This is a genomic window from Leptolyngbya iicbica LK, assembly GCF_004212215.1.
Classification (GTDB): Bacteria; Cyanobacteriota; Cyanobacteriia; order Phormidesmidales; family Phormidesmidaceae; genus Halomicronema; species Halomicronema iicbica.
Map to the genome: position 1 here is coordinate 883,952 of NZ_QVFV01000001.1, position 461,373 is coordinate 1,345,324.

Below are 461,373 nucleotides of genomic sequence, written 5' to 3' on the forward strand. Positions count from 1 at the left end.
TTCGCATGATTGGCGTCAATCGCGACATTACCCATCGCCACCAAAAAGAAGTCACGCTGCAAGAGACAACCCAGCGCCTTACCCTCGCCACCGAAGCGGCCAAATTAGGCGTGTGGGAATGGGATATCGCCAGCGATCGCACCTATTGGGATGAGCGGATGTATGAAATCTACGGCATCGACGCCGCCGAACACTCCGGCTCTCACCATGACTGGTACAACCTGATTCATCCTGAGGACCTGACGATTGTCGAGCAAGAAATTGAGGCTCAGGAGCAAGGAGCAAAAGGCTTTCACTCCGAGTTCCGGATCATGCGGCCCAGCGGTGAAATTCTCTATCTCGAGGCCCATGGCCAATTTATTCGCGATGAAAACGGGCAAGTGGTGCGGGTGTTTGGCGTTAACGAAGACATCAGCGATCGCAAGCGATCGGAACTCGAACTTGCCGAAGCCCATGAAATTCTCCACGCCTTGATGCAAAACTCCCCCGCCATCATGGAACTCTATGACGAAACGGGGCGATATCACAAAGTCAACGCCATCACCGCTGAGTTTCTAGGCAAACCCGCCGCCGAAATTGAAGGCCAACATTTTGCCGACCTGCATTCTCAAGAAGTTGCCACCCTCTTCATGGCTCGCATTCAGCAATTGGTCGCCACTCAGCAGCCCCTCGTCATCGAAGATCGTCTCCAGAGTGAGGGCCAAGAACGAGTCCTACAATCGGTGCTCTTTCCCGTCTTGTCGCGACCTGATCAGCCCCAATTATTAGGGTTAGTCGCCACTGATATCACCGACATTGTCCAGGCGCAAACGCGGCTACGCCAACAGGCCGAGCGCGAACGCCTCTTGCGCGAGTTGACCGAAAACATTCGCCGCAGTCTTGATCTCAAGACCGTTTTGCAGACGGCAGTGACACGGATTCGTGAGTTCTTGCAGACAGATCGTGTCCTGATTTATCAGCTGGCCGCCGATCGCAGTGGCGAAATCACCGTGGAGTCGGTTGGTGACGAGTGGATGTCAGTGCTAGGCGAGACCGTGCGCGATCCGTGTTTTGCCGATCGCTGGATAGAGCGCTATCGCCAAGGCCGCATCAGCCAGGTCAACGATGTCAGCACGGCTGAGATGCGGCCCTGCTACCGTCGTTTCTTAGAGCATTATCAGATTCGGGCCAATTTGGTGTTGCCCTTAGTGGTGAATGAGCAACTGTGGGGCTTGCTGTGCATTCATCAATGTCGTAGCCCTCGGCACTGGCAACCGGACGAAATCGAGTTTGTACAGCAACTCTGTGGACAGGTCGAAATTGCCATTCAGCAAGCCCAGCTGCTGGCCGCCTCACAAAGCATCGCCCAGCGAGAACAACTGCTCAATGAAATTGTCAGCAGTATCCGCGACAGCCTAGACTTGCAAGAAATTTTGGCACAGGCCACGCAAACTTTGCTGGCGGTCTTTCAAGCGGGACGCTGCGTCATTGCCCTACTCAAAGCAGAGGATGACTCATTTGAATATTTGGCCTCCTCCTCCGGACCTGGTATTGCCCCCTTGCAGGGACAGGAAGTAAGCCTACAAAGCTGTCGGCAAATGGGGCCAATCCTCTCGCAAGCGACCCCGGTAGCAAACCATGACGTGGCTCAAGACCCACAATTGGCCGCCGTTGCGGATAAATTGTCGCAGCTACAGGTTGGGGCCATGTTGACGGTGACGATTCGCCACAACGACCAAATCAAAGGCTTGCTCTGCATCCAGCATCCTGTGGCGCGGCGATGGACTGACCAGGAATGTGCGCTGATCAAACAAGTCGCCGACCAATTAGCGATCGCCATTCAACAAGCCGAGCTGTATCAGCAAGCCCAAACCGAGCTGCACCAACGCCAGCGGCTCGAAGAACAATTGCGTCATGATGCGCTGCACGATAGCCTCACTGGGCTGCCCAATCGCGCGCTGTTTTTAGAGCGGCTGCAACTTGCCCTGCGACGCTATCAGCGCCATCAGCATGATGCGGCGGGCATGTCCTCAGCCTACGGCGCCACTGAGTTTGCCGTGCTGTTTTTAGACCTCGATCGCTTTAAGGTGATCAACGACAGTCTCGGCCATGCCGTGGGCGATCAGCTATTACAGTTCGTTGCCGAAAGACTCAGCCACTGTTTACGCGATATCGATATTGCCGCCCGCTTAGGAGGCGATGAGTTCGTCGTTTTACTCGAAGAATTACATGAGCCGCAGTTTGCCGTTGAGGTCGCTCGACGCATTCACAATGTGTTGGAACTGCCGATTTTTCTCGACGATCGCGAAATCTTTATTCGGGCCAGTATTGGCATCACTTTTAGCAGCAAACACCACACATCGCCAGAACATATTGTCCAAAATGCCGATATCGCGATGTACGAAGCGAAGAAAAGCAACAGTGAATATATTGTGTTTGATGCCTCAATGCATGCGATCGCCCTAGAGCAGATGACGCTGGAACATGATCTGCGCCATGCGATTAATCGTGAGGAATTTCGGCTCTATTTTCAACCCATTGTGGCCTTATCGTCGGGGCGGATTGTCGGCTTTGAGGCACTGGTGCGCTGGCAACATCCGACCCGTGGCCTGCTCTATCCGCGGGCCTTTGTCGAAGTCGCCGAAGAGACTGGATTGATCGCCGCCATCGACCTCTGGGTGCTAAATCAGGCTTGCCAACAGCTCAGTCAGTGGCGGCAGATGGGGGCAGAATTCCAGGATGTGACGATCAGTGTCAATCTGTCAGGACGGCAATTTTCGCAACCCGACCTGATTCAGCAAATTGACCATGCCTTGGCGGCTGCCAACTTGACGGGGCGATCGCTCAAACTCGAAATTACCGAGAGTGTACTAATCACCAACAGTTCCCTAGCGGTGCAGACCTTAAATGAGTTTCAAGCACGCAATATTGCCGTCTGTATGGATGATTTTGGCACTGGCTATTCGTCCCTTAGCTATCTGCATCAATTCCCGGTCGACATTTTGAAAATTGACAAATCTTTCATCCTAAACCTGAATGCCCAAAAGACCGATCCGCGCGATTATGAAATTGTCAAAGCGATCATTAACCTGGCCCTCAACCTCAATTTGGAAGTCATTGCCGAAGGCATCGAAAACCATGACGTGCTGGTGTATTTGCAGAAGAATAAATGTCAATTTGGCCAGGGCTATTACTTTGCGCCCGCTTTAGCGACCGAGGCGGCCACGGCACTCTTACGGCGACCCTCGTTTTAAGCCATCAGGGGCAAACCGTTGCAGATTATTGCTATTCAGTGCCAAAGCCGATGACTTCAGTCAGATTGAAAGGCATAGACGCTTAAGCTGTGAGAGTAATGGTTGCCATGACCTCGACCACCATCCCCGCCGTTTATGGGCCAGTCCGCTCATGGCGATTTGGTCAATCTTTAGGCATTGATCTACTCGGTGCAATCTCGACCTGTTCACTGCATTGTCGCTATTGTCAGCTCGGCGAGATCGAGCAGCTCACCTGCGATCGCGCGGAGTTTGTGCCCACCGAGCAAGTCCAGACCGAACTACAGCAGCTCGACACTGACAATAGCGCGATTGATGTGGTCACCTTGAGCGGCAGCGGTGAACCGACCCTGGCGAGCAATTTAGCCCCCGTGATCGACATCGCCCGCGCCCAACTACAGCGCCCGATCGTCGTGCTGACCAATGGCACCTTGTTGAGCGATCGCGCCGTGCGTCATGATTTAGCTGCTGCCGATATCGTCGCCGTTAAAATTGATGCCGTCGCCGCCGACCAGTGGCAAACCATCAACCGCCCTGTGGCGGGTCTCAACCTCGATCAGGTGTTGGCCGGCATCATGACCTTTCGCGAGCAGTTCCAAGGGCAATTTACGATTCAGACCATGGTGATGGAACCCTGGCGCAAACTGGATATCGAACGCTACAAAGCGGTGATTCGCGCTTTGATGCCGGATGAGGTGCAACTAAATACGCCCCTGCGACCCCGCCCCTTGACCCATCAACTTGAAGCCCGGGGCAACCATGATGCCCCCCCTGATGCGCAATGGCGGCAGCCCCGATGCGTCTCAGCTGAGGTCTTGACCGCCTTGGGCGATCAACTACAGGCCGATTTGGCAATGCCCGTGCGCCATCGCTATGAGGCCGCATCCCTCTCACATCATTAATCGCCAGCGGGGCTGACTCATGGATCACTGGGCCGTGCGCGATCGCTTTCTCAACCTAGAGACGCGCTGGTTTACCCTCATCGGCGAACACCTCGAAACCGTTCAGGGCGACCGGCTGGAATATTGGCGGGTCGAACGGGCTCACTCCCTGATTGTGTTGCCCCTGCTGGCCGATCGGCTACTGCTACCCGAGCCGACATACCGGCCAGGGGTGGGCATGGCGACGTTAGACTTTCCCGGTGGCCGCGTGCCGCCCGAGCAGCCCTTAGACACCGACGCCCGACACATTTTGCACCGTAAATTGGGCATCAACCCGACTCACTGCGTTCAACTCAAATTACTAAATTCAGACGGTTGGCCCGTTAACAGTTCGTTTTCTAACCAACGCCTGTTTGGCATGGTGGCCCAACTCGCGCCGTCCGGCGAGCCGACTCATCCCTATCGCCATTACCCCAACCATGCCCATGGCATAGAGCAGCTGGCCGAGCTATTAACCTGTCTGCAATGTCGAGCAGTGCTGCGCGAATGGCAAACGCTGACCGTCCGTCCCCCTGCCCTCTAACTACTCACCCTAACTATCGGGATCAACCGCTAAATCAACGGCCAACTCATCTTGCAGCCAGTTAAATATCTGTTGCCGCTCGCCCGGGGTCAAATAAAAGCACCCCGTCCGGCGCAGGCGATCGTTGATGTCTTCCATATCTGCCGCAGTAAACAGGCCAGCGGTATTGGCAATATTGCACAGCAAATCGTCGCGCCCCTGCTGGTCAAGATTGTCGTAGCGATATCGGGCCAGTTGTTTGCTCAAGCGATGCCACGTCGCCTCTCCCCACGCTAACAGCTGTCGGCGCTCGGCTGGAATCCGTTCGCCCGCTGCGATTTTGGCGTAATCGGTATCCAGAATATCTAAATGAACGATGTGAGGTTGCTGAGTCACAAGCCAAGAAGTCGTAGTATCTTCACACACATTACTCTTGCTATCGCTAAGAGCTGTGAATCTAGGTGCAGGTCGCGATCGCCTACATCTAACTTGTTGATAGGGTAGTGTACTTTATCTTGCGCCGTCCGGACTCTTCAGAAAAAACTCAAGGTCTGGATCAGGCGGCGGCCTCGCTCGCGAACGACCGAAGACTCAGCAAAGAGCGGGCCATAAAGGGCTCACTAACGCGATGTCAACATTACGGATCATTTCGGTTAGTCAGAAGGTATTACAACCTCGTGATAATTTCAAAACTGTAGACAGTTGAATTCCATTACGGGGAGAATCGCACGTGCTGGCAGCTTCTAATCATTCCACTCAAAGCATCGAAGCCACTCGCGAAGCTTGCAGTGATTACGTCGCCCACCTGCAACTACATATGGCGCTACAGGCGAAAAATCTGGTACCTTCGCTGGCACAAAACAGCGATCGCCGGGAGCACTTACTGCATCAAACCCAGGCTGATCTCGAAAAAATGATTTCGCGCCAGGGCTTCTAAACGCCGCAGTCAGTCACATCATTTTTGTTAAGCGCCGTGGAGTCTCTAGACTCCACGGCGCTTACTACTTCATCAGCAGAGAACAACCGAAACGCCTCCAGGGGACGGGGCCCTTGAACTGAATTCGATGCATTCGGGTGATCCGGCAGGGACCCGTCCCCTTCTAGGATGACCGACAAAAATGGTCAACTACAGGCGCAGCAGCCAGAGCCCGGTGAACGTCATGCCGGAATCATCGGGGCGCACCAGCAAAAAATGGAGACCCTGGGCTTGCTGTTGACGATCGCGAAACTGCTGCCCCGCCGCTGCAACCTGCGAGTCTTCAAACGTGGTGAGCACCCAGCGATCGACCAACCCCGCTTCGAGAATGACGCCATCCGGCGCACCGGGAATGTAATTCAACGCAGCTGGCTGTTGTTCGTGAAGCCACTGCGCCAGGGGCAGCGATCGCCGTCCCGCGTCAATAATCACGCCGGGAATCGCCGCTGTGCTCGGCAGTCCGAGCTTTAGCGGCAAAAATTCCTCCGGCACCGACTGAAAGGGCATCGGTTCGTAAACGAGACTCTCTTGCAAATCTTGAGCCGACAAGCTGCCAAACCGCCACTGCTCGCCCCACAAATTTTCGGACATCGGCACGGGCGCAGGCTGTTCGAGCGCGATCGGCTCATAGGGTTCGCCACTGTATTCGGGTTGAGCCGGATACCACTGCGATCGCTGCACCAGCCAGCGCTTCAAAGTCGGAGTATTGCGACTGGGGCGCACAGTTAATGACCAGCCCTCGGCGGCAACCTGCAACAACGACAGGCACTGCGGGCGAAAAACCCGAATCTCTGCGGGCGACTGACCGGACTTTTGTAGAGCGGTGGCTAACTCCTGTTGCAACCAAGCCGCATTGACAGCAGCTTGGGGAGCCGTGGCACCATAAGTAAACTCAAAGGCGCGATCGCACACCAGCAATTCCCACAGCGGTTGACCGTCTGCATTACGCAACGGTCGCCGATAACAATCCACTTCCCAAATGACCATCGGTTTTCTGCGCTCCGTCAAGCCACATGGCCAGCTTTGAGTGGCAAAGGCCGCGACAGATCATCCAAGTAGGCCCGCATCACGTATTCCGCCACCATGCGATCGCTGTTAAAGTTGGGCGCATTTGTGCGAATCGACGCCTTCATCATGGCAATCCATTTGTGGGGAATGCCGTGGCGATCGCGCTCATAAAACAGCGGCGCAATCTCCCGTTCTAGCAGCGTGTACAGCGAGTCCGCATCGATTTGGTCTTGATGTTCTTGGTCACTGGTGTCCACTTCTTCGCCAATGGTCCAGCCATTGCTCGGCTGTCCGGCCCGTCCGGGCTGATGCCCCTCACACCACCAACCATCGCCAATGCTGAGATTGATGACCCCGTTAAAGGCTGCCTTTTGGCCGCTGGTGCCACAGGCTTCCGTGGGACGACGCGGCGTATTCAGCCACACATCGACGCCATGCACCATCAGTTTGGCGGTAAACAGGTCGTAGTCTTCGATAAAGGCGACGCGATCACGCAAAGCCGGATGCCGACACCACTCCATCAACCGCTGAATGATGCGTTTGCCCTCGTCATCACCAGGGCGCGCCTTGCCCGCAAAAATAATTTGAATCGGTCGCCGCGCGTTGGAAAAAATCCGAATCGCCCGCTGCAAATCCTTAAAAATCAACGCCCCTCGCTTGTAGGGACTAAAGCGTCGCGCAAATCCCAACGTCAACACATTCGGGTCCAGCAGCCGCTCCACGGCCATGATGTCGTCCTTGGCTTCCTTCCGCTCTAACCGGGAGGCCAACACCTGCGATCGCGCATACGCAATCAGACGCTCCTTCAAAATGCAGTGCCGCCGCCACAACTCCCGCTCCGGAATCGCGTTCACGTTTTGCCAAATTTCTTTGCTGGCGAGATGCAGTTCCACATGGGTCCAAATATCCGTCGTGTTCATGTGTAGCTGTGACCAGTTTTTGCCCAAATGCTGACTGTACAAGTCCACCAAAAGGGGGGCCGTCCAACTGCTGAGGTGGGCACCATTCGTCACATAGCCAATGGGCACTTCTTCCTCCGCCTTGTCGGGATACAGAATTTGCCACATTTCACGCGACACTTTGCCATGGCGCTGACTCACGGCATTGGCCTGACGGGTCATCCGCAGCGCCAGCACCGACAAGCTAAACGGTTCCCACGGATCGCCAATGCGGCGTGCCCCCAAATTCAAAAACTCTTCGCGCTCCAGTTCGAGCTGCGGCCAGTAATGACCAAAAAACGAATCCATCATGTCGGCGGAGAAGGCATTGTTGCCATCAGGCACCGGAGTGTGGGTGGTGAAGACGGAGCGATCGCGCACCCACCTTTGCGCTTCATCAAAGGTGCTGCCCGCATATTCCATCTCTAGGCGCACCACTTCCAACAGAGCAAAGGCAGAGCTGCCCTCGTTGATGTGATAAACCGATGGCTCAATTTCTAACGTGTGGAGCACCTGCACGCCGCCAATGCCCAGCAAAATCTGCTGCGCCAGCCGGGTTTCCCGGTTGCCACCGTAGAGTTGGCCGGTCAACTTGCGGTCAATGGGGTCATTGTCGGGGCGATCTGCATCCAGCAAATATAAATCCACCCGACCAATTCGGGCTTTCCACACCTGCACCCGCACCGTCCGCTGGCGCACCGTCACCTTGACCGTCACCGGCTGACCATATTCATCGCGCACCAGCTCCAGCGGCATGTGCTCAAAGTCGTTGTCGCGATAAAAGTCTTCTTGCCAACCGCTGCGGTTTAACCGCTGGCAAACGTATCCTTGCTTATACAACAAGCCCACGCCGACCATCGGCACCCCTAAATCAGAAGCCGACTTGAGGTAATCGCCCGCTAGCACCCCCAAGCCACCGCAGTAGGTATACAGCGATTCGTGAATGCCGTATTCCATACAAAAGTAGGCGACGGGCTCTTCAGGCGTGAGGTGTGGTGCCACGCGGCGGCCCCAGGTCGATCGCTCCCGCATGTAAGCGTCAAAATGATTAGCGAGTACCTGTAACCGTTTCAAATAATCGGGATTTTCGGCCACTTGCGACAGCCGCTCATAAGACACCGCCTCTAACAAAGCGACAGGATTGTGGTAGCAGTTTTGCCACACCGTTGGCTCAATGATGCTGAACAGTGACATGCGATCGGGCGTCCAGCTCCACCAGTAGTTGTAGGCCAAATCAGCCAGCCGCCGTAACGGTGAAGGCAGTTTCTTTTTGAGTTGACTGATGGGATTCATAAATCGATAGCAACCGATGCCAGGAAAACTGTAAACAAAGATGTGGCCGAGCTTGCCGCCAAGAACAGGAGGGAAAAGAGTGACACAGCTAGGGCACCACATCGTTGCCCATAAACCCGGGCAACCCCAATAAACAGCCAACAAATTGTGCTGCACTCACTGCCGCGCAGCCTGTCAAAAGCTGTCATTTTTTCTAGCCTAACGCGGATGCTTACTGCAGGATCATGGATTCCCTGCCGACCAGAAAAAATTCATCTCACCTTTAGCTACGCTGGTGCGTCAGGGGCGTTATGCCCATCGCGACTAACGATAAGGGAGGGAGTCGCTTGCGGCAGTCTCTCCTGCCATAGGCCGACCAGCCCCTCCTGACAGCACCCCATCCAGACTAAATTCTGTGGCCTGAGAACACCCAGATTGCGGTGGTGACCCGCTCCCTGAGGATGGCACTCAGACTAAGGCGGGTTCCTGCGGGGCGATCGCTTCAGGCATCCGCCGCCCCACGGCAGTGGCAATGGGTCGCAGGCTCTCGACCAGAGCGGCCATATCCTCTAACGACAGAGCTTGACGGGCATCCGACACGGACTCTTCGGGCACGGGGTGACACTCAATCATGAGACCGTCGGCCCCCGCCGCGATCGCCGCCCGCGCCAAGTTGGGCACCAGTTCGCGCTTGCCCGCCGCATGGCTGGGGTCAACAATCACCGGCAAATGGGTGATTTGCTTCAGAGCCACGACCGCCCCCAGATCCAACACATTGCGGGTGTAGGTATCGAAGCTGCGAATGCCCCGCTCACAGAGGATGATGTTGGGGTTACCGTGAGCGGCGATGTACTCAGCCGCCATGACCAGTTCTTGAATGGTGGCCGCCAGTCCGCGCTTCAGCACGATGGGCTTGTCAACTTTGCCGAGGGCTTTGAGCAAGTCGAAGTTCTGCATGTTGCGGCTACCGACTTGTAAGGCATCAGCATGGGCCGCGATCGCCTCAATTTGATGAATCGCCATGACTTCGGTAATCACGGGCAGGTGATAGCGCCGCCGCACCCGATCCAAAATGGCTAATCCGGCTTCGCCCATCCCTTGGAAGGCGTAGGGCGAGGTGCGGGGCTTGTAAACGCCGCCGCGCAACGCCTGGATCGTGCGCTGACCCAGTCGAGTCGCGATCGCTTCCATCTGATCGAGACTTTCGACCGAGCAGGGACCGCCGACAATGAGCAGTTCATCGCCGCCGACGGTGACTTGCTCATTTAGGGCGATCACCGTGCCGTGGTCGTCATGGGCTTTAGCGGTGAGTTTGGCGTCTTGCATGGATTGGATTCCTTGTTGATAGTGGTTGGATAACGGTCAGTCGAACATTCGCAGCATTGAAAAACCCCCGGGTCGTCTAGGACGCTCCGGGGGTTTGATTAACAGGCATCACAGCCTCGTCACCCGGAGCAAATCCTAGTGAAAAAGAAAAAGCTAAAAAGCCAGTAAGCCGAAGCGGAATAAAACATGATGACGAGCCGGGTGGGTGAGACGATAATCCCTAAAAACGCAAAAACCGCAGAGCGGGTCTGCGGTTCACTAGAAGAGTTCAGCACAAGCTAAATTCACACCTAGTGAACCTCCTCAAAAAACCAAAAATAAAATTGCTCTGCGCGGAATTGCATGTGTCTTGAAATTAACGCTTGGTACAGGGTAACAATGGAATTCGGAGGCGTCAACCAGCTCTCGCAATTTTGGCGCATCAGTGCGACGCCACCTGGGACTCCTGCTGAACTGAGCCGAACGTATCCGTTATTCAATACAGACTGATATTCCGCCTGCCGCCATCGGACCAATCGCAACAGTGCCGAAAGCTTGCATCGTTGCAGCTTCATAACAGAGCGCCACGGCCTTCCGGAAACTACTGTAGGCTGAGGGTTGACGGAGTGACCACCGCCATTTCATGGGGCCAAGACCATGCTTTCCGACCTTCAAAAGCGCAAGTTAACCAAGCTGTTTAGCCTATACGACTCAGACTATACGGGCGTTTTAGTCAAACAAGACTTTGAGCTCATGTTCAAAAAGCTCTCTAACCTGCGCGGTTGGTCAAAGCGATCGCCCCGTTGCATCGTGCTCGAAGATAAACTCATGCGCCAGTGGCAGGGACTAGAAGCCAAAGCCGATACCCACCACAATGACGAAATTTCGTTGAGTGAGTGGTTTGCATATTACGAAGACATCCTGGCCGACGCCAGCGCCAGCCCGGAAATGATTGGCGATTTGATTGAGTTAGTGTTTGATGTCTTTGACCAAGACGAAGATGGCCGGATTAATCAAGCCGAATGGGGCCAGTTACTCGCCGTTTTTAACGAATCCCCCGTGTATGCGCCATTGGTATTTCCGCAACTCGACCAAGACCAAGACGGCTTTCTGACCAAAAACGAGATGCGGGGCTTGTTCATTAATTTCTGCTATAGCGACGACCCCGATGAAGTTGCCAACCACATGTTTGGCCCGTACTAACGAGATACCAGCTCCCGGAGCCGCAGATCCAGTCGAGGCCGTTGCTGCCCGTAAATGGCAAACGCAGCAGCGCTACTCGTCTTCGTGGGCGTGATAAGCCGCCTCAATTTCTTGCATCTGGATGTCGAGCTCTTTGAGTAACTTGACCAGAGCTTTCAAGGTTTTAGAGCGTGACGGTTGAAAGTTGAGGGATTTGCGAGCGCGATCGCGCATATCATTCAGACGCTCTTTCAACGTTTGAGCGGCATCCAACGCATCCCGGCTTAAGCTATCGATTTGATACTGCTGATGAAATTCTAGTGCGGCCCCGCGTAACACTTGCAAGGTCGCCTCTTCAGTTTCATCGCCCGGCAGCAACTTCAGCCGGAGCAAGATCCGCTCACCATCTTGGGTGCGCTCAATCTCGACTTGCTTGGGCTGAGTCACCGGAGCTAATGTGGCATGAGTCAACTGCTTAAATTCATTAATCACCGCTTGCAGGACTTGGCTGTCAACCGGTTCAATCAAGCCTTCTAAAACGCCGTTGCGGCTCCACAAAATTTGGTGGGAATGCCCATGGCGCTTGAGGTATAAACGGCCAATACCATCACCAATCACCTTATCCAAGAGGGCTTGCATCAGCACTTTGGGTGGCAGAGCACACAGCAGACGACTGATATCGTCATCGTGCGCTTCATCAGTGGCCGGGGCATCGGGTACTTCAGCGGGTGGGGCTTCAGCGAGCGGAGCTTCTTCAGGGGGCGGGACCTCAGCGGTCGGTGCTTCAGCGGGCGGAGGCGGCACCATAACCGATGGTGTCTCTTCGCTCTCGGGGGGAACTTCTTCACTGATCTCAGGCTCTGCAGTCTCAGCTGGGGGCGGCCCAACCGCACTGGCCTCCTCTAGTACCGGAGAGGTTGTGGGCTCAAACACTTCGGCCAATGCCGCTGCTCGCTGCTCTTCAGCCACCAGCTGAGACGTCAGGTCTCTGGGCAGCAGCGCGGTCATCTCTTCGACTTGTTCGAGAATCAAGGTCGCCTGTAACTGCTCGTCAGAAATTGCACCCCCTGCCATGGGTGCTGGTTCGTGAGCGATCGCCGCTTCTGTCGCAAACGATGATACGGAAGCACCCGCTGCCGCATCAACCGCCGCTGATGCGGCAGCCTTTTCAGCCTCAGCGGCCTTTTCAGCCTCGGCATTGGCAACATTAGCCTGCCGCTGACTCTCAGCAGTGTGCTTAAGATATTGCGATAGCAAATCACGGTGCCAGTCAGACGCCACCTTCTGAAAGCGGATGGAGTAGTTGATGTAAGACAGCTGTTTAGTGACGTACTCAGCCGCTGCCGGATCATCAGGATCAACCGTTCCCATGGTTAGGCAGCTGCCATCAATTGAGAGTGGGGCAACTTGGTAGTAGAGACACGCCTCAAAGGGCAAAATACTGTCAATTAGTGCGTAAATTTGAGCTCGCTCTAGGTCAGTTGGCGAACCATCGGTATCGGCCTGAGACATCGAAGCCGCCCCTCCTTGATTAGCCCTCATCCGATCATCACCCGACTGTTTAGCCATACTTGCCAGAATTGCAGAGCGTTCCCCAAGAGCCACCCGTTGTGATGATCGACCCGCTAGAGACATCATCGCAAAGACGCTCTCGAAAGGTACGATCCGCTCAAGGATTGATAATGGTCTTAACACATATCGCTTTTATAACAACCCGGAGAAAATTCAGCGGCAATTTTTGAACCTTCTGGTAAGTCTATTTATAAAGCGTGAAGAATCTTTAGAGGGAATCAACCGAGTTCCTCACATCTTAATAAGCGTAAATAGAGCCCACTTTCGGAGCCGTATGGCAGCGGCGATCGCCCCTCTACGTACGCTCTGACAAAAAACTTATGCACTCAATACCAGAAGCACATATCAGTTAAGTCAGTTAAGTCAGTTAAATTAGCCTAAGCATGGAGACAAGAGGGCGATCGGACTCATACAACTATGCCAGATCGCCTTACATAACCATTTCCGACAACACACCAAGGCTTTGACCGGCACCAAGAGCGAGACTCGGTACCACCCCGGTGGATTGCCTGGAGTGGATATTGCTAGAGCACGGCTTCTTCTTGATGAGTTTTGATGGTGCAGTCTGAGGTTGGTTTGCCAATACAAGTTAGCACATAGCCTTCTTCGATCTGGCCTTCATCGAGCTGCATTTGCCCTTCCTGATCCAGGCTTTCGCCCTCGATCACCTGACCGGCGCAAGTGCTGCAGGCTCCAGAACGGCAAGAATACGGTAAGTCGATGTCATATTCCATTTCGGCCACGTCGAGAATGCTCTCGTTTTCAGGAACTTCAATAACCGTATCGAGTGCTTCTGCTTCATTAATGAGATGAACTTGATAAGTCGTTGCCATAAGAACTATTTACAGTTGCTTCAAAGTCATTGAAACAAACTGCACCCGACTCGCCCTCTGCCAATGGGGCAGAAAATTGATCGCGGCAATTTCCCTCAGTTGATAGACGATCGCTGGCACGAGGGCGATCGCTGCCCACCCTTGGCAGCGCCCCGATGCAGAATTGCACCGGGCTCATTTTATTTTTTTTGGATATTGACTCCCGGCGCCAACGACTAACCTGATTGGCCAGCGCTCAGGAGTGGGAATTTAATTAAGTGTGGGCAGCCGTCTCGGCTGTCCCAGGGCAGGCAAGATGCCTGCCTGATACAACTTGGATGTGATATTCAACCCTGGTTCCTAAGGCTGATTGTCGATCGCCTCAGCGTCCTCCGGGGTCACAACAGACGTAAATAGCACACTCTTGGCTGCCCCTAAAGCCTCGTTCAAAAACAGCGACGGTGACGCCTCCTGGGCCATTTGCTCGATCTGGTGTTTGAGCTGCGCCACCTTGCGGAGGTTTTGAGTCGCCAGGTTCGTTGCCTCACCGGGATCTTGCGCCAGGTTAAATAGCTCGACGCGGGAGGGCAACGCCACCTTCCACACGAGTTTCCAATCGCCCTCATGGACAGCCGCGCGAAAAGGCTCAACGTCAAAGCCGACGGCATCGCGCTCCATCATTGTGCCCTCCGCCAGAGCAGGCCAAATATTCAACCCATCGAGTGGTTTCGTCGGATCAGGCGCTGCACCTGCCAGGCTGGCGAGGGTCGGATACCAATCGATAATGTGCATGGGCTGGTCAGTGGCCGAACCGGGTTCGATCTGGCCTGGCCAGTTGGCGAGGGCCACCACGCGAGTCCCCCCTTCGTAGAGCGACCCTTTGCCTTCGCGGAAGATCCCGTTATCGGCAGGAATGGTGCCGCCGGAGGTATCTACTTCTCCTGTCACCGCCGCCGAACGAGGACCGCCATTGTCGCTCTGGAACACAATCAGCGTGTTGTCGCGCATGCCCCGCCGCTCTAACGCCTCGACCACCTGCCCGATCTGTTCATCCATCACAGAAATCATGGCCGCATAAGCCCGACGGCTCGGATCGGCGATGTGGGCGTATTGCGCCAGCGCTTCCTCTGGTGCCTGATAGGGGGCATGGGGGGCGGTAAACGCCAGATACATGAAGAGGGGCGTCTCCGGATCGTGCTCGTCGATCAGCTTGACCGCATCCTGCCCGAGCAGGGTGGTGACATAGCCCTCTTCTTCGACCAATTCGTTGTTGCGATACCAGTCCACGACGCCGTGGGCGGAATGGGTAAAGTAGTCGATTTCGCCCAGAATGGGACCGTAGTGATAATCAAACCCGCGTTGCAGAGGCCAATACTGGCGATCGGCATGGCCCAGGTGCCACTTGCCCACCAGGGCGGTCTTGTAGCCGACCTCTTTGAGCGCCTGGGGCAACAGCCATTCATCGGTCGGCAGTCCATAGGTACCCGCCGAGGGAATCACGAGGGTTTGGAATCCATAGCGGAAGGGATAACGCCCCGTCATCAGGGCCGCTCTGGAGGGGGTGCACCAGGGATGAGCGTGGTACTTTTCGAGGCGAATGCCCGTCTGGGCGAGGCGATCGAGATTCGGGGTCTGAATATCTGAGCCATGAAACCCGACATCTTTCCACCCCTGGTCGTCCGCCATGATGTAAACGATATGGGGGCGAGAAGGTGTTTGGGCGATCGCGGCTGGCGACCACCAGCTATGCATCCCTGACACAACGGCCACAATGAAGGCGATGGCAAAGCCCAGGGCTTTTACGTTACGCATGACTCCCGTTCCTACTAATCACTTTGAGATGAGTTATGACCAACCAGAAATAGCGCGACACCCTGCGGCATAATTAATTTCAGGACTGACCACAAAGCCCCACAATAGGGCGCAGCAAAACGGGTGACTATCTAAAAATCGCAAGTTTGCAGCAGCACAGCATTAAGAAATTTGAAGGCTTTCAACCCAAAAACATGATTTCAGGGGTGGCTTCTGTAGAAAGGTGGACATTACTTTGACCAGACATGAAACCGCTGAAAAGCCGGATGGCTGAATTTTCCAATAACGCCGCCTCGAATGCAGCCAAGTACTATCAATTCAAAGATGTTGATGAGCTAGCGTTTTTTTTGCCTGAAGATGTCCGCCTGACGCCCTTAGCGTGCGAGCCGTTTAAGTGCGAATCAGCGGCGCTTGATTTAGGAGCCGTTCAGTTCAATTTCAATGATGTGAATCGTAGCCTGCATGCCTTTGGCGATAAGCAGACGGAATTTTTGACTTTTGTCATGATTCTGAAAGGATCAGGCCAGCAGGGGATTGAAAATAGCCGACTTGTGACCGAAGACTATTTGTTTGGCTTTGATCCTGAACGGGAGGCGGATCTGGTTTTTCCGGGAGGGTGTTTATACTGTGCTGTTTATATCCGCCCCGATATTTTTGAGGTATACACTCAAGCCTTAAATCGGCTGGATTTAGATGCAAAATTTTTAGCGTCTAACTATGTTTATATGCCAGAGTCTTTTCCGAGCTTGCGGGGCTATCTGGAGAAGTTATATGAACTGTTGATCCAGCGGTCCCCATTATTGCAAAAACCGGTTTTTCAACAGATTGTTTTGGCAGACTTTTTGCCGTTATTTATCACAGCATTGCCGTCTCAAAGAGAAAATAAGCTTGCTATCAAGTTCTTTCGCCGATCGCGCCTGGTCAAACAAGCAGACGAGTATATGCGATCGCACCTCGACCAACCGCTGACGCTCACTGACCTCTGCACAGCCCTCGGCACCAGTAGCCGCGCCCTCTGCTATGGCTTTCAGGAAATCTTTGGCATGAGCCCAATGGCCTATCTAAAAACCTTACGATTACAAGGGGTTTTTCGAGTCTTACGAACCGCTCAATCCAGCCCCAAAACAGTGACCGAGGTCGCCACCCAGTTTGGCTTTTATCACTTAGGGTTCTTGGCTCGCGACTACAAGCAGATGTTTGGCGAACTCCCCTCAGCAACCCTCAAACGCAGTCAGTAGATTGTCGTTGTTCATGCCCCATCCCACCAATGCTGCGGCCTGCCAGTTGCCAGTTTCCGGTTTGCAGTGATCCGCAACGGGGGATAGATATCGTTGGGACTGTCAGCGATCGCCTCTACCCCTGCCTAAGTTTGCTGCGGTTGCCTGGGTAGCGATTCATCCTCGGACAGAAACGTTAATCTGTTAAACAGGCTGCGATATCTTGGCCTTGCTCATTAGGATGGCATATACGCACAGCTATGATTGCGATCGCTCCCATCAAATCCTTGCCGGATGGTTCAGTGGCAACCATTCCCATGGGCTGGGCCGAGTATGAACAGTTACTGGTCACTCGTAATGATCAGAGTGTGCCGCGTCTCAAATACGCCGATGGATATTTAGCCCTCAAAATGCCAACTTTCGAGCACGGGCAGTTAATTGCGATCGTGGTTGATTTAATTGTGGCCATCCTCAACCAGCAGTTGCGCGATTACGTCCATACGACCCCGGTGACGTTGCAAATTCCTGAACAGGCAGGCATTGAACCGGATCATTGTTTTTGGCTCAATAACTGGGCTGCCGTGAATGGCAAAAGCCGGATTGATTTGGCCACTGAACCATCCCCTGATATCGCCATTGAGGTTGATGTCACCAACTTCACCAAGGTGGCTGACTATCAACCTTTTCAGGTGTCTGAAGTCTGGCTCATCCGAGGCGATCGCCTCGCTGTTTTCACCTTGACGGTTGACGGCTATCAACCCGCTGAGGTAAGTCAGTTCTTCCCAGAGATTGACTTGTCATCTTTGTATCAGCAGGTCGTTGCAGCAGTTAGTAAGGGTGCGAGCCCGCCGCGCGCGATTCGTTCTGTGCTCTGATCGAAAATTTTGGCCAGCGAGATCACGCCCTATCCTGCCTGCGGTTGCTCGGATTACGCATTCATCCTCGGACAGAAACGTTAATCTGTTAAACAGGCTGAGATCGCCCCCCAGCTTGGCGACCCATGCAGAAGATTTGCCGCGACGCTACGAGGACTCCATGTTGAATTATTCCGGCTTCGATACCCCCGAACCCCCCAAGCACAAGTCATTTGAGCTGCCAGGGGCGCGGCCTCACTACACGCCGGATCGCCCGGGCCAAGTCAACCACATCGCTCTGGATTTGGATTTGGATATTCCGAATCAACGGTACACGGGCACCTGCACCATTCGCCTCACCCCCGTGCGCAGCGGCCTTGAACGCCTGGTGCTGGATGCGGTAAACCTACAAATTGAGTCGGTGATGGTGGGCAATCTGGCGCAGCGGTTCGACCATGATGGCGAGCAGCTTTACGTCTATCTTAGCCAGCCAACGACGGTGGGGAACGCGATCGAGGTGGCGATCGCTTACCACAGCGACAATCCCCAGCGCGGCCTGTACTTCGTGGCCCCGACCGAGCATCAGCCCGACAAACCCGTCCAAGTGTGGACCCAGGGCGAAGACGAAGACTCCCGCTACTGGTTCCCCTGCTTCGACTATCCCGGTCAGTTGGCCACCAGCGAAATTCGGGTGCGGGTGCCCAAGCCCTACCAGGCCATCTCCAACGGCGAACTGGTTGAGACGCAGGAAGAAGGCGACGCCAAGATTTTCCACTGGGTTCAGAAGGAAGTCCACCCTTCCTATTTAATGACTCTGGCAGTGGGCGACTTTGACGAAATCCGTGATGAGTGGGACGGCATCCCCGTCACCTACTACGCGCAGAAGGGCCGCAAAGACGACGCCCAGCGCACCATGGGCAAGACGCCCGAGATGATTGCCTTTTTTAGCGATCGCTTCGGCTACCGCTACGCCTTTCCCAAATACGCCCAGGTCTGCATCAAAGACTTCACCTTTGGCGGCATGGAAAACACCTCCTGCACGCTGCTGACCGATCGCTGTCTGATCGACGAGCGGGCGGCGCTGGACAACACCAATTCGGAGATGCTGGTTGCCCACGAACTGGCCCACCAGTGGTTCGGCGATCTGCTGGTGATCAACCACTGGTCCCATGCTTGGGTGAAAGAGGGCATGGCGACTTACTCAGAAGTGCTGTGGACGGATGACCAGTACGGTGCTGACGAAGCCGCCTACTACCGCCTCGGCGAAATGCGCAGCTACCTGTCGGAAGACAAAAGCCGCTACCGTCGTCCCATGGTGACCCACGTTTACCGCGAGCCGATAGAACTCTACGATCGCCACATTTATGAGAAAGGCGCGTGTGTCTATCACATGCTCCGCACCGAGTTGGGAGACGAGCTATTCTGGCAGGCCATCCACGGCTTTGTAAACAAATATGCTCACAAGACCGTCGAGACTCTGGATCTCATCCGCACTATCGAAGAAACCACCGGACGCAACCTGCGCTTCCTGTTCGATCAGTATGTGTATCGCGGTGGTCATCCCGATTTCAAAGTGGCGTACAAGTGGGATGCCGACAGCAACCTGGCGAAAATTACGGTTACCCAAACCCAGGCGAAAGCGGGGGACAAGAGCAGCAAAAGCGGCTTGTTCGACCTGCGCATTCCCATCGGCATTGGCTATGTGGAAAACGGCGAAGTCAGCGTGCAGCCGATGACGGTGCGCATTCACGAGCAGGAGCAGGCGCTGTACTTCCCGCTGCCCAAAAAGCCCGATTTCATTAGCTTTGACGTGGGTAACCACTACACCAAGACGGTGAAGCTGGAATATCCCCTACCGGAACTCAAGGCCCAACTGAAGTACGATCCCGACCCCATCGCGCGGGTCTATGCCGTGGAGGCGATCGCTCAAAAAGGCGGCCTTGATGCAGTGAACGCGCTAGCCGACGCCCTGACGACCGATTCTCTCTGGGGCGTGCGGGCCGAAGCGGCGAAACAACTCGCCGACCTCAAGCTGGATCAAGCGATCACCGCTCTTTTACAGGGCTTACAAGACCCGCATCCCAAGGTGCGCCGCGCCGTAGTGGAAGCCCTGGGCAAAGTCAAAACGTCGGCGAGCTACCAGGCTTTGCTGGAAATCGTGCAGGCAGGCGACCCCAGCTACTACGTCGAAGCGTCTGGCATTAGTGCATTGGGTGAAGTGGGTGCGTCGAAGCTCTCCGGTATTCCCGATGCGGCGCAGACCCTGGGCGTGTTGCGCACGGTGCTGCAAGAGCGAGCCGGGTGGAATGAAGTGGTGCGATCAGGCGCGTTGAGCGGCGTCAGCCAGTTCAAAACCTCAGAAGACGCCCTCGACCTGATTTTGCAATACACCGAACCCGATGTGTCGTCGATGCTGCGGTTAGGGGCCGTGCGATCGCTGGGCAAGGTTTCCACCGGGCAAACCAAGCCCAATGTCGAGCGCATTCTCGAACGGCTGGAAGCGATCGCGCGGGAGCCCCAATTCACCACGCAGATGACGGTGATTGCGGCGCTAGGCATGATGGAAGACGTCGGAGCCGTGACGGTGCTGCAAGGCATCGCTGACCACATTGACGATGGCCGCGTGCGCCGCCGCGCCGAAGAGACGATCAAAAAAGTACAGAAAAAGGTCGAGAAGGATCAGGCCGTTGCCAAACTCCAGGAGGATCTGGAAGAACTCAAAAAGTCGAACCAAGACCTCAAGAGCCGCTTAGAAGAACTGGAAGCGAAAGGCAAGGCTTAGGCAACGCTCCTCCCAACACATTAGTAGCAGCATTGCACTTTCACCGGACATCATGTAAATTCATTGTACGGGGAATGATTCTAGGTGGGGAAGAGAGAAGTTGCCGCTTCTCAAATCCCCTAATCATCCCGCTTAGTCTCAGTAAGTCGGGATGACTGGAATCTATTGTATTCCCGCTGTCTTGTCCTTACCGCTTAATCAGGGATCTGGAGAGTTCCCCGTTTTCTTCAATGTGAAAACGGAGACACCCGTATGTTTCAACCGCCCGCCGGAGCCGTGCAGACCGCTCCTCAGTTCAACCTGCCTTCCTTTAATCAAGAAGCCGTACGCCATATTTTGCTCGGTGACTATGGCGCCATTGTTGACAGCATCAATCGTATGACCGTGCTCGGCTACTGCGAAAGACTCGCCTGGAGCGAACCGCTGCCCACCGGACGGCATGGTGAATACATAAGCGTTATGACCCGCAAACGCACCCTGTCATAACAGGGCCACCGCTAGCCTCAGTTGTGTTAGTCACAAGAGCCTCTCGGTTTAACAGCGATCGCCATACCAGGGGCTCGCCCTCGCCAGCCAATTTGCGCCACACTAGAGCAGGAATATGAACGGAGCGATCGCGATGGCATGGCGTGAGGTATCGGGCAACTGGCTATATGTGCCACAGAGTCCCCGAGCCATCATTCACTTTTTGGGCGGGGCCTTTGTGGCGGCGGCCCCGAATGTCACTTACAAGCTGTTGCTAGAGGCTTTGGGTCAGCGGGGCTACGTGATTGTAGCCACCCCATTCATCAACACCTTTGACCACAAAGCGATCGCTCACGAAGTGCTCGTCACCTTTGACCAAGCCCGGTACTATCTCGAAAATCGCGTCATTCTCAAACGGCTACCCATTTATGGCCTGGGCCACAGCATGGGTTGCAAAGTCCATCTGCTCATCAACAGCCTGTACGAAGTCGAGCGGGCCGGCAACATGTTCATGGCCTTCAATAACTTTTCAGCACGGCGATCGATTCCCTTGCTCGACCAAATGATGGCCTTCACCCCGGTCAAAGAGGCCATGACCTCGATGGAATTCACCCCCTCGCCCGAGGAAACCCTGGATTTAATTGACCGCTACTATCCCGTCGAACGCAATCTCCTGATCAAGTTCCGCAAAGACGACCTGGATCAGACTCGACCTCTGCATGAGGTGCTGTATCACCACTTTGCGGAACTGACGACAGTGCAAATTTTGCCCGGTACTCACACCACCCCCATGGCCCAAGATCTCTCCTGGCAACCAGGCCAGCAATTCAGCGCGCTGGATGCGATCGGGCAGTTCGTCAAACAAGAATTCACCCGCGACCTGCGGCAGCTCGAAGACGCTCTGTTGATGTGGCTGAATCCCCTTGGTGCCATGCGATCGCGCCGCGATCGCTAACGTTCCAGAAGCGATACGAGACATTCGCTGCGATCGGCTCGAAAACAGCCGTCAGTCGTATGGAAGCCGCATTCAGGAAAATACCTTGTATTAAATATGACGGAATGGTTCATCCCTTGCAGGCTGGCGGACAAATTTCGGCATATTAGTGAGTCAACTTTCCCCAACTGCCCCGGCATCCCCTAATCATCCTCCCGGTCAGTCTGCGCCGATACCCCATGTCGAGGAGACAAGAGTCGATCGCATCACTCTGGAATGTATGCAGATTTATGTACTTTCTCGACAACATTCCGACCCAAATGATGGAAAATTGCAAAATATTGAAACCGCTATGCAGCAATATCTTGCATGGTTGTCTCGGTAAAAATCATCGTTGTACGTGATCAAGAACACTAGAATTTCTCTGGGTGGCCGGGAAATATACGAGTAGTTCTGAATGTGAGGTGTGGCTCATCGGCTGGGTTATCCCAATTAATCCGGTGCGATTTGCCAGACACCTGCTGCTGTTGCTCCTCATTCCGGAAAAATTCTATGGCATTTTCTGTTCCCACAGCGGTCACCGAGCAAATCGCGATTCCAGGCATTATTGGCGGCCTGGGGCCGCTCGCCCACATTCAATTTGAACAGATTTTATTAGAGCGCAGCTGCCGTCGGGGGGCCACCTGTGACCAAGCCCATCCCGAGTGGATCTTGATGAATGCCACCCAGATTCCCGATCGCACCAAAAGTATCAAAGGCATTGTTCCTGACTGCACGCCTTACCTGGTGAAATATGGACAAAGATTACAGCGAGCCGGGGCTGATTTTTTGATTGTGACGTGCAATACTGCCCACGCCTTTTATCCTCAAGTGCAGGCCCAGCTTGACATTCCCTGGATTCCGCTCATGCAGGCCACTACTCAGGCGATTCGCGAACAGTTTCCTACCGCCCAAAATGTGGGCATATTAGCGACGGATGGCACATTGCAGACTCAGCTTTATCATCAGAACTTATGCCAGGCAGGCCTTACGCCCATTTATCCGGTCGTCGGCTCACCGATGCAGCGGCGGGTAATGCAGTCGATTTATCATCCCCAATGGGGCATCAAAACGACTGGTGCCAAAGTGACCGACCCGGCACTAACGGCCCTGGCCCATGCGACCCACTGGCTCAAAGAACAAGGCGCTGACATCGTCATTGCTGGCTGTACTGAGCTGTCGGTGGGGCTCGCTCACATTGAGTCCCTGTCTTTGCCATGGATTGATCCGTTAACCGCGATCGCCGATATCACCCTTGATTTGGCCCATGGCGATCGCGCTGTCCACTCTTTATTGGCTGCCTAATGAGGTGTTGCATCGTGTTTAGCTGCTTTTTTGCCCCCCTACAGCTAGCCTTCATGGCGAGATTATTGAAACGTTGCATAGTTATCAGTGCCTGTTGTCTGTTGCTCTGGGGCAGTGGCAGCGGGATCATGGCACCATCGGCGATCGCCGCCCAGCAGCCAACCTTGATCGCCCAAACCAATCGCAGCACTACGAGTAGCGATCGCCCCTCTAGGGAGGCAGCCACCGATGAGGCCAAAAACGGGGCAACAGAAATCACCCTCATGCCCCCCGACATCCAACGCATTATGGATCGGGGCAAGCTCATCGTCGCCGTGTTGGGCACCAGCAATGCCCCTTTCTTCATGGCTGACGACAACGGCCAAGCGGCCGGACTCGACATCCAATTAGCACAAGCGCTGGCTGACCAGTTAGGGGTGGATTTAGAACTTAACCGGTCGCCTGATACCTTTAATGCCGTCGTCGATACCGTCTACTATCGCGGGGCTGACATGGCCATTTCCAAAATTAGCCGCACGATGAAACGGGCCGTGCGCGTGCGCTTTTCTCACCCTTACCTCACCATGCGTCAGGGGTTATTGATTAACCGCTTATTACTGGCCCAGCAAACCAATAGCGACAACGTCATTGAAACCATTCGCGAATTGACGGGTGATGTTGGCGTGATTAAAGGGTCATCTTATGTTGGCTTTTTGCAGCAAAAATTTCCTCAAGCCACCATTGTGGAGCTCGAATCATGGGAAGACATTGTGACTGCCGTGAGCCAAGGGGAAATTTTGGCGGGCTACCGCGATGAGTTGGAAATCAAAAAGGTCGTCAAAACGAAACCGGATGCGGCCCTACAGCTTAAGACAGCCGTTCTTACAGATACTCAAGATGCACTCGCCATGGTCTTTCCATGGGAAAGCACCCACCTGCTGGCATTCGCGGATCAGTACCTCGACACCCTGGATGCAGAATACACCGTCGATAGCATTTTGGAAGAATTTGCCAGTTATCTGCAAACGCAGCCACTCACGCCCTAATCACTGCCACATTGCCTAGCCGACCACCGACCTGCACTGGTGGTCGCCCCTGATCGTTGCCCCAAACCATCGTTGGACATCTCACTGCCATGACGACTTATCTGAAAAAAAGCCGACTGCCAAACATTTCGCTGGAATGGTTAAGGAGTCCTTGGTGCATTTTGGTGAGTGTCGTTTTAGGGGTTTACCTTGGCACCTCACTGCCTGCCGTGGCAGAAGCGATCGCCCCTATTGGCAACCTTTATCTCGGCTTGCTCAAAATGTGCGTATTGCCGATTCTGTTATCGGCCATTTCTAACAGTATTGGGCGATTGATGCAGAGTCATGATGCCAAGCAATATGTGCAGCGCATTTTGATTGTGTTTCCTGTTGCCATGTTTGGCATGAGTGCGCTGGCCGCCATAGTGGCAATTTTGACGGGCCCAGGGCGTAATCTATCAGCTGCTACATTAGAAAACTTGGGGGGCTTGGTCAATCAATCCAGCATTGATTTAGAAATGTCACTGACCGGGCCGATTCCGGTGGAAGAGTCGGGCACCAATCTCGCCTCATTTATTCTCAACATGGTGCCGGAAAATATCTTCCTCGCCTTGAGTGAAGGGCAAACGCTAAAAGTACTCATTTTCGCCATCGTGTTTGGCATTTCTTTGGGTCTGATCAAAAACGCCAACACCGAACCGCTATTCAATATTTTGGACAGCATTTACAGTGCCTTTAACCAAGTAATTCACTGGTTGACTTATCTGTTGCCCTTCGGTTTGTGCAGTTTGCTGGCCGTACAACTCTCACGCATTGGCCTGGATGTCTTGCTTTCAATGGTCAACTTTGTCGTAGTCACCTTGGTGATTTTTGCTGCGGTCTACGTGTTGGGCACCTTTATCATCAGCTGGCGAGCAAAGCGATCGCTCCTGGCAGTCCTGAGAGCGCAAAAAGATCCGACCATTCTGGCGCTGGCCACAACGAGCAGTCTGGCTTGCCTTCCTGCCGCGATCACCAGCCTGCACGAGGACCTCAACTTCGATCGCCAAACCACCGACTTGGTGACGCCGCTCTCCATTACTCTCTGCCGCTTTGGCTCCATCATCTACTTTGCCGCGGCCACGGTATTTGTCGTGCAACTCTATCAAAAACCGCTGGACTTCGGCACCCTGATCATCATCATCGTGGGTTCCGTGTTTGCGGGCATGGCGACCTCTGGGGTCACGGGCATCTTGACCTTAACCATGCTGGGGCTCGTCCTAGATCCCCTCAAGCTACCGCTAGATGCGGTCTTGGTACTATTTGTCGCGATCGACCCCATCATCAACCCTTTTAGAACCCTCAGCATCGTGCAAACCGGCATGGCCACAACGGCGATGATTGCCAATATCCAAACCGAGCCTCGTCCCGAGGGCTCACCCCTTAACCAATCGGCGTAATTTAAGGGACCTGGCTCTCAAGCCTGATCGCGATGATTTAAAGACGGTTGGGCAAGCCAATTTCACAGTTCATCGCTTCAAAAGCCGCGATCGCCGCTGGATAATATGCGCCCAATGTTGTGGCGGGATCAAGCAACGGGCGCGGGTAGGCATATTCGTAAATACCGGGCTGATCTTCATAGATGAAGGTGTTACCTAAGAAATTGCCATCGAGAAGAAAAACGAGATTCGTGGTGGTGTACACCTTGCCCTCTCGTACCTGTCCTGTGTAAAAATCGCCCTCATCGAGATAAATATCGAGGATACAAACCTGCCCCGGCGTGCTTGAAGGATAAATATAGAGAGATTCTTCGATTGCGACCCACTCTCCCAAGTAGGGCGCTACCGCTGGATCAACCGCTGCCCAGGCGCGAGCAAATTCAGCCACGATCCACCGCTCTGCCAGAGTGCGGCGATCGGGATAAAACTCACTCGTCGCTAAGTCTGGCAACCTTTGTCGCATTATTTGTTGCAATTGCTGTTGTTCAACTTCGGTCGGCCAGCGTTCTGACTGAGCGATCGCAGGGAGCCCGGCTCCAAGCAACAGATAACCGGTGATGCCCAGTCCTGGCAACTTCTTCCAAAACTTCTGCATAATTTTGCCTATCTATTGCCTCTCTTGTGCTGGTGTACGCCTAATGTGCCGATGTCTTCATTGGAGTTGATACTGATTCCGGACAAATGAGACAGAGCGCTTTATCGGGTCACGAGACAAACCGGAAGAATGAGACCGGCGATCGCGAGAACGAGGAGGCAAAGTTGATCACCGACCGCGCTAACCAAGTAGACAAAATATCGGAGACCGGCCAACCAGTCGGCGTCAACCATTCAGCCAGGGTATAAAAGGGACACGATAAAACATTCCCCACGTAGACTGTCACTTCGCTGGCAATCAGCACAAAGGCGATCGCGGTCAATCGCGTGAGTTGGTTCGTCACGCCGCAATACAGCAAAAGAGAATGGTCCTCAACCTGATCTCAAGCACCCGGGGATGAAGCACTTTTACCCATGTCAGCAACAGACCACCATATGTAAGTAGTGGAAATTATGCGCTGCCAACGGGCCATCTATGGCGCTAACGCCAGCTTATAAGCGGTGCACTCAAAGTTAATGCCACCCTGGCAAAAGAGATTACTGCCATAATTGACGCCACTGAATGAAGGCAACTATGCTCTGATACTTGAGGAAACGTCATCGCCGATAACCGGACTCCGTCCCCAGCCTGTAGGGCTACCCCCCGGCTGTTGGCAGCGACACTTCATCTTTCGCAAAGTAATCTTCCCCACCTTGTCAAAATGTGAGCTAGGCTTACCGCTAGTGTAAATTCACTGAAGAGATATTTTTTCATGGTAGAAAGTGGCAAAACAGTCAAAGTTCACTACACGGGTAAGTTAAACGACGGCTCGGTCTTTGATTCTTCGGAAGGGCGCGAACCATTAGAATTTCAGGTTGGCAGCGGGCAAGTGATTCCCGGTTTTGATACCGCTATTCAGCAAATGGATGTAGGCGCGTCTCAGACCATCACCATTCCCAGCAACGAGGCTTATGGGGCAGTCCGCGATGAGATGATTGCGGTGGTGCCCCATGCACAATTTCCCGACGGACTCAACCCCGAAGTGGGGCAAACGCTACAGCTCCAAACTCCCGAGGGCGCGCTACCCGTTCGGGTCACTGCAGTGAAAGATGAAGGCGTGGTCATTGATGGCAATCATCCCCTAGCGGGCGAAGATTTGACCTTTGACCTGACTTTGGTCGAAGCCGCTTAAATCTACCCGGCGAGAGCGATCGCTGTCGATAAGTCACAATTCAGCCAGCGCTATTGCGACGTAATAGCGCTGGTTTTGTGTGCAATTGGGTCGGCCAGAGGAATGGCGATCGCTCCCAATGGCCCTCCAGCAGCCATCCCATGATTTAGTGCATGTACAGTGCGCCGTCATACAGTAAGGCATCTGCCAAATGTTTCGGCTGCCGTTGGTGGCAGCCACGCTTTAAGCGCTGAGTCCACCCAGCTGATGAGGGTGTCGGGCTCTTCACTTTGCGAGCAGGCAATGGCGCTGCACCCAGTTGAGAACGAAAAATCGATGGCATCGTGAAGAGCTCCTTGGGATAGTGATGAGATACGAACAGGGACTCGATGAAGATAATCAGCGCTATTCAGAAGTCCATTGGCAAATCAAGCGACCGGCTGCTGTCGTGACCCAACGCGCCTGCAATGGCCGATTGGCAGGCTTTTCACCATGAAGCGCCACGCCGCCACCGACAGGCATCAATTCTGTTTCGGCTAAACGGTAAAGCTTGATAGGGTTGGGGGTACGTTTCATGGGGCAAAGCTCCAGAATAGTATTCGGTATTGCTAACCTCAGCCAGAGCACTGGCCTTCCCAACGCGACTCTTGTGTTCTTCATCACAGCTTCATTTGGTCGCTCATCACTCGGGAGATCCCCAAAAACAAAAATGCTGACCTGTGGTGCATTACGCGACGCGAATGACACCCTACGCATGGGAAATTCCTTTTCAGAGATCTCTATTAGATCTGGATAGATCTGGAACCAGTGCTCAACCGCTGAGGTGGCTGGCCGACGGCGCTGATAATTTTGGAGTTGGCAACGCATTTTCGGCTTAATCTATCGGCATGGATCTGTTTGACCACCATCGCGAAACCCAGATTGACGCCGAGGCTCCTTTAGCGGCGCGGCTGCGGCCTCGCACGTTGGACGAGTTTATTGGTCAGGATGCCGTGGTCGGGCCAGGACGTCTGCTGCGACGGGCGATTCAGGCCGACCAGCTGTCTTCGCTGATCTTTTTTGGGCCGCCGGGGACGGGGAAAACAACCCTGGCGCGAATCATCGCGAATACAACGAGTGCTCAGTTCATTGCGCTGAATGCCGTGTTGGCGGGAGTGAAAGATATTCGAGAGGCGATCGCCCAAGCCCAAAACCTGCGCGGTCAATTTGGTCGCCGTACCATTTTGTTTATCGACGAGGTGCATCGCTTTAACAAGGCCCAGCAAGATGCGCTATTGCCCTGGGTGGAAAACGGCACGGTCATTCTGATTGGGGCGACGACGGAGAATCCTTTTTTTGAAGTGAACAAGGCGTTGGTCAGCCGATCGCGGGTCTTTCAGCTGAAATCGTTGGAACGGGATGATCTATATCGGGTGGTGGCGCAAGCTTTGGGCGACCGGGAGCGGGGCTATGGCGATCACTCGGTGCAGATCGATGAGGACGCGATCGCTCATCTGGTGAATGTGGCCAACGGCGACGCCCGCGCCCTCTTGAATGCACTGGAGTTAGCTGTAGAAACGACCACCCCAGCCTCCGACGGCAGCATTCACATCACCCTGGCAGTCGCCGAAGAATCGATTCAGCAGCGGGCCGTTCTCTACGACAAAGAAGGCGACGCCCACTTCGACACCATCAGCGCCTTCATCAAAAGTCTGCGGGGCTCTGACCCCGATGCGGCACTGTACTGGCTAGCGCGCATGATTTATGCGGGGGAAGACCCGCGCTATATTTTTCGGCGGCTGATCATTCTAGCCAGCGAAGATATTGGGTTGGCTGATCCCCAGGCAGTTGCCATTGCCATGAGTTGTGCGGAAGCGTTCGATCGCGTGGGCATGCCCGAAGGTCGCTATCCCCTCGCCCAGGCGACTTTATATTTAGCGACGGCACCGAAATCCAACAGTGCGATGGCCTTTTTTGACGCGCTATCCGCAGTGGAAAGGGAGCAGCAACGGGACGTGCCCAATCCGCTGCGCGATCCCAACCGGGATAAAGAGGGCTTTGGGCACGGCAAAGGCTATCTCTATCCCCATTCCTATCGCGAGCATTGGGTAGCACAGCAGTATTTGCCTTCGGGCTTGCAGGGGCAGGTGTTTTACCAACCCTCTAATCAGGGATATGAGCGCTCGATTCAGCAGCAGGTGGTGCGACGACGCGAGGCCCAACTCGCGGCGATGGTGGAAGGCACCAGTACGCCCACGACAGAAGCGCTGACCTACAGCCCGAACGATCCGGTGCGAGATCGCTGGCTGCAGAGGACCATCAGCCAGACGGGCGAACGATTAGGCCAGGTGCGCGATCGCCTGTTTGACGCCCTCGAACCGCAGCGGCACCACACGATTTTGGATCTCAATGCCCGCAGCGGTTTGCTGACCTGGGAAGCCGTGCGACAAGTCCCGGAAGGCGGCGTCTACAGCCGAGCGGTAACGGCGCAGGATTTAGCGGCGTTAACGGAGCAAGCCAGCTTTTTGCCAGAACTGTCTCGGCCCATCATTTTTCAGGCTGAATTGCGGACGTTGTCGGCTCAACTCCGCCAGATGGCTCCTGGGATTCAGTTCGATCGCATCATCGGGCGCAATGTGTTTGGCACAATCGCCCCGACGTCAGAATTGATTGCAGCGATCGTCGCGGGACTGCATCCCTCGGGTCGGTTCGCCCTGGCCGAGACCCTTCCCCGCGACAGTCAACGGCTCTGGCAACTGGTGGCAGCCGACAAATTGCCGGAATCCCTGCATGAGCACTGGCAACAGGCCGAAGAACACCTCTATACCGATGACACCGAGCCCCGCTTTGCCTGGACAGCTGAGAAGCTGGTGCAGCAGTTAGAAGCGGCTGGCATGACCGTCAGTTGGACTCAAGAAACCGTCCAAAGTGACTTATTGATTAGCGAGCAGTTATGCGATCGCTGGTTTGACTTGCGCAACCCCACCAGTTACGGCACTAAACTCGCGGCGACTTTAAACGCTGAAGAGCTGCCAGCGATTGAGTCTGCCCTACGCCGCCAAGTCCAAAATCAAACCGTGAGTTGGCAATCGACTCAACTCTTGCTCACGGGCCATCCGACCCACTGAGCACCACTACCGGCGATCGCGAGCAGTCGTTGCCATCCCTGTCTGTCCCAAGCAACTGATGTAGACGAGACGTGGGGTGACGACAGAACGGGCAACCGCAGATTTTAAGCAGCTCTAGCGGCTGGGGGTTGAGGAACGCGGCTCCAGTTCCAGATCATCTTGAATGGCTTGTTCGAGCAGGCGGTTGGGTTGAGGACGGGTGGGGTTGCCGAGGCCGACATACTTTTCCACCAAGGTCAGCAACTCGTGGGCCCCAAAGGGTTTGGTCAAATAATCGGTGGCTCCTGCCATGCGGGCTTTGACGCGATCGATAAAGCCGTCTTTGCCCGTCAGCATAATGATAGGCGTTTGCCGAAACACGCTGGACTGGCGCAGCATGGCACACAGTTCATACCCTTCTAACTCGGGCATGGCGATATCACAGAGAATCAAATCTGGCCGGAGCTGAAACAGCAAACTGAGGGCGCGGAGCGGATTCCCGATCGAGGTCGCTTCGTAACCGTGTTCATCCAAAATTTGCTCGATCGCTTGGCGAATGGTGACCCCGTCATCGACACAGACAATGCGGGGCACTTGGATCGCTTGCCAATCTTCCACCGAGTCGGGCGGCGCGATGGGAGCCGTCACTTCCGATAAATGAATGATGCCCTGCCGCACGTAGGGATAAATTGCCTTAGCCACAGTGACCAGCCCCTTATTCCAGTACCGGGCAATCTGCTGAATAGAAGTGTTGCCATCCATCCAGCGCAACATGCGGGCCGTTTTTTCATCTTCGGCCTCATGGGACTGCAATTTTTGCAAAATGCTGGGGCACTGATGGGGCGATTGAATGTGCGGGTAAAACTGATTCCACGCCTGGATTTGCGTGGTAATGGTGGCCACGAGGGAACTAATCTCGAACGTCGTGAGCTGGGGGCTCAAGCCCGCTGAGAGCTTGAATACAAATGCCCCTTGATGCAGACTCAACAAATCGAACAACGTTTCCTGCACCATGCCGTTGAGAATCTGCCGTCCTTGCTCTGGCGTCAGGGTGTGATTTTCGAGCAACGCCCACAAGTAGCCATATTCCGGCGAGTTAAAGGTGGCGATCGCGGGCACATCCAAATCTTTGAGCGAGTCGTCGAGTTCGTAGCGATGAAGGTATCCCCGCAGACGATTCAGATTGCCGTCGGTGGTTCCCGCATAGACGATTTGTCCATTGAGAAAAAAGACCAACCAGGAATGGGGGGATTGGGTCTTAGACTGAGCGCTATCAGCACCCATCGCAGGCAAGGCCGGCAGGTAGGCTTCGACATAGAGTTCGCCGGTACGTTGGCCGAGCTCTATGAGCTGCAAGATACTCCGAATGTCAATTTCTGCCAGCTGGCCCTGCATAAATTTGTGACCGTTTTCTGTAAAAAGCCGTGGGTTTAATTTAACGTCGTTGGGGCGAGAATGAAATGCCGCTGAATGGCTAAGCGCCAATTCAATCCACATTCTTTTCCGTACCGGCTCACGGATGGCGTTGGGTAGGCACTGGTTGCAGCTCATTCCGCCGACGGTGATGAGCCCCCTCGGCGAGCTTGAGTTGCTTACAATCATATGACCTTCGCGGGGGAATGTCTCGCAAGTCAGCCTGGGGCTTAGCGATCGCCCCCATAACAGGGACCGCAGCAATACCGCGAAGGCTTGAATTAACTGGCTTCATCAGGTCGAGCGAGGCGAATCTTTCTGGCGGCAAAGAAATGCTACAAAAGTGACGCCGACCGCGAGTCTGACTAACGGCGGGAGTATGGTGTGGTGGCAGGATGATGAGCGGTTTCGTCGGCTCTCTTCCCCGCCTTGATCGGCGATCGCGCCCCTCCCCATTCGCTTCTTTCGGACGTTGAGCTATGACGCAGTTATCCGGGCCGGCGATCGCGACTCTAGTGACTCTCTATACGGGACTTAGTGTCTGGCCAGCGCAGGCCAACGACATCGTGCCTGCGCCCAACCGCACGGGCACCCAAGTCACCACTCAAGGCGCTGATCACATCATCACCGGCGGTGCCACCTCAGCCGATCAGCAAAACCTCTTTCATCAGTTCGCCGAGTTCAATCTATCGACCGGGGCCAGCGCCACGTTTCTGACCGACCCGGCCATCCTCAACATTCTCAGCGGCGTCAATGGGGCCAATCCTTCGGTCATCGATGGGTTGCTCCAGGTCAGCGGCTCCAACGCCAACCTGTATTTGATTAACCCCAACGGCATTTTGTTTGGCCCCAATGCGGCGCTCAATCTGCAAGGAAGTTTTACCGCACTCACCGCTGACCAAGTAGGTTTTGCCGCCGGTGAACTGGATTTAGTGGGGGCCAATGACTACGCGGCCTTGGTCGGTTCGCCGCAAAGCTTTGGTTTTAGCCTGGAGCAGCCCGCCAGCGTGGTAAATGCTGGCAATTTGCAGGTATCCGCCGGTACAGCGGTGGTTTTAGTCGGGGGGCAAGTCCTGAATACTGGCACGATCGCAGCACCGGGGGGCAACATTCTCATCAGTGCGGTGGCGGGAGGCAGTCGGGTTCGGATCACCCAAGAAGGTCAGTTGCTCAATTTAGAACTGGCGACTTTGCCGGAAACATCCCTGACCACAGAACTACCGTTTTCGCCGCTGGGCCTGCCAGAGTTGTTGACGGGGAATGCGATCGCCACCGCCACCGATGTCACCGTCAATCCAGACGGCACGATTACCCTGGGAACTGGCGACTTGGCGATCCCGACAGCGCCCGCAACCACCCTGATTAGCGGACAGCTGAATACCGATGGCACTGCACAAGGCGGCGCGGTAACGGTGCTGGGCGACACGGTCGGCCTATTCAGAGCAGCGGTCAGCGCCACCGGAGCCACCGGGGGCGGCACGATCCGAGTGGGGGGCGATTACACCGGGGGCGGCAGCTTGTCCACGGCATCCGTCACGTTCGTCGATGAAGCGTCGAGTCTGGTGGCTGATGCGATCGCCCAAGGCAATGGCGGCACCATCATTCTCTGGTCAGAAGAGACGACCCGCAGTTACGGTTTCTTGAGTGCGCGAGGCGGGGGCCAAAGCGGCAACGGTGGGCTGATCGAAACCAGCAGCCGGGGCTTTTTGGAAACCACGGGCGTCCCCGATATCACCGCACCGAACGGGCAAGCGGGACACTGGTTACTCGATCCGCGAGATATTCTGATTGTCGATGCCCCCAGCAATCAAACTACGGGCTTTCCCCCTAACAACCCGTTTGTCGCGCAATCGAGTCCAGCGGTGATCAGCTGGTTGGATATTGAAAGCGCCCTCAGTGGCGGGGGGACCGTCACTGTCAGCACGGGCAGCACCGGCAACCAAGCAGGCGACATTGACGTGGATGGTTTTGTCTTGGACACCGGCACAGACAGCACCCTGGTGCTCCGCGCGGCCCGCGATATCACCATTAATGGCGAGGTCTCCAGCATTAGTGGGGCCACGAGTTTCGATTTTCGGGCTGATACTGACGGCAACGGCAGCGGCGAAGTGACCATCGCGGCACCGCTTTCCTCGGGCGGCGGCAATATCACGCTGCGAGGCAACAATGTATTTGTGACCAGCGGCGGCGCGATTAATCCTCAGGGGGGTACCCTGACGGTGACTGAAACCGGACAAACTAGTTGCCCAGACGGTTGTCAAAACCCGCCGCCAGAGGGGCCAGATGACTTCGGCGAGCCAGGTGACTTCGGTGGTGACTTTGAGTTTGAGGGCGATGATTTCGGCGAGGGGCCAGATGACTTTGGCTTCGAAGGCGATGACTTTGGCTTTGAAGGCGATGACTTCGGCGAGGGACCAGACGACTTTGGCGAGGGGCCAGATGACTTTGACGATGGCCCCGGGGGACGAGGGCGGCGAGCCGGCAGGGGTGAAGCGGATGGCCCTGACGGCGAAGGCGGCGAAGAGGGCTTTGAAGACGGCGACGACTTCGAAGGGGATGAGTTTGCTGAGGATGGCGACGGGCCGGAGCCGGGCGATCCAGGGTTTGACGTCAATGCCGAAGATCTCACGGGTGAAGACTGGGCCTTTGAGGATGGTCTCTACGCCGAAGACTTTGTCAGCTACTTTGATTTGCCCGTCCTGCCCGAACCGAACTTTGAAGCCAGTCAGGGCACGTTGCGAACCCTGACCCAACAAGTCGGCACGGCCTCCGCCCTGGTCTATGCCCGATTCATCCCAGCAGGCCGCAGTGTCGCCCAGCGATCGCCCCTCAAACAACTGCCCGATCCGCAACCGACGGACGTACTGCAACTGGTGGTAGTCACCCCGGATGGTCAACCCCAACAAATTGAGGTGCCCGCCGCCACTCGCGAAAAGGTGGTCGCCGCCGTGCGCAGCCTCCAAATTGAATTGACCGATCGCACCCGGCGACGTTTGACCACTTATTTGCAGTATTCACAACAGCTCTATGACTGGCTCATCGCCCCGATTGAGCCCGTGTTAGCCGCCGAAGACATTGGTCATATTTCCATGATCATGGCACCGGGCTTGCGATCGCTGCCCCTCGCCGCCCTGCACGATGGCGAACAGTTCATTATTGAAAACTACAGCGTCGGGCTCATGCCCAGCCTGGCCCTCACCGACACGCGCTACACCGATGTCCGCCGCGCCCTCGTCCTCGCCATGGGCGCCTCCGAATTCACCGACCAGCCCGCGCTCCCCGCCGTACCGTTTGAACTCAGCACGATCGTCGGCACCTTGCGGCAAGGGCAACGCAACTTAAATGAATCCTTCACTCCCCAAACGCTGGTTTCAGAGCGGCAAGCGGATGACTACCAGGTTCTACACCTGGCTACCCACGGGGAGTTTCGTCCCGGTGGCCCCGCCAATTCCTACATTCAGTTTTGGGATCGTCGGCTCAGCCTCGACCAAATTCCCGAACTTCAACTCAATGATCCCCCTGTCGAACTGTTGGTCATGAGTGCTTGCAAAACCGCCCTGGGCGATACCTCTGCCGAACTCGGCTTTGCCGGGTTGGCCGTGCAGGCCGGAGTGCGATCGGCCCTAGCGTCACTCTGGCAGGTGAGTGATTTAGAAACCGCTGGCCTCATGGCTGAGTTTTACACCCAGCTCAGCCAGCAACCCTATAAAGCCGAAGCCCTACGCCAAGCCCAGTTGGCGATGTTGAGGGGGCAAGTCACCGTGCAAGATGGCGTCTTAACCTGGAGCGCTGATGCTGCACCGCTGCCCGAAGAATTGGCAGCACTTGGGTTTGGCAATACACAGCATCCCTACTATTGGGCTGCTTTTACCCTCGTGGGTAGCCCGTGGTAAGTCGCCAACCGGCCACTATGACGGGCTGTGCCATTGTTTTGTAATCGCTAAAAATTACGAATTCTCATTGCAAACGATACCTATTCCCCGACAGATCATCTGTAATAACCCTTAGTGCCACCGCCAATGGGCGATCGCAGGAGAAATCACATGAGAGTTGCCACCATCGGGGCGATCGCCAGCACCAGCGCCACCCTTTTGCTCACGCTCAACAGTTGGCCCGTGCAGGCCCAAGGCATCGTGCCAGCGGCTGACGGCACCGGCACCCAAGTCACGCCCAACGGCCCCGACTACACCATCACCGGGGGCAGCACCGCCGCAGACAATCAAAATCTGTTTCATCGCTTCACCGATTTCAATTTGCTCACGGGCGAAAGCGCCACCTTTCTAACCCAGCCGGAAATTCTCAATATCCTGAGTGGCGTCACGGGCAACAATCCTTCCATCATTGATGGGCTATTGCAGGTCAGCGGCTCTAACGCCAACCTGTTTCTGATCAATCCCAACGGCATTCTCTTCGGCCCCAACTCAGCGTTAAATCTTCAGGGCAGCTTTACCGCATCGACTGCTAATCAGGTCAACTTTGCCGATGGTCTGCTCGATCTGGCAGGCACCTCCGACTACGCCACCCTCGTCGGTCCGCCGCAAAGCTTTGGCTTCACCTTAGAGAATCCTGCCAGTGTGGTGAATGCGGGCAATTTGACTGTCCCCGTTGGTGAGTCTGTGATGTTGCTGGGGGGACAGGTCTTAAACACAGGCACTCTCACTGCCCCCGGTGGGGAAGTCGTGATCAGTGCCGTGGAAGGGGGGAACTGGGTACGCATTGCCCAAAGCGGATCCTTGCTCAACCTCGAACTCGCCACCGTAGCAACCGAGGCGACGGGGGCGATGCCGTTTTCACCGCTCACGTTGCCTGAGTTGTTGACGGGCAGTGCGATCGCCCTCGCCGAGAGCGTGACGATCAATGCCGACGGCAGCATTCAACTCGGTGAGGCCACCGTCGAGGCCACACCGGCAAGCGCGATTGTTTCAGGCGCGATCGAGGTCGCAGCGCTGACCGGCGGACAAGTCCTAACATTGGGGCGTGACCTCACCTTGACCCATGCGCTGATTAACGCCTCGGGTCAAACCGCTGGCGGCACCGTCCGCATTGGCGGCGACTATCAAGGGCAGGGCAGATTGCCCCGCGCCCAAACCGCCTGGCTCGATGCCCATAGCACCATTCAGGCCGACGCTCTCGATACGGGTCATGGCGGCGAAGTCATTGTCTGGGCCGATGGCACCACCCTCTTCCAGGGGTTGATCACCGCGCGGGGTGGCCCCAACGGTGGCGACGGGGGCCTGGTAGAAACGTCGGGACGGCAAGCGATCGACATTGACGGGGGACAAGTGGATGCTAGCGCCACACAAGGCACAGCGGGGCTCTGGTTCGTCGACCCCAATGACATTAACATTGACGCCGACCTCGCGCTGACCATTGAGAATGCATTAGCGGGAGGGACGAACTTCACCGCCTCCACCATTGAGGGAGACCCAGCGGATGCGACGGGAGTGCCGGGCAATGGGGATATTTTTCTCAATAGCGCGATCGCCGCCAGCGCCACGAATAACGCCACCCTGACGCTCATCGCTTCTCGCTACATTCAGGGCAACGATGGGGCTTTTATCAGCATTACCGGCGGCAATCTAGTGCTCAAGCTCAACCAAGAAGGCTTAGCAGTGCCGACAAATCCGACGATTAACGATGCTTTCAACATCATCAGCTTTATCGATGGCGCCACTGAAATTCATTTAGGGCCTGGCACTTATCAAGAACCAGACACCATTTTTCTGGGTTCTGATGTGCTTTTGCAAGGGTCAGGCGCGGCCAACACCATTATCGACGCCTCCAGAAGTGGGCCAATTTCAGTCTCCATATCGAGTTCATTCGATGACGCCTTGCCGACTCAGATCAATGACCTGACCATTGCCAATAGTGTAAATCGTGACGGGGATGGTGGGGCCATTAGCAACTTTGGCAATCTCATTATCAACAACAGCATCATTCGCAATAATCAGGCTAGTGGCAGGGGTGGAGGCATTGCCAATATCCGCTCTACCCCTACCTTCAGTCCCGCCGAAGGGACTCTGGTCATCAACAATTCCACGATTCGCAATAATCGCTCCGGCGGCGATGGTGGGGGCATCAGCAACGCCGGCGGCACCGTCACCATCAACCGCAGCACGATTCACAACAATATCGCTGGTGATGATGGTGGGGGCGTCGATAACAATAATGATGGCGGTACTGTCACCCTTCGCAACAGCACCCTTGTGGACAATGTCGCCGCTGGGGAAGGCGGCGGCGTAGAAAATGACAGTACGATGGCGATCGCCAATAGCACTATCGTTGGTAATCAATCAGCGACCGGGGGGGGCATTTCCAACACGCTCAACGGCAGTACGCTGACCCTCACCAGTAGTCTGGTCAGTGGCAACACCGCCACCAGTGGTTCGGGCAATAATGTGTTCAACGGTGGCAGTCTGACTGGCGGCAACAATCTGTTTGGCGCTAACAACGCAGCGGGAGTGCTCGGCTTTTCGCCAGCGGCAAGTGATATTGTGCCAGCTGTACCCTTAGGAGCCATCATCTCCACCACGCTGGCCGATAACGGTGGCCCCACCCAAACCCTGGCCCTGGTCGCGGGCAGTCCGGCAATTAATGCAGGCAGCGGTTCGGACGCCGACCAACGCGGCTTTTCCATCATTGGCATTCGCGACATTGGCGCGTTTGAGTTTCAGCAAGGTAGCGGTGGTTCAGATCTGGGGGAGGGCGACAATTTTGACTGCCTCGCTGGGGACTGTAATCCGCTCACGCTGCCCCCTGAAACCTCACCTCAGGCCCGTAGAAGCAACTCAGAGCCCAGCTATGTGCAGCAATTTGAAGAGCATTTGGGCGTCGAGGCCAGCGCCTTCGAAGATATTGATGCACTCAACCGTGCTCGGAATATTACGGGCGTGACTCCCGCCCTGATTTATGCCAGTTTTGTGCCCCCTAGTGAAGATTTAGAGACCGCAACCACCGAGGAGACGTTAATTGCTGATGCCCGGGCGGCACAGCCCCGGCCCGTGGTCAACGATATGTTAGCGCAGCAAATTGTGGCCCAAGCCGAAGGCCGACAAGAGCGCACTACCGCACTGGCTAATGAAGATGTTTTGCAGTTGGTGCTCGTCACTGCCGACAATACGCCCCGGCGCATCAACACCGGCGCCACCCGCAGCGAGGTATTGGCGGCTGCACGGCAGTTACAAATCGAGTTGACTGACCGTACCCGTCGCCGCTTAGACAATTACTTGATGCCATCACAGGCGTTATATCGCTGGCTAGTGGCACCGTTAGAAGAGACCTTGGCAGAAGAAGATATCGGCCATATTTCGTTTGTGCTGGATGAAGGGTTGCGATCGCTCCCCTTAGCGGCCCTGCATGACGGCGAAAAGTTCATCATCGAAACTTACAGCGTGGGGCTGATGCCGAGTCTTTCACTCACTGACACCCGCATTGGCAACATTCGCAACGCTTCGGTGCTGGCTATGGGCGCTTCCGAATTTAGCGATCAGCCGCCACTGCCCGCTGTACCGCTCGAAATTGCTACGATTGGCGACTTACGGGTCAGTGACGCCTATCTCAACGAAGCCTTCACACCCGAGACTCTGGTCACGCAGCGCTCCGAAGAAGCCTATCCCATCTTGCACTTGGCGACCCATGGCCAATTTACTAGCGGCGAATTAAGCAATTCCTACATTCAGTTTTGGGATCGCCGCCTGGGCCTGGATGAATTACCCCAACTCCAGCTCGGAGATCCAGCCGTCGAACTGATGGTGTTGAGCGCTTGCCGCACCGTCTTAGGTGACTCCGAAGCCGAACTCGGCTTTGCCGGTTTGGCCATCAAGTCAGGGGCCAAAAGTGCGATCGCTGCGCTCTGGCAAGTCAGCGACCTCGAAACTGCTGGCCTCATGGCCGAACTCTATACCCAGATGGGACAAGTCACTTATAAGGGCGCAGCATTACGAGAGGCCCAACTCGCCATGCTACGCGGCGATGTCGTCATTCAAGATGACCAACTCGTTTGGAGTGGTGGCAGTGAGCCATTACCCGATGAATTTAGCGGCCTGGGGTTTGCCGATACGAGCCATCCCTATTACTGGGCCGCCTTTACCTTAGTCGGCAATCCCTGGTAACGGAGCGGCGTTGCCCTCTTATTCCACAAAACGCCCGACCCGCATCGTGATCGGCCAGGTCATCAGAACGCGATCGCTCGGCCAGTGTGGCGTCATATGCTCCGCCAAGTCTTCTAGCGGATTCACACCATGAGCCGCAATGAACCGCTGCGTCGCCGACCAGGTGAACAGATAGCCCAGCAACTCCGCTAATGTCCACATTACCTGCATGCTGTAGGCCGGAGCCGTGAGCTCGACCCAGGGAAAATCCAGAGCAGCATACCCAGTCTCGACCAGTCGCCGCTCCGGCGTCCAAAAGTCGTCCAACGTCTCGCCATAGTAAGTCTGGAGCAGTGATGCCAAAGCCGGATTCGCCAAGTGAGGGCAGCCATAGCACCAGATCGCCAACAGGCCATCCGGCTTTAAGACCCGCCGTAACTCCGCATAAAAGGCTTCCAGCTGAAACCAGTGAACCGCCTGGGCGACAGTGACTAAATCAAGACTACGGGCGGCGATGCCACTCGCCTCAGCAACAGCTACCCGGTAGGTAACCTGGGGATGCACAGGCGCTTGCTGAAGCTGCGCCGCACTCCCGTCGGTCGCGATGACCTGCGTAAAGTGCTCGGCCAAGGCGATCGCCGCTTGTCCATTCCCCGTCGCACAATCCCAAACGCGATCGCGCTGCCCACATTGCTGCGCCAACCAAGCAAACAACTCAGCCGGATAATGGGGCCGATATTGGGCATAGTCGGTGGCGTGTCCCGAAAAATAGTCTTTAAAAGTCATCGCTGGGTCACATCCTTATGCCTGCTCACAGAGATGGGTGATGGCGGTAACAGTCAACTCCGTGAGTTGGGGTACCACCATATCGGCCCCGGCAGCTTTGAGGCGATCGCCATACTCAGCGGCATAGGCGGCCCCGGCCGCCACCACATGGGGGGGCAAAATGCCGACCCCCAACCAAACCCCATCAGGGCGCTGGTCTTTTGCCCGCTGCACAGTTTGCATATCCGCTACCGTGTCCCCCGCATAGAGAATCGGCACATCGGCCCCTCCCCCTAAGCGTTCCGCCGCTTGAAAGAACCCCGTCGGATCAGGCTTGCTCGGTGCATCATGCATCGCAATCAGCAGCGGCTCGACTAATCCCAACCGCTGCTCCAGAATAAACTTCGCCGACCCTCGGGTCGCCCCGCTAAAAAAGCCCCAGGCGACATCGCCCTCGGTCAAATGCTCAAAATACTGGGGCGTCACCAGCAACGGCTCTTGGGTGATGTAGCCCGTCCATTGCGCCGGATCTTCGAGCATCGGCCCCCGATATCGTCGTTGAAAGAAATCTACGATCGCGTCGAAATCAAGCGCGATCGCCTCCCGCGCCTTACCTCTCGCCTCAAAATAACGATAGATGAACTCCTGCGAGGCTTCCCAATCATTATTCCAACTCCCTTCAGCTTTGAGTTGGTCAATGTCCGTTGGCGAGGGACGATAGCGTCCTTGGGTAAAGTGTTCAACGGTATCGGCCAAAGCTCGACGATACGACCCGCCCACATCTCGAATCACGCCATCAATATCAAAGATTGCGATCGCCTTTATGGACATCGGCCCTGCCTCAACGTAGTTAAGCTAGTAAACACAATGACTCCTGGATTGGCAACCCGTAATTGGGCCTCGATACCCACCTGGGTCAACCACCAGTTGCCACCGCCAACAAACGGTATAGCCCATGAAAGAACTGGCCCAAACCTGGACACACTGGCGTTACCAGTATTATCTCGACGTTCGCTGGGCCAGCGACTGCCTGTGGCTATCCGTTCAGCAGAAAAAAGGCGACACTACACAACTCCCGCATTGGAAACACTTCGGCATCCGCTGGGAGCATCCTCGCTGCATCTCCGTTAAGACCCGTTGGCCTCCAGAGGCAAAACATGACAGTACGGACAAATCCCAGGACGGGCAATTGCTCACGCCCAGTCAGCAAATAGAAGACGATCCGATAGAACAGCTGAGGACATCGTTATGCGAACGAGCCGCTAAAATCCAAGCGATTCAGGCGCGTTTTGGTCCCGATATGCCAGAAGAGTACCGAATCGAGATACTCAACACGGCGCAAGCAGTCATTGACTATTGGCAGGATGGCGGCAAGCATGAGCGTTGCTACAAAGCCCGCTGGAAGTTCGAGCACGCCCCCGTCAACTTCAGCGGCCCTCAATGCTCACGGGCTCTCGGTCGCGCCTTCTTCGGCTTGGATGCGGATGACTAACGAGGGTCAGCGAGAGCTGAGTTAATCGCATGTCTGAGATTGAATGCTGGCACAGCGTGCATCTACGAGCAACTGGGCTGGGGCAAGAAAAGTGCCAACAGCCGGTCACAGATCTTTGATGGATCTTCCTAATAGTTAGAGGCGACTCAACAGCTATATGCCTACCCGACTGAGTCGGCTCCGATTAGCTTGCAAACGTCAACACAACGGCTGCTTGTTGCTTGCCGTTGGTTGCTGGAGAGCTGTATTACGGTTAGCGGGGCGATCGCCCATCCTCCTTCGTGTACTCAATCATCCAACATGCGGTGCTAACGCCAAGTTCGGCACCTTACAGATTTACCGCTTTAAGATATTATGGAGGACTGTAGTTTTGAAAGGGGGTTTGCGGTGGAGGCTGCATTAGAAACCAGCGCCCGGTTCGTACTCAAGGTGCTTTGGCTCGATAAAGATGTCGCGTTAGCGGTTGATCAAGTCGTTGGTAAGGGCACGAGCCCGCTGACAGCTTACTTCTTTTGGCCTCGCAACGATGCTTGGGAACAAATGAAGGCTGAACTTGAAGGTAAAAGCTGGATTTCCGAAGAAGAGCGCGTAGAGCTGCTCAATACTGCCACTGAAATCATTAACTATTGGCAAGAGGAAGGCAAGGGCAAGCCCATGCGGGTCGCTCAAGAAAAGTTTAAGAACGTTCTGTTCACAGGTAGTTCGTGAAGACTGGGGACATCAGCCCATCGGTAATATTGCCGCCCCCCAGTAAAGCCTGAATCAAACCATTAAAAAGCGACTGTTCAATGAACAGCCGCTTTTTTGTGGCTAATGACGATAGCTATCGTTGCGGAGGCAAAATCTCAGCAGCATTCAGCAATGCTAAACCGCACCACCTGCTGCTTGCAGACGCGCCCGCGCCCGACGTAACTCTTGCTTGGCTTGCAGAGACGCCCGACGATCATCGGCAGAAACCGTGTTGACCGCAGTCTGCGCCGCCTCAAAAGCACTACGGGCTTCATCCTGATCGATATTGCTGCCCTGCTCAGCGCCCCGCACCAGAATGGTGACTTCGTCATTATCGACTTCGGCAAAGCCACCCATGACGGCGATCGCCACCCACTCTTTCTCAGGGCGAACTCGCATGACACCGATATCTAAGGCCGTCATCAACGGCGCGTGCCCACCTAAAATACCGAGTTGCCCAGTCGTACTCGGCAAAATAATTTCTTCCGCTTCTGCATCCCAGACCGTTTTGTCGGGAGCGATTACTCGCACGGTTAAAGACATGATGGATTAAACCGCTCTTTTAACAAGACAAATGTACAAACAGGAGCCGAATTACTCACGTTTCATCAGCTCCTGCCAATCCGCGAATTAGGACTTCGCCTTCATTTCTTCTGCCGCCTTGAGCACCATATCCATGTTGCCCTTGAGGTAGAAAGCCTGCTCAGGAATGTCATCCAATTCGCCATTCAGAATCATCTGGAAGCCCTTGATGGTTTCTTCCAAAGTGACGTACTGGCCAGCCATCCCGGTGAAGATCTCAGCCACAAAGAACGGCTGCGACAAGAATTTCTCGATTTTACGAGCTCGTGCCACCGTCAAGCGATCGTCCTCAGACAATTCATCCAGACCCAAAATCGCGATGATGTCTTGCAACTCTTTATAGCGCTGCAAAGTGGACTGCACAGCTCGCGCCGTGTTGTAATGCTCGTCGCCCACAATATCCGACTGCAGCATCGTAGAGGTGGAATCCAGAGGGTCGACCGCTGGATAGATGCCTTTGGAAGCCAAGGCTCGAGAGAGCACCGTGGTGGCATCCAAGTGAGCAAAGGTAGTTGCTGGGGCAGGGTCAGTCAAGTCATCCGCTGGTACATAAACGGCCTGAATGGAGGTAATTGAGCCTTCCAAGGTCGAGGTAATGCGCTCTTGCAAATCACCCATATCAGTACCCAGCGTCGGCTGATATCCCACTGCAGAAGGCATGCGACCCAGCAGTGCGGACACCTCAGAACCCGCCTGGACAAATCGGAAGATGTTGTCGATGAACAACAACACATCCTGCTTGTTGACGTCACGGAAGTACTCAGCCATAGTCAGCGCCGACAACGCCACGCGCATCCGGGCTCCAGGTGGCTCATTCATCTGACCGTACACTAGCGCTACTTTGGACTGTGCCAAATCTTCGCTATTGATCACACCGGACTCGATGAATTCGTTGTAGAGGTCATTGCCCTCACGGGTGCGTTCACCCACACCGCCAAACACCGATACGCCGCCGTGCTCTTTGGCGATGTTGTTAATCAATTCCTGAATAAGGACGGTTTTGCCCACACCGGCACCGCCAAACAGTCCCGTTTTGCCACCACGGCGATAGGGCGCCAGCAGGTCAATAACTTTAATACCCGTTTCAAAAACCGCAGGCTTCGTTTCTAACTCAGTAAACTTAGGAGACTCGCGGTGAATCGGCGAAGACTCATCGTTAGCAACGGGACCTTTTTCGTCAATGGGCTCACCCAGAACGTTAAAAATGCGCCCCAAGGTCGCACCACCAACCGGCACACTAATCGGTGCACCCGTATCAACCGCTTCCATGCCGCGCACCAAGCCGTCGGTGCCGCTCATGGCAACCGCCCGAACCTTGGAGTCGCCAAGAAGCTGCTGTACTTCGCAGGTGACGGAAACTTCTTGTCCAGCGGGGTTAGTCCCCTTGATTTCCAAAGCGTTATAAATTTCTGGTAGGCTTCCGCCCTTAAATCCGACGTCCACAACGGGTCCGACGACCTGGACGATGTAGCCGACATTGGTTTTCTCTGCAGTGGTGACCATGCTTGCGTCTATATCTCTGTGATCTGCTTTCTGGCCGCTTTCTAAAGACAACCTTAGGTTTCGCAGCGCCAACTAACACATTATCACTGAACGCACACCTTCCAAGCGATCGCAGCCGCAATTCTCATTTTGGCAATGCCCTGTTCACTGAGCGTGGATGAGCGAGGAATCTGCGATGACCTAGACACCCTGATTACCATGGCTCCAGCCCTGTCGGCTGAGGTCAACGGTGTCGCGATCGCCGCCCATATTGCCCACAAAGTTTGTTGCCCCTGGGCAAGGGCATGGCTCCCCTGACGTACAGCTAGCTACCCGCCTCAGCCGCCAAGCTGCCAGTCCATTCGGCAGCAAGCGTTTGGCCTCTGGGGGTGAGGCTTTCTTAACGAAAGGATTACTTTCACTGTTTAGTGTTGTAGGGTCAAAACGAAGCGTGACTTAAGTAGACTATGGCCCAAGCCACAAAATCCAAGTCCTCTGTTGATTTGAGCGACCCGCAATATTATTTCAACCGAGAGCTGAGCTGGCTGGCGTTCAACGATCGCGTGCTACACGAAGCGATCGATCCCCGCACTCCGTTTCTTGAAAGGGTCAAATTCATTGCGATTTACAGCTCTAACCTGGACGAATTTTTTATGGTGCGGGTGTCAGGCTTGATGGAGCAAGTCAGTGCTGGGGTCAAAACTAAAACGGCCGATGGGTTAGGGCCAGCCGCCGTGATGGATGCCATTCGCGCCCATCTGCGACCGCAGTTGCAAAAGCAGCATCATTTTTTTCAACAGGAGTTGCGGCCTCAGCTACAAGCCCACAACGTCTACTTACTTGACTACAGCGAATTTAATTCTGCCCAGCAGGCCTATCTCAAAGAATATTTTGAGCGGCAGATTTTTCCGGTGTTGACGCCTCTGAGCGTTGATCCGGCCCATCCGTTTCCCCGACTGTCGAACCTGAGCCTGAATCTGGCCGTCGCGGTGACCAATCCCGAAACCAAGATTCAGAAGTTTGCGCGGGTAAAGGTGCCGAATAATTTGCCGCGCTTCATTGGGTTGCCGCCAGAGTTAGTTGATGAGGAGACCGTGTGGGCTGGCACCACGCTGGAGGAAATCATTGCCCATCATCTGACTTACCTGTTTCCTGGTATGGAGATTTCGGGCCACTACTTATTTCGGATTACGCGGGATGCGGATTTTCCGGTACGGGAAGACGAGTCGGATGATTTGCTAGTGGCCATGGAGGAAGAAATTAGCAAGCGACGACTCGAAGGCTTTGTCTGTCGCCTCGAAATTGAGTCAGCGATGCCGACAGATCTGCGAGAAGGGCTCATGCAGGAATTGCAGGTCGCCGAAGAAGATATTTACGAACTGGACGGGGTGCTGGATCTCAAGGATCTGTTCTTTTTCTTGTCGATGCCGTTGCCACAGCTCAAAGATCAGCCCTGGTCAGCGGTGACGCCACCCCGATTGAAAAGTGTAGAGCGCGGTGAAGAGAGCATTTTTAGCGCGATCCGCAAGCGCGATGTCTTGGTTCATCATCCCTATGAGTCGTTTTCGGCTTCGGTGCAGGCGTTTGTGGAGAAGGCGGCACTAGATCCGCATGTGTTGACTATCAAAATGACGCTTTATCGCACGTCGGGAGATTCACCGATTGTGCGATCGCTGATTGCGGCAGCAGAAAATGGCAAACAAGTGGTGGCCCTGGTAGAAATCAAGGCTCGCTTTGACGAAAAGAACAACATCATCTGGGCGCGCAAGTTAGAAGATGCAGGCGTGCACGTGGTGTATGGCGTGGTGGGCTTGAAAACTCACACCAAAACGACGTTGGTAGTGCGGCAAGAGGGCGATCGCATTCGCCGCTACGTCCACATTGGTACCGGCAACTACAACCCCAAAACCTCGAAGCTGTACACCGATTTGGGCATTCTCAGCGCGCGGGATGATCTGGGTGCGGATTTGACCGATGTGTTCAACTTTTTGACGGGCTATTCGCGCCAGACCAATTATCGGCGGCTGCTGGTGGCGCCCTTGACCTTGCGCCAGGGCATGTTGCAGCTGATCGAGCGAGAAGTGGCTCATGTGAAAGCGGGGGAACCGGGGCGGATTATCGCCAAAATGAATTCTCTAGTCGATGCGGAGATGATTCGAGCGCTGTATCGAGCATCGCAGGCGGGTGTAGAAATTGATTTAATTGTGCGGGGTATCTGCTGTTTGCGGCCCGGGGTACCAGGGGTTAGCGATCGCATTCGCGTGATCAGCGTGATTGGCCGCTTTTTAGAGCACGCTCGCATTTTTTACTTCACCAACAATGGTGAGGAGGAAATCTATATCGGTAGTGCCGACTGGATGCCCCGCAACCTCGACCGCCGGGTGGAAGCCGTGACGCCGGTGCTGGATACCGACGCCGTGCAAGAACTCAAAGATATTTTGGAAATTATGCTGGCGGATAATCGCTTTGCCTGGGACTTGGGGGCTGATGGCCAGTTTGTGCAACGGCAGCCCAGCGAAGGAGAACCCGTCATTAGCACCCATGATCAGCTCATGGAGCGGACGCTGAAACGCGATCGCGGCGGCACCATCGACAGCATCGCCTAAATGTTGCATCGCTCGTCAACCCAGGTTCCCGTTGGCAAAGGAACTCGCCGCTATAGGCTTTGTCACAATCGCCCTGTGAGCGATCGCTTTTTGGTATGAGTAGCCATGCGATGTCGCAACGGAGCTAGCCGCGATTAATCTCTCGGTCACCATTGCAGAAGCCCTGGGCGGCCTTGGTCTATTCCTGCTCGGAATGACAGTGATGACCGATGGCCTGCGATCGCTGGCGGGCAATGCCATGCGATCGGCACTGATGCGGTTTACCAAAACGCCCGTGTCAGGAGCCCTGACCGGAGCGGTGACGACGGCGCTGCTGCAATCGTCAAGTGCCACCACCGTCGCGACGGTGGGATTTGTCAGTGCCGGACTCCTCCGCTTTGAGAATGCGCTGGGCATCATTTTTGGGGCCAATCTGGGCACCACCGTCACGGGTTGGCTCGTAGCGATTCTGGGCTTCAAACTACAGCTCGATACGGCGGTGCTGCCGCTGATTTTCATCGGCGCGAGTCTGAAGCTGTTCGCCGGGGAGAACTACGCCAAGGTCGGGATGGCGATCGCCGGATTTGGCCTGATCTTTGTCGGCATCAGTACCCTGCAAACAGCGATGGGCGAGGTGCAAGGGGTGATCACGCCGGAGCGCCTGCCCAGCGATACGTGGCTGGGCCGATTGCAACTGGTGACCCTGGGCATCATCGCGACCATCATCACCCAATCCTCGAGTGCCGGGGTGGCGACAACGTTGGCGGCGCTCTATGCCGGGGCGATCAACTTTGCTCAAGCAGCGGCGTTGGTCATCGGTATGGATGTCGGTACGACCGTCACGGCCATGATCGCCACCCTGGGCGGTTCTGTGGATACGCGGCGAACGGGACTCTCCCACGTCATGTACAACGTCATTACCGCCGCGATCGCCCTCACGCTGATTACACCTTATGTCTCGATTTGGGAGGCGATCGCCCCAGGGCAGCTCACCCAAAATGCCGAAATCGGCCTCGTCGCGTTTCACACCAGTTTCAACATCGTCGGGGTGCTGTTGCTGCTGCCCTTCACCGCGCAGTTTGCCCGGTTGATTACGCACCTGCTGCCAGGCCATGGCCCTACCTTTACCGATGGCTTGAGCCACGAACTGCTCGACCAGCCAGATCTCGCTCTCCGGGCGGCGCAAATCTCTATTCAGTCAGAGTTCATCGCCCTGTTGCAGCATATTCATGCCATTCTCGGACACACCAACGGCCAGCTCGCGGAACTCCCGGCTTTGCAGGTGGCTCTCGACGAAACCCACAGCTATCTCGACAGCATCCAGCTCCGCAGCACCCACGCTAACCAACTGGAACGCTTAATCGCGATGATGCACGCCCTCGATCATTTGCAACGCATCCACGAGCGCTGCGAAGAAGATGAAGACCGCGCCTACACGGCCCAAAGAACGGTAGATTTGGCAGCGGAATATCGGCTGCTGGTGGAGAGTGTAGATGAGGCGATCGCCGCCCTGCAAAGCAGTGATTGGTATCAAGCCAACCAAATTGCGACCACCAGCGCTAAACACATTCACCAACAGGTGCGCCCCTATCGCGACCAGACCATTGCCCAAATGGCGCAAGGCGAACTTGATGTCGTGCAAGGCACAGCCCGCCTGGAAGCGATTCGCTGGTTGCGGCGCGTCAGTAAACACATCGCCCGGATTACAGGGCACATGCAGCAGGCCACTTTAGCGATCGGAAAATGAAAGCGTGCTTAATGCGTTCACTCAGTGACATCACCCGATGCTGGTGGAGTTGGTTCCAGGGTCACATCTTCATACAGCGCGGCCAGCGTCTCGACGAACTGTAGGCTTTGCAGTTCAAATGTTGCCGTCTCGTCAGCGGGGGTATAGCTCTGCAACAGCCAAAGGTTATCTGGCGTCCGGCGAAAGCATTCCACTCGCTCATGGCGAGTATTGATGATCACGTACTCTTCCAGCGTGTCGAGGCTCTGATAATCGGTAAATTTGTCGCCTCGGTCAAAAGCCTCCGTCGAATCCGACAGCACCTCTACAATCAGCTTAGGAAAACGCTTATACGTCGAAGTCTCCGCATCTCGCGCATCGCAGGTGACCACCACATCGGGATAGTAAAAGCAGTTCTTGGCATCGACGCGCACTTTCATATCAGCGATGTAAACCCGACAGCCTGTACCGCGTACATGACTACGCAGCAGGGCGAATAGGTTGCCCGCGATCGTGACATGCACATCACTCGCGCCCGCCATCGCAAACGCCTGGCCGTCAATATATTCGTGTTTGGTTAGGCTCTCCGCCTCGAAGCGCAGATACTCATCCGGCGTCAATGCGGGTTGAGGAGACGCAATCATGCCGCAATCACCCAATCGCTGGTTCCATTTTAGACAGCCTTCACCAGATAGCCCCGCATCGCCCGACCAATCATGTAAAAATGTTTCTTAAACCTTATTCAGTTTGAGAACTGGAGTTTGACATCAGCGAGGCAACCTTACCTGGCCTCTCCTTATGAAGGAGAGGAATCAGAATTTGCTTAAACCTCTCCTTCATAAGGAGAGGGGTCGCAGGCGGTGAGGTTAACCCGACTATCCCAACTCCACTTGATGAACCTGGATGAGATTGATCGCCATTTTAGAAATCACTTACGGCTGACGCTCCTGCTATGACCCACGCCTTTTTAGAGCACCTTCATCGTCCCGATCGCCCCGTTGTTGTGTTTGACGGCGCGATGGGCACGAACCTGCAAGTGCAAAACCTGACCGCCGAGGATTTTGGCGGGCCAGAGTACGAAGGCTGTAACGAATACCTCGTGATGACTAAACCGGAAGCGGTCGCCAAAGTGCATCGTGGCTTTCTGGAGGCGGGAGCTGATGTCATCGAAACCGATACCTTTGGCGGCACCTCCATTGTGCTGGCTGAATACGACCTAGCGGATAAAGCCTACGAACTGAACAAAGTCGCTGCCGAACTCGCGAAAAGCGTCGCTGCCGAATTTTCCACTTCCGAAAAGCCCCGCTTCGTAGCGGGTTCGATGGGACCGGGCACCAAGCTGCCCACCCTCGGCCACATCGACTTTGACACGCTGAAGGCCGCCTATGTGGAGCAGGCCAAAGGACTCATCGACGGCGGCGTGGACCTGATGTTGGTCGAAACCTGTCAGGACGTGCTGCAAATCAAAGCGGCACTAAACGGCATCGAAGAAGCGTTTGAGGCCACGGGAACCCACCTGCCCATCATGGTCTCCGTCACGATGGAGCAGCAGGGCACCATGCTCGTCGGCACCGAGATGGCCGCTGCCCTGGCAATCCTGGAACCGTACCCCATCGACATTTTGGGCCTGAACTGCGCCACCGGCCCCGACTTGATGAAAGACCACGTCAAGCACCTGGCGGAGCAGTCCCCCTTTGCCATCTCCTGTATCCCCAACGCCGGACTCCCCGAAAACGTCGGCGGTCAAGCGGTCTACCACCTCTCCCCGATGGAACTGCGCATGGCGTTGATGCACTTCGTCGAAGACCTCGGCGTACAGGTGATCGGCGGCTGCTGCGGCACCCGGCCCGAGCACATCGCCCAACTGGCCGAGATTGCCAAGGATTTGCACCCGAAGGAACGACCCGTGCGGGGAGGCAGAGGAGCAGGGGAGCAGGGGAGACAAGACACCCTAGCCCCCCATCCCCCTAGCCCCCCATCCCCCCAAATCGATCCTCGTCCCGCGCTCAACTACGTCCCCTCCTCCGCGTCCATCTACAGTCCCCAGCCCTACGACCAGGACAATTCGTTCCTGATTGTGGGTGAGCGGCTGAATGCGAGCGGTTCGAAGAAGTGCCGCGAGATGCTGAATGCGGAAGACTGGGATGGGCTGGTGGCGCTGGCGCGATCGCAGGTCAAAGAGGGTGCCCATGTCCTCGACGTGAACGTGGACTATGTGGGGCGCGATGGCGAGCGCGACATGCACGAACTCGTGTCCCGACTCGTCACCAACGTGACGCTACCCCTGATGCTCGACTCCACCGAGTGGCAAAAGATGGAAGCGGGGCTGAAAGTTGCGGGCGGTAAGTGCATTCTCAACTCCACCAACTACGAAGACGGCGACGAGCGCTTCTTCAAGGTGTTGGAACTGGCGAAAAAGTACGGCGCGGGCGTGGTGGTCGGCACCATCGACGAAGACGGCATGGCCCGTACCGCTGAGAAGAAATTCCAGATTGCCCAACGGGCGTATCGGGATGCGCTGGAGTACGGCATTCCGGCCCGTGAGCTGTTCTTTGACACCCTGGCGCTGCCCATCTCCACCGGGATTGAAGAAGACCGGGTGAACGGCAAGGAAACCATCGAAGCGATTCGCCTGATCCGGGAAAATCTGCCCGGTAGCCACATCATGCTGGGGGTTTCCAATGTTTCCTTTGGTCTGAATCCGGCGGCGCGGGTGACACTGAACTCGGTGTTCCTCCACGAAGCGATGCAGGTGGGCCTGGATGGGGCGATCGTCAGTGCCGCCAAAATCCTGCCCCTCGCCAAAATCGATCCCGAGCATCAAAAGATTTGTCGCGACTTGATCTACGACAACCGCGAATACGACGGCGATATTGTCACCTACGATCCCCTGACGAAGCTGACGACGCTGTTCGAGGGCAAGAGCCTGAAGAAGAAAGAGGCGATCGCCAAAGACCTCCCTGTCGAAGAACGCCTGAAACAGCACATCATTGACGGCGAACGGATTGGTTTAGAAGACGCCCTAGCGGATGCCCTGAAACAATACGAACCGCTCCACATCATCAATACCTTCTTGCTCGACGGCATGAAGGTCGTCGGTGAACTGTTCGGCTCCGGGCAAATGCAGCTTCCCTTTGTGCTGCAATCCGCTCAAACCATGAAAGCGGCAGTAGCTTACCTGGAACCCTTTATGGAGAAGTCCGACAGCGACGGTTCCGGCAAGGGCACCTTCATCATCGCCACGGTGAAAGGCGACGTTCACGACATCGGCAAAAACCTGGTGGACATCATCCTTTCCAATAACGGCTACAAGGTCGTCAACCTGGGCATCAAGCAGCCCGTGGAGAACATCATTCAGGCTTACCGCGAGCACAACGCCGACTGCATCGCCATGAGCGGTCTGCTGGTGAAGTCCACTGCGTTCATGAAAGACAACCTGGCCACTTTCAACGAAGCAGGCATCACCGTTCCCGTCATCCTTGGCGGCGCGGCCCTCACCCCCAAGTTCGTCCACGAAGACTGTCAGAACACCTACAACGGCAAAGTCGTCTACGGCAAAGATGCGTTCGCCGATCTGCACTTTATGGATAAGCTCATGCCCGCGAAGTCGGAGGGGAATTGGGATGACCTCAAAGGCTTTTTGGATGAGGAGATGGCTTTGGTAGAGGAGCAGGGGAGCAACGGAGCAGGGGAGCCGGTTGTCCTTGACGAAGAGACCAATCCCTCAACTCCCCATCCCCCTAGCCCCCCTGCCTCCGCCGACACTCGCCGCTCTGAGGCCGTCGAAATCAACATCCCTCGACCCACGCCACCGTTCTGGGGCACCAAGATTCTCAATCCCGAGGATATTCCTCTCGACGAGGTGTTCTGGTATCTGGACTTGCAGGCGCTGTTTGTGGGTCAGTGGCAGTTCCGCAAGCCCAAAGAGCAGTCGCGGGAAGAGTACGACGCCTTTTTGCAGGAGACGGTGCATCCGATTCTGGATAAGTGGAAGGCTCGCATTCTGGCGGAAAAGCTGCTGCATCCGCAAATCGTGTACGGCTATTTCCCCTGTCTGGCGGAAGGGAATTCATTGCACATCTACGATCCGGCTGTGCTGGAAGCAGGGGAGCAGGGGAGCCAGGGAGCAGAGCAACCGGATGCGGCTGTCAGCGTAGCCCCTCATCCCCCTAGCCCCCTAGCCCCGATCGCGACCTTCACCTTCCCCCGCCAAAAGTCCCTGCGTCACCTCTGTATCGCTGACTTCTTCTTGCCGAAGGATCAGGCCAAACCGGGTGAATTCGACGTATTCCCGATGCAGGCGGTCACGGTGGGCGAAATTGCGACGGAATTTGCCCAAAAGCTGTTCCAGGCAGACCAATACACCGACTACCTCTACTACTACGGGCTGTCGGTACAGACGGCGGAAGCGATGGCGGAATGGTGCCATGCCCGCATTCGACGGGAGCTGGGCTACAGGGATCAAGAACCTGACACCCTCCGCGAAGTGCTCCAGCAACGCTATCAGGGATCGCGGTACAGCTTTGGTTATCCTGCCTGTCCCCACATTCCCGATCAGTACGTGCAGTTAGACTTGCTCCAAACCGATCGCATCGGCATGTACATGGACGAAAGCGAACAGCTCTATCCTGAACAGTCCACAACCGCGATCGTCACGTATCATCCCGTCGCGAAATATTTCAGCGCCTAAACGGGATGCAGAGGGATCACTGATTTTCAGTTCATCATCAAGCGAGTAGCGTAGAATCCAATCAAGCTTAGCTGCTTGAGGAGTGATGTCTTGAAACTCTCAGATTGGATTAGCCTCATCTGTTTTGTACTGTCTTTGGTGATTCTCTGGCAGTTTCGCGGCATTTTGCTGCTGGTGTTTGCGGCGATCGTTCTCGCCATTGCGCTCAATAGTTTGGTGCGGCGCTTGGTGCGGCGTTTTGAGGTTCTCCGCCCTCGCGCCGTCCTCATGGCGATGGGCATCGTGCTGGTCGTGATGACCCTATTTTCGGTGTTGGTGGTACCGCTGTTTGCCAATCAGTTTGAGCAGTTATTAGAACTCGTACCCCAGGGCTTTAATCGGTTAGATCGATGGGTGGCAGGGCTTTCTGCTAATCCACCCGAGTGGGTGCCCGATATCGTGGCTGACTTTGAGTTGCCGCGTCTCAATAATTTGATTGAGCAATTTTTAACCTTTAGCGGGCAGTTTTTCGGCAATTTTGTGAGCTTTTTCTCCGGCTCGGTCGTCACCCTCTTGCAAATGCTCCTGCTGTTCGTACTAACTATCATGTTTTTGAGCGATCCGCAGGCGTATCGGCGCTTGTTGCTGCGCTTATTTCCTTCTAGTTATCGGCGGCGAGCAGACGAAATTTTAGATAAATGCGAGTGGTCGCTACTGTGTTGGCTGGGGGGCGTCTCCGTCAACTCTTTGTTTGTCGCGACCTTGAGCTTTTTGGGATTGGTGGTTTTGCAGGTGCCTTATCCGTTTGCTAATGCGATGCTGGCAGGCTTGTTCAACTTTATTCCGAACATCGGTCCGGCATTAAGCGCCATCTTCCCGATTATCGTCGCGTTGTCACAATCCTTTGGTAGCGCGATCGGGGTGGTGATCCTGTATGTCGTGATTCAGAATCTGGAGAGCTATTGGTTTAGCCCGATGATGATGCGCAAGCAAATCTCTCTGTTGCCCGCAGCGACCTTAGTGGTGCAGCTCTTTTTTGCTAACTTTCTCGGGCCGGTGGGACTGATTTTGGCTTTGCCCTTAGCCGTGGTGTGTAAAACCTGGATTGAGGAAGCCTGGATTATCGACGTTTTAGAAAAAGGTCAGGCAGTCACGTCCGAAGGCTCTGCGGCGTCTCTAGAATCTGAGACGCCGCCAGCGATCGAGTCAACTAATCAGTCAGAATAGCGAGCAAAGATAGACGGGGTCGGGGGCGATCGCTACGATAAAGGGTGAATTTCGTTTCAGCCATTATCACCATGAGCCTCAAAGACCGCATTTCTGAAGACATCAAAACCGCGATGAAGGCCAAAGATAAACTACGCCTTGAAACGGTACGCAGCATCAAAAAGGTCATCATCGAAGAAGAAAGTACGGCCCGAGGCAAGGGGCAAGAGTCACTGACAGAAGCGCAAGAACTGGCGATTTTGACGCGGTTGGCTAAGCAGCGCAAGGACGCGATCGCTCAATATACCGACGCCAACCGTACCGACTTGGCAGATCAGGAAGCCGCCGAACTGACCATCATTGAAGAGTACCTGCCAGCGCAAGTCTCCGACGCCGAAATTGAGGCGATCATCGACGGTCTGATTGCGAAAACGGGAGCCACTTCGGCTAAAGACATGGGCAAAGTCATGGGACCAGCCATGAAAGAATTGCAAGGTCGCGCTGACGGCGCCAAAGTGCAGGCGATGGTCAAATCAAAGCTGGCCGGATAACTCAGCGGTATTTCTGTTTGACCTGCTTAGCCCAGGTGTTCCAATCACCTGGCGCTAAAAGTACGGGAACCAGTCAAAGTTACGTAAGCCCTCGCGCAATCGATCTGGCCGAGTCGATATCACGCCTCCTAGACGACCCTTTAGGAATCAGGATTTTATAAAACCCAAGTTTTTTCGGCAGCATTTTGCCTGCGCTTGAACAGCCGAGACGGCTGTTCACACTTAATTAAGTTCCCATTCCTTAGTCATTCAGACAAGTTGATTCAGGCGCATACCTATCGGCCTCAAAATTCAGCTTCGAAAAGCCCACCAGAGTGTGATCCCACTCAGCAAACCACAGACACCGCCCAAAGCAGCGGTTAACAACCAATTGTCAGTGCGAAAGTTGACCTGGTTAGTTGCAGGATGGTTGATGAAACGATTCACCTCCTCGGCTAGTGCGATCGCAGGCATCGCCCGGGCATTCGCCAAAAGAGAAAAATCACCTTGATCGGTCGCCAATACGACTTGGTGCAAGATTTGAGTATCCCCCTCATCATTCGTGTAAGTCTCCTGCCGAATGCGGGCTGCTCGCAGTGCTTCAGCAGTCATTACAAGGGTGCCTTGGTCTTGCAGCCTCCAGGCCAACAGCACACACTGTTGATTCGCACAACGCAGTTCAATCCGATGATTAATCGCAATCACGACTAAGAGGCCACCCAAAAACAGGCTGAGGCTAACCATGACCATCGGCAACCTGACACTCGCTCCTCGCCGTCCGGGTTGTCGTGCCGAGAGCAGAAATGCAGGAAAAATTCCGACTGTGACAATCAAAGTCAGGCCGACGACATATTTAAACAATCGGTTAGACACCCTCAGGTGTAAATCAGTCGTCGGATTTTCTACAAACGCATTGATTTTATTCGCGATCGCCTGCTGAAGAATATCTTGACCATAGGGGGCAGACGCCGCGTAAACTCCCTCAGAAAACTGATATTCCGGCTGTACACGAAGCATCACAGAGCCAGCCGAATTCAAATATGCGCCCTGAAGTTGAGTCACAGCAAAATCAACTTCTTGACGACTGATTAAGGTTGAGCGCGTCAGTCGACAAGCCTGCGGCTCAATATGACAAGTTAATGTGGTTTGAGAAGCCGTCAGTAGTGAGTAAATTCCCACGAGGAAAAATATTCCCAAACCCAAGCTCACGAGAGCCAACTGAACAATTGCCCGAACAGGAAACCGATTAGGTGAGTGATTGGAGGCATGCGTCATACACTACATCGCCATTCCATCATGAATCTAAGCCTAGAACAGCTGATCAACCACAACTGTCATCAAGTCGCAGTATTCCCAAGAATTGTCCAATGCCACTGCCCGCTCAACCACAATTCAGGCGTGATGCTTAGATATGCCTGTTGAAAGCCCCATCGCAATCCAATCAATATGACATTCTACGGTAAAGCGCGGATCTCTCAGATATCCAGAAGCTTGGTACAAAAACGTTTTGAATTCTGCCTTTGCTTCTCTCACTAGGCAAAAAAATAAGCCCCTGAACTCAGGAATGCATCCTATCGTTCCAGGGACTAACCTAGCTGATGGAATTTCAAGCACTGAAACCCAATGTGAGGGGCTAGTAAGCAAGGGTTTCTAGAGTTTCACGCAGATAGAGCCGAACTTGTTTATCAAGGGATAAATCACCAAGTTCCGAAGATTGCTGCTGCTTCCAGCCTTGAAAACCAGAGCTGTTAGCGATCGCCTCTCTGAGATTAGCCCAAATTTCGCTATCTTCAGAGGTATTGCGCATCGATACCGAAGGAAAACTGGCCATACGCGCTTCCATAGTGAGAGAACAAACAGTCATTGAGCTCTTGCTTGACGGAACTATAAACAGCTTTGCCTAGCATTCACTCAGTAGTCTAAGCATAACGCACCTAATCGAGGCTCCATTGTGCGTACAACCACACTTTTATTCGTAATTGGAGCGAAAATTAAGATTTTCTGAACAGTTTTTTAATTCATAACATTGACTCAATTTATTTAACTGGGATCCAAACTGGTAGGCACTGAATGCAAACCAGGGCGAAGCTCAGATACGCCACCATTATCAGCTGCAGGAGTGACCACCTTAGACGCCTCTACGGCATCATCCCCCGGCTCAGAAGCGTCTGAATGAGTAGTCGATGTCCCATCCATTTTCTGCTGCAAAGCTTGATGTCGCTCTGGCGGCGGAACGATCGCGGTAGTCGAGTCTGAATCTTCAGGTATTAGACGATGAGGAGGCTCTGCCGTTATCGATACATCTGCTGCAGATATTGCCGATCTGTGGTTGATCATATGAGACCCAAATTCCTTGATTGCGGTCTGACTCTCGCCGCCAGACACTTTGTCCTCTGCGAATGGAGCTACTGGCCATGCCGTTAACAGATCCGAAGGCGGCGCCATGCTCGGTGTAGACACCGAGGGGTCGTCCTTGTCGATCTCGGTGGCATCAGCGACGTGCTCGTCTGAATCGCCTCCTAAATTCACTTCAGGTTCTTCTACAACAGCAGACTGAGCCTCGTCACTCCCTTCGGGCGCAGACAAACTTTTAGACTGAATTACAGGACTCGAATCTGCTGAGTGAGGAATCGTCACCTCAGCACTCTCGGGCGCAATAGATTGCTTCTCAACAATGACTTTATCGGTTCCTGGTGAAGCGGCTGGCGTTTGGTCAGGCTGCTCACCAACAGCTGGCTGAGTAGGCCCGATCGACTCTGAAATGAAGGTTTCCGACGCTGCGGAGGCATCCGGCAAAATCCGGCCCAGCCGTACGCCTACCACTAAAAAATTCGTTAAGACCTTCGTGACTTTAAACGGCGTTGTATGTTCTAGTTGTCGCGGTGAAATCAGCAGAAGCGGGACGACCGTCGCTGGCACTAAAGCGAATAAATTAGCCAGCCCAAAGCCCCCAGCACAAATCGCCCAGCCTGTTGCCCGAGACTTGTCAGATAGCCAGGGTAAGTCGATCGCCATGGGAGCCATCTGATACAGGCGATACAGCATGAACCAAAGCGCGATCGCAGTGAGCACCACGAGCCCCCGGCTCCACCAGTTCCGCTGAATCGTCAATAAACGTCGCCGCTCGACTGAGAGTCGATCTGGCCGGAGAGCCAGCCCCGGCACGCTAAAGATATAGAACGGCCGCTGCAGCTGCAACCAAACAATCGGCAACACACTGACTAGCGTTAAGGTTGTGATCTCCAACCAAGGCGGCACAATAGGCTCACCAACCGCTAATCCTGCCAGACATACATCAAGCCAAAGGGGCACCGTAGCCAAACCCGCTAGATGTAGCCAAAGGTAAGGATCGCGGCGGTGAGAAGTCATGAAGGTTATACCGGTGACAGCTTACGGCGTTGGGTGACAAGCTTGTAGGCTTCAATGCGATCGCCTTCTTGCCAACCATTAAAGTTGTCTACACCGATACCACATTCAAAGCCCGAAGCCACTTCTTTGACATCATCCTTCATACGCTTGAGGGAATCGAGGGTGCCTTGATAAACCACATCGTTGCCCCGGCGGACACGGATATGACAGTTACGGGTCACTTTGCCTTCAGTCACATAAGAACCAGCCACGGTGCCTTTGCGCACCGAGAATACGGCCCGCACTTCCACAGTCCCCAAGGGCTCTTCGACCAGCTCTGGCTCTAGCAAACCTTCCATCGCCCCTTGAATATCATCCAAGAGGTTATAGATGATGTCGTAGTCGCGCACATCAACGCCCTGGCGATCAGCCGCTTGACGAGCTCCAGAAGCCAAGGTGGTATTGAACCCGATTAGTACCGCACCACTAGCTGCAGCCAGGTCAACATCCGTTTCACTAATTTCACCAGGAGCCCCTAACAAGACACGAATTTGCACTTCGTTTTGAGGCATCTGCTGGAGTGCGGCCAAAATGGCTTCAACCGATCCCTGAACATCGGCCTTTAAAATAATGTTCAGCTCTTTAAGGTCACCCTCTTGAGCCTTAGCTGACAAGCTGCTCAAGGTAACCCGGCGCGAAGCCATCGCCTGTTGTAAACGAGAACGGCGCTGCTCATCAGAACGTGAATCCGCAACGCTGCGAGCTTCACGCTCATCAGCAAACACTTCAAACTCATCCCCAGCGGCTGGCACGTCATTCAGGCCCAACACTTCCACCGCAAAGGATGGCGTCGCCTCTTTGACGCGATCGCCGCGGTCGTCAATCATGGCTCGCACCTTACCAAAGACAGAGCCTGCTACGACACTGTCCCCAACACGTAGGGTGCCGTTTTGCACCAACAGCGAAGCTACGGGCCCTCGAGCTTTGTCCAAGTTAGCTTCAATAATGGTGCCCTTAGCTAAGCTATCCGGATTAGCATGCAAATCCTCAACTTCCGAGACTAAGAGAATCATTTCCAGCAGCGTATCGAGGTTATCACCGTTGATCGCACTCACTGGCACCATGATGGTCTCACCGCCCCACTCCTCAGGGACTAAGCCGTGTTCCATCAGCTCTTGCTTAACGCGATCGGGCTGGGCCGACTCTTTGTCAATCTTATTGATTGCTACGACAATAGGAACTTCAGCAGCCTTCGCATGACTAATGGCTTCGATCGTCTGGGGCCGGACACCATCATCAGCAGCCACTACCAAAATCGCGATATCAGTAACTCGCGTTCCGCGGGCTCGCATCGCCGTAAAGGCCTCGTGCCCAGGCGTATCGAGAAAAACGATCTGCTGTTGATTGCCATCATGTGTCACATCAACGTGGTAAGCACCGATGTGCTGGGTAATACCGCCCGCTTCCCCTTGGGCGACTTTCGTTTCTCGAATTGAGTCAAGCAGGGTAGTCTTACCATGGTCAACGTGACCCATGATCGTCACGACTGGGGGCCGCTTCGACAAGTTCTCCAAGTCTTCCACTGAGAGCATCTCGGTGACTTTCTTCGCTTCCGATTCTTGCTCAGCGGTTTCAACTAAAATTTCAAACTCTTCTGCCACCATCTTGGCAGTTTCGACATCTAGGGTTTGGTTAATGTTGGTAGCAATCCCTTTGAAGAAGAGCAGCTTGATAATTTCCGTCTCAGGCACGACGATTTGATTCGCCAGTTCATGAACGGACAAGCCCCCCCTCAGAGTGATCATCTCAGGCCGTTCGGGCTCGTTATTTTGATTACGACGATCGCGACGCTGATTACGATTGCCGTCGCGCTGCTGAGGCTTGTGCGACTTCGGGGTACTAACAGGCTTCGGACCACCCTTCGATTTCGGCTTGGGTGGTCTTGCCAGAGACATACTCAGAGCCGCAGACGCGCCATTACTGTTGCTATCTCCCGTCACTTCATCAAGATCAGCCAGGATTTCTTCCTCTTGATCCTTTAGAAGATCATTCCCCCGACGCTTCGTCTTCTTAGTGGTTTTCTGCTGTTCTTGCTCGTCGTCTTCACGCTCTTTAGGTTTACGTTTGTGACGGGGAGGCGAAGGTCGGCGCAGAATGGGTTCTTCGGTGACGGTATCCGGAGCGGATGCGCTGTCCTCATCCGTTGAATCTTCTGCTTCCTTCAAAGCGTCCGAACGCTTAGGTCGTGGCCGCTTCAGCTCAGGTTTCGGCTTAAGCAGCGTCGTCTCGTCTTCGTCATCAATTTCACGAATTTCAATCCGTTTGGGTTGACCGTCATCCTCTCCCCGAGCATCTGAGCGATCGCGCTTCTTCAAGACAGGCCGCGTTGGCTTTGCGGGCTTTGTAGGCCGTTCAGGCGGTCCCACCAACTCGACATCAGGTTTCGCCGGTGCAGTTGGCGCTTCAGGCTTTGCTGGAGCAGTTGCCTCGGCATTGGGAGCCGGAGTTGTTGGCGGGCCCACAAGCTCTGGTGACTCTTCGGCGCTACTCCCAGGCCGCTTAAGCTTGGGTTTAGGTAAAGTCGAGGGGACTGCTGGACGGCTAGAAGTCGTTTCAGCAACCGATTCTTCTGCAGTGTCAACCGCTGTCGATTCAGGAGCGGTCGGCGGCGTTGGGGCCGTTGCAGACTTGGGCCGATGACGGCGAATTTCCAAAATTTGCTGCTTTTTAGGACGCGGCGTTTCCTTACTTTTAGCAGCAGGCTTGCGAGGACGGGGGGGCGAAGGTTTAGTTGGCTTGCTCAATAGTTTTCCAGATGTCTCCTTGACCTCATTGCGAATGCGTTGGGCATCCTCACCCGTGATAGTGCTGCTGTGGCTCTTGGCAGCAATTTCCAAGCGTTCACAGATGGTCAGAATATCCTTATTTTCCAAGCCAAGATCCTTTGATAATTCGTATATTCTGACTTTGCCGTTGTTCATTCAAATCTCCCTCGCCAATATCGCTATTTCATAAACCAACCTGCTTTGTTAGATAAACCGTACATTGACTTGCTGTGACAAGTTGTCGCAGTCCCGAAATTCAAGCTATCAAAATCAGGTCTATAACTTCAAAAAGCTGAAGCTATCAACTCTTCGATCTCATACCTACAACATTCTAGAGCATAGCTCTATCAAACCCTCACCATAGCGCACCTGAGGAAGGACTACACATTTCAGCGAAATGTTTTAAGAGTATCAGGTGCTAGCTCTGGGTCATTGAGCGGTTAGAACCAGTCTCAAGACTGGATGAAGATTGCAATCGTTGCCACAGCTGCTGGTAAATTGTTTCGGAAACTGACACTCTCAGAGCTTTGCTCAGGCGATTTTTCTTTTGCGCCATGCTCAAGCAACTGGTTGTAGGGCAGAGATAAGCAGAACGCCCCAGACCTTGGTCAAGCTGAACAGTCCCTGTATCGTGCTGACGAACCACCCGCCATAGGTTTGGCTTAGGGGCGATCGCGCGACAACTTACACAGCGTCGATGATTCGGTTTCATGACGTTAGTAAAGGAAAGCTCATTCCTCCTCTGGTGCGACGTCTGCCGCCAACTCATCATCTGCGGGATCAGCAGTTTCTGCTGTCTCACCATCACCCAAGGCGACAGGGGTTTCCGCTGGACTCTCGGCTGAGCCTTCTTCTATGGTAGCGGCTGGTGCTGCTTCTGTTGTAGCGGCGTCCGGTTCTGTCGCCAGTGGGGTCTCGGTTTCGCCGTTAGCGGCAGCTCGGGCCGCCGCTTCCGCCGCTTCACGGGCATCTTCCTCTTCGGCAGCAGCCGCGATCGCGGCCAAACGAGCCGCTTTAGCTGCCTGTCGAGCTGCTTCTTCCTCACGACGAGCCGCTTCCGCTGCTTCGCGAGCCGCTTCTTCCGCCTGCCGAGCCGCTAGTTGCTCAGCAAGCTTGCGGTCTTCTTCGGCGTAGTCGTATTTTGCCGTGTCTTTGATGTCGATTTTCCAGCCCGTCAACTTGGCCGCCAGACGGACATTCTGACCTTCTTTACCAATGGCTAAACTAAGCTGATCTTCGGGCACCAATACATGGGCCTGTCGATCTTCCGGGTTCATCAGGCGCACTTCATCCACTCGCGCTGGACTCAGCGCATTAGCAATGTAAGTTGCAGGATCCAGCGAATAACGAATCACGTCAATTTTTTCGCCACGCAATTCACTTACCACGGCTTGAATACGAGAGCCCCGAGCCCCGATGCAGGCTCCGACCGGATCAACATCGCGCTCAGCAGTATCGACAGCGATTTTGGTGCGTGGCCCCACCGAGCGGGAGGGCGGATTCGCTTCCCGCGCGACAGCAACAATGCGAACGATTTCGTCCTCGATTTCGGGGACTTCGTTGGAAAATAGTTCCACTACTAACGCCGCATCGGCCCGCGAGACTAAGAGCTGTGGTCCTCGGTGCGAACCTTCGGAAACTTTTTTCAGCACTACCCGAAACTGGGAGTTAGGGCGATAGTTATCATTGGGCAGTTGATCGCGCTTGAGCAACTCGGCTTCGACTTCTGGCTGCCCGGTGCCGCTGCTCACAGTCATAATGACCGACTGCCGCTCGAACCGCTGCACTTTTGCCGTCAGCACTGTGCCTTCTAAATCTTGAAACTCTTCTTGAATGAGTTTGCGCTGTTGGTCACGCAGCTTTTGCGCGAGCACCTGCTTGGTTTGGATGGCGGCCATGCGGCCAAAATCTTTCTGTTCTGGCGTCACATCCAACACCACCACGTCACCGACTTGCGCCTCAGGAGCGACTTCCAGCACTTCTGCCAAGGCGATTTGGTGATCAGGGTTTTCCACTTCTTCGGCAATCGTTTTACTCGCTAGTACGCGAAAGCCCTGCTCGTCTTCGTATTCGATGTCAAGTTCAATATCAAAGTTATCAAAGTAGCCTTCCTCAAAGTTAACGCTATCCGCCGCCCGATGGGTCCGACGAAAGCGCTCATATCCTTTGAGTAAGGCTTCTCGTAGCGCATTTTCTACTGCATATTTCGGCAAATTGCGCTGAGCGCTAATTTCATCAATGGTTTCTTTTAGTTTTGGCAGGCTGACTAAAGACATCGCTGGATTTTCCTCAACTCCCTCAAAAATAGTGGCGCTCGCGGTCGTAACGTAACCAGTCACCGTAAAGACATCCAGAACTGTGGGGACTAGCGGCTTACTCTACGGCTTGGTTGCTCAATTCCACAGTGGCGACGAGCGATCGCGGCAGCTTGGTTGATTTTCCCTTGCGCGTCAAATAAATATAATCATCGTCGCGTTTGAGCAATTGCCCAATCCAGGTTTGGCGCTTTTTGTACACCTCTGTCAGCTTGACCTCAACCATAAAGCCTTTGAAGACAATGAAATCGCGATCGCTGATCAGCGTCGTCGAAATCCCTGGACTTGATACTTCGAGCACATAGGCATCTGGAATCAGATTGGTCTCATCGAGCACCGCCGCCAGCGACTGACTCATGTGCTCACAATCGTCTAGACTGGTGTCTTCAGCCTGATGATTACGCACATCAACCCGTAAAACCGGGGGTGCATGGTTAGTCTGAAAGACGGCATCCACGACCTCTAACCCCAGATGCTCAGCGATTGGAGTCGCCAAGTCTAAGATTTGAGGGACGAGAGGATGAACCATACAAAACTCCAATAAAAAAAGTGGGTGCGAAGCCCACTTCCTAGAACGTTCAGTATCAGGAAGGAACAGATCAGACTTGATCCGCTCGGCTTACAATACTAACGCAAAATTGCCACATGGTTATCAAGGCTTAAAGCTGGACAATCGCTGTTTAAGCTTAGCGTCGAGTCTGAGTCAGGTCATACAGTTTGTAATTCTCATCTCGTAAGCGATCGATATCTTCAAAAGACAATTGTTGAACGTAGTTAATTTTGATTTCTTCCAGTAACGCGACAGTCCACTGTTCTAGTTCATCAACTGTGTTGTCTTGCTGAACCTCATTTCGCAGCGTCTCGCCAATTTTTGAGAGCAAATCACGGGTCAACGCGGCGCCCTCTTCATCTTCGATCGCACCCGTCGCAGTTTGATACAGCGTTTGTGATAACTGGCTAATCACCTGCTGTGAAATTTGCTCCGGCAAGTTGCCAATACCCGGTAAGCCACGAAAACTCTGAAATCCAGGCGCTTTATTGAGCGCCTGCATGACACTGTGCTGCAACAACGCATCCACTTCTGGTTTCACGTGGGGCAACACCTGATACATCGTGATTGTGGTCAGCCTAGAGGTAATCGCTTCCACTTCATTCACGCCGTTGATATCGATGTATTGATTTTGCTTTCCGAGCGCTAGTAGCCATTTAGCCACGTCACCATCGCGAATCAGGTTTTGCACCTGATCCACGATGCGCAGGACAACGATTTCCGTTAATTCCACGGCAAAGGTGGAGACAAAGATGCGATTGATCCGATTACGTAAGGGAATCAGGTTGACCAGTTGCGAATGATTGACCCGCACCGACACTGGGATCACCCGCAACCAACGCCAAAACGGCAAAAAGAAAAGCAAGTCGTACCAGCGCAGTAACACCGCATCTAGCCAGGTGTAGTTTTTGTAGCGGCGGCTGATGTAAAGGGTTCGCAACAGCAACTCAACGCCAAAGAACCCCACAAACCAAATGTCCAGTTTCCAAAAGAAATAGTCGGCAGGCTGACCATTTTCACCAATGCCCCGGAAGTAGTTGGTTTCAAACAGGGGCACAACATCTTCGTTGAAGTAGTTGATTTCTTGAGTCCATCCCTGTGCCGTCAGGTAGTCAGCACTCCAAAAGGTATCAAAAGCCGCCTTAGAGGATTCCACATCAACTCGATCGCGCACACTATTCTTAATTCGCTCTAGGGTGCCAGACTTGTTTGCAACTTCGAAGGGGTTTTCATCAATGATGGCCGCACTTTGCTGACGTAGATCTGCTAACAGCGACTGCGCTTGTACGGATTGCAACCCAGTCTGGGCTACTTGCTCTTCTAAATTGTCAACGGTGTTGAGATAGTTGACGGTTGTGCGTTCTGGGGTGATGCCTTTAAAGACTTCGCCATACCACTGGGTGAATTCAGGCAGGAACCGCAGGTAGATATCGCGAAAGCGAATATAGCTACTGTCAAACAGGACCAACATGAGATTGACCACCGCGAGAATCGCGACAAAGCGCTCAAACCAGAGCGCCGTGGTTCTAATAATGGGGCGACGTTTTTTGGTGCGGGTGAGTGCGGCCATAGCGATAACAAGTTGCTCTCGGCGATTTGCTTAGATGATTAATTACCTGTTTGTGAGAATAGACTGCTTGATCCCTTTTCTCCAAAAATTATCCTGTTTTGTTCGGCGATCGCGTCGGCGATGATCTCACCGACCTCAGTGCTCAAGAGCCAATGCGACCCCTGATAGGATCTGCATGGTTAGAACAATTACCTCCACAGAAACGATTCCGTAGCGAATTCCGATACGGTAAGGGCTGCTTTTCAGAGCACCTTCTCCTCAGATGTCAAAGTGGCAGGATTCGGAGAGGGCGTCGGCGTCACGAGCCATTCATCTGAAAATCTGTAAAATAAAAGCTGTTACATACCTTTACAGAGACTAGCGTTCATGACGGTTGCGATCGCCTCCAACATTCACACTGTGCCAGCGTTGCCGGGGCAGGTTTGGTCATGGGATGGCCATGATATCTACTATGTTGCGGCCGGTGAGCCCCGCGGAGATCGTCCCCCACTATTGCTGGTGCATGGGTTTGGCGCCTCCACAGACCATTGGCGCAAAAATGTTCATGAGTTAAAAGACGACTTTGAAGTTTGGGCGATCGACTTACTGGGTTTTGGGCGATCGGCGAAGCCTGATAGGCAATACAGCGGTCAACTTTGGCGCGATCAACTGCATCACTTCATTCAAGAGAACATCGGTCGCCCGACCGTCATTGCCGGTAATTCTCTCGGTGGGTATGCCAGTCTCTGCATCGCTGCTGACTATCCCGAATCGGTTGCTGGCGTGGTGCTGCTCAACAGCGCCGGCCCGTTTCAAGATGCGACGTCCACGGAAGCACCTAAGCCCTGGCAAACGGCAATTCGACAAGCCATCCAGACGTTTATGCTCCAGCCATTCCCTAGTTGGCTGTTGTTTCAATACGTACGGCAGCCGCGTAATGTTCGCAAGACCTTGCAACAGGTCTATGTCGATCAAACGGCAGTCACTGACCAATTGGTGGAAGAAATTCTGCGTCCGGCCAATGATCCCGGAGCAGCACAAGTCTTTGCCTCAGTGTTCAAATCGCCCAAAGGTGACACAGTGGATGCTTTGCTCGGGCGAATGTCTGCTCCCCTCTTAATCTTGTGGGGCGAGGGTGATCCCTGGATGAATACTCGCCGTCGCAGCGAACAGTTTCGCCAGCATTATCCCCAGCTTCAAGAGCATTTTTTACAAGCTGGACATTGCCCCCACGATGAAGTGCCCCAACAGGTTAATCAGTTAATGCGTGACTGGGTCTTGAGTTTATGAGCATCCACACCAGCGACGGGGCAAAAACCTACAGGCTTTTGCGAAAGCAGCGAATTAAACCAACGTCTTCAAAACCTAACGCTACATGAGCTTGCCAACTCGCGAGGTTGTCGGCTTCAGCATCAGAAGCGAACTCGGTGCAACCTTGCGATCGCCCCCAATCATCAGCGGCATCGATTAAGGCTCGTCCAACCCCTTGATGACGATATTCAGCAACCACATACCAGCCCTCCAAATATGCGACCCGCTGGGTGTCGCAGCCTTCGGCGTAGGTGCGGATGGAAAGTTCTGCGAAGCCGATCGCTTGCTGCTGATCCGTTTCTGCAATCAACACGGCTAACGGTTCAGGCGCTGTGCCCGCAAAAAATGCAGCGATCGCAGTTTGATGTTCTACCGTCGGGGTGTCAGGCCAGAGACCTTGTCGAAGGTTTAGCCAGATATCGGCATCAGCAGAGTTAACCAAACGAACATGCCAGGCAGAATGTGTTGGTGTGATTGGGGGGTCAGCCAAGTTAGATTACTCCGCAAGTTATTCGTCCCAGAGATTAGCCAGGGTGTAGGGGCCATCTTCCACGACCCAGATGGAACCATCCACATAACGGCGGTGGCGATCCAGAGCGGCGATCGCAGCCATATCCTCGTCAGTCAAAGTCAACTGAGCGGCAGCAAGGTTTTGCTCAATGCGAGCCGGATTCACCGATTTGGGAATGACGGCTGTACCGCGCTGCATCGCCCACCGAATTAACACCTGGGCAGGGGTCGCTTGGTGCCGGTCAGCAATTTCTACAATGGTGGGGTCTTCTAGTAATACGGGTTCATCCTTAGCCTTGAGTGACGCAGGGCGATCGGATGATCCCAGCGGTGAGTAGCCTGTGAGAAAGACATTCTGAGCTTGGGCAAACTCCAGCAGTTCAGTCTGCTGTAAATAGGGATGGAGTTCGACTTGATTCATCACCGGGCGAATGGTGGCAGTGTCGAGCAGCGATCGCAGCTTGGCAATACTGAAATTAGAGACGCCAATATGACGAGTCAAGCCCGCTTGCACCAAAGACTCCATCGCTTGCCAGGTAGTCGCGATCGGAAGTTCCTCTAGGCCAATCAACTTTTCCTTCGTAAGTGGAAAACCCTCACCTTTTTTGATCGCCACTGGCCAGTGCATGAGATATAAATCCAGATAATCCAGCTGCAAATCAGTTAGCGTCTGTTTCAGACCAGCCTCGACATCCTTGGGGGCGTGGGAGTCATTCCACAACTTAGAAGTAATCCACAATTCATCACGGGTGACGACTCCCGACTGCAAAGATTCCGACAGCGCTCGGCCAATCTCAGTTTCGTTGCCATAAATCAGTGCACAGTCGATATGCCGATACCCGAGGGCGATCGCCGCCTTCACCGCTTCATAAACTTCTCCCGGCGCCGATTTCCAGGTACCTAAACCAATCATCGGCATCGTGTCACCGTTCGGATAACGCAGGGTCTGCATTGTGGACGCCTCATGCACAAACAACGGTCTGACTCTAACGAATTCTTGTCCCAGAGACAAAAATAGTCTCATCGCCGAGCCATCAGACATCTTGAATCGTCCTGCCCTTCTATTAACGAGGCCAATCGTCATCTCTAGACAACAGAAAATCCAGACAATAAAAAAGCAGGCATGTATAATACACACCCGCCTCAATCACTCACATTACCCAAAGCAAAAGTCTGAAGCTTACTGCAAACCAGTGTTAGTACCGGGCTTACCAGTTGCCATTTCAACCTTAACAATCTTGCCACCCATCTTTTGGATGCGCTGCTGCTCACGAAACCAGTTGTCGTAGGGAACTAGCTTGGTGAAAAAGGTGTTTTGCAACTCTCGCTGGGTGCGAATGCGAGTTTGGCTCGGGACACAGGCCGTAATCTTAAACATTCGCATGGCTAATCAGCTCTCCTAAAACCTAATGTCAATCAACAGCAAAGAAAATGATGGATTAACAGGCGATCGCGCTTTCACTCAGAAAGTCTGCAAAAACCGATTAAAACCTCAAAGTTAGAAACATCTCCCGCAGAAGGGCTGTGTCTCAAGCCAATGCCATACTCAGAAACTCTCAGTAATAACACTCACCCCAGACAAAGTTTCTGCGGGAGCCCACCTTCAAAGATGGGAACGAAGCTACTCAGATCTACGTCTAGCTCAAGCCAGAGCAGATGTAGTCGAAGTAGACGCCCATTTCCTTACCTGCGTCAGCGCCGACCAAGCCAGCGGTAACTTCTTTCATTGCCTGAATTGCGTTCACAGTAGCACCGATGGGCACACCCAGAGAGTTATAGGTCTCTTTTAGGCCGTTCAGCACACGCTCATCCAAGATGGAAGGATCACCAGCCAACATGGCATAGGTGGAGTAGCGCAGATAGTAGTCCAAGTCGCGGATGCAAGCAGCATAGCGACGAGTGGTATACATGTTGCCACCAGGACGAGTGATATCGGAGTAAAGCAGCGACTTAGCCACTGCTTCCTTGACGATTTCAGCCGCGTTAGCGCTAATGGCGGTAGCTGCACGAACCCGCAGCTCACCAGTTTGGAAGTAAGCCTTCAGCTTGTCCAGGGAGCCACCATCGAGGTACTTGCCCTGTACATCGGAGGCATTAATGACTGCAGTAATTGCGTCTTGCATGATTTGATTCCTTAAATGTTCTTACTTGCGTTAAAAACGTCGTAGCACTCTGCAGGTTTACTGCATTGCACCAACGACATAGTCAAAGTAAGCAGAAGCTTCAGCTGCATCTTCACTAGACAACAAACCAGAAGCAACCGCCTTCATGCAGCGAACAGATTCTGCGACTGCAGGAATGGGAGTGCCGAGGGAGTTGTACATTTCGCGCACGCCAACCAAGCCGATTTCTTCAATCGGGGTGACATCGCCTGCAACCACTCCGTAGGTGATGAGACGCAGGTAATAGTCCATGTCACGCAAGCAAGTTGCAGTCATTTCTTCGCCATATGCATTTCCACCAGGGGAAACTACATCAGGGCGCTTTTGGAAAAGTTGATCGCCAGCTTGCTTAACGATGCGCTCACGCGACTCAGTCAAAACCTGGGCGATCCGCAGACGCTTTTCACCAGAAGTCACAAAGGACTTAATACGGTCTAATTCGCCGGGGCTGAGGTAACGGGCCTCTGCATCGGCGTTCACGATGGATTTCGTGACAATGCTCATTGGATGGATTCCTCCGAAAAATGTAACCAGATATCAAATCAATAGCTGGTAATCACTGAATCTAAATAGCCAGCAATGACTCTAAAAGAGTCAGTGAAAATCACCTTTGCCGACTTGAAATTTGAGCCCATTAACTGGCAGCTTGACAGCAAACGATGCTTTACTTTGCCGAGAGTGACAATGTTTCGCAAAATTCTCGCTTACTACGCGGAGCCGTTAAGTGATGGGCACCTTCCCGAATTATTGTCCGGTATTAGACTCGCCTTCTTGGATGAGCGAAACATTTTGTAACAGTCTTACTCATCTTCTCAAAGCCTTACCCAAAGCAGCTTTTAAAGTACACAGACAGAGACGACCACCCACTAAATAGGTAACCATCTCTGTCAAAAAGTCAATCACTCAGATGAGCTGAGATCACGAGTTAACCCACATTTCTTCACAGCTAGCTCCTCAACTTACTTAGGCCGATTCAGCGCAAGGCTGATATCAACCTAAGCAAGTTTCAAGGTAGATACAGCTGCCCCTAAACAGGCTCGAAACTGGGCACAACCAGCTCTTTATTTTGCTTAGTCAACTGGTTGTACAGCCGCTCAGTATTGGGGAAGTTGGCTGCTGGCAACGTGGGGAAGCGCCGATAAGGAACGGTATCTTCACCAAAACACTCAGCATACTCAGGACTGCTCAGCATCTCCTGAATAAAGCCCCTCAGACCTTGAGTCGCCAGAATTTGGTTGTACTTGCGAATCTCGCTCTGATCCACCGGTGCGCGACCTAGGAAGTGCTTGGTTCCCAACTCAATCACCTTGGTGTTGGGATAAGGAGCGTAAAACTCACGCAGATACAGCTGCGAACATCCCAGCCCTTCAATGAATTCTTTCAGGTTGATTTCACCGTTACTGAGTTTACTTTCGAGCGCCGTAAACTCGTTTTGCACCACGTAAGGCGCAACGTCACGCTCAAAAATTTGCCGATAGGCAGCTTGAACAATCACTTTCAACGCTGGCTTATCAGCCAAATTGGTGAGCTTGAAGATCTTAGTCTCTTGACGCTGACGGCTAACGCCTTGAGCCACCCGCATTTGCAAGTCGGGCTGTGAGCGATCGCTATTAACTTGCCCAAGTTCAACAAACCGAGGCGTCGATTCTGGCATGTTTTGAGCCATACCGCGATCGGCCATTGTCGTCGCCCGCATAGTCCGCATCGACAACCCAGCAGGAGTCAAATAACGCTCGTAGGGAATCGTATCTTCCCCAAAAGCATCATTGTATTCTTGGCTGTCAATAATGGCGTCGACCAACGCATAAAAGCCCTTCTTCGCACAGATGTCGAAATATTTGTTGGTCTCTTGACGACCATAAGTAGGCCGACCCAGCAAACGTCGATGGATATATTCAACCGCCTTCATCACATATAGAGAAGACCAATACATCTTGCGGAAGACTTCTGACTTCGCCAAGCTACGGATGAACTCACGAATCGTAATTTCACCATTTTCCAGCTTAATTTCTGCGGTCTTCAGTCGTTGCCCATCATACAAATCGCGGCCAAACACCTGACGATAAGCGGCATTGATCACCGCCTGCGTCGAACTTTCAGAGAACCGAACACTCGCCTGAGTATTCCCCGTAGCTGGCACTTGGTCTAGCTTAAAGACTTTCGGCCCCAAAGAACCTGGAGCTTTGGGCCGGGCCGCTGGGTTACTCAATTGATTGTCAATGCCTGCGCCACGCCGAATCAAGATACGACGAGTGTCCTTGTTGAAGAACGCGGGGGTCGCATCCGGATTACGGGTTTCCTTAGGAAAGATTGCGCCAAACTGAATTTCTAAGGGATCGTTACCAGAGCCGTAAACATGTTGATCCGGCAGAGGTTGGTCATAAGCCGCAAACAGCGTAATAAACTGAGGCACTTTGCGGAAAGGCGCACTGTAATTAAACAGATCAAACTGCGGTCCCCAGTTACGGCATTCCTGAGCCTCTTGACCTAAGCCTCGCAGATAGGGAACCGTCTCTTCTCCAAAGTAATCCGCGTACTCTCGTGAATCGACTAGGGCGTCAACCAACGCAGCTAAACCACCCTTAGAAACAACAGAGAAGTACTCCTGAACTTCTTCTCGAGAGCTCGGTGCTCGACCCAGAATATGGCGGAACGCCAATTCAAGAGCACGACTATTAATGTAGGGCTCAAAAAAGTTCTTGCGATACAAAGGAGACTTACACAGGCGACGAATAAACTCTTTCATCGAGATCTCGCCATTCTTAACCTTAGACTCTAGGTCACTAAGGTTAAGCGAGTATGCACGAGTGATATCTCGTTCAAAGACCTGACGATATGCCGCTTTGACAACCGCTTGCTTTTCCAAAATGGAAAGTCCCGGCTTCATTGCGAACTTAGGCCGCCGTTCCGCTGCATTGAAATAGATCTGAGGTAGTTCTAAACCTTGCTGATCATTGGAAGGTCGCTGCCGCAACTTATTCGAAGGGGTTGGAGCCTTGAACTCACTCAGGAGAACATCAAAGTATTGAGAAACAATCTCGGATGCTTCTTCATCGCTACGGAAATAGCGCAAAGCCGCAAACCGCATGGTTTGAATGGCCACAATTGTGGCAGCAGTCGAACACGCATTTTCAATAATTTCGCGCAGACCGCGAACATTGACCGAGATGATGTTGGGATCACCAGCCACGATCGCATAACTGAGGTATCGCAGAAACCAGCTCATATCCCGCAGCGACTTCTGCATATTGCTAGGGCCGTAGCGAGAAACATTAATCGGACGAAAACCCGGTGGAATCGGTCCAGTAGGCGTTCCAACGCTAAAAATTGACCGCAATCCTTCAAAGATTCCGCCACCATCGTCATCAACGTATGTAGCAGTTCCCAGTTTGGTCGCCGCTGCCGCATCCATGACTTCGCCGCCCATAGTCATCTGAGGGGCATCATTTTCAGGTGGACGTTCCAAATAAGAGAGCGGTGAACCGCCTGTGAAGATCCGGTTAGCGGCTTGCGACACAATCAATTCGGAGTATCGAGTCAGCGCCTCAGCGATCGCGATCCGCTTACCTCCCGAATTAAAGAAACTAACAAGTTCCTGCAATTCTCCCTTACTCATATAGCGGTCTTGTTGTTCCGCTTGGGAGATAGTCGCGACTGGCAGCGTTTGGTACAGCTGGGGGCGCGCCACAACGCTCCCGCCACTAGCTTTTAGAGTCATCCTTTCTCAACGGCTCCCTACTCAACCTTCAAAAACAGATTGTGCCAGGCGCTCAAGTCCACAGCATTCACAGTGGCAGAAGCGAACCTAGCGGCGATCAAAAGCAATATAAATCTGGCGTATCAACCAAACAGTCGATCAATTCAGATTTCAGATTAAAACGATTTGGGATAGAAACTATTCAATGTTAAAAACTGTGTAACATCGACAGGTTCGTCGCCATTCGTAATCCTACAAGGCCCAGCGCCAAAAGATTAGAAACATGTAAAGCTCTGTAACTTTCGAGACTGACTACTGCCAGCCATCAAGGAACCGATATGAGCGCCATCGACGCTGAGGACACTCTGGATAAGCTCGGAAAAGCGATTCAGTCAATCAAGACAATAAGTGCATTGCTTCGAGAGAATTCAGATTCTGCAGTGGTCTGAATATATTCAAAACGTTCCTGCATATGCCCAAGACACCATGGATAAAGCTCAAGAGCTAGATTCGATGAACACCTGTCAAGGTTTGGGACGTCTCTTTACTCTGACATGCTAGGCAGCTTTGTGATGAAGTCAGATCAGCAAACCTCAAGGTCTTTGCGAAGGGTTTGGTCTTCCAACCACACTAAATTCATAAATCACCTGCCCTACGCTACTCTGTCCTTCGTATGTGCCATTCGGATGCACTGTAGAGTGGCTCGCCATAGACATAATTGAATTCTGACAACGCCTAACACCAGTGCTCAAGCTGCATTGCAGCCAAATTCCATACATTTTCGAGCCGATTTCGCATATCGCAAAAATTAAAGAATATTACCGTGATATGATCTGCCATGGCTTAGAACACGGCCCGAAAGCAGTGCTGCTAAGTCACATACTCTGAATTAGCCGGATGAGCTACGTGCAGATTCCCTCAAATTCTGAAATATCTGATGCAGCAGAAACCGAAACGCTCAACATTGATTCTTCCGGAGAAGACTCAATGGATAGCTTTTACAGGTTACAGGCGCAACTATTAAGGATCACAATCGCTTTCTCGGCGATTGTTTTCGTTGCCACTTGCTTCACTTACTCTTTGCACATCGGACTCAACTACCTGCTTGGCTCATGCACAGGCATGGTTTACTTGAGAATGTTGTCCAAAAATGTTGAAGCAATAGGAAGAAGCTCGACTCGGATATCTAGCAGTCGACTGGCTCTCGTGGCAGCCATGATTTTGGTCGCCAGTCAATGGAACCAACTTGAAGTAATGCCTGTCTTTTTAGGCTTTTTGACTTATAAGGCTGCTCTTATCGGATACACCATATGGGCAGTTGTTCCCGGAGAGAAGTAACCCCGCTACTTGTTGGCGATACTTCTCTGTATTAGTTATGAGAGTCTATCACTGTTTTTCTGGCAACCTTTTGTGCAAATCTTAAGAATGGCTTAGAGATGATTGATTTGATGACGACGCCATTGCTATTGGCTGAGCTGGAAGTTGGGGAACACTTTTATTGGAAAGTTGCAGGTCTCAGCATTCACGGCCAAGTCTTTATAACATCTTGGTTTGTCATTGCTTTGTTGCTCTTGTTTTCTGTTCTAGCAACTCGAAAAATCGAGCGGATTCCATCGGGATTGCAAAATTTTATGGAGTACGCGCTGGAGTACATTCGCGACTTGGCAAAGGGTCAAATTGGCGAAAAAGAGTATCGCCCTTGGGTTCCTTTTGTGGGAACCTTGTTTTTGTTCATTTTTGTCTCGAATTGGTCTGGGGCTTTGGTGCCTTGGAAGTTAATCCATCTCCCTGGTGGTGAATTAGCTGCTCCCACGAACGATATCAATACGACTGTGGCACTTGCTTTATTGACCTCGCTAGCGTACTTCTACGCTGGCTTCAGAAAGCGTGGTTTGGGGTACTTTGCTCGCTATATTGAGCCAACTCCTATCCTGTTGCCAATCAATATTTTGGAAGATTTCACCAAGCCTTTATCGCTAAGCTTCCGTCTCTTCGGGAATATTCTGGCAGATGAACTGGTAGTTGCTGTTTTGGTACTGTTAGTGCCTCTATTCGTGCCTTTACCGGTGATGGTTTTGGGTCTGTTTACTAGTGCCATCCAGGCACTGATTTTTGCGACCCTCGCTGCCGTTTACATTGGAGAAGCGATGGAAGGCCATGGTGAAGAAGAGCATGGATAGTTTACAGACTATCCAGATGATCCTAAGTTGATGCGTGGATTTTCAAGCGCAATATCAACAAGGCGGTCCTTGGGGCCACATTTAAGAGCGAGCCAGATGGTAAGTTCAATTCTGTAGTTGTTTAGTAGAACATCCACTCTTTGAGGTAAGGAAATGGAACCTATTGTTGCTGTTGCATCCGTTATTGCTGCTGCATTAGCTGTCGGACTAGCAGCTATTGGCCCAGGAATTGGTCAAGGTACTGCAGCCGGTCAAGCAGTAGAAGGTATTGCTCGCCAGCCCGAAGCTGAAGGCAAAATCCGCGGTACGTTACTGCTCTCGCTAGCATTCATGGAAGCACTGACCATCTACGGTCTTGTTGTTGCCCTGGTTTTGCTCTTCGCGAATCCTTTTAGCTAAGTGCTTTTGCTCCCAGCTGGAACAGTTCCCGTTTTGGCTGGGAGTGTTTTGACTTCGACTTTTTTTTGAATGACGACGCTGTAAGGTTTGAGTGCGATGAGTTGGACGTTGCTGCTAGCGGTTGAAGAGGGGGGTGGCCTTTTTGACATCAATGCCACACTTCCTTTGATGGCAATTCAGTTCCTGGTTTTGGCGGTAGTACTGAACAAGGTTTTCTACAAACCTTTGGGCGATGCCATTGATAGCAGGGACGGTTATGTAAATTCTAGTATTGTTGATGCCAAGGAAAAGTTGGCAAAAGCTGAGACAATAGCCCAGCAGTATGAGCAAGAGCTGGCTGAATCTCGTAGGCAGGCTCAAGCCATCATTGCCGAAGCGCAGATAGAAGCGGAGAAAGTTGCTAGTCAGCAAATTGCAGCGGCACAGCAAGAAGCTCAAGCCAGAAAAGAGCAAGTTCAGAAAGAAATTGATGCCGAAAAGGCTTCTGCTTTTGAAGTTTTAGAGGGTCAGGTTGCTGCTTTAACGAAGCAGATGTTGGACAAGCTTCTGAGTGCCGCTTGAGTTATTGGAACTTTGAAGCCTTTTAGATTTAACTGCGTGGATTGTGTAAGGGGTTATGAACCATGGATAGTCTGTCACTACTGGCAACCGAAGGAAGTGGCTTTGGTTTAAACTTTGACCTGCTGGAAACGAACTTAATAAACTTAGCCATTATTTGGGGAGTGCTGTTCTATTTTGGCAGCAAGTTTTTAGGGGGAACTCTGTCGACACGCCGAGCCACGATTGAGGAAGCTATTCGTGATGCAGAGCGTCGCCAGCAAGAAGCCAAACAAGCCTTAAGCAATCAACAAGCTAATCTCGAGCAGGCTCAATCGAAAGCAAAGGAAATTGTAGCCACAGCTAGAGAAAATGCGACTAAGGTGAGTGAGGACATTTTGGCTCAGGCAAAAGCCGAGGTTGAAAAGATGCAGGCTGCTGCAGATCAAGATGTTACTTTCCAACAGGAGAAAGTGATGAGAGAGTTAAGGCAGCGCATTGCTGAAATAGCTCTTGAGCGTGCTGAGGAGGAATTGCCTTCGCGATTGACTCCAGATCTTCAGACTGCTCTGGTCGATAAAAGTATTGCATTGCTAGGGGATTAATTAGGTATGAGTGCAACCACTATTTCTCTGGAAATCGCTGATCCTTATGCTCAGGCATTAATGGCTCTTGCTCAAGACCAGAATCTTGAAGATCAGTTCGGCGAAAGTGCACAAGAAATCTTAGATTTACTGTCTGCTTCTGAAGAGCTTGATCGGTTCCTGAGTAATCCTTTGGTAGCAGAGGAATCGAAAAAGGGAGTATTAGAGCAAATCTCAACCGACTTGAACCCACTCTTTAAGAACTTTTTGAAGTTGCTGGTGGATAAAGGTCGTATTGGATTCATTGCTCCAATCTTGAAACGCTATCAGGAGCTACTGCGTCAGTTAAGAAGAACTGTCCTAGCTGAGGTTACTGCGGCTGTCGAGTTGTCAGAGGCTCAGCAAGATCAGATTCGGCAGAAAGTAGTTGCGATGACTGATGCCCAGCACGTTGACTTAGCAGTCACTATTGACCCTACCTTATTGGGTGGAGTCATTATCAAGGTTGGTTCTCAGGTAGTGGATGCTAGTTTGCGCGGTCAGTTAAGGCGTTTAAGCATGCAGTTGATTTAAGAGACCCGACGGCAGTTTTACACTCGGCTTAAGTTGCTTTAAGCCTGTTTCAGTTTTTGTATCGTTTATTCAGTTCAGTAGAGCAATTCCAATGGTAGCTATCAGACCTGACGAGATCAGTAACATCATTAAGCAGCAAATTGAGCAGTATGACCAGTCTGTTCAAGTTTCTAATGTCGGCACCGTACTACAGGTAGGTGATGGTATTGCCCGCATTTATGGTCTTGAAAAAGCCATGGCAGGTGAGTTGCTAGAGTTCCAAGACGGAACCGTTGGCATTGCCTTGAACCTAGAAGAAGATAATGTCGGCGCGGTGCTCATGGGTGCTGGTTATGGCATTCAAGAAGGCAGTCCAGTGACCGCCACAGGAAAAATCAACTCAATTCCTGTTGGTGAGGCTTTGGTTGGGCGAGTAGTCGACGCTTTGGCTCGTCCTATTGATGGCAAAGGGGATATTCAAACCGATGAAACTCGACTCACTGAGTCCATGGCTCCTGGAATCATTGCTCGAAAGTCAGTCTGTGAACCCATGCAGACGGGCATCACCGCGATTGATGCCATGATTCCCATTGGTCGTGGCCAACGTGAGTTGATTATTGGCGATCGCCAGACCGGTAAAACGGCAGTGGCGATTGACACTATTTTGAACCAGAAGGGCGAAGACGTCATTTGTGTCTATGTTGCAGTTGGGCAAAAGGCTGCATCAGTGGCACAAGTTGTGAATACGCTGCAAGAGCGTGGGGCCATGGACTACACAATTGTTGTGGCGGCCAATGCTAGTGATCCCGCTCCGTTGCAGTATCTGGCACCCTATACAGGCGCGACCTTAGCCGAATACTTCATGTATAAGGGCAAGCATACCTTAGTGATTTACGATGACTTGTCTAAGCAAGCGCAAGCTTATCGCCAGATGTCGCTGTTGCTGCGTCGCCCACCCGGACGTGAAGCTTATCCTGGCGACGTGTTTTACTTGCACTCTCGTTTGTTAGAGCGGGCTGCTAAGCTCAGTGATGAGCTTGGCGGCGGTAGCATGACGGCTCTGCCAATCATCGAAACTCAAGCTGGCGACGTCTCCGCGTATATCCCAACGAACGTTATCTCGATTACTGACGGTCAAATCTTCTTATCATCTGACTTGTTTAACTCGGGCCTGCGCCCTGCAATCAATGCAGGGATTTCGGTATCCCGAGTCGGTGGGGCTGCTCAGATCAAGGCAATGAAGAAAGTCGCCGGTAAGTTAAAGCTGGAGCTAGCTCAATTTGACGAATTGCAGGCTTTTTCTCAGTTCGCATCTGATCTAGATAAAGCAACTCAAGATCAACTGGCGCGAGGGGTTCGCTTACGTGAGCTACTGAAGCAGCCTCAGAATTCACCTTTGCCTGTAGAAGAGCAAATTGCGATCATCTATGCCGGTATCAACGGATTATTAGACGATATTCCGGTCGATAAGATCACCGAGTTTTCTAAGCAGTTGAGAGACTATCTCAAGACTAGTAAGCCTCGTTATGCCGAGATTGTTAAGACTGAGAAGAAGCTCACTGATGAGCTGTTAGAAATTCTCAAAGGGGCCATTGAGGAAACTAAGCAAGCGTTCATGACAGCTGCTTAGAGTTGGAGATTTGCATCTGGTGATCAGATTCCTGGGTTTGGTCACTGGATGCTCCGTTGGTTAGGAAGGTAAAGGAATGGCTAACCTAAAAGCAATTCGAGATCGCATTAAGTCGGTAAAAAATACCCGCAAGATTACAGAAGCAATGCGTCTGGTCGCAACCGCTAAGGTGCGTCGGGCTCAAGAACAGGTGATTGCTACTCGTCCGTTTGCCGATCGCTTGGCTCAGGTCTTGCATGGTTTACAAACACGACTCAAGTTTGAAGACGTTGATTTGCCCCTGCTGCAAGAGCGTCCGGTAGAAAAAGTTGCATTGCTAGTTATTTCAGGCGATCGCGGTTTGTGTGGTGGCTATAACGGCAATGTCATTCGGCGAGCGGAAAAACGGGCTCAAGAACTTACTGGCAGCAACATTGAGTACACCTACATCTTGGTAGGTCGTAAGGCGGTTCAGTATTTTAATCGCCGAGAACAGCCGATTGATTCTAAGTTCACTGAGTTAGAGCAAATTCCCACAGCGGAAGAAGCTTCCCAGATTGCTGATCAGCTCTTGTCGCTGTTTTTATCCGGCACTGTTGATCGAGTCGAACTGGTATATACGAAGTTTGTTTCGTTGGTCAGCTCTCGTCCGGTCGTTCAAACTCTACTGCCCCTAGACCCTCAGGGATTAGAAGCTGAAGATGACGAAATCTTCCGCTTAATTACCCGCAGTGGTCGTATTGACGTCACTCGTGAGAAGGTTGCTGTCGGCGATCGCGCTTTGCCAAAAGATATGCTGTTTGAGCAAGATCCTGTGCAGATTCTGGATGCTTTGCTACCGCTGTACTTTAGCAATCAGATTTTGCGGGCACTGCAAGAAGCGGCAGCGAGCGAGTTGGCAGCTCGGATGACAGCGATGAACAATGCCAGTGATAATGCCAGCCAATTGGTGAAATCTTTGACGTTGGACTACAACAAGGCTCGTCAGGCCGCAATTACCCAGGAAATCCTGGAAATTGTGGGTGGTGCCGAAGCCTTGGGCTAAGGATCAGAGCTGAGTCAATCCAATCTGTTCACTTCACAGAGTCCCGGTCTACACTTGCTAGATCGGGGCTCTTGCTTATTGGTGGCCATCGATCACTTGAAGCATCTGGAAGAGATGTGGCAATCAAGTGCATGGTGAGCCAACTATATGAGTTCAGCCATGGGCAACTAACTAGCTGGTGATTGAGAAGATTTCCATTCCACCAACATGCCATAAAGCCCCCAAATAGCTAAAGGGCGCAGATAATGGCAGGCTCGGAATGTTCCAAAAGCGGTGATTGCTTCAGGCGTGCGGAATTGAAGTCCGTAAGCATAAATCTGCTGCACAACGGCTTCTGTGATGGCGAAAGCCCGCTCTGGCTGACCCATTTGAGCGAAGAAAGTGGCTAGACCAAAGTTGATGCCAGTCCACACCTCAAGCTGGTGAGTGCCATCGGGATCTTCCGGCACACCGGACGGCAAAACCCCATTAGCCGCCCCGATTGCCTGACCTGGCTGAGCTGAGCGAAAAGTACCAGCCTGCGCGCCAGCGAATTTTTGCGTTTGGGGAATGGCGGCCTGCGCCGCATAGGCGTTGAACTTCACAAAGCAGGCGTCGTAAATCGCCTCGAGTGCCGATCGCACATATTCTTCCGCGACCAAATCGGGTAATCCCAGCAAACGCGCACAAAATTGCCCACAGAGCTGATCGGCCATGACCACATCTGAACCGCTGCCCGTATCTAGCCGATAGTACTGGCCATTCCACAATTTTTGATGGAAATGGTTACGGCTCTGCTCTAGCCAGCGTTGATATTGAGTCACCAAAATTGGGGTGTTGCCAGGAGCCAGATGCGCTTGGGTGAGTATTTTGGCGATCGCGATCGCGCTTTCTAATGCCGCCATCCACAGGCCACCGCAATAAGCACTGACACCTTTCAGCTGCCAGTCATCGAAAGTTTGATCGGGGGCACCACCGTTTTCGGGCAGACCATCGCCATCCGTATCAAAGCGTTTGAGATACTTCAGCGTTTCCGTCACAGCGGGCCAGCAGTCGGCCAGGAATTGTACGTCCTGTTCTCCCGTCAGTTTGTAAGCGCGGTAAACCTGAATCACAAAATCACTGGGCAAATCTTTCCACTGATTGCAGTCTTGATAACTGGTGTAGTTGGTTTGGATAAATGGTTGCTCGTTGGGGGCTCCCAAGTCGTGGGGAGTCGCTCCTTTGAGCTTGCGCGGCGCATAGTGATTCGCTTCGCCGACGGTATAGTAATAGCCAATGATGCGCGTCCGCTGATCAGCAGTGGGAATGGCGCGGGCAAACGCGCGGATCACGGCTTTTTCTAACTCGGGCCAGAGCAGTAAAGTGGCGAACCCCCCATAGAGCCGAACATCGAGACTCTCGTACCAGCGGTAGTCCACGCATTCAAGCACCGCAAATTGGCCAACCGGATCCAGTTCTGTGGCTGCCGTCCACAGGGTGCCGCCGCTGGTCAGGTCATACAGCTCATTAAAGAGCGCCATTTTGAACCAGTCGGGAAAATCTGCGCGGTCTAAAATCGGCTGCTGCCAGTCAATAATCTGTTGCTGCCACTGGCGAAATTCCTTCAGGGCAGTGCGGGCGATCGCCCATGCGTGGCAGCCTTCGCGCCCAAAAAAGTCAGTATAGCGGCGATACTCAGAGATGCCTGCCGCATATTCGGTCACCGGCAAGTCCCATGCCAAAGAAACGGGAATTTGGCGCGTTTCCCCAGGTTGCAGCGTGAACCGCAGAGCGATCGCACAGCCAATCTGTTCATCGACGGCGGCTGGCTGGTCGACTATTTGATTCGTGAGCGCACCGCCAGTTGCAAAGGTTTGCCAAAGATCACTGCCGTCGCCAGCCGGATTCCAACGGATGTGGAAAAACAGTTCAGTATCGGCCTGTACGGGCGTCGCAATCGCCCAACTGCCATCTCCCTCCTGTGGCGATCGCCCGTGGTGTGACCAAGCTCCATTCATCACACAACCCACCGCATCTCCGGTTTGCACCAACAGGTTGTAGTTGCCCGCACTTTGCCCCAACGGCGGCACGTAATCGTAATAAGGGCTGCCGTCATCACGCTGGAGCACTTCTGGCGTCTTTTCCGTATTGGTGAACCAGCCCACCATGTTTTGCCAACTCAACATGATGCTCAGCGTCAGGGGCTGATCCGTCGGATTGTGCGCCGTCCACACAAATATGGCCACCGGATAACTGGATTCCTGATAATTGTTGGCCCAAATCGGCGATAGCTGTTCGCAGGTGAGCTCAGCATTAAAAACATTCTGGTAAACAAACCAACTACGGGGGTAAAGAGCATGGTAAGTACCCGTGTGCGCTGGATCAGGAGCGGGACCAGTCGCGGTGTCAGGTTGAGCAGAACGCGGCCCGCTACTTTTGGGATACCACTGCCAGGTGCTCAGCGAGCCGTCAGACGGCGCCTCGGTACACAGGGCGTAGGCTTGAGTGAGATCGCCACACTGCTCAAACACGCTGAATTGACAACCGGGAAACGTTTGAAAGATATGTTCCCCGCCATCTAAATGCCAGAGATTAAAATCACCCCGGGGCGATCGCCCGATACAGCCTGCCCCAAATCCCCCCAAGGGCGCACCATGCCAGGGGCCATCATCCAAATTGCTGGCGTAACGCACGATGTAATGATGTTCCCAATCTTGACCGATGGGATGTTGCCAAGCACAGGAAGGAATAGCCTGAGAAAAATCTGTCATATCGCCGAAGTCGGGGGAGAGAGTATTGCCGCCTGTTCAATAGTAGAGGTTCGACTTCCCCTCACTACGCTCAGCTCCATGATTCGGCGCACAAAAAGTCGCCGAAGGTGACAAAGCCTGGCTCCCTTGGCATCGCTCAAACCGCGATGAGTCCCCCCGGACAGAATCCCGTCAGGATCACCGTGGGATCAAAAAACTGCTGGCATCCTCAATGGCGAGCCCCCATGATCTTGGGTCAATCATGACTCACAACCGTTCTCATTGGAGGCATGGCAGCTCTTGTGACCTGACCTTGCCGGTTGTTCAGCGCCAGAGTCGGGAAGTCTAAAGTAGTTATTGTCTGAAGTCGCGAAGCCATGAGCAATGATGACCGAGCCCAACATGGCATATCCCGTGAATGGCTCAAGCCAACAGGAGTGATTACACTGCCGTTCTGGAAGGTAAGCCCCCCCTGGGCGATCGCCCCAACTCGGTCAGACAGCACATCTAAATTACCGCGATGGTTGATCATGACCATTGTGCTGATCTGCCTCGTGCCGTTATCCCTAAATTGGGTCGGAATCGACTTCAGCTCATCAACTGTGGCACTTGACTTAGCCGCCACCGCCCAGCTTCCCGCCGCGGCCATGGCTGATGCCCTGCACCAAGCCATGGAAGGCAGCTATACCCACACCATTCTGGAGTGGAGTGCCTTCTGTGCAGCCATTTTCACCGTCATCTTAGCCTTTGCCCATTTCAACATTAAGCATGATGTGACCACCCCCGTCATTGGTGTGGCCCTGCTCTGCGCGGGATTGATGGATGCCTTTCATACCCTCGCCGCCGATCGCCTGATTGACGCCGTTGCCAGCAACGAAAACTTAATTCCCTTTACTTGGGCGCTTTGTCGCCTCTCTAATGCCGCCTTAACCATCATCGGCGTGAGTCTCTTTTTTGTGGGCTCTGCCTATCGAAAATGGCAAGGCAATACCCTCTTTGTCGCAGTGGTCAGTGCAACGTTTGGGCTGTTGGCTTATAGCATCATCCACATTTGTGCCACTAGCGCCAGCCTGCCACAAACCATGTTTCCCGACGCCTTGATCACACGACCTTGGGACGTTTTGCCGCTAGTTTTATTTATCATTGCTGGCATCTGGATTTATCCTAATTTTTATCGTAACAATCCCAATCTTTTCTCCCATTCCCTCGTCATTAGCACCATTCCAAATATTGCGACTCAGGCGCACATGGCGTTTGGTTCAACAGCCTTGTTTGACAATCATTTCAACATTGCTCACTTCCTCAAAATCATCGCCTATTTAGTGCCTTTAATGGGGCTAATTTTGGATTATATTCGGACGCATCAAACGTTAGAACAACGCAATCACGAACTTGATCTCGAAATCCACGATCGCAAACAAGCAGAAGAGAATCTGCAGTCAGTCATTCACGAGCTCCAAACGACTCAGCTCCAGCTCGTGCAAACTGAAAAGATGTCAGGCCTAGGGCAACTGGTCGCAGGGGTTGCCCACGAAATCAATAATCCAGTCAACTTTATTTATGGCAATATTCAGCCTGCCAAAGATTACGTCCACGATCTTTTTCATCTCATCGAGCTATATCGCGAGCATTATCCTGAACCACCAGCGACCATTACCCAGGAAATTGAAACCATTGATCTTGAATTCATTGAACAGGATTTGCCTAAGCTCTTAGGATCAATCGATATTGGAGCGAATCGCATTCGCCAGATTGTCATGTCATTGCGGACTTTTTCAAGACTCGATGAGTCAGAAATTAAGGATGTCAACATTCATGAAGGCATTGACAGCACACTCGTCATTCTGACCAATCGGCTGAAAGAGACGGGTCATCGATCTGCGATTAAAGTCACTAAAGCCTACGGAGACTTGCCTCTAATCGAATGTTATGCGGGTCAGCTCAATCAAGTCTTTATGAATATTTTGACGAATGCGATCGATGCGATTGAAGAACAGTATGAGGCGACGACAGCAAGTGATGAACATTACCAGGGACACATTACGATCGCGTCTCGCTTAGTCGATACGGATCATATTCTGATTACGATTACCGATAACGGGATCGGCATGTCAGCCCAGACCCAACAGAAAATTTTTGATCCGTTTTTCACCACTAAAACTGTAGGCAAGGGAACAGGTATGGGCATGCCCATCAGCTATCAAATCATCACCGAAAAACATCGAGGCAAGCTGATTTGTCAGTCAAGTTTTGGACAAGGGACAACCTTTGAAATCACCATCCCGCGAGCCATCCATCATCCTACGACTGGCACACACTAGGCAGCCAAATTCAAGCCTCAGTTAGTGGATAGTAAAAGATAGGAATCAGGGTGGCTACACTTCACGCTGAGGGTCGTAATTTGCGCATCCATCAGGCGTGGACTGGCATGGGCGATCGCGACTCCAGGGTTCACCGCGTAAGCCGGAAAGTTGGCGGCGCTGATGCTGATTCGTAATGCCTGCCCCTGCGCACACTGGAAACAGGTCGGTTGCAATTTCACCACATGCGTTTGCCAGGCGTTGGGTATGCCCGTGAAACGACCATACCCCTGAGTCAGGTTATACACAGTGCCATCGGGGCGCACTTCTGACAGGGTGAGGCTGAGGTCAAAGCTGGGGCGATCGCCCTGGCAATGCAGGCTGACTTCCACCTGTCCGGCCACGACTAGAGCAGTCGGTAATGGATCAGAGGTGTAGGTGAGCACGTCACTGCGGCCATCGATCGCAGCGCGATTAAACGCACCAGACGGTATGGCGGCATGGCCCCCTAATGAAGGTACGGGACGCCACGGATCATGCACCCACGTATCAATGCTGGGAACCGTAGGCGAGACATCCTCAAAGGGAGCCTCTAACTTCAGGAGCTTGCCGTCACCTGAGTGCATTGCCGCCAGTCCGCTACTGGAAAATTGCCAGCGTTGGCGATCGCTCTCGTGAGGCCAGTGGTCAAAGGCTCGCCAGCGGTTGCTGCCCATTTCAAACAAGTTGACGGGGGGTTGGTTGAGCAGTTGGGCCGGTTCGTCTCGGAGCCAGTGGGCAAACCATTGGATCTGGAGGCGATCGATAGGGCTATTAGCCGCTGCGCCAAAGTCGCGCGCCCCCACATGTTGACTCCACGGCAGATGGCCCCAAGGCCCAATCCACAACAGTTGCGGAAACTGACTACGGGCTGCCATCGCCTGATAGAGCCGCACATCGCCCCGCAGATAAGGGTCAAACCAGCCGCCAACGTGCAGCATGGGCAAGTCAACATCCTCTAACTGGGGAGTGATGCTTTGCCAGTAGGGGGCATCCGGCGGGTGCTGACGCCAATCGTGAAAGAACGAGTCAGGGGCGTAGCGCTGCAGTACATCGGGACACGTAGGGTCGGCGTCATACACGGGCAACTGTCGCGAGGCTTGATACAACGCCTGAAATGCAACGCGATCGTCCTTCAGGCGAGCCGTTTCGGCCGCGAGTTGGATAGCCCACCCCACCCCCGCCTGCAGCAACAGCGCCCCATTTTCGTAGGCCCAATCTGGGCCGGGGTGATAGCCCACCATGGCGGGGGCGATCGCCTTCAACCCCTTAGGCCGAGCCTGGGCGGCAAAGAGCTGGGTCATGCCCTGGTAAGAAAAGCCATACATGCCCACGCGGCCATTACTACCGGGCAGATGAGCCGCCCATTCTACGGTGTCAAAGCCGTCATTGACCTCGTGGGCAAAGAGCTGAAACTCGCCTTCGGAAGTGCCGCGCCCCCGCACGTCTTGAATTACGACGATGAACCCGTGGGCCGCATACCAACTGGGATGGGCGTAGACGACCGTGGAGGCGATCGCCCGTCCGTAGGGCTGCCGCATCAGCAAAACCGGAAATTTACCCGCCGCGTCAGGTCGATAGACATCCGCATCTAAACGGACACAATCGCGCGTGAGAATCGAGACGCTCTCTTTCGGTAAGACGGAATATCGGGGTCGCACAAATTTTTCGGAGTCAATTGTTCACAGGCGGCCAACCATCCCTTGCCCGTCTAACTAAGGCGGTTCAGGATTGGCAGCTGAATTCACGCGAGGGAGGGAACTGGTGGATGCCAAGTTAAAAAGCTCTGATCAGATGATGATCTCCTTAACTTTACTATTCCGTTCCCTCACTATCGGGTCGTTTCAGTCTCATCTTGCGGAGAAGATTGAGCCCCGCCACTCCCGGCTATTGGTCTAACCCCAAATCGGACGGGCGATCGCGCTGCGTTAACCCCTCAATCTGAGCCGCCCCAAGTCCAGCGGGGATTTCCTTCCCGCAATCCGCCAAACAGCAGCGTTGAGGTATAGCCGTTAGCGTCGGGAATGCCGGTCATATCCAGCACGGCGGTCACCTCACCGTCGGCGAGCTGCACTTGCAGATAAGAATGCGTCGTAAAGGCTTCGTCATCAATGCGCGTGATAATGGCCGACCCTTCACAGTCGCGAAATTCAGGCTTGAGCGTCGCCGTCCACGTGGTACTGAAAGCGTCAGTGGTGACCACACGAACGTTTGTCGCAATATCCCGCAGTTTGATCATGCCGTCACGGGAATAACTGCCCTCGACATAGGGACGGAGGGTTTCGTGGGCAATGAGTTGCTCGGGACAGGTACCCCCAGAGGTGAGCGTCGGCAACACCTCCAATTCTATGGTGGTGGCTAGGGCAGCCGAGCCCAGACTGGTTAACACACTAAAGGGGATGGCCCAGAGCAGCGATCGCGTTAAGTTCATACAGTCTCATCTCCTATCAAGGATGGGGGCATAGGGTTATTCAACACATTTGGTGTCGAGAGTTACGGAAGCACATTAAGCACTGTCAACTTTTCCGTGCCCTTACCAGGGATGCCAGATTCGATTCCTAGAATGAAACGTAATGGTAAGCGTGGTGTGTGACCATGAAGCCCCCGAAGCTCAAGCAAGAAGCGGCCCGCCTGGAAGCGCTGCGGCAGTACAACATTTTAGATACCCCAGCAGAAGCGGTCTATGACGACATTACCGCGTTGGCGGCCTACATCTGCGAGGCCCCGATCGCGCTCATTAGCCTGGTCGAAGCCCATCGCCAATGGTTTAAGTCAAAGGTGGGCATCGCGGTTGACGAGACCAGTCGCGACGTCTCGTTTTGTGCCCATGCGATCGCCCAGCCTAAGCCGTTTGTGATTCCCGATGCGCTGGCCGATGAACGGTTTGCCGACAATCAATTGGTCACGTGTGCCCCCAACATTCGCTTTTATGCGGGGGTGCCGTTGATCACGCCCTCGGGTGAAGCGATCGGTACGCTGTGCGTGATTGACTATCAACCACGCGAGCTCTCGCCCCAACAGCTCAAAACGTTAGAGGCATTGGCGCGTCAGGTCGTGCTGCAGCTAGAGCTCAGACGCACCTCGGCCCAGTTGGCCGCTTCTCTCGAAAAGATTCACCTGATGGAAGGGCTCGTGCCAATTTGCGCCTATTGCAAAAACATTCGCAATGATGAGGGGTTTTGGCACACAGTCGAACAATTTATGGAAGCTCACAGTGACGTCAACTTTACCCACGGCGTTTGCGACGACTGTATGCGCCAACAATTTCCTGAAGTGGCTGACGTGTTGCTTCCCCGAGACTCCGTGCAAACACAGTCGGAAAGCTAGGGCAGTGTCAACGCTCAACTTTAGGGTTTGCAGAGTGTGTCGAGTTGGCCAGCCCCCGGTTGCCAAGGCTCGTGTGGGTCGCTCTACGATTGACCCACGCGACGAGCCCTCCCCATTCTCAGGGCCAACAATGCCCTAAGGCAAAATGTCCGTCTCGAAGATATCGGCCAGGGCTTCTAACGGTTCCAAAATGTCGTAAAGGCGATTGTAGGTTTCGAGCAAGCGATCGCCCCGCACCATCAGTTCTGGCGTGGGATAAGCCTGCATCACTTCCAGCAGGGTGATTTCGTTATCGTCAGCCGCAGCGGCAATGAGGGCCGAGCGCAACGCCTGACGACTGCCCGCGCCTGAGGCCGGATGGATAATCTCGCCGACCTGATCGAGCGCCCATTCCCCTGGCAGCGAGTTCAGCGCCAGATCGAGCACCGTGAGATTGACGGGCACCGGATCCGTTAGCGTGGTTTGCACGGATGTCGGTTCTTGGTTAGCCAATTTCAGCAGTTGCTCCAACTGCCCCGAAGCTTCGCCTGTTTCGGCCAAGCCTTCTAACTCAGTAATGGGCACCCGCATCGAGATCGGCCCATAGGTCAGCACAATTTTTTCGGCAGCGATCGCCGCTGTTCCCTGGCCCAACAGACTAGCCAACACTCCCGCCAGTCCCGCCACCCAAGCTTTCCCGGTTAATTTCATTCCTCACCTCTGGGCGATCGCCCGCCTCTAATTATGGCAATAGCTAAGCCTACAACAATCACGATACCGCCCCCAATTGCGGGCACTAGCCACTGATTAGACGCAGCCGGGTCAGTCAGAGTTTCCGTAGTTTGCGAAACTTCTGGTTCGGGGTCAGTCGTTATCGTCTCTGATGGGCCAGGCTCATCGCTCGTAGCCGCAGCAGTAGTCGGGGCGGCAGATGCATTGGGTGCTCGACTCGCCACCGTTACCTCAAAACTCAGCTCAAAGGGGGTGAAGGCTCCCGCCTGCTGCGGGCTACCCGCCAGCCGCAGTTCATACGCGCCAACCTCGGGAAAGGTGACCGTCGCCCCCGGAATTGCTTGGAAACCCTCGGCGGAAATCGCGCTCAGGGGAGGCGTCTCGATGGCATTGGCCTGACTGTCGTACAGGGTGAGGGTGCAGTCGCACTCAGCTAGCGGCACGACAGTGCCCCCGGCTTGCGTGAGCGCAAACCATATATCGGTGGGGGCACCAGCGCGAGCGATGTCGTTGGGTTCGATGTGCAGAGTGGCCCCAACATCTTCAGCAAATTGGACTTCGTGGGCGATCGCGGGGGCCATCGCCGTACTGCCCAGCCAGGTCGCCGCCAGCAGCAAACAGGAAGGAAAAACTCTAGGCATCAGACTATTCGTGACAGTGAGAAGAAGGAGAGGGGGAGAGCGGCGGGCGGGCGGATTTGGCCGGCGGGGTGTACCACCGCTGGTAGTTGAACAACCGCCAGAAAACGGGCGATCGCAGCGCCATCACCAACAGCAAACTCCCCGCGAGCAAGCCGGAATGCAGTAAGGGACGCCCCTGCATTTGCAAACTGCCGAAATAGCTCGAGCCGGCAACGATGGCGTGCAGCCCCCCCAACAACAGCGCCGGAATGCTGAGCAGATGGAGCGATCGCCAGGCTTTGCCCAGTCGTCGCTGAGCCGTATCAGTACTGGTAAGGGTGAGGGGAATCATCAATAGGAGGGCGATCGCCCCCGCCACCATGCCCCACCGATGCTGCGGCAACATGAAACGCACCGCTGCGGGCTGCCAGTTCCAACTGTGTTCGAGCATGTGGACGGTATGGGCGAGGGCCAATACAAAACCTCCGACCCCTAGTAAGCGACGAAACCGCAGGGGATAAGGCCACAATTTACTGATGGGTCGAGCGATAAGCGCCAGCGCCAGAAATAGGAGCGACAGATGCCCTGCATAATCGACCATCAGATCGCCTGTGCGGAGCAATGTGAGGACGCCAATCAGCAGAGTAATCCAACCGCCGAGTTGGAATAGCTGACTGCGGCGATCGCGGCTTAGCCAAGCGCTATAGGTGCCCAACCCCACCATCATCGGCAACGTGCCCAAGCCAAAGGCTCCCATCGTCGCCGCCCCCGCCCACACTGAACTCGTGGCCGCCGCTTTGATCTGCGCGGTGTAAAGAAAGCCGCAGGGGATTAACCCCCAGGCAAGGCCCAGTAACAGCGGTGTCCACCAGCGGCGCGACTGGGCCGTGTGCCCCATCACTTGCTGCAGGCGATCGTGCAGTGCGCCTTGCAACGGATGCAGAAAGGGCAATTGAGGGAATAATCCCGGAGCCACCTGCCGCAGCCCAATGAGGATTAGCAAAGTGCCTGTCAGTAGGGCCATCCCGCGACGCAGAACACTGCCGACGCCCGCCATCTGCCCCCCAGCAACCAGTACCGATCCCAGCCCCCCGATCGCGGCCCCCACCAACACATAACTGGCGAGCCGACCTAAGTTGAGGCAAAGGTGAAACCAAAACTGTTGCGATCGCGTCGGTACCGTCGTCTCATCGGTTGTTTGGGAACGGGCCGCCAAGGAAAACGCCACCGTGATCGGGCCGCACATGCCGACACAGTGCCCAAAGCTGCCTAAAAATCCCAACGCGGCGATGAGAGAGAGTTCCAGCACGGTGGCCTTAACCCTCCAAGGTCAAAAACTGTTCCAGGGCGTCGGCGACTTTCGGCGGCCAGCGGCGAATCGTGCGCACCCACTCTAAATCTTTATAGCGGCTATCCAAGCCTTCTACCGCGACCCACTGGCTTTCGGCCTCACCGCGCTGGTTGCTGGCCCACAGTCCGGCAGTGAGGGCCGCCCGCGCATCGGGAAAGTTGGGATACTTGCGCACCACGCCTCGCAAAGTTTTCAGCGCTTCATCATGACGATCGACCTGATACAGAGCCAGACCATAGTTAACGCGTGCCAAGGCAAAATTCGGGTCCAGATCGGCGGCAGTTTTGTAGTCGGCGATCGCAGCTTCCCAGTCGCCCTGACCGGCCTCAGCATTGCCGCGATTATTCAGCGCCCCCGCCTCTTGAGGATCGAGCGCCAAAACGTGGTTGTAGTCCGCGATCGCCGCATCCCATTCCTGCTGCATCTCGTACGCCGCCCCTCGATTCAAATAAGAATCGGGCTCGTCGGGAGCCAGGGTGATCGCTTGAGTGTAGTCGGCGATCGCATCCTCTAGTTGAAATTGACTGGCTCGCACAATGCCGCGATTGCTCCAAATCGCCGGTTCCTCAGGCAAGTACTCTAAGAGCTGCGTCCACAGCTTATCCGCTGCCGCATAGTCGCCTTCGCGACTGGTAATAAAGGCTTTTTCGCGCAAAGTAGCCATTTCTTGAATGTCGGCTTGGCTAAAGTTGTCAGGCGCAGGAGCCGCGATCGCGGACGCTCCCCACCCCCATGCGAAGCACAGGCAGAGACAAACACTGACAAACAGGCGACAAGGAGTTTTTAAACGCACTGGATTGATAAATGATGGAAGGCACTTTTATAGACTATCGAGTCTGGCGACGAAAGGGAAACTAAAAATTACTGCAAGGGGAGATTTTTGGGAATCCTGCTGAGTTTGGCACGGACGAAGATTTGAACCATATGGAGCAGTGACCGAGGAGGAACCTGCGGCTGGCTGCAACATCCCCTCACAATTCCTTGCCTGATGGTGTGGGTGCAGTATCATCGGTGGGTGAAAACGCTAGATGTGGGCGATCGCGTGGCGGAATACCAACCTTCTCTGCTCTCGAATCAAGATCTCAAAGCCGCTGAGGTGTCGTGGGCGTATAACCGTCCCGCGCAACAGGCTGCTTTGAGCGCTGACGAACTGACCGCTTGGAAGCAGCGGATCCACGAGTTTCAGCAGACGGTGAAGGGCGAGGCGGGCGCAACTCAGGGGAGTTTGTTCGGCGACAGTGTGCCGTCCCCGGTGGAGGCGATCGATCCATTCACTCTACCCCAGCGCAATGCCGAGTTTTGGCGCGAGCAGTTCACCGATGCGGGCAACGCCGCCCTTTACTTCGTGCTGGATCATGAGGCCGATTTACTGCTCTACGTGGGCGAAACCGTTAAGGCCAATCAGCGCTGGAAGGGCACCCACGACTGCAAGCGCTACATTCTCAACTATGTTTCTGCCCACCGAGCCGCCGATCTGCCGGTGCAGGTCAACATTGGCTTTTGGCCCTACGCTCCTGAAGATCGCAAAGCCCGCCAGTCGTTGGAATCAGAACTAATTCGTAAATGGCGATCGCCCTTCAATAAAGAAAACTGGCGCAAGTGGGCCACCCCCTTCATCGGCCAGAGCGACACTTAGGGGTTCTCCAGAAATAAATTTACCGTCGTAGGTTGGCGTCAAGGAACGTTGGCGAAGCCTGGCCAGAGGCCATGAATCAACAGGCTTTAATCCTTCCTACTGTTGGGTTTCCTGACGTCAACCCCAACCTACACGACGAATTTTTCGGGGGATTTCTTTTTCAGAGATCTCCTTATCATCACCTCAGCCCAGAATCGGGTGTCGCCAGGGGACGGTTCCCTCGGTGTAAACCAACATCTTGTCTATCAGCCCACAGGGAACCGTCCTCCGAGGCCATACCAACATTGCAACCTGCACTACAGTCTGGGCTACCCTGACAGGATAGGTTCAAAATTTAGTGATTAAGGGGCTCTACGATGACCTCGGCTCAGTCGCCTCGCCATAAGCACATTGTTCTCACTTCGCATCCGGCCCAGTTTGGCAGCCAACCTCATCCCGTGCAGTGGGGGAATCCTAATCCGCAAGAACGCGGCCCGATCATTGCCACCTTGGGGAATCTGGCTCACCGCAACGCCATTGGCACCCATTCCGGCGGGTATGCCGTGTACCGAGCGTTGGCGATCGCCAGCGGCAGTCTCAAGCGCGATCACCAGGCCGACCTGACCGACACCTCTCCCACCGTATCCATTGGGCCACACCCCAGTTGGGGCGACCCGACCAAGATTGTGGCGCTGGATCCCTTTGGGGCGCTGGATAATCATCTGTTTGCCGATTTGCGGGCCGAGGGCTACGACATTCGTCCCTCTATCGCCATCACCAAAGCCCACATCAACATTCCCGAACTGCAAGACGCCGTCGCCCAGGGGCGTCTCAAGGTGGACGGCAAAATTTTGAAAGAGAACGGTGAATTGGTGGTGACCAAAGCGGCGATCGAGCCCGTCTGGCACCTGCCGGGCATTGCCAAGCGCTTTGGCGTGGAAGAAAGTGACCTCCGCCGCACTTTGTTCGAGCAGACCGGGGGCATGTTCCCCGAGTTGGTGACCCGTCCTGATTTGGAAGTGTTTTTGCCCCCCATTGGCGGCCATACCGTCTACATTTTGGGCGAGATCGAAGCGATTACGGATCCTGACAAACCGCTAGCCGTGCGCATCCACGATGAGTGCAATGGCTCGGACGTGTTTGGTTCTGACATTTGCACCTGTCGTCCGTACCTCGTCCACGGCATTGAGGTGGCGATTCAAACCGCGCAGGTGGGCGGGGCGGGCGTCATCATCTACGCCCGCAAAGAGGGGCGCGCCCTGGGCGAAGTGACGAAGTTTCTCGTGTATAACGCCCGCAAACGCCAGGAGGGGGGCGATCGCGCTGACACCTACTTCACTCGTACCGAATGTGTTGCGGGCGTGCCGGACATGCGCTTTCAGGAAATCATGCCCGACGTGATGCATTGGCTGGGCATCACTCGCATTGACCAGTTCGTCTCGATGAGCAACATGAAATACGACGCGGTGACTAAATCCGGCATTGAAATTGTTGAGCGCATCACCATTCCTGAGGAGTTGATACCGGCGGATGCGATGGTAGAAATCAACGCGAAGAAGGCAGCGGGCTATTACACCGAAGGCGAGGTGCCGGACGAAACCGTGCTGGAAAAAACCATCGGTCGGCAATACGAGGACGCATGATGACGCCGTCAGAGTCCGCCGCGATCGCCGACCTCCGCACCCCCCAAGCCGTCCGCGATCGCTGCCAGCAACTCTTCGCCTTGTGTGAAGCGGGCCAGCTAGATCATTTCGCCTGCGACCTGAGCCAGTTGGACACCGTCGCCGATTATGTGGTGGCAACCACCCAGCAACTCTACCCCGACTTCGACGTGCCCTTTCACTCCCGCTGGCGACACTTTGACGCTGGAGGGACACCCCGACTGGCTCAGTTGGATCAGTCACTGGCGGAATTATCCGTAGCAGCAGCGGCGCGATCGCGCCTCGATCTCGCCATCGTCAGTGTGTTGCTGGATGCCGGAGCGGGGAGCCTGTGGCGCTACCACGATCGCGCTGCCGATCAGGTCTTGGGGCGCTCCGAGGGACTGGCGATCGCTAGCCTCCACGCCTTCCAACAGGGCGTCTTTTCGTCCGACCCAGAACAGCCCTATCAGGTGGATGCAGCGGGCCTGCAAGCCCTCACCGAGTCGGACTTGGCTAACGCCTTCCAGGTCAGCGACGAGAATCCGCTGGTGGGATTATCGGGACGGCTGCAGCTCTTGCACCAGCTTGGTCGCTCCCTCGCCGCGCACCCCCAGCGGTTCGGCGCGGACTGCCCCCGGCCCGGCAATTTGCTGGATTACTGGCATGCCACTTATGGCAACACGCTCGACGCGGGGAACCTGTTAACCGAAGTGCTGATCAGTTTTGGCGACATTTGGCCGGGCAGAGTCGCGATCGCGGATACCAACCTCGGCGACGTATGGCCCCACCCCGCTCTATCCAACACTGGTCCCGGTACGAATCTGGTGCCCTTTCACAAGCTATCCCAGTGGCTCACCTACTCTCTAGTGGAGCCTTTGCAGTCCGCTGGCCTCACAGTGACGAACCTGAACACCCTGACCGGACTGGCAGAATACCGCAACGGCGGCCTCTGTTTGGATCTCGGTTTGCTAGTGCCGAAACACGACGCCGTCACCCGCGAGGCGCATTTGCCCAGTTCCCCGGTAGTGGTGGAATGGCGAGCATTAACCGTGGTGATGCTGGATGCGATCGGCGATCGCGTCCGCCACCAACTCGGCAAGTCGGCGGAAGAATTGCCCCTCATCAAAGTCCTCGAAGGCGGCACCTGGGCCGCCGGACGCCGCATCGCCAAACACCTGCGCTCCGACAGCGGCGCGCCCCCCATTACCATCCAAAGCGACGGCACCGTGTTTTGATGCCATTCATATTCCGCAGGGGCGAGGCATTTTGTGAATCACATATCGGTTATTCAAATTTGTCAGAACCAAAATGCCTCGCCCCTACAACACCCATCCACCCTGCCACCCAACCACCCTCATACCTCCATGCCCACCGTCACCCTGATCGACCATCCCCTCATCCAGCACAAGCTGACCCTGATGCGGCAAAAAGACACCAGCACGGCCAAATTTCGCAGCCTGCTGGGGGAAATCAGTATGCTGCTGGCCTACGAAGTGACCCGCGACATGCCATTGGAAAAGGTGGAAATTGAAACCCCCATGGCCATCATGCAAGCCCCCATGCTCTCCGGCAAAAAGGTGGTGCTCATTTCCATCATGCGGGCGGGACAGGGCATTCTCGACGGCATGTTGCAGCTCATGCCCTCCGCCCGAGTCGGCCACATTGGCCTATATCGCGACCCACGCACCCACATTGCCGTGGAGTATTACTTCAAAGTGCCGGGGGATGTCTCAGAGCGCGACATGTTGGTAGTCGACCCGATGCTCGCTACGGGCAACTCTGCCGTCGCCGCCGTCTATCGCCTCAAGGAAACCCAGCCCCACTCCATCAAATTCGTCTGCCTGCTCGCCGCCCCCGAAGGCATCGAACACTTCCACTCCGAACACCCCGACGTGCCCATCTTCACCGCCGCGATCGATGACAAACTCGACGAACATGGCTACATCTTGCCGGGTTTAGGGGATGCAGGCGATCGCATGTTCGGCACCAAATAATCAAGCCCGTGAAGAGAGGTGCTGCTTTTCAAGAAGAGGAGAGGTTGTGGTGCACTCTGCTCCATCGGCCCCTCTTAGCCAGCGGATATAGTAGGAGCAACTGCGCTCTATACTCTGGCACACTATGGTTCTAGACATTCTGGCTGCGATCGGATTGCGAGAAGCCGGGAGCTACGTAACGAAAGACGTATTGCTGCCATTGTTACAAGGCAGTTTGGAAGATTACGCAAAAGACTTCTTCAAGAGCTGTATCGCTGACGCTGCCGGGTTAGCCCAACAGGAACCCGTGCAAAAAGCGCTGGCCAAGGCTCTGAAGGCGTTTGTGGAACTCGTGGAGGAAGAACTGGCGTTTCAAGGCTGCACCGGGGCGGAGATTCGCGATTTTTACGAGCTGCCGCTGCGCCAATTTATGCAGGATCAGGACGTGAAGGCGACGTTGGGCCGCGCCTTTGAGCCGGATTGTCGCGCCATTGATGCGGAGGTGCTGGCGCTACGGTGGCAAGCGTTGGAGCTGCGCCCCCTGCCAGAAGAGTTTGACTGGTCGCAGATTGGCAAGCAGTATGTGCGAGCCGTGAAAGGCATTTTGCGCAGTGACGATGCGCTGCGGGACTTGTTGAAGCTGCACAATCAGGAGGCGATGCGCCAGGGCATTGAGGAACTGGTGGGCATTCCGCCGGATTTTGATTTGCGGAAGTATCAGGAAACCCTGCGGGAGCAGTACGGCAACCTGAAGCTGGAGTCGCTGGATACCACGGGCTATGCCTACAACGACCTGAAGCTGTGGCGCATGTTCATTCCCCAGGATGTGCGCACCTGCCAGGAATTTAACCCCAAGGTGTACGAAATCCCCAAGGAGAAGCTGCAGGAACTCCAGCAGCGGGGAGAACTGGATGCGGAAGCGCTGGAGGCCGCGCAGATTGAAGAATACCGCAAGACCTATGTGGAGCAGCCGATCCAGAATGTGCTGGAGGTGGTGGGACGCACAGAAGGCGTGGGGCAGCGGAGCCGTCCGGTGGCGGACTATGCCGTGGTGCTGGAGGATCCGGGGTCGGGGAAATCGACCCTGTTGCAGTATGTGGCCCTACAGTGGGCCGAGCAGCCCATTCGCGACTTGAAGGAACTGGCCCAGCGACCGCTGCCGCTGCTGATTGAGCTGCGGAAGTATGCGCGCGATCGCAACGACAAAAAGTGCAGCAGCATGGTGGAGTATCTGCACCAGGGGGATATTGCCTGTCGGCTAAACCAGCAGCGACTCCATGAGGTGCTGACGGCAGGCAATGCGGTGGCCCTGTTTGACGGCATTGATGAAGTGTTTGACCCCAACCTGCGGGATGTGGTGGTGACGGATATTCACCGCTTTACCAACAACTACCCCCAGGTGCAGGTAGTGGTGACCTCACGGTGGCTAGGGTATAAGGCGCAGACCCTAAGGGATGCGGGGTTTCAGCACTACATGCTGCAAGACCTGACGGATGATCAGATTGCGGAATTTATTGAGCGGTGGCACGACCAGACCTTTGCCGACGGGGCAGACAAGGTCCGCAAGCAGGAGCGGCTACACAAGGCGATTCGCGAATCGAAGGCGATTCGGGAGCTAGCGGGGAATCCGCTGCTGCTGACGATGATGGCAATTTTGAACCGCCACCAGGAATTACCGCGTGATCGACCGGAACTGTATAACCAGGCATCACGGGTGCTGCTGCACCAGTGGGATGTGGAGCGGAATTTGATTGAGCAAAAGCTCGACCCGGTGACGATCGACTATCGGGATAAGCAGGCGATGCTGCGAAAGGTGGCGTTTCACATGCAGTCGGGGGAAGCGGGGCTGGCAGGCAACATTATCAGCGCCCAAGACCTGGAAGCGATTTTGACGGACTACTTGAAATCCATCGATGTGGAGCAGCCGCGAGATGTGGCGCGACGGATGATTCAGCAGCTGCGAACCCGCAACTTTATCCTGTGCTATCTGGGAGCCGACAATTACGCCTTCGTTCACCGTACATTTTTGGAGTTTTTTGCCGCCTGGGCCTTTGTCTGGGAGTTTAAGGAAACTCAAACGATTACGTTTGAAGAACTACGTGATCAGACCTTTGGAGCACATTGGCAGGAGGAAAGTTGGCAGGAAGTGCTGCGGCTCATTGCCGGAATGTTAAATGTAACGTTTGCAGAAGAAATAATTCAGTTTCTTCTAGACAGAGATGACCGTAGCGAAGATTATAAATATCTTTTCCTAGCCGCAGAATGCTTGACAGAGATTAGGAAGCCTAACGCGCTCGAGAATATAAATAAGCTTCTTCTTGATTCTTTGAGAGCTTTGTTGTCTGTTGAGGGTACCTATGGTGTTAGGACAAAGGCAGTTGAGGTGATCGCACATACTTGGACTGATGCAAATACCTTGCAGTGGCTAAAATCTTTGTCTGTATCAGATGGTTGGGACGATAATTGGGATGTCCGTAGGGCGTCAATACAAGCAGTTGCAAAAATTTGGCACACAGAGGTTAGCATCCAAAGCTGGCTTGAGAAGAATCTTCTTCACGACTTAGATTGGAATGTGCGAGATGAAGCTATCGAAAGCTTGGTGCCATTGTTAGATAAAAGTCGAAACTTGAAGACAAGGTTAGGGGTAATAGTCGAAAGCGACGATGACGAGGATGTGCGCAGCGCAGCCGTGCAGGCATTAGCCCAAGGGTGGAAAGACGACCCCAATACATTGCCCTGGCTCAAAACCTGTGCCCAAAGTGATGAGCATTACGCTGTGCGGAGTGCGGCGGTGCAGGCGTTAGCCAAGGGGTGGAAAGACGACCCCGATACCTTGCCCATTCTCAAAACCCGTGCCCAAAGTGATGAGCATTACGCTGTGCGGATGGCGGCGGTGCAGGCGTTAGCCAAGGGGTGGAAAGACGACCCCGATACCTTACCCATTCTCAAAACCCGTGCCCAAAGTGATGACAATTACGCTTTGCGGAGAGCGGCGGTGCAGGAGTTAGCCAAAGGCTTCAAAGACGACCCCGAGACCTTACCGATCCTCAAAACCCGCGCCCAAACGGACGATCATTACGATGTCCGGATGGCGGCGGTGCAGGAGTTAGCCCAGGGGTGGAAAGACGACCCCGATACCTTGCCCATTCTCAAAACCCGTGCCCAAAGTGATGACAATTACGCTGTGCGGATGGCGGCGGTGCAGGCATTAGCGCAGGGGTGGAAAGACGACCCCGATACCTTGCCCATTCTCAAAACCCGTGCCCAAAGTGATGAGGATAACGCTGTGCGGATGGCGGCGGTGCAGGAGTTAGCCAAAGGCTTCAAAGACGACCCCGAGACCTTACCGATCCTCAAAACCCGCGCCCAAACGGACGATCATTACGATGTCCGGATGGCGGCGGTGCAGGAGTTAGCCCAAGGCTTCAAAGACGACCCGACTTTGTTTGAGTTTTGGTGCGATCGCACGCTCAACGATCCCTTTGAAAGAGAGTATGACTGGCAAGGGAACCCTCGTCAAACTGCTCTCAACGTGCTGGTGCAGCAATATCCCGACCACCCCAAAACCCTGGAACTGCTGCGCGACAGAGCCCACAACGACAGCGACGAGCAGCTCAGAGAATGGGCGACGAAGCAACTGGAGCAATTAAAAATGCAAAATTCTGGAAGCCCTGTGAGTGAGTTTATTGTTTAAAAAAACGGAGAGAATGATGACAACCTTATTGGAACAAGCATTTAGAGAAGCCTCAAGATTGCCAAGCGAGCTTCAGGATGAGATTGCTCAGCAACTGCTAGACGACATTGAGAATGAACTTAAGTGGCAAGCAACCTTTTCTGACTCAGATACCGACATAGGCAGTTTTGCCGCAATGGCTCAAGCCGCTCTGGTCGAAGACGACGCAGGCAAAACGGAAGAAAAAGGCTTTGGCGAAGTGTAATGAAGTCGTCGAGAACTCAAGATTTTCGCAAGCTGTTTTCTAAACTGCCCAACCGGGTCAAAGCAACTGCCAGGAAGAACTATCAGCTTTGGCGAGAAAATCCTTCTCATCCCAGTCTGGAGTTCAAAAAGGTCAACAACAAGCTAAATATCTGGTCAGTTCGAGTTGGTATTGGCTGGCGAGCTTTAGGCGTCATGAAACCACAAGAGAATAAGATTGTCTGGTTCTGGATTGGCTCTCATGCTGAATACGATCGCATTCTCAAGACAAAGTAATGCTCGTTTTCTCCAGCTATATTGTTCAACGTATTCATGCAGCAATATCCTGACCATCCCAAAACCCTGGAACTGCTGCGCGACAGAGCCCAAAACGACAACGATGAGCAGTTTAGAGATTGGGCGACGGAGCAACTGGAGCAATTCAAAATTCAAAATGCAAATCTAAAGAAGCAGGAGTCTGTATTTGCTCATGAAATCCCTTAATCGCATCACGCTCAATCCTGGAGTCATGGGCGGCAAGCCTTGTATCCGAGGGCTGCGAGTCACAGTTGGCGCTGTCGTGGGGCTTTTAGCCAGTGGGCGTTCCACCGACGACGTGCTCAAAGCGTATCCCTATCTAGAAATTGAGGATATTTATGAAGCCCTCACCTACGCCGCTTGGCGAGTTGATGAGATTGAAGTGCCTCTGGTCTCCACATGAAAGGTGAAGCCCAATGTCGACATCAGCGGCGAGACGATGCGGAATGAGCTTGTGAGCTACGAATAGGGTCGGGCTGCTGCGTCGATAAAGGGTAAGGTTTCGGCTTCGTGGGCGGCATCGCGGCACCAGGCTTTTACCGACTCTAGTGCTTGGGTGCGGGTGACGAACTGCTGGGCCGTGGGCTCAAGCTGAATGCCGTAGGTCACAAACCGCAACGCCACCGGCACATACATGACATCCGAGATCGAAAACTCACCGCATAGCCAGGGGCCACCATAACGTTCAAAGCCGTCTTGCCAGAGCCGCTCAACCCGCGCGATCTCTCGTTGAGCCGTGCTCGAAAAGTCGTCGAGCGATCGCTGCTGACACACCCGCAAATTTTGCGGCAGTTCTTCCCGAATGGCCATGAAGCCCGAGTGCATTTCCGTTGCAATGGAGCGAGCGTGGGCGCGCGCGGCGCGATCGCTCGGCCAGCCCACCGTATCGGCAAAGTTTTCCCGCACATACTCCATAATGGCGAGCGAATCCCAGATCGCAATGTCACCATCCAGTAACACCGGCACCTTGCCAGCCGGGGTATAGCGATTGATCTCAGTCTGCCACTGCTCAGTAAACAGCGCTAACTTAATCTCTTCAAATTCCACCCCGCTCTGCCGCAAAAAGAGCCAGGCCCGCAATGACCATGAAGAATAGTTTTTGTTGCCGATAATCAGCTTCAGAGACACCGCAGTGGCCTTCTCAACTAAGTTGTCAACTCGCCGACACGGGTCGGATTTTTGACAGCCTAGCGCCTCTCTGGGTTCCTATCAAGCCGCAGCCGCTGGGCCGAAATATTCGGAGACAAAACTACCATGCAAACCATAGGGCACATGGTGCTGGAGCTTCAAACGAGCGATCGGGCCAGAAGTGATGTCCCGCGCATCCAGAATGAGTACATCAGAGCAGCGTCGCGCCGCATTATACGTCAACACCAGCAGCCAACCATCATCTTCCGCTTGGCTCTGGGGACGAGGCACAAATACCGGCTCCCCCATAAAGCCGCGTGGCGCTTCACTCCACAATTGTTCATCCCCAGTGACCAAATCGCGCTTCAGCAGCGCCTGTAATGGAGCATTGCCCTGGGAACTGTGCACCGCACCGATATATAAATAACGGTAAGTTTGGCCCACATGAGCGGGGTGCAGGGCAGGAAATTCACAACCGCGATCAATTAAACAGGTCGCCTTACTCGTTTCGGCCTCCAGATCCAACGCAAAACGCCAAAGCTGACCTTCCGGCACGTGGGAAAAATCCACATCTTTGAAGGTCATGCCCTCATCCAACGATGGAAAGTCCTGATAAACAATCGAGTCGACAAACACCTGACCATCCTGCTCAAACGCATTGGCATGGTGAAAGACAAAGCCCGCCGGAGCTTCGATGGATTTTAGCGGCCCATCACCATGACGGGGAATCAAGATGATGTTGGTTTTCGCTTGGGGATTAAACTCGACACATTCTCCCGCGCCTTTGAACCCCAAGATGAACGGAAAGGGATTGAAACTCACCGGATTTTGGAAAAAGATGACGTAGTTCGGCGTGATCATGCAGTCGTGCATGAAGGCAAAGCCAGGAATGCTGCGCTGGTAGGATTTGACGCGATCGCCCGACGGCGCAAACTCATGGATGCGAATCGTACTCGACAGCCCGGTTTTAATCGAAAAATTCACCAAGCGCGGTTCCTGGCCTTGCTCAGGATGGCCCGGATCAATCTTGGGATGGGCGGCAAACGCATCGCCCGGTTCCAGCAAGCCGTCTAAGTTATCTAGCCCCAGCGTGGCTAAAGTCGCGGGATCGAGGCGGTGCGGTTCAGCCGCTTCCCACAGGGCCAGGAGCTTGCCGCCCCAGTAAATGACGTGGGTGTTGGCGATATTTTTCAGCTTAAGATCAAACAGATTGGCCCACCAGCCGCCGGGCTTTTGGGTACCAAATACGCCCCGGTACAGGGGTTTACCTGCGGCCTGCTCCGCGACATAGCCCTCAGTACGCACAAAGCGGTTGCGATAGTAGGCCCGCCCCTCTTTGAAGGCAATGCTGCTGATCATGCCGTCGCCATCAAAGGGATGCTTGAGACGATGACCGTGGATGTCGAGCAGTCCCGGTCCGTTGCGAAACAGGGTGCCTTCCAGCTCAGCGGGAATCGTGCCCTCAATGTCGTCAATCCAGTAGGCAAATTCTTCGGGCTGTGATCGATAGCCGCTGCGCCAGTCATCCATATCAAAGGACGGGGCAGCATTAACTTCAGTATTTTGAGGCGAAGGCAGCGTTTGCATAAGTGTTGAAAAGATCGATGGATAGCAAGGAAATCAAAAGTGGGCAGAGTGCGTTTTGCGCTGGGTTGCAGCCGCGATCGCACCCTCGACGCAAGACCTTGATGATACGGCTTGGGGAATCGCTCACGTCATGTTTCTGACTCCACGGCCCCCAGCGGCAGAGGCACGGGTGCACTGATATCGACATCGGGCATGAACTGCTCGGATTGGCTAGCTTTGAGGGAAGCGCTGGAAGCGATCGTCCCTTCTCCCTGAGCCGACGTGGTGGGCAACAAAAACAGTAGCGGCAGCGGCAGCAACGTCGACAAGTTAGTCAACGTCACCAGCAGCCACAAATTGTCAAAATTGGTTTCGGTGACGCCCAGCCAATGAGTCAAAATCGCGCCAAACTCATGGGAGAGCAGCCCCGCCAAATTCACGATTGACATGAGCAGGGCAAACAGGGTCGCCTCTACCCCAGGCGGACAGATGCGGGCGGATAAAACCAGGACGGGCATAAACGAAATTTCGCCCATGACAGTCAAAATCAAGCTGTCGCCCAGGCTAAACCATTCGTCGCCGATGCCCAGAGCCCGATTGGTGTGGGTCACCAGCAGCAACATCGTGAAGCCCAGCAGCGTTGACAACACCGTGGACCAGGCAAAAATTGTGCGGAAAGGCACCGCCTTCAGAAAGCGCTGAAAGATCCAGACGCCCAATAAGGCGGCGATACTCGTCACGAGGCGCACCCGCCCCAAAAATTCGGGCTCAAACCCCAAATCATTGGTGGTGAAAAAGAAGAAGGCAGAGTCCGCCGTCGGCGTCGCTTGCCAGAGAAACAGGAACAGCGCGGGCATCCAAATCACCTTTTGGCTCACCGCGCCTTTGAGCTGTTTAATTTGTCCGCCAATCACTTGCCAAGTCGAGGTTTCGGTGACCGGATCTTCGGCAATCCACCAGGCCACGAGAGAAACGACCAGCGGAAACGTCGCCGTGACGCCAAAGACCGATCGCGTGCCCACATATTCCAGCAGCAGACCACCGAGATAGGCCGTGATGATGCCGCCCAAAGCCGACGAGCCCCAGGCCAGCGATTGCAGCGTTCCTGCATCGCTCTGCGACTCTCGCCGCGCTCGCTCTACCACAAGGGAATCGACAATCACATCGCCAACTGCCACGGAGAGAGAACTGAGAGTAATGGCGGCGATCGCCACCCAAGCCGTATTCACCACCGTCGCCATCGCCAACCAAGACGCGGCTCCCAGCAGTCCCGACAGGATGAGATAAGGCCGCCGCCGATACCCCAAAATCGGGAATCCATCAGACATAAAGCCCAACAGCGGCTTAATCGTCCAGGGCGCAGCAGCGATCCCCGTCAAGGCCGCCACTTCGGCAGGGGTCAGCCCCAAATCGTCTTTCAGAAAGAAGCTCACCGCCAACCGCGCCAGGCCCAAAATGCCTTGCACAAAGTACACCAGCAAAATCGCGGTGAGTTCTAACGAAGCCTCCTGACCAAACAGAATGCGTTTTTCCACAAACTGCTGCCAGCTGCTCTTTTGAATGGAAGAGTCGGTCATATAAATCTTGATAGCGATCGCAGATCACGCGACCGCTATCTGCTTTCACCAATTATTGCGTTTTATTAACCCTCTCCATGATAAACACTTCGTCTCCAACAAGCAGCGGCGATGTTGTCGCATTGCGGCGGCAGTCTCCCCTTGTGACCATACAACGATGTCAACAACCTCCAGAAAGCCTGGCTGTAAACGGGGCACCACCCTAGACATTGAGGCTCATTCAGTCAACGGCAGGCGCTCATTTACGGCTAATTCGGTACGGTGAGTTCGGTGTAAAAATTCGCCATCGGAGTGGGGTTCTTGTCACTGTTGGTTCCTAAAACAAAGGCGCATCATAAGAGTCATAGAACGCAAGCAAAAAACACTCTCGCAAAAGTTTTAGGAGGCAATTCATGATTGTTCGTTACTGGCATCCTTTCCAAGAAGTTGAAACTCTCCGCCGTCAACTCGACAGCGTTTTCAATGAAGTCAGCAACGCCATGGACTCACCCGCGGCATGGACGCCTGCCATTCGTTTGGTGGAAAACGAAGATCAGTACGTTTTGACCGTTCAGCTATCAGGCATTATCCCTGACAGCATTGACATTCAGGCCACTCGTGAAAGCATTGTGATTAGCGGTGAGCGTCAACAGCCGGAGGTCCCAGAAGGCGATCGCGTACTCCACGACGACATTCACTACGGCAATTTCCGTCGCGTTGTGAATCTGCCAGAAGCCATTCAAAATGATGCTGTATCGGCCAACTTTGAGCATGGTTTCCTAACCCTAACCCTGCCTAAAGTGGAAGAAGTTCGCAACAAAGTTGTGAAAGTCAGCCTGAAGGGTCAAACCGCAGAAAACCCTCAAGAGTTGCCCGAAGCGGATGCTTAATTGGGCCGCTTAGTTCGACAAGTGAGCAAGTTAGTAAGTCATGGTGTTGGGGGCAGCGATCGCTGCCCCTTTTTTCTTAAATTAGTCATTTTAGAAGCTGGCTACCTGAGGGATTGACGACCATTGCACTCGTCACCAACATCGGCGATCGCCCCAATACAGCCACCTGTTTGGTCAAGTCCAGACGCTTGATTTAAGATAAAAGCAGACTGAAATTTTCGACATCTCCTGTTCATAGGCATTTATGGCAACATCGACCGTTTCTGAAACAGTTTTGGCCGAAGAGGTAGAAAAGCGCCGCAATTTTGCGATCATCTCTCACCCTGACGCGGGTAAAACGACCCTGACTGAAAAGCTGTTGCTGTATGGAGGTGCCATCCACGAAGCCGGGGCCGTCAAAGCGCGGCGAGCCCAGCGCCACGCCACCTCTGACTGGATGGAGATGGAGCAACAGCGCGGCATTTCGATTACCTCGACGGTGTTGCAGTTTGACTACCGCGACGTGCGCATCAATCTGCTGGATACACCGGGCCACCAAGACTTTAGTGAAGACACCTACCGGACGCTGGCGGCGGCGGACAATGCGGTCATGCTGGAAGATGCCGCTAAAGGCTTGGAACCGCAGACCCGCAAGCTGTTTGAAGTGTGTCGGATGCGATCGCTGCCCATCTTCACCTTCTTCAACAAGATGGATCGCCCGGCACGTGAACCGCTGGAATTACTCGACGAAATTGAGCAGGAATTGGGCCTCGCGACCTACGCCGTGAACTGGCCCATCGGCATGGGCGAACAGTTTCGTGGTGTCTTTGATCGCCGCAAGCGCCAGTTCCATCTCTTTGAACGAACGGCTCACGGTAGTAAGGCCGCCGGCAAAACCGTTTTGGACTTAGGCGATCCGCGTATCGAAGATTTAGTCGATCAAGACCTCTATTATCAGTTCAAAGAAGAGCTCGAAATGATCGAAGAGCTAGGAGCTGAGTTGGATTTGGCGGCGATTCACGCCGGGCAGCTCTCCCCGGTCTTTTTTGGGAGCGCCATGACTAACTTTGGCGTGCAGCTTTTCCTCGACGCTTTTTTGGACTACGCGCTGAAGCCCGCGCCGCGCAACAGTACGCAAGGAGAGATCGAGCCCACTGCGGAGGATTTCTCCGGCTTTGTGTTTAAGCTACAGGCCAATATGGACCCGAAACATCGCGATCGCGTGGCGTTTATTCGCGTCTGCTCCGGCAAGTTTGAGAAAGACATGGTGGTCAACCATGCGCGATCGGGCAAAAACGTGCGCCTCTCTCACCCCCAAAAGTTGTTTGCACAAGGTCGCGAATCCCTGGAAGAGGCTTATCCCGGCGATGTCATCGGCCTGAATAATCCCGGGGTGTTTGCGATCGGCGACACCATTTATCAAGGCCAAAAGCTGGAATACGAAGGTATTCCTTGCTTCTCGCCCGAACTATTTGCCTATCTCAAAAATCCCAATCCCTCAAAGTTCAAGCAATTCCACAAAGGCGTGACCGAGCTGCGGGAAGAAGGCGCAGTCCAAATCATGTTCTCTGCCGACGAATCGAAGCGCGACCCCATTCTGGCAGCAGTCGGGCAACTCCAGTTCGAAGTGGTGCAGTTCCGTCTGCAAAACGAGTACAACGTTGAAACCCGGTTGGAACCGCTGCCCTACAGCGTGGCTCGCTGGGTCGAAGGGGGTTGGGAAGCGTTGGACAAAGCCGGTCGTCTCTTCAACACCACAACGGTCAAAGATAGCTGGGGGCGTCCGGTGCTCTTATTCCGCAATGAGTGGAATGTGGGGCAAGTGGAGGGCGATCATCCAGGCCTGAAGTTGCGCAAAACCGCCCCTGTGGTCTCCGGTCAGCAAGTCGAGGATCTGTAATCTGTGGGCTTTGCAAAATCGATGTCAGCAGCACAAAGCCGTACAGGCTCCATCCTGTACGGCTTTTCAGTATCTGTGTCTGACCGATTATTCGGCTTCTTCTGCTCCAGCCCCAGCACCGATCAACACTTCGCCTTGCAACATCTTTTGCGCCGCTTCTAACAGCGCTTCTTCCAGATAAGGCTTGGTGAAGTAGCCACTAGCCCCTAAATCCACAGCCATCTGACGGTGACGATCCGCACCACGCGAGGTCAGCATGGCGATGGGAATGTTTTTCAACATGCTGTCTTTCTGCATTCTGGATAGCAGTTCGAGGCCATCCATGCGCGGCATTTCAATATCGCAGAAGACCAAGTCGCAGGGCAAGCCCGATCGCATTTTCTCCCAGGCTTCCTGACCGTCGCGCGCTTGCTCGACCCGGTAGCCCACCTTGTTGAAACTCATCGACAACAACTCGCGTACCGTAATCGAGTCGTCCACAATGAGAACCGTCGGTTCGGCCTTGACCGGAGCTGCATCCTCTTCCGGCGGCAATTCGACTTGTGCCCAAATAGAAGAGCCAGCTTCTCGTCGTACCCGTCCCTGAGCAATGTCAATCAGTTCTAATACGTCACCAATCGGCATGACGCGACCATCCCCGAGCACCGTCGCCCCGGCAATGCCCATCGGCTTGGGTACAGGGCCTTCGATTTGCTTAATTACAATCTCTTGCTCGCCCAGGACGCGATCGACCTGGATGCCGATGTAGGTATTGGCGTTCCGCAGCACCACGATGGAGACCATGTCGTCATCTTGGCTGCCGCCATACACCCGGCCCCGGCCCAGCGATCGGTTGAACTGCAACAGATCTGATAGGGGTTGGAAGGTCAGCGACATGTCGCGCCACTGGATAAATGACTGACCTTCTTCATTCGTTTGCACTCGCTCACGAGGCACATCAAACATGTCCTCGACCCCGTCCATCGGGAAAGCGATGCGAGCCTGGTTATTCAGACAGCTCAACGCCTTGGAAATACTCAGCGTAAGCGGTAGACGAATCGTGAAGCTAGTGCCTTTGCCTAATTCTGAATCGATATTGATCGAACCACGAATCTCCGACAGGGCCGATCGCACCACATCCATGCCAACCCCTCGCCCCGCAAAGTCATCAGCCTGATCGCGGGTGGTAAAGCCGTGATGGAAAATGAGCTCGTAGGTCTCTAGCTTATTCATGCGATCGGCTTCTGCCTGGGTGATTAACCCTTTTTGAATCGCCTTACGTTTCAGCACATCGGGATTAATACCTGCGCCATCGTCTTCGATGTAGATGACCGTTTGATTACCTTGATAAAAGGCGCGCACCGAAATTTTGCCTTCTCGGGGTTTGCCCAGTGCAGCCCGCTCTTCTGGTGGCTCGATGCCGTGGGTAATGGCATTGTTGACCAAGTGGGTCATGGGATCATAAAGCCGCTCCAGCAGCATCTTATCGATGAGGGTTTCTCGGCCTTCAACCACCAGCCGCGCTTCTTTGCCGCATTTAATCGAAATGTCGCGAACGGCTCTGGGCAAGCGATCGGCAGTTTGAGCAAACGGCACCATGCGAGCCTTGTTCAAGCCCTCTTGCAGTTGCGTCGTCACCTGCCGGAATTGACGGGCAATCTGATCGGTCGATTCCACCGTGTAGGCAATATCAGACGACGACTCTCGCACTCGCACGATGAGCTCAATCATCTCTTGAGTCAGGGTATGGAAGCCGGTGAAGCGGTCCATCTCCAGGGCATCGAAGCTTGCACCTGTGGCGTGGCTGTCACCATTGCTGCCATTAGTCGTGGTCGAAAACACACTGCCACCGGCATGAAAAGCCTGACGACTCGCTAAGAGTGAGCTTTCGAGCAGCGATCGCTCGTATAGGTCGCGCATCCGCTGCCCCACATCATTCAATTGCTGCACTTGGAAGAGCAGATTGTCGAGGAACTGGCGGAAGCGATCTTGGTCTTGTTCCAGCGAGTTGCGGTTAACGACCAGTTCGCCGACAAGGTTATTGAGATTATCCAGGTGTTTAACCGAAACTCGCATCGTCTGGTCAACGATGCCACCCACTCGTCGGGTCGATCGGCCTGGGCCGGGCGATCGCATACTCGTAGAGCCACCCCCTAGAGTTTGATCGGCCTCTTCTAGAAGTTTTTCCAGATCCCCAAATTCATCGCTAGCCGGTTCACCGCCATCGTCTGTAATCGCCACCGTAGCTGGGGCATCAGTATCACCAATGAGCGCATCCAACTCATCAAAATCGACGTCGAGCTCAGCCGCTGCCGTGGGCACAGGCGCTGCTGCGTCATCGTCCAGCAGGGCATCTAAATCGCCAAATTCGTCATCGCTGGACACTGCTAGCTCATCCAGCGCCAGAGACTCAGTTGCCTCGTCGGCGTCATCGTCAGCCAGCATCGCGTCGAGGTCATCAAATCCGCTCTCGTCGTCACCGTCGAGATTGAGATCATCCAGACCTAGCGACCCATCCGCCGCATCTTCACTGGCATCTAAATCCAGATCCAACTCTCCCAGGTCATTGTCAACCGCACTATCCCCTGACTCGTCGAATAGATCGCTAGCTTCTACCTCTGCGCCTAAGTCTTCCAGCTCCGAATCTTCGAGACCAGATTCTGCCAAGCCCAAGTCGTCAAAATCACTGTCATCGATCGCAGCAGTCTCTTGACTATCAGATTCGGGTGCGAGCTCAAGATCAACGTCATCCGATCCACTATCAGTATCGAAATCTAGCAGTGGGGCAGACGCATCAGAGGCATCATCAGCGTCACTGACTGCTCCAGCCAGGTCGGTGCCAATGCCTACGGTTGCATCTTCTGTGTTGGTAGACGCCACCTCGACCGCTGACTCATCCGTGCTGAAAAAATCATCAATATCATCGCTGGGAGCGGCAACCGTGACCTCTGCGTCCGAGGAACTAACGTCATCGCTGCCAAAAAAGTCGTCAGTATCATCACCGCTAGAAGCAACGCCAGTATCCATTAACTCAACGTCGGCAGTGCCAAATAAGTCATCACTATCATCAGCGCTGGTATCTTCACCAAACAAGTCATCGCTGTCGTCAGGCGTAGCTGAGTCGCCACCTTCGGCTTCGATCGCCGCAGTATCGTTCTCTAAAGCCAACGCCTCATCACTATCATCAGCGAAGGTTAAGTCAAAGTCATCCGATGCCGCATCACTGACGTCCGGCAAAGTTGTTGCCGCCTCAGAGGGAATCGTCGCCTCATCTAGCAGGTCATCTAAGTCGGTTTCGTCACTACCAGCAGCACTGCCAGTCTCTTCGTCAAATAGGAAATTTTCATCGCCTACCAAACTTGACGTGTCAGATGCAGTCTCGTCAAGAAAATCTAAATCGGTGTCGTCTGTGGGTGCATCACCAGCAAACAGGCTACTGAGATCAGAATCTGCTGCAGGCGTCGTGGCATCTGCCCCAGCCGCAGCATCGGTTACCGAGGATGCATCACTGGCTGCAGCCGTCCCAAACAAATCGTCAAAATCGTCAGCCTCGTCTTCCTGAGTTGCAGCGTCGGTTTCATCGATTTCAGGAAAGTCGCTGAAATCTAGATCTGAGCTGGCTGAGTCTGAGCTGGCTGAGGCCGGCGCAGTCTCATCTGACCAATCATCCAAAGCACCTAATGCCAGCTCAGTGTCATCGCTGGTAGAGTCGTCGCTCCCTGTGGACCATGGATCGGCGATCGCGCCAAAATCATCGATCTCTGTAGACGGCGCCGTGTCTGAAGCTGCAGCAGACTCTAGGGCCGCATCGTGATCGCCAGCGTCAAACTCAAGCGATGCTTCTGAAACTTCGTCAACGGTTTCAGAAACGGTCGTCTCACCGCCAAACAAATCATCAAAATCGTCGATATCAGTCCCGACGTCAGCTGGTGATGCCGCAAACTCGAGCTCCTCCGAAGAAGACTCATCCAGGCCCAAATCTAAATCGTCCCCCAGATCGTTAGAGCCGTCTTCAGTAGTAGCTTCTAAGCCATCCAGTAACGAGTCTAAGCCGCTGTCATCAGTCTCAGTGGCTACGGCCTCGGCATCGCTGGGTTCCTCCCCAAGATTTAACAAATCATCGAGGTCATCATCAGCTTCCGACGAGACCGCGACTTCAGCATCGCCAAAGTTACTGTTATCGCCGAAGAGATCAGCCAGATCGCCGCTGCTGTCAGCGTCATCATCTTCTCCCAGAGAACCATCTAATAGATCTGAGAAATCACTATCTAGCTCAATATCTGGGCTCGGGGTATCGGCGACAGCCGCCTCACTTTCAGAAATCTCTTCCCATGGGGAATCCAGCTCAGACACTTCTCCTTCGAAGAGATCGGCCAAACTGTTCAATTCCGCCGTTCCCACCGTCGGTTCACGAGGCAACTCGGCTTGACTATCATCATTGGTCAACGCCGAGAGGGAGTCAGCCAAATCATCATCACTGCTAGATGCCGCAGTATCCGCCGCATCTTCTGAAAAATCCAACCAATCCAAATCAGCTTCGGCCCCTGTTGCCGACTCGGTTTCAGTCGCAAACAAATCGGCCAAATCCGGTTCTTCAGTGGTTGATAGGGCATCATCCAGCAGCGAATCAATGTCACCCACCACGTCCTCAGTCTCCACGAGGAGCGGCATCAGCGACTCTAACTCGGCAGATACAACGATCGCGTTGGCTTGACCAGACAGCACTTGCTCTTGGGCGCGCTTCAACTCTTTGATGATGACGGGAGCTAGCGACCGATATGTTTGGTCTGAGTTACCCACAGCATGTCGGGCAGCGGTCGTCAAATCACACCACAGACTGAGATCAAACTGTTCGCCGACTCGTTTGAGGGCGTCACAGCAGGCTTGTAAGGCCGAGCGACTTGCTTCGGTATCGACTTGCTTAAAGAGCGTCAACATTTCCCGCAAGTGACCAGGTACATCGCTGCTAAAGACTAGCTTGAGTGCACTATCTTCACTGCTGCTAGCAACGGTGCGGGTGGCCTGGGCGGGCGCTGGAGCAGTCGCCGCCGCCGCTGGAGCTGCCGCCGGGGCCGCCGCAATTAACTCATTCAGATGACTTTCCAAATCGTCAAAGACGGGCTCAATGTCGGCCATCACTTCTTGAGCTTTTTCTTCAGTGAGTCCGAAAGGGCCTTGTAGCTCTTCGAGCAGCGCTTGCAGACCGTCAAACACCTGCAAAAACATGGTTTCCAGATCACGATCGATCTGGGTCGTGGGGGCTTCTTTCAGCAGTTTGAAGTAGTCTTCAAGCCGATGAGAGGTGGCTTGAATGCTGCCTAAACTCAACATGGCCGCCCCACCTTTTACGGAGTGAGCTGCCCGAAACACTTCTGTCACCATTTCTGGGTCTTGAATCGTGCTCTGCAGATTGAGGAGACCTTGCTCAATCGTATTGAGATGATCCTTGGCTTCTTCGATGAAATATCCCAGGATTCGCTGCTGCTGTTCAGGCATCATGGCGGACTATTTCCCCCCTCGTGCTCGTATGTAGTGCCCTGGCATCGGTGCTGTGATGCCTCGATAGTGCTTCCCCGGCAGTGGCATGTGGGCTGTTGGGCTCATAACTTTCCCTTGTTCAGACATCTTAATGGGTAGAAAGCAAGAGACTTTACAGCCCGTTACATTGCTCTACGTGTTGCCCCATCGAGGAGCGATCGCCTTTCCCCCCTTAGGCTTTAGTATTCTCCCCATCATCGACCTTAAATCGTTCCACCGAAGTCAGAAGATCACGTGCAACACCCACCAGGTTTTGCAGCGAACCCGACACTCTTTGTGATTCTTGGGAGGTCTCCTGCGCCGTCAATTCAACGGACTGCATCACCTGGGCTACCGTCCGAGACGTTTCCGTCTGTTCAACGGTATCAGCAGTAATGGAGCGTACCAAGACGTCAATCCGATTCGACACCTGAATAATGTCTTCCAGCGATCGCTTCGCTTGTTCCGCCAACTTAGTACCCTCAATAACCTGTTGGGTCCCTTCTTCCATCGCCGTCATTACCCCGCTCGTCTCACTTTGAATCTGCAAGACGATTTGTTCGATTTCTTTCGATGCTTTGGCAGCCCGGTCGGCCAGTTGTCGCACCTCGTCAGCCACAATGGCAAAGCCCCGGCCCGCTTCTCCCGCCCGAGCCGCCTCAATACTGGCGTTCAAGGCGAGTAAGTTCGTTCGGGAGGCAATCTGCGAAATCAACGCCACAATCTTCGAAATCTCTTGGGAAGATTCGGCCAAACGCTTCACCTTGCGGGTCGTTTCAGCCACCGTTTCCCGAATCTCGAGAATACCGGCCACCGTCCGTTCCACCGACTCGCCGCCGCGTAGGGCGGTTGCCGATGCAGATCGGGCCACCTCTTCTGCTTCCCGGGCGCTCTCTGCCACCCGCTGAATCGAGTCCGTCATCACCTGCACAGAATTGAGTGTGACCGCTAACTCTTCAGCCTGCCGTAACGCATCTGCCGATAGACTGCGGGCAAACGTCTCATTTTCAGCGGAAGCCGCACTCACCTGACGCGCCGCCGCACTTACCTGCTGCACAATCTCTTGCAGGTTTTGAATGGTGAGGTTGAAGGAGTCGGCTACGGCTCCCAACACGTCAGCGGTAACCTCCGCCTTCACGGTTAAGTCGCCTCGGGCCGCACCTTCCACATCGTCTAATAGACGAATCACCTGCCGTTGTAGGTCTTCCTTCGCCTGCTCTTGCTCTTGAGCTTTGCGCTGGGCTTCGCTGGTGGTGGTCAAGATCACCCGCGCCATTTGGTTAAAGTCAGAAGCAAGTTGGCCGACATCGTCTTCCGCATAGACGGTTGCCCGAGCATTTAAGTTACCTTGTGAAACGGCAGCAAACTGGGCCTGCAAATCCTCTAAACCTTGCTTAGTGCGACGGTTAGCCAACTGACCAACTCCTGCGGCCGTCCCGAAGCCAGCCAGTCCAGCAGCTAAAGACATCGCTGCCGCGGGCACCGGCTGCACCCGTTGCTGTGACATCACACTGGAGCCAACAAAATACACCACCCCAGCGGTAATAAAGGAAGCGAGCCCCGCCGCCCCGGCCACAATAATTTGTTTGGTGCCGATAGAGGCGTTTTCCAGCAGTGCGAGGTTGCCTTGTTCAACTTGAACGGGCTGTGAATCATCGTCTACTTGGGCAAATGCGGGTAATTGATCCGCCACGCCGGAAATGCTGAAGATTTCCTCATTATCGATAGTGGAGGAGGTGTCTTCATCCAAAGCGAAATCAGAAGCCCCAAAGCTATCTGACTCGACGGATTCATCTGAGAGGTCAACGCCAGAACTGCCGGCCATAGGACTGGTAAAGCCAGCAGAACTATCCGTCAGTTCAAAGTCGGGAATGCTGCCGAGATCGTCAAATTCATCAAAATCGTCGAGGAAGTCAACATTACTTTGGCCCCCACTCGCGCTGTCGTTTGCGATCGCCGCGCCATTGTCACCGTAGCCAACATCGGCGTAAGTTTCTCCCGTAGAGCCAGCATCGTCTGACCAGTAAGCCGCCTCTTCATCAACGGCAAAGGCATCGTCTTGAGCCCCCCCGATATCATCATCGTCAGCAGGCTCTGCCATAAAGAGGGTCTGATCATCTTGCTGATCCAGCATGCCTACGGCGTCGTCCACCATCGGTAAATCCATCGCGTAGTCGTCAGCCTCATCCAGCATCTCTTCCATCTGCGTTGGAGCTGACTCAAACGTCACTTCCGGCTGTGGACTCAATGGTTCGGGATCAGTTTCTGCGGTTTCAAGATTCTCAAAATCGGAAAACGGATCATCCCCCGCAATGTCAGAATCTGGGATCTCCATCTCGGCTAAATCGATGTCAGCCCCGAAGGGATTGTCATCATTCATACTGAAGGGACTATCTGCCGCTGCAGCATCGACTGCGGCGCCATCGTCGGGGTTAAATGTAAACGGATCGGGAGTATCACCGGCAACCTCCGAATCATCGCCCCCAGAATGATCAGCCTCATCAACCGCGAACGGACTATCAAAGGGGGAATCTGGGGTGAGGTCACCCGACAGGTCAAGATCGACATCAGCAGCGTCGAGGTTAAATTCCGTCAGATCATCTTCCGCCTCGTCAAAGAATCCGGCTTCACCCGCTGTATCGTCAGCATGGGCCGCATGCGAGTCGGACATATCGGCCAACGTCGCATTACCATCAACCAAGCCATCAACATCAACGTTGTCAAAGGCATCAACGGCAGACTGCTCTTCAGCATAGGCCAGGCCGTTGTGGGCAAAATCGACAAATTCTGGATCAGAGGTCACATCTAACACCGCCTGATACTGCTCACGCGCTTCACTGTAACGATGCAGCCCGTAGCAGTAGATGTGTCCCCGCAGCAGTAGCACACTCGGGTCCGAAGGATAATCGGCAGCAAGCTGATCTATGATTCCGGCAGCATCTTCATAGCTACCCTGCATGTAGGCTCGCTCAGCTTTCTGATATGCTTGGGTGTAATCAGTGCTCGATGCCATTTCCTAATCTCCTGCCGTTTAAGCAATCTAAATACAACTGTTAGGCAGCCCAGCGAGCTGATCTCAAAACAGCGATATGGTCTAGTAACCGAACTACCTGCTTCGAAGAGTCGTGTTCGATGACCCATTCCCCCTTTAGAAAGGGTGCCATTGTGTCAGGGGTGTTTTGAGAAAGATTCAGTGAATCAAGATCCATCCAATCCGTCCCAACAATCTGATTAACGGCTAAGCCTAGCATAGTTCCTTGTTCTTCAATCGCAATGACCGGAATCTCCGGTCGGTCGGTGTTCATCTGGGTGGGATAGCCCAAAAACTGCCCTAAGTCAGCCACCCAAATTACCCGTCCCTGCTCGTTTAAGGTGCCGAGTAAGAGCGGCGATACGTTAGGCACCGCCGTGATGCGATCGGGGGGATGCTCAATAATGCGACGAATACCAGTTGCCGGCAAGGCAAATTCATCGCCAGCGGTAATAAAGAAGCGGAGATATAGTTCACCTTCGGGCGATTCGAGTTCTTGCAACTCGGGCCCTTGCTCCTGCCCTGTACCGGTTAAAAAATCGGGATTGCCGACCATCCTTTCCTCCAGCCCTGAACGTCATCCACGTAGCAGTTGTTTTACGGTGCCCAGTAGTTCCATGGGTTGAAACGGCTTAGCAATGTAGGCGTCAGCGCCTTGCTTCATCCCCCAATAGCGGTCAAATTCTTCCCCTTTTGAAGAACACAGAATGACCGGCACATGCTGAGTGATGGGATCAGACTTCAGGCGACGACAAACTTCATAACCATTCATCCGAGGCATCACGATATCCAGTACCACAAGGTCAGGATGTTCTCCAGCCTGAATTTGCTCCAAAGCTTCGACGCCATCCGTTGCTGCAGCAACGGTTAAGCCATTGCCTTTAAGCAATTCGGTGATCATTTCCCGTTGGGGAATGCTGTCCTCCACCACTAAAACCATGCTCATAATATTCAATGACTCGCAAATTAGCTTCCCTGATGCAATTTTTCACGGTGGAACGTGTTGATGCTGGGGATGCGATCGCTCATTCGCATAAGCATCGCCCTGTATTTTTTTAAGGTACCCGTAAACTTTAAAATTCTCGCTTTTTAGGTGTAAATGGTTAACTTCGCAGGGACCCTAGGTAATTGCGATGCCGATGCCCATGGTGTCTGCGGTTTCAGCCCTGAGTAATGGTGCTCGAGACAGCCAAATCTTGGCACTAGACGCGCAGATGCGAATAATGTTAACGAATCTCGAGGAAAACCAACGAAAAGATTGGCCACATTGATGATGTGCTAGTGGCACCTGTGCTGTCGTACTCACAGCACAGGTGCATCCTATGGAACCAAAGTGATTGCGCCCAAAGGAATATAGCGGCTTACCCGCTGGTCAATACAGGACGGGGGTAAGTAGTGGCAAGTGTCATGTCGCCATAGCAGTTTGGCTGAGCTCAGGTTGCGACTTAATTAAAGACAAGCCAGCACCAAAGGACAACAGATCCTCAGGCATATTGCAAAAATTGCTCAACCATCCCCACTTACTGACCACTCACCCCAGAATCTGTTGGTCCCCAAATAAGCAGCACCTGCGGGAACTGTTGAGCCCAACTCAATCGTCTTTGCCAAGGGCACCAGGGGCTCCGACCAAAGTACGTTTTGGTGAGCAGGTGACAATCATGATGAGTAGCGTCAATATGTAGGGCGCAGCGTTGAATAAGTAGTAGTAAGCGTTAACCCCCACTGACTGAAAAGCCGGCCCAATTGCTTGCGCCCCGCCAAACAGTAACGAGGCCCACAGGCATTGAATGGGATTCCACCGCGCAAAGATCACTAACGCGACAGCCATGAGGCCCTGACCGCTCGAAATCCGTTCAGTCCATACCCCTGGATAGTAGAGCGAGAGGCAGGCTCCGCCAATGCCCGCGAGAAAGCTGCCCGCCACGATGCTGAGAAATCGCACTTTAAAGATGGAAATGCCCATGGCGCGGGCCGCTTCAGGACTATCACCAACGGCGCGAATGTAGAGGCCCCAGCGGGTGGCACGAAAGAACCACTGCATGAGGGGCGCGATCGCCACCCCGATCAAAAATAAGGGACTGACCTTTAATGCTGACTGTACAGCCGGATTACTACTCCATGCGCCTAGCTGGAACGTAAACAGCTGAGGAGCTTGAGGTTGAATAAACGGTTTACCCAAAAAGAAGGCCAAGCCGCTGCCGAAGATAATCATGGCAATGCCGACGGCGACATCATTGACGCGCGGCTGCTGCGCGAGCCAACCGTGAATGGAACCGAGAAACATTCCCGCCACGCCAGCAGCTAACACTCCCAGCCACGGGGCCCAAAATTCGCCCACAGCCCCTTGCGTCAAATAGGAAACCCCGTAGGCACTCATCGCCCCCATCAGCAGGGTGCCTTCGAGACCGAGGTTGATTTTGCCGCTCTTTTCGGTCAGGCATTCTCCCAAGCTTACGAAGAGAAAGGGGGCGCTGCCGCGCAGGGTGCCCGCCAATATGCCCAGGGGTACGCCCCACCAGCCGAGTGCTTCAGTTGCCATGGTGTGTCCTCAAAAATGGGGAGATATCGCTACAGTGCAAATCGATGTTTTGCCGCCAATAAGATGTCAACAGGGGTAGGCAGTGGACGTTCGCAGAGACGCGCCTACCCGCAAAGCTGCCTCAAACAATGGGTTTTTCTTGGAACCAAGGCAGGCGACCGTAGAGGGAATCGCTAAATAGAACGCATAAAAACACAATGCCTTGGAAAACGAGAACCGTGGCATCCGGCAGGTCGTGCGATCGCTGCAAGATACCGCCACTGGCCAAAATGCCCCCCAGCAACACCGCAACTAAAATGGTCGCGAGGGGATTATGCCGCGAGACAAACGCGACCAAAATGCCCGCATAGCCGTAGTTAGAAACCAGCGATTCATTGATGCGCTTTTGCACAGCAGCGACTTCGATCATGCCTGCCAGTCCAGCGCAGGAGCCGCCTAAAAAGCACACAGCCAGGGTCAACTTGCCGACCGGCAGGCCCGCAATTCGCGCGGCTCGCAAGTTACCGCCCGCAGTTCTGGCGGCAAAGCCAAAGGTCGTACGCTGAATTAGCACATAGGCTAAAACACAAGCAATCAACCCATAAATCAGACCATAGTGAATACGACTACCAGGGATCGTACCCATCCAAAGCACTTCATTCAGCTCTGCCGACGACGGCTTGGTAACAAATTCGGCATCGCGCATCGGCCCTTCGACTAAATGATTCATGAGGGCGATCGCAATGTAGTTCAGCAGCAAACTACTAATGGTTTCATTCACCCCGCGGTAGTGCCGCAGGGCTCCGGCCAACATAATCCAGACACCACCGCCGACAATGGCCGCGATCGCCATCGTCATTTGCCCCATTAGTGGCGGCAGCGCAGCGCCCACACTCAGGCCCATCGCCACGGCACAGAGCCCACCAATGACTAAAGCCCCTTCGTTGCCAATAATGACTAGCCCGAGGCGCGCTGGCAACGCTGTGCAGAGCGCCGTCAGCATCAGGGGCGAAGCGCGAATCAGCGTATTTTGCCAGGCACTCCAACTGCCAAATGCCGCTTTATAAATGGAGGCGTAAACCGCCAACGGATTGGCCCCAGCTAAGGCGCAAAAAATGCCAAAAATCAAAAGCGCTGTCACTAATGCCGCGATCGGCAAAAGGATGGCCTCTAGGGGCCGTCGCCAGCGATACAGCCAGCTGGGAGCAACAGGGAAGGCAAGCGTCATAGACTCAACACCTAAAACCGCAGGGAATCACCGACATCGACACCCGTCGATTACCTCTGGCTGACTGCCTGTAGGCAGGTGACCGAAGGTTGTTAGGCATAGTCGCCTCAACTGGCAGATGGAAACGTAGCCCGCGATACCAGAAGCCTGCACCTGCCGGTAAACTCCAGCGAACTCGCAGTTCAGTGGCGGCAGCAAAAATTCTCCCGCCAAGTATGACAGCCCATACCAGCCAGTGAGTCTACCCAGTATCCGCCTGATCTTGCCCGACGCCAGGTGGTTATCGATCAACAAAAATGCGTTTTGTAAGCATCTAAGCGATCGGTAGCGGGGAAGTGAGATGATAGGCTCTAATAAATTGTTGTGTTGAGTCTTCTGAATGAGGGGATGGAGTAGATGAAACGTTTGTTGGTTGGCCTGGTGCTGTCGTTAGGAATGCTGCTGGGTAGCTGGTCAGGTGTATCGGTACAGCCTGCGGCGGCAGCGTCCCTGTCTCAAGCATGGCAGTCACCCCTATTGGCCGAGGAAATTCGCAATGCAGTGGATGACAAGCTCAGTACTGAATACGGTTCTAAGCTGGATTTGAACAACGCTAACGTTCAAGCTTTTGTGAAATACAAGGGAATGTATCCCACGATCGCCGGTAAAGTGCTCAAATACGCGCCTTACGACAGCGTTGAAGAAGTTTTAGAAATTCCCAATTTGAGCGATCGCGAGATTGACATCATTAAGTCGCACTTGGATGAATTTGCGGTAACTCCCCCCGACCCCGCCCTGGTTGAAGGCGCTGATCGGTTTAACAATGGCGTTTACCGATAAATCGTCTAAGTCGTCACCGCATTAGAGCTCAGCGGCTTTACCGCTGAATCTGAGACAATTTTTGAGTTTCACAAAAAATCGACAGAGGCCATCAAGTCTTTGTCGATTTTTTTATGGACAGGCTAGGGGGGCGATCGCCTTCAACCACACCGTGCTAAACGGACTGCCATTGACGGGCATCGTTTCCGTTCATAGATTCGACTAAAATGCTCAGAACCCCAGTCTGCGTCTGTCGAGGAAAAAGCTTTGCCAGTCCCCACCTTCGATGTTTTGGTCATTGGCAGCGGTGCCGCTGGCCTATACGCAGCGCTCTGTCTACCGTCAGACTATCAGGTTGGGCTCATCACCAAAGATGTGTTGAGTCAATCAGCGAGTGATTGGGCACAAGGGGGCATTGCCGCCGCCATCACGACTGAAGATTCTCCCCGCTTACATTTTGCCGATACCTTGCAAGCGGGCGCAGGACTCTGTGATCCCGCCGCCGTCGATCTGCTCGTTCAGCAAGGGGCCGACTGCATCAATTCCCTAGTCGAGTTTGGCGTTCCCTTCGATCGCACAGAAGGGCAGTTGGCCTTAACCTTAGAGGCCGCCCATTCGCGCAAACGGGTCTTGCATGCCGCTGATGCCACCGGGCGAGCCGTCGTCAGTACCCTTGCCCATACTGTCCGGCAACGGCCTAACATTGCAGTGTTTGAGCACACCCTAGTGTTAGAGCTTTGGTGCCAGGCCAATCGCTGTCAGGGGGCGATCGTGGCCGACCAAGACACCTTAGCCTGCTGGCCAGCCCCAGCGATCGTCCTGGCGACTGGTGGCGGCGGTCAAGTGTTTGCCCAAACCACCAATCCCCCTGCCAGCACCGGAGATGGCGTGGCGATGGCCTGGCGAGCGGGCGCTCAACTGCGAGATTTAGAATTCTTCCAGTTTCATCCGACAGCGTTAAAAATTGCCGGTGCCCCGCGATTTCTAATCAGCGAAGCCGTGCGAGGCGAGGGAGCCCACCTGATTGATGCCAACGGCCATCGATTTGCGTTTGACTACCATCCTCAGGGCGAATTAGCCCCCCGTGATGTGGTTAGCCGCGCGATCTACCAGCACTTAACCCAGCAGTCCGGCTCTAGCAGTGATGACTGCGTCTGGCTCGATTTGAGTCCGATCGCGCCTGAACGGATTCGATATCGGTTTCCCAACATCATCAAGGTTTGCCAAAAGTGGGGCATCGACCCTTATCAACAGCCAATCCCAGTATCTCCTGCCGCCCATTATTGGATGGGAGGCATCACCACCGACCGTCACAGCAGTTCGACCATTCCCGGCCTTTATGCGGTCGGAGAAGCCGCGAGCACTGGCGTCCATGGCGCCAATCGGTTGGCTAGCAATTCTTTGCTGGAATGCTTAGTCTACGGTCGCCAGCTTCAGCATTTGCAACTCAGCCAGCCCCCCCATGATGTTCCCATTGCCCATCAGCAGGCGGCCCTGACCGTTCACCTCCCCCCAATGGAAGTCCAGACGTTACACCAAATTCGGGACGAATTGCCAGAGTGGGTATGGCACGGCGCTGGTATTAGCCGCGATGGGCAGACGCTCACCACCGCCAGTCAAGCGATCGCCCGCCTGCAGTCTACTTTCGACGGCTTATCCATGACGCAACAGCTGTTGACTTGCCTGCAAACATCGCAGGGTGATATCTCGCAGGTGGATCCCCAAGACCTGAGACTCTGGAGCGAGACCCGCAACTTGCTCAACCTGGCTCACTTGATTGTGACCAGTGCGGCCTTTCGGACGGAAAGCCGAGGCGGTCACTATCGCACCGACTTTCCAGAAACCAGTGCCGATTGGCAAGTCCATACCCTTGTGCAGGGCGATCGCTGGGAGCGCTCCGCCCCTCCCCAGCAATCAACGTCAACACCGCCAGCACCGCACGATGGCTCTTCTTGATGACCAGAGCACTTACGCGGCGCGGAAGACGGGCAGCGTAAAATAAAACTCGCTCCCCTCGTTGGGCACCGACTCGGCCCAAATTTGCCCATAGTGCGCCCGAATAATGCGGCGACACAAAGCTAAACCGATGCCGTAGCCATCTTGCGCTTCATCCCGCTCTAAGCGAAACCGATCCTCGAATATCGATTCCTGCATCGCAGCAGGAATCCCAGGGCCTGTATCTTTAATGCACACCTGGATTTTTTGCGTTGTCCGATGGAGCGCCGAAACCGATAACCCGCCCTCTTTGGGGGTGTATTTAATCGCGTTATCCAGCAAGTTCGACAACACGCGCTGAATTTGGCCCGCATCGACATACACCAAGGGCAAGTCTTGCGGAATATCAACGTCAATTTTTTGTGACTTCACCTCAGACTTATTGCGCATGGAAGCTAACGTCTCCATGACTAACCGCTCCAACGAGACGGCTTGCGGCTGAATCTGCAACTCTGCTGAGGCTCCTTTGGCCGTTTGCAAAATGTCAGAAATCATCCGATCCATGGCCCAGATTTGAGTCTTCGCATGACGCAGCAGTTGGGCTGTCAATTTTGGTGATAGCGATTGCCGATTATTTTCTGGTGGGTTGCCATATCCCAGTTCTAAGGTTTCCACTGCGATCGATGCCGCCGTCAGAGGATTGCGCAGATCATGGGCCAGCATCGCCACAATACGGTTCTTGAACTGTAGCTGTGCTTCCAGATCTTCCTTTTCTTGCTTGAGCTGAAACAGCTCATCCGAAAGCTTCATGATTTCGACCGAGTGGGCTAAATCATCGTCAAATAGCACCGACGCCTGCCCATCAGACTCACTAGGTAGAACGGGCTCAGCGGCCTGCTGAGCCTCGGCTTCTTTGCGCCAATGGGGCCACCACTGATCGAGTTGAGCCAGAATGTTTGTTCCAGAAATGACTTGTTGCTTGCCAGGAGAAAACTTAACTAAAGACGGCGTTGCAATCAACCGGAAATGCTCGACCAAATACGGCTGTTCGCTAACGTCCACTACCTCCAAAGAAAAGGCCTCATCGTAATCCAACTCTTTGAGATGCTTGCGCAGCTGTTGCACATGCTCACCCGAGCTGGGACGCTTATCAATAAATAGTAGAAGTTTGATAGAAATTCGATCAGGCTCGAATTCATCAGTGAGATGGTTCATCTCGTCATTTAAAGTCAATTTAAACAGGAATAAGGTACGTATAGAATATCGCGAAACTGTCTTAGGCAAAGCCTTACTGCCCATTATGAAGACAATCTTAAGCGGTGAGCCTGGGCTGGGTCAGGAAACCCACGAGCACTCTATGCACCCTGGCTGAATCTAGAAAATTGAGAAATTCGAATAGTATGCGGCCTGACAGACATCAATGTCCCATAAGAGCGCAGTCTCCTAGCCGCCTCCAGACTGCCACACAAGCGCTGAACATCTCCTGCGATAGCTCCCTTTGACCATTTTGGCTAGATCTGACCTGTTCGCTGCCAACTGTCCCAACACACCTGAAACATCCGTCAATCAGCGAGCGATCGCCCCTGCCCATCATTATCCAATTCATCAGAAAAAATGATTGCGGTTGTCGTTACCCACTACCCCGCCTAGGATGGCAAAAAGTACCTCTGGTTTTTATGAACATCCTGCTGGTATATCCGCGCTTTCCTCAAAGCTTTTGGTCCTTTGATAAAACATTAGAGCTAGTTAACTTTAAGGCTCAACTGCCGCCCCTAGGATTGATTACTGTAGCCGGCATCTTGCCGCAGTCATGGGGTTACAAATTAGTCGATCGCAACGTTCGGCCCGTCACAGAAGCGGAATGGCAATGGGCTGACATCGTGATCATTTCTGCCATGATTGTCCAAAAGCCAGACTTTTTGGCCAGCATTCAAGAAGCCAAAGCCCACGACAAATTAGTTGCGGTGGGCGGCCCTTACCCCACTGCCTTGCCTCACGAAATTGAATCTTCTGGAGCCGATTTTGCCATTTTGGATGAAGGCGAAATCACCCTGCCCCTGTTTGTTGAAGCAATTGCGCGGGGCGATCGCAGCGGCACCTTCCGGTCTAACGGCGAAAAACCCGCCGTCACTGATACACCGATTCCCCGCTACGACCTACTGGAACTCGACGCCTACGCCGAGATGTCGATTCAATTTTCGCGAGGCTGCCCTTTCCAATGCGAATTTTGCGACATTATCGTCCTCTACGGTCGCAAACCCCGGACCAAAGAACCTGAGCAACTGCTCGCCGAGCTGCAATGTCTCTACGATTTAGGCTGGCGACGCAGCATCTTTATGGTGGATGACAATTTCATCGGCAACAAACGCAACGTCAAGCGTCTATTGCAAGCGATGAAACCTTGGATGGCGGAACGCAACTATCCCTTCTCTTTTGCCACGGAAGCTTCCGTCGATTTGGCCCAAGATCTAGAACTAATGCAAATGATGGTGGACTGCAACTTTGGCACCGTTTTCCTCGGCATCGAAACCCCGGATGACGATAGCCTTAACCTCACCCGAAAATTTCAAAACTTGCGCGATCCCCTGGTGGACTCGGTACAAGCGATCGCCCACGCAGGTCTACGGGTCATGGCGGGCTTCATTATCGGATTTGACGGCGAAAAAAGTGGCGCAGGCCGACGGGTCACTCAATTTGTGGAAGAGACCGCCATTCCCACCGCCATGTTCAGCATGCTCCAAGCCTTACCCGATACGGCCCTATGGCATCGGTTAGCAAAAGAAGGACGCCTGCTCGGCCAAAGTGCCGATGCTAATCAGGTCACCCTGATGAATTTTGTACCAACCCGCCCGATTGAAGAAATTGCGACTGAATATATCGAAGCCTTTTGGCAACTTTACGATCCCCTGGTGGTGCTCAATCGGACTTATCGCCACTTCTTGATGCTCGGCGAAGGCCAAAAACAAGCCTATGAAGGCCGTAATCAGTCAGCGGGTAGCCCCGACATTAACTGGATTATTATTCGCGCCTTTCTAATCATCTGTTGGCGACAGGGCTTCTTGCGCAAAACCCGTTGGCGGTTTTGGGGCAATCTCATCGTCATGCTGTGGCGTTATCCTCACGTGGCGGCCAATTATCTCTCCGTATGTGCCCAAGCCGAGCACTTCATCGATTTTCGTGAGCGGGTCAAGGCCAATATCGAAGCGCAACTCGGAGCTTATTTGGCCTGTAAACAAGAGACCGCTCCGACCACCGCAAAAGCAGCTTGAGCCTCTCATCTATAGACGCACTGACCACAACGCTCACGCACCTCCATTCAGTTCGACCCCAGACCTTTGGATACGAGCGTCAAGGCGATCGCATCCAAAGGTCTGAGAATAAGGGGCATGCCTTTGCGGAGCTAGTTCAACAATCAACTCAGCACTAAAACTTTTGACTACAAGTCAGAGCAAACAAGGCTGCAGCAACTTTGGCACAGGGTATATCGTCTAACTTCCGGAAGCTTTCCCGTTCCCATGGAGACGAGAGGAGGGCGATCGCTCCAATGGGGTAACTTCAACACCTTTCCGACTGCGGAAAGATAGTGCTACTGTAAACTTCTGTAAATCAACTCATAAGTAGGCTGCGAATGCTCTCAGTTGGCAGTGCTGATGCGGTTTGCCTTCAAGCTACTGACTTTGCCGGACCTTACGCATGTCCTGCCAACGTCAGCAGCGTTAGTGCCCTCAGTATCGTTATCGGCATACCTAACCTGATCTTGGTGCCCCCTGAGAACCACTACTAGCGGGACCACCGATCAAACGCTTTCCATCAACCCGTGTGAATCCCTGTTTTAAGGAAAACATTCGTTAATGCAGACCCCCATCAAAAAATCTGACTTTGTTCTGCGCCCCTACATGCAAAGTAGTAATCTGCGCGCCACTTTCCAGCTCTTAAACACGCTCGTGCCTTACGTGCTCCTCTGGGCATTGGCCACCCAAGTCGTCGAGCGATCGCCATTACTCCTCATTCCCATCATCTGCCTCCTCGTGCTGTTCTCCCTGCGATGCTTTTCGCTCATGCACGACTGCGGCCATTACTCACTGTTTCGCAGTAAGCGGGCCAACCGCATTGCTGGGTTCATCCTTGGTCTGGTTAACGCCATTCCTCAACACTGGTGGTCACGCGATCATGCCTATCATCACAAAACCAATGGCGATTGGGAGCGCTACCGCAGCATTGGCGATTTTCTCTCCACTGATGAATTTGCCCAGCTGAGTCCTTTCGACCAAAAACTCTACGGCAGATTGCGGCAGCCTTGGATTATTTTCCCCGGTGGCTTCTTTTACCTCGCCTTTAAACCTCGGCTGATTCTGATTGCGGAGCTGTGGGGCTGCTTGCGCTACACATGGCAAGAATGGCGCAAAAATCCCAAATGTTCTCCTGTCAAAATCATGTCGACCTATCAGCCTCAGCAGTGGCATGGCGCTGATGAATTTTGGGACATTTTGCTCAATAATCTAGTCGTGCTGAGTGGGTGGTGGATCCTTTGTCACTATCTCGGCACTGCTTTCTTTTTGGGCACCTATGCGATCGTGCTGATGCTATCAGCCGCAATCTTCATCTGCATTTTCTTTGTACAGCACAACTTTGAAGGTGCTTATGCCCACCAGACTGAAGGTTGGGACTATTTACAGGGGGCGATCGCGGGCAGCAGCTATCTCGACCTGCCACCGATTCTGAAATGGTTTACAGCCGATATTAGCTACCACAGCATTCATCACCTGTCTGAGCGCATTCCCAACTATCGGCTACGGGCCTGTCACGAGCACAACCGCCACCTGCTCACCCAAGTCACCACCATCCGATTCCGCGATTGGTTAGCTTGCTCCAAACTGATCTTGTGGGATGCCCCTAGTAATCAACTCGTTTCGATCGAGCAGTTTTATCAGCAAGAGCGCGCCCAGCGCATGACTGCCGTAGTGAGCCAGTCCTAAGGAGTGCACTGTTGAGAAGTTCCGACTCGTCAATTTCACACGGCCTTCACCGAGCATCAATCCGCTTCCCTCAGCGCAATTTTGTGAAGTGGTCAGTAGGGAAACCTGCTAGTGGTTACGAACTCGATCTACAATCATGAAAGAACAGATTAATTATTGTTAAGGGTTCCTTTCGATGGTTGTGTATTTTGCCCTGGGGCTAATTGCTGTGTTGTTGGTAGTCGGGACTATCATCTACCTCGCAACTCCCCGCAGTTACGAGTCCTCCAGCACAGTTGCTAACTCCTACGATCAATGGACACAAGATGGCATCTTGGAGTTCTACTGGGGAGAACACATTCACCTGGGGCATTACGGCTCTCCCCCCCGCCGCAAAGACTTTCTTAAAGCCAAATCTGACTTTGTTCATGAAATGGTGCGCTGGGCCGGGTTAGATACCTTGCCTCTAGGCACAACAGTGTTGGATGTCGGGTGCGGGATTGGTGGCAGTAGTCGAATCTTGGCTCGAGACTACGGATTCTCGACTACCGGCATCACTATCAGTCCTCAGCAGGTCAAGCGAGCGCGAGAGTTAACCCCGGAAACCCTAACGGCTAAGTTTCAGGTGGACGATGCTCTAGCATTATCGTTTCCCGACAACAGTTTTGACGTCGTTTGGTCGATTGAGGCCGGGCCTCACATGCCCGATAAAGAAAAATATGGTGCGGAAATGCTGCGTGTGCTGAAACCAGGCGGCATTCTAGTCGTTGCCGACTGGAACCAGCGAGACGATCGCCGCAAACCCTTAAATTTCTGGGAAAAGCCTGTCATGCGGCAGTTATTAGACCAATGGTCTCACCCTTCCTTCTCTAGCATCGAAGGCTTTTCTGAGCAGTTAGAGGCGACGGGTCTCACCGACGGGCAAGTCATCACTGCTGACTGGACTCGCGAAACTTTGCCGTCTTGGTTAGATTCCATTTGGCAAGGCATTGTTCGCCCTCAAGGTTTAGTGAAGTTTGGGTTCACTGGTTTCATTAAATCTCTGCGCGAAGTCCCAACAATGTTGTTGATGCGACTGGCGTTTGGTGCTGGGCTTTGTCGCTTTGGTATGTTCAAAGCTCGCAAGACCACTAACTTGCCGCAGTCTCAACAAAACGCTGTGGGCGAAACCGTTAACGCCTAAAGGGGCAAACTGCACTACTTGCTCTTGTTCATGCGCTAAGGCCCTGGCATTGCTTGAAAGCATCTATGCACAGGGCTTTGCCATTTTAAAGAAAAGCCCGCGTCACAGCAGAGATTTGCTCCGCACGTTACATTCAACTTTAAGTTCTCAATTTTTTGTCGAAGTCCGTTAATCATGCCAGAGTTACTATCGACTGATTGCTCGCAGTCTTTTCACAGCCATCACTGCGATATTGCCATTGTCGGCGGCGGCGTTGTGGGCACGACTCTAGCAGCGGCCTTAGCGGGTTCAGGCTTATCCGTCCTCATTATCGAGGCTCAAACGCTAGAAGGGGCCGCCGCCCGTGAGCGAGGCTATGCTCTGTCGCCACTCTCGGGACAGATCCTTGATGGCATTGGGGTCTGGGAACGGATTTTTCCTTACATCGGCAAGTACCATGACATCTACTTGTCCGATGCTGACTGTCCCCGCTTGGTGAAGTTTCATCCCCAAGATCTGGGCACTGAGTTTTTGGGCTATGTGGGCGAACACCGCATCATGTTGAGCGCCCTGCAAGATTTCATCAATTCGGAACGTGAAACCGTGCAATGGCTATGTCCGGCACAGCTCCAGCAAGTTACTTATCAGTCAGAGGCAGTAATCCTGGATGTTGAGGTCGAGGGACAACTCCAGCAGGTGCGATCGCGTCTGGTAGTCGGTGCTGACGGTCCTCAATCCTACATCCGACAAACTGCAGGCATTCAGACCTGGGGCTGGAAGTATTGGCAGTCGTGCCTCACGTTTATGATCACCCATACCGCGCCTCGCAACGATATTGCCTTTGAGCGATTTTGGCCCGATGGCCCAATGGGGGTCTTGCCATTGACAGGCGATCGCTACCACATTGTTTGGACAGCGCCTCATGCAGAAGCAAAAGCCCTGCAAAACATGGAAGAGGACGAATTCCTTGCTGAGTTGGAATATTACACAGGCGGTTTTTTAGGCAAGCTCACGTTGACCAGCGATCGCCGCGTTTTTCCAGTCCAGCTTTTTCAAAGTCGACAGTATGTGCGCCCACGAGTTGCGCTCGTCGGCGACGCCGCTCATCGCTGCCATCCTGTCGCTGGCCAAGGACTCAACCTGGGTATCCGGGATGCCGCTGCTTTGGCACAAGTCTTAACAACAGCCTGGGCACGAGGTGAAGATCTCGGCAATTTAGCTGTACTGCGGCGCTACGAACGCTGGCGAAAAGTCGAAAATCTAGCCATCCTAGGCTTCACCGATTTTCTTGACCGCATATTTTCTAACCACTGGTGGCCCATCCTGCAAATCAGGCGACTCGGCCTCTGGCTATTGCGCAATGTTCCCCCCTTCAAGGTTTTAGCACTGAAATTTATGACTGGATTCTGGGGCCGTCGTCCGACTTTAGCTCAGGCGAGAACTAAAGCAAATCAGCCTTCTCCGGTAGCTCACAATAGTCTCCTTTAAAGCGGCCCGACACCTGATGACGTGGAGCGATCGCCACCCAGACAACGAGATCACTCACATCCACTCACGCATCCTCGCCCAGTCCGGCCATTAAAGATGGCGTTGAGTAATGCGGACAGCTAACACGGCTAATTTCCCAAGAGCCTAAATGCCGTCCGCATTAATTGAGTACCGTAAAGGTAACACCTGCCCATTGAGGCAAACGCTTTAGCAGTTGGGAACCCATTAGAGAGGCTGGCGTCCAAAAGCCTCCCGGCTGAGCACAATCGGTCAAATCTTTCGCTAGACAAAGGCTTGCTTGCGTAATGAGCTTAGCCGTTGAGCCATATCCCGGATCGCGATCGCCCTTAACTTGAGTCTTCAAAACCTGGCCATCCGCTGTTTTACCGACAAATCGCAAATCATAGAAACCTTGATCTTGCGCCTCCGCACTCGGACCTTGTCCTGGCTTCGGTAAAATCGTGGTTTCTAGCAACTGCCACAGTGGCGCAATTGCAGTTGCTAGCACTAGTCCATCCAAGCCCAACTTCAGCCCTTGGGCCACAAACCAACCGACCGGCCCACCCCGAGTCAAGATTCCTTCCGTATAACGAAACTCAGTGCCGTAAGCGTAGTTTTGCAAGTAGTTCGACCGCAGCACTACCCGCACATTCACATCAGCCATGACAAAGGGAGTCACCCACTCTTGAAAGTCTTGGTCAAACTCCACTGGCATGAGCGGCTGTGGCTGGCTCGCAATTTGCTCACTGTCAGGACACAGAAAATAGGGATTCTTTAGTTCACCCCGCAAGTCTGGATCTTCCATGGCCTCTTTGACCAAATTCAACCCGCTGGCAATCGTTCCCCCAGAGACTCCTCCTTGAGCAGCCATTAACCGCATATTCACCTCTGCACAAGGGTGTTGATACCGTTGCTGAGCTTGGCTTTGCAAATGATACACACCCAAATCAGAAGGAATAGAGTCAAACCCACAACAGGGAACAATGTAAGCTCCGGATTCTAACGCTTGGACTTGATACTGATCGATCATGCGACGAATCCACGGTGATTCTCCAGTTAAATCGCAATAATGCGTTCCAGTCTCAGCACAGGCTTTGACTAGGCGATCGCCATGTAGAGCGTAAGGCCCAACAGTCGAGAGTACGACCCGCGTCTGTAAACACATCGCTCGTAGCGCTGCGTCGTCATCGGCATCGGCCACAATCTGCGTAGGCGCTTCTGCCTCAGGCGATAGGCGATCAGCCAACGCTTTGAGCTTGCTTGCGTTTCGTCCCACGATCGCCCACTTCACCGTTTCACGTTGGCTCTGCTGCACGAACGATTGACAAACGAGCTGCCCGACAAAGCCAGTTGCCCCAAACACCACGACATCAAACAAGCGATTATTCGCCATCGCCCTCAAATCCTCACCTTAAAGACACACGGTCTTTGCCACCCAAGCTAAGCCCCCCTTAACACACCAACGACTTCACTCAAAGTCGCTACAGACGGAGTAAAGTTAACTGTGCTCAGCTAGGCCGACTCCTCAAGCGAATTACTGAAAACCTCAAAGACCTGTTGGCAGCATTTCTTCAAGCGATCGCCAACCGCAGGTTCCGGTACTGTCTCTCCAGTAAATCGCCAGCGGTGAATCGTTGAAAACGTCCATTGCTTACCCCGATGGTCATAACCACCAATTTCCATCCCAATGACGCGCTTGTCTTGGCTATCCGGGTCGTCGTAAAAACGAATTTGCAGCAATAGACTCCGGCAGTGAAAAAGTCGACTAACTCCCGGAAAATGTAATCCAATGTCAATGGAATCGGGATCAACAAGATCCCGAGTATCCTGATCACTCGTCCAGGGTTTTAGATCAACCCTTAAATCAGGAAACTCTACCTTAAATAAGCGTACAACAGTCGCAATTTTGCTCGCGAACTCGATGCTGGTTGCCTGCTCGGCTGCGTTCACACCTTACCTTCCCTGAAAACGCAACTTTCAAACTAAGATAACGCTTAAGTTTCTACAGTCAACCTTGTAACGGACTTACCTAAAATCCCGAAACCTCTCAGAGAGCATCGTCAGATACCCCAGACCTTCTCACAAATCTAATTAAATCTCTCCCCAAGCAACCGGTAACTGGTCACCGCTGACTAGCTAGCAGGCTAACCTTACAGCTCAGTCCCAACAGACGAGTAGTGAGCTTGACAAGTCGATAAGATGGCTAGCTCAGATTCTCCGGGAGTACCGAGATCATAAAAGCCATCGAGGGCCAGCACAAAATCTGAATTACCCGTCGATGCAACTTGCAGATCATCAGTCACTAACGCGATCGCATAACCGTACACCTCTTGTGTGTAGCTGTTCGTGATCTGCAAAGCGAGTTCATTGCCGTCGCGATAACCCTGAAAACAATCAAACGACGATTGAGGCATGAACATAGCCCCCACCAGCTGTGCGTCTTGGGCTGCGAACACCATATATGCTGCGCCTAGCGTCTCCGGCTCTGGCGCAGAACCATATAGATAAACACCATCTGCGATCGCGGTAGATTGAGAAGCAGCCGCATCTAACACATTCGCACTGGGAATTTGATTTGCTGTTGCTGCGGCACATAGCATTAAGCTACCAGCCATACCGCCTAAGAGCAGCTGCCAATGACCACAAAGCAAGGAGCTGTGACGGCTGGCAACTGAAACAGCAGAATTTAGAACTGTCTTGAGACGTGCACCGACACCCATTACCCATCAACTCCTTCACTTATAAATTACTTATGATAATTATTAGAGGAAGAAATCCTCTATAACCACATTAGAGGACCAGTTGTCTGCCTCAGCACGAGATCGCTTAGAGCTTAATATCTCTTTGTATCAGTCCCTGAAAGTGCCTCACAGAGGGTGATCAAGGTCACACAAGAAACGACATCTCGAAAGCATTGATCAGAAAATAGCGCGTTGCAAATCGCTTGTTCCAGTCCTGAGTGACAGACTTTCAACTGGTTAGCAGCTCAACATTAGGGGTTAGACAGGTCTTGACATTCAGACCGTCATTGAGGTGACAAAGTCCTAAATCAACCATGAACAGGCTTTAGTCGCATTTGGAATCAGTGTGTTTTCAGTAAATCAACATGAATTCACAAAAAAGCTCGCCTTCGTACAGAAGGCGAGCAAGCTAATGTGGAGGCAATGTGCGTAAATGAACTCGTCCAGAATCAAGTGTTCGCCAGTCGCTACAAACGGGAACTTAATTACTGAAAAGAGGAAACTGGCTGTGCGGGAGGCAACAGCGGTACCGCAGCAACTGCCGCTGTTGAACCTCCATCATCACCTGGCGCTCCATCCGGAGACACATTAGAACCTACCGGCAAGGCAATTTCTTGACCTCTCTCCTCTAGCACCACCACAGGCGCTGAACCAGCGGGATTCTCAATTCGCTTAACCAATACAGTGCCATTAGCGATGCGATCGCCAACCCTCACGTAGCGACTGGTGGGCTCATTCGGAGCCTTCACAATTGCAAAAGACTCACCATTAACGCGGGCCACACCCGTTACCTGAACTTGAGATGCGACAACCGTGGGCTCAGGTAATTCAGGTAGCTCAGTCGGTGGGGTTGTCGTGCCATTATTATTTTGTCCGCCCCCAGGCTGTGTCGGTGAGATGCCGCCGCCACCGCCGCCAGCATTAGGCTGATTTTCGGGGCTAGTTCCACCATTCTCAGGTGCTGGTGGCGGTGCAGCCGGAGGGGGCGGAATCGGCACAAACGCATACGGATCATTCCGCTCTTTATTAATCTCGTTAAATCTTTCGTTCGGATCAGTAGAGGGCAGCAACTCAGCCCGAGCAATCTCAGCTGCCGTAGGCAATCCAGGCAACATCGCTTCTTCAAACAATTCGGCTTCACCCTCGCCGGTTGGGGTTTCGCCTTCAGTAGCTGAGTCTGGGACGACAACCGCGTCGCTGGGAACTTCGACGCCATCACCTTCAATCACAAAGTCGTCGTCTTGCTGCTCAAGAGAATTTCGAGCAGTCAATGCTGCTAGGCCACCCCCTAAAGGAATTGGTAAGACCATCGCTAACAAGCCCAGCAAACTCATGATCAAGCTATTGCGGGCCCATTTACGCTCTCGCCAAAACTTGATACAGAACACCAACAACGCAAATGGTACCAGCAGCGCGAGCACTCCCCAAAGGGTGCTTACTCGGAAAGCATCCACTACGCCAATAATGCCCCCTATAAAGGAGAGTAAAACTCCCAAGAAGAACAGCAATAATAACAGCATGGCGCTCATGGCTCTGCCTCCTCGCCCATTGTTTAGTCAGCTAGTGCTTCTAAACGATAGCTCACTTCTTAGGGGATGGAACGTTATTAAGCCGTTTCATCTTCAGAAGCAACAACCATCACCCTTTTCAGATGTTTTAAACCTTGCTTGACGCGCCGCGAAACTGTAACCGAACTAATGCCGAGGCGCTCAGCAGTTTCTTTCTGAGTCAGATCTTGCAAAAAGACGAATTCAAGGATGTTACGGGTGCGTTCTTCTAACTGTTGAAGAGCTTGATGTAGGCGGATGCGGTCCTCTTCGGCTAGCTGGAAGCTCCGATATTTCGGATCGGGCAGCATGTCTGATAGAGAAGCTGAATCAGCATCTTCATCTAACACCGGAGCATCTAAGCTCAGTAAAGAGCGGTTACGAATGGCCAGTTTTACTTCACTCCATTCAGTCAAAGAAATTTCCAGATGGTTAGCAATTTCGTAGTCTGTAGGCTGGCGGTTTAGTTGTTCTCGCAATGTAGTAATCGCTTGACGAGACTGACTCGCGAGACTGTGCCATTTACGAGGAATGCGTACCGTACTGCTGCGATCGCGTAGATAATGCTGGATTTCACCCCGGATATAGGGAATCGCAAACGAGCTAAACGCAAAACCTTTAGTCAATTCAAATCGCTCAATTGCACGAATCAAGCCCAGACTGCCAACTTGCATTAAATCATCAAAAGATTCGTCAGATTGCCGAATCCAACGATGAGCTTCGCGTCGCACAAGTCCTAGATTAAGCTGAACCAGCTGATTTCGAATAGCTGGCTGACGATTTTGCTGATAAAGCTGCAGGAGTTCAGCTGTCTTACCTTTCAGATCCGAGTGCAGGGTTGAGGAGGTCATGCTAATTCCGTGACGATTCTAGAGATCGGTGAACAAGGCTATCAAAAATAACTGTTAGACGTCTGAGATTGCTGTTTGCTAGCCCAAAGCTCAAATCAAGTGAACGATAAGCATTGCATAAATTTCCAGGATATCTGCATGCACCCATACTTAACCCTAATTACCTGCTTCATCGTCAACAATGTTGAATTCACTGATTCCGGAACAGGCTCAAAAAAGTTCACATGTATAAAACAGAGATGAAATCAGACATGCCCCAACTAGTCGACAGTCGCTAACTGTGCTTGAAACAGTTCCAGAACCTGAGTCCAGGCATCTTGTGCAGCATGAGCATCGTAACTGGCGCGTTGATCACAGAAAAATCCGTGAGTCGCTTCGGGATATCGGTAAATACGGTGATCAACTTGATGAGTTCTTAATGCATCTTCAATTTCGTCTACCTCAGCGGGAGTAATTAGGGGATCCTGCATCCCGAAAAAGGCGTAGACCGTACCGTGAATGTCTGGAGTGTGGCTGATGGTTGGTGCCCCACCGCCGGGCGCCAACTGGCAAATGCCTGCACCGTAAAAGCTCGCAGTAGCTTGTATCGCAGGTAAAGTGGCCGCGAGGTAGGCCACATGCCCCCCGAAGCAAAAGCCAATGCAACCGACAGCTTGAGGTACTCCCGTAAAATGCTGCTGGACGTATGAGATCGCCCCTTGAATATCACTCAACAATTCGTCAACCTGAGTGCCGTTCTTATATTGTCTTCCTAGCGCAAGCGCGGTTTCGTCATAACCAACTTCGAAACCCGGCGCTTGGCGATGGTAAATGTGGGGAGAGATCGCAATGTAGCCTTGCTGAGCAATCCGCTCTGTCACAGCGCGAATGTGAGCGTTTACCCCAAACACCTCTTGAATGACTACAACCGCCGGACAGTCTTTGGATTCGGTAGGATGAGCAAGATACGCGGGAATGGTGAGTCCCTGACTGAGGATATCAACAGTATGCGTTTGAATGGGAGGAGTTGCTGCTGCCATTAGTTAATTATTCGGTTGAATGCAAGATCGATTTTATTAAAAAGGGTCGACAATCAACCTGTCGAGAGGCACGCGACAGTTAGGACCCAGAACTTTTTATCACCAACCACTCGCGAAACCATTACTTAAAATCAGGTCAGTGTCATATGCAGCAAGCCATTGGGGTAGTCGAAACTTGCGGGATGCCAGGGGCATTAGTGATTGCCGATATCATGGGTAAGAGCGCAAATATTCGAGTGGTTGGGCTAGAAAATACCGACTCGGGACGTATCAGTGTGATTATTCGCGGCTCGACGGGAGCACTCCAAGCAGCCATTGCGGCTGCTCAGGCGGCCCAGACCGCCCATCCCAGCGTTAGCCTCCTGGGACATCACATTGTGCCCTGCCCAGACAACTCGGTTGAGCCGATGGGCCAGCCGCGCCCCAGCCGTCGCTTTTCGCAAAGCAATAGTGTCGAGTGGTTAGACGATTAGACCTACAAGCGTCAAAGTGTCACATTTTGTTGAATTTACATTAATTATCGGACAGGCTGATTCAGCCTTATGTGAGGAGCGTTCATAGCAGCACTATTGAGGCTGCACGACCTCGGAGACAACGTCCCAATTAAGGCGGGCACTGGGAGAGCTATCTGTGCTTAAATTCCATATCCAAACTGACAGCGAAATTCCAGCATCTACTCAACTCTATGACCAGTTGTGGTTTGCGATCGCCTCGCGTCAGTTCCCCCCAGGTTATCGGTTGCCCAGTACCCGTCAATTAGCGATGCAAACCGGGTTGCACCGAAATACCATTAGCAAGGTCTATCGACAACTGGAAGAAGCAGGCGTAGTAGAAGCTCAGCCTGGTTCCGGTATCTATGTCCGAGCCCACTCCACAGTCGAAAGCTCTCGGCCCCATCTAGGACTGTGGGATAAATTTCCTAAAGCCCGAAAAGTCGTTGAAGATGTCTTGGACGAGTTGCTGCGCCAGGGGTGTTCCCTAAACCAAGCTCGCGAACTCTTTTTTGCCGAAGTGGACTGGCGATTGCGGTGTAGCGCTCGCGTTTTAGTCACCGTGCAGAGTCAAGATTTAGGAGCGGGCGAACTTATCGTGCGCGAATTGGAAGCCGCTTTGCACATTCCAGTACAGTTGGTGGCGTTGGAAGAATTGGAAGATAGCCTGGCGCAGGCCCGATCTGGGACGGTAGTGACGAGTCGCTACTTTTTAGCGGAGGCGGAGGCGATCGCTGGACCTAAGTCTGTCCGAGTTATTCCCATTGATATTTACGACTACAACCGCGAGCTGGGACTGCTCAAAGAATTGCCTCAAGACACTTGTTTAGGCATGGTCAGTCTGAGTTCCGGTATTTTGCGGGCAGCAGAAGTGATTGCCTACAGTTTGCGGGGCGAAGACGTGCTGGTGATGACGGCACAAACCGAGGATGCCTACAAACTGAATGCGCTGGTGCGAAGTGCCCAAACCATTGTGGTGTTTGACCAAGCCAGCTTGCCTGTTGTCAAGCAGGCCATTAATAGCGCCCGTGAAGACCTGATCAGAGCACCACAAATTGTCGTATGCGACAACTACATTGGCGAAAAATCGATCAACCTACTGAAGCGAGAGCTGGGCTTAGAAAGCTAATGGCTGCGGCCCGGCTCGGGCAGTAAACTTAGCTGCTGAGCAACCTTAAAAGATTGGCGATGCTGGGGCGATCGCCCTAACCGGGCGATGGCTTCGCGGTGTCGGGCACTCCCATATCCTTTATTAGAGGCGAGATCATAGCCGGGATAGCGGCGATCAAGGCGCACAATGAGCGCATCGCGCCACACTTTTGCCAAAATGCTGGCTGCCGCGATCGCCACATCGACCTGATCCCCCTTAACCACCGTCTGCTGGGGCACCGCTAGATCGGGAATACGTTGATTGCCATCTACTAAGCACAGTTCAGGGGCTACAGATAGGCGGCAAATTGCCCGTCGCATTGCTAAGAGTGAAGCCTGTAAAATATTGAGCCGATCAATTTCGTGAACGGTTGCTAAGCCGAGGGCATAGGCCCGCGCCTGCGATTTAATCTGCGGCACCAAGGCCTCTCGTCGGGGAGCGGTCAAGCGCTTGCTGTCTGTCACTCCTAAGGTAGCCAAGTCAGCGCTAGTGCTGGCGTCAAGAATGACCGCTCCGGCCACCACTGGACCAAACAAAGCTCCTCTTCCCACCTCATCGACGCCCGCGATGATCGCCGCGGGCGTCGACGCTAACGTTGGCGTAATCGCCACCGAAGTGTTGCGGACTTTAACCATCATCTCCGCTGGCCGAAGATCGGCGGCGACGGCGACGGCGCGTTTTAGGTGCCGATTCAGCCACCGTTTCGGCTATGTCACTTGCCTCAGCGTTATCAGTATTGGCTTCCGCCGTCTCGACTGCCACTGTCACTGCCGACTCTGTCGAACTCCCATTTTCATCTGCGGAGTCAGCAGACTTACGACGAGATTTGAGGATTGGTTCAGCCACCGTTGAGCTCGACTGCTCAGGCACTGCGTCGGTATTTTCTGGGGAGTCATTACTGCTGCCGTCATCGGACAGTTGTGCCGCCTCCCCTGGTAACACGACCTGCACGATCGCATTCTTGGCGTCCTTAATTTCTTTCGTGCTCAACACCAGCGGCGAAATGCCCATCATGGCGTAGACGCTTTGTTCTTCAGGGGTCATTTCAACGATGACTGTTTCGGGCGGCGTGGCGGGCTTGCGATCGCCTCTGCCGCCTCGACTACGACTAGATCGACCGCTACTGGCAGTCGATTCATTACTCGTCGACTTGGCTGGTGGCTCCGCTGGCGTTGCTTCAACCGTCACAGGTGCAGGTGTCGAGGGCCGCGCAGTGTCACTGCTTTTACCATTGCTGCGGCTAGGTGCGGGTGAATCACGACGACGGCGACGGCGCCCTCCCCGGTTACCCTTCGACTCCTGATAGCTGGGATGATGGAGCAAGTCCAACTCTTGTAGGTCAGAATGAGGCTCTAAATCTTCGGTGAAGGCTTCTTTCAAAGAGGGATGAGCGCGATTACTGGTACTTGCTAACTCGCGACTCGGCTCACTCGTCGACTCATGCACGGTCGAGGGCTGCTCTCCCGGCAAATGCACCACATGCCCTAAGCCACCACAAGTGGGACAAGGGCGTCCAAACAGTTCGTAGAGGTTTTGGCCCTGGCGCTTTCGAGTCAACTCGACCAGCCCCAGTTCTGACAGTTGCGAAATTTGGGGCCGGGCTTTGTCAGCCCGTAGGGCGCGGTTAAAGGTTTCCAACACTTGTAGTTGGTCACGGCGCGAGTCCATGTCGATGAAATCAACAATGATCACACCGGCAACGTTACGCAATCGCAGTTGACGGGCAATTTCTTCCGCTGCTTCACAGTTCGTCCAGAGCACCGTTTCCCGTGCGGTCGCCGATCGCGTAAAGGACCCGGAGTTCACGTCAATGACCGTCAGCGCCTCGGTGGGCTCCATAATGATGTACCCACCCGAAGGCAAGTCGACCCGGGGTTGGAGGGCTTCCCGAATGGCTGCATTGACCCGGAAAAATTCCAACAAGGGCACGCGATCGCGATGATGATCGATCAAAACTCCGGAGGGAATGCGCCCAGCGTTCCAATTCATCAAATGCTGTTTTACCCGCTTTAGTCCCGTATGGGAATCGGTCACAATGCGGTTCACATCAGCGCTGTAAACATCTCGCAGCACTCGTTGAATAAAGTCATCATCACGATTCAACAACTCGGGCGGCCGCTTCGTTACCGCTTCTTGCTGAATCGTTTCCCACTGTTTTTGCAACGACTCTAAGTCTTCAATGATGGCTTCTTCAGGAACATCCTCCGCCTCGGTTCGCACTAGCAAGCCCATCCCTGCTGGCTTAAGCAAAATCGCTAAAGCTCGCAGACGGTTCCGCTCTTGCTCATTTTGAATGCGACGGGAGAGATTGACCCCCTTGCCGTAAGGCATCAACACCAGGTAACGGCCCGGCAAGGTGACATTACCGGTGAGCCGAGGGCCTTTGTTCCCCGTCGGCTCCTTCATAATTTGCACCAGCACTTTTTGCTGAGGCGCTAGCAACTCAGTAATCGAACCAGCCGCACGCTTAAGCCGCAGCGGGCCTAAATCTGTGACGTGCATAAAACCGTTGCGTTCACTGTCACCAATGTTGACAAACGCCGCGTCAATACCCGGCAAAACATTTTCAACAGTTCCCACATAAATGTCGCCAACTTGATGGGTCCCTGTGGCAACAATGAGTTCTTGTATCTGATCTCCTTGAAAAACAGCAGCTATGCGATGCTGTTCAGCAATAACAATCTGCTTAGGCATTCAATATCCTCAAATCTTGTAATGATTCGACTCCGCCTGTTAACGCTGCGGCAGCGAACCGTAATAACACAAACAATGCTGTCTTTCAGAAGCGAACATCACTGCCGTTGACCAGTAACGACGCAGGCAGGCGGAACGCGATCGCAGATAGCTCATTCACCTTTGAAGAGCTGGAACGGTCTCGAAAACCGCAAGTACCACGGTTCCAGGGCTACCAAAATCTTTGTCGAATCTCAAAAATTCTGACAGAAGCCTTTGGTAAGCGGCTGCAATTGGCTCTCTTGCTTGTCAATGCTCAAGCCCAACCACAGGTCTGCTTCTGTTGGGTGCATTATAGCGCCCAGTGGCGAGAACAAGCACATTCATTAATAAAACCTCCGCTCAGCCCCGTCGAAACGGCCACTAAGCGGAGGTTAAGTTTTACAACATTCATCAAACCGCTATAGCGGCTAAGTCCCAGGAATCCAGCAGCTTACGATGCGGTTAGCGCGGGGACTGGCGCATTATTTTCTGCTGTTTCTACCCAGTTCAGCAATAGAACCGTCACAGGATACCGCTTCGGCAACTCTTTACGGATCAGTCGGCGTAACTCTGATTCGATCGCAGGCTGAATGCCGTCACGCTCAATACCTTTCTTATTGGTGCGTTCTCGCAAAACTCGCCCAATCAAATCAGACACTTTGTTTTGGAACCGCTCCAAATCTAGGGTTTGTGAAATCCCCCGAATATCGACCGTTGGCGGAGTGACGAGTTTGCCTCGTTGGCTCACGATCGCCGCCACTGTAATAATGCCGTCCTCAGCGAGCTGCTGGCGATCGCGCAGGGTTTCTCGGTCCACCACACCTTGGCGAGAGGAATCAACCAGTTCAATCCCCGAAGGCACTTTGCCACCAATCCCAATACTGTTTTGGGTCAGTTCGACGACATCGCCGTTGTTAATGATGACCATGTTTTCCGCAGGCACGCCCATACTTTGGGCCGTCTGAGAATGTTTCACTAACATCCGATGCTCACCATGCACCGGCAAGAAAAATTTCGGTCGGGTCAGGGCCAGCATGAGTTTTTGATCTTCCTGGGCACCATGTCCCGAGACGTGAATCCCTTGATGCTTGCCGTAAACGACCTTGGCACCTTTCATCATCAGTTTATCGATGTTATTAACCACTGAGATCGTGTTGCCGGGAATGGGATTCGCGGAGAAGACAACGGTATCGCCTTCACGAATTTTGATCTCTCGGTGAGAGCCATTAGCAATGCGGGTTAATGCCGCCATCGGCTCACCCTGCGACCCGGTCATGAGAATCATCACGTCGCGATCAGAATATTGGCTCAAGTTCCGCAGGGGTTGAAAGCGATCTTCTTCGCATTTGATGTACCCCAACTCGCGGGCATGGGCAATCACATTAAGCATGGAACGTCCCACCACAAAAACCATGCGGTGATGCTTTTTCGCCAGTTCCAAGATCATGTTGACCCGATGGACCGACGAAGAGAAGGTGGTGACCAGCAGGCGGCCGTCGGCTTGGGAAAAGACTCGATCCAAGTTAGGAAACACCGATCGCTCGGAAGGGGTATGACCGGGTACTTCCGAATTGGTTGAGTCGCTGATCAGACAGAGAACGCCTTTTTCGCCGTACTCGGCCAGCTTTTGCACATCAAAATGTTCGCCATCGACCGGGGTATGGTCAAACTTAAAGTCGCCCGTATGGATCACCACGCCCAGAGGGGTGTGAATCGCCACACTACAGCTATCGGCAATGGAGTGGGTGTTGCGAATATATTCCACCACAAAGGATTTGCCGAGGCGCACCATGTCACGAGGCCGCACCGGACGCAGTTCAGTGCGATCGCTGACCCCAGCTTCTTCCAACTTGCCTTCTAGCAAAGCCATTGCCAAGCGTGGACCATAGATCACCGGAATGTCGAACTGCTTGAGGTGGTAAGCAATGCCGCCAATGTGGTCTTCGTGGCCATGGGTGACGATCATGCCCTTAATTTTGTGGCGGTTGTCTCGCAAATAAGTCACATCCGGCAGCACAATATTCACACCATGCATACCGTCAGTGGGGAAAGCGAGGCCTGCATCGAGCAGAATAATCTCGTCATTGATTTCAAACACACAGGTGTTTTTACCAATTTCATGCAGTCCACCGAGGGGAATAATCTTGAGCTTTGCATCAGGATTGGGATTAGTCATACAGTTTGTCGTTAATAAAAAATGCCAAAAATGGCTGAACAAAAGATTGAAAGGGCATTGCCCTACTGATTGGTCGCTCCTGTCTCCGTAGTGCCAAGGCAACGACCCGCACAGGTAAAGCAAGACTTATTTAGAAAACTCTGGAAACTACTGCAGTAAGACAGATTTTTCAAAAAATATGCTGACTTCGAGCCCACCCAGCAAAGCTGAAGCGACCTTTCCAGCAACTTGCAAGGCACTAAAGGTGAGCTCAAAAACGTAATTACCGTCAGATAACGGCGCTAATCGGTCAAGGTCGGGTTGGATAAGGCCATACACACTCCGTGAATCAATGTACATAAAGAAATTAGATGTATTCAGTTGTGCCAAGCTCTTAGGGTTGCAGCCCTGATAATTAACGGCGCTAGGCCAATGAGTTCAAAACGGCCTGCAATTCACTTTTTACGGCATCACTCGCCGGCAACAGGGGCGAACGCAGAGAACCAACCTGCCACCCTTTCAGGGCCAAGGCTGCTTTGACCGGAATCGGATTTGTTTCCAAGAACAGTGCCTTAAACAAAGGGAACAACTTCAGATGGCTTGCTGTGGCCGCTTGAACGTCACCTGATTCGAAAGCTCTGATCATCTGCTGCAGCTGATTACCGACCAGATGACTCGCCACACTTACGACACCACAGCCCCCAACCGCCAACAACGGCAGCGTTAGAGAATCATCGCCAGAGTAAATGGCAAATGCACTGGGAGTTACAGACCGCAAATGACTCGCGAAATCAAGATTTCCACTGGCCTCTTTAATGGCCACGATGTTGTCGATCTCTGACAGTTGCACAAGGGTGTCAATCGAGAAGCTCTGCCCTGTCCTACCAGGAATATTGTAGAGCATGACTGGGAAATCGTCGCAGGCATCAGCGATCGCCCGAAAATGCTGCAGCAATCCAGCTTGGGTCGGCTTGTTGTAATAGGGCACGACTTGCAACGTCCCATCCAGATTTAGGGCCGCCGCTTTGCGGGTGGCTTCAATCGCTTCTGTAGTGGAGTTCGAGCCAGTTCCGGCAATCACTTTAGCGCGATCGCCCACCGCTGCCTTGACACATTGAAAGAGTTGGAACTCTTCGTCCCAGGATAGGGTGGGAGACTCGCCAGTGGTACCACAAACCACCAAACCATCGCTGCCGTTATCGACTAGATGCGCTGCCAGCTTTTCTGCCACTGAGTAATCGACAGTGTTGTCGGCCCCAAAAGGCGTCACCATTGCCGTCAGTACCCGTCCAAAATATCCCACGCGCTCAAATCCTTTTATCAACCCAGGCTAGTCGCTCCTAATGCAAAAGCCAATTGCCTGATGTGAGTTGGTGTCAGCAATAACATAGCAACCTTGCGCCCGCAAAGCCATAGGGTAGCAGCGGCAAAGCCCCTCATTTAATTCATTCGCCTCAGCCACATCCTTAACCGACGCGGCTGAAGCGCGTTAAAGAATTAGGCCAGCGTCGCCATGGGTTTCACCCACTGCTTTTGCACAAGCAGTTCCGCAATTTGGACGGCATTGAGTGCCGCGCCTTTGCGGATTTGGTCACCGCAAAGCCAAAGCTCCAGGCCGTTGGGATGCGATAAGTCGGACCGAATGCGTCCAACCAACACATCATCCTGACCACTCGCGTCCTGGGGCATGGGAAAATAATTTGCTTCCCAGTCCTCGAGCAGCTTGACCCCCGGTGCAGCGACCAGAGCAGCACGCGCCTGATCCGGCGAAAAAGGAGCCGCAAACTCTAAATTGACCGCTTCGGAGTGGGCACGCAATACCGGCACTCGGATACAGGTGGCCGTTACTCGCAAATCGGCCTCCCCGAAAATTTTGCGGGTTTCGTTCACCATTTTCATCTCTTCTTGACAATAGCCATTGTCATTCAAAGGCGAGTTGTGGGGGAACAAATTGAAAGCCAGCGGATAGGGAAACGCCTCAGTTTTGGGTTCTGTACCATCCAAAATGGCTTGGGCCTGCTGCTTCATCTCTTCCATGGCCTGAGCACCAGCGCCGCTTGCGGATTGATAGGTAGCCACCACAATGCGCTGAATCGGCTGAATTTGATGGAGTGGCCAAAGGGCAACCGCCATCAAAATCGTGGTGCAGTTGGGATTCGCAATCACGCCTTGATGGTGGGCAGCAGCCTGCGGGTTCACTTCGGGGACAACAAGTGGCGTCTTCGGATCCATGCGAAAGGCACTGGAGTTGTCAATGACGACCGCTCCGGCGGCAGTGGCTTTGGCCGCCCATTCGCGAGAAACGCTAGCACCTGCTGAGGCCAGCACAATATCAATATCGTCGAAGGCGCGATCGCCGAGGGGCTGCACCGTGAGTGATTGGCCTTTGAAGGGTAGGGTTTTGCCTGCCGAGCGAGGAGACGCCAACAGTCGGAGTTCGGTCAGTGGAAACTGCCGCTCCTCTAACAGCGCCATCAATTCCGTCCCCACGGCTCCAGTGGCCCCCAAAATTGCTACCCGATATCCCTCAGCCACGTCGCTTACCCTCCATCTTCATAAACTTTTTGTATTGCTGGCCAAGTCAAGGCTCGCCCCGTCCTAATAAAACGAGCAATGCCGAGTCACTGTTTGGAACCAGCGGATTTGTCTGACACCATGTTCTCACTGGGGTGCGATCGCAATCGTTAAGATGCCTTGAAATCCGCCAGCCATGTTGTCCCATGAATGCAGTATCATAGCTAACTGCGTCAAAATTCGACAGTCATCGCACTAAGACAGCATCGCTGCTTCCAGCACTGTTCTTTGGAGCAAAGCCAGATATTTTTCGACGATTCGCAAGGAAGTTAGGACTCTTTCATGAAAGTTACTCAAGAACAACTGCCCGATAGTCAAGTGGGGTTGCAAATTGAAGTGCCCGCTGAGGTTTCTAAGCAAACCTATGAAAAGGTCCTAAAAAAATTAATCAAAACGGTGCGAATTCCGGGGTTTCGTCCCGGCAAGGTGCCTCGTCCAGTCTTTTTGCAGCGTTTTGGCACAGCCCAGATCAAAGCTGCGGCCCTGGAAGAACTCGTGCAAACGGCAGTTGAACAGGCTATTAAAGACGAATCGATTGAAGCGATCGGCAATTATCAACTAACCACCGAGTTCGACGAACTGATCGAGCAATACACTCCGGGCGAAACGCTCACGTTTCAAGCCTCGGTGGATGTGCCGCCTCGAGTCACTCTGGAGCAATACACCGGCTTAGAAGTGCAGGCTGAAGAGATTAAGTACGAAGCCAGCAAAGTCGATGAGGTCTTGGAGCAATATCGCCTCAATCTTGCCACCTTGGTGCCCGTCGAGGATCGCGCCGTTCAAATGGGTGACGTGGCCGTGGTGGACTTTGAGGGCAAGGTCGAGCAGGCCGATGGCTCTTTTGAAGTTTTTGAAGGCGGCAGTGCTGAAGACTTCCAGCTGGATATTAAAGAAGGCGGCTTCATTGACGGCTTTGTCGAGGGCATCGTGGGGATGTCTCTGGATGAAACTAAAGAGTTGTCGCTGCAGTTTCCCGAAGACTATCCACAGGCAGATTTAGCAGGCAAGGCGACGATTTTCACCGTGACAGTCAAGGAACTCAAGGAAAAGGAATTGCCTGAGTTAGACGATGACTTTGCAGAAGAAGTCAGCGAGTTTGAAACGTTGGAAGCACTCCGTAATTCTCTAGAAGAGCGGTATCAACAGGAGGCGCAAGACAAAACTGAAGCGAATCAGTTTGAAGCGTTGCTCGCGGCCCTGCTTAAGCACCTAGACGCCGAAATCCCAGAAACGCTGATTCGTCGCGAGGCCAATCATCTGGTACAGCAAGCTGCCATTCAACTCAGCCGCCAGGGCATTGACATCGGCAAAATGTTGACTCAGGAAATCATTGAAAACATGCGCGAGCGATCGCGCCCTGAGGCCATTGATCGGCTACGTCGCACCCTCGCATTGGGCGAAGTCGCCAAGCAGGAATCGATCAAGGTCGAAGAGGACGAAGTGGCTGAGCGGATGAAGGAGATGCTGGAAGAAGTCAGCAACCCCGAGCAGGTTGACCGCGATCGCCTACGTGAGGTCGTTAACGAAGAACTGCTACAAGAAAAAATTCTGAAGTGGCTGGTCGAAAATAACACAGTTGAAATGGTGCCTGAGGGCACACTGTCGGCCGCTGAAGCGGCAGCTGATGAAGAGAGCGAGTCCACCCCGGAAACCGCTCCTACGATTGAGCCAGCCGCTGACCCAGAGACCACAACGACGGTCGAAACTACCGCTGTCTCCACCACCAGCGAAGAGGAGTAGCGGCACAGCCACCCCAAGGTTCACCAGATAGTCAGACGATCGGCTCAACGCTCAATGATCAGACTTCAAAGATTAATGAAGCGCATGGGGATCAGAAACCGAGAAATTGGTCTACACTTTGGGGCAAATCGCGACTTTTCCGGATTCAGCTCGTTCCTGAACCTCCGGTAGTGAGTTCGTGGTTGGGGCATAATGTTGTCTAGCGGCTAAAACGACTAGGCTGTGTGACAACTGTGGCAAAGTTGCTGGCTTTCACAAGCCAAACCAGTTGTCAGAATGCGGAAAGTTGCTAGCTGCGGTGACTTAATAGATTTGGAAATACTCAACAGTTTAATGGCATTGCAATCTCACACAAATCACATCCTGACGAGTCAAAGCCAGCTGCACCAACAGGTTCAGAACGTTTTACCCATGGTGGTTGAACAGTCTGGCCGGGGTGAGCGCGCTTTTGATATCTATTCTCGACTACTGCGGGAGCGCATTATTTTTCTAGGCACTCCGGTGAATGACAAGATTGCCGATGCCATTGTTGCCCAACTGCTATTTTTAGATGCAGAAGAGCCTGAGAAAGACGTCCAAATTTACATCAATTCTCCCGGTGGTTCGGTAACGGCAGGCATGGCCATTTATGACACTATGCAGCAGATTCGACCGGATGTGGTCACGATCTGTTTTGGTTTAGCTGCTAGCATGGGTGCGTTTCTGCTATGTGGTGGTGCTCCCGGCAAGCGATTGTCACTCCCTAGTGCACGCATCATGATCCACCAACCGTTGGGCGGTGCTCAAGGCCAAGCTGTGGATATCGAGATTCAAGCCAAAGAAATTTTGTACCACAAGCAGCGATTAAACGAGCTCATCGCACACCACAGTGGGCAGCCCATAGAGCGCATTGAAACCGATACTGAACGTGACTTTTACATGTCGGCGGAAGAAGCCAAAAATTACGGCTTAATTGACCAGGTGCTAGCACAAAACTCACTGACAACTGCTGCCACAGCTGCTGCATCGCAATAGGGGTACACCATGTCTAAGTACGACTCCCATCTCAAATGTTCCTTTTGTGGCAAGTCACAAGAGCAGGTACGCAAGCTGATTGCTGGGCCTGGGGTTTACATTTGCGATGAATGTGTTGACCTGTGCAACGAAATTTTGGATGAAGAACTCTTTGACTCAGGCGCGACGGTTCCTCAGTCAGTGCCCCGGCGAGAGCAAACGCCTGAGCGGCGGCGGACCCCTTCCCCAATTTCTTTCAGCCAGGTGCCAAAGCCGCGTGAGATCAAGAGCTACTTAGACGAACATGTAATTGGTCAAGATGAGGCCAAAAAAGTCTTGTCCGTTGCAGTTTATAACCACTACAAACGCCTCAGTCATTTGCAAAGCCAAGCTGAGAATGCTGAGGATGCGGTCGAAATTCAAAAAGCTAATATCTTACTAATCGGCCCAACGGGATCTGGGAAAACGTTGCTGGCACAGACGCTGGCCCGCGTCTTGGATGTACCGTTTGCCGTAGCTGATGCGACAACCCTCACAGAAGCGGGCTACGTCGGCGAAGACGTGGAAAACATTCTGCTGCGGCTGCTGCAAGTAGCGGATCTCGATGTCGAAGAGGCCCAACGCGGCATTATTTACATCGACGAAATCGATAAGATTGCCCGCAAGAGCGAAAATCCTTCGATTACCCGCGATGTCTCTGGTGAAGGCGTGCAGCAGGCTCTGTTGAAGATGTTGGAAGGCACAGTCGCCAATGTGCCGCCGCAGGGCGGTCGCAAGCATCCTTATCAGGATTGCATCCAGATTGATACGAGCAACATTTTGTTCATCTGCGGGGGCGCCTTTGTGGGGCTCGAAAAGCTGGTCGAGCAGCGGGCTGGCAAAAAGTCAATGGGCTTCATTCAACCGGGAGACAGCCAAGCCTCTCGCGAAAAGCGCACCGCCGATGTGCTGAAGCAGTTAGAGCCGCAAGACCTGGTGAAATACGGCCTTATTCCTGAGTTTATCGGTCGGATTCCGGCCATTACGGTCGTCGATCCGCTAGATGAGGAAATGCTGGTCGAGATCATGACCGAGCCGAAGAATGCGCTGATCAAGCAATTCCAAAAGCTCATGGGCATGGACAACGTGCAGCTGGAGTTTAAGCCGGATGCGATTCGCGCGATCGCTCGGGAAGCCTATCGGCGCAAAACCGGAGCACGGGCACTACGCGGCATCGTTGAAGAATTGATGCTCGATGTGATGTACGAGCTGCCCTCGCGGAAAGATCTGAAGCGCTGTACCATCACTCGGGAAATGGTCGAACAACGCTCCACGGCTGAGTTGTTGGTGCATCCGTCTTCATTGCCCAAGCCTGAGTCGGCATAGGGGCTGACGTATGGCTTACGCAAATGTCTCTGGCGTTAACCACTACTACGAGTGGCTAACCGCCTCTGGTGAGGCTCCCCAAGGCGATAAACCGATCATGGTATTTATCCACGGGTGGGGCGGTTCTTGTCGATATTGGCAGTCCACTGCGCGATCGCTGAGTGATGAGTTTGACTGCCTGTTGTATGACATGCGCGGGTTTGGACGATCACCCATCGCCCCCGAAAATCGCGCAGCGGTCTTAGCTCGCGGCTACGAGCTTGATACGTTTGCGGATGATCTGGTCGAACTGATGAACGTATTGGGACTGGAGCAGGTTTGGCTCAACTCCCATTCCACCGGAGCGTCGGTGGCAGTTTTGTTTTGCAATCAGTATGGCGATCGCATCAAGCAATCCATCCTGACCTGTAATGGCGTCTTTGAATACGACAAAAAGGCATTTGAGGCATTTTATAAATTTGGCGGCTACGTCGTTGGCTTCCGGCCCCATTGGCTCAAGCAGATTCCGCTTATGCCGAGAATCTTTATGGCTCGCTTTTTAAGTCGCCCGATTCCGGCAGCGGAGCGCTACGCCTTTTTAGAAGATTATTTAGAAGCAGATGGCGATGTGGCCTTAGGGACTATCTACACCGCAGTTAGTAAGCAGGCCACTGAAATTATGCCAGCGGCATTTGCTGAACTTAGCGTGCCCACCCTCCTGGTTTCGGGGCAATATGACCAAATCACTCCAGCTAAATTGGGGCAAGCTGCGGCTGAGCTAAACCCCGAGATGATTCAGTATGTAGAGATTGAAAATACCGGGCATTTTCCGATGCTGGAAGCGCCCAAGCTCTATTTGGATGCAGTACGGGCTTTCTTAAAGACCCCTTCTTTGTGCTGAGTCAGCGATCGCTCTAGCTCAGACAATCCACAGCAAAACGAATCAGGACCAATACCCTAGCTGGGATAGAGCTGCGTCGGGATAAATACCGCCAATTTAATTGATCTCGGGATGCTTGAAGCGGCGGAGGCGATCGGAATAGCTACGCATCACCTCGATCGCAAACATTGGCGTGTTGGTAATCAAAAATTTGAACCGTTCTTCGTCGAGCACGGCTAATTGACAGGCCGTTTGTGCCAACGCCGTCGAGCGGCGTAGTTTGTCGGAGTGAACGAGTGCTCCCTCTCCGAAGACATCGCCTGCATTGATGGTTTCCACCGTTTTGCCATTTACCTGCATGGCCACTGTGCCCTCAATGATGCCGTACATCTCTGTCCCGGAGTCGCCCTCGCTGAAAATGATCTCCCCGGCTTGGAAGGATTTGCCATCAGGAATTTTGGAGAACAGTTCAACCGTGCGTGCAACAGACATGCAATTTCTCTAAAACGCTAACGCTAGTGTACTCATTTTGATCGAGGGTTTCGCAGCTCAATGTCAGTCACGAACCACGAGCCCCGACAAATATTATGGGCGACCTCGGACAACCCTCGAAGGGCAGTGACAGTCGCAGTTGGTCGCCCACAACATCCCCTCAAGCTAGACAGCTAGTTAAGCAGCTTGAGGATGCTTGAAACGTTGAAGCCGATTGGAGAAACTCTGCAATACTTCGATCGCAAACATCGGGGTGTTCTCAATCAAAAACTTAAATCGACTTTCGCTGACGGCAATCAATTGACAGTCGGTTTGCGCGATCGCTGTGGTTGCTCGCGTGTGGTCAGTCTGCACCAGGGCACCTTCGCCAAAGACATCACCCGCTTCGATGGTTTCAACGGTTTTGCCATCAACCTGCAAGTCCACGGTGCCGGAAACGATGCCATACATCATGTGGCCAAACGTACCGCTCTTAAAGATGACTTCCCCAGCCTCAAAAGTCAGGTGCTCATCAGCATTGGCAAACAACTCCACTGTTCTCACAACAGCCATCATGCACCTCCTACCTTAGATGTTTGTCTATACCAATTTTGCCCAATACTGAGGGGCGAACGTAGCCTGTGTCACAATCAGCACGGATTTCTCAATGAAACGATAAGGTTCGTAAGGTGAATGGGGGTAATGTCGCGCGGCGAAAATTGATCAATCGTGAACGGGGCAAGCAGACCAAAGGGCAGGGGAGCAGAGGGGCAAGGGGGCTAGAAAAGCGAGGGGGCTTGCAGCAAAATCGATGGACTTAACGGCGATCGCTCTGCCGTTTCGACATCATCTGCGCGAATTGCTCCCAGGTACCGGGGCCAAACTCTTTTTCAAATTCCCGCATAATCCAATCTAAAGGGTTACTGCCGTAGCGTTTGGCGTGAGGTTCCAAGTATTCAAAGAAATTCTGCTTATCGATGTTAGTTGGATTAGAGCCAAATATTGAATTTCGACACCAGTTTGCCTGATGCCTTCTGCCACACTTCTCTCGGAAAAGGTGTTCCGCATACGGCGGAGCGGAATTACTGTTATATGCTTTACGCCTACAACTGTGAAACATCTCCATGAGCGTAGGAACATCTTTGATTTTGTGGGCCTGCTCCCGCGAATAAACTTGGATCATATTTTCTAAATTAACAGGTCGCTCTGAAGACCACTGATGTTCGCATTCAGGACATTTCATGATGAAGCTCAAAACTGACCTTCCACATTGAGGACATACTTTCTGGGGGGGAGGCCCTCCGCCTCCAGGGCCATCTTCCTTCGCTTTCGGAAGACGATATTCGTCGATGTCTTCGGGGAAGCCGAGGCGTTCGAGATTGCCCGCCTGGTCAAGGATGATGCCGCAGGCTTTGCCCGTTTGCGGTGAAATGCGCATGACGCGGCCAATCTGCTGAATGTGGAGGGCACTGGACTGGGTCGGGCGCAGCATTAATCCAACTTCGACACTGGGTTCATCGAAGCCGATGCTGATGACGTTGCACGAGGTGAGCACGAGGATGCGCTCGTCGCGCAGATCGGCATACATCCGCTGCCGTTCTTTAATCGGGGTGCTGCCCTCGACGGTATCAGCGGGGATGCCTGCGTGGCGAAATTCTTCCGCGACGTGGCGAGCATGTTCAATATCGACACAAAAGGCGATGGTGCGTTTGCCGGGCACCAGGCGCTTCCACTCTTGCACGATTTTGCTGACGAGTTCGGGGCGATCGCAGGCATTCTTCAACCCGGCTTCGTCGTAATCGCCGCGCACGGTCTTCACTTCTTTCAAATCTGCCACCCCATCCGGCGGCATACTGAAATATTTCATCTGCGACAAAAATCCCATCGCCTGTAACTCAGCGGGCGGCGGTGCTGATACGAGCGTTTCCAAATGTTCACCTAGTTGGTCTTTGCCCAGGCGCTCGGGGGTAGCCGTCATCGCCAAATGAAACGCATTGGGATGAGTCGTATACATAACAGACTGTCCGACGCGACTAAAGAGTGTTGTATGGGCCTCGTCATAAAAGACAATTGTCGCAGGCCACTTGCGCCACCACTTTCGCTGGGCCATCGTTTGCACGCTGGCAATTTGAATGGGGGCGTCGCGGTCTTCTTTCCACCCGGCTTTGATGAACCCGCAGTGCAGGCCAAAAGCTTTCATCTTGTCGTAGGTCTGGCCAACTAAGACATCCAGATGAACAAGGAATAGAAGCTTCTCCCCCCTCGATTCTGCATCCTGGCAGATTTTGCCACTGATTACAGTTTTGCCTGCACCAGTACCAGCAATGATGGCGATTTTTTTATGACCCTTTTGAACTTTGCGATAGAGGTCGTTGATCAGTTCGACCTGATAGGGACGCAAACGGGGGGCTGAAGAAGGAGCAGACATAGACAAACCGATTTGCAGTAGGTGGGCGATCGCTCACCCATTGCGGTCAATCCCTCTCAGGATAATACATCGGCACTATCCCCAGTTTCTAGTCAAGCGGCGCATGCCAGCGGTAAATATCGGGGCATCGTCTATGATTTGGAGCGATCGCCCATCCCCTAACCCCCATGCCGCTGACTGAACGGGAAAAAATGCTAGCCAATGAGCCGTACCTCGCCAATGATCCAGAATTGGTCGCCTTGCGCCTGGCCGCAGCGCGTCAACTCCATCGATTTAACCAGTCAGCGCATGATGAGACGGCCACCCGATCGCAGATCATCCAAACCCTGTTCGATACCGTTGGGGAGAGCTGTGAGATTTATCCGCCTTTCCATTGCGACTACGGGCGGCACATTCGGGCCGGACACAATGTCTACATCAATGTGAACTGCACGATTTTGGACTGCAACTGGGTGACCATTGGCGACGACGTGCTGATGGGTCCGAATGTACAACTCTACACGGCCTATCATCCCGTTGATCCCCAGGTGCGGCTGACGGGGGTAGAAATGGCAGCCCCGATCGCCATTGGCAATAACGTTTGGTTAGGCGGCGGCGTGATTGTTTGTCCGGGTGTCACCATTGGCGACGGCAGCACCATTGGGGCGGGCAGCGTAGTCACCAAATCGATTCCCGCCAACGTGGTGGCGGTGGGCAATCCATGCCGGGTTGTGCGAGCGGTTTGACCGGAGGAACATTCGCTGAGTGCCGTTCCCTTCTAAGATGGGGACACGTAAAACCATCTGCCAACGGCGAGCTATGCAGGGAAAACTGATTGTTTTTGAAGGCGTTGAGGGCAGCGGCAAAAGTACGCAACTGGCTCGGTTGCAGCATTGGTTGGTGGCACATTCTGCGTTTCAAAAACTACAGACAGCAGGAATTGTGCCGGAGTTAATCGTGACTCGCGAACCCGGCGGCACAAATCTGGGGCGATCGCTGCGATCGCTGTTACTCGACCATCAGCCCGAAACGGCCCTGGGTGCTCGTGCTGAACTGTTGCTGTATGCGGCCGATCGCGCTCAGCACATCGAAGAAGTCATTTGTCCGGCGCTGCAAGCGGGCAGTTGGGTGTTGTGCGATCGCTTCATCGACTCCACCGTGGCGTATCAGGGCTATGGCCGTGGCCTCAGCCTCTCGTTGATTGAGCAGTTGAATGACATTGCCACGGAGGGCATCTCGGGCGATCTGACCTTTTGGCTCAAACTCGATGCCGCCCAGGGACTCAGCCGCAGTCGCCGCCGGGGATCGCTAGATCGGATGGAACAGACCCACCTGGAATTTCACCAACAGGTACAGCAAGGCTTTGAAACCTTGGCAGAGCGTCATCCCGAACGGATTGTGACCATTGACGCAGCGGTCACCGAAGACACGGTGGCGCAGCAGATTCAAACCATCATGGAGCAAAAGCTGAAGACGTGGTATCGGAAACATTTGCCGATCTCTTAGGCCAAACGACAGCGATTGATTTGCTGAGTCAGGCGATCGCTCAAGCTCAGATTGCTCCCTCCTATTTATTTGCGGGGCCGTCTGGAGTGGGACGACGGTTGGCCGCACTTCGATTTGCCGAATGCCTGCTCGGCAACGGTTTGAGCCTTGAGCCGACAACGCTGCGGCGACGCATCGCATCCCGCAACCATCCCGATCTACTGTGGGTCGAGCCCACGTATCTGCACAAAGGCAAGCCCGTCACTGCTGCCGAAGCCGAAGAACTGGATCTGAAACGCAAAAGTCCGCCGCAGATTCGCTTAGAGCAGATTCGGGAGATTGCCCGATTTTTGGCGCGACCGACCCTGGAAGCGCCGCAAGCCGTGGTGGTCATTGAAGGGGCGGAAACCATGGCCGAAGCGCCCGCCAATGGATTGCTGAAGACGTTGGAAGAGCCGGGAGCCGCCACCCTGATTTTGCTGGCCGAAGACAGCGCTCAACTCTTGCCCACGATTATTTCTCGTTGTCAGACGATCCCCTTTCGGCGGTTGGCGGCTGATACGATGAGCAGCATTTTGCAGCAGGCGGGCTACGCAGAGATTTTGCAGCGCCCCGACATCCTCGCGATGGCCCAGGGCAGCCCCGGTCAGGCGATCTCTGCTTGGGAGCAACTCAACACGATTCCCGACCCTATCCTCGCAGCCCTTAGTCGCCCGCCCAGCACCTTGCGTGACGCCCTCGATACCGCGCGACAAGTCAGCAAAGAACTGGATATTGAATCGCAACTCTGGCTAGTGGATTATTTGCAGCATATGACGTGGGAGCAGCAGCGATCGCCTCAGCCGCTGCAAGCGCTCGAACAAGCCCGCATCCACCTCCGTCGCTTTGTGCAGCCGCGCCTCGTGTGGGAAGTCACGCTAATGCGCTTCGTCCAACCCTAAAGCAATCAGAGTCCTAAATAATGTTGCAAACGGCGATGAAATCGGCGCGACTAGAACCATGAACGCTAAACCAAATAGAGAATCGAACAATCAAACTGTTCGGTTTAGGCTTCAGAGCGGCAGCGAACCTGGCTGACGAGTCCGCTGACTCACCCGCTGCGGCGATTTATCTCAGAGCATGATTCATGGCCATCAAACAATTGCGCTCCTTATCCGGCACCCAATTTTGGCTGCTGCTGGTCGGTTTGTTGGTGCTGGCCGGGGGCTCGTTTTGGCTGGTGCGATCGCGGCTGCAAGCGCAACAAGCAGAGGTGGCTGAAACGGCAGCGCCCGCTCCCCAGCGAGTACAAGTGGCGGCACTGGGACGGGTTGAACCAGCAGGCCGCGTCGTCGATGTCGTCGCGGGCGAAAGTGGTCGCCTGGGCCAACTAGAAGTGGCGGAAGGGGAGGTCGTGCAAGCCGAGCAGATCCTGGCCTATTTAGACATTTATGCGGTGCGTCGCGCCGAACGGGACTTCGCCGCCAGTCAACTCGCCGAAGCCGAGGCGCTGCTGGTGGCCCAAACCGAGGCCGGGCAAGCCACCATTCAAGAAGCAGAAACGCGGATCAGCCAAATTGATCAACCGCAACTGGCCGCTATTGAAGCCCAACAGCGCACCATCGAAAGCCTGCAAGCTGACCTGCAAATTGCCGAGGCCGATTTGGCCCGCTTTGAAGCGCTGTATGCCGATGGGGCGATCGCCCAGCAAGAGCGCGATCGCCAGCGGGCCACCGTGCAACGTCTGCGGGAAGAAGTGTTAAGTGCCCAAGCCCGCAAACAAGAACTCACCGTCGCCCGGACCACCAGTCTGGCGAACGCCGACGCCCAGGTCAACAGCCAGACCGCCAATTTGCAACTGGCCCAAGCCCAGGTGAATGTCGAGTCTGCCACCCAAAACCTGGCCCTAGCCGAAGCCCGCCTGGAGCAGACCATCGTTCGGGCTCCCCGCGCCGGGCAAATCTTGCAATTGTATGCGGAACCGGGCGAAGCGGTGACCACTAACGCCCCCATTTTGGCGCTGGGGGACACCCAGCAAATGTATGTCGTGGCAGAAGTCTACGAAACGGATGTGTCGCTGGTAGAGCCCGGGCAACGAGCCACCATCACCAGCCGCAACGGGGCCTTTGCTGACGTGCTGACAGGCACGGTAGAACAGGTGGGTCTGCAAATTTTCAAAAATGACGTGCTGGACGATGACCCCGCCGCCAACGCCGATGCCCGCGTGGTGGAGGTGCGGGTGCGGGTCGATCAGAGTGAGGTGATTGACGGCCTCACGAATTTGCAGGTGGATGTGGTGATTGATGTGGAGTCGTAGATGCAACGAACGCCCCTCGCCCTCTTAAACCTGTTGCATGAAAAGACCCGGCTGATTGTCGCGATCGCGGGGGTGGCCTTTGCCGTGCTGCTGATTTTTATGAACCTGGGGTTCCAGGGGGCGCTGCTCGCCACGACCGTCACTTTCTATGAGCAACTGCAAGCGGATATTTTTCTCACCTCGCCCGAATCTCTCGAAATCAGTTCCACCAAAGCCTTTCCTCGCACTCGACTGGTGCAGATCGCCGGGGTAGAAGGGGTCGAGCGGGCCATGCCGCTGTACATGGAATATCTGCTGTGGCGGAATCCTGAGACGCGCATCAGCCGCGCCATGTTTGTGTTTGGCATCAATCCCCAAGACCCCGTGTTTGGGATGCCCGAGTTGCAAACGCGAGCCGCGCAGCAAGTGCTCGAAACGCCCAACACCGTGCTGATCGATCGCCTCTCTCGCGAAGAATTTGGTCCCCAGACTGTGGGCTTGGAAACGGAGGCCGATCGCCGCCGCGTCACCATTGGCGGGCAATACACCCTGGGGGGCGGATTCGCGGCTGATGGCACCCTGATCATGAGCGACCAGAACTTTATTCGCTTTTTTGCGCCGCGCCCCTTTAGCCAGATCAACCTGGGGCTCATTCAAGTGGAGTCAGGGGCCAATGTGGACGCGATCGCCACCACCCTGCGTCGCTTGCTGCCCGCTGATGTGCAAGTTCTGACCCGCCGCGAAATGATTCAAAACGATTTGCAGTTCTGGCTCCAAACCACCGCGATCGGCTTCATTTTTACCCTCGGCGTGATTGTGTCCTTCATCGTCGGCACGGTGATTGTGTATCAGATTCTCTACACCGACATCCGCGACCACATGACCGAATACGCCACCCTCAAAGCCATGGGCTATAGCGGTCGCTATTTATTCGGCGTCGTCCTCCAAGAAGCCGTCATTCTGGCCATTGCCGGATTTGTGCCCGGCTGGGTGGTCGCTGTGGGGCTATATCGCCTCACCCGCGAGGCGACCAATCTACCGATGATCATGACCGTCAACCGCCTGGTGTTGGTCTTAGCCTTGACCGTAGTCATGTGCAGCCTCTCGGGGCTCATTTCCGTGCGCCGCGCCGTCACTGCCGACCCAGCGGAGGTGTTTTAGCCATGCTGACTTGGTGGAAACGGACGCCCCTGGCGTGGCTCAACCTGACCCACGATCGCCGCAAATTTGCCACCTCTATGGCCGGAGTGGGGTTTGCCGTGTTGCTGATGTTCCTGTTCACCGGCTTTCAAAACGCCCTTTACGACAGCCAAGTCCAGCTCATCAACCGCCTCAACGCCGACATCATCATCATCAATCGGCTTAAAAACAACATGTTTGTGCCGTCCGCTTTTGCGCGGCGACGCCTCTATCAGGCTCAGGCGTTGGCCGGAGTCAAGGCCGCTTATCCGATGTATATGAGTGATGTGCGCTGGCGCAATCCTGAGACTCGCAAGACGCGGCCCGTGCGCGTCCTCGCCTTTAACCTGGCCGATCCGGTATTGCCCTTGCCGGGCGTCACCGCGAATCTGGCAGCCCTGCGGCTGCCCAATACGGCGTTAATTGACACCCGCGCCCGGGCCGAGATTGGCCCCCGCGAGGCGGGCATTCAGTCCGAGTTGGCGGATCGAGCCATCAAAATTGTCGGCACCTTTAGTCTGGGCACCGACTTTGCCGCGGGCAACGGCAACCTGATCATGAGCGACCAAAACTTTTTGCGCTATTTTGCCAATCGGGGTCCCGAGGAGGATGAGCGCAGTTTTGCGACGGTAGATATTGGTCTGGTGCAAGTGCAGCCGGGGATCAACGTGGATGAGATGGTGCAAGCGTTGAGCGACTTTTTGCCCAATGATGTGAAGGTGCTGCGGCGATCTGGTCCCGGCAATAGCTTCGAGGCACAAGAGCGCGACTACTGGCGCGAAAGTACCAACATTGCCTTTGTGTTTTCGCTGTTGACGGTGATGAGTTTTTTTGTTGGCATCATTCTCGTTTACCAGATTTTGTATACCGATGTGGCCGATCACTGGCAGGAATATGCCACCCTCAAGGCCATGGGCTACAGCAATCGCTTTTTGTTCACCGTTGTCATTCAAGAAGCGTTGATTCTCTCGGTGCTGGGCTTCATTCCGGGCCTTCTGGTGAGCCGCTTGCTTTACACAGCTGCCAGCAATGCCATCGGGCTCGTGTTTCTCATGACGCCGGGCCGCATCGCCCAAATGTATCTGGCGACGTTCGCCATGTGTTTGATTTCCGGGGCGATCGCCGTGCGCAAGGTCCAGTCCACTGATCCTGCTGAGGTATTTGGCTAATGGCAAATTCCCCATCACCTGAGTCCAGCGCTTCGGGCACCGTCACTTCGACGTCCAGCGCTGTGCAGATTCGCAATCTCAACTACTCGTTTGGGCTGGGTGATCTCACGAAGCAGGTCTTGTTCGACATCAATTTAGACCTGCCCCGCGGCCAAATTGTGATTATGACGGGACCGTCTGGCTCCGGCAAAACGACGCTACTGACGCTGATTGGCGCACTACGCACCACCCACGAAGGCAGCCTGCAAGTGCTCGATCAGGAAATTGTGGGGCTCAGTCGCCGCCGACTGGTGAGCGTACGCCGCCAGATCGGCTTCATTTTTCAGGCGCACAATCTGTTTGCATCCCTCACCGCCTCCCAGAATGTGGAAATGGCGGTGGAATTACAGGGGCAGTACGGGACCAAGCGATCGCAATCCGTGGAAATTCTCAGCGAACTGGGCCTCAGCGATCGCGTCGACTACAAGCCCGACTCCCTTTCTGGCGGGCAAAAGCAGCGAGTCGCGATCGCCCGCGCCCTGGTGAACCAGCCGCCCTTAATTCTCGCCGACGAACCCACCGCCGCCCTGGATAAGAAATCGGGTCGCGACGTCGTCACCCTCATGCAAAAACTCGCCAAAGAAGAGAACCGCACCATTCTCATGGTCACCCACGACAACCGCATTCTGGATGTGGCCGATCGCATCATCAACCTGGTGGACGGTCGCCTGGAATCTGACGATACCCTCGATACCTTTGTCAGCACCCACGATCCCAAAAGTCTTGATCGCCGCATGTTCATCATGTAGAGCGCCCAATCTGTTATGGCAGGCGCGCTGCCGAGTAACTACCGGCAACGAGCCCAGCAGTCGGTAAATTATCTGACGTGATAGGTTACCAGCATCACTGTGGCCAGCTGTCCATTAGCGTAAAAATGGATTCGTACAGCAAACCTGTAGCCTCTGGCCTATCTGCGGGCATCTTAAGCCCATTCCGTCTTTCTCCCCTCGGGGATTGATCGCTAGCTTGAGCCAGCCAGCCGGCCCAGCGCGATCGGCGTCTACCGACCCCCCAACCCCGTTCGCCATGCTGACCCCCATCGTTGGCCTCCGCAGTTGCTGGAATGCCCGTTTCCAGACTGCCAAGGCAAGCGGCGGGGCTGACGTTTCGTTACGGTTTTGCCCCGCCATTCACTAGCTTAATGACTGCCAGCCCGCCACCCATTTCTCGCTTACCGCGTAGCCTCAGTTCATTTGAAACTTGGGGCTTTGGCTTAACCGGTTTGCTGCTGTGGCTCGGCATCGCCCCGGCTATGCAAATCGAATTAGGCTGGCAAGCCCTCGCAGTCTGGCTACCCGGCACGGTGGTCGGCATGTTGATTAATCTGCAAGTGCAACGGTTGGGCCAACAATGGGCGGACTTGGCGGGGGGCACCCCCAGCTATCTGAGTCGGTTATGGCCGGAGGCTCCCTGGTTGGCGACCTATGGCGCGCTGGGCTACTACATCAGCTGGGTGGCCGTGTTGCCGGTGAATGCGATCGTGCTGACCGATTTGGTGCAGGCCAATCTCGCTCCCTTTGGTATTGACTGTCCTACCGTCCCGTTACAGGTGGGGTTTACCGCGATCGCCTTTATCGTGGCCTTTAGTGGCACCCGGGCGTTGGGCGTATTGCATTTATTTTTTGTCGTCCCCGCTGTCTCTCTCGTCTTGCTCTTTTGCCTGCAAGGCATTGGCTGGGTCGCGCTCTCGCAAACCGTGTCCGAAATCACCTGGGGCACCTTTGCGATCGGCGACTGGGCCAAGTGGTATGTCGTCGCCAGCTATGCCGTCTATGCCTGCGAAAGTGGCGCGGCCTTTGTCGCCGACAGCCGCTATCCGCAAAAAACGCTGCAAATTTTACCGATCGCCGCCGCGCTCATTCCCATCGTTTATCTAGTGGGCAGTTGGCTCTTGCTGCAGTTGGGCTCTGCCGATGCCGACATCACCACCCCCTATGAGCAGCTGCTAGCCGCCAGTCCCTTTTGGGGTGAAGGGGCAGCGTTTGTGGTGACGTTTTTGCTCGCGTCGGCGAGTTTGCTGAGCTGTGCCACAGCGGTCTCCAACAGCCCTCGGATGCTCTACCAACTGTCCCTCGATGGCCAGTTGCCGCCCGTATTTGCCCAGGTCTCGCGCCAGGGCATTTTGGGCGTCGGCTTACTGGTGACCATGATGCTGAGCATCGCCTTTCTCTGGTGGGGCGACATCGCTCAGATTGTCTTTGTCACCGGACTCGGCTGGTTAGTCTCGTTTGTCATCTTTCACGGGGGGCTCTGGCGGCAGCGGCAGCAAGCCTATGTGCGCTGGGCGCGGGCTTCGCTAGTCTTTGCCATCCTCGAAGGGCTGATCGTCATGGTCGGCGGCATCGCCTGGAACAGCTTCGATCTGGTGTTGGGGTTGTTGCTACCTTTGGGCATTTGGGCGATTTGCCAACTCGTCGGGCTGATCCCAGCCGCTGGGTGGCACTGGGGAGAGCGCGATCGCCCTTTCTCCCATACCCTCAATGCCCCTCAACAAGACTGGGCCCTGGTGCAAATTGGCGGGCTGATCGGGTTGCTCAGCGGGGCCATGACGGTGAGTTGGTTCATCCATGGTCAAATCGATCGCTTGCCGCTCACCAATCAGGTCAATGTCTTGGTGGTGGTGCTGATGATTGGCGCCGCCGTGGGAGTGGCGATCGCCGGATGGACGACCCTGCCCCAAATCACCCTGATTGGGGCCGCCCGGGAACAAGCCGAGCAATTTTTCAACATGGCCGCCGATAGTATTCTCGTCTTGCAGACCGACGGCACCATTCTGCAAGCGAATGCCGCCAGTCAATCCCTATTTCAATCCGATGAGGCGGCTTTGCAAGGGCGATCGCTGTACGCCCTGTTACCCGACCTGCGCCCCACCGCCGACGTACGTGGCCCCACGATCAATGTGCCCCTCACCGTTCAGCTAGCCAGCCACACCCTCGAAGTCACCCTGTCTAACGCGATGGTTGATCCGGTTAGTGACGTTCCCACCCCGACTGAACAGCTGGTCGCGGTCATTCGTGATATCACCGAGCGCCAAGCTGCCGAAGATGCGCTGCGCCAAAAAGCCACCGAACTGCAACAGCTCCTCACTCGCCTCACCCAAACTCAAAGCCAACTCGTCCAAGCCGAAAAGATGTCGAGCCTGGGGCAACTGGTCGCCGGGGTCGCCCACGAAATCAACAATCCGCTCTCCTTTATCGCTGGCAACATTGACTTTGCTCAGGACTATGCGCTGGATCTGATGCAGGCGATCGAGGTGTATCAAAAGACCTATCCCAACCCGCCAGCCAATGTCACCCAGACGCTCAGCCGCCTGGATGTTGATTTTCTCTGCAAAGACTTTCCCAAACTGCTGGCATCTATGCAGGATGGCTCCCAGCGTATTCTCAGCATTGTGCAAAGCTTGAAAAACTTTTCCCGTCATGAAGAATCCCCCACCAAGGAGGTCAATCTCTATCACGGCCTGGAAAGCTCGCTTGTCATTTTGCGCAATCGATTAAAGGCCAGTGGCCCTCGCCCCGAAATCAAGGTCGTCCAGCAGTTAGCGCCGCTGCCCCTGGTGGAATGCTTTCCTTCGGCGGTCAACCAAGTGCTGATGAACCTGCTGGTGAATGCGATCGACGCCCTGGAATCAGTGGCGCTGAACGAGACCGACACCCCCACCATCACTATCACCGGCCAACCGCAAACCTACGACAATGTGCCAGGGGTCGCCCTCACCGTTGCGGACAATGGCCCTGGCATCCCGGAGCATTTGCGCGATCGCCTCTGCGATCCGTTTTTTACCACCAAGCCCATTGGCAAAGGCACCGGACTGGGCCTTGCCATCAGCTATCAGGTCATTGTGGACAACCATCAGGGGCGTTTCACCATTGAGAGCGAACCCGGTCAGGGCGCCCAATTTCACATCTGGTTACCACAGTCGTTACAGTCCCGCCCCCCAAGCGCGCCGCTCACTGACCCGCCCTCTCAAACGGCAGCAGGCGTCGCCGCGACTGAAGCGGGCTCGTAGAGATATTCAAACCAGTTGCCATCGGGGTCTTTGCCGTAGAAAGAGGCCGTGCCATCCCGATGCTCGTGAATTTCGGTAACAAAGACCCCGTCAGCTTTGAGGCGAGCATAGGCAGTATCGACTTCGGCGCGATCGCTAAACACAAAGCCAAAATGCGGGCCCGCCTGTTCATAATTCGGGCTGAGTAGGGCCAGACCATCTTCCCCCGCTTTGACGTAAGCCCAATCTTTGTCATGCCAGGCGACTTCCATCCCTAAGCCCTGGTAAAACGTCACCGCCCGATCAATGTCTTCTACACAAATGGCTACATGGCCGAGACGAGAGGGTTTCATATGCGCGTAAACCTGTATTCAATCCATCATTTCCATTGTAAAAGGGGGCCATCCTTTAAGGGGCGGAGTCGGCTGGTGGGGCGGTCGTGATCGCCCCACCAGTTAGCAAGTGGGGGCGCTCATTAAACCGTTGGATTTGCCACAAGGTGCTGGTGTGCCGGGCCATGCCCGTTTGCGACCAGCGATCGCAATCTAACCAAAATTCAAACAGGGCCGTGTTGCCCATGGAAATTTGCCAGGTGCGATCGCTGCCCATGAGCGCCGCAATCAAATGCTCCAAAATCCACTGATGGGCCATCACCCACACGGCGTCCCCGTTGCGGTGTTGCACCAACAGCTGCGCGACAAAGGCCTCAGCCCGTCGCCGTCCCTGGCGTGGCGTTTCTGCCTGGGGAATGGGCAACCAATCCAGCGATGTGACGAGTGCCTCACATAAATCGGGATAGCGCTGCTGGGCCTCGGTCCACGTCAGCCCCGTCAAAATTCCTGCCTGAAATTCTTGCAGTTCGGCAGCGTAGCAAAACCTCGGTGGCGGGTGCTCGCCCCGCGCCGCGAGTGACAGGTTGCGCCATGCCCTCGAGCTGGCCGTTGGCGTTGCCTCAACCCCCTGGCTATCAGGCAATTGCCACTGCCAGGGGTGCAGCAAAACAGTGGTGGATTCCACAGCGCGGCGAAGTGGACTGCTGTAAATGTGGCTGGGCTGCCAACCCTGGTCATATAGCCAGGTCGCCAACTGCTGACATTGTTGAACGCCGAGTGCCGTTAGCGGCGCGTCATCTTGGCCAGCCATGCGGCGATCGCGGTTACTGGTCGATTCACCATGACGCAACAGCAGCAGTTTCAGCATGACAGCAGGGACTTTCCAAACAGCCTTATCATCTTGCCGCAATCATCACCGTCGCGGCTGACGCTGACGTGGCCTGTCTCCAGTGTCGAGTTGGGCGGCGATTCACGGCCCAACCAGGGCCGCTGATCTGGCTGTCAGCTTAACCAGATTTGATGGATGAGCGATTGGATAAGCACAACCGTCATCACCGCCAAACAGCCTGCCAACACTGGAAAGTAAAGGCATGAATCAGACCAATCGCCAGCGGCGCAGCAGCGCTCCAACCACGCATTATTTATTCACATAAATCTGAAAAAAAGGTTGCAGAACCCCCGAGTTTTCTATATCGAGACGATATTCAGGATATGGATTGAGAAGAAGCGCCATGGCAGATATCAAACGCATCGGAATTTTGACGAGTGGTGGTGATTGCGCCGGGCTCAATGCCGCCGTTCGAGCAGTCGTGCATCGTGCCGTTGATACCTACGGCTGGGAAGTTTACGGCATTTCACGCGCGACCCATGGCCTGCTTCAGCGGCCACCTGAGTTTCATCCCTTAACCCGGGTCCCCGATGATTACGATTTGCTGGTCAAAGGGGGCACCTTCTTAGGCACCACCAACAAGGGCAATCCCTTTGCGTTTCCTATGCCAGATGGCACCGTGGGCGATCGCTCCGAAGAAATCATCGAGGGCTATCACCAACTCGGCCTCGACGCGCTCATTGGCATCGGGGGCGATGGCAGCTTAGCAATTTTGCGCCGTTTGGCCCAGCAAGGTGGCATCAATTTAGTCGCCATTCCGAAAACGATTGATAACGACTTAGGCAGCACCGAGCGAGCGATCGGTTTTGACACCGCCGTTAACATCGCCACCGAAGCGGTTGACCGCCTCCACTTCACCGCCGCCAGTCACTCCCGCGTCATGATTCTCGAAGTGATGGGCCGCGATGCCGGACATATTGCCATCAGCGCGGGCATTGCCGGCGGTGCCGACATTATTCTGATTCCCGAAATTCAATACTCGATGGATCGCATTTGTGATCACATCACCACCCTCAACGATCGCGGCAAAGACTACGCCATCATGATTGTGGCCGAAGCCGTGTGTAACGAAAATGGCGAAAAAATGACCCACCAACTCGCCCTCAGCCAATGTCGTCTGGGCGGAGTCGGTCAGTACCTGGCAGACAATATTTCGACCCGCACCGGGGCCGAAACCCGCGTCACCGTCTTAGGCCACGTGCAGCGAGGGGGCATTCCCTCGCCGTTAGATCGCCTCACCGCGACGGCCTTTGGGGTAGCCGCCACTGACCTCATCGCCGAAGGTCGTTTTGACCGCATGGTGAGTTGGCAAAATCGTCAGGTCGTCGATGTGCCGATTGAAAGTGCGATCGCCCATTACCAAGCCGTAGATCTGAATGGCACCTTAGTCAAAACCGCCCGGGCCATGGGGATTTGTCTCGGCGAGCCCGTCCGCGTGCCGTTGAGCGTTTAACCTGACCCCTGTTTGCAAAAGTTGAGGTGGCCGCGCGGTAGCCAGGGTTCCAGAGTATAGTGACGACAAGACTGCCGTGGTGCCTTCATGGGATGCTGGCAGCCCCTTCACCGCATGTCTTGGGCTCTTGATTGTGACTTCTGAGCGACCGTCTCCCCCCTCTGATGACTCCCGCGTGCCCGATCACCGCCAGGCCGTGCGTCGGGTATTGGTTATCACGTTGGTGCTAAACCTACTAGTGGTCGGTTTAAAATCGCTGGTGGGATTTTGGACGGGGTCGCTGAGTCTGCTAGCCGATGCGCTGCACAGCGTCACCGATAGCGCCAACAATGTTTTAGGTTTAGTCACGAATCAACTGGCCTCGCCCCGCCCCGATCGCGATCATCCCTACGGACACCAAAAGTATGAAGCCGTTGGGGCGTTGGGCATTGCCGCTTTTTTAGGCATTGCCTGTTTTGAAATTCTAAAAAATGCTGGAGAGCGCCTGGTCTCGGGGGGAGAACCCGTCACCATGTCGGCGATCGCTCTATGGATCATGCTGCTCGTGTTGGGCATCAACATTGGCGTCGCATTTTACGAGCGTCGCGTGGGCCTCCAGCTCGGCAGCAAAATTTTGATTGCCGACGCTCACCACACCATGAGCGACGTGTGGATTACCATTTCCGTGCTCGGTGGCTTGGTCGGCGTGTGGCTGGGCTGGCAATGGCTCGATGTGGTAATGGCATTTCCGGTAGCGCTATTGGTGTTTAAAAGCGGCTGGGAGGTGCTGCGCGAAAATTTGCCCTGGCTAGTGGATGAGATGGCGATCGCCCCCGAGGCCATTCACACCGAGGTCATGCGCGTGCCGGGGGTCGTCAACTGCCATGAGATCGCCTCTCGGGGCCTGTTGGGCCGACAAGTTTTTATCGATATGCACCTCATTGTGGAACCCCGTGACCTCAAAGACGCCCACGAAATCACCGAACACGTCGAAGCCATTCTTGAAGAAAAATACGGCCCTACCCGCGTCACGATCCACTTAGAGCCGCTGGGCTACCAGTCACCCAAGATCACCTATTGAGATGCCTACCCAGACCAGCGGCCTGATCTGACCGCCAAACCGCGATCAAGTATAGCGAACCGCAATCAGATTAGGTCACGTTCAGTTGCCGAATTGCCGACGGTAAAAGCATTCCGTGTACCGTACACCTTGAACCTTTCACCCCTCTGCTATACAAGCACGACGCTATGAATTTGCCCACCTGGATTACTGTTTCCCGCTTGCTGGGTGCGCCCTTAGTGTTAGCCCTGTTGCTAGAGCCGACACCCCAGCGCGCCTGGTGGGCCACCGGCATTTTTTTGCTCGCCGCCAGCACCGACTGGGTCGATGGTTATTTGGCCCGTCGCCTGGATCAAGTCACCGATCTGGGCAAGTTTTTAGATCCACTGGTCGATAAGCTGCTGGTTTTCGCCCCCTTGTTAGCCCTTATAGAACTCGGACAGGTACCCGCCTGGGGCGTTTTTTTGATTTTGGTGCGTGAACTCACGATCGCCGGGTGGCGGGTGAATCCGGCTTTTCAAGCCCAGACAGTACCCGGGGCAAATCTCTGGGGCAAAGCTAAAACTGTTTTGCAGATCGTCGCGATCGCTTGCCTGCTTGCCCCTCTGCCCACCCCAGGCCCCCAGATCGGCATCATCTTATTTTGGGGAGCCGTCCTGTTGACCTGGATCTCAGGAGCGCTTTATGTGCTGCCGCGATCGACCCCTTAGCACCCTGGGCTCTCACGAGCCAACGCCCCATCCTTAACTTAGCCACCTCTGCATCCGCGTCGCCAATTTGAGCTTCTTCATCAACTGGCACATGGTTTAGCAATGATTGTTACCAAGCTGTGACGCCGTATCTGTTAACAGAGTGTATAGTCACACTCCTGACCTCACGGTCGTTAGGAGCACTGCCGCAGACTCCACTCCTATGCGCATAGAGCAACTCGAAGCATTTTTATCCGTCTCCGAAACCGGCAGCTTTCAAAAAGCGGCTCAAACTTGCGGGGTGACCCAATCGACGATTAGTCGCCAAATCCAAGCGTTAGAAGCAGAGCTCGACGCACCGCTGCTGCACCGGGGCACGCCCGTTAAGCTCACTATCGCAGGCGAGGCCCTCTTGCCCAAAGCCCGTCGCATCTGCCAAGACTGGCGGCAGGTCACCCGTGACATCGCTGATTTGATGGCGGGCAAACAGCCCGAACTCTGCATTGCCGCTATCCAATCAGTGTGTTCGCACCTGTTGCCCCCCGTTTTACAGCAGTTTTGCCAGAGCCACCCCCATGTGCAGCTCCGTGTGACGGCCCTGGGCAGCGATCGCTCCCTCAAGGTGCTGCGCGATGGCCTCGTGGATGTGGCGATCGTGATGGATAACGAGCGTCTGACCACCAGCACCGACATGAACGTGCAGCCCCTGTACGAAGAGCCCGTCGAAGTTTTGATGGCTGCAAACCATCCCCTCACCCAGTTTGACGAGGTGCCCTGGGCTGCCCTGGCAGACTATCCCCAAGTCGTTTTTAAAGATGGCTATGGGATGCAGCGCCTAGTACAAGCCCAATTTGCCGAAAGCGGCGGCGAACTACAGGCGGCACTAGAACTCAATACGTTGGATGCCTTTCGCGGTGTGGTACGTCAGGGCAACTTGACGGCACTCTTGCCCCAGTCCGCGCTCACCGAGAGTCGTCGTGACCCCACGCTAGCCATTCGCCCTACGGCGGCCCCGCAGCTCACTCGCAAAGTGGTGCTGGTTACGACCAGCGATCGCCTGCGCATCCCCATCATCCGAAATTTCTGTCAATTAGTTCAAGAGCGAGGAGCCATCTTTTTACCCCAGTCGTCGCTGACAGAGTTGATGGCGGTGGAACAGTCGTCAGTCACCGAAGTCCTATGAGTCAAGCCTTTCGCGATTTGCTGAAAAAAGTGGGCAGTGGCCAGCACACGTCGGAAGTGCTCACTCGCCAAGAAGCTGCCGAGGCCGCTCAACTCATGTTGTCAGGCGAGGCCACCCCGGCCCAAATCGGCGCATTTATGATCGCTCATCGCATCAAACGCCCCAAATCCATAGAATTAGCGGGCTTTTTGGATGCTTATGCTCAGCTCGGACCGACGCTTCAGCCCATCACAGCTGACTATCCGGCTTTAGTCTTTGGCTTGCCCTACGACGGGCGCTCGCGCACCGCTCCGGCTCAACCTTTAGTGTCACTCATGCTTGCGGCTTCTGGTTGTCCCGTGGTGCTGCACGGGGGCAACCGCATGCCCACTAAATATGGCCTGCCTCTGGTGGATATCTGGCAGGCGATCGGCATCGATTGGACGGACCTACCGCTAACCGCCATTCAAGCCATTTTCGAAGAAACTCATCTCGGCTATTTGCATCTCCCTGACCACTTTTCTGCGGCGCAAAGCCTTGTCCCCTATCGCGAAGAAATTGGCAAACGTCCTCCCCAAGCCACCTTAGAGCTGATGTGGTGTCCCTACGCGGGCGACTGTCAAGTCATCGTCGGCTACGTACATCCCCCCACCGAAGGACTTGCCCAAGGCACGTTATCTGCCATCGGTGTCCCTAACTTCACCACCGTTAAAGGGTTAGAAGGCAGCTCCGACCTTCCCCGCGCTCGCGCTGCCATCATCGGCATTCACACCCCCAGTGGGATAGAACGACTGGTGCTTCATGCCCGTGACTACGACTTAGGCACCCAGAGCGAAACCCCGTTGGAGACAGAAGCCGAATACCTGTCTACTTTGCGAGATACCCTCAACGGCAAACCCACTCATCTGCAAGCGATCGCGCTGTGGAATGGCGGATTCTATCTCTGGCACAGCGGCATTACCCCCAGTCTGAGCGAGGGCATTGCCGCCGCCCGCGAGTTGCTGCAGGGAGATCGCCTCACTCAACATATTCAAGTCATACAACAAGCGATCGCCCAGCATCGTTCTGCCTAGCCCTGACGACCTGATATTGATCAGCATCACCCTGCATGCACCAACCGCAACACCGTCAGTTCTGGCGGACAGCGCCATCGTCCCGGAAAATAGCTGCCCAAGCCCCGATTGACATACAGTTGCGTCGCGCCCACCTGATGCAGACCCGCCGACCATTGCCAATTGCGAAACAGGCGATCGCAGTCTTGTTTCAAAAACGGTACCAAGGGCCGCGCCCATTTAGGCACCACCGCACCCCAAGTCTGCAACAGGGCCGGGACTGGCCCCCAGCGCGGCAAAATCACTTGGCCACCATGGGTATGCCCCGATAGCACCACATCAGCCCGATAAGGTTGCAACATCACCACGCTGTCAGGGTTGTGCGACAACACCAGACGCGGCACCTGCTCATCCAACTGCTGAAATACGACCTCAGGGGCAAAAGCCCGGGCATAAAAGTCCGCCAATCCTACCAGGGGAAAATCTGCCCCAAACGGATACGCCACCTCATTCCATAACGGGCAAATTCCCACCGATTGCAGTCCCGCAACGACTCGCGATCGCGCCTGCGGATGATGATGGTCATGATTGCCCAAAATGGCATAGACCCCGGTGCGACTGCGCAGCTGCTTCAGATAAAGCACCAGGCCCTCAATGTCTTGGGGCTCATGGGTGATAAAGTCTCCCGTCAGCACAATTAGATCAGGCGCAATGGCATTACAGCGAGCGATCGCCTCCTGCAAAACCTTAAGCGCCAAGCTACGACCATCAAAATGAAAATCAGATAACTGCACCACAACCGTCCCCTGCAACCGCTCCGGCAAATCCGTAACGGCAACAGTGACATGTTCCGTGATTAACGGCTCAATCAGCATGGGGGGCAACAAGCGTAATCCTTCCGCACAGCGACCATTTCGCCTTCAGTATGACGCAACTGTGATCAGTTCAGTTGCCCTTCCAAAACCGTCCCGTATCTAGCTCGGCCCAATTATGGATACCTGCATTCACTTTCTCCTTTGCTTCCAGGCAGTCACCGAACCGATGCAGTCTCTTCGCAATCTAGCCACATCGAAAGACTTTTAATCGAGTATGATCGATGGGTTATTAACTACAGACATTGCAACGGACGCTGTGCCTGACATGACTGACTTTCCTCAGCCTCCGCAAAAACCGGAAACCGCCCCCGCTAAAACCGCCGAACATAAAGTCAACCCTGTGGTCGAAGGGCTTCAAACCTTGGGCCTCAGCATTGTTCTGGCCTTGGGTATTCGCACTTTTGTGGCCGAAGCCCGATACATTCCATCTGGCTCGATGGAACCGACCCTCGAAATCAATGACCGACTCGTCGTTGAGAAAATTAGCTATCACCTAAATCCGCCACAACGGGGCGACATCATTGTCTTTTGGCCCCCTGACAGCCTCTTCCCCGAAGAAGAACAGCGCAAAGATGCCTTCATTAAACGAGTCATCGGCCTACCAGGCGATACGGTAGAAGTGCGAGACGGCACGGTCTTTATTAACGGCATGCCCCTCGAAGAAGACTACATCAAAGCAGAACCCGACTACACTTGGGGGCCAGAAACGGTACCCGCCGATTCGTATTTAGTCCTCGGCGATAATCGCAACAGCAGTTTTGATAGCCACGCTTGGGAACCTGATTCCTTCGTTCCGGCCGAAAATATCATTGGTAAAGCCGTCGTGCGTTTCTGGCCCATCAGCCGCATCGGTGGTTTGAATTAATCGCGGGCAACACTGCCTCTGATCGTCACCTTCTGTCTCTAAAGTTCTGAGGACAGAAACGAAGTCACGGTCACCTTGATAACTCCAGCGAAGGTTGCGAGCAGGAATATTGCTGGCGATCTCAAACCGCCACTCACTCGGGACTCACAGACAGCGAAGACTAATCAGAAAACCCCAGCCCTCAATGAGGACTGGGGTTTATTCATATTGACTGTTCCACCCGACTAGATAATGTCGCTGTTATCGTCAATCAGCAAATTATCGTCATCCAAGATGGGATTTTGAGCTGAAGCAGAATTACCAGACTTTTCCGCATTGCCTTCACCATTGTCGGTAAAGCCAACCATCTCATCATCCTTCAGAATATTGCCGAGCCCTGAATCGAGTTGGTAATTGCGAGCCGTCTCGTCATCCAACACCACATCTCGGGCTAAAGCGTCATCAATCATTGCCCCTTCAAAGCCTGCACCCGGATCGCTATCTAAGCTAGGGGTAGGCTCTTCGTAGGCATTGAAACCCGTCCCCGCAGGAATCAAACGGCCAATAATGACGTTCTCTTTAAGGCCTCGCAACCAGTCGGACTTTCCTTCGATCGCCGCCTCGGTCAACACGCGCGTCGTCTCTTGGAAGCTCGCGGCTGAAATAAAGCTGTCGGTATTCAACGAAGCCTTCGTAATGCCCAGCAAGACTGGCGTATATTCCGCCGGTGCCCCCCCGGTAATCGCCATCGCCTCATTGACCTGCTCGATCTGATAGATTTCCATCAGTTCGCCTGGCAGCATCGTCGTGTCACCACCATCTTCAACCCGGGCCTTCGAGGTCATCTGACGCACAATCACCTCAATGTGCTTGTCAGAAATATCGACCCCTTGAGACTGATACACCGACTGCACTTCGTTCACTAAGAAGGTCTGCACCTCTTGCAGTGCTTTCATTGAGGCAACGTGGATGCCCTCGCCTTGAGATTTGTAGTACTCAAAGAAGATTTCCAAAATCTGGTGAGGATTCGCTGGCCCGTCTGTCAACGGTTCCCCAGCATTAACGTACTGGCCATCGTTAATCAACAGGTTTTGTCCCGGACTCAACGGATACTCAGTCACGACGCCATCGGCTTCCACCACTTTGACGTTGGCTGTTTCGTCATCCGTAAAGACCACCTCAGCAGTACCAGGACGCTCCACTAACACACAGGCTTCCTTCGGTTTGCGGGCCTCTAGCAACTCCTCAATCCGGGGCAAGCCCTGAATGATATCGCCCGTCTTAGCGCGCTCAAACACCAGTAGCACTAAACTGTCGCCCCGCTGTACCAGGTCGCCATCCTCGATGTGCAGCACGGCACCGGTGGAGACGCGATAGGGACGAGCCGTGCGGAGGGTGATGTAGGAGTCATTGATCTCGATCACTTGACCCGATTCTTCGAGCACAATGCCCGGAGCCACTTCATTCCCATCAACCAACAAATCACCTACGGCGACCGTCGGCTGCTGACCGTTTAATTCCAATTGCGATAAGTCATTGGAGCGCACGACCAAAATTCGGCGAATGGCTTCCATGCCCTCGCGAATCCCTCGGACTTCCCCTTCTTCTTTACACTGAATTTCCGTACGCGCTACCACGGCACCAGGTTCGATCTGCTGCCCCTCTTCGACCAGAATGCGGGTGAGGGTACTGCCTTGGGTTTGGTCGGCTACTACATCGCGACGAATGATAATCGCTTCGAGAATTACCAACTGCAAACGCATGACATCAGGGTCATTCTCGTCTGGCACTTGCTCAATGTCAGCTTCGAGATGAGAGGATTCTTCACCAATTTCCAACACGAGCTGAGTCCGCAGCAGCTCTTGCCCTTCAACTGACTTGACGCGATCACCATCTTTAAAGGAAATTCGCTGTACCGCCCGCAACCGAATATGGCAGCCCGAATCGCTCGTTGACTCCTGACTCGGCACATCCGGCTCATCCGGCACGGTATATTCTTCGACTGGACGCAGCAAAATCGCTGGTCCTTCTGGCGACTCAATAAACTCGACGTACGTCAGCGCCTCAGTTGTGAGACCTGCCATTAACTCTTCCCCAGGCGGCACAATCGTGCCGTCCCGATCCATCACTTCTTCCGGGTTGTCCACCATATGCAGGGCTCCCGGCTTCACGACGATCTCGCGAAGGATGTCGTTTTTCTGGGTGACTTCTACGACACCACTGCTCTGGCAAAAGATGTCTTTAACGACTTCAGTACCCGCGTCGACATATTGGCCGTCTTCCACCAACAGCAGCGACAAATCCTTATTGACTTCGTGGGTTTCTTCGGGAATCCACAACAGTTGGCCACCTTTAGTGACTTCGTATCCCTGCTTGCCTTTCCCTTTCTTGGCAGCTTCCACTCCGGCATACTTAATCATGCCGCCAGTGCTGGTGTGGTAGCCACTTTCTTCCATCTCCGCGACCACGCCATTATTGAGCAATTTCGTCCCAGGCGTCGCAATCAACGAAAAGCGCTGACCATTCGCCGTCTCAATAACGTAATGCTCACCGCCCTGGCCGCTTTCCATTTTGACTTCGGCTTGGTCCAGTAAGACAGAAGCCGTGATCACTTCCACTTCCCGCGCATCTTTGCCTTCAGGTACCTCAGGAATGCGCACGAGGCCACCGCGCTCACTGACCTGACGAGTTTCCGCAATCACACTACCCGGCATAATGCGATCGCCGTTCTTCACCACGGGCTCAGCGTTGGGCGGCAGGTTATACACCTCACCCGATAGCACCCAAATCAAGCCCCCCCGCTGAGCTAGGCGAGTTGTGTTGCCTTGCCGGTCAATTTTCTCTTCCTGCACCAAGCCCGCAAACTTGACCTCACCCGAGAGATCACTGTTAACGTCCTTAGTAGCCTTCTCCGTCACTTTACGAATACGACTAGAGGTCGGCATCTCCGCTATCAACTGTTCTTTGCTGACGCGATCGCCCTGCTTCACAAACAGAATTGCCCCTTGAGGCAAATTCTCTGACTGATTCTTGCCAGTATCACTTTGCACCACTAGCTTCGTGGCACTTTCCAGCACTAAAGCATCTTCGCCATGTCGAGTCCGAAACGCGCGGCTCTTAAACTTCGCAGGCAATTCAATGACCCCATCTCGCTTCGCCCGTACTTGCGGAGCCATCTCCCCCGTAAACGTACCGCCCGTGTGGAACGTCCGCATCGTCAACTGCGTACCTGGTTCCCCAATCGATTGGGCCGCGATAATTCCGACCGCTTCACCCAAATCCACCATCTCTGAATGAGCCAGACTCCAGCCATAGCAGTGCTGACACACAGAACGAGTTGCCTCACAGGTCAAACCCGACCGCACAATAACCTCTTCCACCCCCGCATCACAGAGCTCATCAGCTCGCGCTTGCGATAGCGATTCATTCCGCTGAGCGATGACCTCACCTGTCTCAGGATGCACAACATCAGCTGCCAGCACACGACCTAACAGTCGATCTGATAGCGGAATCAACACCTTCTCGCCAGCCGTCATACTCCGTAGTGGAATTCCGCGATCGGTGCCACAATCAACTTCGCGAATAATGACATCCTGCGAAACGTCCACTAAACGACGGGTCAAATACCCAGAGTCAGCTGTTCGTAGAGCAGTATCTACCAACCCTTTCCGGGCACCGTAAGAAGAAATTACATATTCAGTAACCGACAACCCCTCGCGGAAGTTAGTCCGAATCGGCTGGTCAATAATCTCGCCTTGCGGATTCGCCATCAAGCCCCGCATACCCACTAATTGACGGACCTGAGAAATATTGCCTCGAGCCCCCGAAAAGGCCATCATGTAGACCGAATTTAAAGGATTATTTTCCTTGAAATTCTTGACCACCTGATCTTTCAGCTCTTCACTAGTACCGTTCCAGGTATCAATTACTTTCTGGAATCGTTCAACTTCAGTAATTTCGCCGCGAGTATAGCGTTCCTCGGTCGTACGGATTTGTTCATCAGCAGCATCTAGCAACCCACGCTTCTCTGAGGGTACCTGTAGGTCTTCCACACTAATGGACACCCCAGCCCGAGTCGCATAATGAAATCCCAGAGTTTTCATCTGATCAGCCATCTGCGAGGTTCTGGCAGTGCCGAAATTTTCAAATGACCAAGAAATCAACTTCTTAAGTTGTTTTTTATCAATCACCCGATTGCGAAACACCATCGGAGACGTATTTGTCGACTGCTCTGCCATGTTGCCCTCTCTGACCTATTCTGGTTGACCACTATTAATTTTCGCTATCACCGCGAGGGGAGAGTTATTGTCTCAAATCTCTGCTCCCCATAACGATGTGACAATGACATCAGCTTGATAAAGCTTCATGCACCGTCTTGTTGTAAATGATTCGTCCAGCCGTCGTCTTGATGTACTGAGAAATCAAATTACCTTCGGCGTCTTCTCGCGTGCGACGTTGCGCATACAATCGGCGAACCGTGCCATCGGTTTCGGTTTTCTCTTCAACTAATTCATCCGACCCCTCAGCTTCTACCGGGCCATCAAATCGAAGCCAAACCTTAGCGTGCAAACCAATTAACCCCTGCTCAAAGGCTAGAATCGCATCTTCCATCGTGCCAAAAGTTTGGCCAGCACCCTTTTGCTCGTAAGGATTCTCCGCCGTGAGATAGTAGCAACCCAACACCATGTCTTGACTTGGCGTAATAATGGGTCGCCCGGTTGCAGGTGACAGCACGTTGTTAGAAGCCAACATTAGGAGTCTTGCTTCCGACTGGGCTTCTAACGACAACGGCACATGCACCGCCATTTGGTCACCATCAAAGTCCGCGTTAAAAGCCGGACAGACAAGAGGATGCAGCTGAATCGCTCGCCCTTCCACCAAAATCGGCTCAAATGCCTGAATTCCCAGTCGGTGCAACGTTGGAGCCCGGTTCAGTAGCACTGGGTGACTTTCAATCACCTCTTCCAGCACCTCCCAAACACTAGGATCATTGCGCTGGATCAGCTTCTTAGCCGCTTTGATGTTGTTCACCAGTCCCTGACGAATCAATCGATGAATCACAAACGGCTGAAATAGCTCGATCGCCATTTCCCGTGGTAGACCGCATTGGTGAATCTTCAATTTAGGACCCACCACGATAACCGATCGCCCTGAGTAATCGACCCTCTTACCCAAAAGGTTTTGCCGGAATCGCCCTTGCTTGCCCTCGATAATATCTGACAGAGACTTCAAGGGGCGATTATTCGCACCCACAACTGTGCGGCCCCGGCGACCATTGTCAATCAAAGCATCTACCGCTTCTTGCAGCATCCGCTTCTCATTACGCACAATAATTTCCGGTGCGAGAATTTCCTGTAATCGAGCTAGTCGGTTGTTCCGGTTAATCACCCGACGATACAAATCATTCAGGTCAGAAGTTGCAAATCGACCACCATCCAGCTGCACCATCGGCCGCAAATCCGGAGGAATGACCGGAATCGCATTGATCACCATCCACTCAGGCTTGGAACCGGTTGCGATAAAGTTATCAATCACGCGCAACCGCTTGATCAACTTAGCTCGCTTTTGCCCCTTAGAATTGGCAATATCTTCTCGCAGTTGCTCCGCTTCTTCCTCAAGCTGCAGATCCTGAAGCAGCCGCTGCAAAGCCTCTGCCCCAATGCCAACCTCAATGCCGACCAACTGAGATTCTTCGTCATACAGCTGATCTTCAATTTCAATCCACTGATCTTCAGTCAGCAGTTGCTTGTACGAGAGGTTATCAGCATTGCCCGGATCAAGCACGACGTAGGCATTGAAATAGACAATCTGCTCAACATCCTTGAGCGGCATATCTAAGAGAATCGCAATGTAACTCGGAATTCCCTTGAGATACCAAACGTGAGCAACGGGTGCCGCCAGCTTGATATAGCCCATGCGGTGACGCCGCACTCGCGACTCAGTTACCTCAACTCCACAGCGCTCACAAACAATACCCCGGTGCCGTACTCGCTTATATTTGCCGCAGTGACATTCCCAATCCTTCGCTGGGCCAAAAATTCGCTCACAGAACAAGCCATCCATTTCTGGCTTAAGTGTGCGGTAGTTAATCGTCTCTGGCTTTGTGACTTCGCCCACCACCATACCGTTAGGCAGGGTGCGTTCACCCCACTGCCGTACCCGTTCCGGAGAGGCCAATCCAATTTTGACGTAATCGAAACGCTGCTCTAGCTTTGCCATGCCCAGCCTTTTCCTTCAGATATGCGCTTAATGTTTACCGATGCAGTAATGCTAGGGCGGCTGTATGCCGCCCTAGCGGTCAAGTCTATTCCTCAGACTCTTCCATACTTTCAGACGGCGTAATCACCGATTCGTAAGTCGGACGAGAAGGCGTCCGACGACTGCTGAGATCCGCCATCAAATCAACCTCAACATCGCGACTTGTACCGTCTTCATGGGTTTCGACTTTATGAACAGCGATATCCAACCCTAGAGATTGCAGCTCTCGCATCAACACCTTGAACGATTCAGGCGTACCCGGACGCGGAATCGCTTTACCCTTGACGATCGCATTCAGAGCCTCATTGCGTCCTTGCATATCGTCTGACTTGACCGTCAACAATTCTTGCAAAGTATAAGACGCACCGTAGGCTTCCAACGCCCAGACTTCCATTTCGCCAAATCGCTGACCACCCTGCTGGGCTTTACCACCCAAGGGCTGCTGCGTCACGAGAGAGTAAGGCCCGGTCGAACGAGCATGAATCTTATCATCGACCAGATGCACCAGCTTCAACATATACGCCACCCCTACGGTGACAGGACGATCAAACGGCTCGCCGGTGCGGCCATCATAAAGCTGGATTTTGCCCGGATCATCAGGGTTATACACCCAGTCCTGACCGCTCTCTTCTCGAGCATTTTGCAACTGACCATGGGTCGTATTGCGAGACGCTTCAGGATCGTACATCTCGTCAAAAGGCGTGATTTTGAACCGGACATTCAGATTTTCCGCCGCCCAGCCCAAGAGACATTCAAAGACCTGACCGACATTCATCCGAGACGGCACCCCAAGCGGATTCAGCACAATATCGACGGGTGTGCCATCAGGCAGGTAAGGCATATCTTCCAACGGCAAAATCCGGGAAATAATGCCTTTGTTACCGTGGCGACCGGCCATCTTGTCGCCCACCTGAATCTTGCGCTTTTGAGCCACATAGACTCGCACCACCATGTTGGCCCCTGGCGGCAATTCGTCTCCCTGCTCTCGGGTAAAGACGCGCACATCAACGACCCGCCCCTTTTCACCATTAGGCACCCGCAGCGAGTTGTCCCGCACATCGCGAGCTTTTTCACCAAAGATGGCACGCAGGAGCTTTTCTTCAGGCGGCTGATCAGACTCCCCCTTGGGAGTGACTTTACCGACCAAAATATCGCCTGATTCGACCCAAGCTCCGATGCGAATAATGCCGCCCTCATCCAGTTGCCGCAGAGAATCTTCACCTACGTTAGGAATTTCGCGCGTAATCTCTTCTGGACCCAACTTGGTTTGACGTGCTTCGATCTCAAACTTTTCGACGTGAATTGACGTATAAACGTCTTCAAAGACCAAGCGTTCACTGATCAAAATTGCGTCTTCGTAGTTGTAGCCTTCCCATGGCATGTAGGAAATGATGACATTTTGCCCCAGGGCAATTTCACCACCTTCGGCAGCCGAACCGTCGGCCAAAACTTGCCCTGCTTCAACATGCATCCCTTGGAAGACCAAAGGTCGCTGATTCAAGCAGGTATCTTGGTTCGAACGCTGATATTTCTGCAAGGGATAGTTGTGCACCTTACCCTCAGCGTCTTGCACTTGAACCAGATCGGCATCAACATACACAACGTCACCAGCAGTGCGACTGACAATCACCATGCCAGAGTCGCGAGCTGCTTGGGCTTCTAGTCCAGTACCGACCAAAGGACGCTCGGGACGCAACAGCGGCACCGCTTGGCGCTGCATGTTGGAGCCCATCAAGGCGCGGTTCGCATCATCGTGCTCCAAAAAAGGAATCAACGAAGTTGCCACAGAGATAATCTGCACGGGCGAAACAGCAACATAGTCAATTTCCTCCGGCACAGTCACGGCAAAATCTTGCCGGTAGCGCACAGGAATCGCGTCGCCCAAGATGTAACCATCAGCATCGGTAGGCAGGTCACCGGCCGCCACCCGCAGATCGTCCTCTTCATCTGCAGTCATATAGACGGGCGGAATATCACGCCGCACCCGGCCATTTTCAACACGGTAGAATGGTGTCTCAATAAAGCCAAAGTCGTTGACTCGACCGTGGGTTGCTAATGAACCAATCAGGCCCGCATTCGGCCCTTCCGGTGTTTCAATCGGGCAAATCCGACCGTAGTGAGAGGGATGAATATCACGCACTGCGAAGCCCGCCCGCTCACGGGTAAGACCACCAGGCCCCAATGCACTCAAACGACGTTTGTGAGTTAACTCAGCTAGCGGATTCGTTTGATCCATAAACTGAGAAAGCTGGCTAGAACCGAAGAATTCTTTAATTGCCGCGACTAAGGGCTTGGGGTTCACCAGCGAAGCCGGAGTCAACGATTCAGCATCGGAGACGGTCATTCGCTCCCGAATAATGCGCTCCAAACGATTGAGGCCAACACGTACTTGGTTCTGCAGCAACTCACCGACTGATCGCACCCGGCGATTACCCAAGTGATCGATGTCATCGACCATGCCGATGTCGAATTCCAAGTTGATCAAGTAGTCGATCGCCGACAGAATATCGACTGGCGTCAACACTCGCGTCGTGTCGGGAATACTCAGTCGCAACTTGCGATTCAGCTTGTAGCGTCCGACTCGCCCTAAGTCGTAGCGTTTTGGGTCAAAGAAGCGGGACTCTAAAAGCTGTTGTCCCCCAGAAACTGTAGGCGGCTCACCGGGACGCAATTTGCGGTACAGCTCTAGCAGCGCTTCGTCTTCGCTAAACTGACCTTCCTTATCAATTGTCTTCTGAAAATATTCGGGATGGCGCAGCGAGTCAAAAATTTCCGCATCAGTCAGCCCCAGAGCTTTCAACAGCACTTGCGCGGATATTTTGCGCGTCTTGTCAATCCGCACCCAAACCAAGTCGTTCTTATCTGTTTCAAACTTCAGCCAAGCGCCTCGGTTTGGAATCAGATTCGCATTGTAAGTTCGGCGACCATTTTTGTCCGTATCCGCCTTGTAGTAAACACCTGGACTGCGGACGATCTGATTGACAATCACTCGCTCAGCACCGTTGATAATGAAGGTGCCGCGATCGGTCATCAACGGCAAGTCGCCAATAAAGACTTCCTGCTCTTTGATTTCACCCGTCTCCTTATTTATGAGACGAGTGGGCACGTACATTTGCACACCATAGGTAGCATCACGACGCTTAGCCTCGTCTACCATGTATTTGGGGCTCTTGAGCTTATAGTCTTTGCCCACAAAATGGAGCTCTAACTTGCCCGTGTAGTCGGTGATGGGTGAGAAGCTGTCTAGTTCTTCGATCAGCCCCTCCTCCAAAAACCAGCGAAAGCTTGATCGCTGGATTTCAACTAGGTCAGGCAGAGTGAAGTTAGGTGCCGTGGCGATTTGTTCGGTCATGCGTCTCCTCAGGCGGAAAAACCCTACAGTTTCTACAGTAAAGTCGCTATCTGCTTCACTCCTCCTGATCAATTAGGAACAGAGTAGAAGCCCAACGAATCTCAAAGCTGATAATTGGCGGTCGGTTGCGTCAAAGGGGCGAAGATATTTTCAATAAAATTCCAAACACTAAATCTTGATCCCATTTGGGGTAGAGTGATGAGCCGAGATGGCAGAGAACATGACAAACATGGTTAAGCAGCAAATCACTTAAGACAGATGAGCCATCGAGTTCACAAGCGGGCATAACAGAAAAACCCTACAACTTCAACACCTCGGCCCGCTAGTTTTACACACTTCAAACAAGCTTAGCAAAAAAGAGCCCACCTACAGTCATTTGTCAACACCTATTTCATTAAGAACACGCTTGCCTTACTCCATCGTTTGACCATCTATGACTCCCCAGTGGGCAGGTAATAGTCACGACGGAGTCACAAGGTTACGCACGACGGCAGCTTGAACAGCAGTCGTGCATTTCGAGTCGTCTGTTCTGCCAGCCTTTCCAAAGACTCATGGCGGAGTGCTGCGAGGTAACTAGCGACGTGGAAAACATTTGCAGGCTGGTTACGACGCTCTTTGCGTTTAGGTACAGGCGTCAAGAATGGACAGTCTGTCTCCACGAGAAGACGATTAGCAGGCACCATGACCGCTGATGCCTTGACTTGATGAGCATTTTTAAAGGTCACGATACCGCTAAAACTCACATAAAACCCAAGGTCTAAAAACTGCTGGGTTTCATCAGGAGTTCCAGCCCAACAGTGCATAACGCCATTCACAGCACCCACCTCATCGTGAAAGGTCTGGATCAATTCAGCTGTTCGCTGGGCGGCATCTCGACAGTGGATGATGACCGGCAGATCTAGACGATGGGCAATCTCAAGTTGCGTCCAAAAGGCCTGCTCTTGGATCTCTCGATCCTTTGCCTTGTAAAAATCAAGCCCAGTTTCGCCGATGGCCACAACTCGCTTATCTGAGTTTGCCAGCGATTCAATGGTCGCAGCAATCGTCGGAGACCATTTATCCATATCCAATGGATGTAAGCCGATTGCGAGGGATACCTCGGGAAAGCGATCAGCGATCGCTTGCATGTCAGCAAACTCACTGGGTTCAACGCAAGAATGCACTAATTGAGTAACACCTTGAGCGCGCCAGGCAGCCGCAACCGCGTCCAAGTCTGGACTAAAATCAGCAAAGTTAATGTGAACGTGAGTGTCAATTAACTGCATCGTGCAGTCATCATCTCCTCTAACAGCAATGCTTCGGCGTCCCTTTCAAGCTATGAGGCAACGGCGCCTTGAGTCTCGACAGTCTTCAACGCTTTACTCAAACGGGCCTTACGACGAGCACCAGCGTTGCGATGATAAACACCCCGCTTAACCGCTTTATCAATCTGACTAAAGGCTTCAGATAGTGCTGATTGAGCGGCTTCTAAGGTTGTCGAATTTGGCTCAGCAATGTAAGCGTCTAACGCCACGAAATAGCGCTTAGACAGCGTTTTCACCGCCGAGCGATAAGACTTATTACGCAATCGGTTACGTTCAGATACCTGGATGCGTTTAATTGCAGACTTGATATTTGCCACAGCTTGCCCAACTTCAACTAATCAACTGAACAGAAGAAATATAATAACATCAAATTCTCAACGCCGGATAATCGATGTGCGGATAGCCAAACAAAACCACGCTAAGCTATTAGGGCAGGTGAATTTTTCGCTTGCTTTGCTGAGGTTTGCTGGGATTACGTCTCACGCGATTTTGGCAGTATGGATATTCAAGTCAGGTTTTGTGCGAAATGTTGCGCATTATCAACCAGTTAGCTGATGCTCGGGTCGAGTTGCAACGTATCTGTGAGCGCACCCACGATGAACAAGTCGTTCACAAAGAGGCGACGGTTCGCGAGATTTTGCAAACCGTCCAGCGCAATGGCGATGAAGCGTTATTACAATACACTGCAGACTTTGACAAACAGCATTTAACGGTTGACCAACTCCGCATTCGCGGTTCCGAGATTGATGCGGCCTATCAACAAGTCTCAAAAGAGCTGATTGACGCCATTCGATTGGCCTGTAGGAACATTGAGCGTTTTCATCGCAAACGACTGCCTACCAGTTGGGTCGAGTTTGAAGGGGATGTCGTGCTAGGGAAGCGGTATCACCCAGTTGATAAGGCGGGTATTTACGTACCCGGCGGAAGAGCGGCGTATCCCAGTACGGTATTGATGAATGCGATACCAGCCCAAGTTGCTGGCGTAGAGCGCATTGTGATGGTGACGCCACCCGGCGCTGATGGCGCCATTAATCCTGCCGTCTTAGTTGCTGCGCAAGAGGCGGGAGTCAGTGAAATCTATCGTGTTGGGGGCGCGCAGGCGATCGCAGCCCTGGCTTATGGGACACATACCATCCCCGCCGTTGACGTCATTACTGGCCCCGGCAATATTTATGTCACGCTGGCGAAGAAACAAGTGTTCGGCACGGTGGGAATTGATTCTCTGGCAGGGCCTTCAGAAGTACTGATTATTGCCGATCGCAGTGCCGATGCGACCCACGTAGCGACAGATTTACTGGCCCAGGCAGAACATGACCCGATGGCGGCGGCAATTCTGATTACGCCCGATGCGATTTTAGCTGAGCGCGTCGCGGCAGAGGTAGCTCGCCAACTCGAAGGACATCCCCGACAAACTTTGACTGAGAAATCGATTGCGAACTATGGCGTTGCGATCGTAGTAGATACGTTAGAGACTGCAGCCGAGCTATCAAATCAGTTTGCGCCAGAACACCTAGAGCTCGAGGTCAACGATCCCTGGAGCTTGCTAGAGAGCATTCGGCACGCAGGCGCAGTTTTCCTCGGCCATGCGACGCCAGAAGCCGTTGGCGATTATCTCGCTGGCCCCAACCATACTCTGCCCACATCCGGAGCCGCCCGCTATGCTTCACCGCTGAGCACAGAAACCTTCATGAAGCATTCGAGCTTAATTCAGTACTCACCGCGGGCATTGAGTGAAGTGTCGGACGCGATCGCCCGCTTAACCGAGGCCGAAGGCTTACCCTCCCACGGCGACTCAGTCAAATTTCGCACCCAGCCGCAAAACTTGCCTCGGCGAGAGTCTCGAGACGACATGTAAGCTAGCGATCGCAGTTCATGGTACCGAGCCAGCGACTTTAGCCTGCGGCCAACGCTTCCTGCTGTTGAATGAGCTCTGGCCCTCGCGAAGTCCCAATCCGGTTAGCCCCTGCCTGTACCAGTCGCAAGGCCTGTTCTGCTGTGCGGATGCCGCCTGAAGCTTTAATACCCACTCGGCCCCGTGAGCATTCATGCAGTTGACGCACTGCTTCGACGGTGGCTCCCCCTTGCCAGCCGGTACTGGTTTTCAAAAAGCTAGCTCCAGCGTCCATGCAGAGATCAGCTGCCGTTTTGAGCTCGCTGGGGGTTAATACGCTCGTTTCCAGAATGGTTTTCACCACAACATTGGTAGCTTCACAAATTTCAGCAATTTCGCGATGGACCCGATCGTGCTGTCCCGACTTCAACCAACCAAGATTAATGACCACATCTAGCTCGGTCGCCCCCAGTTCAACCGCTTCCTGAGCTTCATACAGTTTGCAACCCGAAGTGGTGGCCCCGGTCGGAAATCCAATCACTGTACAAATTGCGATCGCCTTTCCCTGTAGCTGTTCGCGCGCTAAGGCAACATGGGTCGGTAACACACAAACCGCGGCAAACTGATAGCGATCGCAGTCGTCACACCATTGCCTTACCTGCTCGGGTGTTGCTGTCGGCACGAGCAAAGAGTGGTCGATCAATGGTGCGAGATCGACCTGCGGCAAATCGCGCAAAGCAGCATAACTATCCATAAACCATCAAGAGAGGCAACAGTATGTTCCATGGATATTAACTTACTGTGAAGCTTATCCCAGAGTTGCCGATGTCTGAGTCGCAATGAAGAGAATCTAACTTAGAGCGGGAATGCTTAAAACGAGTTAACGCAGTCTCTCTGTTGAGTGGAGTAGTTTCATGCCCCCACCGCGCATTTCAGCGATCATCTGCACTCACAATCGCGATGACTATTTAGGTGCGGCCATTGACAGCCTGCTACAGCAAGATTTTGACGACTATGAAGTGATCGTGGTCGATAACGCCTCAACCGATCAAACCCGAACTGTCGTTGAGTCTCGGTTGCCACATCCAAGATTGCAATACATTTACGAGTCAACGCTAGGCTTATCAGCTGCTCGCAATGCTGGCGCTCAGGTTGCTCAAGGGGCAATTTTGGCCTATCTCGATGACGATGCTGAGGCGAGTCGAGGCTGGCTCTCGGCACTGCTGGAAATCTATGAGCAGAATCCCAAGGTAGCGATCGCCGGTGGCCGCGTCACTCTCATCTGGCCTGAAAACCAAACTCCACCTAAATGGCTCTCAGACAATATGGCAGGTAATTTAGGCGCATACGACCTTGGCGATGAGATCACCTACATCACCCAGCCAGGACTCACCCCACGAGGGCTGAATTATTCCATCAAGGCTGATTTTCTCCAAAAAATTGGCGGCTTCGATGTCAATTTAGGGCGGGTCGGTAAAAATCTGCTCTCCAACGAAGAACTATATATGACCGAAAAAGCGCTGCAATTGGGCTATCAGGTCGCCTATTTGCCCAACGCACTCGTGGCTCACAACGTGGCTCCCAATCGGCTTGCCCCGTCGTGGTTCATGAGTCGCAGTTGGTGGCAGGGCATTAGCGAATGTTATCGCGAGCAGGTTGCCGGTCGATCAGGTGTGCATCAGTTGCAAGCTGGCGGTGAACGACTACTTCGCGGTTTATATAAAACGCTCAAGTATCTGCCCGACCCAGCGCAGCGATTTGAGAATTTGCTGTATGCCTATGGCCAAGTTGGGTACCTTAGCAGTGTCGTGAGAGCCATGCTAAAGCCTGCCTCTACGGGATAAGCGCATGACCCTCACGTTCATGCGAGTCCATCACCATCTAGCACTCATCCCTATTCCTCTTAAATATCGGTTCTGCAATTAGTCGTTTTTGCCCTATCTATTCATGACTCAAGAATCTCCCATGACTTCTAAACTGCCAGTTTCAGTGCTCATTCCGGCCAAAAATGAGGAAGAAAACCTGCCCGCCTGTCTAACTAGCGTGGCGCGGGCTGATGAGGTCTTTGTGGTCGATTCGCAGAGCGAAGACCGCTCGATCGAAATTTGCGAAGAATACGGCGCTCAAGTCGTGCAGTTTCACTTCAACGGTCGCTGGCCAAAGAAGAAGAACTGGTCATTAGATAATCTGCCGTTCAAGCATGACTGGGTGCTGATTGTGGATTGCGACGAGCGGATTACTGATGAGCTGTGGGATGAGATTGCCGAAGCGATTCAAAAACCCGGCTACAGCGGTTACTACTTAAATCGTCGGGTCTTTTTCCTGGGCAAGTGGATCCGCTTTGGGGGCAAATATCCCGACTGGAATTTGCGACTATTTCGCCATGCTCACGGGCGCTACGAAAACCTGCACACCGAGGAAATTCGCAATACGGGCGACAACGAGGTACATGAACACGTGGTGGTGGAAAGCGGTGAAGTCGGCTATCTCAAGAACGATATGCTGCACATTGACTTCCGGGACCTGTTCCACTGGCTGCAACGCCATAACCGCTATTCCAATTGGGAAGCTCGGGTTTATTACAACATCCTCAATGGCATGGGCGAGGACGGCACGATTGGTGCGAATTTATTTGGGGACTCGGTACAGCGCAAGCGCTTCTTGAAAAAGATTTGGGTTCGCTTGCCGTTTAAACCGACTCTGCGATTTATCCTCTTCTATTTCCTGCGTCTAGGTTTTTTGGATGGCCGGGCGGGCTATATTTATGGCCGCTTGTTGAGCCAGTATGAGTACCAAATTGGCGTCAAGCTGTTTGAATTGCAAGAGTTTGGGGGGCAACTCAACGTGCAAAAGTCGGATGCGGCTGAACCGACAGCAGAGGCGGAGCAATCGCCTGCGATCGCCTCTGCCAAAGCGCAAAGCTAGGCACCACAATGCCTGAATCTTCGCGCCCCCAACCACTAAATGCCATTTCCGCTGAGCCCAATGCATCAGCCTGGGTTGATCTGCGCCAGTATGATCAGTCGTGGTATTCGCCAGGGCAACCAAAATGGCTAGTTTTGCTGTGGTGGCTGGTGCAGGCGGTGGTCTTTCCACTCACGCTGCATGCGCATCATGCGCCACGGCGCACCTTGCTACGGTGGTTTGGGGCGCAGGTTGGGCAGGGAGTCGTCATTCGTCCCTCGGCGCGATTTCACTATCCCTGGAAGGTGACCATCGGTGACTATAGCTGGATTGGCAGCGGGGTAGAGTTCTACAGCCTGGGCGAGATCCACATCGGCAGTCACTGTGTCGTGTCACAAAACAGTTACCTCTGTACGGGGTCGCATGATCCCAGCGATCGCGCCTTTGGGTTACAGGTCGCCCCGATTACCGTAGAAGATGGCGCGTGGATTGCGGCTGGCTGCTTTGTAGGCCCAGGCGTGACCATTGGCGCAAACAGCATCGTCGGAGCTCGCAGTAATGTGTTTGGGGATTTACCACCAGGGCAGATTTGTCTGGGTAGCCCTTGCCGTCCGGTCAAACCTCGCATGATGAACTAATCAAGCCATCGTCGGCCGCGACGATGATTCCGGTCTCTGGGATAATGAGCTTGCTCCTATTAGTGCGATCGCGATGACCTCAGTAAAAGCGAATACTCCCACTGCCTGGTGGCGACGACTAAAGCCAAAAGGACAGGGGGCGAATATCTCGGTGCTCTTTATGCTGATGGGCATCGTGATCACTGGCGGCTTTATCTTGATTGCGCTGCTGGCGCCAGTGTTGCAATCTTGGGGGGTTTTACAAGATCCCACTGCCGCTCTCCAAAATCCCGTCCATCAGCCACCGTCGCCCGAACATTTACTCGGGACGACACGCCAGGGCTACGATGTGCTCTCTCGGGTGCTGTTTGGCACTCGGGCGGCTTGGCAAGTGGTCTTGCTCGCGACCCTAATGAGTGTCTTTATCGGGGTGCCCATTGGCATGTTGAGCGGTTATCGCGGGGGCAAACTCGATCGCGTCCTGCTATTTTTCATGGACACGATTTACACGCTGCCGGGACTGTTGTTGTCCGTCACGCTGGCGTTTGTGGTCGGTCGGGGAGTGCTGAATGCGGCGATCGCCCTCAGTATTGCTTACATTCCCCAGTACTACCGGGTGGTGCGCAACCACACGGTCAGCGTCAAGACGGAACTCTTCATCGAAGCTGCTCAAGCTATGGGGGCTCCGACCTGGACGGTGCTGAGCCGCTATCTGTTTTTGAATGTGGTGCAGAGTATTCCGGTGCTGTTTACGCTGAATGCCGCCGACGCCATTCTCATTTTGGGAGGTCTGGGCTTTCTCGGTTTGGGTTTGCCGGAGCAGACCCCTGAGTGGGGCGCTGATATTCGTCAAGCCTTAGATGCGTTGCCCACAGGCATTTGGTGGACGGCACTGTTTCCAGGACTGGCGTTAACGCTGATGGTGACGGGGCTGTCGTTAGTGGGGGAAGGGTTAAACGAACTCGTCAATCCGTTGCTGCGGCGCGAAAACTGGAAGTAGTACACCAAAACATGACGAGCAGTGGCGATAGATGTTGGGAGGAATTGCTTTGGCGATCGCGAGTCGGATTCTGCAAATTAATCACGGTTTGAAGCGATCGCGGTCAAACCCATGGCGATGTCTCAGCTTGAGCAATTGCATAAACACCGAGGACAAGGTCGCCGTTGATAACCCCAGCATCAAGATGCCACTGATGGCTTCCATAGCGCCCAAAATTCGCCAAGGCTCAGTCATGACAATGTCGCCATAGCCCAGCGTCGCGAAGTTGACGGCGGAGTGATAGAAAGCATCGTCGTATTGCTCAAACTGACCGACTAAGACAAATACGAGCGCCCACAACCCGACTTGCACCAGTGAACTCGCTAACAGGAAGAACAACGTAACACTGAGGACGACAAACCCACCCCATAGCCGCTCTTCCTGTTGCACTCGCCGTCTTAGCTTAAATCGCTTGGAAAGAAAGCCAATTAACGCCGAAATCGAAAACGCCTGAACGGTTTGGCCGAGCAAAAACATCATCAGACTGATGAGCAATACAAAGAGATAGTCCACAGAACGAATTGGCTTTGCCCTGAAGGTCAGCCACCAGCTTAAGAAAGTTCATGTTATGCCAGATCGGCAACCTGCATCCATCTTCAAAAACAGTGCAGGTGATAACTTGCGCGTGAGCAAGCTACTCAACGTTACTCAAGCTCGTGCCGTTAACAGATCTGTAACCGCTGACGTGCAGAAGATGACTTCTGCCATGCTGATAGGACATCCCAGGTTTTTACCGAATTGTTGGTAATCCTCTCCAGGCTGTGTAGTGAGGCAAGAACAGTATGAAAATCAAACAATTGGCCACCGCATTGGGCGTTGCGGCGCTTACCTGTGCCGTGGGCACGATGGCTCAGGCAGGCAATGCCTTGGTGCCAATCCGCGAGCCTCTGGCCGCTGAGCCAACCGTCGCCCAAGCCCGGGTCGAGCCGGTGCGCTACCGGATGACCGATCGCTGGCTGTCTCTCACCGACAGCTATATCATCCGAGATGCTGATGGCGAGCCCGTTTTCACCATCAATGGCCGCTTGATCTCGCTGAATGGGCAGATGGTCTTTCGCGATGTGGAAGGGCGAGAGCTCGCCAGAATCCAGAACAAAATTTTCGATATTATCGACACGATCCAAATTACCCGCGATCGCGAGGTCGTTGCAGAAGTGCGGCCCGCGATCATTTCACCCTTGCGGCAGAGCTACATCATTGATGTGCCCGGCGTCGGTCAGGGGGTTGCGCGCGGCGATTTTGTTAATCACGAATATGAGATTCGAGGACGGGATAGCGATCGTATTCTCGCGACCGTAACCCGTCGGTTTCTGAGCGTCAGTAATGCATATGACATCGAGATCATGCCGCTGCGGCGCGATCAGCGCATCGAAGATGACGTGCTCTTCATTGCGACTGCCGCCGCCATTGATTTGTTAGAAAGCACCGACGCACCCACCGAATCACCGGTGGCCGAGCCGCCCCCGGTCGAATCCCCCGACAACACCTTTCGCGATCCGCTCGTGGTGAATTGTCTGGGGACGGTCGCCGGCTCCAACATCGACTTTTCGACACTGTATAGCCCCGAAGGCGGCTTTGCCCGCATCAACTTTGGGCGTGACGGTGCAACGACAGCGACAGCAGAGTTAACCTTCGACGGCAGAAATGCCGAGAACCAAATGGTTTGGCGCGGAGCCGTCAACGGCATGGCCGATGTGACTCTGACCCATCTCTCAGATCAAATGATTCAGGTAGGCGATCGCGTCGCCGTCCTCTATGACGGGCAAGAAGGGCTGGGCACCTGTCAGGAATATCAGCCGTAGGGAAAATGAATGCCTGCGTGCACGGGGCGATCGGGATAGTTCTTGCTGCTGGGTGTCTGATCCGGCTGGTTTTGAGCACTCCCGCGATCGCCTTAAAACCACCAAAATTGTGACAATGGCATCCCTTCGCCAGCCCATTAAACATTCACAACGCGATACACCATCACCCAAGCGATACACTCTAGTGATATTTGACTGGCTTGATTGACATGACCCGTGTATCACCGCTGCCACGCTTGATTCCCATGAGCGTTCAACGACGCTGGTTTGAGAAAGTGATGGCGGCGATCGCCCTCCTCAATCTGGGCCTGGTCGTCTTTGACCTGAGTTACATTCCGCTCCGCAACGTGTACCGAACCATCGCCCCAAACGTCACTGAATGGTACGGTCAACAGTTCAAAGGCATCACCCCCCACCCGTTTACGGTGGACTATTTAGAAAAAGTCTCAGAGTTGGAGACTCTCGTTGCGGAAGGCGGTCTTGTGGCCTCGTCTAGCGAAAGGATGCTCACAGAACTGAGAACCGCAAGTGACGCCATGATCGCTGAAAATCCCTTCGATGTGGCCAACAAGTCCGGCACGTTAGAACGCATTAAAGAACTGATGAGGCGTCACGTAGAAGCGACCACTGGACAGCCTTATGAATCGGCGACAGAGGCGTTCAATACATTCTGGACGAAGGAATATTTATCGGAGGCAGGCTACCAATCACAAGTTCAATTTTTCAATCAAACAATCCGTCCGCTAATCGAGACCAACTATTTTCGTGGCATCGGCTTCAACGGCAAGCCTGCAAACAACTTTATCGCCATTGACAGTCTATTTATTACTATTTTCAGCATCGAATTACTGCTTCGAGTCATGGTTCTACGTCGCCGTTATCCCGGGCTCAAAATTTGGGATGCAATTCTTTTTCGCTGGTATGACCTATTGCTGATTACGCCGTTTTCGCTTTTTGCCCCCACGTGGTTGCTGTTACGGGTGATTCCCGTTGTGACTCGCATCAAGCAGTCAAAATTGCTGAATCTCGATCCTCTACGTCAGCGGATTGTGAGTTTCTTGATTGCTAGTGTGGTGGTGGAGCTAACGGAATTCGTCTTAATTCGCATTATTAATCAACTGCAATCGTCCATTAAAAAAGGCAATCTGGCAGCATTTTTAATGAACGATAAATCTCAACCCTCCCAGTACATTAATCTCGGAGAGGTGAACGAAATTAGCGCGATCGCTCAACAAGTTTCCTCCACTGTGGTCGATGAAACGTTGCCCAAGGTGCGCCCTCAAATTGAAGCATTATTGACCTACACCGTCTCAACGACTGTCACGCGATCGCCTCTCTATCGACAACTCGGTCATCTGCCGGGATTTAATACCCTCATACAAAATACCGTCCGCGAAATCGTCGATAGTCTGTGTGAAACGCTGTACGGTAACCTTGACTCCAAAGAGCCTGATGCTCAGAGAGCAGCGTTAGTGAAAGCATTAGTCGAAAATTTCAACCAGTCATTTCGCACTGATTTGCAGGAGAATCACGGCGTCGAAAAAATTGAGGCATTGGCTTTCGTCTGGCTAGAAGAAATCAAGATTAATTATCTCCGACAAATCGCGATCGAAGATGAGGCAATTTTACAAGAGCGCAGTCGCGAGCTCTACGCCATGACTCGCATTACGCCCAAACCTTAAATCAATCAACCATGCTGCAGCGTCCTTATTTTTGAAGTCAAAAACCCCTAAGTTATAAACTGCCAATCCCCTTCGGTTGAAAAAAAGAGCCCTAACATTCTCTAGACAGCCTGCCAATTTTTGGGGGCACGACCAGCGATCGCTAGCCAGCAATCCCACTTCAGCCAACGACAATCAACATCGCTGATCAGGGCACTCCCAAGGCACGGTTTTCATCCCATAGAGATATTAAGTGTTGCAAAACCAGCATTTTTTGGCGCACAAAAGCTATTCCGACTCACTAGGCTGGAAGGCATATGGGCTTTTAGGGTAGATGGCTGAGCCCCTCTGCCAAGCTTGAGTGCATGAATTTTAAACTCACCTGACTGACGTCAAATGTGCGCAAGGAGTTAGGGAAATGTTGGCTAGCCATGAAGGCAAAAGCATTCCTCAGACAACCCTTTTGACATTCACAAAAACGGGTTGGCAAACGATTTCAGCAGCCGATCTCTTCAAACATAAAACGGTCGTTGCTTTCGCTGTGCCAGGAGCATTTACCAGCCCTTATTCCCCGATTCAGCTATTAGGCTACAACGAATATGCCCCCATCTTTCGAGCCCATGGCGTCGATGAAATCCTGTGCATTTCGGTCAATGATCCGTTTTCGTTAGTGGCTTGGGCGCAAGCTGAGGGAGCCGATCAGGTGCGATTCATTCCCGATGTGACGGGCGACTTTACTCACGCCATGGGGATGGTGGTGGATCTGGCGGATAAAGGCATGGGGCGGCGATCGCGGCGCTATTCCATGCTGGTACGGGATGGCACGGTCGAGAAAATGTTTGTCGAGCCCGATGGGTTTGAAACCATGCCGGTGGTGTCGAATGCGGAAACGTTACTGAATTACCTCAACCCCGACGCCGAACACCCCCAGCAGATGACGGTGCTCATGCATATGTGGCGGACGATGCTGGCCGTTTAGAGTGACTGAGCGACCAGGCATTCGGCAGCGCAGCGGCAACCGTGACGAGACATTACGAGATGTCAAAGGACTCCTCGAGAATCCCCCAACTCATCGATGACTCAGGTAGGCTGGCATTAACAGAAGTCGTAATGAGTACGACTTGACCCCAAATTTCAGTTCTGGGCAGACAGCATTGATGTCAGCTTGGCAAGTTGCGCTTTGGATGCTGTGCCCTTGGTTTAGAGGTCAACCGTACAGATACCACGCACATCAACATCAGAATTAGGAATGGAACTATGACTAGTCGCGAAATGAAATGTCCCTTCCCGATGAGCGGGAAGCTGATGGAAATCTGGCGAGCCGTCACGTCTACCTTCGGTGCCGGAGGTCAGGAGGCGATCGCGAGCAATGTGATGGCGTCCACCACGGCCAATACCGCCAGCAGTGCCCGTACTGGCAATGGCGCGAGTGCTTGTCCCTTCATTGGCACGCCTCAAGCCGCCGCCGCCGGACACGGCACATCGAATCAAGACTGGTGGCCCAATCAGTTAAATTTGCGGATCCTCCATCAACATCCATCCGTGACCAATCCGCTGGGGGCTGACTTTGACTACGCCGAAGCGTTTAAGACCTTGGACTTGGCCGCCCTACGGGCCGATTTGTTTGAGCTGATGACCACCTCCCAAGACTGGTGGCCAGCGGACTATGGGCATTACGGGCCGCTCTTTATTCGTATGGCGTGGCATAGCGCGGGCACCTATCGCATTGGCGACGGTCGCGGCGGTGCAGGCACGGGCAACCAGCGATTTGCACCGCTGAATAGCTGGCCGGACAATGCCAATTTGGATAAAGCTCGGCTGTTGCTGTGGCCGATCAAGCAAAAGTACGGCAACAAAATTTCCTGGGCTGACCTGATGATTTTTGCAGGCAACTGTGCGCTGGAGTCGATGGGCTTTAAGACGCTCGGCTTTGCGGGGGGCCGGGAAGATATCTGGGAACCGGAGGAGGATATCTACTGGGGCACCGAAACTACCTGGCATGGGGATGCGAACTACAGTGGCAAACGGTATAGCGGCGATCGCGAACTCGAAGATCCCCTCGCGGCAGTGCGGATGGGGCTGATTTACGTAAATCCAGAAGGGCCGAACGGAGAACCGGACCCAGTCGGCTCGGGTCGCGATGTGCGTGAAACCTTTGGCCGAATGGCAATGAACGATGAGGAAACCGTCGCCCTGACGGCGGGCGGCCACACCTTTGGCAAATGCCACGGGGCCAGTGCGGCCACCCATGTGGGGCCAGAACCCGAAGCCGCGAGCATTGTGGATCAGGGGCTGGGGTGGAAGAGTACCTTCCAATCTGGTAAAGGTGCGGATACCATTACCAGCGGCATTGAGGGCGCCTGGACCCCGACCCCGACGCAATGGGACAACAGCTATTTGGAAACCCTGTTCAAATATGACTGGGAAGTGGTGAAAAGTCCGGCGGGGGCCTGGCAGTGGGTGCCCAAAGGGGGGGCCGGGGCCGATACCGTACCCGATGCGTTTGATCCGGCTAAGCATCATGCGCCGATCATGACGACGGCAGACATGTCCATGAAGATGGATCCCATCTATGAGCCGATTTCGCGGCATTTTCTCGAAAATCCCGATGAGTTTGCCGAGGCCTTTGCCAAAGCCTGGTTTAAGCTGACCCACCGCGACATGGGGCCAAAATCGCGCTATCTCGGTCCCGAAGTGCCCCAAGAAGATTTCTTGTGGCAAGATCCGATTCCGGCGGTGGATCATCCGCTGATTGATGATTCAGACATCGCGGCGCTTAAAGACAAGATTCTGGCCTCCGGCTTAACGGTGGCGCAACTGGTGGCAACGGCTTGGGCGTCAGCGGCGACTTACCGTGATTCGGATAAGCGGGGTGGGGCCAATGGAGCCCGCCTTCGTCTCGCTCCCCAAAAAGATTGGGAGGTCAACCAACCGGCCCAACTGGCGATCGTATTGCAAACCCTGACTGGCATCCAAACTGAGTTCAACAACTCGCAGTCCGGTGGGAAGCGCGTATCGCTGGCCGATTTGATTGTGCTGGCAGGTTGCGCGGGGGTGGAAAAAGCCGCGCAGGCGGCGGGACATGCGGTGACGGTACCGTTTACCCCCGGTCGCACCGATGCCTCCGAAGAACAAACCGATGCGGCGTCCTTTGCCTACCTGGAACCCAAGGCAGATGGCTTCCGCAATTACCTCAGCGGGCATCAGCATCTCTCAGCCGAAGAAATGCTCGTTGATCGCGCCCAGTTGATGACGCTGAGTGCGCCCGAGATGACGGTGCTGGTGGGCGGGCTGCGCGTTCTCGGGGCGAACCATCAAGGGGCTCAGCATGGGGTGTTTACCGATCGCCCCGGCACCCTCACCAACGATTTCTTCGTGAATCTGCTGGATTTCGGCACCACCTGGCAGGCCGTTTCAGAAGATGAGCAAGCCTTTGAGGGCCGCGATCGCACCACGGGTGACCGGAAGTGGACGGGGACTCGGGTGGACCTGATCTTTGGCTCGAACTCGCAACTGCGAGCGATCGCCGAAGTCTACGGCAGCCAGGAGGCTCAGGCAAAATTTGTGCAGGACTTTGTGGCGGCTTGGGATAAGGTGATGAACCTGGATCGCTTTGACCTGCGATAGAAGCAAGGGTCTCGGTGGGCATTCCCACCGTTAGGACAGCATCTCAGTTTCACAGTCTGGGGGGACGGGCGGTTTGTGCGATCGTCGTCCCCCTTTCTGTCGGCGCGACTGCCATCAGTGCAGCGAGCGCTCGGACTCGGCACTGTGCGGCCCGCACTCCCAAAATCGGCCTGGCACTGCCAGCCTTTTCCCAGAGGAGCGGCGGCTAGATGATGACAGACCACCCGCGGGATTTTTCTTTAGACAAATCGTTTGGACAGAGACCGTACGAGCGATCGCTAATCCAGCGATCGGCGACCTTCCAAAGCGCGAGCTAGTGTTACTTCGTCGGCATATTCCAAATCGCCCCCCATGGGTAGACCAAAGGCAATGCGCGTCACCTTGGTAAAAGGCTTCAACAATTGCCCCACATATAGCGTGGTCGTGTCGCCTTCGATGCTGGGGCTGATGGCGATGATGGCTTCTTGAATATTGTCCTGATTCACCCGATGCACCAGCGGCCCAATATTCAGCTGCTCAGGCCCAATGCCTTCCATGGGAGAAATCAAGCCCCCCAGCACATGATATTTGCCGCGATATTCGCGCGTTTTTTCCAGCGCAATTACGTCGCGAGAGTCGGCGACGATGCAGAGCGTTTGCAGATCACGACTGGTGGACTTGCAGATATCACACACCGGCTCCGACGAGAGATGAAAGCAGATCGAGCAGTAGCCCATTTGCGATTTGGCATCCACCAGCGCTTGGGCCAAGGCTTGCACCTCCGCATCGGGACGCTTCAGCAAGTGCAGCGCCAGTCGCTGTGCCGTTTTGGGACCAACACCAGGCAACTTTTGGAGTTCTTCGATAAGCCGAGCAAGGGGGCGAGCGTAAATGGTCAGAGTCCTCCAGACGGCGAAAATGAGTCAGTCGGCGAGCGACAACAATCAGCGATGCAGTCGTCGTTCACAGATTTTAAGGCTGGGTGTCGGTTTCGCAAACTGACTCAGGGCAAATCGCCTTCTCTATGGTCGTCGCATTAAGTCAGCTGCGATATTTTGACGCGGTTGCGACCCCGCTGTAGGGCCGTTTCTAAAGCTTGCTCAGCGGTTTGAATCAGGAGATGGCTGTCGATCGCCCGACTAGCTTCGGCGATCGCGCCCCCAACGGCCACTTGCGGCTCACTCCCTGGTCCGGCCAATAAACCGGGCAACTCCTTTAAAGCGGCTGTTTGCAGCTCTTCGGCATACAGCGTCAGCGCTTTGGGTGGTAGTCCCGTGACCGTCGCGATTAAGCGACTCTGACCGTCGCTATACCAACGGGTGGGCGGCTGCGATCGCGCGGGCAAAAGCTGGGCGGCGGCCGCCATCATTTCTTGAGAAGCCGCCCCGTCTGACGCTCCAGGCAGCACCTTAAAGAGCAACACCCCCAATGTCGGCGATGCCCCCTCCTGAGACTGCGTTTGATATTGCTGCAGTTGGGAGGCGATCGCGGTCGGCAGCAAATCCTGTCGCAGTAGCGCTGTCGTCGGCTCCAGCAAACCCAATTGGTTCAACTTTTCTTCATATTCTTGATGCAGCGCCGTGGTCTTTTGAGCCTCCGATTGTACGGCTTGAGTGCGCTCCTCAATTTGCTGTAACAGGCTCTCTACCTGAGTTTGCAAGCGTAAAATCCGAACATTACGGCGAATCACCGTCGGCACCGAAACCAATAATCCCAGAATCACCCCAATTGCTAAGGTTCCGAGAAGAACAAGGGCCAGCGATTGCTGATATTCCCAAATAAAGAGTTGAATTGTAACCAGATTTGTGTTTTGCAGCGCGAATAAGATAGCAAGGAAGGCTATTACTAACGCTGAAACGACATAGAGTCGCATGATTTCTCCCAATCGCTGTCCTTCCTGTCAATCCTAACGGCAAGCGGTTTCGGGAGGAAAGTGACGACGTTACCCAGCCATGCGGCAGCCCAGTTGTAGCCCCCGCACAGGTGCATTCATGACCATTTCGGGGCATCGCGTCACCCCAACTAGACCCAGCGCCATCGGCAAACTTAGAGGCATGAAAACGAGAACGACGAATAATATTAGTGGCTGTTGGCTTGGCACCTATTGGCAGGCCGGCCAGCCAATTCGATTTGAGGCGACCTTGGTGCAAGGCGGCAGTGTCGTGGATGGACGCATCTTAGATGCCAACTATTTGGGCGAATCATCCATGCGGGGCGAACTGCTGGGACATCGCATCTTTTTTATCAAGCGCTACTTAACGACTTCGCCAAACCCCATTCGCTATAGCGGCACCTTAACGGAGGATGGCAACTATATGTGTGGGCACTGGCGGATCGGTTCATTTGACTCTGGACGCTGGGAAGCCTATCGGGGCTATGATGCGCTGTCTGAAGAATTATCAGTCCTGGTGACCACCCACCCCCTCATCCGAGCCGCCAGCATTGAGGATGATGTCTTGGAAATTTAAGCCGGGTATGCCACATCCATAATGACGGGCGAAAGTGATGGACAAATCACCCCTGCTTCATCCAGTAACTCTTTAAACTCAGCGACGACGGCTCGCTCGTACCGCGAGTCCTGCAATAATTTCCCCATAAGACTGTCACCCTCTGAATTTGCACCACCAGAAGGACTGGTGGCGATCGCAATTGGCCATCGCCGCAAAGCTTGCAGCACACGGTCAGGGGCTACCCGCTGGCGGCCCCCACGGATCGGCACAAAACAGCATGAGCCCACCGCCGCTCGCCCGGCTCCGCCATCCAACTCATTGGCCAGAACCGATGGCGGCAGCTTTTTGAAACAGTCGAAAAACATCAAACAATACGTTCACCACTACATGTAGGCACACCTCAATCCGAGATAGCAGAACGTTAAAGAACGCTGGCTTTACTAAGAAATACTGCGAAATCCGGTACTGATATCTGACGATTTTCTTAAGTACAGCAGGGGAACTAATTTTCTGGATAGATAATTCTCAAGAGATTGAGCGCGATCGCGCGCTTACCCAAAGCAATCCACGCATATCGAAGCGGTGATCGTGGATTGCTGCTGTGCTGTTTTCAGGCCAATACCATAATGATTCGTCAAACTTCGCCCTCCAAACAAGGCCTCTATGATCCGCAGTTTGAGCATGATGCCTGCGGCGTCGGGTTTGTTGTGCAGATGAAAGGCAAAGCCTCGCACGACATCGTGGAACAGGCGTTGACCATTCTTCTTAACCTCGACCATCGAGGAGCGGTGGGGGCTGAACCCAATACAGGCGATGGGGCTGGAATTTTGATGCAGTTGCCCCACAAGTTTGTGCAGAAAGTCGCCGCTGCTGAAGGATTCAATCTGCCGGATAAAGGGCAGTATGGCGTGGGCATGATTTATGCGTCACCCAATCCGCAGACGCGGCAAGAGAGTCGTCGCATTTTTGAAGGCATCGTTAAGGACGCGGGGCAGACGGTGCTGGGCTGGCGCGATGTGCCCACGAACAACGATAGTTTGGGCGAGACGGCTAAAGCGAGTGAGCCGTTCATGGAGCAGGTATTTATCGGGCGCAGCTCTAATCTAGTGGACGATCTGGCGTTTGAGCGCAAGCTGTATGTGATTCGCAAGCAGTCCCACATGGCGATTCGCCATCCCGGCATTGACTCCCACTGGTATCCCGCCAGCATTTCTTGCCGCACCATCGTTTATAAAGGGCAGCTCATGCCGGTGCAGGTGGGGCAGTATTACCCCGACCTCAGCGATCCCGATATGGAAAGCGCACTGGGGCTGGTGCATTCGCGCTTTAGTACGAACACATTTCCGAGTTGGGAAAGGTCGCACCCCTACCGCTACATTGCCCACAACGGCGAAATCAACACGATGCGCGGCAACATCAACTGGATGCACGCTCGCCAGTCGATGTTTGAGTCCGATCTATTCGGCGATGACCTGAAGAAGGCCCAGCCGATTATCAATGTGGATGGCAGCGACTCCACCATTTTCGACAACACCCTGGAAATGCTGACGCTGTCGGGCCGCTCTCTGCCCCACGCGGTGATGATGATGATCCCCGAACCGTGGGCAGGGCATGAGTCCATGAGCGCGGAGAAAAAGGCGTTCTACGAGTACCACTCATGCCTGATGGAGCCGTGGGATGGTCCCGCCTCGATCGCTTTCACCGACGGCACCATGATGGGCGCGTGCTTAGACCGCAACGGTCTTCGCCCCTCCCGCTACTACGTCACCACTGATGATCGCGTGATCATGGCCTCGGAGGCAGGCGTGCTCCCCGTTGCTCCGGAAGACGTGGTGAAGAAAGGTCGCCTGGAACCCGGTCGCATGTTCCTGGTGGACATGAGCGCAGGTCGCATTATTGCCGATGAGGAGATTAAGCAGGCGATCGCCACCGAACATCCCTACCAGGAATGGCTGGATCAGAATTTGGTGAATTTGTCCGATATCCCCGTAGGGGCACGGCATGCCGTGCCCCTACCCGATGCGTCAATCACCCAACGACAACGGGCGTTTGGCTACACCTTCGAAGAACTCCGCCTGCTGCTGTCGCCGATGGCGCAGAACGGGGTCGAGGCGATCGGCGCAATGGGCACTGATACGCCGCTGGCCGTCCTGTCTAACCGTCCAAAGCTGCTGTACGACTACTTTCAGCAACTGTTTGCTCAGGTGACGAACCCGCCGATTGACTCGATTCGGGAGGCGATCGTGACCTCGCCGATCACGACCATCGGCAGCGAGCGCAATCTGCTCAAGCCGGAACCGGAAAGCTGTCGGCTGATCAAGCTGGAAACCCCCGTTATCAGCAATGAGGAACTGGCGAAGCTGAAGCACATTGACAACCCTTATTTCCAGTCGATCACGCTGCCGATGCTGTTTGCGCCGTCATCCGGTGTGGTGGGGATGGAAACCGCCATCGACGACATTTGCCGACAGGCGGATCACGCGATCGCCTCCGGCACCAACCTGATCATTCTCAGCGATCGCGGCATCGACCAGAACCATGCCGCCATCCCCGCGCTGCTGGCGGTTTCCGGCCTGCACCACCACCTGATCCGCAACGGCACCCGTACCCGCGTCGGCCTGGTGCTGGAGTCCGGCGAACCCCGTGAAGTGCATCACTACGCGGTGCTGCTGGGTTACGGCTGCGGCGCGATCAACCCCTACCTCGCCTTCGAGACCATCGAGAGCATGATCGACGAGGGCGTGTTGAACGGCATCGACTACGCCAAAGCCTGTAAGAACTACGTCAAGGCCGTCACCAAGGGCGTGATCAAGATTGGCTCCAAGATTGGGGTGTCCACGATTCAGAGCTATCGTGGCGCGCAGATCTTTGAAGCGATCGGACTGGATTCCACGGTGATCGACAAGTACTTCACCTGGACGGCCTCACGGTTGGAAGGGGCGGATCTCGAAGTGCTGGCGAAGGAGGCGATTCTGCGCCACGGTCACGCCTTCCCCGATCGCGATACCAAAGATCAAACCCTCGATGTCGGTGGCGAGTACCAATGGCGGAAGGATGGCGAGGAGCACCTGTTCAGCCCTGCCACCATTCACCTGCTGCAACAGGCCGTGCGCGAGGGCAACTACGACCTCTACAAGCAGTATTCGGCCAAAATCAACGACGACAGCCAGCAGTTCTTCCGCATTCGCGACCTGCTGGAGTTCAAGGCCCGTGACCCGATTCCCCTAGAGGAAGTGGAACCCGTTGAGGCGATTATGAAGCGCTTCAAGACGGGGGCGATGAGCTACGGATCGATTTCTAAGGAGACCCACGAGGCGCTGGCGATCGCCATGAACCGCATTGGCGGCAAGTCCAACACCGGGGAGGGGGGCGAAGACCCCGAACGGTACACCTGGACGAACGAGCGCGGCGACTCGAAAAACAGCGCCATCAAGCAGGTGGCCTCTGGTCGCTTCGGCGTCACCAGCCTCTACCTGTCCCAGGCGAAAGAGCTGCAAATCAAGATGGCCCAGGGGGCGAAACCGGGCGAGGGCGGCCAACTTCCTGGTCTGAAGGTGTATCCCTGGATTGCCAAGGTGCGCCACTCCACCCCTGGCGTGGGCCTGATTTCGCCGCCGCCCCACCACGACATCTACTCCATTGAGGATCTGGCGCAACTGATCCACGACCTGAAGAACGCCAACCGGGCAGCGCGGGTCAGCGTCAAGCTGGTGTCCGAGGTCGGTGTCGGCACGGTCGCTGCCGGAGTCGCCAAGGCCCACGCGGATGTGGTGCTGATCTCCGGGTTCGATGGCGGCACGGGCGCATCCCCCCAAACCTCCATCAAGCACGCCGGACTCCCCTGGGAGCTGGGGCTAGCGGAAACCCACCAAACCCTGGTGCTGAACAACCTGCGGAGCCGCATCGCGGTGGAGACGGACGGCCAGATGAAGACCGGACGGGATGTGGCGATCGCCACCCTCCTGGGCGCGGAAGAATACGGCTTCTCTACCGCACCGCTGGTGTCCCTCGGCTGCATCATGATGCGGGTGTGCCACAAAAACACCTGCCCCGTCGGCGTCGCCACCCAAAACCCCGACCTGCGGAAGAACTTCACGGGTGATCCCCAGCACACGGTCAACTTCATGACCTTCATCGCGCAGGAACTGCGGGAGATCATGGCGGAATTAGGCTTCCGCACCATCAATGAGATGGTGGGCCGGACAGATGTGTTGGAGCCGAAGAAGGCCATTGACCACTGGAAAGCCAAGGGCATCGATGTCTCGAAGATTCTCCACCAGCCGGAAGTCGGGCCGGAAATCGGGCGCTACTGCCAGATTCCCCAGGACCATGGGCTAGAGAAGTCCCTCGACATGACGACCCTGCTGGATCTGTGTCAGCCCGCGATCGAAAAGGGCGAGCCGGTTCGCGCCACGCTGCCCATCACCAACGTGAATCGCGTGGTCGGCACCATCCTCGGCAACGAAATCAGCAAGCGCCACTGGGACGGCTTGCCCGAAGATACCATCCATCTTCACTTCCAGGGCAGTGCGGGGCAAAGCTTCTCGGCCTTTGTGCCCAAGGGCGTGACGATGGAGCTGGAGGGCGACGCCAACGACTACCTGGGCAAGGGCCTCAGCGGCGGCAAGATTATCCTCTATCCGCCCAAGGGTTCCAGTTTCGTGGCGGAAGAGAACATCATCACCGGGAACGTCGCCTTTTACGGCGCGACGGGCGGCGAAGCCTACATTCGTGGCCTGGCAGGTGAGCGCTTCTGCGTCCGCAACTCCGGGGTGCGCGCCGTAGTGGAAGGCGTCGGTGACCATGCCTGCGAGTACATGACCGGGGGTAAGGCAGTGATCATCGGCCCCACCGGACGCAACTTTGCGGCGGGCATGAGCGGCGGCATCGCCTACGTGCTCGACGAAGCGGGCGATTTCGCCACTCGCTGCAACACGGAAATGGTCGAGCTGGAGCAGCTAGAAGATCCCGAGGAGATTCTGGAACTGCATGACATGGTTCAGAACCATGTGAAGTACACAGGTAGTGCAAAGGGCGATCGCGTCCTCGCCGCCTGGAACGACATGGTGCCGAAGTTCGTGAAGGTCATGCCCCGCGACTACAAGCGCGTGCTTCAGCACATCCAAAAGGCAATGAAGGCGGGCCTCGACGGCGACGATGCCCTGTCGGCAGCGTTTGAAGAAAACGCCCGTGACATCGCCCGCATCAGCGGCAGTTAACCCAAATTTGTAGGGTGCATTCGCGAAGCAATGCACCAAATGCAATGTGCCCAGCGGTGCATTGCTAGCGCGAATGCACCCTACCCCGCTGGACGATAACTCTTCGCTTCAGAATCAAGCACCACTTGCCCTTAACCACTTTCAACATCATGGGAAAACCAACTGGCTTTATGGAATTTCTGCGCGAGGTAGCGAACGAAGTCGCCCCCGCCGATCGCATCCGCAACTGGGATGAATTTCACCTCCACATGCCCGAGGAAAACTTGCAGACCCAGGGCGCACGCTGCATGGACTGCGGCACCCCCTTCTGCCACACGGGCATGGAAATGAACCGCGCCGCTAGCGGTTGCCCCATCAACAACCTGATCCCCGAGTGGAACGACCTGATCTACCGGGGACGCTGGCAGGATGCCCTCGATCGCCTCCACAAAACCAATAACTTCCCCGAATTCACCGGACGGGTTTGCCCTGCGCCCTGCGAAGGGGCCTGCGTGCTGGGCATCATCGAGCCCCCCGTCACCATCAAAAATATCGAGTACTCCATCGCTGAAAAGGGCTGGGAAGCGGGCTGGATTACGCCCACGCCGCCGAGCCAGCGCACCGGGAAGAAGGTCGCGATCGTCGGTTCCGGGCCTGCGGGGCTGTCCGCTGCCGCCCAGCTCAACTCCGCCGGACATTGGGTGACGGTGTATGAGCGGGCAGACAGACCCGGTGGTCTGCTCATGTACGGCATCCCCAACATGAAGCTGGACAAGCAAAAGGTCGTCATGCGCCGCCTTGATGTGCTGGAGGCCGAGGGCGTCACCTTTGTCTGCAACACCGAAGTCGGCAAAGACCTGCCCACCGCAACGCTGGTGAAAGACTTTGACGCGGTGATCCTCTGCACGGGCTCCACCCGTCCCCGCGACTTGCCCATCGAAGGGCGCGACCTCAAGGGCATCCACTTCGCGATGGAGTTCCTCACTGCGAACACCCAAGCCGTGCTGAATGGCTCCCCCGGCGAAGACTACATCACCGCTGCGGGCAAGGATGTCGTGATCATCGGCGGCGGCGACACGGGCACCGACTGCGTGGGCACCTCCATCCGCCACGGCTGCACCAGCGTCACCCAACTGGAAATCATGCCCAAGCCCCCCGAAACCCGCGCCCCCAACAACCCCTGGCCCGAGTGGCCCAAGATCTACCGCATGGACTACGGCCAAGAAGAAGCCGCCGCCATGTTCGGCCAAGATCCCCGCACCTACACCACCACCGCCACCCATTTTGAGGGCGACGAGCACGGCCAAGTCACTGCCGTCCACACCGTCCAGGTCCAGTGGATGAAGGACGAGCAGGGCCGCTTTACCCCCCAACACGTTCCCGGCACAGAGCAGCGGCTACCCGCTCAACTGGTGCTGCTGGCCATGGGCTTCCTCGGTCCCGAACAGCCCATCATCGACGCCCTCGGCCTGGAACAAGATGGCCGCAGCAATATCAAAGCCGAGCATGAGCAATACACCACCTCCATTCCCGGTGTGTTTGCCGCAGGCGATTGCCGTCGCGGGCAAAGCCTGGTGGTGTGGGCCTTCAATGAGGGCAGAGGGGTGGCGCGAGAGTGCGATCGCTACCTCATGGGCACGACTGAGTTGCCTTAGCGATCGTCCCCAGCCCCCCGGCTTCTCGGAGAAGCCGGGGGTCTCTCTTGAGTTGATTTGCTAGATTTGTAAACAAGTCAAAAACGCTTGAAGTGTTGCATTGAGAAGCCGTATGGCAACCCCCGCTGCTGAAGCCCTACCGATCGCTCCTGGAGAAAATCGAGTCGCTTTTCAGGGGATGGATTGGGTTGCCTATCAGCAAATGAAAGCCCTGCTCAACGAACGTACACGGGCACGGCTCACCTACGATCGCGGCACCCTCGAAATTACGATGCCTTCAGAACTGCACGAGTTTTATGCCCGCCTGATCGAGCGCTTCATCGTCATTCTGGTCGTAGAACTGGGCCTAAAAATCAAGACCCTCGGCTCAACGACGCTCGATCGCGAAGACTTAGAGCGAGGAGCCGAACCCGACAATGGCTACTACATCCAACATCAGCCTCAAGTCGCCGGACGTCCGATCAATTTAGATACCGACCCGCCGCCCGATCTAGTGGTGGAAGTCGATATCAACCATACCGACATTGACAAAAACGCCCTCTACGCAACAATGGGTGTTCCTGAATTTTGGCGATTCAATGGCAAAGTTTGGCACATTTACCAGCTAGAAAATGGGGCGTATGCGGAGCGCGATCGCTCCCCCACTTTCCCAATCATCTCCAAAGACGAACTTTACCAATTCCTCGCTACCTGCCAGCAAAACGAAGTAGAAGCAGAACTGAACTTGCGATCGTGGCTAAGAGAGTTGTCATAGAAAGCGCAAATTTACGAGCAGCATCGAACTGCAACAGCAATCCGCACACCGTAGATTGATAAAACGCTTTGGGCAGCTAGATTTGAAGCTACTCAATGCCGAGCTGTTGCTTTAGCACTTCAGGGATGTTGCGAGCCTTGGCAACTTCTTCAGGGACAGGCCACTGAGTGTTCTTATTCCACCGAATATCTCGGAGGTTGGTACGGACGAGTTTTGTACCGCTGAGGTTAGTATCGATGAGGCTTGCAAAACTGAGATTAGCACCTTCGAGGTAGGCATCGCCGAGATTAGCGCCTTCGAGGTTGGCATGGTTGAGGTTGGCATGGCGGAGGTTGGCACAGATGATATCGGCACCGTTGAGCTTGGCAACGCTGAGGTTAGCAACGCTGAGGTTAGCAACGCTGAGGTTGGTACCACCGAGATCAGCACCGTCAAAGTAGGCACCTTCGAGGTCGGCACCTTCGAGATTGGCATCGCCGAGGTAAGCACCCCGTAACCAGGCATAACTTAGATTGGCATCGCGCAGATCGGCATGGCTAAGGTATGCATTTATGAGATTTGTACCGCAGAGATCGGCGTCGCGCAGATCAGCATCACTCAAATTCATCTTGGCTTTACCAATAACTTCAGTCTCTATCAGAAAACGAACAACATTCCCCTTCCTTACGCCGTCGTGTTCAAACCGTCTCAGGATAGACAGAGTTCGAGCCCGAATCACGTCGACAGCGGCGGCTAATAATTCTTTTTCTTCAAAGGTTAAGGACTTAGCTTGAATAGATTGAATTGTTTTAAGGAGCTCTTCTGATTGATCTTTACTCTTCTTTGTTCGTGGATAAGCTTTAGAAGCGATGGCTAATAGGTTCTTATCCACCAAAAGCACTGAAATGCGGTCGAAGTAAGTTTGCAGGATTTCTTCTTTCTCTTCATCTGCTGCACGTTTCTGTTGTTGGCGTTGAAGAACGTAGCCAAGGATGGCTAGCGATAGCGGGACGCCTATTAACCCAAGCCAGTCCCAGAATGTTTTCCCCAGTAAGTAGCATCTTTCCAGATTCGCTGAGGTGACACATTCCCTAACACCAGGAGCATCAAAAAAGAAGCCTAAGCCCGCTGCTATCAATAGAGCTGTTAGGGCCAGCGCCCCATACTTCCACCGCCCCTTTGACTTCCAATATTGGATGAGTTGTTCGCGAGTAGGCATTCTAGAACATCAATTCTGGCTTTCCTATTAAAGCCTTTGCACTCTGACCTTGTATGTAAGACGCTTTAAAACAAAACTCGCATGGTACGGAGTGCAAAATGCAGTCCGAGATGGACCCTGAAGGTATCTATGCCTGAAGGTATCTATGGTAGAGACGCCCCCTACCTTCTCGCTTCATTTGGCTGAGGGCGATCGCCCTTGCCTCTTTACTGCGCTTATGAGCTAACGGTACTCATCTCCAACTCTCCATAGCCGCCGCCGCCAGGAGTTTCGATAATGAGGGAGTCTCCAGCAGCGACCTCAACCTGATCTTGTCCTTCCAACATCATTTCGGAGCCGTCGGCTTTAACCAGGTGATTGCGCCCGATCGCGCCCGGTTCTCCCCCCGCGAGGCCGAAAGGGGCAACGGTGCGGTGACTGGAGAGAATTGATGCGGTCATAGGTTCGCGGAATTGGAGGCTGCGGCAGATGCCGTGTCCGCCCCGGTGCTGACCGGCGCCACCGCTGCCCTGACGGATCTCGAAGCGATCGACGAGGACGGGATAGCGCCACTCCAGCACTTCGGGGTCAGTGAGGCGGGAGTTGGTCATGTGGGTGTGGACGGCGTCGGTGCCGTCGAAGTCAGGCCCCGCACCCGAACCGCCGCAGATGGTTTCGTAATATTGGTAGCGATCGTTGCCAAAGGTCAGGTTGTTCATCGTGCCCTGGGAACCCGCCATCACCCCGAGCGCTCCGTACAGCGCATCGACGATCGCCTGCGACACCTCCACATTGCCCGCCACCACTGCCGCAGGCGGTTGGGGATTCAGCAGCGAGCCTTCCGGAATGATGATGTGCAGCGGCTTGAGGCAGCCCGCATTCAGCGGAATGTCGTCATCCACCAACGTGCGGAAGACGTACAGCACCGCCGCTTTACACACAGCAGCGGGGGCGTTGAAGTTGCTCGATCGCTGCGCTGATGTTCCCGTAAAGTCAATGATGGCGCTGCGGTCTGCCGCATCGATGGCGATCGTGACCTGAATCTCGCTGCCATCATCCAGCGGATAGGTGAAAGAACCGGGGGAGAGGCGATCGATCACCCGCCGCACACAGTCCTCGGCGTTGTTCTGCACATGGCCCATGTAGGCTTGCACCGTGTCGAGTCCCTGGTGTTCCGCCATCCGACGCAGTTCCTCCACACCTTTTACGTTGGCAGCAATTTGGGCCTGCAAATCCGCGATGTTCTGATCGACATTGCGGGCGGGATAGGGGGCTCCGGTGAGCAGTTCTCGCAACTCCCGTTCCCGAAACTTCCCCTGATCCACTAGCAAGAAGTTATCGATGAGCACGCCTTCTTCCTCCAAAGTGCGACTCTGGGGAGGCATGGAGCCAGGGGTGATGCCGCCGATGTCGGCGTGGTGTCCGCGAGAGGCGACGTAGAAGTGGGGAGTGGGGGGGTGGGAGGGTGGCTGGGTGGCTGGGTGATGGGGTGATGGGGGAGATGAGGTGGGTGGGGTGAGTTTTGAATTTTGGATTTTGAATTTTGAATTTAAAAAGACGGGGGTGATGACGGTGACGTCGGGCAGGTGGGTGCCGCCGTTGTAGGGGTTGTTGAGGGCGTAGACGTCGCCGGGGCGGAGGGTGTCGCCTTTGGCGCGGATCAGTCTCTGGACGCTTTCGCCCATTGAACCCAGGTGAACGGGAATGTGGGGGGCGTTGGCGACGAGTTGGCCTTCGGCATCGAAGATGGCGCAGGAGAAGTCGAGGCGTTCTTTGATGTTGACGGAGGTGCTGGTGTTTTGCAGGGTGACGCCCATTTCTTCGGCGATCGCCCGGAACAGATTGTTGAAGATTTCCAGGCGGACGGGATCGGGTAGTGGGGTGGTGGGGTCGTGTAGGGGCGAGGCATTCTCGCGACTACCTTTCGGATTGGCCGCAGACGTTATTTCGAGAATGCCTCGCCCGTACGGGGTTGGAGATGCCGAGAATACCTCGCCCGTACGGGGTATGGATTGTGTTAACACCAACGCGCCGAGGTCGGTGAAGGTGGCGTGCCAATGAGGTTCGATCGCGTTGGTGCCGGTGGCTTCGATGATCAGGGCGGGGCCGGGGAGGGTGTCGCCGGGGCAGAGGTCGTCGCGGTGGTAGATGGGGGTGTCGTGCCAGCGATCGCCCATGTAAACGGGAACGGTGGCTTTGGGCAGGAGCGGCGTTTCCCGCTGGCGGGTGAGGCGGGGTTCTGCGGGTACGTCGGTTTGGCCCACGACTTCGACAGAAACGCTGTCCACAATCAGGGCTTTGTCGGGCTGGGCAAACCCGTAGCGCTGGCGGTGCAGGTCGGCAAAGGCGGCGGCCATTTCGGGTTGGGTGCCGTAGGGGACGATCAGTGGCGCATCGGTGCCGACATACTTCAGGTGAACGCGGGGCAGGACTTCCACGCCAGGTTGGGAGGCGAGGGGAGTGGCGTCAACATTGACGGGGATGCCTTGCTGCTCCAGTTCTTCCAGGCCAGACCGGGCGAGTTCGGTGAGGACGGTTTCGAGTTCGGTGAGGGTTTCGAGTTGCAGGGGCAGTTCCAGCGATCGCTCCCGCAATGCCCGAATATCCGCCAGGCCCATGCCGTAGGCCGACAGCACTCCCGCGTAGGGATGGATGAAGATCTCGCTCATGCCGAGGGCTTCGGCAATTTGGCAGGCGTGTTGTCCCCCCGCGCCACCGAAACAGCAGAGGGTGTACTCCGCCACGTCGTAGCCCCGCTGCACCGAGATTTTCTTGATGGCGTTGGCCATTTTTTCGACGGCGATCGCGAGGAATCCGGCGGCGACGGCTTCGGGCGATCGCGTGTCGCCTGTGGACTGGTGGATGCGATCGGCCAGTTCCGTGAACTGCGCTTTCACCCCCTCGGCATCCAGGGGCAAGTCGCCGTTCGGCCCAAACACCTGAGGGAAGAAATCGGGCTGGAGTTTGCCCAGCATTACGTTGCAGTCCGTCACCGCCAGCGGTCCGCCGTTACGGTAGCAGGCAGGCCCCGGATATGCCCCGGCAGAATCTGGCCCGACCCGATAGCGGCTGCCGTCAAAGTGCAGCACCGATCCGCCCCCCGCCGCGACGGTGTGAATCGCCATCATCGGCGATCGCAGCCGCACTCCCGCCACTTCGGTTTCAAAGGTGCGCTCGTACTCCCCGTTGAAGTGAGACACATCGGTGGAAGTGCCGCCCATGTCAAAGCCGATGATGTTCTGAAATCCCGCCCGCAGGCTGGTTTGCACCGCGCCGACAATGCCCCCCGCTGGTCCGGAGAGGATGCTGTCCTTGCCCTGGAAGAGGGCCGCGTCGGTGAGGCCGCCGTTGGACTGCATGAACATCAGGCGGGTGGGGGAGTAGGAGGGTGGATGGGTAGGTGGGGTGGGTGAGGGGAGTTTTGAATTTTGTAGGGCTTTGCCCTTCCCGAAGGGTATTTTGAATTTTGAATTTTGAATTAAAGCGCTGGCAATGCGATCGACGTAGCGGCGCAGGATGGGTGACAGGTAGGCATCGACGACGGTGGTGTCGCCGCGGCTGACGAGTTTCATCAGGGGGCTGACTTGGTGGGAGACGGAGATTTGGGTGAAGCCGACTTGGTGGGCGAGGTCGGCGACGCGCTGTTCGTGGGTGGGGTAGCGGTAGCCATGCATGAGGACGATCGCGCAGGCTCTGATTCCGTTGTCGTAGGCTTCCTGAAGTTGTTGAACTAACGCGGGCTCGGAGTCAGGGGTGAGGGGTTGCAAGATTTCGCCGTGGGCGTCGATGCGTTCGGGCACGCCGATGACGCGCTCGTAAAGCATTTCGGGAAGTTCGATGTGGCGGGCAAAGATGTCGGGGCGGTTTTGGTAGCCGATGCGGAGGGCATCCTGGAAGCCGTCGGTGATCACGAGGAGGGTGCGATCGCCTTTCCGTTCCAGTAGCGCGTTGGTGGCGACGGTGGTACCCATCTTCAGCGCGGCAATTTCCTCAGCGGGAATAGGATCTTCCGTCGCCAGTCCTATCAGGTCGCGGATGCCTTGCAGGGGGGCGTCGGGGTAGCGATCGGGGTTTTCCGACAGCAGCTTATGGACGACGAGTCGCCCATCCGGTCGCCGCGCCACAATATCGGTAAAGGTGCCACCGCGATCGATCCAAAACTGCCACCGTCCCATATGATCAAGCCCCAGAATCCAACACCATCAGTGTGATCATTATTGGTCAATTTCTGGGAAGCCGGGGCAATTTACCATCGAGGCGATTGATGGCAGGCATGAACGGGTGCGATCGCCACATTGGGAGATCGATGTGATTGTAGGGGCGAGGCATTCTCGCAGCGCCCGACTGGGTCATACGAAACGTTATCCCGAGAATGCCTCGCCCCTACCAGGTGCCCCAATCCCCCGATCGCCCCTATTCCAAATCGTTCAACCGAATGTCGTCGCCAGTCATATCGGTGTGGTAGACCAACATTTCGCCATTGCCCTCGACGATCGCACGCCAGCCAAAAATCGCGATCTCAGTGCAGACGGTGTCTGGCTTAGCGATGCCCAGACAGCCATCCCACACGCGCGGTTCGGCGGCGGTCACTTGCAACTGCTGGGCCGAAATTCCGGTTTCTGTCGCAGCGAGGTCAAGCACCTTGGCAGTGATTGAAGGGGGCAGATTGTTATCGAGGGGCGATCGCCGAATGGCCGTCCCATCCGCATCGGTGCGGTAAAAGTCGCTGGTGTCGTGATGCACCACTTCAACCTGCCAGCCAGGCACCAACGCTTGCAAACAGCCTTCATCAGGCCGCCCAAGTCCCAGGCAGCCGTCGCTCCAGACTTCTTGATTAAAGCGGAGAATGCTCAGGTCACTGATCGGAAGTTGCAAGTCTGTGGCCGCTTGTTCGAGGACGCGATCGCTGACCGACGCTGGCACCATCTCAGGCGGCATTGGCTCAGTCATGCCAGAATCTTCGGAGGACTCATCAGGGATATAAGGGGGTGTCACACAAGCCGTGAACACAGTCATGCCGACGACACCCCAAACTAAAGAACGGGCTAGGCGACGGTAGCGAATTTGCCAGAATGGGGATCCCATCAAGAGCCTCCTGAAACTAACGAGAAGCTGGGATTCTGATCGTAATGTCAACATAGGAAAGTTTTAGCTGATTGCAAAGAACCGTATTGCAGCGTTGACGATTAATCTCTCGCCAAAGAACGCTGTTAGGTTGGCTCAATCAGTAGACCTTCTGAAGGACTGGGAATTTAATTACGTGTGGACAGCCATCTCGGCTGTTCAAGCACGGGCAAGATGCGCGTTCGACAAAACTCAGACTTTATACAATCCTGTTCTCTCAGTAACCGTAGTTCTGTCATGTCGAGCAAAGCAACGCGAAGTCGAGACCGCTCCATCGCTGGCGGAGTTTGAAATGAGATGACGTTTGACTTTCTACGGACAATTCGGTTCCAAGATACCGACGCTGCCGGGGTCGTGTACTTTGCCCGACTCTTGAGCATTTGTCATGAAGCGTATGAGGCCTCGTTGCAGGCGTCAGGCATTGATTTGAAAACGTTTTTTAGTCGGGGAGCGATCGCCGTTCCCATCACGCACACCGCTGCCGACTTTCATCGCCCGCTGCTGTGTGGGGATGAGATTATCGTACGGCTCACCCCCACCCCGACTGGGCCAGATAGCTTTGAGATTGCCTACCAAATGCTGAATGCCGGGGGTAAAAGCGCGGCGATCGCCACCACCCGCCACGTCTGCATCGAGACGGCTACCCGTCAGCGCCATCCCCTGACGCCAGAGCTGACCCAGTGGTTGCAGCAGTGGAGCCCAACTGACTCATCACCCACTGCCGCAACGCCGCCCGATTAAGCTTGCCCTGGGCATTGCGCGGCAACTCTGCCCGCACTAGCCACCGCTTGGGCATTTTGTAGGGGCTGAGTTGGGCCTGGAGCGCTGATCGCAGGCGAATTTCCGGGTCTGGTTCAGTCGTGGTGATGACCGCGACCACCCGCTCTCCCCAGTCCGTATCCGGCACCCCCAACACCGCACAATCCTGCACGAGCCCGGTCGCCAGCATGGCCGCCTCTACTTCCTGCGGCAACACCTTTTCGCCCCCGGTGAAAATCAGCGTCGTTTCCCGTCCGACCACATGGAGAAATCCGGCTGCGTCCAGATAGCCCAAGTCCCCCGTCAGCAAGGGGGATGGGATAGGAGTTGCCCCACGGGTGAGGGCGAGGGAGGAGGCCGCGATCGCAATCCGACCCACTTGCTGAGACGGTAACGGGTCGCCCGCCTCATCCAGAATGCTCAGGTGGGCATGGGGCAGCGATCGACCACTGCCAGCGTGACCCGCCAGAAATTCCTGGGGTAGCAGGGTCGCGACTTGCGAAGCGGTTTCGGTCATGCCGTAGGTGGGGGCGAGGGGCAATTGTCGATGCCGCGCCGTTTGGAGCAGGCTCGGCCAGGGGGGCGCACCGCCCAGCAAGATCGCGGTGAATTGTCGCAGCCAGGGCGTGAAATCGTGATCGCTCGCCAGCAACCGCTGCAACTGCGTCGGCACAAGAGAGAGAAATGAGGGATCCGTCAGAGGCTCGATATCCTGAGCTGCCAGCAGTTCACGAAAAGGCTGAATCACCAACCGCCCGCCCGACAGCAGACACCGCATCGCCTGCATCAACCCGCTGACGTGATATAGCGGCAGTAAACAGTAGGCGTTGGTGCGATCGCAGTCAAAATGTCGGCAAAATCCCCATACCGACGCCGCCAGGGTCTCCCAGGTATGAGTGGCAAATTGGATGTTGCCCGAGGAGCCGCCTGTGGGGATGTGGAGAGTGGTGGTTGGGGAGCTAGGGAGCTGGGGAGCTGGGGAGCTAGGTGGTGGAGAAAGTGAGGTTGGTGAGGAAAGTGGGATTGGTGAAGTGTCTTGAAGTTGTTGCCTGTTATTTTTTTCCTGTTGCCGTGAGCGCAGGATGGCGGTGGGGACGGTGCCGATCACGAGATCGGGCTGGCATTGGGCGGCGACCTGTGACCATTCCTGAGTGCCCCACTGGGGGTTAGCGAGCCAGATGCGGCAGGGCCGTTGCGCGGCGGCGAAAAATGCTGCTAAAAGCCGAATGGGATCGGGTTCTGCCAGCAACAGGTCACGGGGCTGGGTGTGCTGTAGCTGATGTTGCCATTGGGCGAGCTGTGGCCAGAAGGTATCGGCTCCGGCTGCCACCAGCCAGGGTTCGCCCCATCGCCGCTGCAAAATTTCACTGGGGGTCATAGCTGTGCCCATAGTGCCTCGGCGCTCAGGGTTGCCCAATCGTCTGCAAACCAGTGCTCCACCCCAAAGCCCAAAGCGCGTTTGGAGATCCCTTGATTCCACAGCGCTTGTGCCAATCGAAGGGCTTGATGACGCCCAATCGGCGTTTCCAACGCGGAGGAGAAGACGACATCGGGGCGATGCTGTAAACAGAAATGGGCTAGCCGCTGGGAATCGCCCGCGATCGCTGGCTTCACCACATACACCACCTGTCGCCCCACTCGCTCATAGACCTGCTGCAACTGCCGGAATGTCGCCACCGACTCATCTACAGCGATCGCGGTCTGAAACTGTCCCTTTACCTGGGGCAGCCAGTCCAGGATTTGGGCAGGCGGCAAAGGCTGTTCCAAAAACTCAATGGGGAGCGGAGCGCGATCGCACTCGGCCAACCACGTTGCGGCCTCCTCACCGGTGAGTCCCCCATTGGCATCCAACCGCAGCCGTAGTTCCGAGGGCACTGCCTTTACCAATTGCTGAAACAGCGACAATTCTTCCGCAAGCGCGGCCACGCCAATCTTCCACTTAAAGGTGCGATGCCCTTGCTCCCAGAGCCCCTGCCAACCCTCCAACGCTGCTGCCCCCGTCGGCAACAGCGCGCAGACGCTCAAGGGACCGGGTGGCTTTAGAGAAGGCATTTCAAATCGTGCTGGAGATACCCAAGCCACCCGGTCCCTGGCCGCCCCAAACCCGAACTGACAAGCGGGCAACGAGTCGGGAATGTCGTCAATTTGCTCAAGGGCAAAATTGCGGGAGAAGCGATCGCACCACGCCCGCGCCTGCTCCAGCGTTTCCGTGCCAAACCAGGGAATCGGCGCAATCTCGCCAAAGGTCACCTGTCCCTGCTCATCTTCAAATCGCAGGATGATCCCCTCACGCACTGCCCAAGGGCCATGCGCCGTCTGCAACGGTTGCCGAAAGGGACGGCGGTAGGGGCGAACCTCCACGCGCATGGTTACAGCACCGATGGCAGCACCAACCCCAAACTCAGCAGCACGCCGCTCCAAAAGTGAAAGCCGATCGCGTAAAACTTCAGGTTGAAGATTTTCACCGGCTGGTCGTGATAGGTCAGCGCCTGGAGCGACAGTCGGATGGCCGAAATTCCACTTAACAGCGCCAACAAAGACCACAGCGGCAAATAGCCCCCGATCGCCGCCACGACAATCAGCACCAGCACCAACCCACACAACCAGGGAATCAACTGCGCCCCCCGTTGGGTGCCCAGGCGAACGATGGGCGATCGCTTGCCCGCCGCAATGTCATCCTCCACCTGATGAAAGTGGGAGCAAAACAGCACCAGCGAGGTCGTAATGCCGATAATGACGCCCGCCACCTGACTGCCCACCGACCAGCTCTGAGTTTGGCTGTAATACGCCGCCCCCACCCCCAACGGGCCAAACGCAAAAAAGCAGAGAATTTCCCCCAGTCCTTGATAGCCCAGACGAAACGGCGGCCCCTGGTAGGCATAGCCCAACAAGCAGCTCAGCAAAATCAGCACTAGCACAGTCGGGTCTTGCTGTTGGAGGGCGATCGCGATGATCCCCGCAATCCCCAGCCCCAGGCAACCATTGCCAATGGCAAACACCAGCCGCTTCTTGCCCGTCAGATTCACCAGAGAATGATGTTTGTTAACGTCGATCCCCGTGGCCGAGTCGAACACGTCGTTGGAAATATTCTCCCAAGCCAAAATCAGAATCGCCGACACCACAAACGTCACAAAAATACCGGCCTGCAATCTCTGCGTTTCCGCAAAGGCCACCAAACTACCCACCAACATCGGCATAATCGCCACGCTATACATCGGCGGTTTCAGCGCTGCCAACCAGAGCTTTTTGCGTTTTGCCGCAACCTCAATCGACGGGGTCGTGATCTCCATGGGTTCAAAAATCAAGGGCTCAATCAGCATAGATCGCTCTCGCAGAAATTCGCCGAAACGATAGAGTCGGTAAAACTTGGTGAGCCCAGCGGTGGAGGATTAGCGCCCGATGGGGTGACACCGCCGCACCGCCATGCATCGCCAACGCATCAAAGGCAGCGGATTTAACCTGACGTATTCTGTATGGTGAAACGTCGGGCGCAACAGAGTCAGACTCTCGGCGCAGTGCCCTGGGTATTTGCCGCCGCGAGGAAGTGACCGTCAAGACTGTCTGCCGGATCGGCTTCGTTTAGGCTAGCTGTACTGCTCGCAATTCATGGCCCTCGTTAAGTTGACTGATAACTGATATGAAACTGTGGCGGCCTCAGGTCTTAATTCCTAATGTGACGGCGGGCTTGATTACCGGACTGCTGACCCTGACTTACAGCGTGTCTTATGCGGCGCTGATTTTTTCGGGAGACCTGTCGCCCTACTTGTCCATCGGGGTGAGCAGTGCCCTAGTGGGCGCCGTCGTGCTGGCGCTGATTGTGGCCTGGGGCAGTTCGCTGCCGTTCATCATTGCCGGGCCAGATGGCAATGCCGCCGCTATTTTGGCGCTCATTGCCACCACCGTTTCTACCCAGCTCATGGGCACGGTAGACAGTGGCGCGATCGCCGTCACGATCTGGGTCGCCATTTTGGGCAGCACCTTCCTGACCGGAGGATTCTTGTGGCTGTTGGGCCGCCTGCGGCTGGGGCGCTTCATCCGGTTTATTCCCTATCCCGTCGTCGGGGGCTTTTTGGCCGGAGTCGGCTTGCTGCTGGCGCAAGGGGCGATCAAAGTCATGACGGGTGTCAGCCCCACCCTGAGCAACTTACCCAGTTTTTTTGAACTGCCGCAACTGCTGCTCTGGCTGCCCGGACTCGCGCTGACCCTCGTCCTCAAGTGGGCCTTGGGACGCTTTCACAATTGCTGGACGCTGCCGTCGATTTTGCTGGGGGCGACGTTGTTGGTGCATGGCTTGCTGCGGCTGCTGGGGCTGAATCAGGAGCAGGCGATCGCCCAGGGCTGGCTGTTGGAACCCGTCAGCGCCACCAATCCGCTACAAACCTGGCAGTCCCTATCGATGGACGCGGTGCAATGGTCGGCCCTATGGTCGCAAACTGGGAGCCTGCTCACCCTGTTTGCCGTCGTCGCCATCACCATTTTGCTCTGCGCCACCAGCATCGAAATGGCCACCGATGAGGACATGGATTTTGATCAAGAGTTGCGCGTGGCGGGCATTGCCAACCTGGTCACAGGCGGCTTGGGGGGCATGGTGGGCCATCTCTCCGTCAGCCGCAGTTTGCTCAATCGGGAAGCCGGAGCCACCCACCGTCTGTCGGGCATGGTCGCTGCTGGATTTTGCGCCGGGGTCGCCATTTGGGGCAGCGGTCTGTTCGCCTTTTTGCCCAAGGCCATCCTCGGCGGTTTGCTGCTTTACCTCGGCCTCGGCTTGCTCATCGAATGGGTTTATGACGCTTACTTTCGCCTGTCCTGGGTGGACTATGGCCTCGTGCTGGCGATCTTATTAATTGGGGCGCGGTTTGGGTTTCTGGCGGGCGTCGGTGTGGGGCTGCTCGTGGCTTGCCTCTTGTTCGTCATTACCTACAGCTCGCTTCAGGTCATTCGCAATCGGCTGTCAGGGCTGACCTATCCCAGTCGCCACAACCGCACCTTTCATGAGCGGCGAATTTTGCAGCGCGAGGGCAACCACATCCAAATTTTTGTGGTGCAGGGTTATCTGTTCTTCGGCACGGCCTATTCTCTGCTCAGCGACATACGCACCTATTTCGACAGCGTCGATGGCGATCGCGAACAATACCTGGTGCTCGATTTCCGCCTGGTTTCCGGACTCGATTCGTCGGCAATCAACAGCTTTGTCAAAATGAAGCACCTGGCCGAACAGGTCAACGCTTACTTACTCTTCACCGATTTATCCCCCCAGATCGAAGCCGTTTTGCGGGGCAAACAGGGGGCGATCGCCCCCGACGATCCCATTTGTTACACCTTCCCCAATTTGGATGCCGCCATTGACTGGTGCGAAGCCAAAATTATCGACCAGGCCACCTTTCGTCGGAAACGCTTCATCCCCTTCGCCATGCAGCTAGAGGAGTTTTTTACCGACCCCGATCAGGTGCGCCCCTTCATGCAGTATTTGGAAAAAATTCGCTTGCCCGCCGGGGAAAGCCTCTTTCAGCAGGGCGATCCGGCCAATGCCCTCTACTTCATTGAGACAGGGCAAATCTCCACCGTGTTGACCGTCGAGAATGGCAAAACCAAGCCGCTACAAACCAGCGGGCCGGGCACCATTGTGGGCGAAATCGGGTTGTACGGCCAGACCGAATACGCCGGTTCCGGGGTCGCCGATAAACCCACGACGGTGTACAAACTGTCGCAGCGATCGCTCACCCAAATGCAACAAGAGCAACCCGCGATCGCCGCCGAATTTCACCAAACCGTCGCCCGCATCCTGGCCAGTCGCCTCAACCAAGCCGTCGCTGGCGTCGAAAAACTCATGCGCCTCCAGTAATGGTGATCTGCCCGCCCTGCCCCCCTGGCTCCCCTTGGCCCCCTGCCCCCTGACTCCCTTGCTCCCTTACTCCCTTGCCCTCCCTGCCCCCTTGCTCCCCTACCCCCCAACTCCCCCACTCCCCCCATCATCAGAACATCGCCAAACCAATAACGCCTCTCCCCGCCCAACCCTCGGCCAAAATCTGGGACAATGCCTCTGATCTCACATCGTGATGCAACCTCGTGGCCAACGAACCTCAAGTCATCGGCGTTGATCTGGGCGGCACTGCCATTAAACTCGGGCACTATTCCCAAGCAGGAGACTGCCTGGCCCAGCTTGTGGTCGATACCCCCCAACCCGCCACGCCCGAAGCCGTCCTGACGGCGATCGTGCAGGCGATTGACCAGCTCGATCCGGATCGGCAGGTGCGGGCGATCGGCATTGGCACTCCCGGTCCTGCCTGTGCGCAAGGACGCATCGCTCGCGTTGCCATTAATTTAGCGGGCTGGCACGACGTGCCCCTGGCCGACTGGGTCGAAGCCAAAACAGGCTTGCCCACCGTCCTCGCCAATGACGCCAACTGCGCCGGACTCGGCGAAGCGTGGCTGGGCGCAGGGCACGATTTTCAAGATTTGATTGTCCTCACCTTGGGCACCGGAGTCGGCGGTGCCGTCATTCTCAATGGCGAACTGTTTGTCGGGCGCACCGGAGCCGCTGGGGAGTTGGGGCTGATCACGCTCGATCCCAACGGCCCCCCTTGCAATAGCGGCAATCGGGGATCGCTAGAACAGCATTGTTCCGTGCAAGCGGTGCGGCGCGACATGGGTTGCGACCCCGGCAAGTTAGCGGCCCAGGCCCTAGCCGGGGATGAAACCGCGATCGCCTATTGGCAGCAATATGGCCGTTACTTGGGCGCGGGACTGGCCAGCCTGATTTACATCCTGACGCCAGAAGCGATTATCCTCGGCGGCGGCATCAGTGCGGGGGCGGATCTGTTTTTGCCCACCGTCTGGCAAGAGATTGAACAGCGAGTGTTGCCCAGCTCCCGCGAAGACCTGCAAATTCTCACCGCCAAGCTCGGCAATCAAGCGGGCGTCGTGGGGGCCGCCCGGTTAGCCTTAAAGCGGTTTTGTGGCGCGACCTAAGGCGATCGCCCTCATCGCAGTTGGCCATCTTCGAGATCAATGACTCGATGGGCGGCACTCTGCAGCCGGGGATCGTGGGTCACAATCAGGACAGTCGCCCCGGCCTGTTCGGCCAGTTGCTGCAACAGTTGAATGACCGTCGCACCGCTATCGCGATCCAGGGCCGCAGTCGGTTCATCGGCCAGGATGAGTTTGGGCTGATGGGCCAAGGCGCGAGCGATCGCCACCCGTTGCTTCTGTCCACCCGACAAATCTTCCGGCAGAGAATTCGCCTTGTGAGCAATCCCGACTAAATCCAGCAGCTCGATGGCCCGAGCTTGCGCCCGATCTCCGTCAATCGCTAACAAGTTCAGCACCACTTCAATATTTTCTGCCGCCGTCAGGGCCGGGAAAAGATTAAAGCCCTGAAACACAAAGCCCAAATTTTGGAGGCGAAATTGGCTGCGTTGGGCGGGCGTGAGCCGCGTGATGCAGCAGCCCAGCAAATCCACTTCCCCCGCCGTCGGCGTTAGGATGCCGCCTAAGATTGACAGCAGCGTCGTCTTGCCAGACCCCGAAGGCCCCATCAGCAAATGCACCCGCCCCGCTTCCAGGGTCAGATTGATATCTTTGAGTACGCTTTCACATCGAGATTTAGTCGCGTACTCCATACTGATATGCCGGGCGGCGATTGCGGGTTGACCAGGACTCACCGCCCCGAACTCCAGCGGCTGCGATCGCAGTTGCCCGCTGAGGGATTGAGCCGCCAAAACACCACGTTGGAGAAAAGAGATATACATAAACCGACAGGAATTACTGCAAATCGTTAAGAAAGCCAGCTGGACCCATGCTCAAGCGCGAGCAGCTGCGGGCGATCGTCACCGCGCTGGTGGCGCAGCTCAAGCTTTGAAGACCGTCATCGGATCAATCCGACACACCTTTTGCACCGCAAATAGCGCTGATCCGGCACTCATCACCACGGTGATGCCCAAAATACTGAGGGCCGTCAGCGGCGTGATTAAGACCAAAATGCCTTGCGTTGTATACAGCCAGAACCCAAAACCAGAGCAGATGAGCATACTGGGGCCATAGCCAATCACGGCCATCCAGGCCGATTGCTCCAAAACAATTTTGGCGATTTTAGAGTTCGAAGCACCAATCGCCTTGAGGGTGCCAAACTCTTGAATGTGGTCGGAGACGGAAGCGTAAAGAATCTGCCCAATGATCACCATGCCGACGCCAACGCTAGCGATCGCCCCCAGGCCCAACACCAGACCAATGCCCGTTCGGCTCAGCCAATACTGGCGGGTTTGTTGAGCCATTTCCGCCTGGGTCAAGACCTGCATGTGACTCGGCAAAGATGCCTGGATCTGGCTGCGGAGCGTTTCAACCTCAACGCCATCCTCAGCGCTGACCAACACGAAACTGGTCAAGTCGGCCGCCGTCATCGGTTGCGGATCGCTTGGGGGCACTGGGGTACTCGCGCCCCCCGCGGTCGCTCGCGTATTCACATAGGCCGCGTCACAGGCAAAACCGCTGTCTTGCATTTCACACTCCACCGACGACTGCAGCTGAAAGTCCACAAACGTATTCGCATTCTCCAGCGATGTAAACACAAACGCGCTCGATACCACCGACTGGCTCCCTTCAGACCAGCCCTCTACCGTGGCTGGCACCGAACCAATTTGCGCTTGGTCGCCCGGACGATTCACATTGAGGGTATCCAGCGTCGTAGCATCCACCATGACCGCATGGGGCTGCGACAAACTTTGGCGATCGCCCACCACCACCTTGCCCGGCGCAAACAGAGCACCATCCGGCTCAAAGCCAAAAATCCTTACCAGTTCCATCTGTCCCTGAGAGTCGCGCCAGAGTCCGCCCTGCACCGTCAAGCCCTCAGCCCGGGCCACGCCGTCGATCTGCTGCACTTGACCGACCATCTGATACGGAATCGGCATAGACAGTTCCAGATTCACCATGTCGGTTGAGGCCACCCACAAATCAGCCCTCGACTCGTCAATCAACCGCCCCACCGACCGACTAAAACCATGGAGCAGGCCCAGTTGCAGCGTCACTAAACTCACGGCAAATAGAATGCCGGCTTGCGAAAAGCAAAATCTCGGCCGATCTTTCAACAACGACTTGCGAGCCAACGAAACCATAACCCTCTAACCAGTCCCCACACGAACACCAACGTCGTCATCAGTACGAACTCGGTCGTCATTTGGATTTAAAGTGAGAGCGACTACGGAGCAGGTGGACTGCGACCTATGATTTTTGTATGCCCTTGGCCCCATTTTCTGCAATTTTGGGTAAACAAGTTGTAGGCATTTCCAGGGTTAAGGAAACCTCAAATCGATGACAAAAACCAACTATCCCGCCCTGGTCGGTACATTCGTGATTACCGCCGGGTTGCTGGGTGGGGGAGCCTGGTATCTCAGCAAAGCCGCTCCCAACTTATTGGGCAACAGCAATACGACCAATAGCCAGAGTGCGATCGCCCCCCAGGGAGAAACCCAGCTCACCTTGTTGGGGGATACTTTTAGCGGCTACAGCACCTTTCGCAACGCAGCCTTTCAAACCGTGTTGGCTGATACTGGCCTCACATTGGCCTATGGCGACGAGTTCGACCAAGCTGCCCGCGCCGCTGCGCTGGGTTCTGGCGAGGCCGACCTCATCGTCACCACCCTCGATCAATATCTGCAGCAGCAGCCCGAGGGCACCATTGTCGGCATGATCGATCGCACCATTGGGGCCGATGCGGTGGTGCTGAACACGCCTCAATATTCGTCGCTGACCTCACTGCTCGACTTGGCGCCGCTGGTGCAGCAGGCCCAGAGCCAGGGACAATCCCTCAAAATCGCCTTTGCGGGCGATACGCCCAGTGAATATTTGGCGCTGGTGCTGGATACCAAATTCGACGCCTTTAACCTGGCCGATTTTGAAGTGGTGCGGGTGGCCGATGCCTCGGAAGCCTGGGCCCTGATGCAAGACCCCAACGAAAATGTGGCGATCGCCGTGCTGTGGGAACCGTTCGTGGCCCAGGCTCGCCAGCAGGGCTACACCGTCGTCCTCTCCAGCAACGACGCGCCCAACTCCATCGTGGATGTGATCGTCGCCTCCGATCGCCTCATCCAGTCCCGCCCCGAACTGATATCCGCCTTTCTGGAAAACTACTATCGCCGCATCGACTCCAACGTGCGCGATGCTTCGCAACTGCAAACCCAAATTGCCGAAGATGGGTCCCTCTCCCCCAGCGACGCCGGAGCCGTTTTGCAGGGCATCGACTTTTTCACCGCCGCCGAAGCCCAAACCTGGATGACCGATGGTACCTTGCAGCGCCGGATTGAAGCGATCGCTGCCGTCCTCGTGCTGTCCGGTCGCCTGAATGATTTGCCCAGCAATCCCGCCGACCTGTTCACCGCCGCCTACTTAAGCGACGCCGCCCAAAATACCCAAACCTTAATTGAACTGGTGCGGGCCGACAATCCCGAACTCGCCGAACGTTTGGCAGGCAGCACCGAGCAAACCCTCAGCATCCCGCAAGTCACTGCCGAGGAGGTGCAAGCTGCCCCCGACATTGGCAATCTGGACGTGCAGGGCAAAGTCGAATTTGGCACGGGTTCCGCCCAGCTCACCGCCGCCGGACAGCAAACCCTGCAAGGGCTCGTCCAAGAAATTCAAGAGTTCAACCCGGAAACAGTCGCCGTGCGCGTCATCGGCCACACCTCCCGCACCGGCGATCCGGGCCTCAATCAGCAGCTCAGCCAAGCCCGCGCCCAAGTCGTAGTGGACTATTTGCGCAGCCAGGGCATTCAGCACAACATCGTGGCAGAGGGCAAAGGCTTCTATCTTCCCCTCTCCGGTGTTGACCCCACCGACTCCGCTCAACAGCGCACCGAGATTCGTCTCGTGCGAGTGAACTAAAACTCAAACGCCCCGGCCAAGGAACTTACCTTAACCGGGGCGCGGTTTCATTTACTAGTGAACATCAATCACATGCTTAGCAGGTGACACAGGCCTCAATCGGCTCCACCACCAGAATATTGGCGCGGCGGCCCAGCACCTTGACTCGCGTCTCTTCTTTTAGGGTTATGGGGCGATCGCAGCAAGCCCGCCAGCGGACTCCCTGAAACCGGACCCGACCGAGTTGCCCCGGTTGAATCTCCGTCTTCACTACAGCAGTTGACTCTGATTGGGCATACCAAGCCGCTTGATCGCTATCCAGAAAGTCATTCGTTAAGGGATAAGTCGTTTCGAAGAAATTCGTGTCCTCCAAATCTGAGCTGAACAGTGTTTTCAACAGGTTCATGATGATCTCCCTTACGAGATTCATCTAAAGGGTAGTAATTTCCCCGAGGCTCCCTCAATGCGTTTTGATTTGAATTCGCTGCAGAAAGTAGCAATGCTTTCAGCCAAAAGCACACCAAGTAGCGGCTTAGATTCAACCCAGAATCCAGCCGTCAATCGGGCAGAATGCTCATCCCAGCTTGTCAAACAAAGGCATGACGCTGACTGCCATCAGACGTCTTTGCACAACAATCAGCAGCGTTGGTGTCGACCTGAGGCCGCTGACGCGCTCAGTCACCAAAGCCATAGTGAGAAAAATATAGCTGTTAAATATGGATGGCTCAAAGGCGCATACCAGAGGTCGACGTTCGACCAGTGGGAGGCTCGCCCCCGGGCGGGACATAATCCGCTTGCGCACTTAAGCTAGCCCCGGCCAAGGTTGCAGCCGCGATCGCGACTACCACAGCAGTCCGCGATAAAAAATAATAGCAACTTGATAGATTCATAGTCTTTCTTCCTTATGCCTGTAAACACCCATTTGTCAGCAAACAAAAATAGCCCAGCCGTCGAACAAGCTCAGCAAGAGTCATCAACTTGTGTTGAAGGATGATGGCCAACTCAGCTCGCAAACCGTGCCGCCATTAGGCTTAGAAAACCGGGCAAACTTACCACGTAATAAAGTCTCTAAACGATAGAAAGACTGGGTGCCTTCTCCCAGATGAGAGGACTGAATGCCAGGGCCATTATCCTCTATCTTTAAACTGTAAAATTCGTCAAGATGTTTTCCAGAGACTTGAATTCTAGTGGTTCCAATTGCGTGTTTACCAATATTTTGCAGTGATTCTTCTAGGAACCAACAAAGCTGGCGTTTAATATCCAAATTGAGCGTTTTACAGTTAAATGGTTCGATCGCGACTGCCCGAACTTTCACTGTTTCAAATCCGGGCAATTTACGTTGTACGGCCAAACTGTAAACTTCGTACAGCACCTCGTGCATCGGGTGTGTCAGATCAAGTTTGATATCACCCTCAGAATAGAAAAAATAAACATCACCGATCGCTTCTTGCCTGAGTCTTTCCCCCACACCGCGAATTTCTTTATTGAGTGATTCTAGTTCTTGAACAATGTGGTCTTGTTGTAAATTGCCGTCTTTAGCGCTGCGCAGCAACCGTGATAGTCGTTGTAATGGGCCAGCATGAATGGCACTAAATGCTCGCTCGATCGCTTTGCGCCGCTCAGCTTCTAACACATTTGCTTGGCGCAATTTGGCGCGTTGAGTGAGTAAGGCTCGGCGCTGACTGCGGTAGTTAAAACCGAGATAAGTAATGCCTGCCAGGGGTAAACAAATCGCCATCGGAGTCACTGGCAACCACAACCCAAATTGCACAATGCACCAATAGCAAAATAGGAAGCCGAGGACAGTACAGGCCAAGAGCGCGATCGCCCCTCGCGCCGATGTTCCAACTGAGAGGCTCACACAGATGCCCGTCAAGCCAGCACCAATAATGAGCAAAATTTCCGCACTCGGGGGCAGTGTATGTAGCAGCGGACGACCATCAACAACCGCGTTTATCAGTTGACTCGCACTATGCGCTTCTAGTTCTGCCCCCACAATACCCATGCGAGGAATAATCGCATCTTCATCAATTTCTCCTTGAATCAGACCAGAGGAAGCAGTAACCGGAAGGAATCGCGGAAAGTCAGAATCAGTTTGTCCAACGATGACTACTTTCCCTTCTAAAAAACTAGGTTCTAAAGACCGACTAAACAACTCAAAAGCATTAATAATCTGAAAGGTGCTAGACCCCGAGCGAAAATTCAGCAAACTTTGAATATCACTAATATTCGTCTCTCGATGATATCCTCCACTGTGAAGCTTTAATATTGGAATTTTTATAAATGATTCAGTATCTTCTAATTTGAATACAGGTATATCAGGTTGTCGAGGATGGTTTTCTAAACCATATCCCTGCGTCTCAAGGTAGGCTTCTGCGAGCTTAAAGGAAAACGAAAATTTAAATGGATTGTTGTCTGGAATACCATCGCGATCATCTAAATAAGACCCGAGAAACGTACGACGAATTCGTCCATCCTGATCTGTGGGAGCATCATTCATGCCAAATTGCTGAGCGATTATCGCTTCTGACAATTCTTTGGGTGGATCGATAGTGCGTGGTGGTAGCACTTTTTGAACGCCAATCAAATTTGGATGAGATTTGAAGAGTTCGACAAGTTGCTCTCTTCCAGGAGCATTACTTTGATCATCCAAAAAGATATTCAACCCAACCACTGCAGGGTCAGCAGATAATACAATTTTTAATAACTCAGCAATTCGTTGCTCGGTGAGTTCTGTGTGATCGTTTTGATTTATGAGTAACGTATTGCGCTCAAACAAAACGATGACGATGGCTTCGTCAGTCTCTTCTGAGAACCGATTTTGAAGCAAAAAATCGAGCGTTTGTAGCTCTAAACTGGTGAATAATCCTAGACTGCGAGTGAGTAAAACTCCGGCAATGATGGCGTAACCGATGGGCCATTTCGAAGACTTACGAGCCAGACGTTTTAATCGGCGAGTTGGTGCTTTGAAGAATGGCAGCATCGTCATTATTGGCTAGTGCTATTCAATCAGACCTTCGTCGCGGGCTTTGAGACAAGTGACGATGCGGAGATTGCGCCCTTCATTTTTAGCGTCCTCAGGAAAAATGCCCAAAACGTCGTAAATCTTACTCCAATAGTTGCGCACCATGCTTTCTGAAACGTGGAGATGCTTGGCGATCGCCCGATCTTGGTATCCCTCTTTACAGGCTAAATCCAGCGTTTCTAACCATTCCGGCTTCAGCTCCAATCCCGCCTTTAAACTACGAATATCGCGGGTGTGCGTGTAGCCTTGCAGAGCCGCCTTGAAGCGTTCAAAGGCCTTTTCCGTAGAGCTATCTTTGCTCGTAACGGTGAAGCCACCCCGATGATTATCGATGTCAGGAATGATGCGTACCAGGGCGTCGGGATAAGAGGTGTGAACCGCGATATTCAAAAAAGGATGCTGCAGCATCAGCTCCTTTAGAAACTGAATGCCCGCTTCGGTCGAGGCGCTTTCTCCCGCGCTCTGGGGCAACTGCAAGTCCAGCACCATCAAATTGGGCTCTAACCGCTGTACGGCTTCGCGCGCCTCTTGCAAAGTCGTCAGCGTTTCCAGGTCGATATTGTTGCCAAATCGCTCAAGAATACTGTGAATACCCGCCAAGGTGGTGGGATGGTCTTCGACCACGAAGATGGTGTGGCGATCGCTGCCAGGAACCGTGGAAGCAGTCATAGGCTCTCGGGAACACGGGATAAATTGCGAGGGTGGAGATGCAACCGAAGTCATGGTAAAGCTCTGAAACAGATGCAGGGCAAGGCCACTGGCTCAGGGCCGAGAGAACATATCTCTCTATAGTGGCGCGAAATGTCTGCACCCTCAATGGTGAAAACTATAGACTCCATGCCAGTAAAGTTTGAAATGAATTGATTCCCTGAGGGGCGCGGACGAATGAACGAGCCAATTTGGTGGGTGCTGTCGGGGCGCGGGCCAGCGCTTTTACCACAGGGCGCTTTCCTGAGCCCTCATTGCTGAGCCTTAGCAAAATTGCCCGCCAATATCGAATCCGTGTGATTAGCCTGCGTCATCCAGCGCCGGGGATTCGTCAGGATTGGGCGCTGCTTCATCAGTGGCGGCGGCGGGGGTATCTGGCGCCGTGAGGGTCCGTGACGTTTCGCGGAGATAAAAGTCACTGATGTCGATGCCCTCGACAGCGATCGCCTCCACTTCCACAATACCGACCACGTTGACAGTCGCCGCCACCGCCGGGACCGACTCATTACTCAGCACCCAAACTGTGCCGCTATCATCCTGCACTTGATACAGTCCCCCCGTCAGTAGCGGTGCCTGCTGCACCACCGTGCCTTCGATATGCACCGTCTCGTTCGTTTGCTCAGCGGTCAGCGATTGAATGGCCACCGTCGGACGCACCAGTTGGGCGATGCCCGATGGCAGATGGACTCCGGCAGATTCGGGTTGCCCCGGCAGCGTCGCCGCTGAACTACAGCCCACCGCAACCCCAGCAGTGAGGCCGCCAATCCATCCTTGTAAGCGTCGGGTCAGTCGTGCCATTGAGAATCGTTTAGGATAAGGAGCCGCTAAATCTGAGAGACTGGACATGGTGGCAGAGTCGTGTGATCGCCGCCGTCCAGGCGCCATCATCACACCAGTCACTAAGGGTAAAGTTATCCCTCGTATCAGCCATTGCTCATTAGGGTAGCTTAGGAGATTCATGACGCAAATTTTGGATGGCAAAGCCTTAGCCAAAACAATTCAAGCCCAGTTGACTGCCAAGGTGCATGATTGGACGCCACAGGTAGGACGTCCCCCAGGCTTAGCCGTCATTATGGTGGGGGATAACCCGGCGAGTGCCGCTTACGTGCGGAATAAGGAGCGGGCCTGCGATCGCGTCGGCATTGCCTCCTTTGGCCAAAAATTACCCGGCGATACCCCCCAAGCGTATTTAGAAGGGCTGATTGCTGAGCTCAACGCCGATGAGCGCGTTGATGGAATTTTGCTCCAGCTTCCCGTTCCCCAGCACATTAACGACGTCACCCTGCTCAATACCATTGACCCCAATAAAGATGCCGATGGTCTGCACCCGGTCAACCTGGGTCGCTTGGTGCGCGGCGAGCCCGGCCTACGCAGTTGCACACCGCTGGGCGTGATGCAGCTACTGCACGCTAACGGCATTGACATTGCAGGCAAACAGGCGGTGGTCATTGGTCGCAGTATTTTGGTCGGCAAACCGATGGCCCTGATGCTGCTAGAAGCCAACGCCACCGTCACCGTGGCCCATTCTCGCACCCACAATTTGTCGGCGCTGACTCGCAGTGCTGATATTGTGGTGAGTGCGATCGGGCGATCGCATTTTCTCACCGCTGACCACATTCAAGCGGGCGCGATCGTGGTTGATGTCGGCATTAATCGCATTGAGACATCGGCAGGCCAGTATCGGCTCGTTGGAGATGTAGACTATGAAGCGGTTAGCCCCATCGCCTCGGCCATTACTCCAGTGCCCGGCGGCGTTGGGCCAATGACGGTAACCATGCTGCTGCACAATACTGTGCTGAGCTATTGCCAACGCATGCCGGCCCTCGCCCATGAGCGCGGCACGCTCTTGTCTTAACCGATACAGGTAAGTAGGGGAATGACTTCTTCGACCAAAATGACTTTTGACCTCAAAACGTATTTGCGCGATCGCCAACAGCGCGTCGAAGCCGCCCTTGATGCCTCGCTCTCCATCGGGTATCCCGAAACGGTTTACGAAGCGATGCGGTACTCCTTACTTGCTGGCGGCAAGCGGTTACGTCCTATTCTTTGCCTCGCCACCTGCGAACTGCTCGGGGGCACCGACGCCATGGCCATGCCCACCGCCTGCGCCCTGGAAATGATTCACACCATGTCCCTCATCCATGACGACCTACCCGCGATGGATAACGACGATTATCGTCGGGGCAAGCTGACGAACCACAAGGTCTATGGCGAAGATGTCGCCATTCTCGCGGGGGATGCCTTGCTGACCTATGCCTTTGAATTTGTCGCCACGCAAACTCAAGACGTCCCCGCCGATCACACGCTGCGGGTCATCGCTGATTTAGGCAAAGCCGTGGGGGCCGAAGGGCTTGTGGGCGGACAAATTGTCGATTTGGCCTCAGAAGGGTTAACCGACGTGAGTTTAGACACCCTCAACTACATTCACACCCATAAAACCGGCGCGCTGCTTCGGGTTTCCGTCACTTCAGGCGCAGTCTTGGCGGGAGCCGATGACGCTCAGGTCAGCACCCTCTCGCAATATGCCAATAACATTGGCCTCGCCTTTCAGATCATTGACGACATTCTCGACATCACCGCCACGTCCGAAGAACTCGGCAAATCAGCGGGGAAAGATTTGGCTGCCCAAAAAGCCACCTACCCCAGCATTTGGGGCCTGGAAGAATCCAAACAGCAGGCCCAGACGCTGGTGGCAACCGCCAAAGCTAGCGTGTTAGAGAGCTTTGGCTCAGCGGCCCAGCCTTTAGTGGCCCTTGCCGACTTTATTGTTGACCGGACTCATTGATATCCCGCTAGAAACCATGCACGACATTGGTGAAATTTTGCAGAATCGCGTCCTGATTGTGGCGCTGATCGCGTGTCTAATCGCACAATTGCTCAAGCTAGTCTTCGAGCTCATTGTGCATCGCAAAATTAACGTCCGGGTATTAGTCGAAACCGGGGGCATGCCCAGCTCTCACTCAGCATTGGTGACGGCGCTGGCTTGTGGCATTGGCGAAACAATGGGATGGGCCAGTCCGGCGTTTGCGGTGACAACCGTGTTTGCCGTCATTGTGATGTATGACGCCGCTGGGGTGCGACAAGCCGCTGGCAAGCAAGCCAGAATCTTGAACCAAATAATTGATGAACTCTTCCAAGAAACACCGGAGTTTCATGAGGAGCGCCTGAAAGAGCTACTGGGACACACCCCAGTGCAGGTCATCGTCGGCTCAATGTTGGGGTTTGTGGTCTCGTTGGTCGCGGCATCCAGTTTTCAATACTAGGGCCTGACAGCAGGGCACGATTGACTTCATGGGCAGCGAGGATGACCGCCGTGCAGTGTCAGAGTGCGCCTTTCATCGGCTGCTTTTCGACTGTTTGCAGCCCATGGACACCTTAGCCGTATCGAGAGATGCGACTGAAGGAGATCTCTAAAAACAAAAGACCCGGCTGTGGTGCATCACGCTGCGCTCATGCCCCCCTACGAGTAAAGACCTCTTTTCCAGAAACCTCCTCAGTCTTGCGATATGGTGAGACGTATCGTGTGGGCCAGTCGAAACTGCCCGGCAATCTTTGAGGTTAACCGGCACCGCCGCAGAGTTCTCCCCATTACCAGTCATCACCGATCGCCATGTGGCAGCAAGCTTGGGCCTATGCCCTCGACAACAGTGACAAGTTTGTGGCGGCACTGCAACAGCACTTGCTGTTGGTAGCAGTGCCGTTGACGATTGGGATTGTTTTCGGGCTGCCGCTGGGCTGGTGGAGTGCCCAGTCCAAAACGGTTTCCACAGTGGTGATTAACGGCTTCAACGCCTTGCGAGTGATTCCCAGTTTAGCGGTGCTGTTTTTGGCGATTCCGGTGTTGGGTCTCAGTTTCGCGTCAGCAGCGATCGCCCTCACCCTGCTGGCCATGCCGCCGATTCTGATCAGCACTGACGTGGCCTTCCGCACTATCGCCCCCGCCATTCAAGAAGCGGCAGTAGGCATGGGCATGAATCAGTCCCAAATTTTGCGCCAAATCGAGATTCCCCTGGCGTTGCCTGTGATGATCGCGGGCATCAAAACCGCCACGGTGGAGGTCATCGCCAGTGCCACGTTGGCGGCGTTTGTCGGTGCGGGAGGGCTGGGGGATTTTATCGTGTTGGGCTTTGCCGCCTATGATCCGGCGATCTTGCTCGTCGGGGCGGTGCCGGTGGCCTTGCTCGCGCTCATCGCAGAAATCAGCCTCAGTTGGCTGCAGCGATCGCTCCAGCGATGAGTCCACTTGCTGAACAGACGAGTCTACCGGATCCATCCTCAGCGATTTTTCCGTAAAATCGAGGCAGCTAGCGGACTGCTGCCATGACGCTGAAATCGACGATCGCTGCCTATCTGGATGACACCAACCGCGAGACGGGCGGTTGGGTGACGGGAGCGATCGCCCTGCTGACGGTAGCCGCTGGCGTGCTAGTGGTGCTCAGCACCTATGAAGTTTCCCCTGCCTGGCACCCGCTATTGCATCTGGCCAGCGGTGCTATTTTGCTCTTGTTCATCACAGAGTATGGCTTGCGGCTGTGGACTGCCGAGCGCTGGTGGCGCTATGTCTTTAGCGTGTACGGCTTGGTGGATCTTGTGGCGATCGTCTCCCTAGTGCCAGGAGTATTTAACCTGCCGGGACTCCAGTTATTGCGCTGGCTACGAGTGTTGCGGTTGGCTCGCCTGTTAAGCGATCGCGCCATTCTGGCCCGCATTACTGCTGCCGACACCCTTGCCGTGGTACGCATCATCTTTACCGTCATCGGCATCATCTTCGTCTATGCCGGCCTGATTTTTCAGGTTGAAGAACATTATCAACCGGAAACCTTCAGCACCTTTTTTGATGCGGCCTACTTTGCCGTGGTCACCATTACCACCGTGGGGTATGGCGACATCACCCCGGTTTCAGATGCGGGACGGCTGTGCACCATGTTGATGATTTTGACGGGCATCGCCCTGATCCCCACCCAGTTAGGCGACCTGATCCGGCGCATCATCAAGGTTTCCAATTCGGTAGAGCGGCCCTGCGATCGCTGTGGTGCGGTGCTGCATGATCCCGATGCGCTCTTTTGCAAACGCTGCGGCGCATCGCTGATGTTGCCCCCCTTGTTTCAGCAACTGTCAGATGACGAAGCTACCGCCTTAGCCTGGCCGCAGACCGGGCGCGAGGCGCCTCCAGAGGACTCCCTCATCACCGCTAGCTCAACCGATGCGACCACTGCCCCGCCCCCGCAAAATTCAGCGTGATAATCCGCAAAATTGCGGAGTGATTGGGACGCAGAGCGATACAATATGCCTTTTGCAGCGGCGTATGAGTGTACGGGCAGTGTCACCTCTAGATCTTCTCTGGGCCTTAATTGGGTTGGTGCTGACCATCGCCGCAACGTGGTCAGAAGCTTTTATTACCAACGCCCCTTGGGATTGGAGTGAAACCGGCATTCAGGTTTATTCCCTGGGCGTCAGTTTTCAAGTCGGGGCCGTTTTACTCACGGCCTGCGTCGGTGGCAAAAATGCGGCGACCCTGGCCCAGATTGCTTACATCACCCTGGGGCTCTTACTCTTTCAATTTTTTGGCTTGCCCATCTTCACCCAAGGCGGCGGCTTGGGCTACGTGCAAGAGCCGAGTTTTGGCTATTTGCTGGGATTTATTCCCGCGGCCTGGGTTTGTGGGTATCTGGCGTTTCGCGATCGCCCTAAACTGGAGTCATTGGCGTTCAGCAGTCTGTGCGGTTTGGGCGTGATTCACGGCTGTGGGTTGGCCTATCTAGCGATCGCCTCGCTGGGGGGCTGGTTACAGCAGGTGACCTTTCCCGCTTGGGAGGCAATTTTGGCTTACTCCTTGGCACCGCTGCCAGGACAGCTCATTATGGTATGTGCCGTCTCGGTGGCGGCTTATCTGCTGCGGCAACTCTTGTTTTATTGAGGCTTATGAACAAGCTTAAAAATCCGTATTTTTGGGTTGCGGCAATTATTGGCTTAGCGCTAGACCAACTCACCAAACTTTGGGTCGTCAATAATTTTGAGCTCACCATTCCCCCAGAGACGATTCCCCTCTGGCCGGGCGTCTTCCACCTGACCTATGTCACCAACACCGGGGCGGCCTTCAGCCTATTTAGTGAAAATGGCGACTGGTTGCGGTGGCTGTCGCTCCTCGTCAGTTTGGCGCTCATCGCGTTGGGCTTATTGGTGACCCTGGCCAATCGGTGGGAGCAGGTCGGCTACGGCTGCATTCTCAGCGGTGCAGTGGGCAACGGCATCGATCGCTTTCTGAACGGCGAAGTGGTGGACTTTTTTGATTTCCGCCTGATTCGGTTCCCGATTTTCAACGTGGCGGATGTTTGCATCAATATCGGCATCGCGTGCCTGATTATTGCGGCGTTTCGGGTGTCTCATGACGACACTTCGGGGGGGAACGGAGGCAAACCGGCCAAAAAGGGCGGTAAAAAGCTGAATTCTTAGGGCGCATCATCACTTCCTGCCAAAACCCTGGCGGAGCAAGCATTTTCGCGCTCGCACTCCCGAGACAGACGAGGGCCTGTCGTCTGTCTGCCGCCAGCCTTTGACGATTAAATGAGGACAGGCCCTAGGGACAGTCTGGCGATCGCCCCTATCGATACGGTGTCTCCGAGCGTCGGTCAGTAGAATATTCATCAGTTCTTTTTTGTGCGCGTATGAGTTCCTCGTCACCGCCACCTTCACCCCCGCCCCCGCCTCAGACCCTGCTGGGCAATGTGACCCAAGCCTTTAAGGCGGTGCAGCAAAAAATTGACTTTTCCAAAATTGCGCTGAAGTCGGGGGCGCGTCCCGCTCAGCTAGAGGTGTCCTATCAGGACAAGGTCGAAACCTTTCCGCTGCTGGGCGATCGCTACCTGCTGGGCCGCAGTTCCCAACAGAGCGACATCGTGGTCAATAGCCCCATCGTCAGCCAGATTCACACCTCGATCACCCGCGACCCTAATCGGCCCGGTCGGCCCTTTGTCATCAAGGATAAACAATCTACCAACGGCCTGTATCACGGCAAAAAGCGCCTCAATTATTGGGTGATGCAGCATGGCGATGTGTTAACCCTCGGCCCAGCAGATCTGGCCGACGGCGTCACGTTGCGCTACGTCGATCCGCCGCCCGCCTACATGCAAGGGCTGAAGTATGGGCTGTATGGGTTCACCGGCATCACGGCGATCGTGGGCTTTTGGATTGTGGCGCTGGAGTGGCCCAAAATTCCCATGCGGCCCTTTCCCGAGTCGGTGCAGGGGCCAGTGGTCATCTACGCCGAAGAAGGGGGCGAAGTCGTGCCCCTGCGGCCCGAACCGACCCAAGCCCACCAAGAAAATCGCCGCATCGCCGATTACGGCCCTTACTTGCCCAAAGCGGTGGTCGCCTCCGAAGACACCCGCTATTACTGGCATTTGGGCATTGATCCCCTCGGGATTACCCGTGCCCTGGTGACCAACATTCGCGGCGGCGAAATCCGCGAAGGCGGCAGCACCATTACTCAACAGCTGGCCCGCAGCGTCTATCGGGAATATGTGGGCACGGACGACTCCGCCGGACGCAAAGTGCGGGAAGCGGTGGTCGCGCTGAAGCTCGAAAGCTTTTACAGCAAGGATGATCTGCTGCTGTTTTACCTGAATCGGGTCTTCCTCGGCGGCAATTTATACGGCTTTGAAGACGCCGCCCAGTTTTACTTTGGCAAACCGGCTAAGGATCTAAATCTGTCGGAAGCGGCGACGTTAGTGGGCATTTTGCCCGCGCCCAATGCCTTTAACCCGGTGACGAATTATGAGGCCGCGGTGGCCTATCGCGATCGCGTCCTCGATCGCATGACGGCCCTCGGCATGGTGAGTGCCGAAGAAGCCCGCCGCGCCCGGCGATCGCGCATCGAAATTAGTCCCGACGCCCGAGAGGAACTGCAAAGTATCCGCGCTCCCTATTTCTACAGCTACATCTTTCGCGAGTTAGAAACGGTGCTGGGCAGCGGCCTGGCGCGGGAAGGCAACTTCATCGTCGAAGCCACGCTGGATCTGGACATGCAAGCCGATGCCGAAGCGGCCCTGCAAAGCCATATCACCACCACCGGCGCCGCGTTGAACTACAGCGAAGGGGCGATCGTCACCCTGGATAGCACCTCTGCTGCCATTCGCGCCTATGTCGGCGGCGTCGATTTCCAGTCCAGCCAGTTCGATCGCGCCTCCCAAGCACTGCGCCAGCCCGGTTCCACCTTCAAAGTCTTTGCCTATGCCGCCGCGCTAGAGGATGACATTCCCCCCGGACAGACGTTTGACTGTAGCGGGCTAACCTGGAACGGCCAATTTTTCGACGGGTGCCGTTCTGGGGCTGGAGCCATGAACATGCATGACGGTCTGGCCCTTTCGGAAAACGTCATCGCCATGCGCATTGCCCAAGAGGTCGGCCTCAACTCGGTGATTCAAACCGCTCAACGCCTTGGCATCGACAGCGACCTAAACCCGGCACCAGGTCTAGTCTTGGGCGAAAGTGAAGTGACGCCGCTAGAGCTGACCGGGGCGTTTGGGGCGATCGCCAACGACGGCGTGTGGAATCCGCCCCACGGCATCCGGCGCGTGCTCGACAGCAGCGACTGCGCCGACCCCAACGACGCCAATAGCTGCCGCGTCATCTACGAATTTGGTCAAACGGGCGACACGAACCAACAGGCCATCTCGCCAGCGATCGCCCAAACCCTCACCGGGCTCATGCAAGGCGTCATCCAAGGCGGCACCGGACGCAGCGCCTTTATCGGCCTAGGCGAAGCAGGCAAAACGGGCACCACCAACGACAACCGCGATCTGTGGTTTGTCGGCTACGTGCCCAATCGCGATCTGGTCACTGGCGTGTGGCTGGGCAATGACGACAACACACCCACCAACGGCAGCAGCGGCAATGCCGCCGAGCTGTGGGGCACTTACATGAGCGATGTCACTCGCTAGATGCTATCGATGACAGTAAATAAACCACAAGCAAACCAAAACCCACAATGCATGACTGATTACACCGAACTCGTCTACTTAATCACCCACATCAGGGTATTAGACTGACATATTTCCACCTATACATCCATATAGGGAAGTTATGTAACATGCGTCAGTCAATCAATAGTTATGCCTCTTAGATCTTGGTGAGGATGCACCCAAAAGTCCGCTAGCTAGGAGTTAGCATTAGTCAGTAGCGGTTTTGCGGGAGAAGCTAATTATGGCTATTGGATCTGATTCTAGTTGGGACTTAGCAGTTGATAATCGTAGCGGACAACTGGCTCTTGTCGTTGAGATCAAACGCAAAACCGATGTGTCGCCAGAATGGGCCGCCAAGCTACGTCGAAATATCTTTGCACACGGAACTTTCCCGAAAGCTCCATATTTTTTGATGGTGTTTCCAGATAAATTTTACCTATGGTCTGATGCTGAGGCCTATCAGGATCAGGGCGAACCTACCTACACTATTAATGCCTCTCCAATTCTTCAGCCTTACTTTGAGAGAGCAGGAGTAACTGCTGACCAAATCAGTGGAGCTAGTTTAGAGCTTATTGTTATGTCTTGGCTTGGAGAAATAATTCATTCAGAACAGTTGCCTGAAAACCTTGATGCTTCTCAGCAATGGTTAATTGAGTCAGGACTTTATGCTGCCTTAGCTGGAGGAAAGCTTGAGCATGGGTTAGCTGCGTGAACATTTATGTTGAGACAAACTTCGTTCTAGAACTAACCTTTGAGCAAGAGCAATGTTCAAGTTGTGAACAGATTTTACAACTTTGTGAAGCAGGAAAAGCAAAGCTCATCCTTCCAGCTTATAGCCTTGCTGAACCTCATGAAAAACTGAGCCGTCAAGCACGAAGCCGTCGAGAACTGCAACAGTCGTTAGATGCTGAGTTGCGGCAGCTTTTACGAACAGCCCCTTATGCAAGCCGTATCAAGAGTATTCAGGATATTGCTAGCTTAATGATTCAAAGTAATGAGGAAGAAAGGCATCGTTTTGTTCAATGTCGCGATCGGCTCCTTAAAGTTGGAGAAATTGTTTCGCTCAATGCCAATATATTGAGTGAAGCAGCCTCTTATGAAACTACTTACGACTTAACACCACAAGATGCCCTTGTATATGCATCAGTTATTACTCATTTACGACAGGATTTACCAGGACAGGCTTGCTTCTTAAATCGAAACTCTAAAGATTTTGATAGTCCTGACATCATTGATGAACTTAGACAACTCAACTGTAAAATGATTGCACGGTTTGATCGTGGACACGGCTTTATTCAGTCACAGCTGCCATCTGAGCAGCCAGAGGCATAACCAATCTCTGTACAGGAACGCTACAAGCTACTTAGCTGGGTTATAAAGGTTTATTGCATCCAGTGAGCTTGGTCGTTAAAGGTTTTGGTTGGCACGCCTTCCACCTGTGACCATTTTTCAAGAATTGCTGGCGATCGCTACCATCAGCGCGTCACTCATCAAGAACTAGCAGCGATCGCCCCACTCATTAACCGTTTGAGCCACATTGGCTCCATGTCGGCACACAAGTATCGGCGACTCATCGACTTTGATGATTCAATACAAAGGTTATGGAATCAGCGGTGAGTCGATGCAGCCCACAATCAACCGTCCACAACCTAAGCCGAAAGTGCAACCGCGATCGCATCCCCTCCGCAAAAGGCTGCGGTTTTTAGCAATTGTGGGGGCGATCGCCGCCAACATTTGATCACCTCTCAGAAACTGACAGCGATCGTCTTCAAGCACTGCGGAGAAAAATACCTACTTTGATCGTCGATATGAGCTGAGCCTGTTCTTCAGAACGGACGCCGCGCACATTTTCGACTGACAGGAGGGCTAAAACCGCGATGCCGAAATCGACTGAGGCCACATTGAACGGTTCGCCCGCGATCGCCGATGCCCAGTTGCAACTCGCGATCGCCTATGCCGACCAACGAGATTTGGAATCGGCCAGACGACATGCCCAGCTCGCCGCCGCACAGGCAACGCCAGACTGGCCCAACCTCGAATCGCTCGGCGTCCTGCTGTTTCAGTTGAGTCGGTTTTCAGCCGCGCGTCGTCTGCTCACCCAGGCGGAACAAAATAGGCCGTTGGGCAGCGAAGCACTCAAAATGCTGGCAGCGCTGTACCGCCGCTCGGGTGAAACCGCCAAAGCGCGACACTGCATTGCGGCTTGGGTGCAGCTCGACGCGATCGCCGCCCCCAACCATCCCCATCCCGACCGCCCCAACATTCTGCGTCTGCGCTCGGTAGAAAAAAGCTACTTCGGCATCAAAACCAATCGGAAAACGGGCTTGCGGTACTGCTGGCTCAAAGGGGGCCACTTTTCTAGCAAAAATCTGATTGACCGGAGCCGCTGCAACCTCTATGTCGGCACGGTGTCCGGCCACAACCCCATCGGGCCGGAGGCGCTGCCGGGTGTTGACCTGATCGTCAATGGCGTCAGTTGCGCTGATTTGGACCCGATAGGGCTGAACCACGTCGAAGCCTGCCTGGCCAACTTCCCAGACGTGCCCGTGATTAACCCACCCAGCCAGGTGCGCCACACCACCCGCGCCGAAAACGCCCGCCGCCTGGGCGTCCTCCCCCACGTCATCCTGCCGCAGGCCGAGCTGTTCCGGCTCGAAGGGGCAGCAGCGGCGATCGCCACTCAAATAGAAGCAACCGGACTGAGCTACCCGATGATCGTGCGCCATCGCGGGACGCAGACGGGCAAAACGGTGGAAAAGGTTGACCACCGTCCAGCCCTGGTCGAGTGGCTAGCGGCCCAACCCCCAGGCACCGAGGTCTACGCCACCGCCTTTATCGATTGCCGCTGGCCAGACGGCTACTACCATAAGACCCGCGTGTTCTTCATTGACGGTGAGTTGTTTCCCGTTGCCAGCTTAGCCAGCGACACCTGGCAAATTCATTCGGGCGATCGCTATCGCATCATGTCGTCCACGCCCTCCACTCAGGCAGACGAGCAACGGTTCCTGAACGATCCCGCCGCGTACTTAGGCCCCAAAGCCTTCGATGCGCTCTACGCCATCTGCGACACCATTGGGCTGGATTTTTTCGGCATTGACTTCACCCTCGACGCTGAGGGCAACGTCATCGTGTTTGAGGCCAACGCCGCCATGCGCCACAACTTCGACCACGCGGAAAACTTCCCCTACACCCGCCCCCATTTAGAAAACGTCTCGGCAGCGTTTGCAGCCATGCTCGACCGGCGGCTCACCGCGAAAATGTCGCCTATCCCATAGCGTCTATGCGCCTGCCCCAGAGAGGCGATCGCGCCCCATCACCATCACGTCGGGCCACATCATGGCCACTCTCCCAAAGTTTTGACGTCACTATGCTGAGGAATGGGAATTTATTTTCGTGTGGACAGCCGTCTCGGCTGCCCAAGCTCAGGCAAGATATCTGCCCAGCAAAATTGGACTTTATCCAACCCTGTTTTCTGAATCCATGCAACCCTAAATCGATGACCCGATTACACCTGGCTCAATTTGTTGGACCAACAGGCCAACTCGCCACCGAGGCGACCCGCAAACTTGCAGCTGAACTGCTCACCGCGCTCAGGACTCCGCCGCATTGGCTAGTGTTGGTGACAGACCAGCAGCCCATTGATCTCGATGGGGTCATCAACCTGTTGACGGCAATGGGGCAGCCGCAGGCGATCGCTGACAGGGACTTGCCGCGCATTTCGACCACCAAGATCCAGGTGGATACGCAACAGGCAGCGCGTCCTGGCAAGGTGACCCGCTATAGCCGCACCCCCGATGCCCTGCCACTGCATACCGATTGCAGCAACAAGACCGTCCCCCCCAACCTGGTGGCATTTGCGATGGCACGCCCCGATCCCCAGGGCGGCGGCGAGAGCGTGATGTTGTCGGCGGCGGATTTGGTGCACGACCTGCCCGCAGACCTGGTCAGTCACTTGCGTCAGCCGATCTTTCCATTTACCGCCAAAAAGCGGTACCCAATTCTGCAGGGTGAGGGTGACGAGGTGCAGATTCGCTATTACCGACAACAGATCAACTCGGCGCTGAGCCAGCAGTGTACGTTGTCGGACGCTGCCCAGGCCGCGATCGATGAGTTGGAACGCTACTTGGCACTATCCCAGCGATCGGTGCGCTTCGCCATGCAGGCAGGCGAGGTTGTGATCATGGATAATCGGCGCGTCTTGCACGGTCGCAGTGCCATGGCCGCCAACAGCCCCCGTCTGATGCATCGGTTCCGGCTATCCGTCCCAGCCCTGTCCACAGTTGAAGCATAAGTCACGAACCGATTAGCCGCTTCGATAACACAGTGCTAGAAAAGTACCGATCCAGCCGAGAGCGATCGCCCCACTCATTAACCGTTTAAGCCACATTCACTCCACATAGGCTCACAAGTTATCGGCTGCTAATCAACTTTGATGATTCAATACAAAGGTTATGGAATCTGCGGTGAGTCGATGCAGCCTACAATTAACCGTCCCAAACCGATCGCACCGCCGCGATCTCGCCCCCTCCGCAAAGGGCTGCGGTTTTTGGCGATTGTGGGGGCGATCGCGCTCTCGATTTTCCTGTTTGATCGGGCTTTGTGGCCCAACCGCTACCTGCTCGCGCCCTGGGTGTTTGGCGACGCCATTTATCAGGTACAAACCGCTGAAAAAGTGGTGGCACTCACCTTTGACGATGGCCCCGACCCACGTTACACCGAGCAAATTGGGCAAATCCTCGCCGATGCGGGAGCCCCCAGCACCTTCTTTGTCATGGGGCGACATGTGCAGCAGCATCCCGAACTTGTGCAGACCTTGATGGCCCAGGGACACGAACTAGGGAACCATACCTGGAGCCATCCCAGCCTCAAAACCAAATCGCCTGCCACGATTCGCGATGAACTGGAATCGACCGATCAACTACTGCGCGACCTGGGGTATACCCAGCCGATTCCCTTCCGCTCGCCCTATGGTCACAGTTGGTTCACGCTGCCCCACGTGCTCAAGCAACGCGACCAGGCCAACATTTTGTGGACGGTGCAGATGAACGACTGGAAACCCGAAGAACCGGACGTAATGATGGCGCTGCTGGCTCCCAAGTTTGGCAACGGGGCGATCGTGCTGATGCATGACGGCGATGGCGAGTCCGAAGGGGCCGATCGCAGCAACACCGTCACCCTGGTGCAAATGATTTTGGACAAATACCTTGCCGAAGGCTATCGCTTTGTCACCGTGTCTGAACTCCTGACCCAGGGAAAACCGATTCGCCGCTGGTCCTAATTAGCTCGCCGATAGGGTCAAATTTTAACCGCCTCTTGATAGACGATGGGTCGCGATCGCTCTAGATTGATACGGAGGGCATCACGTTTTCTTAACTATTGCCCGCAAATATGAAAGGATAGGGATCGCCTCACGCGCCTATTAATTTACCCACAGTTGTTCACACAGGTTCGCCACTATGACGAAGTTTCCCATTGACCTCAGCGCTTATAAACGCATTACCCTTGATCCCTCAGTCCCCACCCTAACGGATGAACAGCGCGCCGCGCTCAAGTTCAATATCGAACTATGCCGCGATGCGATCGTCTTTTTCACCGCTACGGGTGCTGCTCGCGGCGTGGGTGGCCACACTGGCGGGCCCTACGACACCGTCCCCGAGGTGATGATCTTGGATGCGATTTTCCGAGGCAATGAGGACAAGTACGTCCCCACCTTTTTTGACGAAGCAGGCCACCGCGTCGCCACCCAATATTTGATGGCCACCCTGAACGGCGACTTGCCAGCCGAACAACTGATGCAGTATCGCGCCGCCGGCTCCACCCTACCCGGTCACCCGGAGTTGGGCCTAACCCCCGGCGTCAAATTTAGTTCCGGTCGTCTCGGTCACATGTGGCCTTATGTCAACGGCGTGGCCCTGGCGAATCCTGGCAAAGCGGTTTTCTGCCTCGGTTCTGACGGTTCTCAACAAGAGGGCAACGACGCTGAAGCCGCGCGTCTCGCCGTAGCGAACCACATCAATGTGAAACTGCTGATTGACGACAACGATGTCACGATCGCGGGGCATCCCTCCAGTTACATGGGTGGGTACAGCGTCAAGCAAACCCTGGCAGGTCATGGCCTCACGGTGCTAGAAGGTGATGGCGAAGACCTCGACACACTTTACGCCAATATCTGCAAAGCGATCGCCACCCCCGGCCCCGTCGCGATCATCAACAAGCGGCCCATGTCCGTCGGCATTGAGGGCATCGAAGGCAGCACCCACGGTCACGATGTGATTCCGGTGGACGCCGCCATCAAGTATTTGGAAGCGAAAGGCCATGCAGAAGCCGCCACCATTCTAAAAACCACTGAGAAACCCAAGAACACCTACGAATTTCTCGGTTCCTCCGACAAGGTCGGCGCTAACCGCAACGTCTTTGGCGATGCCGTGGTCGAAATTCTGGGCAGCATGGACGAAACCACCCGCAAAGACAGCGTCCTGGTGGTGGATAGCGATCTGGAAGGTTCCTGCGGTCTCGCCCAAATTCGCAAGGCGCATCCCGAAGTCTTTATCAGCGGCGGCATCCAAGAGCGGGGCAACCTGTCCGCTGCCGCCGGTTTTGGCATGGAGAAGGGCAAACAGGGCATTTTTGCGACCTTCGCCGCTTTCTTAGAAATGTGTATTTCTGAGATCACCATGGCGCGGTTGAATTACTCCAACCTGCTGTGTCACTTCTCCCACTCCGGCATTGACGACATGGCCGACAACACCTGCCACTTCGGTCTCAACAACATGTTTGCCGACAACGGGTTAGATGACGGCTACGACACCAAGCTCTACTTCCCCGCCGATGCGAACCAGATGAAAGCAGTGGTGAAGGCGGTCTTTAACGATCCCGGTTTACGCTTCATCTTCTCCACCCGCTCTAAAGTCCCTTATCTATTGGATAGCAGTGGTAATGAGATTTATGGCGGTGACTACACCTTTACCCCTGGTAAAGATGAAGTGATTCGCGAGGGCACGGCAGGCTACATTGTCACCTTTGGGGACTCCGTCTACCGCGCGCTCGATGCGGTGGAGCGACTGAAGCAAGACGGCATCGACGTGGGTCTGATCAACAAAACGACGCTGAACGTCGTTGATGAAGACATGATGGCGAAACTCGGCAAAGCGCCGTTTGTGCTGGTAACGGAAGCCTTTAACCGTCGCACAGGCTTGGGCAGTCGCTTTGGGTCCTGGCTATTGGAGCGAGGCTATACGCCGAAGTTTGCCTACATCGGCACCCATGAAGAAGGCTGCGGCGGCCTTTGGGAACAGTTTCCCCATCAGGGCATTGACCCCACGGGCATCATGGCCAAAGTCAAAGAGCTCGTGGGCTAAGCAAGCTCCCAAAAGTCGTAGGGGTTTGGCAATGCCGAACCCTTATAGTCGGCCTCTAAGCTTACAGCCGTTCACGCAGAGCCATTGAGTATTCACGAACGGGAGGAGTCGGTCCGACTCCATCAGGGCATTGATCCCGTTAGCATGGTAGCCAAAGTGAAAGAACTGGTGGGCTAAGCGAGTTCCGGAAAGTCGTAGGGGTTTGGCAATGCCGAACCCCTACAGCCAGCCACGAAGCGGTCAGTCGTTCACGTCAGACAAGTGATGATTCACGAACGGGAGGAGTCAGACCGACTGCTCCCGTTTTGTCATGTTTCAGCGTTTCAAGATTTGCAAGGGTCTATTGCGGTTTTAGTTTGTTCGCCATGAACCCGAGCAGACTAAAAGTATATTCACCATTCAAAAGCTGTATATGTCTAAAGAAAACGCCCTCGACTTCCTCAAGCAAGCTGCTGATAACTCGACGCTATCGGAACAGGTCAAAGAAGCCGATGAGAAAACAAAGATCGTTGATTTAGCCAAGCAACACGGTTTTGAATTTTCGGAGGACGACATGAAAAAAGCAATTCCCGCGATTAAAGAGCAACCGGGCTTCTTTGGTGAGCTGGCAAAAGCAGTGCTAGAACTCTTTGCCCCGGCTCATGATGACTATCCCGCAACTGGCGTTCAACCGTTTACCGGTGAGTTGGGCCGCAAGCATTAGACTGACTGTTGTCTATCGATTTGATCCAGCGCCCTCCGTCGATTCAGTTTGGCGGGGGGCGTCATTTTTGGAACATTGGAGCTTTAGAGGCCCAAGAGTGGCGCATCGAGGACGCGAGCAATGCGATCGCGCACATCCTCTAAATGAGCGCGGGTGGTAATCGCCATGCTATCGCCGTCGCGGGAGAGGGCATCGCTAATATCATCCTGCATCTGTCGTAGCTGATAGCGGGCCAGCACCCGCGCATCCTCTGGTGCCCCGATCGTCCCCAAGGTCGCCATAAACTCGTTAAAGCTCTGGGCGTTGAGGGCATCCCAAAAGGTGCGTCGCAACACCAAATTGCTCAGGATGTTGAGATGGTGGCGCTGCAACCCCCGCCGTAGACTCGAAATCTCGGGCGGGTTGCCATCAGAGTTCATGACCTCTGACCAAATACTCTGGTACATCGACCCGTATAGCTCAGACAGGGTGAGCACATCCTCGGCGTCGGTGCGAAACTCCAGGTCGCGGACGCGAGCTAAGCGATCGGCGAGGAATAATTGGCTGAGCGTCACGCTTTGCACTTCTAGCACTTGCTCATAAATCGGATAATCCAGCGGAAAACTGGTGAGCCGCACGCCCCAATGCCGCCAGCGATCGGGGGCCAACTGGTTAATCAGTTGCGAGGAAAAGTCGAAGGCATCAGCGGCAAAGACTTCTTCACTCAAGGCAGTGAGGGCAGCCCGTTGTTTGTCAGCGGCGATCGGTTCAAAGGGCGTAGAATCGCGATTCTCCCAAGGATTTAACCGCCGAAAACGCTGCCCGCCGACATAGTCAGTCAAGGTCAGCGCGTTGCTAAAAAAGTAATTGAAGACGAGATCGACCCGACGGCGCAAGCTACCGTAGCCTTCTCCCGGATTCACCGAGAGGCGGTTAAGGCGATCCCAAACGGCTTGGGCATTGTCGAGTTGCCACAGAGAATATTGCATAGGATCGCTGCTGAGGTCCCAGGCGCTCGATTCTGGGTCGATGAAATCAAAAATGTCTTCATCGGTGGCATAAGCCAAGGCCGGTTCAGTGCTACGGCTCAGGATACGGCTGAGCATTTGTTGCTCCGCACGGCCCAGAGGAGAGGGCGGCGCTTCGCGATAGCCATATTCGATCGCCCACAGGTCATAGGGTCCCAACCGACTGGGAAAGTACTCTCCCTGCTCCGTACCGGGCGGGGCCACATTGGGGGGAAAGTAGTCCATCACGGAACTCACCAAACCTTGAGCAGTCGTAAGTTCCCGATCGTTCAGGTCTTCGGGCGCCAGGAGCAGGCTGCCCGCAAAGTTGTGACGCAACCCCAAGGTGTGTCCGACTTCGTGCGCGGTCAGCGCCACTAAATATTGTTGGATAAAAGCGTCCAACTGCTCACTCAAAAAATCGGCTCCCGATAGCGTCGACAGCGCCAACGCACCAAAGGCGTTGTGTTGGGCGTTGAGGTATCCGGCACAGTGATCATCGGTCAGCCGTTGGTTGCTGCCCTCCGTCGGCCAACCTTCTAAATTGCGGGTCATTTCCAGCCCTGCCTCGCCCGCTTGCTGCATGGCAAGCCATTGCAAATACCAGGTTTGCGATCGCTGACCGCACAACTGCAGATAAAACTCCGAACCATTCGGCGCATCCAGCCCCCGTCCCTGATAAAGCTGCCGCAAATAGCGAATGACATTGGCATCGAGAATGACATCCGCGTCCAGAATCTGGCCGGTCAACGGATTCACCCGCGACGGGCCAAACCCAATGGCCCAATTGCTCAACGAATCAGACCAGCGCACCACGTTGTAGCGCACGTCAGACGGATCCCAAGTCGCGTTATTCGGCATTTGTCGCGCTTCAATAGCGTTCTGAAACCCCGCTGCGGCAAAGGCTTCATTCCAAACCAAAATGCCCTGGCGAATGGCCTCGCGATATTCCGGTGGCGTCGTATTTTCAATCCAAAACACGATGGGCTCTTGGGGGGGCGACATCTCAGCCTGGGGATCTTGCTTTTCGAGATGCCAGCGATTGATGTAGCGCACAAAGGGATCAGCACGACGAACTTGCTGGGGGGCTCGAAATGCCGTGGTAAAGTAGCCAACCCGTTCGTCCGCCTGACGCGGTTGATAACTGTTATTCACTGGCAATGCCGACAGGCTATAGCGCACCTGCAAGGCAAAGCCCCGACTATCCGGAATGCCATCCAGGGAAAAGCTAAACAATGCGGCGAGCGGATCCGTCGCGCCCCCACCGACAAAACCGACCACAGTGCCTACTTCCAGATTTTCAGGAAACATCTGCAACGACTCGAGCTGCGACAGCTCCGGATTACGGCTGTAATTGCTCAAGGCCCAGCCCAATCCCTCGGTCAGATTGGCTAAATCTCGCTCCATCAGCAGGGTCGATAAATCGATCAGCTTGGCCTGCGTGCTGGGGTCGATACTGACCACATCCACCACGAAGATAATGGAATCGCTGAATGACGTTTCTTGGAGTCGTTGTTGCCAACTTTCACCGCCAGTGTTGCGCAAGTACGTGTTAGGCACGGCCACCTGCACGCGATCGCCCGGCATCGCGCGAAACTGCATCACAAAATCATTGATCGGCCAGCCGCGAAACAGCCCCGCTTCTCCCAAACCGGATTCCAACGTTGCCGAGAGCAAAAAGTTGCGATTGAACTGCCGGGGCGTGAGGGCCAGGTAAGCTTCGCCGCGATCGACATTGCTATAGACCGTCAGCAAACCTTCTTGCTTTTCCAGATTTTGAGTCAGTTCTGCAAAGTCCAGCAGCGCCCCTACCGCGTCATCGGTTTCCGTCACCACGTCATCAGCCTGGGCATAGGCAACAGTCTGATGAGACCAAGTTCCTCCTAGCGCCAACAACACAGCTAAACACACGCCAACGATGCTAAGTACCAGGAATTTTAGGGAACGGGTCAGACGATTCATGAATTTTCTACTGTGCAGAATGGCTCCTATACAGTTTGAACGGCTCAGCACAATTTTGGGACAACTTTAAGGAGAAGTTTCGGAAACAAGCTAATGAATTGAAAGGCCAAGACGGCTGTTGCTACTTAATTCAATTTTCATCTCTAAAACCATACCCAAAATGTATCGGGGACGCTGAGAGCTTGTTCGAAACTTGCCAGCCTTAACAGATGCCTAGTGATCTAAACAATGCTGAATATCAGGTGCACTGTAGCCGAGATAAAACCCAGTGCAATCCACAAAACTGTTGAATCTGTGGGTTTCGTAGACTCGACACTACGCTACCGTCTCATCAACTCCGGTCCAACGCTGTACTAGCAGAGCAGCGCGATCAGGTGCCATTAATGAGCATGGGAGAGACAACCGCTCACCATGGTCAACAGCAAAGCCAGCGTAGATGCACGGTGCAGTCATAGGCCTCCAGGCTAGAAACGCTAGAGGCAAAACAGGCATACAGCGCGGCCTTAACCTGCTGTGTCGCCATCATCGTCGTCCTCTAACTCATCCACCATGTTGGGACTGATTAGAGTGATATCAAATTCATCCGGTGGCGTAGGATTCGTCGAGTCGCGCCGCAGTTGATAAAAGATGGCTCTGGCTTGTGGCCCAAAGACAATTTCGTCCTCATTTTTGAGGTCATGGGCAGGTACTTTGCGACCATTGATTAACATACCGTTGGCACTGGGTTTGCCCTTGAGGTTGCCATCAACAATGCGGTAATAGAAGGTGTTGTCGTCTTTGGGCAATTGCACCAGGGTTGCATGGTGACGCGACACAAACTGTGATGAGAGGCGAATGTCGCACTTCGGGTCGCGGCCGATGGAATAGACTGAGCCGTCTAGGATAATCTCGCGGCGGCCTTTACTATCTTCGACGATAAAGATGTTGCTGAGTTGAGATTCTGAAGCCATCCCGACGATTATTCCTTACCGCGCTGAGTTAACAGTACTATCACAAACCTTTATGGTGTTGCCACTTAGATTCTGTAACAGTAACATCACATTTGGTCATCAGCTTAACTACTGAACACAAAGTTGTCGGCTGCAAGCATACAGGAGCCATGACCTCTCTCAAGAATGCCCGAAAAAACTGGAACAGACCACGTTTCGTGGGGACAGATAGAGGCGGCATCCGACTGTTTCTCGCTATTCGCCAAAAGTCGTCCAACTGAGCTCGGCGGCATGCGGGAAAGTGTTATCGCCGCCGCTGCGAAAATCGATAGCTAGTGACGGATGGCGAGTTCGGCCTGCAAAAAGTCGATAAATTGTCGAGCGGTGCGGCCAGAACGGCCATTGTGCCGAGTCGCCCACTGGAGGGCTCGCTGTTGCAAAGTCTCATCGTCAATCTGGAGCTGGGCTTGCGTCGCGAGGTGACGCACGATCGCTAAATACGTCTTCTGATCAGCTGCATCAAAGGTGAGGGTAAGACCAAAGCGATCGCTAAACGACAGCTTTTCTTGCAGGGTATCCCAAGACTGAATTTCGTCTTGATCACTGGGGCGGGGGCGATCGCTAAAGTATTCCCGCACTAAATGTCGGCGGTTGGAGGTGGCATACACCACAACGTTTTGGGCACGGGCGGTCACATTGCCTTCCAGCACGACCTTGAGCGCTTTAAAGGCGTCGTCATCTTCTTCAAAGGACAAATCATCCACAAAGATGATGAACTTTTGCGGCAAGTCTCGCACTTGCTCCACAATCGCCGGGAGCTCGGTCATGCCCGCCTTATCGACTTGAATCAGCCGCAGACCGCGATCGCCATACTCATTGACCAACGCTTTCACCAGCGACGATTTGCCCGAACCGCGACTGCCGTATAGCAACACATGCAGGGCGGAGTATCCCGCCAGCAAAAACTCCGTATTTTGAATCAACCGTTGACGCGGATCGTCATAGGCGGCCAAATCGTCCAACTGCACGGGATCAGGATGTGGTACGCCGACCAGCGTATCCGCTTGCCAGCGAAACACGCGATATTGCCCCATGGGACCAATGCCTTGCTGACGGTAATAGGTCGCTAGCTCGATCAGGCCAGTCTGCCAGTCCGGTAGCGCCGGAAAGGAGACCTCAGGCCAGGACTCCGTGTCTAAGTGCCACACGATAGGAGTCTCGGGCACTTGGCAAACCGTTTGCACCCATTGACTGAGTTGCTGACTTCGACAAGCATAGAGGCCCTGGAGACGACGCAGGTCACTCTGGGCGGCATGTAAAAGGGCGGGGGGCAATTCCTGCACTGGGAGGCGCTGGGCCAGTTGCGAGAAGGGATTATCCGATCGCACAATTTGCTCAATCAAATGCCCCTGCCAGGTTTGCTGTGCGGCGGCTAATTCCCGAAACCAGTGCCCGTAGGCGATCAAACATTCAGCGGAGTCTTCTCGGCAAAGGGCGTCGAGCAAATTGAGCCACGCTCGGCTAATCGGCGTCTCTAACACCGACTGATACAGCAACAGACCCGCTGCCTGCTGCTGAAATCGCTGTACCGACGCGATCGCCTTAGCTGCTAATCCACCCATACTTCACTCCCTGCTGACGCCTGCTCCACTGAAGGAATCGGAATTTTTACAATCTCAGTTTTGTCGGACAGGCACCTTGCCTGCACTGGAACAGCCGAGACGGCTGTCCACACTTAATTAAATTTCCATTCCTTAGCAAGATACCGCCCAGATGCCTGCCCCTCTCAATTCTGCGACAAAATCTAGCCCGCTGAAAGTGACTCACCTGCCAACCATCGACGGAACTTCACCCACACCCCCCGCCACCCTCTCACCCTGCCACCCTCTCACCCATCCACCCATCCACCCTCTCACCCATCCACCCATCCACCCTCTCACCCTGCCACCCTCACACCCATCCACCCTGCCACCCTCTCACCCATCCACCCTCCTCAAGCGGTTCCAAAAGTCCTTACAATGGCACTAACGAAAAGATGACGTGAATTCAGTTCAGGACGTTTGCATGGCAGACCAACTCCTTCGGGCCACCGCCGCCGATGGCGGCATTCGGATTGTCGGCACCATTACCACCGACTTAGTAGCAGAAGCCCGACGGCGCCACCAACTGACCTACGTCGGCACCGCCGCTTTAGGTCGCGCGATTTCGGCGGGGCTACTCTTAGTTTCCAGCATGAAACGGGCCGAGTCGCACATCAATCTGCGAGTCAAAGGCGATGGGCCGATGGGCGGGGTCATGGTCGATGCGGGACTAGATGGTAGTGTTCGTGGCTATGTCGATCGCCCCGAAATTGAACTGCCCCCGACAGAAACTGGCAAGCTGAACGTGGGAGGCGCGATCGGGCGCAACGGCTACCTCTATGTGGTGCGTGATGTGGGCTACGGTCAGCCCTATTCCAGCACAGTAGAGCTGATTTCCGGCGAAATTGGCGAAGATCTTACCTATTACCTGGCGACGTCTGAACAAACCCCTTCGGCGTTGGCGCTCGGTGTGCACGTCGATGAGCAAGGCGTCGAGGCGGCGGGAGGCTTGCTACTGCAAGTGATGCCCAAAGCCGCGCGCGATGAATCCTTGATTTCGCTGCTTGAGTCCCGCATGGGCACGCTGGCTGACTTTACGCCCAAGCTACTGGACAAGCAAACTCTGCCTGAAATTTTTGAAGCGCTAGTCGGCGATTTGAATCTAGAGATTCTGCACGACGCCGAACCGATGAACATTCGCTTCCACTGTCCTTGCACTTACGATCGCATGTTGGGAGCCCTCAAAATGCTCGGTGTGGATGAGCTGCAAGACATGATCGAAAAAGATGACGGGGCCGAAGCCACTTGTCACTTCTGCGGCGAAGTCTACACCGCCGACAGCAACAAACTCGCCGGATTGATTGACGATCTCAAGAAACAGCGATCGGAAGCTTTGAATTAGGCTGATTCAGCCAAGATGCTGGGCTATGGTGCATTACGCTGCGCTAATGACACCCTACGAATGGCAATGCTTTGCCAGATCGCCTTAACTGTGACCGACTCCACCGACTTAACTACGCTCACCTCATCCACCCAGCTACCCTCACACGCCGCTCAACGATCCCCGCCATATGGCACTCTGGACAGTAGACCGACCAAACTGCTGGAGGAGCGATGGGCACGACGCCGAAGATTATTGCGCTGGATGACGATCCCACCGGATCACAGACGGTTCATAGCTGTTTGCTGTTGCTGCAGTGGGATGTCGAGACGCTGGTGCTGGGTCTAAAGGATGACTCACCGCTGATGTTTGTGCTGACGAACACACGAGCACTGTCGCCGGAGCAGGCCGAAGCCGTCACGCGAGAAGTGTGTCAAAACCTGAAGGTGGCTATTCCCCAAGCGGGCGTTGAAGAATTTTTGGTCGTCAGTCGTTCGGACTCGACGCTGCGGGGCCACTACCCGATCGAAACGGATGCGATCGCGGCTGAACTGGGTCCCTTTGACGCCCACTTCATGGTGCCCGCCTTTTTCGAAGGGGGCCGCATTACCCGCGACAGCATCCACTACGTCGTGCAAAATGGCACCCCCGTGCCCGCCCACGAGACGGAATTTGCGAAAGATTCTGTCTTTGGCTACAGCACCGCCTATCTGCCGGACTATGTGGCCGAAAAAACCGGAGGCGCGATCGCCCCTGAGCAAGTCGAACGCTTCACTCTAGAGCGAATGCGATCGGGCGTTTCAGATGCCTTAATGAGGCTCGAAGGCAATGTGTGTGTGGCGGTAGATGGCGAAACCCAAGCAGACTTGAACACCTTTGCCCAAGAAGTTTTGGCCGCCGCTGCTGACGGCAAGCGCTTCTTATTTCGCAGTGCAGCGAGTCTGTTAACCGCGTTGGCAGCGCTGCCTCCCCAGCCCATCGCCGCCGAAGACATGGCGCAATACGTCAAAGACCATCATCCCGGCGCGATTCTCATTGGCTCCCATGTGAAAAAGACCACCCAGCAACTGGCCGAGTTACTCAAAGCCCCCGGCATTGTTGGCGTCGAAGTCGATGTGACGCAGATGTTGGACGATTGGGCCGCTGGGCGATCTCGCCTCTTAGACTCCACCCTGGCCCAGGTCAGCCAAATTCACGCACAGGGCCAAACACCCGCGATTTACACGAGTCGCGAAGAACTGACCTTTCCCGATGTGCAAATTCGCCTTGCCTTTGGAGAGCAGGTGTCAGGTCTCTTGATGGACATTGTGCGGGGCTTGCCCAGCGACCTGGGCTTTTTGATCAGCAAAGGGGGCATCACCTCTAACGACACCCTAAGTCAGGGACTCGCCCTCCGCACGACCCGGTTATTGGGACAGATCTTGCCCGGAGTCTCGGTCGTCCGTACCGCAGCTGACCATCCTCAATTTGCAGCCATGCCCGTAGTGCTCTTTCCCGGCAATGTTGGCGACGAAAATGCCCTTGCTCTGGCCTATCAGAGGCTAAGCTAGGGAAGCCGCTAAAAGCACCCATCAGCGATGATCCCCGTTTTCCCGCTATGGGTTGCCTGATACGGCATCATCAACATTGCAATTGTGGAAAGTGTCATGTCTGAGGCAGATAGATTCCGGGTCGTCATCTTCGGGTCTGCACGTTTGAAGCCCGAAGATACGGTGTATGAGCAGGTGCGACGGTTAGCCCGGTTGCTCGGGCGAGAAGGCATGGATGTCGTCACAGGCGGTGGCCCCGGCTTGATGGAAGCGGCCAACTGGGGCCATCGCGAAGGGCGGGAAGACCCCAACAGTGTTGACGGATCGAGCAAATCCTACGGCCTCAATATCAAACTGCCGTTTGAAGAAGCGGCCAATCCCCATGTGGATATCAAGCACGATTACGATCGCTTCTCCGAACGGCTCGATCATTTTATGCACCTGGCCAATGCCGTCGTGGTCGCTCCCGGTGGCGTCGGCACGCTGCTAGAGCTGGCCTACACCTGGCAGTTGATGCAGGTCGAGCACATTTGCAATATCCCCATCGTGCTACTAGGCGATATGTGGGAAGACTTTTTGCGCTGGGTCAAAGCCTGGCCCCTCGAGAAACGGCTCATCAATCCCGAAGACTACGAGATGCTGTACCTCGTGCGGACGTCCGACGAAGCCTTTGAAATTGTCCGTGCTGCTCAACGCAAGTTTGTCGAAAGCAGCAGCGAGTTTTGCCTCAACTATCAACAGTACAAACTGTAAGGGCTTCACTTCGCCACCAACCAGTGGGCACGCTGTTTGCTGAGGAGATCTCTGGAAAAGAATTTCCCGTTCGTAGGGTGTCATGAGCGCAGCGTCATGCACCGCAACCGGGCATTTTTGTTTCCTTTCCGGAGGTCTCCTTAGCCAAAAGCCTCTGGTACCACCTCAAACCTCAATGGACGGGTTAGTCGTGTGGGGCCAAGTTTGCAAAACCTATAGATTCAATAGCCCTGTGGGTCGCACTGCGTTTGACCCACGCTACACCGCACCCGAATTTTTAGCCTTGACCGAGCACCAGGGGATTGCTTTTGGACAAGAGAGAAATTGAGACTCTGAGTTGGAAAAATCGCTTAAGACTGGAAAGCGGACAAATCCAGGCCCGCTTGAGTCGTGAAGAACGCTTGGAGCTTCGCCGTGATCTGGGCCACCCCGCCCTCGACGTTGGATTCAACATTGAGGGGCAACACGGGGTCGTGCAGCGACAGTCGCAGCAAAAACCAGCCGTCTTCGTTCGCATTGGTGCAAGCAACGCGAATTCCCTCATAGTTATTGGGCACGATCGCCCAGCCGGGTTGCTCCGCAACAAATGTCTGCAGTTGCGTAATCACTTGGTTGCCGTGGGTCTTAAAGTCAGGTTCCAAAATTTTGAGGCGCAATTCCTGGCTTTCGACGGGTTCTTGCAGGTTGGCAATGAGGTCAGTCAAGCGTTTGCCGCTGAGTCGGGCCTTAGCGAGTTCACCCAACAGCTTGCTCACGAGGTAGGCACCGTCGTCCAAAAAGTAGTTTTCGCGCATGGCTCCGTGGCCCGAGGTTTCGATCGCCAACCAAGATTCCTGCCCGGCCTCATTTAGCCGCATCGCCTCGTTGATCACATTTTTGTAGCCCCGCTTAAAGCGATGGTGGACGCCATCCAAGTCTTGCTCGATAAAGCGAGTGAGACCGTCGGAGGTGATGGAGTCGGTGACAATGGTCGAACCGGGATGTTCTTGCAGCACGATCGCAGCAATCAGCGCAATCAGTCGATTCCGATTTAGTTCGCGCCCTTCGTGATCAACGGCAGCGCCGCGATCGACATCCGTGTCAAAGATGATGCCAAAGTCCGCCTGGTTAGCGGTGACAGCGCCACAAATCGCGGCCATCGCCACTGCATTTTCCGGATTGGGGACGTGATTCGGAAAGTTGCCATCCGGGTCGAGAAACTGACTGCCAGTGGTATCGGCTCCCAACGGTTCTAACACCTTGTCAGTGTAGAAACCACCGGCGCCATTGCCCGCATCCACAACGATTTTCAACCCACGTAAGGGTTCATCAAAATGGTCGGGATGATTTACCGCTGTGCGAATCTGTCGGACTAACTCGGCAGCATACGCTGAGAGCAGATCACGGGGGACGATCGCTCCCGGCACCGTCGTCACCGCAAATTCATTCTGTGCCGCCAACTCTAAAATCTTCGTGATGTCCGGTTTGCCCAGGCCGCCCTGGCGAGTGAAAAATTTCAGCCCGTTGCGGTTGAAGGGCAAATGGCTGGCAGTGAGCATGATCGCGCCATCGCATTGAAACTCGGGCAGCACCGTACTCATAAACATCGCCGGAGTCGAGGCCAAGCCCACGTCGTAAACCCGGCTCCCCATCGCCGCCATACCTTTGATCACCGCCGCCATCAGGACGGGGCCAGATAAGCGACTGTCGCGCCCGATCGCGAGCGTCAACTCGGCAGCGGGCTGGTGCAACTGGGCGGCGAGCCAACTGACAAAGGCTTGCCCCAGCGTGTAGGCCACCTCCGGGGTCAGGTTCACGGGCTCATCCGGCACGCCAGCGATCGCCACCCCCCGAATGTCGGACCCATTTTGCAGGGCAACCCAGTTCACCGATGTTGCAGAAAGAACCATGTGCGATCGCTCCGTTGCGGCTTCCTGTTCACCATAAAAGTGACCCGCGCGATTCCGCCATTTCTTCAGCTTTTTTGCACGTCAGGAGCAACCGGCTGGCGATCGCCCCGATGCGCCCCAACGTCCTGGTCACCATTTAGACTGAGCGCGATCGCTGCATCAGTGAAGTCGCCGAATAGATCGCCAGGGCCATCCAGATGCAGCCAAAGGTCACCAGATGCGTTGGGGTAAACGGCTCACGATACAAAAATACGCCCAACATGAGTTGAATCGAGGGCGCGACGTATTGAAAGAAGCCCAGCGTTGAGAGCCGCAGCCGCTTGGCCGCATTGTTAAACCACAGCAGCGGCATAGAGGTCATCACCCCGGCACCGATGAACAACAGACTCAAGCCGACGGACTCGCCAAAGTGTCCCACGCCAGTAACCTGCCAGTAGCTCACTGCCATCAATGCCAGCGGAGTAATCAGCAACGTTTCCACCGCTAGGCCCACCAGCGGGGCCACCGCCACCACTTTGCGCAGCAGTCCGTAAAACGCGAAGGTAAACGCCAGTCCCAGGGCAATCCACGGGACGGCACCAAACTGCCAGACAAAGTAACCGACACCGATCGCCGCCAGCCCCACCGCAATCTGTTGGCCCCGCAGCAGCCGCTCTCGCAAAAACACAAACCCCAGCAGCACCGTCACCAGTGGATTGATGAAATAGCCGAGGCTGGTTTCCACCACGCGATCGCTGTTCACCCCATAGATGTACAGCCCCCAATTGCAGGTCAGCAAAGTGGCCGTCACCAACAGCAAGCGCCAGGTCTTGGGCGATCGCAGCAGCACCCCCACCTCCGGTTGCCGCCGCTGCACCAGCAGAATGCCCGTCAAAAACACCAGCGACCAGATCATCCGGTGACACAGCACCTCAACGGGCGAACTCTGCTGAAAAAACTTCCAGTAAATGGGCAGCAGGCCCCAAGCCCCATAGGCCAGCACGGCATACAGGCTGCCCGCCCTCACAGTCGATGGCTGAGACGATTCGTTCAAGCCGACTCCTTACAAGACAAAACCCCTATCCTACCAAGGGAAGCAAGGTCTGCATGAAGGTACACCATTCTCCCTCTCCTCTGCTCCCTTGCCCCCCCTGCCCCTTCGCATCCACATCCCCCACCCCAGCATTCATTCCCGCAAAGCAGTGAGATAAGATAACAGAGCAAAATTGATGCCGCCACCCGAGGGGAAAGTTCGGTGCGTGAACTGCTTCACCAATCCGACACTGTGCCGCAACTGTGATGAATCTCTGCCACACAACGGATATGAGGCTCTCAGTCAGAACACCCGCTGGTGGCTTTGTATCTTGACCGCCTGCGATGCACAGGCTCGGAGATCAATCACGAATGACCACTGCGCAAATTTTGACTCACCCTGGCGTCTTTGACGTCGATCAATCGCTCACGCTGCCGCCGTTGCCCCATGGCCGCCCCTTGTTATTAATTGGTCATGGCAGCCGCGATGCCCAAGGCCGCCAAAACGTGCTGGACTTTGCCACCGCATATCAAGCTTTGGATGCTTCTCGTCCAGTCATCCCCTGCTTTTTAGAACTGACCGAACCGACCATTCAAGATGGGGTCGATCGCTGCGTGGAGGCAGGCTACACCGACATTTCGGCGCTGCCCGTGTTGCTGTTTGCCGCGCGACACAACAAATTTGATGTCACCAACGAACTCGATCGCGCCCGCCAACGGCATCCCCAAGTCACATTTCACTATGGGCGGCACTTTGGCATTGCCCCCGAAATTTTGGATTTGTGGCGCGATCGCCTCGCCCAACTCGACACCCCCACCTACAATCCCCATCAGGTTGAGCGCAAAGATACGGTCTTGCTATTTGTCGGTCGCGGCGCTAGCGATCCAGATGCCAACGGCGATGTCTACAAACTGGCGCGCATGGTGTGGGAAGGCAGCGGCTATAACACCGTGGAAACCTGCTTCATCGGCATCACCCATCCCCGGTTAGAAGAAGGCTTCCGCCGAGCGCGGCTCTATCAACCCAAACGCATCATTGTGCTGCCGTACTTCCTGTTCACAGGCGTACTGATGAAAAAGATTCAGGATATCGCCGCTCAACAGCAGGGTGACCATCCCGAGACCGAAGTCATTTGTCTGCCGGAAATGGGCATTCACCAGCAGCTCCTTGGCGTCATGCGGCGTCGGGAAATTGAAACCCAAACGGGATCAGTCGCGATGAACTGTGAAATGTGTAAGTTCCGCTTAGCCGCCTTTGAAGCCAACAGTGCTAGCCACGGGCATGACCACAGTCATGGACATGAACACGGGCACGGTGATCACGCTCATGGTCACAGCCATGGCCATACTCACGGACATTCTCATGGTCATGGACACCACCACGAGGGAGAAATGCCCGATCCCTACGCGGAACCCGCACAATATCACGATCGCATTTGGCAGGTGCCCTAACAGCGATATCTTGAGGGTGGAGTCCCGGTGCTCCGCCCCCGTTCTTCATGGTGATTGATGATGAGTGAGTCCTTTATTATTGGCGATCGCGTTTATCTCGCCACCGCGCCCCCCTACCTCAAGACAGCCGATACTATGCCCATGCTGCGCCCTGGCGACACAGTCCCCGTTGGCACGCAGGGCGTGATCTTGCAACAAAAGCCAGGTGACTACTGGGCCGTCAAATTCGAGCAAGGTGCTTTTCTTGTAGACACCAGTTATTTAAAGAAGGTCGTCTACGAAAGCAAACCCGCCGCAGAAGAATAGCGTTCACCTTACCTGCAAATGGGCCGTCGAACCGTTCCAGAGCTATTAACGCGGGGTAAAACCGCTAGACGACTGCTGAGTTAATACCAGTGCACAGGAGCACGACTATACAATCGCGTCAGTTCCCGCAAACGTTCGCGGAGTTCACCCGTGAGCATTTCGGAGCGATAGCGCCAAGCCCAGTTACCGTCGGGCTTACCTGGCGAATTCATGCGGGCAAAACTGCCCAACCCCAGCACATCTTGTAGGGGAATAATCGCTTGATTGGCGATAGAACTCAGCGCCAGACGAATCAAGTCCCAGTGAATGCCGTCGGCGTGGAGCCCCCCCAAGTACCGGAGCACGCGATCGCGCTCATATTCCGAAGCCTTGTCAAACCACCCCACCGTCGTGTCGTTATCGTGGGTGCCTGTATAAACCAGGCAATTTCTCACATAGTTGAATGGCAAATAAGGATTCGTGTGATCGCCACCAAAGGCAAACTGCAAAATCTTCATGCCGGGAAAGTCAAACTGATCTCGCAGCGCCTCGACCTCTGGCGTAATCACGCCCAAATCTTCCGCCAAAATCGGCAGACTGCCAAATTCTGCTTTCACCGCATTGAAAAACGCTTCGCCCGGCGCTTGCACCCACTCACCGTTCAAAGCGGTTTCTTCGCCTTCGGGCACGGCCCAATACGCTTCAAACCCACGAAAGTGATCGATTCGCGTCAAATCAACATAATCCAGCAGGGACTTGACCCGCTGCAGCCACCAGCGAAATTCCCGCTTTTGAATTTCTTCCCAGTTGTAGGTGGGGTTGCCCCAGAGCTGCCCAGTTTCGCTGAAATAGTCGGGCGGCACCCCGGCCATCTCTGCCGGTTCCAGCGTTTCCTTATCAATCATGAAATTGTGAGGAAACGCCCAAACGTCCACGCTGTCGTGGGCCACATAAATTGGCATATCGCCCACGATTTGAATGTGGCGCTCATTGGTGTACTGCTTAAGCTCTTGCCACTGACGGGTGAACTCAAACTGAAAATACTTGTGATAGCTAATGACGGTCGCTAACTTATCGTGCCACTCGGCCATGGCCATGGGTTCACGACGCGCGAGGGCTGATTCCCACTGATGCCAGCTAGCGCCATTGTGCGCCCGCTTCAGCGCCATAAAGAAAGCATAGTCGTCTAACCAAAAGGCCCGCTCCTGACAAAAGGCTTCGTACTCGCTGCGGGCCTCGTCATCAGCGGTGGCATTGAAGGTCTCAGCGGCTTTTTCGAGCAGCTTGAGCTTGGTTGGCAACACATTGCCAAAGTCCACTTCGTCCTCGGTAAAGTGGGGAAACTCGTCTAAGTCGGATTGCTCTAGCAAGCCGCGATCGCGCAACTTTTCCAAACTGATGAGCATGTGATTACCCGCCATCGACGAGTAAGACATGTAGGGTGAATTACCATGCCCGGTCGGGCCTAACGGTAAAACTTGCCAGAGTTGCTGTCCCGTTTCGGCCAAAAAATCGACAAACTCGTAAGCGGTGGGGCCGAGATCGCCCATGCCAAACCGTCCGGGAAATGAAGTGGGATGCAACAGAATGCCGCTTGCTCGTTGAAAAGGCATCGATTCTTTGGTAACGTCCCACTGACTCTAGCATGGCAATAATCAGGAATAACCTGGCACCAGACAGAGTTTTATCACAGGCTCTGGGAACAGCAACTTTGGCAGCCCAAACCCGGCGATCGCCAGGCTCCGACCCAAAATCTCCTATGGTAATAAAACGATCGATTTGGCAAATCCCTGGCCTGCTGTGACGTACCGTAATCCTGCTCCGACTGTAGACATTGTGATCGAGATGCGCGATCGCCCCCATCGGCCAATTGTGTTGATCGAGCGGCGTAATGAACCGTTTGGGTGGGCCATTCCCGGCGGCTTTGTGGATTACGGCGAACGGGTGGAAATCGCGGCGATCCGGGAAGCACAGGAAGAAACGCAGCTAGACATAACTTTGATCGAGCAGTTTTACGTCTACTCCGACCCCAGCCGCGACCCGCGCAAACATACCCTGAGCATTGTGTTTCTCGCCTACGCGACGGGCACCCCCATCGCCGCTGATGACGCCAAAGACATTGCCCTATTCGCCCCGTGGGAAGTGCCTATCAATCTCTGTTTCGACCACGATCGCATCCTGCAAGATTACTGGCAGTATCGTCATTACGGCGTTCGTCCCCGCCCTTGACCCCAACTCGGGTTTGCACAGATCACATATCGCTGTTGGGGCTGGGGAGAAGCGGAGCCGGGGAGCAAACTCTGTAGTCGCCCTTCAGAGAGGAGATATTCAGCATTCCACATTTGGACAAGGGATTTTTCCCTGCGATAATGATGGCCGTTATGCAATCAAATGGGGATGTATGGAACGCAAAATTGTGCAAACCGATCAGGCACCGGCACCCGTTGGGCCATATAACCAGGCGATCGCTGCGACGGGCACCATGCTGTTTGTCTCCGGCCAGATTCCCCTCGATCCTCAAACTGGCGAACTGGTCGGTGGTGACGATATCGTGGCGCAAACCGAACAGGCGATCGCCAACCTCAAAGCCATTCTCGCCGCTGGCGGTGCCACCCTGGACAACGTGGTCAAAACCTCCGTCTTTCTCAAAGATATGAACGACTTTGCCACGATGAACGCCACCTACGCTCAGCACTTTGGCGAAGACAATGCACCCGCCCGTGCCTGTGTCGAAGTCGCGCGTCTGCCCAAAGATGTGCGCGTTGAAATTGAGTGCATCGCCGTCATCTAAAGCATCAGGGTTTTATCGGAATTGCAGTTTTGTCGCAGGCAGCTTGCCTGCGCCTGAACAGCCGAGACGGCTGTCCACACTCAATGAAATTTCCCTCCCTAAGTCCTGTGGTTGGGCTGGGGACTCGCGATCGCTCGCCACCGAGTCGGATTACTCAGCGCTACCCGCAGCGACTTCTTCTTGGGCCTGACAGTCGGGACACAGGCCAAAAAATTCCAGCGTGTGGTAGTAAATGCGGAACTTGTGGTGAGCCTGGAGTTCATGCTCCAAATCATGTACCGGGCATTCGTCGATAGAAATGCTACCGCCACAGCGCAAACAGGTGAGGTGATGGCGATCTTCTTGGGGCAAGCTGTAGAGTGATTCGCCACTGGGCAACGTCCGCACTTGCACCAACCCATCTAGCTTGAGCGCATCTAGCGAACGATATACCGTTGCCAAACCGATGCTGTACTGGTGATTGCGCAGCTCCATATAAAGATCCTGAGCTGATGCTGGTTTAGTGAGCCCTTGCATCACTTGGAGAATGCGTTCTTGACTGCGAGTGCGTCCGTTCATGTCTGCTATCAACCACGCCTCTACCAGCTTAGTGCAGAGCGGGATACGGTAGGATGGTGAAGCCTTTTCGGATGCGATCGCCATGCCGACCTACCAAGCTCAAATCTACGTTACGCTACGCCCTTCGGTGCTTGATCCCGCCGGTACGGCGGTGCAATCAGGACTCCATCACATGGGTTTTGATGGCGTCGAGCAAGTGCGCATTGGCAAATATATCCAAGTCACCCTGACCGCTGAGGATGAAGCCACGGCACGCCAACAGCTCGACCAAATGTGTGATCAGCTGTTGACCAATCCCGTCATTGAAAATTACCGCTTTGATCTCACAGTCAAAGCGACGGCGGACACCGCAGCTTAACTTTTGCACCCCAGGTTTGGAGATCGACCGCCATGAATGTCAGCGTTATTGTCTTTCCCGGTGCGAACTGCGATCGCGATGCGGCCTACGTCACCCGCGATCTGCTCGGCCAACCGACCCAAATGATCTGGCACGAAGATCGAGATTTACAACAGGCCGATGTGGTCATCGTGCCTGGTGGGTTTAGCTATGGCGATTATTTGCGATGTGGCGCGATCGCTCGCTTTTCTCCCGCCCTGCAAGCCACAGTGGAACATGCCCAGCGCGGCGGCCTGGTCATCGGCATCTGCAATGGCTTCCAGATTTTGACCGAGGCGGGGTTGCTGCCCGGAGCCCTGATGCGCAATCGCGACCTGCACTTTATTTGCGATCGCGTGCCCCTGCGAGTCGAACGCACCGACCTGGTGTGGACGCAAAACTATGCTGACCAAGCCGTCATCACTGTGCCCATTGCCCACGGCGAGGGCTGCTACTATGCCGACGCCGACACCCTGCAAGCTCTCGAAGACAACGGCCAAGTGGTCTTCCGCTACTGCGATGTCACTGGCGATCCGACCCCGGCTAGCAATCCCAATGGCTCACTGAACAACATTGCGGGCATTTGTAACCAGCAAGGCAACGTCCTCGGCATGATGCCCCACCCCGAGCGAGTCTCGGATCCGCTTTTGGGCGGCACCGACGGGCTGGCCCTGTTTGAAAGTGTGTTGAGTAAGCAACTGCAAACAATTTAGACAAGATCCTGTGGCCACTGATGCTCCCCAGTCACGCTGGGTACCTTGGAGTCATCAATCAAGTATTGTTGAATTCTGGGAGCGTCACCATGACCCCATTAGATGCAGCAACCCAGCGATCGCTCACAGCCGCACTCTACGCCTATTTAAATGACTACGGCGGCGACTCAATAGACGAGGTCCGCGCGATCGCGGGGGCCATCCTGGCGGCTAAAGAGCAAGCTGGGGAATGGTCACTCCCCGGTTGGGAGGTTGAACAATGGGTGGATACCCTCGTGGCAGATGTGGATCTGAGCCAGCCGCTTCCCTCTATCTGGCAAGCTGCCGATCAGCAACTAGCCCACCAAGCACAACACTGGCGCGAACAACTGGCTGTCAAAACCCGGGCTACCGTTGATGCTTATTTGCAACAATATTCCTTCACGGAGGGGCTCTCTCTCCATCAGCTAGTAGCAACGGTTTTACCCCTCGTCACCGATGCCACCCTGCCTCGCGATACGGCCCGTCAGTTGATTGAGACGGTAAGCAGCCAAGTGGATTTATCGAGCGTGAGCGATCGCGTCATTGACCGCAAGTGGGTGCTGCTGGCGGAACAAGTCCATCAACTCTGGCAACAGCGCGACATGGCCAACTCCGTCACCGATGTAATGCAGGCTTATGTTCACAAATTTCAGCCCGCCGCTGTGGATATTGGTGAAAGCTTAATTGAACAGGCCGTCGAGGCCGTCTCCAACAGCAAACTCAAGCTGGGCTTGGATACCGAACTCACGCCCGACACCCGCAAACTCTTGATCAAACAGGTCATGCTGCAAGTGAAGTTGCGGGATATGTCGTCGCCCCCGGTCAAGACCGCCCTGGAGATTGCCCAAGACTTACACAACGAAGTGGTTCGCTATCGCCACGATCGCGGGCTCGACGACCCGAACTATTGGCCAACCACAACCACCAGTGCTGCCAACGACGATAGTTCAGCCCTGGGCGGCGAGATCAGCATCGGCATCAATGTCCGACCTCGGCCCTCAGATCCCGAGTCAACCGGCAACATTTCGTCAACCGACAGCTAAATCGCCAAAAATTGACTGAACTTAATAAAAAAGTTTCTACCCTGGATGAACTGCCCGCGACGCGCCCCCTGAGGTTTACCACCTGACGTTGCCAAGATGAACGGTTAGAGCACCGCCGCCCCTATCCGACCCACGCATTACAGGCAGAGCGGCCAGTCGCGATCGCCTCCCCTCACTCGACCGCTCACCCCTACTGCACAAGGCTTTGGCTGTAGGCACTCCCAGCGCCAAACGCGATCGCCACAAATACTTAACGCCCTAGCGACACAACTCAGTCCAGGCAACCGTAGACCACCACCCGAACGACTGATCGCGCTCCACCACAAGTCAAAAACTCTCTAGAGAAAAATAATCTTTGCCATCATTCGAGTTTTTGTCTTTTGTCCACATCTAAATTGAATAAAGACACAAAATTTACTGGGCAAGGTTTTTTGAGCTTCAGTCAGGATTAAAGGGGATTTTCAGTTTCCTACAACTTCAAGCACAGGCCAGCCCCAAATAAAAGCTTGATCGAGATTCTTGAGCGCTTCCCGAATCCAGTGGCCAACCCCATAATGCTAACCAAGCCGAAAACCCTCGCTGCTTTCACGCGGCGAGTTTACCTAATTAAAAACCGTTGCGGGTGCGGGCGGACTCATTATCCCCACCCGCAACCCCTTGATAAATCGAACGCTTGGGAGCGATCGCCTGTGAAACTCTCCGTCTATGGCAAAGGTGGCATTGGCAAATCCACCACCAGTTGCAACATTTCCGTCGCCCTCGCCAAACGGGGCAAAAAAGTCCTCCAAATTGGCTGCGACCCCAAACACGACAGCACCTTCACCCTGACCGGATTCCTCATCCCCACCATCATCGACACGCTAAAAGAAAAGGGCTTTCACTACGAAAACGTGTGGCCTGAAGACGTGATCTTCAAAGGCTACGGCGGCGTGGACTGTGTGGAAGCGGGCGGCCCCCCAGCGGGCGCGGGCTGCGGCGGTTACGTGGTGGGCGAAACCGTCAAACTCCTCAAAGAACTCAACGCCTTTGATGAGTACGACGTGATTCTCTTTGATGTGCTGGGCGATGTCGTCTGTGGCGGTTTTGCCGCCCCGTTGAACTATTCCGACTACTGCATGATCGTCACCGACAACGGCTTCGACGCGCTATTTGCAGCCAACCGGATTGCCGCCTCCGTCCGCGAAAAAGCCCGCACCCATCCCTTACGCTTGGCCGGACTCATCGGCAACCGCACCTCCAAGCGTGACCTGATCGATAAATACATCGAATCAGTGCCCATGCCAGTGCTCGAAATTCTGCCGCTGATCGAAGACATCCGCATTTCTCGCGTGAAGGGCAAGACCCTCTTCGAAATGGCCGAAACCGATCCGTCCCTGACACCGGTCACGCAGTACTACCTCAACATTGCGGATCAGATCCTCGCGCAGCCCGAAGGGGTCATTCCCAGCGAAACGAAGGATCGCGATTTGTTTGCGTTACTGTCTGACTTCTATCTCAATCCGCCAGAAGATGCGCCCAAACAAGAATCAGAACTGGATTTGATGATGGTTTGACGCGGCCGTGCACCTAATTACCGGGGTGGCTCTGCACTGGCAGACGGGTACTCACCTTCTCTGTGCAGTCACTGCCACCCATTTTTCACCCTGAATCCCCGAGTCCCTGTAACGTTGCTGCTCAATTGCCTCTCTGTTTTGATGAATTTCATCTATCATGAGGCGTCTAAGCGCAACGGATTGAGGCAAAGCGATGGCCTTCTTCGAAAACTTCGTATCAGTAATACGCCAAAAATGGTTAGATTACGTCGAATCCAACCGTGAATGGTTGCAGTTGCAAATGCGCATGACCTCGGTCAGAACCCCAGATGGGGGACGGCGTCCGTCGTCATTGCTGATCTTGGGTGTGGTCAATGCTCTAGAGCCTAAGCTAGGCAACCTGATGGTGCCGTTTTACCAGCTCAATTCTGATGAAGATGCGCTGGTTGAAGTACTGGGCCTGAACTTTGACCCAGAAATGGCTCTCAGCAACGGCAACCTGCCCACCACAGTTGAGGCGGAAAACGAAGAAGCCAAAATGCTGCTCGATGCGGCGGAAGCTGACGAGGACTAACCGACGCCACTCGCTGTTGGCGCGATCGCCACGTCAGTGCCGCTCCGGTTGAGCCTCAAGGGGATTCTCCATTTAATTTCATTAATTAAGAAGGAGTAATCCATGACCCTGGCCAAGCCCCAAACGCAAAATTTAGAATTTGACTGTGACACGGGCAATTACCATACGTTTTGCCCCATTAGCTGTGTTGCCTGGCTCTATCAAAAAATCGAAGATAGCTTTTTCCTCGTCATTGGCACCAAAACCTGTGGCTACTTTTTGCAAAATGCGATGGGGGTGATGATTTTCGCCGAACCGCGCTATGCCATGGCAGAGCTGGAAGAGGCTGATATTTCGGCCCAGTTAAACGACTACGCTGAGCTGAAGCGACTGTGCGAGCAAATTAAGCGCGATCGCAATCCCTCAGTCATCGTCTTCATTGGCACCTGCACCACCGAGATCATCAAAATGGACCTCGAAGGGCTAGCGCCAAAACTCGAAGGAGAAATCGGGATTCCCATTGTCGTCGCCCGCGCCAACGGTCTTGACTATGCCTTTACCCAAGGGGAAGACACCGTGCTGGCAGCCATGGTGCAACGGTGCCCCACCAGCGACGACCTCGACACTCCTGAAGAGAAATCGGAGCGCAACAACTTCCAAAAATTGCTCAACCTTGGCCGCAAACAAGATACCCCAGCGGCAACCGAAGACACGCAATATCATGACCATCCCAACTTGGTCATTTTTGGCTCAGTGCCCGACCCCATCGTCACGCAAATGACCTTGGAACTAAAAAAACAGGGCATCAAAGTCGGTGGCTGGTTGCCCGCCAAGCGTTATACCGAACTCCCTGTCTTGGATGAAGGGGATTATGTGATTGGCATCAATCCCTTTCTCTCACGGACGGCAACGGGACTGATGCGGCGGCGCAAATGCAAGCTCATCGGCGCACCGTTCCCCATTGGTCCGGACGGCACTCGCGCATGGATCGAAAAAGTTTGCTCAGTCTTTGGCATCGAACCCCAAGGCTTGGAAGAGCGGGAGGCCAAAATTTGGGAATCGCTGGAAGAGTATTTGGCGATCGTGCGCGGCAAGTCAGTCTACTTTATGGGCGATAACCTGCTGGAAATTTCCCTGGCTCGTTTTCTCGTCCGCTGTGGCATGACCGTCCCCGAAATCGGCATTCCCTATATGGATAAGCGCTATCAAGCCGCAGAACTGGCGCTACTAGAGCAGACCTGCCATGAGATGGGCGCACCGCTGCCCAAAATCACCGAAAAGCCCGACAACTATAAGCAAATTCAGCGAATTCAGCAGATTCAGCCGGATCTGGTGATTACAGGCATGGCCCACGCCAATCCGCTAGAAGCGCGGGGCATCAACACCAAGTGGTCAGTAGAATTTACCTTTGCCCAAATTCACGGCTTTGCCAATGCTCGTGACATCTTAGAGTTGGTGACTCGGCCCCTCCGCCGCAACAGTAGCCTCCGCGACCTCGGGTGGGACAAACTCATCCAAGAAGAAGCGAAAGTCTAACGGTGGCTTGTCTCGGAAAACTTACCCAATGAAAAGCGATCGCGGTTCAGGAGTTCATGCCCCCGAACCGCGATCGCTATATGGATAGATGACGAATGGTCTGAGTGGCGTAACAGTCTATGACTGTTCTAACGCTTGTTGGACTCGCTGCAGCATGAGGTCATCAGCAATTAAGCGGTCTTGATAGCCTCGTTGCCACAGGGGGCGACCAGGCGTATTTCTCAATAAATTAATCCGCTTTGCCGCCGCCGCCTTATAGCTCGCCACAAACGCATTCAACAAGCGCGGCTTATCGCCGGGCTTGCTGCTATAGCTACCGGCATTTTCGGCTTCGCGCAGCGAGACAATGCCTTCCACCCGATTGGGCCAAATTGCCCATTTATCTAGCATGAGGTGAGTATAGGCTCGGGCTGAGCGCTGCCATTCATCGGCGGCAATCTGTCCAGCCCCATTTAATTCAATGCGCCGATCCGCAGTCACATCACCGAAGAGGTCTTCGTGGTTGTAAGTGTAGAGCTTAACCAAGTAGTGGGTCGTTCCAATGGTAGTCAGCATGGAAGACGGCGCTTGCTCAACAACGTTAGGTGAATGTGGTTTCAATGGCCTGCCCAAAAGAGGTTTATGTATCTTCCGCTAGGCTTATGTTTCCCCTATCAAAAGGGGAGTAACCCAGTGGCACATGAAATGTTGTGGCAAATGGTTGCGGGAATTAAACAAACCCTGACACTAACCTGAACCCCTTGCCGATCAATCACATGTAATCTGAACTTTATATGGCTAGCATTCTCGCCTGAATGCCCCGGTCAACGCTTGCGTAAAATCTTGGAACATTCATCGGCATCAACACAGGCTTTATAGTTTTTACAGCTTTGCTGTTGGGCGCGCCCAACAATCATCGCAAACTCACATGATCTCTGAGAACTGCTTCATCTCAACCCATTGCCGCCCAGGCAGCGATGCCTCAGGGAGCCTGAGCGATCGCATTGACAGGCTCTTTAGCGACCATCCCAAGTATTTCTTCAATGCAGACAGAACTTTTGCCGAAAAATTCTAGATCTTGGATGAATCTAACTCAGCAAAAATACGGAGCATTCAATATCTGTAAAAATACGGAATATCCGGTGAAGAATCGCAAAATCCCCGAAGAAATACTCCATTTCAGAGTGAATTTCGCTGGACTCCCATAGCGAGCCCTCGGATTTATTAATTTTGCGTAAAAAAATCGGTTGGCATTAAAAAAGAGAGGTGGTTTACCTCTCTTGCGGGATGCTGCAGGGTATTCGATGATTTGAGTCGTTGCCGCAGTCGCTGTTGGCGTTTGCGGAGTTGACGTTGCCGAGCAGTGGCAGCTCGACCATTATCGTTGCGCCCCCGGCGACGGGGCGATTCCCACCGTTTGAGCGTCGTCATGAGGTTGACCTGCTGAAAATAACATGGGCGGAGAGAGACTCGAACTCTCACGACCGAAGCCGCCACATTTTGAGTGTGGTGCGTCTACCAATTCCGCCATCCGCCCTTAGATGACACTCGAGGATTATACTGCGAAACGTCGCGGTTTAGCAAAGTTTGGTATTCGGGACTATTAAACCAGCGATCAATCTCACGCGCCCGCAACACCGGCAACGGATGGGTCAAATCCTGGGTGCGAATCTGCTTAATCACTTCCCCCGTTTCCGAGGCAACGGCTACGTCGTAGGCCCGCGCCTGATCAAGGAAAGCCTCCACATTCAGCTGGTCGGAGAGACTGGGGGAGCCACCCGATAACTTCATCAGTAATGAGGCGATGGTTTTGGCGTCTTGAACCACGAGGAGGGCGGCGCGATCGCAGGTAAACTCGGCACAGCGCACCCATTCCATAATCTGGGTTTGGAAGGTGGGCACCAACAGCTCCGCAAAGGGAAGCTGACTAGCCGCCAAGGTGAGCAGATTAGCCAGGGTAAGGTACACACTGTGATCGCACTTCAGGTGCCCCAGTTCATGGCCGATCACCGCTTGAATTTCGGCGGGATTGAGCAAGTCAATCAGCGCCGTGTGAATGACGATAAACGGCTGCTTGCCCCGCATGGCAAAGGTGTAAGCATTGGGCACCGGATGCTGACGGATGTAGAGTTGAGGGGCATCCAAATCAAGGATTTTGCACGCTTCCAATAACGACTCATGCAGGTGGGGCAATTGGCGATCGCTCACCAAGACACTGGACGAAATGTTGTCGAGGTAAAACACCTGCTCAGCGACTGGTCCCAGGGCCGTCCGCACGACCACGTCAAGCCCGGGCAACTGGCGCAAGGTCGTCGTCGCATTCAGATCCAGCGGATGGCGAAAGTGGTCAGCTTTCAGGCCAGTTAAAACGGTTTTGTGAGCAGTGGTATCCATTGCGGCAGTGGGTCTGACAGGTGGTTGACTATTACTGTAGCGAACTTGCTCAGTCGCCAGCGGTGGCAGGCAGCGCTCAGGATAGTTGGAAGTAGCGGCGCACGATTTCGACAATACGTTGAGAAGCCTGGCCATCGCCAAACGGATTGACGGCTTGAGCCATGGCGTCATAGGCGGTGGGCGAATTCAACAAGCTCAGAGCAGCACTAGCGATCGCGTCGGCCTGGGTGCCAACCAGTTTGGCCGTGCCAGCGGCGATCGCTTCTGGACGTTCCGTCGTCTCTCGGAGTACGAGCACGGGTTTGCCCAGTCCGGGCGCTTCTTCCTGCAAACCGCCCGAGTCCGTCAATAGCAAGGTGCAGCGCTGCATCGCCCCCACCAGTTGCGCGTAGTCCAGTGGCTCCGTCAAAAAGACCCGAGGGTGCTCGCCTAAGGCGATCGTCAGCGGTTCTCGCACGGTGGGATTGCGGTGCAGCGGCAGCAGCAGCGCCGTATCGGGGCACTGATCGAGAATCTTCAAAAAGCCCTGGGCAATGTCTTGCAGCGGCTCGCCCCAGTTTTCACGGCGGTGCACGGTCGATAACAATACGCGATATTTTTGCCAGTCTAAACCCGGAATTGAGCAGGGAGGATTCTGAGCCGCGACTGCCAGCAAAGCGTCAATCACGGTATTGCCCGTATGATGCACCTCCCCAACCACGCCGGATTTTTGCAAGTGGCCGACGGCGGTGTCGGTGGGGGCAAAGTGCAGGCGCGTAATTTGGGAAATCAACCGACGGTTGGCCTCCTCTGGAAAGGGGTTGAGCAAGTCGTCAGTGCGCAGCCCCGCCTCGACATGGCCGACGGGAATTTTTTGGTAAAACGCGGCGAGGGCGGCAGAAAAGGCGGTGGTAGTATCGCCCTGCACGATGACGAGGTCGGGCTGCGATCGCACAAAACAGTCTTCTAACCCTTGCAGGCTGCGGCAAGTAATATCCGTCAGGCTTTGCTGAGGCTGCATAATTTCCAAGTCTTCGTCAGCCCCCAGGTGAAAGAGTTGCATCACCTGTTCCACCATTTCGCGATGCTGCCCGGTGAGAATCACCTGGGTCGCAAATGCCGCTGATTGCCGAAAGGCTTGAATGACCGGCGCCAATTTAATCGCTTCGGGGCGGGTGCCTAAGGTAATGCAAACACGAATGGGGGCAGACATAGCTCAAGCAACTCTCACAACAGAACGGAGTTCAACGTCGGTGGCATGGCCACAAACCTCACTATGATGGCATGTCATGAATGACCGAATCGAGAAGCTGGCAGAATAAACAGATGGACGCCAGATGTCGTCAGCTAACCCGCGCTCAGGCTTATTTTTCTAGCTCTAGGCCAAAGCGGCACCGTGTCCATCTCTCGTTGAACTCTAAATGCGATCGCCCATGGCCCATACGCTAAAACTCACTGCCGACACGCTGTACACCCTGGATCTGTCAGGAGCGCAGGCATATATCGAACCGCTGATTGAAAAAGGCAATTTGCTAGATCCAGAAGTGCGGATCCAGTTTGAAATTGACTTTCCCCGCGAGCCCACCGACCCGCGCGAACTCTCGGAAATCCCCGAAGTGCGGCTCTGGTTCATTCGCTTAGATGCCCTATATCCCTGGTTGCCCTATGTGCTGGATTGGGAAGCAGGAGAGCTAGGCCGCTATGCCGCCATGCTAGTACCCCATCAGTTCAGCCCCAAAGATGGCATTCGCTACAATCCCGAAGCGTTGGAAATCTTTGTCATGCAGAAAATTTTTGTCGTGTCAAATTGGCTGCGATCGCAAAACAATGCCCAAACCACGCGCCTGAAATTTATGACGCAAATGCTCGGCTATGAGATCGAGGACGGGCTCTTTGAACTGCTGATGTCTTAAAGAGATTGCCCGCTCTTGGCACCCAACCGATCTGGACGTCCACTGGCACCGCATAACTGGGTATTGCCGACCGCGACCGGGTGCGGCATTGGCCCAGCACGGCCAGACCTCCGTACAATGAATGAGACCTGACTCAAAACGGACAAGGAGACACTTTTGAAATCTCAATCTCTCGGGTGGCAGCCCATCGCCCTAGGATTTTTAGCGTTGGTGGTGTTCACTATCGCCTCTAGCAGCTTTGTGATCATCAATCCGGGCCAAGCGGGCGTCCTCAGTATTTTAGGTAAAGCCCAAGACGGCGCACTGTTAGAAGGCGTCCACTTTAAGCCGCCAGTGATCTCGGCAGTGGATGTCTATGACGTGACCGTACAGAAATTTGAAGTTCCCGCCCAAAGTTCCACCAAAGACTTGCAGGACTTGTCAGCCCGATTTGCGATCAACTTCCGGCTTGATCCCAGCGAAGTCGTCACGATCCGACGCACCCAGGGCACCCTGGCGAACATCGTCGCGAAAATCATTGCCCCGCAGACGCAAGAGTCTTTCAAAATTGCCGCAGCATTGCGTACGGTCGAAGAGGCCATCACCAAGCGGCAAGAATTGAAAAATGACTTTGACGAAGCGCTGGATACGCGGCTAGACAAATACGGCATTATCGTGCTGGATACCAGCGTCGTGGATTTGGAATTTTCGCCCGAGTTTGCCAAGGCCGTCGAAGAAAAGCAAATTGCTGAACAGCGGGCCCGCCGAGCCGTGTATGTCGCCCAAGAGGCCGAACAAACGGCCCAGGCAGAAGTTAACCGCGCGAAGGGCCGCGCCGAAGCTCAGCGTCTCTTAGCGGAAACCTTGAAAGCTCAAGGAGGCCAGCTTGTACTGCAAAAAGAAGCGATCGAAGCTTGGCGAGAGGGCGGTGCCCAGATGCCTCGGGTCCTGGTCACGGGCGGTGGCAGCAGCGCCAACGTACCCTTTATCTTCAATACGGCTGACCTGACGGCTGATTAGTCTCGGTTGCAGCCTCGGCCCGCAAGATTGATTGCAACTGGTCGAGCGATTGTAAGGTTCGTTGTTTAACGGCTTCAGCGTCTGTCTCATCGGCAGGCGCTGTTGCTGTTTTGGGAGCGGCTAAAGAATCCAAGTTAGGGGTAGATAAAGACTCCGATGCCTTGAAAGTCACCTCCGAATCCGCCTGGGACACAGGGGTGGGTGGGTCAAACCGAATGGGGGTAGGTTCCGGCACGGGTGCGGCAGGCGCGGGCTCAGATAAGGCGGAATTGTGGTCAGCCTCAATGGGCGGAGAAATCGCCGCTTCCAGGCGGGCAGTTGCCACCGGAGTCGACGCAGCTTCTGGCTCCGCATCGGTAGGCGCATCAGCTGTCGCCAGACTCTCATCTGGAGTAGCCGCGATCGCTGCCGATGCCGTTGCGACATTTCCCTCGGACTCGACCGACGGCCGTGTCAAAGCAGCGGGCAACGCAGGCAAGTCAGCTAGTGCGGCAGCAGGCGTGGGCAACGGCTCGGCTATCGCTGCAGGGGCGACTGGGCCGTCTTCAGCAAAGCTCACAGAGTCATCCTCAAGCCGGGTTAGGAAATTGGTGACGGCTTGCCCCCAGCGACCTAGACGACGAGGTGCCAGCTTGGGCGTCCCCCCTTTCTCAGGTTGGGCCTGACTGTTAGAAGACGTCAGGCTCATACCATCACGATCAGGAGCCGCCATGGCGACCACTTCGGGGTTGTCACGAGCTGACTCTGGTATGGTGGGAGCCGTCTGGGCTGATGCCGCCGCCACGGTCTCGGCAGTCGAGTCACCACTGGTAAAGGCATTAAATGCAAACGGAACGGTGTCAATGACCGGTTCAGGAGCGGCAGCAAGCTCTAAGTTCAGGGCAATATCGTCATGATTGGGCACCGGCGCAGGCGCGATCGCCACCTGAGTTTGGGCATTGAAGGCCGCGATCGCGCGGGCGATCGCGTTGGCTCGCCGCTCTTGGTCGTGGCTGATGGAATAGATGTTATTCCCCAGACCGGGGGCGTTCCACCGCTGGGTGTCGGGGTCAATAAACGACCGGGTGCGTGCCCAGATGATGGCTTCTGATCCCTGCATTCCCAGGCTATGGGCTTCTTTGAGCCAGTCGATATAACCGCCGCGATCTAACGCCGCCAGAGGTGCTTGATTCGCCAAATCAATGCCATTCAGCAGTTCTTCTTTGGTCAAGGACAAACCATGGGCCAGGGCTTTTTGGCGCAGGATTTCCGTTTGCGTCTGCAACCGACGTAACTGCTTGTCATCCGCCTCTTCTGGCGAAGCGGCCCCATGCTGATAGGAAAACGTGCCCAAGTTCCAGACGCCATTCCCAGGATCCACATGACCGTAGTAGGCCGGATTCTTATGGCCTTCAGGGGTGCGGGTGCCCTCGGCACTCCCCACCGCTCGGGCGACCAGAGATTCGGTGCCCCCCGTAAAGAGCGTATAAAAATTGTCGAAAGAGTACTCAAAGACCGTGGGCTGCTCCGCCGCTGGGGTCTCAGGTTCGGGTGCCGCAGCAACGACTTTTTCCGGAGCCTCAAAGGTCTTTTCTTGAATGCCGATGAAGAGTGCGATTTGCTCCTGAATTTCAGTGTCGGTGAGCTGCTGAGTTTCGGCCTCCGCTGGCGGGGGGGCGGGTGGGGGGGCGATCGCCGTCTGTATCGCCCGAACATACTCCGGCACGGGCGGGGGCGCCGGCAACAACGCCTGGACAGAAGCGGTGGCCCCGATGGCCACGGCTTCTAATCCGCCATAAACCCCTGATGGCCGACTATGGTCACTCGCCATCGGCGGATTCTCCGCCCCAGCGGGAATGGGTAACGGCGCATCAGCACTCGCTAAGCTTGCTACCGCTGCCGCTTCCGCAGCAGCGGCAGCTTCGGCGGCGGCTGCCGCTTCGGCAGCTGCCGCTTCCGCTTTGGCAATGGCCTGGGGCGATGGGGGCAAGTCAAACGATAGGGCCACATCGCTGCTAGCTTTGGCGGTGCTGCCCACCCCAAAAGACATGGCCAGCGTGCCCAGCGTCAATAAGGCTCGATAATGAGGCATCTTAGTAGGCTCTCACAACAAACTTAGGAACAGCAGACAAAGAACTCGCACACCGGGCAACTCCCATCCGGATGGGCGATTAAAAGCGTTGGAGCGATCGCTCCAACACGCCAGTCGAGGGTTCAACAATGGCCCAGGTGCCGTCGGGTTGGCGACGCATCGTGGTGAAGTGCAGATACTGCGATCGCCCCAGGGAGTCGCCAGCTTCGACTTCACCAACGCGGGGATTCATCAAGCCGCAAAACCGAAATAAATAGGCAGGCACTTCGGGAGAAGCGAAGAAAATGCAGTCAGGACCATCGGCGGAGGGCTGCACTTCACCGTCAAAAGGGGCTCGCACCCGAGCACCGCGCAGTTGCATCGTGACATCCCCCAAGCCTGCCACCACGCGAAAACCTTCGACCACATTACCCAGGGTCAGCTCCCAGGTTTGGTCAATGGCAACGCTGCGGGGGGCGGCGATCGCGTCTTCGCGACAGCTGGTCAAACTCGGCCCCAGGGCTAAACCCAAAATCAGCACCCCCCATAGTCGCCATCGCTGGAAGGGCCGCGATCGCCCCCAGCGCGTTTGCCAATGGCGCTGCCAGGCAGTTAGCCTATTCAAAATTAAAGCGATACCCAGCATATTCATCGTTCTCGTACAGAATGACTAACTGTGTTTTGGGGTCAAATTCGAGCGGATAGGCTTCACGCTCAGCCTGCACATCGGCCCGGACATTCAAGCTGGCTAAGCGACAGTAGGGCTCAGCGACCACTTCTCGCACTCGCTCCTTCGAATCTCGTTCAGGAATCGTCAGTAGTTGGGCTAACTGTTCGCGAGACAGCTTTGCTTCGGTTTGCACAAACTCACTGCAAGACTTGTCGTTGACCTGCGGCTGCGATCGTGTAAACCAGCCACCCATATCCCGCACATCAAACAGCACGACAGCCGCGGCAATCACGACCCCCCCGGCCACCAATGATTTGACCGGCGGGGTCACAGGCAACTGAGATCGTTGACTCACCATAATTGACGACTCCTTTAGTTCAATAAATATTGGTAGAAGGGGCGATCGGGGAGAAGCATTCCGACCAAATAAAGGCAGCGGCGATTGGTTCACAGCTCGTAAAACGACCACCGGGGAGACAGCCCTGCCTTAGACCTGACCACCAATCCCTAAGCCCAGCAGCACCAAAAATAGACGGGCAATAAAAGCCGCATCAGTCCGGGGGGCAAACAGCAAACGGTAAAGCCCCAACGCGACCGCTCCGATCGTGATGCCAATCACCCAAGGCCAGAGTCCGGGCATGGCGGCTAGAGCCAACTCCAACGCCAGTCGACCGATAATGCCGCCCCCACACCACACCAAAATATCGATGGGAGTAATTTGCGACTGATTTTCAATCGTGGTCGTCAACATCTGCCATAGCTCCGAGACCCGATGCCACGACTCTCGCCAGCCCGCCCGCATAGCCCGAGCCGACTGGCGCGACGGAGCCTGAGCCCGAGCCCGCAAGCTGGCAGCAGTTTCGGAAGCTTGCTGTTGATCTAAATTCAGATCCAGATCGATCGCCGTCAACACGTAGCGATTTTGCTCATCTTGAATCACAGTGGTCAGCGCCGCATCTTGAATTTCGCAAAACTGATCGACACGCAGCCCAGCGGTGTTAGGCTGCTTCATCAAAATGAGCGAGAGGCCATTGACCGAGTTGTGGAATTTACGAATTGCGGCTTCTTGCTGGTAGTACAGCTCGTTGATACGCTCTGCCTCGCTGTGCAAGCGCTGCAAATACCGATGAATATTGATCGGTTCGACCGGGGCTGTCGGAGGCGGGGGTGCCGGTTGTGCCGCCCGTTCTTCGGGGGTGGGCCATTGACTGGACTGCATCGCCGATCGCTGCCGGAGCGCCTGCGCCACATCGGCTCGCTGGGGCGGTTGCCAGGTTACTCCATCGGCATCCAGCGTCGGCAGACTGGGTGACGCGGGGGCAGACGGTGGCAGTTCCGGCTCCGACCGGGATTGCTGATGGACGGCTAGCAGTTGTTCACGAATGGCACTGATATCTGAACTCATGGGGGCACACCAATGCTTTAGAATCAAGAGTCTTAGATAGTTTATATGTACTATCTACTTCTTTAGATACAAATGTACTATATATTTTCAGCTTTGCAACCCCTTCTTAAAAATTTTGATCTGAATGCCTCGCAAGTTTGAGTCGGGCAGTCGAGACAGCCGCTCAGATCGCGTGAGTGGACGCAGGCAGTGACAGGTCAATCATCGGTCTCACAAGGGTTTGAGGGCATCGCCAGCAGGTCTATCTTGCCGCGATCGCGGGCGCGACCCAGTCCCATCCCAACGACTCACGTTGATCACATTGCCCCCCACGCAGCTAACTGACTGACGGCGAACGATCACGGACACCAGAAAAATGGGGATGATGTACTCATCCAGTACAGTCTGGTCAGACCGGCTGGTCAGCCTCAGTAACAATGGCCTCCAGCAGCCGTTCACTGTAACGGTTGGGGACCGCAGTCGAATCGTCGTATCAGTGCATTTATCATGCTCAACCCCCTTCGCCGGAAGTCTCGTCCGCTGCCTGGTTGGCGCGATCGCCGTCCGGTTATGACCGCCCCACCGCCATATGAACAGCCATTGGCGCGATCGTGTCCGTACCACATTCTGATGGCCATCATTCTGGGCGGACAGGTACTGATGCGGCTCTTGCGCGGACGAGTCCAGCGTCATCGCGTCATGGAACATATGGTGGCAGCGGGGCCAGGTGCGCTCACTCCCGTACTCATGACCAATCTTTTCGCCGGGATGATTTTTGCCATTCAAACCGCGCGCGAAATGGCCCGCTTTGGCACCCTCCACGCTTTAGGTGGGGCTTTTGCATTGGGCTTTTGCCGAGAGCTCGCCCCCATTCTCACCGCGGCGATCTTGGCTGGCCAGGTGGGCTCCGCCTTTGCCGCCGAAATTGGCAGCATGAAAATCACCGACCAAATTGACGCCCTCAAAGTTTTACGCACCGACCCGCTGGAATATCTGGTGGTGCCTCGCGTGGTGGCCTGCTGCGTCATGCTGCCCATCTTGACCATGCTGGGATTAGTACTCGGGGTTGGAGGCGGGTTGCTAGCCGCTCATCTGCTATATGACGTACAAGCCCCCATTTTTCTGAGCTCCGTACAGGAATTGTTGGAACCGGTTGATTTATTCGCAGTGTTGCTCAAGGCAGTAATCTTTGGGGCTATGACGGCACTTGCAGGCTGCACTTGGGGTTTAACGACCACTTGCAGCAAAGGTTTGGGGCGTTCAACCACGGCCGCCGTGGTGACCACTTGGGTCAGTCTGTTTGTGGTTGATTTTTTTATTACCCTCATCCTGTTCCACGGGGTCACGATACTGTACTAGCCCACTATCGCTACGGGTGACACAAAGCCGATGCCGCCCCCTTGCAGGCCTGTCAGCCCAGGTTCGCTCGGGTCAAATCGGCTACTCATCAAGCCCGTGCTGGGGCCTAAAACACAAACTGAATCCTCACTTGCCAAGCCGCTTCGTCCCGCTCTAGCCAAATAGTTTGGATGAATTCGCGCAGATAGACGCGGCGTTCTGACTCAGAGAGCCCTTGCCAAAACTCGGCAGACCCGAGAGTCTGGGCAATCTCGGCCAGATTTTCGGGGGGCAGTTGCGATCGCTGTTGTTCTAAATCCGCCAGTTCGCCCCGCAGGGTATAGCGACGCAAATCCGCGCTGGTGGAGTCCAACACCCCTTGTGCCTGCAGCTGATCAACCTGAGTCAACAGGTCTGTCTTAGCCGTAATTTGAGCGCTAATTCCGGCTTTAATCGCACCCACGGGGGGAGCCTGAAAGTTCGCCACCGCTTGGGGAAATTCCTGACCGATCGCGGCGATCGTCTGGGCGAGCACCGCATCATAAGCGATCGCGCGGCAGTGCTTTTCCCGACCGCATTGCATGGGACGCAAATACAGATAGTCTGACGATTGGCGCGGGCGCGTCACCCGTGAAACCCGCAGCTTGCTCTGACACTCGGCACACTGCACCAGTCCAGCCAGCGATCGCTCGGCACTCACCGTTTTGGGTGGCAGTTTGCGGTTACGCCGCAGCAAGCGATCGACCTGAGCCGCCTCATCCCGAGAAATGATCGGTGTATGCGTATCCCGAATCACTTGCCCGTCTTTATATTCCGAATCCCCACGATAGATGGGATGTTGCAGCCACCGTTGAGCTGTGGAAGGCGAAATTTTTTTGCCATATTTTTTCTCTAAAAATCGGGTCGCTCCCCGAATGGAGCCATACAAAATGAACTGCTCAAAAAACGCCTTGACCGCCGGAGCAGTGGCTTTGTCAAGGGCGTAGCGATAGCGACCACGGCGATAACCGTAGGGCGCGCGTCCCGGTGGCGGCAGCAAATTGATGCGGTTACGGGCGTGTCCCGCCGCCAGCTGTTGACGGCGATGTTGCGCTTCGACGGTGGCGGCTAGCTGCAACAACCGTTCAGACGATAACTCAGCGCTCGGGGTATCCGCCGTGGCATAACTACCGTCCGCCGCAGCCACCCAAATTCCTTGCTCTTCTAGGGTTTTCAGCCTGGCAAAAACCGCCGCTGGCGAACTGCCCAAATCGCCCAATTGCTGAATGAGTACCCGTTCGGGCCGTTCCTGACGACAGTCGTCCAAAAGGCGTTGCAGTTCGGGGCGGGGGTCATGGACCTGGCAATAGTCGATATACACGCGATCGACCGTCACCTCAAATGGCGGCTGAGACGACACCGGGTGATAAGGCGATAGGCAGGTGTAGGCAAACGTGGTCATGCAGTCTGGAAGCAGCGATCGCACCTTTTCAGCTTGCCAGTCAGTCGCCGCTAAGCCGCCAAGCCTTAAGGTCAGATTTAGGATAGTGAGCATTCCCCACCGGATCGCCCCTCCCGTTGTGCCGTCAGCCGATTATCTTAAAGGAAGGACACACGTTCACCGGATAGTTATGACTGAGGCAGCACAGCGAATTTGTATTTTAGGCGGCGGGTTTGGGGGGCTCTACACCGCCCTGCGCCTGAATTCTTTGCCCTGGAGCACCCCCGAGCCGGTGGAAATTGTGTTGATCGATCAGCGCGATCGCTTCCTATTTGCGCCGCTGCTCTACGAATTGGTAACCGGGGAACTCGCCACTTGGGAAATCGCCCCCGCCTACAGTGAGTTGCTGGCGAATACCCGCATTCGCTTTATTCAAACCACAGTGGAATCGGTCAACCAAAGCGAACAGCAAGTGCAGCTGGGAACTGGAGAAACCTTGCACTACGACCGCCTCGTGCTAGCCGTCGGGGGTGAAACGCCGATGGATAAAGTGCCAGGAGCCGCTGAGTATGCCCTGCCTTTCCGCACGGTGGAGGATGCCCAGCAGCTGCAAGAGCGGTTACGCGCCCTGGAAACCTCCGATGCGGAAAAAATTCGCGTGGCCGTCGTAGGCGGCGGCTACAGTGGCGTCGAGTTGGCGTGTAAAGTGGCCGATCGCTTGGGCGATCGCGGACGGGTACGCCTGGTCGAACGGGCCGACGACATTCTGCAAACTTCAACGGAATTCAACCGCCAAGCGGCCCGTGACGCCCTCTCAGAGCGCGGTATCTGGCTCGATTTAGAAACGAGCGTTGACCAGATCACCGCAGATACCCTCACGCTGACCTTCCGTGATCAGACCGATGAATTGCCCGTCGACATTGTGTTGTGGACGGTGGGGACCCGCGTGGTGCCGCTGCTCGACACCCTGGATCTGCCCCGTAGCGATCGCCAGCAAATTCAAGTTGAACCCACCTTGCAAGTGGTGGGCCACCCCGAAATTTACGCCCTGGGCGACCTGGCCGACTGCAAAGACGCCACCGGCCAACAAGTGCCAAACACCGCTCAATCGGCCCTGCAACAGGCCGACTATGCTGGCTGGAACCTCTGGGCCTCTCTGCGCGATCGCCCACAGCTGCCCTTCCGGTATCAGCATTTGGGCGAAATGATGACTCTCGGCATCGACAATGCCACCCTCACCGGCTTGGGCATTAAGCTCGACGGACCGATGGCCCACGTAGCCCGCCGCCTCACATACTTGTATCGGATGCCCACCCTGGATCATCAAATTCGCGTGGGGTTGAATTGGATTCAGCAGCCCATTCGTGATCTGTTGTCGGTATAGCGATCGTCATGGAACAGCCAAAAGTCATTTTTCTCGATGCCGTAGGGACGCTCTTTGGGGTCAATGGCAGTGTCGGCCAAGCCTATGCCACCATTGCCGAGCGCTTTAATGTTGACGCCGATCCGGTCGCGCTCAACGACGCCTTTTTCAAACAGTTTGGTGACGCCGAGGCCATGGCCTTTCCAGGAGTGGAAACCACACAAATCCCAGCCTTGGAATATCAATGGTGGCGGGCGATCGCGGAAAAAACCTTCGCCGATGTGGATCAGCTGGAGGCCTTTGAAGATTTCGATGCCTTCTTCACTGACCTCTACGCCTATTTTGCCGGGGCCGAACCCTGGATCGTTTACCCCGACGCTTATCATTCTCTGGAACGCTGGAAAGCCAAGGGCATTGAGTTAGGCGTCATTTCCAACTTTGACTCCCGGCTCTTCACCGTGCTCGACTCCCTCGCCTTGGCTGACTTTTTCACCACGGTCACCATTTCCAGCGAGGTGGGAGCCGCGAAGCCGGATCCGCAAATCTTTGCCGCTGCCCTGGCGAAACACGACTGCGAGCCAGCTGATGCGTGGCACGTGGGCGATAGCTACGGCGACGACTTTGAAGGTGCAAAAGGCGCCGGTCTGCGAGCCATCTGGCTCCAACGGCCCGAAGAAACCATCACCAAATATAGCGACCAACCGCCCCGACTGTAGAGCTAGAAGCTTATCGTCGATAGGGTTCCAGATATTGCAGCAGGCCACGGGCGATCGCTTGGGAGATATTTTCTTGCCAGGCGGGGTCACGGAGTTTGGGCGCATCATTCGCGCCCGTAACAAAGCCCAGCTCCAACAGAGCCGCTGGCATCGCGGTGTTACGGAGCACGTAAAAGCGGGCTTGTTTGACCCCGCGATCGCCAAATCCAGAAGCGGGCAACACATTTGCATGAATGATGCTGGCAAGCTGTTGCCCTGTCGCCGAATAGTAGTAGGTTTCCACACCGTTCACATCCGGACGACTCATGCTGATCGCATTGGCATGAATGCTGAGAAAGACCGTGGCATTAGCATTGTTCGCGATCGCGGTTCGCGGTTCTAAATCCAATGTGACGTCGGAAGTGCGGGTCATCACCACATCGACGCCTGCCTCACGCAGGAGCTCCGCTACCCGCAGCGATACGGGAAACACGACATTCTTCTCTTGCAAACCACCGATGCCCACGGCACCCGGATCACGACCGCCATGCCCCGGGTCGATCGCCACACGCACCCGACTATTGTTCACAGTGGGGGGAATTGCCGGTCTGGCGGGTTGCGGCGGCAGGTTGGGCTGCGGGACTGGGGTTGCAGGTCGCGTGGTGGGGGGCACCGCAATCTGCGGATTACCGGCCTGAGATGGATTATCCGGAATCGAGCTAATCGACACACCACTGGGCGGCACCAGCACAATCCCCGTTTGGGTGCCGATATTGGTGGGGGTAACCTCCCAATCGGGACTGCCCGGAGCCAACGTCATGACGACGCGGGTCACGTTGCGCTGGGGGTCTTGAGTGATATCCCAACGGTTGACACTGTAACGGTTGTTGGGCAAGGCTTCGGCTTTCAAAAAGGGCGAAATGGAGCTATCAAACAGGTCGATGATGATTTGCCGCTCACCACCGGGCTGGCCTCGCCGCTCTAAATTGATGGTGGGGATTTCGCCACTGGTGCGCATAAAGAAACCATCAGCAGTGGTCACCACCCCTGACAAAAAGGTCATAGCGCCATTGGTCGAATATTCCCCCGTAACCGAATTGCCACCGCTAGCGCCCGTTGCGCCACTGCCCATCTGCTGCGGCTGGGGCAACTGCACGACCCATTCATTACTCCGCACGCCGCGCACTTCCACCGCCCGCGGATCCAAGGTATAACCGGGTGCCAATTCAATCACCAGACGCGCCGTTTGGGAGTCAAATTGGCCCGATCGCACCTCGCGAATGGCCCCCCCGACCGCTTGACTTTGGGAAGGGCGACCTAAGGTAGTCCCCGGCAAGTCAATGACGACACGGGTGGGATTAAAGACCATTTGAGCACGGGGCTGCACTGGCGCATCCGTGTTAAACACCAGCTGATTACGCTGCTGGTCAAACCGCCAAAAGCGTAACTGAGCCGCCTCGGCAGGCAGGGTATAAACCAATGCACTGGTCACTGCCAGTCCGGCGGGAATTAGCCAATCAACTCTCAACCTGATGTCTCCTTTCGGGAAACTGCGTAGATATTAGATGACGTTGGGATGGACGCATCAGTGCCAGCATTTCCTGACAATTTCGCAAGTTTCGCACCTCGCGGCTTCAAAGTCTAGCGCAGGAAATTGCAATCATGAGCCTGCCTCCAGGAAATTTCCGCAATCTTGCGGGGTTATTGTCAGCACGGCCTTGGGCGCACTAAGGGTGGTCGCTTCATCACAGGGTTCGGGGATGCATCTCACACGTCAACAACGCCGTTTGGGCGGTTTGCTACTGGGCGCAATTTTGCTGGTTTTAGCGGTTCACCACTGGCTGCTGCCGCTGTTTACGCGCCCGTCGTTGGCGGCTCTTTTGCCCCAAGATCCATATATTCAGGTTTATTTCAACCAGTCTCAAGCCAGCCTGTATACCGATCCCTATCGCCAAATTCGGCGGCCAGGGGATGATTTGGAACAGGTGATCGTCGAGGCGATCGCTGCCGCCACCACCTCCATTGACGTTGCCGTACAAGAAATCACGTTGCCGCAAATTGCCCTGGCGTTGCGCGATCGCGCCCAAGCTGGTGTCAATGTCCGCATCATTGTCGAAAATCAGTACAACCGGGTTTGGCGGCCGCTGAATGAATTCCAGTCGGGACAAATGGACGAGTACCAACAGTCCAAACACTCGGAGAAACAGCAGCTCATTGACGCTAACGGTAATGGCAAAATCACCGCCGAGGAGGTAGCCCAGCGTGATGCCATTCACATTTTGACCCAAGGCCAGGTGCCACTGCTGGATGACACTGCCGATGGCTCCAAAGGCAGCGGGCTGATGCATCACAAATTCATGGTGGTAGATGGCCGCACGGTGGTGCTCGGTTCGGCTAACTGGACGACGTCGGGTATTCACGGAGATTTTGCGTCTGCAGACAGTCGCGGCAACGCCAACGCGCTGCTCCGCATCGATAGTCCAGAACTGGCTGCCGTGCTAGAGGAGGAATTTGACCTGATGTGGGGCGATGGACCAGCGGGCAAGGAAGACAGCCTGTTTGGGTTACAAAAGCCGCTGCGATCGCCCCGCGTGGTCAACATTCCCGGTTCCCAAGTTACAGTACAGTTTTCGCCCGTATCGGAAACGCAGCCCTGGAGCCAAAGTGTGAATGGCCTGATTAGCCAAACGTTGACTCAGGCTAGCAGCAGTATTGATCTGGCGCTGTTTGTGTTTTCCGATCAGGGAATTAGCGATCGCTTGGCCCAAAAATCTCAAGCGGGAGTGACCATACAGGCCCTGATTGACCGCAATTTTGTTTACCGCAGCTATAGCGAAGCGCTGGATATGCTCGGCACGGCCATGCCGGATCACCGCTGTAAATATGAAGCCCATAACCGCCCGTGGACGCAGCCCATCGCCACTGTCGGCACCCCCAACCTGCCGGAAGGCGACAAATTGCACCACAAGTTCGCCCTAATCGACAACCACACCGTCATCATCGGCTCCCACAACTGGAGCGCCGCCGCGAACCACACTAATGACGAAAACCTGCTCGTTATCCGCAATCCGACTGTCGCCGCCCACTTTCGCCGCGAGTTCGATCGCCTTGCCGCCAATGCCGAGATGGGCTTTACGAAAGATCTGCAAAACCGCATCCAACGCCAGCGTAAGCAATGCGGCGGCTGACGGGTTGCGAGTATTAGCGGCGAGGGGACGGGCCCCTTATACGCCACCTGAGTTAAAGCGAGGGGACGGGTCCCTTGTACTCCACCTGAGTTAATCGGTGTTGCCGACAGGGACCCGTCCCCCTAAGGAATCGAGAAACTAGTTAGCGCTGCTGCCGAGGAGAAATAGCCCCAGCATGGTGACGCTATTCCAAGCGCTGTGGAGCAGCATGGGAGCGAGGAGGTTGCGCGATCGCGTGTACACAATCCCCAAGACGCCCCCAAGCACCGCCAAGGGCAATACTTCCGACAGACTGAGGTGGGCGATCGCAAACACCAGGCTACTGACAGCGATCGCGCCGCCGACGGGCATGTAGCGCGTTAGGGAGGGCAGCAAAAAGCCGCGAAAGAGAAACTCCTCAAACAAGGGGGCAGCGACCGAGGCCGTGGTGAAGAAAATCGCTAGCGCGAAGGGATCTTGGGCTTCGAGCACCGTTTGCAACAGCGGATTGCTGCCCCCCTGCCCCTGCCAAATCTGCTGGTTTAGCACCGAGACGGTCAACATCAGCGGCAGCGCCGCAAAGTAGCCGCCCAGCCCCCACAGCCACCAATTACTCCGCAGCTTGAACTTGAACCAGTCCGGCGGCAGGGGTCGATAAGACCGAATCGCAAACCAGAGCACCGCGATCGCTCCGACAGACATCATTAAGTAGTACGTCAGCGCAAACAACGCCTGGCCGCGCGTGCCCGCCCCTGCGAGCACCCCCCGCAGCGGACTGATGACGACCGGCACCACTAACTGCCCCATAAACAAGAAGCCACCGACCACCACAATCCAAATGGTCTCTGCCGACCAGGGCACCTCCCAACCGCGATCGCGATTTTGTGCCAGTAGCGCATCGGCGCCCTTCACTAAGCGCTGAATGCCCAGACCAATGAGCAACAAAATGCCCGTCAAAGCGCCCACTGCCGGAAATACACCCACCGCCGCCAGGGTCAGAATCAATCCTTGAGCCTGGTCCGCCTCAGCTTGTTCTAGCGCGGCCAAGGCAGCTGAGTCTTGGGTGCGTCGATAATATTGCGCCAATGCCCGATTCTGAAACCACCCTTGCAGGGTTGTGCTGATCAGCGCTTCACTATCATCCGGCAGGGAACGGTCATGCCAAAGCGCGTCTAGGGTGTCGGCGGTGCGCCAGAGGCGATCGCCCGTCGCGTGACGAGATTTCACGCCCTCCCAATTGGCTTGGGCAGCCTCAAAGGCTTGCTGCTCCGCCTCCAAAATTCCCAACCGCAGATCGAGCAAATCAAGTAGTTCTGACTGTCCGGCGATCGCATTTTGTAAGCGGGGCGAGACCGAGGCCGCGTCGCCCGCTAAGGCCGCATTTTCATCTAAGGTATTGACGGCGGTGGCCCGCACTGAGGCGTAATTTTTCTGGGCATCCGCAATGGGATCCGCCCCCAACAGATTGCGGCGCAGCGTTGCCACCTGTTCAGCGGGTAAGCCATCGCCCTCCCACGCCGTCGCCTGCAACAACAAATCGGTTTGATACAGCTCTAAGCGGCTTGCGACTTGGGGCTCCTTCCAACTCGCGATGAGGGCACTGCCCATAATCAGGCTGACTAATAAGGTAATGACCACCAACACAATGCGACGAAGGGTGCTGGGAAACTGCGGCGCGAGTTCAGAGTCCATAGAGTTTGGCAAAGTCAATTAAGGCACTGCTTTCCAGAGTAGCGGGTATTCTCTCCCTGAGGGCATGAAGATGCTGAGCCCGGCAACTCTGCACCCAGCCGCCGCTAAATTCGCCCGATATGGTGAATTAGACACCTGACCGAGTGGTGTCCGCCGATCCCTTCCACACGCTGGCCACGAGGGGACAAACGGCATCATCTTCGTAATCTGGATGTGCGATCGCCCTGTTCTTAACAAGAACTTGAAATCAATCAGAAATTTTGGTGCGATCGCTCACGAAGCGCTGTTAAATCATGATTACGCCAGTCAAAGCTCGCACGACCAACATAAGGATAGGCATGTGATTGTTGCCAGTGACTCGTAACGATCGACCACCGCAAGTTCATTATGTCTTACGTCAGTCAAGCGACTGGCAAAAGACGTCATTAACACAGCACCTAATGGCCGAGACAGTTTGGTGTTAGAAGATTCCAGCCTCTTTGTGTCAGATTTCCTATCGCTAAAACGGTCACCCCAGGCCAATATTGTGAGCCACCAGTTCTGTCGTCGATGTTGTGGTCAGAAGTACAGATTTTCCGGCGAACGAAGTTTATTTTAGCTGCGCACTGTTGTTGTTTTCTCTTGAGTGAATGCCCCCTTCTGTCTCTACGACTTCTCTACAATTTACGTTGAATGGAGAACCCCTCTGTCTCCAAGAGGCTTCTCCGACCCAAACGTTATTAAGCTATTTGCGGCAACACGGTTACGTTGGCACCAAAGAAGGCTGTGGCGATGGTGACTGCGGCGCTTGCACGGTGGTCATGGTGGGAGCGGATGCGACCGGGCAGCCCCAGTATCAAGCCGTGAATAGTTGCCTGCTGCCCATCGGCAGTTTAGGCGGGCGGCATATTTACACCGTAGAGGGCATTGCCAACGATCGCCTGCATCCGGTGCAGCAAGCGATGGTCGATTTAGGCGGTTCTCAGTGCGGCTACTGCACCCCAGGATTCATCATGAGCCTGTTTGCGGGCTATTACAGCGATCGCGTGGCCGATGAGGTCACGGTGGAGGGCAATCTCTGTCGCTGTACCGGATATCTGCCCATTCGACGGGCGGCCCAGCGAGTCGCCGCTGAATCTCACGGCGAGGATGATTTTTCTCAAGCCTTAAGTCAAGTGTCACTGCCATTGGCCGCAACGGCTTACAGTGCGCAGGGCCAGCAGTTCTATCGTCCTACCCAGCTGGCAGAAGTCCTCGACCTCTTGCAAGCTCATCCCGACGCCACGTTGGTGGCGGGGTCTACCGATCTGGGATTGGAAATGAGCTGGTATCGCCAGCACTATCCCGTCATGATTGCCCTGGAGGCGGTGGCCGAACTGCATCAGTTGGCACACACTGATGACGCCGTGACCATTGGGGCGGCGGTGCCCCTGAGCCAGATTGAGGAACAGTTGCGGGGCGTGTTTCCGAGTCTGGATGAGATGCTGCATTGGTTTGCGGCGCGGCAGGTACGCAACCGAGCGACGCTGGGCGGTAATTTGGGCACGGCTTCACCCATTGGCGATCTGCCCCCGGTGCTGCTGGCGCTGGATGCGACGATTCAAGTGGCGAGTGCGGCAGGTTCGCGCGAAATTGCGATCGCGGACTTTTTCAAAGGGTATCGCGTCACTGATTTGCGGACGGGCGAGGTGATCGTGGCGATTACGATTCCCAAGACGCCACAGATCGCGGTGACTCGCCGACTCAGCCAATCGTACAAAATCGGTAAGCGGGGCACGGACGACATCAGCATCGTGGCGGCAGCCTACCGGATTGATTTAGACACGCAAAACCGGGTCGTGGCAGCACGGTTAGCCTATGGTGGCGTGGCGGCGACGCCGATTCGTGCGATCGCCGTCGAAGAGTGGCTCATCGGTCAACCCTGGACGTTAGCAACGGTGTTAGCGGCGAAAGAACAGCTGCGATCGGCCTTTACGCCGATGAGTGACTTGCGGGGGAGTGCGGACTATCGCAATCGCTTGATTGCCAATCTATTCGAAAAGTTCTTTGTGGAATTCAATAATTGCGAGTAAGGGAAATTGCAGGCATGAGTAACCGGGATCGACGACAAAGCCATGAAAGCGCGATCGGCCATGTGACCGGCAAGGCGGTGTATACCGATGATCAGCGCCCACCGTTCGGCTTGTTATCGCTGTATCCGGTGCTGTCGCCCCATGCCCGCGCCCGCATTTTGACCCTGGAAACAGCCGCCGCTCGGGCCGTGTCGGGAGTCGTAACGGTGCTAACCGCTGCCGACATTCCCGGACAGAACAATACCGGGGTGATTCGGGCGGATGAGCCGCTGTTGCCCACCGATGAGGTGAGCTATTGGGGGCAGCCGGTAGTCTGGGTTGTAGGTGAAACGGAGCACGCGGCCCGCCTCGGGGCGGAGCAAATCTGCATTGAATATGAGCCACTGCCCGCGCTGGTGTCGGTGGCGGACGCGATCGCAGCAGAGAGCTTTCACAGTGCGCCGGATGTGTGTCGCCGGGGCGATCCCGAGGCGGCGATGGCGACGGCAGAGCATGTGCTGACGGGCGAAGTCGTCATGGGCGGACAAGATCACTTCTATCTTGAAACCCAGGCCGCATGGGTGCTACCGGCCACCGACGGCACTTATCAGGTCTATTCCTCGACCCAGCATCCCAACTCAACGCAGACGGCGGTGGCCGACGTGCTGAAACTGCGGCTCAATCAAGTCGTTGTGACTTGTTTGCGCATGGGCGGAGCCTTTGGCGGCAAAGAGTCCCAGGCCAATCCGTTAGCGGCGATCGCGGCCCTGGCAGCCCACAAAACCGGACGTCCAGCGCGGGTCAGCTTCCGTCGCCATCAGGACATGATCGTGACGGGTAAACGTCACGGCTTTGTGGGGCGCTATCAAGTGGGGTGCGATCGCGATGGCACTCTGAAAGCTCTAGTGCTGAAGCTTTACAGCGATGCGGGCTGGAGCCTGGATCTTTCCCCTCCAGTGCTGCTGCGGGCGATGCTGCACGCCGACAACGCCTACTACATTCCCCATGTGGACTTCAAAGGCTATCTGACCAAAACGAATCGGGTGTCGAATACGGCCTTTCGCGGCTTTGGCGGCCCTCAGGGCATGATGGTAATCGAAGACGTGATCGACCATGTGGCCCGCACCGTCGGTCGCCCGCCTCACGAAGTGCGTGAGCTGAACTTTTATCGGGGCGAGGGCGACAGCAACACCACCCACTACGGGCAAGTGCTGGTGGATAACCGGATTCAGCGGGTGTGGTCAGAGGTGAAAACCAATGCCCGCTATGATGAGCGGCACGAAAAAATTGCCGAGTTCAATCACCACAGTCCCCATCGCAAGCGCGGCCTCGCCATCACCCCAGTGAAGTTCGGCATTTCCTTTAACAAAAAGGTCTACAACCAGGCCGGGGCGCTGGTGCTGATCTACACCGACGGCAGCATTCAGCTTAATCATGGCGGCACCGAAATGGGCCAGGGCTTGCACACCAAGATGCAACAAGTGGCGGCGCGATCGCTGGGAATACCGAGCGATCGCATTCGCATGATGCACACCAGCACCGACAAAGTGCCCAACACCTCGGCCACCGCTGCTTCCAGCGGTTCTGACTTGAACGGTCAGGCGGTGAAAGACGCCTGCGAAACCCTGAAAGCTCGCCTGCGTCCCGTCGCGGCGGAACTCTTGGGCTTAGACGGTCCCGAAGAAATGGTGTTTGCCGAGGACCATATTTACTGTTTGACTGCGCCCCACCTGCGGGTGCCCTTTACCGAGGTCGTGCAGGCCGCTTATAACGCTCGCATTTCCCTGGCGGCGACGGGCTTCTATCGCACTCCCAACATTAGCTGGGACCCCGAAACCTACAGCGGGCAACCATTTTACTACTTTGCCTATGGGGCGGCGGTGAGCGAAGTCGAGGTGGATGGCTTTACGGGCACCTTTAAGCTGCGGCAGGTGGATATCGTCCATGACGTGGGGGCATCGCTGAATCCACTGGTGGATCTGGGGCAGGTGGAAGGCGGCTTTGTGCAGGGGCTGGGCTGGCTCACCATGGAAGAACTGGTGTGGGACGACGAGGGCCGCCTGCGCACCTTTGCCCCCAGCACGTACAAAATTCCCACCATTAGCGAAGTGCCCGAAGCCTTCCACGTTCACTTGTTGGAGCGGGCGTCGCAAAACGGCACCATTTACGGCAGCAAAGCCGTGGGGGAACCGCCGTTTATGTTGGCGTTCTCGGTACGGGAGGCCATGCGAGCGGCGATCGCCGCCTTTGGCGATGAGCCTGCTTGGGCGCCGCTCACCTCGCCCGCCACACCAGAAGCGACGTTGGATGCGATCGACGCCATCCGCCAGCCCCTCGCTCAGGCAACGGCTTCCATCGCGAGTTAATCCCGTCGTTTTCCACCTCCAATCTGAATGTCGACGAGTTTGCAATTTTTTCAGCGGGTGGCGACAGCGTTGACTCGTGGCCCCGTCGCGATCGCTACCGTCATCCATACCAATGGCTCCACCCCGCGCGAGGTCGGGGCTAAATTGATGCTCGCCAGCGACGGCGATGCTTGGGGCACCATTGGCGGCGGCGCGGGGGAAGCCAAAGTGTTGCGCCAGGCCCAAACGGTCTTGCAGACGGGGCAACCCCAAACGGTTGCGATCGATCTGTCCGGTGCGCCCCATCGGGAAATTCAAGGCATTTGTGGCGGTCACATGCAGGTATGGGTCGCGCGGTGGCAGGGGGAGAGAGCGATCTCGATCGCCCAACAAATTGTGGAATCCTTAACTCGCGGCACCGCCGTTACCCTCACCCTTCCTCTTAATGCCGAGGAATCGCCGACCGTGGCCCCCGTTGAGCCTCATACCGTCACGGCAATCCATTCCCCAGAGCAGTTTCAGGAAACGCTGCTGCCGTCGCCACTGTTGCTCATTGTCGGCGCGGGACATTGCGGCATACAACTCGCACAAGTCGCCCACCTGGCCGGATTTCGCATCATGGTGCAGGACGAGCGCCCCGAGTGGGCCAGTCCCGACAACTTTCCCCAGGCGGAGCAGTTGTTTCATGAGCCGATAGGGAAAGTGATGGGGGCGATCGCCCACTACAGCCAGCTCTACGCGGCTCTCGTCACGCGCGGCATCGACTACGACCTGCCCGCCCTGCAAGCCCTCATCACCCGCCAGCCCCCCTGCACCTACCTCGGCATGATCGGCAGTCAAAAGCGTGTGACCAAAGCCCTCCAAGCGCTGCAATCCCAGGGCATCGATTCTCGGCAAATCCCCACGCTACACGCCCCCATCGGCCTCGACATCGGTGCCCTCACCCCCGAAGAAATCGCCATCAGCATTTGCAGCGAGTTGATTATGGTGCGGCGCGGCGGCACGGGTCAGCCTCTATCCGTCAGCGCCAAAGCCACTCTAGTCAGGTCAGCAGGCACTCATTAGGTTGCGAGAATTAGCGAGTGCCTGATAACCCCAGTTCAGTTTCTGACTTTCAAATCTGTAGCAAAGGTCGGCTGCTAGGCGGCGTCTCTCACAGCCCTCTCTTCGCGCACTGAAAACTCTGGCAGAGCCATTGCTGATGTTGACATCGCCTCAGTCTCAATTTGAGCGTAGTTACGACACCGAATATCCACCCACAACTGATAAGAGCTACCGGCAGCCGCAATTAGCGTCTGATAGTCTCTGCCCAATGCACAAGCTACTTGATAAGCCTTGTCGCGATCGCGGCTAGGAAAGGTTCGCGCTAATGACATGATGAGGTTTTGGTACAAAAGCGCTTCGCGAATTTCGCGACCGTCGTAATACTTAAAGACGTTCAACTGGAAGGCGGGACACACAAATGGATAGGCCATGAAACCGAGAACATGTCAGCAAAGAACATAACGGCATAGGTAAAAGAATATTTATTTGTAAATAACTATAGATAAATCTTTGGCGAGAGATAATCAACCTTTCGGTAGAAACTCATCAGCCATTAGATAGATAGGGTTGCCTGATTTGAGGCAGTTACTCTTGCAATTCCTAATTTTTGCAAGACATGAGTGGCTGAAGTGTGGCTTGCCGACAGCCTTGAATCAAGTTACTGGGTGAACTACCGACATGGGTTGTTGCCTTTTTGCCATTTGTAGTGCACGGGGCCGATCGCGACTCAATACCCCGCTGGCGAAGGATGCCCCGGGACAGGCTGAGCGTGGAGCGATCGCGTTCTGTCTAGGGTCAGGCGGGAAAAGAGACCGACTTGGCAAGTAGGGCGGAAGCAGGTGTGCAGCGATCGCCCCCACCTTGACAGCCTGAGACATCGCCCCAGCCCATAAATACAGAATCCCCCTGCGAGCCAAAATGGAGGAAGGGGGAGGGAGTCGGCATCATTGAGTTTTCAAAGCAGTCGATAAGGCCACGCTAAGCCACATCTCGCGACCATGGCCCTTGATGAATCGAAGCCACCGGACGCGCTACAGCAGACTCAGTTACGCGGGCCAGAACTTGAGAGTAGTCACGACAACGGATATCGACCCACACCTGATAACTGCTACCGTCGGCAGCGATGACAGTTTGATAATGCTGCCCAAGTGCCGAGGCAAAGCGATACGCCACATCGCGATCGCTGGCAGAAAAGCGCTTAGCCAGGGTCATGATGAGGTTTTGATACATCGTGGCTTCCCGAATTTCACCGTGATTGTAAAACTTGAAGCGCTTGAGCTGGAAAGCGGGACAAACGAAAGGTAGGGGCATAGGGAACAAACTTTAGACAAAAATGTAATTATTGATACGTAAACAATTGTAAATAAATCTCTGGCGGATATCAATTGTTTTAATTGAGACTGTCGAAGTTGATGGGTTCAAAAAAGTTGGCCTCGACAAAGGCCGAAGGAACTTACCTGAGTCAACAGTCCAAAAGCGCTTCTCAGAAATAGTTTCACGCTTCCACAGCAGCTTGAGCATCTTTTCAAGAACACCAGCCGCTCCTGAGCCAGAAGAGTTAGAGTTGTATTATTTGTTTATCCGTGCCGACCAGCCGCGGATAAATCAACTGCTGCGTCCAGGTATTTTGCCGACTTCAGTCTGTCGTCTATAGGTCATACCAATCGTCCATGACGCTGGCGCGACATCCCCAACGATAAACAGGTGCGATCTCTGGGGTGTTAGGAACCGGGTGCCTATTCGACTCAGCCGCTAACCCGCAATTATCAAGGCACCCGGTCCCTGGCAGGGTCTATTTTTAGAGCAGCGGCCCATGACGCTGACGCGCCACTCCAAACAATGAAAACCGGGAATATCTCGGAGGCACTAGGGGACGGGTCCCTTTGGGAACCAGGACGATACCGCTAGAAGCAGCACAAGAGACCCGTCCCCTGACGGGGCGATCGGGGCGCTATTTTCAGAGCAATTCTTCTGAAGCAGGACGACAAAACCCGTGACTTCAAAGCCTCTCTCCTTTTCTTGAATGCCCCTTGGGCTATAGCTTGGGAGCGAGGTTGGGGAGAGGGCCAAGCGTATAGGTAAAGTACAGAACGCAGAATATGGGCAGCGCGGACATCTGACTCACGGGTTATCCAACGACCCTTGAGACGACTGGAGTAATTCATCCGAGCATCCGAGAGCTGGCTAAGGTGAATTCTGCCGCGATCGCCAACTGCCCCAACCCACAGACCGACGACTCCTCGTGGTTTTAGCCCTGAGTCGCGATCGCCGGTGAGGCGGCTTTGACGACGACAACTGAACAGCCCGCATGGTGCATCACATAGTTGCTGACGCTGCCGATCCACAGTTCTGAGATGCCAGAACGATTGTGGCGACCAATGACGATTAGGTCAGCGGGCCAGTCCTGGGCGATCTGACAAATTTGCCGCCCCGGATCACCAACGGCCTGCGTCCATTCGGTGGCGACGCCATGGTCTTTTTGAATCTGATTGGCCTGCTCGTCTAGCGCTTGCTGGTTGGCTTTTTGATCGAGCTGCCACTGACCGATGTACAGCTGAAAGGTATCCACATTCACCGCTGAGTGCATACCGTCGGCCGTCATATACATCGGGTTGGGGTAGCCGGACTCGGGCGGCAATAGTACATGCAGCAGATTGAGCGTGGCTTTACTGGGAGCAGCGATCGCGATCGCTTCCTGCATCACTTTGGCGTTGATCGCCGTTTCTTCGCTCAGAGCAACCAGAATTCTTTGGTACATACGCAATCACTCAGGGGAATGGGGCAGGGGGAGCAGGGGAGAGCGGGAGAGCCAGAGGCATCAGGGGCCAAGTGATCCGTTTGTCGTTCTGAGGCTTGGGTGCCAAACCGCTCGCCTACTCGCCATTAATGCAACGGCTTTAAAGCGATGAATGCAGCACTTTTTCCAGGGTGGTGAGTAGGGTTTCGGCGCGATCGCGGTGACTGTTAGCTCCCATGAGGCCGACGCGCCACACTTGACCGGCCAATTCACCCAGGCCGCCACCAATTTCGATGTTGTGTTCTAGCAGCAAGGTCCGCGCTACCGCTTTGGCATCCACGCCGTCGGGCACGCGCACCGTGGTGAGGGTGGGCAGGCGATAGGCGCGATCGACATGGCAGCTCAGGCCGATAGATTCCAGCCCCTCCCAGAAAAATTCCGCCGTGTCTTGGTGGCGTTGCCAACGGTTTTCTAACCCTTCTTCCGCCAGCAGGCGCAGGGCTTCGCGCAGGGCAAAGGTGAGATTAACGGGCGCTGTGTGGTGATAGACGCGATCGCGGCCCCAATATTTCCGCAGCAGGCCCGCATCGAGATACCAGTTGGCGACGGGGGTTTGGCGCTGCTCCATTTTGGCCACGGCTCGCGGCCCCATGGTAAAAGGCGATACGCCCGGCGGGCAGCTCAACCCCTTTTGGCTACAGCTATAGGCCAAATCCACTTGCCACTCATCCAAAAAGATCGGCACGCCCCCCAAACTGGTGACGGTGTCGATAATCAGCAAGCAGTCAAACTCGCGGCAGAGGGCACCCACACCTTCGATGGGTTGGCGAGCGCCGGTGGAGGTTTCCGCATGTACCAACGCCAACACGGCAGGGCGATGTTCTTCCAACCCCGCGCGAATGGTGTCGAGGGAAAAGACTTGGCCCCAGCTTTGATGCATCGTGCGCACATCCGCGCCATAACGGCCCGCCATATCCACCAGCCGGTGACCAAAATAGCCCATGACGCCTACGAGCACGCGATCGCCCGGTTCAACCACGTTAGCTAAGGTCGCTTCCATCGCCGCTGATCCGGTGCCCGGCACGGGATAGGTGAGCTCGTTGTCGGTTTGCCAGGTGTAGCGCAGCAAGTCTTGCACCTCGTCCATCATTTGCAAATAGGCGGGATCAAGGTGGCCGATGGGCTGGCAATTCATCGCTGCCACGACTGTGGCCTCAGCATTCGATGGCCCTGGCCCCAACAGCAACCGCTCGGGCACTTGCAGCGGCGCTAGGGATAACTTGTGGGCAGCGTTTACTTTGGAGGTGTTTAGCGGCAAGGTTGATGTCATAGCAGGCAATTAATTAATGTCTGAGCGCTCTTCTATAATTTTCCATTGTCGGTTGGGACGGCAGCGATCGCGCCAAAATTCCAACAGATATTTGCGTAAAGTAACTTTTTGCACAGACAGGAGAAAGTGATGGTGCTGCTAGCCACGCTACAGCTAGAGACCGAATATCAGTGCCAGACGGCCCTCGACCTGTGCAAGTCACCGACGGATACAGGGCTCGTGACCCAAGCGGCCGCGGGCCGACACCTGCGCCTGATGTCTTTGCCCCAAGCGCATGACCCCGCGATCGCGGTCTGCCTGTGCGAAGACGACTATCCTGGCTGGTTACCCGTGACGGCCTTAGAGTCGCTGCAAGTCGCAGCTCAGCCCTACCAGGCTCCTGAGTGGACGGCGGCAGCGATCGCGGCCCAAATTCCCGCCATCATCCACTTCACCCAAGCCGCTATGGCACAGCCCAACACCTATCTCTGGGGCGGCACCGTGGGGCCAAACTTTGACTGCTCGGGCCTGATGCAAACCGCTTTTGCCGCCTCCGGCATTCGCCTACCTCGCGACTCGTATCAACAAGAAGAGTTTGTCGAGGCGGTGGAGCTAAATGACTTACAACCAGGGGATCTCTTGTTTTTTGGGCGGGGCGATCGGCCCAACCACGTAGCCCTGTACCTCGGCGACGGTCGCTACATCCACAGTTCCGGTCGAGATCAGGGCCGCAACGGCATCGGCATCGACTCAATTACCGATTTGAGCGATCGCATTAGCGCCACGTATCATCAGCAACTGCGCGGGGCCGGGCGCGTGATGCGCAGCTATCAGCCTCAGGGGCAACCGATGGCATGTCGGTAGCCCCGACAACGTGAGGTCATGACTGTCACTGCTCAGGCGAATCCGGTTAGAGTTTACGCTCCATGACTTCGGTCAGCTGCGCCAAGGTATCGTTCAGCTTTTCCTCGACACTGGGTTCGGCAGCCGCTTCCACTTCTTCTTTGCGCTTGGCGCGTTCAAAGAGCCGCACCATGACAAAAATGACAAAGGCGATCACGATAAAATTCACTACCGCCGAGAGAAACAGTCCATACTTCACGCCATTGGCCGACAGCTCAGCAATGTCTTCCACCCCAGCAGCGGATAGTGCTGGGGTCAAAATCACCGGGGTCACAATGTCGGCGATGAACGAATTGACCACTGCGCCAAAGGCTCCACCAATAATTACCGCCACGGCCAGATCAACGACGTTGCCCCGCATCAAAAAAGCTTGAAAGTCTCGCATAAATCCGCCTGCCGAGTTGACGGCACGGTTACGAGCTTGCTGATTAGCCATACGATGGAATCTCCTGAATGTCGAAACACTGCTTTTTCAAGCGTTTTGGGCATCATCATACAGTGCTGCCAGCGGCTGCTCAATCATTGAGATAGAAAACCCTGCAAACCCTTTCCAGAAGATGGTTCGCGCAATCTGTGAGGGTTAACATAGGCGACAACGAGGACGCCATGGTCAGGGCCAGCCACCAGCGTGGGAACGGCATGATTGTTGCGGGTTTACCTGGGTGCGCAAAGCAGCATTCTCACTGGCTTACGGCAGCCAAGCTGGCGCCTCCTCAGCCCGTCTATTACGCCAACGTAAACAAGTACGAATTTTATTCACGCCGTATCAAGAAACCTCTCAAAGCCCCTCGACTGTGCTGGGTTACACATACATTGCAAGAACCTGAGCCTTAAAACGGGCCAGTAGATACAGGTGCCTTTGCCCTGTCCGCCGTTGGGGATCGCCGCAGCGTTATCGCAATTCTGGCTGCTGTTGATCCGTTGGCTTTCCACTCTTCATCACTATGCAAATATTCCAACCCCTCCGTCTTCACAACTTGCGGGGCGATTTGTTTGGCGGACTCACCGCTGCCATTGTCGCGTTGCCCCTCGCCTTAGCCTTTGGGGTGGCGTCTGGGGCTGGCCCCACCGCGGGCCTATACGGGGCGATCTTGACCGGCTTTTTTGCCGCCCTCTTTGGGGGCACGCCGGCCCAAGTCACCGGCCCCACTGGCCCCATGACCGTGGTCATGGCCACGGTGTTTACTAAACTCATTGCCCAGAACCCCGAACACGGCTTGGCGATGGCCTTTACCGCCGTCATGCTGAGCGGAGTCTTCCAAATCTTGTTTGGCATTTTGCGATTAGGGCAATTCATCACGCTCATGCCCTACTCGGTGATCTCCGGCTTTATGTCGGGGATCGGGGTCATTATCGTCACCTTACAAATTGCCCCGCTGTTGGGGCATCCCGCCTCTAGTGGGGTGGTGCCAGCGCTGCAGCAACTGCCAACGGTGCTGGCTCATCCGGAGCCCACAGCAGCAGGACTCGGCATTTTGACCTTGATGATTGTGTTTGGCTGGCCCAAGCATCTCGCCCGGATTGTCCCTTCGCCATTAGTCGCGCTAATTTTTTGCACCGCTTTGTCGGTCCTGGTGTTCGGCGGCAGTGAGATTGCCCGCATCGGCGAAATTCCCCAAGGGCTGCCCCAGATTCAGTGGCCCCGGCTCAACGTGAATCAGCTGAAATCGATTGTGGGTTACGGCCTGATGTTGGCGATTTTGGGAGCGATCGATTCCCTCTTGACCTCGCTAGTGGCCGACAACATTACCCGCACTCGCCACAACTCCGAAAAGGAACTCATTGGCCAGGGCATCGGCAACCTGCTGTCCGGCTTGTTTGGGGGCTTGCCAGGGGCGGGGGCCACCATGCGCACAGTCATTAACGTCCATGCGGGGGGACAAACGCGCCTGTCGGGCATGTTTCATGCGCTGGTGCTGTTAAGCATCGTGCTCTGGGCTGGGGGCATTACGTCGCAAATTCCCCATGCGGTGCTGGCGGGCATCTTGATCAAAGTCGGCATGCGCATCATCGACTGGGACTTTTTGTGGCGGGTCTGTCAGGTTTCCACCCGCGCCACGGTCGTCACCTATGGCGTGCTGTTGTTGACGGTGTTTGTGGATCTGATTACCGCCGTGGCAGTGGGGGCGTTTGTCGCCAATATTCTGACCATTCAGCGGTTGACCAGTCTGCAAATTGAAAAAGTGCGGGCAGTGCAGCACCCAGCCGATGATCCCGAGGTCTCGCTCACACCAGAAGAGGCACACCTGCTGCAGCAGGCGCGAGGGCGCGTGTTGCTGATTCAAATCAGTGGGCCGATGAGCTATGGGGCGGCGCGGACGATCGCGTTTCATATGGGCCGCAGTCATGAAGCGATCATCCTCGATTTGAGTCAGGTCCCGCTGATTGGGGTGACGGCTTCCCTGACGGTTGAAAAGGAAGTGAAAGCAGCGCGGCAGCAACGACAGCGAGAAATTTATATCGTGGGGGCTCAGGGGCAAGTGGCCGATCGCTTGCGGCGATTCAAAGTCCACAATGCCCTACCGAGCAACCACTTTTTGCCCACGTGCTATCGAGCGTTGACGCTGGCGTTAGAGACTCTGGGTGAAGACATCACCTCAGTGAACTTTGTGAATCCGCCGTTTTGTCACTTGCCGCCCTATCCAATGATGACGGCATCTGCAGCAGCCCCCGCCCAGGAGGAAGTTGCGTCGTCTCAGGCCATTTCCTGAATAACTGACAAAAGTTGCTCTTGTAGGTTGGGTAGAACGAAGTGAAACCCAACACCAGAAGCGGTTTCGTTGGGTTACGCTGGCGCTAACCCAACCTACAGCAGAATGAAGGTTTTGAGAGTTTTGTCAGTCAACCAGGGCCATTTCTCGGGCCGTTAGGTTATCGCCGCGATCGCGGCTGTCCTCGGGCCGACTTTTACGGTAGCCGCGATCGCGTTCCGCCAGTTTCGACTTATCCTGTGTCTGATGATTTGCTACTGAGTCTTCAGTCGCTGCGCTTATGAAACTGCCTCCTGCCGTCAAAGCCACCTACCAACGGGTGAAACCCTACCTGCGCTGGTTCATTTTGGCGCTGACTCTGGGTTTCATCTTGCATACCCTGCGGTTGAACTGGCAGCAGGTATTGACCCTGCGCTTAACGCCCTATGCGATCGCCGAACTCCTGCTCGCCCTGGGCATCACTCTGGCAGCGCACATTTGGTCGGGCTGGGTATGGTACGGCATCATGCGATCGCTCAGTGCGCCCGTACCGCCCACCTGGACGGTCATCACCTACCTGAAAACCAACCTCGGCAAATATCTGCCCGGCAACATCTGGCATTTTGTCGGGCGCATTCAGTTTTTGCGCGACTCGGGCACATCGACCGGGGTGGCGATTACCGGCGTGGTGCTGGAACCGTTGCTCATGGCTGCTGCCGCCCTCGCGATCGTGCTGGTCAGCCTGCCTTCAACGTTGATTCAACTGGTGATTTTGGTCGCGATGTTGGTGGCACTGCATCCGCGCATTTTGAATCCCATTTTGCAGCGGCTCGCCCAGGCCAAACTCAACCAAGCCGACCAGTTCGAGGTCGAACCGCTCACCGCCCCTCCCCAAATTCCTCAGCTGCAGCAATATCCCTGGCGGCCTTTATTGGGGGAAGTCGCGTTTGTGCTCTTGCGGGGCGTCGGGTTCATTTTTTGCTTTATGGCGCTGTATTCCCTCGATATGGCGGATGTCTGGGGGCTGATGGGGGCATTTAGCTTCGGCTGGCTGCTGGGGTTGGTGATCCCCGGTGCGCCGGGTGGCCTCGGCGTGTTTGAGGCCACCGTGTTGGCGGCGCTGACACCGCAGTTTCCGGCGGCAATTGTGTTAGGCGTCGTGGCGCTGTATCGCTTAAACAGTACTCTGGCGGAAGTGCTGGCAGCAGGCTTAGCCGTGCTCGATGAGCGGTGGAATGCGGCGATCGCCAGGCGAGCTAACGCCCCCGTCGTTCTAGAGGAAGAAGCGATCTTGCCCCAGTTGCCCGCGGGCGATAACTGACGGTTTAGGCCCATGGGAGCCAAGCCACCTGAGTTCACGGCCCCGTTTCTAACGATTTTTCAACTAGCAGGCGGACGTTGGAGAGAACGTGTGAATCTATGGAAACATTTGTTCACGGCCCTTGGCAACTAGATTATGCAATTCCAGCAGCTGCAAACTCGACTGAAAACGTTGTGGCGATCGCCCGACGAGTTTGATGTGCGCGACTGCCAGGTGCTCATCGTCCCCTCCTTAAGTTTGGATCAGTCAGAGCTGCAAAAAATCGCTGGGGTCCACTATTACGAAGAGCGGCTGTTATTTTCGCTGGCACGGCTCCGGAATCCTTACACGCGGCTGATTTACGTCACCTCGCAGCCGCTACATCCCAGCATTGTGGACTATTATCTGGAGCTGCTACCGGGCATTCCCAGCTCCCACGCCCGAGATCGCCTTGACCTGTTTGCGACTTACGATGCATCGCACAAGCCCCTCACCCAAAAGCTGCTGGAACGGCCCCGCCTGCTCGAAAAAATTCGTCGTCGTCTGGATCCCGAACATGCGTATATGGTGTGTTTTAATGCCACGCCCCTCGAACGGGAACTGGCACTGAAATTGGAAATTCCCTTGCTGGGGCTTGATCCCGACCTGCTGTACTGGGGGACTAAAGGGGGCAGTCGGCAAATTTTTGCGGAATGTGGGGTGCCCCATCCCGACGGCAGCGAATTGGTGAATGATCCAGCGGCACTGGCGGAGGTCGCGGCAGAGTTGTGGGAACGGCAGCCCCAGTTACAGCGCATCGTGATCAAACTCAACGAGGGCTTTTCGGGCGAGGGGAACGCTTTGCTCGATCTGGCCCCGCTCGCATCAGTGGCCCCGTCTCAGGCCACCCACCGAGAGCGATCGCAGCAGCTCCAACAGGCTTTCCAAGCGCTACGGTTCCAATGCCCCACAGAAACCTGGCCGCAGTTTGAACAGAAGATTCATCAGCTAGGGGCGATCGCCGAAGCCTTCATCGAGGGGGAGGTGAAGCGATCGCCTAGCGCCCAGGGGCACATCAATCCCCTGGGTGAGGTGGAAATGCTCTCGACCCACGATCAGGTGCTCGGCGGCCCCGATGGACAAATCTTTTTGGGCTGCTCGTTTCCCGCCGACGAGGGCTATCGCCTCCGCATTCAGGAAATGGGCGAAGCGATCGGCAAAAACCTGGCCCAAAAGGGTGCGCTGGAACGATATGGCGTCGATTTTGTCGCGGTGTACCATCCCGATCGCGATCCCCAGTGGGAACTGAACGCCATTGAAATCAACCTACGCAAAGGCGGCACCACCCATCCCCTCATGGCGCTTAAACTGCTGACCGATGGCTACTATTCGCCCAGTGACGGACTGTTTTATACCCGGCGCGGCCAGCCCAAGTTTTATCGCGCCTCTGATAACGTGCAAAAAGCCGATTACCAGGGGCTCTTACCCAGCGACCTGATGGACATCATTGTCAGCGATCGCCTCCATTTCAACAGTGTGGAAGGCGTCGGCGCGGCCTTTCACCTCATGGGCTGCCTGTCGGAATACGGCAAACTCGGCCTCACCAGCATCGGTAACTCTCCCGAACAGGCCGAAGAAATTTACCATCAAGTCGTCGCCTCCCTCGATCGCGCCACCTAAGGAGATCGCTGAAACAGAATTTCCCCCTCGTCGGGTGTCATAAGCGCAGCGCAATGCACCGCAGCTTTTATTCCGAAAATTGCCTCAGCACCATCAAGAGAACATTTCGCTATTCGGCAGTGCAGTTTTGCAGCGTGATTTCGCCATTCACTTCCACCATCGCTTCGCCGCCCTTCTCCCAAAAGGTCGTAGTGCCGTCGCTATACTTCGCACCGGAGGCTGATTCCACCCGGGGCAAGATGATTTCGGCTTGCTCGGGCAGCGTCACGGTCACGGCATCAGCGGAATCGGCGGCAAAGACGGCGGTAATGGTTTCGCCAGTCGGGCAGGTAAAGGTGACCGGGGAGCCGTCGGGATTCGTCGCTTGCGGGCTGCGGCAACTGACCAGCGCTAGACCCAAGACGGCCAGCAGAATCGACGTCCGTTCGGCGGAAATATAGATCATGGCTGACTCCTTACCAGTGGGGCTGAAGCTTAGTGGTCATTTCAAACTCTAGGGCTGGTTAGGGCGATCGCAACTGGAGTTACCGATTTTGCAACGGTTGGCGAGGCCAGCGCGATCGCTGCACTGCCCCAGTCCCCGTAACTCAGCGCGATAGGATGAGAAGATTCCCACTGTTGTGTGCCATGACCTCGACTCCTGCTGACGCGAGCCCGACCCCCGATATTGACGCCACTGCCGACACTCTCACCGAAGAGTCCACCCGCTCTGGGCTCACGGCTGAGCAATACAAGCGCAAAATGGAGCGACGCAAAGCGGTCCAACAAGAACGGCTCGCGGCTCGCACCGTGGAAAAGGGGCTGATCATCGTCCACACGGGCAATGGCAAAGGCAAGACCACCGCTGCTCTAGGCATGGTGCTGCGATCGCTCGGCCACGGCTACCAAGTCGCCATCATCCAATTCATCAAGGGCGCGTGGGAACCGGCCGAAAAAGCCGTGTTTGAGAAATGGCCCGAGCAGCTTGACTTTCACGCTTTGGGCGAAGGCTTCACCTGGGAAACTCAGGACCGCGATCGCGACATCGCCAAAGCCCACGCCGCCTGGGATACCGCCCTTACCTACATTCGCAATCCGGCCTACCGCACCATCTTGCTCGACGAAGTAAACATTGCCCTGAAGCACGGCTTTCTCACCGTCGACCAAGTACTCGCCGGACTCGCCGAAAAAGCCCCCGACACCCACATCATCCTCACCGGACGCGGTGCCCCGAAAGATCTTATCGAGGCCGCCGACCTCGTCACCGAAATGTCTTTGGTCAAACATCCCTTCCGCGAACAAGGCGTCAAAGCCCAACCCGGCATCGAATTTTGAAGCTCATTCAGTTCCAAATGTGGAGTTTTGACCTTTGGACCTCACCGCCTGCGGCACCTCTCCTTGGGTATCTGTTTAGCGTCAACACGCTCATTCAGAACTGAATCCCCTCCTGGGAGGGGCAAAGGGGTGGGTCGGCCCTGTACTCAAGGGGGTAAACCCACCCCGCCCTGCGGGCACCCCTCCAGTGGAGGGGATGTTGCGGAACGCTAAACAGATACCTCTTTGGCAAGAAGAGGTTTAGTAAGCTTCCGGTCCCTCTCCTTGCTTAAGGAGAGGTTAGGTGAGGTTGCCGACTTCCATCACCTCAATTGTCAACTGAGATGTGCTTTAACCCAGTAGTTTCGCAAGCAATGCCTGTTGCGCGTGCATCCGGTTTTCCGCTTCTTGCCACACCCGCGATTGCGGCCCCTCAATCACCGAGTCGGTAATCTCTTCGCCTCGGTGGGCAGGCAAGCAGTGCAGCACGATCGCATCCTTAGCGGCGATCGCCAACAGCTCATCATTGATCTGATACGGCTGAAAGATGGGAATCCGGCTCTCGGCCAAGTCTTCTTGCCCCATGCTGGCCCACACGTCGGTGTAGAGCACATTAGCGCCTTCGACGGCGGCCTTCGGGTCGGTGGTGAGGGTGATGGTCGCGCGATCGCCCGCCAGTTCTTTGGCCTGCGCCACGATCCCCGCATCCGGCTGATAGTCTGCCGGGGTCGCGACACACACATTCATCCCCACCAGCGCACAGCCCAAAATGAGGGAATGGGCCACATTGTTGCCATCCCCCAAATAGGTCATCGTCAGCCCTGCCAACTGCCCAGCAAACGCCTCTTGCACCGTTTTCAAATCGGCCAAAATTTGACAGGGATGCTCCAAATCCGTCAGGGCATTAATCACGGGAATGTCGGCATAGTCGGCAAATTCCTGCACCTCAGTTTGCTCAAAGGTGCGAATCGCCAAGACATCTAAGTAACCGCTAAGAATGCGGGCGGTATCTTTGATGGGCTCACCCCGGCTCACCTGCATCACGTTCAGGTTCAGATCAATCACCTGCCCCCCCAGTCGCCACATCGCGGATGAAAAGCTCACACGAGTACGGGTCGAAGACTTGCGGAAAAATAGGCCCAAGATTTTGCCAAAGCAGTCAATTTTCTCCTGCCCCGCCTTCAGCTGGCCCGCTAGCGTCAGCAACTCCAGCATTTCGGCCTCGGAAATGTCGGTAATGCGGAGAAAATCGCGCCCGTGTAACCCTGCCATGTGTCCACCTGTCTGCCGTTGAGAAACTACAAAACTATCAAATAATGGGTCAGCAAACGGGAGAATAATTGACGGTTGTGGTTTGTCGACAATGAGGGAACGCTCAATGGGGATTTATGGACGCTGGATTTTGCCGCGACTGTTGGACTGGAGCATGTCGGGTGCCCCCTTTGCCCAATATCGCCAACAGTTGCTCGCTGAAGTGACCGGCGACGTACTCGAAATCGGCTTTGGCACCGGGCTCAATCTGGCCTACTATCCCGAAACCGTCACCTCGCTAACGGTGATTGAACCCAATCCAGGCATGGGTGCGATCGCCGCTCCTCGCCTAGCCCAAACCACCCTCCCCGTCACCAGTCGAACCCTCCGAGGCGAACAGTTGGACTTTCAGAGCGATCGCTTTGACGCCGTCGTCAGCACCTGGACTCTATGCAGCATCGCTGGCGTCGATCAAGCCCTGGCCGAAATCCATCGCGTGCTGAAACCCGGCGGCAAGTTCGTCTTTATCGAGCATGGCCTCAGCCCCGACCCCCACCTCCAAACCTGGCAACATCGCCTCACCCCCCTACAAAAGCGCCTCGCCGACGGCTGTCACCTGGATCGAGCGATCGGCGAGCTCGTCGAAGCCCACTTTCCCAAGCTCACAATTAACACTTTCTACGCGACAAACCTCCCCAAAGTCGGCGGCTACTTCTACCAAGGCATTGCTGTCAAAGATAAGCAAGATCAGATCCTGCAATAAGAAAGCTCACCCTCAAAAGTGATCCAGCAATTCCTACATACTTATTTTTGATATCGCGATCAAGCAATCGAAAAAGTACAAATATTCAGACTAGAGATTCGAAAATGACTTAAAGGAAATGAAAATATTTTCAAAGCTTAGGAGTCAAAATCACTGTGAAGCCTTTGATACAAAGCTCTTCCTCAGACAAATGCTCAAATTCTTGCGAGAGTCTATTCACTTCAATTGGCAACTCTGACCAGCAACGAACATCTACTACTTCGGCAAGAAAGCCAGCCTCATCAAATAAAGAAAGCATTTCAGAATATCGAATACGATTTGTATAAAAGCCAGAGGAAGCCATAAATTCAGACTCCCATACCCGCTCCGAAAATCTAAGATTATTAAGAGAGCCGCCTAAATGATCTTTCAAATCAACTGTGTGCGAACATTTTCCATCATCTCGAATAATCCGTCTCAGCTCTTTCTGAGTCGATAAAAAGTCACGCTTTCGCACATGCTCCAAAACGGCTTGTGACCAAATAAAGTCTACCGAATTACTGGGGATAGATTTAAGAGAATCTAAACCTTGAGTCAAATAATGACAATTGTATGCAGTCAAGAGCTTTTCAGGCAGAATATCCTCATCTGTCAACCCCCTCAGATACTCATCCCCCAATGGCAAACCAGCATCCCGCAAGAAACTCTCAGCATTCTTGTAAATATCAGATTCAAAATTTGCAAAATATCCCGAATCCACCAAATAAGAACAGCTGCCTCCGAAAGCTTTACTCATAACTGCTGACAGTACTGAGTCACCAGGGCCAAGCTCCAAAGAGACAAAGCCTAGAGAGGGATTAACATTCTCCAGATGCTTCTTAAAGATTATGTAGGAATACTCCACAGATTCCATGCGACCATGCTTAAATATACCTATTTTTTTCCACAAAGAGTATCTAATTGGCAATCGTTTAAGAATTATTTTAACAAGAATCTTAATTCTCCAAGACATCCAGACACTCCTTTTATACATCGACATTCAATATATGAAAAACAGATTGACGTGCAATCTCACCCAATCATCACACATTCTAAGCCTGGATAATTTACATGATTCTTCTAAAATATGAGATGATAATTGATTGAATAACTATTAAACAGAAACGATGGCGGACTTTTGGGGTTGGCTCAGCACTGCTATGTGTGCATATATGACGGCAAAACTCGCCAGGCATACAAGTCTGATCAAAATTCCCTTGTGGTCAGCATTTTTTATACGGCTGCTAACTGTATTAACAGACCGCTACATAATAGCGATACCAGAGTCCAACACTCCAGATTACATCGGCTTTGAGCAAACGGCTTGGCAGTGGGCTCAAGATGGCTTTTGGGGGACGTTCCAACACTTCGACATTTATCAATCATACGTTTATAGTTTTGTACTGTCACTTCCTTACTCCCTATTAGGAAGAAGCCCGCTGATGGCTCAAATGCTCAATGTCAGCCTCGGCATTTTGATCGTATATTCGGCTTATCAATTGACCAATATCTTGTGGAATAAAAAAGCCGCATATGTAGTCACTTGGTTGACTGCGTTGTTTCCAGCATCAATTTTATACTCCTCGATTACGGCACGTGAGGTTTGGATTATCTTACCGTTTATGGTTGGATTGATTGGCACAGCCAAATGGTTTGACAGTCGAGATTTTCGGTGTATTTTAATTGCTTTAACAGGCTTTTCTGGTAGTACTGTGTTTCACGGTGGAATGCTCTTAAGTGTTCTCATCGCTATACTTATATTCAGCATCCATGAAAGTAAGGCTTTATTTAAATGGTCAAGAAAAAAGATTCGCAACAAGCAAATATATTACTTGTTACTAGCAACCCTAGTCCTTATGGCCATTTTCATCAGCCCATACGTCATAGACTTCCTTATCTCTTTACCCCAAATTCGAATTTTATCTCAGCGAAGCTTTACAGAGGCTATTGAGCATTTATGGCAAGACCGAGCTAGCGGAGATGCTGCATATTTAATTGAATTTGAGCTGAACAATCTAGGAGACTTCTTATGGCTGTGCAGTTTGAGAACAATATACTTTCTATTCCTACCATTCCCTTGGATGATCAGATCACCAATCGACTTGCTAGGTATTTTAGATGCTTTATTCTATTGGCTTGCCTGCATCTTAATTACATTTAAACTCAAAATCATATTCGGTGATAGCAAGAAGAGAAATGTTCTAATAATCATTTTTTCTATGATTGTGGTATTTGCTATTGGCACCAGCAACTACGGCACAGCATTAAGGCACCGAGCTAAATTTGCTCCCGCACTGTTTGCAATAGCAGGACCTGTAATAAAGCCAATGACAAATTTCAGATTCAAGTTAAGCTAGCGCAGATTCATAACTCGAGATCAAAGGCTTCAAGCCTCTTAGACTTTAATTTTCCTATGAGACCAACATATTTACCATTGAAATTAAAGACATTCCATTCATGAATCTGTCTTGTCTCAACGTAATCATAAAAGTATGAGTTGTCCTGAATATCATCCATCAAAATCAGCCCATTAGGACTAAGATTTGGAGTGACTAAGCTCACTGCAAAATCTCTACCAGAATAACTTTTATCAGAGTCGTAGTGAAAAATGTCGATTGTTCCAACCTTATCTAATATTTGAGGAAGATTCACCTCATCTCCATCGAGATAAAGATTCCAGTTCCCTCTAAGCTTCTCTTCGATAACGATGCCAATATATTTTTCGGGGTTAGGAATTCTAAAATAAGGAAAGTCACTACTATAAAGAGTTCCCTTTTTGTTTTCTTCAAGTGCAGCCAAAAAGGCATATGATGAAAAGCCGGTTGCAACACCTGTCTCAACCACAGTTAGAGGCTGAAGATAGCGCGTAATAAAATAAAGAAATGGATATGCTCCTCCTCCTCCCAAGCTGTGTTCAATAGAATTTAGGACCGTATTGGCATGAACGTCAATTTTCTCGACGACTTCTAGAGTTTCTTCCCATAAGTCAGCATCCAGGCTTTTGGCTAAATCTTCAAAGTCCATACAGTGTTCTTCTAACCAGGCCAGGTTCTCCCTTGAAGAGTGTGCATTTTTCTTATCGAAAAAACGCTTCATGACTTTTTTGGTCATGACCAATAAGTTTTTGCGCTTCAATGACTGTCTCAAAATATTTGGAAGAGTATTCATTCTTTAAACACACTGTTTTATATTTGAACAAAATTTTAAGACATGTAGACATCTCAGGCCACCAGAAAGAGTCAGATTCTTTAAGTTGATGTAGATATACAGAGTCTCTAGGGGAGAGAACAGTAGAGCGATGATTGTCGATATCCGTCAATGGATTTTCGTATACTTACCTGCAAATCAGCTGATACAAATCAGCGATCCCTAATCGAACCACATCAAAGAGTATTCTCAATCAATTTTCAGATGATAATGGCCATTCTTGATCATCAAGATTCAATTTAGAGCATTGCTGAAGATATAAATCCTGATATTGCTGAGTGATTTGCCTGATATCAAATAGTGTTTCTATTCTTTGCCTAGCCATTCTTCCTAATGTCATCCTTTCGCTTTCGCTCAAATTTAATACGCTAAGAATTGCTTGCATTAGTTGCATTTCATCATTAGCATCTACTATTTTGCCGGTATTGGCCACAATATACGCAGAATCACCCACGTCAGTTACCACACAAGGTACTGCACAGGCCATTGCTTCTCCAACAACATTAGGAAATGCTTCACCCTCTGATGAGGATAATACAAGCAAATCTAAAGATGCCATCAAGTCAGGTGTATCATCTCGTTCATCGAGTAAGTGAACGATAGCTTTAACCCCAGTTTCATGGATGTATGCCATGAGGCAGAGATTGCCAGAATTTATATTCTTCCCAGCTAGTAAGAGGTGAATTTTTGGAAGCTTGCAGTATACATGACTCATAGCCCTAAAAAAAGCTAAATGATTCTTTTGCGGATGAAAGCGACCGATCATCCCAACTAACATGTTTGAGGAAGAAAGATTTAGCTCTTGCCGTATACGTTTCCTAGCTTGAGGATTTGGATAGAAGCGCTGAAGATCGAACCCGTTAGGAATTACGATGAATTTATCAGCATCATAGCCAAGTTCAATATGGATGTCGCGGGCATTAATTGAACAGCATTGAATGCAGTCGGGAATAAAATAAGACAGTTTTGTGCAAATTTGAATAACTAGTTTAGTAGTTAATTTAGTTTTCTGAGATGCAAAGTTACTATGCCGTATATTCCAAATTACAATAGGAACCTTAGCAAGCCGGGCGGCGAGACCACCAACTAAGTCGGCGTGATACATCCATGTATGGACGATATGAGGGCGCTTAGCCCTAAGCAAACGAACTAATTTAACCAGGGTGATTAGCGTCGATATTCCAAGCTTCATATCAAGTGCTGTAACTGGTATACCTAACGCTTGAATAGAGTGACCTACTTTGCCAAAAGTGGTCAACGACACAACCTCTGGAGAAAATTCTTGAGAGAGATTTTCTAAGATTTTGAGGAGCATCATCTCAGCTCCTCCGATTTCTAACCCAGTGATTACTAGTACTATTTTCATTATTTGCTGTAGAAGCTATCTTCAGAAATATGCATCAGGTATTGTTGGGCAATTAACTCTACAGAAAAAAGTTGAGCTCTTTGGCTTCTTAAAGACTTTTGCTGGAAATCATCTGTCATCATTAAGGCAGATATTATTGCCGAGGCCAGGGCGTCAACATCATTTACTGGTACCAACGTGCCATATTCGCCGTACTCTAGGATCTCTCTTGGCCCACCAGGGCAATCTGTGCTAACTACTGGGGTACCGCAGGCTAGTGCTTCCACTAAGACGTTGCCAAACCCTTCCCAAAGAGAGGTGAGGACAAAAAGATCGGCCTCTCGATAAAAAGGAAATGGGTTTGCTTGAAAGTCTAAAACATCGACATGATCTTGAAGTCCAAAAGCGTGAATTTGTTTATGAATATTCTCTTTTTCATCGCCTTCTCCCAAAATAACTAATCTAGCATTCTTGACGTGTGATATTACTCTTGAAAAAGCGTTGATTAGTAGAGCATGATTCTTTTGAGGATATAGACGTCCCACAGAAAGAACAACTTTCAGGGCTGAGGATACTAACCAAGGATGGTGACACTTTACAGAAATCAACTCTTCAACGTTACTAGGCAGTACTGGGTTGTGTATGACTCGGATTTTACTACTAGAGGAAACAACCTTATATTTTTCCAGATCTGACTTAGTATCTTGAGAATTGCTAATTACAACATCTGCCTTTAAATAGGCTATTTTCATCAGGGTTAAGTAGCATAGCCTCTTTAGCTGTGGCATTTTCAACACCGCATGCATTGTATTGGCTTCTCGAAAAATGAGTCGTGCTGACGAGTGAAACATATAGGTTAGACCCACCAAAATATTTGCATCTCGCGAGACTGACAAAATCACATCTGGCTTAATATCTTTAAGTGCGCGTCTAATTTTGAATAATGAATGTCGAATCCTATAGGTATTAAGATTAATAACCTCAATTTCTCGGACTACATCTTTACGGTATGGTCCTTCATCGGTACAAACTAAAAGAATAGTTTTGAAATCAAGTTTTGAATAATAGTTAGCTAAATTCAATGCGATTTTCTGTGCTCCACCTCCTCGAAATGACTCGACGACAATACATAGCTTTTTCATGGCTACAAATAACTCATTAGTAGTGTATTCTAATCATCTCGTGTTAGTTTTATGGATTTACATAATATTGAGAAGTACTCTTGATCGATGGCCTGTGTTGAAGCGTATTGCAGAACTCTTTTCGAAGCTAATTTCATTGCATCTTGGGGTATTTGGGTAGCTAAGTATATTTTTTCCGCCCAGATATCAGGCTCTAGTGTGCACATATAACCGTTTTCACCATCGTTAATCCACTGATCAAAGACTCCAGGAATACGATTAGTGACAACTGGTATTCCACAGGCCAATGCTTCTAATACTGGAGTACCGAGCCCCTCTTGCACTGATGGTAAGACAAAGACATCGGCATTACGAATAAAATTTTCGGGTTTATCAATAAACTCTGGCTGTAACAGAACTCTGTCTCTAAGCCCTAGCGAGTTGATACTTTCTTGAATACTCTGAAAATAGGCCATATCTCGCTCCGAAAGTGGACCACTACTAACTAATGGACCAGCAAGTATTAGTCGAAAATTATGGGGAAGTTTTGCTAACACATCAACCATAAATAGTTGATTCTTTCTCGGCATGAATTTGGCTAAGTGCAAAATGTGCTTAGGATCGCTACACTTACTACCAAATCCGAAGAATTCTTTTTCGCTCTGGCAAGCTGAAAAATTAAACTTACTCTCATCGATTGGATTAGGTCGACACCAGATCTGACGCGGCGAATATCCACTATTTAAAGCCGCTTGTTCCAGTTGTCTTGAAATAGCAACAATTATTGCGTGAGACGGAAATCCACGACCCAAGCAAAGGCTGATTCCAAAAGGCTCTAGATAGCGAGGGTGCTCATGAAAGTTAACCAACTCAATTAACAAGGGTTTTTTTGTAAGCTTTGCATATGTTATAGCTACGCTAGTTACATTGACATTACCAAATACATGAATAACGTCTATTGAGTTGTGATGAGCATATAAATATCGCAAGGTTGGAATTGCTTCAAGGCAGTAATTTGTTAGAATAATGATTCTTTTCCAGGCCGCTATAACTTTTTTATGTATTTTTCCTTGTTCTGTAAGACCAAGCAGTGAGACAGGAGTTCTCTTATTAGCAATACGTGTAACTTTAATGCCTTGCCATTCATACTTGCAGCATGTGTTCTCTGAGATAGAGCTGCTTAAAACTTCAAAGTTTATATTGAACTTGCTTCTTAAACGCTTGTAAGTGTTATGTGCTCTGAGGCCAGAGCCTGAATACTCTGGAGGATATTTGCTGCTAACCACAAGGACATTCAGGGAAGATGTATCATCTTTTGATGATTTATTAGATCCAATAGCCATAATTTTTTCTTGAGAACTTTTCGACATCTGCGAAAGTTTTTTTTGTGAAAAAATGATTTTTCCAAATTGTGCGATCGCGTCTACCAGGAAATGGAAAAGTTAATGGTCGATCTTCTCGAACCAAGCCAGCATTAGTGATCAAAAAACCTTCATAGCCGAAGCTTTTCATCAAGTCAAAGATCTCGTACTTGTCACGATCATTAATCATAAGCTCAATGATGAAGTCAACATCATGGCGCTTGAGGGTTAAAGTAGCTGATTTGAGTATCGGTAACTCATTGCCTTCACAGTCTAGTTTAATCAGAATACTGCCATCAGCCTCGCACTTTGAGGCAATTACTCGATCTAAAGTTTCAGTCATGATGTCAATGGTTTGATAAGGCAGATCTTTGAAAATTCCGTCAGTGCCACGAAACGAATTAATAATGGAGGCGCTAGCCGATAGTTGTGAGCTATTAATGGCAGTTGGAAAATAAAACTTTTTTTGAAGGTCAGGATACTCATCCAAAGCTTTTTCAATGATAGTGAAATTTAGCTGATTATGCTCTTTTAGTTGTCTAAGATAATGAGCATTTGCCGGAAAAGGCTCGACGGCAAAAACGTGTGCTTCTTGTGGAAAATAGGCTTCTGCCAACACCGAGTAAAAACCAATATTTGCACCAACGTCAAAAAAGTACTTAGGACAAGTGAAATGACTATAGTTTTTGACAAGTTGCGCGACTTCTGGCTCGTAAGATTCTATCCCACCTATGGCTATCTGTTGTAAAATATTGGACTTTTGTAAGTCATGAAACTCAATGAACTGACCACCAATTGAAAAGCTCTTAGTTTTCAGCAGCCCAAGTTTGATGCAGGATATTGTGAAGAGTTGCAGGGCTTTCTGAGATATTCTTTGGCGTCTGGTCAATGAGCTTGAGGCGATGAACATTTGAGTTAAGAGGGGATTTGAATATCGTTTTCTTCACACCACAGCTTAGTGCCTAAAGCCACTAAGCCTCTTCCTTGGGGGGGTATGACTGCTGTTTTGATATTTTTGAGAAAGTAACGCAATCCATACAAAGCATACTGGTCGCTATAGTGACCCCAATAGCTGGCATATTTATACACTCGCTGTTGATCACCCAATAGAGCTCGCTCTAATTGATTGAGAATAATTGTGCCGGCCATTGCTCCCGGCCATCTTCGTGATTCAGACCGATAGTTTTGGAACAAATTGTGGTAGTTGAAATGCTCCAAATATTGAATATAAAGTGACTGCTCTAGTCGAAGATTCAGGGGAACTTGTGACCAAAACCGCACTAATTCAGTATCCCAGAGAGGTAGCTGCCAACCGAGCCCCAAAAACTCATAGATCCTTTGACCATTGACTACCAACTTGGATTGTCTTTCCTGCCACTCCCATTCTTCATAGAAAGCAGCAATCTCTGGCATAGTCATTTCTTGATGCTCTTCAAGGCCAAGTACACTCAAGATTCTTGATTTCGCAAACTCTACATTTTCTGGCGTTTTGAGGTGGTGCCAGAGAGAGTAATGTTTATAGATAACAAAATCAGTTAGTTGCTGAGCGGAGCAAGGCCCTATCAGCATTTTTAGGGGAATGTGCCCGCCGGAAGTAAAGTCGCCACTTTGACCATTGATAACCACCGCATTTTCTGAGAGTTGGCCGCTTTCTCGGAGTGAATGCAGTGCTTGGTAATCATTCATCACTGGGACAGCACTTAAGCTATCAGCGTATTCCCAATAAGCTCGACGTTGTGATGAGTCAAAGATCTGTCGCGCTTTAGAAGCGTTAGGCTGAATAAATTGCCAAGGCACATTCAACGTTTTAGCCACGGCTTGGGCAGCTTTGGCTTCATAGTTTCCGCGTGGGCCATAGGAGAATGTATGCAGGTTGGAGCATCCAAGACTATGCAATTTAGCCAAAATCAACCTGGAATCCAGTCCACCACTAAGAGGCAACCAAATAGGGGCATCACCCACAGCATTGAGTAACCGTTCAAAAGTGCGATCGGTCGCGTTTGCGAGTTCTTCAACATATTCACTAGCGGTGTGTTGAGTGTGAGATGAGGGATGGTAGCGAAAATATCTCTGAACAGTCAGTTGACATTTCATCTTGTCCCAAAGTAAATATTCTCCTGCCCGAAGTTGATACAGATTGTGATAAATAGTCTCCCGATTAGTAACGTAGCCCGCCATCATAAATTCTAAAAGGGCGGTCTGGTCGACTTGAGAAATTTGATACTTTTGTTTGAGCAAATGCGCAGAATTGGAAATCGCCAGATTGTGGTGTTCGTCTGTGGCATAGAAAATCGGATAACTTCTAATGACATCAACAAAGGCAATAATTAGAGTTGATGTTTCAACAATGACGGCGAAATGTCCAATTAAAGAGTTGAGGTGTGTGTTGAGACGGACAAAATCATGATGATGTAGGCAAGCGCTTAGCTGCGGCAGTAGGCTGTCAACCGAATCACCAATGCTTAACACGGTTGTGCCATCATAAGCAGTTTGCCGATATTGCATATGAGCGTTCGAATCAACCAGAATAGAAGCAACAGCCATGAAACCGTATCGACTTAATTAGAGGAGGAAGTGTGTTCGCAAAGTAAGAACCAATGGTAAGGATGATGAGGATTATGAAAATCTTCAATCACATCGAGACCGGCTTGGCTAACTAGGCGTTTTATTTTTTGTTTCGGGTATGATTTTCTGCCAACTTCCCAATAATGTGGCCCATGTTTATCGGTACGTTTGAGTAATTCAGCTTCGTTCTGATCTTGCAATGGAAAGGAAGGAAAAGATGAGAAGAAGTTGAAATTGATCGGAAAACGCCGCAATCCTCGCTCTCGAAACCGCAGTGAAAAATTGAAATGAAGGCTGGAACGTTGGCAAGGCAAACTGATATATACGTAACGCCGTGACACACGGGTGAGCTCTTTCAAGGCGCTGAGCGTTTTGAAACTGGGTAAATGTTCTAAAACCTCGAAGCAACAGACGCAATCAAAAGTTTTATCTGGCCAAGGCAAGGAAAGAATATCACCAATCACATCGGGTTGATAGCGAGCTTCGACATCTAATGTGGTAACGGTGTAGTCGTAGCACTCAAGGAGCGCTTCTAATAAACCAATCCCTTTGCCGACCTCAAGAATCTCTGAGACTCGACTTTTCGGCAACTCTAAAACTTTCTTGAGCTGATGCCAAACGCTCAGAAAGTTGCCCTGCTGCATATAGTGAGCATGAAAATAGGCTTGCCTAAAAATGGTGTCATATAGACCATCACTAATTTCTGCTGGTTGAACTTCTTGTAAATCAAACAAAAATTTTGGCCCACGAACTTGAGCTTTCGTGTCGATCCATTCTCGATACTCAGGAAAGTTTCTATGCAGTTCTTCGAAACCTTTTTGAGTGAATATGGCAAATCCAACGCTGCTCATAGTGTTTTGAAATCGTTATTCATTCTCGACTGGATAGATTAGTTGTGCGGCTACTTATTACTAAACTTAGAACGCATATTGATAAACCACTTCATGATTGACGGAGTGAGGCGATGCGGCGATCGCTCCCATCAGTTCATGGTCACTAAAAGTAAACTCGTCGTCATCGTCGGTTTCTAATTGAACCATACAACAGCGCTTAGCAACCGCGTCGAATGCTAGCGGATACCAAGATACGGAGGTGTGGTTCATCAGGACAAGGGGAGTCTGCGTCAGCATGGCATAGCCAAAAGTGCTGGTGTAAGGGTGGGTGAACACAACGCAATCAGCCATTTGATGGGAGTCTTCGAACGGTTGAGTGATGATTTCATCCACATACGAATCCATCACACCAGCAATCTCAGTTAAGCGATTGGGATGAGCTTTATAGAGCGTGGTAAATCCGTTGGCTTTGAGGCACTTTAGAATACCGATTTCTAGTCGGAGGATTGATAAAGCATGGTAATTGGGCATCGAGGGGTAAAGGACCTGATTCATGGGGAAGCCCAGCAGCATGACACTTTTGACAGAGCTCCTGGTCTGATGCTTGGGCAAGCAGTCAAATATTTCTCGGTATGGGCTGCTTTGTAGCGGAGCAACCTCAGCCATCTGTAACCCTCGGGAGCAAGTTTTTGCTAGCTCTTGCAAGAGTTGGTCTTCTCCTGGTGCACCGGAGTAATACCGATCGACCAAAGATAAACCATCGGCATCAACATACCCCCGGTTAAACGCTGCGGTGGCATAGCTGTTACCGTGGGAGAAGCCGATCGCTTCACCACCTGCAAGTTGCCAAGCCGATACAAACGCTCGATGCAGCGGATAGCCTAATCCCGCCGCAACCAAAGTGTGATTAGTTTGCGCAATTTTCTGCTTGAGTGGCGTCAGGTTGCGAACGATGAAGTCATGAGTTTGGTTAATGGCAAAGTGACTACTTTGCTGGATAAACGAAGCCCAGGGAATATCGCTATCGACCAATTGATAAGTTTTTATGATGTCACTGTGATACTGCTCAATCAAGGCAGAGAGTGACGGGTTATGCAGCCGTGACTCTTGAGAGCGTCGGGTGTGGGCATAGGGATTGAGGTAAGTCAGGCGTCGTTGGGTTTGCTGACAAAACAGCTGAGCTGGGTGACTCAGTGACCCAATAGCTAAATAAGAACTGATTTTGCCCGAGGGGAGGCCTTGCCCCAGTGAATACAGGTTTTTGAGCCGACGTCGAAAGTTATACGTGCGCAAATTGCTGGGTTGAAAGGCATATCTTTGCAGCGCTTGCTTGGGAAAAGACAGCCAGTCAAATTTTGCCAGTGGTTCGGCTTGCTGACCAGCGACATGGGTATATTGATCTGCCTTAAGTTGGGCACAGCACTGCGAGCGAAAAATGGCATAGGCCAGAATCGTGTTGATGCCGATGCCCGCAACTCCAACCTTGTAGATAATTTCGTCGGATGATTGAGCGCAAAAAAGAGCGATATAGCGAGTAATTAGATCTTCGTATATGGCTTGATAGACCTCATGCTTGACCGGAGTATATCGGTAGTCTAACCACGTTGCTGGTCCTTGCCATTTCACGCCGTCAATATTGATTGCATAAGTTTGATGTGTGCCCACTCGCCGTTGCCCTGCATTTAGCCAATCATATCTTGCCGCAATGGCGTGCCTTTAGGGGCAGCGGTGTTGATTCGACGACCTAAGAATCGCTCATAGTATTTGGGCGGTAGTCCGTAGCCGGGGCGAATAGCGCGTAAGTTGTCGGGGGTGAAAACATCGCCAGCTTGCATATCTTGGGCGATGTATAGGCTCCGACGAAAAACTTTAGATCCCTGTTCAGCGTCCGCTGTGCCATATTGAATGCGCCCGATCGCTTGCCAAGCGCGTTCAGATTCGGTCACGAGTTGAGTGATTTCTTCGGGCTCCATGGAAAATGTAGAATCGACACCACCATCGGCTCGTCTGAGGGTGAAATGCTTTTCGATAAAGGTCGCTCCAAACGCAACACTGGCAACGGCGGCCCCAATACCCATCGTGTGGTCTGACAGACCCACTTGAACGTTGAAGAGATCGCGCAAGTGAGGAATCGTTTGCAAATTGGTGTTCTCTGGGGTGGCGGGATAGGTACTGGTGCATTTCAAGAGAATCAGGTCATGGCAACCTGCTTCCCGAGCGGTACGAACAGTTTCGTCGAGTTCGGCGATGGTGGCCATGCCCGTCGAAATGATCATGGGCTTACCTGTGCTGGCGACCTTGCGAATCAAAGGCAGGTCTGTATTTTCGAACGACGCAATTTTGTAACAGGGCACGTCTAGAGTTTCTAAAAAATCGACTGCTGTCGTGTCAAAGGGCGTACTAAAGCCGATGATGCCGAATTCGCGGCAACGTTCAAAAATTGGTTGATGCCACTCCCAAGGGGTATGAGCTTTTTCGTAGAGTTCGTAGAGAGAGTGACCATGCCAAAGGCTCTTAGGATCGTCAATAAAAAATTCCCCTGCAGCCAAATCCAGGGTCATGGTGTCGGCAGTGTAGGTTTGCAGTTTCAGAGCATGGGCTCCAGCCTTGGCGGCAGCCTCAACAATCTCTAAGGCGCGGTCGAGGGATTGATTGTGATTGCCAGACATCTCGGCAACGACAAAGGGTGGATGACTGCGACCAACTGGGCGACCTTGAATGCTAATCACTTCCATCAGACCTTGTACCTAATTACTCACTAAACTTTTGTTGCTTGGGTAATCCCATCAGTCAAGGCAAATCCTCCGCCATGCTGAAAGCCTTGCTATGGGAGATCGCTTAACTCAGGATAGTAACTCGCGACGATCGCATTTTCAGCGCGCAGGCAAGGGATACCTGAAATGATGGGGTACACACATAAGGCTTCCGGGCTAAACAACACCTCACCAAATTGTTGCAGCGTTGCCCCAGTCTTGGGACAAGCCAACACGCTCTCTACGTCCTTCTCCGATTCCGATATAGGTGTTTTTTGAATAACTGTAATAGCAGTAGGGTTGAGTGGGTTGGCCGTTAACGGAAATAACTCATGCTTAATCACGGAATAACCGAGATTTTCGGCAGTCTTGACTAAGTTTTTGCAATAACGGTGAGAATCCATCCGAGCCTTTGCCGCTGCACTAGCCAGTTCATATCCGGGCTCTAATAAAATGAGATATTTTTTTGCTACCCGGTATAGTTCTTGCAGAATGGGTTGTTCGAACCCACCATTTGGCTCGATAGAGTGAGACGTATAAACGACGTCAATCGAATTAGTGCTAAAAGGAATTTGAAATAGGCTACCAGTACATAACGTAGTGTCTGCAATCTTATTTTTATCTAGCCAAAGCTTACCGTAGGCCAATCTAGACCAACACAAGTCAAAACCGTAGGCCTTGGTCTCGCTCGGTAAATTCTTAACGACTTCGGCGAGCGTCGTGGCTTCACCAACGCCAGCTTCCAAAATTGAGGTTGGATGGCATCGAGTCAGCATTTCTTGAGCGATCGCTGCACCATAATTCTGCTTGTGCTCAGCTATTGATGGCTCACTCAAAGCGGAGACGTAGCTGCCAGCTTGCAAATCATAAGAGACTTCAATAATCTCTTCGGTGTTGCCGTTCGTAGTAGCATTTTTCCTTAAGAGGGCCATGATATTTTGGCCTTGCAGATACAACTCCTTAAGCTCTCTAGGATTCGGCTGACTCATTATCAATTTTCCCGACGAAGAAGGTTTTAGAGATTTCATAAGAGACAATGCCAATCTCTACACTCAAGCTACCATCAAAAAGGTAGGCTTAATACGAAAAACGGCTAAGCCTTTTATACAGAAACAGAAGTGTTTTTTGAATAGACCACAAATAAACAATTCCAGCCAAGCAAAAAACAATCAAATATATTTATTTATTAAAAATAAAATAGAAACAACATAATCACTACATAGATGCTTTTAATTCGTTAGAAGAAGCTCTTCAGCAACCTTATACATCCTTGTATTTTCTTCAGGCGGAGTATACGGATCTATTGTATAACCGAACTTATCTTGAAGGCTCCAAACAACATCACAGAAACCCAGGAGATGGCGAAACCTTACTGTGCTTGAGAACCTAGGGTTAACTTCAAAAATAACGGGTCCCCGCTCTGTCAAACGCAACTGTACATTAATGCTTCCAGATAGTTGGAGACTTTTCGCGAGTTCAACTAATAAATCAGAAATAGATGTATCAACTATGACCTGCGCAGATCCCGTTAATCCTCCTACTAGCTTTCGCCTCAAAACGATTTGTCGTACTTCACCTGACTTAGAACTAAATAATCCACAAGTATATTCCTGATTATTTGGTCCAAGGAGCTCTTGCCATATCCAATCTTGATGTTTCTCACCGAAGAAAGCAACATCACTTAAATGATTTATTTGATAAATGTGCTTACTGCCTTGACTACAAGCCTTTTTAAGAATGCATGGAATTTCTCTTGGACTGCCTTCGCTCACAGGGACACTCCAAGGAAAAGGTAAGCCCTGAGATTGCAAATATCTAGCAGTCTTAAGCTTGTCTTTGCCAATTTCAATTGATTTCGAATTAGCCATGAGAATATACTGCTGACTGAAAAGAAAGGCAAACTCAGAGCCAGAGCACCTTAAAGCATCAAATTCATAAATCTCACTTTCGCTGGTTGGAATAATGACATTAACAGCGTAAGTTTCAACTACCTCAGCGATTTTCCTGAAGTAATCTGAATCTGACGCTTTTGGCAATACTAGACACTTATCATATAAAAGCTGACCAGGATGGTCATCATGTATATCTGATCCAAAGATTCGAGATAGGGGAGCGACTTCTCTCAAGATCCTCAAAATGCTGATCGCAATATCACCAGCACAGCCTGTAATTAACACATTTCCAAGCTTCATACTGAATACCAACCTCGTTGTAAAACCTCCCATAGGTAAGGGAGATGTGGATCTCTTGACTTGGCTTCATCAATTATTACTCGTGGATCAAATAGAGTTCTTTTCATTGAAATAGTTTTTGAATTTGTATTTACGAGACACCAGCTAGCAAGATTGCCAACATCACGCGGCTGCCCTACGGATCCTGGATTCAGCAGAACGGTGCCATTCTTAGAGGCATATACAAATGGGTGATGAGTATGACCCATCAATACAAAATCAGCGTTAAATGATGCTATTTTATCTAATTCAGTTTTTGGAGAGTCAGGATATATATATCTATCAGCATCTTGAGGCGAACCATGACTCAGCAAAAAGTTTAGGTCATCGATACTGCACATCAAGCTAGCAGGCAGTTTTTTTAAGATATGAATCTGCTCTCTCGTGAGCTCATCAAAAGCTATTGACAGCCCACTGCCATACTTTCGATGTATCTCGTCTCGCAAACATTGACCTGCCTCAAAATCCAATAAAAATCTTTCATGATTCCCCTGAATCATATCTTTTGGCCAGTCTTCAAGTAACCTGAACACCTCAGCAGGTTGATAGTAATAACCAACATAGTCACCAAGCAATAGTAGCCTCTCGACATTTGCTTGCCTGATTTCTTTAAGAACGGCATTCAACGCAATATGATTGCCATGAATATCAGAAAGAATCGCAATGTTCATAGGAGGTCATATTGCATCAATAAGTCACGAGCCACATCGTTAGGATCCTTAAGCTCTCCTCTTGCTTGTAAATCAGTAAAGTACTCATACATTGGGAAAGAAGGATCGTAGTTATTGCGAATTTCTTGTTGCATCCGAGTATCCATGACGCCAGGATCAACGGAGCAAGCCTCTACGCCTTCTTCAAAAGCGACTTTGTAGAACATATCAATCGCGCTCTTGCTAGAGCAATATAAGCTTAAACCAGCGATCGCACGATGGGCTGCTCCAGTCCCAATATGGATTATCTTAAACTGACAAGACAGTTGACGAGCAGTCCGCATCAACTCATTAGAAATGAGCATAGGAGAAATCACATTGATATTGAAAGTTCTAAGAATAGACTCCTGAGTAAGGGTGCCAATGTCTCCAAGCTGACCAACAACGGCAGCATTATTGATAAAGCATATTTCACTCGTCTCGCCAGGCAAGATTTCCAAGATTTCAAGAAATTTACATTGTTCAATCAGCGCATGTGGTTTAGAGAGATCATGAATAATGAAAGACACATTACTCATATCCACTTGCTCTGCAATAGTTTTTCTAGAAATTGCAATAACATGATTTCTAGTACCGTGTAGAGCTTCAAGCAAGGCTCTTCCTAAGCCTCGTGTCGTTCCGGTAATAACTACAACTCTCATCGATCAGTTATCTAACCTTTAAATCAACATCATCGCCAAAGAGTCAAGAACCAACTTGCAAAAATGCCGTTAGGCTTCTACCTAGGCCAAGCTTTGCTAGCGCTGAATACATAATGTTAGCCGTTTCAGGAGACTGGGAATGCATCAAATTTTCAATTTCGACCCTCACCTTATGGGCTTCTTTACCCACAGTTAAATCACTAACGTAATTTGCTTTTGAATGAAGAAGAAACCAGTCAATAGGAAAGTCTGCCAGTATCTCTTTACAAATCCAGCCCGTAAATTCAACCGTAGCTAGTAAACTTTCATAATTAAAATAGGCGAGGTGCTCAGGAGGCCTAACCCAGAACATTTCACTAATATATTTTTCGTTAATAGCCTTTTCTTGCACAACAGAAAAATCGTTAGGAACGGTGACAACTAGGAGTCCATCTGGCGCCACCAAGTGTCGAAGCGATTTCAATAAATTGACAGGATCAATGACATGCTCCAAAACGTTTTGCAACCAGACTAGTTCATACTGACGATTACTTTTAACCTCCTCTTCTAGTGACTCAAATATATCTCCAGTCACTAAGTAAGGTTCACATTCTGGATTTTGAGTTTGAATTCCATGAGCACTGTAATCAAGTCCTCGCACTTGCCACCCTAAAGACAAAAAGTAGGAGAGGGCGAATCCCTCTCCACATCCCACATCTAGAAACTTCCCAACTTGGTTCGTGCCTAGCAGCTGTTGAGCCAAATTCCAACGTTGAGATAGCTTTGCCAAAAAATACGCTATCTCTTCAGCAGAATATTCGGCTGCATAATGCCCCTTTGAATCTTGATAGTATTTTTTGGCGTAATGTTCACCTAAGGTTTCAGGACTAGGTTTTGGGAATATTTCCCAGAAACCCAGTGGGTTTTGCATTAATCTAGGGTCTTGTGGAAAGTTCATAATTTAGCTTTTTCACTCCTAGCTCTTGAATTTAGGTGATTTCCAAATAGACAAGATGCTGTTTCATGTGCTCCAAATCCACTAACTACACTGGAGTTTTTTCGGCTTTGGAATTCCCTGGGATCCTGTGAACTGCATAGCTCAATCAACACAGATGCTATTTGCTTTGGATTTAAATAATCATGCCAGCCAAGATTATGAAGCGCCTGATTTTCTTGCAGCCTCTTGACCAGTTGAAGTTGATTATCTGCCGTTATGATACTCACGACTGGTAAGCCCATGAAAAAAGCTTCCCAGCAGATACTCCCGCCGCTAATGATGCCAACATCAGCCCAAGCCATCAGCTCCGGCATATTGCTGACATTCCGACACAGGTCAAACTTTATCGATGCAGTATCAGCAGCAGCTTGCAAAGTCTCAAAGTGAGGATTGCTGCCCCCAACGACCACCACGACTTCGAGGTCTGGCACTGTCACCTGCTGTAAGGCTTGCATCACTTTTAACGTGACATTATCAGGGTCACCGCCCCCCAGCGTGACCAATATTTTGCGGGCCACTGGGGCAATCTGCCGTTGCCAGCCTCGCCAGGGCCAAAATTCTTTACGCAACAGCGCAAACCGGGTACCCAGTAAGAGTTGCGTGTAGGGTTCACGGTGGGAATATAACTCTGGATGGGCATGAATATTTTGGTTCAGCACCCAATCGGCAGCATAGTAGTCAGCATGGCCATTATCGTCAATGAAAAGCACCTTCAGACCGGCGGCCTTTAACTGCTGCTGATAAGCCGCCCCAAAGTGATAGCCATCCACAACCACCCTCTCAGTACCCAAGGTTTGAGCGACGGCCACGGTGTGAATACTATCTGCGGCACTCCCATCAGGATGCGGATGGTGGATCACTGAAAAGCCTTCCGCCTTGATCCGAGCTGCCAACGCTGGCGCAGCATCAGCCATCAAAAAAGTCACCATGCCACCTTCGCTTTGCCACGCCTGAGCGAGTGCAAGACATCGCATGATGTGACCTGTCCCAATTGCGGCTGCCGCATCGGCACGGATGAGCAGCCTTAAGGAGTCGTCTTTTCTAGCAGAAACCATGTTGTATCATCCTGAGGAAAATTCGAATCGCGATGATAAACAAAGCCATAATCGATCAACTTCAAATCTGAATATTTGTCGAGCATTTCTCCAGCGAAGTCGCGTTTAAAGAGCTTATTGTGATGGCCTCGATATACAATCTCAACTGGCGAGGGATTGTAATACTCTGCGATACAAATATAGCGACGACTACTGTTAAATAATTTTTCGTAAACTTGGCCTAAGTGCTCGGGATTAATGTGAATTAAAACGCCTTTAATCAATACAAAGTCGGCATTCAAAGGCGGTAATTCCTTGTCTAAAATTGAATTGTGATAGACGTTCACTCGACCGTTCAATAATTGCTGTAGTTTTTGAACGGCATTTTGGTTGATTTCAACCGCAGATAATTCTGATGAGGGTAACAACTGAGCGATCGCCTGCAAGTTCAGTCCAGCATTCGCCCCAAATTCTAAAACCGAACTCACAGCAGTTGTTTTAGACAAAATCCTGGCAAATAGAGCGATGTTGCTGGCCAGATAAGTCTCTGATACATTTCTGCCAATGTAGTTATTGCCAAATTCGCCAGCCCAAAACGCCTCTTGCTCTGTGGCATACGCTTGATTAATGTCATTGCTTTGCATGCTTATTCTCCATACTTTTTTTGCTCAACATGAGCATTGATTAGACGCCACTCGGGATTTTGCTCTAAAAGATTTAAACAGTCTGCCAGGGTGAACTTTGGACAATGAGGGTAGAGGGCTACCAATATTTTTTGGATGAGGGCAAAATCTTCAGGCGTATCCACAGTCCAGCGATGCTGACTCTGGTCATCGTCATATGAGACTGTGGTCATCGCAAATCTTTCGGGCTGCTGGTGAATAAAAGGAGTGACATGCTCTCGATCAGGTTGCGCCGTAGCCTCCTGATGTGCCGCCGTCAGGGCTGACATGGAAAACACTTCTGTATCCATGCCTCGAGGGAGCGATCGCCTGAGGGTATTGGCGGCGTAGTCAGCGGCTGGCTGCTGGTCAAAATAATGCTGAATGACCGTATCAATAATCTGTGGATCAATGAGCGGACAATCAGAAGTCACTCGCACAATGACATCAGCACCGTAAGTGCGGGCAGCTTCGTAATAGCGACTCAAGACATCGGCCTCATCCCCCCGATACACAGCTACGCCCAGGCGATCGCATAAATCGACAATCGGTTGATCGGTCGGGTTAACTGTCGTCGCAATGATCACTTTGTCGGCTAAAGTCACCCGTTGTAATCGCTCGATTTGATACTCCAACAGCGGTTTGCCCAAGACAGGGAGTAAAACCTTGCCAGGTAAACGGGTCGAGGTCATGCGTGCCTGCACGATGATGACCGTTTTCATCGCTGCTGTTGAGTCTGAAAGTTGAAAATCGTTGCTTAGCATGTCAAGGCTGCTTTCAGTGCCAGCACCACTTGTTGCTGATCATCATCCGCCAATCCATAGTACAGAGGAATGCTGATCGCCTCGCGATAATATTGCTCCGCCTCAGGAAAGTCGCCCCAGGTGAAGCCAAGTTGTTGATAGTAAGGTTGAGTATGCACCGGAATGTAATGCAAGTTGACGCCAATATCCTGCTGGCGCAGCGATTCGAACACTTGACGATGAGACTGCTGAATCTTACTTAGCTGCAACCGAATCACATATAAATGCCAGCTCGAAAGGCTATCTGGATGTTGCCAGGGTAACGTGACCGGCAGGTTAGCGAGCAATTCGTCATAGCGGGCGGCAAGTTGGCGGCGACGAGTTACAAACGTATCTAATCGCTGCATTTGGCTATCGCCCAGCGCCGCCTGCAAGTCTGTCATCCGATAGTTCAGTCCCAGTTCGAGCTGCTGATAATACCAGGGACCTTGTGAGGGGGTGGTCATCAATTGCTCGTCTCGGGTTATGCCGTGGGTGCGCAAACGAATCAGGCGCTCATATAAATCCGCTCGATTGGTGAGTACCATTCCCCCCTCACCAGTGGTAATGATTTTCACCGGATGAAAGCTCAACACCGCCATATCGGAGAACTGACAGCTGCCCACCGGGGCGCCCTGATACTGCGCCCCGATCGCATGGGAAGCATCTTCTAACACCGTAAACCCATACTTTTGAGCTAGTGCGCTAATGCGATCCATTTCGCAGGATTGCCCTGCCAGGTGAACCGGAACCACTATCTTGGGCAGTTTTCCTACCCTTTCAGCCGCTATCAGCTTCTGTTCCAGAGCGTCAACACTAAGGTTGTAGGTGTTGGGGTCAATATCGACAAAATCAACTTGAGCCCCACAGTACAGACCACAATTGGCCGAAGCGACAAACGTATTCGGCGAGGTCCACAGCCAATCACCCGGGCCTAAATCAACCGCCAGACAGGCAATATGTAAGGCGGCGGTGGCACTGGTGACGGCGACGGCGTAGGTCACACCACAATAGTCAGCGACAGCCTGCTCAAAGCGAGCGATCGCAGGGCCTTGCGTAATCCAGTCAGATTGCAGCACCGCAATCACAGCATCAATATCCTGCTGATTGATGTCCTGCCGTCCGTAAGGAATCATGCCACGCCTGCCAGTTTATGCATATGTTGAATCTCTTCTACCGAGAGAAACCAGTCATTCGTGCCGGAGTTGTATTCAAACCCATCGGGCACCATGTCTCCCGCTTCGCCTAACCGATTCACCGTATAGTCTCGCTGTAGAGAATATTCGATGGTGGGGCGAATGACATAGTGATCCTCAAACTCTAAGGTGAGATGAGAATCGTCCAGGGGGCACATCACCTCATGGAGCTTTTCGCCCGGTCGAATGCCAACGACTTTGGTAGCTAAGTCCGGAGCCATTGCTAATGCCAAGTCGGGAATGCGGATTGAGGGAATTTTAGGCACAAAGATTTCCCCCCCTTGCATCCGTTGAAAGTTTTTCAGAACGAAGTCAACGCCTTGCTGTAAGGTAATCCAAAAGCGCGTCATGCGGGGATCGGTAATCGGCAGATGGTCACTGCCCTGCTGAATGAGCCGCTGAAAAAAGGGCACCACTGAGCCACGAGAGCCGACAACATTGCCATAACGCACGACGCTAAAGCGAGTTGGCCGATTGCCGGTCAGATTGTTAGCAGCGACAAATAACTTGTCAGAACAGAGTTTGGTCGCACCGTAGAGATTGATGGGGTTGGCTGCTTTATCAGTAGAGAGAGCGATCACTTGCTTAACGCCACAGTCCATGGCTGCTTCAATGACGTTCTCGGCCCCATAGATATTGGTTTTGATGCATTCGGTGGGATTATATTCCGCCGCAGGCACCTGTTTCAAAGCAGCGGCGTGGATCACATAATCAACATCACGAAAGGCTAAATACAGGCGATCGCGATCGCGAACATCACCAATGAAATAGCGCATACAGGGATAAGCCTGAGAAGAAAAAGTCTGCGACATTTCAAACTGCTTCAGCTCATCTCGCGAATAAACGATCAGTCGTTTGGGCTGATAATGCGCTAATAGCGTTTTGACATACTGTTTGCCAAAAGACCCAGTACCACCGGTAATTAAGATCGAAGCGCCATCAAACATTGTCAAACTACTAATCCTTTATTATTCGCGCAACCCTTCACGGCGTTACGGGCTAAACTGAGGCCCTAAAGCGTTGATTTTGAGGCAGCCCTTCAAGGGACTTTCCGCCTACTGATAGGGCAACTCCTCTAGGGCCAAACGTTTGAACGTAGGAGAAGTCTCGAGAAGTTCTTGATAAGTGCCACTTGCCACTAAACGCCCTTGGTGCAATTCAAAAATAACATCACAACGTTCCACCGTACTCAACCGATGCGCAATGAGAATAATGGTTAATTTATGACTGAGTTCGTGGATGGCTTGCATGACTTCTTGCTCAGTCACATTATCCAAGGCACTCGTGGCTTCATCAAAGATGACGACCGAGGCATTACGGTACATGGCCCGAGCGATACCGACCCGCTGGCGTTGTCCTCCACTCAGACGAATACCTCTTTCGCCCACTGTCGTCTCATACTGATCCGGTAAGGACTCAATAAACTCATCGATTTTTGCTAACTTAGCCGATCGGCAAACTTGATGATAGTCGATCAAATTTTTAGGCACACCAAAGGCAATATTTTCGGCCAGTGTCGCATCACTTAAAAAGATACTTTGTGGCACATGAGAGATACTATTTTGCCATGTCTTCACAAGCTCTCCTTCTAAGGGATGACCATCAATTTTAATTTGACCTTTCTGAGGCTGTAACAATCCAAGGATCAAATCAACTGTAGTACTTTTGCCGCTACCGGTGCTGCCGACAAACCCGACCGTTGACCGAGCTGAAATGTGCAAGCTCAAGTCTTGCAAGATCCAGTGCTCATGAGCGTCTAATTGATAGCTAAACCAAACGCGCTGAAACGTGATGGCCTGTTGCAGCGATAGTGAATCATAGGCGGTTGCAGAGATTGAAGCAGCAATCGGTAATTGCAACCCTGCCACCACTCGCTCTAGCGAGGCTCTCGCTCCCTGAAGAGTGGCCAGGGCTGCAAAAGATTGCTGTAAGGCGGGTAAGAGCCGGTTAGCTCCTAAGGCAAAGCCACCTAGGGTCGGGACAGCAGTGCTGAAATCACCTTCCCGGCCTAGGAGTAGCGCCAGCAGAGCGATCGCCAACATCGCCAGGGCTTCAATCAAATAACGGGGGGCTGCACTAATGACCTGATTAGCCGCGATCGCATGGCGTAATGAGTAGTCAGCTTGCTGATATTCATGCTGAAAGAAACTTTGATTGTTAGTCAGTAGCACATCTCGAATACCGCCTAAACTTTCCTGCACAATCTTGATTTGTGATTGTCCGCTTTGTACTCGTATTTGACTATTTTGAGCGAGCAACCGACGTCTGACGTGATAAAGAATCGTATAAGCACTCCCGAGAAAAAAGGCTGAAATCAAAGCCAGCTGGGCATCGATCAAACATAAACCAATGACGAGTGAAACGGCGAGTAAGCTATTAGTGATCACCGCCAAGATAGACATTAAGGCACTAGTCAGCACGGCTGTATCACTCGTGACTGACTGAATTAAGTCGCTGCTATTGCGAGCAATGTGGAAACGATAGGGTTGTAACAGGGTGCGGTGAAAAATCTGACAACTCAGAGCACTGGCAATATCGGCGGCTAGATGGGTCTGTTTACTCAGGGTCACAATTCTTAGGGCATTCGCCACGATGACTGCACAAATAAATGAGAATGCCAGTACGGTAACAAGCTGGTAAGAAGTTTCAATTTGCAATAGGCGCAGCAGCGGCTGGATGCGTGAACTGTTGAACAGGGCATCAATATCGCTGAGTGCGCTTAAGAAAGGTAAAACCAGCCCTAAGCTGACCACTTCGCTAATAGACGAGCAGATCATCAATACTGCCAGCAACAACAGTTGTACACGGTGTGGCCGTGTAATAAACGGATACAGTTTTGCAATTACTGCCGACAGACTGGCTTCTTTACGAGTGTTTGGAGGCTGTTGACGCATCATTGTGCAGCATTGATTTGACTCTTCTGCGTGGGTGTAATGGGTTTGCGACTGGTCAGCGATCGCCCAAAAGACTTCAGATATCGACGTCTTAAGCGAAGAAGACCAAAACAGTACGAGAGCTGCTGAGCGACTTAGATCCCCGGAACATCAACCCAAGCAAACCATTATCACAGGATATTGCTTCCTGCGTCAGCAACTGAGCCCATTCGAACTGTGGCGATCGCACCTGTCGGATGCCTCTAGGCATAAAGCGAACACGTCGCATCCCTCAGGTTCTTAGCATTTGAGGCTGAGCATTTGACTGATAAGCAGCAATCGCCATAGGCAATTGGCAGCTTTCTCATCTGCTGCTGTCCTTTTAATGGCCTTCTGGTCAGCTCTGGAACTCCAGTGCCGCGAGCCATCGTCGAATAGTCATGCGCCCGCAAGTTACCGTCCTCGATTAACCCGCCGCTGACTATGTCAGCACGACATGGCGGCTGAGAGCTGATATTGAGAGATATCGACAGAAATCTCAGCATCAGAAATCAGACAGCATTATTGATGGTTAAGGTCTGTACATGGACAACTTCTACAGCAAATAGGGGAGGCGATGCTCTATTGTTGCTTAAGAAGTGCTGAAGCTGATGGCTTGAGGACTTTCTTCGTGATAAGACACGTTCCTGGCCTGGCAGGTTGGGAAAAGTTTTTGAGATGCCCTAGATTCACTTATGTCTCGTTTGCCATCTATTTATCGTCTTGCGCAGGTCGCTTTGGACGCGATCGTGGCCATTCTCGCACTATTTTTGGCCTTTTTTGTGCGCTTTGAAGGCACTTTGCCAGCTCAATATTGGCCCTTGGTAGAAGGCATCTTACTCGTAGGAATACCCGCTCGCCTCCTGATTAATTGGGCCTTTGGGGTTTATCGCCAGATTTGGCGGCTATTCAGCCTACGAGACTTTTGGGCACTATTTCAAGCTGGGAGTTTTTACTCTTTATCGCTAATTTTATTAGCCCGCCTCCTGTTGCCAAAAGTCATTGCACTCCCTGTGCTACCGCTAGGAGTAGCCGTGATGGACTGGGGATTCTGTCTGGCTGGCATGACCTGCATTCGATTTTTACGCTCGTGGCAAACCCCATCAACTAAAGGCAAGCATCGCCTATCCACGGCTCAGACCAAACGACTTTTACTCCTGGGGGCAGGGCGAGCCGGAGCCCAAATCGTGCGCGAAACTCGCCAGAACGATCGCTTCAATTTTCAGGTCGTGGGCTTCTTGGATGATGACCGCAGCAAGCTCGGACGCCAGGTCGAAGGCATTCAAGTCCTAGACAAAATCAGCCAGCTAGTGAGTTGGACCAACCGCTTAGCGGTCGATGAGGTTTTGATTACCATGCCCTCAGCCCCCAGCGATCGCATTCAGCGAGCCGTCAACCTGGCCAAACTCGAGGGCATTCCCATTAAAATTGTGCCGCCTATGCAAGAACTGCTGAGCGATCGCAGTCTCACCCGGCAAATTCGTGACATTCGCCTAGAAGATCTGCTCGGGCGCCCGGAAGTTCTGCTGGACTTTAATCAAAAACTCTCCAATGACTTTCCTTCCGCAACCGAACAAATTCAAGACCACGTTGTGCTCGTCACAGGAGCCGGCGGCACCATCGGCTCAGAACTCTGTCGCCAACTAGCCCGACTCCAACCCAGGCAACTGATTCTGGTGGGGCGCGGTGAAAACAGCATCTTTCATATCGATCGCGAACTCCGACAAACTTTCCCAAATTTAGAAGTTGTCCCCGTCATTGCCGACGTCCGCGACACTGCCCGCATTCAGAAGATCTTGCGTCATTTTCAGCCACAGGTGATTTTTCACGCAGCGGCCCATAAACATGTACCGCTCATGGAGCAAAATCCCACAGAAGCCATTGAAAACAACACCATTGCCTCCGCCAAACTTGCTTTATTAGCTGACCAGATGGGTGTGCAGACCTTTGTACTGATCTCCACCGACAAGGCCGTTGCCCCCACCAGTTTTATGGGCCTGAGTAAACGCCTCGCCGAACTTTTGGTTAGCGGCGTTGCGCGGCAAAGCCAAACACGCTTTTTGTCGGTGCGCTTCGGGAATGTGCTCGGTAGCCGAGGCAGCGTGGTGCTTATTTTTCAAGAACAAATTGCGCGCGGTGGTCCAGTGACGGTTACTGATCCCACCATGACTCGCTTCTTCATGACGACACCAGAAGCCACTCGTCTCGTCCTACAAAGCTTAGCCGTCGGCAAAACCGGACAAATACTGGTGCTGGATATGGGAGAACCCATGCGGATTTATACCTTGGCAGAGCAACTCATTCGCTTAGAAGGCTACGTTCCAGAAAGAGATATCAAAATCCAGACCACCGGCATTCGTCCCGGCGAAAAACTCCATGAAGCGCTCGTCGATGAGGATGAAGAGCTGTGCAGCACTCCTCATCCTCGCCTGAATTGTCTCAACAAGAAGCAATTACACTACCTACCCGTAGACTTCACCCTGGAACAAATTGAAACCATTCTCAAGTCTGAACAACTAGAGTGTCTTTGGCAGTTATTATCTCCTAATTTTTCATCCATTGCCCCACACGAAAGAGCCGTGGATAACACCTTAAACTAATCAAAACCAACCGTTCAATACTCTTAAGCTGAAGCAGTAAAACTGCATTAAATCATGCTTCTTTTTCATCCCTCACATTTATTCCTCACCCTGAAATTGCTTTTCTTCATGCTGCATATGATGGGGATCGTATGGGGCATGAGCCACTTCATTCAAAAGCGGTATCCCTTCCCTATATTTACAATTGCCTTTTCCCCTTTCTTCTTGATCTATAAGTTGGGCACAGCCTTAGGCAAAGGTTCCTTATTAGATGAGGCATATACTGTCCTGGTTTTGCTGAGCTGCCTGACCATTGCAATCTTCTTTTTCCGAAAAAAGCAACGACTGTCGACAAGTTTGACCCTGTTAAAGCGATCGCTGCGGCAACATCAGCTAATCATTATTTTTCTTGCTGGAATTTTTACATTTTTCTTCATTCGAGGGCTGTATCTAGAATATCCAGGGGATGGAATTGAGTACTTCATCCGCATTGGCCAAGCTAATCAAGATAGTCCGAGCAATATCCAATCGCTTTGGCGCTACACATCTTCAGATACTTTTTTTAGTAGTTGGCAAAGTTGGTTGGTTGGCACGGAGTATACGATGCGGTTTAACCTTCGGCCAGTTGCAGCATTAAGTGCCTGTTTCCTTGCTATCGCTAGCTATCGACTGACCTTATGGAGCACGCGGCATACCATGAGTGCAGTGCTCTCCGTACTGCTCTTTCTAGGCTTTTACGGCAACTTACAGATCAGCTTTTTTCTATACAAGATTTTGCAGGGAGCTACCCTCGCAATGATTGTTTATTTGGAAGTGATCCCGATCGTTTACGAACTCTTGCAAGCATCAAAGTTCAAACGATATTTCACTCATCAAAGACTGTTAGATATTAGTTTCTTAGTCACTGCTCTTTGGATCTGCCGCGATTGTCATCAAGAAAAAGTCCTCTATATTTTCGCCATTGTTTTGTCATATACGTTTTTGTCTATTGTCAAAGCGATCGCTGAGCGAGAGCGACCGATAATGCTATCAATCGTCGTCTTCTCGCTCACACTAGTCCCCTTATTAGTCATCACTTTGACTAAAGCCGCCCCCAAGTCGGTTGATCCTTTTCTGGTTAAACAATGGTTTGCCATTGGCAACTATGCATTGTTTAGCTACTGGCCAACCGCCCCTAATTCAGGAGTCTTATTGTTGGATATGGTGGTGATTGGCTTAGCCATTATTGTTTTGAGTTGTTACAAGCAAGCTTCCAAAGAATTTTTTATGGCCGCGATCGCGATCGCCGCTTTCCTATTATTTCTCAACCCTATTTTCGCCACGGCTCTACTGAAGTTCACACACGGCATCAACATTTATCGAGTCATGATTGCTGGCTTACCGTGGACTTTTTTACCGCTCGCCTGTCACGCCTTAAAACGCGACAAATTCATTAATCTGCATTACTTGCCGATCGTCTTTATTTGCTTCGGATTTCTTGCGTACTCCCCAATGTATGGCAAGTTTTCCCACATGCTGACTGCCGTGCCCCCCTACGCTGACGGTCGCGACCTGATGCCCATAGTTCAACATTTGCTCGCAGAGGCTGATCACGCTAACCAACCACCACTCAATGTCATGGCTCCGCCTTATGCTGGCAGCTACCTAGCCGCTTGGCCCAACCTGAAATCTGCAGCGAGTAATCGTTGGATTGATAATCGTATTTTTTCAGCCCGCGCTGAGCTGAGTTATCTGTATGGTTCAGAGATTACGGACTCTGAAATTACGGAAAAACTGACTAGCGGCAATTATGACGTGATCATCCTCGATCGCCGCGACGGCCTCACTTACCAAAGCTGGCTCGGACGGATGACCCAACATTGGGCGCCTGATTTGATTGCTAGCCAACAAGCGTTATTAGCGGGCCAATCACTCCGTCGCTATTTAGAAAATCAACCCCAACCTGTGTTTGAAAAAACTTTAGAGCAAGATGGCTTTGAGGTTTATCAACGACGCGCTGGCTAACCGATGCTAGTCGCGTTTAGCCCGCTGACTTAGGAATTAGGATTTTATAAAATTCAAGTTTTGGTGTGCAGACATCTTCTGCACTTGGACAGCCGAGACGGCTGTCCACACATAATTAAATCCCCATTCCTTAGTCGCGATAAGCATCCATCGGCAGGCAAGCGCACATGAGGTTGCGATCGCCATACGCCTGGTCAATTCGGTTAACAGCAGGCCAGAACTTGTTTTCCTGAGTCCAACGGGTGGGGAAGATAGCCTGACGGCGATCGTAGGGTCGCTGCCAAGCGGCGACCAGATCTTCAGCCGTGTGTGGAGCCAACTTCAGGGGATTTTGCTCAGCGTCAATTTGCCCGGTCGCGATCGCCTCAATTTCCCCTCGAATGGCAATCATGGCGTCACAAAAACGGTCTAGTTCTGCTTGCGATTCGCTCTCTGTCGGCTCAATCATCAAAGTCCCCGCCACTGGCCAGGACATCGTTGGGGGATGAAAACCGTAGTCAATCAAGCGTTTGGCCACATCTTCCACCGTGACCCCAGCCGACTTGCGGAAAGGCCGTAAATCAATAATGCATTCGTGCGCAATCAAGCCGTGCTTGCCGGTATAGAGAATGTCGTAATGCTCAGCCAGCCGATGGGCAATGTAATTAGCGTTCAAAATGGCCACTTCTGTCGCGTGTTGCAGACCAGCGGCCCCCATCATGGCAATGTACATCCAAGAAATCGGCAAGATGCTGGCACTGCCCCAAGGGGCAGCGGTAACGGCACCAATCGCCTGTTGTCCCGCCCCGGTCTCCACGAGGCTATGGCCCGGCAGATACGGCACCAGATGGGCTTGAACGCCAATGGGACCTACTCCTGGGCCGCCGCCGCCATGGGGAATGCAGAAGGTTTTGTGTAGATTTAGGTGACAGACGTCAGCGCCAAAGTCTGCGGGACGGCAGAGACCGACCTGAGCATTCATGTTGGCCCCATCCATGTAGACTTGGCCGCCGTGCGTATGCACGATGTCACAAATTTCGCGGATGCCTTCTTCAAAGACGCCGTGGGTCGAGGGATAGGTGACCATGAGGGCAGCGAGTTGGGCGCTGTGCTTCTCAGCCTTCGTCCGCAAATCGACGAGATCAACGTTGCCCTGGCTGTCACATTTCACGCCGACGACTTTCATCCCCGCCATGACAGCGCTGGCCGGATTGGTGCCATGGGCAGATTCGGGGATAAGGCAAACGGTGCGATCGCTCTGTCCCCGTTGTTGATGATATTCCCGAATCACCAAGAGGCCCGCATACTCCCCCTGGGCTCCCGCATTGGGCTGCAAAGAAATACCCGAAAATCCGGTAATTTCACATAGCCAAGCTTCTAGCTGTTGAAATAGCTGCAGATAGCCCTGCGCTTGCGCTAAGGGGGCAAACGGATGGATCTGCCCGAATTCGGGCCAGGTGATGGGCACCATTTCCGCTGTCGCGTTGAGCTTCATCGTGCAAGAGCCCAGGGGAATCATCGCCGCCGTAAGCGACAAATCGCGGGATTGCAGACGATGCATATACCGCAGCATCTCTGTCTCAGAGTGGTACGTGTTGAACACGGGATGGGTCAAAAAGGCACTGGTGCGTTGCAACGGGTGATCAACTAAGGGCGAAACGACTGCTGGCGGCAGCGTCGTTTGCTCTGTAAATACGGCAATCAGGTCCCGCACATCGGCCGCTGTCGTGGTTTCATCGAGGGCAATAACGAGAGTTTCAGCGTCCAGTTGACGAAGATTAATGTGCTGACTGGCGGCGCGGGTGAGGATATCGGCTTGGCGATCGCCCACATGCACTCGCAGGGTATCGAAATAGGGCTCTGTCCCTAGCTCGAACCCAGATTGCTGCAAGGCGGTTGCCAGCGTCACGGTGTGCTGATGAATCCGGGTGGCGATCGCCTGCAAGCCCTGCGGCCCGTGATAGACCGCATACATCCCCGCAATCACCGCTAAGAGCACCTGCGCGGTACAGATATTACTCGTCGCGGCATCCCGCCGAATATGTTGCTCGCGGGTTTGCAGCGCTAATCGCAGTGCGGGCTTGTCGTACTGATCTTTAGAAACCCCAACGAGCCGCCCTGGGAGTTTGCGGGCGTACTGGTTCAGGGTGGCGAAATAGGCCGCATGGGGACCGCCAAACCCTAAGGGCACGCCAAAGCGCTGGGTATTGCCCACCGCAATATCGGCCCCCATTTCCCCGGGTGATTTGAGTAGCGTCAGGCTCAGCAGATCCGCCGCGACGGTCACCAACGCGCGTTGGGCATGAACCTGTTCAATGAAATCGGTGTAGTCGTAAACCGCGCCATCCGTGGCGGGATAAGACACCAGGGCACCAAAAACGGGCGTCGCGCCGTCAAAGTTGCGATGGTCGCCGACGACGACTTCAATGCCCAAGGGCAAAGCGCGGGTTTGCACCACGGCAATGGTTTGGGGATGACAGTCAGCGGAGACCCAAAACGTTTTGACCGCTTTTTGCTTACGAACGTTGAAGCTCAGGGTCATGGCTTCAGCCGCAGCGGTGCCTTCGTCCAGCAGGGAGGCGTTCGCAATTTCCAACCCGGTCAGATCGGTCACCATGGTCTGATAATTCAGCAGGGCTTCTAACCGCCCCTGAGAAATTTCGGGCTGATAAGGGGTGTACTGGGTATACCACCCGGGATTTTCCAACACGTTGCGCTGAATCATCGGAGGCGTGATGGTGTTGGCGTAGCCCAAACCCAGGTAAGACCGCCACACTTGATTTTGGTTAGCGATCGCCCGCAACTTGGCCAACGCTTCAGTTTCCGAGAGGCCCGCTTCTAAACTCAGGCCCTGCGTCAAGCGAATGCTCTCAGGCACGGTGGCCCTCATCAGGTCAGCCAGTGAGTCATACCCCAACGCTGCCAACATCGCCTGAATATTTGCGGGTCGTGGCCCCACATGGCGCGCCACAAACTCACTCATGGCGGTTGTCGCCGATTCGACTGGGGAGGCAGCTGTCGCAGCAGAGCGCGCGATCGCGGCGGTATCTGCCGTATTTTCAGGGGATACAGGAGTCGGGGTTTGGCTAGGCAACAACTTCGGACACTCTCCTCAGCGCTTCACATCAATATCTATAGCAGTGTTTGCAGCCTGCCTGTCATTTAGTAGGCCAGCTCATCACACCCAATATATTGTGTAGCAAACGCTAACGACTTGTCAGAGTTCTGTCTGTTACCGATCAGGCAAAAAGACGCCTCCACCGCTCCTCCTGCCCTCTCGACCGCCCGTGGATTCACTGTTACATCGCTGCTGTAGCGGTCGAAAATTCCGCTAAAACGGTGCCTGCCGCATTCAACAGCGTGAGCTGATTACCAACGATTTCATACTCTGACACGTCTGCCAGCAGCGCTAAAAAGTCTTGTTCCTGAGTCATGGTGCCCTCCGGCACCTGGCAAAGACGGCGCGTGCTGGCAGCTGGCCCAATCTGTAACGTCTCAGTAGTGGCCTCAAAGTGCGCCCGATAGGTGTTACACCCCGCCGTTCCGCTCACTAACCCCGCATCATCAAAGGTCGCGGTAATTGTCGTGTCCAGCAATGGCGTTACCAATCCACCCCGGCCATTGTTGTAGCTGGTCAACATCCAGTCAGTTTGGGTCAATGAGGCCGCGACTTGTGGAGCCAAAGTGAACACAACATCGCCTGCACTATCGAGCAAACGTAGCTCGTCTGCGACGACCTCATAACTGGCCACTGTCGCCATTCCGGCCAAAATCGCCGATTCTTGCTGGGCCAACGCTTCCGGGAAACAGGCCATAAGGGTGCTGCCGCCCGGCGCGATCGCCAGCTCACTGCCCGCCAGGGTGTAAGCACTAAAAAAGCGATTGCAGCCCGTGGTGCCCGTCACTTGCCCCGCTTCAAATTGCATCGTCGCGGCACTATCGACCCACGCCATGACCGTCTCACCAGTCGCATCGCGATAACTCACCAACTGCCAAACTTGTTGTTCTAGGGGATGGGGCATCATCATGCTGACCGTTAACGGTGAAATGGGCAAAACCGGCAGAGACTGCGCCGCGCCAGGGAGCGCGATCGCCGAGACACTACTCCCCAACATGAGGGCTAACGCCATCGAACGCCCCCAACCAGATTTCACTAAACCTTTCATCTCGATCAAACTCCTCACAAACCGATGAAGTGTGAGGAGAGAATTCAGCAATTGTGGAAACTGAAATCCCTCCGAATTTCAATCATAGGGAGCCCACGTCAGGCCACCGGTACGGTTACCAAAATCGATACCAGAGCGATCGCGACCACTGGCGATCGCCGCCTAATCCCCAGACGTCTTCACCAGATCACAGCCCCACATTTGGCAGATAGCAGCCATCAGCCCAGTTCAACAGCATTTTTAATGCCAAACATAAGCAGTCAAACATTTGCTCAGAACGAGTGTCGAGAAAAGCCTGTATTGTTCAGCATTACCAACCCTGCAAGCCATTTCTGACAGACCGATAAGCCCACAAGAGTGCGGCTTTACCGAGGGGGAGTCCATCTTCTATGCTCACAACATCCCCTTTTGAGCAGGTAGCATGGCACGGCAATCCCCCTCATGGTTTCGCAAGCTTCTGCGCAACTGGGAAGACGAAACCTTCCTCAAGCGCTTAAGCCAGGTTGAAGGCATTGTTTCGAAAGTGTTGTCAATCGCGATGGTGATCGTCATCCTCGTAACGGTCACTGATTTGGCGATCGTGCTCTACCAATCGCTCATGGTCACCGACAGCGCTGGCTTTTTTACCACGACCCTGACAGAAATTTTCGGGCTCTTTCTCAGTGTTTTGATTGCCCTAGAGATCCTAGAAAACATCACCGCTTACATTCGACGACACGTTGTACAAGTCGAACTCGTGATCGCCACCGCCCTCACCGCCGTTGGCCGGAAGCTCATAATTTTAGATTTAGAAAAAGTGCCCGGCGTCAGCCTAATTGGACTCGCTCTCGCCTTAATTGCCCTTTCTATCAGCTACTACATTGTCCGCGTTGTTCACCGTTAAATTCCACATTGCCAAACTCATAACAGGGCCTGAAATCTCTCGATAATTGCCCTTATCACTTGTCATTATGGCCAACATCGGGTAAATTCACAGAAATTTACATTTTGTGTGAGGCAGTTGAATCTCATGAATATTCAGTCATTTTCCGCAAAGACGTTAGCACTAGCGGGTGTTTTAGGCCTCGGCTTTGTGGCTCCGGCCTTGGCCGACAATCACACCATGATGGAAATGGAAGCCGAAGAAGCGGTTGAAGAAATGCTGCCGACAGCCAGCATTGTTGACATCGTCAGCAGCGTTGACGAGTTCAGCACCTTGGGCGCAGCTCTAGAAGCAGCAGAGCTGACTGAAGCCCTCATGGGAGATGGCCCATTTACCGTATTTGCTCCCCCCAACGAAGCCTTTGATGCACTGCCTGATGGCATCCTCGACGTGTTGTTGATGCCCGAAAACCAGGACATCTTGACCGACATTCTGACTTACCACGTTGTGCCTGGCGCAGTCATGTCTTCTGACCTTGAAACTGGCCTGGTAGAAACGTTGGAAGGAACTGAACTCCCCGTTGTCATCGAAGACGACATGGTAACCGTTGGCGATATTCCCGTCGTCGCAGTCGATATTCCCGCGACCAATGGCGTCATTCATGTCATTGACGGCGTTTTGGCTCCCGCCGCCACCGTCGCTGAGCTGGAAGCTATCTTGGCAGAAATGGCTGAAGAAGAAGTCGTCGAAGAAGAAGTGATCATCGAAGAAGAGGTCGTTGTCGAGGAAGAGGTGATCGTCGAGGAAGAGACTGTCGAGCCTGTTCCTGGCCTTTGGTAAGATCGTCGTAACAGCCTTTGGAGTTGTGGCGTTCTATTTCGTTAATGGACAGGGAGAAAGCGTGCAGCGATGATTCAACGTCAGCATCGGTGGTATTGGGCAACTGTTATGTTGTTGGCTACTGCCGTCGTCGCCCCGAGCGCTCAAGCAGAAGTTCTGACAGCTTCGCTTGACCCTGTTCATTTAGATCTTGACTACACCACTGAGCGCACCCCCATCGCTGCCGGTACCGAGTATGCTCTCGGTCGCCGTGATGACCATTTGCCAGCCTACATTCCCAAAGCAGACCGCATCATTTTGAAGCTGGGTGAACGGCGAGTATATGTGTACGATGGCGATCGCGTCCTTGACAGTTATCCTGTCGCCATTGGGGCTCCGGGGACACCGACCCCAACGGGACAGTTTGAAATTTTCCAGATGATTGAAAATCCGGTTTGGCAGAGCCCCTGGACAGGAGAAGTCTTTGCCCCTGGTGCCAATAGTGCATTAGGTCTCCGCTGGATTGGCTTTGCCGAAATGTCGAACGGCATTATTGGTTTTCACGGTACGCCAACCGTTTCTTCCATTGGTCGTGCCGCTTCTAACGGCTGCGTACGACTGCGCAACGAAGACGTCTTGGCGCTCTACAGCCACGTGCGCATGGGCATGACTGTAGTCGTTGAGCCATAGCCATGGCAATCCAGAGAGCGAGTATTCACCCAGCCATGATGGCCGCTAATGCGCGACCATCATGGCTTTATCTTGGGATGGGTATCATTAGCACCCTCGTCAGTAGTAGCGGTGCAGCCTGGGCAACGGCACAACCGCTGAATTTGCCCGATACGGCTGCGCCGATGGTGCTGTCTTCGGTCGCTGTGCCTGCAGCCATTGATGACCCTAGTCTGTTTTTACCCACGCCCAGTGAGCGCCTGACATTACTGGTGCTCAAGCTCTCAGAACGACGACTCTATGGATATCAGGGCGATCGCCAAGTCGTGAGCTACCCAGTAGCGGTTGGGCGAGCCGACTGGGAAACCCCTACGGGTAATTTCACCGTGTTGCAACGACAACAACATCCCACCTGGCAACATCCTTTCACCCGAGAGCTAGTCCCCCCCGGGCCAGATAACCCCCTCGGCGCCCGCTGGATTGGCTTTTGGACCGATGGCAATAATGCGATCGGGTTTCACGGCACCCCCGATGAGCATCTCATCGGCCAAGCCGTCTCCCATGGCTGCGTCCGCATGCGCAATGCCGATGTCATTGCGCTGTATGACCGCATTCGCATTGGTACGCGAGTCATCGTTCAACCGTAACTTAGAGCGCTGCCCACAACCTGGCATCATCAGAGTCCGCCGCAGACTTAGCTCGCCTCAACAACCCCAGCATCACACAACAATTAAGACTAAAACATTGCCGCTGGCTTACCCTAGGTTGATGTCGCGCAACCAAGCGGGTATTGGGTAGCATCCATTGACCGCAATCTACAACATACGGTCATTTCAATCTATTTTCTTAGATAAGCAAACCTTTCAACAATTTCGCTCCAACAAGGGTGTGTTTTTTACGCGTAAATTGCGATACGGCCACCAAATCTACTGCGAGAAAAGTTCAGTAGACTACTTGGTGTCAATCAATAGCCTCAAAAGAAAAGTTGATACAAGCTTACCTCTCCAAATGCTCCGAGATTGCGCAGCGTTGTGATCTATTCAGGCGGTTCAATTACGGCAGCTCATTTTTTTTGATTGAATAATGACGCCAACTCAGACCCTTGCTGTAACAGGCGCTACATCAAGTCTCTCCGCACCAATCTCGCTCGGCTCATCAATCAGCGATCGCCCCGCCAGTCATAGCAAACAGGCTTCTATAAAGAGAATGTGTTAATTGAGTGAAGATATCGTGAACACAATAAATCGCCCCACGATCGCAAGTCTCGTCCGTATAAACTCGGATTCATTACTTCCTGATTTTTATCGTGATCACAGATAGATACTCTCAAGAAAGTAGCTGCTGTGCGTCCGCAAAGTCACACTGAGAGAATATATGCTGTTTAACTCTCCAATATTCATATTCTTCTTTCTACCCGCCGTTCTCAGTGTCTTTCTACTGCTTAAGTCATTATCAGCAAGAAGCGACCATCATCTTCAGAAAAGATTGCCCATCATTTGGTTGATCTTTGCCTCGCTGTTTTTCTACGGATGGTGGTATCCCGGCAACTTAGCCATTATTCTGACATCAATAACCCTCAACTATGGTTTGGGCATACTTCTTAACCGTAATGGCTTTAGCGCCATCGTCAGAAAACTCTTACTGGTTGTCGGCATTGGCGGCAATTTACTGGCGATCGCTTACTACAAATATGCTGTTTTTTTAGTCGAAAACGCCAATATATTGCTGGGGCAGAACTTTCAAGTCCCAAGTATAGTTCTACCGATTGCAATCTCTTTTTTCACCTTTCAGCAAATTGCTTACTTGGTTGACGCTTATGCAGTGAGAACTGAGGAAAGGAACTTCATCAATTACGTCTTTTTCATTACATTTTTTCCTCAATTAATTGCAGGGCCTATTGTTCACCACAGTGATGTTTTACCCCAGCTTTCCCAAACTCGCTGGAAGGTTGCGATCCCAGAAGTCATGATCGGGATCACTATTTTCATCATGGGCCTCTTCAAAAAAGTCGTTTTTGCCGATAGCATCGCAGAGTATGCTACGCCTGTTTTCAATGCAGCTTCAGAGAACATCATTCCAACTTTTTCAGAAGCTTGGGTCGGCGCGCTGGCTTATACCTTTCAACTATATTTTGATTTTTCAGGCTATTCCGATATGGCAATCGGCCTAGCGTTTATGTTTGGCATACGTTTACCCATCAACTTTTTCTCGCCTTATCAAGCCATTAGCATCACTGATTTTTGGAGAAGGTGGCATATCACCCTCTCTAACTTCCTACGAGATTATCTTTACATTCCACTTGGGGGAAACCGCAAGGGCAACATCCGACAGGGACTCAACTTGATGACTACCATGTTGTTAGGAGGTCTGTGGCATGGAGCGGGTTGGACATTTATTTTTTGGGGTGGATTGCATGGTTTGGCCCTCGTCATCAACCACCAATACCGCACCATTCGAAAACGATTAGGGCATCAGATTGACCGCGACTCTGCCCTTCTCAAGCTAATGGGTTGGAGCATGACGTTTATATTCGTTGTCATTGCCTGGGTTTATTTCAGGGCCGAAAATTTTACAACTGCCAACATCATCCTGGCCTCAATGTTTGGCTTCAATGGGATTGAACTGCCCTCAACCTTTCAGCCACTTTTAGGCTCTTTCAGTAACTCTGGCATCGGCTTTTCAGGTTTTACAGCCGCGATCGGACTCCGGGAAAAACGAGCACTTTTTTGGCTTTTCTGTCTCGGCATGACAGCCTTCATCATGCCCAACACCCAAGAATGGATGGGACGATATACCCCTGTCCTAAAAATGCCCACCCAGATGGGTAGCCTACTCACCAAAAGATCATGGTTTGAGCTGTTGCGCTGGCATCCCAATAAAGTTTGGTCGATAACTATAGGTTTTGCTGCCGGTATTTGTTTCCTGGCCCTCAACCGCATTAGTGAGTTCTTGTACTTTCAATTCTAGATTTCGCTGTAATCGATATTTTGACTGGCATGTCTTTATGATTCGTCCATAGATCGGGAGCATTTAGCAATGTTTTTGAGATACTCAAACCTACAGGCCGCCAAACTGATTTTCGCTAAGAATTTTCAGAAGCTCCTTCAAAGATCTCAATCAAGCAGCTCGGACCTTGGCTCAGCCCCGAATGTACCAGAGTCAGGCTTTACATTACAGAATCTAGGATTTTTGGGCTTTTCAGCGCTCTTGTTGATGACAGTTGTCGGCGGAATTAATTGGGCTGTCGATCCACTCTGGTTTGGTCGTGGCAATAAAATCACTCGTTATAATTTTGACTTTCCTGACGAAAGAATCCTTAAAACTAATTTATTCTTGAACACAAAAGAGCAAGCAGAATATGATTGTTTGATTTTTGGCAGTTCTCGCACAAATGCTCTGCGGCCCTCGGCCTTTGAAAATGAGCATTGTTTCAATTACTCTTTCAAGTCAGGCCATATCGAGGAGTTTGCCGACTATGCAGAATTTGTAAAGCGACAGGGCGTGAATCCCCAGACAATTTATGTTGGCGTAGATGAATTCAATTTCTTAGAAGAATATGATTATCAAAGTCAACGCATTGAAGAGATGGCTACCAGCTCCCTATTCAGTGCTTACTTTGTCAACGGAGCACTCCTATTTTCTATCAAGACTTTATTGGGTATGTCACCGAATGATGCCACTTACTATGATAAAAACTTTGAGATGCAACGGATTGAAAATCCGCGTACATACATTCCTAATTTAGATGATCCAGTACCTGACAGTTTTGTCACGTGTAACTTATCGAAAGTGCAGTTATATAAGGAACTTCGAGCTCAGTTTCCTAATGCCAAGGTGGTAGCATATGTACCACCGCGTTCCGCCTGGAAAGTTGTGTCAGAAACTTATCAGCCGGGATTTTTAGATTGTGTCCTCGAAGGTTTTCACGCTGTAGCTCAGTCGTATGATGCATTTTATGACTTCACAATTCCTTCAGCAATTACGACTGATCCTCAATATACGTACGACGGAAGCCATTATTACCCAGAAATCACCGATGAAATCGCAACTTTTTTACAGGGGCAACCTTTAGAGTTTGGGGTTGAGGTGTCAGGGTTAAGCATCGAGGAATACTCGGCCATCTATAAGCAAGCAGTACAGGATTTTATTGCCCGAGAAACAGCAAAAGAGTAATTTCCATTGTTAATAGCCTCACCAGCGGTGCTTGATGAAGCCCTCTCAAATCGGCGAAGGTTCCATACGATGGGATATTAGGGAAATTAGTATCGGTACTCCGAGCAACACCAGCTTTGCTAAGTCACAGACATCAAGGGGTTAGCCGCGATCGCATCAGTTAAATAACATGCAGTCCGTTCTCTTATGGACTGTCAACATCCTTAACACTGCCCCTAGGACAGATTAAACACTCCAGGATGCGGAGCTTCATTGCAGATAAGTCTGAGGTGCTTATTTATGAAGCGTTGGTCTGCAAAGATGCTGCAAAACTCTTATGAAGTTGTGGTGAACTTTGGTCGTCAGCATACTGTTCATCAGTTGAGTCCGTATAAACTCGTAGCAATCTGTCAGGATGCCCAGGTCTGCTGCTTATATCTAGTAGTCATCTGACTTCGGCATTCTAGCTGAGGACGTATTTGCCGGTTTTCAGCACTGATTTGCTTGATGAATCCTGCAATTCATCTGAGGAAACAGAGATATCAGCCTTTTGATGCTGCTGAGGCTGCACCAACGAGTCACTCATTGAGCTCAAGCATCCTTATCAAACTAGGTGAGTAGATCGCCCTAAATATTTGATATTTGTTGCTTGCATAGACGGGTTAGCTCAGCGCGTGCATACGGGCTATAGGGTTTGGGCCTTGCCCAAACTTGCGTAGAGGCAAGTTTACTTAGGGCTACATAAAAGCCACCTGGTGTACACCTATGGTAAGTATTGACCAACACAGGTTGACCGCGAAGGGATGGTATCCTCTAGTGCTATAAGTCAACTCGGTAATTTTTACTCAGTAATAATCACGAACTAAATTATTTTCATGACTTATTCTAAATCGGTGGAAATAGAATCACAGCAGCGATTGGTCGAGACACCATCTGGCAAGCTCATTGTGCCATCAGCCCTCGTAACAACGACGTCGGCTGATGGCATAGTTTTGGATGTAGGTCAGGGGACCACTAGTCACAACCGCACTACCCAAAAGGTCTTGTTTTCACTGGTGATTCCCACCTTCAACGAGCGCGACAACCTACAAACATTGGTTGCGCAATTAACTTCTATTTTGGATACAACTGTGCCCGGTCAGTACGAACTGATTGTGGTTGATGACGATAGTCCTGATGAGACTTGGCAAATTGGTTTAGAACTGGCTCAGACCTATCCTCAGGTCAGAGTAATGCGCCGGGTCGGGGAAAAAGGGTTGTCTTCGGCGGTGATTCGAGGTTGGCAAGTAGCTCAAGGAGAAATTCTTGGCGTCATTGATGCAGATTTGCAGCATCCTCCGCAAGTGCTATTGGACTTGATTGCCAAGGTACGTAATGGCGCTGATTTAGCTGTCGGTAGCCGTCATGTTGAAGGGGGCGGAGTTAGTGAATGGAGCATTGTTCGGCGATTTTTGTCTCGGGGGGCACAAGTCCTGGGCCTATTGATTTTGCCTAACGTGGTGGGTCGGGTGAGTGATCCCATGAGTGGTTACTTTGTCTGCCGCCGCGCTGCGATCGCCGATACTGAATTAAATCCAAGGGGATATAAGATCCTGCTGGAAGTCATTGGCCGCGGGAATTTTGAGGTCATTGACGAGGCAGGATATGTCTTCCAGGAACGGACTGCTGGTGCCAGTAAGGTCACGTGGAAGCAGTACGTCGATTACATTCATCATTTACTACGTTTGCGATCTCGAGGTCGCATTGGCAAAATTCGCCGCAACTTTCCGACCAAAGCCTTTTTCCGGTTTGCTCTGGTTGGCTTGAGTGGTGTCTTTATTGATATGGCAGTGTTGTATCTGTTGCACACGGGATTAGGTTTACCTCTCACCAGAAGTAAAATTCTGGCAGCAGAAGTCGCGATTTTGAACAACTTCGTTTGGAATGATTTATGGACTTTTGCGACAATTAGCCGTGGTCAAAAGGGCTGGGGCGCAAGGCTTAAGCGCTTCTTAAAATTCAACATGATTTGCTTGGCAGGCTTGGTGCTTAACGTATTGGTCTTAAACCTGATCTACAACCTGATCTTTGGTCAAAGATGGGCTTATGTCGCCAATTTAATTGCGATTGGTTTAGTCACTGTCTGGAACTTCTGGCTGAACTTGAAACTGAGCTGGCGCGTGACCCAGGTTGACCGCCAACAATAAAGCGATCGCAACCATGTGGTTTCGAAAATTATCTACTGCCAGGAGCCATGATCTAAAGTTCATCTTGCTTCCTGCACCAAAGTACGATGTTCTATAGTTCATCGTCAAATGTCGTAGGACTCTAAATCAGCCTTTTTACGCTTTTAGCCTAATGACATTTACTCATAGAGCTCTCCTTATTCATCATGGAAAAATCAAGCGTTTTTTCACGGAAAAGCACGCTGACTAAAATTGGCAAGTACATCATAGGTATTATTTTAGTCATCGGCATTTTTCTTCGATTTCACAATCTAGATGGCAAAATATACTGGCGAGATGAAGTATTCACGTCATTACAAATATCGGGACAGTTGCTTGATATCGCTGATCATAGTGAACTGTTCACATCAGAACTCGTAACTCAAGATGATATTGCAGAATATCAGTACATTAATGACAGTAATGGCTATGTTGATACCATCAACGGCCTCAAAGAGTTTGAGCCCCAATTAACCCCCTTTTACTTCGTATTAGCTCGCGGCTGGAATGGCTTATTAGGCAACTCGACTTTCATTAATCGACTGTTGACAGCATTGATTAGTTTGCTATGTTTGCCATTCGTTTACTGGCTGAGCCTGCAGCTTTTTGAAAAGCCAGCCATCAGCTGGATGACGACCGCCTTAATCGCCGTCTCCCCATTCCAAATTTTGTATGCGCAAGAAGCCCGGCCTTACAGTCTCTGGGTGCTGATGACTCTAATCTCAAGTGTTTCACTATTGAGAGCTCAGAAGCAGGCAACTGTTAAAAACTGGATTCTCTATTGCATTACAGTCGTGGCCAGCCTTTATACATTCTTATTTGCGATCACGACTTTATTTGCACATGGACTATATATCCTGATATCTGAACGCGATAAACTTAGCCGCGTCGTATTGAGGTTTACAGCGTCAGCAATAGCAAGTTTGATCGCCTTTGCTCCCTGGATACTGATACTCGTTAATGATCCGCCTAGCAATTATGCAGCAGTGCCCCACGGAAGCTTTTTGGCTTATCCCAAGGGTTGGCTGAGAAACCTGAGTTTACCTTTTGCTGACTTTGGCATTAATGACGCGAGTTCTAAGGCGACACTGCTCGCTTTCCTCGTTTACTTGCTATTGCTAATTGTGGCGATCGCTTATTCTTATTTCTATCTACAAAGATTCGCATCTAGAAAAACATTTTGGTTTTTAACTTGTTTGCTTGCTGTGCCTTTTATGATGCTTTTAGTTTATGACTTTGGCAAAGGCGGGCAATTAACAACTCGCGGAAGTTATTTAATTCCATCGCTCTTAAGCTTACAAATCACTTTTGGCTACTTAATGGCAAGTCAATGTTTACAGCGGAAGCAATTTTGGCTTGTGGCATTTCTGTTTTTCCTATCAGTTTCGACCGCATCTTCATTAGTCCTGGCAAATTCGGACACTTGGTGGCACAAGGCGGATGAAAATATTCACCATGAAGTTGCCGCTACAATCAATCAAGCAGATAGTCCCCTAGTCATTAGCGATGTGGAATTTAGTTTGCCGATATCTTTAAGCCATTCTTTAAAGGCAAATACAGAGTTTATTCTGCTACCGCCACCTGACATCGACGAAAACTGGCAGCTCCCGGACATTCCTGCAGAAAACTTCTCTGATATTTTTCTGTACCGTCCTTCCGAACAGCTACAAACTGAGTTGAGCCAAGTCTCTGGTATAAGGCTAGAAACGTTGATTGAACAAACAGAAAACTATTGCAACTGCACCCCCCAGGTATTGGTCAAAGTTTCTCAAATCACCCCCAATAGTTAACCATGTGATGAGAAAAGCGCTGGACTGTCAGGGCTACTTCTAATTGTGTTTAAAGCAGACTCGGACGTCAGTCACAGAGACCTGGTGGTGCATTCAAAAAGTAATGCGTTTAGGGCAAGCCGCAGTTGGGCCTGTCATTGGAGAAGGTTGATCTACAGTTCGCAGCGATCGCTAGCATGACATCCCTGCAACCGAGCTTGTCGCTCAGCCACAAGGGTCGGCAGGCTCGGGCGACCTGTAACTTGCAGCCGCAAATCAGCCCAAAAGTCATACAGCTTATCAACCAAAGGACCGATCACTGGCCAACGGGTGGGAGCATAAATCCAGCCGATGCCTAAAATGCTGTAAATACGTCGGAAAACTTCAACATTTCTAATCACAGTGCCATCAGCCAACACAGCATGAATGCGTCCCATCGCCGTCTCAAAATCGACTCCGCCGTGCTGAGCCGGATCGTAGGCATCATCAGCAATATCGACAAACTGCACCAGACCGCGACCCGCATCTTTTTTTTGCAAAAAGTTGACTTCTCGCAGACAAAGCGGACAGTCGCCGTCGTACAGCAACTTGATTTGCCAGTTTTGGGAGGGTTGATCAACTGGGGTCGGGGTGCGATCGCTCGAAGCAACAGTAGTCATGGGAAGTTGACACTCTAAAAGGCAGTAGGTTGAAGGACCTCTCCCACATTTTAAGAAATATTGCGGTCAAGGGGACAAGATCACGCTCATTGCCTGCCAAGTTAAACGCCATGATTAATCCAAGTCATCTCTACTGCTGCCACCGCGTGGCACACTAGCACTGTTGCTTAGTGGACGACCAAGCCCATGGTGACTGCCGCAGAAAACGAAGCCATTCTCAAGACGCTGTTGCAAGGTGGGCAACAAGCACGTCAGGCAGCCTTAGAAACTTTTGAAGTCTTTGAAAAAGGCCGTGAAGATTACGTCACGACGGTCGATCAGGCATTAGACCAGTTTTTGTCTGCAGCATTTGCTCGTCATTTCCCGACTGACGGCATTGTTACCGAAGAAAATCAAACCTCAGCCACCGCTTTTAGCGGCCACCATCGCCGCATATGGTTTATCGACCCCATCGACGGCACCGAAGACTTTATCCACCGTGGCGAACATTACTCCATCATGGTAGGGCTGTTGCAAAATCACCAACCGCGGGCAGGGTGGGTATATGCCCCGGCGCAGAGTCGTCTGTATTGGGGGGGCGCTGATTGGGGCTTGTTTCAACAAGACGATCAGGGCAAATCTCTACCTTTAGAGCCTAATCCTCAAGTATTGGGAGACAGTGCCACATTACTGCTGGGCGATCGCGACCAGCGCAGATTTGGCGACATGATTGGAGCGCAACTGCCAGAGTTAACCTTCGACTCCATTGGCAGCTTTGGCCTCAAAGTACTGGAAGTCATTAAAGGAGAAGCCGGACTTTACGTCTATCTGAACGGACGGGTAAAACTTTGGGATACCACCGGACCCCTGGCTTTGGCACAGGCTGCAGGCCTCATTTGCTGTGATTTAGATGGTCATCCTATCCGCTTTGACGTGAACAGCATTTATCCGCAAAGCCTCATTCATCGTCAGCCCATCGTCATTGGCTGGCCGGATTATGTCACAGCATACTTGCCCGCATTGCGCCAGGCAGTCTTAGCCGTGCGCCAACAAGAACTCGCGTTAAATGCGCCATAAACGCAATCCCATGGCGGTCAATGTCACCATCTTCTCAACCTAGCTTCATCAATTAATATATTCACCGGGTAATCGCCTTCATTTATCCCGCAAGGATGGATATTGCTAAAGGTTTGTGGGTAGTATGAGGGCAGATTTTGCTCTGTCCCGTGGCGATCGCAGCGACCGTAAACGGCAGTCATCATGTCTCTCTGTTCGTATAGCCCCACTACCTAAACTCCCATGCAGCCAGAAGCCTTTAGTGAGCTTTTCCCTCTCTTTGAAAGTGCGAGTCCTGAAACTGTCGAATGGCTCGTATCGGTATCCACTCAGCATGAATATCCCGCCGATCGTGCGGTGCTCATGGAAGACGCCTGGGGCAATGCCGTTTACTTTATTGAATCGGGGTGGGTAAAGGTGCGCCGCCACGCTGGCGATAGTGCAGTGACGCTAGCCGTTTTGGGCCCAGGAGACTTTTTTGGCGAGATGGCGATCTTAGATGAGTCCCCTCGTTCTACTGATGTGGTGGCCTTGGCCCCCGTTAAGTTGCTCAGCGTATCGGCCCAGCGGTTCATTCAAACACTCTTTAAAGACTCACAGTTGCACCACCGCATGCTGCAACTCATGGTGCAGCGATTGCGGTTGACCAATTTTCGCTTTCAACTGCGGCACCAACCCCCGGCGGTAAAACTGGCCAATACCTTAGCCACCCTGAGCGAGGCCTATGGTCAGCCTGTGGACGGTGGCGTCACGATATTCAATATTCCTATCGCTGATTTGGCTGACGTGACTGACATTTCAGAAGAAGAGACCAGCAAAATTATGGAAAAACTGGTCGAAAAAGGCTGGCTCAAAGTTGACGAGGCCAACGAGACCCTGGTGCTCAGTAACGTGAAACAACTTAGCCAGTTAGCGGGCAAGGGATAGAGATCAAAAATAACCCTGGCTGCCCTGATCGGTAATGCAGACATTTGTAACAGCCTCTGTAGCGATCGGTTACAGCCCGGTCAACTCCTCAGGGTGCCCATGCTACGGTGAAGCCAATTCACCCTGGTTTGGTTGCGGCGATCGCGCATGACCGCCCGGTTTTCACGCGACAATTCTCAGTGCTTTATTCTGGCGTTTGCCTGTCAAAAGCGATGCCAGCATCACCCTCATTTAAGTGATGAGGGCAGGTTTAAACCGCTGAACAACGTCGAGACGCTAGTAACCAATTGGGCGTGGGTTGTTGCAATTTCAGGAGTTTGCGATGGCTCTCCAAGTTCCACCCCCACCTTCGATTTCTCCGCGTCAATTGACTTTGCTGCGCGTTGTGGCATCCATGGCGTGGAGTGATGGCAACCTCGCCCAGGAAGAGGTTGACCTGATGCTCAAGCGATTCAGCAGTTTGTTTGCCCACAATTCTGAACAGCAAGCCGATTTGCAAAAAGAATTGCGTGACTATCTCATGCAAAATATTCCCTTAGAAGAGTCGGTCCCCCATTTGCAGTCTCAAGCAGAGCGGGAATTTGTGCTGCGGCTGGGCTACGAAGTGATCAGCAGTAGCGCCCGCACCCCCGAAGAAGACCTCATCAACTCCGAAGAGGCCGATGCCTACAATCGCCTCGTTGCCCTGCTCAACCTATCGCCCGAACGGGTAGCGGCCCTAGAAAGCGAAGCCCAAACTGCCGATAACACCGACTCGCTGATTGAAAATATGACGCAACAGCTACAGCAATTTTTTGGGCAGAGCTAGCGTTTAGCAACAATCCGTTCACCAGCGATCGCAGCCAGAGCTTCTGGTTGCGATCGCTTTTTGGTGCCTCGATTTATCGCCCCATTACCCTACATTCAGAGCACTTGACCACTCGCAACATCCATCCACCCAAATCAGATGCACTTAAGACGCGGCATTGTTGCGATCGCCGACGCCCCTCAATATCAAGCGCAGCACTTTTATGAAGTTGAGGTAAAGGCTGCTGATCAGCCATTTTGCTACGGCATTGTAAAGTTTCACCCCATGATCATTGAGTCAAGTGGCACTTCATGGCCTCAAACAACGTGGATTCATCCCAAAAGTCATTATCCAAGACAACATCTGAATCACAACCTACGTAAATATACGCATTTATAAGCATCTGAATATAAAGAGTTCGTCAATTTTGCTGGTGTCCACTGACGCGCAAGGATTCGATGGGGTACAAATCAATGTACGTCGTGAAGTCACTAAGACCTATATTTTTCAAGACTAGTGCTCTCTGCACCTGGGCTTGCAGAGGAGCAGTGAGTCGGTAAAGCTAACCTAATTGCGACTCGGTGATGCTTTGTCACTGTAATTTTCAGAACATCTGGTGGCTCTTTTGCTGCCCACCATTTAAGAGATCTAGGGGAAATCACATGGATAACCAAAAAGCATCTCCACTCCGTGAATCTTTTCAGAAAGCTGTCCTGACTTCTCAAGCCAGACAACTGCTGAATTATGAAAAGGGGGCGTTATCAAAACGCATTGAGATCTTAAATGTCGGCATCGATAACCTAGCAGTCGATGAGTTTCTCAACAACTTAAACCGGGGCGTTGTTTTCACCCCTAATGTTGACCACCTGATGCGTCTGCGAGAAGACCAGGAATTCGTCAAGGCTTACGATGTTGCCGACTACCGAGTTTGCGACAGCCAGATTTTAATGTACGCCTCCAAGTTTTTGGGCACACCAATCAAGGCCAAAATCTCTGGTTCTGACTTATTCCCGATGTTTTGCGAGCATCATCGCCATAATCCCAAAATCAAAATTTTCTTGCTCGGCGGAGCTGAGGGCGTGCCCCAACGAGCCCAAAAGCATATCAATCAGCGCATTGGGCGCGAGATTGTAGTCGAGGCTCATTCACCGACCTTTGGATTTGAGAAAGATGAGGCTGAATGCCAACGAATTATCGAGATGATCCGCAACTCGTCCGCTAACGTTCTGATCGTTGGTGTCGGTGCGCCCAAGCAAGAAAAGTGGATTGCCAAATATCAACATCAACTGCCCAATATTGACATCTTTATGGGAGTTGGAGCGGCCATTGATTTTGAAGCTGGCAACAAGCTCCGCTCACCTCGATGGATGAGTGAAGTGGGCCTGGAATGGCTGTACCGCCTACTCTCAGAACCGAAGCGTTTATGGAAGCGTTATCTGTTCCAAGATTTGCCCTTCTTGTGGCTATTGCTCAAAGAAAAGCTGAAGTACACGTTTCAGCAGCCGGTTAACAGCTCTTTGAAAGCTCGATAATCAACCGCGCTTGAACAGATCCAGAGTGAATGCAGGTCGACCAGCAACTGATTGGCGTGGGCTTGCGTTAATCGGTTGACAGTGTTTCCCCATCTGCGGGGTTGCAAGCAGCAACGTCTTTCCTATAGCGATTCTTTGGCCAAAAATCGAGGGGCTGAGGAAGCAGGATTGGATAAACTCCAAGTTTCGTTAGCCAGCAGGCATCTTGCCTGCTCTTGAACAGCCGAGACGGCTGTTCACACTTAATTTAATTCCAATTCCTTAGGTGAAATTCCCATTCTTTAAACCTTTGGGCTCTCGGAACCTGACTGCGGATTGCTATAAACCAGTTCTGAGAGACCAAGAACTCTGGGTACATGCTGCCGAGGACGTTAAGGGTAAGCGCTAAACAGGGGTGCACGTAGTCACTCCTAAGGGGAGAAATGCACCTAACCGCATGAACTCATGAACTCATGGACAATTCAATGATTTCTATGCAGAGGCATCAGTGAGCCTTGCCAAAGCTGGATCCCTCCGTTGTTAACCACCGGACTTTGGTTTGTTTGCCGTGCTTTGATTACTTCTGCTTGGAGGAAGGTAAATCACCAAAGCCCTGAGATTGCAGCAATCGCTTGCGGCGCTGTCGGGCTAAGGCTTGCAAATCGACGTTGACATCGGTTTCATCAACGATCTCTCCGGTCAGTTCTTCAAGGATGTCTTCGAGTGTGACCACGCCGGAAACGCCACCAAATTCATCCACGACCACGGCAATGTGTTCTCGGTTGGTTTGAAACTCTTGCAAGAGTTTGTCGGCCCGTTCGCTTTCGGCAATGAACCGAACTTTGCGTTTGAGGATATGGGCGGGCTGGCCGCCCTGATTTTCGATGAGCGCTGTGAGAAGGTCATCTTTGAGGGCCACACCTTGAATGTGATCCACGTCTTCTTCAATGAGCAAAATCCGGCTGTGGGGGGAGGCGAGGATGTCGTCTTTGAGGTCAGCGATCGCCACATCTCCCGGAAGATAAGTTAACTCGACTCGCGGGGTCATGATGTGAGCGGCCTGAATATCATTGAGGCGAAACACCCGGCGAATCATTTCGGCTTCATCTTCTTCGATAATGCCTTCCTGATAGCCGATGGAAGCGAGCAGCTTGATTTCCGTTTCATTCGTGGTGGGCAAGCGGCGATTGCGAGTAAAGGGCGCGGTAATGCGCTCTAGCATGACGACAAAAGGGGTCATTACCCACGTCACTGCTTTCACCGGAATCGCCATAGTCAAGGCAATGCTTTGGGCATGTTGCTCAGCTAACGTTTTGGGCAAAATTTCAGCGAAGACGATGACCAAAAAGGTCAACATGCCGGAGAAGATGCCCAGTAATGTATCGCCAAACACACTCGCAGCCATGCCGCCGATGACAATACTGCCGACAATATTGAACAGGTTATTGAGAATCACAATGGTGGCGATCGGTCGATTCACCTTTTGACGAATCGATAACAGAGCCAATGCCTGAGGCTTTTGTGATTGGGCCAATTGTCGCGCTTTCAAAATCGGTACGGAGAGCAGGGCCGTTTCGGTACCGGAGCAGATGGCTGAGCCGATCAGCATGACAAGCACGGCGATCGCAAGTTTGAACATCCTGTTTTCGGGAAACCGTTTTCTAGGTAATACCGCTGTTATGATCCAGCTAATCCAACTGTACGCTGTCAGCGCCTGTGTTTGATCCCATGACTGTTCCTGTATTGGATGTTCGCCACCTGTCTGTGCAATTCAAAACCGAGAGTGGTCTGATTCAGGCCGTGCGGGATATTTCATTTCAAGTGCCTCGGGGTCAGACACTGGGGATTGTGGGCGAGTCTGGCTCGGGCAAGTCAGTGACAGCACTCTCCGTAATGGATTTGATTCCGCATCCGCCGGGGGAAATCACCGGGGGGGAAATCTTTTTTCAAGCCGACACCGACACGCCCGCGGTGGATTTGCGATCGCTTGCACCGGAAACCATGCAAAAGCTACGGGGCGATCAGGTTTCCATGATCTTTCAGGAACCGATGAGTTCGTTGAATCCGGTTTACACCTGCGGGTTTCAGCTGACGGAAGCGATTTTGCAACATCAGGAGTTGTCGCAAGAGCAAGCGGTTAAGCAGGCGATCGCCCTGCTCCAAGAAGTCAAACTCTTAGACCAGGACGATGAGTTAGCGACCACCCTAACGGCAGAAAATCCCGGCTGGCAGCCCTCCCAAGTGTCAGACGCGGTGCAGCAGCGCCAGCAAGAACTGCTCAACCGCTATCCTCACGAATTGTCAGGTGGGCAATTGCAGCGGGTAATGATTGCGATGGCGATCGCCTGCGACCCCACCTTGCTGATTGCCGACGAACCCACCACCGCCCTGGATGTGACCGTACAGGCCCGTATTTTGGATTTGCTGCGAGAATTGCGCGATCGCCGGGGCATGGGCATGATTTTTATTACCCATGACTTAGGCATCATCGCCGAAATCGCCGACCAGGTAGCGGTCATGTATCAGGGCGAGATCGTTGAGTACGGCTCTATCTGGGAGATTTTCTCTAATCCCCAACACCCTTACACCAAGGGGTTACTGGCCTGCCGCCCCACGCCGCACCAACGGCTACAGCAACTGCCGACCGTCTCAGACTTTATGGAAGTGGTGCCGGATGCTGAAGGTGCGCTGCAAATTCGCGAAAAACCTCAAGATACGGCGACTATTCAGGCTTATCAAACCGTAGTGACAGCAGAGGAATCGGCCGCTCGGTTGGCGGCCATCACTCAACAAGGCCCACTGCTAAAGGTCGAGAATCTGCAAGTGGGATACCCTGTGCGCGGCGTGCTTGGCAATACCCGGCGCTACGTGATGGCGGTCAACAACGTCTCATTTGAGGTCTTTCAGGGCGAAACTTTTGGCCTAGTGGGGGAATCGGGCTGCGGCAAAACGACCCTGGCGCGATCGCTGTTGCGGCTAGCTCCCGCCATGGGGGGGCATGTGTGGTTTAACGGCCAAGATGCGCTGAGAGCAAAAGGGGCGAACTTAAAAAAGCTCCGGCGCGAGATGCAGTATATCTTTCAGGATCCGTTTAGTGCGCTGGACCCTCGCATGAGCGTGGGAGCCGCGATCGCGGAACCGCTGAAAATTCACAAAGTCGCCCGCAGTCGTCGCAATCGCCAAGAGCGGGTGGCCTACCTTTTGGAGCGAGTAGGCCTGGAGCCTGACTGCATCAATCGCTTTCCCCATGAGTTTTCGGGGGGCCAACGCCAGCGCATCTGCATTGCGCGCGCCCTGGCGCTCAATCCTCAGTTCATCATCTGCGACGAGTCTGTATCGGCCCTGGACGTGTCTGTGCAAGCCCAGGTGTTGAATTTGTTGAAGGAACTGCAAGCAGAATTCAAATTAACTTACATCTTTATCTCCCACGACCTGGCGGTGGTGAAATTTATGAGCGATCGCATCATGGTCATGAACCAAGGCAAACTCGAAGAACTCGGCCCCGCTGACCGCATCTACTTTGAACCGCAGCAAGAATATACTCAGCGCTTGATTCAGGCCATCCCTGTCGGCAATTTAGAGCGCATTCAAGAACTCCAGTCCGCCCGCCAAAATAAGCTTGCCAGTTAACGCCACCGACCTCCAAACCATTCAGTGACAGCCGCCCCGGATGAGTGCGGTTTATTGGGAGCATGTCTGCTTTGCTGTGGAAAACCATTGACCCAGCTCTACACCCATCGTCAAAACGGTTCAAGCTCAGACCATTAACGTGCCACATTAATTTAGTGATTGAAACTAGAGATTCGCTCAGAAAATCGCCTAGCCGCCGCGATCGCGCCCTGACTGAACGTACCGAAAAATTCGTTTCACCGATCAAAAAAAATCTTAAATAACCAATTAAATTGAACCCAATCAATTATTAATCCAAAGCACAAAAGTCCGGAAATCCAGAAAATACTGCGTAAATAGAAGATTTTCCTCAAGAAAAAAGACGTCTCACTTTGAGGTTTCAGCAGCGCAAACCATTGATACAGCGTTTTAGGATTGTCAAGCAAGCAAGGACAGTTATTTTATTGACCTACTTTAGCAAGGAGATTTTCTCCAACCAAGACTACAGAAAACTTCCTGAAATCTATTCCTCAAAAATCTGGAATTCCTTTTTGAACAGTGATGAATAAACCGTGAGTGAACAACTCATTCATTTGTTTTCACTAGAGGAATGCCCCCTATGGAATCACGTCGTACACAAGCTCGAAATATTCGTATCGAAGCGGCTCATGTCGCCTTTAATCGTGCTCCTGTCGTCCATGAATCGAATGGCGAGGAACTACAGTATCGATTTGGCCCTACAGAAAACAACGCGCCCCCCGAAGATGTGGTGCGCAGCGGTCAGCCTTCACATTTGACCAGCTACACCAAAGGGTTGCCTCACCGCGAAGACGATGGTCTAATCGCTCACCCCACAGATTTTCAAACGTTTGTGCGGGGCATTGACTCCGGCGATGTCCGCGACTTTCGCGATACGCCTCTCGGCCCCCTGCAGCGCAGCGGTGGACAAGTTATTGGGCGTGGGGCACAGCCCGGTCAAGCCATTGACTGGAGTTCCGCATTCACTAAGTCTTGTGCGGTACGCGATCGCAAAGGCGGTGCCGTACCTGTCCGAGCTTGGGAAAGTCAGGGCGCGGGCAACACCTTTGACCTGGAAGGGCCGGATGCCCAAGCGGTGACCATGCCCCCCGCGCCCGTCGCCGATAGCCCAGAACTCATTGCCGAAATGGCCGAAGTCTACGAAATGGCCTTGCTGCGAGACGTGCCCTTTGCCAAGTTTGAGCACGATGGTGATGTGCAAGCGGCGATCGCTCGCCTCAATCAACTGGAATGGTTTAACGGTAGCGAGATCGTTGGTCTGTCGGCGGCGGCTCAGGCCCGTCGTCGTGGCGCAGTCACCATCGCCAATGCCTTCCGAGGAACAACCTTTGGCGATTGCGTCGGCCCTTACCTATCCCAGTTTTTGTGCGCGGGCACGCCTGAGTTGGGCAGCGGTGGCCAAACTGCCGAGAGCGCCACGGCGGGCTTCGTACGTTACGGCGCCATGGTGTTCCAAAACAAGGTGCGCTTTGCCACCCCCTACCGGGACTACATGACCACGTGGGAATGGTGGCTTGATGTGCAAAACGGCGCTGACTTGCGCGGCACGGAAACCTATGAAGGCGACTGTGCTAGCGATCGCTATCGGTTTATTGCCAACCCCCGTGACTTGGCCACCTACGTCCACTATGACGCGCTGTACCAGGCATACCTGAATGCCTGCCTGTCGATGCTGGCCCTGGGGATTCCGTTTGATCCGGGCATTCCCTTCCAAGGGGCGGACGTGATGGATCGCCAGCAGGGCTTTGCCCACTTTGGTGGCCCGCACATTTTGTCCCTGGTGACTGAGGTGGCGACCCGTGCGCTGAAGGCCGTACGCTTCCAGAAATTCAACGTGCATCGGCGGTTGCGTCCCGAAGCAGTCGGTGGTCGGCTGCACCGGATGAAGAATTCTCCCGGCAATCCGACCTTTGCACCGTTTGAGCCGATGTGCGATCGCCTCACCGAGATTGGTTTACTCGAAGCCGTGCGCGGGCATAACGCTCGCCAAAACACCATCCACGATGGCCGCCAGTGCGACCAAGAGCGGGATACCAGCTACTTGCTGCCCATGGCGTTTCCCGAAGGCTCGCCGATGCACCCCGCCTATGGCGCGGGTCATGCCACCGTGGCAGGCGCTTGCGTCACCATTCTCAAAGCCTTCTTTGACCATCGCTATGTGTTGCCGGGGCCGTACGTGTATCCGGCACCCTGTGGCACCAAGCTCGAAATTGCGGCAGGCACTCCGGCTTTAACCGTTGAAGGCGAACTGAACAAGCTAGCCTCCAATATCTCCATTGGCCGCAACTGGGCCGGGGTTCACTATTGCACCGATTATTCGGAGTCAGTGCGCCTGGGCGAAGCCATCGCGATCGGCATTCTCGAAGAGCAAAAGCTGACCTACGGCGAAAATTTCTCGATGTCCCTGCCCCGCTTTGATGGCACCACCATCCGCATCTAGTCTCACTGTTGAGTTAGTGCAGTAACCGCTTTGTTTCCTCGTGTGCCGGGCAGGCTTAGGTTTGCCCGGTTTTCTCCTATGGACCAAAACGAGGCTGGAAGAACTGGCAGCACCCGCGAGAACACTAAGTCTTGGAAAATATCTGTGGCTGTACGCTGCAATCGTGGATCGTAATAACAGCGATCGCCATACTTAATACCACGCTTAATTAAGAGGCACCGTTCGTATCAGTCGAACTCGATTTCAGCGCGTCCATCACTTGCGCGTGCAAGGTGGCAATCTTGGGATAATTATCGACCGCGCGTTGATACCGCACTGCTGCCTCGCTGGCTTCATCCGACTGCAGCGGCAGGATGTCATACGCCTCTTCGAGCAAGCCATGAATCACATTCGGCGAGACGGGTTCTTTTGAGGCAATAGATTCATCAATGCGGGCAATGAACCCTGAGATCGGACGTAGCCAGTCAAACCATTCATCGCTAATGACCAGCTGAAACAGCTCCATTTTGGAAGTGATCGGGCCGTGCACCCGCTCGTAGCTATCTTGTTCAGCTTCTAGAAGCGCTTTGTGCAGCCTCAACATCAGCGGTCGCAGCGTCTTGAGCTTTTCGTAGGCAGGCACGGAGGTAGAGGAAGAATCAGTCATGCAATCAGGCAGGCGATCGACGGTCTGTATCATCTTGTCATATCCTGCCGAGATGATTCAGCCAATTCGTAGTGGGAGAAGGGCCGGAAAGTAACATTGAATGGACAGTGGAGACAGTCGCAGCAACATAACTAAATATCTCAAATTCAGAACGGTAAAACTGTAAAGCCACGTAAATGTTACAGGAACTAGATGAAGTTGCTGTTTATCCTGACTTGTTCATGGGGAAGATTTGGTATATCCGGTGATCAGGCAAGCATAGTATCGACTGCTGAGCAATCTTTAGAAACCTCTGCGACTGCGGATCTTTCGCTGAAGATTGCAAATCATCTAGTTGGCTCAACAAATTGTGATTCATCACGTGGGCTTCTATATCACTTCATTTCTATCAGCCGAAGGTAATCCTCATGACTACAAGAGCATCTGCTCAACAAGAGCTTGCTGATCTCCTCTCCCAAATCACTCAGCAAGACATCCGAGCAGGCCACATAAGCCATCGACTTATTTTTATCACTGCGCTAGTCACTCTATTGGCGGGTGTCATGTATGCAGACAAAGAAGTTACCGAAGAAGAAAAACAGAAAATCAAATCTTCAATTCGGCATTTTATTTTGCCTAGCAGCAATATTGGACAACTCATCAAGCCGATTTTCTCAGGAATTAAGCGCCAGAGGATCTATAAGAATTACGGCGTCATTGAGCAATCCTCTGAAAAACTATCAGATCCTGAGAAAATCTTGATACTAGCCTTTTGTTCCAAGATGGCTGCTGCTGATGGTTCTATCGCACTTGAAGAAAAGCAGTATATCAGTAAAGCAGCAGAGTTATTCAAATTTTCTGAGCAATATTTAGATCTAATTTTAAATGATTTTAGACGGCAGGATGAGAATAAGGAAACTGCCATAGAAATCCTCTCACTTCTAGATCCGCATCATTTCAAAGATTTAGATCCGGCTTTCATGAAAGCCGCTGATTCAATCAGGAATCAGCTTTCTCCTGTCGCCTCGAGTACTGCTTTAAGAAGCCATTCGGACACGATCAAGTACGAAAAACTGAAACAATTTCAGCAGTCAAAAGCTCAACTCACCAAAATTGCTAACGAGCTGTTAGAAATCATTCAAAAATGTCATGAGCAAGAAATCCTAAGAAAAGACCTAGAGGATGAAGTGAGGCTAGTTTTAGAAAAAGCCAAATCTCAAAAGTTCAGGGTGGCAGTTGTTGGTGAATTCAGCCAAGGTAAGTCCACACTTTTGAATGCCTTGTTAGGGGAAGAAGTCCAACCAACAAGAGCTATTCCCTGTAGTGGAATAGTAACGGTCTTAAAGCATGGTAATCGGCAAAAGGTTATCTGTCGGTATAAAGATGGAGAAGAGGACGAAGTTCCTGTTGAAAAGTATCAAGAGCTAGCCGCCATCTCCGAAGAAGCTGCACTATATAATATTGCCGAAGAACTGACCAAATCCACGATCAAGGAGATTATTTTTGAGCATCCAGGATTAGAGTTATGCCGTCATCAAGTAGAAATTGTTGATTCTCCAGGTCTGAATGAGCATCCCGAAAGGACAACTATTACTCATCAACTACTACAGAATACTGATGCCGTAATTTTTCTGGCAAACGCCTCTCGTCCTTTTACACAGGGCGAAATGGAACTGTTGAAGTCGTTACGGCAGCAATTACAAGGAAGTGATTCTAATCAACCAGTAGAAAACCTTTTCGTGCTGGTTAACTTCATGGATCTACTGCGACGTGATAAAGATAGAGAACATGTCAAACAGCGAGCGAATAATTTCTTGCAAGGCGAAAGTCCTATCATCTCAGGGAAGAACAGACTGCATTTCATCTCTGCACAGGCTGCCTTAGACGCCATGCTAGAAAATCGAGATGATGAATATTTACAGAGTTTTAGTGAGTTTTCTACTGCTATTCAAATATTTTTAACAGAAGAGCGTGGCTGGTTAACCATGCGTCAAACGATAGCCAGTTTGGAGAAACTTGTTCAAGAAGCTCGCGCTGGTTTGCAGCAAACTATGGGCTTACTGGAGGGGCAGATTAGTTTCTCTGCATCCGAGCAATGTCAAATAGTAGACCAGATGGGAGCAGCTAGTGGACGAGAGGTTAAACTGCGGCTTTTACGTGATGAAATTGTGGATGCGGCTTTAGAAGCTATTAGTGAGGCTTGGGAACAGTGGCTTGAAGGAATAGAAGAACGAATTTCGGAAAAGAGTACTGACTGGTCATCGACAGAAGAAGAGAAGGAAAAAATTCTTCGAGACTTTGCCAACCAGTTCTTACATGATCTCTCAGCTGACTTAGATTCTTGGCTGGAGAAAACCGTGAAAGGCGAGATTTTGCTTCCAGAACTCAGTAAATTTGAGCAAGAAATTTCTAAGAACTTGAACTTGATCTATGAAAACTTAAGATCGATTGACTTGATTTCGGGCTCCAATTTAAGCGAACAGTTTAATCTCTCTTTATCCCATTTTGGGATTAATATCAAATTTGATTCCGCGCTTGATCCAAGCTCAATTGATGATGAAGATGGAATCTTTGGATTGTTTAAGGTGATGGGAGGTGGAGGAATTCTAGGCGGCGGTATTAGTGGAGGTCTTGCATTTTTAGGTGTCAGCTTTTTGCCATTATTGTTGGCTGGACTAGCAACTGGAGCAGTGGTGGGTTGGTTGTTTGGTTCTGATCCAGGCAAAATTATTTTGCAGATGAAACAAGAGGTCTATGATAAGGGCTTTGAAAAATTTAGTGATTCTGTAGAAGAGCTTGGAATTAAGATTGGAGAGGGAGCAATTCAGGCCATTGACTCTAGGTACGAAAAAGCGGCCAAGGCAATTCAATGCTCGATTGGTATTCTCAATGAGATTTTGCTCAAACATGAAAAAATCCATCAAGAAACTGTAAGCTGCCACAATTCCAAGAAGGAATTGATTCAACTAAAAGTGCTGGAACTAGCGAATATTGAGTCTAGTCTTCAGTCTTTATTGCTTACTGCTAATTGATAATTGAGTGTGCTGTTTGGGCTGAAAATTATTATCTGGAATGAATTTCTGATGCTGTATCAATTTTCTCCTCTCATCCAAGCTGGAATAGAAGCTGGAAAATACGTACCAGTATTTTCGGAAACCGGTATTCCCCTTAGTATGGTTCGCCATGCTGCTGGCCCCCATGGCGGACAGTTTGCTGCTCACGCAATAGGTTTGGCTAGTAATAATGCCGGTATGGCAGCAATGGGGCTAAATCCTTTAACTGCTGCTCCACAACTGGCCATGAGCGCTGGGCAGCTTTATCAAGGACAAATGACCTTGAATGCGGTCAAGGCTCTTTCTACATCAGTGGCAACGTTGCAGGCGACAACCGCTGTCATTGGCGTTGGAGTTGCAGTGACAGGTGCGCTTGTCGCCGTTAACCTCTGGCAAACTCTCAAGATCCGGAAAGACGTTAAGCAGATGAGGTTAGAGGTACAAGAAGGCTTTCTGAATCTTCATGAAGCCCTGGCAGACCAGGGAGAAGAGCTTCTCCAACACATTGATCTGGTGGCAAAAGATGTTGAGTTTAGAGCCCATCGTACGATTCTTGTACAAGCCTACGGGAAGTTCAACAAGGCTTTAAATCGATTGCAGACGGCTTCAACCCTAAAAGACATAGGCAGACGGAACGACGAAATCACAGCGGCCAGAGACATGCTCTTTGATGCGCTGGCCGACTACGACAACCATCAGTTAATGGAGGTAATGGAGAGCATCTCTCCACCCGCATATCTTCGTCGTCGCGAGTGTGTTTGGGCAATTGAGCAGGCCATTGCGATGACGTATCAAATGCAAGGCGAGTTTTCGGCAGTGAGCGATCGCCTTGTAGCTCTGGACAAAGCGATCCGCCATGATGCGGTGAAGGTTGTTTCTGATATAGAAGAGCCCGAAGAGCTTGACTTCTTTTTTCCTGAAATCTTGCGTATTCATAATCATGACTTGGCTGCAATTAATGCCTGGCAAGCACATGCAGACTGGTATCAGAGTCTTGACAAGAAAGATTTGCAACAGCTTCAAGAGTTGCCTATTATTCAACCAGACGCGGAAGCTGGTGTTGCTTTGGACGCTGATCTGGAAAAGCCACCTGAGTATACCTATTACGAAACTGCGCAAGAGCAGTCTCATGCCAGGGCAATTCGAGATAGCTTGCTGATTTTGATGGACTCTAATACCAGGGCGGAATCTCAAGAGTACGTGGCTGAGAGAGCTATTCAGGAGGGCTTAAACAGCCTGACTGAGAAAAACTTAGCCGTAGCAACTCCCCTGACTATTGCTAATTTGGAATATTACTTTATTTGCCGTGATGAATCTTTCGAGGAAGAAGCCGAGGAAGCCGAAGCTCTAGAGACTTCAAACCACTAAAGGGGAACACAGAAATATTCAAAAAGATCTTCGACTTAAACGGCGTCTGTTGCCCCCCGCCACTCATAACTGAGTCATAGTAGGCGATCACAATTGGGCAGACGATATCTTCCCAAACGCCACGGAGCTAAAAATCTTTAATCGGGTCGATTGCTACTACGAGCATTCCCCAGACTCCAATTCTGAGTCGATAAGATAGCCTTTAACTCCTCTTAGCCAGCTATGACAACCTTCACCGTTTCTCTGCCCGCAGCCCTAACCGCCTACTTACAAGCCCGCATCGACTCTGGGGAATTCAACACTGCTGACGACTATATCCAGGCACTGATTCAACAAGACAAAGCTCGCCAAGAACATCTGGAACCGCTCCTGCTAGAAGGGCTTGACTCCGGTGAGGCAACACCCATGACTGCCGCTAATTGGGACACTATTCGCGCCGCCGTTCGCCACAATTAAGCTGACCATGCCCAGCATAGTAGAAGTTTTATAAACTCTCTGGTCTTGGCGACCAGAATCTTTCCGCTGCTACATCTAAGCCATGATTGGGAATCGGCAGTTTGCCGATTCCCAATCACAAGGCAACAAATATTTCATGCAAGATTGTCATTGACATTGCTTGTTGTCACTGACTAGAATGGCGGCATGGATACGTTGCAACAATTAGCGCAGCAGCAGCCAGAGTTCGCCTTAGATCGCTTCGTTGAAGTGGTCAATCAGCTTCTGCCCCAGTTTTTGCCGGAAGCGGTGGGCAGTCGGGGTCAAGAATCGGTGAATCCCCGGCTGGTGCGGCACTACACCACCCAAAGGTTGCTCGACAAACCGCTCAAACAAGGGCGGGAAGTGCGGTATACCTATCGGCATCTACTGCAGTTGCTGGTGCTGCGTCGCCTGCTGGCGGAGGGGTATAGCGTGAGTTCGATGCATCAACTCATCGGCGGCCAGCCCAACGCTACCTTGGAGAATCTTCTGCAAGGGGGCGCACAGCTCACCGTCGAAACCGCCAACCCCGCCCTCGCCTTTTTGGCGCAGGTCCGCGATCGCTCAGCGCCACCAACGGCCCAACGTGCGGCCCCAGCTCCCGCCCCTGCGGCTAATTCCCGTGCCGCGGCGAAAAGTCGCCCTCAATCGTTTGGGGCCGCATCACCCGCACCCCCCTCAACCTCCAACTGGACCCGTCTCGAACTTTTAGACGGACTGGAGTTACACGTCCGTGACACCTTTGCCTTGCCCGCTTCTGCCCACGAACGCGAACGTCTACTGCAACTGATTGCCCAATCTCTCACTCAACTCAACTCATCCCGGAGACACCCACCATGACCCGACAAGCCTCTCTGCCCCAACCCACCTTGGAACTCATTCCCCTGCATGGAGCCGTCGTGGCCCAGCAGCCGATGACACTCGATGTCCTGATTCGCATCACCCCACCGACGTTACCCGCAACAACGGAGCGAGCCGCCCTCAATCTCAGTTTGGTGATCGATCACTCTGGCTCTATGAACGGCCCGAAAATTCAACAGGCTCGTGAAGCGGCTTGTTTTGCAGTGGAAAATCTGTTGCCGAGCGATCGCCTCAGTGTAGTGCTCTTCGACGATCGCATTACGACCCTGGTTCCCAGCACCCTGGCAACGGATAAACAGGCGTTACTGGCCCAGATTCGCCAAATTCGTGCTAGAGGTTCCACCGCTTTGCACGACGGCTGGGTGGAAGGCGGCACCCAAGTGAGTCAGTATCTGCACCCCCATCAGCTCAATCGCGTCATTTTGTTTTCGGATGGACAGGCCAATGTGGGCGAAACTCGCCCAGATGCGATCGCCAACGATGTTCACGGCCTCGCACAACGGGGCGTCAGCACCAGCACCTTAGGCATTGGTCAGGGCTACAACGAAGATCTGCTGGCGGCGATGGCCGCGAGTGGCGATGGCAACTTCTTCCATATCGAATCCGCTGACCAACTGGCAGACATTTTTGAAACCGAACTGTCGGGTTTGGCCGCCACGGTGGGGCAGCGGGTCAGTTTGGGCATTGAACCCCAAAACGGCATCAAGGTGCTGGATGTGCTCAACGACTTTGAATTGACCAACACCCAGCGATACAAGCTGCCGAACTTAGCAGTGGGCTCCCCGATTAACGTAGTGGTGCGGTTACAAATTCCGGCGTTGTCGCAAGCGACGGAACTGTTTACCATACGCTTGGCCTGGGACGATCGCCACCAAGCGGGACGACAGACCCTGCGGGCCGGACTCGAACTCCCCACGGTCAGCCCCGAACAGTTCAGCGACTTCCCCGCCGATGCCACGGTACAGCAGCAGGTGGCGTTGCTCATGGCGGCTCGTGCCCGTGCCGAAGCGATCGCGTTTTCTGACCAAGGCGATCTGCGCAATGCTGAGGAAATCTTGAGTACTGCCCGGATTAGGTTCGGCGGCTTACCCGCATCTCCCGCACTGGCCGCTGAGCAAGCCGCACTGCAAGATCTGGAAAACGACTACGCCGCTGGCCGTTCTGCCAGTGCTCGCAAAAAAGCCGTATCGCAGCGATTCAGCCTCAACCGTAGCGGCCAATCCAATCCCCGTCGTGCCATGACAGACGATTAAACCCGATCGCGACTGGGGCGGTTCCACACTCGGTTTTGTAGAAAAATGCCACAATCGGGGCAACTCTATCTGCTGGCGATCGCCCTATGAGCTTCATCCACCTTCCCAAATCCTGGCAACTCCCCGAGCGACTCGTGACGCCCGAAGCCGCCTACTGGAATCGTCGGAAAGTCCTCAAAGGGCTGGTCGGCATGGGGATTGGGGCCTCCGCTGTCTCCTTTGCGTCTTGCCAGCGATCGGACACGACCGTCACTCCCGAGCTGCAAGCCACTTGGGGCCAACCGCTCAGCGACTACACCGTCAATCCAGACTTTCGCGATGCGGGGCGAACCATCACCGAAAAAGCCGATGCCACCAGTTACAACAACTTCTATGAATTCGGCGGCACCAAAAATATTTGGGAAGCGGCGCAAGCGTTGCCGACCGATCCGTGGACCTTGGAAGTGGGCGGCTTAGTCAAAAATCCTCAAAAATTTGACCTGGATGATCTCACTCAGCGCTTCCCGTTGGAAGAGCGGGTCTATCGCTTTCGCTGTGTCGAAGCTTGGGCGATGGTCGTGCCCTGGCTGGGCTTTCCGATGCGATCGCTGATGGCAGCAGTGGAACCTACCAGCGACGCAAAATTTGTCAGCTTTACCTCGTTCTATGACCCGGAAGTCACCCCTGGCCCGTCATGGGGCTTAGGGCGTAATCTTCCCTGGCCCTATGTCGAAGCGTTAACCATTGAAGAAATGGCGAACGAACTCGCCTTCTTTGCCGTCGGTTTATATGGCCAAACTTTACCCAAACAAAATGGTGCGCCGATTCGCATGGTGCTGCCCTGGAAATATGGGTTCAAAGGCGGCAAATCCATTGTGAAAATCGAGTTCACGCGCGAACAACCTGCCACCTATTGGAATACGATTTCGCCCAATGAATACGGGTTTGAGGCGAATGTGAATCCCGATGTGCCCCATCCCCGCTGGTCACAAAAGACGGAAAAAATCGTTGGCACCAACACCAATCCGTTTGATTGGGAAAAGCAGGACACGGTTATCTATAACGGCTACGGCGACTATGTGGCCGATTTATACGCCTAGCGGAGTCCCTTAAGCTATGGCATCGGAAGTAAAGGAACTGCTGGTGGCACTACGGGCGTGGCACAAAGCCGTCCAACAGTTGAAGCATTCAGGCATGACCGCCACTGAGCGGCAGGCCATCTTAGATGCGGCCCAGCAGCAGGTGTTGACCCAACTCGCTAAGCCCACAGTGGTGACAGAAATTGATGCGTTGATTCAATCGACTGCAACGCGCCCGGGAACAACCGATGAATTGCGATCGCGCCTACGCCAAGATCCGGCCCCCTTTGTCTCAACGGAACTGGACTCGATTCATCCCATGGGGGTCAGCCAAACCACCTTCCAACAAGTGATTGCCGACTATCTGCGATCGCCCGATGCCGCTCAGCCCCTCAATGACAGCCAGCAATTGCTCCACATCTTCACCGCGCTGAACGACGCCGTTCTGGCTGAACACCAGGCGACCATTGCCCTGAGCCGCAAACCCAAAAAGCGACGACGGCGGGATCTCTCGTTAGGCATTCTGCAAACCGCGATCGGCATTGGCTTAGTGGCCGGCAACACGCAAATGGATTCCACAGTTGCCAATTCTTCTTACATTTTGGGCGGTAATGCTCTACTCACAGCCCTGCAAAACTTTGTGGGTCAAATTGAGGAGGGAGTCGATGGCAAACCCCTGAAAAAGTAGGCAAGTTTGAGCAAGCGCGATCGCCTGCTTAAACAGAGCTCGCTAAAGTCCAAAACCTTACCATACTTGGGAAGAAGAATTTTATAGCAGTCCGCAGTAAGGTACCAACAGGCCAGGGGCTTAAGCCCCTTGTTCCGCAGCATGGGGATGTCCGGAGCGATCTACGCGGCGCTATATCGCATCCAAGTTGCGTCGGGCAGACATCTTGTCTGCTCTAGCCCAGCCAAGACGGCTGTCCACACTTAATTAACCTGAGTTCGGGTTAAGCTTCGCGGCCCATCCGCCAGGGAATAAATTTCCCTGGCTCATAGCAAACGTCCGTTAAAACGGACTCAATCGGGTCGCTATCCCCACATCGGCAGTCCGTTTCAACGGACTTGTGACCATGAGCCATGGACTTTGAGTCCTCGGCAGGGTGCCAACGCCAGGAATTTCTTACCCCGAATTGACGTTAATTAAATTCCCATTCTTTAGTTCTCTTTTTTCGACTGGCGCGGATTAGTCACCACGAGTTCAAAAATCCAACCCGGAATTTCTTTAATCTTTTCCGCCATGCGTCGCAGATCTTCTAAGCCGTTGAGGGTCAAACTCTCGCGGGTTCTGACTTCGATCGCAATCACCTTGTCAGCCCCTCGGGCAATCAAATCCAGAGGACATTTTGATAGGGGTTCTGGCAACTCTGCTGCCTGCGGATACACGGTCACGTCATACCCTTCGCTGCGATATTCGCGCGCCAGTTTCAGCACCCGGCGGTGCTCCAAACTCGATTGATGGGTGCGATAGCTCATATCAGTGACAACTCGCAAGAACGCATTAGCTCAAATCGGCAGGATCCGGAGCGTATTCGATCCTAACATGCACAAATTCTACTCCCTGGATAAAGCCCGCCGCTAGTATCGGCGACATGCCCCGCACCCGAAAGGAGCCATTCAAATTTTTACGGCGGCTAATCACATCTGACGCCAGATAATCGTGTTCAAAAATCACCCCCACCAACGCAGCACGCACCGGCTTAATAATGTTGTCGCTATCGGGCACGCTGTCTTCTTTGCCACTCGGCGCGTCGAAATAATAAGTCAGCTTCAGGCGCACATAATCATCGTAGGGGCGATCGCCCTCCCAGCTTTGAGTCGCAACCTTTTGCACCATCGCCATCCACGCGTGGAGCTTTGACTGATCTTTGGTTTGAAACGAAACAGGCCGACCCGGCAGGATGAATTCGCAAGGGAGCACAAGCTTAGACCAAAGGAGACACCAAAGCCGACGATAGGAACTGCAGGTGGCTCAGCCAGCCTGCACCAGTCCATAAATTTTTATAGTAAATCTGTCCTGGTTTTATGGTTGATGACGCTATGTCGATCCCAAAGGTGTCATTGAGTCACAAAGTCGTGCACCTCCACGCAACTTGGCCAATTCAGGCACCTGGATCGATTAGTTAGGAACGTTACCATCACCACCAGACCAGTCGTCTGCCCCCCTGCTCCTCTGCCCCCCTGCTCCTCTGCCCCCCCTGCTCCTCTCCCTCTTGTCCCCAGGCTCCTGCCCCTCCGGCTCCTCTCCCTCTACCCCCCTGCCCTCCTACCCCGCTGCCGCCTAATTAATCCTGAACATCACCATTCTCCCCCTTTTGCCTGGGCGATCGCCGCTACCAATTCCTGAAAGCCCGCCACTTCTGCACTTGGGGTGATCAGCGTGGGACGGTGTTGCAGGCGATCGACATAGTGCTGCACATTTGCCACACCGACCGATAACGGGAAGAGATTGCCATCAAATAATCCTTCATCATTGGGACTATCGCCCACGGTCACCACATCCGTCAAAGCAATGTGGGGAAAATGCTGCTGCAAAACCCGTTGCAGCCCCACACCTTTGTCTTGCTGCTGGGGACGAATGTGGCACTGCACCGTACTGTAAGTGAAGCCCCATCCGGCTTGGCGACAGGTTGCGGCAATGCAGTCCAGCGCTGCCGGAGACAAATCGCCCACCGCAAAGGTCCAGTCCGTCAGGCGAAAGGGATTATCGACCGCCGGGGTGAGGTCAGGAAACTCTCCTTGCAATTGAGCAAACATTGTGGCCAACTGTTGACGATGCTGAGCGATCGCGGGCACCTCCACCAATAGTTCGGTTGCGCCTGTCTGGGGAGCGATAAAGACGCCGCCGTTTTCCGCGATCGCCCCCACCACGGGCAAATAGTGGGTCACCGCCTGCACCCAACCCGCCGAACGCCCCGTCACAATGAGCGTCGCAACCGACAAATCTGCGAGGGTGGTCAGCGCTTGCAGTAAATCGGGCGTAAATTGACCCTGCCGTGTCAACGTACCGTCCATGTCGCTGGCGACCAGTTGCACCCTTTGTAGCTGTGACCACGAAGATTCTTGCCACAGCACCGGAGATTTTTTCATAAACGTCCTAAACTTTGGGGATGTTGGAAGGATTCAGGGCTATGGCACAACGTTCGCCGGATCAACGCAATGATTACTATCTGATCGAAGCAGCTCGTGCAGGTATCCACAAGCCAATTTTGGCGGCTCTGTACGCGACTCAGCGTAAACCACCGTTGGTCGATGGCGAAACGGGCCTCGGCATTGCTCCCGCCAATCGGATCCCCCCCGATCAGGTCAATACTTTTCCCGAGCAGGTGCAATACGCGGCCAACACGATTCGCAGTCTCACCAGTCACCTCACCGCCACGGGCTGGCAGGGTAAGGATCTCTGGGATATGGCCGCCGGTCGCTATACCGATCGCTTTTTGCAAGCGATCGCCGAAGGCTACAATCCTCCTCCCAACGACGCCGCAGCCGCCCATTTAGAACCTGTGGATGCGAGGGAATTGCGGCAAGCTTACCTCGCTGATCTGAAAACTGACTTTAGTGCCGCCACCCTGCCCCAAAACCTCGCCAACCTCGATACGGTACTGATCGCCTTTGTAGAGCGAATCCCCAACAATTACAGTCGGCTGACCTTTCAACGAGAAGCTCTGTTAGAAACCGTGCGGATGTGGCGCAAGCTCGATACCCAAGCCGCCGCGATCGCCGCCCTTGGCTTTGATGAATCGCCCGACCAAGTTGATGAAGCCAAACTCGATCAAGCGCTCCTGCAATTCATTGCCCAAGCCGATCGCTATTTTTCCGGCTATCCCAACCAGCGCGAGGCCCTGATTCGCTTAGTGCAGATTTGGCGAGAGCTGGACTCCCGAGAAGAAGCGATTCAAAGCCTGTCAGCAGAAGATCCGTTCGCCCACGAAAGCAATCCTGAAATTCTCGACCCGGCTTTGGTGGCCTTTGTCCAACGGCTGCCCGCTAACTATCGCGGTCAGGGAGATCAACGATTTGCCCTGACCGAAGGCTATCGCATGTGGCACGGCTTAGACTCGCGCCCGACAGTGCTGCGCCAGTTAGGAATCGATCCCCAAACCTTAGTCAATCAAGCAGGCAATGCTACGGCGATCGCCCAGGTTGCCCAGCAACTCGATCGCGCCCTCCTCGATTTTTGGCTGACGGTGCCCACGATTTACACGGGTGCGGCCAATCAGCGGGAAGCCTTAATTCGCCTGGTCACTATTTGGCGGCGGTTAGATGGCCGCATCCCCGCGATTCAGTCCCTCTTCAATGATTTGCGGCGGATGGAACGCGCCCGCCGCGATGCCCTCGAAGCCATGCCCGCGCCGATGCCGGCCCCGCCGCCCCGCCGCCCGACTCGTTGGACTCCCGACAATCTGCAACTCGCCGCCGCCATTGTGCCGGGCGGTAGCTTTACCTGGGCCGAGGCAACCCGAGGCGGCGCGCGCATGCCCCCCGACCAAGCCACCGTTGACGCGATGATCCGCATTGCCCAGTTAGCTCAAGAAGCCCGCGATCGCATTGGTCGGCCCTTTATCATCACCAGTTGGTACCGGCCCCCAGCGATCAACGCCCAGGCCGGGGGGGCCTCCATGAGTCGGCATATCGTGGGAGATGCGATCGACTTTTATTGTGATGGCTTAACGGGCCGTCAACTTTACTGGGCGCTAGATCCCTGGTGGCCCGGTGGCTTAGGCCGCTATACGCGCTTTCCCTATCTCTGTCACCTAGACGCCCGAGGTTATCGAGCCCGCTGGCTTCACTAAAGTACAAAGCACTTCATGATACGGATCAGAGCCTAAACGGGAATCTTAAAGATATGAGTTGAACAGGTTTTCCTGCCATGTTATTTCCGTCTCCTCAGACCCAGCTGATCGTGGCTCAAGCACCAGCCCCAGAACCACCACCGGCCCCAGCCAAACCCATCAATCTCTGGATGATGACCTCTGGAGTGCTGTTTGTTTTGCTGATCGCTGCCGGTGTCATGAACTACTTGCAGGACAAACGCCTGCGCAAACAAATCAAGTTTGTGGAGTACAAAAATCAGGAACTGCAAAAGCGGGTCAAAATGGCCACCGCCACCATCACGAAGATGGAGAAAAACCCTGACTTGGTGCACTCACGCGAATTCAACCTTGACTATCTGCGAATGCGCATGGAAGAAGAGATGTTCCACTTCCAGATTGTGAACCAGCTAAAAGTCAAGGTGAAACAGCAATTGGCGGCGGCATTGCGACCCCAACAGGCGGAAACTGGCATGGTAGGCATTGCCAGCAAAGCGCGGCAAATCGATCAAATTTTTGATGTGGCCTATAAAACGAGCGAAGCACTGGGCTCTAAAACGCGGATTCTCTTCCGCATTGAAATCAAACTGGCGAAGCTGCCCACCCAGTCTACCTCGACCACCATTAATCAAATTATTGAGTGTATTGAAACCTTCTTAAGTCCCGAGGCGGAAGGTGGAGCCTGGCAACCCACGATTCAAGGACGGCTAGCCAATATGCACTGGGATCAAAAAGCCAAGCCGACCCCCCTCCTGATTTTGGAACAATCGGCAGAAGGCGTTAACGTCACCATTCGCAGTACCTATAAGCCAGCTTAGGCGGCGATGATGGTGGCCTCATCCTGGTTTGCTATCAGGCAAATAAGGACTTAGCACTTCAATCATTTTCCCAAAACCATAAGGGTGTTGTCAGGGTTGGGCAGTGCCAAACCCCAACGATCCCGGAGGCCATTTGCAAACACCTCCTAAGCACCCCGAGCTAGCCCCATTCAAAGATCGCTGCGCCCCAACTCAAGCCAGCCCCAAACCCCGATGACGCCACCACATCACCCGGCTTGATTTGGCCCGCGCGGACAGCTTCATCCAACGCGATCGGAATCGAGGCCGCAGACGTATTGCCATGTCGGCTCATATTGCTAATCACCCGCTCAGCAGGAATGTCTAAGCGACTAGCAACGGCATCCAAAATCCGCTGGTTGGCTTGGTGCAGCAGCAACCAATCAACATCCTGAGTTGTCAAGTTTGCACGGTACAAGGCTTTCTCAACAATTTCTGGCACTCGCTTCACCGCAAATCGATACACTTCCTTCCCATTCATATCGATGGGGGCAAACGTACCTGCTTGGGTCATTTTGTCATCAACCAGAACAGACGATTCGGCTTGATAGGGGAGGGTAAGACAGCCATTCATGCTGCCGTCACTGCGCATTTCAAATCCCAGTAATCGATCGCGATCGCTCGCCTGCAAGACTACCGCCCCAGCCCCGTCGCCAAACAAGACACACGTGCGGCGATCGCTCCAATCAGTCCAGCGCGACAGCACATCGGCCCCTACGACTAAGACCGTTTGATACACCCCCATCCGCAAATATTGAGCCGCCGTGACCAGCGCAAACACAAAGCCCGAGCAAGCCGCTGTGAGATCAAATGCTGCGGCCCGATTTGCACCTAGCTGAGCTTGCACTTGCGCCGCACTACCAAACAAATCATCCGGTGTAGAGGTTGCCAAAATAATCAAATCAACCGCCTCAGCAGTTAGGCCACTCATCTCCAGCGCTGCCGACCCAGCCTGAGCGGCCAGGCTACTCAGGGAATCTTGAGCCGTGGCAATGTGTCGCTGACGAATGCCGGTGCGGGTCGCAATCCATTCATCGGATGTATCGACCATTTGGCTGAGGTCTTCATTGCTGAGGGCCACAGACAATGGGGCCGAGCCACATCCGACCAAAGACACCCCTAGCGTTGTTTGTTGCACAATCTATTCTCCGTCTGCCGCAGGCATCGCCACCTTATGATATTGAGCCTGAATGCGGTCTAATACCTGGTTATCGACTGCCTCTTTTGCTAAACGAATCGCATTAAAGACAGAAGGAGCCTGAGAACTACCGTGGCTAATCACCGCAATTCCGGCTACCCCTAACAGTAACCCACCACCGTGTTCAGCATGGTCAACGCGCTGCTTAATGCGCTTCAAGTTATCTTTCAAAATCAGCGTCCCCGCCTTGCCACGCAAGCCCCTGGGCAACTCTTCTCGCAGAATTTGGAGCACCGATTCACCCACCGCTTCGGCAAACTTCAACAGGACATTGCCGACAAATCCATCGCAGACTACGACATCAAACTGGCCTGATAACACATCCCGACCTTCGGCGTTGCCCACAAACGGCACTGCCGGGTGATCGGTCAAGAGTTGATGCACTTGTACCGCCACGTCATTGCCTTTACTGGCTTCTTCACCAATATTCAGGAGTCCAACTTTAGGATGTTCAATGCCCAAAACATGTTTGGAGTACACCGTGCCCATGACCGCGAACTGCTCTAAAAATTTAGGTCGGCAATCGACATTAGCCCCCACGTCCAAAATCAGCACGGACTTATCAGCCAAGACTGTCGGAAATACCGCCCCGATCGCGGGTCGATCAATGCCCTTGAGACGCCCTAGACGCAACAGCGCCGCCGCCATCGCCGCACCAGAATGTCCCGCCGAGACGACCGCGTCAGCTTCCTGCTGCTTGACCAAATCCATCGACACATTGATGGATGCCTTACGCTTACGACGTAGGGCACTGAGAGGCTCCTCATGCATTTCGATTGTGCCCTCAGCTGGCACAATTTTGAGGTCGCTCAGATTCTCTTCATTGGGAGTGGCGGCCCTAATTTGGTCGGGATCACCAACTAGCAGGATATCCACATCCAGCTCAGCCTTTGCCCGGATGGCACCAGCCACAATTTCGGCGGGTGCGTGGTCACCACCCATAGCATCTACGGCGATTCGAGCGCGAGTCGCTACCATGGACTGAATTCTGTAAAAAACTTAGAAAATTCTAGCAGACTACCCCGTTGCCCAAACCTACAATTCTTCGCCGGGTTCCACAATTCGTTGGAATAGGTAGCCAGTGCCCCGAGCCGTCAAGATGAGTTCAGGGTTACTCGGATCCTCCTCTAACTTTGCGCGCAATCGCGAAATGTGGACATCGACTACACGGGTATCGACGTGCCGCTCTGGCGTGTAACCCCAGACCTCTTGCAAAATTTCAGCCCGAGAGAACGGCTCCCCCGAACGGCTGACCAGCAGCTCTAACAGACTAAATTCCATCCCGGTCAACCGAATCCGCTCGTCCCCTTTATAGACTTGGCGTTTATTCGTATCAATGCGAATGGCATTAATCGAGATCACGCCGGAACTCGGAATGCCGGTGGCTTGGCTTTTATCGACACGCCGCAAAACTGAGCGGATCCGCGCTTCGAGTTCTTTCGGGGAAAAGGGCTTCACCACATAATCATCGGCCCCAAGCTCTAAGCCAGTGATGCGATCGGCCACGTCGCCCAGAGCCGTCAGCATGATGATGGGGATATCTGATTCTTTGCGAAGTTCCTGACAGACACCGTAGCCATCGAGCTTGGGCATCATGACATCCAACACGACGAGATCGGGGCAGGATGCATGAAACGTTTCAATCGCCTCTTCGCCATCAGCAGCAGTCACGACGTCATATCCAATCATGGAGAGGCGGGTTTCTAAAATGCGGCGAATACTCGCTTCGTCGTCCACCACCAAAATTTTTTCTTTCGTACTTTCCAAGGCTATTGCTGCTCCCAACGAACACTGGACTTAGCGATTGGCTCATGCACAATGAATGATGAGCGATACAAAGCTTTTGAAGCTAGTCAGGCACAGAACTCATCACGAGGTCGCGCACTCACAGTCAAGGCAACACCCTACTAGACAAGAAAATGCTGTACGTAAATTTAACTTCGTAAAGAACTTTTGTACATTGCCGTTAAGTCAACAATTATTCTATGACGTTTACAAGCTCTCAGAGCCTTTGCTGTTCTCGTTTCTAGCATTTCTTAAGATTTAATTAGCTAGGTACGGAAAAATAGAACTTTTCAAAAGATGACACGGCGTAATTGTGAGCAGGGTCTGTCAGCAAAGTTTTGTGCCGATGCGCAACAATTGATGAGCTCGTAATGGGCGCGGCTAACGACACTAGAGCACGAGCGCTGAGCAGTCAGAGACCGCTAAATCTTGCACAATGGAGTCAGGCGCAGAATTGAGACAGGAGGGGGATGTTGCGTCACATTGCAGGCTTAGGGGTGGCGATCGCCGCCATTACTGCCATGGCCGCCGTTGCTCGCCAAGCCGACTCATGGTCTGTGCCCGCTGCGGTCACCTCGCTTGAGAGCTGGCGCTCTGATGTCCCGCCACCGTCGCTCGAAACCACATTTCTTGTCGTGGCTGGCGGGGGTGCCCCTAGCTACAACGAAATTGCCCTAGAAAAGAACGTTCGCTACTTTCAGCGCACGCTGGCGCATTTGGGAGAATCCGTCACCGCCGCCAGTATTTTTTTCGCCAATGGTAATGATGGGCAAGCAACGATTCGCTATCTTGACCCACGGGGCACAGAACGCTTCAAAGCACCCAATATTGAGGGGTTAACGGGCTCGGCGACCCAAGCCAATGTGCAAAGTTGGCTGGAGGCTTACCCCCAAACCCTCAAGGGTACAGAGCATTGTCCGGTGTTTATGTATTTCACCGGACATGGCGCGCTTAACTCCGCTAACGACGACAACAACGCCATGATTCTTTGGCAAGAGGCGCTGCTGTCAGTGCAAGACCTGGCAACGACGCTGGATCAATGGCCCACCGACACTCCCTTTGTCACGATGATGGCGCAGTGTTACTCGGGCTCGTTTGCCAACCTGATTTATGAAGGGGGGGAGCCGAGTCAGCCGATCGCGCTCCGGAGTCGCTGTGGCTTTTTTGCCACGGTAAAAACTCGTCCCTCGGTTGGCTGCACACCCTTGGTCAATGAGGCTGATTATCGCGATTACAGCTCTAGCTTTTTTGCGGGCCTGAGCGGTCGCGATCGCTTAGGCGAGTCGGTGCCCAGCGCTGACTATAACGAGGACGGCCAGGTTTCCTATGCCGAAGCCCACGCCTTTGCCAAGGTGGATGGTGAAACCCCTGATTGGCCGATTTCCACATCAGAGGCTTGGCTGCAGCGGCAAGCTTCTGACGTGGATGAAGCGGCTATTTTGGCGGCACCGCTCCAGTCTTGGCTAGGGTCGGCCCGCCCCGAACAGGCGTTTGTCATCACCGCCCTGGCCCGAGAGTTGGGTTATCCCCTCACGGGCTCCTTTAGTGAATTCTCGGTTCCGCAGACCGATTTCACGAGTCCACCGCAGGAAATCCTGACGGCTTACCACCAACGCCTGCGAATGGAACTGCTCAATGTGGGCATGGAGCAAGCTATTCGAGCCGAGGGCGATGCCGTCGCGATCGCTACTCTGGAGCAGTTATTGGCCTGCGAAGGGGGCCATTGGTGATCCTGACGAGCAGAAGTTACATAAATGACGAGAGCGATCGCCGCTGTCGCACATCAGCCGTATTCACGAGACTATCGCTGGGCCAATCTAACCGATGTTGCGTGTCTTCGGAGACCACGGTCACCTCTGAAGCAGCAGTTGCCGTTGGGGCAGCGGCAGGCCGCGATGGCGTCGCATCGGCTGACTTGGCAACCAGGGGTTGGTCAGGATTATACGTCTCCAGTTTGGGCACCGTTGCGGGGGTCGCTGGGTCGTTTTGCTGAGCTGGCAATGCCGCCGATACCGAGGGCCGCTGGCTCGCTGACAAACGATAACGTTTGCGCGATTGAGTCGCCTGAGCTCGCCGGGGACGGCGCTTTTTGGGGCGACGAGGCAGCTTGATGACAATTGAGAGCAGGGCACATCCCGCCGCACAGCTCGCCACCAAAGCCGCGATCGTCCAAACCGATAAGCCATTCACCGTTTGGGTTTTAACAGCGGTGGCGGAGTCTGGGGCTGCCGCATCCGGCGACTGACTCGTTTCCGGCTGAGGAGTAGGCGCTTCATCCCCGCCTTGCAGTCGCTCATGGGGATAAACCGTCGACGGCTCAACCGCTGTGGGCTGATCAGGCGCGTTGTGGGTCAACTGCCCAAACGCCAGGAACGCGATCGCTAATAACCCCAGCCAAATGCCCCCCAGGACCATCAGTGGCCGATAAGCCGTTACCTGCCGCCAAACCCGTTGCTGCCGGAAAAGGCGGCGCTGCAACGGGTTTGACGCGCGGCGCGGCGATGACATCGAAGGGGGGACAGGGGCTGGCATATGGGCTGTCCAAAAAATCGTTACTCGTTATTGTATGGACTCGACCTGGAATCGACCAGTGAACACATGATTCTCTATATGCCCAGTCGGTCATGATCACGGTAGGCAAACACACACAGGAGGTCATCAAAACAGATCTTGAGTCGAGCGATCGCAATTATCCCGGTGGTCGCCTGAAGATGTCGCTAGCGGACACAGTGCTCACCCCCACCCATGCAAGGACACTGTTTGCGGAGGCGACTTCACTACTTAATAGCGGATACGAGGGTCGACATAGGCATTTAAGATGTCGATCGCAATGCTGACCAACGCCACAATCATGGCAAAAAAGACCATCAGCCCCTGAACGACCGGATAATCTCGTTGAGAAATGGCTTCATACAGACGATTGGCCAGACCGGGCCACGAAAAGGTCACCTCCGTCAGCACCGCGCCCCCCAACAACGAAGCAAAGGTCAGGCCCAACACCGTCACCACAGGAATCAGAGCATTTTTCAGCGCATGGGAGACAATGATTCGGACTTCGGGGATGCCCCGAGCTCGGGCGGCTTCCACATAATCAGCGCGGAGCGTCTGCTTGAGATTAACCCGCACGATCCGTTCGAATACGCCGCTGATCAAAATTCCCAACGTCAGACTGGGCAGGGCCAGATAATGCAGGGTGGTGAAAAACAAATCAGCGCGTCCAGTCAATAAACTATCGATTAAATACAAGCCAGTGGGGCCAGCCGGGGGCGTTGCCGAGAGGGGAAAGCGCGTCCCAATGGGAAACCAGCGGAGCTGCACGGCAAACAATAGTTGCAGCAACATGCCAAACCAATACATTGGCACCGCATAGGTCACAATGCCAAACAGGCGTCCCCCTGCATCTAACGGCGAATTGGGCCGAGAGGCCGCGATCGCCCCGACTGTCAGCCCAACGCCAGCCGCCACCACCATGCCGCAAAATGTGAGTTCTACCGTGGCGGGAAAATGGTCGCCGATGATTTCCCAAACGGTTTGTCCTTGACTGGCGATCGACGTGCCCAAATCGAAGGACAGCAACCGCCCGAGATAATTCAAATACTGCACAATCAGCGGCGCATCTAAGCCCAGTTGCGATCGCAGCGCATCTTTGGCCGCATCAGGCGCTCGCGGCCCCAATAACGCATCGACTGGGTCGCCCGGCGTCGCCCGCAGCAATAAAAACACCACCGTCGTGATCGTCCAAATCATCAACGGCGCTAACATCAGCCGCGTGATGATGTAGTACCGCAAAGCATTTGAACGAGCCATACGACCTGTTACCACAACGCCAAATCACGCTCATTACCATACAGCGAAAGCGACATTGACGTCCGGCTGGATGATGTGACCGACGGCTCAGACAAACGCACCCGAGCTGGGGTAAGCCATATCAGGGCTTAATATAAGGACCGCGAAAGGTCAAGTATCTGTAAATACCGTGTTCTGTTCTACACAGAATAGGAAGATTTAAGAGTAATTTAAGTAAATACCCGCTAGACGACCACAGATTTATCCAGGGTGACGTTGGTTGAGGGTCAGCGGATTTTTAGCTATCGCCATTAAACAAACGCAGCCATGAATGAAGTTAAGCGTCCTCCCGTCCAACGGTCTTACATCAACGTGATGGAAAAGATTGTCGTGGATGAAGTGAATCGGCAATTGCATCACGTACCCGGTCGAGTGCGCCGCTACCTCAAAATCGAAGAGATTGTCACCTACGCCCTTAACCGTTTGCCCACGTTGTATGCCTCGAGTGAAAAGGGGTTGGAACATCAACAACAACAGGCAACTCGTAACCTGGGTCGGCAAGTCGAAAGTGCTGTCAGACAAGCGATCGCGGCTGTCCAGGTTGATCCTTTGCGCCTTTCTCAACCCTTATATTTGGGTCATCCGCCAGAGTCAGAAGCCGTTCTACAAGCCCTGCGAGCTCTATTCAACTTGCCAGAGCTCGATTGGCAACAAGCCTTGGTCAAGCTCAGTGATCTCAAAAACGACGCACACACAGCCATGCCACAGACCTATCCTGAGTCTTGGCAGCCCGGCCAATATACGAGCCAGGTCGCCTGGACTCACCGGCGACGGCGGCCCAGGCATTTAGAAAACGAGCCGCTGCAGCCAGCCGCTGAACAAGCTGCTCACGAACCTCGCGGGGGCTGGGACGATCCGCGATATCGCCTCTAGAGATCGGCCTGCAACGGCCCGATTTGGCAGATCGGGATGAACGGAATTTTAGACGCTTGTGCCATCTTGGGAGTTGCTTCCACTGCTGGCAAATATGTCTTTGTGCAGGCTGACCAGGGTATCCCCAGGCAGTGACAGGTTAGCCATCAAGCGTCTTTTTATGTTTCTTATGTTTCACCCTGCAACGATAGGTGGCGATCGCGGCGGCGAGTCACTATCGTTTTCCATCGACTGCATCGCTAGCTTGAGCTGATTCAAGCGTCCCTTTCATCAACTTTCATCAACGGGCTCTCAAGTATTAATAGACTCAGAAAAACTCAGGAAAACTCAGGACATAGGCAATAGACTCGAACTATCATCAGGGTACGCGCAATCAATGTCTGGGTTAATGGGGTTTGACGAGGCGTTTAGAGCAGCAGATTTAGCCGTTCGCTCCGTACGGTCAGAAGGGCTTCGGGATATTGAGCGTCTGGTGTTAGAAGGCTCATGGCACCGAGATACGTACCAAACCATTGCCTCTAAGGCAGGCTACACCGAAGGGTATCTGAGTCGCGATGTCGGCCCGGCTTTGTGGGAGGTGTTGTCCCAGGCGCTGGGGGTGCAAGTTAAAAAAACTAATTTTAGAACGGCGATCGAGCGCTGGTCAGAGGCCACCCAACAACCCGCTGTTGCCACCGTGTCCCCACCCTCAACAGCGGCGACTGCAGCAACCGTCGTAGATGTCCCGGTCGATCCACTTCCCTTTGACGTGACAGATTTTCGGGGGCGTGAGGCCGAACTGGCGACGCTGACCCAGTGGATTGTCGAAGAGCGGGGTCGTCTACTCTGTCTGTCGGGCTTGCCAGGTGTGGGCAAGAGTTGGTTTGCCGTCAAACTCGCCGCACAGGTCAGGGGGCACTTTCGTCGCTTTATTTATGAAGACTTGCGCGATCGCCCGTCACCATCCGCCCTAGTCCACCGCCTTTTGTCGCGGTTGGCAGTATCATCTGCTGAGTCAGCCCCACTGGCAGATTTGCTGGACTTGCTGGTGCAAACCTTGGCTGGGCAGCCGAGTTTGATTGTGTTAGACCGCACCGAGACCTTGTGCTGTCCACAAAACCTCGCTGGCATGTATGCGTCCGAATTTGGCGCGTACCAAGAGGTGTTGAGCGCGCTGGCCAGTCGCGCGCATCACAGCTGTTTGCTATGGGTCGGACGTGAGGTATCGCGGGTGATTAGCGCGATCGCGGGTTCTAGTTGCCGCCGTTACGTATTGACCGGCTTGTCTGCAGATGACATTGCTAGCCTCGCGATCTGGCCAGAAGATATCGAGGCATCGTCAGTCGCGTGGCAACAGCTAAGCCAGGACTATGGCGGCATACCCGCGCTGATTTTGCGGGAACTGGGGCGGCGGTTATCATCCTTTGGCGGGCGGTTAGATCGTTGCTTGGCAGCTTGTCAAAAGGAACCCAGCTTGGTCTATACCTACACCGAGGCTTGGCTCGCCCCGCTGTCGGCTTTAGAGTGGCAAGTGGCGACATGGCTCGCCCTCAGTCGACGCCCCCTCTCTTGGCAGCAATTGGGCGAGTATCTGGGCACGCCCCCGTCGCTGGCCGCCCTGGAATCCCTGTGCGATCGCGGCATTTGTCGCAGCCACGTACAGCAAGACCTGGTTTGGGAACTTGCATTACCAGCCCTGTTACAACCATATTTGTGCGATCGCTGGCTGACTGAGCTACTGGAGGCTAACGCCTCAGACCAACTCCAGTGGCTGAGCCAGTATGCCCTCTTGCAAACCGATGCCCCCGAAGTAGTGCGGCAGTGGCAACGCCAAACGCTATTAACGGCGGTGGCGGAGCACCTCGATACACAATATCCAACCGCGATCGCTAAGCAAGACTTTCTAGCACAGGCATTACAAACCTGCCAATTATCCGCCCCTTCGACTACGCCAGACTATCGGCCCGGCAATCTGATGAATCTCGCCCACCATTGGCAGGTACCGTTGCCTGAGGTCAGCCTGCATGGTTTGCAGCTCCGGGGCGCAGATTTGCAATCCGACTTATTTCAAGGGCTATCCATTGCCGGAGCGGATTTAACCCAGACGCTATTAGCCAAGCCAATGAGCCGCTATCCAGTGATTGCCATAAATCCCCATCGTGAGGAGGTCGCTGTTGGCGACCAAGATGGACGACTGCTGTTGTGGGATCTGCCCACTGGGCGCTTGCGGCGAGCCATGCTGGCGGTACCAGAGGCAATTGATGCGATCGCCTTTAGCCCCGATGGACAATTATTGGCCGAAGCTCGACAAGATGGGACCGTCCGGTTTTGGGACTTAAGCTCCGACTTAGGGCCAGAGCAGTTTGCCTCCGAGTTGGCCTATCCGCTAACGACCTTAGCCTTTAGCCCCGATCAAGAGTCGCTGGTAGGGGGTGATGCCGAGGGCAATCTCCATGTTTGGCGCATTGCCTCCGGCCAAGAGCGTCATTGTCTACCTGCTCATGCCGGTACCATCACCGCGATCGCCTTCAGTCCCAATGGTCACCGTCTCCTCAGTTGCGGCCAAGATTGTGCAGCTGTGGAATGGGATATCGAGACTGGCACCTGCCTCAAGCGATTTCAAGGTCGACTCACCAATGTCTTGGGCACGGTCGCCTATCGCCCATCACTCGCGACCGAGTTAGTACAAGCAGTGGTGGTCGGCCGCGATGACGGCCAACTCATCGTGTGGGATATGGCATCGGCCCGCCCACAGTTCATCATGAACGAGCCGTGTGAGGCATTTATGGCGTTAGCAATGAGTGCCGATGGGCGTTTTCTCGCGGCCAGCGACGTCGATAACACCATTTCAGTTTGGGATGTGGAAGCGCGATCGCGACTATGCCAAATCACAGAACCCTGCGCCCCCGTAGAGTCTTTAGTCTTTAACCCCAACCGTGCCGAACTCATGACCGGCTGTGACTATACCGTCCAGCGTTGGGAAATGCCCTCGGGTCAATGCTTAGGCGTCTGGCGCAGCAACCGTCATCCAGCCCGCCAACTAGCACTCTCGATCGCGCCACTACAGGTACTCAGCAGCCACGATGACCACACCCTAAGGTGCTGGCAGTTTTCGCGCAAGCGGCAGCGCTGGCTCCCCCATAGCCGCCTGCAGTTGCCGACGCTCGGTTCCACCCCAGATTCAGTGCAGACGATCGCCACCAGTTTGCCCCCCCACTACTGGGCGGTGGGCATGGTGAGCGGTCACATTCATCTGTGGGATCGGACGACCCAAGCCTGGGTCGTGTGGACGATGCGTTTGCCCAAAGCCGTCACAGCACTAGCGCTGAGTCCTGATGGCACCCACTTGGCCGCAGGCGACGCCATGGGCACCGTCGCCCTCTGGGACTTATCTAAACGGATTTTTCGTTGGCAAAAGAACCAGGTTCACCTGGATCAGGTGATGGCCCTCACCTTTTCTCCCGACAGTCAATATCTATACAGTGGTAGTCGCGATCGCACAATTCAAGCCTGGGACTTTAAAGGCAACGCTCAATTCACCGCGTCTGGCCATCGGCGGCGTGTCCACGCCCTGCAAGTGTCTGCGGATGGCGACTACCTATACAGTGGCAGCCAAGACGGCACAATCTGTCAGTGGCAAACAACAACGGGCCAATTAAGCCACCGTTGGGAGCCGCCAGATGCCGATTACATTCACAGCATCGTCCTCGATGAGCATCATCACCCTATTGCCATCGTTAGCGATACTCAAACCCTATCGCTATGGGATATTGAACGTCAGACCTATGTGGCGACCTGCCCTCCGGACGACGAGCCATGGTGGCACGTTAGCACCAGCCCTGATGGCCGGTCACTCATCTGTGCTCGCCAAAACGGTGACATCAGCTTGTGGTCAGTGCCCCTGGGCCAACCCCAAGGACAATTGCGCATCGATCGCCCCTACGAGGGGATGCAAATTGGCGGTTGTCTGGGCCTCAGCGAATCGGAGCGCCAAATGCTTTATTCCCTCGGCGCAAGCGACTACTAGGCTCAGAGTTTTCCTGAACCGTGGCCAGCAACGCCGACTCAGCAACCGCCTGGCAGCGGCAGCAAGCAACTTTAGTAGACGCGCGGGACAAAAAATTGCTCATTAATGGGTGGTCGCACGTAATCGTCAGGAGCGGGCTGGCGCGGGGGCAAGTCAAACGGTTCCGGCGTCATATCGATGTAGGGAATCTTAGACAAAATGTGACTAATACAGTTCAAGCGCGCCCGTTTTTTGTCGTCGGCATCCACCGTAAACCAGGGTGCCTCAGGAATATTGGTGTGGGCAAACATCTCGTCCTTCGCCTTGGAGTATTCGACCCAGCGATCGCGCGATTGTAAATCCATCGGGCTCAGCTTCCACCGCCGGGCCGGATCCGTCAGCCGCGACTGAAAGCGCCGCTCTTGCTCATCATCACTGACCGAAAACCAATATTTCAGCAAAATAATGCCTGACCGCACCAGCATTTGCTCAAATTGGGGGCACGTCTGCATAAACTCACGATATTGCCGCTCGGTGCAAAAGCCCATCACATGTTCCACACCTGCCCGGTTATACCAACTCCGGTCAAAGCACACAATCTCCCCCGCTGAAGGCAAATGGGCCACATAGCGCTGAAAATACCATTCCGTTTTTTCGCGATCGCTGGGCGTCCCCAATGCCACCACCCGGCACCCGCGAGGATTCAGGGGGTCGGTGATGCGTTTAATGGTGCCGCCTTTACCCGCCGCGTCGCGACCTTCAAAAATAATGACAATCCGGGCTCCGGCATGCTTCACCCAATACTGCATTTTGACCAGCTCGACCTGCAACCGCGCCAGCTCTTTTTCATACAACTTCTTCGGCAGCTTAGAACTTCCCTCCGACTCTTGAGAGTAATGGAAGACTCGACGATCCGCCGATGCCTGATCAGGCTTATGAGCTTTCACCTGAGATTTATCTTTGGGCGCTTTCTTGCTCTTAGAGGCTTTCTTAACCGACTGCTTTTTCTTTTTCGTCTTTTTAGATTTCTCTTCGGCAGAGGGCTCAGCCTTCGCTAGCGTCTCAGTCAAAGCTTCGGCAGTGCCATTCGCATCCGCCTTGGGGCCGTTCTTAGTCATTGCATTCCTGACAACGAGCTTTTATTACTTGTAAATCATGCCTCTGCTCACTTCATCCATAATCTACAAAACGTAGGACAACATCTGCTCAGAGAAAACGGGCAGAGAACATATCCATGCGCGCAGGGAAAACAGGCAGCGGATCTCTGAGGAATAAGCCTGCTCCTCAGAGACCCGCTCTTCAGCAATGGCTCGAGAAGAGTTTAGGACTCCCCCAAAAGCTGCTCAAATTCGTTACGCAGATTCGCAAAATTAGCGATCCGACCCACAATCAAACTGGTTTCTTCAGCATTTTTGAGTTCTTGTTGCCAGCGTGAGACGCGATCGCCATCCTGCATCCAGAAATTAATCATTTGCGCGACGACAGCATCCCAATCCCAATCGGGCCGACGCTCAATCGTTTCAGTCGCTTCAATAAAGCCATCGAGGGTACATTTGTAGCTCCCGAGATAAGCACAGCCACGATCAGGTGACTGCTCGACTTGTTGCTGGTGCCGAAAAAAATCCCAAACAGTCGTGACGCCGATGATATCAAAGTTGTATTTCATAAACTGAATTCAAAATCTAGACCGAGTAGTGCAATGTCCTAACAGGACTGCTCAGCCCCAAAAAAAGGCACGGAGAATCCCCGTGCCTGAACAACGTGCTTAGAGTTTGAGTCTGAAAGCGCATACGAAACAGAAGCCTGCTGTTAAGTTGCAGAGTCAGAATATCCACCCTGAGAAGCTCGGCCACAACACCTGACGATATTGATACGCGAAGCACTCCTGAGTGGAGAGGGCTGATTAAAGTTAGTGATCATCTTAGCGACTTCCGCCGCTAAGACTGTTCACAATTAACCAGCGGCCATCAGGATTAGCGTTCTAACAGGCCTGACTTCGACCAGGCTCTGCTTTCCATCACCGCCGCCCCTACGCTCGGCGACCGCGCAGCCAATAGGTTTCCATTTCGCCCTTACCCTTAACCTCGATCGCACCGCGTTTATCAAACACGTACTGGTCTTTGAGCTGTTCGTAAACCGTTGCCGTCACCTGCACACAATCCGCCTGCCCTTGCGATTCCATCCGGCTCGCCACGTTGACGGCGTCGCCCCACAGGTCATAGGAAAATTTCTTGAGGCCGATGACGCCTGCGACCACCGGGCCAGTGTCAATGCCAATGCGCAAGCTAAAGCTGGAATGGTCCTGCCGGCGGAACTGCGCGATCGCCGCCTGCATATCGAGGGCCATTTCTGCGATCGCCTGCGTATGGTTCGGCAAGGCGCTGGGCACACCGCCCACCACCATGTAAGCATCCCCAATCGTTTTGATTTTTTCTAGCCGATGGCGCTCGGCCAAATGGTCAAACGCCGAGAAAATTTCATTGAGCAAATCGACCAAATCGGTTGGCGGCAAGGCTCCCGAGAGTTCCGTAAAGTTCACAATATCGGCAAAGAGAATGGTGACCTCATCAAAGCGATAGGCGATAGAACGGCTGCTGCGTTTGAGCTGATCTGCGATCGACGCTGGCAAAATATTCAGCAGCAAGCGTTCTGAGCGTTCTTGCTCCACCCGCAACGCTTCCTCGATTTCTTTACGGTTGGTGATATCCGTCAAAAATCCTTCCACTACGGCAGGCGTCGTATTCGGCCCCGACACAGGAATCCCTTTTTCCAGCACCCATTTTTCCTGTCCTCCTGCCGTGAGAATGCGATAGGTCATTTGAAAAGGCGTGCCCTCTGGTAAGGCCCGTTCAACTTCCCCTTTCACATAGCTGCGATCGTCGGGATGAATTAACTGTTCAAAGGGTAGCGCCTCGCTCCCTAGCAGGTCGCTGGGGGCATAGCCCGTGAGGTCATAACAGCCATCGCTCACAAACGCCAGGCTCCAAGTCGCGTCACAGTGACGCCGATACGCCATACCCGCCAAGTTGCCCAGCAGCGTGGCCAGGGTGCGCTGGCTTTCGCGCAAGTCTTCCTGCGCTTGGCGGCGCTGGGTAATGTCGGCGATCGTCCCCTCGTAATACCGAATGCTGCCGTGATCGTCCCGCACCGCCCGCACGTTTTCCGATACCCAAATGATCTGACCGTCGGCGCGATAAACCTGAGATTCAAAGGCAAATACTGCCCCCTGCTGATGCAACCGCTGCAACATGATGCGGCGGCGCTCTTCACTGACATAAAGGCGATCGATATTGGTGACCTGTCCCATCATTTCAAAGGGACTGTGGTAGCCATACATGCGTGCCAAGGCCGGGTTGACACTCAGATAGCACGCATCGGGACTCGCCTGGAAAATGCCCTCAGCACTGTTTTCAAAAATGCTGCGGTACTTTTCCTCCGCTTTTTGTAATGCCACATCAGAACGGCGTTTTTCCGTGATGTCACGCGCCACCCAGATCACTCGATTGTCTGGCATCGGAGAAATGATCGCACTGTACCAAGCCGTATTATCAAAATCGTCTGGGGCTGCTTGCCCACTAACGTCATCCCGGTGTTGCCAGTCACCGACCGGCAGACTGTATTCCAGACGTACGGGCTTGCGTGTATTCAGCGCCTGCTGAATGTGACGCATAAAGAGACTTGCCTGGTACGGCGGCAATACGTCGTAAACCGTTTGGCCGATGCGCTCCTTGCCGGGGTTGTACAACAGTTGGGAGTTAGTTGCCACCATACTGAGGTAGCGACCATCATTATTGAATACGGTGATCACGTCGGTCATCGCGGCAAAGAGGGCCCGTAGCTCTGCTTCAGACGCTCGCAACGCTTCCTCGACCCGGTGCCGTTCTCGAATTTCCGATAGCAACCGCTGATTCGACTCGGTTAAGGCAGCTGTCCGCCGCTCAACCCGGAGTTCCAGCTCTTCGTTAGCCCGCTGCAGCGCAGCTTCCACTTCCTTGCGCTGGGTAATGTCTTCAACGGTGCCCTCGTAATACAGCAAGTTGCCTTGTGGATCGTGAACGGCACGAGCATTTTCGGAAATCCAAATGATATTGCCGTTGCGCTGATAAATTTGCGACTCAAAGCCGGTGACAGCGCCGTCACGTTGCAAGGTTTGCACAAACTCTTGGCGGCGTTCGGGTTCGACATACAACTGCTGTTGAATGTTGGTCAGCTCAGCCATCATCGTGTCGGCTGAGTCATAACCGTAAATATTGGCCAGGGCCGGGTTAGCACTCAGATAATGGCCATCTGGTGTGGTTTGGAAAATACCCTCGACCGCATGCTCAAAGATATTGCGGTATTTGGCTTCGGCTTCTCGTAGGGCCGTTTCAGCGCGATCGCGCTCGGTAATATCAATGCCAACCGTAAACGCCGCTTTGCCCTGGTTATATTTTTGCGCCACGATAAGAAATCGCCGCTGTTCACCTGCCACCTGGGCCGAGACTTCGCGATAAGCGTCAAGCTGGTGACTTTGAAAGAAATCTTGAACGAATAAATTGAATTCGTTGCTGGTGTGTAGAAAGCCAATATCCTGACCGGTAAAGGCATCTACTGGCATATTGAACGTCTGGGCTAAATGATTGTTGACGCCCAAATACCGCAGGTCGTCACTAATCCACGAAACAATGCCGGGTACAGCGTCCAAAATGGCCTGTAGTTGGTCACGGGCAGTGCGCAAGCTATTTTCCGCCTGGCTCCGTTCCACCACTTCAGCGACCAAGGTGTCATTGGATTCCCTCAGCGCGGCTGTCTGGTCGGCAAAGCGTTGATTGAGATCGGCAATCTCAGCTTGAGCTACCCCCAATTCCTGTGAGCGATCGCGGAGTTCCGTCTTCAGATCGGTGACTTCGCGTTTCAACTTTAAAATTTCTTGTCGTAGCGCTTCTTCGCCCGAGGGTTCAGCCGACTGCGCTTGAGAGATAGCGACTTTATTTGATTGAGACAACGGCGATCGCTCCGTCATAACAGGATTCCGATTCTTTTCCAACAGTCCAGTCAGTTTCTAAAGGAACTGACCACCACACCAGAGGAGGCAGACCCAACATCATGCGGGCCCGCCGAGGCCGCAACGGTCGCCAGCCACTCATCGTGGAGGGCAACTCAATACTTCATCCATGCTGATGCCCCAAGATTCCGGTTAATTTGCTAAATCAAATGGAGACGTCGCGCATTCAAAAAATGCAACAGGATTAGGAGAAGCAGAAATTTGCAAAAATTCTGTCGACATCGAGCAATGACATGGGAAGATGTCATCCTGAGTAGGGCCAATATTGCTGTAGATGCGTGGCGATGGAGCTAGGTTTACAGGATCAGGGGCTCTTCTCTCTCATCATGGATGCTTTTGACTCGAATGACCACCTTTTTCGGTAGAAGTCCGGTCACGTCCGCCCCAGCCCTGGTCAATTCCTTGATGCAATTAGCCTCCTCATTTCAGTCCGCTGTTGAAAAAGGTATCCAAATCTCGTGAAAGCGCTTGTACTTGGTAGTGGTGGCAGAGAACACGCTCTCGCCTGGAAATTATTAGCGTCACCGCAGATTCAAGAGGTGATGTGTGTTCCTGGAAATGGCGGCACGGCAACGTTGCCGGGGTGCCGTAACTTGGGGCTGTCGCTTAATGATTTTGAAGGCATTGCCCGAGTGGCGCTGGTGAATAACCTGAGCCTGGTAGTCGTGGGTCCAGAGCAACCTCTAGCCGACGGCATCACGGATTATTTACAGCAGCAAGGATTAAAGGTCTTTGGTCCCTCACAAGCTGGGGCACAGATTGAGGCCAGCAAAGCGTGGGCCAAAGAGCTCATGATGGAGGCAGGAATTCCCACCGCGACATCTGAGGTGTTTACTGAGTTAGCACCAGCGATCGCCTATCTTGAGCAGCAACCCTTACCCATCGTCATCAAAGCTGACGGGCTGGCTGCAGGCAAAGGCGTCACCGTCGCGCAGACCCGCGAGGAGGCGATCGCAGCAGTCCAAGAAGCGTTTCAAGGCAAATTTGGCACCGCTGGCGATCGTGTTGTCATCGAGGCTTACCTGACTGGACAAGAAGCCTCCGTGCTGGCCGTGACCGATGGCGAAACCATCATCCCCCTCATGCCCGCGCAGGATCATAAGCAAATCGGCGAAGGCGATACCGGCCCCAACACTGGCGGCATGGGAGCCTATGCCCCGACCCCAGTCGTAACGCCAGAAATTTTAGACACGATTCAAACCCAAATTTTAGAGCCGGCGATCGCGGTACTCAAACAGCGAGGCATCGACTATCGAGGCGTGCTCTATGCGGGCTTAATGATTTCACCCAACGGCGATCCCCTCGTTATTGAATTCAACTGTCGATTTGGCGACCCTGAAACGCAGGTTGTGCTGCCCCTACTAGAAACCCCTTTGGATGAGATCTTGCTCGCCTGCGCCGAAAAACGGCTGGCTGATTTACCCCCGCTACGATGGAAACCGGCATCTGCAGCTTGTGTTGTCGCCGCTGCTGAGGGCTACCCTGATCAGTATCTCAAAGGCATGGTGATTGAAGGTCTCGAAGCCGCTGCCGAACAAGGCGCAGTCGTCTTCCACGCTGGGACTCAGCTGCATCAAGGTCAGGTCAAAGCCAGCGGTGGACGCGTGCTAACTGTGACCGCTCTTGGCGAAACCTTTGACCAGGCTCTAGAAACAGCCTATGCCGCGATCGCTAAAATCCAATTTGAATCGATGTACTATCGCCGCGACATCGGCTTTCGTATCCGTTAAGAAATCCCAGATCCGTCCCCCTTAGCAAACAGGAACGAATGAGCAAGCTGCAGATAAAGTAGTTGCTACGTTTTTGCGGTCCTGCCTTGCATGGCTCAGCATCGTTCCTGCGCACTAAACATGAGCCTCAGCCCATCCGTGTGTGTCTATCTTCTGAAGGACATGCTGACTACTGAGGCGAATACGGCACTGCTTAGCCTTGATTCCAAGAAGCATTCCATTCCTCCCAGAGGAGCCTGGTTAACATTGCCGACCTTCCAGGTAAAAATACCCGCCCAGTTGTGGCAGGCAGACGCGAGCTGCCGAGAGAGTGCGGCCCTCTGAGAGTGACTGGCGCAGCACAAAAGACGCTACCAGGGAACACTAACCGCTCATACCTTTGGATCCGACGAACTGGAGTGCAGTATTACGCCCACCCTGAAAAGTAATTCTTCCCTGACATTCCGTTTTTCTTAAGCAAGACTCTAGCGAGTAGTGACAATTGAGAGCAGAATATTGATGCAGATTCCATACAAATTAAAGAGCTTAATAAAACTGACAAAAAATATTAAATTCAAGTCACATACAACCAGATTTTTTACTCCAGAGAACCGCAAATCAAGATGATGGTCAAGTCAGCAACCAACATCAATTTATCAGTGAGACCCAATCAAAAAAGCCAGCTCTAGGCTGGCTCAGATTGACGATTTCAATCAAGAATTGTAATGCTCTTCGGGCTTGTAGACCTTAGCCCAACAGCTTTCAAGATGTCTGAGACGCTGAGAATGCCAGAACCGACCAGGATTCAACCGAAGCTTGTAGTGAGGGCTAAAAACCGGCTGCTTGAGATAGGCCCAAAGAGGAAATTTATGGGGATTATATTGAGATTTCATGATGAGTGAGGACAAAAGTTTACAGTGGAGAAGAAGCGCATTCGCTGACGCATCGACCATCAATGTCAGTGCTGTATCTCACAGTATAAACATGCCCAAAAACTAGAGATTGCCTAACAAACTCTAGTTAAAAAAATATTCAATAAAGAACAATAAAGTTCATAGAAATGGAGCCGACGGGAGTCGAACCCGTGTCCGCTTCAAGTAGTAACACTCCATTCGTTCACAGACTTAGCCTCTCTGACCCTCAAGGCGGGAACCGCTAATTATCCCTAGCGGTGGGATGCTCTGGCGTAGTCTTAGCCTTAGGTACCACCAGAGGAAAACCTAAGGAGCATCCGTTGGGGTTTGGTCCGCAATCCTTAACGGAGTCAAATCGCAGACGCTCGCGAACTAGTTAGTTTCTAAGCAGCAACAGGTGCAGCTTTGCGAGCAAAAGGAACGATGTTGTTCGCAGTTACGTTTGTTTTGAGCCTGGATTAACGAGAGTAGACTCCCTCTCGGTCTGAATCACAGAGTGACTTTCGTTAAAACGTCGAAACCGTTACGGCCCCTTGTTCTTATCTCTACTCTAGCGCATTCATTTCTGAATTTGGGGGTAATGTCCGATCCCACGACAACTCATTGATAACCGGTCTAGCTTTGAGAGGCACCCTGCTGGACATGAGATAGGCGAGCTCATTGAGCGATCGCGATCGTTGCCGTTATCAGACTCATAACCTTTCATAAACTTAATTGTGACCATTTTTACTATAATATTTACTTAACGATTGCTGATTATTTCTGGCCTTGCAGGTTCCCCCTACAGAGTTCAGAGGCATTGGCACGAGCAACGCCTAATCCAGAGCTGATCAGGGCAGGAGGTGAGTCTGTCTTAAGTTGGCTCTTGCCAGGGCAGACTATATTACGCCAAGCAGTAAGAGGTTGACGCATGACCAGCCAAAACGGAACCACCAACGAACAAGAAGCGACTCCCAAAGCATCGAGTAGCACTAAATCAACAACAACGAAATCTTCATCTTCTCGTCGCCAGACCAAAAGCGGCTTAGTCAAGGCTGACGCTAAGGATACCGGTGAAGTGGTATTTGTCCTTGATGACACGACGCGCATCACTCCGACTGAATATTTACCGAACCATCGCCCTATCGCATTGAGTGATTTTGAAGTAGTGGGCAGCCTCGACATGGCAGGCGAACGGCCAATTATGTCGACAGGATTTGAAGTTGCGACTACCGACTTGTTACCGGGGCATCGTCCAGTAGCAGTTAGCACATTACCTATCTCGGATTTGCATTTCTTGCCGGGTAATCGGCCGATTGCTCCCAACGATATCGTCGATCCGACGCCAGCCGTTCTCATGGGCTATTTGGACTAACTCGCGCTGATTGCGCTGACGCACTTCACCTGATTTGTGTATTACCCAATCATTCTGTCTAGGACGTTGAAATCTCTTCAGCGTCCTTTTTGTTACCATAAAAGAAGTTCACGATCGCGTCCGCAATGTCTTCATTCCCGGTTTTGCTAACTCGCTGATCGGTTAATGGTGCTGCCGGATCGGTCAACAAAAAATCCCAATCGCCGGCCGCCAATGCTTGGGGAGACATGACCTGGTGATAACTGTGGCGTTTCATCGCTTCCACCAGTACTGGACCTTCGGCGAAGTTGTCACGGGTAACTGTGACAATTGGCAAATCTAACCGACAAGCTTCAGCAAAGGTGCTGAAACCAGGTTTGGAGACCACACGCCCACAGAAGGGCATGAAATCAACGGGCCGTAGGGTGTGGTCCCGGACAATTCGCAGGTTCGGCAGATTTGGGGCAACTCGATCAAAGGTAATGAACTGCCAATCTGGGAAGCGGGCCAAGTTTTTATAAGGAATGCCGGCAATGCCTAAACCGCCAAAGGTCAGCAAAATGGTTCTCTCTTTCGGTGCTGTGAGTTGAAAGCGAGATCGCGCTTCCGTCTCACTCAGCCGGGGCTCTCCTCCGGTGAGTCCCACGTCAATAATGTGCGGAAAGGCACTCATGGGCTCATGAAAGGGCAGACGAAAGAGGCGATCGCACTGGGCAAAGCAATCGGCAATCCAGTCGGCCATCTGAATAAACTCGCCGCCCCACGGGCGATAAATAAAGTCCCAGCCAAAGTTACTCATCATCCAGCAGGGAATGTTGGCGGCTTTGGCAGCGATCGCCATCAGCGGCGGAATATCCCCCAACACCAAATCAACTCCAGCGGCTTGCAGAAAAGCAGCTTCATGGTCAACGAGTTCTGCCTGGCGATCGCGAATGTTTTTAAGGGCCGCAAGGGTACCTGGTTTATCCATCACGAGGCTATCTTGCTGGAGCACCCCGATATCCACTGCAACCTCGCGTAACTGGTAAAGTCCCTCAAAATAGCTCGACAATAGCCAACGCGGCGCCTTGGTAGCCAGAATGATATTGACTTCAGGATAGTGCTGCTTGACCGTGGCCGCCACCGCCGTGGCGCGAGTTGCATGCCCAAAGCCATGATTGGTAATGGCGACATAAAGCGTTTTGGCGGACATGCCACCTCCTTCCAAAGCAGTTGTGGACTGTTGTATTGAATCATGCCGACCCAGACGCTGGGGCAGCCAAATATGACAAAAGGCCCACCTCTTAGGAGATGAGCCTTTCAACTAGCGCTAGAGGCCACAGAAAACGCGGCTAGATTTGAGTGACTAACTGCTCTTTATCAGGAACAGTCGTGTATTCAGAGACAATTCGACGGAATTCATCACCATCAATGCTTTCTTTCTCAATCAGCAGATCGACGAGCCGATCAATGACAGCTCGGTTTTCTTGAATGAGTTGCTTGGTCTCGGCGTAGCAAGCATCCACAATCTGGCGCACTTGGACATCAATGCGAGACGCGATGTTTTCCGAATACTCGGAGCGATTCATCCAATCACGACCGAGGAAAACTTCGCCCTGAGAACCTTCCAGAGAAAGCGGTCCTAGATCAGACATCCCAAAGCGAGTTACCATCTGACGGGCCATGCCAGTCACCTGCTGCAAGTCATTGCCAGCCCCAGTGGTCACCTCGGCATCACCAAAGATGACATCCTCAGCAGCACGCCCCCCTAATGCACCTTTGATGCGGGCGAGAATTTGTGCCCGAGAAATCAACGTTTGGTCTTCGCTAGGCATAAACCAGGTCAAACCTTGCGCTTGACCGCGAGGGATCAATGTCACTTTTTGAACCGGATCATGAGCTTTGACCAGGGTACCGACGATCGCGTGACCAACTTCGTGATATGCGATCAAGCGCTTGCTCTTGCTATCGACCAGCGGGGTGCCTTCCATCCCGGCAACGACGCGATCAACGGCGTCATCAATTTCCGTCATGGTGATGGCTTCTTTGCGGCGACGAGCGGTGAGAATTGCCGCTTCGTTCAACAGGTTAGCCAGGTCCGCACCAGAGAAGCCCGGCGTCCGACGAGCGATCGCATCCAAAGAAACCTCATCTGAGAGCTTCTTGTTGCGAGCGTGAACATCCAGAATTTCCAAACGACCTTTGACATCGGGCGGATCAACCGTAATCTGACGGTCAAAGCGGCCCGGACGCAATAGGGCCGAATCCAGCACATCAGCTCGGTTCGTGGCGGCAATGACAATAATTCCAGTATTGCCTTCAAAGCCGTCCATTTCGGTCAACAACTGGTTGAGAGTTTGCTCCCGCTCGTCGTTGCCGCCACCAATGCCAGCACCACGCTGTCGTCCCACGGCGTCGATCTCATCGATAAAGATGATGCAAGGTGCGCTTTCCTTAGCTTTTTTGAAGAGGTCACGAACGCGAGATGCGCCAACCCCCACAAACATCTCTACAAACTCAGAACCAGAGATTGAGAAGAAGGGCACTCCGGCTTCACCCGCGATCGCCTTCGCTAAGAGAGTCTTACCCGTTCCAGGAGGACCCACTAGCAGCACCCCTTTGGGAATACGGGCACCGACTGCCGTGAATCGCTCCGGCTTCTTCAAGAAAGTCACGACTTCTTGCAGTTCTTCCTTGGCTTCTTCAATACCAGCGACATCGTCAAACACGACACCGGTTTTAGCTTCCATCATGAAGCGAGCCTTCGATTTGCCAAAGTTCATGGCTTGGCCAGGGCCACCCGGCGCATTGTTGGATCGGCGGAACAGGAAAAACAAACCGCCAATTAATAAGAAGGGGAATAGGAGATTACCTAAAACTCCCCAGATTGCCCCAGTGCTGCGAGGAGGATGGGAATCTAAGCTAACGTTGGCGTCCTTAATCCGAGTGACTAACTCAGGGGTATTACCCGGCAGATCGACGCGCCAGCGCTGCACACGATTGTCGAGTTGCGTATCCATTGCCTCGACGATCGCGGTTCTGCCGCCATCGTAAAGATCAACAGCAATCACTCGGCCCGCATCCAAATAATCTAGGAAGCGGCCATAAGTCATCCGCGTATTAGCGGCATTTTGACCAGAATCCATCATGTTGGTCGAAAATGCCCCCTGCCAGAAGAAAAATCCGACTACCAAGATGGGTAGCGCCCATAACAGGACAACTCTCCAAGAAAGTTTCATAACCAGGTGGCCTCTAATGCATCGTTAAACGACTAGGTCTTGTTGTGTGAACGGTGAAGTTCTCATCAACACGTTTTCTTAAATATGACTCAATTGGACTGTTTATACCGATGGCAACCACTGAGTAGCTACTATCGCAGTCAAAAATATGAGTGTTAGTTAACTAAATTTAACGTAATTTCCACAGAGTGATCAAATGGGGCCTTGCCAGGGCCAGATTAGCGTTGGTAAGGGTACGACCTCAAACGAGACCATACTCAAATGTTGAGCAGTGACAGAACATTCGCGTGAATCAGCGGAGAGTGACGTTACACAATCGGCGATCAGGATGAGGTAGAAGGCACTGAACCCAATACCAGATGCCGGAGCACTTTGGGATCGTAGAAATATTCGCTATGGGACTCGCCGCTGAGTTGCTTCAGCAGGGAGACGCGAAAGGATGCTTGCCGTGATGTGAGTTTGGGGGCGATTTCTCCGGCAGGAATGGGGACGCGGGAGCAAAACCAATCCTGATGAGAATAGAAATCGGCCCAATCCTCGATGAGGGGGTTGTCGAGACACTTTTTGATCTCTGAGGTGACCCAGGTACTCACCGAGGTGGAACTAGCCAGCGCACTACCCCAGGTGACTAAACGGACCGTGCGATCGCTCTGGGGGTGATAATCGGCCAAAAAGTCAGTCGCGATCAGGCAGCCAATGCTGTGAGCCACGACGGTAATGCGATCGTAGGTAGACTCGGCCATCACATTATCGACCGCTTGTTTGAGCCGCGATCGCAGTACCGCCCGACGAGGGGGACGTCCCCGACTCGACTCGTTTTGGATGTAGCGAATGAAAAAATCAATCAGGTCCACAATCAAGCTGATGGATGTGGGCAGGATGGCCAGCAAGGCACTGATCAGCAGCCAGAGTTGCCACCCCCAGCCTTCGGTGGCCCAGGCGGTTAGCCAGTTGAGTCCGCTTTGCAAAAATTCAATCGATTGCAGTGCATTTTGCTCCGCCAAGGAGGCCAATACCAGGATCACAATGCCGTAATACCAGGCCGCCAATAGCACCAAAATCACGCAGGACTGGATGAAGAAAATCGGCGAGATGCGGATGATTTTCCAACCGCTGAGCAGCATGTAGACGAAAAGATTGAGCCCCCTAACCAGTTTTTGACGGGCGTCTTTGGCGCTGAGGTGATCGACCAGATCATCCCAATAAACCTCGTAAATATCTAGAGTCTTTTCTAAATCCTCACTGCGACAGTGAAAGCGTTTACCTGCCTGTCCGGGAATTTTGACCGCTTCGGGATCGAGTTTGATCTCAACATCTTCGAGCAGGGTCAAGAGGCCAGGGGTCAAAAAGTGATCAAGGTAGAAGTCTTGGCACTCGCTGCCAAACCCCGGCACAAAGATGATGGCCTCTTTCATAACTCAGAAAAGTTTTAGTGGATTCGTTTTAAGCATACTGACGTTGCTGAACGGTGGGAAATGGTCGCGGTTCGTAATCTTGTGAGCGTTGCACAGAAAATGGATAGCTATAACGAGAAAGCTCAATTCGGTGCGTGATTGGGAGTGAGCATATATAGTAAGAGGACTTTTTAGATCATCAGCACTAATGGTGTCGATGTCGCCTTGCTGACTGCCCATGACTGCCTCTCCCATCAGCACCAACCCCGAAGACCTGAGCAATAACAAATTGCAGGCGAGCGATCGCGCCTTTCATGACTGGTATCGGTTTGTGTTGTCGTATCCGCCGCATTTGGTGCGCCACTATATCGATCGGTTCGGGCTGGGAACTGATGCAACCGTCTTAGACCCGTTTTGTGGCACGGGGACGACCATTGTGGAGGCCAAGAAGCTGGGACTGGCATCGGTGGGGGTGGAAGCGGTGCCGATGTCGCAGTTTGCCTGTCGCACTAAGGTGCAGTGGCAAGTGGATTTAGCTACCGTCGAGTTGGCACGGCAACAGGTCACTCAGGCAGCGGTCTCACGGTTGGACGAGATGCCGTTACTCGGATTTACGCCGGAGCAGCAAGCCATTGTGGTGAAAAATTCCATTTGCGATCGCCCGCTCCATCAATGCCTGGTACTCAAGCAGGCGATCGCCACTGTCCCCGATCCCACCATCAAAAATCTCTTCAATCTGGCGCTGGCATATGTCACCGTTCACGAAGCGAGTAATTTGAAATTTGGGCCAGAAGTCGGTATCCGGCGGCGCAAGCGGGAAGAGGTGCCCGTGCTGGACTGCTGGCAGGAAAAGGTCAACCAGATGGTGCAGGATTTGGCTGATTATCGGCATCTAGCAACCGTGTCTGCTCAGTGTCATCGGGGGGATGCGCGATCGCTGCGATCGCTCCTCGAACCGCAATCCATCGACGCCATCATCACGTCGCCGCCTTATCCCAACGAAAAGGACTACACCCGCACGACCCGCTTGGAGTCCGTCCTGCTGGGCTTTTTGCACAACAAGCAAGACTTACGAGATTTCAAACAGTCGCTGATTCGGTCGAACACGCGCAACGTCTACAAAGTTGACGACGACGATCGGGTGTTGACAGCAGAAAGTCCGGTCACGTATCTGGCGGATGCGATCGAAGCCCGTCGCCTGGAGCTGCAAAAGACTTCGGGCTTTGAGCGGCTATATCACCGCGTCACCAGTCTGTACTTTGGCGGCATGAAGCGGCACTTTCAAGCGTTGCAGCCTGCGTTAAAACCAGGGGCGCAACTGGCCTACGTCGTGGGGGATCAGGCGTCCTTTTTTCAAATCATGATTCGGACGGGGGAACTGTTGGAAGAAATTGCCGCTGAGGTGGGCTATCAAGTACAAGGCCGCGACTTATTTCGGACGCGCGTCGCCACCGCCACGGGAGCACAACTGCGCGAAGAAGTGGTGCTGCTGACCTGGCCAGGTCATCCACAACAGCGGCAGTATTTTACGTGAAGTATCGCTGGGATGCTGGAGCTGGCGGGACGAGATGCAACCTGGCCTTCACACCGTCGGTTTGGCAAAGGATTGAGCTTTCCAATCCAACGGACGCTGGGGAAGGCGTCACGAACCGTTATCCTAGTCAACAGGCAGGCGACCCCCTAGGAGTGGCATGGATACCAAAGCATTTAAGCGATCGCTGAATCAATCTGACAAATATTTCCGCAAGAGTTTGGGCCACGGTGAGCATGTCGCCGACCAGATGAAAACGGAATATCAGAGCAGCCTGATTCAGCGCATCCGTGACAACAACCATGTGCTGACCGAGGGGGACGTGACCATTCACCTGGCCAAATCCTTCGGCTTTTGCTGGGGCGTCGAGCGGGCAGTGGCCATGGCCTACGAAACCCGCCAGCACTTCCCCACTGAGCGGATTTGGATTACGAATGAAATCATCCACAACCCCGGGGTAAATCAGCGCCTGAAGGACATGAACGTTCACTTTATTGAAATGGTGGACGGGCAGAAAGATTTCTCCGTCGTGGGCGATGGCGACGTGGTGATCTTGCCCGCCTTTGGCGCGAGCGTGCAGGAAATGCAGTTATTGAACGATCGCGGTTGCACCATTGTCGATACCACCTGCCCCTGGGTCTCAAAGGTGTGGAATACGGTGGAGAAGCACAAGAAAAAAGACCACACTTCCATCATCCACGGCAAATACAAACATGAGGAAACTGTTGCCACCAGCTCCTTTGCGAAGACGTACCTGGTTGTTTTGAATCTGGATGAGGCCCAGTACGTCGCGGACTATATTTTGCACGGCGGCAATCGCGATGAATTTCTCGCCAAATTCCAAAACGCATATTCTGAGGGGTTTGATCCCGATACGGATCTGGACCGCATTGGCGTAGCCAATCAAACCACCATGCTGAAGGGAGAAACGGAAGCAATCGGCAAGCTGTTCGAGAAAACCATGCTGCAAAAGTATGGCCCCCTCGAACTCAACGATCATTTCCTCGCATTTAACACCATCTGCGATGCTACTCAAGAGCGGCAAGATGCGATGTTTGAGCTGGTGGATGAAACCGTTGACCTGATGCTCGTGATTGGCGGCTACAACTCATCCAACACGACGCATTTGCAAGAGATTGCGATCGAGCGCAACATTCCCTCGTATCACATTGACGGCCCAGAACGGATTGGGGCCGATAATCGCATCGAGCATAAGTTGCTCCACGGTGACCTGACTGTGACAGAAAATTGGTTGCCCGAAGGCCCGATCGCCGTCGGGGTCACGTCCGGTGCTTCGACTCCGGATCGCGCTGTGGAAGCCGCGATCGAGCGGATCTTTCAGCTCAAAGGCAGTGTGCCGCTCGTGGCGGCTGAATAAATCAGTCTGTATCGCGCTGTTGGCTGAATACATCTGCTGAAAAGGTGTCTTGCACTCAGATGTGTCTGAAATGGCTTGGCTTGCAGATCAAGGCTGCAAGGCTTCGGCGACGTTTTTATCTTCAGGTTCGTTGTTTTCTAACAGCGACTCCAACAATGGCTCGATTTCTTCTTTGAGATAACCGGCGCGGATAAATTGCGCGTAGGTATCGGCCTCGATCGCCACCAGGCTCTCATTTAAGCGATCGATCAAAATCTTCGATAATTCTGGATGCTCGCTCTGCATCTCCTGCATCTCTTCTTGGATCTCTTCCAGCTGACCTTCGACCAACGCCATTTGATAGTCACAATATTCCGCATCAACGGAATTGCTCTGTTTCACATCTTTGAGTTCATCCATCACTCGGTTGAGAGCGACCCGTCGAGCAATTTTCTGAATGAACGCTTGTCGCAGCGGTTGGTCGCCCAGCAAATTGAGAAACTGTAACAGCGGTTTAGTAGTCAACCCCTGCACCAGCAGGGTAAAGAGCATGACCCCAAAAATAATCGCGATGATGTCTTCTCGCTCGGCCAAAGACTCGGGCACGCTCAAGGCCAAAGCCACCGAAACCGATCCTCGCAAACCGCCCCACCACAGCACGATTTGATTGGGCCAAGTGATATTCGACTTGCCCCACCAGTTGCTTAGAGCGCTGAGGCCAAAAATACTGACAGCTCGGGCGACACTCATGACCGCAATCGCGATGAGAATCGTATTCAAATTGTCAATCAGTCCGTCGAAGATAACCTGATCGCCAATCAGCAGAAACACAATAGAGTTTACGAAAAAGGCGACAAAGTCCCAAAATTCTGACACCGATAGCCGCGTGCGCGGACTCATGCCAATGCGAGAACCGAAGTTCCCCAAAATCAACCCGGTAGTCACTACTGCGATGACCCCAGACCCGCCCAGTTGCTCAGCCACCAGATACGTGCCATAGGCCGAAACCAGGGTCAGCGACTGCTCTACCAGCGGCAGATCAAATCGCTGGGTCAGGTAGGAGATGCCAAAGCCGATCAGACCGCCGATACTCAGCCCAATGCCCACAAACACGAGGAAGCGGGAAATCGTCACGGGAATATCAAACTGCTCCAGACCCAGCGCAATCCCTAACAGCAAGTTGTACGCAACCACTGCCACCCCGTCGTTAAAGAGGCTTTCCCCTTCCATCAGGGTGGTCAGCCGTTTATCGACCCCCAACTCTCGAAAGAGGGCCACGACCGAAACAGGATCAGTAGCCGAGAGACCGGCCCCAACGAGCAAAGCAGTAGCTAGCGAGGCTCCGGCAAACTGTTGCAGTCCTAAAAACAGGCCACCGACGCAAATAATCACTCCGACGATCGCAAAGAGTCCAATCGGCAACCAGTCCCGCCGCAGGTTCGACCATTTGATATTCCACGCCGCTTCAAACAAGAGCGGGGGTAGAAAGATGAAGAGAATCAGCTCGGGGGAGAGGTTGATCAGCCGCACATCTAAGGTGGCTAAGCCTAGACCCACCAGCAGTAACAGCAGCGTGTAGGGAATGTTGCGCAGCCAGCTCAGCGCTCGGGATAGCGTGGCGACTCCGAGCGAGACTGATAACACGAGCAAAAACTGCCGCAATCCTTCCTCGATTAAAGGATCTTCGAGAGCGGCTTCGACCATCAGTACAGGAAATTGCATAGCGCAGGCGGGGGGATAAAGACTGCCAATCAAGACCTTACCTTACTGCCAATTGCCGTGGCTGTGCCGATCAGTTTGCCAATCAGGTCGCGATCGCTCAAATCGCTAGCCGTTCCGTAATTTCTCTGCTTGCTTTAACAGGGAGTCGGCAAAGGACAGCGCTTCTTGGTGAGTTTGGCCACCTGCGAGTTGGGCCAGTTCATCGCGGCGCATGGTGTCGTCGAGGGGGGTAACCCTGACGACAGTACGGACTTGATCGTTCGTGTCATCGCTACTCTGACTGCGCGATTTACGCTTTTTGCCGCTCCCAGCCAGGGCGGGTTCGATCACTTCCTTACCGACGCGGAAATGGGCATCGGCCATAGCCGCAACCATGGGCTGGTGAGTAACGCAAAGGACTTGCTGCGATCGCCCCAGTTGATGCAGTTTTTCCGCGATCGCTTGGGCTACCCGTCCCGAGACCCCCACATCCACTTCGTCGAATACCAGAGTATTCACTACATCCAGCTGCGACAGACACGCTTTCAACGCCAGCAAAAAGCGACTCATTTCCCCGCCGGACGCCGTTTCGGCTAGCGGTTGCAAAGGCTCACCTGGATTGGGGCTAAACAGAAATTGAATCTTGTCAGCGCCTAAGGCCGTCGGCTCCGCTGGAGCAATCGCGACTTTGAACTGCACCCGCTCCATCGCTAGCGGCTTCAACTCCTCGACTAATTGCTTCTCTAAGGTTTTGGCGGCTTTTTGTCGCAATTTCGTGAGTTGGTCGCAACTTTTGGTCAGCGCAGTTTGGGCTTTTTCATAGGCCGCTTCTAGGGCTTCGATCGATTGCCCCTCACCGTTTAATAGCTCCAAAGAGGCTTGAATTTCCTGCACGTAGTCAATCAGTTCGGGCAGCGTTTTGCCATATTTGCGCGTCAGTTGTTTCAGCTGGCTGATGCGCGTCTGCACGTCTTGCAACCGTTGGGGATCGGTTTCGACATCTTCGCCATAGGCATTGATCTGTCGTCCCGCTTCTTCCACCTGAGCGAGGGCGTCGTTGACCAAATCGAGAATGGGCTCGACGGTGTTGTCGTATTGCAACATGTCTTCCAGGGTCTGCGTCGCCCGGCCCAGCAGGTCAGCGCAGGCGGCACTCTCTTGGTCGCTCTCGTACAACAGCTGGTAGACCTGATAGCTTTGCTGCTGCAATTCCACCGCATGGCTGAGGCGTTGCTGTTCTTGTTCGAGCTGGGTCAACTCTTCCGGATCTTCCAGACCTACAGCACTGAGTTCTTGCCACTGATAGTCAAACAGGTCGAGCTGTTCCTGACGTTGCTGTTCGGCCCGGCGGCGACGGTCCAGTAAGGTTCTGGCCTCAGTCATGGTGGCAAAGTCTGCGGCGACCACCTGACGCTGCTGAGCGATCGCCTCACCGCCCACCCCATCGACCCACAACAACTGCATTTGCGGATCGCCCACTTGCAAGGTTTGCCCCTGAGCAGTGATTTCCACCAGGTGCAGTCGCAGCGCCTCGACTTGGGGCTTGTTGACATTGACGCCGTTCAACCGCGAGCGACTGCGGACGGTATTTTTGCCGGCGGTCAGTTCCCGAACGCAAACGAGGCGATCACCCTCCACCGGCACATCATTTTCGGCTAACCAGGCCCGGGTGCGATCGGTGATCGTAAAAGTGGCTTCAATCACGCCGCGCTTTTCCCCCGAGCGAATCATCCGCTGACTGACCCGTCCCCCCAGCACCGCATCGAGCGCATCCAGCATAATGGATTTGCCCGCCCCGGTTTCCCCCGTCAGCACGTTGAGGCCCGCTTGCAAATCCAAAGCCAAGTGGTCAATCAGGGCAAAATTCTCGATTTTTAGGGCGACCAGCATGGGCGATTTACACAATTCCTAAGTAAGGTCAGGGGATAAAGGCTCGCAAATATTATCCGACGGGATTTGGAAGAACCGCAACGCACCCGGCGTAATTCCTCAGATGCTAACGCGCTGCCGCTGCCTTGCGGCCCCAACGCTTACGGTCATCGCCTTGGCCAGGGACATCTGTAGCGTTACTCAGACCCACCAGTCGAGCCGACAGCCTGGCTCAGCAGACAGCGACCACCGTCGTTCACGCCACTGTCGTTTCACTGATGGCGGCAGATTATGATCACCATCAATCTATCGCAGATGGGTACAAGCGAACCAATCTACCTGGCGGCGGGTTTTTCCCACTCATCGTTCGGGCCGCAACTCATTACAATGATTAAGAAAGGTAAATTGACGCGAGGTAGGGCGGTGACTCAGTCCATCCAATCACCCGATACAACAGCCATTGTCAAAACTGAGAGTGTGGTTGCTCAGCCGGTTGTTGGGTCATCTCCCCCAACGCCAAAGCGATCGCGTCACGACTTCGATCCTTTTGAAGATTTTGCCTACGATCCAGCAGGCATCAACGCTTATTATCAGACGCGCTTTCCCAGTGTCGTGTCGCGCATCTTTACCGTGTTGTGGCCGATGCTGTCATTTGCCCTGGGGGTCTGGCTGACAAACCGGCAAGGCGATACTTCCGAAGCCACCCAACGCCGCCAAGCTCAGCGATTGCGAGAGTTGCTGACAGACCTCGGGCCAGCGTATATCAAGATCGGGCAGGCCCTGTCCACTCGTCCCGACTTGGTGCCCCCCATCTATTTGGATGAATTGACCCAGCTGCAAGATCAGTTGCCGCCCTTCCCCAATGAAGTGGCGTTTCGATACATCGAGGAAGAATTAGGCGCACCGCCGGATGAAATCTACGACGACCTCTCACCTCAGCCCGTGGCAGCAGCTTCGTTAGGCCAGGTGTACAAAGGTCGTTTGAAAACGGGTGAAACAGTCGCCGTCAAGGTACAACGTCCCGGCTTGGCGCAGCGCATTACGCTCGACCTCTACATCTTGCGGAAACTGGCGCAGTGGGCCACGAACAATGTTTCGCAGATTCGCAGCGACCTAGTCGCCATCATGGACGAGTTTGGGGCGCGGATTTTTGAAGAAATGGACTACACCCACGAGGGTGAAAATGCCATCCGCTTTGCCGAGCTGTATGGGCATTTACCTGACATTTACGTGCCCAAAATTTATACGGAATACACTGCCCGTCGCGTCTTAACGATGGAATGGATCGACGGCACCAAGCTGACCAAGCTAACCGAGTTGGCCGAGCAAGGTATCGATGCCACTCACTTGATCGATGTGGGCGTCCAGTGCTCGCTCCGACAATTACTGGAGCATGGCTTTTTCCATGCTGATCCCCATCCGGGCAACCTTTTGGCCATGTCAGACGGCAAATTGGCCTATCTTGACTTTGGCATGATGAGCGAAGTCAAACCTTATCAGCGTTACGGTCTGATCGAGGCCGTGGTCCATATGGTCAATCGCGACTTTGAGGGGTTGGCAGGCGACTATATCAAGCTGGAGTTTTTAACGCCAGATACAGATCTCAGCCCCATTATCCCGGCGTTGGCAGAAGTGTTTAACAACGCTTTGGGTGCCAGTGTGGCAGAGCTGAACTTTAAGAGCATCACGGATGAGTTTTCGGCGCTGATGTATGAGTACCCCTTCCGGGTGCCCGCTTACTATGCTCTGATTATTCGATCGCTGGTCACCCTCGAAGGCATTGCTATCAATGTCGATCCCGAGTTCAAGGTGTTGAGCAAGGCTTATCCCTACGTGGCCAAACGGCTTTTGACCGATCCGTCACCAGAGTTACGAGCGTCCCTCTCCGACCTGCTGTTTAGAGACGGCGACTTCCGCTGGAATCGCCTGGAGAATCTGTTGCGTAATGCCAGCGATAGCGCTGACTACGACATGGAAAAGGTGCTGGATCAAACCCTCGAGTTTCTGTTTTCTGAGCGGGGAGATTTTATTCGCGATCGCATCGCAGATGAGGTCGCCAAAGAGCTGGACTACCTGGGCAATAATTTAGTGCAGACGGTACAGCAAAATATTCGTCAGCGATTGGGGTGGCAGCAGTCCCCCGCGAGTCAGGTCACCGTTCCGACCCAGGCCAACAGCGATGACAGTAATTTAGATCGCATTCTGCGCATTGTTGATATTTTGCGCAAAAACGACGGGTTTGACGCGACGCTGCTAGCACGGCAATTGCCCCAGGTTTTAACCAAACGTGAAACTCGCGACATGGGGCAGCGCATTGTGGGTAATCTCACCCAGCGGGCTGCCGCTCGATTCATTCGTGACGTGCTCTTGGCCAATACCCCCGCAAAATCACCAGAGGTCGCCCCGGCTACCTATCGATAGTCCAGTCGTCAGAGTGTTCACGGCGGCAACTGACCTCATCAACTGCGTTCAGCCCTTGTTGTTAGCGACAACAAGGGCTGATTTTTAGGAATGCGGCAAGCGGCAAGACTGTAGCTGAGTTCAGGGAAATCACCCGACACGACTGTCTTGTTCGGTATCGGCAGCCCAATCGGTCGGCAAATAACCCGTAGGCTCATCCCAACAATCGTCATCATCTTCCGTACCTTGTGGGCTCATTTCGATCGCAACCTGGTCGCGGATCAGGGCCGTATCCGGCAGGGTGACAGGGATCTCTCGCAGAGCGGCCAGAACAGCGGTGGCGGAGTCATAGCGCTGAGAAAAGTCATACCGCACCATTTTGCTAATCACCGCCGCCAGGGTGGGATGCAGATCAGGCACGCAGTATTGCCAAATCACATCGCCGCGATCGTCGTATTGCAGTTTGTAGGGCGAAATCCCGGTCAGCGCTTCGATCGCCGTAATCCCAATCGCGTAAAGGTCACTGCTAAAGCGCGGCATCCCGGCCGACTGCTCACTCGGCATGTAACCTTTGGTCCCAATGCCGATGGTGGAAGTGATGTGGGGCTCAGTTTCGGCCAGTTGGTTGGGCAGTTCTTTCACCGAGCCAAAGTCAATCAGCACCAGACGCCCATCACCGGCCCGCCGAATCAGGTTAGAAGGTTTGATATCGCGGTGAATCACCCCTTGCTGATGCACAAATTCCACCACGGGCAAAATATCCAGCAAAAAGTTCATCACCCAGGCGGCAGATTTAGGGTGCCGCGAGCTGAGTTCTTCCTTCAGCATGTTGCCCTCGATCAATTCTTCCACCAGATAAAAAGACACCCCCGTTTGGAAGTGCGCCAGCAGGCGAGGAATTTGATTGTGATGGCCGAGCCGCTCTAGGGTTTGGGCTTCGGCGACAAACAGGCGGTGAGCGAGTTGGTGGGATTTAGGATCATCACTCAGAATCCGCAGCCGTTTCACCACGCAAAGGGGATTGCCAGGGCGCTGGGTATCGGCAGCAGTATAGGTTTCACTAAAACCCCCCGCCCCGAGGACGGCCTGCACCTGATACCGAGCCGCCAAAATCGTGCCGACGACTTCGGCTTGGCGCGCTTCTAACAGATCTTGAAAGTCCTCTTCCTGGCTAATGATTTCTTGCACGATGGGCGAGGTGGCATATTGCGCCAGGGTTTGGCGGAACCGCTGCTTGCGCATTTGTTCACTAATAAGGCTCGCGACGCTGTAGCAGCCACCCGTGGTAAACAACGCGATGGTGACCCCCGCAATGGGTAAGAACACTCCAAAGGCAGTGAACCCAACAAAGCTAATTGCCAACCAACTAACACCCGCGACCGCCGTCCAGATCAACCGATAGAGGGTGCGATCGCGGCGCACCAGCAACAGTAAAAATCCCGTTCCCACCGCTAGGGTAAAGACCGCTCGCCATCCCGAATGGGGGATCAGAGTCTGAATGGCCGCCCCCGCCTGCAAAGTAGCGATATCGTTGGCCAAAATTTCGACCCCAGGCATCTTCAGCGGATATCCAGCACTTTGGGCAAAGGGCACATTATGAAAGTCTTGGTGCACCTCCGAGGTAGAGCCGATCAGCACAATTTTGTCCTGCAAGGCCGCCCCGGAGTCGAGATAATTTTCCCAGGGATCACTGTCTAAGACATACCAGAAAGGAATGTGCTCAAAGGTTTTGACCGGACCGTGAAACTGAATGCCATCCCCGCGAGCCTGGGGCATAGGCACCTGGGCCGCAGTCAAGGTGGCTTGGGCAAAACTCTGCTGAGCCGATAAGGGCGCCGCCGAGTCATCCCCAAAGTTAGTGACTAAAGGCGATCGCGCCAGCTCCTCAAAATATGTGTGACCCTGACGATGAATGCGACCATCTGCTTCGAGTGGGAAGTTGATGTTGCCCAGATGAATGCCCGTCTGCTGAAACTTGTCGAGGGGCAGCGTTGGCTGAAACATGGTGCCCTGACGGGTTTGACTTTCGTTATACAGCATGGCCAGGGTGACGCGATCGCCATATTTGTCCAGCACTTGGATTAAGCGATCGTCATCCGCTGGTCCATAGGCACTGTCCGTCGACAAAATAATATCGAGAGACACCGATTTGGCCCCGGCGGCCAGTAAGCGCTCAATGACGATCGCATAGGCTTCTCGTTGCCAGGGCCACTGTTGAATCGGCTCTAGGTCGGCGTATTGCACCGGGTCGCTGCGATAATGCTCGACCTGAGACAGTGACTCATCATCAATTGCCAAAATCACAATATCGTCAGGCGCCACCCGAGGCCCCCGCAGTTCAAAAAACAGCGTTTGCAGTTCTCGCTCCCACTGGGCCAAAAGGGGACTATTGATGGCCGTGAAGAGCGCGGCTAGTGACAAACATCCCCCGGCTAGCAGCGTTTGCCACCGGAGATAAAAAGGCCGAGGATGGGTCTGCGTTTTGGACTGAGTAACCGTTGCCGAATGAGTCATAAAGAGTTGTTATCTGAGGGCGGCTGCGCTGACAGGTAGATGCTGATCGACACCCCTTGAGGCCATTTCTGCGGATATTGAGGTCTGCAAGCAGTGATTGACCGTGCATTGGCAGGCGGGCAATTCAACCATTGGCGGCAATTGAGCCAGTCAATCGCAGAAACGCTGTTTCAAATTGTACGTGCTTACCCTGATCTGCATCAGGATGGGTTCGCTTGAATGACCGGACGAATGGTGCCGGATAAAGCGCCCAACGCCTGACTACGGAAGGAGTGTATTCTGAGCAGGGGGAGGGCTGGTCAGGCCCCAATTGGGACAATAGTTAACCCCAGGAGCCCAACCGTCAGCGACCAACGAAGGAACCTTGCATGATGATGGATTATGTCATTGAGAATGCTACGCTCGTCGGACAGCCCGGACGATGGGCGATCGCGTTGCAAGATGGCAAGATTGCCGCCGTCCAACCAACGCTGCAGGTGGCGGCACACCACACCCTCGACGCCCAAGGCCAACTGCTCATTCCCGGTTTAGTCGATGGCCATATCCATTTAGACAAAGCATTTTTGTTGAAACAAGCACCCGCCCAAGCGGGCGATTTTGCGGAGGCGTTAGCAACCACATTGCGACTCAAGCAGCAATACACGCTTGAAGATATTCAACAGCGATCGCGCACGGTGCTAGAGCAGGCGATCGCCTTTGGCATCACGGCCATGCGTAGTCACGTCGAGGTGGACCCGATTTTAGGGCTGAAATCCATGGAAGCCCTGCTGCCGTTGAAAAACGAATATCAAGCGGGCATCACCCTGCAATTAGCCGTGTTTGCCCAAGAGGGCATCACCAACCAACCCGGCACGGCAGCGCTATTGCGAGAGGCAATGGCAATGGGCGGCGACGTGATTGGGTCAGCTCCCTACGTCGATCCCGATCCCCAGCGCAATATTGAGATTATCTTTGACATTGCCGAAGAGTTTGACTGCGACGTTGACTTTCACCTCGATTTTTTGGACAACGATGAACCGTTGCAGCTGCCCCTAGTGATTGCCGAAACCCGCAAGCGCCAGTGGCAAGGCCGCGTCTGTTTGGGGCATATGACCAAGCTCGCGGGGCTACCGCCAAAACGGTTGAGAGCGATCGCGGCGGAGCTACAAGCGGCGGGCATTGCGGTACTGGCTCTCCCCGCTTCGGATCTTTATATGATGTCGCGCCAAGACACTTACAACGTCCGTCGCGGCGTCGCACCCCTGCACCAGCTCGCCGAGTGGGGCGTGACCGTCGGCACCGCCACCAACAATATTCAAAACCTGTTTACGCCCTTTGGCGATGGCGACGTGCTGAAAATCGCGACCTTGCTAGCCAACGTCTTGCAATTGGGCACCACGGCACAGCACGAGGTCTGTCTGGACTGGGTGACGCAGCAGGGAGCCCGCGCGATCGGGATTGACAACTATGGGGTAGAACCCGGCTGTGCCGCAGATTTAGTGTTGCTCGGCGCAACCTCAGCCTCGGAAGCGATCGCCACGGCCCCCCCCAGCCGCACCGTTTTCAAAGCGGGCACAATCGTCGCCCAAACCCAGCTCCAGTCTCAGACCTTTTGGGCAGCGGCAGCAGTCGGGTAACCAGGACAGACAATTTATAACAAGCCTAAATCTCGGAGAGCATTCCGGGCAGCGGCTTTCTCTGCGTCCTGTTTGCGCCGTCCTTGCCCCTGACCATAGACCGTATCGCGAATGCTCACAACAGCGGTGAACTCTTTCGCGTGGTCTGGCCCCGACTCTTCCACAATCTCATAGATGGGAATATCGCCAGTTCGCCCCAGAGACCATTCCTGCAGCGCGCTCTTCTCATTGATGTTGCGGGTGGGATCGGCCAAATCATCCACCACGGCCTCAAATAGCGGAAACACAAACGCGCGCACGGGCGCAATCTGCGATCGCTGATCCAAAAAGTACGCCCCGACCAACGCCTCAAAGGCACTACTTAGCAAGCGGGCATTGGTGCGCCCGCCACTGCCTTCCACGCCTTTGCCTAGCCGTAGGTGGATTTGCAGCGAGAGGTGCTGGGCAAACTTGCCGAGTTGTGTGGCATCCACCAGCGAAGCCCGCAGGGGCGTCAGTTCTCCCTCAGACTTGTCGGGATAGCGGGCAAACAAAAATTCCCCACAGAGAAAGGTGAGAATGGCATCACCCAAAAACTCCAGCCGCTCGTTATCGCCCCCCGCATCGGGATTTTCTCGCGCGTAAGACTTGTGAGTCATCGCCTGGGTCAACAACATCGCATTCTGAAATGATGGCAGACTCGCCATTGCTTTTGTCCTAGTCAATGTCATCCGGGTCGATGCCCAGCGATCGCAATCGTTCCGCCAAGCGTTCGGCTCGTTGTTGAGCCGCCTCTGTATCCGTCAAAAACCAATTGCCGGCGCGATCGCACCAGCGCAACCAAGCACTCGGCACGCCCTCAAAATTTCCCTGCCAGATCCCCAGGCCAATGTCTAAATCCGCTAACCAAATGCGCGGATTCTCCGCCTGCAAAGTCTGTTCTTGAAAACGGCCCGATACCAACTGAAAGTAGCGTAAACGCCGAGTGTAGCGGCTGTAGACAATGTAATGCTTGACGCCCAAGTACTGCTCATACACCTCGACCTTACTCGGTGGCGTATTTACCGGAGCCAACGGCGGTGGAAATTGATCCGCGCGGGGATCAATCACGCGATCTTGAGCGCGATAAAACCGCCCTAAATCCTCCCGTTCGGTCTTTGGCGACAAAAACTCGACGATGACGTGGGGCGGCTGTTGCTCTTGCCACACGACGTAACTCATCCGCAAGTCGTCACCGTTGTACAAGCGGGGGACATTGAGCGCTAAAAACCAGTCAGGGCGCTTATGCCAGAGCACATGGGTCGGGTCGTAGTACACATTCAGGTCAGTGCCCGTAAACCAATTCTCTTGACTGTAGGCAGTCAGTCTCAGGGTGCGGCTGAGTAACTGCGGCTGCAAATCATGAAACTCGTCTGGCAAGCCTGGCTCCTCAGGAAATTCGCTGGGCAAATCATACATGGTCGGTAGCGTCTCTCGAGGAGGGGCAGACGCTAACGCCGGAATGAAGGAACCTTTAACCGAATCCATGGGCAGCTAGTGGGAGTGGTGATGTCTCCATTCTAAGAGGCATCGGTTAGGCACTCACTCTCATCATGGGCGCTGGATGGCCTCAGAGAGCGCCGAGTTGAGCATCAGCCGGGTCATGGCCTCGATGTAATTTTCTTTGCTGAGGGGCATGATGTCGTGGCCATGCAAAATATATTGCGTCAGGCACATGTAAACCGCCGAGCCGAGAATGATTTGGGCGATCGCTTGCGAGTCCGCAAAGCCAAATTCGGGATGCTGCTCGAGATAATCTTGCATCTGTTGCAAACCCGGCCGCACCAGATAGGTCACAAAGGTTCTCGACAGTTCAGGAAACCGCCCCGACTCGCCAATCACCAGTCGCACAAAGTCCTGATAATCATCGTCGTCGGAGATCGTATTGACCATCGAAGCCAGCAGCCGAGGCAACGATTCTTCCAGGGGGCCACTGAGAATTTCGGCCTTGAATTTGATTTGAAACCGTTCTCGCGCAATTTTTTGCACCAGTGCTCGAAACAAGCCTTCTTTATCTTGAAAGTGGTTATAGACCGTAGGCTTGGAAACGCCAGCAGTGGCCGCAACACGATCCATGCTCGTGCCCGCGTACCCATGCGCCAGAAATTCCTGCAACGCCCCGTTCAAAATTTGGGTCGCTTTATCCGTTTTAGTCAAAGCAAGGGTCATGGCCTAGCAACCACCTATGGGTGTGCGTTGATCTTAGTCGCTGTCCAACCATATCAGACAGGTTTGCTCTCTCAGTTTACGAACATGCACCTTCGTGTCGTCGAGCATCCGTCATATTCACATCACTCGACATTGGGCGATCGCGCTAGCAGTGAGTTTGCCAGAACGCTCTTGCAGTGACTGACTCTCCGCTTCAGCAGCCCCCATGCCGCCCTTGAAACGGAGAGTCAATCAATCCACTGTTTAAACTAACAGGCACACAAGATTGCCGTTAGCTACCTCTGCTAATTTGCCACATCAAGAATTGTTGAGTCGGTTGAATCGCGACGCCCTCGATACCGTCATGGGCAAAGACGTAGTCTTTATTTTGCCAAAGCGGAATGTAAGGCACGTCTGCTTGTAACAGCGCTTGAATGTCTTTGATGATGGCCTTACGAGCCTCCGGATCTTGCTCCGACTGTTGGGCACTTACCAATTCATTCGCCCGCTCACTGTAGTAAAACGAGCCGTTGCCCTGGCTCGCCCCTTCTTCGCAGAGGGTGGCTGCCGAGCCTTTTTCACAGCTCAAAAAGGGCTGCACAAAGGTATCGACGTCATAGTAGTCGGGATACCAATTCGCTAAGACAGAGGGATACACACCTTTGTCAACGTTGCCCCAAAGAGTGGCGCTTTCCGCAGTTTGCACGGTCACCGTGACCAACCCTGGCAAGCCCGTCTCAAAGGATTCTTTCAGCGTGTTGGCGACGACGCTGCGAGTGGTGGAAGCGGAGGGATACCAAATTTCGAAGTTGAACGGGTTCTCTTCTGAAAAGCCGGCTTCCCGCAAAAGTTGTTCGGCAAGCTCAAAATCACCATCGCCATAGGCTTCTTGCAGCACGGGTTCGTAAACATCAAAACTGGTGGGAATCAGGCTATAGAGCGGTTCGGCTTGCCCTTGAAACACGCGCTCATTCACCAGATTGCGATCGATCATGGCGGCGATCGCCTGTCGCACCCGCACATCATCCAGCGGCGCAATTTTCTGGTTCAGGCTCATGTAGTTGACCACGGTGGTGCCCGCTTCAATCACCTGCCAATTGCCTTCATCCGCCGTGCGCTCCAGATCGGCAATCTGTTCCGGATCGAGGGTTTGGTAAGCGACATCAATGCCGCCAGTCTTAAAGGTGTTGTAGAGGTTCGCCGGACTACTGAAAATCTGAATGTCGATACCGCCGTTGGCGGGCTTTTCACCCCAATAGTCTTCGTTTACATCCAGCTTGATGGAGTCGCTATTAAAAGCCGCCAGTTTGTACGGACCCGTGCCGATAAAGCTGTCGGGAATAAAGCTGCCCTCCGCGATTTCATAGGACTCCGAGGGCACAGGAGTCACTCCCCAGAAGGTGAGCAGGGCAGTAAAAGCCGCGAAGGGGGAGTTGAGGGTGATGGTGATTTCATAGTCGCCAGTGGCTTCGACTGACGCAATGCGATCGGCTAACAGAAAGGCGGGTCGTCCCCCGTTTTGCATGAAACGCTCTAGCGAAAAGACCATGGCCTCAGCGTCGAACGGGGTGCCATCGTGGAAGACCACATCTTCCCGCAGGGGAATGACGTAGGTCAGACCGTCTTCGCTGATGGTGGGCATTTCGGCTGCTAGCTGGGGAATGAGTTCCGTGCTGCCGGGTTCGTAAGCGTAGAGCTGATCCCCCAGGTTGTGCAGCAAAATGCCGGGGAAAATCTCGTAGGAATCAGCGGGGTCCAGGGTGCGCACCGTCAGCGTGGTGCCAATGGAGATGCGATCGCTCCCCGCTCCGTCAGCCGACTCAGCCGGGGTCTCGGTCTCAGTCGTGGGACTGCTAGTGCAAGCCACCACAAAGGCAAAACAGACGCTCAGCAACAGGCTAAATCGGCCCAGCGATCGCCACTGTCGCCGCGACCAAGCGCGACCCAGTTGTCGCCAACGAGACTGAATCAAAGACACCATAGGTCAAACCCCAACCGCTAGAGAATCCAAATGAGCTTTATTAACCCTTGTCTTGCAACCCCTGTCAATCAGACCTCATACCGCCGACGGTTCGGCGGATGTGCCGTCATCATCTGGGGTAAAAAAGCGCTGGGTAATCGCCGCCGTGAAAAAGTGAATTAACAAACCAAATGGGCCAGCAAACAGGCAAAAAGCCAGGGAATGACGGGTGAAAATACCGTTTTCTTGCCCTTGCAGGTAAATCCACCGTCCCACAAACAAATCCATCACCAAAAAATGCACCCACCCCAGGGCCATCACATGACTGTTGGCAAACATGCCCGCCAGACCAGTAAGTTCCAATTGGGGATCGGAAAACGCTTCGAGAATGCCACCGTCGAGCGTGACGAACAGATAGACGTAAAGACTCGCCAATGCCGCAAACGGAATGTAGGACTGCATCAGGCGGCGCGTTACCGACCAGTTAGGCAGCAACACCATCAGCGCCCAAAATGGCAACACAAACAGATTGGCTACTTGAAAAATATTTTCGAGGTCAGTCGCAGAGGGAATCAGCATAGCGATCGCGCATCAATTACGTCTCCCACTGTAGAAAACTTCTCTGGCGATGGGGAGAAATCGTCTCACCTTGGGGTCTTGGGCACCCGCGCTGCAGCCCCCCTGCTCCCCAGCCCCTCTGGCCTGCAACTACTCTTCTCGCTGATAGCCCAGCTCTGCCAGGCGCGATCGCGACTGTCGCCACTTGGGTTGCACCTTGACGAAAATTTCCAGGTACACCTTGCCCATGATGACTTTCTGCATCTGCTCACGGGCTCCGGAGCCGATCGCTTTCATCATGCTGCCTTTTTTGCCGATGAGAATGCCCTTTTGCGAATCCCGCTCAACGTGGACGGTGGCGAGAATGCGCGTGATTTTTTCGTCTTCCTCAACGCGATCGATGGCAACTGCGACGGAGTGGGGCACCTCTTCGCGGGTGTGATACAACACCTGTTCGCGAATCAGCTCACCCATAATGAACCGTTCCGGCTGGTCGGTGACTAAATCAGGAGGATAGTAGTAGGGGCCAGGCTCCAACGCTTGAATGAGTCGGGTCTGTAAGTCAGAGACCTGATCTCCAGTAACGGCAGAAAATTCCAGCAGCGGCCAGCCATGTTCATCGGCGATCGCTTGATAGCTGCTCACAATCGCCTCGGCATCATCGGTGGAGCGCAGGTCAATTTTGTTCATCCCCAAGTAAACGGGGGTCTCCTGCTGGGTGAGCAGTTCGGCAATGAAGCGATCGCCCCGCCCCGCTGGCACCGAACCATCCACCACAAAGAGGACCAGATCGACGGAAGCGATCGCCATCCGCGCATTATGCACCAGCACTTTGCCGAGTTCGTGGTGGGGTTTATGAATCCCCGGCGTGTCGACAAAGATGATTTGGGCCTGCTCCGTCGTCAAGATGCCCCGCAGGCGATTGCGGGTCGTTTGGGCCACGGGCGACGTAATCGCCACCTTTTGACCGATCAAATAGTTCATCAAGGTCGATTTGCCCACATTGGGGCGACCGACGATGCCCACAAAGCCAGAGCGAAAATCCGCCGGAGCGGCAGGAATCGCCGAAAAAGCCAGACTATCCACCATGGGCTTAGCTCCCCATCAGGTGAACGACGACTTCGCGATGATGGCCGCGATCGCGATGCTCCCACAAATAAATCCCTTGCCAGGTGCCCAGGGCCAAACGACCATTCACGATGGGAATCGTCTCCGACGTGCTGGTCAACACCGACCGAATGTGAGCGGGCATGTCATCCGGCCCCTCGGCGCTGTGAACATAGTGGTAGCCATCGGGTACAAGCTTGGCGAGAAAATTTTCCAGATCGACCAGCACATCCGGATCGGCATTTTCTTGAATGATGAGGCTGGCCGAGGTGTGGCGAATGAAGACCGTACAAAGACCGTACTGAATGCCTGACTCGCTAACGACGCCCTGCACTTGCTGAGTAAAGCGCTGTAACGATTTTCCCCGAGTCGAAAGATCGAGTACCTTTTGATAGTGGTGCGTGATCGCAGTGGCAGGCATATCGCTTGATAAATGTGAACAGCAGCAATGAGACATTCATGTTAACTGACAAGATGGAGCGATCGCGCGAGTCAGATCCCTAAAGCGATCGTCGCCGCCCAGCGGCAGTGGCTGGCTAGCAGCACCGTGCCTTTCCTCATCAGTTGATGAAAAACTTAATCTTGCTTGGGCAGACTAGAAATTATCGCCCCAGGCTGCCTTAACCAATGGCGAAAATCTTCTAATCAGCGGCAATATCCCTGTGCCTCAATCTCTATCAGTTCCTGATTTATCGTTGTTTCACGCTTCGACGCAAATGCCGCAACCCGCATCGGTGCGGCGGTTGGCTCACGGCGTGCAGGCTTGGAATGCGTGGCGATCGCACACGGCTCAGACAGCGATCGCCGACGCCACGCCAGAGCGGATCAATCTACGCGAAGCCTCCCTGAAAAAAGCCCAACTGCAAAACATTAACTTTTCCACAGTTGACTGCTGCATGGCGGATTTGCGTCAGGCGGATTTAAGTCACGCCGATCTGCGCGAAACGCTCTTTTACACTGCCAATCTGAGCTATGCCAATCTCAGCTATGCCAACCTCAGCGGCGCTGATCTGCGCGAAGCCTCGCTACACGATGCCACGCTCCGGGCCGCCACGCTCAATTCGGCCAACCTGACCCATGCCGACCTGACCCGCAGCATATTGCGCGAAGCTCAATTGCGGCACGCCGACTTGCGCCACGCTTCCCTCAACCAAGCCGATGCCTGTATGGTGCAATTTTCAGAGGCGGATCTGTCCTGGGCTGACCTCAGCAGCGCCGCCCTTTACACCGCCGATCTCAGTCGCTGTAACTTATCCAGCGCCACCCTTAATCAGGCTGACTTGCGCGAGGCGAACTTTGCCATGGCCACGTTACAAGACGCCCTCATGCACGAAGTTGATCTAAGTGCAGCCATTTGCAGCGCTGCCAACATGATTGGGGTCGCTCTGCACGGGGCCAATCTCACCATCGCCAACCTCAGCCTGACCAATCTCTGTATGGCGAATCTCAGTCGGGCTTGCTTAGAGGGCACGACTCTGATCGGGGCCAATCTGATTGGGGCCAATTTGCACCAGGCCAAGCTGACCCGAGCCAATTGCGAAAATGCCGATTTGCGTGAAGCCATCATGCGCAAGGCCGATCTACAGGGAGCCAACTTTCGGTTTGCGGACTTGAAGATGGCGAACTTATCGGAGACTAACTTGCAGGGGGCCAACCTGACCGGCGCTGACTTATCCCAAGCGAATGTCTGGAAAGCCAATCTGAAAGACGCTTGTTTAATTGATGCAGTGATGCCTGATGGCAATCTGTATGCGCCCTGATCGACAGGTTTCGGACGCCCGGACTGACGCAAAAACCCGAAGCGAGGATGTTTGCGCTGGGTTCTGGGAACATTTCAGCCCAATTTTGTGTACATTCAATCCGACTGTGTGCATATTTAAGTTAGTGATCAAGCACTTGCGTGCTGCATCTGTTTAGCGTCATCACTTATGCACCGCTGTCAGAACAGAACTTAGGCCCCCATCCCTCGCGATTTTCCTCACTCTGAGGCATGGGAACCAGACTCTTTTCTACCAAGCTGGGGCAGGAGAATGAGTAAGCACCGAAGCTGGCGCTAAATGTAAACTGCGTGCTTGGTCGGCGAATTGTTTTCGGTAAAGCTGCCTGTGCATCCACCCCCTGCTACTTTTCTAGAAACTGGACCCACGGGGCCATTAAGTCTTGATTCGGCCTTTTACATTGAGCGGCCCCCGGTCGAAACGTTTGCCTACGCCGCGATCGCTCGCCCTGGCAGCCTGCTGCGCATCAAAGCCCCTAAACAAATGGGCAAAAGCTCTTTATTGATGCGGGTGATTGAGCAGGCCCATCAGCAAGGCGCTAAAACCGGCAAGATTGACTTTTTGCAAGCTGAAAAAACCTGTTTCGCCAGCTTGGATACGTTGCTGCGCTGGTTTTGTCATTTAACCGCGCGGCAATTGGGTATCGCACCAAACCTCGATGACTGGTGGGATGAAGAGATCGGCAGCAAAGTGAGCTGCACCCTCTATTTTGAAAACCATCTGCTGCGGCGACTAGACACTCCGCTGGTGTTGGTAATTAATGAAATCAACCGGGTCTTTGAGCATGAAGAGGTCGCCGGTGACTTTCTTTCACTATTGCGGTTTTGGCATGAGCAAGGCCAGCGATCGCCCGTCTGGCAAAACTTGCGACTTGTCTTGGCCTACTGCACTGAAGTGTATGTGCCCCTCCAGTTAGAGCAATCGCCCTTTAACGTCGGGCAACAACTAAAGCTGCCCCCTTTTACCACCGCCCAAGTACAAGAGCTAGCGGCACGTTATCAAGTCCCACAGCAATTGGGGGAGGCGTACGTCCCCTTTATCGACGAGCTCATGTCACTGGTCGGTGGCCATCCGTATCTGACCCATGCGGTCCTGGCTCAAGTTCCCGACACAGCGGCTGATCCCCAGGATCTGCTCAATCAGGCCATGCAGCCCAGCGGCGTCTGGGGAGAGTATTTGCGTCGCGGTTATGCATCGGTGCGGCATCAACCCGATTTGATCGACACGCTACAGCAGTTAGTCAAAGCCCCCCATGGGCTCAAATTGCCGCTGCACCTGGCTTACCAGCTTGAGAATGTGGGCTTGGTCCATTACGACGGCGATCGCTATCGGTTGTCGTGTGAGCTGTTTAAGCGGTTTTTGGTCGCCGAGTTGGCAGGACCCGAGGCACCTGCGCCCATCCAATTACAACAAGAAAATCAACGGCTGAAACAACTGGCTCACACCGACGCCCTGACTCAAATTCCCAACCGGCTGGCGTTTGACATCCGGCTCCAGATTGCCTGGCAACGCATGAGCCAAACTCAGGAGCCCCTGACCTTGATGATGTGCGACATTGATTATTTCAAAGCCTATAACGACAATTATGGGCATTTGGCCGGTGACCAATGTTTGCGACAGGTCGCCAGCATTTTGCAGGCTCAGATGGGCACTGCACCAGACTTTGTAGCCCGCTTTGGGGGCGAAGAGTTTGCCGTTATTTTGCCCCGCACTGATCTGCTCACTGCCGAAAAACGGGCTGAAACGCTGCGATCGCAAATCAGTCTGCAAACCGCCCAAGGCGAGATGCCACCCGTCACCATCAGTATTGGGGGCGCCGTGGCCTCCACCCCAACGAATCAAAGCACTCGGCAGCTGATTGAAGCCGCCGATCGCGTCCTGTACGAGTCCAAACGCTTAGGGCGCGATCGCGTCACCATCATCTCGCTCCTGTAGTTTTCTGGGGGGATGGCCATGGCCTCCTTTGTGACTCCGTTTACCGAATCACCGGAGATGCCCTATCAAGTGGGGGGCAGTTTGCGGCCCGCACTGCCAAGTTACGTCACCCGGCAGGCCGACACCCAGTTAACGACCGCCCTGCAGGCAGCGGAATTTTGTTATGTGCTCAACAGCCGCCAAATGGGCAAATCTTCGTTGCTGGTGCAAACCCTCCGCAAGTTAGAGCTCGCGGGCTGTCGGTGCGCCACGGTGGATATTACCAGCTTGGGCAGCCAACAGGTAACGGCCAGTCAGTGGTATCGGGGCCTCGTGGCCGACCTGTGGCGGGGCCTTGGGCTCTTTAGTCAGGGACATTACAAAAAATGGTGGCAAGATCAGGGCGAACTGCCCCCGGTGCAAAAGCTCCAGCGATTTTTTGAGGAAGTGCTACTAGAGCAACATCCCGAAGACGAGTTTGTGATTTTGATCGACGAAATCGACAGCATTTTGGGACTGGAATTTTCGCTGGATGATTTCTTTGCGCTGATTCGCTATTGTTACAACCAGCGGGCAGTCAATCCGGCCTACCGACGCCTCACATTTGGCATTTTTGGAGTGGCCACCCCCAGCGATTTGATTCGCGATCGCCAGCGCACCCCCTTCAACATTGGGCAGGCGATCGCGCTCAATGGTTTCCAACCGCATGAGTGTGAGCCCTTGCTGGTGGGCCTGCGCGACACGATCGCCCAAGCCCCCGTCGTATTGCAAGAGATTCTGTATTGGACGGGGGGACAACCATTTCTGACCCACAAGCTGTGCGCGCTGATTTGGCAACTCGCCCATGAGCAGGGCACCCCGATTTTGGTGTCAGCCGGTAAGGAAGCGGCCTGGGTTCAGCAGTTTGTCCGCGATCGCGTGTTGCATCAGTGGGAATCGCAGGACGAACCAGAGCATTTACGGACGATTCGCGATCGCTTGCTGCGACATCCTCACCGCACCGGTCGCCTATTGGGTCTGTATCAGCAGATATTGCGACAGGGGCCAGTGCCGACCGACGACTCGGAGGAGGCGATCGAACTGCAACTGTCGGGTCTGGTGAAAAAAGCGGGCGATATCTTACAGATCAAAAACCCGATTTATCAAGCGGTGTTTAACGAAAGTTGGACAGCGGATCACCTGGAACATTTGCGCCCTTATTCTCAGGCGTTGACGGCCTGGTTAGCGGCTGATCGCCAAGATGCCTCGCGACTGTTGCGGGGCCAAGCCTTGAGAGATGCCCAGCAGTGGGCCCATAGCAAACGTCTCAGCGATGAAGACTACCAGTTTTTGGCCGAGTCGGCAGAGAGCGATCGCCGCGAAGTGCAAATGGCGTTAGAAGCTGACCGCAGTCAGGCGATCGCGGCCCAACTGCACCAGTCGCGGCGCAATATGCGGCTGCAACGGTGGCTATTGGGAGCCATTACAACGGGGTTCGTACTATCCACAGGGCTGGGGTTTGCGGCTTTTGTGGAGTCACAGCGGGCCAGCCAGAATGAACAAATTGCCCGCCAGAGCGAAATTAAAGCCTTGCTGGCGTCAGCCAGAGGCTGGTTTGACTCAAATCAGCGGCTGGATGCGCTGTTGCAGGCACTGCGGGCACAACGTCAACTTACTGCCCTTGCCCAGCCCAACGCCGAGTTAGCCCAGGACATTGAGGACACGCTGTACACCATCATCCTGGGCGTGAATGAACGCAATCGCCTGGCGGGACACACCGGCGAAGTGCGCGAGGTGGCTTACAGTCCCCAAGGCGATCGCATTGCATCGGCCAGTCTGGATGGCACGGTGAAGCTGTGGGCACCCGATGGCGCCTTGTTGCAAACCCTGGAGAGTGATGCCCAGGGCATCCGGGCGATCGCCTTTAGCCCCGATGGGCAATTACTTGTAGCGGGCAGTGCCGGCACCCTTTACCTGTGGGATGTCGAAACTGGCGAGCAACGGGCAGCCATTATGGCCCACCAGGGGTTGATTACCAAGCTCGTCTTTAGTCCTGATGGCACCCAAGTCGCCTCAGGCAGCACGGACAAAACCATCAAACTGTGGAATCCAGACGATGGCACCCTCTTGCACACCCTGACCGGACATCGGGCGATGGTACGCGGTCTTGCCTTTAGTCCTGATGGTCAGCGATTGGCCTCGGGCAGCGCTGATGCCACCATCAAACTGTGGAATCCAGACGATGGCAGTCTCAGCCAAACGGTAACGGGCCATGCCGCGACCGTGACCGATGTGCAATTTTCGCCCGATGGTGGCCGCTTGGCCTCGGGTAGCACCGACAAAACGCTCAAACTTTGGGATTTATCGGGGCAACTCCTCACCACCTTTGAAGGTCACCAAGCCCAAGTCACGAGTCTGGATTTTAGTCCCGACGGGCAGCAGCTCGCTTCCACTAGCGAAGATGATGAATTGCGGTTTTGGCCGCTCAATGGCGAGCCGGGGCGGGCTTATCCGGGCATGGTTGAGGTGGGGCGATCGCTGGACTTTAGCCCAGATGGGCAGACCTTGGTGACGTCTGGCCGCATTGATGATCCGGCACCCATTGTGTGGCAGCTGGAATCGCCGCTCTACAGTGTTGTGAAAACCCACGCAGCGGCCGTGATTGCGATCGCGGTCAGTCCAGACGGGCAAACGATCGCGTCGGCGGGCACTGATGGTCAGATTCAACTCTGGCAACCCGACGGCACATCGCTCAAGGTCTTTTCCGGGCATCGCGCCCCCATCATTTATCTCGCCTTCAGTCCCGATGGCAGCCAATTCGCTTCATCCAGCTTCGACGGCACCGTCCGCCTGTGGCAAGCCGACGGCACGCCCATTCGCACCATTACCGGCGACACCCGTCTCGGGGGGCTCATTGCCTTTCATCCCACCGCAGCAGAATTTGCCATCAGCGGCGACGACCAAGTTGTCCGCCGCTTTCAACTCGATGGCACTCAAATATCAGCAATTCCGACCCAAAGCCGACTCAACAGTAGTATCGCTTGGCAGCCTCAGGGCACCCAGTTAGCCATTGGCGATGGGGAACCCATTCGCTTAATTGCCATGGAGGAAGACAGCCCCATCCTTAACCTGTCAGGCCACATCGGCCCGTTAAATGACTTGGAGTTTCAAGCTGATGGACAAGTGCTAGCTTCTGCCAGTGACGATCGCACCGCACGCCTCTGGGATGCCACCACTGGCGAAACGCTACAGGTCCTCACCGGCCACACCGATGTCGTTTGGGATGTCACTTTTGCCCCGGAGTCGTCCCTGACGGTGCTCAATGATTTGTATCTAGCCACTGGCAGCGCCGACAACACCATTAAATTGTGGGGCGCTGACGGCACGTTACACACCACCCTCGATCGCCATACGGCTAAAGTCCTGCGGCTTGCCTTTAGTCCCGACGGCCAGTACCTGTTTTCCGCCAGCAATGACAACACAGTCATCCGCTGGGATTTGCCCGCCATCATGACGCTTGACCCAGTCGATTATGCCTGTCGCTGGGTCGCCGATTACTTACAAACCAATGCTGGCCTAAGTGACGACGATCGGCAGCTCTGCGATCGCTAACTTGATCGAGATGCGGCCACAAGTTGCTTGGCGATTACCCACGCCTGTCAAAAACACTCAAACCCAAAACGATTGGGCTCAGGCAGCTCTGCCCCTTTGGAAGCGCGACCCAGCAGATTGTTAATCAACACACATTGCTTGGGGGCAATATCCGCCCGGTCCTCGATCGTGATGATGCTTTGAGTCTCGACATTGCCTTTGAAGTCAAAGGCAATAGAATGAACGCCACTCTCTCCCAGCGTCTGCGTATTCGCCTCATCCAGCCCAATTTTGGGAGACAAACGCTCCCAGGCAGCAATATTCTCAGCGGCGATCGCCGCTGAGTGAATCACCCATTCCACCTGCCCATTCCGCTCGCGAATGCTGAATTGCCAGGGGCTGCGCTGGGCGATCGCTTGGGTCTGCGCTTGTTGAATGGCTTGATAAATCTCGTCTTGGGCAGCTTCTACTTCGCGCTTGGTCAAAAATTGGAGCCACGAGGGAGTCGCGATCGCCGCCAAAATTCCCACAATCACAACAATGACCAAGATTTCTAGCAGCGTAAAGCCAGCCTGACGATGACGAGCAGATCTCACCCCATTGAATTTCTGACTCTCCTTAACCAATTCGCTCTTAGGATGCCCAACCATTGGGACTAACGTTTGCGGGAACATACCATTTAATCGGGATCAGAGTTTTCACGGGGCACAAATCAGGCTAACTGTCGTCACATCAAAGGCAGTCACCAGCTGTCAGCAACCGTTGCACCGGAGATGGCATCGCCGTTGCCCTTGGAAGCAGTAAAGAGTCATGCACCGAGAGGAACGTTGCGACGAAGGTTGCCGCAAAACGATAGGATAATGACGCTTAATCACAGTACATCAGCCTTCAATGTGGACGTGGAGTGTAGGGAAACAATGCAACGACGACGGTTTGTACGGCAATTTGGCATGGGGTTCGCGACAGCACTCGGGTTAGGGCTGACTTCAACTTGGCGATCGGCCCAAGCACAAAGCTCTGGAGTGACGGTGCGCTCCCTCGGTCACACCAGCTTTTTGTTTGAGGGCAACGGTCGCCGCATTTTGACCAATCCCTTCCGTTCCATCGGCTGCACCGCAGGCTATCCCTCACCCGCCGTGGCATCTGACGTAGTTTTGATCAGCAGCCGCCTCTTTGATGAGGGGGGCTTGCTGGAAGGATTACCCGGCAACCCGCCGATTCTCTCCGAACAGGGCGAATATGAGTTACCGCCCATCCGCATGAAGTCGGTAGAAGTAGACCACGATCGCGAAGGCGGACGGCGCTTCGGCTCTAACCTGATCTGGCGCTGGGAGCAAGGCGGTCTCACCTTTGTGCATATGGGCGGGGCGGCGGCTCCGGTTTCTGTCGAAGAGCAGATTCAGCTCGGTCGCCCGGATGTCATGCTCGTGCCCGTGGGCGGTGGCCCCAAAGCCTATGACGCCGAGGAAGCGGTGGCTGCGATTCGGGCCCTCAATCCCCGCATCGTCATTCCCACCCATTACCGCACCGCCGCCGCTGACGATGAAACCTGCGACATTGCTGGCCTCCAGCCATTTTTAGACCGGATGAGCGGCACGCCTACTCGTCAATCTGGTAGCACCGTCTCCCTCTCGACAGGCAGTTTGCCCAGCAGCGGCATGGTTATTCAAATCATGGGCTAAGGCGTGAGCCATAGCGTCGGATCGTCGTGTGGGTGTGCTGAGCACAGACAAGGCGGATGGCAGACGCTATGGTGATTAATCAAAAGAGAATGATCTTGAGATTATCTTCCGGCGATCGCCGCCTGGTGTTGAGGGCAGTAAGGGCTTAGCCCTTAAATCATCTCCCCAAGACCACAAGTTTGGTATCAGCGTTTGGCAGTGCCACACCCCAACCATCGAGGAGGCTATTTTCAAGCACTGACCTAAATGGGCGATCGCGCCCTCTTGTAAAACCTTGTCCACTCAGATGTTCACTATGCAGTCGGTTTATCAGCAGCGTCGTCAAACCCTTATGTCGCGGATTGGTAGCGGCACCGCCATTTTTGCCAGTGCGCCGCTGGCAGTGATGCACAACGATGTTGAGCACAACTTTCGACAAGACAGCGATTTTTACTATCTCACGGGGTTTAATGAGCCCGGTGCCGTGGCCGTGTTTGCCCCACATCATGAAGAACATCGCTTTGTGCTGTTTGTGCGGCCCAAGGACAAAGACAAGGAAATTTGGTCAGGCCGCCGATTAGGTGTTGACGCCGCGAAGGAAGCGTTGGGGGCCGATGCGGTTTTTCCACTGAGCGAACTGGATGAGAAACTGCCCGAGTATTTGAAAGGGGGCGATCGCCTTTATTACCACTTCGGTCATGACGAAACCCTGAACACCAAAATTCTCCGGCATTGGCGGCGACTGCTGGCCAGCTACGTGAAGCGAGGCACCGGGCCAGTCGCCATTGAAGACGCCAAACTCCTGCTGCAAAACCAGCGCCGGGTCAAAGGCCCAGAAGAAATTGAGTTGATGCGGCAGGCGATCGCCGTTTCCGTCAAAGCCCACAACTATGCGCGCGAAATCGCCCAGCCCGGACGCTATGAATACGAAATTCAAGCGGAGATGGAGCACCTGTTCAAACTGGCGGGGGGCGATCCGGCCTATCCTTCCATCGTGGCGTCGGGCGACAACGCCTGCATTTTGCACTATGTGGAAAACAACCGCCAGATGCAGGCGGGGGATCTGCTGCTGATTGATGCCGGGGGCTGCATCGACTACTACAACGCCGACATTACGCGCACCTTTCCCGTCTCAGGCAAATTTAGCGACGAGCAGCGCATTCTCTATGAGTTGGTGCTGGAGGCTCAGTTAAAGGCGATCGCTGAAGTCAAACCCGGCAACCCATTCAACGCCTTCCACGATGCCGCCGTGCGCACCATTACCGAAGGCCTGGTGGAACTTGGCCTCCTCGTGGGCGACATCGACACCCTGATCGAAGAGAAAAAGCACAAAGCCTTTTTCATGCACGGCACGGGCCATTTCCTCGGGTTAGATGTCCACGATACGGGCGTTCTGCGGAATCCTGACAAAACCTGGAAACCCTTTGAAGTCGGCAATGTTGTCACGGTCGAACCCGGCATTTACGTCACCCCTGATTACGAGCCCGAGGAAGGGCAGCCCCAGGTAGACGATCGCTGGCGGGGCATCGGCATCCGCATCGAAGACGATGTGCTAGTGACGGACACGGGTTGCGAAGTCCTCACTGCCGGGGTGCCCAAATCTGTGGCCGACATGGAAAGCTGAGATCAGAACATCACCGCTGGGCGACAGGCACAACTTCAATCCGGCAGGGTGAAATCGCCCACTGATCGCAGCAGCTCGGCGCGGAACGCAGCATCCAATTTGCGATCGCACTTCAACTCTAGTAGCCGAACCCTAGCGGTGGGTAACTCGTGAAGGCGATCGGCGAGCACTGACCAATTAGCGACCAACTCATAATCGATCTGATGCGCAGCGGCCAGCGTGGCGAAATCCACCGCTTGCGGCGTCGCAAAAAACTTCTCGAACGGCGGCTCAAACTGAGCGATCGGTAAGCTCTCAAAAATGCCGCCGCCCTGATTATTCACTAACAAAATCGTCAAGTGTCCCGAGCGAGTGCTAGCGTTCAAAAAGCCATTACTGTCATGTAACAGGGCCAAATCGCCCGTCAGCAAAACGGCTTGTCCGTGATGATGGGCAATTCCCAGAGCAGTAGAAAGCGTGCCATCAATACCGTTAGCACCCCGACTAAAGTAGGGGCGAATGCCGCGATCGCTCAACGGCCAAAACCACTCCACATCGCGCACGGGCATACTGTTGGCAATCATCAACGGTGTTCCAGACGGCAACAACGACGGCAGCAGCCAACTCAGCTTGCCTTCAAACAGGGCGTCCACCGTCTCGAATTTTTCTCGCAGGCGCTGACGAACCCGTTCATTGCGCCGCAACCATTGCTGACAGTACGGTGAAGTTACCTGCACAGACGAGTTGGGGACGGGATATTGAGCGATCAAGGTATCTAGCGTGATGGGCAACACGACCGATCGCCCATGCAGAGGATCGCGATTGCGACCACTGCTATCAATGATCCACCGGTGAGGATTGATCTCCGTGAGCCACTGTCGCAGCACTTTACTCGTGGGTAATGCCCCCAGTTGAATCACTTGCTCCGGGACCAGCGCCTGTGCGTGAGCTTCATGACGCAATAACAGGTCGTAGGTCGTGATCAGATGGGGATTAAGCGAGGCATGGTTTCTCAACGGCGACAATCCATCGGCAAGGACGGGCCAGCCTAGTTTGTGAGCGAGGGTGGCGATCGCTTTGCAATAGGCCCCATCCGCTGCCGAACTGGGAGTAGACTGTGGCCCAGCAATAATCAGGCCCCGTTCGGTGTGTTGCCAAGCGGAGGTGAGGTGAGGAGGCCCGCTAGTGATTGGGGCGATCGCGCCATCCTCCTTCAGATGGGCGAAAAAGTCGGCGTTGAGAGGGTCTGCCAATGTCTGGGCTAAATCCGTCCCCGTTGAAATGGGCGCGAGCGGATCGCGAAAGGGACAATTGACGTGTACTGGTCCGGGTACTGGAAACTGGCTCTGTTGGTAAAGCTGGGCGATCGTCTGGCGCAAATAGCGTAGTTGTGACATCGTCGCCTCGGGCAAGGCGAGTTCCCGATAGCCGCGCACGTAGTCGCCAAAGAGCTTCTGTTGATCAATGGTTTGGCCCGAGGCACAGTCCCGGAGTTCTGGCGGGCGATCGGCGGTCAGCACCATTAACGGAATACCGCTCTCATACGCCTCAATAATGGCAGGGAAATAGTTGGCCCCTGCCGTCCCCGAAGTACACACTAACGCTGTGGGCTGACCACTGGCCTTGGCCACGCCTAACGCAAAAAAGCTCGCCGATCGCTCATCCAACATGGGGATCGCCTGAATGTGCGGATGGTTAGCAAACGCGATCGTTAAGGGAGTGGAGCGCGAGCCGGGTGAAATGACGACCGTTTGCAAACCCAGATGCGCCAGGGTCTCAGCGAGCACCGACGCCCACACCGTGTTGGTATTCCTAAAATCCAGCATCCATCACCCAAATTGGCCTTTGCTACTAAATGTGACCGATTTCCGCCTTCGGAGAAAACGCCGGAAAGGAGCGCCACACACTCATCACACAACAAAAAGGGTGGCTGATATCAGCCACCCTTCGGTAAGACATTAACTGTATCGGCAGTTTATACCGATGCAGCCGCCGGATAAACGCTGACTTTTTTGCGGTTTTTGCCTTTGCGCTCAAACGTGACGATGCCGTCAACTAACGCAAATAGGGTATCGTCACCACCGCGGCCAACATTGTTGCCGGGATGGAACTTGGTGCCCCGCTGACGAATCAAGATGCTGCCTGCAGTGACAGCCTGACCGCCGTAGCGCTTGACGCCCAAGCGTTTGGCGTTTGAGTCGCGACCGTTACGAGTACTACCTGTACCTTTCTTATGAGCCATGATGTGTCTCCGTTCTACTCAATGAATGCAAACCTATTCTTCTTCAGCCGCTGCGGCAGTGATCGCCGGAGTGGCCGCTGCCGAGCTAGTACCCGCTTCACCGGCCAAAACTTTACCGTTGACGCTGATGGAATCAATCATCAAGCGAGTCAGCTCTTGACGATGCCCGCGCTTTTTGCGGGTCTTTTTCTTGGGCTTCATCTTGTAAACGATGAGTTTGGGGCCGCGTAGATGACGCATGACCGTGCCGGAGATGGAAGCACCTTCGACATGGGGTTGGCCGACCATCGTTTCGCCATCATGGGAGACCAGCAGCACTTGGTCAATCTCGACCGTGCCGTCTTCGTCTACAGCCATGCGGTCAAAGTCGTAATACCGACCAGGCTCGACCCGAAACTGCTTGCCACTGGCTTCAATAATTGCGTAAGTCATTGATTGTCCTTGCGATCGCCGTACAGGTAACAGCTGGGCTGTTTTGCCTAAACCTGATCCGAGCGGGTTTACACACGAACCTTCATTATTCTGCACACATCAGGCCAGTGTCAACTTCAGTTTTGTCTTACCAATAGCTCTCGCCGGAGATGGTGGCCCAAAGGGCTAGCAAGCATCGTTCTCCGGGAACCGTCTACTGCCACAGGCGACACGCGCCTGGCTCTTCCCCGCACTGCATCTGTGCGCGATCGCTCAGAACTTTACCGTTCTTGAGCAAAACTGTCCTGAATTTGGGTACACCGGCTTGTCAAAACAGACATGCTGCAAAGGTGTAGATTATGGCTGCTGAAGTTTGTTTATTGCTGATGCAATCGCTGATGGGGGACTGTGACGCTCAGGCTACCGAAGCCATTGACAGTCCCCCCTCGGTGGTGACGCCCGCCGCGCGGGAAGTGACGACCACCAGAATCGCTCATCGCGCCAACGACACCATTACGCCCACCACCGCAAGGGCCTTGCCCCAGTTTGGAGAATTGTGTCAGGGCGAAGCTGCTCAACAGCCCGCCATTTGTGTCTTACCCAAGATTGCTCGCAACCAAGCACCGTCATCGACTGCTGCATCGGCAGCGATCGCCGAACCCATGCCCTTGAACTTGCCGACGACGCCACGTCCGATCGCCACGCCGACCGTCCAGCCCCCTCGTTTTAGCGCCCCGTCAACCGTAGCCACCCGACCGACCGCAGCCCCCCGACCGGCCAACTATCCGGCCCGGCCGAGCAACGGTTCCGAACTCTTTCGCCAGCGGCAAATTGCCCTACAGTCGGGACAGTCTTACACGCGCCTGGCGCCCAGTGCCTATGCCAACCAGTGGCAGGTCGTGGGGCGACAACCCACCTACGAAGACTGGAAACAACTCTTGGCACAAGAGGCCCGCGCCATGGCCAGAGGACAAGGGCAAAATCGTCTGGAAGTGATTGTGGGGGACTCGTTTGGCCTGTGGCTACCGCCGGAACTGTTGCCCCGCGATCGCCTCTGGCTCAATCAGAGCATTTCTGGCGATACCACAGGCGGGATTTTGCAGCGCGTCAGCACCTTTGCGGACACTCGCGCCACCACCATTCACCTCATGGCGGGGGCCAATGATTTGAAGAATGGCGTGCCGGAAGCCCAAATCTTGAGCAATTTGCAGCGCACGGTACGGGTGCTGCAGTGGCAACACCCCCAGGCGAAGATTGTGGTCTATTCGGTGTTGCCGACCCGCCGCGCCGAAATTAGCAATGATCGGGTGCGATCGCTCAATGCCAAAATCGCCCAGATGACCCAGCAGCGGCAGGTAGAATTTCGCGATTTACAGCCTACCTTCCGGGATGAGTGGGGCCACTTGCGCCCCGACCTGACAACGGATGGTCTGCATCTGAATCCGCAAGGATATGCGTTGTGGCGACAGGCGATCGTGGCAAGCGCGATTTAGTGAGTGGAGTGGGTGTGAGGAGTGTGAGGGTAGTTGGGTGGCAGGGTGTAAGGGTGGCAGGGTGAATGGAGTGTGAGTGTGAGTGAGGAGGGTGAGGTAAAACCCACCGACTTTGGATGCTTGGATATCAGAGAAGTCCCGTTGGATAGGCGTCCTCGCCTGTCCAATCGAACCTGAAACTGAATCAACTGTGCAAATTACAGGGCTAACACCTTATCCTGCCACCCAATGACCCAGCTACCCAATCACCCAACCACCCAGCTACCGACCCCAGCGGCTTTCGCCTAAAATCGAGCCAGTCCCCGGCAGGTGTTACCAGTTCATCAGGCCAGGACAGACGCAATGCTGATGAGGATTGGCCAATATGGCGGAGGCGATCGCGGCTGACAGGGCGACAACGTTGACCGAGATTCGGGAGAGTTTGCGGGCGGGGCAGCGATCGCTAGCGGACTGGCAAGGGGGGCCGTTGGCCGTGTCGGCGGTGCCAGGAGCAGGCAAGTCCACAGGCATGGCAGCAGGGGCAGCGATCGCGATCGTGCGTCATGAGCTCAATGCCAAACGGCAGTTGGTGTTGGTGACCTTTACCCGGTCAGCGGCGGCGAATTTGAAAGCGAAGGTGCAGCGACATCTGCGATCGCTGCAATACCCCCTCAACAGCTTTGTGGTCTACACGCTGCATGGGCTGGCGCTGACGATCGCCACTCGCAATCCCGATTTGTCGGGCATTAGTTTAGACACGCTGACGCTCCTGACACCCACGCAAAATAACCGTCTCATTCGCACCTGTGTCGAGCGCTGGCTGGCGGAAAACCCCGACCGATATCAGCGGCTCATCGAGGGACGACAATTTGATGGTGAAGAAACGGAGCGATTGCGGCGGCAGTCCACCTTGCGGACGGAAATCTTGCCCAGCCTTGCCACCACGGTCATTCACGAAGCCAAAAGCTCGGGTATGCCCCCGGCCGAGTTGGCTCAGTTGGCAGCATCTGTGACCCGCACCCTGACCGACGACGTGGAAGATTATGACGTGTTGACGGTGGCGGCGGGGCTCTACGAGCAATATCAAACCCTGTTGTCGCAACGCCATCTAATTGACTATGACGACATGATTTTATCGGCGCTGCGGGTGCTGGCCGACGACGAAGCGCGGCGCTTTTGGCAAAATCGCGTGTTTGCGGTGTTTGAAGACGAGGCCCAAGACTCTTCGCCGCTGCAAACCCAATTATTGGAAACCCTGGCACGGGATGCCGAGGACGCGACGGCTCCCCTGAATTTAGTCCGGGTGGGTGATCCCAACCAAGCAATCAACTCCACATTTACCCCTGCGGATCCGGTCTTTTTTAATCAATTTTGCGATCGCGCTCAGCACCAAAACCGGCTCGTCGTCATGGATCAAGCTGGGCGCAGTAGCGGAGTCATTATGGCCGCGGCCAACACCATGCTGACTTGGGTGAATCAGTCAGGCTTGGCGGGCACGGTGGCCCCGTTCCGGTCGCAGGCGATTCAGCCCGTGCCGGTGGATGATCCCCAGCCGGATGCGAATCCGGCCCCCATCGGCGGCGGGGTGGAATTTTACCGTCCCCCCACGGTGATGGAAACGGTCAGACTGTTGGCCCAGCGATCGCTCGCCCTGCACACCGAAAATCCAACTTTGAGTCAGGCGATTTTGGTGCGCGAACATCGGCAGGGGCGTTTCATCAACCAACTGCTGCATGATCCCGAGACGTTGGGGGTCGATTTGCTGAGCACGGGTTTGCAAATTTACGACGTGGGCGAACAAGAGCGCCAAACCCACGTGCCGTCAGAAATGCTGACCATTTTGCAGTTCATCGAGCGGCCCCATTCGCCCGATCGCCTCAAGTCACTCCTCCGCGTGTTTGTTGATCGCCAACGCATCGCCTCGCAAGACTTGAACCTACTCGCCAAACAACCCGAGCAGTTTATGTATCCGGGGCCGTTGGACTCCCCCCCTACAACCGAAGCGGCCCAACAAGCGCGACGGTTGTGTACGGGCTTACTGCGATCGCGCTTCGAGCTGCCGCCGTATCACCTGATCCCCTTTGCGGGATTGACTCTCGGCTACAACCAGAGTGAACTCGCCACCGCCGACAAATTAGCCGCTCGCTTGTCCCAGCAAAACCGCGAAGACAATACCCTCCGCGCCATGATTCAGACTCTGCAAGAAATCGTCGGCTCCGAGCGCTTTGAAGCGGTAGACACCGAAGACCGCGACGATCGCTACACGCGGCGCGGCCAACTCACGATTCTCACCATGCACAAAGCCAAAGGGTTGGACTGGGATGTGGTATTCCTGCCCTTTCTCCATGAGCGGACGATCCCCGGCAATCTGTGGGTACCTCAGCAACAGACTTTTCTGGGAGATTTCAGCTTGCCCGAAGTCGCCCGCGCCCAAATTCGCGCCCACACCCATGCCGAATCCACGCCCGCCCCGATCCCCGATTTGCTCACCGCCTGGCAGCAGGCCAAAAACCTGAAAACCGCCGAAGAGTTTCGCCTGCTCTACGTCGCCATGACCCGCGCCAAGCGCCTACTGTGGATGTCGGCCGCCCACTCGGCTCCCTTTACCTGGAGCAATCCCGACAATCTGAGCGATCTGCCCCCCTGTCCCGCATTACCCACAGTCATGAGCTATTTAGCCGAAACCCGCTCTCGGCAACCACGCTAAGCGACGCTTGGCATCCCACGGTGGTTCAGGGCTCAGAGACATCCGGTCACGGCTCCCAGACAACTCATCGCAATCCGCAGTCAGGTGCCAAGAGCCCAGAAGCTTAAAGAATGGGAATTGAATATAAGTGTGAACAGCCGTCTCGGCTGTTTCGGGGCAAGCAAGATGCCTGCCCAAAACTTGGATTGCATCAAATCTTGTTTCCTAATCTCATCCCCTCGCTTTTCTGCCAAAGCGATAAACGGAGCTATCTGCGCAGCGCTGTAGTTCTGGCTGTGGCTGGCTCATCCTCGTTTGAGAACGCCAGTGCCCCCTCGCTCAGTCGTTTAGTGCCATGCTAAGAAGACCTGTTCTTGCCCCCCTGCCATGCCGAATACCGAGCTTTACGAGCACCTTTACAACGAAATCGCTCAACTGGTGATGTGTCACTCACCCAGTGGGGCCGAGCGCGAAATCAATGAGTGTCTGTTAGATCGACTGGCAGCGCTGGGCATTGACCACTGGCAAGACGATGCCGACAACATCGTGGCGCGGATACCGGGGACGGGCGAGGGCGCGATCGCCATTACGGCCCACAAAGACGAAATCGGCGGCATTGTGAAGGACATCGAACCCGATGGCCGGATTTTAGTGCGGCGGCTCGGCGGCTCCTATCCCTGGATTTATGGCGAAGGGGTAGTGGATTTCCTCGGGGATCACGAAACCCTTTCTGGCATTTTGTCTTTTGGCTCCCGCCACGTCTCCCACGAGTCGGCCCAAAAGGTGCAGCAAGAAGGGAAAGCGGTGACTTGGGAAACGGCCTGGGTTGAAACCAAGCGATCGCTGTCTGCTCTCGAACAAGCAGGTATTCGCCCTGGCACGCGCATGGTGGTGGGCAAACATCGCAAGCAGCCCTACCGCCTTGGGGATTACATCGCTAGCTACACCCTCGACAACAAGGCGTCTGTAGCCATTTTGCTGGCCCTCGCTGAGGGAATTAACACCCCCGCCAAAACCATTTATCTCGTCTTTTCCGCTAAAGAAGAGGTGGGGGCGATCGGAGCGCTGTACTTCAGCCATCGCAATCGGCTGGATGCCCTGATTGCGTTAGAAATTTGTCCCCTATCGGCGGAATATCCCATCCAAGCCAATGACGCTCCCGTGCTGCTGTCGCAAGACAAATATGGCCTGTATGACGAAGACTTAAACCAGCAACTGCTCCAAGCCGCCCAGGCTCGTGCCTGTCCGATTCAACAGGCCATCATCAGCGGGTTTGGCAGCGACGCCTCCATTGCCATGACCTTTGGCCATGTCCCCAAGGCCGCGTGTCTCAGCTTTCCGACCCACAACACCCACGGCTACGAAATCGCCCATTTGGGGGCGATCGCCCACTGTATCGACATTCTGACCCAATACTGTAACGACCTATAACGGTCAGCCAGTTCACCGAAGGCGCTTCCTTAAAATGAAAGTAATCCATTGGCAGTGCGATCGCCGCTATCGGGATCGTCCATTACAGGACGCTTATCCTGGCTCTCGCAGTGCTCAACGGGGCTGGCTAAACCGGCTCCAGCGAGCCACCCTGCCATGACTGACTTTACCTGGGAGAACTCAGATGACCAAAACGGTCGCCGACGTGATGACCCGTGACCTCTTTACCGTCACCCCCGAAACCCCACTACCAGAGGCGATTCAACTGCTGGCCAACAACCGCATCAGTGGCTTGCCAGTGGTCACCACCGAAGGGGAACTCAAAGGCGTTTTGTCGGAAGCTGACCTGATGTGGCAGGTGACTGGCGCCCCGCTGCCCGCCTATATCATGCTGCTCGACAGCGTGATTTATTTAGAAAATCCGGCCCGGTACAATGAAGAAGTGCACAAGGCGCTCGGCCAAACGGTAGCCGAAGTCATGGGTCACGACAAAGTCACGACGACCACCCCCGGCGCGTCCTTAAAAGCAGCCGCCCAAGTGATGCATCACAAAAAAGTCACCCGCTTGCCAGTGGTCGATGATCAAGGCACCCTGGTCGGCATCTTGACCCAAGGGGATATTGTGCGGGCTTTGGCCGAAAGCTATCAAGATGCAGCGGCTGACGTGGCAGGATAAAACAGGCGATCGCGATCCCCTCGCGATTGATGCTTGCCGACCCTGACTGAGGAACCGCTATGAGCCCCACCCCCGACAGCATTAAACAACTCATCGAATCGTCTGATCTGGGCGATCGCCTGCGCGGCGTCAACCAGGCGCGGGAGCTTGATCCCGCCGATGGCTACCGACTGATCATGCAGGCCAGCCACGACGAAAATGCCCGGGTACGCTACGCCGCCGTGAGCCAACTCGACACCCTGGGCGATCAAAATCGCCAGGAAACCGCCAAACTCTTACGTCACTTGCTGCTGAATGATCCGGAAACTGACGTGCAGTCAGCAGCAGCCGATGCCCTGGGCGGCCTCAAACTGACCGAAGCGTTTGAAGAACTCCAGTCGGTTTACCACGCGACGGATGAATGGCTGCTGAAATTTAGCATTGTGGCCGCCCTGGGAGAACTCGGCGATCCCCGCTCATTTGACCTGTTGGCCGAAGCGCTGGCATCGGACATTACTCTGGTGTCCACCGCGGCGATCGGCTCACTGGGCGAACTGGGCGACCCACGAGCCGTGCCCCTTTTATTGCCCTATGTGCAAGCCGATGATTGGCAAATAAGGCATCGCGTGACCCAAGCCCTCGGCCAATTTGACTCCCCAGAAGTCAAAGCCGCCCTAGACCAACTGAGTCAAGATACATCAGCGACGGTGGCAGATGCCGCCAAACGCCATATCCCTCAGTGATCAACGCCCCAGTGATGGCCTTGGTTATCGGCCTCAGCCCCTCAGGGTCAAGGCATCGACCTTTACCATGGCGTTCAGCAGAGGTGACTTCATGCTCTCTGGCTTGGTCGGGGCTCAACGCCCTTACCGAGCAGCACCGAGCAGCGAATTTTCCACCCTCTAAAGCCCTTGACGATGCCCGGATAAACTTCGGCAGCAGGCGAAAAACGACCGTTAGCCATGAACAATAAAGCGTTCTTTTTTGTAATGTGGGCAACTGTATGAAGAGACTTTTCTCCGTATAAGAATACGTAAATTTCCTTAGGGAAAGTGATTCCATTCCCTTACCTGCTGGCCGTTGTCGGGGGTTCTCTTGATATAATGTGAGAAGAATTTAATTATTTTCTGAATCACCTTTGAATCAACGTAAGTTCTACAGGCTTTTTAGGCATTTTGGATACCTATGTTTTGAGTTGTTCACTTGACGTCAACAGCGATTCTGACAACCTAAACTGTTTTTGTCTGTAAAGTTTTGTTATTTCTCTGGAGGATATCCAGTGGTAGCTCTTTTTCAGCCCTCAGTTCAATCTCATTGGGGCAGTTTGAGCTTTGTTTCGACGCTTTATCTATGTCCGGTATTGGATCGACTCATGGATAAAGTGCCGCAAAAGTGGCAACCAGAGATTCGTCTGGGTTTGCAAGAAGCTTTGGTCAATGCGGTTAAGCATGGCAACCATCTTGACCCGCTCAAGGTTATCTCAGTGCGCTACAAAACCTCTGGGGGCCAGTATTGCTGGATTATTGAAGACCAGGGCGGGGGCTTTGATTTTGAACATTGCTGCTGCGATCGCACCACCGAAGTGAGCGCCGATGCGATCGCGGTTGATGAGTGTGGTCGCGGCTTATACATCCTCAACCAAATTTTTGATGAGGTGAAGTGGAGTCAAGGCGGGCGAGAACTGCACCTTTCAAAGCGGATGCATCGCTGGTTTGGGATGCCACTAGTCTGTTGATTGACGCTTTTCGCCATGGGTGGGGCAGGGCGGTGCCGTCAAGCTTTGATCTAACCAGCCCACAGCCTGTTGCAATCGACTGAGGGCTTCGTCAGGCTGGTCTTTGAGCAAGTACACCAGGGCGGCCGCCGCTTGTTCTTGCGCTCTGACTTTGCGGTTGCGGTTGAGTCGATGCCAGTCGTTGGGCTTAATTGCCAGCTGGGTGGCTAGCTGTTGGGCGAGTTCTAGTTCGCTGGCGGCGGTTTGTGCGCCGGATGGCTTCGGAGAATTCATAGTGGGCGACCAGTAAATGTTCGGTATGATGAGCGCTACGTTCTTCACCCTTCCATTGTGCATATGAATCGCCGATTGAGGCGTCTGCGTCACCACCGACGACGCGATCGCGGGTCCACCCGAGGCATGGTGTCGCTCCCCTCACCCGACCATGACTGGCAAGGCTTTGACGCCGCCCTGACCCAGCTCGAAACCTCCGTCGAGATGTTGCGACAGCGGTTTGAGCGGGTCCGAGAGCTGCAAGCCCAACAGGCGCAAGTCGAAGAACAGTTAAAAGTCCCCGGTCTCAGCGCCGAAGATCTCCGACAGTTGCAGGAGCGTTTGCAGGATTTAGAATTGCAACTCGAAAGTCATTTGTTTGATTGGCGATCGCTGCGTGAACCCTTTTGGCAAGCAGTGCGCTTTGGCGGCTTGGGGATCCTTCTGGGCTGGATTTTGCACGCGATCGCCAACCGCTAAATCCTCCCTTGCTCCCCCCCTCCCCTTGCACCCTCGCCTTTCACCTCCAGCACGACACCGCCATCGCTCTAAACTGTTAACGTAACCTTCACACCTTCGTTCACCACCATCGACTATGGCTGCCACTCGCATTGCTGATTTACTCAAATCGGGACAACCGGGCGACTCCACCACCATCCAAGGCTGGGTGCGTACTAAACGTGCTCAAAAGACCCTGTGCTTCATCAACGTCAACGATGGCTCCTGCATGAGTGGAGTGCAGATTGTGGCGGAGTCTGACATGGCAGGCTACGACAACGTGATCAGCCAAATTGCCACTGGGGCTTCCGTCGAGATTCAGGGCACAGTGGTGGAATCCCCCGCCAAAGGCCAGCGCATTGAGGTCAAGGCCGAGCAGATCAGAGTGTTTGGCGGCGCCGATGAATCCTACCCGCTGCAAAAGAAGCGCCACAGCTTTGAATTTTTGCGGACTCTGGGACATCTGCGATCGCGCACCAATACTCTAGGGGCTGTCTTTCGGGTTCGCAACGCGGCGGCCCAGGCAGTACATGAGTTTTTCCGCGATCGCGGCTTCCTCTGGGTTCACACGCCGATCCTCACCGCCAGCGACTGCGAGGGTGCAGGGGAGATGTTCACTGTCACCAGCTTGAATCTGAACCAGCCACCGCTGACCAAAGGTAATGGAGTTGACGTAGAGCAAGACTTTTTTGGCAAATCAGCCTACCTCACCGTGAGTGGCCAGCTGGAAGCAGAAATCATGGCGATGGCCTTCACCAACGTCTACACCTTTGGCCCCACCTTCCGGGCGGAAAATTCCAACACTTCGCGACACCTGGCGGAATTTTGGATGATCGAACCGGAAATGGCCTTCTGCGATCTGATGGGCAACGCTGATCTCGCCGAAGATTTTCTCAAATACATCTTCAAAGCAGTGCTGGATGCCTGTGAAGATGACATGGCGTTCTTTAACCAGCGGATCGACGACTCGGTGCTGGCGACAGCGGACAATATCATCAACAACGAATTTGCCCGCATCACTTACACTGAAGCGGTGGAACTGTTGCTCAAGACCGACAAAAAGTTTGAGTTTCCCGTCGAGTGGGGCATCGATCTCCAGTCTGAGCACGAACGCTATTTGGCCGAAGACCTATTCAAAAAGCCGGTCATTGTGACGGACTACCCCGCCGCCATCAAAGCCTTTTACATGCGGCTTAACGACGACCAGAAAACGGTCGCAGCGATGGATGTACTCGCGCCCAAAGTCGGTGAGATCATCGGCGGCTCTCAGCGGGAAGAACGGCTGGATATTCTGGAAACTCGCATTGATGAAGCCGGACTACCACGCGATGCCTATTGGTGGTATCTGGATTTGCGCCGCTATGGCACGGTGCCCCACGCGGGCTTTGGCCTTGGCTTTGAGCGCCTGGTGCAGTTCATGACGGGCATGGGCAATATTCGCGATGTCATCCCCTTCCCCCGCACGCCTGACAATATCGAGTTTTAGCCAGCTTTGGACTTTTAAGTCTGGCACGTTTACACGATGGTGGCGGTCACACTGTTGATCGCCGTCACGGTGAGTACCAAATCGTTGAAATCGAAGTCCGTAGCGTCTTCAAACTGCCAGACATTGCCGTCCCGTTGAATGCGATCGCTGCCCAAAAGGCCATCTTCCACAGTGACCAAATCGGCAGGATTACCTTTGACTAAAAGCGCTGGCGCATAATAGGTGCCCCCCGCTAAGACAATAGTTTCCTGGCCCACCGCGCCGTTTGCCACCGACAAGATGGGTTGTGCCAGCAGATTTTGCCGCACGGCGTCCTCGTACCCTGCCTCGCCTGGCAAAATGCCCGCGACCGCACCGAGCGCATCCGTCGCATAGAACTGCAGCAAATTATCAAACGCGGCTTCCCGTTCCAGGGTGATACCCACGGCCAATGCGCCATCCATGCCGGTCAAATCGAGCAGTTCATCCGCCACCGGGGACTGTGGTCCCGATTCACCATCCCCCGTCGGCTCGCCCGCTGTCGATACCTGCCCATCGGCGGGGGAAAGTCCATCGGACAAGTTTTCCACGCTGCCTGTGGCCTCGCCACTCAGCTGTAGCGGTTCGACAATGAGTAGAGGCTGGGGCTGATATTGGGTAATGGTGCCATCTAAGTTAGCGGTGATGATGCCCTCATGGCCCGACGAATTGCCCCCCGGCAACCACCGTCCAATCGTGGAACCAAAGTTGTTGTACACATCATCCGTGTGGGGAGGGATGCCGAAATCGTCGCGATCCAGGTTGAAATAGTTGGCCGCGATCGCAGCATCAAACACCGAAATCACCGCGTTGTGTTTTTCTGCGGGGCCAGCGAAGAAGGGGAAATCCACCAAAAAAGAATCATGGGCCGTCTGGGCAAAGTCATTGTCGCCAGCCAGGCCACCCAGGGGATTCAATTCTTCCATCACAACGAGCGCCAGCGACTCTTGGGCAACCGTATTAAAGTCCTTGACCGTGCGCTTATCGTTCGGCGCAAAAGGATTGCCAGGAAACGGGAAAAAACTGGAGGCAAATTGCCCTTTGCCCCGGCCATCCAGGTCGTAGTCTTTGGCAAACGCCGCCGGATCGAGAGCCACCAACTGCTCTAGGGGATCACTCACCTCCCCATACAGGCGGCCAATTTCTGACGCGACGAGAGAGCCCAAGCTGTGACCGATAACCGTCAGTTCGCTGCCCGTCACATCAAATAGGGTCTGGAGTTGAGTCGTGATGGTTTCCGCGACGTACGAGATGGCTCTGGCGGTGTTGTCTGGTCTGGCCTGAAAGCCGCCAAACTCAAACGCATCGCCAGGTAAATCAGCCAGTGCTGACCAATCTAAACCCACAACCTGCCTGTCGGGATATTGGCTGCCGAGAGTGGTAAACAGGCTGTTGAAGGTTTCATAACTGGACTGCCAACCGTGAATCAGCACAACCACATTCCCCTCCAAGGCGGTGGTGGCGGCATCGATCGCTGAACCATCGGGGGCGACCAATTGAGGTGGAGCGTACTGGCTGAGCAGTTGGTCAAATCCGATCGCATCTGCGAGTGGATCAAACAGGGACTCTGTCACCGCATCTTGGACATCTGCGATCGCCTCCTGTACGGGGTCAATGACCGTGTCCTGAATTGGCTCAATCACGTTGTCACGAAAAAAATCACCGACCGGATCAAAGTTCAACATGGCAGATTCTCCTGATTAGGGGGCTTTTCAAGTGAGAAATCGGCGAGATGCCTCGCACTATCTGTCGTGCTATTGAAATAAACAATTTGTCGGGAGAAAAATCGGATGCCGATGCGTGGTGATCATCAACCCACGTCGTTGTTTGTATCACGACTGGCGGGTGATCTGCCTCATCGATTTCATGCGCGAGTGGCTCCGTGGAAAAGGTTGCCAACGAATGACGGCGCTAACAAATTAACCCTTAAGTTAGCAATTCAGCCAGTAACGCGATGAAGAGCGCGGCTAGGCAGGACTAAACTTTGATCCCAAGAGCGCTGATCTTGTTTAGCAAGCGCTCGGCTTGAGCGGGGTCAGATTGGCGATAGAGCGCGATCGCCCGCTGCAACGCTTCAATGCTTTCGGGCACTTTGCCTAACTTAAACAGGGCAACTCCTAAATTTTGATAAGCCGCAGCATAGTTTGGTTCTCGCTCAATCGCTTGCTCGTAAGCCGCGATCGCTCCCGGCAGATCCCCCATAGCACGCTTGGCAATGCCGAGGTTGAAATAGGGCAGAGCAAAGTCGGGCGTGGCGGCGATCGCTTCCTCGTAAACGGCGATCGCGCTTTTGGAGTTCTGGGCTGCTTGATACAAACTGCCCAAGTTAATCCAAGCGCCGACTTTGAGCGCAGCGGGCACGTCCTGGGCAACGGCTTTTTGATAATGGTCAATGGCGATCGCGTTGAGTCGGGCGTCGCGATAGGCCAACCCCAGGTGATAGTGCAACTCGTACAGGGTAGCGGCGTCGGTGGGTTGAGTCGCCAACCCGCGTTCTAATAAAATGCGACCCCGCTCGGTGTGCCCCACGCTGACAAACAACGCCCCCAACTTATTGCAGATGTAGGCATCATCGGGATGCTCGGCCAAATAAGCCGCCATAATCTTGGCAGCGCGGGCAAATTTGTCGCGCTGGGCAATGACATCCGCCCCGTAGCCGATGTGGGCGATCGCGGGTTGGGGCCACAAAATGACCTGCCAATGGGGCTCTGTCTGCATCAAGCGCATCACGCTGTCGTCAATCGTTTCGTGGTAAGGGCGCTCAAATTGCAGCCCCACACGATTGCGAAAGAGGCGAGACACTTCCGAATAGGGCGACTGATCGGCGTTGATTTCGTAGCGCATGAGGTTGATCGCCAAGATGTTATCCACAGGGCAATCAGCGATCGCTTCTCCAGAGCGCAGCTGTTGCAGCAACTCCCGCCCAGCCGCAGTCAACGTCTCGTCCGCATCCAACACCAAAATCCAATCGCTGGTCACATCAGTGATGGACTGGTTACGGGCCGTCGCGAAGTCATTGCCCCACTCAGCGGTGTCCACCATTGCGCCATAAGATTGGGCGATCGCGATCGTGTCATCCTGCGACCCCGTATCCAACACCAAGATCTCGTCGACGCAGTCTTTCACGCTGTTGAGACAACGCGGCAGGTTCTCAGCCTCGTCTTTGACAATCATGCACAGCGAAATAGTCATGGCGAAGAAGGTGTCAGGATTAGGACAGGGAAGGAAGGGTGCGGGGGTGGCAGGGTGTGAGGGTGGTTGGGTGTGGGGATTGTCCCTGACGCTGTCAGGCGTCGGTACTTTTATTACAGCTATAGCCTAAAGGTGACGACACTCAACGGCTGAGCTGTTCACCCTCATACCCTGCCCCCCAGTGACTCAGCTACTCCGCCACGAGCAACCGCTTTTTGGCCTCACTCAGTGCCATCCGCACTTGCTCAAAGCCGGTGCCGCCATAGCTGTTACGGGCGGCGACGACCTGTTGGGGCGCGATCGCCTCATAAATATCCGACTCAAAAGCGGGATGCAGCGCCTGCCATTCTTCCAGGCTGAGGTCTTTGAGCAGCTTTTGACTGGCGAGGCATTGGCGCACCACTTTGCCCACCAGGTTGTACGCCTCGCGGAAGGGGACGCCCTTGGCCGCCAGATAATCCGCCACATCCGTCGCGTTCGAAAAGTCGGTGGTGACGGTTTGGGCCAAGCGATCAGTTTGAAACTCCAGCCCCTCTTGCAGCAAAATCGTCATCGCTTGCAGACACCCCTGCACAGTTTTCACCGTGTCAAACAGCGGTTCCTTATCCTCTTGCAAGTCTTTGTTGTAGGCCATGGGCAAGCCCTTCATCATCACCAGCAGGCTCTGAAGATGGCCGAATACCCGCCCCGTTTTGCCCCGCACCAGTTCCGGCACATCGGGATTTTTTTTCTGCGGCATGATGCTCGACCCGGTGGAGCAAGTATCCGTCAGCGTGACGAACCCAAACTCCGCTGAGGCCCAGAGAATCACCTCTTCTGCCAGCCGCGAGAGGTGCACATTAATCAGACTGGCCGCAGCGGTGAATTCGATCGCAAAATCGCGATCGCTCACGCCATCTAAACTGTTGCGATACACCCCTTCAAACCGCAGCAACTCAGCCGAGTAAGCCCGATCAATGGGAAAGGGAGTCCCCGCCAACGCACCACACCCCAACGGCGAAACGTTGACCCGATGGCGAATATCACCTAAACGCTCCCAGTCACGTTGAGCCATTTCCACATAGGCCAACAGATGATGGGCCAAACTCAGTGGTTGAGCGCGTTGTAGATGGGTATAGCCCGGAATGACGGTGTCCACATGACGTTCGGCTTGATCTAACAGGGCTTGTTGAAAAACCCGCAACTGCTCACGAATCGTATCGATTTGAGCTCGCAAATATAGCCGAATATCCGTGCCGACTTGGTCGTTGCGCGATCGCGCTGTGTGGAGTTTTTTGCCCACATCGCCCACTAGTTCAATCAGGCGATGCTCAACCGCAAAGTGGACGTCTTCATCATCAATCGTGGGGAGAAATTGACCTTCCCGATATTCCTGCCGAATTTGCGCCAACCCCTGAGTCAACTGCTCCGCTTCGGCAGTCGTAATAATCCCCGTTTTGGCCAACATCTTGGCATGAGCTTCTGACCCCAACAAATCATATTCCAGCAGCTCAATGTCAAACGAAATACTGGCATTAAACGCGGCGATCGCTGGATGCAGAGCCGACTCGAACCTCTGGCTCCAGGTTTTCTTAGGGGTAGCGGAACTCACAACAATACACCTTGTTTCTCAATTGGCATCTCAACAGCATGCCACTAATTAGCTATTTATAGGTTGTCACACTCCGCAGCATGTATCCCAGCACAAACCCAATTAGCAGTGCCCAAATCTGCCCCGATTGGACAAAGTTATTGAGCAAATTGCCAGCATCGCCCAAAACATCTTGATCAAACTGCTGGGCGACGATAGATTGAGAGCCTTGAACTGAACTCGCCGTCGCTACAAAATGTTCACTAGCCTGAACTTCCGGCTGCCGCCAACCACTTTGACTAACGGCTTGCCATAACGATTCCGAATGCATTGTCATACCTCTCATCACTAATGCTAAGCATTGAACCACACCCCATCCGCAATAGCGCATTTTGTCATCTGAGTTGTGATGAAGCCACATCAAACGCAGCTAGCAGCATTGAGCAATCAGACACTGCTAGCGAGCTAAGACGTCGGTGGCGCTTCTTGGCTAAAGATATTGAGCTGCAGCTCTGGCTTGAGCCGCATCACCACCAGAGTGACGTCGTCTTCCGTATGGCGACCGTGCCCCACAAAGCGCTGCAGCATTTCAAAGAGATACGCCAAGATATCTTGCGCAGAATGCTGGTTACGACAGGCCCACTTCAGAGCATTGATCAAGTTATCTTCATCCATGCGCTCGCCTTTAGAGTTGGCGGCATCGGTGAACCCGTCTGTGTAATACAAAATCGTATCGCCCGGCTGTAGTTCGACCTGTTCTTCGTAGTAGTGAGTGTCGATATCAAGCCCCAGTAGCATCCCCACTGTGTCTAGGCGCGTCACGGTATTGGTGGCAGCCCGCCACAGTAATGGGGGATTGTGAGCCGCATTGCTATAAGACAGGGTGCGCGTCTTCGGATCATATTCGCCGTAAAACAACGTCACAAACCGGCTGGAATTTTCCAGATCGGTATGCATGACGTGGTTTAGATGATGCAGGATCTTAGCGGGTGAAAAACTATGGAGCACTTCAGCTCGCAACATGCCGCGCAACATCGTCATGATGAGTCCGGCGGGCACCCCTTTGCCCATGACATCACCGATCGCAAAACTCCAGGGCGCTAACGCTGACGATTGCACATCGGGATGACGAATTTGATCGTAGGTTGTCGGAATAAAGTCGTAATAGTCACCCCCCACTTTGTTTGCAGTGCGACATTGCGCTGCTAGGTCAATCCCGTCAATGGTGGGGAAGGTCCGGGGCAGCAACTGTAGCTGGATCTCGGCACCAATTTCCAGCTCGCGGCCCATGCGCTCTTTTTTGCGCAGCGCGACGGTGAGTTCTTCATTTTCGATCGCCACCGCTGTCTGATCCGCCACTAGCCGCACCAGCTTTTGCCGCGTCTCCGACCAGGCGTAGTCCACCTCGCGACTAAAGACATACAGCCGCCCCCGCTCCACATTTTTCACAATGATGGCGGTACCAAAGATTTGAAAATCACTGCCTAAGTAGCGGTGAACGTGGCGATCGAGAGACAGCATCGCTGTACGTGCAATTTCGATCGCACTCCCCGCTGGGGAAAAGGAGGCCGTTACCTGGCGAGTCGCCGCTTCGAGCGCCATCTTGACGTCTTGGCAATGGTCGTCGCTTTGGCAATGCAAGCGCTCTAGCCGCACCTGACCATCAGGGCGAAACAGCACCAGCGCGCCGCCACTCGCATCGGTCACGCGGCTGGCAATCATCGGAATCAGTTCTAAAAACTGATTGAGATTGTTCAAACTCCGCAGCGCAAACCCCAGGGAACTGAGGAGATCCTGAATTTTGAACTGTTCCCGTTGAAGACGAGTGACCAGCTCTTTCATGGCAAATGCAGGCGTTGCTTCTGGGGATGCATTCGACCCAGAGGCGTCTGAAGATGAACCGGATGGCATAGGCAGAGCGGTCATAAAAACTCCGGAAGTGCGGCGACTTCACACCCACTATTTCTCTACGTGAGCTTGTTGGGGATTAAGCATAACACTACTCGTCAAAAGCGATCGCCCGAATCTCTAACCACTTTTCCACGGCACTTCAAGCCGTTTTTTCGCGTTGATATCAGACGGCAAAATCGATGTTTTCGGGCGGGACTGACACACCCCGATTTCGCAAGTTTTAACAATCTGTATGAAGCAATCTCTCAACAAGGGGCTGCAGTGGGTCACCACCCCTCACACCACTAGTTACAGTAACGCAAAGCAAACTGGAGTGCCGTATCAAGGTCATCAGTTTGAGCCGGATAGGCGATCGCTGGCCGTTGAATTTGCAGCAGCCGCACCCCGAGACGGGCAGCCAGTATTTGTTTTTGGTCTTGTCCACCCGGTTGTCCCGACGCCTTGGTCACAATTTGTGTGATCTGCCAGTGCTGCCACAAGGCGGTTTCCAGTTCGGCGCTGATGGGTGGCCGCAAAGCAATCAGGCGCTCGGGCGTAAAGCCCGCGTCAAGCGCAGTCTTGAGGGCAACGGGTGACGGCAAAATGCGGGCGAATAAGGTAGCTTGCGATTGCCACGGCACAAAGGCTGCTAGCTGACGATAGCCCAAGGTGAGTAGCGTGCGATCGCCGCTCAGATATTCCGAGGTAAGCAAAGCTTGCAGGTGAGGTACCCGCACCATACCCAGTCGTTGTTGGCGATCGCGCCAACTGCTCGGAGGGTCATCGACCAAGGTCCGTTCATAACGGAGATAGGGCAATTGGTATCGCTGGGCAAAGGCGATCGCCAATTGAGAAATCGACGTCGCAAACGGATGAGAGAGATCGAGAATGGCCGCAATGTCATGCGTTCGCCAAAAGTCTTCTGCCTCGTCCGGGGTAAGCTGCCCCACTTGAATCTGTAGCTGCGAAGATACCGGATAGAGCGATCGCGCTGGCTCCGTCGTCACAGTGATCACACAGGCAGGCCCCGACGACAGCCCACTCGGCAGTTGCAACACTAATCGCTGCACCAACTGGCGGCTCTCTTGGGTGCCCCCAATCAGCCACAGCCGAGACATTAACTCAGCACCACCTTAAATAAGTGGAATAACTCACCCGGCTGTTCTTTTTTAATCGTGACGCCCACCGCTTTCAGTTGGCGTTTCCAGTCGGCCACAGGCATCAGCTCCACCTCGGCCCCGAGATACATCTCCAAGATGGCCCAATCTTCCGCCAGGGGCTGCTCCGGATCGATGACATCAAAAATAAAGGGACAGCCTGGTTTCAGCACCTTTTTCACCGCTGACAACACATTGTCCCAATAATCCCACTCGTAGTAGCAGCTCACCCCCGTCGCGATCGCCACATCAAACTGATTCGGCTCGTATACATCTAATTGGTGGGCCGCCGCCTGGCGCATTCCTTTAAATAGCTTGGAGTTGAGCTGCGAACCGCGCGCATTCACCAAGTCGCAAATAGCACCGCTAATATCCTGACCGTAAAACCGGGCATCCCATTCGCGCCAGCAAGGATAAAACAGAAAACTGCCCCCGGCTCCGAGGTCAAGACAGTTTTGCAGTTTCTTCGGTTTCACCATTTCCCAAAAGGGTGACGCTAGTCGCGCCGAGAGTTTGCCGGCCACCCAATCCTTAAATATTGGGAGGGCTTCCACCGCCTCGGGCACCTCGACGGACTCACCGCGAAACTCGCGATTGTACCGCTTGGCTACCGCATCTAAACGTTCAGACAAACCAGTTGTCACCATACACCGGGAAACCTTACAGGCTGAGCTCCCACATCCTAGCCTTTGAGGGCCTTATTAAAATTTTCTCGGTAAGACTTATTGGCAATGAAATAAATCGGCCAAAGTAGCGTGAGGTTAACTTTATTTTGACTGAAATTTGTTTTCTGAAAACCGCTCCAAAAGCGCCAAGCGCCAGTGCCATAAGCGATCGCTAGAGCCAGCACAAATAACGTTTCCATGACCTTAATCCAACCTCAATCAGGGGATATGTGACATCACCCTTTAAAATAGCAGCGACACGTCAGTCGTGGCTGAGATGTGATTTTGTGATGGGCCAATGACCTCAAGAGTCTGCGGCCTAGCTATGGGTTAGGCCCAGTCAACAGATGACTTAGTAGGGCTTATGGCAAGCAAAACTTTACTCAATGCCTGTTTATGCTATTCGGTAGATGTGGATATCCCCATCTCGGTAGACGATAACGAGAAAGGATGCGTGAAAGTTGCAATCTGGTACCAATCAACTAGGTTCTTAAACTTTCATCCTTTGCTAGTGAAGTGACACTTTTTAGTTGTCGAAGACAATTCCTTTTAAACATGAGGAGGATCTAATGCGTGCAGTATTAATGGCCGGCGGTTCGGGAACGCGTTTGCGACCGCTTACCTGTGATCTGCCAAAGCCGATGGTGCCAGTGATGAATCGCCCGATCGCTGAGCACATCATCAATCTCCTCAAGCGCAATGGCGTGGATGAGGTCATCGCGACGCTTTATTACCTGCCCGACGTCATGCGGGACTACTTTCAAGACGGCAGTGAGTTTGGCGTGCGCATGACCTACGCGGTGGAAGAAGATCAGCCGCTAGGCACCGCTGGCTGCGTCAAAAACATTGAAGAGCTGTTGGACGACACCTTCATTGTGATTAGTGGCGACGGCATCACCGATTTTGATCTGCAAGAGGCGCTGCGGTTCCACAAAGCTAAAGGCTCCAAAGCCACTTTGGTACTGGCCCACGTGCCCAACCCAGTTGAGTTTGGGGTGGTCATCACGGACGATGAAAATCGTATTAAGCGCTTCCTCGAAAAACCGTCAACGAGTGAAATTTTCTCCGACACGGTCAACACGGGCACCTATATTTTGGAGCCAGAAGTTCTTGATTATCTGCCTGCCAACCAAGAAACTGACTTTTCCAAAGATCTCTTTCCCTTGTTGCTAGACAAGGGCGAGCCAATGTTTGGCTATGTCGCCGAGGGCTATTGGTGTGATGTCGGCCACCTCGATGCTTATCGGGAGGCACAGTACGACGCCCTCTACAACAAGGTAGAAGTTGATCTCGATTACTATCCTGAAACGTCTCCCGGCATTCGCATTGGCAAGGACACTGAAATTGACCCGACGGCTGAGCTACACCCGCCGCTGATCATTGGCGACAACTGCCGCATCGGTGCGCGGGCCAAGCTCAAGCCAGGCACTATCATCGGTGACAACGTCACTATCGGTAATGACGCCCATCTCGAGCGAGCTGTGGTCTGGAATGGAGCCATTGTGGGCGAAGAGGCTTTCTTGCAGGCTTGTGTCATTTCGCGCGGTACGCGGGTTGATCGCCGGGCTCAGGTGCTCGAGGCGGCCGTCATTGGCGCCTTGACCAACGTGGGCGAAGAGGCACAAATCAGTCCTAAGGTGAGGGTTTGGCCAAACAAGCAAATCGAATCTGGAGCAACTTTAAATATCAATCTGATTTGGGGCAATATGGCGCAACGTAATCTCTTTGGTCAACGCGGGGTATCTGGGTTAGCCAATATCGACATCACTCCTGAATTTGCCGTCAAGCTGGGAGCGGCGTACGGCTCGACCCTGCCATCTGGCTCTCATGTCACGGTGTCACGTGACCAGCGCAGCATTTCTCGCATGGTGTCGCGATCGCTGATTTCAGGGCTCATGTCAGTCGGTATCAACATTCAGAACTTGGAAGCGACAGCCATTCCGCTAGCCCGAGCTGTGATGCCAACCTTGGGAGTTATTGGGGGCATTCACGTTCGCATCCATCCGGATCGGCCGGATCATATCCTCATTGAATTCTTCGACGAAAACGGCATCGATATTCCCAAGAGCAAGGAAAAGAAAATCGAGGGCGCTTATTTCAAAGAAGATTTGCGGCGATCGCCCATCCAAGAAATTGGGACAGTCACCTACCCCAGCCGTGTCATCGAAGCTTACAGCACCGCCTTTGAAGAAAAGCTGAACGTCGAGGCCGTGCGCAACAGCAATTCTAAAGTCGTGATTGACTACGCCTATGCGGTCTCGGGGGCAGTGCTACCGCGTCTGCTAGCCAAGTTTGACTGTGACGCAGTTGTCTTAAACGCCAGCTTGAGCCAAGTCGCCCCTGGCTCAGTCGAGCGGGAAGCCATGCTGGGCCAGCTGGGTCAAGTCGTACAAGCCTTGCAAGCGACCTTTGGCGTACAGGTATCAGCTCACGGCGAACAGTTTGTCCTGGTAGACGAGGTTGGCACCCCCATTCGTGGCGAAGCGCTGACCGCCTTGGTCACTCATATGGTGTTAACGGCTAACCCTCGCGGGACGGTAGTGGTGCCAGTGCACGCCACCGGAGCGATCGAGCATATTGCCCGCCGTCATGACGGCAAAGTCATCCGTACTAAGGTCAATCCCACGGCACTGATGGAAGCTTGCCAGGAAAATGAGAACGTCGTGCTGGGCGGCAGCAGCGACATGGGCTTTATCTTCCCGCAGATGCATCCGGGTTTTGACGCCATGTTCTGCATTGCCAAAATCATCGAGATGTTGACCATTCAAGAGCATACTCTGGGCCAAATCTGGGCCGAATTGCCGCGCATTTCTCACCGCACTCAGACCCTGCGTTGTCCGTGGACATCGAAGGGGGCATTGATGCGTTACATGGTAGAGACGCACCCTGCTGACCAACTCGAGTTGGTCGATGGCGTTAAAGTTTTGGATCCAGACAGTGACGGTTGGATTTTGGTGCTGCCCGATGCCGGGGAACCCCTGGTACACATTTACGCCAACAGCGAAGATCGGGAATGGGTTGATGAAAAGCTCAATGAATACCGCCAGAAGGTGTTAGCGTTTATCGACCAAGAACAAGGGATTCACCAAATTCCTCAGGAGACGGCATCATGAACCAATGTTTACTGATGGCTGAGATTATTGAGGCCCCTCAGTTGCGCTATACCCAGGATAATCAAACCGCGATCGCCGAAATGACGGTGGCTTTTCCCGGCTTACGTGATGATGATCCGGCGCAGCAGCTCAAAGTCATTGGGTGGGGCAATCTCGCTCAAGAAATGCAAGAGCGCTATCAGATGGGCGATCGCGTTCTGCTGGAAGGTCGCTTATCGATGAACACCGTTGATCGTCCTGAAGGCTTTAAGGAAAAACGAGCGGAGATGACGGCGCAGCGAGTATATCGTTTAACCGACTTGGGCAGCACCGCGATTGGTCAGCCCGCGCCGATGCCCAACCTGGGCACGGCGACACCAGCCGCCACCGCAAACCCCACGCCGGTCACCCCAGCCGCGGCCCCAGCCGTGACCCAAGACGCAGCGGCAGATGTTGATTACGACGACATTCCATTCTAGGAATGCCAGACGGGTGAGGCGAATTGCCTCACCCGTGATTCTCAGCTAGCAGCAGTTTGCTGAGCGAGCTCATCCCCCTTAGCGACAAACCGGCTTGGCGAGACTGGACGCGATCGCGATTTTTAGGGCAGTCCAAGCTGTTTGATGATCTCGGCAGGATTCCCCCCCGTTGACACGACTTAGATTTTCACGGGGTCGGCATAAATTAAGAAATTCCCCCCAATCTCTTTGCGCTGAGACGAACAGCGGTTAGATTTGGAGCAGCAGTGTAGAGACAACATTGACAATGACAGCGACACCGCTTGGCCTGGAAACTTTGACGACCTTGCCGGAGGATGACGAATCCCCCGCCACCGCCAACCATGTAGAAGTCATCGAGACCGTGATTAGCAGTCTTGAGCAATATGACAGCGCCATGGTTAGCCACAGCGACCAAGGCATTCTGTGGAAATTTCAGTACGGCAGTGTTGAGGTTTTCGTTCAGCTCACAGGCAATAGTGACGAAGATATCTTGACTGTGTGGTCCCCCGTGCTTGCCCTGCCCGCCAAAGATGAGCCCGGTCTTATGCGCCACATTCTAGAGATGAATTGTGGTGAGACCTTTGAATCTTGCTTTGGCATTCTCGGTTCCCAAGTTGTGGTTCTGGCCAGTCGCCCACTAGCAGACATTTCACCGGGCGAAATTTCTCGCTTGATGACGATTGTGGCGACCATTGCCGACGATAACGATGAAGCACTACAGGCCGAATATGGCGCTTAAGATGGCGATGCTGCAACGGTTAGTACCAGTTGTGATCATCCTCAACTCATGAGGCTAACAGGCCGCTATATCCCCACGCAGTTGAATACTGGCGCCGCTCAAATGGCCCTTGATAGCTGGATGCTCGATCAGATTGTGACCGAGGACCGAGCTCCTATACTGCGATTTTATCGCTGGTCTGCGATCACAATTTCTCTCGGCTATCATCAGCGGCAATGGCCAGAGCATTGGAGCAATTTAACCTGGCAAAAACAGCCGATAGAACTGGTGCGGCGTCCCACCGGGGGGCGAGCCGTATTACATCAGGGCGATTTGACCTACGCGATCGCAATGCCGCTGGTTGGAAGCCGCCAAACCGCCTATCAACTCATTTGCGACGCCTTGATTGCCGCGTGGCGACAGTTTGGCGTAACTCTGCATTACGGTACTGCCGGTAGCGGCTATCGCCACCAAGCGAACTGCTTTGCACTGGCGACCCAGGCAGACTTAGTCACCTCTGAGGGATACAAACTCATTGGCAGCGCTCAGTTACGCCGCGATCGCTATGTTTTGCAGCATGGCTCCATGCGCCTGTGGCCCCAGTTCGACCTAGCCAAACAGGTCTTTGGTTGCCTCTCAGCAGCTGAGCCTGAACCGCCCACAGCAATTCCAAGCAAGCCTGACGATGAGTTCGTTAAGCAGTTACAAGGGGCTATTCAACAAGAATTGACTCAACGGCTGCAAGTCGACTTCAGCTCAAAACCATTGAGTGATCAGGAACTGGCCACCATTGCTGAGCGATCGCCCAAATTTGCTATTCCTGCAAACTCTTCGCCAGCGCTGGCAGCTTCAACCCCGGCGGATATTCCCCCTCGTCTTTGATGCGCTGGATCACGGTGTCCGAGATGGTGAGATTCATTTTTTTGCCTAAAGCCCGCACAATCTCGCCCCGATCAATGACTCCTGCCACTGCATCCGCCGGCGTCAACACTAACAGCCGCGATAGGCCTTGCTGCTCTAACAGCATGATGACTTCTGCCAGAGAGGTCGTTTCGCGAACATTGGTCACGGTCGTCAGCGGTCGGGCGATGTCCATCAACGTTTGCTGTTCCCACTGGCTACGCTCGACATCGCGCACATCCTCAATTTTGACGAGCCCTCGGTACCGCCCATCTGACGCCGCTAAATAGACCGGCGCCTGCGTTGACTGCAAAAGGTATTCATCCGCAAATTCTCGCAGCGACAAATTGGCATCCAGCACACGAAAATCGCGGGCCATCGCATCAGCTGCCGTCAACTCTGATAACGTCTCTTGCAAATCAGCGACCCGTCCATAGTTCGACGCATTGCGGATCGCAAATCCCCCAATCAGCACAATCCAAATCAGGTCGAGACTAGGCTGAGCTAAATAGGCCAGCAAGCCACCGCCAACCGCCGTCCATCCCAAGACCTGACCAGTTCTGGCAGCCCACCGCACCCCTTTGATGCGGCTATTGGTGGCTTTCCAAACTGCTGCTTTGAGCACTTGACCACCATCCAACGGCAGCCCAGGAATCAGATTAAAAACCGTCAAAACCAGATTAATTTGCGCCACATTGGCAAAGAGCACCGCGACAGGGGTCGGCAACGCCAAGAGATTAACGCTGAGCGTCAGCAACATGTATAATCCCAAGCTCACCGCCGGTCCTGCGATCGCTACTTGAAAAGCTTGCCCTGGCGTTTTTGATTCTTGGTCAATCGCCGCAATGCCGCCAAATAGAAACAGCGTAATGGAGTTGACTTTGATGCCTTGAGATTTTGCCACTAGGCTGTGGCCCAACTCGTGAAGTAAGACGGAGCCAAAGAGCAACAGCGCCATGCTGAGGCCCACAATCCAGGCGACATCACCCCAGCTTTGCTGCCAAGTCGGATTGCTGCCGTACACAAACGTGACCAGCAACACGATGATGAACCACGAAGTATCGAGGTAAAGAGGAATTCCTAAAATGGAGCCGACGCGCCATCCAGATTGCATAGTATTAGCCGAGCGTGAACAATAAAGAGAACAAACCTGCCAAGCTCAAAGTCTTTCGGGAAGTTCTTGCTTATGTATTTTAACGGGAGGCTGACCGCAGACTGGTGACGACGACCCGGCTGTCTCGGCGAGATATCCGCCAATGGCGCATCACGACAACCGGGCCACACCTTAGGCAGTTACAAGAGTCCAGCGTTGCCTAAGCCCAAAATCATGCCCGCCCCCAAAATATGACCAAAACTGGCCGTCGCTAGCAGTTCGGGCACACCAAACCCTTCAAATAATCCTGGCAAGCTAAAAGGCAGCGCCGGACCAGCCCCCGGTTTTTGAATCGCGTAGCGGCCGATCGCGATCACAAATAAATTGCACGTAATCATGATGATGGCAGTCTGAAAAGACCAAGCGGGGGTAGTGGGTGCAGCTTGTGCCAACAGCGAAAAAGTAGCAGGAATCAAGGATTCAGCCTCCAACAGACAGGATGATTGGTCTTTTGGATCATAAAGACCCGTAGAATCGAGATCAGCAGAATGTTTAACAGAGTTAACAGGAGAATGATGGCCTGTGTAGATTCTTCTCTTTGGGTAAAGATTTGTGGCTTAACGGTGCCAGGCCAAGCGGTGGAGATCGCCCGCCAAGGGGCCAGTGCAATCGGTTTCATCAGTGCCCCCAAGTCACCGCGCTATGTGACGCCACTGCAAATACAAGCCATCAGTGAGGCCCTGTTAGCCGCTGGCTATGACCAGGTCGAGCGAGTTGGGGTATTTGTGGATGCCTCGTTAGATGACCTGCAAATAGTGGCAATGACCGGACAACTCACCACCTTGCAACTCCACGGTCAAGAATCGCCCACCTACTGCCAGCAGCTCCGCCAATGCTTGCCGCACGTGAAATTGATCAAGGCCTTTCGCATTCGTAATGACACAGATTTAGCCGCCATCCGCCCTTACGAGGATGTTGTCGATGCCTTGCTGCTGGATGCCTATCATCCCCATCTGCAAGGGGGGACGGGAGAAACGCTAGATTGGCGATCGCTCCAAACCTTTCGTCCGGCACAACCCTGGATTTTGGCCGGGGGCATCAATCCCGACAACATTGCCGAAGCGCTGCAACTCACACATCCCGATGGCATCGATCTGTCCAGCGGGGTAGAGCTGAATCCTGGCAATAAATGTCTGCAAAAAACCCAGCAGCTATTTACCCGGCTCCAACAGTTGCCAGCGCTGCCAGCACCGTAACGAACTCCAAGTACTCAAAAACCGGAATGCCATTGAGGCAATTCCGGTACAGATGAGACATACTCGTTGAACTGTAAGGCGATCGCTCTCATTGAAAGAAGTTATCGCGACCGCCCCAAGACTGCCGCTTAGAACAACGACGGCTGATGACGGACTAAACTCAAAAACTCTTCACGAGTTTTGGAATCTTCCTGGAAGCAACCAATCATCGCGCTAGTCACCGTCCAAGAGCCGGGCTTTTGCACACCCCGCATCGACATACACATGTGGCTGGCTTCAACCACCACAGCCACACCTTGCGGATCGAGCACTTCTTGAATAGCTTCAGCCACCTGGCGAGTTAAGCGCTCTTGTACCTGCAGACGACGAGAATACATCTCAACGATGCGAGCCAGCTTGCTGAGACCCACCACACGCTGCTTAGGAATGTAAGCTACGTGGGCACGCCCCATAAAGGGCAACATATGGTGCTCACACAGGCTGAATAAGTTGATATCGCGCACCAACACCATTTCGTTATGACCTTCGTCAAAAATGGCGTTATTCACCAAGTCATCCAGCGACTGGCTGTAGCCACTAGTTAAAAAGCGCATGGCTTCGGCAACACGCTTCGGAGTTTTCAGTAAACCTTCACGCTCAGGATCTTCGCCCAGCGACAATAGCATGGTACGCACGGCATCCATCATCGCCAGTTGGCTTTCGTCAGAAACAGGCTTGGCTGTGGTGCTTTCACCATAAGCTGTGTTGCGGTCAGGCCGAATAGCTGTCATGCCGTTTTGACGCAGGTCGAGGTCTGCGGTGGAACTCGACAAATTGGCACCATTGTTGGTGTTAGAAGACACGGTAGTCATAGTGGATTGGTAATTAATTCTCCAAGCAGTTGAAATTTTGCCGATTGACCGTGAACAACTGACCGATCAAAGGGCACCTCCGCTGGGCATCAACGTAATTTCGTCGATTACCGCGGAATGAGGCAATTGGACAGCGTGAAGGATACTCTGAGCCACAATCGCTGGAGTCAGCATTTGTGAACGCTCAAAATCAGACTGCACTGTCTCGGTGTCCCAAAGCGGGGTGTTAACCGCTCCGGGCGATACTGTCATGACGCGAATGCCATGTTCGCTTTCCTCAGCTCCCAAAACGCGGCCAAGTGTAATTAACCCAGCTTTGCTGGCGCTGTAAGCCCCCCAAGTGGGAAACGCATTATGGGCGGCAATGGAAGCCACATTCATAATGGTTCCCTGACGCTGGGCTCTCATGACGGGCACGACCGCCTGCATGGTGAGCAAAACGCTCGTCAGGTTGAGGTTGAACAAGGTTTGCCAGTCAGTCAGAGGCATGTCAGCCAGACCGCCGGTATAGCCCATGCCCGCGTTGTTAACAAGGATGTTGACGTCGCCAAAATCTTTTAGCAAGTCAGCTAATTTGGCTGCCAAAGTGTCGATCTGGCTGAGGTCGATGCTGTAAGATTTGACTTCAACCGGTAGGTCAGCCAACTCTTGCTGCAAAACATGTAGCTTGTCGGGCTTGCGCGCGACTAGGGCGAGATCAATGCCAGCTTTGGCAAAAGCGATCGCAGTTGCGCGACCAATTCCACTGCTTGCACCGGTAATCAGCGCCCGCTGTTGGCTTTCAGAAGTCATAAACCTGATGTCAAAAATACTTACGATGAGGCTGACCAAATGCTCAACATTCGAGCTTTGCCGCCAGCTAAGATTCACGTCGAGCAGCAGCAGTCCCAATGCCAGAACTGGCCGTAAAACAATATTAACAAATGTAAACCCAGTTTGTGTTGATTCTCATCTGGCCATCGCTGATCATATCAGGACATCGGCGCGAAACCGAAAGTCTTTTGTCTCACCCGCTAGACCACTCTCGTAGAGCTCCAGCCATGAGCCACGCGCTTGTTGAAGCCGTTCCCCATGGTTAGTTGACACCTTCAAGCGCAGTTTAGCCAAGACGTTAAACGACATTTGCGTGA

General features: G+C 53.7%; 366 protein-coding genes, 1 tRNA gene and 1 other RNA gene (2 of these 368 only partly in view). 186 read left to right on the forward strand and 182 right to left on the reverse strand.

What is annotated here, in order from left to right:
- From DYY88_RS03830 to DYY88_RS03840, 3 genes are all read left to right on the forward strand, one after another.
- On the forward strand, nucleotides 1-3,233 hold the 3' portion of the coding sequence (locus tag DYY88_RS03830; RefSeq protein WP_084606967.1) for a bifunctional diguanylate cyclase/phosphodiesterase. It extends 3,646 nt beyond the left edge of the window; 3,233 of the gene's 6,879 nt are visible here — the last part of the coding sequence; its start codon lies off the left edge, out of view; it ends in the stop codon at nucleotides 3,231-3,233.
- A 98-nt stretch (nucleotides 3,234-3,331) separates the two neighbouring features.
- Nucleotides 3,332-4,153: a radical SAM protein gene (locus tag DYY88_RS03835; protein ID WP_039725628.1), complete on the forward strand. Its 822-nt coding sequence runs from the start codon at nucleotides 3,332-3,334 to the stop codon at nucleotides 4,151-4,153.
- Between the two features lie 19 nt (nucleotides 4,154-4,172).
- Nucleotides 4,173-4,715 (forward strand): hypothetical protein, encoded by a 543-nt coding sequence (locus tag DYY88_RS03840; RefSeq protein ID WP_039725629.1) that lies wholly within the window; start codon nucleotides 4,173-4,175, stop codon nucleotides 4,713-4,715.
- A 9-nt stretch (nucleotides 4,716-4,724) separates the two neighbouring features.
- Here the strand turns inward: DYY88_RS03840 and DYY88_RS03845 are convergent, their stop codons facing one another.
- The gene (locus tag DYY88_RS03845) at nucleotides 4,725-5,090 is read right to left on the reverse strand and encodes a hypothetical protein (protein ID WP_084606968.1); all 366 of its coding nucleotides are present in this window, start codon (nucleotides 5,088-5,090) and stop codon (nucleotides 4,725-4,727) included.
- Nucleotides 5,091-5,424: 334 nt separating this feature from the next.
- Here DYY88_RS03845 and DYY88_RS03850 point away from each other — a divergent pair, with 334 nt between their 5' ends.
- Nucleotides 5,425-5,631, forward strand: a complete 207-nt coding sequence (locus DYY88_RS03850; RefSeq protein ID WP_039725631.1) for a hypothetical protein — start codon at nucleotides 5,425-5,427, stop codon at nucleotides 5,629-5,631.
- A 189-nt stretch (nucleotides 5,632-5,820) separates the two neighbouring features.
- On the opposite strand, the gene DYY88_RS03855 is transcribed toward DYY88_RS03850, so the two are convergent.
- The 3 genes from DYY88_RS03855 to aroF form a co-directional block, all read right to left on the reverse strand.
- Nucleotides 5,821-6,657, reverse strand: a complete 837-nt coding sequence (locus DYY88_RS03855) for a Tab2/Atab2 family RNA-binding protein (RefSeq protein WP_039725632.1) — start codon at nucleotides 6,655-6,657, stop codon at nucleotides 5,821-5,823.
- A gap of 17 nt (nucleotides 6,658-6,674) precedes the next feature.
- Nucleotides 6,675-8,909, reverse strand: a complete 2,235-nt coding sequence (gene glgP, locus DYY88_RS03860; RefSeq protein ID WP_039725633.1) for an alpha-glucan family phosphorylase — start codon at nucleotides 8,907-8,909, stop codon at nucleotides 6,675-6,677.
- 447 nt (nucleotides 8,910-9,356) lie between these two features.
- Nucleotides 9,357-10,223, reverse strand: a complete 867-nt coding sequence (aroF, locus tag DYY88_RS03865; protein WP_302849231.1) for a 3-deoxy-7-phosphoheptulonate synthase — start codon at nucleotides 10,221-10,223, stop codon at nucleotides 9,357-9,359.
- A 627-nt stretch (nucleotides 10,224-10,850) separates the two neighbouring features.
- Here aroF and DYY88_RS03870 point away from each other — a divergent pair.
- The gene (locus tag DYY88_RS03870; RefSeq protein WP_039725635.1) at nucleotides 10,851-11,396 is read left to right on the forward strand and encodes an EF-hand domain-containing protein; all 546 of its coding nucleotides are present in this window, start codon (nucleotides 10,851-10,853) and stop codon (nucleotides 11,394-11,396) included.
- 72 nt (nucleotides 11,397-11,468) lie between these two features.
- Here DYY88_RS03870 and DYY88_RS03875 read toward each other — a convergent pair whose 3' ends face one another.
- The 3 genes from DYY88_RS03875 to DYY88_RS03885 form a co-directional block, all read right to left on the reverse strand.
- A complete protein-coding gene (locus tag DYY88_RS03875) occupies nucleotides 11,469-12,887 on the reverse strand; it encodes a hypothetical protein (RefSeq protein ID WP_052288247.1) in 1,419 nt (472 codons plus the stop codon).
- Between the two features lie 584 nt (nucleotides 12,888-13,471).
- A complete protein-coding gene (locus tag DYY88_RS03880; protein WP_039725637.1) occupies nucleotides 13,472-13,780 on the reverse strand; it encodes a 2Fe-2S iron-sulfur cluster-binding protein in 309 nt (102 codons plus the stop codon).
- 339 nt (nucleotides 13,781-14,119) lie between these two features.
- Entirely contained in the window at nucleotides 14,120-15,571 is a 1,452-nt protein-coding gene (locus DYY88_RS03885; protein ID WP_039725638.1) for an arylsulfatase B, read from the reverse strand.
- A 266-nt stretch (nucleotides 15,572-15,837) separates the two neighbouring features.
- Here DYY88_RS03885 and DYY88_RS03890 point away from each other — a divergent pair, with 266 nt between their 5' ends.
- The 8 genes from DYY88_RS03890 to DYY88_RS03925 all read left to right on the forward strand — a co-directional run bounded on the left by DYY88_RS03890 (nucleotide 15,838) and on the right by DYY88_RS03925 (nucleotide 25,610).
- Nucleotides 15,838-16,809: a helix-turn-helix domain-containing protein gene (locus tag DYY88_RS03890; protein ID WP_052288248.1), complete on the forward strand. Its 972-nt coding sequence runs from the start codon at nucleotides 15,838-15,840 to the stop codon at nucleotides 16,807-16,809.
- A gap of 239 nt (nucleotides 16,810-17,048) precedes the next feature.
- On the forward strand, nucleotides 17,049-17,663 hold the full coding sequence (locus DYY88_RS03895) for a Uma2 family endonuclease (protein WP_039725639.1): 615 nt from the start codon (nucleotides 17,049-17,051) through the stop codon (nucleotides 17,661-17,663).
- Between the two features lie 115 nt (nucleotides 17,664-17,778).
- Nucleotides 17,779-20,424 carry a M1 family aminopeptidase gene (locus DYY88_RS03900; RefSeq protein ID WP_367889258.1) on the forward strand — a complete coding sequence of 882 codons (2,646 nt, stop codon included), beginning with the start codon at nucleotides 17,779-17,781 and terminating at the stop codon, nucleotides 20,422-20,424.
- A gap of 252 nt (nucleotides 20,425-20,676) precedes the next feature.
- Nucleotides 20,677-20,910, forward strand: coding sequence for a hypothetical protein (locus DYY88_RS03905; RefSeq protein WP_039725640.1), 234 nt, complete (start codon nucleotides 20,677-20,679; stop codon nucleotides 20,908-20,910).
- 115 nt (nucleotides 20,911-21,025) lie between these two features.
- The gene (locus DYY88_RS03910; RefSeq protein ID WP_242517568.1) at nucleotides 21,026-21,844 is read left to right on the forward strand and encodes a DUF1350 family protein; all 819 of its coding nucleotides are present in this window, start codon (nucleotides 21,026-21,028) and stop codon (nucleotides 21,842-21,844) included.
- A 531-nt stretch (nucleotides 21,845-22,375) separates the two neighbouring features.
- Nucleotides 22,376-23,167 (forward strand): aspartate/glutamate racemase family protein, encoded by a 792-nt coding sequence (locus DYY88_RS03915; protein WP_039725641.1) that lies wholly within the window; start codon nucleotides 22,376-22,378, stop codon nucleotides 23,165-23,167.
- A gap of 128 nt (nucleotides 23,168-23,295) precedes the next feature.
- Nucleotides 23,296-24,192: a substrate-binding periplasmic protein gene (locus DYY88_RS03920; protein ID WP_160299509.1), complete on the forward strand. Its 897-nt coding sequence runs from the start codon at nucleotides 23,296-23,298 to the stop codon at nucleotides 24,190-24,192.
- Between the two features lie 89 nt (nucleotides 24,193-24,281).
- Nucleotides 24,282-25,610 carry a dicarboxylate/amino acid:cation symporter gene (locus DYY88_RS03925; RefSeq protein ID WP_044151022.1) on the forward strand — a complete coding sequence of 443 codons (1,329 nt, stop codon included), beginning with the start codon at nucleotides 24,282-24,284 and terminating at the stop codon, nucleotides 25,608-25,610.
- 37 nt (nucleotides 25,611-25,647) lie between these two features.
- Here the strand turns inward: DYY88_RS03925 and DYY88_RS03930 are convergent, their stop codons facing one another.
- Both DYY88_RS03930 and DYY88_RS03935 read right to left on the reverse strand, forming a co-directional pair.
- Complete coding sequence (locus DYY88_RS03930) at nucleotides 25,648-26,244, reverse strand: hypothetical protein (RefSeq protein WP_039725642.1); 597 nt, start codon at nucleotides 26,242-26,244, stop codon at nucleotides 25,648-25,650.
- A 109-nt stretch (nucleotides 26,245-26,353) separates the two neighbouring features.
- Nucleotides 26,354-26,587: a hypothetical protein gene (locus DYY88_RS03935; protein WP_130199315.1), complete on the reverse strand. Its 234-nt coding sequence runs from the start codon at nucleotides 26,585-26,587 to the stop codon at nucleotides 26,354-26,356.
- Nucleotides 26,588-26,995: 408 nt separating this feature from the next.
- Between DYY88_RS03935 and DYY88_RS03940 the strand changes: the two genes are divergently transcribed.
- Nucleotides 26,996-27,415, forward strand: a complete 420-nt coding sequence (locus tag DYY88_RS03940) for an FKBP-type peptidyl-prolyl cis-trans isomerase (RefSeq protein WP_039725644.1) — start codon at nucleotides 26,996-26,998, stop codon at nucleotides 27,413-27,415.
- A gap of 384 nt (nucleotides 27,416-27,799) precedes the next feature.
- Here the strand turns inward: DYY88_RS03940 and DYY88_RS23965 are convergent, their stop codons facing one another.
- Complete coding sequence (locus DYY88_RS23965; protein WP_160299510.1) at nucleotides 27,800-27,970, reverse strand: hypothetical protein; 171 nt, start codon at nucleotides 27,968-27,970, stop codon at nucleotides 27,800-27,802.
- A 311-nt stretch (nucleotides 27,971-28,281) separates the two neighbouring features.
- On the opposite strand from DYY88_RS23965, the gene DYY88_RS03945 reads away from it, so the two are divergent.
- Nucleotides 28,282-30,501, forward strand: a complete 2,220-nt coding sequence (locus DYY88_RS03945; protein WP_039725645.1) for an AAA family ATPase — start codon at nucleotides 28,282-28,284, stop codon at nucleotides 30,499-30,501.
- A 114-nt stretch (nucleotides 30,502-30,615) separates the two neighbouring features.
- On the opposite strand, the gene DYY88_RS03950 is transcribed toward DYY88_RS03945, so the two are convergent.
- Nucleotides 30,616-31,875 (reverse strand): response regulator, encoded by a 1,260-nt coding sequence (locus DYY88_RS03950; RefSeq protein WP_039729400.1) that lies wholly within the window; start codon nucleotides 31,873-31,875, stop codon nucleotides 30,616-30,618.
- Nucleotides 31,876-32,372: 497 nt separating this feature from the next.
- Here DYY88_RS03950 and DYY88_RS03955 point away from each other — a divergent pair, with 497 nt between their 5' ends.
- A complete protein-coding gene (locus DYY88_RS03955) occupies nucleotides 32,373-35,786 on the forward strand; it encodes a CHAT domain-containing protein (protein ID WP_052288250.1) in 3,414 nt (1,137 codons plus the stop codon).
- A 150-nt stretch (nucleotides 35,787-35,936) separates the two neighbouring features.
- Nucleotides 35,937-40,004, forward strand: coding sequence for a CHAT domain-containing protein (locus tag DYY88_RS03960; protein ID WP_052288251.1), 4,068 nt, complete (start codon nucleotides 35,937-35,939; stop codon nucleotides 40,002-40,004).
- Nucleotides 40,005-40,022: 18 nt separating this feature from the next.
- Here DYY88_RS03960 and DYY88_RS03965 read toward each other — a convergent pair whose 3' ends face one another.
- Complete coding sequence (locus tag DYY88_RS03965) at nucleotides 40,023-40,769, reverse strand: class I SAM-dependent methyltransferase (RefSeq protein WP_039725646.1); 747 nt, start codon at nucleotides 40,767-40,769, stop codon at nucleotides 40,023-40,025.
- A gap of 15 nt (nucleotides 40,770-40,784) precedes the next feature.
- The gene (locus DYY88_RS03970) at nucleotides 40,785-41,579 is read right to left on the reverse strand and encodes a TIGR01548 family HAD-type hydrolase (RefSeq protein WP_039725647.1); all 795 of its coding nucleotides are present in this window, start codon (nucleotides 41,577-41,579) and stop codon (nucleotides 40,785-40,787) included.
- Between the two features lie 124 nt (nucleotides 41,580-41,703).
- Here DYY88_RS03970 and DYY88_RS03975 point away from each other — a divergent pair, with 124 nt between their 5' ends.
- Nucleotides 41,704-42,240, forward strand: coding sequence for a small ribosomal subunit protein cS23 (locus DYY88_RS03975; protein WP_039725648.1), 537 nt, complete (start codon nucleotides 41,704-41,706; stop codon nucleotides 42,238-42,240).
- A 387-nt stretch (nucleotides 42,241-42,627) separates the two neighbouring features.
- Nucleotides 42,628-42,948 (forward strand): 30S ribosomal protein PSRP-3, encoded by a 321-nt coding sequence (locus DYY88_RS03980; RefSeq protein ID WP_039725649.1) that lies wholly within the window; start codon nucleotides 42,628-42,630, stop codon nucleotides 42,946-42,948.
- A gap of 156 nt (nucleotides 42,949-43,104) precedes the next feature.
- Here DYY88_RS03980 and atpC read toward each other — a convergent pair whose 3' ends face one another.
- Entirely contained in the window at nucleotides 43,105-43,512 is a 408-nt protein-coding gene (atpC, locus tag DYY88_RS03985; protein ID WP_039725650.1) for an ATP synthase F1 subunit epsilon, read from the reverse strand.
- An 87-nt stretch (nucleotides 43,513-43,599) separates the two neighbouring features.
- The gene (gene atpD, locus DYY88_RS03990; protein WP_039725651.1) at nucleotides 43,600-45,054 is read right to left on the reverse strand and encodes a F0F1 ATP synthase subunit beta; all 1,455 of its coding nucleotides are present in this window, start codon (nucleotides 45,052-45,054) and stop codon (nucleotides 43,600-43,602) included.
- A 135-nt stretch (nucleotides 45,055-45,189) separates the two neighbouring features.
- On the opposite strand from atpD, the gene DYY88_RS23970 reads away from it, so the two are divergent.
- The 3 genes from DYY88_RS23970 (at nucleotide 45,190) to DYY88_RS04000 (ending at nucleotide 49,365) form a co-directional block, all read left to right on the forward strand.
- The gene (locus tag DYY88_RS23970; RefSeq protein ID WP_160299511.1) at nucleotides 45,190-45,351 is read left to right on the forward strand and encodes a hypothetical protein; all 162 of its coding nucleotides are present in this window, start codon (nucleotides 45,190-45,192) and stop codon (nucleotides 45,349-45,351) included.
- Nucleotides 45,352-45,500: 149 nt separating this feature from the next.
- Nucleotides 45,501-47,639 (forward strand): polyphosphate kinase 1, encoded by a 2,139-nt coding sequence (ppk1, locus tag DYY88_RS03995; RefSeq protein WP_039725652.1) that lies wholly within the window; start codon nucleotides 45,501-45,503, stop codon nucleotides 47,637-47,639.
- Between the two features lie 163 nt (nucleotides 47,640-47,802).
- Entirely contained in the window at nucleotides 47,803-49,365 is a 1,563-nt protein-coding gene (locus DYY88_RS04000; protein ID WP_302849232.1) for a Na/Pi cotransporter family protein, read from the forward strand.
- Between the two features lie 17 nt (nucleotides 49,366-49,382).
- Here DYY88_RS04000 and DYY88_RS04005 read toward each other — a convergent pair whose 3' ends face one another.
- Nucleotides 49,383-49,988 (reverse strand): Uma2 family endonuclease, encoded by a 606-nt coding sequence (locus DYY88_RS04005; protein ID WP_039725654.1) that lies wholly within the window; start codon nucleotides 49,986-49,988, stop codon nucleotides 49,383-49,385.
- A gap of 308 nt (nucleotides 49,989-50,296) precedes the next feature.
- Here DYY88_RS04005 and metH point away from each other — a divergent pair, with 308 nt between their 5' ends.
- The 3 genes from metH (at nucleotide 50,297) to DYY88_RS04020 (ending at nucleotide 55,770) form a co-directional block, all read left to right on the forward strand.
- Nucleotides 50,297-54,034 carry a methionine synthase gene (gene metH / locus DYY88_RS04010; RefSeq protein WP_039725655.1) on the forward strand — a complete coding sequence of 1,246 codons (3,738 nt, stop codon included), beginning with the start codon at nucleotides 50,297-50,299 and terminating at the stop codon, nucleotides 54,032-54,034.
- Nucleotides 54,035-54,124: 90 nt separating this feature from the next.
- Nucleotides 54,125-55,240 (forward strand): AI-2E family transporter, encoded by a 1,116-nt coding sequence (locus tag DYY88_RS04015; RefSeq protein WP_039725656.1) that lies wholly within the window; start codon nucleotides 54,125-54,127, stop codon nucleotides 55,238-55,240.
- 71 nt (nucleotides 55,241-55,311) lie between these two features.
- Nucleotides 55,312-55,770: a GatB/YqeY domain-containing protein gene (locus tag DYY88_RS04020; protein WP_039725657.1), complete on the forward strand. Its 459-nt coding sequence runs from the start codon at nucleotides 55,312-55,314 to the stop codon at nucleotides 55,768-55,770.
- Nucleotides 55,771-56,061: 291 nt separating this feature from the next.
- On the opposite strand, the gene DYY88_RS04025 is transcribed toward DYY88_RS04020, so the two are convergent.
- From DYY88_RS04025 to DYY88_RS04060, 8 genes are all read right to left on the reverse strand, one after another.
- Complete coding sequence (locus tag DYY88_RS04025) at nucleotides 56,062-56,766, reverse strand: hypothetical protein (protein WP_130199317.1); 705 nt, start codon at nucleotides 56,764-56,766, stop codon at nucleotides 56,062-56,064.
- 616 nt (nucleotides 56,767-57,382) lie between these two features.
- Nucleotides 57,383-57,580 carry a hypothetical protein gene (locus DYY88_RS04030; protein ID WP_039729405.1) on the reverse strand — a complete coding sequence of 66 codons (198 nt, stop codon included), beginning with the start codon at nucleotides 57,578-57,580 and terminating at the stop codon, nucleotides 57,383-57,385.
- Between the two features lie 209 nt (nucleotides 57,581-57,789).
- Nucleotides 57,790-59,118 carry a low-complexity tail membrane protein gene (locus DYY88_RS04035; RefSeq protein ID WP_044151034.1) on the reverse strand — a complete coding sequence of 443 codons (1,329 nt, stop codon included), beginning with the start codon at nucleotides 59,116-59,118 and terminating at the stop codon, nucleotides 57,790-57,792.
- A 5-nt stretch (nucleotides 59,119-59,123) separates the two neighbouring features.
- Nucleotides 59,124-62,078, reverse strand: coding sequence for a translation initiation factor IF-2 (gene infB / locus DYY88_RS04040; protein ID WP_039725659.1), 2,955 nt, complete (start codon nucleotides 62,076-62,078; stop codon nucleotides 59,124-59,126).
- Between the two features lie 262 nt (nucleotides 62,079-62,340).
- Nucleotides 62,341-62,727, reverse strand: coding sequence for a YlxR family protein (locus DYY88_RS04045; protein ID WP_367889259.1), 387 nt, complete (start codon nucleotides 62,725-62,727; stop codon nucleotides 62,341-62,343).
- Nucleotides 62,654-64,198: a transcription termination factor NusA gene (gene nusA / locus DYY88_RS04050; protein WP_039725660.1), complete on the reverse strand. Its 1,545-nt coding sequence runs from the start codon at nucleotides 64,196-64,198 to the stop codon at nucleotides 62,654-62,656. Before nusA ends, DYY88_RS04045 begins: the two co-directional genes overlap by 74 nt.
- Nucleotides 64,199-64,295: 97 nt before the next feature.
- Entirely contained in the window at nucleotides 64,296-64,766 is a 471-nt protein-coding gene (gene rimP / locus DYY88_RS04055; RefSeq protein ID WP_039725661.1) for a ribosome maturation factor RimP, read from the reverse strand.
- Nucleotides 64,767-64,923: 157 nt separating this feature from the next.
- Nucleotides 64,924-66,357 (reverse strand): hypothetical protein, encoded by a 1,434-nt coding sequence (locus tag DYY88_RS04060; protein WP_052288253.1) that lies wholly within the window; start codon nucleotides 66,355-66,357, stop codon nucleotides 64,924-64,926.
- Nucleotides 66,358-66,723: 366 nt separating this feature from the next.
- Here DYY88_RS04060 and DYY88_RS04065 point away from each other — a divergent pair, with 366 nt between their 5' ends.
- On the forward strand, nucleotides 66,724-67,626 hold the full coding sequence (locus tag DYY88_RS04065; RefSeq protein ID WP_044151036.1) for an alpha/beta fold hydrolase: 903 nt from the start codon (nucleotides 66,724-66,726) through the stop codon (nucleotides 67,624-67,626).
- A gap of 28 nt (nucleotides 67,627-67,654) precedes the next feature.
- Here DYY88_RS04065 and aac(6') read toward each other — a convergent pair whose 3' ends face one another.
- The 6 genes from aac(6') to DYY88_RS04095 all read right to left on the reverse strand — a co-directional run bounded on the left by aac(6') (nucleotide 67,655) and on the right by DYY88_RS04095 (nucleotide 74,037).
- Nucleotides 67,655-68,122 (reverse strand): aminoglycoside 6'-N-acetyltransferase, encoded by a 468-nt coding sequence (gene aac(6'), locus DYY88_RS04070; RefSeq protein WP_063776214.1) that lies wholly within the window; start codon nucleotides 68,120-68,122, stop codon nucleotides 67,655-67,657.
- A gap of 33 nt (nucleotides 68,123-68,155) precedes the next feature.
- Nucleotides 68,156-69,109: an aldo/keto reductase gene (locus tag DYY88_RS04075; RefSeq protein WP_039725663.1), complete on the reverse strand. Its 954-nt coding sequence runs from the start codon at nucleotides 69,107-69,109 to the stop codon at nucleotides 68,156-68,158.
- A 228-nt stretch (nucleotides 69,110-69,337) separates the two neighbouring features.
- Complete coding sequence (locus DYY88_RS04080; protein ID WP_072041294.1) at nucleotides 69,338-69,541, reverse strand: phycobilisome linker polypeptide; 204 nt, start codon at nucleotides 69,539-69,541, stop codon at nucleotides 69,338-69,340.
- 253 nt (nucleotides 69,542-69,794) lie between these two features.
- A complete protein-coding gene (gene apcB / locus DYY88_RS04085; protein WP_039725665.1) occupies nucleotides 69,795-70,280 on the reverse strand; it encodes an allophycocyanin subunit beta in 486 nt (161 codons plus the stop codon).
- 57 nt (nucleotides 70,281-70,337) lie between these two features.
- On the reverse strand, nucleotides 70,338-70,823 hold the full coding sequence (gene apcA / locus DYY88_RS04090) for an allophycocyanin subunit alpha (RefSeq protein ID WP_039725666.1): 486 nt from the start codon (nucleotides 70,821-70,823) through the stop codon (nucleotides 70,338-70,340).
- Nucleotides 70,824-71,346: 523 nt separating this feature from the next.
- Nucleotides 71,347-74,037 carry a phycobilisome rod-core linker polypeptide gene (locus DYY88_RS04095; RefSeq protein ID WP_039725668.1) on the reverse strand — a complete coding sequence of 897 codons (2,691 nt, stop codon included), beginning with the start codon at nucleotides 74,035-74,037 and terminating at the stop codon, nucleotides 71,347-71,349.
- Nucleotides 74,038-74,913: 876 nt separating this feature from the next.
- Here DYY88_RS04095 and DYY88_RS04100 point away from each other — a divergent pair.
- The 8 genes from DYY88_RS04100 to DYY88_RS04135 all read left to right on the forward strand — a co-directional run bounded on the left by DYY88_RS04100 (nucleotide 74,914) and on the right by DYY88_RS04135 (nucleotide 80,922).
- Nucleotides 74,914-75,354 (forward strand): ATP synthase subunit I, encoded by a 441-nt coding sequence (locus DYY88_RS04100; protein WP_072041295.1) that lies wholly within the window; start codon nucleotides 74,914-74,916, stop codon nucleotides 75,352-75,354.
- A gap of 110 nt (nucleotides 75,355-75,464) precedes the next feature.
- Nucleotides 75,465-76,196 carry a F0F1 ATP synthase subunit A gene (gene atpB, locus DYY88_RS04105; RefSeq protein WP_437438575.1) on the forward strand — a complete coding sequence of 244 codons (732 nt, stop codon included), beginning with the start codon at nucleotides 75,465-75,467 and terminating at the stop codon, nucleotides 76,194-76,196.
- Nucleotides 76,197-76,349: 153 nt separating this feature from the next.
- Complete coding sequence (atpE, locus tag DYY88_RS04110; RefSeq protein WP_039725670.1) at nucleotides 76,350-76,595, forward strand: ATP synthase F0 subunit C; 246 nt, start codon at nucleotides 76,350-76,352, stop codon at nucleotides 76,593-76,595.
- 96 nt (nucleotides 76,596-76,691) lie between these two features.
- Nucleotides 76,692-77,156 (forward strand): F0F1 ATP synthase subunit B', encoded by a 465-nt coding sequence (locus DYY88_RS04115; protein ID WP_039725671.1) that lies wholly within the window; start codon nucleotides 76,692-76,694, stop codon nucleotides 77,154-77,156.
- Nucleotides 77,157-77,218: 62 nt separating this feature from the next.
- Complete coding sequence (locus DYY88_RS04120) at nucleotides 77,219-77,737, forward strand: F0F1 ATP synthase subunit B (RefSeq protein WP_039725672.1); 519 nt, start codon at nucleotides 77,219-77,221, stop codon at nucleotides 77,735-77,737.
- Nucleotides 77,738-77,743: 6 nt separating this feature from the next.
- Complete coding sequence (atpH, locus tag DYY88_RS04125; RefSeq protein WP_039725673.1) at nucleotides 77,744-78,289, forward strand: ATP synthase F1 subunit delta; 546 nt, start codon at nucleotides 77,744-77,746, stop codon at nucleotides 78,287-78,289.
- A gap of 91 nt (nucleotides 78,290-78,380) precedes the next feature.
- On the forward strand, nucleotides 78,381-79,898 hold the full coding sequence (atpA, locus tag DYY88_RS04130; RefSeq protein ID WP_039725675.1) for a F0F1 ATP synthase subunit alpha: 1,518 nt from the start codon (nucleotides 78,381-78,383) through the stop codon (nucleotides 79,896-79,898).
- A gap of 76 nt (nucleotides 79,899-79,974) precedes the next feature.
- A complete protein-coding gene (locus tag DYY88_RS04135) occupies nucleotides 79,975-80,922 on the forward strand; it encodes a F0F1 ATP synthase subunit gamma (RefSeq protein WP_039725676.1) in 948 nt (315 codons plus the stop codon).
- A 167-nt stretch (nucleotides 80,923-81,089) separates the two neighbouring features.
- Here the strand turns inward: DYY88_RS04135 and DYY88_RS04140 are convergent, their stop codons facing one another.
- Nucleotides 81,090-83,654, reverse strand: coding sequence for a GH116 family glycosyl hydrolase (locus DYY88_RS04140; RefSeq protein WP_039725677.1), 2,565 nt, complete (start codon nucleotides 83,652-83,654; stop codon nucleotides 81,090-81,092).
- A gap of 509 nt (nucleotides 83,655-84,163) precedes the next feature.
- On the opposite strand from DYY88_RS04140, the gene DYY88_RS04145 reads away from it, so the two are divergent.
- On the forward strand, nucleotides 84,164-85,954 hold the full coding sequence (locus tag DYY88_RS04145; protein ID WP_236146314.1) for a sensor histidine kinase: 1,791 nt from the start codon (nucleotides 84,164-84,166) through the stop codon (nucleotides 85,952-85,954).
- Nucleotides 85,955-85,971: 17 nt separating this feature from the next.
- Here DYY88_RS04145 and DYY88_RS04150 read toward each other — a convergent pair whose 3' ends face one another.
- Both DYY88_RS04150 and DYY88_RS04155 read right to left on the reverse strand, forming a co-directional pair.
- Nucleotides 85,972-87,633 carry a CocE/NonD family hydrolase gene (locus tag DYY88_RS04150; RefSeq protein ID WP_044151039.1) on the reverse strand — a complete coding sequence of 554 codons (1,662 nt, stop codon included), beginning with the start codon at nucleotides 87,631-87,633 and terminating at the stop codon, nucleotides 85,972-85,974.
- 275 nt (nucleotides 87,634-87,908) lie between these two features.
- Nucleotides 87,909-88,403, reverse strand: coding sequence for a hypothetical protein (locus tag DYY88_RS04155; RefSeq protein ID WP_039725678.1), 495 nt, complete (start codon nucleotides 88,401-88,403; stop codon nucleotides 87,909-87,911).
- 164 nt (nucleotides 88,404-88,567) lie between these two features.
- Between DYY88_RS04155 and DYY88_RS04160 the strand changes: the two genes are divergently transcribed.
- The gene (locus DYY88_RS04160) at nucleotides 88,568-89,299 is read left to right on the forward strand and encodes a GAF domain-containing protein (protein WP_039725679.1); all 732 of its coding nucleotides are present in this window, start codon (nucleotides 88,568-88,570) and stop codon (nucleotides 89,297-89,299) included.
- Nucleotides 89,300-89,434: 135 nt separating this feature from the next.
- On the opposite strand, the gene DYY88_RS04165 is transcribed toward DYY88_RS04160, so the two are convergent.
- Genes DYY88_RS04165 through DYY88_RS04180 form a run of 4 tightly spaced genes read right to left on the reverse strand, consistent with a single transcriptional unit; the run spans nucleotide 89,435 to nucleotide 92,774 of the window.
- A complete protein-coding gene (locus DYY88_RS04165) occupies nucleotides 89,435-89,989 on the reverse strand; it encodes an alpha/beta hydrolase (RefSeq protein ID WP_052288254.1) in 555 nt (184 codons plus the stop codon).
- On the reverse strand, nucleotides 89,986-90,651 hold the full coding sequence (locus DYY88_RS04170) for a hypothetical protein (RefSeq protein ID WP_044151041.1): 666 nt from the start codon (nucleotides 90,649-90,651) through the stop codon (nucleotides 89,986-89,988). Before DYY88_RS04170 ends, DYY88_RS04165 begins: the two co-directional genes overlap by 4 nt.
- 4 nt (nucleotides 90,652-90,655) lie before the next feature.
- A complete protein-coding gene (locus DYY88_RS04175; protein ID WP_044151043.1) occupies nucleotides 90,656-91,939 on the reverse strand; it encodes an urease accessory protein UreH domain-containing protein in 1,284 nt (427 codons plus the stop codon).
- Nucleotides 91,940-91,946: 7 nt separating this feature from the next.
- Nucleotides 91,947-92,774, reverse strand: a complete 828-nt coding sequence (locus tag DYY88_RS04180) for a tetratricopeptide repeat protein (protein WP_052288255.1) — start codon at nucleotides 92,772-92,774, stop codon at nucleotides 91,947-91,949.
- A gap of 195 nt (nucleotides 92,775-92,969) precedes the next feature.
- On the opposite strand from DYY88_RS04180, the gene DYY88_RS04185 reads away from it, so the two are divergent.
- The 9 genes from DYY88_RS04185 (at nucleotide 92,970) to DYY88_RS04220 (ending at nucleotide 101,849) form a co-directional block, all read left to right on the forward strand.
- A complete protein-coding gene (locus DYY88_RS04185; protein ID WP_052288256.1) occupies nucleotides 92,970-93,617 on the forward strand; it encodes a hypothetical protein in 648 nt (215 codons plus the stop codon).
- A gap of 356 nt (nucleotides 93,618-93,973) precedes the next feature.
- Nucleotides 93,974-95,239 (forward strand): GTP cyclohydrolase II, encoded by a 1,266-nt coding sequence (locus DYY88_RS04190; RefSeq protein WP_039725681.1) that lies wholly within the window; start codon nucleotides 93,974-93,976, stop codon nucleotides 95,237-95,239.
- Nucleotides 95,236-96,474 (forward strand): URC4/urg3 family protein, encoded by a 1,239-nt coding sequence (locus tag DYY88_RS04195; RefSeq protein WP_236146315.1) that lies wholly within the window; start codon nucleotides 95,236-95,238, stop codon nucleotides 96,472-96,474. The genes DYY88_RS04190 and DYY88_RS04195 overlap by 4 nt, the downstream gene beginning before the upstream one ends.
- Before the next feature lie 33 nt (nucleotides 96,475-96,507).
- A complete protein-coding gene (gene upp / locus DYY88_RS04200; protein ID WP_302849225.1) occupies nucleotides 96,508-97,233 on the forward strand; it encodes a uracil phosphoribosyltransferase in 726 nt (241 codons plus the stop codon).
- Between the two features lie 124 nt (nucleotides 97,234-97,357).
- A complete protein-coding gene (locus DYY88_RS04205) occupies nucleotides 97,358-100,906 on the forward strand; it encodes a HEAT repeat domain-containing protein (RefSeq protein WP_130199318.1) in 3,549 nt (1,182 codons plus the stop codon).
- A complete protein-coding gene (locus tag DYY88_RS04210; protein ID WP_242517569.1) occupies nucleotides 100,899-101,150 on the forward strand; it encodes a hypothetical protein in 252 nt (83 codons plus the stop codon). The genes DYY88_RS04205 and DYY88_RS04210 overlap by 8 nt, the downstream gene beginning before the upstream one ends.
- Nucleotides 101,150-101,425 (forward strand): ParE family toxin-like protein, encoded by a 276-nt coding sequence (locus DYY88_RS04215; RefSeq protein WP_044151047.1) that lies wholly within the window; start codon nucleotides 101,150-101,152, stop codon nucleotides 101,423-101,425. The genes DYY88_RS04210 and DYY88_RS04215 overlap by 1 nt, the downstream gene beginning before the upstream one ends.
- A 36-nt stretch (nucleotides 101,426-101,461) precedes the next feature.
- The gene (locus tag DYY88_RS23975) at nucleotides 101,462-101,632 is read left to right on the forward strand and encodes a hypothetical protein (protein ID WP_165390097.1); all 171 of its coding nucleotides are present in this window, start codon (nucleotides 101,462-101,464) and stop codon (nucleotides 101,630-101,632) included.
- The gene (locus tag DYY88_RS04220) at nucleotides 101,619-101,849 is read left to right on the forward strand and encodes a DUF433 domain-containing protein (protein WP_044151049.1); all 231 of its coding nucleotides are present in this window, start codon (nucleotides 101,619-101,621) and stop codon (nucleotides 101,847-101,849) included. The genes DYY88_RS23975 and DYY88_RS04220 overlap by 14 nt, the downstream gene beginning before the upstream one ends.
- 56 nt (nucleotides 101,850-101,905) lie before the next feature.
- Here the strand turns inward: DYY88_RS04220 and DYY88_RS04225 are convergent, their stop codons facing one another.
- From DYY88_RS04225 to DYY88_RS04235, 3 genes are all read right to left on the reverse strand, one after another.
- Nucleotides 101,906-102,574: a glutathione S-transferase family protein gene (locus DYY88_RS04225; protein WP_201278945.1), complete on the reverse strand. Its 669-nt coding sequence runs from the start codon at nucleotides 102,572-102,574 to the stop codon at nucleotides 101,906-101,908.
- Between the two features lie 81 nt (nucleotides 102,575-102,655).
- Nucleotides 102,656-104,161: a carotenoid oxygenase family protein gene (locus tag DYY88_RS04230; protein WP_039725685.1), complete on the reverse strand. Its 1,506-nt coding sequence runs from the start codon at nucleotides 104,159-104,161 to the stop codon at nucleotides 102,656-102,658.
- Nucleotides 104,162-104,289: 128 nt separating this feature from the next.
- Nucleotides 104,290-105,717 carry a folate/biopterin family MFS transporter gene (locus tag DYY88_RS04235; RefSeq protein ID WP_039725687.1) on the reverse strand — a complete coding sequence of 476 codons (1,428 nt, stop codon included), beginning with the start codon at nucleotides 105,715-105,717 and terminating at the stop codon, nucleotides 104,290-104,292.
- A 392-nt stretch (nucleotides 105,718-106,109) separates the two neighbouring features.
- Between DYY88_RS04235 and DYY88_RS04240 the strand changes: the two genes are divergently transcribed.
- Nucleotides 106,110-106,586, forward strand: a complete 477-nt coding sequence (locus DYY88_RS04240) for an Hsp20/alpha crystallin family protein (protein WP_039725688.1) — start codon at nucleotides 106,110-106,112, stop codon at nucleotides 106,584-106,586.
- Between the two features lie 244 nt (nucleotides 106,587-106,830).
- Complete coding sequence (gene prfC, locus DYY88_RS04245) at nucleotides 106,831-108,465, forward strand: peptide chain release factor 3 (protein WP_039725689.1); 1,635 nt, start codon at nucleotides 106,831-106,833, stop codon at nucleotides 108,463-108,465.
- 87 nt (nucleotides 108,466-108,552) lie between these two features.
- Here prfC and DYY88_RS04250 read toward each other — a convergent pair whose 3' ends face one another.
- The 6 genes from DYY88_RS04250 to DYY88_RS04275 form a co-directional block, all read right to left on the reverse strand.
- A complete protein-coding gene (locus DYY88_RS04250) occupies nucleotides 108,553-113,943 on the reverse strand; it encodes a response regulator (protein WP_039725690.1) in 5,391 nt (1,796 codons plus the stop codon).
- Between the two features lie 211 nt (nucleotides 113,944-114,154).
- A complete protein-coding gene (locus DYY88_RS04255; RefSeq protein WP_039725691.1) occupies nucleotides 114,155-116,974 on the reverse strand; it encodes a methyl-accepting chemotaxis protein in 2,820 nt (939 codons plus the stop codon).
- Between the two features lie 40 nt (nucleotides 116,975-117,014).
- Nucleotides 117,015-117,548, reverse strand: coding sequence for a CheW domain-containing protein (locus tag DYY88_RS04260; RefSeq protein ID WP_039725692.1), 534 nt, complete (start codon nucleotides 117,546-117,548; stop codon nucleotides 117,015-117,017).
- Nucleotides 117,549-117,569: 21 nt separating this feature from the next.
- The gene (locus tag DYY88_RS04265) at nucleotides 117,570-117,938 is read right to left on the reverse strand and encodes a response regulator transcription factor (RefSeq protein WP_039725693.1); all 369 of its coding nucleotides are present in this window, start codon (nucleotides 117,936-117,938) and stop codon (nucleotides 117,570-117,572) included.
- A 645-nt stretch (nucleotides 117,939-118,583) separates the two neighbouring features.
- Nucleotides 118,584-119,531 (reverse strand): ABC transporter permease, encoded by a 948-nt coding sequence (locus DYY88_RS04270; RefSeq protein ID WP_039725694.1) that lies wholly within the window; start codon nucleotides 119,529-119,531, stop codon nucleotides 118,584-118,586.
- A 121-nt stretch (nucleotides 119,532-119,652) separates the two neighbouring features.
- A complete protein-coding gene (locus tag DYY88_RS04275; RefSeq protein ID WP_044151050.1) occupies nucleotides 119,653-120,738 on the reverse strand; it encodes an ABC transporter permease in 1,086 nt (361 codons plus the stop codon).
- A 396-nt stretch (nucleotides 120,739-121,134) separates the two neighbouring features.
- Here DYY88_RS04275 and psbU point away from each other — a divergent pair, with 396 nt between their 5' ends.
- Both psbU and nadB read left to right on the forward strand, forming a co-directional pair.
- Complete coding sequence (gene psbU / locus DYY88_RS04280; RefSeq protein WP_039725695.1) at nucleotides 121,135-121,557, forward strand: photosystem II complex extrinsic protein PsbU; 423 nt, start codon at nucleotides 121,135-121,137, stop codon at nucleotides 121,555-121,557.
- Nucleotides 121,558-121,803: 246 nt separating this feature from the next.
- On the forward strand, nucleotides 121,804-123,492 hold the full coding sequence (gene nadB / locus DYY88_RS04285) for an L-aspartate oxidase (RefSeq protein WP_044151051.1): 1,689 nt from the start codon (nucleotides 121,804-121,806) through the stop codon (nucleotides 123,490-123,492).
- A gap of 12 nt (nucleotides 123,493-123,504) precedes the next feature.
- On the opposite strand, the gene DYY88_RS04290 is transcribed toward nadB, so the two are convergent.
- Entirely contained in the window at nucleotides 123,505-124,686 is a 1,182-nt protein-coding gene (locus tag DYY88_RS04290; protein WP_039725696.1) for a histidine kinase, read from the reverse strand.
- Nucleotides 124,687-125,147: 461 nt separating this feature from the next.
- Between DYY88_RS04290 and DYY88_RS04295 the strand changes: the two genes are divergently transcribed.
- From DYY88_RS04295 to DYY88_RS04310, 4 genes are all read left to right on the forward strand, one after another.
- Nucleotides 125,148-126,740: a B12-binding domain-containing radical SAM protein gene (locus DYY88_RS04295; protein ID WP_039725697.1), complete on the forward strand. Its 1,593-nt coding sequence runs from the start codon at nucleotides 125,148-125,150 to the stop codon at nucleotides 126,738-126,740.
- 582 nt (nucleotides 126,741-127,322) lie between these two features.
- The gene (locus tag DYY88_RS04300; protein WP_039725698.1) at nucleotides 127,323-128,447 is read left to right on the forward strand and encodes a fatty acid desaturase; all 1,125 of its coding nucleotides are present in this window, start codon (nucleotides 127,323-127,325) and stop codon (nucleotides 128,445-128,447) included.
- A 175-nt stretch (nucleotides 128,448-128,622) separates the two neighbouring features.
- Complete coding sequence (locus tag DYY88_RS04305; RefSeq protein WP_039725699.1) at nucleotides 128,623-129,609, forward strand: methyltransferase domain-containing protein; 987 nt, start codon at nucleotides 128,623-128,625, stop codon at nucleotides 129,607-129,609.
- Nucleotides 129,610-129,783: 174 nt separating this feature from the next.
- The gene (locus DYY88_RS04310; protein WP_044151052.1) at nucleotides 129,784-131,076 is read left to right on the forward strand and encodes an FAD-dependent hydroxylase; all 1,293 of its coding nucleotides are present in this window, start codon (nucleotides 129,784-129,786) and stop codon (nucleotides 131,074-131,076) included.
- Between the two features lie 160 nt (nucleotides 131,077-131,236).
- Here DYY88_RS04310 and DYY88_RS04315 read toward each other — a convergent pair whose 3' ends face one another.
- The 6 genes from DYY88_RS04315 to DYY88_RS04340 form a co-directional block, all read right to left on the reverse strand.
- Nucleotides 131,237-132,469: a saccharopine dehydrogenase family protein gene (locus tag DYY88_RS04315; RefSeq protein WP_039725700.1), complete on the reverse strand. Its 1,233-nt coding sequence runs from the start codon at nucleotides 132,467-132,469 to the stop codon at nucleotides 131,237-131,239.
- Nucleotides 132,470-132,588: 119 nt separating this feature from the next.
- On the reverse strand, nucleotides 132,589-133,026 hold the full coding sequence (locus DYY88_RS25165) for a Tery_1686 family protein (RefSeq protein ID WP_039725701.1): 438 nt from the start codon (nucleotides 133,024-133,026) through the stop codon (nucleotides 132,589-132,591).
- A 200-nt stretch (nucleotides 133,027-133,226) separates the two neighbouring features.
- Nucleotides 133,227-133,691: a hypothetical protein gene (locus DYY88_RS04325; protein WP_130199319.1), complete on the reverse strand. Its 465-nt coding sequence runs from the start codon at nucleotides 133,689-133,691 to the stop codon at nucleotides 133,227-133,229.
- 611 nt (nucleotides 133,692-134,302) lie between these two features.
- Nucleotides 134,303-135,346: a hypothetical protein gene (locus DYY88_RS04330; RefSeq protein ID WP_039725702.1), complete on the reverse strand. Its 1,044-nt coding sequence runs from the start codon at nucleotides 135,344-135,346 to the stop codon at nucleotides 134,303-134,305.
- A gap of 77 nt (nucleotides 135,347-135,423) precedes the next feature.
- Nucleotides 135,424-136,215 carry an RNA polymerase sigma factor SigF gene (locus DYY88_RS04335; protein ID WP_039725703.1) on the reverse strand — a complete coding sequence of 264 codons (792 nt, stop codon included), beginning with the start codon at nucleotides 136,213-136,215 and terminating at the stop codon, nucleotides 135,424-135,426.
- A 260-nt stretch (nucleotides 136,216-136,475) separates the two neighbouring features.
- Nucleotides 136,476-137,234, reverse strand: coding sequence for a dienelactone hydrolase family protein (locus DYY88_RS04340; protein WP_039725704.1), 759 nt, complete (start codon nucleotides 137,232-137,234; stop codon nucleotides 136,476-136,478).
- Between the two features lie 146 nt (nucleotides 137,235-137,380).
- Here DYY88_RS04340 and DYY88_RS04345 point away from each other — a divergent pair, with 146 nt between their 5' ends.
- Together DYY88_RS04345 and DYY88_RS04350 are read left to right on the forward strand one after the other, a co-directional pair.
- Entirely contained in the window at nucleotides 137,381-137,707 is a 327-nt protein-coding gene (locus DYY88_RS04345; RefSeq protein WP_044151053.1) for a BMC domain-containing protein, read from the forward strand.
- A 157-nt stretch (nucleotides 137,708-137,864) separates the two neighbouring features.
- Nucleotides 137,865-138,854 (forward strand): GntR family transcriptional regulator, encoded by a 990-nt coding sequence (locus DYY88_RS04350; protein ID WP_039725705.1) that lies wholly within the window; start codon nucleotides 137,865-137,867, stop codon nucleotides 138,852-138,854.
- Here the strand turns inward: DYY88_RS04350 and DYY88_RS04355 are convergent.
- The 5 genes from DYY88_RS04355 to DYY88_RS04375 form a co-directional block, all read right to left on the reverse strand.
- On the reverse strand, nucleotides 138,851-139,513 hold the full coding sequence (locus DYY88_RS04355; RefSeq protein WP_201278946.1) for a ribonuclease HII: 663 nt from the start codon (nucleotides 139,511-139,513) through the stop codon (nucleotides 138,851-138,853). The genes DYY88_RS04350 and DYY88_RS04355 overlap by 4 nt on opposite strands.
- Entirely contained in the window at nucleotides 139,503-141,569 is a 2,067-nt protein-coding gene (gene rne / locus DYY88_RS04360) for a ribonuclease E (RefSeq protein ID WP_039725707.1), read from the reverse strand. The genes DYY88_RS04355 and rne overlap by 11 nt, the downstream gene beginning before the upstream one ends.
- A 472-nt stretch (nucleotides 141,570-142,041) precedes the next feature.
- Nucleotides 142,042-143,766, reverse strand: coding sequence for a ribonuclease J (locus tag DYY88_RS04365; RefSeq protein ID WP_044151054.1), 1,725 nt, complete (start codon nucleotides 143,764-143,766; stop codon nucleotides 142,042-142,044).
- A gap of 403 nt (nucleotides 143,767-144,169) precedes the next feature.
- Nucleotides 144,170-145,048, reverse strand: coding sequence for a 4-hydroxy-tetrahydrodipicolinate synthase (gene dapA, locus DYY88_RS04370; protein WP_039725709.1), 879 nt, complete (start codon nucleotides 145,046-145,048; stop codon nucleotides 144,170-144,172).
- 194 nt (nucleotides 145,049-145,242) lie between these two features.
- Entirely contained in the window at nucleotides 145,243-146,280 is a 1,038-nt protein-coding gene (locus DYY88_RS04375; RefSeq protein WP_039725710.1) for an aspartate-semialdehyde dehydrogenase, read from the reverse strand.
- Between the two features lie 321 nt (nucleotides 146,281-146,601).
- Between DYY88_RS04375 and tig the strand changes: the two genes are divergently transcribed.
- The 4 genes from tig to DYY88_RS04395 all read left to right on the forward strand — a co-directional run bounded on the left by tig (nucleotide 146,602) and on the right by DYY88_RS04395 (nucleotide 151,297).
- Nucleotides 146,602-148,059, forward strand: coding sequence for a trigger factor (tig, locus tag DYY88_RS04380; protein WP_039725711.1), 1,458 nt, complete (start codon nucleotides 146,602-146,604; stop codon nucleotides 148,057-148,059).
- Nucleotides 148,060-148,392: 333 nt separating this feature from the next.
- Entirely contained in the window at nucleotides 148,393-149,073 is a 681-nt protein-coding gene (clpP, locus tag DYY88_RS04385) for an ATP-dependent Clp endopeptidase proteolytic subunit ClpP (protein ID WP_039725712.1), read from the forward strand.
- Between the two features lie 9 nt (nucleotides 149,074-149,082).
- Nucleotides 149,083-150,417 carry an ATP-dependent protease ATP-binding subunit ClpX gene (gene clpX, locus DYY88_RS04390; RefSeq protein ID WP_039725713.1) on the forward strand — a complete coding sequence of 445 codons (1,335 nt, stop codon included), beginning with the start codon at nucleotides 149,083-149,085 and terminating at the stop codon, nucleotides 150,415-150,417.
- A gap of 10 nt (nucleotides 150,418-150,427) precedes the next feature.
- Entirely contained in the window at nucleotides 150,428-151,297 is an 870-nt protein-coding gene (locus DYY88_RS04395; RefSeq protein WP_039725714.1) for an alpha/beta fold hydrolase, read from the forward strand.
- A gap of 96 nt (nucleotides 151,298-151,393) precedes the next feature.
- Here the strand turns inward: DYY88_RS04395 and DYY88_RS04400 are convergent, their stop codons facing one another.
- The 3 genes from DYY88_RS04400 to DYY88_RS04410 all read right to left on the reverse strand — a co-directional run bounded on the left by DYY88_RS04400 (nucleotide 151,394) and on the right by DYY88_RS04410 (nucleotide 154,175).
- The gene (locus tag DYY88_RS04400; RefSeq protein ID WP_039725715.1) at nucleotides 151,394-151,768 is read right to left on the reverse strand and encodes a Crp/Fnr family transcriptional regulator; all 375 of its coding nucleotides are present in this window, start codon (nucleotides 151,766-151,768) and stop codon (nucleotides 151,394-151,396) included.
- 177 nt (nucleotides 151,769-151,945) lie between these two features.
- The gene (locus tag DYY88_RS04405; RefSeq protein ID WP_236146317.1) at nucleotides 151,946-152,320 is read right to left on the reverse strand and encodes a Crp/Fnr family transcriptional regulator; all 375 of its coding nucleotides are present in this window, start codon (nucleotides 152,318-152,320) and stop codon (nucleotides 151,946-151,948) included.
- A 244-nt stretch (nucleotides 152,321-152,564) separates the two neighbouring features.
- Entirely contained in the window at nucleotides 152,565-154,175 is a 1,611-nt protein-coding gene (locus tag DYY88_RS04410; RefSeq protein ID WP_039725717.1) for a DEAD/DEAH box helicase, read from the reverse strand.
- Between the two features lie 167 nt (nucleotides 154,176-154,342).
- Here DYY88_RS04410 and DYY88_RS04415 point away from each other — a divergent pair, with 167 nt between their 5' ends.
- The 8 genes from DYY88_RS04415 (at nucleotide 154,343) to DYY88_RS04450 (ending at nucleotide 164,310) form a co-directional block, all read left to right on the forward strand.
- Complete coding sequence (locus DYY88_RS04415; protein WP_039725718.1) at nucleotides 154,343-154,900, forward strand: sugar O-acetyltransferase; 558 nt, start codon at nucleotides 154,343-154,345, stop codon at nucleotides 154,898-154,900.
- A 73-nt stretch (nucleotides 154,901-154,973) separates the two neighbouring features.
- On the forward strand, nucleotides 154,974-155,660 hold the full coding sequence (tmk, locus tag DYY88_RS04420) for a dTMP kinase (protein ID WP_039725719.1): 687 nt from the start codon (nucleotides 154,974-154,976) through the stop codon (nucleotides 155,658-155,660).
- Entirely contained in the window at nucleotides 155,630-156,580 is a 951-nt protein-coding gene (locus tag DYY88_RS04425) for a DNA polymerase III subunit delta' (RefSeq protein WP_039725720.1), read from the forward strand. The genes tmk and DYY88_RS04425 overlap by 31 nt, the downstream gene beginning before the upstream one ends.
- 185 nt (nucleotides 156,581-156,765) lie before the next feature.
- A complete protein-coding gene (locus DYY88_RS04430) occupies nucleotides 156,766-157,935 on the forward strand; it encodes an efflux RND transporter periplasmic adaptor subunit (protein ID WP_039725721.1) in 1,170 nt (389 codons plus the stop codon).
- Complete coding sequence (gene devC / locus DYY88_RS04435; protein WP_039725722.1) at nucleotides 157,936-159,075, forward strand: ABC transporter permease DevC; 1,140 nt, start codon at nucleotides 157,936-157,938, stop codon at nucleotides 159,073-159,075.
- 2 nt (nucleotides 159,076-159,077) lie between these two features.
- Complete coding sequence (devC, locus tag DYY88_RS04440) at nucleotides 159,078-160,262, forward strand: ABC transporter permease DevC (RefSeq protein ID WP_039725724.1); 1,185 nt, start codon at nucleotides 159,078-159,080, stop codon at nucleotides 160,260-160,262.
- Nucleotides 160,262-161,050: an ATP-binding cassette domain-containing protein gene (locus DYY88_RS04445; RefSeq protein ID WP_044151055.1), complete on the forward strand. Its 789-nt coding sequence runs from the start codon at nucleotides 160,262-160,264 to the stop codon at nucleotides 161,048-161,050. The genes devC (DYY88_RS04440) and DYY88_RS04445 overlap by 1 nt, the downstream gene beginning before the upstream one ends.
- Nucleotides 161,051-161,364: 314 nt before the next feature.
- Nucleotides 161,365-164,310 carry an ATP-binding protein gene (locus tag DYY88_RS04450; RefSeq protein ID WP_084606975.1) on the forward strand — a complete coding sequence of 982 codons (2,946 nt, stop codon included), beginning with the start codon at nucleotides 161,365-161,367 and terminating at the stop codon, nucleotides 164,308-164,310.
- Here the strand turns inward: DYY88_RS04450 and DYY88_RS04455 are convergent.
- Entirely contained in the window at nucleotides 164,268-164,642 is a 375-nt protein-coding gene (locus DYY88_RS04455; RefSeq protein WP_039725726.1) for a VOC family protein, read from the reverse strand. The two genes, DYY88_RS04450 and DYY88_RS04455, sit on opposite strands and share 43 nt — an antisense overlap.
- 55 nt (nucleotides 164,643-164,697) lie before the next feature.
- Complete coding sequence (locus tag DYY88_RS04460; protein WP_044151058.1) at nucleotides 164,698-165,489, reverse strand: histidine phosphatase family protein; 792 nt, start codon at nucleotides 165,487-165,489, stop codon at nucleotides 164,698-164,700.
- 364 nt (nucleotides 165,490-165,853) lie between these two features.
- On the opposite strand from DYY88_RS04460, the gene DYY88_RS04465 reads away from it, so the two are divergent.
- The 5 genes from DYY88_RS04465 to DYY88_RS04485 all read left to right on the forward strand — a co-directional run bounded on the left by DYY88_RS04465 (nucleotide 165,854) and on the right by DYY88_RS04485 (nucleotide 170,926).
- Nucleotides 165,854-166,963: an ATP-dependent 6-phosphofructokinase gene (locus tag DYY88_RS04465; protein WP_039725727.1), complete on the forward strand. Its 1,110-nt coding sequence runs from the start codon at nucleotides 165,854-165,856 to the stop codon at nucleotides 166,961-166,963.
- Between the two features lie 133 nt (nucleotides 166,964-167,096).
- Nucleotides 167,097-168,023 carry a CDF family zinc efflux transporter Cdf31 gene (cdf31, locus tag DYY88_RS04470; RefSeq protein WP_242517570.1) on the forward strand — a complete coding sequence of 309 codons (927 nt, stop codon included), beginning with the start codon at nucleotides 167,097-167,099 and terminating at the stop codon, nucleotides 168,021-168,023.
- A 167-nt stretch (nucleotides 168,024-168,190) separates the two neighbouring features.
- The gene (gene pgsA, locus DYY88_RS04475) at nucleotides 168,191-168,712 is read left to right on the forward strand and encodes a CDP-diacylglycerol--glycerol-3-phosphate 3-phosphatidyltransferase (protein WP_039725730.1); all 522 of its coding nucleotides are present in this window, start codon (nucleotides 168,191-168,193) and stop codon (nucleotides 168,710-168,712) included.
- A gap of 202 nt (nucleotides 168,713-168,914) precedes the next feature.
- The gene (locus DYY88_RS04480; RefSeq protein ID WP_044151059.1) at nucleotides 168,915-169,874 is read left to right on the forward strand and encodes a LysR family transcriptional regulator; all 960 of its coding nucleotides are present in this window, start codon (nucleotides 168,915-168,917) and stop codon (nucleotides 169,872-169,874) included.
- Nucleotides 169,871-170,926 (forward strand): anthranilate phosphoribosyltransferase family protein, encoded by a 1,056-nt coding sequence (locus DYY88_RS04485; RefSeq protein ID WP_039725731.1) that lies wholly within the window; start codon nucleotides 169,871-169,873, stop codon nucleotides 170,924-170,926. Before DYY88_RS04480 ends, DYY88_RS04485 begins: the two co-directional genes overlap by 4 nt.
- A gap of 26 nt (nucleotides 170,927-170,952) precedes the next feature.
- Here DYY88_RS04485 and DYY88_RS04490 read toward each other — a convergent pair whose 3' ends face one another.
- Nucleotides 170,953-171,780, reverse strand: coding sequence for a metallophosphoesterase (locus DYY88_RS04490; protein ID WP_201278947.1), 828 nt, complete (start codon nucleotides 171,778-171,780; stop codon nucleotides 170,953-170,955).
- A 265-nt stretch (nucleotides 171,781-172,045) separates the two neighbouring features.
- Here DYY88_RS04490 and lepB point away from each other — a divergent pair, with 265 nt between their 5' ends.
- On the forward strand, nucleotides 172,046-172,645 hold the full coding sequence (gene lepB, locus DYY88_RS04495) for a signal peptidase I (protein WP_039729434.1): 600 nt from the start codon (nucleotides 172,046-172,048) through the stop codon (nucleotides 172,643-172,645).
- Nucleotides 172,646-172,869: 224 nt separating this feature from the next.
- Here the strand turns inward: lepB and DYY88_RS04500 are convergent, their stop codons facing one another.
- From DYY88_RS04500 to rpsT, 5 genes are all read right to left on the reverse strand, one after another.
- Nucleotides 172,870-176,862, reverse strand: coding sequence for a DNA-directed RNA polymerase subunit beta' (locus tag DYY88_RS04500; protein ID WP_039725733.1), 3,993 nt, complete (start codon nucleotides 176,860-176,862; stop codon nucleotides 172,870-172,872).
- Between the two features lie 109 nt (nucleotides 176,863-176,971).
- Nucleotides 176,972-178,843, reverse strand: coding sequence for a DNA-directed RNA polymerase subunit gamma (locus DYY88_RS04505; protein ID WP_039725734.1), 1,872 nt, complete (start codon nucleotides 178,841-178,843; stop codon nucleotides 176,972-176,974).
- 85 nt (nucleotides 178,844-178,928) lie between these two features.
- Entirely contained in the window at nucleotides 178,929-182,234 is a 3,306-nt protein-coding gene (rpoB, locus tag DYY88_RS04510; RefSeq protein ID WP_039725735.1) for a DNA-directed RNA polymerase subunit beta, read from the reverse strand.
- 470 nt (nucleotides 182,235-182,704) lie between these two features.
- Complete coding sequence (locus tag DYY88_RS04515) at nucleotides 182,705-183,499, reverse strand: TatD family hydrolase (RefSeq protein ID WP_039725736.1); 795 nt, start codon at nucleotides 183,497-183,499, stop codon at nucleotides 182,705-182,707.
- Between the two features lie 50 nt (nucleotides 183,500-183,549).
- Complete coding sequence (rpsT, locus tag DYY88_RS04520; RefSeq protein WP_039725737.1) at nucleotides 183,550-183,855, reverse strand: 30S ribosomal protein S20; 306 nt, start codon at nucleotides 183,853-183,855, stop codon at nucleotides 183,550-183,552.
- Between the two features lie 209 nt (nucleotides 183,856-184,064).
- Here rpsT and hisD point away from each other — a divergent pair, with 209 nt between their 5' ends.
- A complete protein-coding gene (gene hisD / locus DYY88_RS04525; RefSeq protein ID WP_039725738.1) occupies nucleotides 184,065-185,393 on the forward strand; it encodes a histidinol dehydrogenase in 1,329 nt (442 codons plus the stop codon).
- Nucleotides 185,394-185,430: 37 nt separating this feature from the next.
- On the opposite strand, the gene deoC is transcribed toward hisD, so the two are convergent.
- Nucleotides 185,431-186,123 (reverse strand): deoxyribose-phosphate aldolase, encoded by a 693-nt coding sequence (gene deoC / locus DYY88_RS04530; protein ID WP_039725739.1) that lies wholly within the window; start codon nucleotides 186,121-186,123, stop codon nucleotides 185,431-185,433.
- 160 nt (nucleotides 186,124-186,283) lie between these two features.
- On the opposite strand from deoC, the gene DYY88_RS04535 reads away from it, so the two are divergent.
- From DYY88_RS04535 to DYY88_RS04550, 4 genes are all read left to right on the forward strand, one after another.
- On the forward strand, nucleotides 186,284-187,213 hold the full coding sequence (locus DYY88_RS04535; protein ID WP_039725740.1) for a glycosyltransferase family 2 protein: 930 nt from the start codon (nucleotides 186,284-186,286) through the stop codon (nucleotides 187,211-187,213).
- A 121-nt stretch (nucleotides 187,214-187,334) separates the two neighbouring features.
- A complete protein-coding gene (locus tag DYY88_RS04540) occupies nucleotides 187,335-188,294 on the forward strand; it encodes a glycosyltransferase family 2 protein (RefSeq protein WP_039725741.1) in 960 nt (319 codons plus the stop codon).
- 8 nt (nucleotides 188,295-188,302) lie between these two features.
- Complete coding sequence (hpsU, locus tag DYY88_RS04545) at nucleotides 188,303-188,911, forward strand: hormogonium polysaccharide biosynthesis acetyltransferase HpsU (protein ID WP_044151060.1); 609 nt, start codon at nucleotides 188,303-188,305, stop codon at nucleotides 188,909-188,911.
- A 73-nt stretch (nucleotides 188,912-188,984) separates the two neighbouring features.
- Nucleotides 188,985-189,890 (forward strand): ABC transporter permease, encoded by a 906-nt coding sequence (locus tag DYY88_RS04550; RefSeq protein ID WP_084606976.1) that lies wholly within the window; start codon nucleotides 188,985-188,987, stop codon nucleotides 189,888-189,890.
- An 81-nt stretch (nucleotides 189,891-189,971) separates the two neighbouring features.
- Here DYY88_RS04550 and DYY88_RS04555 read toward each other — a convergent pair whose 3' ends face one another.
- Nucleotides 189,972-190,442, reverse strand: coding sequence for an ion channel (locus DYY88_RS04555; RefSeq protein ID WP_052288258.1), 471 nt, complete (start codon nucleotides 190,440-190,442; stop codon nucleotides 189,972-189,974).
- A 269-nt stretch (nucleotides 190,443-190,711) separates the two neighbouring features.
- Here DYY88_RS04555 and DYY88_RS04560 point away from each other — a divergent pair, with 269 nt between their 5' ends.
- From DYY88_RS04560 to katG, 4 genes are all read left to right on the forward strand, one after another.
- Nucleotides 190,712-191,731, forward strand: coding sequence for an LURP-one-related/scramblase family protein (locus DYY88_RS04560; protein ID WP_039725744.1), 1,020 nt, complete (start codon nucleotides 190,712-190,714; stop codon nucleotides 191,729-191,731).
- A gap of 245 nt (nucleotides 191,732-191,976) precedes the next feature.
- Nucleotides 191,977-193,413: a hypothetical protein gene (locus DYY88_RS04565; RefSeq protein WP_039725745.1), complete on the forward strand. Its 1,437-nt coding sequence runs from the start codon at nucleotides 191,977-191,979 to the stop codon at nucleotides 193,411-193,413.
- Between the two features lie 397 nt (nucleotides 193,414-193,810).
- Nucleotides 193,811-194,371, forward strand: a complete 561-nt coding sequence (locus DYY88_RS04570; RefSeq protein ID WP_039725746.1) for a peroxiredoxin — start codon at nucleotides 193,811-193,813, stop codon at nucleotides 194,369-194,371.
- Between the two features lie 278 nt (nucleotides 194,372-194,649).
- On the forward strand, nucleotides 194,650-197,019 hold the full coding sequence (katG, locus tag DYY88_RS04575) for a catalase/peroxidase HPI (protein ID WP_242517571.1): 2,370 nt from the start codon (nucleotides 194,650-194,652) through the stop codon (nucleotides 197,017-197,019).
- Nucleotides 197,020-197,297: 278 nt separating this feature from the next.
- On the opposite strand, the gene recR is transcribed toward katG, so the two are convergent.
- Entirely contained in the window at nucleotides 197,298-197,918 is a 621-nt protein-coding gene (gene recR / locus DYY88_RS04580) for a recombination mediator RecR (RefSeq protein ID WP_437438579.1), read from the reverse strand.
- Nucleotides 197,919-198,034: 116 nt separating this feature from the next.
- The gene (locus DYY88_RS04585) at nucleotides 198,035-198,871 is read right to left on the reverse strand and encodes a lipopolysaccharide assembly protein LapA domain-containing protein (protein ID WP_039725748.1); all 837 of its coding nucleotides are present in this window, start codon (nucleotides 198,869-198,871) and stop codon (nucleotides 198,035-198,037) included.
- A 181-nt stretch (nucleotides 198,872-199,052) separates the two neighbouring features.
- Between DYY88_RS04585 and DYY88_RS04590 the strand changes: the two genes are divergently transcribed.
- Complete coding sequence (locus DYY88_RS04590; protein WP_044151062.1) at nucleotides 199,053-199,466, forward strand: hypothetical protein; 414 nt, start codon at nucleotides 199,053-199,055, stop codon at nucleotides 199,464-199,466.
- On the opposite strand, the gene DYY88_RS04595 is transcribed toward DYY88_RS04590, so the two are convergent.
- A complete protein-coding gene (locus DYY88_RS04595) occupies nucleotides 199,463-199,813 on the reverse strand; it encodes a hypothetical protein (protein WP_039725749.1) in 351 nt (116 codons plus the stop codon). The two genes, DYY88_RS04590 and DYY88_RS04595, sit on opposite strands and share 4 nt — an antisense overlap.
- A gap of 261 nt (nucleotides 199,814-200,074) precedes the next feature.
- On the opposite strand from DYY88_RS04595, the gene gltB reads away from it, so the two are divergent.
- From gltB to DYY88_RS04610, 3 genes are all read left to right on the forward strand, one after another.
- The gene (gltB, locus tag DYY88_RS04600; protein WP_039725750.1) at nucleotides 200,075-204,667 is read left to right on the forward strand and encodes a glutamate synthase large subunit; all 4,593 of its coding nucleotides are present in this window, start codon (nucleotides 200,075-200,077) and stop codon (nucleotides 204,665-204,667) included.
- Between the two features lie 149 nt (nucleotides 204,668-204,816).
- Complete coding sequence (gene gltD, locus DYY88_RS04605) at nucleotides 204,817-206,301, forward strand: glutamate synthase small subunit (RefSeq protein WP_039729439.1); 1,485 nt, start codon at nucleotides 204,817-204,819, stop codon at nucleotides 206,299-206,301.
- Between the two features lie 112 nt (nucleotides 206,302-206,413).
- Nucleotides 206,414-207,055 carry a Uma2 family endonuclease gene (locus DYY88_RS04610; RefSeq protein ID WP_044151063.1) on the forward strand — a complete coding sequence of 214 codons (642 nt, stop codon included), beginning with the start codon at nucleotides 206,414-206,416 and terminating at the stop codon, nucleotides 207,053-207,055.
- An 88-nt stretch (nucleotides 207,056-207,143) separates the two neighbouring features.
- Here DYY88_RS04610 and DYY88_RS04615 read toward each other — a convergent pair whose 3' ends face one another.
- The 3 genes from DYY88_RS04615 to DYY88_RS04625 form a co-directional block, all read right to left on the reverse strand.
- Nucleotides 207,144-208,253, reverse strand: coding sequence for a pentapeptide repeat-containing protein (locus DYY88_RS04615; protein WP_052288259.1), 1,110 nt, complete (start codon nucleotides 208,251-208,253; stop codon nucleotides 207,144-207,146).
- A gap of 215 nt (nucleotides 208,254-208,468) precedes the next feature.
- Nucleotides 208,469-212,407: a hydantoinase B/oxoprolinase family protein gene (locus DYY88_RS04620; RefSeq protein ID WP_039725751.1), complete on the reverse strand. Its 3,939-nt coding sequence runs from the start codon at nucleotides 212,405-212,407 to the stop codon at nucleotides 208,469-208,471.
- Nucleotides 212,408-212,645: 238 nt separating this feature from the next.
- The gene (locus DYY88_RS04625) at nucleotides 212,646-213,317 is read right to left on the reverse strand and encodes a DUF8738 domain-containing protein (protein WP_052288260.1); all 672 of its coding nucleotides are present in this window, start codon (nucleotides 213,315-213,317) and stop codon (nucleotides 212,646-212,648) included.
- A gap of 336 nt (nucleotides 213,318-213,653) precedes the next feature.
- Here DYY88_RS04625 and DYY88_RS04630 point away from each other — a divergent pair, with 336 nt between their 5' ends.
- Entirely contained in the window at nucleotides 213,654-214,097 is a 444-nt protein-coding gene (locus DYY88_RS04630; RefSeq protein WP_072041299.1) for an acyl-CoA thioesterase, read from the forward strand.
- Here the strand turns inward: DYY88_RS04630 and DYY88_RS04635 are convergent.
- The 3 genes from DYY88_RS04635 to menA are packed head-to-tail and all read right to left on the reverse strand — an operon-like array spanning nucleotide 213,997 to nucleotide 217,435.
- Nucleotides 213,997-215,493, reverse strand: a complete 1,497-nt coding sequence (locus DYY88_RS04635; RefSeq protein WP_044151064.1) for an AMP-binding protein — start codon at nucleotides 215,491-215,493, stop codon at nucleotides 213,997-213,999. The genes DYY88_RS04630 and DYY88_RS04635 overlap by 101 nt on opposite strands.
- Nucleotides 215,490-216,482, reverse strand: coding sequence for an o-succinylbenzoate synthase (locus DYY88_RS04640; RefSeq protein ID WP_039725753.1), 993 nt, complete (start codon nucleotides 216,480-216,482; stop codon nucleotides 215,490-215,492). The genes DYY88_RS04635 and DYY88_RS04640 overlap by 4 nt, the downstream gene beginning before the upstream one ends.
- 2 nt (nucleotides 216,483-216,484) lie before the next feature.
- Nucleotides 216,485-217,435 carry a 2-carboxy-1,4-naphthoquinone phytyltransferase gene (gene menA, locus DYY88_RS04645; protein ID WP_242517572.1) on the reverse strand — a complete coding sequence of 317 codons (951 nt, stop codon included), beginning with the start codon at nucleotides 217,433-217,435 and terminating at the stop codon, nucleotides 216,485-216,487.
- Between the two features lie 317 nt (nucleotides 217,436-217,752).
- Here menA and DYY88_RS04650 point away from each other — a divergent pair, with 317 nt between their 5' ends.
- On the forward strand, nucleotides 217,753-219,957 hold the full coding sequence (locus tag DYY88_RS04650; RefSeq protein ID WP_039725755.1) for a SulP family inorganic anion transporter: 2,205 nt from the start codon (nucleotides 217,753-217,755) through the stop codon (nucleotides 219,955-219,957).
- 224 nt (nucleotides 219,958-220,181) lie between these two features.
- Nucleotides 220,182-221,084 (forward strand): ROK family protein, encoded by a 903-nt coding sequence (locus DYY88_RS04655; RefSeq protein ID WP_039725756.1) that lies wholly within the window; start codon nucleotides 220,182-220,184, stop codon nucleotides 221,082-221,084.
- Nucleotides 221,085-221,095: 11 nt separating this feature from the next.
- Here DYY88_RS04655 and DYY88_RS04660 read toward each other — a convergent pair whose 3' ends face one another.
- Both DYY88_RS04660 and DYY88_RS04665 read right to left on the reverse strand, forming a co-directional pair.
- Nucleotides 221,096-221,863: an ABC transporter ATP-binding protein gene (locus tag DYY88_RS04660; RefSeq protein WP_084606978.1), complete on the reverse strand. Its 768-nt coding sequence runs from the start codon at nucleotides 221,861-221,863 to the stop codon at nucleotides 221,096-221,098.
- A 99-nt stretch (nucleotides 221,864-221,962) separates the two neighbouring features.
- Nucleotides 221,963-223,225, reverse strand: coding sequence for an FtsX-like permease family protein (locus tag DYY88_RS04665; RefSeq protein ID WP_039725757.1), 1,263 nt, complete (start codon nucleotides 223,223-223,225; stop codon nucleotides 221,963-221,965).
- A 196-nt stretch (nucleotides 223,226-223,421) separates the two neighbouring features.
- Here DYY88_RS04665 and DYY88_RS04670 point away from each other — a divergent pair, with 196 nt between their 5' ends.
- Entirely contained in the window at nucleotides 223,422-224,990 is a 1,569-nt protein-coding gene (locus DYY88_RS04670; protein ID WP_039725759.1) for an OmpA family protein, read from the forward strand.
- A 76-nt stretch (nucleotides 224,991-225,066) separates the two neighbouring features.
- Here DYY88_RS04670 and DYY88_RS04675 read toward each other — a convergent pair whose 3' ends face one another.
- From DYY88_RS04675 to DYY88_RS04690, 4 genes are all read right to left on the reverse strand, one after another.
- Entirely contained in the window at nucleotides 225,067-225,375 is a 309-nt protein-coding gene (locus DYY88_RS04675; protein WP_039725760.1) for an NfeD family protein, read from the reverse strand.
- A 567-nt stretch (nucleotides 225,376-225,942) separates the two neighbouring features.
- On the reverse strand, nucleotides 225,943-227,952 hold the full coding sequence (locus tag DYY88_RS04680) for a sensor histidine kinase (RefSeq protein ID WP_163685911.1): 2,010 nt from the start codon (nucleotides 227,950-227,952) through the stop codon (nucleotides 225,943-225,945).
- Nucleotides 227,953-227,970: 18 nt separating this feature from the next.
- Nucleotides 227,971-228,663, reverse strand: a complete 693-nt coding sequence (locus tag DYY88_RS04685; protein WP_039725762.1) for a response regulator — start codon at nucleotides 228,661-228,663, stop codon at nucleotides 227,971-227,973.
- Nucleotides 228,664-229,002: 339 nt separating this feature from the next.
- Nucleotides 229,003-229,548, reverse strand: a complete 546-nt coding sequence (locus DYY88_RS04690) for a hypothetical protein (RefSeq protein ID WP_160299512.1) — start codon at nucleotides 229,546-229,548, stop codon at nucleotides 229,003-229,005.
- Nucleotides 229,549-229,660: 112 nt separating this feature from the next.
- Here DYY88_RS04690 and folD point away from each other — a divergent pair, with 112 nt between their 5' ends.
- The 15 genes from folD to DYY88_RS04765 all read left to right on the forward strand — a co-directional run bounded on the left by folD (nucleotide 229,661) and on the right by DYY88_RS04765 (nucleotide 245,723).
- Nucleotides 229,661-230,557: a bifunctional methylenetetrahydrofolate dehydrogenase/methenyltetrahydrofolate cyclohydrolase FolD gene (gene folD, locus DYY88_RS04695; protein ID WP_039725763.1), complete on the forward strand. Its 897-nt coding sequence runs from the start codon at nucleotides 229,661-229,663 to the stop codon at nucleotides 230,555-230,557.
- Nucleotides 230,558-230,578: 21 nt separating this feature from the next.
- Nucleotides 230,579-231,487, forward strand: a complete 909-nt coding sequence (gene crtE, locus DYY88_RS04700) for a geranylgeranyl diphosphate synthase CrtE (RefSeq protein WP_039725764.1) — start codon at nucleotides 230,579-230,581, stop codon at nucleotides 231,485-231,487.
- Nucleotides 231,456-231,965, forward strand: coding sequence for a divergent PAP2 family protein (locus DYY88_RS04705; protein WP_367889262.1), 510 nt, complete (start codon nucleotides 231,456-231,458; stop codon nucleotides 231,963-231,965). Before crtE ends, DYY88_RS04705 begins: the two co-directional genes overlap by 32 nt.
- Nucleotides 231,966-232,312: 347 nt before the next feature.
- Entirely contained in the window at nucleotides 232,313-232,939 is a 627-nt protein-coding gene (locus tag DYY88_RS04710; protein ID WP_201278949.1) for an ABC transporter permease, read from the forward strand.
- 83 nt (nucleotides 232,940-233,022) lie between these two features.
- Entirely contained in the window at nucleotides 233,023-233,943 is a 921-nt protein-coding gene (locus DYY88_RS04715; RefSeq protein ID WP_063776164.1) for an ion channel, read from the forward strand.
- Between the two features lie 64 nt (nucleotides 233,944-234,007).
- Nucleotides 234,008-234,619 (forward strand): biotin transporter BioY, encoded by a 612-nt coding sequence (locus DYY88_RS04720; protein ID WP_039725766.1) that lies wholly within the window; start codon nucleotides 234,008-234,010, stop codon nucleotides 234,617-234,619.
- Between the two features lie 5 nt (nucleotides 234,620-234,624).
- On the forward strand, nucleotides 234,625-235,155 hold the full coding sequence (gene lspA, locus DYY88_RS04725) for a signal peptidase II (protein ID WP_044151066.1): 531 nt from the start codon (nucleotides 234,625-234,627) through the stop codon (nucleotides 235,153-235,155).
- 212 nt (nucleotides 235,156-235,367) lie between these two features.
- Nucleotides 235,368-237,641 (forward strand): transglycosylase domain-containing protein, encoded by a 2,274-nt coding sequence (locus tag DYY88_RS04730; RefSeq protein ID WP_039725767.1) that lies wholly within the window; start codon nucleotides 235,368-235,370, stop codon nucleotides 237,639-237,641.
- 262 nt (nucleotides 237,642-237,903) lie between these two features.
- Complete coding sequence (locus DYY88_RS04735; protein WP_039725768.1) at nucleotides 237,904-238,374, forward strand: hypothetical protein; 471 nt, start codon at nucleotides 237,904-237,906, stop codon at nucleotides 238,372-238,374.
- On the forward strand, nucleotides 238,371-238,994 hold the full coding sequence (locus tag DYY88_RS04740) for a PIN domain-containing protein (RefSeq protein WP_044151067.1): 624 nt from the start codon (nucleotides 238,371-238,373) through the stop codon (nucleotides 238,992-238,994). The genes DYY88_RS04735 and DYY88_RS04740 overlap by 4 nt, the downstream gene beginning before the upstream one ends.
- Nucleotides 238,995-239,539: 545 nt before the next feature.
- The gene (locus DYY88_RS04745; RefSeq protein WP_039725770.1) at nucleotides 239,540-240,937 is read left to right on the forward strand and encodes an ATP-grasp domain-containing protein; all 1,398 of its coding nucleotides are present in this window, start codon (nucleotides 239,540-239,542) and stop codon (nucleotides 240,935-240,937) included.
- Nucleotides 240,938-241,158: 221 nt separating this feature from the next.
- Entirely contained in the window at nucleotides 241,159-241,953 is a 795-nt protein-coding gene (locus tag DYY88_RS04750; protein ID WP_039725772.1) for a TauD/TfdA family dioxygenase, read from the forward strand.
- Between the two features lie 180 nt (nucleotides 241,954-242,133).
- A complete protein-coding gene (locus DYY88_RS04755) occupies nucleotides 242,134-242,940 on the forward strand; it encodes a polysaccharide deacetylase family protein (RefSeq protein WP_052456667.1) in 807 nt (268 codons plus the stop codon).
- Between the two features lie 178 nt (nucleotides 242,941-243,118).
- A complete protein-coding gene (locus DYY88_RS04760; RefSeq protein ID WP_039725773.1) occupies nucleotides 243,119-245,020 on the forward strand; it encodes a thiamine pyrophosphate-binding protein in 1,902 nt (633 codons plus the stop codon).
- A 412-nt stretch (nucleotides 245,021-245,432) separates the two neighbouring features.
- Nucleotides 245,433-245,723 carry a Nif11-like leader peptide family natural product precursor gene (locus DYY88_RS04765; RefSeq protein ID WP_039725774.1) on the forward strand — a complete coding sequence of 97 codons (291 nt, stop codon included), beginning with the start codon at nucleotides 245,433-245,435 and terminating at the stop codon, nucleotides 245,721-245,723.
- An 83-nt stretch (nucleotides 245,724-245,806) separates the two neighbouring features.
- Here DYY88_RS04765 and DYY88_RS04770 read toward each other — a convergent pair whose 3' ends face one another.
- The 3 genes from DYY88_RS04770 to DYY88_RS04780 all read right to left on the reverse strand — a co-directional run bounded on the left by DYY88_RS04770 (nucleotide 245,807) and on the right by DYY88_RS04780 (nucleotide 251,222).
- Nucleotides 245,807-248,671: a zinc-dependent metalloprotease gene (locus DYY88_RS04770; protein WP_052288263.1), complete on the reverse strand. Its 2,865-nt coding sequence runs from the start codon at nucleotides 248,669-248,671 to the stop codon at nucleotides 245,807-245,809.
- Between the two features lie 503 nt (nucleotides 248,672-249,174).
- Nucleotides 249,175-249,621, reverse strand: a complete 447-nt coding sequence (locus DYY88_RS04775) for an FHA domain-containing protein (protein ID WP_039725775.1) — start codon at nucleotides 249,619-249,621, stop codon at nucleotides 249,175-249,177.
- A 311-nt stretch (nucleotides 249,622-249,932) separates the two neighbouring features.
- Nucleotides 249,933-251,222, reverse strand: a complete 1,290-nt coding sequence (locus DYY88_RS04780) for an ATP-binding protein (RefSeq protein WP_039725776.1) — start codon at nucleotides 251,220-251,222, stop codon at nucleotides 249,933-249,935.
- 442 nt (nucleotides 251,223-251,664) lie between these two features.
- On the opposite strand from DYY88_RS04780, the gene hslO reads away from it, so the two are divergent.
- From hslO to DYY88_RS04795, 3 genes are all read left to right on the forward strand, one after another.
- Nucleotides 251,665-252,582: an Hsp33 family molecular chaperone HslO gene (gene hslO, locus DYY88_RS04785; RefSeq protein WP_039725778.1), complete on the forward strand. Its 918-nt coding sequence runs from the start codon at nucleotides 251,665-251,667 to the stop codon at nucleotides 252,580-252,582.
- Between the two features lie 212 nt (nucleotides 252,583-252,794).
- Complete coding sequence (locus DYY88_RS04790; RefSeq protein WP_039725779.1) at nucleotides 252,795-254,111, forward strand: four-carbon acid sugar kinase family protein; 1,317 nt, start codon at nucleotides 252,795-252,797, stop codon at nucleotides 254,109-254,111.
- A gap of 96 nt (nucleotides 254,112-254,207) precedes the next feature.
- On the forward strand, nucleotides 254,208-254,843 hold the full coding sequence (locus DYY88_RS04795; protein ID WP_039725780.1) for an LOG family protein: 636 nt from the start codon (nucleotides 254,208-254,210) through the stop codon (nucleotides 254,841-254,843).
- 350 nt (nucleotides 254,844-255,193) lie between these two features.
- On the opposite strand, the gene DYY88_RS04800 is transcribed toward DYY88_RS04795, so the two are convergent.
- Nucleotides 255,194-256,732, reverse strand: coding sequence for a phosphomannomutase/phosphoglucomutase (locus tag DYY88_RS04800; protein WP_039725781.1), 1,539 nt, complete (start codon nucleotides 256,730-256,732; stop codon nucleotides 255,194-255,196).
- Between the two features lie 136 nt (nucleotides 256,733-256,868).
- A complete protein-coding gene (rarD, locus tag DYY88_RS04805) occupies nucleotides 256,869-257,765 on the reverse strand; it encodes an EamA family transporter RarD (protein ID WP_039725783.1) in 897 nt (298 codons plus the stop codon).
- Nucleotides 257,766-258,115: 350 nt separating this feature from the next.
- Here rarD and DYY88_RS04810 point away from each other — a divergent pair, with 350 nt between their 5' ends.
- Both DYY88_RS04810 and sipA read left to right on the forward strand, forming a co-directional pair.
- Nucleotides 258,116-259,195 carry a sirohydrochlorin chelatase gene (locus DYY88_RS04810; protein ID WP_044151068.1) on the forward strand — a complete coding sequence of 360 codons (1,080 nt, stop codon included), beginning with the start codon at nucleotides 258,116-258,118 and terminating at the stop codon, nucleotides 259,193-259,195.
- A 57-nt stretch (nucleotides 259,196-259,252) separates the two neighbouring features.
- A complete protein-coding gene (gene sipA / locus DYY88_RS04815; RefSeq protein ID WP_302849226.1) occupies nucleotides 259,253-259,501 on the forward strand; it encodes a regulatory protein SipA in 249 nt (82 codons plus the stop codon).
- Between the two features lie 80 nt (nucleotides 259,502-259,581).
- On the opposite strand, the gene malQ is transcribed toward sipA, so the two are convergent.
- On the reverse strand, nucleotides 259,582-261,093 hold the full coding sequence (malQ, locus tag DYY88_RS04820; RefSeq protein WP_039725784.1) for a 4-alpha-glucanotransferase: 1,512 nt from the start codon (nucleotides 261,091-261,093) through the stop codon (nucleotides 259,582-259,584).
- Nucleotides 261,094-261,280: 187 nt separating this feature from the next.
- Between malQ and DYY88_RS04825 the strand changes: the two genes are divergently transcribed.
- Nucleotides 261,281-261,709 carry an NUDIX domain-containing protein gene (locus DYY88_RS04825; RefSeq protein ID WP_039725785.1) on the forward strand — a complete coding sequence of 143 codons (429 nt, stop codon included), beginning with the start codon at nucleotides 261,281-261,283 and terminating at the stop codon, nucleotides 261,707-261,709.
- 172 nt (nucleotides 261,710-261,881) lie between these two features.
- Nucleotides 261,882-262,271: a RidA family protein gene (locus DYY88_RS04830; RefSeq protein ID WP_039725786.1), complete on the forward strand. Its 390-nt coding sequence runs from the start codon at nucleotides 261,882-261,884 to the stop codon at nucleotides 262,269-262,271.
- Nucleotides 262,272-262,421: 150 nt separating this feature from the next.
- Here the strand turns inward: DYY88_RS04830 and DYY88_RS04835 are convergent, their stop codons facing one another.
- Complete coding sequence (locus DYY88_RS04835) at nucleotides 262,422-262,913, reverse strand: Fur family transcriptional regulator (RefSeq protein WP_084606981.1); 492 nt, start codon at nucleotides 262,911-262,913, stop codon at nucleotides 262,422-262,424.
- Between DYY88_RS04835 and purS the strand changes: the two genes are divergently transcribed.
- The 6 genes from purS to DYY88_RS04865 all read left to right on the forward strand — a co-directional run bounded on the left by purS (nucleotide 262,912) and on the right by DYY88_RS04865 (nucleotide 268,603).
- On the forward strand, nucleotides 262,912-263,187 hold the full coding sequence (gene purS, locus DYY88_RS04840) for a phosphoribosylformylglycinamidine synthase subunit PurS (RefSeq protein ID WP_039725789.1): 276 nt from the start codon (nucleotides 262,912-262,914) through the stop codon (nucleotides 263,185-263,187). The genes DYY88_RS04835 and purS overlap by 2 nt on opposite strands.
- A gap of 32 nt (nucleotides 263,188-263,219) precedes the next feature.
- Complete coding sequence (gene purQ, locus DYY88_RS04845; RefSeq protein WP_039725790.1) at nucleotides 263,220-263,918, forward strand: phosphoribosylformylglycinamidine synthase subunit PurQ; 699 nt, start codon at nucleotides 263,220-263,222, stop codon at nucleotides 263,916-263,918.
- A gap of 89 nt (nucleotides 263,919-264,007) precedes the next feature.
- The gene (locus DYY88_RS04850; protein ID WP_039725791.1) at nucleotides 264,008-264,982 is read left to right on the forward strand and encodes a hypothetical protein; all 975 of its coding nucleotides are present in this window, start codon (nucleotides 264,008-264,010) and stop codon (nucleotides 264,980-264,982) included.
- Between the two features lie 689 nt (nucleotides 264,983-265,671).
- On the forward strand, nucleotides 265,672-266,535 hold the full coding sequence (gene bchL, locus DYY88_RS04855) for a ferredoxin:protochlorophyllide reductase (ATP-dependent) iron-sulfur ATP-binding protein (protein WP_039725792.1): 864 nt from the start codon (nucleotides 265,672-265,674) through the stop codon (nucleotides 266,533-266,535).
- A 193-nt stretch (nucleotides 266,536-266,728) separates the two neighbouring features.
- Nucleotides 266,729-267,088 carry a DUF5331 domain-containing protein gene (locus tag DYY88_RS04860; RefSeq protein ID WP_039725793.1) on the forward strand — a complete coding sequence of 120 codons (360 nt, stop codon included), beginning with the start codon at nucleotides 266,729-266,731 and terminating at the stop codon, nucleotides 267,086-267,088.
- Nucleotides 267,089-267,190: 102 nt separating this feature from the next.
- On the forward strand, nucleotides 267,191-268,603 hold the full coding sequence (locus DYY88_RS04865) for a ferredoxin:protochlorophyllide reductase (ATP-dependent) subunit N (RefSeq protein WP_039725794.1): 1,413 nt from the start codon (nucleotides 267,191-267,193) through the stop codon (nucleotides 268,601-268,603).
- A gap of 117 nt (nucleotides 268,604-268,720) precedes the next feature.
- Here the strand turns inward: DYY88_RS04865 and DYY88_RS04870 are convergent, their stop codons facing one another.
- The 5 genes from DYY88_RS04870 to wecB form a co-directional block, all read right to left on the reverse strand.
- Entirely contained in the window at nucleotides 268,721-269,158 is a 438-nt protein-coding gene (locus tag DYY88_RS04870) for a hypothetical protein (RefSeq protein WP_039725796.1), read from the reverse strand.
- A gap of 648 nt (nucleotides 269,159-269,806) precedes the next feature.
- Nucleotides 269,807-270,013 carry a hypothetical protein gene (locus tag DYY88_RS04875; RefSeq protein WP_039725797.1) on the reverse strand — a complete coding sequence of 69 codons (207 nt, stop codon included), beginning with the start codon at nucleotides 270,011-270,013 and terminating at the stop codon, nucleotides 269,807-269,809.
- 24 nt (nucleotides 270,014-270,037) lie between these two features.
- Nucleotides 270,038-270,119: transfer RNA gene (locus DYY88_RS04880), tRNA-Leu, on the reverse strand.
- Nucleotides 270,098-270,976 (reverse strand): M48 family metallopeptidase, encoded by an 879-nt coding sequence (locus tag DYY88_RS04885; RefSeq protein WP_072041300.1) that lies wholly within the window; start codon nucleotides 270,974-270,976, stop codon nucleotides 270,098-270,100. Before DYY88_RS04885 ends, DYY88_RS04880 begins: the two co-directional genes overlap by 22 nt.
- A gap of 76 nt (nucleotides 270,977-271,052) precedes the next feature.
- Nucleotides 271,053-272,168: a non-hydrolyzing UDP-N-acetylglucosamine 2-epimerase gene (gene wecB, locus DYY88_RS04890; protein ID WP_039725801.1), complete on the reverse strand. Its 1,116-nt coding sequence runs from the start codon at nucleotides 272,166-272,168 to the stop codon at nucleotides 271,053-271,055.
- Between the two features lie 220 nt (nucleotides 272,169-272,388).
- Here wecB and DYY88_RS04895 point away from each other — a divergent pair, with 220 nt between their 5' ends.
- Both DYY88_RS04895 and DYY88_RS04900 read left to right on the forward strand, forming a co-directional pair.
- Nucleotides 272,389-272,868 (forward strand): CRR6 family NdhI maturation factor, encoded by a 480-nt coding sequence (locus DYY88_RS04895; RefSeq protein ID WP_039729456.1) that lies wholly within the window; start codon nucleotides 272,389-272,391, stop codon nucleotides 272,866-272,868.
- Between the two features lie 156 nt (nucleotides 272,869-273,024).
- Entirely contained in the window at nucleotides 273,025-273,867 is an 843-nt protein-coding gene (locus DYY88_RS04900) for a prohibitin family protein (protein ID WP_039725802.1), read from the forward strand.
- Here DYY88_RS04900 and DYY88_RS04905 read toward each other — a convergent pair.
- The 4 genes from DYY88_RS04905 to DYY88_RS04925 all read right to left on the reverse strand — a co-directional run bounded on the left by DYY88_RS04905 (nucleotide 273,839) and on the right by DYY88_RS04925 (nucleotide 277,992).
- Nucleotides 273,839-275,938: a hypothetical protein gene (locus DYY88_RS04905; protein ID WP_052288264.1), complete on the reverse strand. Its 2,100-nt coding sequence runs from the start codon at nucleotides 275,936-275,938 to the stop codon at nucleotides 273,839-273,841. The genes DYY88_RS04900 and DYY88_RS04905 overlap by 29 nt on opposite strands.
- 79 nt (nucleotides 275,939-276,017) lie before the next feature.
- Nucleotides 276,018-276,542 (reverse strand): hypothetical protein, encoded by a 525-nt coding sequence (locus tag DYY88_RS04915; RefSeq protein ID WP_130199321.1) that lies wholly within the window; start codon nucleotides 276,540-276,542, stop codon nucleotides 276,018-276,020.
- The gene (locus DYY88_RS04920) at nucleotides 276,535-276,945 is read right to left on the reverse strand and encodes a hypothetical protein (protein WP_039725804.1); all 411 of its coding nucleotides are present in this window, start codon (nucleotides 276,943-276,945) and stop codon (nucleotides 276,535-276,537) included. Before DYY88_RS04920 ends, DYY88_RS04915 begins: the two co-directional genes overlap by 8 nt.
- Before the next feature lie 129 nt (nucleotides 276,946-277,074).
- Nucleotides 277,075-277,992, reverse strand: coding sequence for a hypothetical protein (locus DYY88_RS04925; protein WP_039725805.1), 918 nt, complete (start codon nucleotides 277,990-277,992; stop codon nucleotides 277,075-277,077).
- A gap of 486 nt (nucleotides 277,993-278,478) precedes the next feature.
- Here DYY88_RS04925 and DYY88_RS04930 point away from each other — a divergent pair, with 486 nt between their 5' ends.
- Nucleotides 278,479-279,330: an MlaE family lipid ABC transporter permease subunit gene (locus DYY88_RS04930; protein ID WP_236146318.1), complete on the forward strand. Its 852-nt coding sequence runs from the start codon at nucleotides 278,479-278,481 to the stop codon at nucleotides 279,328-279,330.
- Nucleotides 279,331-279,436: 106 nt separating this feature from the next.
- Here DYY88_RS04930 and DYY88_RS04935 read toward each other — a convergent pair whose 3' ends face one another.
- Nucleotides 279,437-280,843, reverse strand: coding sequence for a recombinase family protein (locus tag DYY88_RS04935; protein WP_201278951.1), 1,407 nt, complete (start codon nucleotides 280,841-280,843; stop codon nucleotides 279,437-279,439).
- 76 nt (nucleotides 280,844-280,919) lie between these two features.
- Here DYY88_RS04935 and DYY88_RS04940 point away from each other — a divergent pair, with 76 nt between their 5' ends.
- Together DYY88_RS04940 and DYY88_RS04945 are read left to right on the forward strand one after the other, a co-directional pair.
- Nucleotides 280,920-282,113 (forward strand): NAD(P)/FAD-dependent oxidoreductase, encoded by a 1,194-nt coding sequence (locus DYY88_RS04940; protein WP_039725807.1) that lies wholly within the window; start codon nucleotides 280,920-280,922, stop codon nucleotides 282,111-282,113.
- 8 nt (nucleotides 282,114-282,121) lie between these two features.
- A complete protein-coding gene (locus DYY88_RS04945; RefSeq protein WP_039725808.1) occupies nucleotides 282,122-282,808 on the forward strand; it encodes an HAD-IA family hydrolase in 687 nt (228 codons plus the stop codon).
- 10 nt (nucleotides 282,809-282,818) lie between these two features.
- Here the strand turns inward: DYY88_RS04945 and DYY88_RS04950 are convergent, their stop codons facing one another.
- Nucleotides 282,819-284,315: an N-acetylmuramoyl-L-alanine amidase gene (locus DYY88_RS04950; RefSeq protein WP_039725811.1), complete on the reverse strand. Its 1,497-nt coding sequence runs from the start codon at nucleotides 284,313-284,315 to the stop codon at nucleotides 282,819-282,821.
- A 232-nt stretch (nucleotides 284,316-284,547) separates the two neighbouring features.
- Between DYY88_RS04950 and DYY88_RS04955 the strand changes: the two genes are divergently transcribed.
- Nucleotides 284,548-285,975: a phospholipase D-like domain-containing protein gene (locus DYY88_RS04955; protein ID WP_039725812.1), complete on the forward strand. Its 1,428-nt coding sequence runs from the start codon at nucleotides 284,548-284,550 to the stop codon at nucleotides 285,973-285,975.
- A gap of 138 nt (nucleotides 285,976-286,113) precedes the next feature.
- Here DYY88_RS04955 and DYY88_RS04960 read toward each other — a convergent pair whose 3' ends face one another.
- Nucleotides 286,114-287,646: a CPBP family intramembrane glutamic endopeptidase gene (locus DYY88_RS04960; protein ID WP_039725813.1), complete on the reverse strand. Its 1,533-nt coding sequence runs from the start codon at nucleotides 287,644-287,646 to the stop codon at nucleotides 286,114-286,116.
- Between the two features lie 629 nt (nucleotides 287,647-288,275).
- On the opposite strand from DYY88_RS04960, the gene xdhA reads away from it, so the two are divergent.
- The 3 genes from xdhA to DYY88_RS04975 are packed head-to-tail and all read left to right on the forward strand — an operon-like array spanning nucleotide 288,276 to nucleotide 293,086.
- A complete protein-coding gene (gene xdhA / locus DYY88_RS04965; protein ID WP_039725815.1) occupies nucleotides 288,276-289,697 on the forward strand; it encodes a xanthine dehydrogenase small subunit in 1,422 nt (473 codons plus the stop codon).
- Between the two features lie 14 nt (nucleotides 289,698-289,711).
- Nucleotides 289,712-292,042, forward strand: a complete 2,331-nt coding sequence (gene xdhB, locus DYY88_RS04970; RefSeq protein ID WP_039725817.1) for a xanthine dehydrogenase molybdopterin binding subunit — start codon at nucleotides 289,712-289,714, stop codon at nucleotides 292,040-292,042.
- A 27-nt stretch (nucleotides 292,043-292,069) separates the two neighbouring features.
- Nucleotides 292,070-293,086, forward strand: a complete 1,017-nt coding sequence (locus DYY88_RS04975) for an XdhC family protein (protein ID WP_039725818.1) — start codon at nucleotides 292,070-292,072, stop codon at nucleotides 293,084-293,086.
- Between the two features lie 74 nt (nucleotides 293,087-293,160).
- On the opposite strand, the gene DYY88_RS04980 is transcribed toward DYY88_RS04975, so the two are convergent.
- The 4 genes from DYY88_RS04980 to DYY88_RS04995 form a co-directional block, all read right to left on the reverse strand.
- Entirely contained in the window at nucleotides 293,161-293,496 is a 336-nt protein-coding gene (locus DYY88_RS04980) for a hypothetical protein (RefSeq protein WP_039725820.1), read from the reverse strand.
- Between the two features lie 547 nt (nucleotides 293,497-294,043).
- A complete protein-coding gene (locus tag DYY88_RS04985) occupies nucleotides 294,044-294,376 on the reverse strand; it encodes a hypothetical protein (protein WP_039725822.1) in 333 nt (110 codons plus the stop codon).
- Nucleotides 294,377-295,313: 937 nt separating this feature from the next.
- Nucleotides 295,314-295,823 (reverse strand): universal stress protein, encoded by a 510-nt coding sequence (locus DYY88_RS04990; RefSeq protein ID WP_039725824.1) that lies wholly within the window; start codon nucleotides 295,821-295,823, stop codon nucleotides 295,314-295,316.
- Nucleotides 295,824-295,962: 139 nt separating this feature from the next.
- Nucleotides 295,963-297,132 (reverse strand): pyridoxal-phosphate-dependent aminotransferase family protein, encoded by a 1,170-nt coding sequence (locus DYY88_RS04995; RefSeq protein WP_039725826.1) that lies wholly within the window; start codon nucleotides 297,130-297,132, stop codon nucleotides 295,963-295,965.
- 129 nt (nucleotides 297,133-297,261) lie between these two features.
- Here DYY88_RS04995 and DYY88_RS05000 point away from each other — a divergent pair, with 129 nt between their 5' ends.
- Nucleotides 297,262-297,975, forward strand: a complete 714-nt coding sequence (locus tag DYY88_RS05000; protein WP_039725829.1) for a C40 family peptidase — start codon at nucleotides 297,262-297,264, stop codon at nucleotides 297,973-297,975.
- 46 nt (nucleotides 297,976-298,021) lie between these two features.
- On the opposite strand, the gene mscL is transcribed toward DYY88_RS05000, so the two are convergent.
- A complete protein-coding gene (gene mscL, locus DYY88_RS05005; RefSeq protein WP_044151070.1) occupies nucleotides 298,022-298,450 on the reverse strand; it encodes a large conductance mechanosensitive channel protein MscL in 429 nt (142 codons plus the stop codon).
- 508 nt (nucleotides 298,451-298,958) lie between these two features.
- On the opposite strand from mscL, the gene DYY88_RS05010 reads away from it, so the two are divergent.
- The 3 genes from DYY88_RS05010 (at nucleotide 298,959) to DYY88_RS05020 (ending at nucleotide 303,663) form a co-directional block, all read left to right on the forward strand.
- A complete protein-coding gene (locus DYY88_RS05010; RefSeq protein WP_201278952.1) occupies nucleotides 298,959-300,725 on the forward strand; it encodes a SulP family inorganic anion transporter in 1,767 nt (588 codons plus the stop codon).
- A gap of 280 nt (nucleotides 300,726-301,005) precedes the next feature.
- A complete protein-coding gene (locus DYY88_RS05015; RefSeq protein ID WP_063776165.1) occupies nucleotides 301,006-302,025 on the forward strand; it encodes a lysylphosphatidylglycerol synthase transmembrane domain-containing protein in 1,020 nt (339 codons plus the stop codon).
- Nucleotides 302,026-302,160: 135 nt separating this feature from the next.
- Nucleotides 302,161-303,663 (forward strand): peptide ligase PGM1-related protein, encoded by a 1,503-nt coding sequence (locus DYY88_RS05020; RefSeq protein WP_044151071.1) that lies wholly within the window; start codon nucleotides 302,161-302,163, stop codon nucleotides 303,661-303,663.
- Nucleotides 303,664-303,772: 109 nt separating this feature from the next.
- On the opposite strand, the gene DYY88_RS05025 is transcribed toward DYY88_RS05020, so the two are convergent.
- Entirely contained in the window at nucleotides 303,773-304,108 is a 336-nt protein-coding gene (locus tag DYY88_RS05025) for an MliC family protein (RefSeq protein WP_039725833.1), read from the reverse strand.
- Nucleotides 304,109-304,290: 182 nt separating this feature from the next.
- Here DYY88_RS05025 and cobO point away from each other — a divergent pair, with 182 nt between their 5' ends.
- Nucleotides 304,291-304,977 carry a cob(I)yrinic acid a,c-diamide adenosyltransferase gene (gene cobO, locus DYY88_RS05030; RefSeq protein WP_039725835.1) on the forward strand — a complete coding sequence of 229 codons (687 nt, stop codon included), beginning with the start codon at nucleotides 304,291-304,293 and terminating at the stop codon, nucleotides 304,975-304,977.
- A gap of 330 nt (nucleotides 304,978-305,307) precedes the next feature.
- On the opposite strand, the gene argF is transcribed toward cobO, so the two are convergent.
- Nucleotides 305,308-306,228: an ornithine carbamoyltransferase gene (argF, locus tag DYY88_RS05035; protein ID WP_039725837.1), complete on the reverse strand. Its 921-nt coding sequence runs from the start codon at nucleotides 306,226-306,228 to the stop codon at nucleotides 305,308-305,310.
- A gap of 106 nt (nucleotides 306,229-306,334) precedes the next feature.
- Here argF and DYY88_RS05040 point away from each other — a divergent pair, with 106 nt between their 5' ends.
- Complete coding sequence (locus DYY88_RS05040; RefSeq protein ID WP_039725839.1) at nucleotides 306,335-306,970, forward strand: class I SAM-dependent methyltransferase; 636 nt, start codon at nucleotides 306,335-306,337, stop codon at nucleotides 306,968-306,970.
- A gap of 130 nt (nucleotides 306,971-307,100) precedes the next feature.
- Here the strand turns inward: DYY88_RS05040 and DYY88_RS05045 are convergent, their stop codons facing one another.
- A complete protein-coding gene (locus tag DYY88_RS05045) occupies nucleotides 307,101-307,961 on the reverse strand; it encodes a methyltransferase domain-containing protein (protein ID WP_207223285.1) in 861 nt (286 codons plus the stop codon).
- 154 nt (nucleotides 307,962-308,115) lie between these two features.
- On the opposite strand from DYY88_RS05045, the gene DYY88_RS05050 reads away from it, so the two are divergent.
- Entirely contained in the window at nucleotides 308,116-309,345 is a 1,230-nt protein-coding gene (locus DYY88_RS05050) for a hypothetical protein (RefSeq protein ID WP_039725841.1), read from the forward strand.
- A 7-nt stretch (nucleotides 309,346-309,352) separates the two neighbouring features.
- Here DYY88_RS05050 and DYY88_RS05055 read toward each other — a convergent pair whose 3' ends face one another.
- The 20 genes from DYY88_RS05055 to DYY88_RS05150 form a co-directional block, all read right to left on the reverse strand.
- Nucleotides 309,353-310,156 (reverse strand): O-methyltransferase, encoded by an 804-nt coding sequence (locus tag DYY88_RS05055; RefSeq protein ID WP_052288266.1) that lies wholly within the window; start codon nucleotides 310,154-310,156, stop codon nucleotides 309,353-309,355.
- Between the two features lie 232 nt (nucleotides 310,157-310,388).
- The gene (locus tag DYY88_RS05060; protein WP_039725842.1) at nucleotides 310,389-311,561 is read right to left on the reverse strand and encodes a glycosyltransferase; all 1,173 of its coding nucleotides are present in this window, start codon (nucleotides 311,559-311,561) and stop codon (nucleotides 310,389-310,391) included.
- Nucleotides 311,561-312,682 (reverse strand): glycosyltransferase, encoded by a 1,122-nt coding sequence (locus tag DYY88_RS05065; RefSeq protein ID WP_039725843.1) that lies wholly within the window; start codon nucleotides 312,680-312,682, stop codon nucleotides 311,561-311,563. Before DYY88_RS05065 ends, DYY88_RS05060 begins: the two co-directional genes overlap by 1 nt.
- A 29-nt stretch (nucleotides 312,683-312,711) precedes the next feature.
- Nucleotides 312,712-314,004, reverse strand: coding sequence for a glycosyltransferase (locus DYY88_RS05070; RefSeq protein ID WP_044151072.1), 1,293 nt, complete (start codon nucleotides 314,002-314,004; stop codon nucleotides 312,712-312,714).
- Complete coding sequence (locus DYY88_RS05075) at nucleotides 313,988-314,932, reverse strand: FkbM family methyltransferase (protein WP_039725845.1); 945 nt, start codon at nucleotides 314,930-314,932, stop codon at nucleotides 313,988-313,990. Before DYY88_RS05075 ends, DYY88_RS05070 begins: the two co-directional genes overlap by 17 nt.
- A 5-nt stretch (nucleotides 314,933-314,937) precedes the next feature.
- Nucleotides 314,938-316,566 carry an asparagine synthase-related protein gene (locus tag DYY88_RS05080; RefSeq protein WP_084606985.1) on the reverse strand — a complete coding sequence of 543 codons (1,629 nt, stop codon included), beginning with the start codon at nucleotides 316,564-316,566 and terminating at the stop codon, nucleotides 314,938-314,940.
- Between the two features lie 14 nt (nucleotides 316,567-316,580).
- Nucleotides 316,581-317,438: a class I SAM-dependent methyltransferase gene (locus tag DYY88_RS05085; protein ID WP_052288268.1), complete on the reverse strand. Its 858-nt coding sequence runs from the start codon at nucleotides 317,436-317,438 to the stop codon at nucleotides 316,581-316,583.
- A gap of 66 nt (nucleotides 317,439-317,504) precedes the next feature.
- Nucleotides 317,505-319,085 carry a hypothetical protein gene (locus DYY88_RS05090; protein ID WP_039725847.1) on the reverse strand — a complete coding sequence of 527 codons (1,581 nt, stop codon included), beginning with the start codon at nucleotides 319,083-319,085 and terminating at the stop codon, nucleotides 317,505-317,507.
- Between the two features lie 17 nt (nucleotides 319,086-319,102).
- Complete coding sequence (gene pseI, locus DYY88_RS05095; protein WP_039725848.1) at nucleotides 319,103-320,155, reverse strand: pseudaminic acid synthase; 1,053 nt, start codon at nucleotides 320,153-320,155, stop codon at nucleotides 319,103-319,105.
- A gap of 89 nt (nucleotides 320,156-320,244) precedes the next feature.
- Entirely contained in the window at nucleotides 320,245-321,201 is a 957-nt protein-coding gene (locus DYY88_RS05100; RefSeq protein WP_201278953.1) for a methyltransferase domain-containing protein, read from the reverse strand.
- Between the two features lie 201 nt (nucleotides 321,202-321,402).
- Nucleotides 321,403-322,365, reverse strand: coding sequence for an ATP-grasp domain-containing protein (locus DYY88_RS05105; RefSeq protein WP_039725851.1), 963 nt, complete (start codon nucleotides 322,363-322,365; stop codon nucleotides 321,403-321,405).
- Nucleotides 322,362-323,075 carry a metallophosphoesterase family protein gene (locus tag DYY88_RS05110; protein WP_039725852.1) on the reverse strand — a complete coding sequence of 238 codons (714 nt, stop codon included), beginning with the start codon at nucleotides 323,073-323,075 and terminating at the stop codon, nucleotides 322,362-322,364. The genes DYY88_RS05105 and DYY88_RS05110 overlap by 4 nt, the downstream gene beginning before the upstream one ends.
- Nucleotides 323,072-323,755: an SDR family NAD(P)-dependent oxidoreductase gene (locus DYY88_RS05115; RefSeq protein ID WP_072041302.1), complete on the reverse strand. Its 684-nt coding sequence runs from the start codon at nucleotides 323,753-323,755 to the stop codon at nucleotides 323,072-323,074. Before DYY88_RS05115 ends, DYY88_RS05110 begins: the two co-directional genes overlap by 4 nt.
- Before the next feature lie 43 nt (nucleotides 323,756-323,798).
- Nucleotides 323,799-324,692, reverse strand: coding sequence for a class I SAM-dependent methyltransferase (locus DYY88_RS05120; protein ID WP_039725853.1), 894 nt, complete (start codon nucleotides 324,690-324,692; stop codon nucleotides 323,799-323,801).
- Entirely contained in the window at nucleotides 324,689-325,786 is a 1,098-nt protein-coding gene (gene pseG / locus DYY88_RS05125; RefSeq protein WP_044151073.1) for a UDP-2,4-diacetamido-2,4,6-trideoxy-beta-L-altropyranose hydrolase, read from the reverse strand. Before pseG ends, DYY88_RS05120 begins: the two co-directional genes overlap by 4 nt.
- A complete protein-coding gene (locus DYY88_RS05130; RefSeq protein ID WP_039725854.1) occupies nucleotides 325,756-326,409 on the reverse strand; it encodes a pseudaminic acid biosynthesis-associated methylase in 654 nt (217 codons plus the stop codon). The genes pseG and DYY88_RS05130 overlap by 31 nt, the downstream gene beginning before the upstream one ends.
- A gap of 2 nt (nucleotides 326,410-326,411) precedes the next feature.
- Nucleotides 326,412-327,149, reverse strand: a complete 738-nt coding sequence (locus DYY88_RS05135; protein ID WP_039729468.1) for a cytidylyltransferase domain-containing protein — start codon at nucleotides 327,147-327,149, stop codon at nucleotides 326,412-326,414.
- A 35-nt stretch (nucleotides 327,150-327,184) separates the two neighbouring features.
- Nucleotides 327,185-328,345, reverse strand: a complete 1,161-nt coding sequence (pseC, locus tag DYY88_RS05140; RefSeq protein WP_039725855.1) for a UDP-4-amino-4,6-dideoxy-N-acetyl-beta-L-altrosamine transaminase — start codon at nucleotides 328,343-328,345, stop codon at nucleotides 327,185-327,187.
- Nucleotides 328,342-329,352, reverse strand: coding sequence for a UDP-N-acetylglucosamine 4,6-dehydratase (inverting) (pseB, locus tag DYY88_RS05145; protein ID WP_039725856.1), 1,011 nt, complete (start codon nucleotides 329,350-329,352; stop codon nucleotides 328,342-328,344). The genes pseC and pseB overlap by 4 nt, the downstream gene beginning before the upstream one ends.
- A gap of 108 nt (nucleotides 329,353-329,460) precedes the next feature.
- Entirely contained in the window at nucleotides 329,461-331,302 is a 1,842-nt protein-coding gene (locus DYY88_RS05150; RefSeq protein ID WP_201278956.1) for an ABC transporter ATP-binding protein, read from the reverse strand.
- Nucleotides 331,303-332,012: 710 nt separating this feature from the next.
- On the opposite strand from DYY88_RS05150, the gene DYY88_RS05155 reads away from it, so the two are divergent.
- Nucleotides 332,013-333,917 carry a polysaccharide biosynthesis protein gene (locus DYY88_RS05155; protein WP_044151074.1) on the forward strand — a complete coding sequence of 635 codons (1,905 nt, stop codon included), beginning with the start codon at nucleotides 332,013-332,015 and terminating at the stop codon, nucleotides 333,915-333,917.
- Between the two features lie 675 nt (nucleotides 333,918-334,592).
- Nucleotides 334,593-335,900, forward strand: a complete 1,308-nt coding sequence (locus tag DYY88_RS05160) for a hypothetical protein (protein WP_130199324.1) — start codon at nucleotides 334,593-334,595, stop codon at nucleotides 335,898-335,900.
- Nucleotides 335,901-336,030: 130 nt separating this feature from the next.
- Here DYY88_RS05160 and gcvP read toward each other — a convergent pair whose 3' ends face one another.
- On the reverse strand, nucleotides 336,031-338,976 hold the full coding sequence (gene gcvP, locus DYY88_RS05165) for an aminomethyl-transferring glycine dehydrogenase (protein WP_367889263.1): 2,946 nt from the start codon (nucleotides 338,974-338,976) through the stop codon (nucleotides 336,031-336,033).
- 202 nt (nucleotides 338,977-339,178) lie between these two features.
- Nucleotides 339,179-340,045, reverse strand: coding sequence for an META domain-containing protein (locus tag DYY88_RS05170; RefSeq protein ID WP_039725858.1), 867 nt, complete (start codon nucleotides 340,043-340,045; stop codon nucleotides 339,179-339,181).
- A gap of 421 nt (nucleotides 340,046-340,466) precedes the next feature.
- On the opposite strand from DYY88_RS05170, the gene DYY88_RS05175 reads away from it, so the two are divergent.
- From DYY88_RS05175 to DYY88_RS05210, 8 genes are all read left to right on the forward strand, one after another.
- Complete coding sequence (locus tag DYY88_RS05175; RefSeq protein WP_039725859.1) at nucleotides 340,467-340,928, forward strand: phosphate-starvation-inducible PsiE family protein; 462 nt, start codon at nucleotides 340,467-340,469, stop codon at nucleotides 340,926-340,928.
- A gap of 126 nt (nucleotides 340,929-341,054) precedes the next feature.
- Nucleotides 341,055-341,747 carry a fasciclin domain-containing protein gene (locus tag DYY88_RS05180; RefSeq protein WP_063776166.1) on the forward strand — a complete coding sequence of 231 codons (693 nt, stop codon included), beginning with the start codon at nucleotides 341,055-341,057 and terminating at the stop codon, nucleotides 341,745-341,747.
- Nucleotides 341,748-341,855: 108 nt separating this feature from the next.
- Complete coding sequence (locus DYY88_RS05185; RefSeq protein WP_084606987.1) at nucleotides 341,856-342,416, forward strand: L,D-transpeptidase; 561 nt, start codon at nucleotides 341,856-341,858, stop codon at nucleotides 342,414-342,416.
- Between the two features lie 2 nt (nucleotides 342,417-342,418).
- On the forward strand, nucleotides 342,419-343,042 hold the full coding sequence (locus tag DYY88_RS05190) for a L,D-transpeptidase (protein WP_236146320.1): 624 nt from the start codon (nucleotides 342,419-342,421) through the stop codon (nucleotides 343,040-343,042).
- Nucleotides 343,043-343,769: 727 nt separating this feature from the next.
- A complete protein-coding gene (locus DYY88_RS05195; RefSeq protein WP_039725860.1) occupies nucleotides 343,770-345,362 on the forward strand; it encodes an MBOAT family O-acyltransferase in 1,593 nt (530 codons plus the stop codon).
- A 69-nt stretch (nucleotides 345,363-345,431) separates the two neighbouring features.
- Nucleotides 345,432-346,568 (forward strand): hypothetical protein, encoded by a 1,137-nt coding sequence (locus DYY88_RS05200; RefSeq protein ID WP_052456668.1) that lies wholly within the window; start codon nucleotides 345,432-345,434, stop codon nucleotides 346,566-346,568.
- Between the two features lie 854 nt (nucleotides 346,569-347,422).
- Entirely contained in the window at nucleotides 347,423-348,733 is a 1,311-nt protein-coding gene (locus DYY88_RS05205; RefSeq protein WP_084606988.1) for a glycosyltransferase, read from the forward strand.
- A 185-nt stretch (nucleotides 348,734-348,918) separates the two neighbouring features.
- Nucleotides 348,919-350,541 (forward strand): glycosyltransferase family 39 protein, encoded by a 1,623-nt coding sequence (locus tag DYY88_RS05210; RefSeq protein ID WP_039725861.1) that lies wholly within the window; start codon nucleotides 348,919-348,921, stop codon nucleotides 350,539-350,541.
- Nucleotides 350,542-350,693: 152 nt separating this feature from the next.
- Here the strand turns inward: DYY88_RS05210 and DYY88_RS05215 are convergent, their stop codons facing one another.
- Nucleotides 350,694-351,179, reverse strand: coding sequence for a thiol-disulfide oxidoreductase DCC family protein (locus tag DYY88_RS05215; protein ID WP_039725862.1), 486 nt, complete (start codon nucleotides 351,177-351,179; stop codon nucleotides 350,694-350,696).
- 186 nt (nucleotides 351,180-351,365) lie between these two features.
- Here DYY88_RS05215 and DYY88_RS05220 point away from each other — a divergent pair, with 186 nt between their 5' ends.
- From DYY88_RS05220 to DYY88_RS05235, 4 genes are all read left to right on the forward strand, one after another.
- On the forward strand, nucleotides 351,366-352,235 hold the full coding sequence (locus DYY88_RS05220; RefSeq protein WP_039725864.1) for a 3'(2'),5'-bisphosphate nucleotidase CysQ family protein: 870 nt from the start codon (nucleotides 351,366-351,368) through the stop codon (nucleotides 352,233-352,235).
- A gap of 222 nt (nucleotides 352,236-352,457) precedes the next feature.
- Nucleotides 352,458-353,141 carry a Crp/Fnr family transcriptional regulator gene (locus DYY88_RS05225; protein ID WP_039725865.1) on the forward strand — a complete coding sequence of 228 codons (684 nt, stop codon included), beginning with the start codon at nucleotides 352,458-352,460 and terminating at the stop codon, nucleotides 353,139-353,141.
- A gap of 322 nt (nucleotides 353,142-353,463) precedes the next feature.
- Nucleotides 353,464-353,949, forward strand: coding sequence for a tellurite resistance TerB family protein (locus DYY88_RS05230; protein WP_039729479.1), 486 nt, complete (start codon nucleotides 353,464-353,466; stop codon nucleotides 353,947-353,949).
- Nucleotides 353,950-354,590: 641 nt separating this feature from the next.
- A complete protein-coding gene (locus DYY88_RS05235; RefSeq protein WP_084606989.1) occupies nucleotides 354,591-355,460 on the forward strand; it encodes a WecB/TagA/CpsF family glycosyltransferase in 870 nt (289 codons plus the stop codon).
- Between the two features lie 556 nt (nucleotides 355,461-356,016).
- On the opposite strand, the gene DYY88_RS05240 is transcribed toward DYY88_RS05235, so the two are convergent.
- On the reverse strand, nucleotides 356,017-357,078 hold the full coding sequence (locus DYY88_RS05240) for a hemolysin family protein (RefSeq protein ID WP_039725866.1): 1,062 nt from the start codon (nucleotides 357,076-357,078) through the stop codon (nucleotides 356,017-356,019).
- An 89-nt stretch (nucleotides 357,079-357,167) separates the two neighbouring features.
- On the opposite strand from DYY88_RS05240, the gene DYY88_RS05245 reads away from it, so the two are divergent.
- Together DYY88_RS05245 and DYY88_RS05250 are read left to right on the forward strand one after the other, a co-directional pair.
- Nucleotides 357,168-359,069: an ABC transporter ATP-binding protein gene (locus DYY88_RS05245; protein WP_039729481.1), complete on the forward strand. Its 1,902-nt coding sequence runs from the start codon at nucleotides 357,168-357,170 to the stop codon at nucleotides 359,067-359,069.
- A 598-nt stretch (nucleotides 359,070-359,667) separates the two neighbouring features.
- On the forward strand, nucleotides 359,668-361,527 hold the full coding sequence (locus DYY88_RS05250) for a vanadium-dependent haloperoxidase (RefSeq protein WP_039725869.1): 1,860 nt from the start codon (nucleotides 359,668-359,670) through the stop codon (nucleotides 361,525-361,527).
- A gap of 208 nt (nucleotides 361,528-361,735) precedes the next feature.
- On the opposite strand, the gene DYY88_RS05255 is transcribed toward DYY88_RS05250, so the two are convergent.
- Nucleotides 361,736-362,206 carry a hypothetical protein gene (locus DYY88_RS05255; RefSeq protein WP_052288272.1) on the reverse strand — a complete coding sequence of 157 codons (471 nt, stop codon included), beginning with the start codon at nucleotides 362,204-362,206 and terminating at the stop codon, nucleotides 361,736-361,738.
- Nucleotides 362,207-362,580: 374 nt separating this feature from the next.
- On the opposite strand from DYY88_RS05255, the gene DYY88_RS05260 reads away from it, so the two are divergent.
- From DYY88_RS05260 to DYY88_RS05290, 7 genes are all read left to right on the forward strand, one after another.
- Nucleotides 362,581-365,184 (forward strand): dynamin family protein, encoded by a 2,604-nt coding sequence (locus DYY88_RS05260; protein WP_052288273.1) that lies wholly within the window; start codon nucleotides 362,581-362,583, stop codon nucleotides 365,182-365,184.
- Between the two features lie 51 nt (nucleotides 365,185-365,235).
- Entirely contained in the window at nucleotides 365,236-366,573 is a 1,338-nt protein-coding gene (locus DYY88_RS05265; protein WP_039729485.1) for a hypothetical protein, read from the forward strand.
- 222 nt (nucleotides 366,574-366,795) lie between these two features.
- Nucleotides 366,796-367,029: a ribbon-helix-helix domain-containing protein gene (locus DYY88_RS05270; RefSeq protein WP_039725870.1), complete on the forward strand. Its 234-nt coding sequence runs from the start codon at nucleotides 366,796-366,798 to the stop codon at nucleotides 367,027-367,029.
- A gap of 186 nt (nucleotides 367,030-367,215) precedes the next feature.
- On the forward strand, nucleotides 367,216-367,890 hold the full coding sequence (locus DYY88_RS05275) for a MerR family transcriptional regulator (RefSeq protein WP_039725871.1): 675 nt from the start codon (nucleotides 367,216-367,218) through the stop codon (nucleotides 367,888-367,890).
- The gene (locus DYY88_RS05280) at nucleotides 367,887-369,164 is read left to right on the forward strand and encodes a vWA domain-containing protein (protein ID WP_039725873.1); all 1,278 of its coding nucleotides are present in this window, start codon (nucleotides 367,887-367,889) and stop codon (nucleotides 369,162-369,164) included. The genes DYY88_RS05275 and DYY88_RS05280 overlap by 4 nt, the downstream gene beginning before the upstream one ends.
- 86 nt (nucleotides 369,165-369,250) lie before the next feature.
- Nucleotides 369,251-370,243 (forward strand): protein-methionine-sulfoxide reductase catalytic subunit MsrP, encoded by a 993-nt coding sequence (msrP, locus tag DYY88_RS05285; RefSeq protein ID WP_039725874.1) that lies wholly within the window; start codon nucleotides 369,251-369,253, stop codon nucleotides 370,241-370,243.
- Between the two features lie 16 nt (nucleotides 370,244-370,259).
- On the forward strand, nucleotides 370,260-370,910 hold the full coding sequence (locus DYY88_RS05290) for a hypothetical protein (RefSeq protein WP_039725875.1): 651 nt from the start codon (nucleotides 370,260-370,262) through the stop codon (nucleotides 370,908-370,910).
- A gap of 470 nt (nucleotides 370,911-371,380) precedes the next feature.
- Here the strand turns inward: DYY88_RS05290 and DYY88_RS05295 are convergent, their stop codons facing one another.
- The 3 genes from DYY88_RS05295 to DYY88_RS05310 form a co-directional block, all read right to left on the reverse strand.
- The gene (locus DYY88_RS05295) at nucleotides 371,381-371,716 is read right to left on the reverse strand and encodes a hypothetical protein (RefSeq protein WP_201278959.1); all 336 of its coding nucleotides are present in this window, start codon (nucleotides 371,714-371,716) and stop codon (nucleotides 371,381-371,383) included.
- Nucleotides 371,717-371,723: 7 nt separating this feature from the next.
- Nucleotides 371,724-372,143, reverse strand: coding sequence for a RusA family crossover junction endodeoxyribonuclease (locus DYY88_RS05300; RefSeq protein ID WP_039725877.1), 420 nt, complete (start codon nucleotides 372,141-372,143; stop codon nucleotides 371,724-371,726).
- Nucleotides 372,144-372,520: 377 nt separating this feature from the next.
- Nucleotides 372,521-373,312, reverse strand: a complete 792-nt coding sequence (locus tag DYY88_RS05310) for an HAD family hydrolase (RefSeq protein WP_039725878.1) — start codon at nucleotides 373,310-373,312, stop codon at nucleotides 372,521-372,523.
- A 41-nt stretch (nucleotides 373,313-373,353) separates the two neighbouring features.
- On the opposite strand from DYY88_RS05310, the gene DYY88_RS05315 reads away from it, so the two are divergent.
- Nucleotides 373,354-375,015 carry a D-Ala-D-Ala carboxypeptidase family metallohydrolase gene (locus DYY88_RS05315; RefSeq protein WP_039725879.1) on the forward strand — a complete coding sequence of 554 codons (1,662 nt, stop codon included), beginning with the start codon at nucleotides 373,354-373,356 and terminating at the stop codon, nucleotides 375,013-375,015.
- Between the two features lie 77 nt (nucleotides 375,016-375,092).
- Nucleotides 375,093-375,851 carry a hypothetical protein gene (locus DYY88_RS05320; protein WP_039725880.1) on the forward strand — a complete coding sequence of 253 codons (759 nt, stop codon included), beginning with the start codon at nucleotides 375,093-375,095 and terminating at the stop codon, nucleotides 375,849-375,851.
- A 160-nt stretch (nucleotides 375,852-376,011) separates the two neighbouring features.
- On the opposite strand, the gene DYY88_RS05325 is transcribed toward DYY88_RS05320, so the two are convergent.
- From DYY88_RS05325 to rpaB, 3 genes are read right to left on the reverse strand one after another with little or no spacing between them, the layout of a single operon-like run.
- Nucleotides 376,012-377,007: a beta-ketoacyl-ACP synthase III gene (locus DYY88_RS05325; protein ID WP_039725881.1), complete on the reverse strand. Its 996-nt coding sequence runs from the start codon at nucleotides 377,005-377,007 to the stop codon at nucleotides 376,012-376,014.
- A gap of 3 nt (nucleotides 377,008-377,010) precedes the next feature.
- Nucleotides 377,011-378,045 (reverse strand): phosphate acyltransferase PlsX, encoded by a 1,035-nt coding sequence (plsX, locus tag DYY88_RS05330; RefSeq protein ID WP_039725882.1) that lies wholly within the window; start codon nucleotides 378,043-378,045, stop codon nucleotides 377,011-377,013.
- Between the two features lie 57 nt (nucleotides 378,046-378,102).
- On the reverse strand, nucleotides 378,103-378,834 hold the full coding sequence (gene rpaB, locus DYY88_RS05335) for a response regulator transcription factor RpaB (RefSeq protein ID WP_039725883.1): 732 nt from the start codon (nucleotides 378,832-378,834) through the stop codon (nucleotides 378,103-378,105).
- 488 nt (nucleotides 378,835-379,322) lie between these two features.
- On the opposite strand from rpaB, the gene DYY88_RS05340 reads away from it, so the two are divergent.
- On the forward strand, nucleotides 379,323-380,582 hold the full coding sequence (locus DYY88_RS05340; RefSeq protein WP_039725885.1) for a hypothetical protein: 1,260 nt from the start codon (nucleotides 379,323-379,325) through the stop codon (nucleotides 380,580-380,582).
- A 16-nt stretch (nucleotides 380,583-380,598) separates the two neighbouring features.
- Here DYY88_RS05340 and DYY88_RS05345 read toward each other — a convergent pair whose 3' ends face one another.
- Complete coding sequence (locus DYY88_RS05345) at nucleotides 380,599-381,384, reverse strand: hypothetical protein (RefSeq protein WP_130199326.1); 786 nt, start codon at nucleotides 381,382-381,384, stop codon at nucleotides 380,599-380,601.
- A gap of 249 nt (nucleotides 381,385-381,633) precedes the next feature.
- Nucleotides 381,634-382,659 carry an ABC transporter permease gene (locus tag DYY88_RS05350; RefSeq protein WP_039725887.1) on the reverse strand — a complete coding sequence of 342 codons (1,026 nt, stop codon included), beginning with the start codon at nucleotides 382,657-382,659 and terminating at the stop codon, nucleotides 381,634-381,636.
- A gap of 306 nt (nucleotides 382,660-382,965) precedes the next feature.
- Here DYY88_RS05350 and DYY88_RS05355 point away from each other — a divergent pair, with 306 nt between their 5' ends.
- Nucleotides 382,966-383,571 (forward strand): late competence development ComFB family protein, encoded by a 606-nt coding sequence (locus tag DYY88_RS05355; RefSeq protein WP_052288274.1) that lies wholly within the window; start codon nucleotides 382,966-382,968, stop codon nucleotides 383,569-383,571.
- 376 nt (nucleotides 383,572-383,947) lie between these two features.
- A complete protein-coding gene (locus tag DYY88_RS05360) occupies nucleotides 383,948-387,577 on the forward strand; it encodes a helix-turn-helix domain-containing protein (protein WP_084606990.1) in 3,630 nt (1,209 codons plus the stop codon).
- 71 nt (nucleotides 387,578-387,648) lie between these two features.
- Here DYY88_RS05360 and ppk2 read toward each other — a convergent pair whose 3' ends face one another.
- The 3 genes from ppk2 to DYY88_RS05375 all read right to left on the reverse strand — a co-directional run bounded on the left by ppk2 (nucleotide 387,649) and on the right by DYY88_RS05375 (nucleotide 392,558).
- Complete coding sequence (ppk2, locus tag DYY88_RS05365) at nucleotides 387,649-388,674, reverse strand: polyphosphate kinase 2 (RefSeq protein ID WP_084606991.1); 1,026 nt, start codon at nucleotides 388,672-388,674, stop codon at nucleotides 387,649-387,651.
- A gap of 203 nt (nucleotides 388,675-388,877) precedes the next feature.
- The gene (locus tag DYY88_RS05370) at nucleotides 388,878-389,222 is read right to left on the reverse strand and encodes a hypothetical protein (RefSeq protein WP_039725889.1); all 345 of its coding nucleotides are present in this window, start codon (nucleotides 389,220-389,222) and stop codon (nucleotides 388,878-388,880) included.
- 363 nt (nucleotides 389,223-389,585) lie between these two features.
- Complete coding sequence (locus tag DYY88_RS05375) at nucleotides 389,586-392,558, reverse strand: adenylate/guanylate cyclase domain-containing protein (RefSeq protein WP_052288275.1); 2,973 nt, start codon at nucleotides 392,556-392,558, stop codon at nucleotides 389,586-389,588.
- A gap of 500 nt (nucleotides 392,559-393,058) precedes the next feature.
- On the opposite strand from DYY88_RS05375, the gene purD reads away from it, so the two are divergent.
- A complete protein-coding gene (purD, locus tag DYY88_RS05380; RefSeq protein ID WP_039725890.1) occupies nucleotides 393,059-394,330 on the forward strand; it encodes a phosphoribosylamine--glycine ligase in 1,272 nt (423 codons plus the stop codon).
- A 1,037-nt stretch (nucleotides 394,331-395,367) separates the two neighbouring features.
- Here the strand turns inward: purD and ssrA are convergent.
- Nucleotides 395,368-395,756, reverse strand: a transfer-messenger RNA (tmRNA) gene (ssrA, locus tag DYY88_RS05390).
- Between the two features lie 377 nt (nucleotides 395,757-396,133).
- On the opposite strand from ssrA, the gene DYY88_RS05395 reads away from it, so the two are divergent.
- A complete protein-coding gene (locus DYY88_RS05395) occupies nucleotides 396,134-396,577 on the forward strand; it encodes a hypothetical protein (protein ID WP_039725892.1) in 444 nt (147 codons plus the stop codon).
- A 58-nt stretch (nucleotides 396,578-396,635) separates the two neighbouring features.
- On the opposite strand, the gene DYY88_RS05400 is transcribed toward DYY88_RS05395, so the two are convergent.
- From DYY88_RS05400 to DYY88_RS05410, 3 genes are all read right to left on the reverse strand, one after another.
- Nucleotides 396,636-397,748, reverse strand: a complete 1,113-nt coding sequence (locus tag DYY88_RS05400) for a glycosyl transferase (RefSeq protein ID WP_039725893.1) — start codon at nucleotides 397,746-397,748, stop codon at nucleotides 396,636-396,638.
- Nucleotides 397,749-397,887: 139 nt separating this feature from the next.
- Nucleotides 397,888-399,774 carry an ATP-dependent zinc metalloprotease FtsH2 gene (gene ftsH2, locus DYY88_RS05405; RefSeq protein ID WP_039725895.1) on the reverse strand — a complete coding sequence of 629 codons (1,887 nt, stop codon included), beginning with the start codon at nucleotides 399,772-399,774 and terminating at the stop codon, nucleotides 397,888-397,890.
- A 323-nt stretch (nucleotides 399,775-400,097) separates the two neighbouring features.
- Nucleotides 400,098-401,189, reverse strand: a complete 1,092-nt coding sequence (locus tag DYY88_RS05410; protein ID WP_039725896.1) for a hypothetical protein — start codon at nucleotides 401,187-401,189, stop codon at nucleotides 400,098-400,100.
- Nucleotides 401,190-401,406: 217 nt separating this feature from the next.
- Between DYY88_RS05410 and DYY88_RS05415 the strand changes: the two genes are divergently transcribed.
- A complete protein-coding gene (locus DYY88_RS05415) occupies nucleotides 401,407-402,702 on the forward strand; it encodes a DNA methyltransferase (RefSeq protein ID WP_039725900.1) in 1,296 nt (431 codons plus the stop codon).
- 157 nt (nucleotides 402,703-402,859) lie between these two features.
- Nucleotides 402,860-404,077, forward strand: a complete 1,218-nt coding sequence (locus DYY88_RS05420) for a 4-hydroxy-3-methylbut-2-enyl diphosphate reductase (protein ID WP_039725901.1) — start codon at nucleotides 402,860-402,862, stop codon at nucleotides 404,075-404,077.
- Nucleotides 404,078-404,164: 87 nt separating this feature from the next.
- On the opposite strand, the gene DYY88_RS05425 is transcribed toward DYY88_RS05420, so the two are convergent.
- A complete protein-coding gene (locus DYY88_RS05425; RefSeq protein WP_201278961.1) occupies nucleotides 404,165-405,778 on the reverse strand; it encodes a cation:proton antiporter in 1,614 nt (537 codons plus the stop codon).
- A 105-nt stretch (nucleotides 405,779-405,883) separates the two neighbouring features.
- A complete protein-coding gene (gene recN, locus DYY88_RS05430) occupies nucleotides 405,884-407,647 on the reverse strand; it encodes a DNA repair protein RecN (RefSeq protein WP_039725902.1) in 1,764 nt (587 codons plus the stop codon).
- 402 nt (nucleotides 407,648-408,049) lie between these two features.
- Here recN and DYY88_RS05435 point away from each other — a divergent pair, with 402 nt between their 5' ends.
- On the forward strand, nucleotides 408,050-410,047 hold the full coding sequence (locus DYY88_RS05435; RefSeq protein WP_044151488.1) for an ABC1 kinase family protein: 1,998 nt from the start codon (nucleotides 408,050-408,052) through the stop codon (nucleotides 410,045-410,047).
- Nucleotides 410,048-410,176: 129 nt separating this feature from the next.
- Here the strand turns inward: DYY88_RS05435 and DYY88_RS05440 are convergent, their stop codons facing one another.
- Nucleotides 410,177-412,540: a serine/threonine-protein kinase gene (locus DYY88_RS05440; RefSeq protein ID WP_052288276.1), complete on the reverse strand. Its 2,364-nt coding sequence runs from the start codon at nucleotides 412,538-412,540 to the stop codon at nucleotides 410,177-410,179.
- A gap of 368 nt (nucleotides 412,541-412,908) precedes the next feature.
- On the opposite strand from DYY88_RS05440, the gene DYY88_RS05445 reads away from it, so the two are divergent.
- Nucleotides 412,909-414,156 (forward strand): amidohydrolase family protein, encoded by a 1,248-nt coding sequence (locus DYY88_RS05445; RefSeq protein WP_052288277.1) that lies wholly within the window; start codon nucleotides 412,909-412,911, stop codon nucleotides 414,154-414,156.
- A 14-nt stretch (nucleotides 414,157-414,170) separates the two neighbouring features.
- Here DYY88_RS05445 and rnc read toward each other — a convergent pair whose 3' ends face one another.
- The 7 genes from rnc to DYY88_RS05480 form a co-directional block, all read right to left on the reverse strand.
- A complete protein-coding gene (gene rnc, locus DYY88_RS05450) occupies nucleotides 414,171-414,842 on the reverse strand; it encodes a ribonuclease III (RefSeq protein WP_039725904.1) in 672 nt (223 codons plus the stop codon).
- 10 nt (nucleotides 414,843-414,852) lie between these two features.
- Entirely contained in the window at nucleotides 414,853-415,662 is an 810-nt protein-coding gene (locus tag DYY88_RS05455; RefSeq protein ID WP_044151076.1) for a Uma2 family endonuclease, read from the reverse strand.
- Between the two features lie 63 nt (nucleotides 415,663-415,725).
- Nucleotides 415,726-416,343, reverse strand: a complete 618-nt coding sequence (locus tag DYY88_RS05460; protein ID WP_039725907.1) for a TetR/AcrR family transcriptional regulator — start codon at nucleotides 416,341-416,343, stop codon at nucleotides 415,726-415,728.
- A gap of 271 nt (nucleotides 416,344-416,614) precedes the next feature.
- The gene (locus tag DYY88_RS05465) at nucleotides 416,615-418,303 is read right to left on the reverse strand and encodes an ABC transporter substrate-binding protein (RefSeq protein ID WP_044151077.1); all 1,689 of its coding nucleotides are present in this window, start codon (nucleotides 418,301-418,303) and stop codon (nucleotides 416,615-416,617) included.
- A 75-nt stretch (nucleotides 418,304-418,378) separates the two neighbouring features.
- On the reverse strand, nucleotides 418,379-418,861 hold the full coding sequence (locus tag DYY88_RS05470; RefSeq protein WP_039725908.1) for an ABA4-like family protein: 483 nt from the start codon (nucleotides 418,859-418,861) through the stop codon (nucleotides 418,379-418,381).
- A 129-nt stretch (nucleotides 418,862-418,990) separates the two neighbouring features.
- Nucleotides 418,991-419,929 (reverse strand): GTPase Era, encoded by a 939-nt coding sequence (gene era / locus DYY88_RS05475; protein ID WP_039725909.1) that lies wholly within the window; start codon nucleotides 419,927-419,929, stop codon nucleotides 418,991-418,993.
- A 4-nt stretch (nucleotides 419,930-419,933) separates the two neighbouring features.
- Entirely contained in the window at nucleotides 419,934-420,368 is a 435-nt protein-coding gene (locus tag DYY88_RS05480; RefSeq protein WP_039725910.1) for a secondary thiamine-phosphate synthase enzyme YjbQ, read from the reverse strand.
- Between the two features lie 241 nt (nucleotides 420,369-420,609).
- Here DYY88_RS05480 and DYY88_RS05485 point away from each other — a divergent pair, with 241 nt between their 5' ends.
- The 3 genes from DYY88_RS05485 (at nucleotide 420,610) to DYY88_RS05495 (ending at nucleotide 427,230) form a co-directional block, all read left to right on the forward strand.
- On the forward strand, nucleotides 420,610-421,707 hold the full coding sequence (locus tag DYY88_RS05485; protein ID WP_130199327.1) for a pentapeptide repeat-containing protein: 1,098 nt from the start codon (nucleotides 420,610-420,612) through the stop codon (nucleotides 421,705-421,707).
- Between the two features lie 345 nt (nucleotides 421,708-422,052).
- Nucleotides 422,053-423,660, forward strand: coding sequence for an AAA-like domain-containing protein (locus DYY88_RS05490; RefSeq protein WP_039729499.1), 1,608 nt, complete (start codon nucleotides 422,053-422,055; stop codon nucleotides 423,658-423,660).
- An 18-nt stretch (nucleotides 423,661-423,678) separates the two neighbouring features.
- The gene (locus DYY88_RS05495) at nucleotides 423,679-427,230 is read left to right on the forward strand and encodes a WD40 domain-containing protein (RefSeq protein ID WP_160299515.1); all 3,552 of its coding nucleotides are present in this window, start codon (nucleotides 423,679-423,681) and stop codon (nucleotides 427,228-427,230) included.
- A 47-nt stretch (nucleotides 427,231-427,277) separates the two neighbouring features.
- On the opposite strand, the gene DYY88_RS05500 is transcribed toward DYY88_RS05495, so the two are convergent.
- On the reverse strand, nucleotides 427,278-427,805 hold the full coding sequence (locus DYY88_RS05500) for a GspH/FimT family pseudopilin (RefSeq protein WP_063776217.1): 528 nt from the start codon (nucleotides 427,803-427,805) through the stop codon (nucleotides 427,278-427,280).
- Between the two features lie 321 nt (nucleotides 427,806-428,126).
- Here DYY88_RS05500 and DYY88_RS05505 point away from each other — a divergent pair, with 321 nt between their 5' ends.
- Nucleotides 428,127-428,891: an MBL fold metallo-hydrolase gene (locus DYY88_RS05505; protein ID WP_039725911.1), complete on the forward strand. Its 765-nt coding sequence runs from the start codon at nucleotides 428,127-428,129 to the stop codon at nucleotides 428,889-428,891.
- Between the two features lie 295 nt (nucleotides 428,892-429,186).
- Nucleotides 429,187-430,494: an aminopeptidase P N-terminal domain-containing protein gene (locus DYY88_RS05510; RefSeq protein ID WP_039725912.1), complete on the forward strand. Its 1,308-nt coding sequence runs from the start codon at nucleotides 429,187-429,189 to the stop codon at nucleotides 430,492-430,494.
- 35 nt (nucleotides 430,495-430,529) lie between these two features.
- On the opposite strand, the gene menD is transcribed toward DYY88_RS05510, so the two are convergent.
- The 3 genes from menD to rplU all read right to left on the reverse strand — a co-directional run bounded on the left by menD (nucleotide 430,530) and on the right by rplU (nucleotide 433,147).
- Nucleotides 430,530-432,299 carry a 2-succinyl-5-enolpyruvyl-6-hydroxy-3-cyclohexene-1-carboxylic-acid synthase gene (gene menD / locus DYY88_RS05515; protein ID WP_039725913.1) on the reverse strand — a complete coding sequence of 590 codons (1,770 nt, stop codon included), beginning with the start codon at nucleotides 432,297-432,299 and terminating at the stop codon, nucleotides 430,530-430,532.
- 149 nt (nucleotides 432,300-432,448) lie between these two features.
- A complete protein-coding gene (rpmA, locus tag DYY88_RS05520; RefSeq protein ID WP_039725914.1) occupies nucleotides 432,449-432,715 on the reverse strand; it encodes a 50S ribosomal protein L27 in 267 nt (88 codons plus the stop codon).
- A 33-nt stretch (nucleotides 432,716-432,748) separates the two neighbouring features.
- Nucleotides 432,749-433,147 carry a 50S ribosomal protein L21 gene (rplU, locus tag DYY88_RS05525; RefSeq protein WP_039725915.1) on the reverse strand — a complete coding sequence of 133 codons (399 nt, stop codon included), beginning with the start codon at nucleotides 433,145-433,147 and terminating at the stop codon, nucleotides 432,749-432,751.
- 338 nt (nucleotides 433,148-433,485) lie between these two features.
- Here rplU and DYY88_RS05530 point away from each other — a divergent pair, with 338 nt between their 5' ends.
- The 3 genes from DYY88_RS05530 to DYY88_RS05540 all read left to right on the forward strand — a co-directional run bounded on the left by DYY88_RS05530 (nucleotide 433,486) and on the right by DYY88_RS05540 (nucleotide 438,715).
- A complete protein-coding gene (locus DYY88_RS05530; RefSeq protein ID WP_084606993.1) occupies nucleotides 433,486-434,619 on the forward strand; it encodes a GDSL-type esterase/lipase family protein in 1,134 nt (377 codons plus the stop codon).
- A gap of 364 nt (nucleotides 434,620-434,983) precedes the next feature.
- Entirely contained in the window at nucleotides 434,984-437,305 is a 2,322-nt protein-coding gene (locus DYY88_RS05535; protein WP_039725916.1) for an ATP-dependent helicase, read from the forward strand.
- Nucleotides 437,306-437,671: 366 nt separating this feature from the next.
- A complete protein-coding gene (locus DYY88_RS05540) occupies nucleotides 437,672-438,715 on the forward strand; it encodes a M42 family metallopeptidase (RefSeq protein ID WP_039725917.1) in 1,044 nt (347 codons plus the stop codon).
- Nucleotides 438,716-438,744: 29 nt separating this feature from the next.
- Here DYY88_RS05540 and DYY88_RS24845 read toward each other — a convergent pair whose 3' ends face one another.
- Complete coding sequence (locus DYY88_RS24845) at nucleotides 438,745-438,873, reverse strand: hypothetical protein (RefSeq protein ID WP_302849227.1); 129 nt, start codon at nucleotides 438,871-438,873, stop codon at nucleotides 438,745-438,747.
- Between the two features lie 26 nt (nucleotides 438,874-438,899).
- On the opposite strand from DYY88_RS24845, the gene DYY88_RS05545 reads away from it, so the two are divergent.
- The 3 genes from DYY88_RS05545 to DYY88_RS05555 all read left to right on the forward strand — a co-directional run bounded on the left by DYY88_RS05545 (nucleotide 438,900) and on the right by DYY88_RS05555 (nucleotide 441,105).
- Nucleotides 438,900-439,391 carry a CBS domain-containing protein gene (locus tag DYY88_RS05545; RefSeq protein WP_039725918.1) on the forward strand — a complete coding sequence of 164 codons (492 nt, stop codon included), beginning with the start codon at nucleotides 438,900-438,902 and terminating at the stop codon, nucleotides 439,389-439,391.
- A 59-nt stretch (nucleotides 439,392-439,450) separates the two neighbouring features.
- On the forward strand, nucleotides 439,451-440,113 hold the full coding sequence (gene nblB / locus DYY88_RS05550; RefSeq protein ID WP_039725919.1) for a phycobilisome degradation protein NblB: 663 nt from the start codon (nucleotides 439,451-439,453) through the stop codon (nucleotides 440,111-440,113).
- A gap of 629 nt (nucleotides 440,114-440,742) precedes the next feature.
- Nucleotides 440,743-441,105 carry an ATP-binding protein gene (locus tag DYY88_RS05555; protein WP_130199328.1) on the forward strand — a complete coding sequence of 121 codons (363 nt, stop codon included), beginning with the start codon at nucleotides 440,743-440,745 and terminating at the stop codon, nucleotides 441,103-441,105.
- Here the strand turns inward: DYY88_RS05555 and DYY88_RS05560 are convergent.
- On the reverse strand, nucleotides 441,094-441,378 hold the full coding sequence (locus DYY88_RS05560) for a DUF6439 family protein (RefSeq protein ID WP_039725921.1): 285 nt from the start codon (nucleotides 441,376-441,378) through the stop codon (nucleotides 441,094-441,096). The two genes, DYY88_RS05555 and DYY88_RS05560, sit on opposite strands and share 12 nt — an antisense overlap.
- 63 nt (nucleotides 441,379-441,441) lie before the next feature.
- Between DYY88_RS05560 and DYY88_RS05565 the strand changes: the two genes are divergently transcribed.
- A complete protein-coding gene (locus DYY88_RS05565) occupies nucleotides 441,442-441,837 on the forward strand; it encodes a sll0565 family protein (protein WP_207223310.1) in 396 nt (131 codons plus the stop codon).
- A gap of 115 nt (nucleotides 441,838-441,952) precedes the next feature.
- A complete protein-coding gene (asnS, locus tag DYY88_RS05570) occupies nucleotides 441,953-443,341 on the forward strand; it encodes an asparagine--tRNA ligase (RefSeq protein ID WP_039725923.1) in 1,389 nt (462 codons plus the stop codon).
- A gap of 29 nt (nucleotides 443,342-443,370) precedes the next feature.
- On the opposite strand, the gene DYY88_RS05575 is transcribed toward asnS, so the two are convergent.
- From DYY88_RS05575 to DYY88_RS05610, 8 genes are all read right to left on the reverse strand, one after another.
- Complete coding sequence (locus DYY88_RS05575; protein WP_039725924.1) at nucleotides 443,371-445,044, reverse strand: alpha/beta fold hydrolase; 1,674 nt, start codon at nucleotides 445,042-445,044, stop codon at nucleotides 443,371-443,373.
- A gap of 292 nt (nucleotides 445,045-445,336) precedes the next feature.
- Nucleotides 445,337-446,551, reverse strand: a complete 1,215-nt coding sequence (locus DYY88_RS05580; RefSeq protein ID WP_039725925.1) for a TPR domain-containing glycosyltransferase — start codon at nucleotides 446,549-446,551, stop codon at nucleotides 445,337-445,339.
- Nucleotides 446,552-446,741: 190 nt separating this feature from the next.
- Entirely contained in the window at nucleotides 446,742-448,142 is a 1,401-nt protein-coding gene (argH, locus tag DYY88_RS05585; protein ID WP_039725927.1) for an argininosuccinate lyase, read from the reverse strand.
- A 52-nt stretch (nucleotides 448,143-448,194) separates the two neighbouring features.
- Entirely contained in the window at nucleotides 448,195-448,458 is a 264-nt protein-coding gene (locus DYY88_RS05590) for a hypothetical protein (RefSeq protein WP_130199329.1), read from the reverse strand.
- Between the two features lie 128 nt (nucleotides 448,459-448,586).
- Nucleotides 448,587-449,963, reverse strand: a complete 1,377-nt coding sequence (locus tag DYY88_RS05595; protein ID WP_367889264.1) for a PP2C family protein-serine/threonine phosphatase — start codon at nucleotides 449,961-449,963, stop codon at nucleotides 448,587-448,589.
- Nucleotides 449,964-450,316: 353 nt separating this feature from the next.
- Nucleotides 450,317-451,129 (reverse strand): cobalt-precorrin-6A reductase, encoded by an 813-nt coding sequence (locus DYY88_RS05600; RefSeq protein ID WP_039725929.1) that lies wholly within the window; start codon nucleotides 451,127-451,129, stop codon nucleotides 450,317-450,319.
- The gene (locus tag DYY88_RS05605; protein WP_052288281.1) at nucleotides 451,129-451,815 is read right to left on the reverse strand and encodes a class I SAM-dependent methyltransferase; all 687 of its coding nucleotides are present in this window, start codon (nucleotides 451,813-451,815) and stop codon (nucleotides 451,129-451,131) included. Before DYY88_RS05605 ends, DYY88_RS05600 begins: the two co-directional genes overlap by 1 nt.
- Nucleotides 451,816-451,850: 35 nt before the next feature.
- Entirely contained in the window at nucleotides 451,851-452,033 is a 183-nt protein-coding gene (locus DYY88_RS05610) for a hypothetical protein (protein WP_039725930.1), read from the reverse strand.
- Nucleotides 452,034-452,402: 369 nt separating this feature from the next.
- Between DYY88_RS05610 and DYY88_RS05615 the strand changes: the two genes are divergently transcribed.
- The 4 genes from DYY88_RS05615 to DYY88_RS05630 all read left to right on the forward strand — a co-directional run bounded on the left by DYY88_RS05615 (nucleotide 452,403) and on the right by DYY88_RS05630 (nucleotide 457,025).
- Nucleotides 452,403-454,946, forward strand: a complete 2,544-nt coding sequence (locus DYY88_RS05615) for a mannose-1-phosphate guanyltransferase (RefSeq protein ID WP_039725931.1) — start codon at nucleotides 452,403-452,405, stop codon at nucleotides 454,944-454,946.
- Entirely contained in the window at nucleotides 454,943-455,404 is a 462-nt protein-coding gene (locus DYY88_RS05620) for a single-stranded DNA-binding protein (protein ID WP_039725932.1), read from the forward strand. The genes DYY88_RS05615 and DYY88_RS05620 overlap by 4 nt, the downstream gene beginning before the upstream one ends.
- 286 nt (nucleotides 455,405-455,690) lie before the next feature.
- Nucleotides 455,691-456,164, forward strand: coding sequence for a YbjN domain-containing protein (locus DYY88_RS05625; RefSeq protein ID WP_039725934.1), 474 nt, complete (start codon nucleotides 455,691-455,693; stop codon nucleotides 456,162-456,164).
- Between the two features lie 81 nt (nucleotides 456,165-456,245).
- A complete protein-coding gene (locus DYY88_RS05630; RefSeq protein WP_242517573.1) occupies nucleotides 456,246-457,025 on the forward strand; it encodes a lipoyl protein ligase domain-containing protein in 780 nt (259 codons plus the stop codon).
- Here the strand turns inward: DYY88_RS05630 and DYY88_RS05635 are convergent.
- Both DYY88_RS05635 and psaK read right to left on the reverse strand, forming a co-directional pair.
- Nucleotides 456,958-458,157: a site-2 protease family protein gene (locus DYY88_RS05635; protein ID WP_039725935.1), complete on the reverse strand. Its 1,200-nt coding sequence runs from the start codon at nucleotides 458,155-458,157 to the stop codon at nucleotides 456,958-456,960. The genes DYY88_RS05630 and DYY88_RS05635 overlap by 68 nt on opposite strands.
- 179 nt (nucleotides 458,158-458,336) lie before the next feature.
- Nucleotides 458,337-458,612 carry a photosystem I reaction center subunit PsaK gene (gene psaK, locus DYY88_RS05640; protein WP_063776218.1) on the reverse strand — a complete coding sequence of 92 codons (276 nt, stop codon included), beginning with the start codon at nucleotides 458,610-458,612 and terminating at the stop codon, nucleotides 458,337-458,339.
- Between the two features lie 99 nt (nucleotides 458,613-458,711).
- On the opposite strand from psaK, the gene DYY88_RS05645 reads away from it, so the two are divergent.
- A complete protein-coding gene (locus tag DYY88_RS05645) occupies nucleotides 458,712-459,392 on the forward strand; it encodes a phosphoribosylanthranilate isomerase (RefSeq protein WP_039729509.1) in 681 nt (226 codons plus the stop codon).
- Between the two features lie 128 nt (nucleotides 459,393-459,520).
- Here the strand turns inward: DYY88_RS05645 and folE are convergent, their stop codons facing one another.
- The 3 genes from folE to DYY88_RS05660 form a co-directional block, all read right to left on the reverse strand.
- The gene (gene folE / locus DYY88_RS05650; protein WP_437438580.1) at nucleotides 459,521-460,162 is read right to left on the reverse strand and encodes a GTP cyclohydrolase I FolE; all 642 of its coding nucleotides are present in this window, start codon (nucleotides 460,160-460,162) and stop codon (nucleotides 459,521-459,523) included.
- Between the two features lie 147 nt (nucleotides 460,163-460,309).
- Nucleotides 460,310-461,035, reverse strand: coding sequence for an SDR family oxidoreductase (locus tag DYY88_RS05655; protein ID WP_039729510.1), 726 nt, complete (start codon nucleotides 461,033-461,035; stop codon nucleotides 460,310-460,312).
- A gap of 319 nt (nucleotides 461,036-461,354) precedes the next feature.
- Nucleotides 461,355-461,373, reverse strand: the 3' portion of a protein-coding gene (locus DYY88_RS05660; protein WP_039725937.1) for an acetyl-CoA carboxylase carboxyltransferase subunit alpha. It continues 977 nt past the right edge of the window; only the last 19 of its 996 coding nucleotides appear in the window; its start codon lies beyond the right edge, outside the window — the gene reads right to left on this strand; it ends in the stop codon at nucleotides 461,355-461,357.

Excerpts from the sequence above, each read along its gene's own strand:
- DYY88_RS03835 (WP_039725628.1), top strand. The coding sequence starts at position 3,332 with ATGGTTGCCATGACCTCGACCACCATCCCCGCCGTTTATGGGCCAGTC.
- DYY88_RS03840 (WP_039725629.1), top strand. The coding sequence starts at position 4,173 with ATGGATCACTGGGCCGTGCGCGATCGCTTTCTCAACCTAGAGACGCGC.
- DYY88_RS03855 (WP_039725632.1), bottom strand. The coding sequence starts at position 6,657 with ATGGTCATTTGGGAAGTGGATTGTTATCGGCGACCGTTGCGTAATGCA.
- glgP (WP_039725633.1), bottom strand. The coding sequence starts at position 8,909 with ATGAATCCCATCAGTCAACTCAAAAAGAAACTGCCTTCACCGTTACGG.
- DYY88_RS03870 (WP_039725635.1), top strand. The coding sequence starts at position 10,851 with ATGCTTTCCGACCTTCAAAAGCGCAAGTTAACCAAGCTGTTTAGCCTA.
- DYY88_RS03875 (WP_052288247.1), bottom strand. The coding sequence starts at position 12,887 with ATGTCTCAGGCCGATACCGATGGTTCGCCAACTGACCTAGAGCGAGCT.
- DYY88_RS03880 (WP_039725637.1), bottom strand. The coding sequence starts at position 13,780 with ATGGCAACGACTTATCAAGTTCATCTCATTAATGAAGCAGAAGCACTC.
- DYY88_RS03885 (WP_039725638.1), bottom strand. The coding sequence starts at position 15,571 with ATGCGTAACGTAAAAGCCCTGGGCTTTGCCATCGCCTTCATTGTGGCC.
- DYY88_RS03890 (WP_052288248.1), top strand. The coding sequence starts at position 15,838 with ATGGCTGAATTTTCCAATAACGCCGCCTCGAATGCAGCCAAGTACTAT.
- DYY88_RS03895 (WP_039725639.1), top strand. The coding sequence starts at position 17,049 with ATGATTGCGATCGCTCCCATCAAATCCTTGCCGGATGGTTCAGTGGCA.
- DYY88_RS03905 (WP_039725640.1), top strand. The coding sequence starts at position 20,677 with ATGTTTCAACCGCCCGCCGGAGCCGTGCAGACCGCTCCTCAGTTCAAC.
- DYY88_RS03910 (WP_242517568.1), top strand. The coding sequence starts at position 21,026 with ATGAACGGAGCGATCGCGATGGCATGGCGTGAGGTATCGGGCAACTGG.
- DYY88_RS03915 (WP_039725641.1), top strand. The coding sequence starts at position 22,376 with ATGGCATTTTCTGTTCCCACAGCGGTCACCGAGCAAATCGCGATTCCA.
- DYY88_RS03920 (WP_160299509.1), top strand. The coding sequence starts at position 23,296 with ATGGCACCATCGGCGATCGCCGCCCAGCAGCCAACCTTGATCGCCCAA.
- DYY88_RS03925 (WP_044151022.1), top strand. The coding sequence starts at position 24,282 with ATGACGACTTATCTGAAAAAAAGCCGACTGCCAAACATTTCGCTGGAA.
- DYY88_RS03930 (WP_039725642.1), bottom strand. The coding sequence starts at position 26,244 with ATGCAGAAGTTTTGGAAGAAGTTGCCAGGACTGGGCATCACCGGTTAT.
- DYY88_RS03940 (WP_039725644.1), top strand. The coding sequence starts at position 26,996 with ATGGTAGAAAGTGGCAAAACAGTCAAAGTTCACTACACGGGTAAGTTA.
- DYY88_RS23965 (WP_160299510.1), bottom strand. The coding sequence starts at position 27,970 with ATGAAACGTACCCCCAACCCTATCAAGCTTTACCGTTTAGCCGAAACA.
- DYY88_RS03945 (WP_039725645.1), top strand. The coding sequence starts at position 28,282 with ATGGATCTGTTTGACCACCATCGCGAAACCCAGATTGACGCCGAGGCT.
- DYY88_RS03950 (WP_039729400.1), bottom strand. The coding sequence starts at position 31,875 with ATGCAGGGCCAGCTGGCAGAAATTGACATTCGGAGTATCTTGCAGCTC.
- DYY88_RS03955 (WP_052288250.1), top strand. The coding sequence starts at position 32,373 with ATGACGCAGTTATCCGGGCCGGCGATCGCGACTCTAGTGACTCTCTAT.
- DYY88_RS03960 (WP_052288251.1), top strand. The coding sequence starts at position 35,937 with ATGAGAGTTGCCACCATCGGGGCGATCGCCAGCACCAGCGCCACCCTT.
- DYY88_RS03965 (WP_039725646.1), bottom strand. The coding sequence starts at position 40,769 with ATGACTTTTAAAGACTATTTTTCGGGACACGCCACCGACTATGCCCAA.
- DYY88_RS03970 (WP_039725647.1), bottom strand. The coding sequence starts at position 41,579 with ATGTCCATAAAGGCGATCGCAATCTTTGATATTGATGGCGTGATTCGA.
- DYY88_RS03975 (WP_039725648.1), top strand. The coding sequence starts at position 41,704 with ATGAAAGAACTGGCCCAAACCTGGACACACTGGCGTTACCAGTATTAT.
- atpC (WP_039725650.1), bottom strand. The coding sequence starts at position 43,512 with ATGTCTTTAACCGTGCGAGTAATCGCTCCCGACAAAACGGTCTGGGAT.
- atpD (WP_039725651.1), bottom strand. The coding sequence starts at position 45,054 with ATGGTCACCACTGCAGAGAAAACCAATGTCGGCTACATCGTCCAGGTC.
- DYY88_RS23970 (WP_160299511.1), top strand. The coding sequence starts at position 45,190 with ATGCCCTGTTCACTGAGCGTGGATGAGCGAGGAATCTGCGATGACCTA.
- ppk1 (WP_039725652.1), top strand. The coding sequence starts at position 45,501 with ATGGCCCAAGCCACAAAATCCAAGTCCTCTGTTGATTTGAGCGACCCG.
- DYY88_RS04005 (WP_039725654.1), bottom strand. The coding sequence starts at position 49,988 with ATGATTGCGTCTCCTCAACCCGCATTGACGCCGGATGAGTATCTGCGC.
- metH (WP_039725655.1), top strand. The coding sequence starts at position 50,297 with ATGACCCACGCCTTTTTAGAGCACCTTCATCGTCCCGATCGCCCCGTT.
- DYY88_RS04020 (WP_039725657.1), top strand. The coding sequence starts at position 55,312 with ATGAGCCTCAAAGACCGCATTTCTGAAGACATCAAAACCGCGATGAAG.
- DYY88_RS04025 (WP_130199317.1), bottom strand. The coding sequence starts at position 56,766 with ATGCTTCGTGTACAGCCGGAATATCAGTTTTCTGAGGGAGTTTACGCG.
- DYY88_RS04030 (WP_039729405.1), bottom strand. The coding sequence starts at position 57,580 with ATGGCCAGTTTTCCTTCGGTATCGATGCGCAATACCTCTGAAGATAGC.
- DYY88_RS04035 (WP_044151034.1), bottom strand. The coding sequence starts at position 59,118 with ATGACTTCTCACCGCCGCGATCCTTACCTTTGGCTACATCTAGCGGGT.
- infB (WP_039725659.1), bottom strand. The coding sequence starts at position 62,078 with ATGAACAACGGCAAAGTCAGAATATACGAATTATCAAAGGATCTTGGC.
- DYY88_RS04045 (WP_367889259.1), bottom strand. The coding sequence starts at position 62,727 with ATGGTGAGACAGCAGAAACTGCTGATCCCGCAGATGATGAGTTGGCGG.
- nusA (WP_039725660.1), bottom strand. The coding sequence starts at position 64,198 with ATGTCTTTAGTCAGCCTGCCAAAACTAAAAGAAACCATTGATGAAATT.
- rimP (WP_039725661.1), bottom strand. The coding sequence starts at position 64,766 with ATGGTTCATCCTCTCGTCCCTCAAATCTTAGACTTGGCGACTCCAATC.
- DYY88_RS04060 (WP_052288253.1), bottom strand. The coding sequence starts at position 66,357 with ATGGCCGCACTCACCCGCACCAAAAAACGTCGCCCCATTATTAGAACC.
- DYY88_RS04065 (WP_044151036.1), top strand. The coding sequence starts at position 66,724 with ATGACGGTTGCGATCGCCTCCAACATTCACACTGTGCCAGCGTTGCCG.
- DYY88_RS04075 (WP_039725663.1), bottom strand. The coding sequence starts at position 69,109 with ATGCAGACCCTGCGTTATCCGAACGGTGACACGATGCCGATGATTGGT.
- DYY88_RS04080 (WP_072041294.1), bottom strand. The coding sequence starts at position 69,541 with ATGCGAATGTTTAAGATTACGGCCTGTGTCCCGAGCCAAACTCGCATT.
- apcB (WP_039725665.1), bottom strand. The coding sequence starts at position 70,280 with ATGCAAGACGCAATTACTGCAGTCATTAATGCCTCCGATGTACAGGGC.
- apcA (WP_039725666.1), bottom strand. The coding sequence starts at position 70,823 with ATGAGCATTGTCACGAAATCCATCGTGAACGCCGATGCAGAGGCCCGT.
- DYY88_RS04095 (WP_039725668.1), bottom strand. The coding sequence starts at position 74,037 with ATGACTCTAAAAGCTAGTGGCGGGAGCGTTGTGGCGCGCCCCCAGCTG.
- DYY88_RS04100 (WP_072041295.1), top strand. The coding sequence starts at position 74,914 with ATGAGCTACGTGCAGATTCCCTCAAATTCTGAAATATCTGATGCAGCA.
- atpB (WP_437438575.1), top strand. The coding sequence starts at position 75,465 with ATGACGACGCCATTGCTATTGGCTGAGCTGGAAGTTGGGGAACACTTT.
- atpE (WP_039725670.1), top strand. The coding sequence starts at position 76,350 with ATGGAACCTATTGTTGCTGTTGCATCCGTTATTGCTGCTGCATTAGCT.
- DYY88_RS04115 (WP_039725671.1), top strand. The coding sequence starts at position 76,692 with ATGAGTTGGACGTTGCTGCTAGCGGTTGAAGAGGGGGGTGGCCTTTTT.
- DYY88_RS04120 (WP_039725672.1), top strand. The coding sequence starts at position 77,219 with ATGGATAGTCTGTCACTACTGGCAACCGAAGGAAGTGGCTTTGGTTTA.
- atpH (WP_039725673.1), top strand. The coding sequence starts at position 77,744 with ATGAGTGCAACCACTATTTCTCTGGAAATCGCTGATCCTTATGCTCAG.
- atpA (WP_039725675.1), top strand. The coding sequence starts at position 78,381 with ATGGTAGCTATCAGACCTGACGAGATCAGTAACATCATTAAGCAGCAA.
- DYY88_RS04135 (WP_039725676.1), top strand. The coding sequence starts at position 79,975 with ATGGCTAACCTAAAAGCAATTCGAGATCGCATTAAGTCGGTAAAAAAT.
- DYY88_RS04140 (WP_039725677.1), bottom strand. The coding sequence starts at position 83,654 with ATGACAGATTTTTCTCAGGCTATTCCTTCCTGTGCTTGGCAACATCCC.
- DYY88_RS04145 (WP_236146314.1), top strand. The coding sequence starts at position 84,164 with ATGACCATTGTGCTGATCTGCCTCGTGCCGTTATCCCTAAATTGGGTC.
- DYY88_RS04155 (WP_039725678.1), bottom strand. The coding sequence starts at position 88,403 with ATGAACTTAACGCGATCGCTGCTCTGGGCCATCCCCTTTAGTGTGTTA.
- DYY88_RS04160 (WP_039725679.1), top strand. The coding sequence starts at position 88,568 with ATGAAGCCCCCGAAGCTCAAGCAAGAAGCGGCCCGCCTGGAAGCGCTG.
- DYY88_RS04165 (WP_052288254.1), bottom strand. The coding sequence starts at position 89,989 with ATGAAATTAACCGGGAAAGCTTGGGTGGCGGGACTGGCGGGAGTGTTG.
- DYY88_RS04170 (WP_044151041.1), bottom strand. The coding sequence starts at position 90,651 with ATGCCTAGAGTTTTTCCTTCCTGTTTGCTGCTGGCGGCGACCTGGCTG.
- DYY88_RS04185 (WP_052288256.1), top strand. The coding sequence starts at position 92,970 with ATGGTGTGGGTGCAGTATCATCGGTGGGTGAAAACGCTAGATGTGGGC.
- DYY88_RS04190 (WP_039725681.1), top strand. The coding sequence starts at position 93,974 with ATGACCTCGGCTCAGTCGCCTCGCCATAAGCACATTGTTCTCACTTCG.
- DYY88_RS04195 (WP_236146315.1), top strand. The coding sequence starts at position 95,236 with ATGATGACGCCGTCAGAGTCCGCCGCGATCGCCGACCTCCGCACCCCC.
- DYY88_RS04205 (WP_130199318.1), top strand. The coding sequence starts at position 97,358 with ATGGTTCTAGACATTCTGGCTGCGATCGGATTGCGAGAAGCCGGGAGC.
- DYY88_RS04215 (WP_044151047.1), top strand. The coding sequence starts at position 101,150 with ATGAAGTCGTCGAGAACTCAAGATTTTCGCAAGCTGTTTTCTAAACTG.
- DYY88_RS23975 (WP_165390097.1), top strand. The coding sequence starts at position 101,462 with ATGCAGCAATATCCTGACCATCCCAAAACCCTGGAACTGCTGCGCGAC.
- DYY88_RS04220 (WP_044151049.1), top strand. The coding sequence starts at position 101,619 with ATGAAATCCCTTAATCGCATCACGCTCAATCCTGGAGTCATGGGCGGC.
- DYY88_RS04230 (WP_039725685.1), bottom strand. The coding sequence starts at position 104,161 with ATGCAAACGCTGCCTTCGCCTCAAAATACTGAAGTTAATGCTGCCCCG.
- DYY88_RS04235 (WP_039725687.1), bottom strand. The coding sequence starts at position 105,717 with ATGACCGACTCTTCCATTCAAAAGAGCAGCTGGCAGCAGTTTGTGGAA.
- DYY88_RS04240 (WP_039725688.1), top strand. The coding sequence starts at position 106,110 with ATGATTGTTCGTTACTGGCATCCTTTCCAAGAAGTTGAAACTCTCCGC.
- prfC (WP_039725689.1), top strand. The coding sequence starts at position 106,831 with ATGGCAACATCGACCGTTTCTGAAACAGTTTTGGCCGAAGAGGTAGAA.
- DYY88_RS04250 (WP_039725690.1), bottom strand. The coding sequence starts at position 113,943 with ATGATGCCTGAACAGCAGCAGCGAATCCTGGGATATTTCATCGAAGAA.
- DYY88_RS04255 (WP_039725691.1), bottom strand. The coding sequence starts at position 116,974 with ATGGCATCGAGCACTGATTACACCCAAGCATATCAGAAAGCTGAGCGA.
- DYY88_RS04260 (WP_039725692.1), bottom strand. The coding sequence starts at position 117,548 with ATGGTCGGCAATCCCGATTTTTTAACCGGTACAGGGCAGGAGCAAGGG.
- DYY88_RS04265 (WP_039725693.1), bottom strand. The coding sequence starts at position 117,938 with ATGAGCATGGTTTTAGTGGTGGAGGACAGCATTCCCCAACGGGAAATG.
- DYY88_RS04270 (WP_039725694.1), bottom strand. The coding sequence starts at position 119,531 with ATGGCAACTGAAGCACTCGGCTGGTGGGGCGTACCCCTGGGCATATTG.
- DYY88_RS04275 (WP_044151050.1), bottom strand. The coding sequence starts at position 120,738 with ATGACGCTTGCCTTCCCTGTTGCTCCCAGCTGGCTGTATCGCTGGCGA.
- psbU (WP_039725695.1), top strand. The coding sequence starts at position 121,135 with ATGAAACGTTTGTTGGTTGGCCTGGTGCTGTCGTTAGGAATGCTGCTG.
- DYY88_RS04290 (WP_039725696.1), bottom strand. The coding sequence starts at position 124,686 with ATGAACCATCTCACTGATGAATTCGAGCCTGATCGAATTTCTATCAAA.
- DYY88_RS04295 (WP_039725697.1), top strand. The coding sequence starts at position 125,148 with ATGAACATCCTGCTGGTATATCCGCGCTTTCCTCAAAGCTTTTGGTCC.
- DYY88_RS04300 (WP_039725698.1), top strand. The coding sequence starts at position 127,323 with ATGCAGACCCCCATCAAAAAATCTGACTTTGTTCTGCGCCCCTACATG.
- DYY88_RS04305 (WP_039725699.1), top strand. The coding sequence starts at position 128,623 with ATGGTTGTGTATTTTGCCCTGGGGCTAATTGCTGTGTTGTTGGTAGTC.
- DYY88_RS04310 (WP_044151052.1), top strand. The coding sequence starts at position 129,784 with ATGCCAGAGTTACTATCGACTGATTGCTCGCAGTCTTTTCACAGCCAT.
- DYY88_RS04315 (WP_039725700.1), bottom strand. The coding sequence starts at position 132,469 with ATGGCGAATAATCGCTTGTTTGATGTCGTGGTGTTTGGGGCAACTGGC.
- DYY88_RS04325 (WP_130199319.1), bottom strand. The coding sequence starts at position 133,691 with ATGGCTGGTAGCTTAATGCTATGTGCCGCAGCAACAGCAAATCAAATT.
- DYY88_RS04330 (WP_039725702.1), bottom strand. The coding sequence starts at position 135,346 with ATGAGCGCCATGCTGTTATTATTGCTGTTCTTCTTGGGAGTTTTACTC.
- DYY88_RS04335 (WP_039725703.1), bottom strand. The coding sequence starts at position 136,215 with ATGACCTCCTCAACCCTGCACTCGGATCTGAAAGGTAAGACAGCTGAA.
- DYY88_RS04340 (WP_039725704.1), bottom strand. The coding sequence starts at position 137,234 with ATGGCAGCAGCAACTCCTCCCATTCAAACGCATACTGTTGATATCCTC.
- DYY88_RS04345 (WP_044151053.1), top strand. The coding sequence starts at position 137,381 with ATGCAGCAAGCCATTGGGGTAGTCGAAACTTGCGGGATGCCAGGGGCA.
- DYY88_RS04355 (WP_201278946.1), bottom strand. The coding sequence starts at position 139,513 with ATGATGGTTAAAGTCCGCAACACTTCGGTGGCGATTACGCCAACGTTA.
- rne (WP_039725707.1), bottom strand. The coding sequence starts at position 141,569 with ATGCCTAAGCAGATTGTTATTGCTGAACAGCATCGCATAGCTGCTGTT.
- DYY88_RS04365 (WP_044151054.1), bottom strand. The coding sequence starts at position 143,766 with ATGACTAATCCCAATCCTGATGCAAAGCTCAAGATTATTCCCCTCGGT.
- tig (WP_039725711.1), top strand. The coding sequence starts at position 146,602 with ATGAAAGTTACTCAAGAACAACTGCCCGATAGTCAAGTGGGGTTGCAA.
- clpP (WP_039725712.1), top strand. The coding sequence starts at position 148,393 with ATGGCATTGCAATCTCACACAAATCACATCCTGACGAGTCAAAGCCAG.
- clpX (WP_039725713.1), top strand. The coding sequence starts at position 149,083 with ATGTCTAAGTACGACTCCCATCTCAAATGTTCCTTTTGTGGCAAGTCA.
- DYY88_RS04395 (WP_039725714.1), top strand. The coding sequence starts at position 150,428 with ATGGCTTACGCAAATGTCTCTGGCGTTAACCACTACTACGAGTGGCTA.
- DYY88_RS04400 (WP_039725715.1), bottom strand. The coding sequence starts at position 151,768 with ATGTCTGTTGCACGCACGGTTGAACTGTTCTCCAAAATTCCTGATGGC.
- DYY88_RS04405 (WP_236146317.1), bottom strand. The coding sequence starts at position 152,320 with ATGGCTGTTGTGAGAACAGTGGAGTTGTTTGCCAATGCTGATGAGCAC.
- DYY88_RS04410 (WP_039725717.1), bottom strand. The coding sequence starts at position 154,175 with ATGTCTGCTCCTTCTTCAGCCCCCCGTTTGCGTCCCTATCAGGTCGAA.
- DYY88_RS04415 (WP_039725718.1), top strand. The coding sequence starts at position 154,343 with ATGCCGCTGACTGAACGGGAAAAAATGCTAGCCAATGAGCCGTACCTC.
- tmk (WP_039725719.1), top strand. The coding sequence starts at position 154,974 with ATGCAGGGAAAACTGATTGTTTTTGAAGGCGTTGAGGGCAGCGGCAAA.
- DYY88_RS04430 (WP_039725721.1), top strand. The coding sequence starts at position 156,766 with ATGGCCATCAAACAATTGCGCTCCTTATCCGGCACCCAATTTTGGCTG.
- devC (WP_039725722.1), top strand. The coding sequence starts at position 157,936 with ATGCAACGAACGCCCCTCGCCCTCTTAAACCTGTTGCATGAAAAGACC.
- devC (WP_039725724.1), top strand. The coding sequence starts at position 159,078 with ATGCTGACTTGGTGGAAACGGACGCCCCTGGCGTGGCTCAACCTGACC.
- DYY88_RS04445 (WP_044151055.1), top strand. The coding sequence starts at position 160,262 with ATGGCAAATTCCCCATCACCTGAGTCCAGCGCTTCGGGCACCGTCACT.
- DYY88_RS04450 (WP_084606975.1), top strand. The coding sequence starts at position 161,365 with ATGCCCGTTTCCAGACTGCCAAGGCAAGCGGCGGGGCTGACGTTTCGT.
- DYY88_RS04455 (WP_039725726.1), bottom strand. The coding sequence starts at position 164,642 with ATGAAACCCTCTCGTCTCGGCCATGTAGCCATTTGTGTAGAAGACATT.
- DYY88_RS04460 (WP_044151058.1), bottom strand. The coding sequence starts at position 165,489 with ATGCTGAAACTGCTGCTGTTGCGTCATGGTGAATCGACCAGTAACCGC.
- DYY88_RS04465 (WP_039725727.1), top strand. The coding sequence starts at position 165,854 with ATGGCAGATATCAAACGCATCGGAATTTTGACGAGTGGTGGTGATTGC.
- pgsA (WP_039725730.1), top strand. The coding sequence starts at position 168,191 with ATGAATTTGCCCACCTGGATTACTGTTTCCCGCTTGCTGGGTGCGCCC.
- DYY88_RS04480 (WP_044151059.1), top strand. The coding sequence starts at position 168,915 with ATGCGCATAGAGCAACTCGAAGCATTTTTATCCGTCTCCGAAACCGGC.
- DYY88_RS04485 (WP_039725731.1), top strand. The coding sequence starts at position 169,871 with ATGAGTCAAGCCTTTCGCGATTTGCTGAAAAAAGTGGGCAGTGGCCAG.
- DYY88_RS04490 (WP_201278947.1), bottom strand. The coding sequence starts at position 171,780 with ATGCTGATTGAGCCGTTAATCACGGAACATGTCACTGTTGCCGTTACG.
- lepB (WP_039729434.1), top strand. The coding sequence starts at position 172,046 with ATGACTGACTTTCCTCAGCCTCCGCAAAAACCGGAAACCGCCCCCGCT.
- DYY88_RS04500 (WP_039725733.1), bottom strand. The coding sequence starts at position 176,862 with ATGGCAGAGCAGTCGACAAATACGTCTCCGATGGTGTTTCGCAATCGG.
- DYY88_RS04505 (WP_039725734.1), bottom strand. The coding sequence starts at position 178,843 with ATGGCAAAGCTAGAGCAGCGTTTCGATTACGTCAAAATTGGATTGGCC.
- rpoB (WP_039725735.1), bottom strand. The coding sequence starts at position 182,234 with ATGACCGAACAAATCGCCACGGCACCTAACTTCACTCTGCCTGACCTA.
- DYY88_RS04515 (WP_039725736.1), bottom strand. The coding sequence starts at position 183,499 with ATGCAGTTAATTGACACTCACGTTCACATTAACTTTGCTGATTTTAGT.
- hisD (WP_039725738.1), top strand. The coding sequence starts at position 184,065 with ATGTTGCGCATTATCAACCAGTTAGCTGATGCTCGGGTCGAGTTGCAA.
- deoC (WP_039725739.1), bottom strand. The coding sequence starts at position 186,123 with ATGGATAGTTATGCTGCTTTGCGCGATTTGCCGCAGGTCGATCTCGCA.
- DYY88_RS04535 (WP_039725740.1), top strand. The coding sequence starts at position 186,284 with ATGCCCCCACCGCGCATTTCAGCGATCATCTGCACTCACAATCGCGAT.
- DYY88_RS04540 (WP_039725741.1), top strand. The coding sequence starts at position 187,335 with ATGACTTCTAAACTGCCAGTTTCAGTGCTCATTCCGGCCAAAAATGAG.
- hpsU (WP_044151060.1), top strand. The coding sequence starts at position 188,303 with ATGCCTGAATCTTCGCGCCCCCAACCACTAAATGCCATTTCCGCTGAG.
- DYY88_RS04550 (WP_084606976.1), top strand. The coding sequence starts at position 188,985 with ATGACCTCAGTAAAAGCGAATACTCCCACTGCCTGGTGGCGACGACTA.
- DYY88_RS04560 (WP_039725744.1), top strand. The coding sequence starts at position 190,712 with ATGAAAATCAAACAATTGGCCACCGCATTGGGCGTTGCGGCGCTTACC.
- DYY88_RS04565 (WP_039725745.1), top strand. The coding sequence starts at position 191,977 with ATGAGCGTTCAACGACGCTGGTTTGAGAAAGTGATGGCGGCGATCGCC.
- DYY88_RS04570 (WP_039725746.1), top strand. The coding sequence starts at position 193,811 with ATGTTGGCTAGCCATGAAGGCAAAAGCATTCCTCAGACAACCCTTTTG.
- katG (WP_242517571.1), top strand. The coding sequence starts at position 194,650 with ATGACTAGTCGCGAAATGAAATGTCCCTTCCCGATGAGCGGGAAGCTG.
- DYY88_RS04585 (WP_039725748.1), bottom strand. The coding sequence starts at position 198,871 with ATGCGACTCTATGTCGTTTCAGCGTTAGTAATAGCCTTCCTTGCTATC.
- DYY88_RS04590 (WP_044151062.1), top strand. The coding sequence starts at position 199,053 with ATGAAAACGAGAACGACGAATAATATTAGTGGCTGTTGGCTTGGCACC.
- DYY88_RS04595 (WP_039725749.1), bottom strand. The coding sequence starts at position 199,813 with ATGTTTTTCGACTGTTTCAAAAAGCTGCCGCCATCGGTTCTGGCCAAT.
- gltB (WP_039725750.1), top strand. The coding sequence starts at position 200,075 with ATGATTCGTCAAACTTCGCCCTCCAAACAAGGCCTCTATGATCCGCAG.
- gltD (WP_039729439.1), top strand. The coding sequence starts at position 204,817 with ATGGGAAAACCAACTGGCTTTATGGAATTTCTGCGCGAGGTAGCGAAC.
- DYY88_RS04610 (WP_044151063.1), top strand. The coding sequence starts at position 206,414 with ATGGCAACCCCCGCTGCTGAAGCCCTACCGATCGCTCCTGGAGAAAAT.
- DYY88_RS04615 (WP_052288259.1), bottom strand. The coding sequence starts at position 208,253 with ATGCCTACTCGCGAACAACTCATCCAATATTGGAAGTCAAAGGGGCGG.
- DYY88_RS04620 (WP_039725751.1), bottom strand. The coding sequence starts at position 212,407 with ATGGGACGGTGGCAGTTTTGGATCGATCGCGGTGGCACCTTTACCGAT.
- DYY88_RS04625 (WP_052288260.1), bottom strand. The coding sequence starts at position 213,317 with ATGGGATCCCCATTCTGGCAAATTCGCTACCGTCGCCTAGCCCGTTCT.
- DYY88_RS04630 (WP_072041299.1), top strand. The coding sequence starts at position 213,654 with ATGACGTTTGACTTTCTACGGACAATTCGGTTCCAAGATACCGACGCT.
- DYY88_RS04635 (WP_044151064.1), bottom strand. The coding sequence starts at position 215,493 with ATGACCCCCAGTGAAATTTTGCAGCGGCGATGGGGCGAACCCTGGCTG.
- DYY88_RS04640 (WP_039725753.1), bottom strand. The coding sequence starts at position 216,482 with ATGCGCGTGGAGGTTCGCCCCTACCGCCGTCCCTTTCGGCAACCGTTG.
- menA (WP_242517572.1), bottom strand. The coding sequence starts at position 217,435 with ATGCTGATTGAGCCCTTGATTTTTGAACCCATGGAGATCACGACCCCG.
- DYY88_RS04650 (WP_039725755.1), top strand. The coding sequence starts at position 217,753 with ATGAAACTGTGGCGGCCTCAGGTCTTAATTCCTAATGTGACGGCGGGC.
- DYY88_RS04660 (WP_084606978.1), bottom strand. The coding sequence starts at position 221,863 with ATGTATATCTCTTTTCTCCAACGTGGTGTTTTGGCGGCTCAATCCCTC.
- DYY88_RS04665 (WP_039725757.1), bottom strand. The coding sequence starts at position 223,225 with ATGGTTTCGTTGGCTCGCAAGTCGTTGTTGAAAGATCGGCCGAGATTT.
- DYY88_RS04670 (WP_039725759.1), top strand. The coding sequence starts at position 223,422 with ATGACAAAAACCAACTATCCCGCCCTGGTCGGTACATTCGTGATTACC.
- DYY88_RS04675 (WP_039725760.1), bottom strand. The coding sequence starts at position 225,375 with ATGAACCTGTTGAAAACACTGTTCAGCTCAGATTTGGAGGACACGAAT.
- DYY88_RS04680 (WP_163685911.1), bottom strand. The coding sequence starts at position 227,952 with ATGCTGCCATTCTTCAAAGCACCAACTCGCCGATTAAAACGTCTGGCT.
- DYY88_RS04685 (WP_039725762.1), bottom strand. The coding sequence starts at position 228,663 with ATGACTGCTTCCACGGTTCCTGGCAGCGATCGCCACACCATCTTCGTG.
- DYY88_RS04690 (WP_160299512.1), bottom strand. The coding sequence starts at position 229,548 with ATGTCCAGTCTCTCAGATTTAGCGGCTCCTTATCCTAAACGATTCTCA.
- folD (WP_039725763.1), top strand. The coding sequence starts at position 229,661 with ATGACGCAAATTTTGGATGGCAAAGCCTTAGCCAAAACAATTCAAGCC.
- crtE (WP_039725764.1), top strand. The coding sequence starts at position 230,579 with ATGACTTCTTCGACCAAAATGACTTTTGACCTCAAAACGTATTTGCGC.
- DYY88_RS04710 (WP_201278949.1), top strand. The coding sequence starts at position 232,313 with ATGTGGCAGCAAGCTTGGGCCTATGCCCTCGACAACAGTGACAAGTTT.
- DYY88_RS04715 (WP_063776164.1), top strand. The coding sequence starts at position 233,023 with ATGACGCTGAAATCGACGATCGCTGCCTATCTGGATGACACCAACCGC.
- DYY88_RS04720 (WP_039725766.1), top strand. The coding sequence starts at position 234,008 with ATGAGTGTACGGGCAGTGTCACCTCTAGATCTTCTCTGGGCCTTAATT.
- lspA (WP_044151066.1), top strand. The coding sequence starts at position 234,625 with ATGAACAAGCTTAAAAATCCGTATTTTTGGGTTGCGGCAATTATTGGC.
- DYY88_RS04730 (WP_039725767.1), top strand. The coding sequence starts at position 235,368 with ATGAGTTCCTCGTCACCGCCACCTTCACCCCCGCCCCCGCCTCAGACC.
- DYY88_RS04735 (WP_039725768.1), top strand. The coding sequence starts at position 237,904 with ATGGCTATTGGATCTGATTCTAGTTGGGACTTAGCAGTTGATAATCGT.
- DYY88_RS04745 (WP_039725770.1), top strand. The coding sequence starts at position 239,540 with ATGCCGAAATCGACTGAGGCCACATTGAACGGTTCGCCCGCGATCGCC.
- DYY88_RS04750 (WP_039725772.1), top strand. The coding sequence starts at position 241,159 with ATGACCCGATTACACCTGGCTCAATTTGTTGGACCAACAGGCCAACTC.
- DYY88_RS04755 (WP_052456667.1), top strand. The coding sequence starts at position 242,134 with ATGCAGCCTACAATTAACCGTCCCAAACCGATCGCACCGCCGCGATCT.
- DYY88_RS04760 (WP_039725773.1), top strand. The coding sequence starts at position 243,119 with ATGACGAAGTTTCCCATTGACCTCAGCGCTTATAAACGCATTACCCTT.
- DYY88_RS04765 (WP_039725774.1), top strand. The coding sequence starts at position 245,433 with ATGTCTAAAGAAAACGCCCTCGACTTCCTCAAGCAAGCTGCTGATAAC.
- DYY88_RS04770 (WP_052288263.1), bottom strand. The coding sequence starts at position 248,671 with ATGAATCGTCTGACCCGTTCCCTAAAATTCCTGGTACTTAGCATCGTT.
- DYY88_RS04775 (WP_039725775.1), bottom strand. The coding sequence starts at position 249,621 with ATGGCTTCAGAATCTCAACTCAGCAACATCTTTATCGTCGAAGATAGT.
- DYY88_RS04780 (WP_039725776.1), bottom strand. The coding sequence starts at position 251,222 with ATGGGTGGATTAGCAGCTAAGGCGATCGCGTCGGTACAGCGATTTCAG.
- hslO (WP_039725778.1), top strand. The coding sequence starts at position 251,665 with ATGGCAGACCAACTCCTTCGGGCCACCGCCGCCGATGGCGGCATTCGG.
- DYY88_RS04790 (WP_039725779.1), top strand. The coding sequence starts at position 252,795 with ATGGGCACGACGCCGAAGATTATTGCGCTGGATGACGATCCCACCGGA.
- DYY88_RS04795 (WP_039725780.1), top strand. The coding sequence starts at position 254,208 with ATGTCTGAGGCAGATAGATTCCGGGTCGTCATCTTCGGGTCTGCACGT.
- DYY88_RS04800 (WP_039725781.1), bottom strand. The coding sequence starts at position 256,732 with ATGGTTCTTTCTGCAACATCGGTGAACTGGGTTGCCCTGCAAAATGGG.
- DYY88_RS04810 (WP_044151068.1), top strand. The coding sequence starts at position 258,116 with ATGACCACTGCGCAAATTTTGACTCACCCTGGCGTCTTTGACGTCGAT.
- sipA (WP_302849226.1), top strand. The coding sequence starts at position 259,253 with ATGATGAGTGAGTCCTTTATTATTGGCGATCGCGTTTATCTCGCCACC.
- malQ (WP_039725784.1), bottom strand. The coding sequence starts at position 261,093 with ATGCCTTTTCAACGAGCAAGCGGCATTCTGTTGCATCCCACTTCATTT.
- DYY88_RS04830 (WP_039725786.1), top strand. The coding sequence starts at position 261,882 with ATGGAACGCAAAATTGTGCAAACCGATCAGGCACCGGCACCCGTTGGG.
- purS (WP_039725789.1), top strand. The coding sequence starts at position 262,912 with ATGCCGACCTACCAAGCTCAAATCTACGTTACGCTACGCCCTTCGGTG.
- DYY88_RS04835 (WP_084606981.1), bottom strand. The coding sequence starts at position 262,913 with ATGGCGATCGCATCCGAAAAGGCTTCACCATCCTACCGTATCCCGCTC.
- purQ (WP_039725790.1), top strand. The coding sequence starts at position 263,220 with ATGAATGTCAGCGTTATTGTCTTTCCCGGTGCGAACTGCGATCGCGAT.
- DYY88_RS04850 (WP_039725791.1), top strand. The coding sequence starts at position 264,008 with ATGACCCCATTAGATGCAGCAACCCAGCGATCGCTCACAGCCGCACTC.
- DYY88_RS04860 (WP_039725793.1), top strand. The coding sequence starts at position 266,729 with ATGGCCTTCTTCGAAAACTTCGTATCAGTAATACGCCAAAAATGGTTA.
- DYY88_RS04865 (WP_039725794.1), top strand. The coding sequence starts at position 267,191 with ATGACCCTGGCCAAGCCCCAAACGCAAAATTTAGAATTTGACTGTGAC.
- DYY88_RS04870 (WP_039725796.1), bottom strand. The coding sequence starts at position 269,158 with ATGCTGACTACCATTGGAACGACCCACTACTTGGTTAAGCTCTACACT.
- DYY88_RS04875 (WP_039725797.1), bottom strand. The coding sequence starts at position 270,013 with ATGACGACGCTCAAACGGTGGGAATCGCCCCGTCGCCGGGGGCGCAAC.
- DYY88_RS04885 (WP_072041300.1), bottom strand. The coding sequence starts at position 270,976 with ATGGATACCACTGCTCACAAAACCGTTTTAACTGGCCTGAAAGCTGAC.
- wecB (WP_039725801.1), bottom strand. The coding sequence starts at position 272,168 with ATGTCTGCCCCCATTCGTGTTTGCATTACCTTAGGCACCCGCCCCGAA.
- DYY88_RS04895 (WP_039729456.1), top strand. The coding sequence starts at position 272,389 with ATGGCCCATACGCTAAAACTCACTGCCGACACGCTGTACACCCTGGAT.
- DYY88_RS04905 (WP_052288264.1), bottom strand. The coding sequence starts at position 275,938 with ATGCCTCATTATCGAGCCTTATTGACGCTGGGCACGCTGGCCATGTCT.
- DYY88_RS04920 (WP_039725804.1), bottom strand. The coding sequence starts at position 276,945 with ATGGTGAGTCAACGATCTCAGTTGCCTGTGACCCCGCCGGTCAAATCA.
- DYY88_RS04925 (WP_039725805.1), bottom strand. The coding sequence starts at position 277,992 with ATGAGTTCAGATATCAGTGCCATTCGTGAACAACTGCTAGCCGTCCAT.
- DYY88_RS04930 (WP_236146318.1), top strand. The coding sequence starts at position 278,479 with ATGCTCAACCCCCTTCGCCGGAAGTCTCGTCCGCTGCCTGGTTGGCGC.
- DYY88_RS04935 (WP_201278951.1), bottom strand. The coding sequence starts at position 280,843 with ATGCTCACTATCCTAAATCTGACCTTAAGGCTTGGCGGCTTAGCGGCG.
- DYY88_RS04940 (WP_039725807.1), top strand. The coding sequence starts at position 280,920 with ATGACTGAGGCAGCACAGCGAATTTGTATTTTAGGCGGCGGGTTTGGG.
- DYY88_RS04945 (WP_039725808.1), top strand. The coding sequence starts at position 282,122 with ATGGAACAGCCAAAAGTCATTTTTCTCGATGCCGTAGGGACGCTCTTT.
- DYY88_RS04955 (WP_039725812.1), top strand. The coding sequence starts at position 284,548 with ATGCATCTCACACGTCAACAACGCCGTTTGGGCGGTTTGCTACTGGGC.
- DYY88_RS04960 (WP_039725813.1), bottom strand. The coding sequence starts at position 287,646 with ATGGACTCTGAACTCGCGCCGCAGTTTCCCAGCACCCTTCGTCGCATT.
- xdhA (WP_039725815.1), top strand. The coding sequence starts at position 288,276 with ATGCCCCCTTCTGTCTCTACGACTTCTCTACAATTTACGTTGAATGGA.
- xdhB (WP_039725817.1), top strand. The coding sequence starts at position 289,712 with ATGAGTAACCGGGATCGACGACAAAGCCATGAAAGCGCGATCGGCCAT.
- DYY88_RS04975 (WP_039725818.1), top strand. The coding sequence starts at position 292,070 with ATGTCGACGAGTTTGCAATTTTTTCAGCGGGTGGCGACAGCGTTGACT.
- DYY88_RS04980 (WP_039725820.1), bottom strand. The coding sequence starts at position 293,496 with ATGGCCTATCCATTTGTGTGTCCCGCCTTCCAGTTGAACGTCTTTAAG.
- DYY88_RS04985 (WP_039725822.1), bottom strand. The coding sequence starts at position 294,376 with ATGCCCCTACCTTTCGTTTGTCCCGCTTTCCAGCTCAAGCGCTTCAAG.
- DYY88_RS04990 (WP_039725824.1), bottom strand. The coding sequence starts at position 295,823 with ATGTACCAAAGAATTCTGGTTGCTCTGAGCGAAGAAACGGCGATCAAC.
- DYY88_RS04995 (WP_039725826.1), bottom strand. The coding sequence starts at position 297,132 with ATGACATCAACCTTGCCGCTAAACACCTCCAAAGTAAACGCTGCCCAC.
- DYY88_RS05000 (WP_039725829.1), top strand. The coding sequence starts at position 297,262 with ATGGTGCTGCTAGCCACGCTACAGCTAGAGACCGAATATCAGTGCCAG.
- mscL (WP_044151070.1), bottom strand. The coding sequence starts at position 298,450 with ATGGCTAATCAGCAAGCTCGTAACCGTGCCGTCAACTCGGCAGGCGGA.
- DYY88_RS05010 (WP_201278952.1), top strand. The coding sequence starts at position 298,959 with ATGCAAATATTCCAACCCCTCCGTCTTCACAACTTGCGGGGCGATTTG.
- DYY88_RS05015 (WP_063776165.1), top strand. The coding sequence starts at position 301,006 with ATGAAACTGCCTCCTGCCGTCAAAGCCACCTACCAACGGGTGAAACCC.
- DYY88_RS05020 (WP_044151071.1), top strand. The coding sequence starts at position 302,161 with ATGCAATTCCAGCAGCTGCAAACTCGACTGAAAACGTTGTGGCGATCG.
- DYY88_RS05025 (WP_039725833.1), bottom strand. The coding sequence starts at position 304,108 with ATGATCTATATTTCCGCCGAACGGACGTCGATTCTGCTGGCCGTCTTG.
- cobO (WP_039725835.1), top strand. The coding sequence starts at position 304,291 with ATGACCTCGACTCCTGCTGACGCGAGCCCGACCCCCGATATTGACGCC.
- argF (WP_039725837.1), bottom strand. The coding sequence starts at position 306,228 with ATGGCAGGGTTACACGGGCGCGATTTTCTCCGCATTACCGACATTTCC.
- DYY88_RS05040 (WP_039725839.1), top strand. The coding sequence starts at position 306,335 with ATGGGGATTTATGGACGCTGGATTTTGCCGCGACTGTTGGACTGGAGC.
- DYY88_RS05045 (WP_207223285.1), bottom strand. The coding sequence starts at position 307,961 with ATGTCTTGGAGAATTAAGATTCTTGTTAAAATAATTCTTAAACGATTG.
- DYY88_RS05050 (WP_039725841.1), top strand. The coding sequence starts at position 308,116 with ATGGCGGACTTTTGGGGTTGGCTCAGCACTGCTATGTGTGCATATATG.
- DYY88_RS05055 (WP_052288266.1), bottom strand. The coding sequence starts at position 310,156 with ATGAATACTCTTCCAAATATTTTGAGACAGTCATTGAAGCGCAAAAAC.
- DYY88_RS05060 (WP_039725842.1), bottom strand. The coding sequence starts at position 311,561 with ATGAAAATAGTACTAGTAATCACTGGGTTAGAAATCGGAGGAGCTGAG.
- DYY88_RS05065 (WP_039725843.1), bottom strand. The coding sequence starts at position 312,682 with ATGAAAAAGCTATGTATTGTCGTCGAGTCATTTCGAGGAGGTGGAGCA.
- DYY88_RS05070 (WP_044151072.1), bottom strand. The coding sequence starts at position 314,004 with ATGGCTATTGGATCTAATAAATCATCAAAAGATGATACATCTTCCCTG.
- DYY88_RS05075 (WP_039725845.1), bottom strand. The coding sequence starts at position 314,932 with ATGTTCATCGCCTCAAGCTCATTGACCAGACGCCAAAGAATATCTCAG.
- DYY88_RS05080 (WP_084606985.1), bottom strand. The coding sequence starts at position 316,566 with ATGGCTGTTGCTTCTATTCTGGTTGATTCGAACGCTCATATGCAATAT.
- DYY88_RS05085 (WP_052288268.1), bottom strand. The coding sequence starts at position 317,438 with ATGAGCAGCGTTGGATTTGCCATATTCACTCAAAAAGGTTTCGAAGAA.
- pseI (WP_039725848.1), bottom strand. The coding sequence starts at position 320,155 with ATGGAAGTGATTAGCATTCAAGGTCGCCCAGTTGGTCGCAGTCATCCA.
- DYY88_RS05100 (WP_201278953.1), bottom strand. The coding sequence starts at position 321,201 with ATGAAATCTCTAAAACCTTCTTCGTCGGGAAAATTGATAATGAGTCAG.
- DYY88_RS05105 (WP_039725851.1), bottom strand. The coding sequence starts at position 322,365 with ATGAAGCTTGGAAATGTGTTAATTACAGGCTGTGCTGGTGATATTGCG.
- DYY88_RS05110 (WP_039725852.1), bottom strand. The coding sequence starts at position 323,075 with ATGAACATTGCGATTCTTTCTGATATTCATGGCAATCATATTGCGTTG.
- DYY88_RS05115 (WP_072041302.1), bottom strand. The coding sequence starts at position 323,755 with ATGAGAGTTGTAGTTATTACCGGAACGACACGAGGCTTAGGAAGAGCC.
- DYY88_RS05120 (WP_039725853.1), bottom strand. The coding sequence starts at position 324,692 with ATGAACTTTCCACAAGACCCTAGATTAATGCAAAACCCACTGGGTTTC.
- pseG (WP_044151073.1), bottom strand. The coding sequence starts at position 325,786 with ATGGTTTCTGCTAGAAAAGACGACTCCTTAAGGCTGCTCATCCGTGCC.
- DYY88_RS05130 (WP_039725854.1), bottom strand. The coding sequence starts at position 326,409 with ATGCAAAGCAATGACATTAATCAAGCGTATGCCACAGAGCAAGAGGCG.
- DYY88_RS05135 (WP_039729468.1), bottom strand. The coding sequence starts at position 327,149 with ATGAAAACGGTCATCATCGTGCAGGCACGCATGACCTCGACCCGTTTA.
- pseC (WP_039725855.1), bottom strand. The coding sequence starts at position 328,345 with ATGATTCCTTACGGACGGCAGGACATCAATCAGCAGGATATTGATGCT.
- pseB (WP_039725856.1), bottom strand. The coding sequence starts at position 329,352 with ATGTTTGATGGCGCTTCGATCTTAATTACCGGTGGTACTGGGTCTTTT.
- DYY88_RS05150 (WP_201278956.1), bottom strand. The coding sequence starts at position 331,302 with ATGATGCGTCAACAGCCTCCAAACACTCGTAAAGAAGCCAGTCTGTCG.
- DYY88_RS05155 (WP_044151074.1), top strand. The coding sequence starts at position 332,013 with ATGTCTCGTTTGCCATCTATTTATCGTCTTGCGCAGGTCGCTTTGGAC.
- DYY88_RS05160 (WP_130199324.1), top strand. The coding sequence starts at position 334,593 with ATGAGTGCAGTGCTCTCCGTACTGCTCTTTCTAGGCTTTTACGGCAAC.
- DYY88_RS05170 (WP_039725858.1), bottom strand. The coding sequence starts at position 340,045 with ATGAAAGGTTTAGTGAAATCTGGTTGGGGGCGTTCGATGGCGTTAGCC.
- DYY88_RS05175 (WP_039725859.1), top strand. The coding sequence starts at position 340,467 with ATGGCACGGCAATCCCCCTCATGGTTTCGCAAGCTTCTGCGCAACTGG.
- DYY88_RS05180 (WP_063776166.1), top strand. The coding sequence starts at position 341,055 with ATGAATATTCAGTCATTTTCCGCAAAGACGTTAGCACTAGCGGGTGTT.
- DYY88_RS05185 (WP_084606987.1), top strand. The coding sequence starts at position 341,856 with ATGTTGTTGGCTACTGCCGTCGTCGCCCCGAGCGCTCAAGCAGAAGTT.
- DYY88_RS05190 (WP_236146320.1), top strand. The coding sequence starts at position 342,419 with ATGGCAATCCAGAGAGCGAGTATTCACCCAGCCATGATGGCCGCTAAT.
- DYY88_RS05195 (WP_039725860.1), top strand. The coding sequence starts at position 343,770 with ATGCTGTTTAACTCTCCAATATTCATATTCTTCTTTCTACCCGCCGTT.
- DYY88_RS05200 (WP_052456668.1), top strand. The coding sequence starts at position 345,432 with ATGTTTTTGAGATACTCAAACCTACAGGCCGCCAAACTGATTTTCGCT.
- DYY88_RS05205 (WP_084606988.1), top strand. The coding sequence starts at position 347,423 with ATGACTTATTCTAAATCGGTGGAAATAGAATCACAGCAGCGATTGGTC.
- DYY88_RS05210 (WP_039725861.1), top strand. The coding sequence starts at position 348,919 with ATGGAAAAATCAAGCGTTTTTTCACGGAAAAGCACGCTGACTAAAATT.
- DYY88_RS05215 (WP_039725862.1), bottom strand. The coding sequence starts at position 351,179 with ATGACTACTGTTGCTTCGAGCGATCGCACCCCGACCCCAGTTGATCAA.
- DYY88_RS05220 (WP_039725864.1), top strand. The coding sequence starts at position 351,366 with ATGGTGACTGCCGCAGAAAACGAAGCCATTCTCAAGACGCTGTTGCAA.
- DYY88_RS05225 (WP_039725865.1), top strand. The coding sequence starts at position 352,458 with ATGCAGCCAGAAGCCTTTAGTGAGCTTTTCCCTCTCTTTGAAAGTGCG.
- DYY88_RS05230 (WP_039729479.1), top strand. The coding sequence starts at position 353,464 with ATGGCTCTCCAAGTTCCACCCCCACCTTCGATTTCTCCGCGTCAATTG.
- DYY88_RS05235 (WP_084606989.1), top strand. The coding sequence starts at position 354,591 with ATGGATAACCAAAAAGCATCTCCACTCCGTGAATCTTTTCAGAAAGCT.
- DYY88_RS05240 (WP_039725866.1), bottom strand. The coding sequence starts at position 357,078 with ATGTTCAAACTTGCGATCGCCGTGCTTGTCATGCTGATCGGCTCAGCC.
- DYY88_RS05245 (WP_039729481.1), top strand. The coding sequence starts at position 357,168 with ATGACTGTTCCTGTATTGGATGTTCGCCACCTGTCTGTGCAATTCAAA.
- DYY88_RS05250 (WP_039725869.1), top strand. The coding sequence starts at position 359,668 with ATGGAATCACGTCGTACACAAGCTCGAAATATTCGTATCGAAGCGGCT.
- DYY88_RS05255 (WP_052288272.1), bottom strand. The coding sequence starts at position 362,206 with ATGATACAGACCGTCGATCGCCTGCCTGATTGCATGACTGATTCTTCC.
- DYY88_RS05260 (WP_052288273.1), top strand. The coding sequence starts at position 362,581 with ATGACTACAAGAGCATCTGCTCAACAAGAGCTTGCTGATCTCCTCTCC.
- DYY88_RS05265 (WP_039729485.1), top strand. The coding sequence starts at position 365,236 with ATGCTGTATCAATTTTCTCCTCTCATCCAAGCTGGAATAGAAGCTGGA.
- DYY88_RS05270 (WP_039725870.1), top strand. The coding sequence starts at position 366,796 with ATGACAACCTTCACCGTTTCTCTGCCCGCAGCCCTAACCGCCTACTTA.
- DYY88_RS05275 (WP_039725871.1), top strand. The coding sequence starts at position 367,216 with ATGGATACGTTGCAACAATTAGCGCAGCAGCAGCCAGAGTTCGCCTTA.
- DYY88_RS05280 (WP_039725873.1), top strand. The coding sequence starts at position 367,887 with ATGACCCGACAAGCCTCTCTGCCCCAACCCACCTTGGAACTCATTCCC.
- msrP (WP_039725874.1), top strand. The coding sequence starts at position 369,251 with ATGAGCTTCATCCACCTTCCCAAATCCTGGCAACTCCCCGAGCGACTC.
- DYY88_RS05290 (WP_039725875.1), top strand. The coding sequence starts at position 370,260 with ATGGCATCGGAAGTAAAGGAACTGCTGGTGGCACTACGGGCGTGGCAC.
- DYY88_RS05310 (WP_039725878.1), bottom strand. The coding sequence starts at position 373,312 with ATGAAAAAATCTCCGGTGCTGTGGCAAGAATCTTCGTGGTCACAGCTA.
- DYY88_RS05315 (WP_039725879.1), top strand. The coding sequence starts at position 373,354 with ATGGCACAACGTTCGCCGGATCAACGCAATGATTACTATCTGATCGAA.
- DYY88_RS05320 (WP_039725880.1), top strand. The coding sequence starts at position 375,093 with ATGTTATTTCCGTCTCCTCAGACCCAGCTGATCGTGGCTCAAGCACCA.
- plsX (WP_039725882.1), bottom strand. The coding sequence starts at position 378,045 with ATGGTAGCGACTCGCGCTCGAATCGCCGTAGATGCTATGGGTGGTGAC.
- DYY88_RS05340 (WP_039725885.1), top strand. The coding sequence starts at position 379,323 with ATGTTGCGTCACATTGCAGGCTTAGGGGTGGCGATCGCCGCCATTACT.
- DYY88_RS05345 (WP_130199326.1), bottom strand. The coding sequence starts at position 381,384 with ATGCCAGCCCCTGTCCCCCCTTCGATGTCATCGCCGCGCCGCGCGTCA.
- DYY88_RS05350 (WP_039725887.1), bottom strand. The coding sequence starts at position 382,659 with ATGGCTCGTTCAAATGCTTTGCGGTACTACATCATCACGCGGCTGATG.
- DYY88_RS05355 (WP_052288274.1), top strand. The coding sequence starts at position 382,966 with ATGAATGAAGTTAAGCGTCCTCCCGTCCAACGGTCTTACATCAACGTG.
- DYY88_RS05360 (WP_084606990.1), top strand. The coding sequence starts at position 383,948 with ATGTCTGGGTTAATGGGGTTTGACGAGGCGTTTAGAGCAGCAGATTTA.
- ppk2 (WP_084606991.1), bottom strand. The coding sequence starts at position 388,674 with ATGACTAAGAACGGCCCCAAGGCGGATGCGAATGGCACTGCCGAAGCT.
- DYY88_RS05370 (WP_039725889.1), bottom strand. The coding sequence starts at position 389,222 with ATGAAATACAACTTTGATATCATCGGCGTCACGACTGTTTGGGATTTT.
- DYY88_RS05375 (WP_052288275.1), bottom strand. The coding sequence starts at position 392,558 with ATGACGGAGCGATCGCCGTTGTCTCAATCAAATAAAGTCGCTATCTCT.
- DYY88_RS05395 (WP_039725892.1), top strand. The coding sequence starts at position 396,134 with ATGACCAGCCAAAACGGAACCACCAACGAACAAGAAGCGACTCCCAAA.
- DYY88_RS05400 (WP_039725893.1), bottom strand. The coding sequence starts at position 397,748 with ATGTCCGCCAAAACGCTTTATGTCGCCATTACCAATCATGGCTTTGGG.
- ftsH2 (WP_039725895.1), bottom strand. The coding sequence starts at position 399,774 with ATGAAACTTTCTTGGAGAGTTGTCCTGTTATGGGCGCTACCCATCTTG.
- DYY88_RS05410 (WP_039725896.1), bottom strand. The coding sequence starts at position 401,189 with ATGAAAGAGGCCATCATCTTTGTGCCGGGGTTTGGCAGCGAGTGCCAA.
- DYY88_RS05415 (WP_039725900.1), top strand. The coding sequence starts at position 401,407 with ATGACTGCCTCTCCCATCAGCACCAACCCCGAAGACCTGAGCAATAAC.
- DYY88_RS05420 (WP_039725901.1), top strand. The coding sequence starts at position 402,860 with ATGGATACCAAAGCATTTAAGCGATCGCTGAATCAATCTGACAAATAT.
- DYY88_RS05425 (WP_201278961.1), bottom strand. The coding sequence starts at position 405,778 with ATGCAATTTCCTGTACTGATGGTCGAAGCCGCTCTCGAAGATCCTTTA.
- recN (WP_039725902.1), bottom strand. The coding sequence starts at position 407,647 with ATGCTGGTCGCCCTAAAAATCGAGAATTTTGCCCTGATTGACCACTTG.
- DYY88_RS05440 (WP_052288276.1), bottom strand. The coding sequence starts at position 412,540 with ATGACTCATTCGGCAACGGTTACTCAGTCCAAAACGCAGACCCATCCT.
- DYY88_RS05445 (WP_052288277.1), top strand. The coding sequence starts at position 412,909 with ATGATGATGGATTATGTCATTGAGAATGCTACGCTCGTCGGACAGCCC.
- rnc (WP_039725904.1), bottom strand. The coding sequence starts at position 414,842 with ATGGCGAGTCTGCCATCATTTCAGAATGCGATGTTGTTGACCCAGGCG.
- DYY88_RS05455 (WP_044151076.1), bottom strand. The coding sequence starts at position 415,662 with ATGGATTCGGTTAAAGGTTCCTTCATTCCGGCGTTAGCGTCTGCCCCT.
- DYY88_RS05460 (WP_039725907.1), bottom strand. The coding sequence starts at position 416,343 with ATGACCCTTGCTTTGACTAAAACGGATAAAGCGACCCAAATTTTGAAC.
- DYY88_RS05465 (WP_044151077.1), bottom strand. The coding sequence starts at position 418,303 with ATGGTGTCTTTGATTCAGTCTCGTTGGCGACAACTGGGTCGCGCTTGG.
- DYY88_RS05470 (WP_039725908.1), bottom strand. The coding sequence starts at position 418,861 with ATGCTGATTCCCTCTGCGACTGACCTCGAAAATATTTTTCAAGTAGCC.
- era (WP_039725909.1), bottom strand. The coding sequence starts at position 419,929 with ATGGTGGATAGTCTGGCTTTTTCGGCGATTCCTGCCGCTCCGGCGGAT.
- DYY88_RS05480 (WP_039725910.1), bottom strand. The coding sequence starts at position 420,368 with ATGCCTGCCACTGCGATCACGCACCACTATCAAAAGGTACTCGATCTT.
- DYY88_RS05495 (WP_160299515.1), top strand. The coding sequence starts at position 423,679 with ATGGCCTCCTTTGTGACTCCGTTTACCGAATCACCGGAGATGCCCTAT.
- DYY88_RS05505 (WP_039725911.1), top strand. The coding sequence starts at position 428,127 with ATGCAACGACGACGGTTTGTACGGCAATTTGGCATGGGGTTCGCGACA.
- DYY88_RS05510 (WP_039725912.1), top strand. The coding sequence starts at position 429,187 with ATGCAGTCGGTTTATCAGCAGCGTCGTCAAACCCTTATGTCGCGGATT.
- menD (WP_039725913.1), bottom strand. The coding sequence starts at position 432,299 with ATGCTGGATTTTAGGAATACCAACACGGTGTGGGCGTCGGTGCTCGCT.
- rpmA (WP_039725914.1), bottom strand. The coding sequence starts at position 432,715 with ATGGCTCATAAGAAAGGTACAGGTAGTACTCGTAACGGTCGCGACTCA.
- rplU (WP_039725915.1), bottom strand. The coding sequence starts at position 433,147 with ATGACTTACGCAATTATTGAAGCCAGTGGCAAGCAGTTTCGGGTCGAG.
- DYY88_RS05530 (WP_084606993.1), top strand. The coding sequence starts at position 433,486 with ATGGCTGCTGAAGTTTGTTTATTGCTGATGCAATCGCTGATGGGGGAC.
- DYY88_RS05535 (WP_039725916.1), top strand. The coding sequence starts at position 434,984 with ATGGCGGAGGCGATCGCGGCTGACAGGGCGACAACGTTGACCGAGATT.
- DYY88_RS05540 (WP_039725917.1), top strand. The coding sequence starts at position 437,672 with ATGCCGAATACCGAGCTTTACGAGCACCTTTACAACGAAATCGCTCAA.
- DYY88_RS24845 (WP_302849227.1), bottom strand. The coding sequence starts at position 438,873 with ATGGCAGGGTGGCTCGCTGGAGCCGGTTTAGCCAGCCCCGTTGAGCAC.
- DYY88_RS05545 (WP_039725918.1), top strand. The coding sequence starts at position 438,900 with ATGACCAAAACGGTCGCCGACGTGATGACCCGTGACCTCTTTACCGTC.
- nblB (WP_039725919.1), top strand. The coding sequence starts at position 439,451 with ATGAGCCCCACCCCCGACAGCATTAAACAACTCATCGAATCGTCTGAT.
- DYY88_RS05555 (WP_130199328.1), top strand. The coding sequence starts at position 440,743 with ATGGATAAAGTGCCGCAAAAGTGGCAACCAGAGATTCGTCTGGGTTTG.
- DYY88_RS05560 (WP_039725921.1), bottom strand. The coding sequence starts at position 441,378 with ATGAATTCTCCGAAGCCATCCGGCGCACAAACCGCCGCCAGCGAACTA.
- DYY88_RS05565 (WP_207223310.1), top strand. The coding sequence starts at position 441,442 with ATGAATCGCCGATTGAGGCGTCTGCGTCACCACCGACGACGCGATCGC.
- asnS (WP_039725923.1), top strand. The coding sequence starts at position 441,953 with ATGGCTGCCACTCGCATTGCTGATTTACTCAAATCGGGACAACCGGGC.
- DYY88_RS05575 (WP_039725924.1), bottom strand. The coding sequence starts at position 445,044 with ATGTTGAACTTTGATCCGGTCGGTGATTTTTTTCGTGACAACGTGATT.
- DYY88_RS05580 (WP_039725925.1), bottom strand. The coding sequence starts at position 446,551 with ATGACTATTTCGCTGTGCATGATTGTCAAAGACGAGGCTGAGAACCTG.
- DYY88_RS05590 (WP_130199329.1), bottom strand. The coding sequence starts at position 448,458 with ATGACAATGCATTCGGAATCGTTATGGCAAGCCGTTAGTCAAAGTGGT.
- DYY88_RS05595 (WP_367889264.1), bottom strand. The coding sequence starts at position 449,963 with ATGAAAGAGCTGGTCACTCGTCTTCAACGGGAACAGTTCAAAATTCAG.
- DYY88_RS05600 (WP_039725929.1), bottom strand. The coding sequence starts at position 451,129 with ATGTCTCGGCTGTGGCTGATTGGGGGCACCCAAGAGAGCCGCCAGTTG.
- DYY88_RS05605 (WP_052288281.1), bottom strand. The coding sequence starts at position 451,815 with ATGGTGACAACTGGTTTGTCTGAACGTTTAGATGCGGTAGCCAAGCGG.
- DYY88_RS05610 (WP_039725930.1), bottom strand. The coding sequence starts at position 452,033 with ATGGAAACGTTATTTGTGCTGGCTCTAGCGATCGCTTATGGCACTGGC.
- DYY88_RS05615 (WP_039725931.1), top strand. The coding sequence starts at position 452,403 with ATGCGTGCAGTATTAATGGCCGGCGGTTCGGGAACGCGTTTGCGACCG.
- DYY88_RS05620 (WP_039725932.1), top strand. The coding sequence starts at position 454,943 with ATGAACCAATGTTTACTGATGGCTGAGATTATTGAGGCCCCTCAGTTG.
- DYY88_RS05625 (WP_039725934.1), top strand. The coding sequence starts at position 455,691 with ATGACAGCGACACCGCTTGGCCTGGAAACTTTGACGACCTTGCCGGAG.
- DYY88_RS05635 (WP_039725935.1), bottom strand. The coding sequence starts at position 458,157 with ATGCAATCTGGATGGCGCGTCGGCTCCATTTTAGGAATTCCTCTTTAC.
- DYY88_RS05645 (WP_039729509.1), top strand. The coding sequence starts at position 458,712 with ATGGCCTGTGTAGATTCTTCTCTTTGGGTAAAGATTTGTGGCTTAACG.
- folE (WP_437438580.1), bottom strand. The coding sequence starts at position 460,162 with ATGACAGCTATTCGGCCTGACCGCAACACAGCTTATGGTGAAAGCACC.
- DYY88_RS05655 (WP_039729510.1), bottom strand. The coding sequence starts at position 461,035 with ATGACTTCTGAAAGCCAACAGCGGGCGCTGATTACCGGTGCAAGCAGT.